The sequence below is a fragment of the Paenibacillus sp. FSL R7-0210 genome, assembly GCF_038009085.1.
In the GTDB taxonomy this organism is placed as follows: domain Bacteria; phylum Bacillota; class Bacilli; order Paenibacillales; family Paenibacillaceae; genus Paenibacillus_AQ; species Paenibacillus_AQ silagei.
On record NZ_JBBPAR010000001.1, the window covers coordinates 6,053,568 to 6,514,940 of the forward strand.

General features: G+C 52.2%; 384 protein-coding genes, 14 tRNA genes, 9 rRNA genes, 3 other RNA genes, 4 pseudogenes and 4 riboswitches (2 of these 418 running past the window's edge). Of the genes and pseudogenes, 137 read left to right on the forward strand and 277 right to left on the reverse strand.

What is annotated here, in order from left to right; translation table 11 throughout:
* The 3 genes from MKY64_RS25550 to MKY64_RS25560 all read right to left on the reverse strand — a co-directional run.
* Positions 1–1,395, reverse strand: partial view of a glutamate synthase subunit beta gene (locus tag MKY64_RS25550; protein WP_340956580.1) — the 5' portion only. It extends 90 nt beyond the left edge of the window; the window shows 1,395 of its 1,485 coding nt (coding positions 1–1,395); it begins with the start codon at positions 1,393–1,395; its stop codon lies beyond the left edge, outside the window.
* Positions 1,396–1,688: 293 nt separating this feature from the next.
* Positions 1,689–2,681, reverse strand: a complete 993-nt coding sequence (locus MKY64_RS25555) for a permease prefix domain 1-containing protein (RefSeq protein WP_340956581.1) — start codon at positions 2,679–2,681, stop codon at positions 1,689–1,691.
* Between the two features lie 5 nt (positions 2,682–2,686).
* Positions 2,687–3,013: a PadR family transcriptional regulator gene (locus tag MKY64_RS25560; RefSeq protein ID WP_036723569.1), complete on the reverse strand. Its 327-nt coding sequence runs from the start codon at positions 3,011–3,013 to the stop codon at positions 2,687–2,689.
* Between the two features lie 229 nt (positions 3,014–3,242).
* On the opposite strand from MKY64_RS25560, the gene MKY64_RS25565 reads away from it, so the two are divergent.
* Together MKY64_RS25565 and MKY64_RS25570 are read left to right on the forward strand one after the other, a co-directional pair.
* The gene (locus MKY64_RS25565) at positions 3,243–3,764 is read left to right on the forward strand and encodes a TetR/AcrR family transcriptional regulator (RefSeq protein ID WP_209876284.1); all 522 of its coding nucleotides are present in this window, start codon (positions 3,243–3,245) and stop codon (positions 3,762–3,764) included.
* Between the two features lie 111 nt (positions 3,765–3,875).
* Positions 3,876–4,724 carry a hypothetical protein gene (locus tag MKY64_RS25570; protein ID WP_340958169.1) on the forward strand — a complete coding sequence of 283 codons (849 nt, stop codon included), beginning with the start codon at positions 3,876–3,878 and terminating at the stop codon, positions 4,722–4,724.
* A 174-nt stretch (positions 4,725–4,898) separates the two neighbouring features.
* On the opposite strand, the gene pulA is transcribed toward MKY64_RS25570, so the two are convergent.
* From pulA to MKY64_RS25585, 3 genes are all read right to left on the reverse strand, one after another.
* Positions 4,899–6,854 carry a type I pullulanase gene (gene pulA / locus MKY64_RS25575; protein ID WP_339253096.1) on the reverse strand — a complete coding sequence of 652 codons (1,956 nt, stop codon included), beginning with the start codon at positions 6,852–6,854 and terminating at the stop codon, positions 4,899–4,901.
* Positions 6,855–7,523: 669 nt separating this feature from the next.
* A complete protein-coding gene (locus tag MKY64_RS25580; protein WP_340956586.1) occupies positions 7,524–8,150 on the reverse strand; it encodes a C39 family peptidase in 627 nt (208 codons plus the stop codon).
* On the reverse strand, positions 8,147–11,620 hold the full coding sequence (locus tag MKY64_RS25585; protein ID WP_340956589.1) for a PAS domain S-box protein: 3,474 nt from the start codon (positions 11,618–11,620) through the stop codon (positions 8,147–8,149). The genes MKY64_RS25580 and MKY64_RS25585 overlap by 4 nt, the downstream gene beginning before the upstream one ends.
* Positions 11,621–11,922: 302 nt before the next feature.
* On the opposite strand from MKY64_RS25585, the gene MKY64_RS25590 reads away from it, so the two are divergent.
* The 3 genes from MKY64_RS25590 (at position 11,923) to MKY64_RS25600 (ending at position 14,568) form a co-directional block, all read left to right on the forward strand.
* Positions 11,923–12,747, forward strand: coding sequence for a hypothetical protein (locus MKY64_RS25590; protein ID WP_340956592.1), 825 nt, complete (start codon positions 11,923–11,925; stop codon positions 12,745–12,747).
* 104 nt (positions 12,748–12,851) lie between these two features.
* Positions 12,852–13,958: a glycosyltransferase family 4 protein gene (locus MKY64_RS25595; protein WP_340956593.1), complete on the forward strand. Its 1,107-nt coding sequence runs from the start codon at positions 12,852–12,854 to the stop codon at positions 13,956–13,958.
* Positions 13,959–14,241: 283 nt separating this feature from the next.
* Positions 14,242–14,568 (forward strand): P-II family nitrogen regulator, encoded by a 327-nt coding sequence (locus tag MKY64_RS25600; RefSeq protein ID WP_036723574.1) that lies wholly within the window; start codon positions 14,242–14,244, stop codon positions 14,566–14,568.
* A 232-nt stretch (positions 14,569–14,800) separates the two neighbouring features.
* Here MKY64_RS25600 and MKY64_RS25605 read toward each other — a convergent pair whose 3' ends face one another.
* Entirely contained in the window at positions 14,801–16,042 is a 1,242-nt protein-coding gene (locus MKY64_RS25605) for a DUF445 domain-containing protein (RefSeq protein WP_076077524.1), read from the reverse strand.
* Positions 16,043–16,438: 396 nt separating this feature from the next.
* On the opposite strand from MKY64_RS25605, the gene MKY64_RS25610 reads away from it, so the two are divergent.
* The 3 genes from MKY64_RS25610 to MKY64_RS25620 all read left to right on the forward strand — a co-directional run bounded on the left by MKY64_RS25610 (position 16,439) and on the right by MKY64_RS25620 (position 20,498).
* The gene (locus MKY64_RS25610) at positions 16,439–17,314 is read left to right on the forward strand and encodes a Cof-type HAD-IIB family hydrolase (protein ID WP_036723577.1); all 876 of its coding nucleotides are present in this window, start codon (positions 16,439–16,441) and stop codon (positions 17,312–17,314) included.
* A 274-nt stretch (positions 17,315–17,588) separates the two neighbouring features.
* The gene (locus tag MKY64_RS25615; protein WP_209876271.1) at positions 17,589–18,059 is read left to right on the forward strand and encodes an Imm30 family immunity protein; all 471 of its coding nucleotides are present in this window, start codon (positions 17,589–17,591) and stop codon (positions 18,057–18,059) included.
* 93 nt (positions 18,060–18,152) lie between these two features.
* A complete protein-coding gene (locus tag MKY64_RS25620; protein ID WP_340956595.1) occupies positions 18,153–20,498 on the forward strand; it encodes a UvrD-helicase domain-containing protein in 2,346 nt (781 codons plus the stop codon).
* 88 nt (positions 20,499–20,586) lie between these two features.
* Here the strand turns inward: MKY64_RS25620 and MKY64_RS25625 are convergent, their stop codons facing one another.
* Positions 20,587–21,915 (reverse strand): 6-phospho-beta-glucosidase, encoded by a 1,329-nt coding sequence (locus tag MKY64_RS25625; RefSeq protein WP_340956597.1) that lies wholly within the window; start codon positions 21,913–21,915, stop codon positions 20,587–20,589.
* A 273-nt stretch (positions 21,916–22,188) separates the two neighbouring features.
* On the opposite strand from MKY64_RS25625, the gene MKY64_RS25630 reads away from it, so the two are divergent.
* The gene (locus tag MKY64_RS25630; RefSeq protein WP_036723582.1) at positions 22,189–22,905 is read left to right on the forward strand and encodes a GntR family transcriptional regulator; all 717 of its coding nucleotides are present in this window, start codon (positions 22,189–22,191) and stop codon (positions 22,903–22,905) included.
* Between the two features lie 92 nt (positions 22,906–22,997).
* Here MKY64_RS25630 and MKY64_RS25635 read toward each other — a convergent pair whose 3' ends face one another.
* Positions 22,998–25,541 (reverse strand): hypothetical protein, encoded by a 2,544-nt coding sequence (locus tag MKY64_RS25635; RefSeq protein ID WP_340956599.1) that lies wholly within the window; start codon positions 25,539–25,541, stop codon positions 22,998–23,000.
* A gap of 23 nt (positions 25,542–25,564) precedes the next feature.
* Entirely contained in the window at positions 25,565–27,577 is a 2,013-nt protein-coding gene (locus MKY64_RS25640) for an S-layer homology domain-containing protein (protein ID WP_340956601.1), read from the reverse strand.
* A 617-nt stretch (positions 27,578–28,194) separates the two neighbouring features.
* On the opposite strand from MKY64_RS25640, the gene MKY64_RS25645 reads away from it, so the two are divergent.
* The 3 genes from MKY64_RS25645 (at position 28,195) to MKY64_RS25655 (ending at position 31,441) form a co-directional block, all read left to right on the forward strand.
* The gene (locus MKY64_RS25645; protein WP_340956603.1) at positions 28,195–29,490 is read left to right on the forward strand and encodes an ABC transporter substrate-binding protein; all 1,296 of its coding nucleotides are present in this window, start codon (positions 28,195–28,197) and stop codon (positions 29,488–29,490) included.
* Between the two features lie 83 nt (positions 29,491–29,573).
* On the forward strand, positions 29,574–30,458 hold the full coding sequence (locus MKY64_RS25650; protein ID WP_340956605.1) for a carbohydrate ABC transporter permease: 885 nt from the start codon (positions 29,574–29,576) through the stop codon (positions 30,456–30,458).
* Between the two features lie 41 nt (positions 30,459–30,499).
* Positions 30,500–31,441 carry a carbohydrate ABC transporter permease gene (locus tag MKY64_RS25655; RefSeq protein ID WP_081751059.1) on the forward strand — a complete coding sequence of 314 codons (942 nt, stop codon included), beginning with the start codon at positions 30,500–30,502 and terminating at the stop codon, positions 31,439–31,441.
* A 127-nt stretch (positions 31,442–31,568) separates the two neighbouring features.
* Here MKY64_RS25655 and MKY64_RS25660 read toward each other — a convergent pair whose 3' ends face one another.
* The 3 genes from MKY64_RS25660 to MKY64_RS25670 form a co-directional block, all read right to left on the reverse strand.
* Positions 31,569–32,153: a 50S ribosomal protein L25 gene (locus MKY64_RS25660; RefSeq protein WP_339253070.1), complete on the reverse strand. Its 585-nt coding sequence runs from the start codon at positions 32,151–32,153 to the stop codon at positions 31,569–31,571.
* An 84-nt stretch (positions 32,154–32,237) separates the two neighbouring features.
* A complete protein-coding gene (locus MKY64_RS25665) occupies positions 32,238–33,185 on the reverse strand; it encodes a DUF1861 family protein (RefSeq protein ID WP_340956607.1) in 948 nt (315 codons plus the stop codon).
* Positions 33,151–33,447 carry a helix-turn-helix domain-containing protein gene (locus MKY64_RS25670; RefSeq protein WP_339253067.1) on the reverse strand — a complete coding sequence of 99 codons (297 nt, stop codon included), beginning with the start codon at positions 33,445–33,447 and terminating at the stop codon, positions 33,151–33,153. The genes MKY64_RS25665 and MKY64_RS25670 overlap by 35 nt, the downstream gene beginning before the upstream one ends.
* Positions 33,448–33,648: 201 nt before the next feature.
* Here MKY64_RS25670 and MKY64_RS25675 point away from each other — a divergent pair, with 201 nt between their 5' ends.
* The 3 genes from MKY64_RS25675 to MKY64_RS25685 are packed head-to-tail and all read left to right on the forward strand — an operon-like array spanning position 33,649 to position 37,011.
* Positions 33,649–34,830, forward strand: a complete 1,182-nt coding sequence (locus tag MKY64_RS25675; protein ID WP_036723587.1) for a glycosyltransferase family 4 protein — start codon at positions 33,649–33,651, stop codon at positions 34,828–34,830.
* The gene (locus MKY64_RS25680; RefSeq protein WP_340956611.1) at positions 34,830–35,936 is read left to right on the forward strand and encodes a glycosyltransferase; all 1,107 of its coding nucleotides are present in this window, start codon (positions 34,830–34,832) and stop codon (positions 35,934–35,936) included. Before MKY64_RS25675 ends, MKY64_RS25680 begins: the two co-directional genes overlap by 1 nt.
* Positions 35,929–37,011, forward strand: a complete 1,083-nt coding sequence (locus MKY64_RS25685) for a mannose-1-phosphate guanylyltransferase (RefSeq protein WP_340956613.1) — start codon at positions 35,929–35,931, stop codon at positions 37,009–37,011. Before MKY64_RS25680 ends, MKY64_RS25685 begins: the two co-directional genes overlap by 8 nt.
* A gap of 101 nt (positions 37,012–37,112) precedes the next feature.
* Here the strand turns inward: MKY64_RS25685 and MKY64_RS25690 are convergent, their stop codons facing one another.
* The 4 genes from MKY64_RS25690 to MKY64_RS25705 all read right to left on the reverse strand — a co-directional run bounded on the left by MKY64_RS25690 (position 37,113) and on the right by MKY64_RS25705 (position 40,850).
* Positions 37,113–37,349: a DUF6953 family protein gene (locus MKY64_RS25690; RefSeq protein ID WP_036723590.1), complete on the reverse strand. Its 237-nt coding sequence runs from the start codon at positions 37,347–37,349 to the stop codon at positions 37,113–37,115.
* A 114-nt stretch (positions 37,350–37,463) separates the two neighbouring features.
* Positions 37,464–38,585, reverse strand: a complete 1,122-nt coding sequence (locus MKY64_RS25695; RefSeq protein ID WP_340956615.1) for a TolB family protein — start codon at positions 38,583–38,585, stop codon at positions 37,464–37,466.
* Between the two features lie 103 nt (positions 38,586–38,688).
* Complete coding sequence (locus MKY64_RS25700; RefSeq protein WP_340956617.1) at positions 38,689–40,161, reverse strand: sensor histidine kinase; 1,473 nt, start codon at positions 40,159–40,161, stop codon at positions 38,689–38,691.
* Positions 40,158–40,850 carry a response regulator transcription factor gene (locus tag MKY64_RS25705; RefSeq protein WP_076077487.1) on the reverse strand — a complete coding sequence of 231 codons (693 nt, stop codon included), beginning with the start codon at positions 40,848–40,850 and terminating at the stop codon, positions 40,158–40,160. Before MKY64_RS25705 ends, MKY64_RS25700 begins: the two co-directional genes overlap by 4 nt.
* 238 nt (positions 40,851–41,088) lie before the next feature.
* Between MKY64_RS25705 and MKY64_RS25710 the strand changes: the two genes are divergently transcribed.
* The 3 genes and pseudogenes from MKY64_RS25710 to MKY64_RS33480 all read left to right on the forward strand — a co-directional run.
* On the forward strand, positions 41,089–41,499 hold the full coding sequence (locus tag MKY64_RS25710) for a hypothetical protein (protein ID WP_340956619.1): 411 nt from the start codon (positions 41,089–41,091) through the stop codon (positions 41,497–41,499).
* 205 nt (positions 41,500–41,704) lie between these two features.
* On the forward strand, positions 41,705–42,148 hold the full coding sequence (locus MKY64_RS25715) for an SMI1/KNR4 family protein (RefSeq protein WP_036723598.1): 444 nt from the start codon (positions 41,705–41,707) through the stop codon (positions 42,146–42,148).
* A gap of 3 nt (positions 42,149–42,151) precedes the next feature.
* Positions 42,152–42,283: pseudogene (locus tag MKY64_RS33480) on the forward strand (flavin reductase family protein); the annotation flags it as partial.
* Here the strand turns inward: MKY64_RS33480 and MKY64_RS25720 are convergent.
* From MKY64_RS25720 to MKY64_RS25770, 11 genes are all read right to left on the reverse strand, one after another.
* Entirely contained in the window at positions 42,280–42,804 is a 525-nt protein-coding gene (locus MKY64_RS25720; protein WP_340956622.1) for a helix-turn-helix transcriptional regulator, read from the reverse strand. The pseudogene MKY64_RS33480 and the gene MKY64_RS25720 overlap by 4 nt on opposite strands.
* 196 nt (positions 42,805–43,000) lie before the next feature.
* Complete coding sequence (locus tag MKY64_RS25725) at positions 43,001–45,910, reverse strand: S-layer homology domain-containing protein (RefSeq protein ID WP_340956625.1); 2,910 nt, start codon at positions 45,908–45,910, stop codon at positions 43,001–43,003.
* A 257-nt stretch (positions 45,911–46,167) separates the two neighbouring features.
* Entirely contained in the window at positions 46,168–49,746 is a 3,579-nt protein-coding gene (locus tag MKY64_RS25730) for an ATP-binding cassette domain-containing protein (RefSeq protein WP_340956628.1), read from the reverse strand.
* Between the two features lie 89 nt (positions 49,747–49,835).
* Complete coding sequence (locus MKY64_RS25735; protein WP_340956630.1) at positions 49,836–51,272, reverse strand: radical SAM/SPASM domain-containing protein; 1,437 nt, start codon at positions 51,270–51,272, stop codon at positions 49,836–49,838.
* Positions 51,273–51,592: 320 nt separating this feature from the next.
* Complete coding sequence (locus MKY64_RS25740; RefSeq protein ID WP_340956632.1) at positions 51,593–52,342, reverse strand: DUF4037 domain-containing protein; 750 nt, start codon at positions 52,340–52,342, stop codon at positions 51,593–51,595.
* A 165-nt stretch (positions 52,343–52,507) separates the two neighbouring features.
* Positions 52,508–52,708 (reverse strand): hypothetical protein, encoded by a 201-nt coding sequence (locus tag MKY64_RS25745; RefSeq protein WP_340956634.1) that lies wholly within the window; start codon positions 52,706–52,708, stop codon positions 52,508–52,510.
* Between the two features lie 206 nt (positions 52,709–52,914).
* Complete coding sequence (locus MKY64_RS25750; RefSeq protein ID WP_036723603.1) at positions 52,915–53,472, reverse strand: hypothetical protein; 558 nt, start codon at positions 53,470–53,472, stop codon at positions 52,915–52,917.
* 48 nt (positions 53,473–53,520) lie between these two features.
* A complete protein-coding gene (locus MKY64_RS25755; RefSeq protein WP_340956635.1) occupies positions 53,521–55,440 on the reverse strand; it encodes an AraC family transcriptional regulator in 1,920 nt (639 codons plus the stop codon).
* A 218-nt stretch (positions 55,441–55,658) separates the two neighbouring features.
* Positions 55,659–56,543 carry a DegV family protein gene (locus tag MKY64_RS25760; RefSeq protein ID WP_340956637.1) on the reverse strand — a complete coding sequence of 295 codons (885 nt, stop codon included), beginning with the start codon at positions 56,541–56,543 and terminating at the stop codon, positions 55,659–55,661.
* Positions 56,544–56,795: 252 nt separating this feature from the next.
* The gene (locus MKY64_RS25765; protein ID WP_340956639.1) at positions 56,796–57,812 is read right to left on the reverse strand and encodes a S66 family peptidase; all 1,017 of its coding nucleotides are present in this window, start codon (positions 57,810–57,812) and stop codon (positions 56,796–56,798) included.
* Positions 57,813–57,983: 171 nt separating this feature from the next.
* Positions 57,984–59,018 carry an AI-2E family transporter gene (locus tag MKY64_RS25770; RefSeq protein ID WP_339253024.1) on the reverse strand — a complete coding sequence of 345 codons (1,035 nt, stop codon included), beginning with the start codon at positions 59,016–59,018 and terminating at the stop codon, positions 57,984–57,986.
* A gap of 235 nt (positions 59,019–59,253) precedes the next feature.
* On the opposite strand from MKY64_RS25770, the gene MKY64_RS25775 reads away from it, so the two are divergent.
* On the forward strand, positions 59,254–60,093 hold the full coding sequence (locus tag MKY64_RS25775) for an SDR family oxidoreductase (RefSeq protein WP_339253022.1): 840 nt from the start codon (positions 59,254–59,256) through the stop codon (positions 60,091–60,093).
* Between the two features lie 58 nt (positions 60,094–60,151).
* Here the strand turns inward: MKY64_RS25775 and MKY64_RS25780 are convergent, their stop codons facing one another.
* The 8 genes from MKY64_RS25780 to MKY64_RS25815 form a co-directional block, all read right to left on the reverse strand.
* Positions 60,152–60,598 (reverse strand): hypothetical protein, encoded by a 447-nt coding sequence (locus MKY64_RS25780; protein ID WP_340956643.1) that lies wholly within the window; start codon positions 60,596–60,598, stop codon positions 60,152–60,154.
* Between the two features lie 53 nt (positions 60,599–60,651).
* Positions 60,652–61,569, reverse strand: coding sequence for an ABC transporter ATP-binding protein (locus tag MKY64_RS25785; protein ID WP_339253020.1), 918 nt, complete (start codon positions 61,567–61,569; stop codon positions 60,652–60,654).
* Positions 61,566–62,576: an ABC transporter ATP-binding protein gene (locus tag MKY64_RS25790; RefSeq protein ID WP_036723621.1), complete on the reverse strand. Its 1,011-nt coding sequence runs from the start codon at positions 62,574–62,576 to the stop codon at positions 61,566–61,568. Before MKY64_RS25790 ends, MKY64_RS25785 begins: the two co-directional genes overlap by 4 nt.
* A 14-nt stretch (positions 62,577–62,590) precedes the next feature.
* On the reverse strand, positions 62,591–63,436 hold the full coding sequence (locus tag MKY64_RS25795) for an ABC transporter permease (RefSeq protein ID WP_340956646.1): 846 nt from the start codon (positions 63,434–63,436) through the stop codon (positions 62,591–62,593).
* A 4-nt stretch (positions 63,437–63,440) separates the two neighbouring features.
* A complete protein-coding gene (locus MKY64_RS25800; protein ID WP_340956648.1) occupies positions 63,441–64,391 on the reverse strand; it encodes an ABC transporter permease in 951 nt (316 codons plus the stop codon).
* Positions 64,392–64,476: 85 nt separating this feature from the next.
* Positions 64,477–66,090: an ABC transporter substrate-binding protein gene (locus tag MKY64_RS25805; protein WP_340956650.1), complete on the reverse strand. Its 1,614-nt coding sequence runs from the start codon at positions 66,088–66,090 to the stop codon at positions 64,477–64,479.
* A gap of 96 nt (positions 66,091–66,186) precedes the next feature.
* Positions 66,187–66,612, reverse strand: a complete 426-nt coding sequence (locus tag MKY64_RS25810) for a peptidylprolyl isomerase (protein WP_036723630.1) — start codon at positions 66,610–66,612, stop codon at positions 66,187–66,189.
* Positions 66,609–66,827 carry a hypothetical protein gene (locus MKY64_RS25815; protein WP_036723633.1) on the reverse strand — a complete coding sequence of 73 codons (219 nt, stop codon included), beginning with the start codon at positions 66,825–66,827 and terminating at the stop codon, positions 66,609–66,611. The genes MKY64_RS25810 and MKY64_RS25815 overlap by 4 nt, the downstream gene beginning before the upstream one ends.
* Before the next feature lie 231 nt (positions 66,828–67,058).
* Here MKY64_RS25815 and MKY64_RS25820 point away from each other — a divergent pair, with 231 nt between their 5' ends.
* The 4 genes from MKY64_RS25820 (at position 67,059) to MKY64_RS25835 (ending at position 71,316) form a co-directional block, all read left to right on the forward strand.
* Positions 67,059–68,930, forward strand: coding sequence for a glycosyltransferase family 2 protein (locus MKY64_RS25820; protein WP_340956652.1), 1,872 nt, complete (start codon positions 67,059–67,061; stop codon positions 68,928–68,930).
* 209 nt (positions 68,931–69,139) lie between these two features.
* Positions 69,140–69,481 carry a sigma factor-like helix-turn-helix DNA-binding protein gene (locus tag MKY64_RS25825; RefSeq protein WP_036723635.1) on the forward strand — a complete coding sequence of 114 codons (342 nt, stop codon included), beginning with the start codon at positions 69,140–69,142 and terminating at the stop codon, positions 69,479–69,481.
* Between the two features lie 560 nt (positions 69,482–70,041).
* Positions 70,042–70,746 carry an MBL fold metallo-hydrolase gene (locus tag MKY64_RS25830; RefSeq protein ID WP_036723636.1) on the forward strand — a complete coding sequence of 235 codons (705 nt, stop codon included), beginning with the start codon at positions 70,042–70,044 and terminating at the stop codon, positions 70,744–70,746.
* A gap of 177 nt (positions 70,747–70,923) precedes the next feature.
* The gene (locus MKY64_RS25835; protein ID WP_340956655.1) at positions 70,924–71,316 is read left to right on the forward strand and encodes a GNAT family N-acetyltransferase; all 393 of its coding nucleotides are present in this window, start codon (positions 70,924–70,926) and stop codon (positions 71,314–71,316) included.
* Here MKY64_RS25835 and MKY64_RS25840 read toward each other — a convergent pair.
* From MKY64_RS25840 to MKY64_RS25860, 5 genes are all read right to left on the reverse strand, one after another.
* Positions 71,313–71,738 (reverse strand): hypothetical protein, encoded by a 426-nt coding sequence (locus MKY64_RS25840; protein ID WP_036723643.1) that lies wholly within the window; start codon positions 71,736–71,738, stop codon positions 71,313–71,315. The two genes, MKY64_RS25835 and MKY64_RS25840, sit on opposite strands and share 4 nt — an antisense overlap.
* 668 nt (positions 71,739–72,406) lie before the next feature.
* Positions 72,407–75,049 carry an ATP-dependent chaperone ClpB gene (gene clpB / locus MKY64_RS25845; protein WP_340956657.1) on the reverse strand — a complete coding sequence of 881 codons (2,643 nt, stop codon included), beginning with the start codon at positions 75,047–75,049 and terminating at the stop codon, positions 72,407–72,409.
* A gap of 76 nt (positions 75,050–75,125) precedes the next feature.
* Positions 75,126–76,121: a DnaJ C-terminal domain-containing protein gene (locus MKY64_RS25850; protein ID WP_340956658.1), complete on the reverse strand. Its 996-nt coding sequence runs from the start codon at positions 76,119–76,121 to the stop codon at positions 75,126–75,128.
* 246 nt (positions 76,122–76,367) lie between these two features.
* Positions 76,368–76,844 (reverse strand): Hsp20/alpha crystallin family protein, encoded by a 477-nt coding sequence (locus MKY64_RS25855; protein WP_340956660.1) that lies wholly within the window; start codon positions 76,842–76,844, stop codon positions 76,368–76,370.
* Positions 76,845–77,064: 220 nt separating this feature from the next.
* On the reverse strand, positions 77,065–77,619 hold the full coding sequence (locus MKY64_RS25860) for a GNAT family N-acetyltransferase (RefSeq protein WP_340956662.1): 555 nt from the start codon (positions 77,617–77,619) through the stop codon (positions 77,065–77,067).
* Between the two features lie 106 nt (positions 77,620–77,725).
* Between MKY64_RS25860 and pdxR the strand changes: the two genes are divergently transcribed.
* Positions 77,726–79,177 carry a MocR-like pyridoxine biosynthesis transcription factor PdxR gene (pdxR, locus tag MKY64_RS25865; RefSeq protein WP_340956664.1) on the forward strand — a complete coding sequence of 484 codons (1,452 nt, stop codon included), beginning with the start codon at positions 77,726–77,728 and terminating at the stop codon, positions 79,175–79,177.
* 214 nt (positions 79,178–79,391) lie between these two features.
* On the opposite strand, the gene MKY64_RS25870 is transcribed toward pdxR, so the two are convergent.
* A complete protein-coding gene (locus MKY64_RS25870) occupies positions 79,392–80,354 on the reverse strand; it encodes a helix-turn-helix transcriptional regulator (protein ID WP_339312364.1) in 963 nt (320 codons plus the stop codon).
* A 115-nt stretch (positions 80,355–80,469) separates the two neighbouring features.
* Here MKY64_RS25870 and MKY64_RS25875 point away from each other — a divergent pair, with 115 nt between their 5' ends.
* Positions 80,470–80,895: a VOC family protein gene (locus MKY64_RS25875; protein ID WP_036723662.1), complete on the forward strand. Its 426-nt coding sequence runs from the start codon at positions 80,470–80,472 to the stop codon at positions 80,893–80,895.
* Between the two features lie 257 nt (positions 80,896–81,152).
* On the opposite strand, the gene MKY64_RS25880 is transcribed toward MKY64_RS25875, so the two are convergent.
* From MKY64_RS25880 to MKY64_RS25890, 3 genes are read right to left on the reverse strand one after another with little or no spacing between them, the layout of a single operon-like run.
* On the reverse strand, positions 81,153–82,052 hold the full coding sequence (locus MKY64_RS25880; protein ID WP_340956669.1) for a DNA-3-methyladenine glycosylase family protein: 900 nt from the start codon (positions 82,050–82,052) through the stop codon (positions 81,153–81,155).
* On the reverse strand, positions 82,033–82,617 hold the full coding sequence (locus MKY64_RS25885) for a methylated-DNA--[protein]-cysteine S-methyltransferase (protein ID WP_340956670.1): 585 nt from the start codon (positions 82,615–82,617) through the stop codon (positions 82,033–82,035). The genes MKY64_RS25880 and MKY64_RS25885 overlap by 20 nt, the downstream gene beginning before the upstream one ends.
* The gene (locus MKY64_RS25890; protein WP_340956672.1) at positions 82,598–83,188 is read right to left on the reverse strand and encodes a bifunctional transcriptional activator/DNA repair enzyme AdaA; all 591 of its coding nucleotides are present in this window, start codon (positions 83,186–83,188) and stop codon (positions 82,598–82,600) included. The genes MKY64_RS25885 and MKY64_RS25890 overlap by 20 nt, the downstream gene beginning before the upstream one ends.
* 222 nt (positions 83,189–83,410) lie before the next feature.
* Between MKY64_RS25890 and MKY64_RS25895 the strand changes: the two genes are divergently transcribed.
* The 3 genes from MKY64_RS25895 (at position 83,411) to MKY64_RS25905 (ending at position 86,254) form a co-directional block, all read left to right on the forward strand.
* A complete protein-coding gene (locus MKY64_RS25895) occupies positions 83,411–84,310 on the forward strand; it encodes a GNAT family N-acetyltransferase (protein WP_340956674.1) in 900 nt (299 codons plus the stop codon).
* A gap of 22 nt (positions 84,311–84,332) precedes the next feature.
* Positions 84,333–85,211 (forward strand): AraC family transcriptional regulator, encoded by an 879-nt coding sequence (locus MKY64_RS25900; protein ID WP_340956676.1) that lies wholly within the window; start codon positions 84,333–84,335, stop codon positions 85,209–85,211.
* Between the two features lie 197 nt (positions 85,212–85,408).
* Positions 85,409–86,254 (forward strand): copper amine oxidase N-terminal domain-containing protein, encoded by an 846-nt coding sequence (locus tag MKY64_RS25905; protein ID WP_340956679.1) that lies wholly within the window; start codon positions 85,409–85,411, stop codon positions 86,252–86,254.
* Between the two features lie 293 nt (positions 86,255–86,547).
* On the opposite strand, the gene kdgT is transcribed toward MKY64_RS25905, so the two are convergent.
* From kdgT to MKY64_RS25920, 3 genes are all read right to left on the reverse strand, one after another.
* On the reverse strand, positions 86,548–87,552 hold the full coding sequence (gene kdgT / locus MKY64_RS25910) for a 2-keto-3-deoxygluconate transporter (protein ID WP_340956681.1): 1,005 nt from the start codon (positions 87,550–87,552) through the stop codon (positions 86,548–86,550).
* A gap of 43 nt (positions 87,553–87,595) precedes the next feature.
* Entirely contained in the window at positions 87,596–88,612 is a 1,017-nt protein-coding gene (locus tag MKY64_RS25915; protein WP_339312361.1) for a tripartite tricarboxylate transporter substrate binding protein, read from the reverse strand.
* A gap of 174 nt (positions 88,613–88,786) precedes the next feature.
* Positions 88,787–91,105: a helix-turn-helix domain-containing protein gene (locus MKY64_RS25920; RefSeq protein ID WP_340956683.1), complete on the reverse strand. Its 2,319-nt coding sequence runs from the start codon at positions 91,103–91,105 to the stop codon at positions 88,787–88,789.
* A 185-nt stretch (positions 91,106–91,290) separates the two neighbouring features.
* On the opposite strand from MKY64_RS25920, the gene MKY64_RS25925 reads away from it, so the two are divergent.
* Both MKY64_RS25925 and MKY64_RS25930 read left to right on the forward strand, forming a co-directional pair.
* Positions 91,291–92,928 carry an SWIM zinc finger family protein gene (locus tag MKY64_RS25925; protein ID WP_340956685.1) on the forward strand — a complete coding sequence of 546 codons (1,638 nt, stop codon included), beginning with the start codon at positions 91,291–91,293 and terminating at the stop codon, positions 92,926–92,928.
* Positions 92,925–95,966 carry a DEAD/DEAH box helicase gene (locus MKY64_RS25930; protein WP_340956687.1) on the forward strand — a complete coding sequence of 1,014 codons (3,042 nt, stop codon included), beginning with the start codon at positions 92,925–92,927 and terminating at the stop codon, positions 95,964–95,966. The genes MKY64_RS25925 and MKY64_RS25930 overlap by 4 nt, the downstream gene beginning before the upstream one ends.
* A gap of 123 nt (positions 95,967–96,089) precedes the next feature.
* Here MKY64_RS25930 and MKY64_RS25935 read toward each other — a convergent pair whose 3' ends face one another.
* Complete coding sequence (locus MKY64_RS25935) at positions 96,090–96,884, reverse strand: hypothetical protein (protein WP_340956690.1); 795 nt, start codon at positions 96,882–96,884, stop codon at positions 96,090–96,092.
* A 573-nt stretch (positions 96,885–97,457) separates the two neighbouring features.
* Here MKY64_RS25935 and hflX point away from each other — a divergent pair.
* Positions 97,458–98,729, forward strand: coding sequence for a GTPase HflX (hflX, locus tag MKY64_RS25940; protein WP_340956692.1), 1,272 nt, complete (start codon positions 97,458–97,460; stop codon positions 98,727–98,729).
* A gap of 655 nt (positions 98,730–99,384) precedes the next feature.
* Here hflX and MKY64_RS25945 read toward each other — a convergent pair.
* The 9 genes from MKY64_RS25945 to MKY64_RS25985 form a co-directional block, all read right to left on the reverse strand.
* Entirely contained in the window at positions 99,385–101,472 is a 2,088-nt protein-coding gene (locus MKY64_RS25945) for a hypothetical protein (protein WP_340956693.1), read from the reverse strand.
* Positions 101,469–102,854 carry a glycoside hydrolase family 88/105 protein gene (locus MKY64_RS25950; protein ID WP_340956694.1) on the reverse strand — a complete coding sequence of 462 codons (1,386 nt, stop codon included), beginning with the start codon at positions 102,852–102,854 and terminating at the stop codon, positions 101,469–101,471. The genes MKY64_RS25945 and MKY64_RS25950 overlap by 4 nt, the downstream gene beginning before the upstream one ends.
* On the reverse strand, positions 102,851–104,581 hold the full coding sequence (locus MKY64_RS25955; RefSeq protein WP_340956695.1) for a glycoside hydrolase family 3 protein: 1,731 nt from the start codon (positions 104,579–104,581) through the stop codon (positions 102,851–102,853). Before MKY64_RS25955 ends, MKY64_RS25950 begins: the two co-directional genes overlap by 4 nt.
* A gap of 138 nt (positions 104,582–104,719) precedes the next feature.
* The gene (locus MKY64_RS25960) at positions 104,720–108,187 is read right to left on the reverse strand and encodes a carbohydrate-binding domain-containing protein (RefSeq protein WP_340956698.1); all 3,468 of its coding nucleotides are present in this window, start codon (positions 108,185–108,187) and stop codon (positions 104,720–104,722) included.
* 133 nt (positions 108,188–108,320) lie between these two features.
* The gene (locus MKY64_RS25965; RefSeq protein WP_340956700.1) at positions 108,321–109,874 is read right to left on the reverse strand and encodes an ABC transporter substrate-binding protein; all 1,554 of its coding nucleotides are present in this window, start codon (positions 109,872–109,874) and stop codon (positions 108,321–108,323) included.
* 54 nt (positions 109,875–109,928) lie between these two features.
* A complete protein-coding gene (locus MKY64_RS25970; protein ID WP_339252955.1) occupies positions 109,929–110,822 on the reverse strand; it encodes a carbohydrate ABC transporter permease in 894 nt (297 codons plus the stop codon).
* Between the two features lie 46 nt (positions 110,823–110,868).
* Positions 110,869–111,804, reverse strand: a complete 936-nt coding sequence (locus tag MKY64_RS25975) for an ABC transporter permease (RefSeq protein ID WP_445671708.1) — start codon at positions 111,802–111,804, stop codon at positions 110,869–110,871.
* Between the two features lie 445 nt (positions 111,805–112,249).
* Complete coding sequence (locus MKY64_RS25980; protein WP_340956702.1) at positions 112,250–114,340, reverse strand: collagen-like protein; 2,091 nt, start codon at positions 114,338–114,340, stop codon at positions 112,250–112,252.
* Between the two features lie 250 nt (positions 114,341–114,590).
* On the reverse strand, positions 114,591–116,066 hold the full coding sequence (locus tag MKY64_RS25985; protein ID WP_340956703.1) for an ABC transporter substrate-binding protein: 1,476 nt from the start codon (positions 116,064–116,066) through the stop codon (positions 114,591–114,593).
* A gap of 81 nt (positions 116,067–116,147) precedes the next feature.
* Between MKY64_RS25985 and MKY64_RS25990 the strand changes: the two genes are divergently transcribed.
* Together MKY64_RS25990 and MKY64_RS25995 are read left to right on the forward strand one after the other, a co-directional pair.
* Entirely contained in the window at positions 116,148–118,040 is a 1,893-nt protein-coding gene (locus MKY64_RS25990; protein WP_209876134.1) for a cache domain-containing sensor histidine kinase, read from the forward strand.
* Positions 118,015–119,631: a response regulator gene (locus MKY64_RS25995; protein WP_340956705.1), complete on the forward strand. Its 1,617-nt coding sequence runs from the start codon at positions 118,015–118,017 to the stop codon at positions 119,629–119,631. The genes MKY64_RS25990 and MKY64_RS25995 overlap by 26 nt, the downstream gene beginning before the upstream one ends.
* 12 nt (positions 119,632–119,643) lie before the next feature.
* Here MKY64_RS25995 and MKY64_RS26000 read toward each other — a convergent pair whose 3' ends face one another.
* On the reverse strand, positions 119,644–120,372 hold the full coding sequence (locus tag MKY64_RS26000) for a protein-glutamine gamma-glutamyltransferase (protein ID WP_340956706.1): 729 nt from the start codon (positions 120,370–120,372) through the stop codon (positions 119,644–119,646).
* A gap of 380 nt (positions 120,373–120,752) precedes the next feature.
* Here MKY64_RS26000 and MKY64_RS26005 point away from each other — a divergent pair, with 380 nt between their 5' ends.
* The 4 genes from MKY64_RS26005 (at position 120,753) to MKY64_RS26020 (ending at position 122,092) form a co-directional block, all read left to right on the forward strand.
* The gene (locus tag MKY64_RS26005; protein ID WP_209876129.1) at positions 120,753–121,145 is read left to right on the forward strand and encodes a sigma-70 family RNA polymerase sigma factor; all 393 of its coding nucleotides are present in this window, start codon (positions 120,753–120,755) and stop codon (positions 121,143–121,145) included.
* Entirely contained in the window at positions 121,146–121,304 is a 159-nt protein-coding gene (locus MKY64_RS26010) for a YvrJ family protein (RefSeq protein WP_445323306.1), read from the forward strand.
* Between the two features lie 4 nt (positions 121,305–121,308).
* On the forward strand, positions 121,309–121,506 hold the full coding sequence (locus MKY64_RS26015) for a helix-turn-helix domain-containing protein (RefSeq protein ID WP_042266232.1): 198 nt from the start codon (positions 121,309–121,311) through the stop codon (positions 121,504–121,506).
* A 94-nt stretch (positions 121,507–121,600) separates the two neighbouring features.
* The gene (locus MKY64_RS26020) at positions 121,601–122,092 is read left to right on the forward strand and encodes a cell wall hydrolase (RefSeq protein WP_209876125.1); all 492 of its coding nucleotides are present in this window, start codon (positions 121,601–121,603) and stop codon (positions 122,090–122,092) included.
* Between the two features lie 43 nt (positions 122,093–122,135).
* Here MKY64_RS26020 and MKY64_RS26025 read toward each other — a convergent pair whose 3' ends face one another.
* Together MKY64_RS26025 and MKY64_RS26030 are read right to left on the reverse strand one after the other, a co-directional pair.
* Positions 122,136–122,876: a hypothetical protein gene (locus tag MKY64_RS26025; protein ID WP_209876123.1), complete on the reverse strand. Its 741-nt coding sequence runs from the start codon at positions 122,874–122,876 to the stop codon at positions 122,136–122,138.
* A gap of 333 nt (positions 122,877–123,209) precedes the next feature.
* Positions 123,210–124,913, reverse strand: coding sequence for a DUF4127 family protein (locus MKY64_RS26030; protein WP_340956713.1), 1,704 nt, complete (start codon positions 124,911–124,913; stop codon positions 123,210–123,212).
* 192 nt (positions 124,914–125,105) lie between these two features.
* Between MKY64_RS26030 and MKY64_RS26035 the strand changes: the two genes are divergently transcribed.
* Entirely contained in the window at positions 125,106–125,369 is a 264-nt protein-coding gene (locus tag MKY64_RS26035; RefSeq protein WP_235191811.1) for a GNAT family N-acetyltransferase, read from the forward strand.
* Here MKY64_RS26035 and MKY64_RS26040 read toward each other — a convergent pair whose 3' ends face one another.
* Positions 125,370–126,638 (reverse strand): PucR family transcriptional regulator, encoded by a 1,269-nt coding sequence (locus MKY64_RS26040; RefSeq protein ID WP_340956715.1) that lies wholly within the window; start codon positions 126,636–126,638, stop codon positions 125,370–125,372. It lies immediately after the preceding gene.
* A gap of 519 nt (positions 126,639–127,157) precedes the next feature.
* On the reverse strand, positions 127,158–128,291 hold the full coding sequence (ald, locus tag MKY64_RS26045; RefSeq protein WP_340956718.1) for an alanine dehydrogenase: 1,134 nt from the start codon (positions 128,289–128,291) through the stop codon (positions 127,158–127,160).
* 312 nt (positions 128,292–128,603) lie between these two features.
* Here ald and MKY64_RS26050 point away from each other — a divergent pair, with 312 nt between their 5' ends.
* From MKY64_RS26050 to MKY64_RS26070, 5 genes are all read left to right on the forward strand, one after another.
* A complete protein-coding gene (locus tag MKY64_RS26050; protein WP_340956720.1) occupies positions 128,604–129,923 on the forward strand; it encodes an ABC transporter substrate-binding protein in 1,320 nt (439 codons plus the stop codon).
* 834 nt (positions 129,924–130,757) lie between these two features.
* Positions 130,758–132,530: a sensor histidine kinase gene (locus MKY64_RS26055; protein ID WP_340956722.1), complete on the forward strand. Its 1,773-nt coding sequence runs from the start codon at positions 130,758–130,760 to the stop codon at positions 132,528–132,530.
* Positions 132,531–132,557: 27 nt separating this feature from the next.
* Entirely contained in the window at positions 132,558–133,349 is a 792-nt protein-coding gene (locus MKY64_RS26060; protein ID WP_340956724.1) for a response regulator, read from the forward strand.
* 234 nt (positions 133,350–133,583) lie between these two features.
* Positions 133,584–134,465, forward strand: a complete 882-nt coding sequence (locus MKY64_RS26065; RefSeq protein ID WP_036726391.1) for a carbohydrate ABC transporter permease — start codon at positions 133,584–133,586, stop codon at positions 134,463–134,465.
* Positions 134,466–134,477: 12 nt separating this feature from the next.
* Positions 134,478–135,305 carry a carbohydrate ABC transporter permease gene (locus MKY64_RS26070; RefSeq protein WP_340956727.1) on the forward strand — a complete coding sequence of 276 codons (828 nt, stop codon included), beginning with the start codon at positions 134,478–134,480 and terminating at the stop codon, positions 135,303–135,305.
* A gap of 580 nt (positions 135,306–135,885) precedes the next feature.
* Here the strand turns inward: MKY64_RS26070 and MKY64_RS26075 are convergent.
* The 3 genes from MKY64_RS26075 to MKY64_RS26085 all read right to left on the reverse strand — a co-directional run bounded on the left by MKY64_RS26075 (position 135,886) and on the right by MKY64_RS26085 (position 138,184).
* Positions 135,886–136,617: a class I SAM-dependent methyltransferase gene (locus MKY64_RS26075; protein ID WP_340956730.1), complete on the reverse strand. Its 732-nt coding sequence runs from the start codon at positions 136,615–136,617 to the stop codon at positions 135,886–135,888.
* 101 nt (positions 136,618–136,718) lie between these two features.
* Entirely contained in the window at positions 136,719–136,910 is a 192-nt protein-coding gene (locus MKY64_RS26080) for a hypothetical protein (RefSeq protein WP_340956731.1), read from the reverse strand.
* 29 nt (positions 136,911–136,939) lie between these two features.
* Complete coding sequence (locus MKY64_RS26085; RefSeq protein WP_340956734.1) at positions 136,940–138,184, reverse strand: Zn-dependent hydrolase; 1,245 nt, start codon at positions 138,182–138,184, stop codon at positions 136,940–136,942.
* 195 nt (positions 138,185–138,379) lie between these two features.
* Between MKY64_RS26085 and MKY64_RS26090 the strand changes: the two genes are divergently transcribed.
* From MKY64_RS26090 to MKY64_RS26105, 4 genes are all read left to right on the forward strand, one after another.
* On the forward strand, positions 138,380–139,255 hold the full coding sequence (locus MKY64_RS26090; protein WP_340956736.1) for an aldose 1-epimerase family protein: 876 nt from the start codon (positions 138,380–138,382) through the stop codon (positions 139,253–139,255).
* A gap of 210 nt (positions 139,256–139,465) precedes the next feature.
* Positions 139,466–140,455: a glycosyltransferase family 2 protein gene (locus MKY64_RS26095; protein ID WP_340956738.1), complete on the forward strand. Its 990-nt coding sequence runs from the start codon at positions 139,466–139,468 to the stop codon at positions 140,453–140,455.
* Positions 140,452–141,558, forward strand: coding sequence for a polysaccharide pyruvyl transferase family protein (locus tag MKY64_RS26100; RefSeq protein ID WP_340956739.1), 1,107 nt, complete (start codon positions 140,452–140,454; stop codon positions 141,556–141,558). The genes MKY64_RS26095 and MKY64_RS26100 overlap by 4 nt, the downstream gene beginning before the upstream one ends.
* A gap of 44 nt (positions 141,559–141,602) precedes the next feature.
* Positions 141,603–143,117, forward strand: coding sequence for an oligosaccharide flippase family protein (locus MKY64_RS26105; RefSeq protein WP_340956741.1), 1,515 nt, complete (start codon positions 141,603–141,605; stop codon positions 143,115–143,117).
* Between the two features lie 128 nt (positions 143,118–143,245).
* On the opposite strand, the gene MKY64_RS26110 is transcribed toward MKY64_RS26105, so the two are convergent.
* A complete protein-coding gene (locus MKY64_RS26110) occupies positions 143,246–144,337 on the reverse strand; it encodes a threonine aldolase family protein (RefSeq protein WP_340956743.1) in 1,092 nt (363 codons plus the stop codon).
* 195 nt (positions 144,338–144,532) lie between these two features.
* On the opposite strand from MKY64_RS26110, the gene udk reads away from it, so the two are divergent.
* Positions 144,533–145,162, forward strand: a complete 630-nt coding sequence (gene udk / locus MKY64_RS26115; RefSeq protein WP_036726376.1) for a uridine kinase — start codon at positions 144,533–144,535, stop codon at positions 145,160–145,162.
* Position 145,163: 1 nt separating this feature from the next.
* On the opposite strand, the gene MKY64_RS26120 is transcribed toward udk, so the two are convergent.
* On the reverse strand, positions 145,164–145,595 hold the full coding sequence (locus tag MKY64_RS26120) for a hypothetical protein (RefSeq protein WP_340956745.1): 432 nt from the start codon (positions 145,593–145,595) through the stop codon (positions 145,164–145,166).
* Positions 145,596–145,946: 351 nt separating this feature from the next.
* Between MKY64_RS26120 and MKY64_RS26125 the strand changes: the two genes are divergently transcribed.
* The 6 genes from MKY64_RS26125 to MKY64_RS26150 all read left to right on the forward strand — a co-directional run bounded on the left by MKY64_RS26125 (position 145,947) and on the right by MKY64_RS26150 (position 152,673).
* Entirely contained in the window at positions 145,947–146,840 is an 894-nt protein-coding gene (locus MKY64_RS26125) for a carbohydrate ABC transporter permease (protein WP_340827743.1), read from the forward strand.
* Positions 146,837–147,715, forward strand: a complete 879-nt coding sequence (locus MKY64_RS26130) for a carbohydrate ABC transporter permease (protein ID WP_036726374.1) — start codon at positions 146,837–146,839, stop codon at positions 147,713–147,715. Before MKY64_RS26125 ends, MKY64_RS26130 begins: the two co-directional genes overlap by 4 nt.
* Positions 147,716–147,765: 50 nt before the next feature.
* On the forward strand, positions 147,766–149,154 hold the full coding sequence (locus MKY64_RS26135) for an ABC transporter substrate-binding protein (protein WP_340956746.1): 1,389 nt from the start codon (positions 147,766–147,768) through the stop codon (positions 149,152–149,154).
* Positions 149,155–149,352: 198 nt separating this feature from the next.
* Positions 149,353–150,345: a LacI family DNA-binding transcriptional regulator gene (locus tag MKY64_RS26140; RefSeq protein WP_340956748.1), complete on the forward strand. Its 993-nt coding sequence runs from the start codon at positions 149,353–149,355 to the stop codon at positions 150,343–150,345.
* A 12-nt stretch (positions 150,346–150,357) separates the two neighbouring features.
* Positions 150,358–151,353 (forward strand): N-acetylglucosamine kinase, encoded by a 996-nt coding sequence (locus tag MKY64_RS26145; RefSeq protein WP_340956749.1) that lies wholly within the window; start codon positions 150,358–150,360, stop codon positions 151,351–151,353.
* Positions 151,354–151,359: 6 nt separating this feature from the next.
* Positions 151,360–152,673 carry a 6-phospho-beta-glucosidase gene (locus MKY64_RS26150; RefSeq protein WP_340956751.1) on the forward strand — a complete coding sequence of 438 codons (1,314 nt, stop codon included), beginning with the start codon at positions 151,360–151,362 and terminating at the stop codon, positions 152,671–152,673.
* A gap of 66 nt (positions 152,674–152,739) precedes the next feature.
* Here the strand turns inward: MKY64_RS26150 and MKY64_RS26155 are convergent, their stop codons facing one another.
* Positions 152,740–153,459: a bZIP transcription factor gene (locus MKY64_RS26155; protein WP_340956753.1), complete on the reverse strand. Its 720-nt coding sequence runs from the start codon at positions 153,457–153,459 to the stop codon at positions 152,740–152,742.
* Between the two features lie 126 nt (positions 153,460–153,585).
* Positions 153,586–154,401, reverse strand: coding sequence for an AraC family transcriptional regulator (locus MKY64_RS26160; protein ID WP_340956755.1), 816 nt, complete (start codon positions 154,399–154,401; stop codon positions 153,586–153,588).
* Between the two features lie 127 nt (positions 154,402–154,528).
* On the opposite strand from MKY64_RS26160, the gene MKY64_RS26165 reads away from it, so the two are divergent.
* Positions 154,529–155,815 (forward strand): Gfo/Idh/MocA family protein, encoded by a 1,287-nt coding sequence (locus MKY64_RS26165; protein WP_340956756.1) that lies wholly within the window; start codon positions 154,529–154,531, stop codon positions 155,813–155,815.
* Positions 155,816–156,071: 256 nt separating this feature from the next.
* On the opposite strand, the gene MKY64_RS26170 is transcribed toward MKY64_RS26165, so the two are convergent.
* Positions 156,072–156,155: transfer RNA gene (locus tag MKY64_RS26170), tRNA-Leu, on the reverse strand.
* 254 nt (positions 156,156–156,409) lie between these two features.
* Between MKY64_RS26170 and MKY64_RS26175 the strand changes: the two genes are divergently transcribed.
* Together MKY64_RS26175 and MKY64_RS26180 are read left to right on the forward strand one after the other, a co-directional pair.
* A complete protein-coding gene (locus MKY64_RS26175; RefSeq protein WP_051478092.1) occupies positions 156,410–156,784 on the forward strand; it encodes a helix-turn-helix domain-containing protein in 375 nt (124 codons plus the stop codon).
* A complete protein-coding gene (locus MKY64_RS26180) occupies positions 156,781–157,767 on the forward strand; it encodes a hypothetical protein (RefSeq protein ID WP_340956759.1) in 987 nt (328 codons plus the stop codon). The genes MKY64_RS26175 and MKY64_RS26180 overlap by 4 nt, the downstream gene beginning before the upstream one ends.
* Positions 157,768–157,885: 118 nt before the next feature.
* On the opposite strand, the gene MKY64_RS26185 is transcribed toward MKY64_RS26180, so the two are convergent.
* Together MKY64_RS26185 and MKY64_RS26190 are read right to left on the reverse strand one after the other, a co-directional pair.
* A complete protein-coding gene (locus tag MKY64_RS26185) occupies positions 157,886–158,791 on the reverse strand; it encodes an AraC family transcriptional regulator (protein ID WP_036726336.1) in 906 nt (301 codons plus the stop codon).
* A gap of 135 nt (positions 158,792–158,926) precedes the next feature.
* The gene (locus tag MKY64_RS26190) at positions 158,927–161,989 is read right to left on the reverse strand and encodes an S-layer homology domain-containing protein (RefSeq protein ID WP_155991487.1); all 3,063 of its coding nucleotides are present in this window, start codon (positions 161,987–161,989) and stop codon (positions 158,927–158,929) included.
* A gap of 291 nt (positions 161,990–162,280) precedes the next feature.
* On the opposite strand from MKY64_RS26190, the gene MKY64_RS26195 reads away from it, so the two are divergent.
* Entirely contained in the window at positions 162,281–162,676 is a 396-nt protein-coding gene (locus tag MKY64_RS26195; protein ID WP_036726335.1) for a hypothetical protein, read from the forward strand.
* 102 nt (positions 162,677–162,778) lie between these two features.
* Here the strand turns inward: MKY64_RS26195 and MKY64_RS26200 are convergent, their stop codons facing one another.
* From MKY64_RS26200 to MKY64_RS26210, 3 genes are all read right to left on the reverse strand, one after another.
* Positions 162,779–164,065 carry a glycoside hydrolase family 18 protein gene (locus MKY64_RS26200; RefSeq protein ID WP_036726365.1) on the reverse strand — a complete coding sequence of 429 codons (1,287 nt, stop codon included), beginning with the start codon at positions 164,063–164,065 and terminating at the stop codon, positions 162,779–162,781.
* A 156-nt stretch (positions 164,066–164,221) separates the two neighbouring features.
* The gene (locus MKY64_RS26205; RefSeq protein ID WP_340956764.1) at positions 164,222–167,014 is read right to left on the reverse strand and encodes a glycoside hydrolase family 3 C-terminal domain-containing protein; all 2,793 of its coding nucleotides are present in this window, start codon (positions 167,012–167,014) and stop codon (positions 164,222–164,224) included.
* 310 nt (positions 167,015–167,324) lie between these two features.
* Complete coding sequence (locus tag MKY64_RS26210; protein WP_036726332.1) at positions 167,325–167,516, reverse strand: hypothetical protein; 192 nt, start codon at positions 167,514–167,516, stop codon at positions 167,325–167,327.
* Positions 167,517–167,709: 193 nt separating this feature from the next.
* Between MKY64_RS26210 and MKY64_RS26215 the strand changes: the two genes are divergently transcribed.
* Together MKY64_RS26215 and MKY64_RS26220 are read left to right on the forward strand one after the other, a co-directional pair.
* Positions 167,710–169,020, forward strand: coding sequence for a putative DNA modification/repair radical SAM protein (locus MKY64_RS26215; RefSeq protein WP_340958173.1), 1,311 nt, complete (start codon positions 167,710–167,712; stop codon positions 169,018–169,020).
* Entirely contained in the window at positions 169,020–169,889 is an 870-nt protein-coding gene (locus MKY64_RS26220; protein ID WP_340956766.1) for a TIGR03915 family putative DNA repair protein, read from the forward strand. Before MKY64_RS26215 ends, MKY64_RS26220 begins: the two co-directional genes overlap by 1 nt.
* Before the next feature lie 65 nt (positions 169,890–169,954).
* Here the strand turns inward: MKY64_RS26220 and MKY64_RS26225 are convergent, their stop codons facing one another.
* The 5 genes from MKY64_RS26225 to MKY64_RS26245 all read right to left on the reverse strand — a co-directional run bounded on the left by MKY64_RS26225 (position 169,955) and on the right by MKY64_RS26245 (position 180,514).
* Positions 169,955–172,339, reverse strand: coding sequence for a phosphoketolase family protein (locus MKY64_RS26225; RefSeq protein WP_340956767.1), 2,385 nt, complete (start codon positions 172,337–172,339; stop codon positions 169,955–169,957).
* A gap of 276 nt (positions 172,340–172,615) precedes the next feature.
* The gene (locus tag MKY64_RS26230) at positions 172,616–173,338 is read right to left on the reverse strand and encodes a GntR family transcriptional regulator (protein WP_209879369.1); all 723 of its coding nucleotides are present in this window, start codon (positions 173,336–173,338) and stop codon (positions 172,616–172,618) included.
* A gap of 92 nt (positions 173,339–173,430) precedes the next feature.
* On the reverse strand, positions 173,431–174,573 hold the full coding sequence (locus tag MKY64_RS26235) for a response regulator (protein ID WP_340956772.1): 1,143 nt from the start codon (positions 174,571–174,573) through the stop codon (positions 173,431–173,433).
* 110 nt (positions 174,574–174,683) lie between these two features.
* Positions 174,684–179,243, reverse strand: a complete 4,560-nt coding sequence (locus tag MKY64_RS26240) for an S-layer homology domain-containing protein (protein ID WP_340956774.1) — start codon at positions 179,241–179,243, stop codon at positions 174,684–174,686.
* 338 nt (positions 179,244–179,581) lie between these two features.
* The gene (locus MKY64_RS26245) at positions 179,582–180,514 is read right to left on the reverse strand and encodes a GNAT family N-acetyltransferase (protein WP_036726325.1); all 933 of its coding nucleotides are present in this window, start codon (positions 180,512–180,514) and stop codon (positions 179,582–179,584) included.
* 253 nt (positions 180,515–180,767) lie between these two features.
* On the opposite strand from MKY64_RS26245, the gene MKY64_RS26250 reads away from it, so the two are divergent.
* Positions 180,768–183,149: a GH36-type glycosyl hydrolase domain-containing protein gene (locus tag MKY64_RS26250; protein WP_340956777.1), complete on the forward strand. Its 2,382-nt coding sequence runs from the start codon at positions 180,768–180,770 to the stop codon at positions 183,147–183,149.
* A gap of 86 nt (positions 183,150–183,235) precedes the next feature.
* On the opposite strand, the gene MKY64_RS26255 is transcribed toward MKY64_RS26250, so the two are convergent.
* From MKY64_RS26255 to MKY64_RS26275, 5 genes are all read right to left on the reverse strand, one after another.
* Positions 183,236–183,646 (reverse strand): hypothetical protein, encoded by a 411-nt coding sequence (locus MKY64_RS26255; protein ID WP_036726322.1) that lies wholly within the window; start codon positions 183,644–183,646, stop codon positions 183,236–183,238.
* On the reverse strand, positions 183,639–184,088 hold the full coding sequence (locus tag MKY64_RS26260) for a LytTR family DNA-binding domain-containing protein (protein WP_340956781.1): 450 nt from the start codon (positions 184,086–184,088) through the stop codon (positions 183,639–183,641). The genes MKY64_RS26255 and MKY64_RS26260 overlap by 8 nt, the downstream gene beginning before the upstream one ends.
* 172 nt (positions 184,089–184,260) lie before the next feature.
* Positions 184,261–186,870: a metallophosphoesterase gene (locus tag MKY64_RS26265; protein ID WP_340956783.1), complete on the reverse strand. Its 2,610-nt coding sequence runs from the start codon at positions 186,868–186,870 to the stop codon at positions 184,261–184,263.
* Positions 186,871–186,873: 3 nt separating this feature from the next.
* A complete protein-coding gene (locus MKY64_RS26270; RefSeq protein WP_340956785.1) occupies positions 186,874–188,139 on the reverse strand; it encodes a class I SAM-dependent methyltransferase in 1,266 nt (421 codons plus the stop codon).
* Between the two features lie 15 nt (positions 188,140–188,154).
* Positions 188,155–188,949 (reverse strand): nucleotidyltransferase domain-containing protein, encoded by a 795-nt coding sequence (locus MKY64_RS26275; protein ID WP_340956787.1) that lies wholly within the window; start codon positions 188,947–188,949, stop codon positions 188,155–188,157.
* Positions 188,950–189,125: 176 nt separating this feature from the next.
* On the opposite strand from MKY64_RS26275, the gene MKY64_RS26280 reads away from it, so the two are divergent.
* Together MKY64_RS26280 and MKY64_RS26285 are read left to right on the forward strand one after the other, a co-directional pair.
* Positions 189,126–190,439 (forward strand): helix-turn-helix transcriptional regulator, encoded by a 1,314-nt coding sequence (locus MKY64_RS26280; protein ID WP_340956788.1) that lies wholly within the window; start codon positions 189,126–189,128, stop codon positions 190,437–190,439.
* Positions 190,426–191,232 carry a WYL domain-containing protein gene (locus MKY64_RS26285; protein ID WP_340956789.1) on the forward strand — a complete coding sequence of 269 codons (807 nt, stop codon included), beginning with the start codon at positions 190,426–190,428 and terminating at the stop codon, positions 191,230–191,232. Before MKY64_RS26280 ends, MKY64_RS26285 begins: the two co-directional genes overlap by 14 nt.
* A 24-nt stretch (positions 191,233–191,256) precedes the next feature.
* Here the strand turns inward: MKY64_RS26285 and MKY64_RS26290 are convergent, their stop codons facing one another.
* A complete protein-coding gene (locus MKY64_RS26290) occupies positions 191,257–191,535 on the reverse strand; it encodes a DUF6809 family protein (RefSeq protein WP_036726312.1) in 279 nt (92 codons plus the stop codon).
* A 140-nt stretch (positions 191,536–191,675) separates the two neighbouring features.
* Here MKY64_RS26290 and MKY64_RS26295 point away from each other — a divergent pair, with 140 nt between their 5' ends.
* From MKY64_RS26295 to MKY64_RS26305, 3 genes are all read left to right on the forward strand, one after another.
* Complete coding sequence (locus tag MKY64_RS26295) at positions 191,676–191,903, forward strand: helix-turn-helix domain-containing protein (RefSeq protein ID WP_036726310.1); 228 nt, start codon at positions 191,676–191,678, stop codon at positions 191,901–191,903.
* 121 nt (positions 191,904–192,024) lie between these two features.
* Positions 192,025–192,345, forward strand: coding sequence for an ArsR/SmtB family transcription factor (locus tag MKY64_RS26300; RefSeq protein ID WP_036691332.1), 321 nt, complete (start codon positions 192,025–192,027; stop codon positions 192,343–192,345).
* A 98-nt stretch (positions 192,346–192,443) separates the two neighbouring features.
* On the forward strand, positions 192,444–193,529 hold the full coding sequence (locus MKY64_RS26305; protein WP_036726308.1) for a saccharopine dehydrogenase: 1,086 nt from the start codon (positions 192,444–192,446) through the stop codon (positions 193,527–193,529).
* On the opposite strand, the pseudogene MKY64_RS26310 reads toward MKY64_RS26305, so the two are convergent.
* The 4 genes and pseudogenes from MKY64_RS26310 to MKY64_RS26325 form a co-directional block, all read right to left on the reverse strand.
* Positions 193,520–193,654: pseudogene (locus tag MKY64_RS26310) on the reverse strand (M48 metallopeptidase family protein); the annotation flags it as partial. The gene MKY64_RS26305 and the pseudogene MKY64_RS26310 overlap by 10 nt on opposite strands.
* Positions 193,655–193,669: 15 nt before the next feature.
* Entirely contained in the window at positions 193,670–195,829 is a 2,160-nt protein-coding gene (locus MKY64_RS26315; protein ID WP_340956794.1) for a pectate lyase family protein, read from the reverse strand.
* Between the two features lie 310 nt (positions 195,830–196,139).
* Positions 196,140–196,529, reverse strand: coding sequence for a DUF948 domain-containing protein (locus tag MKY64_RS26320; protein ID WP_051478088.1), 390 nt, complete (start codon positions 196,527–196,529; stop codon positions 196,140–196,142).
* A gap of 63 nt (positions 196,530–196,592) precedes the next feature.
* A complete protein-coding gene (locus MKY64_RS26325) occupies positions 196,593–197,297 on the reverse strand; it encodes a TVP38/TMEM64 family protein (RefSeq protein WP_340956797.1) in 705 nt (234 codons plus the stop codon).
* A gap of 177 nt (positions 197,298–197,474) precedes the next feature.
* Here MKY64_RS26325 and MKY64_RS26330 point away from each other — a divergent pair, with 177 nt between their 5' ends.
* The 3 genes from MKY64_RS26330 to MKY64_RS26340 are packed head-to-tail and all read left to right on the forward strand — an operon-like array spanning position 197,475 to position 200,059.
* Positions 197,475–198,179, forward strand: a complete 705-nt coding sequence (locus MKY64_RS26330; RefSeq protein ID WP_281068278.1) for a response regulator transcription factor — start codon at positions 197,475–197,477, stop codon at positions 198,177–198,179.
* On the forward strand, positions 198,172–199,500 hold the full coding sequence (locus MKY64_RS26335) for a HAMP domain-containing sensor histidine kinase (protein WP_340956801.1): 1,329 nt from the start codon (positions 198,172–198,174) through the stop codon (positions 199,498–199,500). The genes MKY64_RS26330 and MKY64_RS26335 overlap by 8 nt, the downstream gene beginning before the upstream one ends.
* A gap of 16 nt (positions 199,501–199,516) precedes the next feature.
* On the forward strand, positions 199,517–200,059 hold the full coding sequence (locus MKY64_RS26340; RefSeq protein WP_340956805.1) for a GNAT family N-acetyltransferase: 543 nt from the start codon (positions 199,517–199,519) through the stop codon (positions 200,057–200,059).
* Positions 200,060–200,113: 54 nt separating this feature from the next.
* Here the strand turns inward: MKY64_RS26340 and MKY64_RS26345 are convergent, their stop codons facing one another.
* The 10 genes from MKY64_RS26345 to MKY64_RS26390 all read right to left on the reverse strand — a co-directional run bounded on the left by MKY64_RS26345 (position 200,114) and on the right by MKY64_RS26390 (position 214,035).
* Complete coding sequence (locus MKY64_RS26345; protein ID WP_339312266.1) at positions 200,114–201,058, reverse strand: DUF3800 domain-containing protein; 945 nt, start codon at positions 201,056–201,058, stop codon at positions 200,114–200,116.
* Between the two features lie 321 nt (positions 201,059–201,379).
* Positions 201,380–201,733, reverse strand: a complete 354-nt coding sequence (locus MKY64_RS26350) for a nitrous oxide-stimulated promoter family protein (RefSeq protein WP_340956808.1) — start codon at positions 201,731–201,733, stop codon at positions 201,380–201,382.
* A gap of 52 nt (positions 201,734–201,785) precedes the next feature.
* Entirely contained in the window at positions 201,786–201,959 is a 174-nt protein-coding gene (locus tag MKY64_RS26355; RefSeq protein ID WP_340956811.1) for a hypothetical protein, read from the reverse strand.
* A gap of 95 nt (positions 201,960–202,054) precedes the next feature.
* A complete protein-coding gene (locus MKY64_RS26360) occupies positions 202,055–203,371 on the reverse strand; it encodes a BaiN/RdsA family NAD(P)/FAD-dependent oxidoreductase (protein ID WP_340956813.1) in 1,317 nt (438 codons plus the stop codon).
* Positions 203,372–203,402: 31 nt separating this feature from the next.
* Positions 203,403–204,710, reverse strand: coding sequence for an aminoacetone oxidase family FAD-binding enzyme (locus MKY64_RS26365; protein WP_340956815.1), 1,308 nt, complete (start codon positions 204,708–204,710; stop codon positions 203,403–203,405).
* A 204-nt stretch (positions 204,711–204,914) separates the two neighbouring features.
* A complete protein-coding gene (locus MKY64_RS26370) occupies positions 204,915–209,453 on the reverse strand; it encodes a polysaccharide lyase family 8 super-sandwich domain-containing protein (protein WP_340956817.1) in 4,539 nt (1,512 codons plus the stop codon).
* A gap of 89 nt (positions 209,454–209,542) precedes the next feature.
* Complete coding sequence (locus MKY64_RS26375) at positions 209,543–210,589, reverse strand: glycoside hydrolase family 130 protein (RefSeq protein ID WP_340956818.1); 1,047 nt, start codon at positions 210,587–210,589, stop codon at positions 209,543–209,545.
* Between the two features lie 32 nt (positions 210,590–210,621).
* Positions 210,622–212,163, reverse strand: coding sequence for a DUF3502 domain-containing protein (locus MKY64_RS26380; protein ID WP_036726291.1), 1,542 nt, complete (start codon positions 212,161–212,163; stop codon positions 210,622–210,624).
* A gap of 38 nt (positions 212,164–212,201) precedes the next feature.
* On the reverse strand, positions 212,202–213,086 hold the full coding sequence (locus MKY64_RS26385; protein ID WP_036726289.1) for a carbohydrate ABC transporter permease: 885 nt from the start codon (positions 213,084–213,086) through the stop codon (positions 212,202–212,204).
* Between the two features lie 10 nt (positions 213,087–213,096).
* A complete protein-coding gene (locus MKY64_RS26390; protein ID WP_036726287.1) occupies positions 213,097–214,035 on the reverse strand; it encodes an ABC transporter permease in 939 nt (312 codons plus the stop codon).
* A gap of 255 nt (positions 214,036–214,290) precedes the next feature.
* Here MKY64_RS26390 and MKY64_RS26395 point away from each other — a divergent pair, with 255 nt between their 5' ends.
* Complete coding sequence (locus MKY64_RS26395; protein ID WP_340956822.1) at positions 214,291–216,621, forward strand: helix-turn-helix domain-containing protein; 2,331 nt, start codon at positions 214,291–214,293, stop codon at positions 216,619–216,621.
* A gap of 97 nt (positions 216,622–216,718) precedes the next feature.
* On the opposite strand, the gene MKY64_RS26400 is transcribed toward MKY64_RS26395, so the two are convergent.
* The 5 genes from MKY64_RS26400 to MKY64_RS26420 form a co-directional block, all read right to left on the reverse strand.
* Positions 216,719–217,636, reverse strand: coding sequence for a VOC family protein (locus tag MKY64_RS26400; RefSeq protein WP_340956825.1), 918 nt, complete (start codon positions 217,634–217,636; stop codon positions 216,719–216,721).
* A gap of 136 nt (positions 217,637–217,772) precedes the next feature.
* Complete coding sequence (locus MKY64_RS26405) at positions 217,773–218,150, reverse strand: DUF6155 family protein (protein WP_340958174.1); 378 nt, start codon at positions 218,148–218,150, stop codon at positions 217,773–217,775.
* A gap of 161 nt (positions 218,151–218,311) precedes the next feature.
* Positions 218,312–218,821 (reverse strand): hypothetical protein, encoded by a 510-nt coding sequence (locus MKY64_RS26410; RefSeq protein ID WP_340956827.1) that lies wholly within the window; start codon positions 218,819–218,821, stop codon positions 218,312–218,314.
* Positions 218,808–219,569 carry a hypothetical protein gene (locus MKY64_RS26415; protein WP_076077106.1) on the reverse strand — a complete coding sequence of 254 codons (762 nt, stop codon included), beginning with the start codon at positions 219,567–219,569 and terminating at the stop codon, positions 218,808–218,810. The genes MKY64_RS26410 and MKY64_RS26415 overlap by 14 nt, the downstream gene beginning before the upstream one ends.
* 227 nt (positions 219,570–219,796) lie before the next feature.
* On the reverse strand, positions 219,797–221,050 hold the full coding sequence (locus MKY64_RS26420; RefSeq protein WP_339315022.1) for a mechanosensitive ion channel family protein: 1,254 nt from the start codon (positions 221,048–221,050) through the stop codon (positions 219,797–219,799).
* A gap of 129 nt (positions 221,051–221,179) precedes the next feature.
* Here MKY64_RS26420 and MKY64_RS26425 point away from each other — a divergent pair, with 129 nt between their 5' ends.
* Positions 221,180–221,746: a TetR/AcrR family transcriptional regulator gene (locus MKY64_RS26425; protein ID WP_340956830.1), complete on the forward strand. Its 567-nt coding sequence runs from the start codon at positions 221,180–221,182 to the stop codon at positions 221,744–221,746.
* 58 nt (positions 221,747–221,804) lie between these two features.
* Positions 221,805–223,646 (forward strand): alpha/beta fold hydrolase, encoded by a 1,842-nt coding sequence (locus tag MKY64_RS26430; protein ID WP_340956832.1) that lies wholly within the window; start codon positions 221,805–221,807, stop codon positions 223,644–223,646.
* A gap of 68 nt (positions 223,647–223,714) precedes the next feature.
* Here the strand turns inward: MKY64_RS26430 and MKY64_RS26435 are convergent, their stop codons facing one another.
* The 4 genes and pseudogenes from MKY64_RS26435 to MKY64_RS26450 form a co-directional block, all read right to left on the reverse strand.
* Complete coding sequence (locus MKY64_RS26435; RefSeq protein WP_340956835.1) at positions 223,715–224,500, reverse strand: nucleotidyltransferase domain-containing protein; 786 nt, start codon at positions 224,498–224,500, stop codon at positions 223,715–223,717.
* A 190-nt stretch (positions 224,501–224,690) separates the two neighbouring features.
* A pseudogene (locus MKY64_RS26440) lies at positions 224,691–225,017 on the reverse strand (Rpn family recombination-promoting nuclease/putative transposase); the annotation flags it as partial.
* Between the two features lie 104 nt (positions 225,018–225,121).
* Positions 225,122–225,470: a transfer-messenger RNA gene (gene ssrA / locus MKY64_RS26445) on the reverse strand.
* On the reverse strand, positions 225,447–226,853 hold the full coding sequence (locus MKY64_RS26450; RefSeq protein ID WP_339252812.1) for a hypothetical protein: 1,407 nt from the start codon (positions 226,851–226,853) through the stop codon (positions 225,447–225,449). Before MKY64_RS26450 ends, ssrA (MKY64_RS26445) begins: the two co-directional genes overlap by 24 nt.
* Positions 226,854–227,352: 499 nt before the next feature.
* On the opposite strand from MKY64_RS26450, the gene MKY64_RS26455 reads away from it, so the two are divergent.
* The gene (locus tag MKY64_RS26455) at positions 227,353–229,713 is read left to right on the forward strand and encodes a S8 family peptidase (RefSeq protein WP_339252810.1); all 2,361 of its coding nucleotides are present in this window, start codon (positions 227,353–227,355) and stop codon (positions 229,711–229,713) included.
* Between the two features lie 34 nt (positions 229,714–229,747).
* Here MKY64_RS26455 and MKY64_RS26460 read toward each other — a convergent pair whose 3' ends face one another.
* From MKY64_RS26460 to MKY64_RS26520, 13 genes are all read right to left on the reverse strand, one after another.
* Positions 229,748–230,752 (reverse strand): AAA family ATPase, encoded by a 1,005-nt coding sequence (locus MKY64_RS26460; RefSeq protein WP_339252808.1) that lies wholly within the window; start codon positions 230,750–230,752, stop codon positions 229,748–229,750.
* A gap of 389 nt (positions 230,753–231,141) precedes the next feature.
* A complete protein-coding gene (locus MKY64_RS26465; RefSeq protein WP_340956839.1) occupies positions 231,142–232,092 on the reverse strand; it encodes a hypothetical protein in 951 nt (316 codons plus the stop codon).
* Positions 232,093–232,359: 267 nt separating this feature from the next.
* Positions 232,360–232,959, reverse strand: coding sequence for a DUF4145 domain-containing protein (locus tag MKY64_RS26470; RefSeq protein WP_340956840.1), 600 nt, complete (start codon positions 232,957–232,959; stop codon positions 232,360–232,362).
* 280 nt (positions 232,960–233,239) lie between these two features.
* Positions 233,240–233,604: a transfer-messenger RNA gene (ssrA, locus tag MKY64_RS26475) on the reverse strand.
* A 202-nt stretch (positions 233,605–233,806) separates the two neighbouring features.
* Positions 233,807–234,286 carry an SsrA-binding protein SmpB gene (gene smpB, locus MKY64_RS26480; protein ID WP_036690100.1) on the reverse strand — a complete coding sequence of 160 codons (480 nt, stop codon included), beginning with the start codon at positions 234,284–234,286 and terminating at the stop codon, positions 233,807–233,809.
* Between the two features lie 178 nt (positions 234,287–234,464).
* The gene (rnr, locus tag MKY64_RS26485) at positions 234,465–237,437 is read right to left on the reverse strand and encodes a ribonuclease R (protein WP_340956844.1); all 2,973 of its coding nucleotides are present in this window, start codon (positions 237,435–237,437) and stop codon (positions 234,465–234,467) included.
* A gap of 231 nt (positions 237,438–237,668) precedes the next feature.
* Positions 237,669–237,902 carry a preprotein translocase subunit SecG gene (gene secG / locus MKY64_RS26490; protein WP_036690096.1) on the reverse strand — a complete coding sequence of 78 codons (234 nt, stop codon included), beginning with the start codon at positions 237,900–237,902 and terminating at the stop codon, positions 237,669–237,671.
* A gap of 231 nt (positions 237,903–238,133) precedes the next feature.
* Positions 238,134–239,420, reverse strand: a complete 1,287-nt coding sequence (gene eno, locus MKY64_RS26495) for a phosphopyruvate hydratase (RefSeq protein ID WP_036726271.1) — start codon at positions 239,418–239,420, stop codon at positions 238,134–238,136.
* 57 nt (positions 239,421–239,477) lie between these two features.
* Positions 239,478–241,022 (reverse strand): 2,3-bisphosphoglycerate-independent phosphoglycerate mutase, encoded by a 1,545-nt coding sequence (gpmI, locus tag MKY64_RS26500; RefSeq protein WP_036726269.1) that lies wholly within the window; start codon positions 241,020–241,022, stop codon positions 239,478–239,480.
* Between the two features lie 2 nt (positions 241,023–241,024).
* Positions 241,025–241,780, reverse strand: a complete 756-nt coding sequence (gene tpiA, locus MKY64_RS26505) for a triose-phosphate isomerase (RefSeq protein WP_036726267.1) — start codon at positions 241,778–241,780, stop codon at positions 241,025–241,027.
* Positions 241,781–241,807: 27 nt separating this feature from the next.
* Entirely contained in the window at positions 241,808–242,989 is a 1,182-nt protein-coding gene (locus MKY64_RS26510; protein WP_036726266.1) for a phosphoglycerate kinase, read from the reverse strand.
* Between the two features lie 132 nt (positions 242,990–243,121).
* Entirely contained in the window at positions 243,122–244,132 is a 1,011-nt protein-coding gene (gap, locus tag MKY64_RS26515; protein WP_036690087.1) for a type I glyceraldehyde-3-phosphate dehydrogenase, read from the reverse strand.
* A gap of 116 nt (positions 244,133–244,248) precedes the next feature.
* The gene (locus tag MKY64_RS26520; protein ID WP_036726264.1) at positions 244,249–245,301 is read right to left on the reverse strand and encodes a sugar-binding transcriptional regulator; all 1,053 of its coding nucleotides are present in this window, start codon (positions 245,299–245,301) and stop codon (positions 244,249–244,251) included.
* Positions 245,302–245,593: 292 nt separating this feature from the next.
* Here MKY64_RS26520 and MKY64_RS26525 point away from each other — a divergent pair.
* Together MKY64_RS26525 and clpP are read left to right on the forward strand one after the other, a co-directional pair.
* Positions 245,594–245,668: transfer RNA gene (locus MKY64_RS26525), tRNA-Arg, on the forward strand.
* 193 nt (positions 245,669–245,861) lie between these two features.
* Positions 245,862–246,458: an ATP-dependent Clp endopeptidase proteolytic subunit ClpP gene (clpP, locus tag MKY64_RS26530; protein WP_036690083.1), complete on the forward strand. Its 597-nt coding sequence runs from the start codon at positions 245,862–245,864 to the stop codon at positions 246,456–246,458.
* Between the two features lie 87 nt (positions 246,459–246,545).
* On the opposite strand, the gene MKY64_RS26535 is transcribed toward clpP, so the two are convergent.
* The 24 genes and pseudogenes from MKY64_RS26535 to MKY64_RS26650 all read right to left on the reverse strand — a co-directional run bounded on the left by MKY64_RS26535 (position 246,546) and on the right by MKY64_RS26650 (position 269,620).
* Complete coding sequence (locus MKY64_RS26535; RefSeq protein ID WP_036726263.1) at positions 246,546–247,184, reverse strand: GDSL-type esterase/lipase family protein; 639 nt, start codon at positions 247,182–247,184, stop codon at positions 246,546–246,548.
* Between the two features lie 155 nt (positions 247,185–247,339).
* Positions 247,340–248,437 carry a PdaC/SigV domain-containing protein gene (locus MKY64_RS26540; protein ID WP_340956847.1) on the reverse strand — a complete coding sequence of 366 codons (1,098 nt, stop codon included), beginning with the start codon at positions 248,435–248,437 and terminating at the stop codon, positions 247,340–247,342.
* 372 nt (positions 248,438–248,809) lie between these two features.
* A complete protein-coding gene (locus MKY64_RS26545; protein WP_339312226.1) occupies positions 248,810–249,565 on the reverse strand; it encodes an SIMPL domain-containing protein in 756 nt (251 codons plus the stop codon).
* 94 nt (positions 249,566–249,659) lie between these two features.
* Positions 249,660–250,201: pseudogene (locus tag MKY64_RS26550) on the reverse strand (GNAT family N-acetyltransferase).
* A 76-nt stretch (positions 250,202–250,277) separates the two neighbouring features.
* Complete coding sequence (locus tag MKY64_RS26555) at positions 250,278–250,547, reverse strand: HPr family phosphocarrier protein (protein ID WP_036690075.1); 270 nt, start codon at positions 250,545–250,547, stop codon at positions 250,278–250,280.
* Between the two features lie 97 nt (positions 250,548–250,644).
* Entirely contained in the window at positions 250,645–251,574 is a 930-nt protein-coding gene (gene whiA / locus MKY64_RS26560) for a DNA-binding protein WhiA (RefSeq protein ID WP_036726258.1), read from the reverse strand.
* Positions 251,575–251,592: 18 nt separating this feature from the next.
* Entirely contained in the window at positions 251,593–252,534 is a 942-nt protein-coding gene (locus MKY64_RS26565; RefSeq protein WP_200869550.1) for a gluconeogenesis factor YvcK family protein, read from the reverse strand.
* 57 nt (positions 252,535–252,591) lie between these two features.
* Complete coding sequence (gene rapZ, locus MKY64_RS26570; protein ID WP_036690069.1) at positions 252,592–253,491, reverse strand: RNase adapter RapZ; 900 nt, start codon at positions 253,489–253,491, stop codon at positions 252,592–252,594.
* Between the two features lie 45 nt (positions 253,492–253,536).
* Complete coding sequence (locus MKY64_RS26575) at positions 253,537–254,487, reverse strand: ROK family glucokinase (protein ID WP_036690067.1); 951 nt, start codon at positions 254,485–254,487, stop codon at positions 253,537–253,539.
* A 201-nt stretch (positions 254,488–254,688) separates the two neighbouring features.
* The gene (locus MKY64_RS26580) at positions 254,689–255,951 is read right to left on the reverse strand and encodes a DUF438 domain-containing protein (protein ID WP_340956850.1); all 1,263 of its coding nucleotides are present in this window, start codon (positions 255,949–255,951) and stop codon (positions 254,689–254,691) included.
* A gap of 14 nt (positions 255,952–255,965) precedes the next feature.
* Positions 255,966–256,193, reverse strand: coding sequence for a DUF1858 domain-containing protein (locus MKY64_RS26585; protein ID WP_036690062.1), 228 nt, complete (start codon positions 256,191–256,193; stop codon positions 255,966–255,968).
* Positions 256,194–256,408: 215 nt separating this feature from the next.
* A complete protein-coding gene (gene thiC, locus MKY64_RS26590) occupies positions 256,409–258,103 on the reverse strand; it encodes a phosphomethylpyrimidine synthase ThiC (protein WP_445323304.1) in 1,695 nt (564 codons plus the stop codon).
* A 151-nt stretch (positions 258,104–258,254) separates the two neighbouring features.
* Positions 258,255–258,361: riboswitch (TPP riboswitch) on the reverse strand.
* Between the two features lie 49 nt (positions 258,362–258,410).
* Positions 258,411–259,364 carry a thioredoxin-disulfide reductase gene (gene trxB / locus MKY64_RS26595; RefSeq protein WP_036726252.1) on the reverse strand — a complete coding sequence of 318 codons (954 nt, stop codon included), beginning with the start codon at positions 259,362–259,364 and terminating at the stop codon, positions 258,411–258,413.
* A 46-nt stretch (positions 259,365–259,410) separates the two neighbouring features.
* A complete protein-coding gene (locus MKY64_RS26600) occupies positions 259,411–260,859 on the reverse strand; it encodes a tetratricopeptide repeat protein (protein WP_339252785.1) in 1,449 nt (482 codons plus the stop codon).
* Positions 260,860–261,025: 166 nt separating this feature from the next.
* Positions 261,026–261,973, reverse strand: coding sequence for a ribose-phosphate diphosphokinase (locus MKY64_RS26605; protein ID WP_036726251.1), 948 nt, complete (start codon positions 261,971–261,973; stop codon positions 261,026–261,028).
* A 23-nt stretch (positions 261,974–261,996) separates the two neighbouring features.
* Positions 261,997–262,824, reverse strand: a complete 828-nt coding sequence (hisJ, locus tag MKY64_RS26610) for a histidinol-phosphatase HisJ (RefSeq protein ID WP_340956853.1) — start codon at positions 262,822–262,824, stop codon at positions 261,997–261,999.
* Between the two features lie 14 nt (positions 262,825–262,838).
* A complete protein-coding gene (gene hisIE, locus MKY64_RS26615) occupies positions 262,839–263,558 on the reverse strand; it encodes a bifunctional phosphoribosyl-AMP cyclohydrolase/phosphoribosyl-ATP diphosphatase HisIE (protein ID WP_340956854.1) in 720 nt (239 codons plus the stop codon).
* A complete protein-coding gene (gene hisF, locus MKY64_RS26620) occupies positions 263,555–264,313 on the reverse strand; it encodes an imidazole glycerol phosphate synthase subunit HisF (protein WP_340956855.1) in 759 nt (252 codons plus the stop codon). The genes hisIE and hisF overlap by 4 nt, the downstream gene beginning before the upstream one ends.
* Positions 264,314–264,338: 25 nt before the next feature.
* The gene (gene hisA / locus MKY64_RS26625) at positions 264,339–265,088 is read right to left on the reverse strand and encodes a 1-(5-phosphoribosyl)-5-[(5-phosphoribosylamino)methylideneamino]imidazole-4-carboxamide isomerase (RefSeq protein ID WP_339252779.1); all 750 of its coding nucleotides are present in this window, start codon (positions 265,086–265,088) and stop codon (positions 264,339–264,341) included.
* A 42-nt stretch (positions 265,089–265,130) separates the two neighbouring features.
* Complete coding sequence (gene hisH, locus MKY64_RS26630; RefSeq protein ID WP_340956858.1) at positions 265,131–265,751, reverse strand: imidazole glycerol phosphate synthase subunit HisH; 621 nt, start codon at positions 265,749–265,751, stop codon at positions 265,131–265,133.
* A gap of 1 nt (position 265,752) precedes the next feature.
* Positions 265,753–266,364, reverse strand: a complete 612-nt coding sequence (gene hisB, locus MKY64_RS26635; RefSeq protein WP_340956860.1) for an imidazoleglycerol-phosphate dehydratase HisB — start codon at positions 266,362–266,364, stop codon at positions 265,753–265,755.
* A complete protein-coding gene (gene hisD, locus MKY64_RS26640; protein WP_340956862.1) occupies positions 266,351–267,661 on the reverse strand; it encodes a histidinol dehydrogenase in 1,311 nt (436 codons plus the stop codon). The genes hisB and hisD overlap by 14 nt, the downstream gene beginning before the upstream one ends.
* 36 nt (positions 267,662–267,697) lie before the next feature.
* The gene (hisG, locus tag MKY64_RS26645) at positions 267,698–268,342 is read right to left on the reverse strand and encodes an ATP phosphoribosyltransferase (RefSeq protein ID WP_036726240.1); all 645 of its coding nucleotides are present in this window, start codon (positions 268,340–268,342) and stop codon (positions 267,698–267,700) included.
* A gap of 60 nt (positions 268,343–268,402) precedes the next feature.
* A complete protein-coding gene (locus MKY64_RS26650) occupies positions 268,403–269,620 on the reverse strand; it encodes an ATP phosphoribosyltransferase regulatory subunit (RefSeq protein WP_340956864.1) in 1,218 nt (405 codons plus the stop codon).
* A 269-nt stretch (positions 269,621–269,889) separates the two neighbouring features.
* On the opposite strand from MKY64_RS26650, the gene gntK reads away from it, so the two are divergent.
* Positions 269,890–271,428 carry a gluconokinase gene (gene gntK / locus MKY64_RS26655; RefSeq protein ID WP_445323357.1) on the forward strand — a complete coding sequence of 513 codons (1,539 nt, stop codon included), beginning with the start codon at positions 269,890–269,892 and terminating at the stop codon, positions 271,426–271,428.
* 92 nt (positions 271,429–271,520) lie between these two features.
* Here the strand turns inward: gntK and MKY64_RS26660 are convergent, their stop codons facing one another.
* The 34 genes from MKY64_RS26660 to rpoE form a co-directional block, all read right to left on the reverse strand.
* On the reverse strand, positions 271,521–272,678 hold the full coding sequence (locus tag MKY64_RS26660; RefSeq protein ID WP_036726238.1) for an acyltransferase: 1,158 nt from the start codon (positions 272,676–272,678) through the stop codon (positions 271,521–271,523).
* The gene (locus MKY64_RS26665) at positions 272,678–273,169 is read right to left on the reverse strand and encodes an acyltransferase (protein WP_076077035.1); all 492 of its coding nucleotides are present in this window, start codon (positions 273,167–273,169) and stop codon (positions 272,678–272,680) included. The genes MKY64_RS26660 and MKY64_RS26665 overlap by 1 nt, the downstream gene beginning before the upstream one ends.
* Entirely contained in the window at positions 273,166–273,819 is a 654-nt protein-coding gene (gene ppaX, locus MKY64_RS26670; RefSeq protein WP_036726235.1) for a pyrophosphatase PpaX, read from the reverse strand. Before ppaX ends, MKY64_RS26665 begins: the two co-directional genes overlap by 4 nt.
* Positions 273,820–273,827: 8 nt before the next feature.
* Positions 273,828–274,859, reverse strand: coding sequence for a prolipoprotein diacylglyceryl transferase (gene lgt, locus MKY64_RS26675; protein ID WP_036726233.1), 1,032 nt, complete (start codon positions 274,857–274,859; stop codon positions 273,828–273,830).
* 12 nt (positions 274,860–274,871) lie between these two features.
* Positions 274,872–275,810 (reverse strand): HPr(Ser) kinase/phosphatase, encoded by a 939-nt coding sequence (hprK, locus tag MKY64_RS26680; protein WP_036726232.1) that lies wholly within the window; start codon positions 275,808–275,810, stop codon positions 274,872–274,874.
* A 231-nt stretch (positions 275,811–276,041) separates the two neighbouring features.
* Entirely contained in the window at positions 276,042–277,163 is a 1,122-nt protein-coding gene (locus MKY64_RS26685) for an ABC transporter ATP-binding protein (RefSeq protein ID WP_036726231.1), read from the reverse strand.
* 109 nt (positions 277,164–277,272) lie between these two features.
* Complete coding sequence (locus MKY64_RS26690; RefSeq protein ID WP_340956867.1) at positions 277,273–278,355, reverse strand: PucR family transcriptional regulator; 1,083 nt, start codon at positions 278,353–278,355, stop codon at positions 277,273–277,275.
* A 165-nt stretch (positions 278,356–278,520) separates the two neighbouring features.
* A tRNA-Lys gene (locus tag MKY64_RS26695) sits at positions 278,521–278,593 on the reverse strand.
* Between the two features lie 11 nt (positions 278,594–278,604).
* Positions 278,605–278,687 (reverse strand) — tRNA-Tyr (locus tag MKY64_RS26700).
* A gap of 4 nt (positions 278,688–278,691) precedes the next feature.
* A tRNA-Phe gene (locus tag MKY64_RS26705) sits at positions 278,692–278,767 on the reverse strand.
* Positions 278,768–278,904: 137 nt separating this feature from the next.
* A tRNA-Asp gene (locus MKY64_RS26710) sits at positions 278,905–278,982 on the reverse strand.
* A gap of 18 nt (positions 278,983–279,000) precedes the next feature.
* Positions 279,001–279,076, reverse strand: a tRNA-Thr gene (locus MKY64_RS26715).
* A 33-nt stretch (positions 279,077–279,109) separates the two neighbouring features.
* Positions 279,110–279,185: transfer RNA gene (locus MKY64_RS26720), tRNA-Val, on the reverse strand.
* A 9-nt stretch (positions 279,186–279,194) separates the two neighbouring features.
* A tRNA-Met gene (locus MKY64_RS26725) sits at positions 279,195–279,271 on the reverse strand.
* Positions 279,272–279,295: 24 nt separating this feature from the next.
* Positions 279,296–279,387, reverse strand: a tRNA-Ser gene (locus MKY64_RS26730).
* Positions 279,388–279,469: 82 nt separating this feature from the next.
* A 23S ribosomal RNA gene (locus MKY64_RS26735) occupies positions 279,470–282,398 on the reverse strand.
* Between the two features lie 203 nt (positions 282,399–282,601).
* A tRNA-Ala gene (locus MKY64_RS26740) sits at positions 282,602–282,677 on the reverse strand.
* Between the two features lie 96 nt (positions 282,678–282,773).
* Positions 282,774–282,850 (reverse strand) — tRNA-Ile (locus MKY64_RS26745).
* 47 nt (positions 282,851–282,897) lie between these two features.
* Positions 282,898–283,014 (reverse strand): 5S ribosomal RNA (gene rrf, locus MKY64_RS26750).
* 124 nt (positions 283,015–283,138) lie between these two features.
* Positions 283,139–284,699: ribosomal RNA gene (locus tag MKY64_RS26755) — 16S ribosomal RNA — on the reverse strand.
* The 16S, 23S and 5S rRNA genes sit together here with 10 tRNA genes alongside, the layout of an rRNA operon.
* A 305-nt stretch (positions 284,700–285,004) precedes the next feature.
* The gene (locus MKY64_RS26760; RefSeq protein WP_340956869.1) at positions 285,005–285,271 is read right to left on the reverse strand and encodes a pro-sigmaK processing inhibitor BofA family protein; all 267 of its coding nucleotides are present in this window, start codon (positions 285,269–285,271) and stop codon (positions 285,005–285,007) included.
* Positions 285,272–285,299: 28 nt separating this feature from the next.
* Positions 285,300–285,566 carry a DUF2508 family protein gene (locus MKY64_RS26765; protein ID WP_076084853.1) on the reverse strand — a complete coding sequence of 89 codons (267 nt, stop codon included), beginning with the start codon at positions 285,564–285,566 and terminating at the stop codon, positions 285,300–285,302.
* A gap of 203 nt (positions 285,567–285,769) precedes the next feature.
* On the reverse strand, positions 285,770–286,369 hold the full coding sequence (gene recR / locus MKY64_RS26770; RefSeq protein ID WP_036698882.1) for a recombination mediator RecR: 600 nt from the start codon (positions 286,367–286,369) through the stop codon (positions 285,770–285,772).
* 36 nt (positions 286,370–286,405) lie between these two features.
* Positions 286,406–286,717: a YbaB/EbfC family nucleoid-associated protein gene (locus tag MKY64_RS26775; protein ID WP_036698884.1), complete on the reverse strand. Its 312-nt coding sequence runs from the start codon at positions 286,715–286,717 to the stop codon at positions 286,406–286,408.
* 49 nt (positions 286,718–286,766) lie between these two features.
* Entirely contained in the window at positions 286,767–288,536 is a 1,770-nt protein-coding gene (gene dnaX, locus MKY64_RS26780) for a DNA polymerase III subunit gamma/tau (RefSeq protein ID WP_209879484.1), read from the reverse strand.
* A 214-nt stretch (positions 288,537–288,750) separates the two neighbouring features.
* Positions 288,751–289,019, reverse strand: an RNA gene (ffs, locus tag MKY64_RS26785) — signal recognition particle sRNA large type.
* A gap of 47 nt (positions 289,020–289,066) precedes the next feature.
* The gene (rpmE, locus tag MKY64_RS26790; RefSeq protein ID WP_036724459.1) at positions 289,067–289,264 is read right to left on the reverse strand and encodes a 50S ribosomal protein L31; all 198 of its coding nucleotides are present in this window, start codon (positions 289,262–289,264) and stop codon (positions 289,067–289,069) included.
* 125 nt (positions 289,265–289,389) lie between these two features.
* Positions 289,390–290,667, reverse strand: coding sequence for a radical SAM protein (locus tag MKY64_RS26795; protein ID WP_340956871.1), 1,278 nt, complete (start codon positions 290,665–290,667; stop codon positions 289,390–289,392).
* 25 nt (positions 290,668–290,692) lie between these two features.
* The gene (gene rho / locus MKY64_RS26800) at positions 290,693–292,051 is read right to left on the reverse strand and encodes a transcription termination factor Rho (RefSeq protein ID WP_076162080.1); all 1,359 of its coding nucleotides are present in this window, start codon (positions 292,049–292,051) and stop codon (positions 290,693–290,695) included.
* A gap of 146 nt (positions 292,052–292,197) precedes the next feature.
* On the reverse strand, positions 292,198–293,451 hold the full coding sequence (locus tag MKY64_RS26805; protein WP_036724455.1) for a UDP-N-acetylglucosamine 1-carboxyvinyltransferase: 1,254 nt from the start codon (positions 293,449–293,451) through the stop codon (positions 292,198–292,200).
* Positions 293,452–293,645: 194 nt separating this feature from the next.
* Positions 293,646–294,500, reverse strand: coding sequence for a class II fructose-1,6-bisphosphate aldolase (gene fba, locus MKY64_RS26810; protein ID WP_036724454.1), 855 nt, complete (start codon positions 294,498–294,500; stop codon positions 293,646–293,648).
* Between the two features lie 205 nt (positions 294,501–294,705).
* Positions 294,706–295,092, reverse strand: a complete 387-nt coding sequence (locus MKY64_RS26815) for a response regulator (protein ID WP_036698896.1) — start codon at positions 295,090–295,092, stop codon at positions 294,706–294,708.
* Between the two features lie 293 nt (positions 295,093–295,385).
* Entirely contained in the window at positions 295,386–296,993 is a 1,608-nt protein-coding gene (locus tag MKY64_RS26820) for a CTP synthase (RefSeq protein WP_036724451.1), read from the reverse strand.
* A 342-nt stretch (positions 296,994–297,335) separates the two neighbouring features.
* On the reverse strand, positions 297,336–297,899 hold the full coding sequence (gene rpoE, locus MKY64_RS26825) for a DNA-directed RNA polymerase subunit delta (protein ID WP_036724449.1): 564 nt from the start codon (positions 297,897–297,899) through the stop codon (positions 297,336–297,338).
* A gap of 445 nt (positions 297,900–298,344) precedes the next feature.
* On the opposite strand from rpoE, the gene MKY64_RS26830 reads away from it, so the two are divergent.
* Positions 298,345–299,589: a S8 family peptidase gene (locus tag MKY64_RS26830; RefSeq protein ID WP_339252749.1), complete on the forward strand. Its 1,245-nt coding sequence runs from the start codon at positions 298,345–298,347 to the stop codon at positions 299,587–299,589.
* A 69-nt stretch (positions 299,590–299,658) separates the two neighbouring features.
* Here the strand turns inward: MKY64_RS26830 and argS are convergent, their stop codons facing one another.
* The 5 genes from argS to MKY64_RS26855 form a co-directional block, all read right to left on the reverse strand.
* On the reverse strand, positions 299,659–301,344 hold the full coding sequence (argS, locus tag MKY64_RS26835; RefSeq protein WP_036724447.1) for an arginine--tRNA ligase: 1,686 nt from the start codon (positions 301,342–301,344) through the stop codon (positions 299,659–299,661).
* Positions 301,341–301,784, reverse strand: a complete 444-nt coding sequence (locus MKY64_RS26840; RefSeq protein WP_340956873.1) for a DUF1934 domain-containing protein — start codon at positions 301,782–301,784, stop codon at positions 301,341–301,343. The genes argS and MKY64_RS26840 overlap by 4 nt, the downstream gene beginning before the upstream one ends.
* A gap of 115 nt (positions 301,785–301,899) precedes the next feature.
* Positions 301,900–302,568 carry a GNAT family N-acetyltransferase gene (locus MKY64_RS26845; RefSeq protein ID WP_339252745.1) on the reverse strand — a complete coding sequence of 223 codons (669 nt, stop codon included), beginning with the start codon at positions 302,566–302,568 and terminating at the stop codon, positions 301,900–301,902.
* 38 nt (positions 302,569–302,606) lie between these two features.
* A complete protein-coding gene (locus tag MKY64_RS26850; RefSeq protein WP_340956876.1) occupies positions 302,607–303,275 on the reverse strand; it encodes a GNAT family N-acetyltransferase in 669 nt (222 codons plus the stop codon).
* Between the two features lie 15 nt (positions 303,276–303,290).
* Positions 303,291–304,148, reverse strand: coding sequence for a carbon-nitrogen hydrolase family protein (locus tag MKY64_RS26855; RefSeq protein WP_340956877.1), 858 nt, complete (start codon positions 304,146–304,148; stop codon positions 303,291–303,293).
* A gap of 261 nt (positions 304,149–304,409) precedes the next feature.
* Between MKY64_RS26855 and MKY64_RS26860 the strand changes: the two genes are divergently transcribed.
* From MKY64_RS26860 to MKY64_RS26870, 3 genes are all read left to right on the forward strand, one after another.
* Positions 304,410–306,482, forward strand: coding sequence for a transglycosylase domain-containing protein (locus tag MKY64_RS26860; protein WP_340956879.1), 2,073 nt, complete (start codon positions 304,410–304,412; stop codon positions 306,480–306,482).
* A 98-nt stretch (positions 306,483–306,580) separates the two neighbouring features.
* On the forward strand, positions 306,581–307,258 hold the full coding sequence (locus MKY64_RS26865) for a DNA-3-methyladenine glycosylase (RefSeq protein ID WP_340956881.1): 678 nt from the start codon (positions 306,581–306,583) through the stop codon (positions 307,256–307,258).
* A 268-nt stretch (positions 307,259–307,526) separates the two neighbouring features.
* Positions 307,527–308,009: an AbrB/MazE/SpoVT family DNA-binding domain-containing protein gene (locus MKY64_RS26870; protein ID WP_036724433.1), complete on the forward strand. Its 483-nt coding sequence runs from the start codon at positions 307,527–307,529 to the stop codon at positions 308,007–308,009.
* Positions 308,010–308,103: 94 nt separating this feature from the next.
* Here MKY64_RS26870 and MKY64_RS26875 read toward each other — a convergent pair whose 3' ends face one another.
* Entirely contained in the window at positions 308,104–308,610 is a 507-nt protein-coding gene (locus MKY64_RS26875; RefSeq protein ID WP_036724431.1) for a YwhD family protein, read from the reverse strand.
* A 104-nt stretch (positions 308,611–308,714) separates the two neighbouring features.
* On the opposite strand from MKY64_RS26875, the gene MKY64_RS26880 reads away from it, so the two are divergent.
* The 6 genes from MKY64_RS26880 to MKY64_RS26905 all read left to right on the forward strand — a co-directional run bounded on the left by MKY64_RS26880 (position 308,715) and on the right by MKY64_RS26905 (position 314,652).
* A complete protein-coding gene (locus MKY64_RS26880) occupies positions 308,715–310,730 on the forward strand; it encodes a M1 family aminopeptidase (RefSeq protein ID WP_340956883.1) in 2,016 nt (671 codons plus the stop codon).
* A 9-nt stretch (positions 310,731–310,739) separates the two neighbouring features.
* The gene (locus MKY64_RS26885) at positions 310,740–311,573 is read left to right on the forward strand and encodes a hypothetical protein (RefSeq protein WP_339252734.1); all 834 of its coding nucleotides are present in this window, start codon (positions 310,740–310,742) and stop codon (positions 311,571–311,573) included.
* 211 nt (positions 311,574–311,784) lie between these two features.
* A riboswitch (cyclic di-AMP (ydaO/yuaA leader) is annotated at positions 311,785–311,923 on the forward strand.
* 57 nt (positions 311,924–311,980) lie between these two features.
* Positions 311,981–312,409, forward strand: a complete 429-nt coding sequence (locus tag MKY64_RS26890; RefSeq protein WP_051477954.1) for a C40 family peptidase — start codon at positions 311,981–311,983, stop codon at positions 312,407–312,409.
* 388 nt (positions 312,410–312,797) lie between these two features.
* Positions 312,798–312,940, forward strand: a riboswitch (cyclic di-AMP (ydaO/yuaA leader).
* 4 nt (positions 312,941–312,944) lie between these two features.
* Positions 312,945–313,436: a C40 family peptidase gene (locus tag MKY64_RS26895; protein WP_209879512.1), complete on the forward strand. Its 492-nt coding sequence runs from the start codon at positions 312,945–312,947 to the stop codon at positions 313,434–313,436.
* 246 nt (positions 313,437–313,682) lie between these two features.
* A complete protein-coding gene (locus MKY64_RS26900; protein ID WP_340956886.1) occupies positions 313,683–314,168 on the forward strand; it encodes a GNAT family N-acetyltransferase in 486 nt (161 codons plus the stop codon).
* Between the two features lie 127 nt (positions 314,169–314,295).
* Complete coding sequence (locus MKY64_RS26905; RefSeq protein WP_036724468.1) at positions 314,296–314,652, forward strand: c-type cytochrome; 357 nt, start codon at positions 314,296–314,298, stop codon at positions 314,650–314,652.
* A 131-nt stretch (positions 314,653–314,783) separates the two neighbouring features.
* Here the strand turns inward: MKY64_RS26905 and MKY64_RS26910 are convergent, their stop codons facing one another.
* Positions 314,784–315,059 carry a 4a-hydroxytetrahydrobiopterin dehydratase gene (locus MKY64_RS26910; protein ID WP_036724424.1) on the reverse strand — a complete coding sequence of 92 codons (276 nt, stop codon included), beginning with the start codon at positions 315,057–315,059 and terminating at the stop codon, positions 314,784–314,786.
* A 211-nt stretch (positions 315,060–315,270) separates the two neighbouring features.
* The gene (locus MKY64_RS26915) at positions 315,271–315,564 is read right to left on the reverse strand and encodes a hypothetical protein (protein ID WP_339252729.1); all 294 of its coding nucleotides are present in this window, start codon (positions 315,562–315,564) and stop codon (positions 315,271–315,273) included.
* 203 nt (positions 315,565–315,767) lie between these two features.
* On the opposite strand from MKY64_RS26915, the gene motA reads away from it, so the two are divergent.
* Both motA and motB read left to right on the forward strand, forming a co-directional pair.
* Positions 315,768–316,568 (forward strand): flagellar motor stator protein MotA, encoded by an 801-nt coding sequence (gene motA / locus MKY64_RS26920; RefSeq protein ID WP_036724422.1) that lies wholly within the window; start codon positions 315,768–315,770, stop codon positions 316,566–316,568.
* Positions 316,552–317,373 carry a flagellar motor protein MotB gene (gene motB / locus MKY64_RS26925; protein WP_036724421.1) on the forward strand — a complete coding sequence of 274 codons (822 nt, stop codon included), beginning with the start codon at positions 316,552–316,554 and terminating at the stop codon, positions 317,371–317,373. Before motA ends, motB begins: the two co-directional genes overlap by 17 nt.
* Before the next feature lie 87 nt (positions 317,374–317,460).
* Here motB and MKY64_RS26930 read toward each other — a convergent pair whose 3' ends face one another.
* The gene (locus MKY64_RS26930; protein ID WP_209879523.1) at positions 317,461–318,162 is read right to left on the reverse strand and encodes a pseudouridine synthase; all 702 of its coding nucleotides are present in this window, start codon (positions 318,160–318,162) and stop codon (positions 317,461–317,463) included.
* Positions 318,149–320,422 (reverse strand): ATP-binding protein, encoded by a 2,274-nt coding sequence (locus tag MKY64_RS26935; protein WP_245368690.1) that lies wholly within the window; start codon positions 320,420–320,422, stop codon positions 318,149–318,151. Before MKY64_RS26935 ends, MKY64_RS26930 begins: the two co-directional genes overlap by 14 nt.
* Before the next feature lie 363 nt (positions 320,423–320,785).
* On the opposite strand from MKY64_RS26935, the gene tadA reads away from it, so the two are divergent.
* A complete protein-coding gene (gene tadA, locus MKY64_RS26940) occupies positions 320,786–321,289 on the forward strand; it encodes a tRNA adenosine(34) deaminase TadA (RefSeq protein ID WP_268748444.1) in 504 nt (167 codons plus the stop codon).
* A 44-nt stretch (positions 321,290–321,333) separates the two neighbouring features.
* A complete protein-coding gene (locus MKY64_RS26945) occupies positions 321,334–321,909 on the forward strand; it encodes a GNAT family N-acetyltransferase (RefSeq protein WP_036724414.1) in 576 nt (191 codons plus the stop codon).
* Between the two features lie 75 nt (positions 321,910–321,984).
* On the opposite strand, the gene MKY64_RS26950 is transcribed toward MKY64_RS26945, so the two are convergent.
* From MKY64_RS26950 to pth, 48 genes are all read right to left on the reverse strand, one after another.
* Entirely contained in the window at positions 321,985–323,079 is a 1,095-nt protein-coding gene (locus MKY64_RS26950; protein WP_036724413.1) for a DUF6612 family protein, read from the reverse strand.
* Positions 323,080–323,183: 104 nt separating this feature from the next.
* Complete coding sequence (locus tag MKY64_RS26955) at positions 323,184–323,336, reverse strand: small acid-soluble spore protein P (RefSeq protein ID WP_036698929.1); 153 nt, start codon at positions 323,334–323,336, stop codon at positions 323,184–323,186.
* 12 nt (positions 323,337–323,348) lie between these two features.
* Entirely contained in the window at positions 323,349–323,690 is a 342-nt protein-coding gene (locus MKY64_RS26960; protein WP_036724411.1) for a hypothetical protein, read from the reverse strand.
* 253 nt (positions 323,691–323,943) lie between these two features.
* Positions 323,944–324,032, reverse strand: a tRNA-Ser gene (locus tag MKY64_RS26965).
* A gap of 65 nt (positions 324,033–324,097) precedes the next feature.
* Positions 324,098–325,387, reverse strand: coding sequence for a serine--tRNA ligase (gene serS / locus MKY64_RS26970; protein WP_209879529.1), 1,290 nt, complete (start codon positions 325,385–325,387; stop codon positions 324,098–324,100).
* Positions 325,388–325,477: 90 nt separating this feature from the next.
* A complete protein-coding gene (gene pdxT / locus MKY64_RS26975; protein WP_036724408.1) occupies positions 325,478–326,062 on the reverse strand; it encodes a pyridoxal 5'-phosphate synthase glutaminase subunit PdxT in 585 nt (194 codons plus the stop codon).
* Between the two features lie 18 nt (positions 326,063–326,080).
* On the reverse strand, positions 326,081–326,962 hold the full coding sequence (gene pdxS, locus MKY64_RS26980) for a pyridoxal 5'-phosphate synthase lyase subunit PdxS (protein WP_036724406.1): 882 nt from the start codon (positions 326,960–326,962) through the stop codon (positions 326,081–326,083).
* A gap of 120 nt (positions 326,963–327,082) precedes the next feature.
* Positions 327,083–328,477 carry a D-alanyl-D-alanine carboxypeptidase family protein gene (locus MKY64_RS26985; protein WP_340956895.1) on the reverse strand — a complete coding sequence of 465 codons (1,395 nt, stop codon included), beginning with the start codon at positions 328,475–328,477 and terminating at the stop codon, positions 327,083–327,085.
* A gap of 126 nt (positions 328,478–328,603) precedes the next feature.
* Positions 328,604–330,061, reverse strand: coding sequence for an IMP dehydrogenase (gene guaB, locus MKY64_RS26990; RefSeq protein ID WP_339252716.1), 1,458 nt, complete (start codon positions 330,059–330,061; stop codon positions 328,604–328,606).
* Between the two features lie 358 nt (positions 330,062–330,419).
* Positions 330,420–330,536: ribosomal RNA gene (gene rrf / locus MKY64_RS26995) — 5S ribosomal RNA — on the reverse strand.
* 123 nt (positions 330,537–330,659) lie between these two features.
* Positions 330,660–333,588: ribosomal RNA gene (locus tag MKY64_RS27000) — 23S ribosomal RNA — on the reverse strand.
* Between the two features lie 328 nt (positions 333,589–333,916).
* Positions 333,917–335,477 (reverse strand): 16S ribosomal RNA (locus MKY64_RS27005).
* Between the two features lie 380 nt (positions 335,478–335,857).
* The gene (lysS, locus tag MKY64_RS27010; protein WP_036723908.1) at positions 335,858–337,372 is read right to left on the reverse strand and encodes a lysine--tRNA ligase; all 1,515 of its coding nucleotides are present in this window, start codon (positions 337,370–337,372) and stop codon (positions 335,858–335,860) included.
* A 169-nt stretch (positions 337,373–337,541) separates the two neighbouring features.
* Positions 337,542–338,021, reverse strand: coding sequence for a transcription elongation factor GreA (gene greA, locus MKY64_RS27015; protein ID WP_036696487.1), 480 nt, complete (start codon positions 338,019–338,021; stop codon positions 337,542–337,544).
* 224 nt (positions 338,022–338,245) lie between these two features.
* Positions 338,246–339,262 (reverse strand): tRNA dihydrouridine synthase DusB, encoded by a 1,017-nt coding sequence (gene dusB, locus MKY64_RS27020; RefSeq protein ID WP_036723910.1) that lies wholly within the window; start codon positions 339,260–339,262, stop codon positions 338,246–338,248.
* 45 nt (positions 339,263–339,307) lie between these two features.
* Complete coding sequence (locus MKY64_RS27025) at positions 339,308–339,517, reverse strand: helix-turn-helix domain-containing protein (RefSeq protein WP_036696484.1); 210 nt, start codon at positions 339,515–339,517, stop codon at positions 339,308–339,310.
* Positions 339,469–340,020, reverse strand: a complete 552-nt coding sequence (gene folK / locus MKY64_RS27030; RefSeq protein ID WP_036723913.1) for a 2-amino-4-hydroxy-6-hydroxymethyldihydropteridine diphosphokinase — start codon at positions 340,018–340,020, stop codon at positions 339,469–339,471. Before folK ends, MKY64_RS27025 begins: the two co-directional genes overlap by 49 nt.
* A gap of 9 nt (positions 340,021–340,029) precedes the next feature.
* Positions 340,030–340,392, reverse strand: coding sequence for a dihydroneopterin aldolase (gene folB, locus MKY64_RS27035; protein WP_036696480.1), 363 nt, complete (start codon positions 340,390–340,392; stop codon positions 340,030–340,032).
* Positions 340,393–340,425: 33 nt separating this feature from the next.
* Positions 340,426–341,283 (reverse strand): dihydropteroate synthase, encoded by an 858-nt coding sequence (gene folP, locus MKY64_RS27040; RefSeq protein WP_036723914.1) that lies wholly within the window; start codon positions 341,281–341,283, stop codon positions 340,426–340,428.
* Positions 341,280–342,158, reverse strand: coding sequence for an aminotransferase class IV (locus MKY64_RS27045; RefSeq protein ID WP_036723916.1), 879 nt, complete (start codon positions 342,156–342,158; stop codon positions 341,280–341,282). Before MKY64_RS27045 ends, folP begins: the two co-directional genes overlap by 4 nt.
* The gene (gene pabA, locus MKY64_RS27050; protein ID WP_036723918.1) at positions 342,155–342,736 is read right to left on the reverse strand and encodes an aminodeoxychorismate/anthranilate synthase component II; all 582 of its coding nucleotides are present in this window, start codon (positions 342,734–342,736) and stop codon (positions 342,155–342,157) included. The genes MKY64_RS27045 and pabA overlap by 4 nt, the downstream gene beginning before the upstream one ends.
* On the reverse strand, positions 342,733–344,355 hold the full coding sequence (locus tag MKY64_RS27055) for an anthranilate synthase component I family protein (protein WP_036723919.1): 1,623 nt from the start codon (positions 344,353–344,355) through the stop codon (positions 342,733–342,735). Before MKY64_RS27055 ends, pabA begins: the two co-directional genes overlap by 4 nt.
* A gap of 164 nt (positions 344,356–344,519) precedes the next feature.
* Positions 344,520–345,458 carry a cysteine synthase A gene (gene cysK, locus MKY64_RS27060; protein ID WP_036723922.1) on the reverse strand — a complete coding sequence of 313 codons (939 nt, stop codon included), beginning with the start codon at positions 345,456–345,458 and terminating at the stop codon, positions 344,520–344,522.
* A gap of 174 nt (positions 345,459–345,632) precedes the next feature.
* A complete protein-coding gene (locus tag MKY64_RS27065) occupies positions 345,633–346,577 on the reverse strand; it encodes a peptidylprolyl isomerase (protein ID WP_051477909.1) in 945 nt (314 codons plus the stop codon).
* A gap of 9 nt (positions 346,578–346,586) precedes the next feature.
* Positions 346,587–347,471, reverse strand: coding sequence for an Hsp33 family molecular chaperone HslO (hslO, locus tag MKY64_RS27070; RefSeq protein WP_036723923.1), 885 nt, complete (start codon positions 347,469–347,471; stop codon positions 346,587–346,589).
* Between the two features lie 51 nt (positions 347,472–347,522).
* Positions 347,523–348,290 (reverse strand): type III pantothenate kinase, encoded by a 768-nt coding sequence (locus MKY64_RS27075; RefSeq protein ID WP_036723925.1) that lies wholly within the window; start codon positions 348,288–348,290, stop codon positions 347,523–347,525.
* Positions 348,290–349,162, reverse strand: a complete 873-nt coding sequence (nadC, locus tag MKY64_RS27080; RefSeq protein ID WP_036723928.1) for a carboxylating nicotinate-nucleotide diphosphorylase — start codon at positions 349,160–349,162, stop codon at positions 348,290–348,292. The genes MKY64_RS27075 and nadC overlap by 1 nt, the downstream gene beginning before the upstream one ends.
* Positions 349,152–350,768 carry an L-aspartate oxidase gene (gene nadB, locus MKY64_RS27085; protein WP_036723931.1) on the reverse strand — a complete coding sequence of 539 codons (1,617 nt, stop codon included), beginning with the start codon at positions 350,766–350,768 and terminating at the stop codon, positions 349,152–349,154. Before nadB ends, nadC begins: the two co-directional genes overlap by 11 nt.
* Before the next feature lie 39 nt (positions 350,769–350,807).
* Positions 350,808–351,746: a quinolinate synthase NadA gene (gene nadA / locus MKY64_RS27090; RefSeq protein WP_036723934.1), complete on the reverse strand. Its 939-nt coding sequence runs from the start codon at positions 351,744–351,746 to the stop codon at positions 350,808–350,810.
* Between the two features lie 246 nt (positions 351,747–351,992).
* Positions 351,993–354,038 (reverse strand): ATP-dependent zinc metalloprotease FtsH, encoded by a 2,046-nt coding sequence (gene ftsH / locus MKY64_RS27095; protein ID WP_036723935.1) that lies wholly within the window; start codon positions 354,036–354,038, stop codon positions 351,993–351,995.
* Between the two features lie 111 nt (positions 354,039–354,149).
* Positions 354,150–354,689 (reverse strand): hypoxanthine phosphoribosyltransferase, encoded by a 540-nt coding sequence (gene hpt, locus MKY64_RS27100; protein ID WP_036723938.1) that lies wholly within the window; start codon positions 354,687–354,689, stop codon positions 354,150–354,152.
* A 46-nt stretch (positions 354,690–354,735) separates the two neighbouring features.
* On the reverse strand, positions 354,736–356,178 hold the full coding sequence (gene tilS / locus MKY64_RS27105) for a tRNA lysidine(34) synthetase TilS (RefSeq protein WP_036723992.1): 1,443 nt from the start codon (positions 356,176–356,178) through the stop codon (positions 354,736–354,738).
* A gap of 79 nt (positions 356,179–356,257) precedes the next feature.
* Positions 356,258–357,196, reverse strand: coding sequence for a serine/threonine protein kinase (locus tag MKY64_RS27110; protein WP_442792623.1), 939 nt, complete (start codon positions 357,194–357,196; stop codon positions 356,258–356,260).
* Positions 357,186–357,932: a hypothetical protein gene (locus tag MKY64_RS27115; protein ID WP_036723943.1), complete on the reverse strand. Its 747-nt coding sequence runs from the start codon at positions 357,930–357,932 to the stop codon at positions 357,186–357,188. Before MKY64_RS27115 ends, MKY64_RS27110 begins: the two co-directional genes overlap by 11 nt.
* Positions 357,933–358,576: 644 nt before the next feature.
* Entirely contained in the window at positions 358,577–361,084 is a 2,508-nt protein-coding gene (gene spoIIE / locus MKY64_RS27120; protein ID WP_340956904.1) for a stage II sporulation protein E, read from the reverse strand.
* Positions 361,085–361,756: 672 nt separating this feature from the next.
* A complete protein-coding gene (locus tag MKY64_RS27125; RefSeq protein WP_036696437.1) occupies positions 361,757–362,257 on the reverse strand; it encodes a S1 domain-containing RNA-binding protein in 501 nt (166 codons plus the stop codon).
* 125 nt (positions 362,258–362,382) lie between these two features.
* Positions 362,383–362,718 (reverse strand): FtsB family cell division protein, encoded by a 336-nt coding sequence (locus tag MKY64_RS27130; protein WP_036723947.1) that lies wholly within the window; start codon positions 362,716–362,718, stop codon positions 362,383–362,385.
* Between the two features lie 30 nt (positions 362,719–362,748).
* The gene (gene yabQ / locus MKY64_RS27135; protein ID WP_340750462.1) at positions 362,749–363,312 is read right to left on the reverse strand and encodes a spore cortex biosynthesis protein YabQ; all 564 of its coding nucleotides are present in this window, start codon (positions 363,310–363,312) and stop codon (positions 362,749–362,751) included.
* On the reverse strand, positions 363,309–363,593 hold the full coding sequence (gene yabP, locus MKY64_RS27140; protein WP_340956906.1) for a sporulation protein YabP: 285 nt from the start codon (positions 363,591–363,593) through the stop codon (positions 363,309–363,311). Before yabP ends, yabQ begins: the two co-directional genes overlap by 4 nt.
* Positions 363,594–363,821: 228 nt before the next feature.
* Complete coding sequence (locus MKY64_RS27145; protein WP_036723951.1) at positions 363,822–364,100, reverse strand: RNA-binding S4 domain-containing protein; 279 nt, start codon at positions 364,098–364,100, stop codon at positions 363,822–363,824.
* Positions 364,100–364,372 (reverse strand): HU family DNA-binding protein, encoded by a 273-nt coding sequence (locus MKY64_RS27150; RefSeq protein WP_076082787.1) that lies wholly within the window; start codon positions 364,370–364,372, stop codon positions 364,100–364,102. Before MKY64_RS27150 ends, MKY64_RS27145 begins: the two co-directional genes overlap by 1 nt.
* Before the next feature lie 286 nt (positions 364,373–364,658).
* Positions 364,659–366,158, reverse strand: a complete 1,500-nt coding sequence (gene mazG, locus MKY64_RS27155) for a nucleoside triphosphate pyrophosphohydrolase (RefSeq protein WP_340956908.1) — start codon at positions 366,156–366,158, stop codon at positions 364,659–364,661.
* A 78-nt stretch (positions 366,159–366,236) separates the two neighbouring features.
* Positions 366,237–367,889 (reverse strand): putative polysaccharide biosynthesis protein, encoded by a 1,653-nt coding sequence (locus MKY64_RS27160; RefSeq protein WP_340956910.1) that lies wholly within the window; start codon positions 367,887–367,889, stop codon positions 366,237–366,239.
* 207 nt (positions 367,890–368,096) lie between these two features.
* Positions 368,097–368,639: a stage V sporulation protein T gene (spoVT, locus tag MKY64_RS27165; RefSeq protein WP_209879194.1), complete on the reverse strand. Its 543-nt coding sequence runs from the start codon at positions 368,637–368,639 to the stop codon at positions 368,097–368,099.
* A gap of 306 nt (positions 368,640–368,945) precedes the next feature.
* Entirely contained in the window at positions 368,946–369,995 is a 1,050-nt protein-coding gene (locus MKY64_RS27170) for a peptidylprolyl isomerase (protein WP_036723960.1), read from the reverse strand.
* Complete coding sequence (mfd, locus tag MKY64_RS27175) at positions 369,982–373,506, reverse strand: transcription-repair coupling factor (protein ID WP_340956914.1); 3,525 nt, start codon at positions 373,504–373,506, stop codon at positions 369,982–369,984. Before mfd ends, MKY64_RS27170 begins: the two co-directional genes overlap by 14 nt.
* A gap of 132 nt (positions 373,507–373,638) precedes the next feature.
* Positions 373,639–373,869: an anti-sigma-F factor Fin family protein gene (locus tag MKY64_RS27180; RefSeq protein WP_036696405.1), complete on the reverse strand. Its 231-nt coding sequence runs from the start codon at positions 373,867–373,869 to the stop codon at positions 373,639–373,641.
* Between the two features lie 90 nt (positions 373,870–373,959).
* Positions 373,960–374,520 (reverse strand): aminoacyl-tRNA hydrolase, encoded by a 561-nt coding sequence (pth, locus tag MKY64_RS27185; RefSeq protein ID WP_076082772.1) that lies wholly within the window; start codon positions 374,518–374,520, stop codon positions 373,960–373,962.
* An 85-nt stretch (positions 374,521–374,605) separates the two neighbouring features.
* On the opposite strand from pth, the gene MKY64_RS27190 reads away from it, so the two are divergent.
* Positions 374,606–374,812: a hypothetical protein gene (locus MKY64_RS27190; RefSeq protein WP_379254216.1), complete on the forward strand. Its 207-nt coding sequence runs from the start codon at positions 374,606–374,608 to the stop codon at positions 374,810–374,812.
* 103 nt (positions 374,813–374,915) lie between these two features.
* Here MKY64_RS27190 and MKY64_RS27195 read toward each other — a convergent pair whose 3' ends face one another.
* The 13 genes from MKY64_RS27195 to MKY64_RS27255 form a co-directional block, all read right to left on the reverse strand.
* The gene (locus tag MKY64_RS27195; RefSeq protein WP_019914487.1) at positions 374,916–375,869 is read right to left on the reverse strand and encodes a ribose-phosphate diphosphokinase; all 954 of its coding nucleotides are present in this window, start codon (positions 375,867–375,869) and stop codon (positions 374,916–374,918) included.
* 108 nt (positions 375,870–375,977) lie between these two features.
* Complete coding sequence (gene glmU / locus MKY64_RS27200; RefSeq protein WP_036723963.1) at positions 375,978–377,378, reverse strand: bifunctional UDP-N-acetylglucosamine diphosphorylase/glucosamine-1-phosphate N-acetyltransferase GlmU; 1,401 nt, start codon at positions 377,376–377,378, stop codon at positions 375,978–375,980.
* A 243-nt stretch (positions 377,379–377,621) separates the two neighbouring features.
* Positions 377,622–377,909 (reverse strand): septation regulator SpoVG, encoded by a 288-nt coding sequence (gene spoVG, locus MKY64_RS27205; RefSeq protein ID WP_036696395.1) that lies wholly within the window; start codon positions 377,907–377,909, stop codon positions 377,622–377,624.
* Positions 377,910–378,118: 209 nt separating this feature from the next.
* Positions 378,119–378,946, reverse strand: a complete 828-nt coding sequence (gene purR, locus MKY64_RS27210; RefSeq protein ID WP_036723965.1) for a pur operon repressor — start codon at positions 378,944–378,946, stop codon at positions 378,119–378,121.
* Between the two features lie 165 nt (positions 378,947–379,111).
* Positions 379,112–379,966 (reverse strand): 4-(cytidine 5'-diphospho)-2-C-methyl-D-erythritol kinase, encoded by an 855-nt coding sequence (gene ispE, locus MKY64_RS27215; protein ID WP_036696392.1) that lies wholly within the window; start codon positions 379,964–379,966, stop codon positions 379,112–379,114.
* A 158-nt stretch (positions 379,967–380,124) separates the two neighbouring features.
* A complete protein-coding gene (locus MKY64_RS27220) occupies positions 380,125–380,304 on the reverse strand; it encodes a small, acid-soluble spore protein, alpha/beta type (protein ID WP_036723967.1) in 180 nt (59 codons plus the stop codon).
* Between the two features lie 226 nt (positions 380,305–380,530).
* A complete protein-coding gene (gene veg, locus MKY64_RS27225) occupies positions 380,531–380,806 on the reverse strand; it encodes a biofilm formation stimulator Veg (RefSeq protein WP_036696386.1) in 276 nt (91 codons plus the stop codon).
* A gap of 269 nt (positions 380,807–381,075) precedes the next feature.
* Positions 381,076–381,984 (reverse strand): sporulation peptidase YabG, encoded by a 909-nt coding sequence (gene yabG / locus MKY64_RS27230; protein WP_036723969.1) that lies wholly within the window; start codon positions 381,982–381,984, stop codon positions 381,076–381,078.
* 74 nt (positions 381,985–382,058) lie between these two features.
* Positions 382,059–382,943 (reverse strand): 16S rRNA (adenine(1518)-N(6)/adenine(1519)-N(6))-dimethyltransferase RsmA, encoded by an 885-nt coding sequence (gene rsmA, locus MKY64_RS27235; RefSeq protein ID WP_340956918.1) that lies wholly within the window; start codon positions 382,941–382,943, stop codon positions 382,059–382,061.
* A complete protein-coding gene (gene rnmV / locus MKY64_RS27240; protein ID WP_036723973.1) occupies positions 382,940–383,491 on the reverse strand; it encodes a ribonuclease M5 in 552 nt (183 codons plus the stop codon). Before rnmV ends, rsmA begins: the two co-directional genes overlap by 4 nt.
* Positions 383,492–383,652: 161 nt before the next feature.
* Positions 383,653–384,813 (reverse strand): 3D domain-containing protein, encoded by a 1,161-nt coding sequence (locus MKY64_RS27245; protein WP_036723975.1) that lies wholly within the window; start codon positions 384,811–384,813, stop codon positions 383,653–383,655.
* A gap of 286 nt (positions 384,814–385,099) precedes the next feature.
* A riboswitch (cyclic di-AMP (ydaO/yuaA leader) is annotated at positions 385,100–385,328 on the reverse strand.
* 199 nt (positions 385,329–385,527) lie between these two features.
* The gene (locus MKY64_RS27250) at positions 385,528–386,298 is read right to left on the reverse strand and encodes a TatD family hydrolase (protein WP_036723976.1); all 771 of its coding nucleotides are present in this window, start codon (positions 386,296–386,298) and stop codon (positions 385,528–385,530) included.
* Between the two features lie 54 nt (positions 386,299–386,352).
* On the reverse strand, positions 386,353–387,636 hold the full coding sequence (locus MKY64_RS27255) for an HD domain-containing protein (RefSeq protein ID WP_339252668.1): 1,284 nt from the start codon (positions 387,634–387,636) through the stop codon (positions 386,353–386,355).
* Between the two features lie 275 nt (positions 387,637–387,911).
* Here MKY64_RS27255 and MKY64_RS27260 point away from each other — a divergent pair, with 275 nt between their 5' ends.
* Positions 387,912–388,166 (forward strand): AbrB/MazE/SpoVT family DNA-binding domain-containing protein, encoded by a 255-nt coding sequence (locus tag MKY64_RS27260; RefSeq protein ID WP_019914502.1) that lies wholly within the window; start codon positions 387,912–387,914, stop codon positions 388,164–388,166.
* A gap of 1,090 nt (positions 388,167–389,256) precedes the next feature.
* Here the strand turns inward: MKY64_RS27260 and rsmI are convergent.
* From rsmI to MKY64_RS27310, 10 genes are all read right to left on the reverse strand, one after another.
* The gene (gene rsmI, locus MKY64_RS27265; protein ID WP_340956920.1) at positions 389,257–390,162 is read right to left on the reverse strand and encodes a 16S rRNA (cytidine(1402)-2'-O)-methyltransferase; all 906 of its coding nucleotides are present in this window, start codon (positions 390,160–390,162) and stop codon (positions 389,257–389,259) included.
* Positions 390,159–390,935: a tRNA1(Val) (adenine(37)-N6)-methyltransferase gene (locus MKY64_RS27270; RefSeq protein ID WP_200869522.1), complete on the reverse strand. Its 777-nt coding sequence runs from the start codon at positions 390,933–390,935 to the stop codon at positions 390,159–390,161. Before MKY64_RS27270 ends, rsmI begins: the two co-directional genes overlap by 4 nt.
* A gap of 102 nt (positions 390,936–391,037) precedes the next feature.
* Positions 391,038–391,400: a DNA replication initiation control protein YabA gene (gene yabA, locus MKY64_RS27275; RefSeq protein WP_036723981.1), complete on the reverse strand. Its 363-nt coding sequence runs from the start codon at positions 391,398–391,400 to the stop codon at positions 391,038–391,040.
* A 31-nt stretch (positions 391,401–391,431) separates the two neighbouring features.
* On the reverse strand, positions 391,432–392,232 hold the full coding sequence (locus tag MKY64_RS27280; protein WP_036696365.1) for a PSP1 domain-containing protein: 801 nt from the start codon (positions 392,230–392,232) through the stop codon (positions 391,432–391,434).
* Between the two features lie 150 nt (positions 392,233–392,382).
* Entirely contained in the window at positions 392,383–393,357 is a 975-nt protein-coding gene (holB, locus tag MKY64_RS27285; RefSeq protein WP_036696363.1) for a DNA polymerase III subunit delta', read from the reverse strand.
* A gap of 16 nt (positions 393,358–393,373) precedes the next feature.
* On the reverse strand, positions 393,374–393,817 hold the full coding sequence (locus MKY64_RS27290; protein ID WP_036723982.1) for a YaaR family protein: 444 nt from the start codon (positions 393,815–393,817) through the stop codon (positions 393,374–393,376).
* 5 nt (positions 393,818–393,822) lie between these two features.
* Positions 393,823–394,152: a cyclic-di-AMP receptor gene (locus tag MKY64_RS27295; protein ID WP_036723983.1), complete on the reverse strand. Its 330-nt coding sequence runs from the start codon at positions 394,150–394,152 to the stop codon at positions 393,823–393,825.
* Between the two features lie 114 nt (positions 394,153–394,266).
* Complete coding sequence (tmk, locus tag MKY64_RS27300; RefSeq protein WP_036723984.1) at positions 394,267–394,908, reverse strand: dTMP kinase; 642 nt, start codon at positions 394,906–394,908, stop codon at positions 394,267–394,269.
* The gene (locus MKY64_RS27305) at positions 394,909–396,738 is read right to left on the reverse strand and encodes an aminotransferase class I/II-fold pyridoxal phosphate-dependent enzyme (protein ID WP_340956921.1); all 1,830 of its coding nucleotides are present in this window, start codon (positions 396,736–396,738) and stop codon (positions 394,909–394,911) included.
* A 215-nt stretch (positions 396,739–396,953) separates the two neighbouring features.
* The gene (locus MKY64_RS27310; protein WP_036723987.1) at positions 396,954–397,139 is read right to left on the reverse strand and encodes a sigma factor G inhibitor Gin; all 186 of its coding nucleotides are present in this window, start codon (positions 397,137–397,139) and stop codon (positions 396,954–396,956) included.
* A 210-nt stretch (positions 397,140–397,349) separates the two neighbouring features.
* Here MKY64_RS27310 and MKY64_RS27315 point away from each other — a divergent pair, with 210 nt between their 5' ends.
* On the forward strand, positions 397,350–397,874 hold the full coding sequence (locus tag MKY64_RS27315) for a hypothetical protein (protein ID WP_036723988.1): 525 nt from the start codon (positions 397,350–397,352) through the stop codon (positions 397,872–397,874).
* Between the two features lie 86 nt (positions 397,875–397,960).
* On the opposite strand, the gene MKY64_RS27320 is transcribed toward MKY64_RS27315, so the two are convergent.
* From MKY64_RS27320 to gyrA, 6 genes are all read right to left on the reverse strand, one after another.
* A complete protein-coding gene (locus MKY64_RS27320) occupies positions 397,961–398,380 on the reverse strand; it encodes a hypothetical protein (RefSeq protein WP_036723990.1) in 420 nt (139 codons plus the stop codon).
* A 316-nt stretch (positions 398,381–398,696) separates the two neighbouring features.
* A 5S ribosomal RNA gene (rrf, locus tag MKY64_RS27325) occupies positions 398,697–398,813 on the reverse strand.
* A gap of 76 nt (positions 398,814–398,889) precedes the next feature.
* Positions 398,890–401,818 (reverse strand): 23S ribosomal RNA (locus MKY64_RS27330).
* Positions 401,819–402,053: 235 nt separating this feature from the next.
* Positions 402,054–403,614: ribosomal RNA gene (locus MKY64_RS27335) — 16S ribosomal RNA — on the reverse strand.
* A gap of 375 nt (positions 403,615–403,989) precedes the next feature.
* A complete protein-coding gene (locus MKY64_RS27340) occupies positions 403,990–405,090 on the reverse strand; it encodes an HD-GYP domain-containing protein (protein WP_036728078.1) in 1,101 nt (366 codons plus the stop codon).
* A gap of 160 nt (positions 405,091–405,250) precedes the next feature.
* Entirely contained in the window at positions 405,251–407,797 is a 2,547-nt protein-coding gene (gyrA, locus tag MKY64_RS27345; protein ID WP_036728076.1) for a DNA gyrase subunit A, read from the reverse strand.
* A gap of 295 nt (positions 407,798–408,092) precedes the next feature.
* Here gyrA and MKY64_RS27350 point away from each other — a divergent pair, with 295 nt between their 5' ends.
* A complete protein-coding gene (locus MKY64_RS27350) occupies positions 408,093–408,980 on the forward strand; it encodes a YheC/YheD family protein (protein WP_340956923.1) in 888 nt (295 codons plus the stop codon).
* A 98-nt stretch (positions 408,981–409,078) separates the two neighbouring features.
* On the opposite strand, the gene gyrB is transcribed toward MKY64_RS27350, so the two are convergent.
* From gyrB to dnaA, 6 genes are all read right to left on the reverse strand, one after another.
* Positions 409,079–410,989 (reverse strand): DNA topoisomerase (ATP-hydrolyzing) subunit B, encoded by a 1,911-nt coding sequence (gene gyrB, locus MKY64_RS27355; protein WP_209879303.1) that lies wholly within the window; start codon positions 410,987–410,989, stop codon positions 409,079–409,081.
* A gap of 45 nt (positions 410,990–411,034) precedes the next feature.
* Entirely contained in the window at positions 411,035–411,283 is a 249-nt protein-coding gene (gene remB / locus MKY64_RS27360; RefSeq protein ID WP_036728071.1) for an extracellular matrix regulator RemB, read from the reverse strand.
* 16 nt (positions 411,284–411,299) lie between these two features.
* The gene (gene recF / locus MKY64_RS27365) at positions 411,300–412,418 is read right to left on the reverse strand and encodes a DNA replication/repair protein RecF (RefSeq protein WP_036728069.1); all 1,119 of its coding nucleotides are present in this window, start codon (positions 412,416–412,418) and stop codon (positions 411,300–411,302) included.
* A gap of 20 nt (positions 412,419–412,438) precedes the next feature.
* Positions 412,439–412,669, reverse strand: coding sequence for a S4 domain-containing protein YaaA (yaaA, locus tag MKY64_RS27370; RefSeq protein WP_036699885.1), 231 nt, complete (start codon positions 412,667–412,669; stop codon positions 412,439–412,441).
* Positions 412,670–412,716: 47 nt separating this feature from the next.
* On the reverse strand, positions 412,717–413,859 hold the full coding sequence (gene dnaN, locus MKY64_RS27375) for a DNA polymerase III subunit beta (RefSeq protein WP_036728067.1): 1,143 nt from the start codon (positions 413,857–413,859) through the stop codon (positions 412,717–412,719).
* A gap of 196 nt (positions 413,860–414,055) precedes the next feature.
* Positions 414,056–415,402, reverse strand: coding sequence for a chromosomal replication initiator protein DnaA (gene dnaA, locus MKY64_RS27380; RefSeq protein WP_036699882.1), 1,347 nt, complete (start codon positions 415,400–415,402; stop codon positions 414,056–414,058).
* Between the two features lie 759 nt (positions 415,403–416,161).
* Between dnaA and rpmH the strand changes: the two genes are divergently transcribed.
* The 12 genes from rpmH (at position 416,162) to MKY64_RS27440 (ending at position 427,681) form a co-directional block, all read left to right on the forward strand.
* A complete protein-coding gene (gene rpmH / locus MKY64_RS27385) occupies positions 416,162–416,296 on the forward strand; it encodes a 50S ribosomal protein L34 (protein WP_039295761.1) in 135 nt (44 codons plus the stop codon).
* A 380-nt stretch (positions 416,297–416,676) separates the two neighbouring features.
* A complete protein-coding gene (gene rnpA, locus MKY64_RS27390) occupies positions 416,677–417,027 on the forward strand; it encodes a ribonuclease P protein component (protein WP_036699878.1) in 351 nt (116 codons plus the stop codon).
* Positions 417,028–417,114: 87 nt separating this feature from the next.
* The gene (locus MKY64_RS27395) at positions 417,115–418,053 is read left to right on the forward strand and encodes a YidC/Oxa1 family membrane protein insertase (protein WP_209879294.1); all 939 of its coding nucleotides are present in this window, start codon (positions 417,115–417,117) and stop codon (positions 418,051–418,053) included.
* Complete coding sequence (jag, locus tag MKY64_RS27400; RefSeq protein ID WP_036699874.1) at positions 418,050–418,784, forward strand: RNA-binding cell elongation regulator Jag/EloR; 735 nt, start codon at positions 418,050–418,052, stop codon at positions 418,782–418,784. Before MKY64_RS27395 ends, jag begins: the two co-directional genes overlap by 4 nt.
* A gap of 84 nt (positions 418,785–418,868) precedes the next feature.
* A complete protein-coding gene (gene mnmE / locus MKY64_RS27405; RefSeq protein WP_340956926.1) occupies positions 418,869–420,245 on the forward strand; it encodes a tRNA uridine-5-carboxymethylaminomethyl(34) synthesis GTPase MnmE in 1,377 nt (458 codons plus the stop codon).
* 15 nt (positions 420,246–420,260) lie between these two features.
* Positions 420,261–422,147 carry a tRNA uridine-5-carboxymethylaminomethyl(34) synthesis enzyme MnmG gene (mnmG, locus tag MKY64_RS27410; RefSeq protein WP_036728061.1) on the forward strand — a complete coding sequence of 629 codons (1,887 nt, stop codon included), beginning with the start codon at positions 420,261–420,263 and terminating at the stop codon, positions 422,145–422,147.
* A 3-nt stretch (positions 422,148–422,150) separates the two neighbouring features.
* Positions 422,151–422,873, forward strand: a complete 723-nt coding sequence (gene rsmG / locus MKY64_RS27415; protein WP_340956928.1) for a 16S rRNA (guanine(527)-N(7))-methyltransferase RsmG — start codon at positions 422,151–422,153, stop codon at positions 422,871–422,873.
* A 337-nt stretch (positions 422,874–423,210) separates the two neighbouring features.
* A complete protein-coding gene (gene noc / locus MKY64_RS27420; RefSeq protein ID WP_036728058.1) occupies positions 423,211–424,026 on the forward strand; it encodes a nucleoid occlusion protein in 816 nt (271 codons plus the stop codon).
* Between the two features lie 214 nt (positions 424,027–424,240).
* Positions 424,241–425,002 (forward strand): ParA family protein, encoded by a 762-nt coding sequence (locus MKY64_RS27425; RefSeq protein WP_036728056.1) that lies wholly within the window; start codon positions 424,241–424,243, stop codon positions 425,000–425,002.
* Positions 424,995–425,837 carry a ParB/RepB/Spo0J family partition protein gene (locus tag MKY64_RS27430; RefSeq protein WP_036728055.1) on the forward strand — a complete coding sequence of 281 codons (843 nt, stop codon included), beginning with the start codon at positions 424,995–424,997 and terminating at the stop codon, positions 425,835–425,837. The genes MKY64_RS27425 and MKY64_RS27430 overlap by 8 nt, the downstream gene beginning before the upstream one ends.
* Positions 425,838–425,930: 93 nt before the next feature.
* Complete coding sequence (locus MKY64_RS27435; RefSeq protein WP_340956929.1) at positions 425,931–427,094, forward strand: aminotransferase class V-fold PLP-dependent enzyme; 1,164 nt, start codon at positions 425,931–425,933, stop codon at positions 427,092–427,094.
* A gap of 86 nt (positions 427,095–427,180) precedes the next feature.
* Positions 427,181–427,681, forward strand: coding sequence for a DUF4446 family protein (locus MKY64_RS27440; protein WP_209879288.1), 501 nt, complete (start codon positions 427,181–427,183; stop codon positions 427,679–427,681).
* Here the strand turns inward: MKY64_RS27440 and yyaC are convergent.
* Positions 427,653–428,261, reverse strand: a complete 609-nt coding sequence (gene yyaC, locus MKY64_RS27445; protein WP_036728050.1) for a spore protease YyaC — start codon at positions 428,259–428,261, stop codon at positions 427,653–427,655. The two genes, MKY64_RS27440 and yyaC, sit on opposite strands and share 29 nt — an antisense overlap.
* Positions 428,262–428,457: 196 nt before the next feature.
* On the opposite strand from yyaC, the gene MKY64_RS27450 reads away from it, so the two are divergent.
* From MKY64_RS27450 to MKY64_RS27465, 4 genes are all read left to right on the forward strand, one after another.
* Entirely contained in the window at positions 428,458–428,733 is a 276-nt protein-coding gene (locus MKY64_RS27450; protein ID WP_036728049.1) for a DUF3343 domain-containing protein, read from the forward strand.
* The gene (locus MKY64_RS27455) at positions 428,726–429,763 is read left to right on the forward strand and encodes a mechanosensitive ion channel family protein (RefSeq protein ID WP_340956933.1); all 1,038 of its coding nucleotides are present in this window, start codon (positions 428,726–428,728) and stop codon (positions 429,761–429,763) included. The genes MKY64_RS27450 and MKY64_RS27455 overlap by 8 nt, the downstream gene beginning before the upstream one ends.
* Complete coding sequence (locus MKY64_RS27460) at positions 429,763–429,975, forward strand: DUF951 domain-containing protein (protein WP_036728045.1); 213 nt, start codon at positions 429,763–429,765, stop codon at positions 429,973–429,975. The genes MKY64_RS27455 and MKY64_RS27460 overlap by 1 nt, the downstream gene beginning before the upstream one ends.
* 76 nt (positions 429,976–430,051) lie before the next feature.
* A tRNA-Ser gene (locus MKY64_RS27465) sits at positions 430,052–430,142 on the forward strand.
* Positions 430,143–430,676: 534 nt separating this feature from the next.
* On the opposite strand, the gene MKY64_RS27470 is transcribed toward MKY64_RS27465, so the two are convergent.
* Positions 430,677–430,874, reverse strand: coding sequence for a YjzC family protein (locus MKY64_RS27470; protein ID WP_036728044.1), 198 nt, complete (start codon positions 430,872–430,874; stop codon positions 430,677–430,679).
* 244 nt (positions 430,875–431,118) lie between these two features.
* On the opposite strand from MKY64_RS27470, the gene rpsF reads away from it, so the two are divergent.
* The 20 genes from rpsF (at position 431,119) to MKY64_RS27570 (ending at position 453,810) form a co-directional block, all read left to right on the forward strand.
* Complete coding sequence (rpsF, locus tag MKY64_RS27475) at positions 431,119–431,403, forward strand: 30S ribosomal protein S6 (RefSeq protein WP_036728042.1); 285 nt, start codon at positions 431,119–431,121, stop codon at positions 431,401–431,403.
* Positions 431,404–431,452: 49 nt separating this feature from the next.
* Positions 431,453–431,968 carry a single-stranded DNA-binding protein gene (gene ssb, locus MKY64_RS27480; protein WP_036728041.1) on the forward strand — a complete coding sequence of 172 codons (516 nt, stop codon included), beginning with the start codon at positions 431,453–431,455 and terminating at the stop codon, positions 431,966–431,968.
* A 21-nt stretch (positions 431,969–431,989) separates the two neighbouring features.
* Positions 431,990–432,262 carry a 30S ribosomal protein S18 gene (rpsR, locus tag MKY64_RS27485; RefSeq protein WP_036699837.1) on the forward strand — a complete coding sequence of 91 codons (273 nt, stop codon included), beginning with the start codon at positions 431,990–431,992 and terminating at the stop codon, positions 432,260–432,262.
* 526 nt (positions 432,263–432,788) lie between these two features.
* The gene (locus tag MKY64_RS27490; protein ID WP_339312186.1) at positions 432,789–434,750 is read left to right on the forward strand and encodes an endonuclease MutS2; all 1,962 of its coding nucleotides are present in this window, start codon (positions 432,789–432,791) and stop codon (positions 434,748–434,750) included.
* 230 nt (positions 434,751–434,980) lie between these two features.
* A complete protein-coding gene (gene opp4A / locus MKY64_RS27495) occupies positions 434,981–436,702 on the forward strand; it encodes an oligopeptide ABC transporter substrate-binding protein (protein WP_051478243.1) in 1,722 nt (573 codons plus the stop codon).
* A gap of 395 nt (positions 436,703–437,097) precedes the next feature.
* Positions 437,098–438,150, forward strand: coding sequence for an LCP family protein (locus MKY64_RS27500; RefSeq protein WP_036728037.1), 1,053 nt, complete (start codon positions 437,098–437,100; stop codon positions 438,148–438,150).
* A 193-nt stretch (positions 438,151–438,343) separates the two neighbouring features.
* Positions 438,344–438,769, forward strand: coding sequence for a CBS domain-containing protein (locus MKY64_RS27505; RefSeq protein WP_036728036.1), 426 nt, complete (start codon positions 438,344–438,346; stop codon positions 438,767–438,769).
* Positions 438,770–438,927: 158 nt separating this feature from the next.
* On the forward strand, positions 438,928–439,230 hold the full coding sequence (locus MKY64_RS27510) for a MazG-like family protein (protein ID WP_179090524.1): 303 nt from the start codon (positions 438,928–438,930) through the stop codon (positions 439,228–439,230).
* 6 nt (positions 439,231–439,236) lie between these two features.
* Positions 439,237–440,154, forward strand: coding sequence for a DUF2232 domain-containing protein (locus MKY64_RS27515; RefSeq protein WP_036728034.1), 918 nt, complete (start codon positions 439,237–439,239; stop codon positions 440,152–440,154).
* An 11-nt stretch (positions 440,155–440,165) separates the two neighbouring features.
* On the forward strand, positions 440,166–442,169 hold the full coding sequence (locus tag MKY64_RS27520; RefSeq protein WP_076081903.1) for a DHH family phosphoesterase: 2,004 nt from the start codon (positions 440,166–440,168) through the stop codon (positions 442,167–442,169).
* Positions 442,166–442,612, forward strand: a complete 447-nt coding sequence (rplI, locus tag MKY64_RS27525) for a 50S ribosomal protein L9 (RefSeq protein WP_036728030.1) — start codon at positions 442,166–442,168, stop codon at positions 442,610–442,612. Before MKY64_RS27520 ends, rplI begins: the two co-directional genes overlap by 4 nt.
* A 1-nt stretch (position 442,613) precedes the next feature.
* Positions 442,614–443,975 (forward strand): replicative DNA helicase, encoded by a 1,362-nt coding sequence (gene dnaB, locus MKY64_RS27530; RefSeq protein ID WP_036699821.1) that lies wholly within the window; start codon positions 442,614–442,616, stop codon positions 443,973–443,975.
* A 216-nt stretch (positions 443,976–444,191) separates the two neighbouring features.
* Positions 444,192–445,478, forward strand: coding sequence for an adenylosuccinate synthase (locus MKY64_RS27535; protein ID WP_076081902.1), 1,287 nt, complete (start codon positions 444,192–444,194; stop codon positions 445,476–445,478).
* Positions 445,479–445,691: 213 nt separating this feature from the next.
* The gene (locus MKY64_RS27540; protein WP_340956937.1) at positions 445,692–446,369 is read left to right on the forward strand and encodes a hypothetical protein; all 678 of its coding nucleotides are present in this window, start codon (positions 445,692–445,694) and stop codon (positions 446,367–446,369) included.
* A gap of 254 nt (positions 446,370–446,623) precedes the next feature.
* Positions 446,624–448,174 carry a M23 family metallopeptidase gene (locus MKY64_RS27545; RefSeq protein WP_340956938.1) on the forward strand — a complete coding sequence of 517 codons (1,551 nt, stop codon included), beginning with the start codon at positions 446,624–446,626 and terminating at the stop codon, positions 448,172–448,174.
* A 171-nt stretch (positions 448,175–448,345) separates the two neighbouring features.
* Complete coding sequence (gene yycF / locus MKY64_RS27550) at positions 448,346–449,077, forward strand: response regulator YycF (RefSeq protein ID WP_340750549.1); 732 nt, start codon at positions 448,346–448,348, stop codon at positions 449,075–449,077.
* A complete protein-coding gene (gene walK / locus MKY64_RS27555) occupies positions 449,077–450,909 on the forward strand; it encodes a cell wall metabolism sensor histidine kinase WalK (protein ID WP_036728025.1) in 1,833 nt (610 codons plus the stop codon). Before yycF ends, walK begins: the two co-directional genes overlap by 1 nt.
* Positions 450,906–452,198, forward strand: a complete 1,293-nt coding sequence (locus tag MKY64_RS27560; RefSeq protein WP_340956940.1) for a YycH family regulatory protein — start codon at positions 450,906–450,908, stop codon at positions 452,196–452,198. Before walK ends, MKY64_RS27560 begins: the two co-directional genes overlap by 4 nt.
* Positions 452,199–452,246: 48 nt before the next feature.
* Entirely contained in the window at positions 452,247–452,987 is a 741-nt protein-coding gene (yycI, locus tag MKY64_RS27565; protein WP_076081897.1) for a two-component system regulatory protein YycI, read from the forward strand.
* Positions 452,988–453,003: 16 nt separating this feature from the next.
* Positions 453,004–453,810 (forward strand): MBL fold metallo-hydrolase, encoded by an 807-nt coding sequence (locus MKY64_RS27570; protein WP_036699804.1) that lies wholly within the window; start codon positions 453,004–453,006, stop codon positions 453,808–453,810.
* On the opposite strand, the gene MKY64_RS27575 is transcribed toward MKY64_RS27570, so the two are convergent.
* On the reverse strand, positions 453,779–453,985 hold the full coding sequence (locus MKY64_RS27575; protein ID WP_209879260.1) for a hypothetical protein: 207 nt from the start codon (positions 453,983–453,985) through the stop codon (positions 453,779–453,781). The genes MKY64_RS27570 and MKY64_RS27575 overlap by 32 nt on opposite strands.
* A gap of 357 nt (positions 453,986–454,342) precedes the next feature.
* Between MKY64_RS27575 and MKY64_RS27580 the strand changes: the two genes are divergently transcribed.
* The 7 genes from MKY64_RS27580 to cydC form a co-directional block, all read left to right on the forward strand.
* On the forward strand, positions 454,343–455,590 hold the full coding sequence (locus MKY64_RS27580) for a S1C family serine protease (protein WP_340956943.1): 1,248 nt from the start codon (positions 454,343–454,345) through the stop codon (positions 455,588–455,590).
* A 394-nt stretch (positions 455,591–455,984) separates the two neighbouring features.
* The gene (locus tag MKY64_RS27585) at positions 455,985–456,185 is read left to right on the forward strand and encodes a cold-shock protein (RefSeq protein WP_019914582.1); all 201 of its coding nucleotides are present in this window, start codon (positions 455,985–455,987) and stop codon (positions 456,183–456,185) included.
* A gap of 91 nt (positions 456,186–456,276) precedes the next feature.
* The gene (locus MKY64_RS27590; protein WP_036699797.1) at positions 456,277–456,507 is read left to right on the forward strand and encodes a cold-shock protein; all 231 of its coding nucleotides are present in this window, start codon (positions 456,277–456,279) and stop codon (positions 456,505–456,507) included.
* A gap of 223 nt (positions 456,508–456,730) precedes the next feature.
* Complete coding sequence (locus MKY64_RS27595) at positions 456,731–458,119, forward strand: cytochrome ubiquinol oxidase subunit I (protein ID WP_209879254.1); 1,389 nt, start codon at positions 456,731–456,733, stop codon at positions 458,117–458,119.
* A gap of 3 nt (positions 458,120–458,122) precedes the next feature.
* Positions 458,123–459,136: a cytochrome d ubiquinol oxidase subunit II gene (cydB, locus tag MKY64_RS27600; RefSeq protein WP_036728016.1), complete on the forward strand. Its 1,014-nt coding sequence runs from the start codon at positions 458,123–458,125 to the stop codon at positions 459,134–459,136.
* A complete protein-coding gene (gene cydD, locus MKY64_RS27605) occupies positions 459,136–460,905 on the forward strand; it encodes a thiol reductant ABC exporter subunit CydD (RefSeq protein WP_340956948.1) in 1,770 nt (589 codons plus the stop codon). Before cydB ends, cydD begins: the two co-directional genes overlap by 1 nt.
* Positions 460,902–461,373, forward strand: partial view of a thiol reductant ABC exporter subunit CydC gene (gene cydC, locus MKY64_RS27610; protein WP_036728012.1) — the start only. It continues 1,331 nt past the right edge of the window; only the first 472 of its 1,803 coding nucleotides appear in the window; its start codon is at positions 460,902–460,904; its stop codon lies off the right edge, out of view. Before cydD ends, cydC begins: the two co-directional genes overlap by 4 nt.

Here is a 461,373-nt window from a genome sequence, read left to right on the forward strand (position 1 = left end):
CCCGCGCCGCATGTCACCGGCCGTGAAGACTCCCTCCACATTCGTTGCCTGCGCGCCGAACTCTGCCTTAACGTTGGAACGCTCATCGCGCTCCACGCCAAGCTCTCCAAGCACTGTCTCCTCCGGTCCGGTGAAGCCCAGAGCCAGCAGCACCAGCTGCGCCTGAATGATCTCTTCGCTGCCCGGCACTTCGACTGGTGCCATCCGTCCGTCCTCCGTGCGCTTCCATTCAATACGCACCGTGTGCAGCTCCTGTACATGTCCGCTTGCATCGCCGATGAAGCGCTTGGTGTTCACCAGATAGCGGCGCGGATCTTCTTCATATAGAGAAGCAGCCTCCTGCTGTCCGTAGTCCACCTTCAGCACCTTCGGCCATTCCGGCCAAGGGTTGCCAGGCTGGCGGGTCAATGGCGACTGCGGCATAATCTCCAGCTGGATCACGCTGCGGCAGCCGTGGCGGATCGAAGTGGCTACACAGTCCGTCCCCGTATCTCCGCCGCCGATGACGACAACATCCTTGCCTGCCGCCGACAAATACTCTCCATCCGCCAGTTCAGAATCCAGCAAGCTCTTCGTGTTCAGCGTCAGGAACTCCATCGCCTGATGAATGCCACTCAGATCCCGCCCTTCCAGTGGCAGGTCACGCGCCTTGGTAGAGCCGCCGCAGAGGACAACTGCATCATGCTCCTCCTGTAACTGAGCTGCTGCAATATCTCTGCCAATCTCAGTCCGGGTGACGAAGGTAACGCCCTCCGCCGCCAGCAGATCCACCCGGCGCTGCACCTTCTTTTTATCCAGCTTCATGTTTGGAATGCCATAGGTCAGCAGACCGCCGATCCGGTCCGCCCGCTCATACACCGTTACACTGTGTCCCGCCTTGTTCAGCTGGGCGGCACAGGCCAGCCCAGCAGGGCCGGAGCCTACGACAGCCACCTTCTTGCCCGTACGGGTAAGCGGCGGCTCAGGAACGATCCAGCCTTCAGCGAACCCTCTATCTACAATCGCTTTTTCGATCGATTTAATCGTTACCGAATCGCCGTTCTTCCCTACTGTACAAGAGCCTTCGCATGGCGCAGGGCAGACGCGTCCCGTGAATTCCGGGAAGTTATTCGTCTTATGCAGGCGCTTCAGCGCGACCTGCCAGTTCCCGCGGTACACCATGTCATTCCACTCTGGAATCAGATTATGCAGCGGACAGCCGCTGGCCATCCCTGACAACATACGCCCCACATGACAGAACGGTGTTCCGCAATCCATACAGCGGGCACCCTGCTCACGCAGCTGTTCTTCCTCCATCGGAACCGAGAATTCATTCCAGTTCTTAATCCGCTCCATTGGCTCACATTCAGCAGGCGTCCGCCGCTGATATTCTATAAATCCGGTTGTTTTACCCATCCCTGTCATCCTCCGAGTCTCTCTGATTGGCCGCCGAAAGGTAATAGACGGCATTCATGCCCACACCCGGCTCCAAAATGAAACACACTCTTCTGTCACCGTCCGTTATTCTGTCACTGTAAAGCAGCGAAGCAAGAGGCTATAACGGGGCTTCAAATCACCCCGGTACAGGCTCTTGCACGGTTATCATAAGGGGAATAAATGCCTTCATATTACCATCTACCCGCAGGGAGGGAACATGAGCAATGTCACCTTTTTTATTAACGTTGTGTGGCAAATAATGTACAGCAGACTCAGGCAGCATCTTTTTTCTTGAACATATTGTAGACCGAGCTGAACACCCCGAACAGAATGCCCGTTAACGGGAAGACGATCCAGTTGATCTCCCACTGGTCGAACACGAAACCGCTGACCAGAAAAACACAGGTAACCAGCGGCCAGATAATAGCGGCAACCGCACCGACAATCCGGTCATCCTCCTTCTTCTCCTCCTGCTTCTCCTCACTGAAATCGCCGGTCTTCAGCAGTCTCTGATAAGCCCCCCGGATATTCCCGTAATACACGAAGAGGAAAACGGCTACAGCCACTATAATCAATAGAACGGCTACCCCGTAGGAACTGTATTCATCTCCAAACGCGGAAGATACAAAGATAGCAATCGGCGAAAGTACGCATAAACAGACACCCATGATAAGCGACAACGTATACGTGGCAGCAAAAGCGGACTGTCTCTGCTCAATATATGCCTCCAGCGGATACGGCAGACTGAAACCCGACTCCATGTATTTGTATTTCTCCATCTTCGTACCGCTGTAGATAAATAATGCGATAGCCGGACCGAGCAGCAGTAACAGGGGGATCAGCCCGATCATGCTCATAGCATCTTCAGAGAATACATTTCCCATGAACCCGTTCTCCCCCAGACCTGAGATCAGGATAAGCAGAGCAGCACCCAGCATAATTAGCCCAACGCCCCAACCTACGAGCAAGCCGGATCTTTTTTTGGCAGCGATAAATCCCTCTACAGCAAGCTCATCCAGCATGGGCAGCCCTAGTCCTTCCTCCTTACGAACCTCTCCAAGCCCCAGCTCACTGACCAGTTCATCAATGTTGCCGAATTCGGAAATGACGATGCCCACCGCCTCGTCCTCCGACTTCCCTTCATGCTTCAGTTCATAGTATTTCTCCTCCATGTTGCCAAGCAGCTCCTGCTTCAGCATCGCCATCTGTTCCGTTCTGGGCAGAGATGCGAACATATTGTTCAAGTATCCAATGATGGTATCCAAGTTCCTCACAGCTCCTTTATGAATTTGTTGATAACTTCCTGCGTGATCTGCCATTCCTCGCATTTGGCCCGGTAGTAGGCAAGACCCTGCGGAGTGATGCGGTAGTAGGTGCGTCTTTTGCCAAACGTCTCATCCAGATAAAAGGAATCAATATAACCGTTCTTCTCCAGCCGGGTGAATGCCGAATAGAGAGTGGTTTCCTTCATAATGTATTTCTCTTCCGATAGCTTCCGTATGTTCTTGGAAATCTCATAGCCGTAAGACTCCCCGTCCAGAAGCATGTAGAGGATCATCGTGTCGTTGTATCCCCTAATCACATCACTGCTGATCAATTGCCTGCCTCCTATACTTCATCTGTCGTAGTAATTAAATTCAGTGTAGCACAATTACTACGACAGATGAAGTAGTGTTTATGATGAATGGAGAATTTTTTTTAAAAGCGGGTTTATGGGCGTTAACCGTGCATCGAGCTGTTAGCAAGAACAGAAGGATTGACAGACAAATGATTCTTTTATATGATTTATTTATCGCCCGATAAATAAACGATTGGAACTGGTTGCAATGGCAGCAAAGGAAGATAAAAAGCAAAAAATTATGGAAAGTGCCTTGACCTTATTTGCAGAATATGACTACTACAGGACAACAACTGCTATGGTAGCTAAAGCCGCGGGAGTTACGCAGCCCTACATCTTTCATTTTTTTGACAACAAAGAAGACTTATATATAGCTGTGCTAAAACGTGCCTACGATCGGATTCATAACACTTTCATGGAAGTCGAGGCACCTGCTGATCAGCTGGTTGGCGCGATGGGCGCCAGTTTTTTCAACTTAATGGAGACACATCGTTCCGAAGTACTCATGGTCATGCAGGCTTACACCATATCGGAAGCTGGGATCAAACAACATTCTGCTAAGCTCTATACGACTATTTTTGACGAAGTGACTGCCAAATTTCAGAAAGCCGGGGTACCTGATGCGGAAGGAAATGCAATCCGCTTTATGAGCATAGGGCTGCTAGTCACGTTATCCGAGGTGCTTGATCTGTCAGAAATAAAACAATCCATACTGATGACTAAAGAATGAAGTAAATGCAAGCAGCAAACGGATAAATCTTATCTGTTACTGCTTGCAATTATTTTGATAATTATTTATTAATCGATAAATAAATAAAGGAGTGAGCTAACCTTGCATACTATGTTAACCGAATTGATGACATCTGCCGTATCTATTTATAGGCGTGAAAAAGGACTCGTTATGCTTGGAGGGCTCGGGTTTATTATTGCGGGATGTGCTGCTGTCTTTATGTTCTTTCATGGAGTAGTTGTTCTACCGGAGGGTAATATAGAAAATGTATTCTCGTTTACAGCAGCCTTAGGAATTTTTCTGTTATCCATTGCTGCGATCTTGCCCTTTGCAGGCTTTACCGCTCGCAAGAGAAAAGTGATTCGCCGGCTTTTTATTGTTGCTGCTTCATACAGCTATGTAATTGAAACCCTGCAGAATTTTCGGGGCTTCAATCCCCGTTTCTCCAAAGCCGGCGGCCTGGTGGACACCCTTGGGGGAGCTTTATTTGGCGTCGTATCTCTTTCTTTTGTCATCGGGGGTATCCTGCTGGCTGTCCAATTTCTGAAAATGAAGGCTCCCTTATCGCGCCCTGTACTAATCAACGGTATCCGTTATGCCTTGCTGGCGGTATTTATAGCTAATCTGGCCGGACTGATCATGATGAGCTTACAAGGACGTTTTACCGGAGCTGGAGGCAATTATATTGTACTACATGGAATTGGCCTCCATTCTCTCCAAACCCTGCTGTTACCCGCCTGGCTGCTGGAACATTCGAATCTAGGGTCCGGCAAACAGCGTCTGCTCCTGCATACAGGTTGTATAGCTTGGCTGATTGCCATTTTGGTAATAGCCGTTCAGACCAGTCTTGGCCGTTCTATGTTTGAGATTAGCTTGTTCCCGATATTTGCCCTCCTCTGTTTACTGGTTTGGCTGCTCACTGTCATTTCGGCTCTAATGTCGCGGGTGAGAAGGATATGATATATATTGAGTACGGTTTAACAAAAGGTGAGTGTTTGGGCTTAATACAGCCCCCGACCCCAGCACATTGTATTCGGTTTTTCGCCTACACTAAGCATATTTCCGCCACAGCAAAAAGCAGACTGCCCCGGCAGCCTGCTTTTGTGCGATACCTACAATCCCGGTACCTATGATTTAGTTCACAGCAAGTACGATCATTCCTATTCCTGCAGTGGTTAAAGCACCGCTCTCCAGCCGTCCAATATGCGCTTCGCCGAATACAATGTCCCATTCGCCCAGTTCGGGCAGCATCAGGGTTGCACCTTCGGGATTGGCATTGTACAGAACGTACAGATACTCCGCCGAATCTCCTCCGGCATGATCGCGGAGCGTGAAGGCCACCGCATGCGCCGGTGCCTCTTCGAACACCAGATGGTCGCGGATTTCCTCTGCGGTACGCAGCCGGAAGGCGGGATGAGCGGCGCGCAGCGCGATCAGCTGCTTCATGTATGCTACAGATCCGGCATGTTCCGCGCAGCGTTCCCAGTCCAGCCAGTTCACTTCCACTGGCGATTTATAGCTGTTCTCCACACCGTCCTTGGTCCGCAGGAACTCCTGACCGGCATGAATGAAAGGTATCCCCTGACTCGTCAGCACCATAGCCGAGGCCAGATGGTGCATAGCGCGGCGCTGCCCGTCTTCCACTCCTGCCGTAGACAAGACCAGCTTATCCCACAGTGTATGATTGTCGTGGCACTCCACGAAGTTCACACACTGCTGCGGCTCCTGGGCGTATTGCCCGAGGCCGGGCCCGTAGTAGATCGCTCCGGCAATGCCTGCCTTCACATTGCGTTCGAAGCCGAACCCACCGTTGATGAAGCCCTTCTGGTCATGCAGGAATATATTACCCTTCACTGCATCGCGGAAGCCGTCATTGAAGTGGCCAATGCCCGGCATCTGATTGGCCTGGCACTGGTTGGCCCGAAGGTCCTCGGCCAGCTCCGTGTCCATCACCCAGCCTTCGCCTATCGTTATAATCGAAGGGTCCAGATCATCCAGACGACGGCGGATCTCGTTCATAGTCCCTACATCATGAAGACCCATCAGATCGAAGCGGAAGCCGTCGATATGGTATTCCCTGGCCCAGTACAGCACGGACTCAACGATGAAGCGGGACATCATCCTCCGCTCGGAAGCAGTATCATTCCCGCAGCCTGAGCCGTTCGACAACCGCCCGTCCTGCTTATACCGCAGATAATAGCCGGGAACCAGCTTGGTGAAGTTCACCCGGAAGCCGTCATAGACATGGTTGTAGACCACATCCATAATGACACGCAGGCCGCGGTCATGCAGCGCCTGAATCATTGTCTTCAGCTCCCGGATGCGCAGGCCCGGAACATACGGATCTGATGCATAAGAGCCTTCAGGAGCATTGTAATTCTTGGGGTCATATCCCCAATTATAATGCGGCTCCTCCAGGCGGGTCTCATCTACGCTCTCTGTCGCATAATCATAGATAGGCAGCAGCTGCACATGGGTAACACCCAGACTGGCAATGTGATCAAGACCGGTGGCAATGCCCTCAGGACCCCGGGTTCCGGCTTCTGCAAGGCCGAGGTATTGCCCTGTATGCTTAATCCCGCTGGCAGGATGAACCGATAAGTCACGCAGGTGAAGCTCATAGATCACCGCATCCACCGGGTCCTCCAGCGGCGGCTTATCCTGCGTCCAGCGCGCGGGATCGGTCTTGCGCAGATCCAGTATAGCCCCTCTGTCCCCGTTCACGCCGATCGCGCGGGCGTACGGGTCCACCGCTTCATTCCATAGCTCCCCGATACGCACCCTGTAGGTGTAGAACATCCCATCCAGATCGCCCGGAACGCTGAGTCTCCAGGTTCCCCGGACGTCTCGCACCATGGGTATCTGCCGCTGCGCAGGATCCTTCCAGGATGGATACAGCACCAGCTCCGCTTCCTGGGCCGTCGGGGCCCACAGACAGAACGCGGAGCCGGACGCCGAATAGGTTAGGCCAAGATCCTCTCCGTCATAGCTGAACAGCTCATCGAAATTCCGGTCGAAGACGGAGATTCCGCTAGTAGCCGCCGGGTCCCCGTAATCAATCGGTTCCTTCATTTCCTTCTGTACTGACAAGGCATACCGCCTCCTTTACCCTTAACTAAATATACGGCAGGGCTCCTGGGATTTATACAATTCCTCTTTTCTCTATTTGAAATTTTATCCTAACCGCCAACATTGTGCAAACGTTTGAATCACACTCTGCAAGTGGAAAGGGCTTTGCCTTCCTTTTACAGGACGGTACCGTTTCAGCGAGAAATAGAAGGATAAGTTATCGTGTGCAACATATAAATTCTATATTTAGAAAAGGCCGGGACACAAGAAATATCCTGCCCCGGCCCGGCCATGATCTTGAAGCAGACTGTAGCTCATCAGATTTAAATGCATGAGAAATTATTTTAACTAATTGCTTGTTGAGGCTTTACTGGGCCAAAATTAGGTTGCAAGGGGTAGGCTTAATTGTAATTTGTACAACTAAATCGCCCTATGTGCCGCTTAATCAACGTTTAGTTGTATTTCCTGCAATTAAAATCCCTCTATACCTGGATTTTCGCCCATTCGGGCTAATTTAGTTGTACAGACTACAATTAGAAGAGGGATTCTACCCGTTTCAGTGTTTTTAGTTGCATAGAATACATTTATCTCTGATATGGTTCGCTACGAACTGAATGCCTGCCTCTTTACTCCAAGGAGTTCTTTACTTGCTAAAGGTGGCTTCCTTCCAGAATAGGAGTTGCCCGTCTGTCACGGCACATCTGGCGATTCCGGCAGATTGAGCGACACCATCGTAAGTATTCTTTTATTCGCGGAATAGGAGATCTGCCGTTCTCTGCCCGGCGTATAACCGCCGCCAGGATGTTGCACCCCGTTGTCATGGACAATCAGCTTACAGGAGCCGTCCTCCTCAGCCTCATAACCGATTCCCAGCACCCAATGATAGTCATACGCATATCTTCCGCGCCAGCGGAAGCTGAACCACTTGTCGAATTTGAGCGCGACCGGACGCCCGGCATCAATCTCGGCCCGGTAGCGACCGATATCATTGAACACGGATACCTTAATCAGGTCGGAGCGGTTACTTAAAGGCGGCAGGGCTGCACCGATGTACGCCCGGAGGCCTCTGACAAAGCTGCGTGCACTCATGCCCCAGGGCGTCCCGCCATGATGGGTGTAGATGTAATTGATATGCGCGGCCATGGAATCAAAATGACGGATACCCGGAATAAACGTCCGGCCCATTTGCGAATGCCAATATTCCAGGAGGGCGGCCATGGTCGCCGGCCCGCAGGCTGAGGAAGGCGAGGCTACGCCTGTCTCCCACTGTGTATACGCCTTCGCCTTCAATCGCTCACCAGAAGGCCTCCGGCTCATAGGGATACCCTATGGCTGCAACGCTCCAGCACCCGGTCAATATCGGCAGCCAGGAACGGCTTGCTGACAAAGTCATCCATGCCCGCCGCATAGCAGCGCTCCCGGTCCTCTTTTCTGGCATACGCTGTCACAGCTGCAATATACGGCTGATGCGGGGCAGGCGCCTGCTCGCGGATTCTGGCTGTTGCCGTAAGCCCGCTCATCCCCGGCATCTGTACATCCATGAATACCAGATCATACTGCTCACGGAGCACTGCCTGCACCGCCGCTTCGCCATGATCGACCAGATCGGCGGCATAGCCTCTTTTGTCCAGCATAGCCACCAGCAGCTTCTGATTCACCGGATGATCCTCCGCCACCAAGATACGTAGACGCCCAAATTCAGCAGCGGATTCGCCTTTTTCCGGGATGCTACTATGTTCAGAGACCGGCGCCGGATCAGAGACAATCACCGTATCCTCCCAGCCGCCTTCCGGCTCCAGCTCCATATCTACAGGCAGGATGAAATAGAAATTCGAACCTTCCCCGACTACGCTATCCACAGTGATGGCACCGCCCATCAGCTCCACCAGCTTTTTGCAGATGGCCAGCCCCAGTCCGGTTCCCCCATACTTGCGGTTAATGGACGGGTGCAGCTGCGAGAAGGACTGGAACAACAGCGGCTGCTTCTCAGATGGGATTCCTATCCCTGTATCGGCCACGCTGAATTTGAGCGTCAGCTTCTTGCGCTCCCTGCTATATTCTCTGCTGAGCAGAATGGAGACCTGTCCCGTCTCTGTGAATTTCACGGCATTGCTGACGAGATTCACCAGCACCTGGCGCAGCCGGGCCGCATCTCCCATGATCAGCTCCGGCACATCCGCAGCCATGCGGCAGGACAGCTCAATATTCTTTTCACGGGCCTTCGGCATGAACAGCTCCGTGATATTGTCGAGTAATTCCACCAGACTTACCGGCTCGTGGGTAAGCGTCATTTTACCAGCTTCGATTTTGCTGAAATCCAGAATTTCATTAAGAATATATAGCAGGGATGCACTACTCTCGCTGATAATCTGGGCATACCCCCGCTGTTCTTCCGTCAATTCCGTCTCACTTAGCAGATCGGTCATGCCCATAATTCCGTTCATCGGTGTACGCAGCTCATGGCTCATGATGGCGAGAAATTCCGATTTGGCCTGGTCCGCCTTCTCCGCCAGCTCCTTGGCTCTGATAATCTCCTTCTCCCCGGTAATGTCACGAAAGACAACAACCGCTCCCTTGCGCTCACCCTTGTCGAACAGTGGGGTTACCTGGTACTCGGCCAGGAAGCTGGAGCCGTCCTTGCGCCACAGCACCGCATCCAGACTCTGATGGGCTTCTCCTGCCCGGACTGCCCGCATCAGCGGAGACTCCTCCGGCCGATAATGGTTGCCGTCAAGCGCGGTCTGCTGGATGGGGTCCAGGTAAGGATGCCCGGTAATCTCATCACATTCGAAGCCCAGCATATGCGCCCCCGCAGGATTAATAAAGGTGACCCGCCCCTCTTTGTCCAGACCAAATATCCCTTCGGACACGGCATTGAGAATCAGGGTATAATCATTGCTCAGCTTCTCAATCTGCTCCGTGTACCTGATATGATCCGTTATATCGCGGGAGATCCCATATACCCCAACCACCTGATGATCCACAACTATTGGAATATTAATCGTATTGATCTCCACCGGATGCCCGTCTTTGTGGATCAGCGTCAGATCATAGCTCTGCGGCTCCCCCTGGCTGGCCAGGGTGAAATGATGCAGCGTCTTCTGGATATCCTTCTCAGCCACCAGCGGTCCAAAATAATTCCCCAGCAGCTCCTCCAGCGAGTAGCCGCTCAGCTTCTCCAGATTGGCATTCGCCGTCAGATAATCCCCCTGCAGATTCATGGAATATACCGCCGCAGGATTATACTCGAACAGGGATTTGTAGCGTTGCTCACTCTCCTGCAGCTTCGATTCGAATTGCTTGCGTTCAGTAATGTCACGGCCTACGGCAATAATCTCTGTCTTCTGGCCTTGCGCGTCAAAAATATACCGGCTGTTCGTTTCAAACCAGACATAGGTACCGTTCTTGTGGCGGTAGCGGTAGGAGGCCGGCGGAATCAATCCCGAATCCACGCTCTCCGCCATCTGATTCAGAATCATCTCCAGATCATCAGGATGCAGGTAATCGTAGGCACTGGTGCCGATCATCTCCTCAGGCTCATAACCGAGCAGCGAACGGCTGGCCGGTGAGCAATACAGGAAGATACTGTCCTTAATCGCATGGCGCGAGATCAGGTCGAGGGAGTTCTCCGACATCAGCCGGAAATTCCGTTCACTCTCCCGCAGCTGCTCCTCCATATGCATACGCTCCGTAATATCCTGCATCATGCCGAACAGCTGGGCTGGCTGGCCCTCCGGTCCCAGGATGACATCCCACTGGACATGCACCATCAGGACCTCCCCATCCGGCAAAATCATCCGGTAAGCCGTATTCCCCGGCTCCCCTAGTCCCATAGCCCGTTCTACGGCCTCCTGCAGAATCCGGACATCTTCCGGATGGACCAGTGCCAGGAAGGCCTCCTGATTCACTTGGCCTGTCTCCACACTATATTGCAGAATACGCCGCAGTTCGTCGGAGAACGTGATTCTGCCCTTCACCAGATCCCAACCCCATGAGCCTATTCGCGCCACCCGCTGCGCGGACGCAAGGGCCTCCTCGCTGTGCTTGCGCCGGGTGACGTTACGGCCAATCCCCATAATCCGTGTGATTTCACCCTTATCGCCGCGGACCACATGGAAGGATGTCTCGAACCATAGATAATGGCCCTCCTTATGGCGCAGGCGGCGACTGGAGATATTGTTCTTCAGCAGGCTGCCGGAGCTGTTGATTGCTTCAACATCCTCCAGGTGATAGAATTCGGCGCGGTTCCTGCCGACAATCTCCTCCGGATGGTATCCGATCTGGGAATAGGAGGACGGCGATATGAAGGTTATCGTCCCGTCGGGCAGGGAGAAGGAGATCATGCTCTGATCGTCTTTTATGAATAAATTGTACAGATCGCGGCTGTCTACGGTCAGCTGGTCAGCAATTTTGCGGTCTGTTACATCCTGTGCATATACAATAACGGTCCGGCCGGAAGGCTCCTCTTGGGCCGGAATGAAGGTCAGGGCGAGCCAGAACGGCTGCCCGTCAATGCCGGAGAACCGCTGCTCCACCTGTAGAGGCTGTCCCTGCCGCTGTGCAAGCTCTGTCCCGATTCGCTGAATAGAGAATTCTTCCTGCAGGTCCCGGCCGGCCCCCGATAGAGTCCCTGAGAGAAATTCAGGCTCAGTGCAGCCCAGCATATTGCAAAAAGCAGGATTAATCTTCATCCATCTGCCTCCTTCCGGAGACAATACAGCCATCCCCACCGGAGATAACTGGAAGGCTTGATCGAGAATGCTGTTATTCCTAGCCAGGTTATCCATCACCTAAGGCCTCCTTCATCTTGGGGCTGGCGCTTCTGCTGACCCTCTGTTGTGCTTCACTTGACGTTCTTCCTTCACAGTATACGATAAGACCGTCACGGAATGAAATGAAGGTCCTCCCCTTGGTTCGCATAAGTTAAAATTGATAATATTGACAAAATTAAGATAATATCTCTATAATAAAAAGCAAAACTATCTTCGTGACTCATTACGCCGGAAGCACCCGTAATAGAGGCCTGTTGGCCTTTACTGCGGGTGCTTTCTTTGTGTTCCGGGACATGAAGACAAGCGGAGGAATGTTAATGAACAATCTGTATAAGCCAAGTTGTCTGCTGCTGTCCCTCTTGATTGCCCTTGCCCTAAGCTTCCCGGCCGGTCCGGCTTCGGCAGCGGCGACGGTGATTACCTCATCGGTTCAGGCTTCCTTTGACCTGACTGCTGCTAAGGCGGACAGCACTGCCCGCGCCCGGATGAAGAGCCAGTTCACAGAGCTGACCACCCTGTCTGCCGGGTATGACAGCCGGGAGGTGCAGATCAGGACGCTCCATGATCAGAATACAGAGGCGTTGAATGCAGTCCGGGAGTCCATCAAGAATATGGACCAGGCCTCCATCACCAAGCTGAGCGCTGCCGTCAGCAGTGCCAAGCAGCGTTATCAGCCGCTGTTCGATCAATACAGCGCGCTGAACAAGCGGATCTCCCTGCTCAAGGGACTGAAGGACAAGACGCTGAACTCCGTCCTGAAGGCCCAGTCGGAAGCCATGAAGCTGCTGGTCCAGATTGCCCGCCAGGAGATCCGCGACAAGGAAGCGCTGCTCAAGGCCGCCAAGGATACCCGTACCCGCCGGATGGCCGCTGCCCGTAAGACCCTGGCGGGCATTGACAGACCGCAAAGCTTAATCAAATCACAGAAAAGCGCAGTCTCTGCCCTAAACAAGCGGCTAACGGCAGATTGGAGTGACTTCAAAGCGGCTATCCGCAAGCAGAATCCGGCTCTGGCCGGACAATCCTTATCTTCTATGGTCGCCGGGTACAAGCAGATCGCGGCGGGGAAGCTGAAGATCCTGGATTATGAGCAGACGATTGCCGGAGTCATTGCAGCTACTCTTAGACAGACAGGCAGCTAGACCGCAGACGGCCGCTCCCTGCTTGCTCCTGTGTCTTCTGCACGCCTGAACGCATATGTTAGGTTAAGAACCATAACTACTATGCAGCGGGAGGAGCAGCCACAATGCATATCTGCATGATTGCACCGGAGCAGTTCACGGTTCCCGGGGACGGCTCTGTGGAGATTTGCATCTGGAATATCGCGCGGAGGCTGACCAAGAGACACAAGGTAACCATTGTGAGCCGCAGAGCCGCCGGGCTTCCTGACACGGATGAGCTCGAGCAGGTCCAGTTCATCCGGCTGCCCTCAGGCACCCCTTCCCGGTACCGCAGCTCCGTTCTTACATTCCTGGAAGCCTCAGAGCCGTTCGATCTTATTCAGATCGACAACCGGCCGCGGCTGGCGGCGGCTGTGAAGCGGCAGTACCCCGGCACTCCGGTGATTATATTTCTTCACTCTCTCACATTCGTGCCGCAGCAGCCCGGCATCGCCCGTTGCCTGGCCCTGGCCGATGCCGTCACGGCCAACAGCAGCTCCCTGGAGCAGCGGCTTATCCGGAGGTTCCCCGGCATCCGCAGCAAGCTTCGCGTGGTTCCTCTGGGAGCAGACCTGTCGCGCTTCACTCCTGCATCTGCGCAGGAGAAGGCGCGCCTGCGCACGCTGCATGGTCTTGGCCCCGGCTTCACGGTCCTGTTCGTAGGCCGGGTCATTCCGCGCAAGGGAGTGCCTGTGCTGCTCCGGGCCATGCACCGCCTGAACCGGCATATGCCCGCACGGCTGCTGATCGCGGGCAAGGGGAAGCCGCCGTATCTCCGGCAGCTGAGAGCTCTTGCCCGGCGGCTGAGCATACAAGTGTCTTTTCTTGGCAATATTCCCCATGAAGATATCCACAGTCTGTATCAGGCTGCCGACTGTTTCATCTGCCCCTCCCAACAGCATGAAGCCTTCGGGCTGGTGAATGTGGAGGCGATGGCCTCGGGGCTGCCGGTGATTGCCTCCAGCAACGGTGGAATCCGGGAGATTATTGATTCGGGCCGTAATGGCTATCTGGTGAAGCAGTACAGGAACCCTGCTGCTTTTGCCAGCCGTATGCTGCAGATCGGCCGCAATCCGGACCTTGCCGCAAGGATCGGACTGCAGGGAAGAAGTGATGCGCTGCAGATGTATGAGTGGCAGCATACCGCAGAGCTGCTGGAGAATATTTATCTGAAGCTGGTTCCTTCACGTTAACCAGAGGAAGCATCCTTCTAGAAGGCTCCTCCGGTTAACGAGGGGCACAACACTTTACCTTGAATTACTTTCCTGGCGGGTGGACAGCGCCGAACTGTAAGTCCAGTCAGGATACGACAATGTGTAATACGGATTTTGTGATCCTTCTCGCAGGATGCAGCCGGAGTTAATAATATACTACACGTGTAAGCGTTGCCATTAAACAAATGCACTATACAGTAAGCCACCGAGATATTGGCAACCCCCTACAACCTATTATTCGCTGTAGAAAGGGTGCATCGTTATGTTAATGATCAAAGCTATCGTAAGACCTGAGAAAGCGGATGAAGTAATGGCCGAATTGCTGCTGGCCGGCTTCCCCTCCATCAGCAAGATGGATCTGCTCGGGCGCGGCAAGCAAAAGGGCATTCAGGTCGGAACCAACCATTACAACCAAATCTCCAAGAAGCTGCTGATGATCGTCATTCAGGATGAAGACAAGGATGACGTCATCAGCATTATTATGCGTACGGCCAGATCCGGTGAGCATGGCTCCTTCGGCGACGGCAAAATCTTTGTCCTGCCTGTACAGGAGGTCTTCACCATCAGTAACGGCAAGAATCAGCTATAGAGAAAGAAAACCTTCGCCCTGCTATATTGACGCATACAAGTGGAAACGGCTTTGCCGTCCTTTTAAAGGACGGTACCGTTTCGGCGAGAAATAGAAGGATAATGTATAGCGTGAAACATATACATTCTTATATTTCTATGAAAGAGGCAGCAAAGCACCCCCCCCGCTCTCCGTCTTCACGGAAGACCGGGGACTGCCTTGCTGCCTTTATGAATTCCTGGTCTTGCGATGATCAGATCAGCTGGATCACGGTAAGTCCCAGCCCGACCACAAATCCGCAGACGGCACCGTTGACACGAATCCACTGCAGATCCTTGCCGACCTTCTCCTCCAGCATATTCACCAGAGCGGCATCGTCCATCTGATCGAGGTTCTCCTTGACCAGTTGCCCGATCCGGTAATGATTAGCTTCCACGAAGGAGATCAGTGTACCGCGAATCCGGTCCTCTGATGTCTGAATCCATTCCTTCTCCTGGCTAACCCGCCGGACCAGCGCGGCATACAACGAGAACAGCCTGCGCCCTCCCCGGCCCCGGTCCTCTTCCAGCAGCGTAACCGCCTTGCCGCGCAGCCCTTGCAGCTGCTGTAGTACAAATGCGGCAGCGGCTTCCCCTTGAAGCTCATTCAGCGCCCAATTCTTCAGTGAGGCAATCCGTTCTTCATCGCTCAGCAGCTGGAACAGAGCCACCCGGATCTCCCGGATGACCTCCTCCCGGTAAGGGCTGTCCTCTTCCTTAAAGTCACGGATCGTAGACTGTACCATACCCTGGAGCATTTCCCCTAGCATATCAGCATCCACGAACCCGACGAAGGCCTGGAAGGCCATTCCCTTCAGTCCGCCAAGCTTAACCTCGGCCAGCTTCTCACTGGCGATCTTGCCCAGCATGGCCCGCGTCTCCGGGCGTCCGCTCCAGGCGGAGATCCCCTCCAGCGCAAAATCAAGGGCTGCAATATCCTTGCCCTCATTCATCAGGCTGGTTGCTATGGTATCTGCTGCGACTCCGAGCTTAGCTTCACGCAGATAGCTTGCTGCTGCCGATTGAATATACGGAACAGCCTGCTCTACCGGAAGCCGCAGCACGAAGCCCTTCAGCTGCTCCAGCACTTCCTGCCGCGCTTTCTTTCTGGAGAAGAACCGGGTCAGTACGCCAGCTCCAAGCGAGACTATATTGAATGTGCGCAGCTTGTTCTCAATGCTCTCCTTGTTCAGCAGTTCATTCTCCATCGCAGAAATCAGGGACTGGATCAGCTTATCCCGGTTCTTCAGCAGCAGCGAGGTATGCGGAATTCTCAGGCCCAGCGGATGGCGGAACAGCGCCGTCACGGCGAACCAGTCGGCGATTCCTCCGACCAGACCTGCCTCGAAGCCGCCTCTCAGCAGAATAACTGCCAGATTCTCAGGCAGAAACAAGGTGAACAGAAAGCCGCAGGCCATAATAGCCAGAGAGATCGTAGCTAAATTTCTGGATTTCATCAGTATCTTTTCCCCCTTACATAGCGACCCCATGCCGCTTGCATCCCGGACATCGTCCCTTGCACATGCAGAAGACGAACCAGGCTGTCAGGTTACAGGTCTGCCTTACATTGTACCACGGGAGCACTCTTTTCTGAAAATCCGTCATGCTGCATGCAGCAGGGAAGCTGTTCTGTAATACTATAGATGAACACTTTAATTTTAAATTTCCGAGTAAATAATGATAAAATACAAGTGGAAACGGCTTTGCCGTCCTTTTAAGGGACGGTACCGTTTCAGCGAGAAATAGAAGGATAATTTATCGTGTGAAACATATAATTTCTTATATTTCAGGCAAAGCATACGCACCCTTGCAGGGGAACCTAAAATAAACAGATAGAACAGGAGATCAATCACATGCTTATTGCACTGGATATGGACGGAACACTGCTCAATGCGGAGGGTGAAATCAGCAACGAGAATAAAGAGGCTATTCTTCAAGCACAGCGCCTGGGGCATATCGTGATTATCGCTACGGGCCGTTCCTACATGGATGCTGAACGGCAGCTGCGGCTGGCTGATCTGGAGTGCCCTGTGGTGAGTCTTAACGGTGCTGTGATCACGCTGGCTGACCGGACGGTGGCGGCAAGCACTCCGCTGAATAAAGAGGATATTATCCCCGCACTGCGCTGGATGAATGAAATCCCTGAATTGTATTACGAGGTATACACTGAGGATAACGTATATGTAGAGCTGGACAAGCGGGTACAGCTGGAGAAGCTGGCTACTCTTAAGGATACTGAGGTACCCGAGGAATTGGCCTGGCTGCTCCAGGCAATGGTAGACCAGCAGTTCCAGCAGGCAGCGGTAACCTACGTGGAGAAGATGGAGGACGTCTGGAGCAAGGAAGAGAATCTGATCTATAAGACCCTGGTCTTCTCGCTGAACCGTGAGCTGCTGAAGGAAGCCTCTGTGCGGTTCGCTGCCATTCCCGGGCTGATTATTACCGCATCGCATGTCAACAATATCGAGATCAACCATAAGGAAGCGAATAAGGGCACCGGTGTTAGCATGCTCGCAGCCCATTACGGGATTCCTGCGGAGCAAGTGGCGGTGATGGGCGACAGCTACAATGATCTGCCTATGTTCGAGATGGCGGGGTACAAGATTGCCATGGAGAATGCCGCCCCTGTGCTGAAGCAGACCGCCGACTTCATTACGTTGAGCCATACGGAGAATGGTGTAGCGGCGGGACTGCGGCATCTTCTGAACAGCAAAACAGCCTTCAAATGAAGGCTGTTTCCGCTAACGGCGGTCGGTCCCCGAGCGCCGAAAGCATAATAATGAGATGGCGCCCAGGTTGACTGCTAAATATAGAATGAGCGTCAACCGTTCGGCATTGGTTAATTCCATAAGCACCGGAATAAACATGATATCCCTCCATACCTCACTTCTATTTGTCTATCTGTTATAATCAGCTAGTCCTTTGTTCAATATATTAGTATTATCTGTCAAAAAGTGGACTTTATGATAAATGGCGTTATTTTCTGCTGGGAGGAATTACTCTATGAACCACCTATACCCCGGGATTGCCCGGTTATATGAGAACCGGCTGCTGCGCACCGAGCTGGAATGCGAGCAGTTCGATCAGGCACTGGAGGGTCTGGCCGGTGATACAGAGGATGCCGTCATTCACCAGATCTTCAAAGTATTCGACGATGATACGGAGCAGGAAGAGGTGATGTTCAGCCTTGTTCACTTTGTAGAGAGTATCCAAATGGAGATGTATCTGACCCAGCTGCTGGAGTCGCTGCCGGAGATGCTGGAGCATGCCCGCAACTGGGCGATTGTGCTGAATCAAAGAATTCTCCAGGACGACCGCTACCGCAAGGATTACGCCGAGATCGCCGTCCGTATGCCGCCAAGAATCCGGCAGTGCCTGGCCTTCCTGCTGGAGGAGATCAAGGAGGACCAGCCCCGGCTGTACGAGCGCAAGGTGAATTCTTTTCTGGCCAAGCTGAATGCATCCGGGAGATAGCCTCGTGCAGAATAGAGTGCGGAATGGTATAGTGTATACTGGCCAAAACCGCATGACTGATTACGCATTCAGAAACAAACGAAGGTGAACATAATGAACAAGCTCTTATTTCATAATATCCCGCTGGGAGCCAGCGGTGAGCATATCCCCCAGGCGAAGGTAGCCTCAGCCCGGACAAGCCGGGAGACGGTACAGCCGGGGGACAGCGATGCGGCATACTTCCGCAGGCTGGAGGCAGGCGGCATTCTGCTCAATCCGCCGCAGATCTCAGCGGTACGCCATCATCTCGGGCCGCTGCTGACACTGGCTGGAGCCGGCTCCGGCAAAACCTCGGTGCTGATCTGCAGAGCCGGGTATTTGCTGTCTGTGCGCGGCATCGCCCCCGGTCGCCTGCTGCTGCTGACCTTCTCCAGCAAGGCAGCAGCAGAGATGCGCGAGCGGATTGCCCTGCTGCCGGGGGTGAACGAGGGGGATGCTGCTCGCCTGCAGGCGCGTACGTTCCACTCGTTCTTTCTTTATTTCCTGCGGCGGCAGGGACTGCGGCAGGATATTTTCAGCGAGACTCGCCGCCAGCATATTCTGCTGAAGCAGATTATGCGCGAGCTGGGACTGCCGAAGGATGCCTATCCTCCTGAGAATCTGCTCAGTCTGCTCTCCGCCTGGAAGATGAATATGGGCTTGCCCGTACAGCTGCCGGAGACTACCGAGGCAGAGAAGGAGATGAAGGCTATCCTGGCTCAGTATGAGCAGTGGAAGACCGATCATTTCAAAATCGATTTCGACGATGTGCTGCTGCTCGCCTACCAGATGCTCCGGGAACAGCCGGCGCTGCTGCGGGAGCTGCAGCAGCAGTATCAATATGTGATGGTTGATGAGTTCCAGGATACGAATGCGCTGCAATATGAGCTGGTGAAGATGGTTGCTGCTCCGCAGGATAACCTGATGGTGGTCGGCGACGATGACCAGACGATCTACTCCTTCAACGGTGCCCGCAGCGAGTTCATCCTGGAGTTCGAGAAGCTGTATCCGCAGGCCAAGGTGATCACACTGGATATCAACTACCGGTCCGGTCCGGCGATCATCGGGCTGGGCAACGGCATTATCCGCCATAATTCGCGGCGCCGCGCCAAGACGTTGCAGGCAGCCCGCAGCAGCGGCCTGCCGCCCCGTTACCTGCGTCCGGAGACAGCAGATGACGAGGCTGGACAAATCGTGGAGCATATTGAGCGTGAAACGCAGAGCGGGGCCCGGGAATACCGTGATTTCGCCCTGTTGTACCGCGCCACAAGCAGTAATCGGGCGGTGCTGGAGCTGCTGCTGCTGCGCGATATTCCTTATATTGATTACGGCGAAGGCCAGCTGCTCTATGAGCATTGGCTAATCTCTCCGGTGCTGGATCACCTGCGCCTGTCGGTGAACCGCCGTGACTTCGCCGCCATGGAGAACATTCTGCCGACACTCTACATGAACCGGGACAAGGGAATGGAGCACATCCGGCGTATGGAGGCGGTGCAAGCGAAGCAGGGCCCGCTGATTCATCTGCTGTCCATGCCGGGCATGGAAGATTTCAAGGGCGTCAAGCTGCGCGAGCGGCTGGACCTGATCCGCGGCCTGCGGGAGCTGACACCGCTACAAGCGATCCGCCAGATCCGCACGGTATTCTATGATTATTTCATCGAAGGCAGCGAGCGCCATCAGGCTACGCTGCACCGGGAGACGCTGAAGGAAATGCTGGATGAGCTGGAGTCCTCGGCGGAGCGCTTCGCTACAATTCCGCTGTTCCTCGAATTCATCGACAACGTAACGGAGCGTAACGAGCAGAACCGGCAGCCGGGGCTGAAGGAGCAAGGCAACCGGGTGGCGCTGATGACCATCCACAAATCCAAGGGACTGGAGTTCCCCGTCGTCTTCCTGATCGGAGCCTCCGAAGGCATTCTGCCGCATAGCTCCGCTCTGGAGGAGGGCCGTGCGAAGGACCGCAAGCCAGCGAAGGCCTCGGTCAAAGTGATCAGCGCGGCTGCTGCAAAAGCCGCAGCCGAAGCGGGCATTGCCGCATTGGAGGAAGAGCGCCGGCTCGCCTACGTGGCCGTTACCCGGGCCAGGGAGGAGCTGTTCATCAGCTCGCCGGCAAGGCATCGGGGCAAGAAAGCGGAGGTCTCGCGCTTCATGCTCGCGGCCTTCCGCTCGGCGGCCCGCCCACAGGCACCGGCTCCAGCCGCCGGAGCCAGCAGCCCGAACAGAACGCATGTAACACGCAGCGGCACACACGGTTCAGCCGCAGTGAGAACACATACTGTTCCGGTCTGGCAGTGCACCGGCAAAGCCTGTCCGGGCTGGACCCGCAAGAAGGCGGGCGGCGCAGAGGATCACCTGACCTCGAAGCCGTGTCCGCTCTGCAGCTCCCCGATGGAACCTAGCACCCGGGAGGTCCCGGTATAACAGGACGCACGGCTGCCATGCATAACATCAGCCCCTTTCAGCAGCTAATCGGCGCTGCAGAAAGGGGCTGATGCCGTTATTCCCGGGTTTATCTGGCCCGCACCTGGAATTGGGGCAGGTACTCGGCATTCTGCTCCAGAATGTCGGCCAGTACTTCCTTGGCGATCCGCTCGTCGCCTACCAGCGGATGGATCGTCAGGGCCTGCAGTGCAGAGGCATAATCTCCTCTTACTGCAGCATCTATGGTCAACTCCTCGTAAGCCTTCACTACCTGCAGCAGACCTCGGATCTGCGGGGGAAGTGGCTTGCTTGGTGCAAGCGCATGCGGCCCATCGGATTTGATGACACAGTTGATCTCAATGGAGACATCACCCGGAAGATCCGGAATAACCCCCTGATTACGCACATTGACGGTCTGAATATCGCCGGTATCATTATAGATAGACTTCATCAATTGAACCGCCGCTTCCGAATAGTAGGCACCGCCGCGTTTCTCCAATTGAGCCGGCTTACTGTTCACTTCAGGCTGCTTATAGATCTCGAACAGCTCGGCTTCTACTTCCTTCACATCATCGGCACGTGTCTTGCCGCTCTCCTGGTAATGCTCAGAGATCTCCCGGTACATCTCTTCCTTCATATAGTAGTAACGGTGATACGGGCAGGGAAGTGCACCTACGGACTGAATGAACTCCGAATCCCACTCCAGATCGGGGATGTTGGCCATCGAAGGCCCCTTGGCTCCCGACAGCTTATTGAGAAAGTCCTCCGTCACGTCCTCCCCTTCAATCAGCACCCGGGTCGTCCAGTTGAGGTGATTGATCCCGACAATCTCAATGAACATTTCCGATTGCGGAACCCCGTACAGCTCAGCGATCTGCATCTTCGTGCTTATCGGAAGATTGCATAGCCCCACAGACTTGACCCGGGAATGCTTCGAGACGGCTTCCGTAATGATACCGGCCGGGTTGGTGAAGTTAATCATGAACGCACCCGGAGCCAGCTCCTCGATATCCCGGCAAATGTCCAGAATGACCGGAATGGTGCGAAGCGCCTTGGCGAACCCGCCCGCGCCCGTCGTCTCCTGGCCGATTAAATGGTGGGCCAGCGGGATCTTCTCATCTCTGGAGCGTGCATCCAGCATACCGACACGGATCTGCGTAGCGACAAAATCCGCACCGCGAATCGCTTCGCGCCGGTCCAGTGTCGTATGCAGCCTGATAGGCTTGCCGCTTGCATCAATCATACGCTGCGCCAGTTCCCCTATGATTCTCAGCTTGTCCGCCCCTGCCTCGATATCTGCCAGATACAGCTCAGCAACCGGAAATTCATCATGATACCGGATCAGCCCTTCAACAAGCTCCGGCGTATAGGAGGAACCTCCTCCGATGACTGCGATTTTCAAGTGTTTCTTCTTCATTTGTGATTTCCTCCGTCTCTCTTGAAATGCTCTATTATTGCCCCGGTTAGATGTTTATAATAACAATCCCATTTATTGTTCCTACAAATACATGTCTTTTTTTAACCTTTTTTCTCCTCATTGGATTTTCTAATCACTCAAATGATTTGTGAATCTCTATACCCGGTAAAGGGTGCACACATTATGGATTCAAAATCCCGTCATTTCCATATGGTTTCTCCTGCTCTTTTTCCGTGATATAATATAACAAATTGGCATCGGAGGAAACTTGTAATGACAAAGAGAACAAATAATACATTATATTTCAATATTAAAGAACAACTGCTCAAACAGATCCAATCCGGCTTCTATGCTGTCGGAGAGAAGCTTCCCACCGAAGCCGCGTTATGCGAGATGTTCTCCGCCAGCCGGACCACCATCCGCCTCGCGCTCAGCGAACTGGAGGTTCAGGATATTCTTGAGCGGCACCAGGGTAAGGGCACCTTTGTCAAACGTAAGGAGCTCCAGCTTAACCAGAAACGAAGCTTCACTGAAGATGTGCTGATGAGCGGCAAAGAGCCGACCAGTACAATTATTGAAGCCAAAGTGACACCTGCGGAAATCCCGCTCAATGAATTCCTCAATATTCCGTTGAAAGCACCGGTAAACCAGCTATTGCGGCTCCGCTATGCCGATAATGAACCACTCTTGTATGAGACTACTTATATTGCCTGGGATCTCGCCCCGGGGCTCATTAATGAATATAAGGATGGATCGCTCTTCTCCTTCCTTGAGTCAGAGTATAACCTGAAGGCCCACCGCTCTGTGGAGCAGCTGAAGCCTGTACTCGCGGACAAAACAGCCAGCAGGCTGCTTGGTGTCAAAGAAGGCTCCCCCTGCCTGCAAGTGAGAACTTTTACGTATTTGGCCGACGGTTCCCCTCTGGAATACAGCTTCGGCGTATTCCGGGGTGATTTCCCCAGCTATACTATCGAGAGACAGTTTGGATGAAGGAAGGCCGGGCGACCGTCAGCCCAGAGAGCATACGGAGCACCCCTGGATGGGGCGCTCCGGCTCCGTTACCTTCAGTTCAGTAAGCCCTGTTACTCCTTGATGATCTCAAAATAGCGCCCCAGCCAGTAGGGCAGTGTGAATACCGAACCCGCCTCAATGCTGCCTGTATGGTAGTTATACCCCGGATTGGCCCCGGTAGTCTGGCTGTCATTTTCAAACGGATTCGAGTTATGCTTAATGATGCGCCGCTCATCCGGAGCCAGTGCGTAGTTCGTCTGTTTATAATCATCGCGGTCACCCGGTTCAATATACAGCACATCCTGACGGTCCCACTGCACCGGGAATTCAATCTGGAATTCAGGGAAACGGTACAGGAAGCGGACCGCCGACTGCAGATCGACATCGGTTTTGTCCGGATGCGCAAGCTGGTAGAGGAAGGTGTAGAACGGATTCTCCTCCCGCACCTCATTGGAGTACCATTGATCATAGGCTGCTACAATCTGCGCATGTCTGCCTGCATCCTGCTCAAGCGTAACAAGTATGAATACCGGGAACCAGCCCAGCTCTTCATCCGAGTAATTGATATATTGGGTCCAGTCATTATGAAGCGTCGCATTGGTGTTCGTGCCGTCGCCTGCATTATCCATAGTTACCGGCTGGTTGTCGTTCTCGCTATATGCATTGGTAGCCTGACGCACCAGTCTGCGCTCAATATAGTCCTGTGCCATGGCCATATAGCCCTTACCGTTGATATACGGCTCTTCCTTGCTGTAGCTGCCTGCAAAAGCCTGCTCATACGCCAGCTCATACTTGGCCGAATCAGCCGGATAGCTCGCTGCGACAATATAGCTTGCTGATTTCAGCGCAGCCATGACTTGCAGTGCGTTGAGCGGGCCGTCTTCGTAACCGTAGGACAGCGCATCATCCCCTTTTTCGTCAACGCCGATCTTGGACTGCCACTGTACCTGCTGCTCCATAACGCCAAGGCTGTCGTTGAAGTATTTGGCGAACCATCTGGACCACTGTGTTGATTTGCCGGTGGCATCCTCAATATAATAATGGTCGTCCTTCAAAATCAGCTCTGTCATGCGGTGCGTGGTTTCTTCAATGAGAGATTTCAGCTCAAGAAGTTCAGGATCGGTGCTGTCACCGACCAGATATTTATAAGCCGTATAGAACATGGCATAATGGCCATCCACTTCATCTGCAGAAGTATCTGCCTTATACACAATCTGGTTCATGTCGATATGGCCGTCCACAATTGCGCTATCCGGGAACAAATCATTAAAGAATTCCGGAATCTGCTCATAGACGGGAGCTGTCAGCTGAAACAGCGGCTTATTATTGATGCCCGTTGTCTTATCTTCCTTCGCATCATTGTTGTTAGTGGCGGCCGTAATGACAGGCAGCACCTGATATACTGCGCCGGTTACGGTAGTTCCAACCCGTGTCTTGATATCAATCCCCAGCTTCTGGCCTTCAGGACGCGTCAGGTTCAGCTCGTCAATGGCGGCTTGACTAAGCCCAAGCCCATTGTAATTGAGCACATCGGTACCTCCGCTCGGGAACAGCGTGGAGCCTTTTTTGTTCTCTGCGTCTTTGGTTACCCTCACCATGGAATAGCCGATAGGCTCCACCCCGTCGTTACGCTGCATGCTTGGAATGATTCCATTCGGGTTAGTCATGTCCGGCCCGACAAAGTTCTGGAACCAGAAGCCGTTCTGAGATTGGTAGCCGTACACTGAATTGCCCACTGTAGCCGCACTCGCTTCGCTGGTCAGCATATAGGAGCGTGCCGGAAATCCGTTTCCGCGTCCGGAGACATAATCGAGCAGCAGAACGGCCTTGGTCGCTCCAAGCGCCGCCGCTCTTGCATCCGCAATTTCTGCCTGCTCCCCGGAAGCCGGGCTGGCTCCGTACTGCTCCTGCAGTGCTTTATAGCGGAAAATCTCCCCCATTGCATACATCGCTGTCCATAGACCGTCATTGTCACTGGTGGTTGGTGTGGATGTGAACACTCCGGTTGCAGAGTTGTAATTAACCGCATCCAGCTTGCTGTCCGTCTCCGTAAACGTAAAGCCTGCGCCATGAACCATGCCGCGCCGGTCCAGAATCGACTTCACCAGATCCTCATAGATAAACGATTTGTCATGCAGCGTCTTCTCCGGCATGGCGATATGGGTCACACCGCTTGCCGTCCGGACCCAGATACCGCCCTTCCCGTCGCTGGCAAGCCCTGTCACATGATCATCACCACCGTACAAATACCTCGGTCCGGCCATATACTGAACGATATCCTTAGTGTCGCTTGCGCCGAAGTCAACCCGCTGCAGGCCGGTCTCCGTTCCAATCCAGTAGACCCCCCCGTCCAGAACTACACTGGTTACATCACCGGTTACCGAGAGCGGCAGGAATTTGAGCGCAGCAGTACCGGTGACCCATTCAAGGGTGCCCGGGATGGAGGCAGATCCGGCTTTGTAATAGGTCATTTCCTTGGTCTGCACAGCCTCCAGCTGAACAGGAGAGTAGCCCGCACCCGGCAGCTTCTCCGCAAGCACGGGCGCTGCCGGCAGTACGAACAGCGTTAAGGCAAGCAGTGCACCCGTGATTTTCACGCCATTTCTTTTCATCATGTACATGGTAAGCTCCCCTTTCCTTATTGGTAGATATGCGATACGCCGGTTTGTGTAATAACCAGTACACCCGTACTTTCATCCGGTAAAAGCAAAAGCACCTTGTCATCGTACAATTGCTTGCCTTGAGCGGAATAACTGGTCATTTCATTCGTGACGAGATTGATTTTGGTGACTCCGCTGTCTGTTCCGATCCACAAATAAGTCCGGGTTTTATCCAATACAGAGGTGTTAATCCCCCGCATCGAAGCAAATATGGAAGGTTTGATATTAAATTCATAATTTACAAAGGTTATTGCATTCACAAGGTTCGGCATGGTCACACCCTTGTTCGCTATCGAAGGCGTGTATGAAGGGTCCTGAAGGAAGGTCAGGTATTGCTTGGCCAATCCTTCCGCTCCTGTGGAGCTGAAGGAGCTTAAGGCTTCGGCATAGGTATACAGCTCCGGACCTTTGGGCTCAGGTGTTGGGGTTGGGGTAGGTTTCGTTGTTGGTGTTGGTGTCGGTGTCGGCGTCGGTTTCGTTGTTGGTGTTGGTGTTGGTGTCGGTATTGGTGTTGGTTTCGTTGTTGGTGTTGGTGTCGGTTTCGTTGTTGGTGTCGGTGTCGGCACTGGTGTCGGGGTTGGCGTTGGACTCCATGTACCCGGGCTTGAGGTTGGAGCCGGAGTTGGAGTAGGAGTAGGGGTCTGGCTTCCCGTGCCGCCGTTTGAACCGGTTCCTCCCGAATGGCCGGCCGCTGAAGTGATCAGATGACCTGAAGCATCAAAATCCTGTCCGCCTATGCTTACCTTCGCGGCATTCATCGTCAGCTTGTCCGGCTTGACAGAGAAAGACACGCCTTCTCCATTGACCACAGCTTCCGTGATTGTCCCTTCGCCGGTTACGGCAGCAGCGCTGTTCAAGGTCATTTTCTTGACAACCCCGCCTTTATTCAGCTTAATCGCTGAGCCGCCTGCTTTGGACGAGACGTTGAAGCTTCCAATCTGGCCGCCCTCCAGCGTGAAGCTTGCCGGTGCAGCTACATTCAATTCATTAACATCCCCTGATACAGAGACAGCATCGGAAGCCCGCGTAAGCAGGTTAACGGTACTTACCGTCTGATCCGATTCATTGACAATCCGGGCAGCAGAAGTTACATCAATCTTCCCGGCTATCGTCTTTCCCTTCAGCATAACCCTTACCGGAGATGCGGGCTTGCTGATTACAATTCTGCCCACATGACTGTCCGTTAAGGTGATGCTGTTCATACCGCCGCCGTTTATGTAAACGGTGCCTCCAATCTTAGCATTGATGAAACTCAGATTACCTTCGCCAACGCCGGGAGTAATATATACATTCCCTGAGAAGTTCAGATCCGATAGCGTGCCTCCAGCTGTGTTAACAATCAGGTTGCTGCCGGAGGTTCCCGAATGATCTCCGCCGTCGGCAACCAAGAGGCCCATGGTGTTATTCATCATCTTCACGGCCTCGGCCCGCGTCAGTGCCTTCTTGGGCTGGAACGCGCCTTGCGGTGTGCCCGCCACATAACCAGCTTCCTTCATAGCATAGACCGCTTCCTTGGACCAGCCGGCAAGTTGAGCATCATCGGTAAACGGGACGAAGGAATTCCCGGAGGCTGCAACATTAAATACTCTGCTGAGAATCAGCGCCGCCTGCTCACGGGTCAGGACCTCCAGCGGATTGATCCTGCCTTCGCCGTTACCAATAAGAGCACCGGCAGCAACCGCTTTGCTGATGTCAGAGGCGTACCATGCCTTCTTAGGGACGTCAGTAAAGCTCTGGCCGCTCTCCTCACTGAAATGAAAGATCCGGTTAATCAGGGCGACGAATTCTGTTTTTCTGATTCCTTCATTCGGCAGAACGAGACCTTCCTGATTGCCTTTGAGCAGCCCCATCTCTTTCCACGAGGCTATTTCCTCTGCGGCCCATGCAGGAATCTTCTCCGCTACTTCTGCAGATGCTGCGGGCATGCCCGTAAACGCCACGGATGACACTACGGCGAATACTCCAAGCGTCTGCTTCCATTTGAACTTCATATGCACTCCTCCTCAAGGTTTTGTTAAGCGGTACTTCAGCTGATAACTTCGTACACAACTGCTTCGGAAGCATGTGCTGCATAATCTCCAGGGGTGACATCCTTTTCAGGTTATCTTTTCAAATTTGCAGGTTTTTTAATGTCACCTCCATGTCATGTTATCAATGTTATTGTAGTAACATTTACCCACATTCTATTTTTAATCATAACAAATTGTCAATACATTTATTAATTAGAGAGATATTCTTCCTCTCTTTTCCACAAACTCCCATAACATCGTAAATTTCCATGTAAAATCAATGTTGTTTGCGCTTACAATAATCCATTGGTCAAAAATATTTACTGCTTACTTTCTGGATAAAATGATTTTTATATGTCTTTTTGCATGAAAAAACAATTGACAGGCTTCTTGCTATCATGAATAATGAAAGCAATATTGTTACTACAAATATTTGTTACTCAACCAATCACAAACAAAAATCAGAAACACCTCACTCAGATGAGTCATATAACATTACATTTAGGAGTGTGAACGCGTAGGGGAGAGTAGGGACTAAGGATAAAGAGCGTAGTCGCGTCAACTTATTTGCCAATACCAATCAAAGGAGCGATTAACAAATGAACAAACGGATGATTGCACTGATCTCAACGATGCTGATTACCGCCTTAACGGGCTGCTCTTCTGCAGCTTCTAATAACAGCCCGGCCAATAACGGAGGCTCCGGTGCCAAACCGGAAACACTCCGTATTGCTATGGGTTCGCCCGGCGAAGGATTAATCAAGGTCTGGGAAACGATCGGCAAGGAGTTTGAAGCGCAGCATCAGGGGATTAAGGTGGAATTCAGCTATCAGGACGATGACACCTATCAGACGATCGGATTGCCAAATCTACTAAGCGGCAAGAACGCTCCTGACCTGTACTTTGAATGGGCGGGGCAGCGCCTGCAGACAAGAGTAACGGACGGTTATGCGGCGGATATTACAGAGCAGCTCCAAAGCTCAGGACTGAAGGATATGTTCGCGGAGGGTACCTTCAATGGTATGGTGATCGACGGCAAGACGTATATGATTCCTACTGCGGGCGATGTGACGAACGTAATCTTTTACAATAAAGCGGTATTTAATGATCTGGGTCTTCAGCCGCCGGCCACCTGGGAGGAATTCCTTAAGATATGCGAGACTATCAAGCAGGCAGGCATCACCCCGCTCGTGATCGGCAACTCCGATCTGTGGACAGCAGGCAACTGGGTCGCCCATATCATTTCCCGGGTTGTGGGCGAAGACGCCTACAGTGAGGCTATGCAGCTGAAGCAGCCGTTCAATTCGCCTGATTTCGTCAAAGCCTACGGTTACGTACGGGAACTCTGGGATAAAGGCTATATTAACGAGAATGTAACTGCCGCAAGCGACAGTGAGGCGGACATGCTGTTCCTGAACGGCAGCGGTGCCATGCACCCGATCGGAAGCTGGCTGGCTCCAACCGCAGTCGAAGAGACGCCGGAACTTGAGCTTGGCTACTTCAATACTCCGGCCATACCGGACGGCAAGGGCAATCAGGACAGTGTAATCGGCGTGTTGAACGGAATGGTGGTCAATAAAAACTCCAGGCTGATCGACGAGGCTATTGAATTCATGAAGCTCTACAGCTCCCCCGAATCCTCCAAGAAGCTGTCCGATGCCGGAGCTGTTCCGATTACCAAAGACGGGATCGACAAGGAGACCATGCTTCCGCTCTCGCTGGAATTGAACGATCTGATGGAAAATGCTCCAGCGCTTGTGTCGCCGCCCGATACCGGCTATTCCATCGAAGTTGCCAACGCGCTCAATATGGCCACCTCTGAAGTTATCGGCGGCGCTAAATCACCTGAAGAGGCTCTGGCTGAGCTGGAGACAACTATCGCCCCTCTAAAGTAACGATGAGTACGTCCATAAGGCGGCTTCATCCGGAAATCGAAGATTACGCATCCCCCCTTATACCTTGAATTGGAGGTGGACCCATGTCCGGCCGAAGCAATAAGTTATCTCCCTACCTGTTCATATCTCCAGCCCTCCTGCTCTTTGGCTTTGTTGTACTTGTCCCCGTCCTTATGACCTTCGTATTCAGCTTCTACGATTGGAACGGGATCGGCACTATGAAATTCACCGGCTTCGACAACTACATCCGGGCTTTTCAGGACCGTGTCTACATGAACTCCTACGGACACACGCTTATCTATATTGTCGCCACTGTCTTTGTTGAAGTCATTGCCGGACTCGGGCTCGCAGGCTTGATCACGATGGGCCGCAAGGGAAGCGGACTCTTCCGGCTCGCCTTCTTCGTGCCCGTCATGCTGCCGATGATAGTCGTCTCCTACTTATGGAAATTCGTCTATAATTCCGACTTTGGCCTCATCAATATCCTGCTGGAGAAGATCGGCCTGGAGAGCTGGACCCGTGTCTGGCTGGGCAACCCCGATACCGCGCTTTATGCCATCTGCATCGTATCCGGCTGGGTCTACGCAGGCTTCTATATGACCATCTTTTATTCAGGAATCCAGCGCATCTCTAGAGAAGTCTATGAATCGGCCTATCTGGACGGTGCAGGGGAAGGACAGATCTTCTTCAAAATCAAGGTGCCCATGATCCGTAATCTGGTGGAGACAGGCATCATGCTGTGTGTACTTACCGGCTTCCAGTCCTTCGATCTGTTCTATGTAATGACCAACGGCGGACCGTATAATTCAACCGAAATCGTTACGACCTACCTGGTCAAAGTAGTCTTCACCCATATGAGCATCGGCTACGGCTCCGCACTTGCCGTCATCATGACAATTGTGATCGCAGTGATCGGGCTTGTGGCCGGCAGACTGAATAAGAAAGACTCCAGTGTACTGGAGTATTAGAAAGACACGGCTTCGCAGTCCTCTGAAAGAGGCTTCGGGTGATGACTCAGGTACTTTGCGGGGACCCCGATACATGTACATTATACGAAAGTGAGGTGTACCGCTTGACGACCACAGCCCTGGATCTCAAGAAAGACGCTTACAGCGGCGGGGAAGCGGCCAGCCGCAGAGCGTTCTCGCATATTCTGTATTATCTGTTCATGATCTTCATTTCCTGCTTCTATTTCTACCCGATTCTCTGGCTTATTCTCTCCTCCTTCCGTGAGAACCGGGAGATCTTCTCCGCTCCATTCGCACTGCCGGAACAGATCAATCTCCAGAACTGGTCCAAAGCCTGGACCGTCGGCAATATGAGCACCTACGCCGGCAACAGTGTAATTGTAACCTCGGCCACCGTTGCGGGCATTCTGCTCTTCGCGAGCCTCGCAGCCTTCGCCTTCAGCAAGCTCCGCTTCCGCGGCAGCAGCTTCCTGATGCTGATGTTCGTATTCGGACTGTTTATGCCGCTGCAATCCTTTTTCATTGCCCAGAGCTATATTTTTGAGCAGCTGAATTTGAAGGATTCCTATATGGGCTTAATCCTCCCTTACATTGGAACCGGCCTTCCGCTGGCCATATTCCTGCTCAAGGCATACTTGGATTCTATACCGAAAGAGCTGCTGGAGGCTGCCCGGATAGACGGCTGCGGCAACTGGAGAATGTACAGCAGGATTATCCTTCCGCTGCTTATTCCGAACATGGCCACCGTCGGGATCTTCTCAGCGCTGAATGCATGGAATGAGCTGCTGCTGGCCATGCTGTACATCCAGAATGATGCACTGAAGACGATACCGGTTGGTCTGCTGGCCTTCTCCAGCCGGTATATGACCGACTATAAGCTGCTGTTCTCAGCACTCTCGATTATTACGCTCCCAATGATTGTCGTATACCTCTTCTTCCACCGCTATATCGTTGCCGGCCTGACAGAAGGGGCGCTGAAATAACCTCCCCCTGACTTCTTTCCTGTCCCCCACAACAACAAAAAGCCCCTTCGGGCAGACGTAGCGGAATCATGATATATCATGAGCTTCCAAGACGTTCTGCCCGAAAGGGCTATGCGTCATACTGTATTTAAGCCGGAGTAACTACTACCGGTTCTTCAACTTCTTCATGTACAGTCTTGATCTGAATCATGACCGTACTTGGATCGGTCAGCACTTCAATGCCATCCTGGAAAATCAGATCCGACACCAGCAATTGGTCGCCGATGGCAAGGCCGCTGATATCCACTTCCATGGAAGTAGGCAGATCGCCCGGCATACAGCGGACTTCTACTTCATAGATTTCCACCTGCAGTACGCCGCCTTCTTTGACGCCAACAGCTTCGCCTGCAAAATGAATGGTCACCTTGCTGTCCATGCTGATGCTCATGTTCACATGCTGGAAATCAATATGCAGCACTTTACCGGACATGGATTGCTTCTGGATGTTCTGAACCACTACCGGAACGGTTGTACCGTCGGTCAATTTCCCTTGCAGGATCGCCCGCGGATTCGTTCTCAGCACTTCCAGCAGTTCCTTCTCGTTCACTTCAAGACTAAGAGTATCTTTACCAATTCCGTACAGTACAGCCGGGATGCGGCCCTGCTTTCTTGCCACATTCAGGTTGGACTTCGTGTCAGACGTACGATTGCTTAGTTGAATAAATTTACTCATTGCTTGGTTCCCGCTCTCTTCGACCATAAATTCTTGTCACCTCAAGTGTAACATGACCATAGAATCTAGTCAAACCTGCGGCAATCAGACTTCATATTCGGCAAAAGGATCAGGGATCTCGATTCTATAGGCTTCCGCATCGCTGACGCCTACAGACAATACCGCCCGGCCGTCCGCTCCGCGTACCAGTCCGCCGCTGAAGATGACATCCTGCAGATCAGGACGTTTGCCCGGACCGATCGGGAAATCGCTTCTGGCTGCGATGATTTTAACCGGGGTAGTCTCCAAAGTGTCCGGATTAAGCGAGAAGACCATAGAGTAGTAATGCTTCTTCCCCAGACGGTCGAAGCAGGCAATATGCCCCAGCACACCTATATGGCCATTGCGCAGCAGATGGGCTTCATTGGCTCCGCCCCACTCTTCCGGCACGAATTGATGCTGCAGAATCTCCGCCTCCAGTAAGGTCTGTTCATGCAGCTCCTCCAGTGAATCAATAATGGTGAAGCCAATCTGTCCTCTGCCGCCTACCTCTCCCTGAGGCCTGGTGAGCACGCCAATTCTGCCATCCAGCAGCTCAATCAGCCGGATATCCTTCATCATTGCCGGACCGGAGGAGAAATGATGCATTGAATCAATCCGGTATCCCCGGTAGAACTGGGTAACCCAGGAGACTATCTTGGGCGGATTATCCCCAGCCGTAATCACCTCAACTCCGCCGACAATCAATTCTCCCTTAACGCGGGTTACGCAGGGGTCCTGCAGATTATAGGTATGGGTATGCGCACGGGGAACCCATACCCCATCTGCGCCGGATGTAAAAAAGAAGACTTGAGAGAACTCGCTATCCCGTTCCTCAACTCTTCCCAAGATCACTTCCTCCCCGTCATGCAGAAACGGAGCTGTTATATTGTATACATCGCGTCCGCCCACACCGGAGAAGACCAGCTTCTCCACGTGCACGGTACGGAGATTGGCATAAAAGGTATCCAGCAGTTCATTACAGGTTGCTGTCTTCGCCGGGCTCCTTGTCATTGCCTTCCTCCTCATATTCATTTGCCTTATCTATTGCCCAATCGTTCTCATCCGGTTCCATCCGGATCAATTCCCCAGGCTGAATATTGAAATACGTACACAGCTTCAGCAGCAGATCCCGGGGATACTGCACCATCTCGTCTTTGTACATCCGCCGGACGGAATCGAAATGGTAATTAATGTCCTTCGCTAGCTTGCGAATCGATAATTTCGGGTCATGCTTATCCATAACCTCACTCAATTTACTGCGTATGACTGGCATCCATACACCTCCTACATCACTATATCCGGTGATTTCAAGGGAGTCAATAAATTGACAAGATTAAATGGTCATGTTATAGTTTGGTCAGGAAATAATTTGCAGAAACAAAACTTTATACCACTCATCCCCGGAAAATAAAGTCCTCTTTATTTTCTTTTTTTGTCCCCAAAAGTTCGATAATCAATAGGGAGGCTTTCTATTATGAACCACAGCAACCGCAATAAAAACATTGTTTTCCTGTCCACCAGCCTGCCTAGAGAATGCGGAATTGCTACTTTCACCCAGGATCTGCTGGATGAATTCACGAAGCTTCAGGGCTTCAACAAACCGCGCATCATCGCCATGAATAACAACGGGAACTACCGTTACACGGATCAGGTCATGCGGGAAATCAACCAACATCAGCTATCTGATTATATAGAATCAGCCAGGGACATCAACCAGTCAGATACCGATCTGCTAGTCATTCAGCATGAATTCGGCATCTACGGCGGAGAGAGCGGCGAATATCTGCTGCAGTTCACAGAAGAGCTTCAGATCCCTTACGTGGTTATCTTCCATACTGTCTTAACCAAGCCTACCCCCAAGCAGCATGAGATTATCACCCGGCTCGCCGAAGGAAGCGTCAAGGTAGTCACCATGGCCCAGTCCACAGTAGAGGATCTAATCTCTGTCTATCATATTAACGCCGCCAAAATAGCATTCATTCATCACGGCGTTCCTTTTGTCCAGACCTCCACACGTGCAGAGCTGAAGCTCCAGTACAAGTTCGGCGAACGCAAAATCCTCTCGACCTTCGGCTTCCTGAGTCCCGGCAAGGGCATTGAATATGCGATTGAGGCTATGAGCGGCGTAGTGAAGCAGCATCCTGACGCGCTCTATATCATCTGGGGCAAGACGCATCCGGTCGTTAAGCAGGAGACCGGTGAAGTCTACCGGCAAAAGCTGACCGATCTGGTGCATGAATTAGACCTGGTCAATAATGTGCTGTTCGTCGACAAGCTACTGACCCAGGAAGAGGTCATTGAGTCCCTGGTGATGTCGGATATATATATGACTCCTTATCTGGGCAAGGAACAGGCCGTAAGCGGAACGCTCGCTTATGGAGTCGGCTATGGCAGAGTGATTATCTCCACCCCTTACCGCTATGCCGAAGAAATGCTGGCGGGAGGCAGAGGACTGCTGGCAGAATTCCGCGATTCGGCTTCCCTGGAGGCCTGTATTCTGGAGCTGCTGGACAGTCCGGCCAAAGTCCGGGATATGGAACAGCGTACACAGGAACTCGGCAGTACAATGATGTGGAGTGAGGTTGCGAAGACCTATGCCGCCATCTTCCAGGACATTATAGGCCTTGCCACACCGGCTGACCGGAGTGTGATCTGATGCAGGCGCCAGCAGTGTTACAGTTCAAGCCGGACTATATGCGCCGGATTACCGATGATACAGGGATTTTTCAGCATACGAAATTCGGGGTTCCCGACCGTGCCAAAGGCTACACTACCGATGATAATGCGCGGGCTCTAATTGCAGCCGTTCTGATGTACAAAAAAAATCAGGACAACGCCTCCCTCGACCTGATCCATACGTACCTCTCTTTCGTCCACCATGCACAGACTGAAGAAGGCAACTTCCGGAACTTCATGGACTATAACCGTTCCTTCCTGGAAGAACGGGGCTCTGAGGATTGCCAGGGGCGTACCCTCTGGGCGTTGGGCTTCGTACTCTCCTATTCCTCCATATTGCCTGATAATCTGCTGAATACCTGCCGTTATTTAATCAACCAGGCGCTGCCGCATATCGCAGGCCTGCGGTCACCCCGGGCTCTGGCCTATGCCGTGATCGGACTCAGCTATTTACCCGGGACTCCAGGAGCACTCACCTACTCCTTCCCTTATACGCATATACCAAGTACAGAAGAAGAACGTGCCTTCCTGCCTGAAGCCTTCATCACAGAACTTATTGAATCTGTTGCCGTCCGGCTGAATGACCAATACAATCTCACCAAGGGCGAAGGCTGGAACTGGTATGAAGACAGTCTTACGTATGGTAACTCAATGCTGCCCTGGGCGCTGCTTAAGGCTTACAAGATTTCCGGCAATCCGGCGCTGAGAATCACGGCTAAGGAAAGCCTCGATTTCCTGATCTCCCGGACCTTCGCGCCGGAAGGCTATTACAAGCCCATTGGCAGCCACGGCTGGCTGCTGCGCGGCGGCAGCCCTGCGTTATATGATGAACAGCCCATCGAAGCCTGCGAAATGCTGCTGGCCTGCGAGGAAGCGGCCGTTGTGCTGAAGGACCCGGCTTATCTGCAGCGGGCTGACCTGTGCTACGCCTGGTATACAGGGAATAATTCCTTGCAGATCTCCCTGATTGACCCCCAGTCCGGGGCTTGCTACGACGGCATTCACAGCTCAGGGCTGAACCTCAATCAGGGATCGGAGAGCATTATATCCTTCTCGATTGCCCATCTGGTGACTCATCATGGATAAATACGCAACCATACTTGCAGGCGGTGGCGGCACCCGCTTCTGGCCGCTGTCCAGACAGGAAATCCCCAAGCAGCTGCTGAACATCAGCGGCAACGATATTATGCTGAACGATACGATCGAACGCTTCAAGGGCATCATACCGCAGGAGAATACCGTTATTGTGACGAACCGCACCCAGGCGGTCCTGCTGGAGAGCATTATGCACAGCAGTGTTCAGAAGAGCAATATTCTGATCGAGCCTGTGGCCCGGAATACTTCAGCAAGCATCCTGTTCGCCGCCTTCTCCATCCAGCAGATGAGTGAAGGGGATTCCCTAATGGTCGTCCTGCCTTCCGATCATTATATTACCGATGAGCCGCAGTTCCGGCTTACGCTGGACGAAGCCTGCACCGTCGCGATGGAGAGTGACGCCATTGTCACGATCGGGATTAAGCCGACCTTCCCGTCCACCGGCTACGGCTACATCGCTTATGACCAGGAGCCGATCGCAGTCAAACCGGTTGCTGTATACGATGTAGCTGAATTCGTGGAGAAGCCGGATTTCAAGAAGGCACAGGGGTATCTGGCCTCAGGCAATTATCTCTGGAATAGCGGGATCTTCATTTGGAAAACTTCGGTCATTATCGATAACTTCAAACGTTATCTGCCGCGGCTATATAATACGATGCTGCCGATCAGTGAAGCGCTCGGTACAGACCAGGAGCAGGAGACGATTAACCGGATCTATCCGCTGCTGCAGAATATCTCCATTGACTATGGCATACTTGAACGCTCTGATGAGGTAGTGGTGCTGTCCGGCCAGTTCGGCTGGAATGATATCGGCAGCTGGGACGCACTCGGCGCCATCTTCCCGCCTGATGATGAAGGCAACATTATCAAGGCCAATCATGTCGGCATCGACACCCGCAATTCCATTATCTATGGCAACGGGCGGCTGATTACCACCATCGGCGTGGACGGCTTCATTATCGCCGACACCGGGGACGCGGTCATGATCTGTCCCAAGGATAAGGCGCAGTCGGTTAAAGATATCGTTGATCTGCTCAAGGACAAGGGCATGCTGGAATATGTATAGGGGATGCCACGTAAGTTCTATTTGCATACAAAAGGGAGCACTGCTATTACAGCAATGCTCCCTTTGTTATGTTCTTATGGTTATCCTCTACTCGTTCAGCCTCAGGTCCAGGCCCACAGGAACCCGTCGCGGTCCCAGGCAATCCGGCCGCCATGCAGCTTGCGGAAGGCCTTCTTCACTTCCTTGGATAACGAGGCATTGCCATTCTCATTCACGAATACAAATTCCTCACCGAAATTCGCCTTCACATATTCAATCGCAGCGGTCTGGTATAAAGTTCCTGTGAACTTAATCTCCTTCACCATCCACTCCGCTACTTCCTGTGCGGTTACTTCCATTGGGGGTACTGCTCCTTCCTGTTCATCCTGCTTGCACATTCCCCCATTATACCACGAATCCCGCCAGTCGATTCCGCCATTCCAGCGGCCTTTACCTTTTGGCGAATAAGAAAGCTAAGACAGGCTAACCACATAGGTCAGAAACTGATAGATATTATCCTTCAGTACCGTAGCTGTAGCCAGCAGCTTCTTGCCGGACGGACTCCAGTGGAGAGGATCAGCCAGATGAAAATCATTCAGCACAGGCGTCTGCTCTCCGGTCTCCACCTCGGTAATGAACAGGTCCTGCTGGTCATCCGTTGAACCGGCCGCCGTCACTGCATAAGCCAGCAGCTTGCCGTCCGGCGACCAGCTGGTGCCGAAGATCTGCTGCCCTGAAGCTAGCTTAGACTGCTCATTGCCTTCGCTGTCACAGAGCTTCAGAGTCATCTCTCCGCGTCCGATACGCTCGACAATCGCCATCTGACTTCCGTCCGGAGAGGGAACCGCCCAGATCACATTCTTTCGCAGCACCTTGGTCTGCTTCGTCGCTGTGTCATAGGCGCTAAGCTGGCTGTCTTCACCTGTAACATAGAGAATCCGGCTGCCGGTCTGAACCACCTCATGCACATACGGGATGCCCGTCTTCACGATCGTCTCCTGCTTGCCGGTTAGATCTGCACTTAGAATATTGCCTTCCATATCAGGAAAAATCACATGCGCGTCATCCGCCCACTTTCCTTCCTCCAGCCGAAACTCTGCATCACTTACCTTCACCGGTGCGCTCCCGGACAGATCCATAATATAGCCGAACCCTGTGACGTCATACAGCTCCTTGAAGAAGACATGCATCTTGTCCGGAGACAACTGCGGCGCGCCGTAATTCAGCTCTCCCGTCTGAAGCGGTGCTTCCTCACCTGTGGACAGGGTATGCAGATAGAGATTCAGCGGATACCGTTCCTGTCCTTCAATAATCTGCGAGGGAAGACTGCGGTTCTCCTTGGTCACTACCATTACATCCTCACCGGCAAAATCCGTCCCCCGCACCCCCTCCACCTTCTGTATGCCCGCAAGCTTCAGCTTTGTATAGACCGGTTCGCTGATATTATCGAGGACTGTAATTTTGCGGCCTGCCTTCTCTACAACCTCACGTGTATCTGTGCTCTCAGTACTACAGGCAGTAACCGTTAGCAGAACAGCTCCGCAGAGCAGAATGCTCCAGATCTTGCCCCTGGCTCTATGGCTCTTATGATTCATTCAGGCTTCCCTCCAGCTCATCGCTCATGTTGCCACTTCAGCATAGCGGACGCTTATTTCCAAACCGCATCGCAAATATCTCCAACTTGTAAACTTTATCCCTTCAGGTCACCAGCGGAAAAGACAGCTCAAACGCCGCCCCTTCGCCTGAGCCTTCCAGCAAGGCAATGGTTCCGCCCTGCTTCTCCACCAGATTACGGACCAGCGAAAGACCAAGCCCTGTGCCGCCCGAGGCTCTGGAACGGTCACGATTGACCGTATAGAACGCTTCGAAGATCTTCTCCCGCGACGCCTCCGGAATGCCGATGCCGGAATCCTGCACGGTGATCCATACCCGCTGCTCCCTGACCTCACTGTACAGATGAACACTCCCCTGCGGGACATTATATTTGATCGCATTGTCCAGCAGATTGATGAAGATATGCATGAAGCTTTCTCTATCGATCCAGATATGCGCGGGCTGGGCGTCAAGCGTGACTGTGAGGCCGTAGCGCTCCGCCTTGCCTTTCATCCGTCCGCAGATATCGCGCAGCGTACTCTCAACCTCCAGCAGCTCTGCCTGGGATTCAAAATCATACTTCTCCAGCGCCGTTAATTGCAGCACCTTCTCCACCATCTCGTACAGCCGCTCTGTCTCCTTGGCGATACTCAGCTTGGCATCATGCAGCAGCTTGGGGTCATCGTCATACATATTCAGCAGATCAACATACGCCTTAATCGAGGTCAGCGGCGTCTTGAATTCATGGCTGATGTTCCCGATGTACTGCTTCTGCTGCTGCTCCAGCGCCTGAAGCTTCTCCACCGCCAGCTCCAGCTTACGCCGTTCTTCATCCTTGGCGGCAATGCTGCGCTCGATCTCCCGGCTCATGAAGTAGATGCCCTCGGCCAGCTCACCCAGCTCATCCTTACGCCGCACCGGCGGAGCCGTGATATAGTTGGCACCGCGGATATCCTCCGCCGCCTTCTTCAGCCGCCCGATGGAGGCAGCCGCACGGTTGAAATACAGATACCCGAGGATGAAGCTGAACACCAGAACCACGCCGCCTGTCGTCAGGAACAGATTCAGCAGCGTCTGCTGGAAGCTGCGGGCTCCCTCCAGGGAGTATTGCAGCTGCACCACGCCCATCTGGCCCTCCGGCCCCTGCAGCGGGGCCAGGTAGAACAGCTTATCGCCTTCACTCTGGTAGGCGACCTTGTTATTCAGCGCGTAGTCCAGCGCTGTGCTGAGATCGGGCTTACCCGGACCCGGCACAGGCCCGCCTTGCGCCGAGGTGCCCGCCTGCTGGCCCTGGCTGTCGTACAGGGTCACCTCCAAGCCGGTGAATCCGGCCAGCTCTGCAGCCAGCGCCTTGCCGCGCTGCTGCATGAAGACCTGCGGCGTAAGGCGCGCACCGGTATAGTATGTCTGCTTCACACGCAGATTGACCGTGTTGACATGCTGGGCCAGACTGCGCTCCGTCTGGCCCTGCTCATTGCGCTCCACGCCGCGCAGGACGAAGTAGCTCAGCACGCCGACGGCCAGAATCAGCAGTGCCGCCAGGAACAGGCTGAATTTCAGCTTGATGCTGATTCTCATGAGTAGCTCCCCGCAGGCACGGCCTTATAGCCTACACCGTAGACGGTTTGCAGGATATTCTGGTAGGGCTCGCCCAGCTTTTTGCGCAGCCGCTGGATATGAATATCCACGGTGCGCGTTCCCCCGGCATAGTCCATATCCCAGACCTGCTCCAGCAGCTCCTCGCGCATATACACCCGCTGCGGGTGCGAGAGCAGCAGATGCAGCAGATCGAATTCCTTCGGGGTCAGCTCCAGCGGCTCCCCGCCAAGCTCGGCGCTGCGCCGGTCCGGGTGAACCTGCAGGAGGCCGTATTCGATCAGCTCACTGCGGATCTCAGCCGTATTCTTCTCCAGCCGGCGCAGCAGCGCCTTCACCCGGGCCAGCAGCTCGCGGATCTCGAAGGGCTTGGTCATATAATCGTCTGCACCCAGCTCCAGACCGACAATTTTATCAACAATATCATTCTTGACAGTCAGCAGGATGATTCCAATATCATCCCGGTCCTCCAGCTTGCGGCAGACATCATAACCGCTCAGCTTCGGCATCATTACATCCAGCACCAGCACATTCGGACGAAAGGTATTCGCCTTGCTCAGCGCTTCCTCCCCGTCACCGGCAGTATCGACCTCATAGCCTTCACGCCGCAGCGCGTAGGCAATCGCACTTACAATGGCCGGTTCGTCATCGACGACCAGTATTTTTTTCATAGACGGTTCATCCTTCCGCTCACGCTTGTTCTGATCTGTTACTGCCCTTCAAGAATAACGCAGATGAAGAAGCCGGAGCAAGGAACCGGCAGAGCCAAGCAAAGTTTAGGTTATCTTTAAGAAGACTTAAGCTTCATTTCAGTATTATTGGGTAAACTGTACTTAGCTGAAGTTCACTAGCCGCCGTAAATGATGAACCTTGACCGATATAACCAACCACGAAAAGAGGATTATACACATGAATATAAAACATATGAATATTAAGCGTGTAATGATTGTAGGAACAATGATCGTAGCTATGTCGTTCGGAGGAACGGCCTGGGGTAAGCCGGCTTTACATACCCTTCCTGTCGCCAAATGGTCCACCTCTGATGTGGCCGATACCGATGAGCTGCTGGATGCCCTGAACCTGAACCCGACCTCTGACGAAGAGCTATACGACGCCTTATATGAAGGCAAGTCCCTGCGTAACATCGCAGAAGAGAATGGCGGCAACGTGACCCAGGTCATCAACCTGCAAGTCAAGCAGCTGACCCAGCAGCTCGAAGCCAGACTCGCCAGCGGCAGCATCACCCCGCAGCAGTTCAACGCACAGAAGGCCGAGCTGAGGGAGATTGTCGCGCAGAGTGTCGAAACTTCGTTTGGCTGAGTGAATGGGCGCAGCGATAACTAAATAGGGTTGAAAGTATTTAAAAAGCTGTCCCTTTCGCAGAATTACTGCGTATGGGACAGCTTTTTTATATCCGGCTCATATGCCTTCGCAGCAACACATTTAGATCATTCAAAGAGCACTATTGACCTAAGTCCCGCTCTTGTTATGATTAATAGATACTCTTAGAAATGGAGGAAGAACAATGAATGATGCGCTAATGGAACGTTTACAGCTTTTTTTAACCAAAGAAGGGAATCAGAGTCTGCTCGGTACACCGGCAACAGAGGAACAAATCGCTGAGGCAGAGAAGCAACTGGGTCTGTCGCTGGATCAGGATTATGTTCAATTCATCCGAAGCTTTGGCGGCGCTTATGCCGGACTACCCGTACACGCCTTCAGCAACGGTTCCTCCATCGGACGGGAGAGTGTGACCGAGTTAACGTTGTCCTTCCGCGAGGATTACAAGGATACCGCTATGAGCGGGCTGCTTGCACGAAGTGCAGTCTTTTCCATGGACGGCTCGGGCAACCCGATCCTGCTTGACCCCGAGGGCCGCGTGCTGCTCATCGACCATGATAACGGGGATTACGAGGTGATCGCAGAATCGTTTGCTGCGCTGATTGAAGAGAATTTTATGGAGTGGTAGCTTCATTCCTTGCACCTAATTATTATGGATGACAATCATATCGATCCTCTGAAATGGAGTCCGCTCATCTACAATTTCCGCCATTATTTTGGTCTGGGTCATCAGCTTGGCAAAACCTACCGGGCAGAAACCTAACCCTTACGGTTGGTGTCCCATGCTCCCATAGAGCAGAACTCGACCTTAAGGCTGGATGTGCCTGTAATATCTTCGAGAACCGGTACAATCAAATTGGAATAACGGTGATATAACCATTCTGAAGCAAAACGGCTCGGACTGTAGACGCAGTAAGTCTCCCCCAGCTGTTTCCCCTTCGTGCCCTTGAACCAGGTGTTGAAGCTGGGTGGTGAGATGCGGCCTTGGATACGATCCAAGGCCGCAGTCCAGACCTCATCCGGCAGCTCGATGGGAGGGCTTACAATTTCCTCAGAAGCTGAATCGCGGCTAACGCTCTCCCCTAACAGAAGCTCTTCCACCGACTTCCCGAAGACCTGTCCAAGCTTCAGCAACACCCCGATATCAGGCAGGCAGTCACCCTGCTCCCACTTGGAAACCGCCTGATGGCTTACGCCCACTAAGCTGGACAGCTCTGCTTGGGTCAGGGATAGCCCCTTCCTTAAGTTCAATATATTCTGCCCGGCTTTGTTATTATCTATCAACGTGACCACACCTCCACTCTACTATCACTCAACACAGCCAATAGTAGCATAGAGGAGCTGATATCGAAATCGAGCGTAAGTAGAGTATTCTAAATTTATTCTGCAACTCTAGGTTGCAAAAGGCTATGTAGTGGTCTTGATTGCTCATTCCATTAGAAAACGGCTGGTCAGGTTCCCCTGATCCAGCCATTTACGGTTATTTCAATATTACATTATCGATCAATACTGCCGTGTCAAAAACGCTGTCACCTTGATCCCACACATGGAACCGGAGGACAATGGAGCCCTTGCCGGCAAATTGGCTCACATCAAATTGGACGTGCTTCCAATTCGTCATGTAGGCCGTATCATCCCCGCCGTAGAAATTAACGTCTACTTTGTTCTCATCAATCCAATAGGCTGTGGACTCATTAATCGATTCCTTACCCACAATCACAGATTCCTGTCCGTAGACACTGGACGTCACCGTAGGTCCGCCATTCAAGTGTGAGGTGACGAGGGAAGCCGGATTGATGTATACACTGGAAGTTACTGTTGCTCTAAATGTATCGTTGTATTTGGTTCCAACAAACTCCTTTGGCTCCTCAGAAATGAAATTGTAATCGAACGACAAGGTTGTGGCTCCCGCCGGGACAATGAAGCTCTGCTCGATATAACTATCGGAATTGTAGTCATATCCTCCCTTATCATTGTTTTCAAACCCAAGGCCAGTACTGATAATCACCATGTAGTTACCCTCTGTAGGCTTAAGCGGCCCCAGCTTTGAGATGACCCGGACATCTCCGTTTCCATTCCAGCCGGTCCATTTTCCGTTCTCAAAGGTTCCGTTGATAATCCCTTCGGTCTTCGTACCGATGCTGCTTCCCTTCATAACGAATGCTGCCAACCCGTCATCGGTTCCATGAGCAGCCACTGCTGCCTCAAAAGCTTGTCCGGTTGTCATATTCTCATTATTCAAGGCATTGAATACGGATGGAGCAATGACCTGATCATAAGCAAGCTTTACATAATCGGTGTAACCATAATAAGTGCTGGCGCCATTGTTGATGAACGCATCCGACATGGAATCGTTGTATGCGCTGCGGCAGCTGCCGTTATATACAATAGTGCCGGGAAGCATATCATTGTACCGTGTAATGAAAGAAGGCGTAATCGCATAATAACCTGATATGATAGCCAATCTTCCCTTTTTCAGATCCAGTTCATAGGTCTTGTTGTTCTCTGCGTTTGCCTTCTCTCCAGTCAGGAACATGACTTGCGGCCCCGCATATTTGAAATCAACACCGTATTTATCATGGAATGTCTGGAGCACAATCTCATCATAGTACGTATCCCCATGAGAATCTAAGACCACAACACCATACTGATCAAGTCCTTTGAAGAAGTTAACGCCCGCTGCGCTGTCCTTTACTCTCTCCGCAAGGAAGGGATAATTCGACTGCTCGAAGCTTTGATATACAGCGTCATACACCGTCGAAGATGGAAGGGTGACGGAGAATGGAGAGACCACAGCAACCCGCTGGCTTCCTATGGTGGCTACGGTTTGTTCCACATCTTGCGTGAGCGCCGTCAAAGCATTATTGGACGCAGCCTCTTCTACAGTGTTGTTTAATCCTTTTGTATTCTCAGGGGCCGAGGATATTCCGCCTAGAATCCCGTTGTCCAGCAAATACCAGATGCTTCCTCCTTCACCTGATATTCCTGCATGCTCTACTTCGTCCTGGGTTTGAAGCCAAGCCACTGTCTCTTCCTTTGCCTGTTGCAAATCACCTGTAGAAGCAGCCAGTTGATCAAGCATACTCTGTGTATTATTTTCAATCATTTCTGTTTGTGCAAGCTGTTCATCTGTAAGATGCTTCAGTACAGACAGTTTAAAGACTGCACTGCTAGGTACCTCTCCAACAAAGGCCTGCAGATTTATGTAGCCCTCTGTATTTTCAGTTAATGCTGCTTTGCCGCTATAGAGTCCGTCTGCCGCAAGGCTGTCTCCATGAATTTCTTGACCATCATCGTACAGCAGGGTGATCTGTGACATCATTTTTCCGCTGTCATCTACCTGATAGACACTTGCAGTTACTGTCTCTGCCGCATTAAGCGTTGTACGGAAAATAACTTCAGTGGACTCTTCTGCATAAATAGCATCTGTACTCTCCCCCTTCACTACAATCTGGAGAGCATTGGCCGGTACTGGAGTTGGCTCCACTGGTGCCGGTGTTGGGGGTGCTGGAGTCGGCTCCGCTGGTGCCGGTGTTGCGGGTGCTGGAGTCGGCTCCGCTGGTGCCGGTGTTGCGGGTGCAGGCGTTGCCGATGCTGGCGTTCCTGGACCCGGGGCTGCCGGAGCGCTCACAGACGTATCACGGATAGCTTGTGTCGCTGTAGGAGCCGGAGTAACCACCGGAGTCTTAACAATGTTCGTCTCTTCAGCAAGGAGCTGCTTGGACTTCTCAACATATAGTGCCTTATTCGTCTTGAACTCATATGCGAGACGGGCCAGAGCCTGGCGCTCTGCGCGCTCTTTAGGTTTGAATTTCAGCGTGCCGTCAATGCCCTCTACTCCGTTGATGAACCCATTGTTGAAGGCGAGGGATACTTGAGCTTTTGCCCATTCAGACACCTCAGACATATCCGACAGCTTACTGCCAAGCGGCAGCTTCTTCGCCGTTTCATCTAATTCAAAGGCCCGGATGAAAAATACAACCAGCTCTTCCCGGGTTACACTCGAATTAGGACTGAACGTGCTCGCCGATGTCCCCTCTGTGATGCCTGCCTTCACCAACGCACCTACATAACCACGATACCAGCTGGTAGCGGCAACGTCTTTGAATGCTGCGGCCTGATCACCACTTACTTCCAGTCCTAAGGACAGGACTATAATTTTCGCCAGTTCGGCGCGCGACATAGCCTTATTCGGTTTGAAGGTGTTATCTTCATACCCCGAGATGATTCCTGCTTCAGTTAAAGATTGAATCTCCTTTTGAGCATAAGAGCCTGCGATATCTTTCAATTGCGCGGACTCCCCGAACACCAGATGTGGCGTAAGGCTGCTGATTAACAGGGCAAATACAATCAACAGACTGAGTTTACGGCGTGCTGCTTGGAATAACAAAATTTCTTCCCCCTCTTTCTTTGTAAAAAAATTCATAAACCATCGCCCTACAGAGTTCCAAGGATGGAATATCGCTCCATAATTCGACAACTTCTTGATTCTACAATAGGACTATGTACATTTACTATGTATATTGATACTAGGAAATTGTATAAATTGGAATATTAGAGGAAGAAAATTTAAAAAAAGACCATCAAGCATAAGCTTGATAGCCTAAAGGCTGCCTGCAGTTTCCTGCATCTAATTCAAAGAGACCCTTATCGTATTTTTTGGAGTTTCATCTCTTCCATATCCAGAATGTTATGATAAAAGCTGGACTGGGTCTCTTTGTGTGAAATGCCAATGACCATCGTATTCGGCAATTCCCTGCTTATCAGTCTGTACAAATCTGATTCTTGTGCTCCATAAATATCGGTGGTTGCTTCATCAATTAATAACAATTCCGGCTTGAGTAACAGACATCTTCCCAAATTAAGAAGCTGCTTTTCACCCTGGCTGAAGCTCCCCTGATCTTCATCAATTTCTTGTTGAAGTGAGCTTACTCTCCCTCTAAGGTTTAACTTTTCAAGCACTGACCATATCTCCTGATCCGTACATTGCTGCTCGGGGTCCAAATTATCTCTTAGCGTTCCATGGTACAGCACCGGACGCTGCGGCAGGGTGACTATTTTTTTCATCAGCAGATGATCTGGAATGGACTTAACATTAGTATCTCCGAGCAGAATCTCGCCTTCATACTCCATAAATCGGGTCAGGCAGTAAAATAACGTAGATTTACCGCTTCCCGTTCTTCCTTTGACCAGCAGGTTTTCAGTGGGTTCCAGTTTTAGTGTCAATCCGGAGATGACTGGTATTGAATCACTATATTTGGCGCTCAAATTCTTGATTGTCAGGCCGCCTGCTGTATCCATAACTGAAGGTGTAGCCTCCATTGCGCTTACCGGGGATTTTCCGCGCTCAAGCCCCAAAATTCTTTCAAGTGAATTAGTCCCAATTTCCATATGACGAAGATCTCTGAGCAGCACTTCAAAATTGGAAAATGCCGTTAACGTATAGGTTAAAGTCACATAGATGATAACGGAGTCTCCCGAGAAGCCCCTCAAGCTCATAAGGATCAAGAAAACAGAAAATGTAAAATACCCTGCCACCTCTATCCAGAACAGATAAAGTCTATTCACTGACTGTCTTGTATACTCTGCATTTAATGCGTCTGTAATCTTCCCTTCCCAGATATTCGTAAAATAAGTTTGCAGGCTTTGCTTCCTTACATAATTAGAATCTGCGGCCACAGATTTAAGAATAGCGAGGCAGGGCTCGTGGGCTTCATTGGCTAGCCTGGATGTAATTTTGCCTGTGATCCGAACTTCCTTCTGAATTTTATTAAAAAATATTAAAAATACACCCAGAACCAGCACCATATAGAAATCCGAGTAAGCAATTAGAATTGCTGCGGCAATAATTTTGAAAAACGATTCCAGCAGATTGCTGGTGTACCCGCTCATATCCATATCAATAATCTTCATATCATTGGAAAAACGCGCGGATAATGCCCCGTTCTGTTGTTTACTGAACTGCAAAAAACTGAGTTTCGATACCCGCTGTAATAATTGCTGATGAAGGGCTTCACCGGCTTTTACATTCCCCAAGTAGATTATACTTATACGCACAACATTGGTAATAACCAGCAATAGAGCTATGCCAAAATAAATAGAGGCGAATAACATAGGGTTTGCAGTATTTCCACCAAACCTCGGCACAATATAGATAGAGGCAGCATCGATAACCTGCGCTAATATAAATAAAGCTATGAAAAGAATCAGCAGCGGCCTGCTTCCTAATGCTAAAAAATACTGCTTCAGTACTCTAAGACTAGCTTGCTTAATCTTCTCCTGCTCTTCAGGGCCCGGCTCTTCCCGCTTTAAGCTCTGTTCTTCTGACAATTCCTTTGTGATACTTTCGTTATTCATTTGAATTACTTTTTCATCAGGAAGAAAGTCACGAAGTGTATTGTAATCGAATGCATTCTTTTGGAAAGCATTGTTGATACGGCCTTGTTTCATTACAATCACTTGGTCTGCCCGTTCGAATAATTCCTGATCAATAGTGGCTGCCACCATAATTCTAGTTGTATCATTCCAATAATCCAGAATCAAATTTTTAAGTACTCTCTTTCGCACCTTTGCATCCAAAGAATTCAGAATCTGATCCAGCAATACAGTCTTAGCATTCTGATATGCAGCCCGGGCCAGCAAAATTCTTTTTTTCTGCCCGCCTGACAGATTGACCATATCTGTGTTGATAACAGTAGAATCACCGTTTGTCCACTGTTCCAAATCCTTGCTTAACTCGCATAAATGAATGATCTGACGATAACGCGCCTCCTCATAAGGCCTGTCAAGGATGATATTATCTCTGATGCTTACCGGGAATAAAGGTGAATGATCCATGACCTCCTCACAGCGCAGCTCCGCAGATTCTTCTCCTTGAACGCGTTCCAGATATCCGGCAAGGGCTCGCAGCAGATTCGTTTTCCCGGACCCCGTTTCACCTACAATGATAACTAACTGTCCTGGATTGACCGTTAGATCTATATCTGTAAGCAGAATCTGGCCAGGGTCATTAGGTCTGCTATACGTTGCTTTCTTCAGTGAGATCGTCCCTGCCTTCTCTACAGTCCCTCTGCTTCCCTCCCATTCTTCTTCATCCAGGCTAACATATTCCTTTACGAGTGAGGCAGCCTTTAGCCCTTGTCTAACTGTGTTGATACTGACGAGGAAATCGTTAATACACCGATCCAGCAGGCCAAATACAATAAAGGATGCCATGGTTTTCTCAACACTTAGCGGATAGCCCACTAGAGAGGAGAAGCCAATACATATCATGGCCGTCAACGGAACCAGAGAATAGTTGATTAGAGTTAGCAGAATTTGAATCTTACTTTTTTTATGTAAAAATTCCGATTGACGCGATCTTGCTTTATTAATCTTGCGGATGAAGTAATTGGTGAAGTTCATTTGTTTAGCTTCTCTATATTTATTAAGGTAATCGTTGATTTCAAATAATCGCTTACTGTTTGCACGGCTGAGCTCAGTATCCACCCGATTCAGTTTATGAAGCAGCCTCGAAAACATAGGTGCTGCGAATAGCAAAATACACCCCATAAGACCCCCGGCGCCTAAATACATTACCAGGAGTGCAACGCCAAATAGAATCCCGAGCGCGCTGCTTATGCCGTCTATAAACCAAACTATTCCTCTGAACCAGCTAATTTGATTTCCGTACAAATCTATCAGTTGCCCTGCACGCTGCGCGGATTCTTTTTTCCGCAGAATATTCTTAAACAGGATATTGCGGTAATTGAATTCAGTGGAGATAATTAGCTTCCAGCGGAAATGCAGAAATTGAGAATTGGAGATCACCTTCACCATTTGAATGGCGACAAACAGAAAGATCGCTCCCAGTGTTGCCCCGTGAGGCTGTGAGCTATCGTTAATAATGGCGCGAAGGATATCAGGAAACAAATACGGGATAGAGAACTGTAGGGCCAGGGTCAGAAACGAAAGTAGTGCATAGGCCAGGAAAGAGGATTTTAATTGGCATACGATATGAATAACCAGCGGCATCACTTTTTTGGATCTGCGTACGGATGCTGATTCTTCTTGAAACCGACCGATTCCATATGTGGAAGGAATAGTGAGAATGGATTCTTGGATGGTACTTAGCGGCTGATCCTTACGAATAGCTTGCTTAGTAAACGAACGTGTCCACGTAAAAAATATCCTTTGAATAGGATTTGATATCTCTTCAAGAGAGCGGCTCTGATTCGGGTTAGTCAAACTGTTCATCCCTTCACTTATTGCGAAATTAAATAGTTAAACTATACAAAGCCCCATCCTATAACAAGACGGAGCCTGGTTAACATATTTTATCCTGATATATAATCTGCTTTTTTCTCGGTCTCCGGCAGTTGCGCTTTAATTTCCACGAAATAACGTTCCAGCAATCCTTTAACTATATGTTTAATTGTTTTGCAGTATGCTTCATCATAGTTATAGATATCATCAAATTCATTCTCTACAGCGCCTGTACAGTTCCCCGAACAAAATCCCTCCAATTCGCAATCGACACAACCCGTGGAGTTGGAATACGCTCTCATCGCATAATAACGGTATGCTTCACCGGCAAAAATCTCCTGAAATAAATCTGTATTTCCTAATTTTTTTGAAGTTGTTTTACAGGCATAGGCACTGCCATCCGGCTCAATGCTTATTAGACGCCCGATGGTAGGACAGGTCTTCCAGGCTCTTCTTTCCACCCATTCGTCCGGATGAACAATTCCCCAGAATGATTGATACCAATACCCTGATAACAACACGCCTTTAGTCTGAGCATAATCATAAGCATCAAGAATTCGGTCACCAATCTCTTTGGAACCAAACTTCCTATAAAAATCAAAATCAAAAGACATGATAATCTCAATACTTTTTATTCCCATTGCTGCAGCATAGTCTATGAGCTCATAATTAAAATGATCCCAAGTCTCTTCTGACATCACTGACTGCAGTTCAATATTGATATTGCGATCTCTAAGCTTGCCAATATTCTTGTCCAGTGTAGCCCATTTAATCAGATTATTTCCTTCTCCACGGAACTCACCTGTAAGGTAATCAATATAATCAATGCTTACAGCCACTCGCACCTTATACTTAGCCAACAGCTCCAATATGCTGGATGGCAAATATGAACCATTTGTCGTGACTCCGTATTCCAAATCCATGCCAAAGCTTGTACCATCGCCAAAGTGTAATAATACTTCTTCAATCAGCTTACTGTTCAAAAAAGGTTCTCCACCAAAAAACTCAATTGACAGTTTGTTCTTTCCGTTCATTTGAATGACCTGAATCGATTTCTCAATAGCTTCCTTGGCAACCTCAAAAGACATTGCCTGCTGCGGAAATCTCAGCTTATCATCTTGCGGGTTAGCTTCACTATAGTCAAAGGTGCTACAAAAACAGTAGCTACAGCTCATATTACATTTGTTAGTTGTAGAAAGATGAAGCCTGTCAAAATAAATACCAGTATGTAACTCCTGCTGCCGTTGATCCAATTCTTTCTCCAACAAGGCCCGTTCATCTTCCTCAACCTTATAGATAAAATTCAAAGCAATTAAATCATTGAACATTTCATCGCCAAAATACTCCAATACTTCATGCTCCGAAATTATAGTATGACCATCAAAAAAGTCATTACATTCTTTAGAAACTATTCTTCCATTTCCGTACAGTGCATTGTAGATAAAGTAATAGTCATCCGTAATAGAATACTTGATTAAGTTAGGGGCTAGCTTATACAAAACCTTCATATTTATCCTCCGTTATAAGTTATAAGGGATATCTGAGTGCCCTAAGAGGTCCACAGATATCCCTGGTTAGATTAGCAAGGACGATTAGTCGTCAATGGGTTTAAATTTGTTTTAACAGACGAAGGATGGATCATTACTGGCTTTTTCATAGTTTCACCTCCATTCACGGTCTATTTCAAGAGAAATATAATTATGTGATAAAGATTCATTTATGATATATAATCCCAGATGTTATAAAATATATTATTTCATCTTCTGGTAAAAAAACTGTTAAAAATATCATGTTCATCGTTTCGGCGGTGACTATTAAACACGGTCAGCTAGACAATCATATCCCCTATCCCGGTTCTTGTTATATCAGACTTGGCACTGTATACTGGCCTGAATTTGGAATAATGATCCGCCCAGATCAACACGTGATCACTTGTAATCAACTGATCCAGTGCACCCGGGATTTCAAGATGCTGGAGTTCTCCAGGTAACGTAGCCAGTATCGCATCTTCTATATTTACATAAGAATACGATTGCAGGCCTCTTGCGTAGAACGGCGCTGGCTGAAGTTCAATAAATTCGGTTATTTTCAATCCATTATGTTGATACGCCAATTTCATTAACAAGCCTTCCAGTTGTTGCACTGCTATTGCAATAGAGGGTTCCATCAGGATCGCTTCAAGTTGCTTAACATGCTCATTGACCACAGGGCTGATCTGCGCCAGCTCCCTGGACAGCCATTTGTAGGTCCCCGGCCGATACCTTTTGTTGTAGAGAAAGACCAATTGCACCGCCTGCTCCACCATCCGGTTTAACAGCAGCCGGGCTGACAACGTTTCTCCCCGAAGTTCAGCGAGCTTTACCACATAGAGATGACAGAATGAACTCCAGGCATATTTCAATTTATAGCGCCAGATATCATCTGGCAGATAAGCAAGGGTCTTACGCACTTCTGTTATTTCCCCTATAGGGTCTGTGAAGATTCTCCCTCTTGTCCATTCGAGCAATTTCTGCTCAGGAAGCATTAGCCACTCGTGTAAGGAAGGCTGCACACTATGCAGACCCAGTTGGATTCGCATATGCCGGGAGACACATGTAATAGCAATATGATGCAGATTGCCACTACCATTAGAGGGTATAAGCACCTTGTGAGACTCATCTACAGAAAAGCGGGCGGGATACCCTTTGAATAAAGCCGGAACCTCTTCATCCAACGCTTGATCGAGGGTTACAGCATATTGATCTTAGTCCGAGTCCTGCAGCCAAATGTAGCATCTGGCTCCCCATTCATGATCTCTTGATAAGTCGTCATCATGCCCTAGAACATCCGAGCCATATCCAATCAATCCGGCAGCATGCTTCTCCATTAGTTGCGGGAAACGTCTGGCGATCAGCGGCCTCACAATCTCCCAATAGAACTCCTCGCTCAAGTCTAAACCCTTCATTTGCAGACTCCATTTCATGTAACAGTGCGCACTCACATTTTGTTTTACCGGTAACCTTATGTTAACATCTCGCCCAAAAATTACTAGACTATTCATTTGAATTCTGTTATCATTTAGATTGAAGTCTTGATAATAATACTATTCCATTAAAAACGGCTGGTCAGGTTCCCCTGATCCAGCCGTTTTCTGGTTATTTCGATACCATATTATCGGGCCCAGCTCCGCTCACTCAGATACCGGCCAACCGCCCCATCGCTCCAGACATGCGCTTCGACGTACCGCTCCGGACCGTACTTTCCGTCATTGTTCCAATTCTGCGGTAACCCGTACTTGTCAATGATGCTCACAATCTCGGGATAGGTATACAGAGTGTGCCTGTACTCTTTGCCATCGTTAATCAGCGGGCTGAAGGTGGGCATGGAGTCCCCATAGGTAAAAGAAATCGTGTTCACATCAAATTCCTCAATCGGAATCTTGAGCGATGCGCCATTCTCGAACCATGTGCTTAGCCACGGACTGTGTTCAACTACCATATAATGCGGGGAGGACCGCTGGACCACACCGCCCTTACGTATAAATTCCGCCCGGATGATGCTCTCGCAGTTCCGCCGATATTCCACATACTTATCATGTCTTTGGGCGCTCTGGGCCTTGGGCTTGGTCTGCTTAATCGTCTCCAGCACGGCCCTCGCCTGATCGCCCGGCAAATCAGATAGGCTAACAAACGGACCCACAGATGCATCATAATAATGATATAAGAACATCGTTCCGCTCCCTCCCAGCGTAGCTTATGTCAACCCAATTCTAAATCCTTACCGGCTAGCTACCTCGATGATCCAGTCGGTCAGTTCGTTGATTTGACTCTTCACAGCGATCGGGTCACGGTACCAGGATTGGTTCTCCGTCCATATAAACACCCGATTGTGGGCAACGGGGCCCAGCGACCCCCATATCGGATCAGCCTGCAACGATTCTAAACTGGACTCTGTAGTCAGAATTAAATAATCCCCCATGTACTCTGAAAGCTTCTCCAGTGAAAATTCGTAATAGGATTCCTCCAGCATATATCCGGGAACGGCAGCCGGCGGCTTCAGCCCCATGATTTCATACATCAGCCGGCCGCCCCGACCCGACTTCGGACCAAACAGGCTCACGTTTCCGTCATACTCCTGCATAATCGAAAGCGTCTTCCCTTCAGGAACCGCTTGTTTAACCTTCGCCCGAATGTCTGCAATTTCCTTCTCGAATTGTTCGTTCCATTGCTCCGCGGCCTCGCGCCGGTCCAGCAAATTGCCGAAATACAGCATCTCATCCTGAATGGATGCGAACTGATTGTAAGGCACAGATACCGTTGGCGCAATCTTCTGATATTTCTCAACTACCTCAGGCTGTGGATTATGCGTTATGATCAAATCCGGATTCAGCTCCAGCAGCTTCTCAAGCGAGTCGCCGACATCCGTCACAACATCCAGCATTCCCTCCAGGTACGGGCTCGACATCAGGAACGATTCGGCTGCAACCGGCTGAACATCCAGCGCAAGTACAGTACCGAGATAAGAGATTGCCGCTATGCGCTGAGGGTGCTCAGGAACCTCGACATCGCCAAAAGCGGTACTAACCATCTTGGTCCCCGAAGAGGCCTTAGCCCCGGTTACGGTTGGAGAAGCGCTGACGGCAACCTGGCTGTGCGTTGCGCTCCCGTTGTTCACCGGCCCAGCGCAAGCCGTTAACATAACGGTTAAGCATAACAGCATCACTGCATACAAGCTTCTGGTTGCTCTGGTCATTCTATTCGCCTCATTCCATTGAAATTGATAATCAATATCACTCACATGAAAAGGATAGCGTAATGACCGGCTTGGAACAACGGACGATTGTGACCTATTCCTTGCATAATCTGAAACGGACTGTCCGTATCGTTTACGATATTGGCCTGGCGTTATGCCGGTATATTTCTTGAACATGCGGTTGAAATACATAAGATCTGGATAACCGACATGGGTTGCAATCTCCTGTTGTGTTGCCATCGTACCGGCCAGCAGATTCTTCGCTTCCTCCATCCGGAAACGGATAACATAATCCAGCGGACTGAGTCCTGTCTGTTCTTTACATTTTCTCGAAATGTACTGCTGGCTGTAATTCAGTTGCCGCGCTAGCTCCTCTAGCGAGATGTGCTTACGGTAATTTCTGGACAAATACCGGATGACCTGCTCTGACAAGGATAGCTCACCGGGTCTGAACAAGCGCTCGCTTAGAACTGCGTGGACGAAGCGGATGAAATCTCCCTTGACCGACAGCCGGGTCAATCCGTCATCCAATTGAAGCCAACTGCCGCATATTGTCTGAAGCAGCTCTAACATAGCCAGCGGTTCAACGGGCGGGAAGCCCCAGTTGTCCAGAAACGGGTCGGATTCATGCATCATCCTATGAAATTCATACGAGGCCGAAGCGGGCAGCGAAGCTTTGTACAGTACGATATATACGCTTAGTGCTTCCTGGCTCCGGATCGTCACCTGAGCACCTTTACCGGCGTGCAGCACGTAAAAACGGTCGCATAGCCATACCTCATCGTCAACCCACAACTCACCCTGTCCTTGGAAAACAAATAAAAATGCGCTCGCCGGTAAGCGGTACTGCTTCAAATCCCCGCCGGTTCCGGCCTGCTTCAGCCGCACATCAAGCACGCGCACCGTCACCTGATTCCACAATTGTATAATTCTCAGAGCATCCATAGCTGATTCGCAAGCTCCCCCTAAATGATCTAACAGATAATCATTCTCAATTGAATCCTGTTTTTAATCACCATAACGAATAGGATTCGTACTGTCAACACGGGTTGACCGGAGTCTTCTCAAAAGCAAAAAGACGCTTGCCTCCCACATGCGGAAGTCCAAGCGTCTATCAGGTTCATTAGGGACGGGAGCGGCAGTTAAACCTGGCGCAAATCAGCCTAGAGTACAGACTCCAGCACTTCATCCTCAGCATCAATACTATTCAATGCCGTACGGTTAATCCAAGACAGCGCCAGTGTTCCCTCGCCCATATGAGCACCTACCACCGGGACAAAGGTCATAATCTCTGTACGCACCGAAGGGGACATGGCCTTAATGGCCCACTCCAGGCTCAGCGCTTCTTCTTTATTGTTCGCGTGCATAATACATATATCCTGGAAGCGGCCGATTTCCTCCTGGATGGTCTCCAGCAGCTTTTGCTTCGTCTTCTTGAAGGTGCGGATTTTATCAACAACGACAATTTTGCCCTCATCGAACCGCAGAAGCAGATGAATCCGCATCAGCTGGCCCAGCAGGAACTGGGAGCCGGAGAGCCGCCCGCTGCGGTGCAGCTGGCTCAGGCTGGCGGGGATGATATAGAAGGACATTTCCTCGATTATATTATCAATTCTGTTCTTGATCTCCTGTGCAGAGCAGCCTGCCTGCTGCCAGTGCATACCGCGCAGTAGCATCTCACGGATGGGGTATGCGCCTACTTTGGAATCGATACCAATTACATTCACTCCAGCAATGTCTGCCGCCTGCATCGAGGTGTTGAAGGTCCCGCTAAGCTCGGAGGAACAATGGATCGCAATAATCTCGTCATACTCTTCCTTCAGACGCTCGTATAATTCCACGAACTCGCCAATCGGCGGCTGGGAGCTGCCTACCTTGTCATGCTGACGCATTTTGTCATAGAACTGATCAGCGTTAATATCTATATTTTCTCTATAACATTCATTATTGACGATTAGACGGAGGGGGACGATATACACATGGTTATTCATAGCGAATTCAGAATCAATGGTGCTGGTGCTGTCAGTCACCCAGGCGATGGATTTCATAGTCATTACTCTCTTTCGTGAGGAATTCACTGCGATCAGGAATCGGCAGCTATGGCTGTCTGTATATTCGTAAATTATACAGGAAGCCAGGCATGCGTAGAGCGATCCTTGCATAATTCCAGCACTTTTTTTCAACTAAATTCGACATAAATTCACATTATATATGACGAATATACCTGTTTAAGAGAGGTTTGATTATGGTATGAGAAAAAGCGGAAAATAGAGTTCGTACGAGCATCCTACTAAGTTCCTCTACTTCCGGAAGTACTGCGTCACCTTTCCCTTACCTGCACCAACCACCACCTCTGCAAAAGCACCGTTCACCAAAGTAACCTGCGGCGGCAGATGTCCGCAGTCGATATCGTATGCGACTGGCAGGCCCAGCTCATCGGCCAGCTCCTGGTAGACATCCTCTACGGTGTACCCGTCCATAGGGCGGTTAGCCGCGCTGCGGCCGAACATAAGTCCGCTGCAATGCTCGAACCAGCCCGCCAGCTTCATCTGCACCAGGGAGCGGCGCAGGTCGGTCACGGACAGCTCACAGTTCTCTAAGTACCACACAATCGGCTCATTATGGATATAGTGCTGCTGGAAATGCCGGACCTCTCCATACGGCGTCCCGATCAGATGCCGGATAACGTCAATGCAGCCGCCCAGCAAGCGGCCCTGCATCGTCACTTTTTGATTCCCCACCGTCTTCCAGCTAGTCGCTTCTGTCAGGTTGAACACATGGGGCGACGGCTTGCCGCCTCCCCATTCCAGCTGATACTGCTGTGAGGATTGCTGGAGTACAGAACCACCGCTTGACGTAAACAACACCTTGTCCCACATGGCGGTTGTCGGGTCTGTCTCTTCTCCCCGGAGATCAATGAAGTTCGTGCCATGAGCAGTGGCAATCCCCGTCTTCAGCGTGACAGCCAGCAGCAGCACACTGATATCGGAATACCCGAGAATCCATTTACACTTCATCTTGCTGAAATCCACCTGCTCCAGCATCTCAATCAGCAGCTCCCCGCCCCAGGGAGGCACGACGAGTCCGATGGACTCATCGGCCATCATCGCGTTGAATTCAGCGGCACGTACAGCAGCCGGAGCCGATTTAGCCTTTTCCTGTGTCCATGCTGTGGGTCCGCAGACTACGCCGTACCCTCTTTTTTGCAGCCGTTCTACAGCCAGCTCAAGCAGTTCACGAAGCTCCTCCCCCACTCCTGATGAGGGTGCAGTTACACCAATAACAGCTTCTGCTTCTAATACGGGATATCTGATCATCCGGTTATTCCTCCTAAGGTAACCCCACCAAGTGGGGCTTTAGCTTCGATGATGACTCAGGTACTTTGCGGGGACCCCAAAACATATAAATTCTATAAAAAAGGCGATACCCGAACCTTGAGCAGGTTGAATATCGCCCTATGCGTACTACGGATTATATCATTGGCTGCGTCATTCCAGTGAAGGCTTATTGTCCCGGCTGATATCCAGAATATCCAGGAAAAAGACGAAGATTGGAATCCCGAGAATCAGTCCCCATACCCCGATATAATGCTCGGAGAACAAAAGCACTACGAGCGTGTAGAACATCGGCAGGTTCATTTTGGAGGACATCAGCTTCGGGTTGAGGAAGTAGCCCTCTATGACATGTAACAGGGCAATCATCACCAGAATGTTGACCGTCAGCATCAGTCCACCCGTGTTATAACCGATAATGCACAGCGGAATCAGCGAAATGACAAAGCCGACGACCGGAATCAAGCTGAGCATGAAGATCATAATGGAGAGGGCGAACAGATACGGGAATGGCTCGAAAAAGAAACCAAGCACCCACAGCCCGACCACGGTAAACAAAGTATTGAACAGCGCAATCAGAATCTGTGCTTCAATGACCTTGCCGAAGGAGGAGATGAATTTTCTGCCGAAATACTCCAGCTCCACATAGAACCAGGAGATCTTGCTGTCTCTCAAACGGGAGGTGAAGCTGACGATCCGGTTCTTCTCCAGAATGAAGACAAGGCTTAGAATCGTGGACAGGACGAAGGTGGTGCCCCAGTTGCTGATTTTGAAGACATATTCGATCCCCTGATTCAAATAGCTCTGATAATTGAGCTCCCTGACCTTTCGGAACAAGTACTGCATAATTTCATTCTGCGGAATATCATCGGAGGTCAGCGTGCCGAGAAAAGTGGTTAACTGCTTGATCTGTGAGAATACCTTGGGCATATATTTGACGAGTGCCATGACGATCATGCTGATCAGCGCCACATACAGTATAATGATGATGACCTTGCTGTTCACCTTCACAAATTTGCCGATCCGCTTGCTTAATAGCACCTGAAAGCTGTTCATCACATAAGCGATCAGGAAGGTCAGCAGCACCAGATTCAGCATATCTCTGATACTGTACAGCAGCAGTCCAATCAATCCCAGAATCAAGAAGCGCCGGACTGTTAAATTGGCGACATAACGCTTGAATACTTCCATTGTTCCCTTGTTCCTCTCCATTCGCTGGCAGATAAGATTTTTATTATAGTGTACCGTACTGAAAACAAATATAGCAACTTTGGCATCGCCCAATTCCCGCGAAACCGCGAACTTTATGTCGATTTACAGGAAGCTCTATTGCTATATGCTATAATGTGGGCAAAACTGGAACATATATACCTTTTTCAACAGGTCCAAATCAATGAAGTTCAAACTAATGGAGGCGAAAGCTGGTATGAACAAAGTAATCTGTATCACCGGAGCATCCTCCGGCATCGGCCTTGCCACTGCACTGAAGTTCGCCCATGAGGGCTGGACGGTCTATGCCGGAACCCGCCATCTGAAGCGTGAACAGGAGCTGTACCAGAATGTGGAGGGTCTGCAGTTCGTTGAGCTGGAGGTGACACAGCCGGAGAGTATTCAGCAGGTTATAGACCGGATAGAAGCAGAGCAAGGCAAGCTGGATCTATTATTCTGTAATGCCGGATTCGGATATCTGAGAGCGCTTGGGCAGGCACCGTTCCCTGAGATCGAGGATGTCTTCAATACCAACGTGTACGGGGTCATGCATACGATCCGGGCTGCACTGCCGCTGCTGCAAAAGACTGGCTACGCCCAGATTGTGGCGACCTCCAGTGTCGGCGGACTGGTCGGGCAACCGATGAATGAGGTCTACTGCGCCAGCAAATTCGCAGTGGAAGGGCTGCTGGAGAGTCTGGCCACCTATTACAAGCCGCAGTTCAATATCGATATCACCCTGCTGGAGCCAGGAGCGATTGCTACTGAGTTCAATTCAACCGTCATGGGGCATGTCGCCAGCACCGGCGGCGTTCTGGAAGACGAGTACAAGCCGATTCTGGATGCTTATAGAGCGACCTTCCTGGAGCGCAATGTGGAGCCGCAGACGGCAGACTCTGTTGCGGATGTGATGTGGGAGCTGGTACAGCTTGAGACCAAGCCGCTGCGCCTGCGCACCTCGGAGCGGGCCGAAGCCTTCGTGGCCCGCAAGGTCAGCACTGACCCTACCGGACTGGAAGGCGTACTAAGCACGCGCAGAATTCAGTTGAATATGTAAATGTAAACAGCCGCTCCCATTCCAGGAGCGGCTGTCTTTGGCTTTCCCTTATCAGATGCTAGCGCTGAATCGGCTCAATCCGGTACGTTCCGGTACTGCCGTCTCCAGCAGGCCCGCCAGTGACCGCCCAGCCGTAAGACAATACATCCTCTAACCGTTCGCGTTCAGCCTCCGTTAATTCCGCTTCCACCGCTTCCTGCCCCTCCGCAAGCTCCAGCTTCGCTTCAATACCCAGCGCAACCTCTATCCAGCTGCGGATTCCGCGGATGGTATTGTATTTAATCTGGTAGCCTTCCAGAACGGCCCGGCGGAATCCCTCCGGCTGTTCCTCTGCAAGGGCAGACAACTGCCCGTAATCGAACTCGTATTTACTCTCATCGGCCGGCAGATCCCCTTCGCTGACTCTGCGCAGCAGCTCTTCGTCAGATCCGGACAGCGCGCGCAGCGATTCCAGCAGAAGGGCATCCCATTGTGATAGCTTGACCTTGCTAGTCGGTATTGTCATTGTATCTCCTCCTTGATTCACAGATGTGTATCTTCTAAGATTCGTTCATAATATTAGTCTGCATATTCCCCGGCCACATAATGTCCGGGACTCACTTCCCGCAGTGCAGCGGCTTCCTCTGTCCCGCGCGTAGCCGGGTAAGCCTCCAGCTGGATTCTGCGGCTGGCCTTCATCGGGTCTGTCTCCAGAATGGAGGACAGCAGGGCTCTGGTGTAGGGGTGGAGCGGATTATCGTACAGCTCATCGCTTGGAGCAACCTCCACCAGCCGGCCGCCGTACATCACGCCGATCCGGTCAGCAATATGGCGGACCATCGACAGATCATGGGCGATGAACAGATAGGTCAGTCCGAACTCGGCTTGCAGATCCTCCAGCATATTAACGACCTGAGCCTGGACAGAGACATCCAGCGCAGAGATGGGCTCATCGCAGACGACGAACTCAGGCCGGACCGACAGCGCCCGTGCAATGGAGATCCGCTGGCGTTGCCCGCCGCTGAATTCATGGGGGAAGCGGTACAGATGCTCCCGCTTCAGCCCCACCTTCTCCAGCAGCTCTGCCACCGCTTCCTTGCGCTCTTCGCCCGGATAGAGACCGTGAATCCGCATCGGCTCACTGATCAGCTCCAGTACGTTCAGGCTTGGATTAAGCGAGGAATACGGGTCCTGGAAAATCGATTGAATCCGCCTGCGGAAGGGCTTCAGCCCTTTCTCGCCCAGCTTGCCAAGCGGCTTCCCGTCGTAGAACACCTCGCCGTCTGTATAATCGTACAGACGGAGCAGACAGCGTCCGACCGTGGACTTGCCGCTCCCGGATTCACCAACCAGTCCGAAGGTCTCGCCCTGACGGATCTGGAAGCTGACCCCATCCACAGCCTTAAGTACGCCCTTATCCCGTCCGCGCAAATCCTTGCCCTTCGGGAAATGCTTCTTCAGATTGCTAACCTCCACAAGCACCTTGCGCTCACTCAAGTGAAATCCCTCCCCGCTGTAACTGCCGTCTTCTCTTCTGTACCTTCGGTCAGCCAGCACATCGAGCGGTGCCCCGGTGCAAACTCGACTACCGGAGGACGTTCACTGCAGCGGGCGAAGGCATGCGGACAACGGTCCATGAACGGGCAGCCGGGCGGGGGATTCAGCAGATCGGGCGGTGTGCCCTCGATCGGAATCAGCCGCTCACGTTCACCGCCACCGCGCTTCGGTATGGAACGCAGCAAGCCCTGCGTATACGGATGCTGAGGCCGGTAGAAGATATCCTGCACCGTCCCCTCCTCCATCACCAGTCCGCCATACATGACAATGACGCGCGTGCAGACCTGGGCTACCACTCCCAGATCATGAGTAATAAGCGCAACAGCTGTATCTCCCCGTTCCTTCAGCTCTTTGAACAGATCGAGGATCTGCGCCTGGATGGTCGCATCCAGCGCGGTGGTAGGCTCATCGGCAATCAGCAGCTCCGGGCGGCAGGAGAGCGCCATCGCGATCATCACCCGCTGGCGCATCCCTCCGCTAAATTCATGGGGATATTGCTTCAGCCGCTGCTCCGGATCACGGATGCCGACCTGGCGGAGAAGCTCCGCCGCTTCGGTATACGCCGCCGCTTTATCCAGTCCCCGGTGTCTGCGGATAACCTCTGTCAATTGCTGGCCGATTCGCTTGACCGGATTCAGCGAGGTCATCGGGTCTTGGAAGACCATCGCAATCCGGTTGCCCCGTAAGGACCGCCACTGCTTCTCCGTAAGCCCCTTCAGGCTCTTGCCGCGGAATTCCAGCTTCCCGGCAGTCATATGGCCCGGCGGTGTGATCAGTGACATGACCGCCTTGGCTGTAACGCTTTTGCCGCTGCCGGATTCCCCGACAATGCCTACGGTCTCACCCGCATCAATATGGAAGCTAACGCCACGGACGGCCTGATTCTCCCCGTCCCGGGTAGCGAAGGATACCTGTAAATTCTCAACAGTCAGCAGCCGTTCAGTCATGATGTTAAGCCCTCCTATCTTCGGATCAGCTTAGGTTCAAAGCCGACCCGCAAAATATCTCCCAGCACATTAAAGCTCAGCACCGTAAACAGGATCATCAGCCCGGGGAACAGCGCCAGATAAGGCGCCTGGGCAATATACCCTTGTGCGCTGTTCAGCATACTCCCCCATGTGGCATTCGGCGGTTGTACCCCGAAGCCGAGGAAGCTGAGCGACGATTCCATCATAATGGCCGAGGCAATATTATTCGTCGCACCTACAATAATCACCGGTATCAGCCCCGGAAGAATATGCCGCCAGATCATTCCGAAGGCACTCTGTCCCGAGGCTTTGGCATATAGCACGTACTCCCGTTCCTTGATTGTCAGGGTCTCCGCGCGGACGACACGTGCCACATTCATCCACATCAAGAGAGCAATAATAATGATTAGATTGCCGATGCTCGGCTTCAGATAGACGCTGAGCAGCAGCAGGATCAGAAAGGACGGGATCGACATGATAATATCCAGCATCCGCATCAGCAGATTATCGATCCAGCCGCCGAAATATCCGCTAATCACCCCAACCAGCACGCCCACAAAGGTTGCTACGACCATGGAGGCAAACCCGACCAGCAGCGAGACCCGGCCTCCGTATAAGGCTCTGGACAGATAGTCGCGGCCATAATCATCGGTGCCGAACAGATGCGCGGCGCCGGGCTTCGTCAGGCGGGCCATGGCATCCATGGCATTCGGATCATGACCGGACAGGAAGGCAAAGACCGCCCCCAGTGTAAACACCAGCAATATGACAAGAGCAGCGACACCCAGACCGTTCGTAAACAGCTCGGACTTCAGATTTTTCCATTTACTGCGATTCATGAGGTCACCCCTTCAGTTTGATTCTTGGATCGACAACGCTGTAGAGAATATCTGCCACCAGATTACCGAAGATCAGCATTAAGGAAGAGAACAGGGTAATCCCCATAATGACAGGATAATCCATCCCCTTCACCGCCGTCATCCCCAGGGAGCCGATCCCCGGCCAAGAGAACACCGTTTCCGTAACAATCGCCCCAGCCACCAGATCTCCCATCGACATACCGATCAGCGTGATCACCGGCAGCAGTACATGCTTCAGCACATGCCGGAACAGGATGGTGGATTTCTTCGAGCCAAAAGCGTACTGGATCTGCACATACTCCTCCTTAAGCTGTCCGATCGTGCTGGAGCGGATATAGCGCACATACCCGGACAGGAAACTGAAGGCCAGCACCGTACACGGCAATATCCCGTGCTTCAGCACATCAATCGGCGATTCCACACCAATGGTGCGCATCCCCATGCTTGGAAGCAGGTGCAGCTTGATCGCGAACAGATACATCAGCAGGATAGCCAGCCAGAATAAGGGGATGGAGATGCCGATATAAGCGATAAAATTGATTAGCTTGTCTACCCAGCGGTTGCGGTTCGCACCGGCCACGAGGCCCAGCGGAATGGCCAGAAGGACGGCCAGGGCAATGGCGCTGCCCATCAGACCTGCAGTTGCGGGGAGGCGGTCCAGAATCTGATCCAGCACAGGCTGGTGATTGACCAGCGAGTACCCGAAATTGCCCTGGACCATCTCTTTGATCCAGATGAAATATTGGATATAAGCAGGCTTATCCAGCCCCAGATTATGACGGATGCGCTCAATATCATCAGCGTGCATATTGGGCGTCACGAAAGACAGCACCGGATCTCCCGGAGCCAGCTTAATCATGGTAAAACAGACCACCGATACAAAAAACAGCATCGGCAATGTTTGCAGCAACCTTCGGACGATGAGTTGTCTCATACGCAGCTTCTCCCAGCTCTTAACAGGCAAAAATAAGCTGGGAGAACCAGCTTATTTTTTTGCCTTGCTTATTTTGTGAGGCAGATTATTTCTTGTAGATCTTGGACAGGTCTTCGAAGATAACGACTGGCTTCAGGACAGCCTCATCAACTCCGCCGTAGTTCTTAGAGACAGCTACAACAGTCTTCGTATAAGCGATCGGATAGATCGGTGCATCCTCGGCTACCAGCTCCTGTGCTTTCTTGTAGATCTCTGCACGCTTAGCCGGATCTGCTTCGCCTGCACCGTCATTCATCAGCTTATCGACTTCACTGTTGGAATAATGCGAGTAGTTGGACGAGCTGTCCGTAGTGAACAGGATACGGTACGCATCCGGATCATAGCCCATGATATAGCCGGTCAGAGCCAGCTCATAGTCGGTCGCCTTCAGATCAATGAATTTCTGCACCCAGGCCGAGGAATCCATGTTCTGCAATTCAACCTCTACGCCGATTGCCTTCAGCTTCTGCTGCACATACAGCGAGATGGCTTCCTGCGCCTTGTTACCGCTCTGTACGATATACCGGAGCTTCAGGTTGCTCTCACCGGCAGTGGCCAGCAGTTCCTTCGCCTTGGCAGCATCATTGTCAAAGGTAGGGACATCGTTGGTGAAGTACAGTGCATCCGGAGTCAGGAAAGACTTTGCCGGATCAGCATATTCGCTGGAAGTGTACGCCGTCTGAATCAGCTCGTCGCGGCTGAGGGCCAAAGACAGGGCTTGCCGGACTTCTTTTTTGGCGAGGGCACCGGTATCGCTGTTCGCATTGAACATCAGATAAGCGAGGCGGCCTTCGCTATACGGGAGAATCTCAAAATTATTCGTCGCTTGAATCGTAGGAACATCCTTCGGGTCCAGATACTGTACATTAATCTCGCCGTTCTGCAGAGCCAGATTCGCAGCATTGGTATCCTTGGCAATCCGGTAAGTGACCGAATCCAGATGCGGCTTGCCCCCGAAGTAGTTGTCGAAGCGTTCCAGCGTCAGATACTCGCCGGCCTTGTATTCCTTGAACTTGAAGGGACCGGAGCCGACAGGAGAAGCGTTCTTCGTGCTCTTCTCAATGTTGGTCTCATTCTCGTAAATGTGCTTCGGAATCGGGAATACCTGTACCAGCGTGGCTTCAAAAGCCGGGCTGACCTGCGGCAGCTTGAACTCCACAGTCAGGTCATCGACCTTGACAGCCTTAATCGCTTTGTCGCCAATCAGGAAGTTGGCACGCAGGAAGCTGTTCTGCTTCTCATCAAGAATGCTGTCGATGGTGAATACCACATCATCCGCCGTCAGCTTCTCTCCATCATGCCAGGTCAATCCATCCTTAAGCTTCAATGTATACGTCAGATTATCGCTTGACGGTGTCAGGCTGTCTGCCAGGTAGAAGGTCTTCTTGCCGTTGTTCACCTGGAACAGCGGAGCATACAGGGCCTGGTCAATGGTCAGGCTGACACGGTCACCCGCATAGTTCGGATTCAGCACTACCGGGTCGGAAGCGACCCCTATAATCAGACTGCCTCCATCCTTCGGTTCGCCGGCAGCAGGCTCTTGCGATGCAGCCGGTGTCTGTGCGGCATTGGTAGATGAAGCGTTATTCCCACTCGAACATGCACTGATCATCAGTGTTAATAATAGTAGAATAGCAACCCCTGTTATCCCTTTACGCATTGTCTCTTCCTCCATGTCTATGAGCATTCCCGCTCGTTGTTGAGTCATTATATATCGGAATACTAGGAATTACAATGTATGAATTTACCATGGGCTTTACCAGACGCGGACCTCCTGCATGACCGCTCCGCGCCGCAGGGCATCGACATGCTCCATTCCTTCCGTAACCCTGCCGAATACCGTATGCCAGCCGTCCAGATAATCGAACGTATCATAACAGATAAAAAACTGGCAGGACCCCGTGCCTGGTCCAAAATGCGCCATAGACAGCGCCCCGCGCACATGCTTATGGGGATTCCCCTGCGTCTCACAGGGAATGGGATCTGTGCCGCCTCTGCCGTTGCCGTCCGGGCAGCCGCCCTGGGCAACAAAGCCGCGAACCACACGCTGAAAGGCCAGACCGTTGTAAAAGCCGCTGTTCGCAAGCTTTTCAAAATTGGCTACGGTTCCCGGCGCTTCCTGATCGAACAGCTCCAGCCGAACCTCCGGTCCCTGCTCCAGACGGATCAGAGCCTGCTTCATGGCGCCTCCTCCTCTACACGGGCTGCAGTGTCTGCCGGTACACCGATATAGACGGCCGTCTTGGCAGCATGCAGCGGCGCATAAATCTCCTCGATATCCTCGTCCACGAGCGGCCTAAGCTCTCCGCCCTCCATATGCAGGAACACCTCAGCGCGCGGATTCATCGCCAGGAGGACATTGATCAATTGCTGTACTTTTAACGTTGGCTTGTCCATCCTCTCACTCCTGCCAGCCCTCTTCCGGGGATTATATATATTAGCGGTATTGTACAATAGCTCAGGGCAAACGGCAATACGGCTCTCTTCTATACATGCAGGTGATTATTTCGGGGAAATGGGGAAAGTCTGGTACTTCTCTAAAAATATCGAATACATATAATTTATATCAACTATTTGCGAATCCAAGGGGATGTTCTATCATGTTGACCTTATTCTGGAGTGGCTGCTATGAATCCGAATAGAACCCGGGTGCTGCTGGGCAGCCCGATCCATCAAAAACCGGCGATCCTGGAGCAATTCCTGAACTCTCTGCTGCGTCTGAACCTGAAGGATATCGATCTTGATTTCTATCTAATTGACGATAACCCGGATGAAGCCGCAAGCCAGCTGCTGCAGCAGTTCGCCCGGAACGGCAGATCCGTCTTCCTGCAATCCTCCGGCTACCATGATGACTATATCCGAGATGAGCATACTCATGTCTGGCATTCCAATCTGGTCTGGAAGGTGGCCGGATTCAAGAATCTGATGATCCGGCGGGCGGAGGCCTTCGGCTATGACTACCTGTTCCTGATTGATTCCGACCTCATTCTGCACCCGGATACGCTGCTGCATCTGATCGGTACAGGCAAGGATATTATCTCCGAGATTTTCTGGACACAGTGGCAGCCGAATACACTGCTGCAGCCGCAGGTATGGATGCATGACGAATACAACCAGTGGGAGATTCATCCGGGGGAGCAGCTCTCGCCGGAGGAGATTCAGCGCCGTTTCCATGCTTTTTTGCTGAAGATGCAGCAGCCTGGAATCTATGAGGTTGGCGGACTTGGCGCCTGCACGCTGATCAGCAGCTCAGCCCTCAGCTCCGGGATCAGCTATGATCGGGTACACAACATCTCCTACTGGGGAGAGGACCGTCATTTCTGCATCCGTGCAGCGGCCCTCGGCCTTCCGCTCTTCGTGGATACCCACTTCCCTGCGCTGCACCTCTACAGAGACAGTGATCTGGATCTGGTCGCGGAGTTCATCCGGCACACCTCGGGCGCGGAAGCTGCTCCTATAGCAGAAGGGGTGCCCGGGACCGGGGATGACAATGAAGCATACGGAGCCCGGACTGAAGCAGCGGTCCCGGAGGACGGCGATACAGCAGCCGCTGCTGATCTGCCGGGCCATGCAGAGATAGCTCCGTCCCCTGCTGACAAAAGAGTACAAGAGGCAGCAGCGCAGTGGGATGTGCTGTGGACCGAAGCCGAAGCCCGGCAGCGCTTGTCCAAGGAGCCTCTGCCTGCTGACGCAGGCGAGACGGCAGAAGGAGCCAGCACAGGCAGGGACGGAGGAGCAAGTCTGCAGAAGCCTCAATCCGCTTCTGCAGCGTCCCCCGTCATCCCGGCAGTCCCTGCTTCCCGCCGGCCCAAGCTGACCCTCACGATGATCGTCAAGAACGAAGGCACCAGATTCCTGCGCCAGGTGCTTGAGGAGCACCGCAAGTATATTGATGAGGCCGTCATTATCGACGACGCAAGCACCGATGATACAGCCGATATCTGCCGGGAGGCTCTTGAGGGGATTCCGCTCCACCTGATACAGAATCCTGTCTCCCGCTTCCATAATGAATCAGAGCTGCGCAAGCAGCAGTGGGAGGCGGTGGTTGCAACCCGTCCGGAGTGGATTCTTAATCTGGACGGGGATGAGCTGTTCGAGTCCTGTTTTCCAGAGGAGGTTGACTCCCTGCTGCGGACAGCAGATTGCGACTTATTCTGTTTCCGGCTCTACGACTTCTGGGATGAGGGAAGTTACCGCGAGGATATGTACTGGCAGGCCCACCAGAGCTACCGCCCGTTCCTGCTCCGTTACCGGGAAGACTTCACCTATACCTGGAATGATCTTCCGCAGCACTGCGGGCGGCTGCCGGAGAATATCTTCGAGCTGCCCCATCAGTTAAGCAACCTGCGCCTGAAGCATCTTGGCTGGTCGAAGCCGGAATTCCGGCTGGAGAAGTATCTGCGTTATATGCTGCTGGACCCGGATGCCGAGTACGGCTGGAGGGAGCAGTATCAGTCTATCCTTGACCCGAAGCCCCGGCTGGTGAGTTGGAGCGAATAAGGCGGAGGGCTAAGTCATAAGAAGAGAGAAGGAAGCTCCTTATCGGAGCTTCTTCTTTTGTTGCGAATAAGCTTCAGGAAATATATCACTATAGGTCCGCAGGCAAATATGCTAAAATAACAGAACATAAGTTCGTATTTTGGTTGTAAAATACATCCTAATAATTCCCTATTATTAGAAGGATATATAGAAGAGGAGGCATAACAGTGATGGAACAGCAAATGATACAGCGTTACCGGCAGGAAATCTATCGAATCGGCTGGCGCTTACAATACCGCAGCAAGCGAACCCGCCGGCATGAATGTACCTTCATGGATATCCGCCCGGCTCAGCGGGATGAAGCGGAGGAGATGATTAACCGGTTGTCCGTTGAACAGCTATTAGATACCCTTCCAGCCAAAGGAAAGGTGATTCTGCAAAAGATTTATCTGCAGGAAATGACAGAGGCTGAGGTCGCGGCACAGCTGCATATGAGTCAACAGGGGGTTAACAAATGGAAGCAAAAAATGCTCCAGCAGCTATCACAGACAGCGAATTCGCAGACCTTCTGACAGGTGTCCGCCAGAAACAGCCGGAGGCCATGCTCCAGATCATCGAGCTATTTCAGGAGGACATCGAAATAGTCAGTCAATGCATCCTCCTCCCGCGGGAGGATGCCATTTCACATATTGTGACGGAGATTCTTAACTTCATACAGGCGGGGGATAGCACATGAACAAGCGGGCAAACGCCGACCTATCGTGGCGCTGCCCGCTTGTCATTCATTGGGAATAGCTAATCTATCAGGCAAGACCAGCATTCATGCTGACTGCACCCTAGGTATTGACATTCCTGCTAGGGTAAGGTTTATGGTTACTATAAGAAGTTCCGGACGGAATAACTTATGAAAGGGTGTTCATGCGTTGAAGATCGGAGAGTTCGCAGCTTGAGGCCCATGGGATGTTACATCGGAGGTCTGGTCGGACCGTTCGGAGCCAGCACAGATATCCGCATCATTATCGAGGCTTCCATCGACACTCTAGACCGGGCACGGCGAAATGGGGTAAACTCATTAAATATTGAATCGTACATTGTATAACTCGGATGCCACGAGAAGGGGTTGAACCAATCCATGGAACTCTACGCCGTAAAATTTGGTGAATCTTCATTTCGCTTAAGCAACGTATACCGCGATATGCATCATTCGGAGGAATTAGTCCAGATTGCGTGGTCATTTTATATTGCCAAGCATAATAATAAAACAATCTGTATCGATACAGGCTTTCGCGATGAGAATGTGGCACAGCAATGGGGGATTACACTAACAGACGTTGCAGACGAGTTAAGAGGCATCATTGGCAATCTAAGCTCCGTAGATACAGTCATCATTACGCATAGTCACTTTGACCATATTGAGAATCTTGACTTGTTTGATAAGCCTGAAATCATTATTTCAAAAACCGACTATGAAACTGCGCTACAGCAGTGCCCGCCGGCCATCAAGGAGAAGCTGCTTCAAGGCCCGGTTGTCACCGTAGACAACGAATATATTTACGACAACCAGTTCAGATTCAAGGTGATCGGCGGGCATAGCCCTGGTTCATCGGTGGTTTACTTTGAATCGGTTAATACCAACTATATAATCACCGGCGATGAATGCTACTGGTGCGATAATTTGCTAAGCAATCGGCCGAACGGGGTTTTTTCCAGTACAGAAAATAACGAACGGTTTCTAAATGAGGCTCATCACAGCGGATTAATTCCGCTCCCATTCCATGATCTGCAAATATTCGAACACTATCCGGCCGTTTCTAACAATATAGTGAGAATCTTTTAGATTTTGGATAAGGTCATCCTTTATGGATGGCCTTTTTTGTACGGATATGTCTATCGCGCATTGAATTATTATTCTAATAGTTGTATTATTATTCATTATTCGCGAAAAAGGAGCATACCTATGCCATTGATAATTAGAAACGCTGAGCCTTAGGATGTAAACAGTCTGACCGAGCTGATGTATGAATACATCGTTGGTTTTTATCAGAATCCTAAACCTCCTGCCGATAAAATCAACACTTTAATCCAGACCCTTTTTGACCAGCAGCAGGGGGTGCAGTTCGTGGCAGAGCAGAATGGAGAGTTAGTCGGCTTTGCTACCCTATTCTTTACATTCAGCACTATGAAAGCAGATAAAATCAGTGTTATGAACGACCTCTTTGTAAGAGAACCCTTTAGAGATACCGAAGTGGAATCACAAATATTCCTGGCATGTCAAAAATACTCACAGAATCATGGCTATGCCAACATGACTTGGATTACTTCTACTAACAACAAACGCGCTCAAAGCTTCTTTGAAAACATGAACGCGGTCAAAGGGAAGGATTGGGTTCACTACTCCCTTATCTAAATCAACGCGTCGAAATGGCCCTCTGCGTCTACCGTCGCTGTCCGGGGATCGGTCAGACCGATGCCCTTAAGGCCTCCCTTTCCCTCAGTCCGCCAGGGCGGAGTATGATCCTGAAGCGGGGGAGCAGGTACAAATGAAGCCGAAGCGGTACTCCCGCTTTTCTGCACCAGATGGGCCTCCAGCTGCCGTATTTGCCGCTGCAGCTGCTCCCGGCGATAAGGAGTCTGCATCTCTCCGCCCTGCGCCGCATTCACCTTGTCCAGCTCCATCAGCAGCCGGTTGCGCTGCTTCTCCAGAGAACTGACATCGCTCTGTGTGCTGCCGTAAGCTGTAGTGGCCTGTACCGGGCTGATACCGGATACCGTCTGTGCCGCCATGATCTCTCCCTCCGTTTCCTTGGCTTCTGCTGCAAATCCAGCCATATTCGAAAGTTCTAATCATTTTTATTACCCGGCAGCTCCCGCCATGACAACATTCCAACCACATATTTACAAAAAATCGTCGCATAGTCTCAATCGGATGCTGGTTGGACCATACCAAAGACCTAGCCGGGAGGTCTGTAAAAGCGCCAAAGGCCCATGTTCGCTTTGCCCCGCACCGCTTCCAACGGCAGTTCCAGTCCATATTTATATCATCTACAAAGATATGCTTTTGTCTCTTTCTAACGAACCTTATTTGACATAAGATTTATCCTAGTACCTCATCAGATTTAAAATAGTGGAGTAGAATAAATTACCCTTCAAATTACATATTTTTTTCAATAGAGAGTTGTTATTTGGGGGCGTTTGGCTTAGCGTAACGGACACAGGGGCTCTTATCCGGGAAGAAAGTCGTCACTTAGGCGATTAGCGGACCGCAAGGACCTTATCCCCTGCAATTCAGCTCCAAAACGTCTCGCAGAAAGACGATAAGGTCCACTGAGTCCGTTACGTTGCAAAAGGTGGCGTTCTCGTGGGGATAAGGTCTCTTCGGTCCGTTAGATTTTTTGGGATGATAGGGTTTCATTACACGAACCCCTGAGTTTCACAAGCTTATCCACCCTTTTAAATCTGACACTGTACTAAGAGGTGACGCCGGGGCCCATTACATTTCACATCGATCCTACTGGCTTCACAGACTCTGATTTCGCTATTGCAACAGTCAGCTCGCCGTCCGCTTCGTCCACTGTCATCACTGAGCCTTCCTCCGCTTCTCCGGCGATCAGCGCGCGCGCTACCCGGGTCTCCAGACTGCGCTGGATGAACCGCTTCAGCGGTCTGGCCCCATATATGGAATCGAAGCCTTCCTCGGCAATGAAGCGGACCGCCCGATCACTGAGGACCAGACCGATGTTCCGCTCAGCCAAGCGCAAGCGTAGGCCGCCTACCAGCTTCACGACAATCTGCTCCGTCTCATTCATAGTCAGCGGCTTGAACATTACAATATCATCTACCCGGTTGAGGAATTCCGGGCGGAAATGCCCGCTCAGCTCCTTCATGACCCGGTCCTTCACCGCTTCAGTCAGCTCGCCGTTGTCATCCGTGCCCTGAATCAGATGCGGTGAGCCAATATTGGAGGTCATGATGATGATCGTGTTCTTGAAGTCGACCATCCGGCCCTGCGAGTCGGTCAGCCGCCCGTCATCCAGCAGCTGCAGGAGGATGTTGAACACATCCGGGTGCGCCTTCTCCACCTCATCCAGCAGCACGACGGTATATGGCTGGCGGCGCACCGCTTCCGTCAGCTGGCCGCCTTCTTCATAGCCGACATATCCGGGAGGAGCACCTACGAGACGGGAGACACTGTGCTTCTCCATGTACTCCGACATATCGATACGGATCATGCCGTCCTCGCGGTCGAACAGCGAGACCGCCAGTGCTTTGGCCAGCTCCGTCTTCCCGACCCCGGTCGGCCCTAGGAACAGGAACGAGCCGATCGGACGGTTCGGGTCCTTGATGCCGGCTCTTGCCCGAAGAACGGCATCGGCTACCAGCCGGACCGCCTCATCCTGCCCGACTACCCGCTCATGCAGCGTCTCCTCCAGCCGCAACAGCTTATCCCGTTCGCCTTCCACCAGCCTGCTTACGGGAACTCCCGTCCAGCGTGAGACAATATCGGCGATCTCCTCCTCCGTCACGGCTTCACGCAGCAGCCGGGTCTCCTGGTCCTGCTGCGCCGCTTCCTCTGCCGCCTTAAGCTGCCGCTCCAGATCAGGAATAATGCCATAGCTTAATTCAGCCGATTTGTTGAGATCATAGATCTCCTGCGCATCGACCAGATCCTTGCGGGCCTGCTCCAGCCGCTTCTTCAGGTCGCGGATGCCCTGAATGGCCGATTTCTCCTTCTCCCAGCGGGCCGTCATCCCCAGATGCTTCTCCTTGAGGTCAGCCAGCTCCCGCTGGAGGTTCTCCAAGCGGCGCGCGCTGGCGTCGTCGGTTTCTTTTTTGAGCGCGGCTTCTTCAATCTCCATCTGCATCAGGCGGCGGGTTACCTCATCCATCTCACCGGGCATGGAGTCAATCTCCGTGCGGATCATTGCGCAGGCTTCATCGACCAGGTCGATCGCCTTATCCGGCAGGAAACGGTCCGTGATATAACGGTTAGACAGCACACCGGCTGCTACCAGAGCGCTGTCATAGATTTTGACTCCGTGATGCACCTCGAAGCGTTCCTTCAAGCCGCGCAGAATCGAAATGGTATCCTCGACATCCGGCTCGCTGACCAGCACCTGCTGGAAGCGGCGTTCGAGCGCCGGGTCCTTCTCGATATATTTGCGGTACTCATCCAGCGTGGTCGCCCCGATACAGTGCAGCTCACCCCGGGCCAGCATCGGCTTCAGCATGTTGCCCGCATCCATAGCCCCCTCCGTCTTGCCCGCACCGACAATCGTATGCAGCTCGTCAATGAACAGAATAATCCGTCCGTCACTCTCGCGGATCTCCTTCAGCACCGCCTGCAGCCGCTCCTCGAATTCCCCCCGGTATTTCGCACCGGCAATCAGCGCACTCATATCCAGCGAGAAAATTGTCTTGTCCTTCAGTCCCTCCGGCACATCCCGGCGGACAATCCGGTGGGCCAGCCCTTCGACAATCGCCGTCTTGCCGACACCCGGCTCCCCGATCAGGACAGGGTTATTCTTGGTCTTGCGGGAGAGGATGCGGATCACCCGGCGAATCTCGGCATCGCGACCGATGACCGGATCGATCTTGCCGGCCCGCACCTCAGCCACGAGATCGCGGCCGTACTTCTCCAGCACCTCATAGGTGGCCTCCGGCTCCCGGCTGGTCACCCGCTGGTGTCCGCGAATCTCCGCTAACACTCCAAGCAGCTTCTCCCGGGTAACGCCCCGGCTGGTGAACAGCCCGCGCAGCTCGCGGTTCCCGCTGCTCGCATCCGAGACCATCGCCAGGACGGCGTGCTCCACCGCGACGAATTCGTCCTGCATCTTGGCCGCTTCCTGCTCCGCCTGTTCCAGCATGGCAATCAGCGCGGGCGATGCATAGCGCCGCATGGTGCCAGCTCCGCTCCCGCTTACACTGGGTTTGCGCTGAAGCAGCGCCTCGGTTCCCTGCAGCAGCTCGGCTGCGGGAACATTCATCTTCTGCAGCAGCCGAGGCAGCAGGCCCTCATTCTGCTGAAGTAAGGCTTTCAGCAGATGAAGATTGTCAATCTCCTGATGCCCGCCGGAAGCCGCCAGCGACTGCGCCTCTGCTACCGCTTCCTGCAGCTTCTGGGTAAGCTTATTGAAATCCATAAAATCATCGCCTTTCTAATGTATAGGTTAATCAACCGGATGCCCGGCTGTTATATATGCTGAACTTAAATGTTCTTTACCGTGTTGCCGCTCTTCGCCGCTGCGCTCCGCCTGTGGTACGCCGTTTCGCACCGGCTTGGAAGCTGCCGGACTCCGCCAGCTGACGGTACAGCTTCTTCTCTGCCTCCGATGTATCAGACGGAATGACCATCTCCATCCGGAACAGGATGTCACCATTCGTTCCGTCCGGACGTCTCAGCCCCTTGCCGGAGAGGCGCAGCGTTCCGCCGCTTGCTATTCCGGCAGGGATCTTCAGCTTCACGCTGCTGCCATCCGGCAGTGCTACCTTGGCTTCCCCGCCAAGCACAGCCTGCCAAGGGGCGATCTCAACCGTGCCGAGCAGATCCCCGCCGTCCGGCTCATAGATCTCATGCGGCAGGAGGTGCAGCGAGATTAGCAGATCGCCGCCCTGCGCCGCTCCGCTTCCGCCGCCGGGTACCCGGATGAGCGTCCCTTCCGCCGAGCGTGCCGGAATCTGTACGTTCAGGTCTTTGCCTGCCGCCTGAACGCTGATATTGCCGCCTTTGTAGGCCTGCTCCAGCGTAATCTCAAGCTGGGCCTGCATCGTACTGAACTCATCCCCCCACGGGCTTCCGCCTGGACGGGCACCACTGCTGCCCGAGAAGAAGCCGGTACGGTCAGCCGCGCCCCGGCTGCCGAAGAACATCCCGAACAGATCCTCTTCCGGTATACCGCCGGAAGAAGCGGCTCCGCTGCTCCAGCCCGCGCCAAACGGCGATTCCCATGAAGCGGAGGAGGCTGATCCATGGCTGCGCTGACCCCGCGAGCCTGCTGCGGCTCCATAGCGGAGCTCCTCATCATAGATTTTGCGCTTCTCTTCATCGCCCAGCACCTCATATGCCTCGGCTGCTTCCTTGAATTTCGCCTCTGCCTCCGGGGCCTTGTTGACATCGGGATGCCATTTTTTGGCCAGCTTCTGGTAGGCCTTCTTGATCTCCTGCTTCGAGGCCTTCTTGTCTACCCCAAGACGCTCATAATAATTTGCCGCCACCGGAACCTCCTCCTTTCGTGTAATGGGAACCTTCTGCCTTCCTCCGGGAAAAGACGCATTATAGCCGGAACCCCCACTACAATGCGTCTAATATGAAGTGCTATATGAAAAGCCCGGTGAAATCCTGCTGCCGCCCGGTGAACCGGATAGGCCAGCGGCTACAGCCGCTAAGCCCGGAGTTCCTGCGGAAGCGGCAGCTTCAGCCGGACTTGGATGTCCATCTTCCTCATAAGGCTGTCCTTCCGCTTACTGAAGCTCTTTCCGGTCTGAATTATCGTTTCCGCCATCCTGAATTTCGATCCGTTTGCCCTGGGACTTCTGCCGTTTCGGCACCTCCAGGCTCAGCACACCGTCTTTCAGGGAAGCACGAATGTCTTCCTCTGCAATATCCTGCACGTAGAACCGGCGTACATATTCACCATACCGCCGTTCGCGGCGCACCATCTGATGGTCCTTGTTCTCCTCATTGCTCTCTTCTGTACGAACCGCCTTGATCGTCAAGTAAGGGCTGGAATAATCAATGTCGATTTCTTCTTTGCGGAAGCCCGGAAGCTCAGCCTCGATCAGATATGCCCCTTCACTCTCCCGGATGTCGGTCCGGAAAGACAGCGCGTTACTTGTCAGCGGTGCGAAGAAATCATCATTAAACATTTCGTTCAGCGACTTCGCCAGCACACCAAAAGCATCATCTCTGCGTTTACCAAAAGGAACCAAATCAAACATCTTTCATTCTCCTCTCATTTGACTTTTGATTTTTGATTTTTTGAATTCGGTCTTGCTAAGACTTTGACTTTGTCTGACCTATGGCTTTATTATAGCCTGCACCTCCGGAGAAAACAAAACCGGTATAAGCCGAAAATCCGGGAAAATCCGGCGTTTCGGCTCTTTTTTTATAATAAATTTTAACATTATTAAGGATTTGACCTTATTTGACCTTCCTGCTCTACTTCAAATAACGCTCCCGGTATTCACTCTCCAGCATGCCCATCATTATCACATCATGATACTCATGGTTATAAAACAGCGTCTGACGCCGCACCCCCTCCTGCACGAACCCGATGGACTCATATACATGCGCAGCACGGGCATTATAACTGTAGACCTCCAGCTCAATCCTGTGCAGATTCAGAATGCCGAAGCCATAATCCAGCATAAGCAGCAGCGCTTCACGCCCGTACCCTTGACCCTGATGCCGCTCGTCCCCGATGGCGATCCGCAGATTGGCATTCCGGTTATCCCCATCGATGTCCTGAATGGCGATGTCGCCGATAACCTCATCGTTCTCCTTCAGCGCAATCAGCAGCAGCACCGTACTGTCATCCCCTGATTTATGGGCGATATAATTCTCAATCTGCTCTTTGGTAATATGCTTCTTCGTTCCTGTAAGCCTGCGGACTTCCGTGCCGTAGAACATATGGTAATACATTTCGGCATCTTCCCCGTTAAGCGGGCGCAGATACACCTTATCCCCTGTTACAAGTTCTGAATGCCTGTTCATTTCCGTCATCTCCCACCTGTTGTTATAGCTCTTATGGTAATGCAGAGCTGCATACTATAAAATATACAAAAACGTCTAATTTCAAAGGACAGATTGAAGGTGAAGGATGCTGCTTGTCCCTGATCTGAATGAACACAGCGAGGTCCCGTACTACATACAGCTCTATAATTATCTGGCAAAAGCAATCCTGGGCGGCACCCTCCAGAGCGGGACGCGCCTGCCCTCTATCCGCCGCCTGGCGGCGTTATGCGGAATCAGCGCCACTCCGGTGGAGCTTGCATACCAGCAGCTTCTGGCAGAGGGCTTCATCGCCAGCAAGCCGCGCAGCGGCTACTATATTCTGCCCGTTCACCGGGAAGGCAGCCCTGCTGCCGCCGGGGAACGGCCCAGTCCGGCACCCCGCCCGATCACGCCCCGTGATTCACGGCACTACGCGTATGATTTCCATATGTCGCGCAATGATTTCTCCCTGTTCCCGCACAAAATATGGCGCAGCCTCTACCAGGAGCAGCTCGCGAATCCAGACCTGCTCCAGTACGGCGATCCCCAGGGGGAGCCGGCCCTCCGCGAGAGCATCGCCGCCCATCTGCGGCAATTCCGCGGGCTGCGCTGCACGGAGAAGCAGATTGTAGTCGGCGGCGACCAGTATACGCTGTGTTCTTTGCTGTGTCTGCTGCTGAAAGGACGGGTGAGCGGGCTGGGTATCGAAGATCCGGGGTACCACCTGCTGCCTGCGGCATTCCGGCGCAGCGGATATAGCATTCTGCCCATTCCGCTGGAGGAGGATGGATTGCAGATAGACAAGCTGTACAGCAGCGGGGCAGATGCTGTGTACATTTCGCCGTCCCACCAGTTTCCCCGGGGGATGACCATGCCAATCACCAAACGCCTCGCATTGCTGGAGTGGGCCCGGTCCACAGGCGGATATATCATCGAGGACGATTATGACGGGGAATTCCGCTATCACGGGCGGCCGATCCCCGCGCTGCAAGGGCTTGCTGAGGGCAGTCCGGTGATCTATATGTGCAGCTTCGCCCAGTCGGTAACCCCTGCGTTGTGTATTCACTATATGGTGCTGCCGGAGGAGCTGCTGCCAGACTATCACAGCCTGAGAAGCGAGCTGTACCTGGAGCATTCGGCCTCACGGCTTCATCAGATTGCGCTGCATTATTTCATGGAGCGGGGTCATTTCGAGAAGCACCTGCGCCGGATGCGCCTGCTCTACCAGCGTAAGCATGACCTGCTGATGCGTTCGGTCAGGCAGCATTTCGGCGATGCCGCAGTGCTCAGCGGAACGGATGCCGGATTTCATCTGCTGCTGACCTTTAAGCCGCCCTCAGAAGTTGGCAACAGAGTTAGCAGTAGCACCAGCGCCAGGGAGCTCGCTGCAGTAGCGGAAGCCGAGGGCATTCGCGTTACCCCCATGTCCTATACCTGGTGGGCCAAGCCGGACTACGATGAACCGGAATTCATCCTGGGCTTCGGCGGGATCGCCGAGGAGCTGATCGATGAGGGCATCCGCAGATTGGCGGGGATATGGCTGGGCCATATGGATTGAACTACTAATTTTATTATTTTGGGAGAGGCGTGGCTCCAGAGAATATTTGGACTTCCAGCCGCTGTTGTCTGCAGATTTCTTGAATTTTCATACCGCTGTTCGCGGTGGAAATCCGCAGACAAAGGCGGACGCTAACGCTCCTCCAGTTCCAAAATCCCCTTCCGCCACTCCTCCCTTAATTTATGCTTCAAGTTCAATCAATATAGATTTTGGATCAGCTATACTTCTCCAGTATATCCGCAAGCGTCCGCTTCACCTCAGCCACCAGCTCCGGCGGCTCCAGCACCGTTGCCTCGCTGCACAGGCTAATCACAAACCGCGCGAAGAAGCCCAGATCGCTTCCCGGAATCTCTCCCTCCAGCCAGCCTGTGCCGTCTGCACGGATATGCAGCAGCTGCGGGGACCATACCTCCCCTTCGCAGGACTGGACCCCTTCATTCCCCAGCTCCACGTACAGCCGGATAAGGCTTTGTTCGGCCTGCTCCTGCGGCGGGCTGCCGTAATGCTCCGTATTGTCCAAGTGGATATGACGCAGATCAAGCGCGGCCGGTCCCGCTTCATCATACCCGGCAGACTGAATCCGGTCGCAGCGGAAAGTACGGATGCCGCCCCGCAGGAAGCAATACGCCGGACAATACCACAGGCCGTTACTGGCATAGATGCCGACGGGCTGAATCCACCTTTGCTGCCGCCGGCCCTTCGATTGGTAATCGATCAGCAGCACTTTTTGCCCGGTAGCCGCGTCCAGCAGTTGGGGAAGATAAGGGAATTCCGCCTGCCGCGACGGGGTCAGGAAATCAATTCTGTTCTTCATCTCATCAATCCGGTCACGGACATCGCCAGACATGTAATTATAGAATTTGTACAAGGCGGATAAGGATTCTTCCTTGAAGGGAAGATATTTATAATGGCGCAGGGCATGGCTGGCAAAAAATATCGCCACCGCCTCTTCCTCCGTGAACGCAATCGGCGGCAGGATTCTCTCGCTCAGCACCTGATACCCTCCATGCGGCCCCACTTCGGAATAGAGCGGTACGCCCAGCTCCCCCAGCTCCTGCAAATCCCTGAGGATTGTGCGTGAAGAAACTTGGAATTCGTCAGCCAGCTCCCTGACGGTGAATTTACGCTTGCGGTTGACGGTCATCATGAGGTCCAGCAGCCTTTTGGATTTCGACACAGGGTTCACTCCATTTATTATTTTAACTATGACAAGAGCTGTCACTATTATAGTCTACACTATAACCATAGCCGGTTAGTACAGGCAAATATACCTTCCAAGGAGCGAACAAGACATGAAACTGCAAATGAACCCTTATATTCTGGTGGACGGATCTGCTGGGGAGGCGATAGCCTTTTATCAGGAAGCGCTTGGTGCTGTGGTGCTGTTCAAGCAAACGATGGGCGAAGGCCCGCAGAACCCGGACGCCCCGATGACGGAGCAGGAGAAGGCGCAGATTGCCCATGCGGTGCTGCTGGCGGGAGAGACGAAGTTTTTTGTGGCGGATTATGAGCCGGGTATGCCGCGCAGCCGGGGCAACAACATCAACATCTGTCTCACGGTGGAGACCGAGGCGGAAGCACAGCAGCTATTTAACTCACTGAAGGCAGGCGGAACTGTCGATATCGAGCTGGCCCCAGCCTACTACAGTCCCGCTTACGGCATGGTGACCGATAAGTTCGGCGTATGTTTCCAGATTTTTATGGATAATAGGAAGTAGGAATGGGGTGGAGAGTGGGAGGGCGAGCGCCCCACGGCTGCAAATGTGTTCGGTTTTCCGCTTACATTTGGTCCATGTGCCGTCCCAACTCGAATTGTATTCGATTTTCCGCATACATTCGGCCTTTGACCAGTGGAACCAAGCACCTACTCTTGCTCCTCCCGGCGATCCTTCAGCTACGTTCGGCACCACTTCACTCTACAATGTCATCCAAAAAGCCCTGTCTCCCGAAACAACCGGCGAGACAGGGCTTTGTTCTAATATAACGCCCGCCACAAGTAAAAGGTGGCGTAGGCTTCCCAGCCTTGCCACGGCCGGGCCAGCTCCAGCAGCTCCGCCGGTGTCGGCTTGCGGTCCATGGCGGTGAGGAACTTGATTACATTTTGCAGGCCGACATCGCCTACAGGGAACGAGGACGCATCGCGCAGGCAGCGCATACGGACATATTGCGAGGTCCACGGGCCGATCCCGCGGATCTGCAACAGCCGCTGCTCGGCGGCAGCCGGGGACGGTAGCGCCAGCAGCTCCTCCCGGCTTAGCTCCCCGCTTGTGATCAGCGAGGCTACGGTGAGCACTGTCTGTGCTTTGCTGCGGGTTAGCTGCAAGGCGCATAATTCCTCTACCTGCACCCCTGTGAACACCTCAGGGCCAGGGAAACGGTAGTAGGCCTGCCCTTCCCATTCCAGCGCTTCGCCGTATTCTGCGGTCAGGCGCTGCTTCAGCCTGTAGGCAAAAGCCAGATTCACCTGCTGGCCCAGAATCGCCCAGCATAGCGCCTCAAACAGATCCGGGATGCCGATGATCCGCAGGCCCCGGTGCTCGCTGGCCAGCGGCCCGAGCAGCGGGGCCGCTGCCGCCAGCCTGTAGAACGGGGCAAGATCACGATCCAGATCAAACCACTCCACAATGTAGCGGGCCAACTGCTCCTGCTCCAGCGCACCGGGAATCGCCCCATGCAGCCGGGTTACACTCAGCTTGTGATTCTCGGACACACTGAGCCGCACCAGCAGCGGGCCACCCTCTATCCTGAACATCCGGCTGACGCCTGCTTCATCCGTGCGGAACAGGCATTCCAGCGGCGAGCGGTTCATGTACTCCAGACAAGCCTTCAGGTCGAAATCCTCCGGCAGCGGCAGCTCAAAAAGCAAATCGTTCATGACCCGCCGCCTTCACATTCAGAATCCCTTCCAGCTGGAGCAGCTCCTGCTTCATCTGGAGTCCGCCCCGGAAGCCGGTTAAGGTGCCGTTCGCGCCGATGACCCGGTGGCAAGGTACAATGACAGGCACCGGATTCTGCCCGTTGGCCGCACCGACAGCACGAACCGCCAGCGGTCTGCCGATCCGCTCAGCCAATTGCTTGTAGCTGGCCGTCTCCCCATGCGGGATGGTAAGCAGCCCCCGCCACACCTCTTGCTGAAACGGGGTGCCCCACAGATCCAGCTCCACACTGCTGAAATCTACCGGCTCTCCGGCAAAATACCGCTCCAGCAGCGTGATCACCCCAACCTGCTCAAATCTCCCGGCATCCTCCAAGAACTCATAGGCAGGCGCGTACATTTTCAACCAGGAGGCGGGTAATTGCCCTTCGTCCTGCGGGAAGGATACGCGGACCAGGCCTTTATCACTGGCCCACAGGGTCCACTCCCCTTTCCCGAGGTTCAGGGTATGATGATAAATCGTTATAGTATCTGTACTCCGGCTGTTATTCCGGCTTGGCTTCATGCGAATCTCCTCCTTCTTGATGCTTGCTACGGTACTCTGTAGGGGACAGCCCCGTCTTCTTCACGAACCAGGCGGCAAAATGAGAGGGCGTACGGAACCCCACAGCCCGGCCGATTTCACCCATCTCCGCCGCTGTCTCCGTCAGCAGCCTGCGGGCTTCTTCCGTGCGCAGCGCATCCAATCTGGCAGCAGGTGACTGGCCGGTTACCCGCTTATAGGTGCGCTGCAGGTGGAACGGGCTGACCTTCAGCTCTTCAGCCATCGACTTCAGAGTCAGCTTGCTGCCGAACCTTCCGTCCATTATGGCATCCGCCTGCGCCGCTAGTACCGCATCAGGCCGGAGGGTGCCGCCTTCCTCGGGACGGCATCTTTTGCAGGGACGGAAGCCTGCCGAAACAGCCTCCTGCAAGGAGCCATAGAATACAACATTTGCTGCCTTCGGCGTTCTCGCCCGGCAGGACGGACGGCAGACAATATGGGTCGTCAGCACCGCCGTATAGTAGATCCCGTCATAGGTCGGCTCGCGCCGCACCACCGTTTCATAGATACGCTCGAACAATTGCGGGTCCATCCCCATCACCTCTTACCGCCAGTATAAACGATTCGTTTTGACATATGCAGCCTATTGCAATAGGAGAGCAAGATTACGACAGTGAAGCAGAGGGTTTTTCTCGCCAAGCAGAAGTGGAAAACCAGTAGCTATTTTAATGCTAGTATTGACTACTTGGATTATAATTAGGGCTTCTAAGTGGTGTATCCAACTACAATCTTTATTCGGAGGACTAAGAACCCAATGAAACTATCAGACATCCGCTGCGAACGCCTGCGCGAGAAGGATTCTCTCACCGCCACAAAACTATTAAGCCTGGACGCGGACACCGGTCATGACCTCCTGCAGGTGCTGGAAGAGGAGCCGGAAGTGTTTATTGCCGCTTATGTGCAAGAGACGCTTATTGCATTAGTCCAACTGGAAGCGTCTGCACCCCAGTCTCATTTAAATGTATTCGTCGCCCCGCAGTATCGCCGGCAAGGCATTGGCAGGGCTTTGATGCAGGTGGCAGAAGCTCAACTACAGGCAGGCGGAACCCGTAAGATCAGTACTTCCGTCCGGTCCGGGGTATCCCCTTCCCTTGCGTTCGCCCGCAGCCTTGGCTATACCCCATACTATTCTCTTATTTATATGGAACGAACCGGAGGTTCTTTTCCTCAGGAAACGGCTTCAGCAAGGTTGTATAGAGATGAAGACTTTGTTGACGCCCATTCGCTGTATGCTACTGCTTTTCATGAAATGCGGGTACGCGTCGGATGCTTCCCCGATTCTGTGGTTGCAGAGCCTAATGAAGGCAGACGAACAGCCTGGGCAGCAGATGCACAGGACCGGCTGGTCTATGAGCTTGACGGGGAAATTGCGGCTTACAGCCACATCCACGGGAATGAAATCAGCAGTGTAAGTGTACGTTCTGACCTTCAGGGACGCGGAATCGGACGAACCTTCATGAAGTACTTATGCAACGAGATCCACCGTCGCGGCTACACCAGCGTTATCCTATCCTGCGTCGTTGGGAATGAAGCCATACATTTGTATAACAGCCTTGGATTTCAGGAAACGCATCGAATGGAGTATATGATAAAAAGTCCGGACAACTCAGAGCATTCCCGGTCAGGCCCCGCCCTGCCCGCTTCTCTACAATGAATATTGAAAGGGAGGTGCGGAGATGGAGACGATACGGCTGCTCCAACAGGCGATTGATTACGTAGAGCAGAATCTGCATAACGCCATCGGCGTCGAGGATATTGCCGGAGTGGCGATGACCTCGAAGTACCATTTTCAGCGGATGTTCCATGCCTTGACAGGGTTCACTGTTACCGAATATGTACGTAACCGGAGGCTTACACTGGCGGCGGAAGAACTGGCAGGGACGGACGGCAAGGTGATCGACATTGCGCTGAAGTACGGGTACGAGACGCCTGAGGCCTTCGCCCGAGCGTTTCAGCGGGTGCATGGGGTGACCCCCAATATGGCGAAGAAAAAGAACGTGAAGCTCAAATCGTTCCCCCGCATCTCCTTTCAAATTCAGATCAAAGGGGAAAGCGAAATGAATTACAGGATGGTTGAAGAGAAGGGCTACCGCGTCATGGGTAAGGAGGTTATTATCCACCAGGATGCTTATAGTGAAATCCCTGCATTCGTTGAGAAAATCTGGAACGATGGTACGCATGACCTTATTAACGAATGTGCCGGAAGGCCTTCCGGTTCGCTGCTGTTCGGTTATTACTATGACTTCCGTGAGGATGGGACGAAACGCTATCTGATGGGAACCGAGCTGCCGGAAGGTCAGAAGGTATCAGAAGAGCTGGTTAACCTGACTATACCCGGCCAGACGTATGCTGTATTCGATTGCCTGGATAAAGTGCCAAATGACCCGGAGCTGGGGTCAGACATTAAGAATGTGTGGCGGCGGATCTATGCGGAATGGTTCCCGTCGTCAGGCTTTGAACAAGTAGAAGGTCCGTGCATTGAGAAATACTTCTGGACGAATGATGAGCACGATGAATGTATTTGCGAGGTATGGATTCCTGTGGTAAAGAAATAAAATGCAACATTCCCTATAAGCCCTCTACCAGCCATAAAGGCATCTGGAGGGCTTTTTTCCGGGCCAGGGTAACGGATTGTTAACCTCTCAATTCTCACGCTATAATCAATATATACAAATAACTGGAAGGGAATGATTGGTCTATGTCTTCATTAAAAAGGTGGCTTCCTGCCTGTTGCATTATGCTGTTCATGCTTATGCTTCCCAACGTTATTCTGGCAGCCCCTGCTTCCAGCCCGGCCCGGTCAACCACAAGACCTATACAGGTTAACATCAATGGTGCTTTTATCTCTGCTGATAGCAGTCCTTTTATACAGTCTGGCCGAACGATGATTCCCATCCGCACGCTTGCTTCCCTGGGGCTCCAATATTCATGGGACGCTACCCGCCATATGGTAACAATCACGAATTCCTCCAACGACCTCTTTGAAATGACTCAGGGACAGTCTAATGCTTATAAGAATGGCCAGCCTGTACAGATGGACAGTGAAGCCAATAATTACAACGGACGAATCATGGTTCCCGCAAAGTTTGTCAGTGAAGCATTTGGATACAGTGTGTACTATGAAAAGATAAGGGAGATCATCTTCATTCAATCCAAGAATTTCACTCCTGATGCCCAGGCCATCCATTCAGCAGATCTTAAGCAGGCCCGCCTGGCGGCCATTTCGTTGCCGGTGCGCTACGCTTTTAAACCCGGTACAAGAGTACAAAGTGATCAATCCCATTACTACTCGTATGCCTTTGCCTCAAAGGACGCCACCCGTTATGCCTACAGCAATGGAGAAATAACCACAGTGGTTGAGATTGCAGGCACAGCGGCCACAGCCGTATGGCAAGCTTCGGAGGCAGATATCCCAGGTTATCCTGCTACTACATTCGGCGGTGTGCAGCCAGCGTATATTTCCGATCTGTTCCAGGATTCTTTTAGCTACAACAAAGGTGTATATAGTGGTTATCACACGCTTAGCGACGGTACTGTAACAACCTTTAAGTTCCCCGGCCTCTCTTATACTGAGCTGATCCGGGCCATCCCGGAGTAAGGAACTTATATGCCAAAGTTAGCTCCCGGGAAAAGGGTGTTTTCTATAAAATCAATATTATGTATTTATTCGTTTGATTGCTTGAACTAAGAACAAAATCACCCTAACGGGTCCACTCACCAACCGCTTGTATGGATTTCATTGTTGCACTTCTTGCAGGATTTCTCCATCTACTCTTCCTTCATTCAGATGATTAAAAAAAAGCCCCCGGAGCAGCCCTAACGCTGTCCGGGGGTTCTGATCAACCTAAGTCTCACAAATTATTATGTGTTATATACGTTGTTATCCGCTGTTTAGCCCGCTGCCTTCTGAACTTTAGCAGCTACAGGTCCCTCTGCTGCCGGGGGATTCTTCTTCTTCATGTAGTCGGAATAGTAAGCTGTGATGACCGGGACGAGAATGGATGTAACGATCACGGATGCGGCTACCAGCGCTGTAGCGGACTGGGCGGCCGGCAGGAATTCGGGCTTCATGTTCGCTACCAGCATAGGGTTGGCGACCGCAGCACCTGCGGTACTGGAAGCGGCCAGTCCGGCAGTTCCGTTGCCGCGGCCAATGAACTTGTCAGCCAGAATCAGCGGGATACCGGTAATAATGATAACGACAATACCAAGCAGAATACCGAGCAGGCCAGTGTCAACGATAACGCCAAGATCGATCGAGCTCCCCAGAGCGAAGCCGAAGAAGGGAATGAGCGTCTGAGTAGCTCGGCCGAAGTAGGCGCGCAGATCATGATCCAGGTTCCCCAGGATGAACCCGACGAGGAACGGCAGGACAGCGCCAACGAAGAGATGCGGTTCAAATACAGCCACACCGGTGCTGCCCAGAATGAGCATGGTTACGAGCGGCCCGGATTCTAGTGACATCAGCACGAAGGCACCGGATTCTTCCTTGGTCCCATACTGCTGCATAATGGAAGCGTACAGCCCGCCGTTGGTCATATCCATAGCAGAGATGATGGCGAGGACCGACAGTCCGGCGAAGAAGCCGGTTTGCACCCCGCCCTCAGGCAGGAACTGGATCGCGATCATAGCTACGACCCAAGCTACGGCGATCTTGGTCAATACCAGCGTACCGGATTTGCGCAGTACGGTTCCGGTAGCTCTGACATCGATCGCGGCTCCCATACAGAAGAACCACACGGCCAGAATCGGCACGGTGCCGGTCATCAGGCCTTTGGTGAACCCTCCGAAATATTCGCCCGCATCAGGAAAAGCAGTGTGAATGATCGCTCCCAGAAATAGTGGAATGAGCATCATTCCGCCGGGAATCCGATCCAGTGTCTTTTTGATTTTCATATGATTACCCTACCCTTTCTTACTCGTGATGAGTGTGTATGTTCTACTTGCGGCTTAGTCCAAGCTCGGGAATCATGGCGGCGAACAGATCATCGCTCTCCTTGAGCTGCTTCGCAAAGGCTTTGCCGTCCTTCACCAGCAGCCCCAGCCCGTTCGAATTCATATATTCGCGGAATTCCCTGTCTTCGGTCCCTTTGATAAATGCCCCGGCCAATACCTCCGCAATCGCATCCGGCGTATCCTTCGGTACAGCCAGTCCTCTCCATGTTCCTGTGAAGTTCACATGAATTCCGGTCTGCTCTTCCAGGGTCGGCACATCCGGCAGCGCCTCTGAGCGCTTATCGGCATTGACTGCCAATATCCGCAGCTTCCCTTCATCCACATACTTCTTCACCTCGGCGGGACTGACCGGTACCGCATCCACGAATCCGTCCATTAAGGCGGAGACGGCCGGCCCTGCACCTTCAAAGGGAATATGCGCGAACTTCACACCGGTCTCCCGTTCCAACGTTACGGCGGCCAAGTGCCAAATACTCCCCGTTCCTGCGTTTCCCATTTTCAATTCCTCTGGATGCGCTTTCGCAAAGTCGAGAAATTCATTGACGTCCTGCCATGGCGCGTCCTGTCTTACGGTGATGGCGGAAGGATCAAAATTCGTCTGAGCGATCGGTTTGAATCTCTCATAGGTAATCGGCAATAATCCCAGATGTGGAAGAATGGTCAGCTCGGCCGGCAAAAAAGTCACGGTATAGCCGTCTCCCTTGGCATTCGCGCCTTCCATCAGTCCTACGGAGCCACCGCCGCCGGTGCGGTTAACCACAATTACCGGCTGGCCCAGCACCTTCTCTGTCGCGGTGGCGAGCGCTCGCGCGGTGGCGTCCGTTCCTCCTCCTGCGGCGTAGGGCACAAGCAGTGTGATTGGCCGTCCGGGATAACCGGTGCCCACCGTCTCCTGGCCCGGGCCGCCGCCCGCCGGATTGCCGATTCTAAGCACCAGCAGGACCACTGCCGCTACAGCTGCTGTCCAGAGTCCTATTCGAGTTGTACGTTTCAAGTCCATCCCTCTTCTCTAATTAGAAGTAATCGGGCAGCCTCCAGATGCTTGATGCCTAGCCTTGCGCCCGTGCCCTCACCCCCGTTTTATTTGAGTATCAGCAGCCTGCCATGGAGGATGTGAAAGTTTTCTCAAATAGAACTTTATCGCAACCGGGGGTATGCCTTCAATCGCATAATCTTATTCCGAATCCTCAGAAACGCCGGAATGGCGCGGTTTTGGCCGATCTGCATACTCCTTGGAAGATTTGCTGCTCTCCCTGAACTTGCCGGGTGTGGTCGATTTAATCTTGCGGAAGACCCGGATGAAGCTGTTCTCATTCTGATAACCCACCTGCTGGGCAATCTCGGCAATTCTCAGACTGCTGTCCTGCAGCAGCTCGCAGGCTCTATTGATTCTCAAGTTGGTCAGATAGTCATAGACGGTAGTTCCGGTCTCTTCCTTGAAGATGGTGCTCACCGAGGATACCCCCATGTTCACATGGGAGGCGATATCAGACAGCCCGATATTGAATTGCAGATTCTCCTTCATATACTCTATAAGATTCTGAACCAGCAGGAACTCCTTCGATTGCCGGTGCGCCCCGAAGGCGTCCGATAGCTGAACCGCTATGCTGCACAGCATCTGCTCAATCTCATTAAGCTCCATCGTTGTCACCTGATGCCAGGTGTAGTCAGCCAGCTCCGCAGGCACCGGGTATCCCCCGGCAGCCGCCATATGCAGAATCTCCTCCAGCAGGTCACTTAGCGAGCGGAATACTTTTTGCGGCTGAATTCCCCGCTTGCGGGTCTCGGCAATCCCTCTGCGGATCCAATCCTGTGCAGCGGCGGCATCGGATGCTCTCAGGGCGTTCAGCATTTCCTGCTTCCATAGCTCATCTGCCGCCCCGCTGCTCTCTTCATATTTGTTCTCTGCGCGGGAATAGACCCGTACATGGGAATACCCTTCATATAACCGGTAGGAGAGCGCAGTCTGCGCCTCTAAGTAGGACTGGGCGATATGGGTAATTGAGCCTGCTTGTTCACCGATGCCAACGGACACCGGAATCTTCAGCACATCGAGCATGGCAGCCGCCAGCCGCCGGGCATCTGCATACAGCTCCCGCTCCTCTCCGCCTGCCGCCTGTAACAGGATGACGAGACTGTCCTGCTGCGGCGCAGCGACCACGGTCCGCCAGGAAGCTTCGCAGATTTCATAGGCCATGTTAATCATCGCGTATTTGAGCAGCATTTGATCCTCTTCCTTAAAGCCCGCGGACCACTCGGTATGCCGGTCTATGGATAAGACCAGCAGCTCGAACGGACCTTCCTTCCAGCCGGTAAAGTAGTGCTCAAACCGGGTCTGTGTCTCCTGTGTGCCGATACTCCGCGTGATCAGGTCCTGCAGGAATTTGGAGCGCAGCTCCGGGAGACTCCAGTCCGCCACCAGCGATTTACTGCGGAAATCACCGACCAGCTTGCCGATGACCGGCTCCAGATCGTACAGTCCGCCCTGCCCGGCTGCCTTCTGCTCAGGAAGCAGCAGCTTGTTGATCCGTTTGAGCGGCCGGAAGGCGGCAAAATTGTAATAATACATGGCAGCGAGACCTACGGCGATGGAGATCAGTGACAGCATCAGCATCATATTCCGCGCAATCTTCACATTTTTGAGCAGCTGCTCCATGGGTACGAGCGAGAGCAGGCGCCAGCCGGTCACATTGGAGAAGGTCTGATTCGCCATGTAGGCCTGGCCTCCGATGGTGACATGGGCAAAGGGACTGACATCGATGTCCTCCAGCACCTTTCCCAGCTCCGCCTGCGGGAACGGAAGATTCAGCTTGGGGTAGATCAGCTCTCCTTCCAGGTTATAGACGAGCTGGTAGCTGGAGAGATGGGTGTACATTTTGGAGAACAGCGTATCGTAATCCAGATCAATCAGCACGGCACCGGCCACTTCGCCGTTCACCACCACCGGCCGGGCGAGCGATAACAGCTCAGTATCACCGGGGCGGGAACCGGGGCCGGTATACAGCCTTCTTTTGATCAAAAGCGGCTTCTCCTTCATTCCCCCGATCCAGGACTCCCACTCATGCTCAGGCGCCTCCCCCCAGGACGGAACATAGCCGTAGCGGCTGGAGAGCACAGACCGGTCCTTGAATTTGACCACGCTGATCGCGTGTACATCCGGCTCTGTCGCCAGCGCCTTAAGGTATTCCTGCGCCGTTGCGGCTCTGCCCCGGTTATCCGCCTCAGACGCATTGATATAGCTCAGTACAGCGGGATGGAAGGACAGATCCACTGCCTTGTTGTCGGATTCCCGGAAGGCCCGGTTCGTAACATCTACATTAATCTGCAGCAGTTCAATATTCGGTGTATTCAGCTCGGTGTCCAGTGCATTACGGTACTCTCTATAGGAGAATAGACCAATCATAGTAATCAGAAGGGATACCCCGGCTGTCAGCATCAGGATTAGACGGTTCTGTTTGTTGTGCAGCAGATATTTCATTTTAAATCGCAGCATTGCTTAAGCTTCATCCTTCCAGCGGTTGCTCATAGGTTTAGATTTCAGATTAGCATGTTCCCCTAATTTTTCAATATGGGGCATATCATACCTGCCAGGATTTCAGACTTTTCCGGGATACGCTATACAATAATGATATAATGGAACGATGGATTCACCCAATCTGCTACAGGAGAACGATAGCGATGCAGTCAAACTATACCATGGATGCTGCCGGGTGGGATAAGCTCATCTCGGAGGTTGCCCATTCTTTCGATGATCTGACCTTGAAACGGGGATTTCAATATTATAAGCAGCAACGCGTGCAGGCCTTCAGAATGGTCACGCCGTACAGAATCATGGCGCTGGTCGAAGGGCGGGAGGATTATGCGGTCTCCATTGACCTGGACGATCTGCAGGAGAGCCATTGCGATTGCCCTGTATCCGGGATGTGCAAGCATATGGCGGCTGTGCTGATGCAATACGCCGAGGAACAGGAGCGGCCTGTGCACTCCATCGCGAACGCCAAGGCGCTGATTGACCAGCCCAAGCTTCATTCTGCTCCGGCATCCGCTGTTCCGGGACGGCGCGGGGAACAACTGAAGAAGCTGGCCGCCCTGATTCCTGAGGCTACGGTGCAGCAGTGGCGAGAATACATGGCGCTGCTGGTGGAGCCGCTTGCTCATACGGTGCGCAACCCGCAGTATGCCGACCGGGCGCTCGCCGCCATCACCGGGGGCCAGCCCAAGCTGCCTCCCGCTGCCGCCATGCTGTTCAAGCTCCATGCTCATCTCTGTGTGCTGGAGAGCCTGATCCGGCCTGGCGGCCAGCCGCTCTCGGCCAACCTCTCCTCCCTTGGTTATTCTGTGGGCTACTACACTTCTATTGCGATTTCCGAGCTGCAAAAGCATATTACAGACCTGATGCAGCGGGGGCTGCCGCTGGCAGAGGCCCCTGCGGAGTGGCCGAGAGTCTACGATACGATTGCCTATCTGCGGAGCGAGATGCTGACGGAGGCCCGCGACCGCGCCAGAGAACAGCCTTATTTCTCTGCTTGTTACAGCCTGCTGTGGATCAACTGGATTACCCCGAATCTAAGCGGACCGGAGCTGTACACCAAAGAGCTGAAGGAGCTGCAACAAGCCGGAGAAGGGCTAAGCGCCGCTGCTCCCCGCCACGCCCTGCTGCTGGCCGAGAGCCGGATGTACGCTCTGCTTCATGAGGATGCTGCGGCTATAGAGAAGCTGCACACAGCGTCCGAACGGCCCGGGCTGCACCCGGAGGAGCTGATGAGCTTCCTGCCTCCGCTGGCCGAAGCCGGCCAGTGGAGACGCCTGGCCCTGTGGCTGGCCGCGCTCGGCCCGCTGCTGAACAGCCGAATGTACAATCTGCTGGATTATGCGGGCTACTGGGATGAGGCGGTGCGCCGCCTGCCCGAAGCGGAGCCGCAGATGTGGGATACGCTGTCCGGTATGCTGCCGCTGTCCCGCGAGATCTATGAAGCCCAACTGCTTGCCTACGGCAAATGGCAGGAATGGATGGATATGCAGATCTCCTCCGGCCATCAGCCTTCCGACTTCCGGGTGAGCGACCTGCAGCCGATTGAGAAGAATGCGCCGGAGCTGCTCCTGCCGTTCTATCATCAGGCGGTGGAGCGCTTCGTGCTGGAGAAGAACCGGCACAGCTACAAAGCGGCCGTGAAGCTGCTGAAGCGGCTCGCCAAGCTGTATAAAAAACTGAAACGCGAAGCACGCTGGGAAGTGTTCCTGGACGGCTTCACAGATAGACACAGCCGCCTGCGCGCCCTACAGGAGGAGCTGCGGAAAGGAAAACTGATCCCATGAATATGAAGATGCGCAATATTACTGTCCAGCTCGCCCTTACCCAGTATGGCGATGCGCTGATCTACGGTGTGGATGACCGGGATGATTATATGCCCGGTGTCCAGCTCAAGCAGAAGCTGTTCGCCTGGCATGAGGAATCCTTCTACGGTACGGAGCTCAGCACCTCGAAGGCCGATGAGGTCGAGCTGGTGGTGCTGCCTGCCGAGCAGGTCCTGCCGTTCTTTGCGGACCTGCGGCTGCTCCGGCATGTCGGCTGGAGCTGGCAGGGCGATGCCCAGCTGCTGACCCGGCTAGCCCCGCTGCTGGCCGGAATGCTGGAGGCCCGTCAGTATGCCCCGAGCTTCGCAGCCTACCGTGAAGGCCAGCTCCGCTGGGCCTGGACGGAGCAAGTGCTGGCGGAAGCCGCCGAGGCAGACTGGGACGATGCGGCCGCGCTGCATCGTCTTCAGGAGCGCAGCGGGTTCGCCGAAGGGCTGCAGGCCGCCTTCTCGGCGGCGGTCTTCCAGCGGCACTACAGCACCGAGGCGCAGGCCGGTGATCTGCGCAGTGAATTCCCGCTGCTGTTCAGCGCAGGCGGGAGAAGCGCAGCCGGTATGGACGAGGACAGCTGGCTGATGTCCATCGGCTGGAAGGCAGACACCGCGCCGTTCCGGCCGGTGCTGCAGCTGCTTGAGCCTGACGATGAGCTGCCGCACTGGCGGCTCCAGCTGCTCCTCCAGGACAAGCGCGACGAGTCCGCGCTTGTGCCGCTGCGGCTCACCGGGGACGGCGAGCCGCATGGCACTTGGCCCGCAGCGTGGACAGCGCATGTCCACGAGCGCGCGGGCGGGTGGCTGTCACGGCTGCGTGACAGCCTTCCGGAGCACATCGGGCGCGGCGCCGATGTGCTGGCAGAGCCGCTCGGCGACGAGGTCGCGTGGCGGTTCCTTACGGCCGACAGCCGCGCTCTGCTGGAGGCGGGCTGGCAGGTGCTGCTGCCGGCGTGGTGGGAAGCCGCCAGCCGCAGGAAGCCGCGCCTGCGCGCGAAGATCAGCTCCGGCACGGCTGAGGGCAGCCGCGGGCAGTCGCTGTTCGGCCTGGATGCGCTCGTCGATTTCGACTGGCGCATCTCCATCGGCGACGCCGACCTGACCGAGGCGGAGTTCGCCGACCTCGTAGCGCGCGGGGAACGCCTCGTCCAGTTCCGCGGCAAGTGGATTCCGCTGGACCCTGCGCTGCTGGCGCAGATTCAGCGGGCCATGGCCGGGATGGACAAGTCGCGCGGCTTGTCCTTCCAGGATGTGCTGCAGCTGCACCTGCTGAACGAAGGTGCAGACGGCGATTCGGAGGAAGCGGAAGCGCAGCGTGCCGAGGAAGAAGCGGTTCGCGTCCGGCTGGAGGTCGAACTGAACGAGCACCTCTTGAAGCTGATCGGACAGCTGGGGCAGCGTAGCCAGTGGCCGAAGCCGGAGGTGCCGGCCGGTCTGCATGCCGAGCTTCGAAGCTACCAGCATGAGGGCTTCGCCTGGCTGGTCTTCCTCCGCCGCTTCGGGCTGGGCGCTTGCCTGGCCGATGACATGGGGCTTGGCAAGACGGTGCAGCTGATCTCCTACCTGCTCCATCTGAAGGAGCAGGAGGAGGAAGCCGCAGCTTCCGGCGCACCCGTGGCCCGGCGGCAGACCGAGCCGGCCGGCTGGCCTTCGCTGATCATCTGTCCGACCTCCGTGCTGGGCAACTGGCAGAAGGAGCTGCAGCGCTTCGCGCCTTCCCTGAATGTAATGCTTCATTACGGAAGCCGGCGGCTGGATGCCGGATATTTCTACGGCGCGGCTTCGCAGGCGGATGTTGTGCTTACCTCTTACGCTACCGCTGCACTGGACCAGGAGCTGCTGAAGCAGTTCACCTGGGCAACCGTATGCCTGGATGAAGCACAGAATATCAAAAACGCCGGAACGAAGCAGTCCGCCGCCGTGCGCAGCTTCCCGGCCTTGCACCGGATCGCCCTGACTGGTACGCCGATTGAGAACAGGCTGTCCGAGCTGTGGTCGATCTACGATTTCATCACACCGGGTTATCTCGGCAGCCCGAAGGGGTTCCAGGACCGGTTCGCAAATGCCATTGAGAAGGAGCGCAATGCCGAGCGGACCGCTGATTTGCAGCGGCTGGTCAAGCCGTTCATGCTGCGCCGCAAGAAGAAGGACCCGGCGATCCAGCTTGATCTCCCGGATAAAAATGAGATGAAGACCTACATTAACCTGACGGCCGAGCAGGCCGCACTCTACGATCAGAACGTGAACAGCCTGCTTGAACGGATGCAGAAGCTGGAGGGCATCGAACGCAAGGGGGCCATTCTCGCCGCCTTGACCAGCCTGAAGCAGCTCTGTGACCATCCGATGCTGCTAACCAAGGAGGCACTGCCTGAGCCGGAAGACGGTAGCGCTCTGGACACCACCTCCTTGATCGAACGCTCCGCCAAGCTGGAACGGCTGCTCGCGATGGTGCGCGAGCTGCGCGAGGAGAACGAGCGCTGCCTGATCTTCACCCAGTATGTAGGCATGGGTAAAATGCTCCAGGCAGTACTTCAGCAGGAGCTTCAGGAACCGGTGCTGTACCTGAACGGCAGCACGCCGAAGAGCACGCGCGACCGCATGATTGAGCGGTTCCAGGCTCCCCCGCTGCCTGCGGGCGAAGCCACTGCAGATGCAGCTGCCGGTGCGCAGCCGTCCGATCAGCCGAATGTATTCATCCTCTCACTCAAAGCGGGCGGGGTCGGCCTCAACCTGACGGCCGCCAACCATGTGTTCCATTTCGACCGCTGGTGGAATCCGGCGGTGGAGAACCAGGCCACAGACCGTGCCTACCGTATGGGCCAGACCCGGGATGTACAGGTGCATAAGTTCATCTCGCTCGGCACGCTGGAGGAGAAGATTGACGAGATGCTGGAGAGCAAGCAGCAGCTCAGCGACGACGTCATCTCCGGCTCCGAGGGCTGGATCACCGAGCTGTCCACAGACGCGCTGAAGGATCTGTTCACGCTGCGCCGGGAATGGGTGGGATAACCCGCCACTGTGGATACCGCCTGTTCCGGCTATCTTTTATCTGCTACAGGTCTGGCATCAGTCTGGCATCGGTCTATTACCAGTCAGCCAGCGTGGCATTACTGGACCTTCACCCTTCGGCCTTCACCATTGCTCGGACATTCTGAAGGTAGCCGCCACATTATCCTCACCGGCAAGCGAGCTGACCACCAGCGTGACCGGCACTTGCTGAAGATCGTAGGCGAGCCGCTGATTCAGCAGATTCACCGCCACATTCTGGTAGGCTCCGGATATGCCGGAGCCGATGCCTTGAGTCAGCACCCGTCCGCCGGTGACTGTTGTACAGGTATAGTTCACCAGCAGCGCTGTTTCAGTGACTGGAATAGCCGTAGTCGGCGTAGGGTAATTCACAAAAGCTCCATTCACGGTCCCCCCGGCTATCACCTTATAGCGGATAGGGGTAGAGGCCAGAATCTCCAGCCCGTCTGGAACGATCTCGGCGGCCACTGCTTCAGGAACGGCGATGGTGGTGCTTCTGCGGAAGCTGATGACTGCGGTGTCGCTGCTCGTTACGGGGATATTGTTACGAAACTCTGAGGTAATCCGGCTAAGCGCCACGGGCTGCAGGGTAACGGGACTCCAGAGCCCGCTGCTGTCCACAAGGAAGATCCGCACCCGTACCTGCTCCTGGGAGTAGGAGATATTGAATTGGAAAAAATTCTGCGTAATATTATACGTTTTGGTCACAACCTCCCGATAGTTCGACTCGAACAACTCCTGCGCGAACAGCGTTGAGGGACTTACATCGTTGTTGTAACCAGTCAAATAGACCGATCCCTGGGCCATCCCATTGTTTACTACCTTCACTACTGCCTGACTGATGAGTCCTGCTCCCGGGGTAGGGTTCTTTGTTAACATATTGGTTGTCAGTATAGGCATAGTTATCACCCTCCGTTAGAGCTGTATTCAATAGGATATGCAGATATAATTGGAAGTTTCTGGTCGATTGACAGACCATGGCAGTTGTCAATTCACAGACACTGTGCTAAAATCAATGTAACTTTTTTAGAACGGAGGGTTGCGTGTGATAGACTATATCCGGATTCGCACTTTGCGCGGCTAATTATTTTCCCATAGCGCGAAAGCTCTGCCTTGTGCAGAGGACTCAGGATAAGTCTGTCCATAACACGTAACCCATAGCATACACCCGTTAATCCGCAACCCGTACACTGATTCCCGGAACCGGTACCCTGTGCCCAATAAGGCCTGTATCCGCTCTGCCAGATTCTGTGTTTACCGGGAGGATTAGCTCTATATCTTTTGAAGTTGCCGGGGCCCTCGCCCTTGCCGCTTGAACCATCATGGTGTCTATGGCAAGCATGGCCGTATAGCTGCTCCCGCGCAGCGGGCTATACCAGACTTTATTCTGTTGTTCCTCCAACTACTGTTAGCACAGGCAGACTGCCTGTGCTTTTTTGATGCTCAAATTACACTATGGAGGTTGATCTATATATGGAACCCATACTACAGAAAGCCGTTATCGTCGGCATGCAGCTGCAGAACGACACGAACTTCGCTTATTCGATGGAGGAGCTGCGCAATCTGGCAGCCGCCTGCGAGATTGAGGTCGTGGCTGAGCTTAGCCAGAAATCCAGCCGGGTGAACCCCTCGCATTACATCGGAACCGGCAAAATCCAGGAGCTTGCGCTGCTGATGGAGCAGCATGAAGCACCGATCGTTATTTTCAACGATGAGCTGTCCCCCTCCCAGATCCGCAATCTGGAGTCCGCCCTGGACCGCCAGGTTATTGACCGGACCATTCTGATTCTGAATATCTTCGCCTCACGGGCGAAGACCAAGGAAGCCCAGCTGCAGGTAGAGGTCGCACAGCTGCAATATATGCTTCCCCGCCTGAGCGGCCTGCGCGAATCTCTCGGCAGACAGGGCGGCGGGGCCGGCTTGAAGAACCGGGGAGCTGGGGAAACGAAGCTGGAGCTGGACCGCAGACGGATTGAAGAGCGGATCTCGGCGCTTCAGTTAGAGCTGCAGACGCAGGTCGCAAGGCGTCAGATCCAGCGTAAGCAGCGGCATAAGAATGAGGTGCCTGTGGTCTGTCTGGTCGGCTACACCAACACCGGCAAGTCCAGCTTAATGAACACCCTGGTAGAGACCTATCATCCCGGTTCAGGCAAAGGCGTGCTCGCCAAGGATATGCTGTTCGCGACGCTTGAGACCTCAGTGCGCAGCATTGCGCTGCCCGATCACAAGACCTTCCTGTTAACCGACACCGTAGGCTTCGTCAGCCAGCTGCCTCATCATCTGGTGAAGGCGTTCCGCTCGACCCTGGAGGAGGTAACGGAAGCCGATCTGTTGATTCATGTCGTCGATATTGCCGATCCGCAGCATGAGCAGCATATGGCGGTAACGAATGAGACCCTGAAGGCGCTGGGCGCTGACGGAATCCCTACCCTGTACGCCTACAACAAGGCTGATCTGAGGGAGGACCCTTACCCGCAGGTGGAGGAGAACTCTGTAACCCTGTCTGCTAAGAAAAACCGCGGGATCGCCGAGCTGGTCACTCTGATCCGCAGCCGCATCTTCACCGACTATGTACAGTGTGAGATCCTGGTCCCCTTCGACCGGGGCAGCATTGTCTCCTATTTCAACGAACATGCCGATGTGCAGTCCGTCAGCTACGAAGAGCAGGGCACACGCCTGAAGCTGGAATGCCGGGCCGCCGATTACGAGCGGTTCAGAGATGATTTTGTAGAGCTGCCACAATAAAATCGCTGAAAGTCACAGGAGCTGGTCCCCGCAATACGGGGCCAGCTCCTTGTGTTGTCCATGAGACTATAGGGTCAAATTACCCTGCGGGTGAACGATACTGGTGCCTCATCGCTTTCTGGCGACATACCTCCAGTCATATGCCTTTTTGGCCACACCTTGTAACCGGTTATCGCATTCGTTCTGAAGTGCTTCTTCCTTTCCAGGCGGTGCTCCGCCTATCTCTTCCCCATTCTGAGTATTCTCTCTCACCGACCGATTGTATGGATAGCATTGTTGCACATTTTGCAGGATTCCTCTAAAAATGTTTACCACCTACGGTACATTGTTGCATCATTTGCAGGAATTCCGGTGTGTACTGCAACTTAGCGCTGACATTGTTGCATTTCATGCAAGATTTCAGCCTAAGTCGCTTCTACTGGGCAATATTGCTGCACATTTTGCAGGATCTCTACAATGTTACGGGCTGCGGAGCATGGGGCCCATCCCTCTTCGCAGCAGCACCGATTGTGTTCAGTTTTTCGAGCATTCGGCCCGTCAGCCGTCGCGGCGTGTAATGTGTTCGGTTTTTCGACTACATTCGGCTTCGCGCACTTGTACCTGCCTATTGTGTTCGGTATTTCGCATACATTCAGCCTTTGAGGGGTGATGTCAGCTACTCTCCCGGAGCGGGCCGCAGGTTAAGTACGAAACCTCCCTTCATACTATTCATGCTGTTCGCGCTGTTCATGCTGTTCACGACTCTTACACCCCGCTCTCCCTTCGCAGCATTCGTTTCATCATTTTCATTCGCTTCATTCCATTCGTTGACTTTATTCGCTCCCGCCGCCTTCCCTCCTGCAACTCCCTGCGCTCTGCCCCCTTCGTGCTCGCTTCCACTGCTAACCCGCAGGCCGCCCTCATCCGTCAGCTCCAGAAGCGGGGCAGAGTTCAATCTCCCCTCCTCCCCAGCCGCCAGAGAGAACACCAGCGCAGCCTGCTGCATGGAGGTGAAGTCCAGCATCCTGCGCGGACCGGCGTAGAGAATCATATCGATATTCATCTGGCCGTCTGCCTTATGAAGTTCCCACACCAATCGGTTGCCTGTATCCGCTTGCCCGCTGAATGCCGCGAACCAGGTTGTCAGGCCAAACTCCGTCCCTGCAATGGTGATAACCGTACCTTCTTCTGTTAATGTGGCTGTAACTCCCTCCAGAGCGCCGCCAACCTCCAGCCGCAGCCGCAGGTCCGAAGCCGCAATCACACCGCCGGTCCGGTCCAGATTCGGATGGGTATCCCCGCCATCTGTCATGAAATCGATCCCGAACAGCACACGGCCTGCTTCCTGCAGCGATTGGAAGCGTGCGGAGCAGTAGTCATAGCCGTCATGCAGGCAGCGGAGCCGGAGATATGAGGGCTGTCCGTTATTATTGGCATAGATCAGCAGCGGCCGTCTTTGGTTCCACAGATCACTATTGGCGAAGGAGCCCATGCTCCACTGCGGAGTCATATAAGTGACCGCCCACTTGCCGTCATACCCCTGATTCTGATTTTGCACCTGACCCTGACCTTGCTCCTGATCCCGATCTTGCCCCTGCCCCTGCCCCTGACCCTGATCCCGACCTTGCACCTGATCCCGACCTTGCTCCCGATTCCGCTCCTGATCCCATTCCTGATCCCGCCCTTGTTCCTGGCCCAACTCCCGCTTCCGCCCTTTCCCTGTCCCCTGCTCCTGCCCTTTCTCCTCCCCTTCCAAGCGTTGCCTTATCTCCTTCGTCTCAGGAACCTTGAAGCCCTTCAGATAGGCAGGGGGACAATGAATGCCGCTCATATACCATTCCTCTTCGTAGGGCAGCTCCTCCCATGGGAAGAACATCACGGCTCCTCCAGTCGCCAGTTGCAGAAACGCCTTGCTCTGGTCCTCCAGCAGCACCCCGTAGCAGCGGGAATGCGGCCCGGACCACTGGGCCGTGGCGGGATGATAATACCCGGCCACGGTCCTCCAGGTCAGCTCAAGCAGTTCTCCGGTCCATGCCTTGACCCTGCTGTCCGAGGTCTCGGACTGAAGCTTCGACAGCTCCAGAATGGCAATGTAGGTGTAGACCGGGCTGTTATATTCCTGAAAAGCCCCATGCTTCAGGGTATGAGCATGCAGCCTCCTGAGCCGCTCCAGCCCATAGTCCGCATAATCCTTACGCCCCAGCTTCTCCCCGGCAATTCTGGTCACGAACGCGCCAATAATCGCAATATTGGTATAATCCGGTCCAACATTGCGCCGGATAATGGCTTCGCAGGCACACTCTATGGACAAGACGGCTGCTTCCCGCAGATCGTGCGGGAAACGGTGGCCGTGGCGCGAAAGGGCCTGCACCAGTCGGCTGCCGCAGAAGTCCGCCCAATTCCAGTCCGGCGGAGCCATCTGGTCCAGCGGCTCCTCATAGAACCAGGACCAGATGCCGAAGGTATCATGCGCCGGGTCCGTATCCTGCAAGGAGATGACCTGCCGGATAATATCGAATGCCCGCTCTTCATAACAGGCCAGCTCCGTGTCGAGCAGTCCAAGCGCATAGCTGAGCGAGTCTCTGGTGGAGTGGATGAACTCCGCCTGCTTCAGCGTCGTATGATACCCCGGGCTGCTAAACGGGGAGCGCAGCATGCAAATGTCCGAGTCATAGCGGGATTCCAGTCCGGTCACCTTATGAATCAGCCGTTGCCGCTGATCCAGGCCTCCACCCGCAGCTTCTGCGTTATCCTTCACCGTCATCCCCCTGCCTCCCCTTCAACATTTAATGAACCTATCCCCTCGGATTGCTCCTGACGTCGCTGACCCCCTTGACGCTCTGGATGTTCTTCACGCCCTTGGTCCTCTTGTCCTCCCTGACGCTCCTCATGCTCTTCACGCCCTTGGTCCTCTTGTCGTCCCTGGCGCTCCTCATGTTCTTCACGCCCCTGGTCCTCTTGTCGTCCCTGGCGCTCCTCATGTTCTTCACACCTCTGGCCCTCTTGTCGTCCCTGGTGCTCCTGACGCTCCTCATGCTCTTGCCTCTCAAGACGATGCTTCATTTCCCCCAGATCCAATGCCTCTGTCAGCAGTTGCATCACCAGCCCTTGCCCATACAGTGCCGGATATCTCTCAATGGTGTTATAGGCCGCTATCGACGGCATTACCGGAGTGCCTCCCGATACCCCCTGCACCTCACCGTCTTCGCGGATGAGCGGAAGAATCCCCGCAAGTGCCGCCTCCGCGCTCTCCAGATAGGCATCCTCCAGCAGTCCGCTCTTCACCGCCTTCAGGAAGCCGCAGGCAATACCGGCGCTGGCCGAGGTCTCCTCGTAATAATCCGGCCGGTCGAGCACCGTATGCCACAAGCCGCCGGCCCCCTGCGCCTGCCGCAGGGCAGAAGCAAGCCTGCGGTAGCGGCTGTACAGCTCCTGTGGAATAGCAGTCAGGCTTCCGGTCCCGGCCACAATGTCCGGGACCGCAAGTGCCACCCAGGCATTGGCCCGGGCCCAGCGGGCTGCCGACATATGGCTGCCTGCCCGGCTGTTCCAGCCATGAAATAGCAGCCCCGTCGCCGGGTCCTGGAGCAGCCGAAGGTGCTGCAAGGTCTGCTGCACGGCGGCGGCAGCAAGCTCCTGGTCGCCGGTCAGACCGGCAAGCCGGGCCAGGAACAGCACGGCCATATACACCGTATCGGCCCATACCTGTTCAGGGAATTCCACGGCCTCTGTCACGGTATGCTCCAGCGCCCCTTCCCGGGTCCGGGGGGCAGTCTCCAGCATCCATGCGGCAACCTCCTGCGCCCGGCTGAGAAACCACGGGTCCCCGGTCAGCCGGTACAGCTCAGGAAAGAGCGCGTAGGGAGCCAGGGAATTGATAACCCGAACCCCTTCGGCCTTCTGCTTATTCCGGTTCACCCAGTGCAGCAGGTAATCCGTCACCTCATCCTGACCAGTCCCTGTGCCATATTCAAGCATAGAGATGACCCCGACACCGGGCACCCAGTCCCAGTGGTTAATATCCATTCCCCAATTCCCTTGGTGCCTTTCAAGACGCATATATTCAAAGATCTGGCGCAGCTTCGCCTCCAGTTCCCGCTGCCTGCCCGCTGCCCGTTTTGCCTCTGATTCCTGTTTCGCACTCAAGACGTCTGAAGCCTCCCTGAACCGTAATCGCCCGCTTGAATCTCTGTCTTCACCGGGGAGCTTCCCTGAAACGGAATCTCTCCGAACAGCGCCTTAACCGTCAGCTCTACTGTATCTTCATGCAGAGAATACGCATTCACCAGGGTATCTAAGAAGGGAATGTCCTGCAGCAGATATGGCGTAGCGAACGAAATACCGATCGGCCGGACCGTCTCCGCATGCTGCATGGCCCAGATGGCTTTGGCTGCTTCGCCCACCGGACGGGCGGTATTCATCATTCCGTGCAGGGGGAGGAAATAAGGGGCGAAGGCAGCATCCCAGCGGACCCCCGACTGCTCCCATTGCCGCAGTGTCGTCAGCGGCTCGAATTCATCCAGAATATCCACCTCTAGCCCCCTGGCCTTAAGCTGCTCCACAAAAAGATTCATCCGCTCATATCTGCGCCCCTCCGTCACCTTGTTCATCATGATGACCAGCACCCGGCGGACCTCCTGCGGATTCAGCGGCAGCTGGCCGGTGCGGTTGCGGACCAGGGTAATGCAGCGCCCGGCCAGCTCGCGGCTGAATTGTCTGACCTGCCGGTCGAGACCAGACGGCAGCTTGTCGTCCAGCAGCGGCTGGGCCCTTGCGTCCTCTCTCCCATCGCAGGCAGCATGCACACCAAGCCGTGCCTTCAGCTCCAGAATCCGCCGGACACTGGCCTTCAGCCGTTCCCGGCTGACGCGTCCGTCCTCCACCGCCTGCTCCATCACTGCGAAGTACCGCACTCCCGGCCAGAGCAGCACATCCGTACCGCAATTGAAACAGTCTATGATGCGCTGCGTATAGTCTCCCCAGGATAAGAATCCGCCCATATCCAGCGCATCCGACAAGACCACTCCGTCGAAGCCAAGCCGCTCCCGCAGCAGTCCTGTTGTAATCTGCTCCGAGACGGTTGCCGGGACCGGCCCCGATCCAGCACCGCCTGCCCCGTCTTCGATCCAGGGAAGGGCAATATGTCCGGTCATATAGGACATGACCCCCTGGCTGATCATCTCCCCGGCCACCTGCCCGTAAGTGGAGAACCATTCCTCTTCAGATAAGCTGTTCACCGTAGTAATGATATGCTGATCCCTGTAGTCGACCCCGTCACCGGGAAAATGCTTGGCGCAGGCCGCAAGGCCATGCTCCTGCATGCCCCGCATGACAGCGGCGGACAGGCGCGCCGCCCGCCCGGCGTCATCTCCCAGGCAACGGGTCGTAATGACGGGATTCACCCAATTCAGCAACAGATCGGTTCCCGGGGCCAGCGCCCAGGTGAACCCGGCCGCCCGGCCTTCCAGCGCGGTATATTTTCCGTATTCGTAAGCCAGGTCTTCATCATCTGCTGCCGCAAGCGCGAGGAGCGGCGGGAAGGCCGTGAGACTCCTCACCGCCGAGCCTGCCCCGAATTCCAGATCACCGGAGAACAGCAGCGGGAACCTGCTGATACCTTGCAGCAGTCCCGCCCAGTCCCGGTAATCCTCCGCTTTGCCTGCGGCCTTCTGAATAACCTCCCCGCCGATGAAGAAGCTGCCCACCGGATACTGCTCCAGATACCGGCGGAGAGCGGCCTCATCATCCCCCTTGAACGGCAGCCTGCCCGCATGGTCCTGCATCGTCTGCCCGATCAGTTCCCGGAGGCTCATCGCTTCAAGCGTCTCCTCCACCCATTCCTGTTCTTCCTTGCTTAACGGCTTCTGCATCATTTAAGGCTCCTCCCGGCAGGTTCTGTTCTAAATCCAGTGTACCGGATCACGAAGCTGCTCTACATACAGCCAGCTATAATATAAGTTCAAAATTCTACAGACTGCCTGCACCGATCCGCCAACCGGCTGATTAGCCCGTCAGGGCAGGCTGATCTCCAGCGCCCGTGCCCGCTTGTTATTCTCCTTGTTCATCTCCGCATACCGCCAGATATCATTCACAAAAAAGCTGACTGTAAACTCGCCGATGGTCGGCACCGTCCACCGGGGGGTGCCCTGCGCACTGGCGTTAGCCGTCAATGTTATCTCCTCGCCCGGCTGAATCACACTGGTATTCGTGTCCGTCCACGAGACCACTCCGCCGTTAACCGAGAAGGCGCCGCCGGTAATCTGTCCGAGTCCGGTCGAGGCATTCAGCGGTGTGGGACGGACACCGATGTTCTTCACTTTGGCCCAGAAGATCAGGGAGTCGCCCAGCTGCGGTGTGCTGTGCGCGGAAGGGCTGCCGTCGCTGTTCACAATATGCCAGCCGATATCCGTCACCGTCAGATCCGGTCCCGGTACGGGCAATACAGACTCGTAGCTCTCGTACTCCAGCCCGCTGACCATTACCTTTCCGCCGTTGCCTGCAATCTCTATCCGGTGCAGCCCGTATTCCAGACCCGTCAGTTCGTAGACAATCTTATGATCACCCTCCAGCCCTGCCTGCGGAATGACTATAGTCTCCTTATACTCACCATCGACATAGACATCTGCACTGCCCATATCGCTCTTGATGTCCGATCTCCAGCGGACACCGATGCCATTGAAGCTGAAGGCAGCCGTGGCATCCTCATCATAGGTCACATGGGAGACTCCATTGGGCGCAGGGGTGAATCCGGCATAGTCAATGTAAGGATGATCATGTGCGGCCGGATACCAGTGGGAGAGCGGAACATACAGCCCTTCCTCCAGCTTGAAATAATCGAGATTTGCCCCCTTCCCGGCGGAGGTGAAGCTGATCATGTTATAGCCCGGCTGGAGGGTAATCCCATACTGCCGTGCGGTCAGATTCGCGGTCCAGCTGCCCGTTGAAGGCAGGGTTACTGTGGACTGCTTCACGCCGTTCACGAGAATATTTTTCTTCGATTCCTCATTGGAAGCGTATACAATTGTTAAGGTGTAGCTGCCACCATTCTCGGAATGGAAGCCTTGGATCGTTAAGCCTCCGCTATGCGTCTGCTCCACGACCTTGCCGCCCGAGGCGCTGCTGTTATTGCCGGTCTTCAGTGGCAAGGCAAATGCAGTAGCTTCGGCCTCGAACTTGGCCGGATCTCCTGCGGCATGCGGTGTAATCGGCATGACCGGTGTAGTCGCTGATACGGCTGTGCTAAGAGGCGATGCATTGCCGGAGTCATCCACGGCCTGCACTGTGTAGCTGTAAGTGGTCTGCGGCGCTACGGTATAGTCACTCCAGAAGGTCAGCCGTCCCGGAATATTCATCACCGGAGCCGCTCCGCCGTCACGGTAGACGTTATAGCTGACGACAGCAGCGTTGTCTGTGGAAGCCGTCCAGGTCAGCCGGATTTGCTCATGGCTTACGGCCGCTGCGGCAGGACTGCCCGGAGCAGTGGGCAGCGCGTTGTCCTGCTCATCCAGGATGTACTGGATCGTCTCTCCCGCGTCCAGCGCAACTGTAAGTGTAATGTACGGATCTGCCGTAAGCTCCACCCTGGAGTAGGCGGCGGCGTACGTCTCCCCTGGACCGAACCGTTCCCCGGCATACGCTCCGCTGGACGGCATCTTAACCTTCACCTGCATCGTCACCGGCGACGTCTCAAAGTTGACGAAGTTCAGCAGGATTTTATCGGACGAAGCTCCGATGGCCGAAGTGCCCAGCGCCGAGGTATCCACTGCGCGGAAATACGCCTTCAGCCCGGTCAGTTCAGCTGCATTCAGTACCTCGTAGCCCAGCGGGCTTCCATGGGTGGCGTAAGCGGCGGCCAATCTGCGGAACGTCTTCAGCCGGGTCTCCCCGGATTCATTGATATTAGCCGGTACCGCTGCTGTATCCTCATAACGGTGTGTGTTCCAGTTGATCGCTGAATTGAACAGGCCAAACTCCGTCCCGTCATTGAAGAAGGCCGCGTGCTGCATAATATGGTCGGCATAACCGATATTTCCCCGCAGCTCCCGGTCAAAAGCAGAAGCGAACCTGTAAGCATACGTCCCGTATTTCGTATTGTCGGAATGATTGTCATTGCTTCCGGTCTCGCTCATGGCCATCTCTTTGCCGAAGCCTTCCTCTGAATCACTGTACACCCGCAGATTCTCATACAGGCTTCCGCCCGGCAAAGGCTGGACGCCGGTCCCGCCATAGCTGTGTCCGTTGGTCACATCCGACAGCGCTTCAATCGGCGCACGCTGGGCAGCATCCCGTTCCCAGCCGTCAGGGGTGCCGTTATACGGCCAGTAGGCCCAGCCGGGAGCAACAATTTTCAGGTAAGGCTGGCTGTTCGTCTGCCTCTCCTCGTCCATCATTTCATGAAGCGCCAGCACCGCCTTCTGTGCCCAGCCGAACAATCCCGGCTCATTGCCTGTCTCGACATACTGGTACAGATCACCGAATTTGCTGACAAAGCCGCTGTAATAGCTCCTCAGCGCAGAGCTGATCGTCCCTGCCGCCAACTCGCTGTTAGTCTTCCAGTTGCCGCCGATGATATTAACCATTGGCGCAAGATTGAGGTCGCGCAGCGTCTCCAGGTACTTGCGGCCCTGCGGGTCCCAGCCTGCGCTGGTATCGGACCAGAAGGAGGTGCGCATCCAGTTGCCGCTGTAGGCAATGCCCAGCCACTTGGCCATCGGGGCCAGATGGCGGATCGCATGCTCGTCGTAGCGGAAAGTCGAGGCGGCAATCGTACTGCCCAGATGGACATACCTGCCGTGGATAGGCTCTGTGGCCCGCTCTTCCAGCGCCGCCAGCCTGAGATAATCCCATTCGAACCACAGATACTTGTCACCGTCATATCCTGGCGACTGCGGATCAGCGTATAGCCCGCGGTCCACGGTCAGCTTCAGCTCATTGCTGCCGGTCTTCAGCTGCTCTGAGGGAATGTAGAGTCTATAGGTTTCTATCCATGTGTTCGTAAGGGGGGTCTCTCCGTCATTCAGCCCGGTAATCTGAATCAGCCCGCTGAAGCTGCCATTGGTGAATACGGCGAGCTGCGGAATAGCGGTGCTTGCATCCAGTACCTTGAAGCTGAACTCTACACCATAGAGGGGGACTTCCGTTAGATTGAAGCTTAGCTCCATCGCCGCGTTGCGGTCCAGCTTCATGCCGCGGGAGATTGTATTCCAGTTCAGGGGATTTACGGGGAGGGTAATATTCTCACTGTACACATCCTGATATACTGTAAATTCTGCGGAGCTGTTATCCTGCTCGCCTATCTGCCAGAGCAGCGGAGACGGCTGGTAGGTATCCTCTGTGACAGTACTGTTATTTATATTTTCTTCCACAACCGCCTGTGCAGGCGGCATTTCGGCGGAGCTGATCTGTACTCCGGGCAATGAGGCGGACATCCATACCAGAGCTGCAATGAGCAATTTGCCTGTGATTCTCTGAATTCGCATAGTAACACCCTCTCTTGATCAGATAGGGGCTCCCCAAAGGCTGGATTAGCGAAAGAGAATACCCGGTACCTGCCGCAGGCGGCCGCTATGGCTGCTTGCGGCAGGGAACCGGGCGTGCTATGGCCTCTACTGCTTATTTGGCGGCCAGAAAAGCGTCGAGCTGACTCTGAATTTCCGTAATCACAGCGTCCAGGCCTGCGGCCTTCAGCTTGCTGTTCATCTCCTTCAGGACCGGTTCAGGGTCCTTTTCCCCGGAGAACAGGGTGTTCTTATACTGCTTCGTGATATTGATCAGCGCCCCGATCTGTGACTGCACCTTGGTTGAATCGAAGACAAATCCGATCACCGGCGACACGGTGGCGTTCTTATTCCAGTCCGTATAGAGCTGCACGCGCTTCGGATCCTCATCCTTATTCAGGTAGTTCAGCAGTACATTGCCGATCATCCAGGAGGATACGGAGTTGTAGCCGCTGTCCGCAATGAACTCCACAGTGTTGTTCTCCAGCTTCTTGTAGTGCTTGCCCTCAATGCCGAAGGTTAGCAGGTTGTAGAGCACCGGATCGGTGTGGAGCAGGTTCATGAACATCATGGCCCGCTCGGGGTTCTTCGAGGTTCTGGAGATGGCGAGCATGGAGCCCTGCAGACTCTTGGTGCTGACCTGAACAGGCAGCAGCGTCTTGATGATCATCGGCTTCTCGGCGAGCCGGGTCCAGTCATTGGTGGAGGTCGGATTCATGTTACCGTAGACGAACCAGGCTTTGCCGCTTTTGACCGCATCCTTCAGCTCGGTCTTGTCTGTGGCTCCGTTCTTGTTGATATAGCCCGCTTCATACCAGCTGCGGATCAGCTTCAGCCGCTGCGTCATGGCCGGTGTGTCATATTCGTTGAACACCTTCATGGTCTTGTAATCAAGCAGGGTCGGGATATCATTGCTGCCGTCTAAGTCCTCGCTGTCAGGATACGCAGTGAACCAGTGCAGGCTGTCGGTATGGTTCATGAACAGCGGAGAGAGGGCGGGCTCCTTCTCCTTAATCGTCTTCAGCATCGGTTCAATATCCTCCAGCTTCTGGAGGCTGTTCACATCGAAGCCGTATTTATCCACAATCGCCTTGTCAAAAGCGAACCCGACCGACTGCCCCAGCTCCTTCTCGGTTGGAACCGCATACAAATGTCCGTTGACGGTGGCTGCCTGCAGGTAAGCGGGATTAATCTGTGCCTTCGTCTCCTTGGCATAGGTGTCCAGCAGCTCCTCCAGCGGCAGATACGCCCCCTTCGCGGCGTTGGTCATGAAGTTCCAGGTATAGACCATATCGAACACCTCGCCGGACTGGATCATCAGATTGACCTTGTCGGCCGGTTTATCCCAGCTTAGCTGGTTGATCTTGAGGGTGGCGTTGATTTTATCCTTCAGGTAGGCGTTGATCTCCTGCTCTACGGACGCCACATCCTTATCCGGCCCGCCGGGCAGATACAGAGACAGCTCCACCGGCGCAAGCGCACCCGGCGCCTCCGTTCCAGCCGCTTCCGTTGCAACAGCTTCCTTCGTTGCTGCCGGAGCTGTGCTGCTCTCTCCCGCTTTCTCTGTAGGCGCAGCCTTATTTCCGCCATTCCCCGCACATCCGGCCAGGGTGAATCCGGCTATCAGCACAAGCGACAGCAGCAGACCTGTGACTTTTTTACCTGCCATACTTTTTTCCTCCCCTTGATGGAACAGATATATGCTAATCGGTAGGTTCCGAGGTTAGCCTTTGATAGAGCCGAGCGTCAGTCCTTTGATGAAATACCGCTGGAAGAACGGATAGGCCAGCACAATCGGCCCGATGCCGATCAGCGCCATCGCCATACGGATCGTTTCCCCCGGCAATTTGGCCAGCTCGGTGGCCGAGCCTTGAATAAGTGCCCCGTTGCGGCTCAGGTAGTCTGCCTGGGAGATCATTTTGTACATGAGATATTGGAGGGAATAGAGGTCTGTGTCGGTAATGAAAATCATGCTGTTAAACCAGTCGTTCCAGTAATGCAGGGTATTGAACAGCCCAATGGTCGCGAAGACCGGCAAAGACAGCGGGAAAACAATCCGGAAGAACGTCCTTAGCTCCCCCGCTCCGTCAATCGTAGAGGCTTCAATCAGCGCGGGCGGCACGCTCATCTGGAAGTACGTCTTCATGATCAGCACATTGAACGGGGACAGCAGCATCGGCACAACCAGCGCCCAGATGGAGTTCTTGAGGTCGAGTACCTGGGTGTAGACCATATACCACGGTACCAGCCCGCCGCCGAACAGCATGGTGAAAAAGATCAGGAAAGCGAACACCCCCCGGTACCGGAAATCCGCCCGCGATATCGGATACGCATACAGGGAAGAGAGGAACACGCTGACCAGCGTTCCGGTGATGGTGACGAAGAAGGACACGCCATAGGCCCGCAACACCACACTATAATCCTTGAAAATATACGCGTAAGCCTCCAAGCTAAGCTTCTCCGGAATGAATTGATAGCCATTACGGACGATGTAATCGTAATCGGTAATAGAGATCATGAAGACCAGTACAATCGGCAGCAGGCAGGCCAGGGACAGGATGATAAAAATAATATGGAGGAGAACATTAGTGAAGCGGGATATTTCGTTATTAGCCACGGATTTCCACTCCTTCTACAGGGTACGTGCGCTGCCAGACTTTTAGCTAGAAAACCGCCTGATCCTTGTCAACCTTACGCACGATCCAGTTCGAGCCGAGGACCAGGAAAAAGCCGACCACCGATTGGTATAATCCGGCCGCTGCCGACATCCCCAGATTGCCCATATTAATCAGCGCGTTATAGACGTAGGTGTCGATGACCAGTGTAGTCGGGTACAGCGCCCCGGAGTTCAGTGTGGTCTGGTAGAACAGCCCGAAGTCGGAGCGGAAGATGCCCCCGATCGCCAGAATCGTTGTAATAATAATGACCGGCCGGATGAGCGGAATCGTGATATGCAGGATCTGCTTCCACTTGCTGGCGCCGTCGATCAGGGCCGCTTCATAGTACTCGTTGTCAATGCCGATAATCGCCGCCAGATAGATGACACAGCCATAGCCCACCCCTTTCCAGAGATTGATCAGCGGCAGAATGAACGGCCAGTACTTCGGCTCCGAATACCAGTTCAGCTCATCCAGCCCGAACAGGGCGAAGATCCCTTTATTGATGAAACCGTATTCAACATTCAGAAAAGCGAACACCAGATAGCTCACCACCACCATCGACAGGAAGTAGGGGAAGAACATGATGCTCTGATAGAATTTGGCGGCCAGCTTGTTCCTCAGCTCATTCAGGGCAACCGCGATGGATACGGCAAAGAGCAGATTAAGCACAATGAACACGAAGTTGTAGAGCACTGTATTGCGCGTGATAATCCAGGCATCCGAGGTGGCGAACAGGAATTTGAAGTTATCCAGCCCGACCCACGGACTGCCGAGAATCCCGTCCACATAGTTGATATTCTTGAACGCAATCACAATTCCGAACATCGGCAGATAGTTGTTGATCAGCAAAAATACTACGCCCGGCAGCAGCATCAGCAGCAGCACCTTATGCTTCAGCAGATGCTTCAGCCCGTGTCTCTTTTTCGTCTTCATAACCATTGTCTTCCGCCTCCCGTGTTCCTTCAGCAGTCCCTCTCTTCCCTGACTTAAGTGTACCCGCAGGCGGCTCCATGCTAAATAAGGCCATCTATAATAAAAGTTCAAAATCCTACAGAGTTTGGAGTAAATTAGTTGGATAAACGCATCTTAATTTGGATGTTTTGGATCACCGTCGGGTTTTAGTTGGATAAACGTCATTTAATTTTTCCCATTTCCCCTTTTCTGCTATATTTGCTGAATTTTAAGTGCTGTTTCTCCAACTGTTTCCCTACAAGAAGGCTTCTGTCCATGAGTAAGTGGTGAAAATCCAACTGCTTTCCGTACCAGAACCCATTTGCCGGAAGGCAGTGAAGCCGAAGGGACAAAATGCAAAAAGGCGCTCCACGATGATCGCTGTGGAACGCTCTTTTAGCTGAGGCTTATGGGTCTGATCCGCCTGCCGGGACTAGGTCAGTCTGTGCACAGACCATACAACACCCGAAGAGGCACCTCCAAGATCTAATGGCAAGGTTAATCCATCTGCTGCATAGAAGAGTCCGATCACATCGCCTGCCGTCAGTTCAACTTCACCTGTCAATGTTACCGTACCATTACCCAGGATCGTCCGCAGAGACAGCAGAAGCGCAATGTTAACATTCAGCAGCGGGAACAATCCGGTTACCAGATCCGTTACTGTCGGGGAGGTTCTCCGCACTACAAAAGCCGGATCAATTCCCGCTCCCAATGCAACGGAGATGGCAGCGGTAGTGCTGTAGTTAATGGTTGCCTCAAACGAATATCTGCCGGATACCGGAATCGTGTAGTTGCCTGTAGTCTCATTAAATGTCGCACTGTCATAGTAAGGCGTAGTCACAGTCCAGCCGGTAAGCTGAGTACTGGTCGAGACCGAGAACGTCGGCAGGAATGCGGAGAACCCTTCCGTTGCCAAATTCGGGCCGGTCGCTCCGGTCACTCCTACGCCCGTTGCCCCGGTCGCTCCGGTCACTCCCACGCCCGTTGCACCTGTCGCTCCGGTCACTCCTACTCCAGTTGCACCGGTCGCTCCGGTCACGCCCACGCCCGTTGCTCCTGTCGCTCCAGTCACTCCTACGCCCGTTGCTCCTGTCGCTCCGGTCACTCCTACTCCCGTTGCACCGGTCGCCCCGGTCACTCCTACTCCCGTTGCACCGGTCGCCCCGGTCACTCCTACTCCCGTTGCTCCGGTCGCTCCGGTCACTCCTACTCCCGTTGCCCCGGTCGCTCCAGTCACTCCTACGCCCGTTGCCCCGGTCGCACCAGTTGCTCCTACTCCCGTTGCACCTGTCGGGCCCGTCACGCCGGTCGCTCCGGTCACCCCTGCTCCAGTCGCTCCGGTCACGCCCACGCCCGTTGCTCCGGTCGCCCCGGTCACGCCTACTCCCGTTGCACCGGTCGCTCCGGTCACGCCTGCTCCCGTTGCCCCGGTCGCTCCAGTCACTCCTACGCCCGTTGCTCCGGTCGCTCCAGTCACTCCTACTCCCGTTGCCCCGGTCGCCCCGGTCACTCCTACTCCCGTTGCCCCGGTCGCTCCGGTCACTCCTACTCCCGTTGCCCCGGTCGCTCCGGTCACTCCCACGCCCGTTGCCCCGGTCGCTCCGGTCACTCCCACGCCCGTTGCACCTGTCGCCCCGGTCGCCCCGGTCACTCCCACGCCCGTTGCTCCGGTCGCCCCGGTCACTCCTACTCCCGTTGCACCTGTCGGGCCCGTCACGCCGGTCGCTCCGGTCACCCCTGCTCCAGTCGCCCCCGTCACTCCTGCGCCAGTTGCCCCTGTCGGACCTGTCACGCCGGTCGCACCGGTCACCCCTGCCCCGGTCGCCCCCGTCACTCCTGCGCCAGTTGCGCCTGTCGGGCCCGTCACGCCGGTCGCACCGGTCACTCCTGCTCCAGTCGCCCCGGTCGCCCCCGTCACTCCTGCGCCAGTTGCGCCTGTCGGGCCCGTCACGCCGGTCGCTCCGGTCACCCCTGCCCCGGTCGCTCCAGTCGCCCCCGTCACTCCTGCGCCAGTCGCACCAGTCGGGCCCGTCAATCCGGTTGCTCCAGTTGGGCCTGTCACGCCTACGCCCACCGCCCCGGTCGCTCCGGTCACCCCTGCTCCAGTCGCGCCCGTTGCGCCTGTCGGGCCTGTCACGCCGGTCGCCCCAGTGGCCCCCGTTACACCAGTATCGCCCAGCAGTTCAGCCGAGACCAGCCGGTGGGCGGTGACGAGCTGGCCGGTGCTGCTCTTGCCCCACACCGAAATCTGGATGGGGTCATCCGTCATGGCAGACGTGACAAACAGAAATTCAAAAGCGTCCAGATCCGCATAATAAGTGTTTGTTATCGCTTCGTTGGCAGCCACATCCAGCGTTTGGCTGACATACAGATTTCTAATGCCTCCGAGCATGTAATACCCTTGTACCAATACTGTATAAGCTGAAATGCTGCTGCGGTTATCAAGTCTGACCGTAACCTGTGTAGTGGGTCTTACCCCTCCTACTGCATTGTTTTCCAGTGGTCCTGTGGATAGTAGAGTCATTTCCCAGTCTCCTTTAACGACAGATTTGTATTGTCCTGATAGATTCCCCTTTCCTCGCTTAATCTATCTTTTGACTACATAGAAGCTAGCAGCAGAAAGATGGATCAATATAGTAATATTCTGCGATTCCGGCACGGTGTGTGCAGTAGAGCTAGATTCCGGCAGGCATCCCATATAAATAGGAGACAACACAAAAGGGCCCTCTCCTCAGCCGCAATGGCCTGGAAAGGTCCCTGAATAGAAGCCTATTCTATTCCCGTCCGCTGCTTGAACGGTTTTGCAGGCTCTCCCCCAATAACGGGGCGCGGGGATCGAACTGCGGATAGATATATTCCTCACGCCGAAAAGAATACCCGGTAGCTGCAATATCCAGCATCTGATTCAGCCGCTCACTCTCGCTGCCCAGTCCCTGGTCCAGCGGAATGTCCCCCGCGATGATCCGCAGATACAGCTGCATTCTTGGACGGTCGCCTGAATAACGCGGCTCCATGGATACCGTATTCGGATCATACTGGTCCATGATCTGCGGGGATAGCGGATAGATCGATTCTGCTGCGGTTGGATAGAATTCCCTGAAGTGGCGTAACCCGCGTGAAGCGCCCGGCTTATCCATAATCCCGTCTGTCACCGGGAGGGCGAGCGCCTGCTGATACAGCATGCCCAGGAACTCCTTCGATTGAAGAAAACGCCAGACCTTCACCGCAGCCTCCCGGCTTTGCGCCGCACTATTCACCACCAGCGGAGCTTGGGGGACCATCATCAGGGCCCCGGCACCGCGCCGTGACAGCTCCGCTGCCGGAGGGAGCGCCACTCCCCAGTCATCCTTAGGCATATACTCCTGCAGCTTGACATAATCTTTGCTGGTAACATACATCATGCCAATATTGCCGTCCGCGAACTGCCGGAGCGCACTGCTCAGCTTCAGCAGCGTCTCCCCCGGGTAGAGGCTGCCCTGCTGCTTCATCTCCCGTACCATTTGCAGCCAGGGGGCATACACACTCAGGTCATAACGGCCCGACCGGTAATCATACAGATAATAACCGCTGTAGGTATTCGATAGCTCCAGTCCGGCCTGGAGACTGGCCCGGCTATCCCCGGCGGACAACGCGAAGCCGTATTTATTGACCAATGCTCCGGCCCGGCTGATCTGCAGGGCAGCCTGCTCCAGTGCAGCGAAGGTAAGCGGAGGCTGCTCCGGGTCAAGTCCGGCGGTCCGGAACAATTGTTTATTGTAGATCAGACGCACGGTATCAATACTGGAGGGCATGAAGTAGATTCCGCCCTTGAACAACGGGCCAGACGCGTACTTCCTGGCCCATACCGGAAAACGCAACAGCCATCCGGCATCCAGATTAGCAGACAGATTAGCAAGATACCCCTTGTTGACGTAAGTGGCCAGCCAGGCGTTATCGACACTGAACACGTCCGGCCCCTGCCCGGAGGTCATCAGCATATTTAAGGTATCGTCGTAAGCGTCTGTGGCAAGGTTCATCACTACGATCTCAATCTGATCGGGATTTGTTTTATTATAATGGCTGATGGCATTCTTCACTTCCAGGTTCTCCGTCCAGTCAGACAGGGCGACCCTCACCCGGGTGGTCTGCGCCTCCGGCAGGGCCTTCTCGCCTTGAGTGAGGTCCGGCAGCAGCGGGCGGTCATAGACAAAAGTGTAGATAGCCAGCCCGCACCCTACGATGGCAATAAGATAGAACAGTAACCTTTTCACACCGCACCTCCTGCGTTGACATCCTGACTTCACGCGTTTTACAATGTATACCAGTTATTGACTTGCTGAAGGAGGACTCCGATGAAGAAATATTACGATTCGTTGTCGAAGGCTCTCTTCCTGTATAACTTCAGCATCCGCAGCCGGCTGATCCTCTACTTTCTCTTCCTCGTTCTTCTCCCGACCACGATCATCTCGGTCACCATCTATAACAAATCCGCCGGGATCATTACCCGGAATATGAATACATCGATTGAGAATAACTTCAATCTGGTTCAGGATAATCTGGCCCGGCGGTTCGAAGCCGCCAATCAATCCATGACCGCGTTGTACCTGAATTCTGAATTCGCTGACCTCATCTCCTCCAACCGGCCCGCAGACAGCACCGGAATCATTAATGAGCTGGCCGCCCTTAGCAAAATCCTTGAGGATTTCCCCGCGAACGGGACCTCCGGCAACAGCTTCGTCCCTATGCTCTATATGCTGAACCGGCCCGAATATACCCAATATAATTTCTCACGGCGTGTATTCAATATCGATCTTATTACCTTGAAGCCCTGGTATTTAAGCATTCCGGCCAAAGCCGATTTTGCCGTGGTGGGCCTTAGCTCACTGGATTCCAGATTCACCCTCAAATTCGCGAAGCGCCTGTTCGGTATCCGGCATGCACAGCTGCCCTATGTCGGACTGCTCACCCTTGATATCCCGGTAGCCGAATTCGGCACGCTGCTGGAGCATTATAAGCCTACCCCCGGCAGCAAGGTCTATATCGCAGACAGAGCCGGAACGATCGCCATCAGCCCGGAGCCGTCACTCATCGGCCAGAATATCGCAGCTCAGGATTATTACAGCAAGCTTAGCTTGACTATAGGCCCTGCTGACAGTACCAGCAACCCTCTCTCTCCAGACCACTCATCCGGACTGCATTCCTTCCGCCACTCTGTCGGCAGCGAGGAGATGCTCGTCTCGTACAAGACGCTGGAGAATACCGGCTGGACCATCCTGTCCTTCTCGCCTGTCCGTGAGCTGAATGGGGAGCTGGTCTCCTTCCGCCGGGTGATGTATGTCGTAATTGTCATCTGCATGCTCATCTCCTTCCTGATGGCCCTGCTGCTGTCCGAGAATATCTCCGCACCGATCCGCAAATTCATCCAGTCGATGTCGCATGCCGAGAGCGGGAACTTCAATATCCCCATCCGTTACCGGCGCAAGGACGAATTCTCCTATTTATTCAACCGCTACAACAAGCTGCTCCAGCAGATTAAGGCGCTGATCGACAAGCTCTACGTCACCGAGCTGCGCAAAAAGGAAGCCGAGCTGCAAATGCTCCAGGCCCAGATCAATCCGCATTTTCTCTACAATACCCTGGACTCCATTAACTGGATTGCCATTAACCACGATATTCCCGAGATCAGCAGCATGGTCACCTCGCTCTCGGATTTCTTCCGGTACAGCCTGAGCAAGGGCCGCAATATTATCCCGCTCCGCGATGAGCTGCGGCAGGTCGAGAGCTATCTGCAGATTCAGCAGTTCCGCTTCCAGGACCGGCTTCACTATGAGCTGGAGGAGACGGACCGGGCGCTGGCAGAGGAATGTCTGGTGGTGAAGCTTAGTCTCCAGCCGCTGGTGGAGAATGCCCTGATTCACGGCATCCAGCGGCGGCGGGGAACAGGCACGATCCGCATCCGGGTAGAGCAGACGCAGGAGCTGCTTAGTATCTCCGTGTTCGACGATGGAATAGGCGCCGATCCCGCACGGCTGAACCAGCTGCTGGCAGACCCGCAGCCGGGCAGCCAGTCTTACGGCATCCGCAATGTGCATATGCGGATCCGGCAGTTTTTTGGAGAGTCCTACGGCATCCGTTATTACGACAATACCGAAGACGGCTGCGGTCTGCTGGCTGTCATCCGGTTCCCGGTGGTCACTACATGGAATGAGGTGAATGAAGATGTTAACGATGATCATAGCGGATGACGAGCCGTTTATCCGCAGCAGTCTAATCCGCGTGTTCGATTGGCAGGAAGAGTTCGGGATTGAGATTATCGGGGAAGCCTCGGACGGGCTGGAAGCCTACGAATTATGCCTGAAGCTCCAGCCGGACATCCTGTTCACCGACATTATGATGCCGCTAATGGGGGGGCTGGAGGTAGCAGAGAAGCTGCGGGAGGCAGGCTGCAGGGCCCGGATTATTATTATCAGCGGCGCCCAGGACTTCTCCTACGCCCGGGAGGCGCTGAAGGTGAACGCCGAGGGATATATTCTGAAGCCTGTCAAGCTGCCCGAGATCCGCAGTGTCTTCCGCCAAGCGGTGGCCAAGCTGACAGAGGAACGCGAGCAGCAGCTGGATCTGGAGCAGCTTAAGCAGCAGCTTCAAGACAGTATGCCGCTGCTGCGGGAGAAATTCCTGCAGAATCTGATTGCCGGCCTCTACCGCAGGGAGGAGGAAATCTGGCAGAAGATACAGTATTTCGCCCTGCCCTTCCAGCAGGGGACGCTTCTCAGCGTCTGTGTACTCCAACTGGATGAATACCGGAGCGCGGTGGATAAATACTCGGAGGAGCATAAGCAACTGCTCTACTTTTCCATCCAGAATATCATTCAGGAGAGCCTGGACAGCCACCCCTGCGCCATCAGCTTCGTAGCCAGCGAGAACGAATTCATTATGGTGATCTGCACCCCGCAGACACCTCCGTCCCACTCCATCTCCGAGACCTGCGAACAAATCATCGCTAATATTCAGAAGTATCTGCGGCTGGATGCCTCCGTCGGCATCGGGCGGGCTTGTCCGCTGGCGGGCCAGCTTGAGGATTCCTATAAGGATGCGCTGGCTGCGCTGGTGTACAAATTCTATACCGGGCCTGCCTCCGTCCTCTACATTAATGATATCCAGCCCGACACGGAGAAGCTGCAGAGCACCTTTATCTATAAACTCCAGGCCCGGCTGATGAATGAATTGAAGGCAGGACATACAGACACCGTCACCCGGCTGCTGGAGCAGCTGTTCAATGGACTGGCCGGTCCCAAGCATAGAATTGAATACGTGCAGAGTATCTGCGCAGAGATGATTTTCACCTCCGCCAGAGCCCTGTATGAGATAGATGAGGATATCGGGCAGGTGCTAAGCGACCGGATTAGCATCATGGATAAGCTGTACCAGCAGACCACGATCACCGGCCTTAAGGCGTATATGCTGTCGCTCCTGCATGACTTAAGCGCTTATGTAGCAGGCAAGAACACCTCCAGGAACAGCCGGATCGTCAGCAGCATCTGCACCATCGTTCAGGAGGGATACGCCTCGGAGCTGTCCGTGTCCAGGATTGCCGAGGAGGTGTTTCTGACACCTAACTACATCAGCCTGCTATTCAAGAAGGAGACCGGCAGAACCATTACCGACTATATCACCCAGATCCGCATAGGCAAGGCGAAGGAGCTGCTGCTGACCACGGACCTGAAGGTCATGGAGATCTCAGAGCGGGTCGGCTATGAGAATCCCCATTATTTCAGTACTGTTTTCAAAAAAACCACCGGCCTGCACCCGCTCAAGTTCCGTTCGGCCAAGGATTAGACCGCTGCCGCTCTAGCGGACAATATAGGATTTCGTACCTATTCTGGAGAAGATGGCCGTTTTTACATTCACTTTGGCGGAGATCGGCGGGCTCAGTCGTGAGTTGCCGAGAGAAGCAATATAGGCAAAATCCGGGTGAAGCCCCTCATCCGCCAGATAGGCAGACGTCCGGCTGCCCGGCACCCGCTCCCTGTTGAGCGAGGTTATCATCTGAGTGGCATTCTTAATCCCGAGCCCGTGTCCGTAGTAACTGTCCCTGGACAACATAATCGCGTTCTCCCCCTGCCATTCCGGCTTAGCCGGATCATGGTCAGGATTCTTGAAATAGACCACATCGCCCGGCTGCAGCTCGTTCCGGTTGAACGTGGTAATCAGCTTCAGATTGCTGTCATAGTTCCAGTCCCACAGGTACAGGCCGGTGAAATTACGGTTGAAGGCTGCCTCTCCGATCATGTTGATGGTCGCTTTATAGAGAATCATCACCATCGCCATAGCACATTCAAAGGCATACAGCTGTCCATTCACAAAAATATCATTAATCGCCGCCGAAGGAGTGACATTTGAATTCAGCTCAAATCCACCGCCCCCTGTACGGGTCCAATACCTCGGATTGCATCGGGAATTCTCGAAGGTCGAGAAATCTGTCCCCCCTACATTCATTGCCCGGGCTGCCGCAATAATCTCCCCCCGCATCCTGCTCTCAAATGCCGGATCTGCCGGAGCCGCGTATCCATACCCCATTCTGCTTCCCCCTTTCGTCTTCTTGCCATGAAATATAGGTTATTGTACGTGTCGGGCCTCCTATTGGTGCGGAGGAGTTTGCTTACTGCGCCAAAAGAACCGGCTTTTGCCGGTGCTCTCCTTCCTGGCCGCTGCCCGGTCCTATGGAAGAACGAATAAAAGGCGCTTCCCGGCAATCGGAGCGCCTTTTTCACGCTGGATAATGCCCTTGCCCCCCGATCCTCAGCACCATAGATTTAGTTTCATTGACTGAAATATTATCAATGTTAAAATATAGGAACATACGTTCTTTATTTTTTGGAAAATGGTTGTAAAAAATACATTTCATTTCTCTTTATAGGGTAGGAGTACTCTCTTTTTAAAAGGACGGGGGGCTTATATTGACAGATGATGACTTGAATCGTCGTTTTATCACGTATATGGCCAATCTCATATACTACAACTCTATCAATTATGACAAAAAAAGACGAATGAAGGACAGCCGATTTCCTCTGACTTTAGACAACGATGAAAACCTGGAGTCCATCTTACTTACCACTTATGATGCTGAATCTGTACCCCCAAATTTAAAAGATCACATTACGGATCACTCCCTTTATCAAGCTTATGAATCCTTATCAGTGCAGCAACAAAGGATTCTATCTTTTGCTTATGTACAAGCACTAAATGACAAGGAAATAGCCAGAATATTGGGAGTATCCCAACAAAATGTTTCGAAACACCGCTTAAAAGCCCTAACTAAATTGCGCAGCTTAATAACGGAAGGGGGATGAATGATGATGGAGGGTGACATCGCTACTTTCATTGCTAATTTAGGCTTCCCGATTGCAATTACTTTGTATCTGCTTATTCGTTTTGAAAAGAAAATATCTGATTTAAGCGAGGCTATCAATGCTTTAAAGAATGAAATACAAAAAAATGTAAAGCGGTGATTTTATGTTGGCCGAACTTTTAGTACAAGCACAGCAACACCATGATCAGGGGGCAACACTGCATATCCTAGAATCTTTCACACCAAAGATCAAAGCCTCCTTGCGACAAGTCCCCGCCGATCACCGGGAAGATTTGAAACAGGAACTCTATGTCAAAATGATTGAGGTTATACAGACCTTTGATATTAGTGAATTGAAATAAAATTTGGAGAGTGGTTGTAGAAAATGAGACTCATTTCTCTTTATATAATGAGACGCCGGTGATCTACAAAAAAAACATATTGGAGGTAATATTCATGGCAATTGGTGATCCGTTAACTTCTAAATCTCAGCTTTACGGACGTGACAGTGTGGATTTGTTGGCTCGAACTCTTTGGGGAGAAACCCGAGGCGATTCAGATTCTCGTGTAAGTGTTGCTTATGTCATAAATAACCGTAAAAACAATACCACATACGGTGAATTTAAAAATCTTAACACGATTGAAGCAGTAGTGCTCAAGCCATTTGCATTCAGTTGCTTTAACGAGGGCAATCCTAACTTGCCAGAATGTCTTGCTCCTAATAGAAGTAGTGCGGTCTGGACTAATATTGTTAATTTAGCCTCAAACCTAGGTAACTATACGAATGAAATCGGTAGCAAGTGTTTCTATTCTACTAACACCAGGTTTGCTGAACTAAGCTATACTTCTGGTGGAAAACTCTATTATAGTTTCCCAGGCGGAGGCACGGTTCAAGTCAGTTCCAAAGTCGTAGTCGGTAAACACACATTCTTTGATTATGTCGTTTAATTTAATCAACAAAAAAAGCTGACCACAGTTGGTCAGCTTTTTTTTATTTTTCAATTGGTTTAACTTCAATTTGATCAGCAAGAAATTCATTCTTGGCACTATCGAATTTGTATGTGATATTGAAATCACATACATATGTGGGAGACACACCTACAGATCCTCCAAGGTTCAATTTTATTTTTTGATTCTCCAATGAATAAATATACACTCCTCCAAAAGCAAGGCTATCTTGCTTGTAATCCGGTGCTGGATCAAATCCATAGTTGAAATCATATTCTTTTCCTTGTGATTTAACGGAAATCGCTAGTGTACCATCACCGTTTTTAGCAACATGCGTTTCAAGCTGATTCGCAACAATCTCTTCATAACCTTGGACTTTAATTTCGGATAGATCCTCGGCATTAACGACATGAATATCATAATTGTTTAATTCTGTTCCTCGCCCAGTCTGGATGATAATTACGGCTTCTTCTTTCCCATCGCCTGTAACATCCGTGTAAAATACCTGCGGGGCAGTTCCAGTATCCATAGGAATATTCCAAGGATAGTCTTTCTTATTACCGTTAATATCCAGTGTTATTCCATCAGTTTTTGTATAAAACTTCACTTTTTCATCTTCTGAAGACCCCAGCAACTTCACATCCTTATCTTGCACCGGCTGTGTCATAACTTGTTTACTAGGAGACTCACCCGAACCATTATTAACCGTTGCAGGTTTATCTGATCCACATCCTGAAAGCAAAACGACACTCAACACAATCAATACACCAAGCTCTTTTTTCAACCCTGAAAACTCCTTTCGTCTAATTATCTGAAATTATATCAGAGAAAATTAATCCATGAATAACATATAATTAACATTATTTAATATTTAAGTTAAATTTTTGTCATCCAATCAATTCCATGCGAAGTACCATACACCTAATTTTATCCATCTCACATACCATTATGTTATTATCTTTCCCCTCACAGCTACTCCTTTCCTATTTTTTACTTATTATACCATATATATTTTCCCCTTATTAGGTTTATCTATTTTTCTTTCCACAAACCTAAATAGGGGGAGCTTAGCTCCCCCCTCAAAATATTTAAAATTCAACCCATGAAGAATAGTCTATTATTGCAAAATCAGGTTAGGATTCAAAGTAATTTCAAAGGCGCGGCCCCAAATATAATCGGGATCATCGTATGGAAGGACTGCACTGGCGTATTCGGAGAAGACCCAACTGCCCCCGTTAATCTGCCGGATACTGCACGCTGGTTCAGCACTGCCGGTCAGGAAGGCGCCCGTCCCGGCAAGCGTGGCCGTGTGTGTCTGCATCCGCTCTCTCAGCAGGGCCTCGAGATGAGCGTAATCCTCCGGGCTATTGAACAGCAACATGTTCTGATCTGTAAACGTTGCAACATTCTCATAGAGCGAATGGGCTCTGGAGTACGTCCGGATTTCACCAATCGCCAGCCTTTTGTAGAAGTAATCCTTCAGGAAGCGCTTGAACAGCAGCGAGCCGTGAGCGTTAACCGCAAGATCCAGCGCCGCCGCATCGGTCTCTGTAACGATATAAGCATACCGGGCCTGGGCCATGCCCAGTGCGAGGCCGATTTTGTTCCCCGGCGTATTCCAGCCGCTATATCCTAATAGCGCGCCAGTATGCCTGCTGCCCAGTAGAGCCTCAGTTATACTTGCATCTGCTGCACCTGCGCCGACACAATCAATCACTACCGAAGGGACGAGGCGGGAATCGTTATCTTCGATACGGTTAACCGCAGCCAGCACCTGATCCGCAGCAGTAATCGCGATAATCTCCACCTGACGGGCATCGCCTACCGCCTCACCCCCTACAATATCCAGATGGCGCAGGATGTTCTGATGCACATCCATATATTCATACGGACTCGTAAGGGTAGAGCCATGCGGTCCGAAATATTCAACGGTATACCTGGTTGTGGCTCCGTTCCGGTAGAGCTGATTCGCCATCCGCGCCAGTAAGGACTGTCCCAGTCCGTCTGCATCCGGGAGAATGACGGCCCGGTACGGATTTTGCTCCTGGGTCCCGCCCAGCCATTCATTAATGCCTGCTTCCATATAGTGAATCTCGTTAATCTGCACGCCCTGGGTATTGGCATCATCCACTCCGACTGCAAGGAAATCAATAGAGCCTTCCTGCGCCAGCACCTCCAGAATATAGCGGTTCGTCTTGAACTTATGCGCTCTGGTATTGTAATACTGCTCTTTATCAAAAGTAGCCGTACTGCCATAGTCGCCAGTCGGTGACAGGTTATATCCACTGAGAATATCTTCGAACTGCGTGAAGCTCCTGCGCGGCTGAAGCATGAAATTACGGGAATCTGTATAAGCCGCCAAATCCAGTCCTTCCGCAAAAGAGGTGGTGGCCAGCCTCATAATTGTATCCATTACATACACCGGCTTGTCCGGGCAGGCTTGCTTCACTTCACGGATGACGTCCAGCAAGTCTGTAGTTGCAGCGTCATACGCCGGGTAGACACCACCCGCATGCGCCCGGAGACGGCGGCTGCCAATCAGCCCCCCGTAGGCCAGCATGTCCGCCGAGAGAATAAAACCGTCCACGGACGACGCCGCATGATCCAGAATCCATTGCCGGATCTTGGCGGTATCTCCGTAGGCCGGTGAGGAGGTGGTCAGCAGGGTTGTGCCCAATGCTGTCTTTTGCGAATCCAGGCGATTCTTAAGATCCGTTACATCCGGTGTGATCACATCAATACCCGCAGATCTCCCCTGCACAATCACATCATCCAGATTAACAGGCCGATCATCCAATGGTACATATAGCACTTTCTTCATTGATGTCACGCTCCCTCTAGTTAGCAGATAGGCTCAGAACAGATGCCCTCACTATATAAGGTAATTTACACAGATGGATTACAACCAGAACTTAAAAAATAATAAAAAATATAAAAAGCCTACCCAGTTGAAAGGCAGACTCTCTATATTAATTCAGTATTATTCAGAAAAATTAATATACACGGAGGCATTATCAGCTGCTGGGACGGTGAGCGTGTAGTAGGCTTAGCACGGGCCATCACAGACTATTGTTACTGCTGTTACCTCTCAGACTTGGCTGTCATCAAAGAGTATCAGAAGCAAAATATAGGCAAAGACCTGGTAGAACTCCTTCAGCAGACCTTGGGAGATCAAGTAGCCATCGTACTCTTGTCTTCTGAGGAAGCTTTAACGTTCTATCCTCAAATCGGCTTTGAAGCGGCTACCAATGCGTTTCGGATCGCCCGAAAACATTAGCTACTCTTTGGACCCGGCAGCCTCCTGGAACCATAGATTTACCTGCGCGGTCTCCTCGGTCAGAAGATCCAGGTAGATGGAGGTACGGTAGTCGGTCTCCTTGAGGCTCCTGCCTGTAATCTCGGTGATCCGGTTCAGGCGGTACATTAAGGTATTGGTATGAATATGCAGAAAAGCGGCCGATTCCTTCAAATTCCCGTCCAGCGACAAATATACGGCGAGGGTTTTCAGGAGATCGCTTTTATGCTCACGGTCATGCTCCTTCAGCGGATAGAGCAGCAAGCTCCGGCGGGGGCGGCTCCGTTTCTGTTCCAGAATCGCCGGAAGGTACGCCCAGAACCCGATCTCTTCATAGAGCAGCAGCTCACGGGTATGATAAGGCAGCAGCTTCTTCAACTCCAGAATCTGCAGCGCTTCGCGGTACGCTTCAGCGGCGGAGGTATATTCGCGGTATTCAGGGCTGCACCCTGCCGTAAGCCTGCCGCCTTCGCTCTGGCCCAGCTCCCCGAGCAGCTTGTGCAGGAACGAAGACAGACGTCCGGTCCCTTCCACCGGAAATATAAAGGAGAAAAGAATAATTAGCCGGTTCTGCTCGGCGGTCTGAAAAAGCAGCCGCTGCCCGGTATAGGTAGCCATCACCCTGCGGAATTTCTGCAAAAAATGCTCATCAACCGGCCTGCTGCTCTCCAGCACCCCGATATAATAACGCTCCGGCAGCAGAATCGCCCCGGCCTCTGCCTCCTGGCGGATTCGCGGCTCACTCTCATAATGCGAGGTCAGCAGCTTCCAAAAGAAGTCCTCGAACGTCTTCTCCTGCTTCGTCTTCCAGCCGCGCTGCTTCAGCAGATGACGTCCGGCAATCCCGGCAGCCTTCTCCACGATACGCTCCGCATGCCCTTCGGTAAGATTCCCCCGGTCTACCACCCAGATATAGCCCAGAATCTCCTGCTGGTGCTTGATGCACATGGCCAGCCGCGGGCCAAGCCCGACCTCCATTACCGCAGGGATGCGGATCGGATGAATGCTGCTCTCCAGCTCATGCATAACTCCCTTTTTGCGTAGACCGATAATGACCGTGCTGGGCACCTTTTTGCCAATGATGGTCGAGATCCGCGCCGGATCACTCTCCGTCTGATGGGAGCTGTACCCGATCACATGATGATTGCTGTCCTCAATCGTAACCTGGGACTGGAGCGATTCGCTGAGCGTATCCGCCAGGGATTCCATACTGTCAAAAAAACGGTCAAATGATGGCTCTGCTTCTGTCAATGTTCCCACCCCAACCCCAAGAATAGCCGAAGCTTATATAAGTGATTACATTATATTACAGCGTCTGGCAGTTGCCTATAGGAATAAAACAGATTTCAGTAGAAAACCTGACATATCATGAAGAATTTGCGTCAAAAGCAAAATAACGTGGAGCGATAGCTTACATGGGGCGGGTGTCAGACGCGCTCGACCCCCGCTGGCCCAATGTGTTCGGTTTTTCGCCTACATTTAGCTCTCTCTCCTCGCGCCAGCCCATTGTGTTCGGTTTTTCGTCTACATCCGCCTCACTCACCTCACGCTGGCCCATTGTGTTCGGTTTTTTCGCCTACATCCGCCTCACTCACCTCACGCCAGCCCATTGTGTTCGGTTTTTCGTCTACATTTGGCCCACACGCCTCGCGCCAGCCCATTATGTTCGGTTTTTCGCCTACATCCGCCTGGTCCACTCGCCAAAAAAAAGCCCGGTGATTGCTCACCGGACTCTGACACACATTCTTCTGTTTACTCTCCCACCACACATCAGATCAGCGTGAACTCCTGCTCTACAGCAGCTTCAACCGTGAAGTACTCTTCTCCAAGCGCCTCGGCTACGGCCTGGCAGGTGATTTTGCCGTTGGCTACGTTGACGCCGCTCTTCAGACCTGCATTATCTTCAATGGCCTGGAATACGCCTTTGTTGGCAATTTGCAGGGCGTACGGAACGGTGACGTTGGTTAGAGCGATGGTCGAGGTTTTGGCCACTGCGCCCGGCATATTGGCTACGGAATAGTGCAGAACCCCATGCTTCTCAAAGACAGGGTTATCATGCGTGGTCACCCGGTCAATCGTCTCCACAATCCCGCCCTGGTCAATCGCCACATCTACAATGACGGAACCTGGCTTCATTGTCTGCACCATCGCTTCCGTTACCAGCTTAGGCGCCTTCGCGCCTGGAATTAGCACAGCCCCTACCAGCAGATCCGCTTCAGCAACGGCCTTGGCGATGTTGTACGGATTGGAGATCAGGGTGCTGATCTGGGCACCGAAAATATCGTCGAGCTGACGGAGCCGGTCTGCGCTCAGGTCAATAATAGTTACCTCAGCGCCAAGGCCGATGGCCATCTTAGCTGCATTGGTGCCGACGACACCTCCGCCGATGATGCTGACCTTGCCGCGGCTTACGCCGGGAACCCCGGAGAGCAGGATGCCCTGTCCGCCGTAGTTCTTTTGCAGGAATTGTGCGCCCAGTTGTACAGCCATCCGTCCGGCTACCTCGCTCATCGGGGTGAGCAGCGGCAAGGTACGTCCATCCACTACCGTCTCGTAGCCGATGGCGAATACGCCTTTGTCCTTAAGGGCGGCAGCCAGAGCTGGCTCTGGAGCCAGATGCAGATAAGTGAAGAGGATAAGCCCTGGACGGAAGTAACCGTATTCGCTGGCCAGCGGCTCTTTTACCTTCATTACCATTTCAGCGGCGGCCCACACTGCGGCGGCTTCTGCCACCAATTCAGCACCAGCTGCGGCATACTCTTCATTATGGAATCCGCTGCCTACACCCGCTCCTGCTTCCACCAGCACCTTGTGGCCCTCTGCGGTCAGGCTGACAACACCCGCCGGGGTGATCGCTACCCGGTTTTCGTTGTTTTTGATCTCTTTCGGTACGCCAATAATCATCTTTCATCGCTCCTGTCAGTTAGGGTTCTCTTATGTGAAGAATCATAACATACAGGCCGGAGCTGCATTTTGGGTAAAAAGAAAAACATGATCTGACATGATTGTGTTTTTACACAATGGACTTGAAACGCCGCACCAGCTGCTCCCGGAATAGAACGTTTCCCTGCACTATTGCCGCCCTAGCTCTAATCCGGTGAGATATTATAAAGTTATGTTCCATATTCTCCTGTTTTTTGTTCCTTCTGACGCTTCCGGCCATCTGCTATTCTTGAATTGCAAGCTTATACAGTACACACAGGGAGGTTGTCGCTTTTGAACAAGAGCCGTGTTATTGCCGGAATCACTTCGCTCGTTCTGATCATGGGTCTGGCCGCAGGCTGCGGGAACAGCAGCAATTCATCTTCAGCGGACAATGGAAGCTCTGTCACAGGTAAGAATACACCGGTAACGCTCAAAATGTGGGGCGGTGTCCCCCCGGAATCCGGTCCGCAGCAGGTGGTGGACAACTGGAACAAGGAGCACCCCGATATTCAGGTGGAATATGTACGCTATGTCAATGACGACGACGGCAATCTGAAGCTGGATACGGCGATGATTACCGGCCAGGATGTGGATTTGTTCGTGAACTATACAATCTCCCATGCCGCCAAGCGGATGGAATCGGGACTGGCCCTGGACCTCAGCGGCTTCACCGATTACAACATTGAAGAGAAGATGGGCGCGGACACTGCGAGCTGGAAGATTGACGGCAAGTTCTACGGCGTTCCGACAACCAAGAGCCCGTTCTTCATCGCCCTGAACAAAGACGCCCTCGATAAGGCAGGCCTGCCGGTTCCGAAGGAATGGACCTGGAATGAGCTGCGCGAGTATGCGAAGAAGCTGAAGAACGGGGATTCGTACGGTTTTATTCAAAATATGGAGCCCTTCGTGGACCCCATCGACTCCGTGCTGTCCCAGGAGGGCTACACTAAGCCGGACGGCACCTCCAATCTCGATCACCCGCTGGTCAGACAATGGCTGGAGACGCTGAACGGGATGATGCAGGACGATAAGACCACGCCGCCGCTCGGCGAGCAATTGACTTCCAAAATGCCGGTGGAGCAGGTCTTCCTCAGCGGAGAGGTGCCGATGCTCAATATCGGGGCGTGGCTGCTGCGCAGCTCGAATAACTTCACCGACTTCCCGCGTGATTTCAAAATCGCCTTCGCTCCGGTACCCCGGCTTGCTGAATCCGCCAGTGATTACGTGACCCGCGGGGGCCTCGGCGATTACATCTCCATTAACGCCAAGTCCAAGAAGCAGGAAGCGGCCTGGGAGTTCCTGAAGTGGTATTCCGATGGCGGCATGTCCCCGATGGCAGCGGGTGGAAGACTCCCGGCCTCCAAGGATGCCAAGCAGGAGGATGCGCTCAAGAGCCTCATCGGCGACAAAAGTGACTCCTACGATCTGGACTCCCTGATGTACGTCATGTTCGACAATAAGACGCCAACCTATGTCCGCAGCCTGCCGCAAGAGGTAATGGACCTGCGCTCACAGGAGTACGAGAAGTACTTCCTCGGCTCGCAGTCGCTTGACCAGACCGTACAGGCCATGGCAGCCCGGCATAACGAGTATTTGAAGCAGAAGAAGTAGCGGCTTGGGTGGAGACAGCGGAGATAGCGAAGAAATAGAGAAGTATCGTGCATCATACAGGAGGCTTGCCATGGAAATCATGGCGCCTCTCTTTTTTTTGTCTTACCCTATCAGGAACAGGCTAAGCCTTGAATGAACGCGGGTTCTTGCGGACTGGGATGCGCTTATTTTGGCAAATTTGGCTATTCTGGAGGCTACGCGGACTCAGATGCGCTTAACTACCATTTTTCGCTTCATTTCCGGTTACCTGGAGTGATATAACGGCCTCTGAGTCCGCCTGCCAGCATAAAGGTGATTTTTTCGCCAAATAAGAGCCTGTGAGTCCGTCGGTCCACACATATTGGCGGGACACATTGGCGGCACATGCGTCCAGGATCCCTCATTACCGCCCACACTGGCGGAAAGTATATAATTAAGGAGGAGGGACTATCTTTACAAAGGAGTGATGAAATGCTCAAAAGCTTCAAACCCTTTGACAGGACAATCATTATAGGCGGATTAGTCTCGGCGGGGGTCATTCTCCTGGCTGGCGTGTTTCTTCTGCTTGCGCTGAAGTACAACATCATACGTTTAAACTGACATCTTATACCCCTCCATACTCCAGGAGGTCCCTTGACAAGGCGGGGCGGATAACCCTCCGCTCCGTCTTTCTTGTCCCGCCGTCAAGCAGCCCGGATAGAACAAAACTATGCATTTCCGCCATCCTCCCCTGTCCGCTGGAACAAAACCATGCAATTTGAAATATCGCCAATCCGGCGGAGGGATTATGCTATAATCTAGCATATCAACCGTCCCTAAGCGGGCAGGTTCAGTCAGGCTTGGAGGTGCTTCCCTGTGTCACAGCTGCTGCGTGTGCTGATTCCCCAGAAGTTGAAATACCGCCTGTTCACCGCCTTTGTCTGTCTGATTCTGCTGCCGTTCGGCGCGCTGAATATCTATAACTATCAGCGCATTGAGACGCTGGTCCAGAAGAAAATCAGCCAGCAGAGCCACTATCAGCTGGAGCAGATGTACCGCACGCTGGAGGACCAGATCAGCATTGCCTTCAAGACGCTGCTGTTCCTAAAGCAGGATGACACCGTGAAGTCTGTACTGCTCCATCCTGAACAGCGTAATGAGCTAGAGAATAAGCGGCTGATGGAGAATATTTTCAAGAACCTGAACAACAGCTTCTTCCTGTATAATCCTTCGGTCTACTTCATGATTCTGGACTTATCTGAAAGCGCATACACCTCTTACCCGCCCAAGGATTCACTGGTCTATTCGGATCTGCGGGCAAATCCCGGGTTCGACCGGGGGCAGATGAAAAACAGCTCTTATCACTGGGTGCCTAATGATACTAACTACGTTCTGCGTGATGTCTCTACCAGCGCCTATCTTCTATCCTTATACGCGTATCTGGAGGATGCCCGGAACCAGCCGTACGGCATGGCCCGGATCAGCATTGATTATACGTACTGGCTGCGCTCCATCCACAAGCAGTCCGATCTGGAGCAGCAGTATTTCCTGATTACCCGCTCGGGCGAGGATATCTCCCAGTCGGTTCCGGGCAGCCAGTTATCCGAGAAGGTGAAGACCGGATTTGCCGGGCAGCCGGGACAGCAGTATTTTATCGACAAAGACTCGAACGCCCTGATTAACTATATCTATGTGGAGTCGCTGGACTGGTATATCGTCAACCGGATTCCGCTGTCTGTGCTGTTCGTGGAGATCGAGGGGCTGAAGCAGCAGTACTTCCTTACATTCCTGGTGCTGACGAGCATCTTCCTGATGATGACCTTCGTGATTGCTACGACGATTACGCGGCCCTTGTCCCATCTGCAGAACAAGATGAAGGCGGCGGTGCAGAAAAGCCTGAAGATCCGCCTGCCGGAGCACAAATTCAGCGGGGAGATCCTGGAACTGACCCGGACCTTCAATACGATGCTTGACGACACCCACCTGCTGATCCAGAAGCTGAAGGCGGAGGAGCGGCAGAAGGAGGCGGTGCATTTTCAGATGCTGCTGGCCCAGACGAATCCCCACTTCCTGCTCAACACGCTGAATACGATCAAATGGATCGCCATCCGTGAGCAGAACGAGGATATTACGAACATGACCCTGTCGCTCGGCAAGCTGCTGGAGGCCAGTCTGAACACCGATAAGGATCTGATCCATCTAAAAGATGAAATTGAGCTTGTTGAGGCCTACGTCCATATTCAGCAGGTCCGGTACGCGCACAAATTCGACTGTACGTTCACGTATGACGAGGACATTCTGTATGCTCTGGTGCCGAAGCTCAGCCTCCAGCCGCTGGTGGAGAACGCCATCATTCACGGAATCAGCAGACTGCCCGGCCACGGCCTTATTGAGCTGAACGTCCACCGCGAAGAGAACCGGCTGGTCGTAGAGATCCGGGACAACGGCGTAGGCATGGAGCAGGGCGGCGGCCCCAAGGCTCCGCGCAAGCGTCCGGGCATCGGACTGAGTAACATTCAGGAGCGGCTGCGGCTGTTGTTCCGGGAAGAGGGACAGCTTGAGGTGCTCTCAACCAGCGAAGGCGTTACGGTCCGCTTGACGCTGCCGCTGCTAATGTCCACACCTTACGGCAACGAACATCCGGCTTGAGGCGCATAACTACGGGAGGGATTACACATGTGGAAGGTACTGCTTGTGGAGGATGAGGTATTCGTACGGGAAAGTGTGCGCGAGATTATCGCCTGGGAGGAGCTTGGCTTCACGGTCAGCGGAGAAGCGGGCAACGGGGCTGAGGCGCTGGAGATCATCCGCGGGGATACGCCCGATCTGGTGATTTCGGATATTGTCATGCCGGAGATGGATGGCGTCGAGCTGCTGCGCAGAACCCGTGAGGAAGGATTTGATTCCCGCTTCGTCATGCTAACCTGCATGAATGATTTCGAGAATGTGCGGCAGGCCATGGAATACGGGGCATCCAATTATATTCTGAAGCTGTCGATGAGCGTAAATTCACTCCGGGACACACTGCGCAAGATCAGCGGCGAGCTGGAGAAGAACCACAAGGCAGAGCCGGATATGCCTAAGGAGTCTCCCCCGCCCCCGCCGGCCCATGAGGAGATTACTAGCCACCCGGAGATCCAGAAGATTCTTCACTACCTGCACGAACACTACGCTGAGGATATTACGGTGAAGTCGATGTCGCAGTATGTTATGATGGCCGAGAATTATGTCAGCACCCTGTTCAAAAAGAAAACCGGCCACACCCTGATCCACTATCTGCACCGTGTACGGGTAGACCAGGCGATCCGGCTACTGACCGATTCCGACCTGCCGGTCTATGAGATCGGTAACCGGGTCGGCTTCGTGAGCGACAACTACTTCATCAAGATTTTCAAGCGCCTGACCGCGCAGACGCCCAGCCAGTACAGGCATCAGCACCGGGAGAAGCCGGATCGCCTGAGCTTATAGCCTGCTTTTCAGATAACGATCATAGTATTGCTCCAGCGGCATTCCTTCCGGGAATGCCGTTATTCTTGCTGGCCGGAACACAGATAGAACATATCTAAGACCGAAGCGCCTGCCGCCGCCTGCGTAATTGTATATTTCTGTGCCATGAAGTGGTTGGTTTTGTTCCTTAACCCTCACGGGAACGCTTGCTATGCTTGTAATGTACTTATTAAGACCTAAAGGAGTGGGGCTATTGTGAAAGCAACCTGGATGCGACGCCAGCAGCTGCTGGGCTATCTGTTTATCGGGCCCAATATGATTGGCGTGATACTATTTTTTATCATACCGGCTATGTATTCGTTCTATCTCATGTTTACAGACTACAAGTTTATGAGTCCCCATACCAAGTTCATCGGGCTGGCCAATATCCGGCGAATGCTGGGGGATGAGGTCTTCTATATTGCCATCAAGAACACGCTGCTGTTCCTGCTCTCTGTTCCTGTATCCATTGGGCTGGCGTTCCTGGTGGCTGTCATTCTGAACCGTTCCGTGTATCTCAAAAAGCTGCTGCGTGCCTTGTACTTCATGCCCTACATTACCAGCGGCGTAGCCGTAGCCTTCGTCTGGATGCTGCTGTTCCACCCGAATAACGGGCCGATTAACGGCATTCTCCGCTCTATGGGCATCGAGAACCCTCCCGGCTGGCTGTCCACGATGGATACGTCCATGTATGCGATTGATATCATCTGGATCTGGTTCATGCTCGGCTATAACATGATTATCTACCTCGCCGCCTTGCAGGAGGTGTCCGGCGAGCTGCTGGAGGCAGCCACCATCGACGGTGCCCGCACCTGGCAGACGGTCCGCAGCATCCTGTGGCCGCTGGTGAGTCCCACCACTTTTCTGCTGCTGATTACCGGGCTGATCATGTCGATCAAGCAGTTCGGCATCATCCAGGCGATCACGCAGGGCGGGCCCGGGAACAGCACCACCGTATTGTCCCTGTTCATCTATCAGAATGCCTTCCGCTATTACGAGATGGGCTATGCGTCAGCGGTCTCCTGGGCCCTGTTCCTGATCATTCTGATCTTCACCGTGGTTCAATGGCTGGGCCAGAAACGCTGGGTTCACTACTAAGGAGCTGAGAATATGAATAAAGCCGCCGTTACCAAAATCATCGCCACATTAATCATGCTGTTCTTCAGCATCGTCATGATTGTGCCCTTCCTCTGGATGATCAGCACCTCCTTCAAAACCCCTGCGGAAGTATTCCGCTATCCGATCCAGTGGATTCCGGACCACTTCAACTGGAGTCATCATATTAAGGTCTGGTCCGGCCAGGGCAGCTTCGTGCCTTATTATCTGAATTCCCTTAAAGTCGCTGTGCTCAGTACCATCGGCGCGGTCTCTCTGTCCGCCTTGGCGGCTTACGGCTTTGCCCGGATTGAATTCAAGGGACGCAACACTATGTTCCTGGTCTATCTGTCGATGATGATGGTTCCTCCGCAGGTGCTGTTCGTGCCCAAGTTCATCATGTTCGACTGGGCCGGCATCTATAACACCCACTGGGCGCTGATTCTGCCCGGCATGTTCACCATCTTCGGCGTATTCATGATGCGGCAGTTCTTCCTCTCCGTGCCCCATGAAATCTCGGAGGCCGCCTTCATCGACGGTGCCGGCCATTTCCGCATCTTCTCGCGGATCATCCTGCCGATGGCCAAGCCTTCGCTGGCGACACTGGCGATTATCGATTTCTCCTGGCACTGGAATGATTATGAGAACGCGCTCGTCTTCCTAATCGACCAGGATCTGTTCACCGTTCCGCTCGGGCTGCAGAACTTCATCCTGGAGAACAATGTCGATTACAACGGCATGATGGCCGCCGCAACCGCCGGTATCATTCCGATGATTCTCGTGTTCCTGCTCGGCCAGAAATACATTATTGAAGGAGTGGCCAGCTCGGCGGTGAAGGGGTGACGGGGAGGGGAACTAGGCAGTAGTGCCGCATCAGCTTAAAACATGTGAAAATTACTTTTAACTCATCGCTTGCTAGGGTTGCCATGCCTGATCGTGCCTGATTAAGGTGCGAGGGTAGGCTTAAGTGCAGTCTGTACAACTAAAATGCGGGATGTGCCGCCAAATCTCTGTTTAGATGTATTTCGTACAATTAAAATACCTCTATATCTGGATTTTCGCCCATCCGGGCAAATATAGTTGTACAGAATACAGTTAGACGAAGAATACCTTCGGGCGCACTGTTTTTAGTTGCACAGAATACACTTATCTCTGATGAAAGTCTGAGTATGAACATCGAGCTGATATTAGGCTGAACCTGCGCCCGTTGCTGGCTTCAACTCTTTAATTCAAGTAGCTGATTGTATTTCCTGCAATAGAAAACGTATTGCTGACCGTAAAATGAGATTCTATTGTATTTCATACATTGGAATGTTGTGATTTGGCTGAAAAAAGGCCTTTTTTCAATATTCGATTGTACGGAATACAATAGAATCTATTTCGAAGCCTCTTCTACAGCATTCCGTTGTACAATGTGCAGTTGCTATTGTTCCTCCGCCTTCACCGCCACCCAGCCGTCAATCAGATATGCGCCGAAGAATCGGGATACGGCAGTGAACCCGGCCTCCTCCAGCAACTCCTCTATCTCTTCAGCATGGAGCGGATGAGAGATTACGCCGAATGATTGCTCGAAGGTCTGCCACTGTTCCTCTGCGATCCCGTTACCAAGCATATGCAGCCGCCAGCCTGCCATCTGAAGCTCCCATGCAGGAGTACCCGGCACCCCGCAGATGGCGGACAGGCAGAGCGGCGCACCCGGCTGAAGCCGCGCGGCAATGCTGCGAAGGAGCGCCAGCTTACTCTCCCTCCCCTGCACGAAATGAAGCACCAGCATACAGGTTGCGGCATCGTACGCTCTAGCACAGCTCCAGTCACTAATTTCCGTACGATGCAGCCGCACTCTATCCAGCAGACCCGGTTGACCCGCAGCCTCCAGCCGCTGCTTGGCAGCCTGGAGCATACTCTGCGAGGTGTCCAGGCCGCTGAACCTCCAGTCCGGGTGGCTTAGGCCCAGCTTCAGAATCTCCTGGCCTCCGCCTGCTCCCACGACTAGCAACTCCGGCTTTTCCTTCTTGCCCAGCCGCGCTGTCAGCAGCGTATCCATCAAGTCATATTGCAGCGCGTACCCGGGGATTTTGCGGCTGATGTTCTGTACATACTGATCCCCGTCTGCCTGCTCCCATGGGCTGCCTGCCCCGCTCATGCTGTCCTTCAATTATATCCCCTCCGAAAGTAATAATCGGTACATAACCACAACAGGTCATGTACCGATTATCAGGGACGGACGCGGAAACCGCCATCCCACATAGCTGGGATCTATAGCACAGGCCGCTCGTACCAATACCCCGGAATTCCCCGTTCCAGCCGCATCAGTGCCTCCAGATAATAATAATCGCCCCAGATCGTGTAATCATCCGGCGAATCTCCGGCCCGTCTGCCCAATGTGTTCGGTTTTTCAAGTTTCACCGATACGAAAAAAAGACACCGTTTAAGTGTCTTTTGGGGCAATCCTATACAATTCTCCTACCCAGCCTCCCTTAACCTACCCGCCGCTCAGTCCGGGATAGCAGCGACAGCACCGTCTCCAGCACCACATTCACGCCCATTTCACAATCCTCGTAGGAGGTGAGCTCTTCCTCGCAATGGCTTTTCCCGTTCACACTTGGGACGAAAATCATCGCCGACGGCAGGAGCCCCGCCACGAACTGGGCGTCATGCCCCGCGCCGCTCGCCAGCTTCCGGCTGCTGTAACCGAGCTTCTGCGCGGCCTGCTCCACCAGCTCACAGATCCCCGGATCGAACCATACCGTGTCGCGGTCCCACAGCTTCGTCTTCGATACGCTGCATTCCAGCAGCTCCTCCGGCAGACTGTGAATAATCGCCTCAACTTCACGGACCACATCCATGTCCTTATGTCTCGCTTCCACGGTGAAGATCACCTTGTTCGGAATGACCGTATGGATATTCGGCAGCACATTCATCCGCCCCATCGTATAGACCAGCTCAGAGTCCAGCACGGCCAGCTTACGACGCAGCTCCGTAATAATATCCGTAGCAGCAAACAGCGCATCCCGGCGCATATCCATCGGCGTAGTCCCGGCATGATCCGACTCCCCGGTCACTTCAAGCTCATAGCAGACCATGCCCACAACACAGTCAACCAGACCGATTTTAACGTTCTCCTTCTCCAGCACAGGGCCTTGCTCAATATGCAGCTCCAGATAAGCCGCCGCTTCCCTGATCCGGTTCTCCGCCTCCCCGGCATAGCCACTGGCCTGGAGCGCATCTCCGAAGGTGATCCCCTCCGGGTCCTTCTTCTCCAGCATAGCCGCCTTATCGAACTTGCCGGACAAGACCCCAGAAGCCATCATGGACGGCTCGAAGCGCGCCCCCTCCTCATTGGTGAAATTCATCACCGTGACAGGCAGCCGGGGCTTAATCCCGTGATCTACCAGGGTTCTCACCACCTCAAGACCGGCAATCACTCCCAGCACACCGTCGAATCTGCCGCCCTTCTTCACAGTATCCAGATGTGAGCCGATCACGATGGGCGGCCCCTCTTCACTGCCAGCCAGAGTGGCATACATATTGCCCATATCATCCACCTTCACATTCATGCCCAGCTCTTCGCAGCAGCCGGTGAAATAGCCGCGCACCCGCACATCCTGCTCCGACAGCGACAGCCGGGTAACTCCGTTATGATCTGTCCGCCCGAAATCGGCAAAAGCTTCAATCGTATTCTTCAGCCGCTCACCGTTCACCAATAGTTGCTTAACCTGCATCGGCTTATTCCCCCGTTTCCGCTGATATGGAATGATTGCTATCCTTATATGTTAACGAATTCCACATGTTTGTCATTGTACATACTGTAAAAATTATAGGCTGGAGAATTTCCGTTATATGCTGGCACCTGCGGGGAAGTCTGTTAGAATATGAGACATCAGGATTACATATTGCAGGGCGAGAGGGGTAAAAGCATGAACACTATTTTACGCAGCGGCCTGGCCGTGGCCGAGATCAGTTCACTCGGTGCTGAGCTGGTCAGCTTCAAAAGAACGGATACAGACACTGAATATATGTGGAACGGAGACGCCGCCTATTGGACAGGCCGTTCCCCGGTGCTGTTCCCGATGATCGGAGGAGCCGCAGGCGAAGCGGTCCGGGTAGACGGGCAGGCGTATCCGCTGGCCCGGCACGGCTTCGCCAGACGCAGCGAATTCACGCTGGTGGAGGCAAGCGAGACGCAGGCGATCTTCCGGCTCTCCCACAGCGCGGACACGCTGGCCAGCTACCCGTATCCGTTCCATCTGTATCTCACCTATACGCTGAACGGCAGCACGCTGGACATCGGCTATCGGGTGGAGAATCCCGGAGAAGAGGAGATGTTCTTCCAGCTCGGCACCCATCCGGCTTTCAACTGCCCGATTGGCGGAGAAGGCAGCTTCACCGACTATTACCTTGAATTCGAACAGCCGGAGCGCCTGGAGCGCTTGTTCCTGAATGAGAATGGCTTGATTACTCCAGGCCAGAGCGAGGCTATGCTCGGCGGGGACAACAAGCTGCCGCTGAACCACGACATGTTCGCGCATGACGCCTTGGTCTTCCGCAATGTCCAGTCCAAATCGGTTGCCCTGAAAAGCAGACAGTCTGACAAGAGCGTAACAGTCGCCTTCACCAATTTCCCTGATCTCGGCATCTGGCAGCCGAAGAATGCACCGTTTGTGTGTATCGAGCCTTGGCATGGTGTGGCCGATATCGAAGGCTTCACCGGCGATATCCGGGAGAAGCAGAACGTCATCTCCCTGCCGCCGGGCAGCCAGTTTACCAGCGCGCTGGCGATTACATTTAACTAAATTTCAGCAGGTGAAGGCCGCAGTCACCCCACGGTGCTGCGGCCTTTTTGCTGTGGAACAGCGGCTTCTCGTCAGGCAGTTCACCCCCCTCCTCAAGCGATAAGTACACTTTAGTAGTATATACAACCTTTTGACCCGGATAGTAAGATATTCACAAATCAAGTGACGCGTAGACCCGAATCAGAACCGGGAAAGGAAGTGACTGCTCGAGTGAAGCCAGAGATAAGTATTATTGTGCCTATCTACAACGTGGAATTGTACCTGAGGAAGTGTGTGGATTCGATATTGGCGCAGACCTTCCGCAGCTTTGAATTGATTCTGGTCAATGACGGATCACCCGATAAGTGCGGCGAGATATGCGAGTATTACAAGGAGCTGGACCCCCGTGTCGTAGTTATTCATAAGCAGAACGGCGGATTGTCCGATGCCCGGAACTATGGTATTGATGTGGCAAAGGGCCGGTATATCGGATTCGTCGACAGCGATGACTGGATAGAACCGGACATGTATGAAGCCCTGCACGGACTCATCACCGCCCACAATGCAGATATCGCTGTATGCGGTCATTGCGAGGTACAGGATGATGTCAAGCTGGAAAAGTCCTTCACGCACCAGGTGCGTGTATACGATAATGCGCATGCCTTTGACAAGCTGCTGGAGGATACCGAGATCCAGAACCTTGCCTGGGATAAGCTGTATAAAGCCGAGCTGTTCAGCCAGGTGAGATATCCGGTCGGCCGATATTTCGAAGACATTTTTACCACCTATAAATTATTCCTGCAGGCGAACAAGACCGTCTCGCTGGACTCCCCCAAATACCTGTATCTGAAGCGAAGCGACAGCATCACCGGAGCGATGAACAACCGGAAATATTACGACCGCTTCTGTGCGGCGCTGGAGATCTACGAGACGATTCAGGATAAAAACTATCCGATCGCCAAAGAAATCTCGTTATCCCGGACCGTAACCGAGGGCATTGAGCTGTGCAACTTCCAGCTGATTACCGGCGAGACTGCAGTGAACAAGGAATATCTGGCCGAGCTGGTCGGGTTCCTGAGCAAGCATACCTCCGCGATCCTGCGCAACCGTATTATCCGCCGGGAGATGAAGACCGCAGCCCTGCTTATTCTGACCAGCTCCACGGTATACAAAATGCTGTATTATTCCAAACTCCGTTTGAAGGGAAGTAATATGATATGAGCCAAGCCCTTGAGAAGATCCTGCCGCTGTCCTTCCGCAATTATGTAAGCAATATTCCCGTCTATCAATATTATAAGGGCTATCTGAGCTACCGGAATGCATACAAAGACAAGACGAAAGCCATTTACGTCGTCGGCTCCCCCGAGCATGACAATCTGGGCGATCACGCCATCACTTATGCGCAGATGAATTTTTTGCGAAAAGCTTTTCCCGACTATACCCTGATTGAGATTGTCGCCAACCGGCTGATGCATAACATGAAGTGCCTGGAGGAATTCTGTTCGCCGGAGGATATCTTCGTGCTTCAGGGCGGGGGCAACTTCGGAATCGAGTATTTCCGCGAGGAAGAGGTGCGCCGCAAGATTATCTCCGAATTCCCAAATAACAAAATCATCGTCTTCCCGCAAACCATCTACTTCGGTGATACCGAGCTGGGCCGCGCGGAGTTCAAGAAGACACAGGACCTCTATGGCTCCCACAAAGACCTCACGCTGGTCGCCAGAGAGGCAACGTCGTACGAAATTATGAAAGCAGGTTTCAGAAACAACGCAGTGCTGTTAACGCCGGACATTGTCATGTCCCTGGATATCACTGACCCTCCCAAGCAGCGCCACGGTGCCCTTCTGTGCATTAGAGCCGATAAGGAGAGTATTTTCAGCGAGCAGGATAAAAAGGTCATCCAGGAGTACACCTCCAAGCACTACAGCACCACCACCTTCACGGATACCTGCATTCTCCGCCCTGTCTCCCTGGAAGACCGGGATCACGAGCTGAACACCTTATGGAATCAGTTCAAGGAGGCCGAGGTTGTGATTACGGACCGGCTGCACGGGATGATTTTTGCGGCGATTACGTCCACACCTTGTATTGCACTGGGGAACTACAATTATAAGGTCGTAGGCAGCTACGAATGGATCAAGCATCTGGGCTATGTGAAATTCACGAACGATGTGAAGCAAATCCCGGCATTGCTGGAAGAACTGAAGACGATCCAGCGCCCCCGGTACAATAATGAGTTCTCGGTCCAGCATTACAGCCAGATCATTGAATCCATGGCAAGCAGCAGCGCTAGAGAACCTGCTTCGTCTATCGTTACCGCTTAAGATAAGCACAAGACACTCTCTGTAGCGAGGAAGCGATCCCACCCTTGAAAACAAATATAAAACTTGCTGCAATCATAACCTATGCTTCGGTATTCCTAGGCGTTATTATCTCCCTGGGCTCGACGCCGTTCATTGTGTCGACCCTGGGGAAATCCGAATATGGATTATTCGCGCTGGTGAACTCCATCATCGCCTATATCGTCCTGCTGGATCTGGGCTTCGGCAGCGCGGTCATCCGCTTCAATGCGAAATACATCTCTGAGAATGACTCCGCAGGCCAGCGCAATATCAACGGAATGTTCCTGCTGCTGTTCTCAGCCATCGGACTCCTCTCCTTACTTGCCAGTGTGATTCTGGTGTTTAATTTCGATGCGATCTTCAGCAGCCTCGATGCAGCTGAGCTGGGCATTCTGAAGACGATATTTATCATTGCCGCCATCAATGTGGCTGTCTCGTTCCCGCTGAATATCTTCAGCTCGATCATTACGGCCTATGAGCGGTTCGTCTATCTCAAAATCATCAATCTGATCCGCGTGGTCCTGTCTCCGGCGATGATGGTGCTGGTCCTGCTGTTCGATTTCAGATCGACAGGAATGGTTACTGTTGCGCTTGTGCTGAACCTGGCGATCGGTGTGATTAACGTGGTCTTTTGCCGCACCAAGCTGAATCTGAAGGTCCGGTTCCACGGCTTCGATACCAAGCTGTTCAAGGAGATCTTCAGCTATTCGTCGTATATCTTATTATCCTCGATTGCCTTCCAGATCTATACGAATGCTGATCCGCTGATCATCGGGATGTTCCTCGGGGCTACGCCCATCGCCATTTTCGCCATCGCCGCCCAGCTCAACACCTATATTCTCAACTTCTCCAATGTGCTGGCCAGCTTCTATCTGCCGAAGCTCACCAAGATGATCGTCAAGGGGGCAGATCAGGCGGCCTTAATGCTGGAGCTGGTCAAAATAGGCAGAATCCAGGCGCTGATCGTAGGCTACATCGTCTCGGGCTTCGTGTTATTCGGACAGAGCTTCATTCTGATCTGGCTTGGCCAGGATTACAAATATGCGTACACGGTTGCGCTGATCATCATCATTCCCCAGATCACGTCGATTGTGCAATCGCTGTTCGCCACCATGCTGGAAGCGATGAATATGCACAGGGTGAAGGCCTTTATCTACTTCTCAGTTGCAATTCTGAAGGTGGCCTTAACCTTCTGGTTCATCCGGATCTGGGGGATTACAGGCTGCGCCATTGCTACGGCTATCGGGATGATCATCAATGTATGCCTGAATAATGTGTACTACAAATATAAATTGAAGTTCGATATCCTTCACTTCTGGCTGCAGATCATCCGCGTCTTCATTCCGGTGGTGCTGCTGTCCGGTGTGTGCGGGTTCCTGCTTAGCTTCGTGAGCATCACTTCTTACGTGTATCTGGGCATGTATGTCATCCTGTACTCCCTCATCTATGTGCTTACCATGTGGCTGTTCGGACTGAACGGGGCAGAGAAGCAGATGGTGGCCGGACCGGTGCGAAAAATGGCTCTGCGGAGTCAGGCCTAGGACTCTACGTGAGGCGGGGCTGATTAGCATGCCGCGCTTAGGCGCTGCTCCATGCTGTGCCTAAGCGAAGAAGCCTCTGCGGGTAAGATCCGCAGAGGCTTCTTCGCTTAACTTGGCAAGCTTGCTGATCAGAGCTGCTTCAGCCGCTCATCCAGCAACCGGAACATGCTTCTAAGGGCCGTCTGGTCCGCTTCGCCATAATGATCGCCGATATTGATCTCATAATAGCAGGAAGCCTCGCCGATTGGCTTAAGCCGTGGTGTCAGGCCAATGCCGGTCTCGTTATAGATCCCAATCAATACAGGGGCAAGCTGCTCCAGAGGCAGCGCGAAATGAATGTGGAACATATTCGAGACCGGAACCTCCGGCAGCGTGGATACCTTATCGCAGCTGTTGAATAAGGCTGCCAGCTCCTTGGCCTGCTCATAGTATTCTGACATCCTGCTGATGCGCTGCTGGTAATAATAACGGGCCGGGATGATATAGGGATAGAGACTGATCAGGTCGCCCCCGTGGCGGCGCTTCCAGATCTTCGAGGTCTCCGTGAACTCCCGGCTGCCGGCTAAGATCGCTCCGGCAATCCCGCCAATGCCTTTGTACAGGGAGACATACACGCTATCGAACAGCGCGCAGACCTCGGCCGCCGTCTTGCCGTAGTAAGGCAGCACCTCGAACAGCCGCGCCCCGTCCAGATGGAGCTTAATTCCCTGCTCCCGGCAATACCCCGATATCGCTTCCAGTTCGGCATATTCCGGCAGCTGTCCGCCGATCTCCCGCTGCGGCAGCTCCAGCAGCAGACAGGCAACCCCCGGTCCCATCCCCTTCACATCCTCCAGGGTAATCAGACGGTCTGCACTGCCCAGCAGCAGCGGCTCCAGATGATGCAGCTCCTTCAGGCCGTCCTGTTCATGAATCTCCAGGTGGCATAGCGGATGATAAGCGACCTTTGGGCTGCCCTCCCGGTCACTCCAGATCCGCAGGGCAATCTGCTGGGCCATCGTGCCGCTGGGGAAGAACACGCTGCATTCTTTGCCCAGCACCTCTGCCATCTCCGCCTGGAACTCCTCAATCACCGTCCCTGTTCCGTACATGTCCGCAGCAAGGCTGTCCTCTACACTGGCCAGCGCTTTCTTGAGTACAGCCGCGTCCCGTCCGCCATGGCCAGCAAGCTGCACCTGCGTCCTGCCGAACGCCTCCATTAAAGCATTCTCCTCGTTCATTTTATTATCCTAGCTCCCTTCTTCGTAGCACCCGATCTGTATGAATCCTTGAAATTATATCATTCCTCTACAAAATAACCGAATTATTAGAATGTTCACATGATATTCCTCTCCAGCAAGGTGAAATAAGTTGACCGCTGTGCTACAATATTGGAATTGCAAAGGCAATTGCTTAGGGAGGTTTATAAATTCACCATGCTTATTATTGGTATCGCCGGCGGGACCGGCTCCGGCAAGACAACGGTAGCGCGCTCCGTGATTGACCGTCTTGGCTCTGACAAAGTAACATTCATATCCCAGGATAACTACTATAAAGACCATTCTTACCTCAGCATGGCTGAACGCGGTGCCATTAACTATGACCACCCGCTGGCCTTTGACACGGAACTGCTGATCGAGCATCTGGATTGTCTCAAAGCGGGACAAGCCGCCTTCGCTCCCGTGTATGACTTCACGGTTCATGCCCGTTCAACCGAGAAGACTGTGGAGCTCGCCCCGAATAATATCGTCATATTGGAAGGACTGCATGTGCTGTCCGATGAGAAGCTGCGTGAGCAGCTCAACATCAAGGTGTTCGTGGACACCGATCCCGATGTGCGTATCCTGCGCCGGGTGCTGCGGGATATCGAGGAACGCGGGCGGACCATCCGTTCGATCCATACGCAATACCTGACCACGGTGAAGCCGATGCACGAGGCCTTCATCGAGCCCTCCAAGAAATACGCGGACCTGATCATCCCGGAAGGCGGACAGAATCAAGTCGGAATCGAACTGCTGTCGGTACTGACCGAGAAGTATCTGTCCGGCGATCACCAATGGAACTGAATTAAGCCGCACCGGCTGATATGGTGCGAGGACCGTCCGGCATGCCGGACGGATTTTTTCTGCTTAGGGAAGTATAATTTATTCGAAAAAGTAACACATTTGGCGGCGCGATGGCTATCGGGCCCTTTGTAGGCGAAAAACCGATTACATTCGGCAGTGCAAAGGCGCTCAGACCAAATATAATCGAAAAACCGATTACATTCGGCAGTGCAAAGGCGCTCAGACCAAATATAATCGAAAAACCGATCACATTCGGCAGTGCAAAGGCGCTCAGACCAAATATAATCGAAAAACCGATTACATTCGGCAGTGCAAAGGCGCTCAGACCAAATATAATCGAAAAACCGATCACATTCGACGGCGCGATGGTTACCGGGCCGATTGTAATCGGAAAACCGATTATATCGGGCAGCTCGAAAGCAGCAGGGCCCATTGTAGGCGAAAACCGGCAAACAACCGGTCGCCCACAGGGGAGCTATCCACGAAATTCCGCCACTTAAGTCAGGTTGCCTTACACGAAAATCTAGTTTATCCCGGTATCTTCATCGTTTTCAGCAAAATTATCGATTTATTTGTTATATTTTCTGACTGATAGCGCTTTATCTCCGAAATAAAGGGTTGATTATTTCCATTTCATCCACTATGATTAGTTCAACAAATGGCATTAAAGTTAAAACGGTTTAACTTTAATCTTGTCCACTACAAATGTATTGGCAAACTAAATTTTTATTTACCATTAAAGTTAAAGCGCTTATACTTTTAACAATGAAAGGCTGGTGTGTCCGTGATTAAGAGTGAGAGCCGGCGGCAGACGTTCTACATGTATCTGTTCATTTCCCCGTGGCTGGTCGGCTTCCTGATCTTCGCCCTGTACCCGATCCTGTCATCGCTATATTACAGCTTCACCGACTATGACATCATTCATCCACCCAGATTCATCGGCCTCGCCAACTACACGGAGATGTTCCACAATGAACTGTTCTGGCGTTCCGTGAAGGTCACCCTAAGATATACCTTCATCAGCGTGCCGGTACAATTGCTGCTGGGCCTGGGGTTCGCCCTGCTGCTGCATCAGACCATCCCCTGGCGCGGCTTCTTCCGCACAGCGATGTATTTCCCGAGTATGGTCTCCGGTGTGGCCATGTCGCTCCTCTGGTACTGGATCTTCAATCCGCAGATCGGCCTCTTCAATTATATGCTTTCCTGGTTCGGCATTCACGGCCCGGCCTGGCTGATGAATCCCGATACAGCGCTGTATGCCCTAATTATCATGTCCCTTTGGACAGCGGGCTCTGGCATGATCCTCTTCCTCGCTGGTCTGCAAGGAGTCCCAGCCAGCCTGATCGAAGCTGCCAATCTGGATGGGGCAGGGCGCTTCCGCATTTTCCTGAATATTACGCTGCCGATGATCTCGCCTGTCCTGCTGTTCCAACTGATTATGGGGCTGATCGACTCCTTCCAGGTGTTCACGCAAGCCTTCGTCATGACGCAGGGCGGACCCAATTACTCTACCTGGTTCTACGTCTACAATCTGTATACCAGTGCCTTCAAGGAATACCGCGCCGGATACTCCTCCGCGCTTGCCTGGGTCCTGCTGATTGTCGTCATGCTGTTCACGGCGGTCATTATGAGGCTGTCGCGCCGTTATGTCCATTATGAAGGAGGCAGCAGCCGATGAGCACCGTTAAGGCCACCCGCCCGCTTGACCCGTCCCCCCGGCTCCGCCGGAGAATCAAGCCCGTTAAGATTGCCAGCTTCACCGCGCTGCTAGTCACAACGTTCCTAATGCTGCTGCCGCTGTTCTTCATGGTCTCCACCTCGCTGAAGTCAAAACGGGAGATGCTGAAGTTCCCGCCGACGTTTCTGCCGGAGAGCTGGGCCTTACGCAATTATGTCGATATTTTTGAGACTCTCCAGTTCGGCACATTGTACAAGAACAGCCTGATCATCGCCGGCTTCTCCGTATTCGGCACCCTGCTCTCTTCGGCGCTGGTTGCTTACGGGTTCGCCAGGTACCGGGGGCGCGGCAACAACTTCTGGTTCATCCTGCTGCTGAGCACGATGATGCTGCCTTATCCGGCCATTATGATTCCGCAGTTCGTATTGTTCTCCAAAATGCAGTGGATCGACACCTTCCTCCCGCTGATTGTGCCTGCCTTCTTCGGCTCGGCGTATAACATCTTCCTGCTGCGGCAATTCTTCTCCACGCTGCCTGAGGAGCTGTTCGATGCCGGACGCATTGACGGCTGCGGCGAGCTGAGGATGTGGCGGACCATCGCGCTGCCGCTGTCTGCGCCGGCGCTGGCGACGGTTGCGATCTTTGCTTTTATCTACAGCTGGAATGATCTCTTGACCCCTGTGCTCTATCTAAGCTCGTCGGACAAATTCACGCTTCCCGTGGGGATGGCCTCCCTCACCTCATCGCGCTTCCGCATTCCGCCGTGGCATCTGCTGATGGTCGCCTCCGTCCTGGCTATGGTTCCAATCGTCACCCTGTTTGCCATCGCCCAGAAGCAGTTCGTCGAAGGCATCGTACTGACGGGTATCAAGTAAGGCATCATGTATTGCCGGGTACAACACTTGAATTCAGGAGGGATTGGACAATGAAAAATATGATTAAGAGCAAGAGGTATGCGCTGCTGCTCGCAACAGCCCTGACAGTATCAGCAGTCTTGGCGGGCTGCGGCGGCGGCAAGTCAGCAGGCAATGTGGCGGCTGGGGACAGCGGAGCCGGGAATACCGGCGGTTCGGGGGAGCAAGTGACGATATCCCACTATACCATTGACTCGGAGGACCGGACTTTTATCGAGAAGCTGATCCCGGATTTCGAGAAGGCGCATCCGAACATCAAGGTCAAGGTGGAGAAGGCACCGTATGAGCAGTTCGACAGCAAGCTGCAGACACTGATTGCCGGCGGTAATTCCCCGGATGTGACGAGCCATTACGGATATGGCGGCTTTGCCGAATACTATAACAAGGATATGCTGCTGGATCTGACGGACCTTATTAAGGAAGACGGCTTCAAGGCGGAGGACTACAATATCCCAGAGAATCTGATGAAAATCTATACCGTAAACGGTCATACCTACGGCATACCGGTCAATATGTACGTCACCCTGATGCTCTACAACAAGGATATGTTCAATGCTGCGGGCGTCTCCTACCCGCCAAGTGATTATGAGGATAAGAGCTGGACGTTTGACCGCATGGTGGAGGATGCCAAGAAGATGACACTTGTCTCGGACGATATCGCCAAAACACAGTACGGTGTAGATTTCACTTGGGCGGAGCGGGATATGCGGCCGCTGTACTTCGGGGCAGAGCCTTACTCTGAAGATACCTGGACCAACGGCGGTGTTCCTTCCGAGACGCATTTCGATTCCCCTGAGGTCATTGCCGCTTACCAGAAGCTGTTCGACCTTGTGTTCAAGGAGAAGGTGTCCCCGACTTCCGAGTGGAGTAAAAGCGTAGCCGGACAGAACGGCGACCCGTTCGTCGCAGGCAAGATTGGCATGTCGATCGGCGGCTCCTGGAACCTCGCCGGGGCTAACGACTTCCCGTTCAAGATTGGCGTAGCTGCTGTGCCATGGGGAGGCAACGACAAGGTGCGCAGCACGCTGTTCGTTGATCCGCTGCTGATTCTGAAGGACTCGAAGCATCCGAAGGAGGCTTTTGAATGGATCAAATACCTGATGACCACTGAAATCCAGGAGAAGTCCATCGAGCTGAGCGGCGGCAATCCGCCAGTCAATACGGAAGCGGCTGAGGTGTATTACAAGCATTTTGACGGCATTGATCCGGAGGATGTGAAGAAGGTCTACGAAGGCGCAGTCAAATACGGTTATGAATCCTACAACCATCTGATCACCAACTACTCGCAGATCAACGACATGTTCATCAATGAGCTGCAGCCGGTCGAGACGGGTCACAAGACCCTGGAAGAGGTTATGCCGGTGATTCAGAAGAAGGTTACGGAGATCATCAAGAGGTAGCGGCCCGGCGATGGTTATATGTTTAGCGAAACCCCGGTGCGGCCTGTATACTGGAGATAGAATAAGTGGAAACGGCTTTGCCGTCCTTTTAAAGGACGGTACCGTTTCAGCGAGAAATAGAAGGATAATTTATCGTGTGAAACATATAAATTCTATATTTTAAAAGCACCGGACAATCTGCCGCAAGGAGCGCTTGAAATGAAAGTAAGTATTTTTGATGTAGCCAAAAAATCAGGGCTGTCCGTGGTCACCGTATCGCGGGTATTAAACGGAGCAACGTCTGTGCGGGAGAACAACCGCCAGAAGGTGCTCGACGCGATCAAGGAGCTGGATTACCGCCCGAATGCGGCAGCCCGCAGTCTGGCCAGCGGCAAGACCGGCATCATCGGCCTGATCGTAACGACTCTGCAGGATTCCTTCTTCGATGCCGTAGTCAAGGAGCTGAATGAGACGCTGGCCCTGCACGGATATTATCTGGCCATCTCCGTGTATGACGGCATTGGCTCCGGCGAGAGCCACTACCTGATCCAGGAAGACCGGGTGGACGGACTTATCCTGCTCTCCCCGATCAAAGAGGACAATTATATTGTCGAGCTGAAGCGGCGGGGCATTCCCTATGTGCTGATCGACAACCAGCTGCCGGAGAATGACAGCTACTCGATCACCATCGACAACTTCAAAGGCGGGTATGCCGCAGCCAGCCACCTGCTGGAGCTGGGGCATACCTCCATCGCCCATCTCTGCGGGCAGGAGATGTTCCGCAGTACGCGGGAGCGGCGCGCGGGCTTCCTGCAAGCGCTGCAGGAGCAGGGCCTCGCCCCGTTCGAGATCGTACACGGTGAATTTGAGATCACCATGGGCTACGACACGGCGCAGCGCTGGCTCGCAGAGGGTAAGCTGCCGGGGGCGGTATTCGCCGGAGATGACAATATCGCCCTCGGGGTGATCAATGCCCTGATGGAGGCAGGCGTAAAGGTGCCGGAGGAGGTTGCTGTAGTCGGCTACGACGACCACTATATCGCCTCCCAGCTCCACCCGCATCTGACCACTATGCGCCAGCCGGCGGATAAGATCGGAGTCGCCGCCGCCGACATGCTGCTGCGCCGGATCAGCGGGGAGATGAAGCGCGGCTCCAATATTAAGATCGATCCGGAGCTGATTGTGCGGGAATCGACGAAGATTACACTTTAGGAGGTACAAACATTGGCTTACTACTTGGGGATCGATGGGGGAGGCAGCAAGACCTACGCCCTCATCAGCGATGAACAGGGCCGTATTCTAGGCAAAGGCCGGAGCGGCAACGGCAATCACCAGACCAGCGTGACGCAGGCGGAGAATAACATCCGCGAAGCGGCTTCCATGGCGCTGGCGGAAGCCGGGCTCCGGCTGGATCAGCTTCGGCAAGCCTATCTGGGGCTTGCCGGTGCTGACCGCCAGACGGATTATAACATTCTGCATCCGATGATCCGCCGGATCGGCTTCACGAATTATACGATCAGCGGCGATACGATGATCGGCCTGCGGGCGGGGACGGACCGCCCCTACGGCGTAGCCCTGATCTGCGGCACCGGCACCAATGCGGCAGGCCGTAATCCGCAGGGCCGCCATTTCCAGTGCGGCGGGTTCGATTATATGTACGGCGATTTCGGCGGCGGCGGCGCGCTGAATATCGAGGTGTTCCGCACAGTGATCCGGGCCTGGGACGGTCGCGAAGCGCCCACGCTGCTGACGGAGCCGCTCCTGAAGCTGCTCGGCTATGAACGGGTCGAAGACATGTACGATGACTTCCTGGATCACGGGAAGCAGGTGCCGCTGGATGCGGCACGCCTGCTTTTCCCGGCAACGGCTGAGGGCGATGCCGCCGCTCTGGCGATCCTGAACCGCCAAGGCGTGGAACTGGGCAAGGCTGCGGCGGCCGTCATTCATCGGCTCGGTATGGAGAACGATGAATTTGATGTGGTCCTGGCCGGAAGCGTGCTGACCCGAGGCGACCGGGGCTGGATTCGCGGGCCGATTGAGCAGGCTGTGCATGAAGCGGCACCAGGCGCGGCAGTGGTCACCCTCTCCACCGAGCCTGTGGTCGGCGCTCTCTGGTCGGCGCTGGAGAGCGACGGGATCACCGTCAGCCAGGGTATGTATGAGACGATGCGTGCTTACAGGGAGTTCGAGCTTATTCCCACTACCACCAGACAGGAGTGATTCATTGTGACAGCGAACCAAGGTCTTAAGATTGCCGTCATCGGCGGAGGGTCTTCCTATACCCCCGAACTGGTAGAAGGCTTCATCCTGCATCATAAGGAGCTTCCGGTCCGGGAGCTGTGGCTTGTAGACATTGAGGCTGGCCTGCATAAGCTGAACATCGTGGGCGCTCTGGCGAAGCGTATGGTGGAGAAGTCCGGTCTGCCGATCGAGGTCCATCTCACCACCGACCGCCGCGAGGCCATTGCCGGTGCGGACTTCGTCAGCACGCAGATCCGTGTCGGTATGCTGGATGCCCGTGCCCGTGACGAGGCGATTCCGCTGAAATACGGCGTGATCGGCCAAGAGACGACCGGCCCCGGCGGCATGCTGAAGGCGCTGCGCACGATCCCGGTCATTCTCGGCATCTGCCGGGATATCGAGGAGCTGGCACCGGACGCCTGGCTGCTCAACTTCACCAATCCCGCAGGTATGGTCACCGAGGCGGTCCTGCGGTACTCCAAGGTGAAGAGCATCGGTCTCTGTAATGCCCCGATCGGCCTGATCAAGCAGGTATCGGCCAAATATGACACTGCCCCGGACCGGATCTACGCCGAGTTCGTCGGCCTGAACCACCTGCACTGGATTACCCGTATTGACGTGGAGGGTGAAGACAAGCTGCAGGAGATGCTGGAGGATACTGCAGGCTACAGTGCAAAGAATGTTCCGGCACGCGAATGGAACCCCGAGTTCCTGCAATCGCTGCATGCCTTACCTTCGTATTATCTGAAGTACTTCTACATGACCGATGCGATGCTCGCGGAGCAGCAGGAAGCCGCCGCACAAGGCGGGAACCGTGCTGAAGTCGTCAAGCGCGTGGAGGAGGAGCTGTTCGCCATCTACAGCGACCTTGCGCTGAATGAGAAGCCGAAGCAGCTGGAGCAGCGCGGCGGAGCCTTTTATTCCGAAGCGGCCGTGAACCTGATGCGCTCGCTCTATAGCGGCACCAATGACATCCAGACACTGAATGTGGCGAACCGGGGCATCTTAGACTTCCTCCCGGACGATGCCAGCATCGAGGTCAACTGTGTCGTCACGAAGACCGGCCCCCTCCCGCTGCCGCTGACCCAGATTCCGCCGATGGCCAAGGGACTGATTCATGCTGTGAAGACCTATGAGCAGCTAGCCATCGACGCCGCCGTCACTGGAGACCGCAGCCTGGCGATTCAAGCCCTAGCGCATCACCCCCTTGTCCCTTCAGTGGAGGTTGCTATCGCGATGCTGGATGAGATGCTGGAAGCGAACAGGGAGTATCTGCCGTCCTTTTTCGGTCAGGACTAATCCCTTAACACCAACAAAGAGCCTATGCTAACCACAGATCACTCTGCGGCCGCACAGGCTCTTCTTTTATTTCACAATGGTATAGCGGTAGGTCTCTCCCTCGATCTTGAAGTCGGCATACAGCGGCTTGCCGCTGGACTTCACTTCGTCGGGGACCTCGGCCAGGAACACCAGCGTGCCGTTCTTCAGCGGTTCAATCCTCGAGATATTGGTATAGGTGAAATCTTCCCCGCCGTTCTTTTCCATGGTATCGAAGGTACTATACTCGTATTTATTGTCGTATTTGACCTCCACATCCGCTACTTCGTCTGCCTCCATAGCCTCACCTGCCAGGTTCTTCACTTTCAGCGTGATCGCCAGATAGGTTGTGCCCGGTTCCTTGGCTTCATAGTAGGTATAGAATGATCCGGGATTGGACGGAGTAACCTTCTTGCTATAAGAGGTCTTGGTGATGGTATACTCACCCGTCCCGTCGATAACAAGCGGCGTGCCTTTTACGATCAGCTTGTGGTCCTCCCCGGGTTCAGCTGCTGCCGGGCTGCCCCCGTTATTTAGAAGTTCAGCCGTACCGCCCTCTTCTTCCGCTGTCACGGGCTTTACCAGGCTCTCCTTTAACCTATCATTCTGTTCTTTTAGGAATTTGTTCTCCTTTTGCAGCTCACTAATCTCTGTCTTCAGCTTCTCCATGCTCTCTCTGCCAGCGCCTGCATTGTCCGAGGAACACCCGGTTACGGTTACCGCCAGCATAGCAGCAGCAAGCCAAAGGCCCCCTGATTTCATTTTCATAACACACCCCAATACTTGTATTTAATTCTTCACCATTATAAGACCAACCCTGTGTCAAAAGATAGAAAAATATGTAACATTTTCGCAGCGGTTGCCGAAAGAAACAGCCGATGCGAGCCGTAATCGTCACCCCCGGTGTTGCTTGCGGTACTGCAAGGGTGAACGTCCTGTAATGGCCTTGAACACCCGCCCGAAATGCGCAATGCTCTCAAATCCCGTCTCCGCCGCCACCCGGGTGACCGGCCACTTCGTCTGCGTGAGCAGTACCTTCGCCTCACGGATGCGGACATAGTTCAGGTACTCAGTGATGGTGAAGCCTGTCGTCTGCTTGAAAATCCGGCACAGATACGTAGCGCTGATGAAGAACCGCTCGGCAATCCCCCCAAGGCTCAGCCGCTCGCTGTAATGGTTGTCCAGGTATTCGATGATGCTGTATACCCGGCGTTGCCCCTCGCTCTGCTCCGGTGAGACCAGGGCGGGCTTCGCCCTCCTTATCCGCTCCAGCGTAATCAGCAGTTGCAGCAGCAGCATCCTTGTATATTCAGTGCTCCAGCGCAGCCCCTCCTTCTGTTCCTCCTGCATCGCCTGGAGCAGGTCTGTGATGAGTCCCTGTTCATGCGCCGTAGGCCGCAGCAGGAAGCTCTCCCCTTCGAACACATTCATCCAGTCTGCCCCGGGTGCCACCGGCTCCAGATAGGCATCGTCAAAGCTGATCAGCACCCGCTCATGCGGAAGATGACTTCCGCCGGTTGTGCGGTGCAGGTGATTTTTGTTAATAAACACAAGGTCTCCGGCTTCCAGCGCATACCTTCCGTTACGGATATAATAGTGCCGCTCCCCGGATAGCAGATAATATATTTCGTAGAAATCATGGAAATGGTCGGTGTCCATATTGAAATGCCCGATGCGCCTCAGCTGCTCAATCTGAAAAATAGATTCCACCCTGCACCAAGCCCCCTGAAAGGATAAGATAAGCACACTTTTGAGCAAAAATGACTAAATACCGTTCACTTTCTGCATTTTCTATACTATAAAATAGAATCAAATCCAAGTAAATGGAGTGATCCCCTTGTCCAAAAAGAAATATGCACTTGTCGGCACTGGCGGCCGGGCTGAATTTTTCTATGGCGCTCTTGTTACCGCTTACAACGAAACCTCCGAGCTTGTGGCCTTCTGCGATGTCAATCAGACGCGGATGAATTTCGCCAATCATATGCTTACGGATAAATACGATTACCATGAGGTTCCTACGTACAAGGCCGAAGACTTCGACCGGATGATCACCGAGACCCGGCCCGACTTCGTGCTGGTGACTACGATTGACCGGACGCATCACAAGTATATTATCCGCGCGATGGAGTTGGGCTGTGATGTCATTTCCGAGAAGCCGATGACGATTGACGAGGAGAAATGCCGGGAGATCTTCGATGCGATTGAGCGCACCGGCAAGAATCTGCGGGTCACCTTCAACTACCGCTATGCGCCGCATAACACGAAGATCCGTGAGGTCATTATGGACGGCGTACTGGGCGAAATCCTGTCCGTGAACTTCGAATGGCTGCTCAATACCCAGCATGGAGCGGACTATTTCCGCAGATGGCACCGCGACAAGCGGAACAGCGGCGGCCTGCTGGTGCATAAATCGACGCATCACTTCGACCTGATGAACTTCTGGCTGGGGTCGCAGCCGGACACGGTTTTCGCCATGGGCGATCTGCGCTTTTACGGGAGAGAGAATGCCGAGAAACGGGGCATCACCGAGTTCTATCAGCGTGCCTACGGCAGCAAGGCTGCCGAGAACGACCCGTTTGCGCTACACCTGGACCGTAACGAACACCTGAAGAGCATGTACCTGGACGCCGAACACGAGGACGGGTACCAGCGCGACCAGAGCGTCTTCGGGGATAATATCAGCATCGAGGACACCATGAATGTTATGGTCAAATACAAGAACAAGACCGTCATGAACTATTCGCTTAACGCATATATGCCGTGGGAGGGCTTCATCATCGTGTTCAACGGGACTCAGGGGCGGATGGAGGTGCGGATTACCGAGCAGTCCTACGTCAATTCCGGCGGCAAAAAAGAAAACGAAGGCGCGCTGGAAGGCGTCAGCATTATGATCTATCCGCACTTCAAGGAGCCTTACCGCGTAGAGTTCGAGAGCAGCAGCGGCGGACACGGCGGCGGTGATCCGGTGCTGTTGAGCGATATTTTTGACAAAAAGCAGGAAGACCGCTTCAACCGCGCAGCTTCGCACAAGGACGGCGCGATGTCCATTATGACCGGCATTGCCGCCAACCGCTCCATGAAGACCGGCCAGCCGGTGAGAATAGACGACATCTGGAAGGCGTGATCTGGCGCGTGGCGTCGCAGCAGCGATGAACTCGCACGATAATGCAGAAGCCCCCCCTTTGATCACGGGTACGTGGTGAAAGGGGGCTGTCTAGCTCTCTACTCGGCGCCATTGTATTCGGTTTTTCACCTACATTTCGCCCACTCACCACGCACCGGCACATTGTGTTCGGTTTTTCACCTACATTCATTTCTCAACAAAAAAAAGACCCTTCATTTAAGAAGGGCCTTCGCTTGCATCACGGTTAAAACCATTATGCGGTCAAGAGGACTCGAACCTCCACGATATTGCTACCACTGGCACCTGAAGCCAGCGCGTCTGCCAATTCCGCCATGACCGCAAAGAAAACATTCAATGCAACGCAAGAAGTAATATATCATGAATTCTTCAAAAGAACAAGTCTTTTTTATTAATCATGGTTAAAGCGGGACACAGCCACTTTGAGAAGGGGTCTAGCTGGTGCGTCATAGCTAGCCTCAACTTACAGTTGATTACGTTATACCGCGTGCCCTACTCCAGTATATGGGTTATTTCGAGAACGGAGATTATAATAGACTTACGACGTCGGAATCCATTATAGGAGTTGTACTGAGTATGATCGTAAGTGACAAAGTTGGCAAACGAATTGCTACCCTCCGCAAAATAAAAGGCTTATCCCAGGAACAATTAGCGGAACTGCTCCATGTCAGTGCACAGGCGGTATCCAAATGGGAGACTGGCAAGTCTCTGCCGGAGACAGCCACCCTTCCCCTGCTATCCGCCGCATTGAACCACTCGATTGACAGCATTCTGCTGCCCCAGGAGCTTGTGGTGCTCTCTGCAATCTATACAGATGGACAGCAGGAGCTGGATGTTACCCAGCTTGTGAACCAGTTCGTAGCTTCAGACCGCTTAAGCTTAATCCCCGGGGAGCACCTCTTTCCCCACTCATGGGATGGGGTCGGGATTGCTCCTGGGCAGGAGCCATGACGCTCGCTCTTACCGCCAGAGGCGTAGAGACCACCTACGAGCAGGTGATGGGCTATTCGGGAGCCTGCTGGAGAATGGCTTTTGAACCGGTATGGGACTACAGTGCTGCGGATGCCCTTGTCGTCTATGACTACTCCATTCCCGCCTGCAAGGCTTATGGACTAAGTGCCCGCCGGGCCAACCGGTTGGAGCCGCAGCAGCGCACAGCCGAGAAGCTGGCGATTCTGGAAGATATCCGCCAAGGCAGACTGCCACTTGCGATTAACCTCAGGGTAGCGCCGGAGTGGGGAGTCATTACAGGATATCTGGCCGAGGGGGATGTGCTGCTGTGCCGCAGTTATTTTGACGATGAGACCTTCAGTGAGCTTGAAGCTGATCCTAAGTTCCAGGCTCATACGAGGATAAGCCAAGGGTATCTCCATGTGGATCAATGGCCTTACCGGATTATCAGGCTGGGAGATCAGATGGAGGCCCCGTCTGCACTTGAGAATCTATATGCATCGCTGCGCGTTAAGCTGGAGTCTATGCAGGCTGAGAGCCTGTCCAACAGCAGCTCTTATGCTATAGGATACAAGGCGCTGGAGCTATGGAGAGAGGGACTGCAGGATCACCCTTGGTATGCCGCAGCGGACGAAGAAGCCTTCAGCCGCAGGTTATCCGTCAATCACTTCTGCATGATGGCCCTGGCAGATGCCCACCGCTGCGCCGCCGCCTACTTACGCGACTCTCTGCCGCTGGTGCATGACCCGCAACAACAGGCTGCCTTGGCGGCGATGACGGAAATCTATGGGGAATTGGCTGCCCTGCTGGATAAATACTATAAGGAGATGTCCGACCCGGCCATACTTCGAACAGCCGGCGCTGCCCCCAGAGCCAGTTGGACGGGCCGGCAGCGTGAGCAGCAGGCAGAGCTGCTGGCGAAGGTTGCTTCGCTGGAGCATCAGGGAGATACTCTGGCTGAAGTGGTGCTGGGCCTAACTTAATAGTGTATTGATGTATAACGGCTCTAGTGCCAGGTTTGGCCTGACGTAGAATTTTTGTGCAACAGACAGCAGCTTAAGCAGAAGCGCCGGATGCTTTTGCTTAAGCTGCTGTCTGAAGTTAGTCTAATTTACGGACCGGCCGCAGCACCGCATACCCGTAACCCTCGGGGAAATGCCGCTGATAATCCTGTTTTTCCTCTTCGTCCCACACATAGCCCATAACCGCAGGATCATAGTTCCAAGCAACTTCCTCAACAATACGCATCACCTGCCCATTATCCTGCAAGTAATCAAATGGCGGATGAAAAAAGACCAGGTACTCCGATTCCGGGATATCCCGGCATTCCATGCCCTCCGGAACCGCCCCGTCGTAGTCAGCCGCGACAAGGATACCATACAGATAGCCTTTGCGCCCCTCCTGATAGAACCAGCCTGCCGTCTGGCCGAGCTGCCCGGGCAGCGTATGGTGCGACATACTCTCCAGGGTTCCAGAGACCTCATCGCAGTCATGCCCATTCTTCCAGAATCCTCCGTAATTGTTAGATCCGATATCGCGGATGCCGATAAACTTATGCGCCGGTAAGAACTCAAGCTTAATCTCCGCTTCCTGTAAATGCACCTGTCTCATTCTATCCCGCTCCCTGATCAGATAATGATAAGGAGAGAACACCTCGGCACGAATGGCCAGCGGAATCGGCTGTGGAGCCTTGCGGTAAGCATGGGGAGTGAGCTTGAAGGCTCTGAGAAAGGCCCGCGTGAACGCCTCCTGAGAGGAAAAGCCGAACTTCACGGCAATATCCAGAATGCGTGCATCCGTGTCCCTAAGCTCCAGTGCCGCCCGGCCAATCCGGCGTTGCCAGACATAATCCCGCAGCGTTATTCCAGTCAGCGCATGAAATTGCCGGGTGCAGTAATACGGCGAATAGCCTAAATGTCTCGACATCTCCAGCAGCGTAGGCGAAACCGCCAGATCCTCCTCCACCCAGTCAATCATGCGCTGGACCATCTCATTCCATTCGTACATTGATGTCCTCCTCCTTTCACTGCTGATTTTAGCAGAGGCCTAGTGTGTAGATATGACTTGAGTTGCACAGTATTAAAGGTCGATCAAAAAGGACACCCGCAGGTGTCCTTTTGATATTTTACTATATTCGCTTCATTATTCGGTCTCTTTGGCTCGGTCTATCACTGTGAAGAAGAAAGGTTCACTCTCTTTCATTAATGGGCCGACTGCTGTCACTTGATATTGTGTATTTGGAGCAAGCTTGACATTCAAGAAGTGACCTTGCTCACCGAGCGTAAAAGCTTCTTCAATTACAACACCATCCTTAGTCTTAAGATAGAAACCTGAGATGCCGGAAATACGAGGAACATAGGCTACTATCACCGCACTATCACTATAAACCACACCAACCACCGTAGGTGTCGGAGTAACTGGTTTGCTGGCTACTACAACCTCAACAGGCTTGCTAGGGAGTTTTTCGTATCCCTTGGCGGTTACATATAGAGTCTCCCCTACAATAGGACGCGGATTTAATGGAACCGAATATTTCCCGCCGTATTCCTGACCGCTGCTCTTTTCCTCTCCAACGATGGTTCCGTCCGCACGTTTGACAACAACGATAGATTCTCCCTCAGCCGTGCCGAAGATTGCCCAATCGTCCTCGTATACTGTTTCCGTTACAACCGGTCGTGCCGTTACAGCAGTAGCAGCTACGACAGTGATAATGGTAGGCTCACTTTTTCTTTTTCCTAAAGTTTGCGCATAGACCATTAGCTTCTCACCAACAGTAAATGGCGTGTCGCCCCATAGGTATAATTGATAAACGCCTCCATAACTGCTGGAATTATGAACAAGTTTGCCATCTTCGCGGGTTATCGTAATTTCACTCGACGAATCTTCCGTTGTACCTCTGATGATTCTGGTATCATTATATACCACGCTAGTCACAACAGGCATCTTCGTCAGTGGCCGCTCAACTGCAGTAACCTCAAAACGCTCAGAGGTCCATCCGTTGTCATCATAAAGAGTCACAAATAATTTGTCTTTGTCCTTCAAAAGCAGGTTAGGATTATAGTCATATAGCCTGAAGCTGAAGAAAGAGTAAAATTCTCCAGAGTGAATATTCAGTTCTTTCCCATCCTCAAGCTCAACCTTAACTTTAAAAGGCTGCGCTAGATACATAATGCTACCGCTCAGATAAGAAACATCTGTGTACACGACTGGTTCAACCTTTGGTTCAGGTGTTTTCTGAACGATGATGATATCAGGCAGAACTAAGTCCTTCCCTGCTTCCACTGTAAATTCCTCTGAATAATAGTTGTATGGAGAGAAAGGGATATATACAAAGTAAGTTCCCGGTACCACGTTGTCAAAAGAAAACTCTCCGTCCTTTACAGTGGTAGCCGAATAAGTTCCCTTTGTATCCTTAGCTCCCCTTAAGTAGAAATGTTTGTTGAAGGCAGGAAACGGCTTGGTCCCTGTATAAGGCTGAATAAATACGCGCCCTGTTACACTTACATTAGCCTTAGGCACAGTAATCGCTCCAGATAGTACAGGGCTTCCACCCTTATATGACAAGGAGTATACCGCCAATTGCTCAGCCTCGCTAATTGCTATCGAAGGGATTGTAAGTTGTACTGTTGCTTTATTATCAAGCAGCGTAACCAGAGTAACCTCTACCTTATGAAACTCGCCATGATTGACCTGTTCGAGAACTGCGAAATCAGCAGCATCTGGTATGCTGTCCAGGTTCCGGTTGAATTGAACTTCAACCATACCATTGGCCGCGGTAATTCCGGTTACAGATAGCGCCGGTACAGGAGTTGACCCGTTCCCACCACCAGTACCCGGATCAGGAGAACCACCGCCACTACCGCCGCCTGGGCCAGGGTTAGAGGAGCCTCCACCCCCGCTGCCAGTTACAGGTGCAGCAGGTTGTTGTTCTTTTGGCAGCTTAGGGTCCGGTACACCTTCCGACAATACAACACTTTTGACTTGGCCTTCGCCGGAAATCTTCAGCTTACTCTTCATTTCCAGCTGATCAATGACAACATTCTTGCTGAAATTCAGAGTAGGGATTACCAGGTTTTCTTGGATAAGCAAATTAGCTATGCTGCCTGAGCGAACATTGAACTCTTTGAGGCTGCCGCCTACAGAAACCTTCTTAAAGACTCCGGCAAGCACCACTGTGCGCTCTGATGAAGATGTCTGGGCAGGAGGAAGCACGGTTACATTCACAAAACCATCGCCGGTAAGATCCTTCTCTTCAATAACCGCGCTGGATAGAATCTGTACGTCCTGCACAACACTTGTACCCTCGGCTACAACTCTCACCGCATGATTCAGCCTATTCACAGATACTGTGTTTAGTTTGCTGTTCCGGATATGAATACTGTTGCTGCCTCCGCCTTCAATACGTGTTACACCGTCTACTTGAACCTGTTCAAGGTAAGCATCCCCATCTGCCACCTCTTTAGCAATGACGAGGTCACCCCGGATATGCATATTGCGGAGCGTGACATTGGAAGCTATAATTCTTACATTATGCTGTACTGTGCTAACTGCAGCCTCGCCAAAAGTACCCGCCTTATCATAGACCACTGTGCTCAGCGCCAGCGCCTTCTTAATGACCACTACAGTCTCGGCACGGGTCATATTGCGCTGCGGTTGGAAGGCTCCAGCCGCATTCTTGCTCATGATCCCCTGATCCAGAAGATACTGAGCGGCGGGTCTGCTCCAGGCAGGGATAAGATTCGCGTCCTGTGCAGAGATGGAGGCCGTTGCTCCTTTACTATCAAAGCCTAATATTCTGGATAGGATAACTGCAGTTTCCTGTCTTGTGATTGGCTTGTCAGGACGGAAGGTATTGTCGCTGAATCCGCTGATATATCCTTGAGCGGTCGCTTTCTGCACTTCTATGTACGCAAAATTCTCCGGCTTCAGATCCTTGAAGCTGATAGCCTTCGTATCCGAATACTTATACGCTCTGTTCACTAGCGCTACAAACTCACCTCTGGATACTTCAGCCCCCGGCCGGAAGGTATGATCGGGATAGCCGGTAATAAGTCCTTGATCCAGCCACTGCTGAATATCGGATTCCGCCCAGTGTCCTTTGATGTCTGCCATTTGTCCGGCATCGGCGTAACTCCGTGCAAATGGTAGAAGAATAAATAATAAGACGATGAAGCAAGTATTTCTGAATGAACGATGGATAGCCAAGAGATTAGGTCACTCCCCAATAGAATTAGAACCGGGACTAAAGTCATGCTTTCTCACTCCAAACCCAGTACTTCTGGGTAATTCTACAAGCATATCCGTTTCCCTTTTTTTCACTGTAAAATATTTCACTACAATTAACCTGAATTCACAATTTGTATATTTTTAGATCATCCCGCCCCCAAAGACAGCCCCGGGTTGTTCAAAAATAATCCGCAGAACTCCATACCCGCACAAGCCGCCCCTCAGGTTCTGAGTAAAATAGAGTAAATAGAACAGTGAGGTGAATGACGAATGGCAAATTCAACAAAGCTCCGCAAGCGGGCACAGCAGCTGAAGGGCCAGCCGGTCTGCATCACTTTGCATAATGGGCGTTCCTATGTAGGGTGGATTACAGACCTGAACCAGGAGGCGGTGATTCTGTCCAGACCCGGCACACGTAAGGGGTCATCCCCGAAACGGAAATCCTCTTCAGCTGCGCGGAAAGCAGAGGTATCCGGTTTCATGCCTCTACTCGGCTCGCTGATGGGCGGGGGAGGCGGGGCAGCCGGTATCGTCGGCGGGGGTCTCGGACGGTTCATGGGCATGTTCGGAATGGTGCAGAAGGCCATGCCGGTGATGAAGATGGGCTACAATATGATCAAGTCAATCCGGCCTTTTCTGGGCGGGCTCAAGGGCTTAATGGGCTAACACTAATATTTTCAAAAAAAACGGATGTGCCGCCATTTCCCAGGGGCACATCCGTTTTGGTGTGGAGCTTCTTACGCCGCCGCTGGCAGCACGGTCTCCGGTCTATTTTTTGACCACCTTGAAGTTATCCGTAAGCAGCAGCCAATTCTGCGGAAAAGGCAGGCCCAGCTTCCAGTAGCTGATGCCCCGCAGCCTGAGCTCCTTGATCAAATCGAACTTGGCCTGAATCGAGCGGGCATCCTCAAACCATACCTTATGCTGCCGCCCCTCGTCATCGGTGTAATTGAAATGCGGCGCCTGGGCTCTATAGTCATATTGAATGGCTGCATTCCTGTTCCTTGCCAGATCAATAGCCGCCTGCGGACTGAGCGCTTTGGCATATTGTCCGCCCGCTACGTAAGGTAACGTCCAATCATAACCGTACAGATTCTGGCCCATCATGATTTTACCGGCAGGCATCTCGCTTGCTGCATAGGTCAGCACCTGACGGACAGGCCCGATGGGCGAGACAGGCATCGCCGGCCCCCCGCTATAGCCCCATTCATACGTCATAATAATGACGAAGTCAGCCACCTCTCCGTGGACCTTATAGTCATGCGCCGTATACCAGGCCCCAACCTGTGACGCGCTGGTCTTGGGGGCAAGGGCGGTGGACAGCAGGAAGCCCTCCTTATGAATGACCTCTGCCGCTTTCCGCAGAAAAGTATTGTACGCTTCACGGTCCTCCGGCCGGAGAAACTCCAGATCAAAGTGGATATCCCGGAAGTTCAGCCGCTTCGCTTCCGCAATGATGTTCTCAAGCAGCCGGTCCTGAACCTCCTGATCATTCAGAATAATGCGCCCGAGCTCCGAGCTGAACTGGGCATCCTCCAGATTCGTCACGACCATCATCAGCGTCACCTGTTGCTCTGCGGCAATGGAGGCGAGGCCGTCCAGGGGCGGCGGGACCAGCGTTCCGTCCCGCTTGATCCGGAAGCTGAACGGTGCGAGATACGTCAGCTCAGGAGCAGCCTCACGCGCAGCATTCTGCAGCGGCTGGGAGACACTCTCCCCCCGGGGCTCCACATACGCGTTCACTTCCGCCTGCCGCCTCGGTCCAGGGGGAAGGTACAGACGGAGCCCAACCTGCAGCGGCTGATTCAGTGTCAGCCCGTTCACCTCCGCCAGCTCGCTTGCCTTCAGGCCGAACCGCTTGGCGATGCTGTAGAAGCTGTCGCCCGGCTGCACCCAATAATACTGCCCGGCAATCGGGATTACCAGCGCCTGCCCGGCCACCAGGCTTCCCGGCGCAGAGAGCTGATTCGCCTCAGTTATCGTATCAGTGCTTACTCCGTAGGCCTGCGCAATGCCATACAGCGTCTGGCCCGGCTGCACTACATGTATTTGCATACGTTCCTGCCATCCCTTCATAGTAGCCGTTTTATCTCTATTTTATTCGGCGGCCCTGCGGGTATGCGGAATCAGGCGGATCATGTAAATTCAATATTTGCAAAAAAAGACACCCCGGAGGGTGCCTTGCTGCTCATGCTATAAATGATCCTGATGCTATACCTGTTTGAATTCAATCCATTCAACCTGCAGGCCGGGCTTGACGAAGTCCAGCTTCAGCTCATACCGGCCGGCTTCCAGCTCAACCTTGACCAGCTTCTGCCGGATCCACCGGCCTTCCGTTCCGTTCGTCTGAATGGTGGTTACCGCTTGTCCATTCAGGGTCAGGTTGCAGGCGCTCTGCGCAAGCTCAGGCTCAGGAGACATGATGCTGACAATAATGCGGTACTGGCCCGCCTCGTCAGCCTGAATGTAGGTCGGCCCGGACACAGCAGGGGTTACCTGAGCGTTCTCGCTGAGCACCTGCACCTGCACCTGCTCAGCCCCGATAGCCGGATCAGCCTTGAACGTATCGACCGCTTCAATAATCTCATGCTTTCTGGAGAATACCGGCGCCTTCATGATGAACTCACAGATATTGATCGCGCAGCGCTGAAGCTCCCCGCGGGTAAGCGTGCCGTTCTCCAGAGATGCAATTGTATTGTCATCGTAAGCATTAACCTCTGCCCCATAATTACTAACGACCATGTACAGATCGTTCTGGGCGCGGACCATCCAGTTCATATTCTTACGGTCTGCCGGCCCTCCGTTCACCACATCGTTCATGATCGCCCACCAGTCGGTCATGACGATCCCCTGGAAGCCCCATTCGCCGCGGAGCAGCGTGGTGTTGAGGTCATAGTTGGAAGCCGCCCAATGCCCGTTCACCGGGTTGTAGGAGGTCATGATCGAATTGGCTCCGCCCTGCTTAACTGCGATTTCGAAGCCCTTCAGGTAGATCTCACGCAGCGCGCGTTCCGATACGACAGCATCGACCTTACTGCGGTGCTTCTCCTGGTTGTTGCAGGCAAAATGCTTCAGCGTCGCATTAGAGCCGCCCTTCATAATTCCGCGTGTACATGCGGCAGCGAAGATTCCTGAGATCAGCGGATCTTCGGAGAAATATTCGAAGTTACGCCCGTTCAGCGGGCTGCGCCGGATATTCAGCCCCGGTCCCAGCAGCGCATCCACCTGGTTGCGCAATAATTCCTGGCCTTCCATAACATACAGTTCTTCCACCAGCTCCGCATTCCATGTAGCGGCCAGCAGGGTTCCAATTGATACCTGTGTTGCCTTAGCTCCACTGTCCATACGGATGCCGGAAGGGCCGTCCGCTGTAGCTGCAACCGGAATGCCGTAGCTGAACAGACTGTCGCTCACGCCCCCGAACGCCGATGCTGTACCCGGAGTTACCAGCGGGCTGCTCATTCCTTCGCCCCGGACAATCGCCGCCAAATCTTGGTCGCTTAGCTGGGCAATGAAAGTGCTCATGCTAACTTTTCCGTCATGGACATCTCTCAGGGTATATCCCTGATTGCCGGTCTGCGGAAGCGTCTGCGGCAGATTGCGTTCAATCCGCTCCGCCAGATCCACCTTGCGTGTGGGTACTTCAGAGGAGACAAGCTCATACGAACCGTCTGCCTTGCGGGCACCCGGCTTCATCCGCATGAAGCTCTCGGTAGGCGCCATAGCCTCTTGCAGCTGTTCCACGACCTTAAGCTCATCCAACACATAGCCTTCTTGTCCATCCAGAAGCACTGCTGATACGGCTTTGACGCTGGTTCCTGCATAGAAGCGGTAGGTTCCGGCTTCCAGCACATAAGCGGAAGCGTGCCCGGTCACTCCGGCGTCATCATAGGAAGCCATGGAATGGAGCGGGAAGCTTACAGTAAGGCGCTGAGACTCGCCAGGCTCCAGCAGCTTAGTCTTAGCGAAGGCTGCCAGCGCTTTGGCCGGTTGACCCAACTGTCCTTGCGGCGCTTCAACATACACCTGCACTACTTCTTTACCGGCATATACTGCTCCCGTATTCGTTACGGTGACGCCGATTTCAATCTGCGGCTCGCCCGCCTGGTTCACCAGCTTCGCTTCCTCCGGCTCCAGCTTGAAGGTCGTGTAAGAGATCCCGTAGCCGAATTCATACTGAACCTTATCGGGACAGAAGGTCTCGAAATAACGGTAGCCCACATAGATATCTTCCTCGTACAGGTTCTTGAACTCATTGCCGTAGTTGCGGGTCGACGGGTAATCCTCAATGGAATAAGCGATGGTGTCCGTCAGCTTGCCGCTTGGCGTAACCTCGCCGGCCAGAACATCGGCGATCGCGTGGCCGCCCTCCATGCCGCCATGCCAGGAATAGATCACTGCAGAGATAGGGTTCACATAAGCGGCGTCATTTACCCAGCTCATATCAATAATGTTGGATACGTTGAGCACCACAATCGTCTGTTCAAAATGAGCCGTAACCGAGACAAGCATCGCCTTCTCATCTTCCGTCAGCCGGTAGCTGCCTGCGGTATCGGCATTATCCTGATCCTCGCCCGCCGTACGTCCAATGACAACAACCGCTTTGGCTGACTGGCTTCTTGCCTGTTTCACCAGCTCGTCCGTAAGCGGCATTTCCTTCTGGTTCCACGGCTCCGCAGCCCATACCTTGCCGCCGTCATCGAACGGATTAAGCCCGATCCAAGCCTCGTAGGCTGCAGCCAGCTCTTCATTCACGCTAATGTTCTTCTTGCTGCGTAGTCCATCCAGCAGATTCGTCGTATATGCAACGTGAACGCTACCGCCCGATCCTGTACCGCTGCGGTAATAGTTCACCTGTATTCTGCCAAAAACAGCGACGCTCTCACCGTTACCCAGCGGAAGCACCTGTCCCTCATTCTTAAGCAGTACCGCACCCTCTGCGGCTACCGTCCGGCTAAATTCTGCAAAACCCTCTAACGGCACTCCAATGTTCTGTGTACTCAATTGGTTTCCTCCTGTATGTTCATTTCCCATGCTGTGGGTTGATTCTATAGATAACGCCCTCCCTGCAGGGAATATACGTTGCCTTGAATCTGTATGGTCCATCATATAGCATATCCTTCTAAGAATATAAGCTCCAGCCAGATTATTCAAGCACCGCTTGCCGGATCACCGGGATGCACATCTGTCTGCATAAATTTTTTTAGCTAAAAAGACACCTCTAATAAAAAAGACACCTGTGCGGGCGTCTCTCAAGCCTGTTCCTATGCAATCCGCTCCGCCTGAAGAGATACGGCCGGATCTTCTATTGATTTTATCTGCGGCGGCGGCCCTTCATCATGCGGTTGTACATAATAAGAGCTGCAACGATCATGCCCAGCATGGCTACACTGCCTGCCGATTCCTGCGACATGCCGAACATAAGGCAAATACTTGTCACTAACTGTCTTGTCAGCAGCGCAACCGCAATCAGCATGATGGGCCGCCATATGTTATATCCTCTCACTTCAGCAACACTCCTAACCCGGATTTCAATAACCGTATGATTCCTCATTCCATGAACCATCAGTTTCTATTATAGCACAAGACGGAATGCGCATACATTTTACACGCGGCCAAGAAGGGGGGGATACCTTTGACAAGAACGTATGTTCGGTATATAATGCTCACATATGAGGGGGATTGAGACCGTGGATGTAATGGAGAAACTAGAGATTCTGACCGCTTCCGCCAAATACGATGTAGCGTGCACTTCAAGCGGTTCCGACCGCAAGGGCCAGGCCGGGGCGCTCGGCAACACCTCCGCGATGGGCATCTGCCACAGCTTCGCGGCGGACGGCCGCTGTATTTCGCTGCTGAAGGTGTTAATGACCAACGGCTGTGTATATGATTGTGCGTACTGCATCAACCGCAAGTCCAACCCCATCCGCCGGGCTGCCTTCACCCCCGAAGAGATCGCAGATATCACCATGCAATTCTACCGCCGCAATTATATAGAAGGACTATTTCTTAGCTCAGGCATTATGCGCAATCCGGACTACACCACCGAACAGCTGATCTCAGCGCTTGAGCTGCTGCGCAATGTCTATCATTTCAACGGTTATATTCATGTAAAAGCCATCCCCGGAGCAGACGATGCCCTGCTGTCCAGACTTGGGCTGCTTGCCGACCGCATGAGCGTCAACATTGAACTGCCCTCGCAGGAGAGTCTCGGACGGCTCGCCCCCGATAAAAGCAAGGTGTCCATCCTGAAGCCGATGGGGCTGATCACAAACCGGATTAAGGAGAACCGCTCCGATATCGTCCGGTATAATCACGCACCCCGCTTCGCTCCGGCTGGACAGAGCACCCAGATGATCGTGGGGGCAACGCCGGATACCGATTACCAGATCCTTAATCTGACGGAGGGCTTATACCGCAAATACGCACTCAAGCGTGTATTTTTCTCGGCCTATACCCCTGTAATAGAGGATTCCCTCCTGCCCGCTCTAGACACCAAGCCGCCTCTGCTGCGGGAACACCGGCTCTATCAAGCCGATTGGCTCCTGCGCTTCTACGGCTTCAAGGCGAATGAATTATTGGATGAGGCCGTGCCGAACTTCAACCCGCTGCTGGACCCCAAATGCAGCTGGGCCGTTAACCACCGGGAGCAATTCCCCGTTGAGATCAACCGCGCCCCGTACGAAATGCTGCTGCGTGTACCCGGCATCGGCGTTAGAAGCGCACAGCGGATCGTGAAGGCCAGACGGGCCGGATCGCTCGATTTCCATGCGCTGAAGAAGCTGGGAGTGGTCCTCAAGCGTGCCCAGTTCTTCATCACCTGTAAGGATAAGCCGCTGGAGGGGCTGAAGGTAAGCGAGCATACGCTGCTTCGCTCACTCATGTCCGGGGAGCAGCTCGCTCTCCAGCAGCCGCAGGTGGAGCAGCTCACGCTGTTCGACGACTTTAACCTCTCCACCTTGCCCGCCGCCGGGGACTGGAACAGCTTCAACAAGGGGGCGAAGGCCTGATGTTCAAGCCGTCCGCACTGGCGTACACCTATGACGGAAGCTTCGAGGGTCTGCTGTGCTGTGTATTTGAGAGCTATGCCTGGAAGGAGATACCGCTGGCGATTCATGCTGAAGGCGGGGAAATAGGCCTGCTGCTGGAAGCGAAATGGATTGAGACCGACAAAGACAAGGCCGCACGGGTACTGAAGTCCCTGCCGCTGCGGATCAGCCGCGAAGCCGAGGAGCTGGTGCGTCTGGGCTTCTGGAGCTGCGCTCCCGAGAAGGAAATGCTGCTGCTGAACTTCCTGTATCTCGGCTTCCGGCATGGCCGCAAGGTGATGAATATGCTGGCGGATGACACCGTTAACACGCTGATGAAGGCTGTCCAGCAGCTCCGGCATGAAGCGCATCTGTATACGGGCTTCGTTCGCTTCTCCGTATACGGCCCGGTCATGGCCGCAGTCATTGAACCGCAGGGCTATGTGCTGCCTGTAATCCAGGAGCATTTCTGTGACCGGTTCCAGGGGGAGAGCTTCATGATCTACGATCAGACCCATGGGGCTGCGCTGATTCATGAGCCCGGGCGTGAGGCCATCGTGCCTTTAAACGGTTGGACCCCGCCTGAGCCGGATGAGACGGAGGAATCTTACCGCCGCTTATGGACCGGCTTCTATCATGCCATCGGCATCAAGGAGCGCCGCAATGACCGGCTGCGTTCCTCGAAGATGCCGAAGCGATACTGGAAGCACATGGTGGAGATGAACGGCAGCAACGGGGTGCCTGTACTCACCGCGGCGCAGCGGAAGAAGGCATTGCAACCGGAGGTCCCGGAGACCATAATCCAGCTCCAATCATTGGACAAAAAGAGCGCTCCGCAGCCATCAACATGACTACCGGAGCGCTCCTTAATTGAAGCCTACTATATTATTAATGAAATAACACGATCATCTAGAGCTTAGTTCAGAGCCTTCCATACCCAGCTCTCAACCTCTGGAAGGTCGATGCCTTCTTCACGGATGTACGCGTGATGCTTCTGCACCATGGCGTCCATCTCGTCAGCGATAGCCTGGTATTTGTTTGCTTCCGGCAGGCTCAGCACAGCTTCCTTCGTAAGATCGAAGCGGTCCATCTGGTTCAGTACACGCATATCGAACGGTGTAGTGATATCGCCATTCTCGCGGTAGCCGTGCACATGCAGGTTGTGGTTGTGGCGGTCGAAGAACAGGTCTTTGATAAGGCCTTCATAGCCGTGGAAGGCGAAGATGACCGGTTTATCCTTTGTGAAAAATTGATCAAACTCTTCGTCAGACAAGCCGCGCGGATCGAGCTTCTGGCTTCTCAGCTTCAGCAGATCGACTACGTTAATGTAACGGATTTTCAACTCAGGCAGCTTCTCATGCAGGATCGAGATGGCAGCCAAGGCTTCCATAGTTGGTTCGGTACCCGAAGAAGCGATAACGAGATCCGGCTCTTCGCCTTTGTCGGTGCTGGCCCAGTCAATGATCTTAAGGCCTTTGTCCACCAGCTCCTGAGCTTCGTCAGCCGAGAACCACTGCGGACGCGGATGCTTGGAGGATACGATCAGGTTGATCTTCTGGCGGTCATTCAGGATCTTGTCGAACACAGCCAGCAAGCTGTTCGCATCGGACGGCAGATACTCACGGATGAATTCAGGCTTCTTGTCAGCCAGATGGCCGAGCAGACCCGGATCCTGGTGGGTATAGCCGTTATGGTCCTGCTGGAACACTGTCGATGTAGCGATCACGTTCAGGGAAGGAATGTCTTCTCTCCAGGTCTGATCTGTAGCCTTGCGCAGCCACTTGAAGTGCTGGGTGATCATCGAATCGACCACGCGCAGGAAGGCTTCATAACTGGCGAAGAATCCGTGGCGGCCAGTCAGTACATACCCTTCCAGAATCCCCTCTGCCTGATGCTCCGACAGCTGGGAGTCAATGACACGGCCATAGGGAGCGAGGAATTCATCCTGCGGTTCCTGAATGGCATCCATCCATTGACGCTTGGTCACTTCGAATACTGGTCCCAGACGGTTAGACATAGTCTCATCCGGTCCGAAAATACGGAAGTTGCGGTTCTCTTCGTTGAGGGTTACAACCTCTTTCAGGTATTTGCCCAGTACGGCCATATCCTGTGCAATTACTTGGCCTGGGGCGGAATTATCGAGAGTATAGTTGCGGAAGTTCGGCTTGTGCAGGTCTTTAATCAGCTTGCCGGCATTCGTTACAGGGTTCATCCCCATACGTCTGTCGCCGGTTGGCAGAATTTCAGCCAGATCTGCGTTCAGACGGCCATTCTCATCGAACAGTTCTTCAGGTCTGTAGCTGTTCAGCCATTCAAGCAATGCCGGAGCATGCTTCATGTTCTTCTGATCGACCGGAATCGGCACCTGATGGGCACGGAAGGAGCCTTCGTTCGGTACGCCATCCCACGATTTCGGACCGGTCCAGCCTTTAGGGGAGCGGAAGACCAGCATCGGCCATACAGGGCGTGTAGTATCGTTATTTTCACGGGCGTTCTTCTGAATGGCGGCAATTCTCTCTACGATTGTATCCAGCACCTTAGCCATTTCCGGGTGCATCAGATCCGGGTTCTCGCCTTCTACGAAGAATGCCTCCCAGCCGTTGCCGGCAAAATAGGCGGTCAATTCTTCTCTGCTCATCCGGGAGAGGATGGTCGGGTTGCTGATCTTGAAGCCGTTCAAATGCAGAATCGGTAACACAGCACCGTCTGTAATCGGGTTGATGAACCGGTTGGACAGCCAGGAAGCGGCCAGAGGACCGGTCTCTGCTTCGCCGTCACCTACAACTACAGCGGAGATCAGGTCAGGGTTATCCAGAATCGAACCCACGCTGTGCGACAGGGAGTAACCCAGCTCGCCGCCTTCATGAATCGATCCGGGTGTTTCAGGAGCTGCATGGGAGGCAACACCGCCAGGGAAGGAGAACTGCTTGAACAGCTTTTTCAGACCAGGGATGTCCTGAGTGATCTGCGGGTAGATTTCGGTGTAGGTTCCGTCAAGATAAGAGTTCGATACCATCACCTGACCGCCATGGCCCGGGCCTTCAATATAGAACATGTTGAGATCATATTTAGTGATTACGCGGTTCAGGTGCGCATAGATAAAGTTCTGCCCAGGGATCGTGCCCCAGTGTCCGATCGGCTTCACTTTGACGTCTGCATCCTTCAACGGTTCTCTTAACAACGGATTATCCTTCAAATAAAGCTGACCTACGGAGATGTAGTTCGTTGCACGCCAGTAAGCGTCAAGCTTTGCCAGATACGTTTTCGAGGAATAATCCACCTGTTCGATTGTTAATCCCATGTCTTCCACTCCCTAATCTTTTTCTTTGTAAATTGAATGTATCACTTCTACATTTACATCATACATCGGCATTTCAGAAATTCAATCTTTTTAGAAATTAATACGGTCCAATATTGTGAAATTTTGAACATAGTATGAATTCCTCTGCAAATCACGCACAAAAAGATGTTTATTTTTATAATTATGGATTAATTTGTTATATTAAAAAACTCTAAAAAGACCGGGATTCCTCCCGGCCTGCTATACCTCAGTTATGCTATTTACACCGTCCATCCGTTAATGCACAGATACAAACGTGTTAAACTTCAGATACTCATAATGGAAGCGCATATGCGAAAACTCAAACGGCGTGCCGTTATCCAGGAAGAAGATCCCCTCCATAATCCCTACGGGTTCATTCTCCTTAAGATGGAGCAGCTCCTGATCATTCAGCAGTGAAGGCTCGGCAAAAATAGACAAAAAGGATTTGGTCACCGCCAGATTGCGCGACTCCTCCAGATAATGAAAAATCGACCCCTCAATAATCGTCTGGTCGAGATTTTGCACAATTTTGATCGGAATATATCCCGTCTCAATCATGAAAGGCGCACCTTCAAACAGGCGCAGACGCACGATCTTATACACGAAATCATGGGGCATCAGGAACAAATCCCGCTGAATTTCCTCCGTGGGCCGGATGACCTCGAAGCTCAGCACCTTGATCTCCGGCTTCTTGCCGTGCATCTGGAAGTTATCCGACACCCCCAGATTAGAGCCTTCGTAATTGAAGATCGAATCGTTCTTTATGTATAACGGATTGATGAAGGTGCCGGAGCCGCGTTTCTTGAAAATAATGCCCGAGCTCTCCATCTTCATCAGCGCACGCTTTATGGTACTGCGGCTAACCTGATACGCCTCGCTGAGACTGCGCTCATCCGGCAGCTTCATATCGGCGTACTGCCCGGCAAAGATCTTCGTTTTGAGGTCAGCAATAATCTGCTTGTAGACAAATTGGGTCATGGGGTTCTCCTTCGCCGGAACTTTGCAGAACGAAATATTCAAGATTAAATATATCATAATTTAGATAGGGCAAAAAGGATGAATCCACGGATTCACCCTTTTTGACGCTTGTTATCCCAATCCCTATACCATTTGACAATCTCCCGGCTCGGTTTCTCCGCAACCTCTGCTTCCATGACCGTTTCCAGCAATACATACTGTCTTTGCACCAGAAAATGAAAGCCCATTCTATCCGATATTTGCATGTACAATAATTGCGCCTGCTCCTCTAACGGATAGCGGGTGCAGACCTGTTCAATGTGCTTGAAGGCCTGTTCATATTCTGCATTCCCCATATACCAGCGGACCAGATTCAGCTTCAGCCGAATCCACTGCAGCTGGAATCTCTGCCGCTCAAGCTCCGCCCACACATAATCGTACCCCTCCAGATATTCGCTCTTGAACAGCTTCAGGATTCGTTCGTATTCGGGCAGTGTGTCATTCGAGAGCTCTAACCCCGCTTGGATAAAGCGGTCAAACTCATCAACGTCCAGGCAGATTCCATTCAGCTTGAGCAGATAGCCGTCCGCCGTATTTTGCAGGAGAATCCGTTCTCTGCTGAAGGGCTCCAGCATTTTGCGGATATGATACACAGCCGTATATAACTGCGGATAGGCCCTGTTCGGATCAAAATCAGCCCACAGCAATTCAATCAGAGTGGCTTTACTGACCACTTTGCCGCGATGATGCAGCAGGTAAAAGAAGATTTCCTGCGCCTTCGCCGTTCTCCATTGCAGTGACGGAAGCTCCTGACTCCCTTCGTAGATCCGGAAGGCATCGAGCATCAGCATTCTCCAGCTTGTCTGCGCTGACGCTGCCCGGGCTGCCAGGCCAGGCTTCTGCTGAGCATTCAATCTCCGAACTGTAAGCTTCAGACGGTCCGTATGAATCGGCTTAAGCAAATAATCCAGGGCATTCAGCTCAAAAGCCTTGATCGCATAATTATCATATGCCGTTACGAATACAACCTGCAGATCGGGTCTCCGTTCCAGCAGCCTTTCCGCCAGCTCAATCCCGCTCAGCTCCGGTAAATGAATATCGAGAAACACAATATCGGTCTCGGTCTCCTCTACCTTTTGCTGCCCTTGCAGCGGATCGGTATATTTGCCGATAATCTCGAAACAACCAAGCGCATGCAATTGGCGTTCCAAAGCCTTTAGTGCCAATTCTTCATCGTCAATCAGGATTGCTCTCATTCGGATCTCCTTCGCAACTGGAAATCGGTACGGTTTTATAACCATTATACTTCAAATTTAATGATTTAGGGGCTGGAGGAGAAATGATCTCTCCTCCAACCCCTATCCATTTATTCTGTAACCCGTTGTTCCTTCTGTTCACTGTCGATCCGGTACTGATGGTCGATGACAGCCTCCTGGATGTCCAGGTAGGCCCAATGATTCTTGGAGACATCCGGGAATTTCACAGCATCTGCTCCATGGAGCGGGCCGCGGTCAAACATCTGATTAACAATGACTACAGCTTCCGCCCGGGTCAGGTAAGCATTCGGCTTGAAGCTTCCGTCCGGGTAGCCCTTGAGCAGGCCTGCCGACACATTGGCTTCAATTACCGCCTGGGCCCAATGTCCAGTGGTATCGCTGAAGCCCGATTTTCCGTCTGCCGGTACGGCAAGCTTCAGGTAGTTGGCTGCAGCAGCAGCCATCTCTGCTCTCGTAATCGGTGCATTGCCCCGGAATTTCCCGGCCGGATCACCCTTCATCACGCCCTGTGCATTCACAAAGGCAATGGCTGCTGCCGCATAATGGCGGACAGCTACATCCGGGAAGGGAGGAGTGCCTACAGCCGCACTAGCATCATAGCCCAGATTCCGGGCAATCATGAGCGCCATCTGCGAGCGCGTTACCCGTTCGTCCGGCTTGAATTGACCATCCGGGAAGCCAACGATATAGGATACATGTGTAGCAGGCGACTGATTATTGAAGTTAATAATCGTAAAGGTACTGAATTTGCTTACCGAGAATTCCAGTCCAAGCAGTCCCTCTTTATAGGTAACCGCTTTGCCTTTGACAACCTCTTTCGTACCGTCGGTATGTTCAATGAAAATACCGAGCTGTGCGAGGAATGCATTACGCGCCGCTTCATTCGCAGGCAGCTTCACATCTCTTAGCGGCAGGATCAGGGTTACCGCCCTGCTGGACAGATTCGTCTCAATGGTCATCGGTCTGGCGACCACTTCGATTTTGTTGTTCTTCGCCACTTCGCGGACCACAGCTTCAAGCGTGGCTCTCTTCTCGATTTCACTCCGCTCTGCTGCACTTCTCACCGGCACCAGCCGGAAATAGAAGTCTTGTCCGATGCCTTCCAGCGATTCATTCGGAACACGCACAATTGCATTCTCCGTATAGATTTCCAGTACAATGCCGTTCTCTTTCAGCAATTTGGCGGTTTCCGCCGGAATCTGGACATTCACTTCGCTGACATTGTCCGCCGCATCCGGGATGACTACACGGGCAATGCTTTGTCCCGTCTCTTTCGCCATCTTCACCGCTTCTTCAGCCTTATCCTTGGTGAAGCGGACCAGATCAGTGATCATGCCATTGCTCTGAGTGGTACGCTGTACAGGCACTTTCGTGATGCCAGCTGCATTGGCTCCGCCGATGGCCACATCCACCTGAATCACTTCGGTCTTGGATGTTTCAGGAGCTGCTGGAGCCGGAGCGGAACCTCCGCCTCCGCCTGAAGATACAGGCTCTTGTCTGGTAATGATCATTGTATACGTATTCGTTCCGCCTGCGGAATCCTTGACGGTAACCAGAACTTCATTCTTGCCTACTTTTAGAGGGAGCGCTTTGCTCCATTGACCGTTTGTAACCTCTACCGGAGCTTCACCGGCAATACTGAGTGTTACCACAGCACCAGGATCAAGTGTAACCGGCTTAAATGACATTTCATATACACTGTTCGCTACGGATACATCATAGCTTGCAGTTTCAGGCTTGAACTCAGGCTGCAGTGTGCCGCTCGAAGGATCAAGCGATACGAGCTTCCCGCTTGCGCGGATAACCTGAATTTGGTATTGCCCCAGCTTAACGCCCGGACGCTTCGCATCCACAATATCTACCTGGATGATGTTCAGCCCTTCCTGAAGCGGCAGCTTGCTCCAGTCTCCGTCAGGAACCTCTACACCGTTCAAGCTAACCTTGCGCAGCGTATCGTTATCTCCTGCCGGGGCAAGATTCAGCGCAATAGTCCCCGTCTCATTAGGCACGGTCGCCTGATAGCCGCTTGGTACATCCGGCTGGAAGGCTGGACTCAGCGATACCGGCTTATCCCCTGCCGTTAATCCCAGACCGTTCTCCGGCAGCTTGCCGCCGTCGGCGATATATTTGCCATCCCCGCCTAGGTCAATGCCCGGCTGCAATCCCGTAAGCGGGTTATTCTTGTTGCCGTTCTCCGTAACATTGCCAAGCTCTGGATCGTAGCTCAACATGCCACCGTTATGATCAGCGGGAATTGAAACGATCAGTTCATTGCCGTTAATCTCAAAAGGTGCCTGAAGCGGCACGCCGCCGTAAGTGAATCCGGCCAGATCGGTCAGATCGTTGATCGGCTTATTGAACACCAGCTTGAGCTGCCCCGCTTCGGGATAAGCAGCAACGAGCTGAAGCGGAATCACATTGTTATTCTTCGTGATGCCTGACTGCTCGCCGGCCTGGATCGGCTTCAATTCGTTCAGAACGTTGCCTTCAGCCGTAACATTACCGGCAGCGGGATCGTACCCTACGATCAGCGCATCATCAGGACCAAGCGCTTCCTCCAGAACGACTTCCACTTTGTCGCCCTGTACGGACTTCACAGCAATAACCTTCCGGCCATCAATGGTCAGTCCGGTGAGATCAGCATCAGTCAACGCAGAGCCTACAGGCTGGTTGAACGTCAATACCGCGTGATCCGGCTGGCCTTCGTTTACCGCCACATGGGTCAATTCCAGCTGCGGTACCGTGAACGGCACCAGCTTCGTTTCTGTTCTTACTTCATCGCCGAATGTCTTGGTCGAAGTCACCGCCACATGGTAGGAGCCCGGTGCCAGCGGACCCGGCAGCTTGGTGTCCCACTTATAGACATCATCGGTTACGGTAATCCCTACCTCAAGGTCGAACAGATGCGCATTCGGGTGGACATCCACTTTATACACAGCAGCCGTAACCACCGAATCGAGTGCAGCTTGTCCGGTTACCGGGAGCGGGAAGTCTGCTCCATATACCTCTGTTCCCTTAGCAGGCGTCTGAATTTCCAAGGAATCACCGAACGGTCCGTTAGCAATGAGCGTAAAGTCGGACACTGGCTCTTTCCCGGGTGTCTGAGCCTGGATTGCCGACTCTGCGGCATCATATTCGATTCGAACCACAGGATCATTGGACAGCGGACTGGCCAGGGTCAGAATAATGACACTAGGATCTTGATCAGACACTACAGCATGCGTAACATCGACCAGTCTTCCGTCCAATGTCACTCTGAAGTCATCCGTAGTATCGGTATCATCCGCATTGAACTTGATAGGCTTGTCAAACTTAATAGATACCTGGTTGTTGCTGCCCTCGGTATAGCTTGCGCTATCAGCCACTGGCGGCTGCTTCACCAGTCCGGCAATGGCATCCTCCAGACCCTTACGGGCGGCCTCAACTTCTTCAGGAGACGCATGCTCATCTTCAAGGACAGCGTTGGCAGCATCCGTTGCAGTCTTGAGAACCGCCAGAGAGGCCTTTGTATATTCCTGCGGCTCAAGACCAAGATAGCCCTCTGCTGTCTCGTTGTCCTGCTTCAGCGGGGTTTTGTCCACCAGTGTTATGGTAGTACTGATGCTGGAGTTGGCATCGCCTTCCATACCGCCGTATTCAACGAGGTAAGCATTCACGATGTTATCAATCGGATAATCGTTCCATTTTCCACTTGCAAAAATATGCACTACATGTTCGTAGGTAGAGTCATTCGGCTCTCCTGCATCCCAGTTGTTATGCATGATATGGTTAGTACCAATCCCATAAGTAAGATCCGTCACTGTGGCAGAATCATTCCTCCCACCACTAGCATTGTAACCCTTATAGAAAGGAAGTCCGGATTTGCCTTCGTACTGCAGCTTTCCTTCAGGTCCGGTTACCCAGCGCCAATCACCATAACCGTTATATTTATTGTTCTGCAAGGTGAAGACACGTGTATTGGCCCGTCCGTTGGTTTCTGTACGGGCTACGTCCTTCCCGCCGATCCAGCCAATCCCTTGAGCCTTTTCCGCAATAAAAGCGTTCTCAGCCGGGTCAGTAATTGTCGCTAGATACCCTTTGCGTCCATAGTAGGTCCGCTCCTCGGCCTTCACTCGGGCATCCGTCCATTTGATGCTGTTTTGTGTCACATACTCATAGAAATGTCCATTTTTATTAAAAGCGAGCACAGGCCCCAGACCGAAGGTCAGGCTGCGTTCACCCGGCGAGGTCATCGTAAACTGGGCATTCTCCAGTATCTGCTGGTAGATTTCAACCGGCGCATTGCCTTTTAAGATGTAGGCTCCGTTGCCCCCGCTGGTGGCAACTGTAATTCCAGTGCCGGATGTGGCGAATGTAATCTTGTCACCTGACTTATAACCATTGATTACAACCGTAGCCCCGTCCATCATTTCACCGGAATCTGCAGTGATAAATAGCTCCGGGAAGGTTAGGTTAACAGCTCCGCTATCCGGATTGGTGAAACTCCGGTACTTCTCCGAAGTAAAAATTTGTTCCGTACCGTCATTCTCCGCGACTGCCGCATGAGCCACTGGCCCAAGCACCGCAAAGTTGGCGGTGACCAGCGCAATCGACAAAGAGGCGGCCAGACTTCGGGACCATCCTTTGTTCCATTTCTTCGATATTGTCATCTTTTTGTGTACTCCTCATCTAATGGGACTTTTATGGGATCAGCCGACACTTCCTATTGTTCATAGACCGCTTGCCTGTTACCTGTAAATTCCTCCCTTCCTATGCAGGCGTTCACCAAATCGTACTAACGGGATACCGACAGGTTGTGTATAATAATCTCTTAGTTTCTAATACTATCCGACAGTCCTCTACATTAACTCTACAAATCCCCTTTTTTGTGACAAATATCATTGCATAATTGCGAATCTCCTCCCAACCTTATGTTGCGGTTCATTTGAAAAGTTAAAAAAGACACCCTAAGGGTGCCCTGGTTGATCCTGCGGATCGCTTATTTCCGTTAATTCACCGGGATATACATCTTCTGAACCTCCTGCACCCCGGGCTTAAACCCGAGATTATAGTACACAGATTCCGCATCATTTCCCTCCATTACATACAATCTCAGCAGCGGATAAGTCCCCTTCAGAGTGGTAAGGGCTCTTTGCAGCATACGTGTAGCCAGTCTTCTCCCACGATAGGCCGGATTAACGCCAATGCTATAGACTGCGGCCACATCATCCTGGAGACACAGCCGGCAATTGGCAATGAGCTGTCCCGTCGCCTTATCGAATACCAGCGTGGAGGCCTGTGTTAATTTCTCATTAGAGTAACTAGGATCAGTAGGCAGGAAATCTTTCATAACCGTTTGCTTCCGCCGGGTTGCATCCAAGCCCTCTCTAAAGCTCTCGAAGTCACAACGGGCAATCTCTTCTGTGAGAATAAACCGCTTGTCCCCGGCCTCATTCTCCTCTACTTCGGGACTTTCAATCCGCAGATCATCCTCCCAGTCCACTTGGAATAGTTCTGTAGGCCGCTGCATCCAGCGGCATCTGAATTCATCCGGCCAGAAGCCTGCCCGCGCGTATAGGTGAACCTGATCCGGCAGAACCTCATAGGTCCGTATCGGTTCCTTCCGGTCAGACCACTGAATCAACAACTTTTTAAGCTGCTTCAATATTCCGAATGAATCGTTAAACGGAGGGATTACAAAGAGATGGTAGATCACATTCGGTGACATCCGAACTCCGCCGATTCTACTCTCCCCCTTGTATATCCAAAAGGCATTCCTGCGCGGATTCGCATAGCTTTCCTCTCTAAAAAAACCGTTATACTCCATGTTATAATAGACGGAGCAATATACTCCCCACTCCTCGGGCTCTGCTCTCCGGATAGTCCATTCACCATTTAAATCGTAGGATATCGTATCTTCAGACCATTGCTTTACACTCATCGTGCACTCCTCCTTATACCTCCAGCCATCCGGCTGCACTCACATAGACCTTCCTTTTGATCTTAACAAGGCCACGTGCCCATTCAAATATAGGAAACTGCTATAAAAAGACTTTACTGTTTGTTTTTTTCTCAAATATAGGGTATATTGTCAGACCGCAACTGTCTTATAATGGAATTGGGCGGGATTCTTCGGTCATTTATGAACGCGCGTTCATAGCCCTGCCTGTCATCTATTATGAGGAGGAATGGTTATGCAATACGGTCATTTTGACGACAAGAACAAAGAGTACCTGATTACGAAGCCGAATACGCCTGCTCCTTGGGCCAACTATCTCGGTTCGCCGGAATACGGTGCGATTATCTCAGGTAACGCCGGGGGCTACAGCTTCGTGAAATCCGGGGCCAACGGACGGCATATCCGCTATCACTTCAACTCCAAGGACGAGCCTGGGCGCTACATTTATGTCAAAGACCTGGAGAACGGGGATTATTGGTCCGGCTCCTGGCAGCCGGTAGGCAAGGATCTGGAGCAATACAAGTCCGTCTGCCATCATGGAACCGGTTACACGAACATCGTCTCAGATTATGACAACATTCATACCGAGTCCTTATACTACGTACCGCTGAACAAGACCTATGAAGTATGGCGCATGAAGATCCGCAATGACGGCACTGCGGCTCGCAAGCTGGCCCTCTTCGGCTTCGCCGAATTCACCAATGACAACAACTATGAGCAAGATACCGTGAACCTGCAATACACGTTGTTTATTTCCCGGACCTACTTCAAGCACGATAAAATTCTTCAAGTCATCAATGAAAACATCGCGGGAGAGCAAACCTGGAGATTCTTCGGTGCGGCCGGAGCAGAGGTGGCCGGTTATGACGGGGACCGCGATACGTTCCTTGGAGATTACCGCAGCTACGGGAATCCGCTCTCCGTGGAGAACGGTCAATGCTCCAATTCGCTGAACTATAATACCAATGCCTGCGGTGCCCTGCAGCTCAATGTGGAGCTGCAGCCGGGAGAAGAGAAGGAAGTCGCCTTCCTGCTGGGACAATATGATGAAGAGGGAGCCTCCGGCATTCTTAGCCACTACCAGGATTTGTCCGTGGTAGACCGGGAGCTTGAAGAGCTGAAGACCTTCTGGCACAGCAAGCTTAACCGCTTCCAGGTGCAGACCCCAAGCAGCAATCTGAACCATATGATCAACACGTGGAATGCTTACCAGTGCTTCATTACCTTCATCTGGTCGCGTGCTGCCTCCTTCCAGTACTCCGGCCTGCGCAACGGGCTCGGCTACCGGGATACGGTGCAGGACATCCAGGGCATTATCCATCTGGACCATGAGATGGCTCTTGAACGCCTGCGGCTGATGATCTCTGCCCAGGTATCCAACGGCGGCGGGCTGCCGTTGGTGAAATTCGACCATAATCCGGGTCATGAAGGAACACCGGACGACCCTGAATATGTACGGGAGACGGGACATCCCCACTACCGGGCCGACGATGCCCTGTGGCTGTTCCCGACGGTTATCAAGTACCTGAATGAGAGCGGGAACTGGGACTTCACGGATGAGGTCATTCCTTATTCAGATCAAGGCGAAGCAACGGTGTATGCGCATCTGCGGCAGGCGCTTCAATTCAGTCTCGACCGGATGGGTGCCCACGGCATGCCGGTTGGACTTCATGCCGACTGGAACGATTGCCTGCGGCTCGGCGCCAAGGGTGAATCACTGTTCGTGGCCTTCCAGCTGTACATGGGCTTCAAGGTTTTCATGGGCATCGCGGAGAACAAGAACAAGCCGGAGGATGCCGCATGGGCGCAAGGTCTGCTGGAGGAGCTGGACGGTAATATCCAGAAGTATGCCTGGGAGAACGACCAGTTCGTCCGCGGCTTCACCGAGGACAACTATACCATCGGCTCGTGGGAGAACGATGAGGGCCGGATCTGGCTCAATCCGCAGAGCTGGTCGGTGCTCAGCGGCGCGGCCCGCCCGGAACAGGCCAAACTCGCCATGGACAAGGTCTATGACAATCTGCGGACCGATTACGGCACGATGCTGTTCTACCCGCCATTCCGCAAATACGGCTTGCCGGTAGCACTCATGGCGTTGTTCAACGCTTCGACCAAGGAGAACGGCGGCATCTTCAGCCAGCCACAGGGCTGGCTTATCCTGGCGGAGACGATGATCGGCAATGGTGAACGCGCGTTCGAGTACTTCCTGAACTGCAGTCCGGCCACCATGAACGACAATGCGGAGGTCCGCAAGCTGGAGCCTTACGTCCACGGCCAATTCGTGGAGTCCAAGGACAGCCCGTATCAGGGCCGGGCCCATGTCCACTGGCTGACCGGCACGGCCTCCACCGTCATGGTCTCACTGGCAGAGGGCATTATGGGCGTTCAGCCGCAGAAGGACGGCCTCCGTCTGGATCCGTGTGTCCCTTCGGATTGGACCGACTTCTCCATGGTGCGCGAGTTCCGCGGGAAGAAGCTGAACATCCAGGTGGAGAACAAGAACGGCGTCCAGAAGGGCGTCTCCCGTATCGTCATCAATGGCGAAGAAATCCAGGGCAACCTGATTCCTGTGTCCCGGATGGCGGCAGAGAACGATGTACTGGTTGTGATGGGTTAGCCTTACGCCGGTCCAAGGAACGGCATAGAGTATATACGAAGAAGGAGAGCAGACCCGCCGGGCGCTCTCCTTCTTTTCATATCATGCTACTTCAAAATCTTATTCAATTCCTCTGCCGACTTCCTGCTGTTCGCTCTGGCATAGAAGTAGAACGCCACCGTATGCAGAATCACGGATAACAGCAGCATTCCTGGCCACCAGGCGCTGATAATCCCGAACATTTCGACAGAGAACAGCCATACCATGCCCATTCCGCCGGCAATACTGAGAAGCGAACCGATCAGAATATTCCACAGCGGCTTCAGCGTAAAGTGATTCCACAGCACATTATACATCACCCCGAAGACTACGGCAGCGATAGCGGCGATACCCGCCAGACGCCACAGATACAACATCTCCACCGGCTGATCCCTGAAGAACACCGTTAACAGCAGCGTGACCCAGAGCGACGTAAGGGTAAATACCTGAAAGAATCCTTGCTTGATCTGATTAGCCATGATAATTCCTCCTAAAATCATTGATATAGTAACGGCTAACAGTGTAGGAATTATTATCTGTCAGCAGGACTTCCACCCGTGCATTGGCGGTTGCCGAGAATTCTTTGATGTAACGGGTATTGATAATAGTCTGGTTATTGATCTTGATGAACCCGGGCGTATCCAGCGCTTCCATCGCGAACTTCAGCCTTGTATTGAGCAGATACATCTCTCCGGTAATGAGCCGCACACTGCACATCCGGTCTTCCGCTTCGATGACCGCAACCTTGCTCGTCTCCAGGGAGACCTGGCGGTTATTGCTGGCATTGATGACTGTGATCCGCTTCTCTGCCGCCTGAATCGCTGTCTCAAGATTCTTCCATTGCACCTGTTCCGCCGGATGCGTAACGACCTTGGCCGATCCCCGATCCATACCTGGGTCTGCTTCAAATCTAATCTCCAACTGTCACTGCCTCCTCTCAACACCCATATTATTATCCTAAAAGCATCTTGACCATCAATCTGCGTTTTCTTGCAGGAATCTGGCGTTTTATTTCATTTTAGCTCCTTCTGCGGCTAAACAGGTACGCGAACAAGACTGCCGGGAGCTTCCCGGCAGCCTGCCTGACTATCTTTTATAACCTCGGATCGATCTCCTTCTCCTTCGTCACCTCGAACAACAGGTTCGCGGCAATCTGCTTGTAGGTGCTGTTGTCCGCCGAAATATCCTCCAGCTTAATCTCCAGCAGCTGCTTACCCAGCCGATGCTCGGCCAGGGAAGTACGCAGCTTAGGTGCGATATTCTTCTGCTTCATCAGCTTGGAATACTTGTGCGGGAATCTGTAGTCGTAGCCGTAAATAATGGACAGGTACCCCGGATTGCGGACCTTCAGGTAAGGGACCACTCCCGGTTGCTCTTGCTCCGGCTTGATGACGATGCCTTCCATCTGCTGCTCTACGGTAATTGTGGCGAAGAACGCCTCTGCGCTGCGGTACGCTTCCGGGTCCTTCAGATCCAGCACCAGAATCTCATCATCATTCAGGAAGCGGTATTGCTCCGAGGTCGCCCCTTCAGGCACCCGTTCCTCCCCACTCTCCAGCACTTCCTTCAAGATGGCAAACGGCTTATAGTCCAGCTCCGCATCCCCGGCATACAGCTCCAGCTGCTGCTTATACACCCGGTAAGCTTCATCCCGCTGGTCAAGCCCCACGTAAGAGTCCCGGATGCTGCGGACATGCTTATACGTCTGGTATACATGAGCTCCGTAGCTGGTGTTAAGCGCTTCTTTGGTCAGATGATGCTGGTCCTGCTCGAACCCGCTGGCTTCATATTCCCGGATCAGCTCACCGAGCGATTCCTCGAACCCGTGCTCCCTCAGGAACGCAAGCTCGCTCTCCAGTGCCCGCCCAATCGGCTGGAACTGGCGTTCAATCAGCCCTTCCCCTAGCGCCTTCCAAGGCAAAAGCTCCCCGTCCAGCAGCAGCACACGGATGCCTTGCTCCGCCATATACGTTCCGAACCGCTCCAGCAGCCCTTCGTAAACCGGCGTCAGATCGACAGCTTTGACCTTATAACCGTTACGGCTAACCGCATAGCAATGCTCTACGTCCCGGTACAGATACACCGTGCAGCGCGATCCCATGTACTTGGGCTGAAGGACCACCTCGTACACCCCGCGTCCGGCAAAATAATCCAATCCCTTGCGCAGCGACTCCAGCTCGCCCGTTGCTTCGTCTTTATCCGCCGGCGACATCGTCCCGGAGATGAAGTTGACCTTATTCTGCGAGGAATAGTGCAGTCTTCGCATGGACTCCGTATCCAGCTCCTGCAGGGAGACCTTGTGCTCCTCGCGGAAGAGAACCGGCAACTCCTCCTGTAATAGAGGCTGCTGGGATTTATGGCTTTTGTAGAACGGCTTGAAGGTTATATGGACAGAAGTTAGCCCGTTCCCATGCACGGCTCCTGTGTCGAGATGAAGCTTGTTCTTGATGCGGAACGTCTGTTTGGCGGCAATATGTCCGAACAGATGGAACGGATGGTTCCCCTCCGCCTCCTCCTTCAGGAAGCCGAGCTGCTGCTCGTACGCAGACTCACGGTCCAGCCGGAAGTTGCGCTGATGGCGCAGCGAATTCGTATCCAGCTTCCCGACATACTTATTGCGGCAAGGGGCATGAGTCACATAGAAGGAAGGGCCGTGCATCCCGATATAACGGTAAAACGGCTTCGCACGCTCCACCAGCACGGAGAATTGACGGAACAGCTCCTCATCCTCCTGTAACACCTGAGTGGAGTCAAAATAACTTCTCAGCAGCTCCGGCTCAGTCCCCTTGATCTCCCCCCGCAGGTACTTGTAGACGAAATTCTCATGGTTGCCCATTACGAACAGGAAATGCTCCTGATTGTTATACAGGAACTGGATGATCTCCCGGGTCTGCTTGCCCTTATCGATCCAGTCGCCCGCCAGGATGATCCGCGTATTCTTCAGCTTATCCGTAGCGCTTAGCTTCCCTTCTTCAATCCGGTAGCCGTAGCTGCGCAGCAGGCCTTGCAGCTCTTGAACACATTCATGTACGTCTCCGACTACAATGTATTCCTGCTCCTGCGGAAGCACAGCAGCGGCATACGCCTCCCAGTCCTGAATGTACACCCGGTACTCCGGGTTCGGCCGCTTTTCCCCCGTACCTTCTGTACCTTCAACACCTTCCAGCAGAAAATCCTTCGCCCGCACCTTATGAATGCTATGGTAGCCCTCGCGGGACAGCACCGGCAGCACTTCCCGGCGCAGCCGGTTCAGGTGACCCGATATCAGCTTCTTCGAGCGCTCCGAGGCATAATAATCCTCCCGTTTGCGGTAATCGAACAAAATGACCTCCAGATTATACTGGTTCTCCTGAGCAATCGCCCGCACCTTGCTGCGGTAATCCTCGGCGAGACCAATCGTATCCATAATGACAAACTCTGCATTAATCGGCCAGGAGGTGACCCGCTTCAGCCGCTCGAACAACAGCGCGAACGTATGCGAGCTGGCCTCCAGCATGACCTGGTCGTATTTATCGTAGTCATAGCCCAAGAGCTCCTGACGGATCAGGTCTGAAGAGAGATACTGCACATTCGTGCGCAGACCTGTAGTGCTGTCCTCAAGCCTGAGCTGCGGGATCAGAACTTCTTTGGCAAAAGTAGACTTCCCGCACTCCGTCGCTCCCACCAGCATGAATATCGTGTGTACCTTCGTCTGAATGTCCATGGTCTAACCCTCCTGTCTGCGCACAATCGCGCTCTGTGTGGTACGAATGTCGCCTACCCGGTCACCCACGAGCGAGAACTCGGCTTCTACGCCCAGCCCTTGAAGTGTGGCAGTCAGCCACTCTTCGAACGCCGCCTGACCCTTTTCCCACTTGTGATCCTCATGCCGGAAGCCCTCCAGCTGATAGTAAGGATTGAAATCCGCATTCGGCGTAGTCACAATCAGCTGCCCGAAATCAACATGGCGGATGATCTGCCGGATCAGCGCAGCCGCTTCCGTCTCACTCATATGCTCCACAACCTCAGTCAGTATGATATCCACCTGCTCTCCGTTGTACAGCTCCAGGAAATGCTCCAGCGAGCGGAAGGTGACGATGTTATCGAGCTCCTTGGCCTTTGCCTTCCGGTTCACGACCTCCAGCAGCTCCTCGTTGATGTCCACCGCATAATAAGCGCAGTCAATCTTCCCGGCATACGGAATGGCGTAGAAGCCTTCTCCGCAGCCGATATCCAGAATGGGCTTATCGAACGGAAGCACACCTGAGATGAACGTCCGCCGCTGCATCGCCGTACTGCCATATTCCAGACCGATCGGATACAGCTCCGTTTGCTCGACCGCCGCCTTGTACCGCTTGAACTGCTCCCGGGTCTTCAGGAGATTCCGGGCGAACAGGCTGCGGATATAGAAAGGGGCGTCCATCACGTTCAGACTGCGGATATACTTGTCCAGAATCCGGTCCGAGATATCGATATATTCATCCCCGAAGATCGATAAGAATAAGGACAGCACACTGACCACATGCAGGAGGTGGTAGAGGCTTTTGCGCGTAGTAATGGTTAGAGAATAGCTCTTATGCGCCTGATGCTCCAGGGTGAACGTATAGTCCTTCAGATGCTGCTCGAAGAACCGGATGTAATGCAACCGCTGGGCATGAATCATCTGGATGGTAAAAGAGTGCTCAAACCCCTCCGCATCCCGCTCATCCCGCGCCTTGAACGGGGTAGAGAAGAACTCATTCACCGCATTCAGCGGGAATAACGGGGTGTTGTAGCGGGAGACATTGAGGTACTCGAAGCTCTCGCCATCGTTCTTTTTATAGGAGACCTCATTGTCAGCATCCTTGAAATACACATTATAAGTAGCTTCATCCGAATACCAGCCGTAAGCGATCCCCTGGCGGACCGGGCGAAGCTGCATACCGCTCTGCGGATTCTTGCGGATGATGAAGCTTAGCTGCGGGTTCGTTGATCTCAGTTGTACAATAGCCATGATTGTGTGCCTCCTCTACAAATTCAACCCCCATACTTCCTGCAAGGCCTCCCGGAACAGAGCATCAAGCTCCCGGTCCCGATTGTCCGTCTTGGCACTGAGGTATGCCGCCGCTGTCTTCTCCAGCCCTTGCAGCTGCTCCTCCAGATACTCGTTAATCACACTCAGCCGCGGCTCCAGGTCCAGCTCCTCACCTGACCGCTTCCGGACCAGCAGTTGCTGCACAACCGGCCACAACGGGCCGTCCTGCGGGATCAACCGTTCTACCAGCACATCGAATGCCATCGGCGGCATCTCACCGTACCGGTGAATCCACTCACAGGCCAGCACCGGGCGCAGCACATAGAAATACTTTTTGATATTGACCTGCTCCCCTTGCAGGTAATCCCGGTAGTTGCCTTTGGCCATGTTCAGGTAATGGTACATACAGGATTTCGGCGAAAAGGTATACGGTGAAATCCCCCTAAGCTGCTCCGCCACGCTGAACTTCTCAGCATACTGGATCGGGGATTGCAGCCACTCCAGCAGCGGCGGGTTGGATTTGTGGAACAGCTTGAGGGCTTTGCGCAGATCCCAGCCGCTAAAATCCAGCATATTGTTAATAGGACGCTCTATGACATCTCGTGCATCCCATATGGATAAATACCACTCCGGCCGATGCAGGTAGATGAACCGCACATCGTAATCGCTGTCCTGCGAGGGGAACCCCCACGCCCGGCTGCCCGATTCACAGGCATAGAGGATCGTCACTTGCTCCTCTTGTTCAATCTGCTTCAATTGCTCATGGATGAGCGTATGTATAGGATTCATTCCATCCCTCCGTTCCAAGTCGGTTTCACTGGCCTTATCTTCCCTCATTTTGCCAATGTGGAACAGGGTGTAAGTATGGCGGCGGACAAAAATCTTCCATTTCAAGCAACTCTGGTGCTTAATAGAGGTATTAACTATTACAACTCATGAATGCGTTACAGGCTGGAGGTATACATATGGCCAAGGAAAGCTTCGATAAAGAAATACAGTTTCTCCGTATGCTGTCACTAGCCGGGGGAGCTTACAGCAGGCAGCAATTCGCCGAGCGGCTCGGCATTTCCGTACATACCTATGACAAAACGCTGCGCAATCTCAAGGAGATGGTGACCGTCCTGCAGCAGGATCTGACCGCAGAACAAGGCACCGAGCTGTCCGAATGGCTCCGCTATAATTACTATGAATCTGCCGATCCGCTGCTCCTGTTCCTGTTCCGGGCGAAATCGCTGAAGGAGACGGAGAGTATCCGGCTGACGCTGCTGTTAACCGCACTTCAGAGCGAGGAACTGACGGCCAAGGAACTGCATGACGGCTGTTGTGACCAGATGCCCGCCGATTCACCGCTGCCGGACGAGAAGACCATCCGGGGAGACCTGAAATACCTGGAGGAGGTCGGCGTGATTGTAAGAGTGAATGAGAAGCGTCCCTACCGGTACAAGGCAGCCAACGAACTGCTGGACCAGCTTACGGATGACGAGCTGCTCGACCTGTTCGATTATGTAGATGTCATTGCCAATACGCAGATTCCGTCTGTCCAGGGTTACCTCCTGCGTGACACCTTGAAGAAGGCACTGCGGATAAGGGACATTCTCCCCGAAGCCACGGAGACCCACCGGTACAAATACCATTACCATTCACGGATTCTGGATGAGGCTCATCTCTATACGATCTTCGGGGCGATTCAGCAGCGCCGGAGAATCAAATTCCTCTATCTGTCGCCCAAAAAAGGCATGAACTACACCTCCCAGAACACCAATCCCCTCTTCGAGCGGGAATCGGCAGGGATTACGGACAGTCTGCTTCCGCTGCGTGTCATCTACGATCATCAGTATGGGCGCTGGTATCTGATCGGCTATCACAGCCGGACCGGGATTAAGAAATTACGGATGGACGGCCTGACCCAGGTTGAGGAGGGCGAGCCTGTAGAAGAAGAGGAGTTTGCGCAGAGACTTCAGCAATTGGAGGCTCAGCTGGAGTATAGCTGGGTGACGGATACCAACCGTGCGGTGAAGGTCGCCGTCAGATTCTATAACCCCAGCCGGTCCGGCGCCAACTTCATCCGGGAGCGGGTCGAGGCGCAGGGGCAGTGGGGAACCATTACGGAGGAGTCCGATACGACCTTCCTGTACGAGATTACAGTGAACGAGATCTTTGAGATCAAGCCGTGGCTGCGGAGCTTCGGCTCCAGCTGCGAGATTCTGGAGCCCCGCTGGCTGCGCAAGCAGTTCATGGAGGAATGGAAGGAGATTAAGAGCTACTATGAATCCCTTTGAGAAAATATTCAACTTCCAGATCATCTCCCGCCTGGAAGAGGCCGGCTCCTTGGCGCTAACCTCACAGGAGCGTTCCTGGCTGAAGACGATGCTGGGGCATCCGGCGGCGGCTGAAGCTTTTTCAACAGAAACCTTACGTAAACTGAACTCCCTGCTGGAGCCTGAAGCTTCTATTGAAGTAGGAGAGATCATCATCGAGAAGGCCCGCAGCAAGGAGCGCCAGGTCTATCATCCGCTGCTCCGCCCCCTGCGCCGCATCATCATGCAGAATCAGGGAATTCAGCTCACGTATGCGATCAAGCATGGCGGGGAACGGACCGATCTGTCCGGCTTCCCTCACAAGCTGGAGTACAATATGTATAAGCGGGAGTGGTACTTACAGTGGTATAGCACCCGGCAGCGCTCACTCATGTCCACGAAGCTACGGAACATCGTGTCTGCCGATCCCGCTCCCATCCCCGCCTACCGTATAGAAGGCCTCAAGGCCCGGATCTCACGTCTTCTAGACGGTCTGAGAGAATCGGCCTGTATTCAGGTCATCCCTGTCTACAATGCCGAGCTGTCGCGGATCTTGTCCACGTTCTCCTGCTTCGATAAGTCCGTGGCCTTCGATGAAGCTACCGGGATCTACCGCATCACCGTCCACTACATGAGAGACGACAGCGAGTTCCTGCTCTCCCGCATCCGCTTCCTGGGCCTGCGCGTGAAGATCACTGAGGGCGAGCAGCTGAAGCAGCGTATGCTGAAGTCAGCGGAGATGGCGGTGGGAAGGTATGGGGAGATGGAAGAGTGAGGTCTTTCGATAGGTCGTTATCATTTAAACATGGTGCTCATCGGCTAGCACTTCAATCATCATCATCGTTCCGGCCTTGAACCCGGACACAAATGCAGCCGTCATATCCATTCCCTGCACTTGGGAATACAGTTCCAATAAAGACTCCAGTTCCTCGAACTCGCCCGAGGACAGTTTCTGCCTCCAAGCCTCAAGAGATTCAGTAATCTGCTTGTTAAGCGGGCGGTAATGAGGGTCTTTGGAGATCATATCTTCACCGGGGAATAAACTGCCATGATATAGCGATTCAAGAATATTCGGCATTGGGGCCTCCTTTCTAATATACAAAAAAAATTCGAACTGAAAATGCTCGTCTTACGTATAAACGTACCGAATAAAAGGCAGTTATGCGATACGCTTATACGTAAAGTCAATAAAATATTCAGGATGAGTGAGGGATTACTATGGGAAAAAGAATAGTGGTAAACATAGCTGATTTAGCTAAAAAGCATAAGATTTCGATGCGGGAGTTGTCTAGACTATCGCATGTCCGCCATGCTGCATTAAGCGAACTGGCCAATGGAAAACGAGAAAGTATTAATTTTAGCCATATCATTAGAATTGCAGAGGCTTTAAATATTCAGGATATACGGGAGATTATTGATTTGGTTGATAGTAAAGAGAACGATTGATATGAAGATTATTGTACAAGCGGAACAGCTATTTTCATATGGCATGAATATTAAATTTGATTTTGGTGGCATGTAAGGCTATAATACGTTTAAACAATTAAACATTATAACGGAGTGAGCCATGAGCGAGTCGATAGGTAATCAACAAGTCATTGATATTTTCGAGAATCTAAGCCCTTATCTTCAAGGTCTGGGAGATCCCGTTCGCCAGCGAATCATATCGCTGCTCATTGACCGAGACAGCATGAACGTATCACAGATTGCAGAGCATGTTCCCATGTCACGCCCTACAGTCTCTCATCACCTGAAAATATTGCGCCAATCCGGGCTGCTGTCGGTTCAGAAAAAAGGGACTGAGATGTATTACAAACTGGAGTTCAACGATGCTATCGAATTGCTCAAACAGCTCGTTCATCTCGTAGAAGTGGAATGTCAGAGCTAGCGCACGCCGCGCTGGTGAACCGCATTCCTTTTCTTCACAGTATTATGTTCAATAGTTTAAACATATAAGTACATAAACCTATAAACGGAGGTTAACAAATGAATAGAAAAAAGGTTCTCATCGCTGGAGGCTATGGTGCTGTAGGGGTACAGATTGCCCGCATTTTGCATGACAGGCACCCTGATCTGGAGTTAGTGCTTGGCGGTCGTTCTGCTGGCAAAGCAGCCCCTTTCCCATCGGACCGGGTGCACACGGTTGTTGTTGATACCCAGGCAGTCGATCCGCTGATTCACGCAGGAGAAAATATAACTTTAATCATTAATGCGGTGAACGATCTGGATGACCGACTACTGGTTGCAGCAGTACGAAGAAAAATTCCACTCATTGATGTCACACGCTGGACAGAAGTGTTTCAGCAAGCGATCCGCACAATAGATCAGGAAGAGCTTCATGCCCCCGTGATTCTCTCTTCCGGATGGATGGCGGGAACGGCCTCCCTGTTTGCAATGATGCTCTCGAAATCGCTTCAGAACGTTGAAGTTAACATCCATGCCTTGTACTCCCTGCGGGATAAGGCCGGCCCGGATTCAGCAGCCTTCATGGACCGGATGAGCATTCCTTTTCATATCACTCAATCCAATACGAGCCGGCTTGTCTATCCCATGACTGACCCGGTTAAAATACAGTTTCCAAATGGATACGCGACGCACTGTTACAGACTGGATACTCCTGATCATGTCACCTTGCCTCGTACCCATCATATCGATTCTGCCAGCTTTCGCATCTCCTTCGATCATAAGGTTTCCACTTATGCACTCGCAGGACTGGTCAAAACCGGAATATGGAAGATGATTAGTGGGGATCGATTCAAGCCTTTCAGACGGAAATTATTGTACAATCCGGGAACCGGGAGTGCTCATCACCTGGTGATTCTGTTGAAAGGCATGGATGCGAAGGGTAACGTAGTGGAACGCAGGATGACTGTCTCCGATCCACTCGGTCAGACCCATATGACTGCGCTTGGCGCTGCGGTGCAGGCCGAAAATTTACTGCTGATGATGTCTACGGATGAGCCGATGGCTCCAGGCATTTATTATCCTGAGCACTTGTTCGATCACCGCATGGACATGGATGCAGTCACTCACTTTTTCACACAATACGGTGTTCAAGTATCTTATTCCTGATCCAGCACTATATTACCAATACGCCGCCAGAAAGAACGGTCATGATTCATGTGGTTAATATGGTACATTTCATGAATCATGACACAATCCATCACTTCCAATGATGCCATCGCCAAGCGATAATGGGGTTGGTAGTTATATTATTCCACCACCAAATAATACAAATTAGCCGTACTATCCTTCGTAATCGTATGCGCACCCGCTGCAAGGGAGACGGTGGCCACACCGTTCGTTATGGGATAGCTTGTCCCATCGACTTTAATCTTCGACCCCTCTGAGTTGAATATCAGCGTTAGCGTTGAAGCCTTGGCTGCGGTGAACTGGATGCGGGTGGCGCTCTCGATCTTCAGACATTGCGTTAAGGTCAGTCCGTTATAGGAGACCGTTCCCTTGCTGGTGGAGAGATTGCCTTGAATGGTAAAGAAGCTGCTCGAAGTCCCGGACGCTGTAAAATTGTGAACCGCCGCTCCCGGAGCAGGCGTTGACGTTGGCGCTGCTGTCGGCGCGGGAGTTGTTGTCGGCACCGGAGTCGCTGTTGGCACTGGAGTCGCTGTCGGTACCGGAGTTACCGTTGGCACAGGCGTTGCTGCCGGAGTCGGCGATGGGCCTCCCGGATTAGCGTTGCCTCCCACAGATACCAGCCCCGAGGTGTAGCTGCGGATGGCTGACATTAATGGTGCGTTGAGGGCATAGGCGGTGTCATCTACAGCGTTATTGAAAGCCCAGCTGAAATCGCCGCCCCCCTGGCGTCCCGCTCCCGCTGTAACTTTCTGCTCTACTGCGCTTACGTTATCGACAGCTGCTACGCTGACACCTGTATCGACCAGCGTATCGAAGTTGTTATATGCTGTTCCGCCGACAAGTGCTTTGTACGAGCCGGGAACCGCTTCGCTTCTCGATGAGGCCAGGTAAGCATCGTGGGAGGCTGCATTGGCTGGAGCCGTTCCAGTATTGGAGTTGGCATAGATAAGGCCGGACGCACCAGTAATACTGTTGTTGAAGGCCTTGATCATCCCGCCATTTTCCCCGGAGAATGTGCCCTCGCCCAGAGCATCCGTCCCCTGAAGAGAGCTCAGCATCGGATATTTAGCATTGCGGAACACATTACTTTCCACGAAGGCTGAAGCGCCGGTAGTCACGCCCACACCATATTTTGACACGCCGTCATAGAAGTTATTATACACATGGACCGAGGCCACTCTGATCCGCGGGTGACGCGAGTCGGAATGATCGAACCAGTTGTGGTGGAAGGTGACGAAGAACTCTGCGGATTCGCTAAGTCCGACCAGAGCTGCTTTGCCGGAATCGAAGTAGTGGTTGTACGAAATGGTGATATAGGTGGAGCCTTTCTTGAGGTCCGTGGAACCATCGCCCTTGGCTTGGTCCGCATCGCTGCCCGCTGATCCGTAGAAAATATCATTATTATGCACCCACACATTCGCGTTGCCTGTATCCATGGAAATGCCGTCATCCGGGAAGAGCATCAGGCCGAGATTCCTAACCTCTACATTCCCTGTATATCTGAGCAGCAGCCCCCAGCCATAGGCATACGTATCTGTACCGACCCCTTCAATCGTCAGATTCATTGCGGTATAATTGCTTTTCCCCTTCACTTCCAGATAACCGCCGCTATTGAGCTGTCCGCTCAGATCAGCAGCCGTCACTTTGCCGATAAGTCGGATTGCGAGCGGGGTGGTGTCATAGCCTTTTTGCCGGAGCGAGAGAATGCCGCCAAGACCTACCCCCGTCTGCACCGTACCCGAGCTGCTGACCACTACGGGAAGCGTTACAGTCTGTGCATTCTGAGAGGTGACATACAGCACCTGCGCCCCGCTCTTCAGCGTTCCATTGTCAGTATAAGCGCCGGAGCCTGTACCATATGGAGATTGGGCCGCAAAAGCAAACCCGGACCGGTCATACGGCGCGGCGGCCAGCGTACCTGTCACTGCACTTGCCGTTCCCCCGCCTGACAGTGCGGCTTCCACCTTCATAACATAGCTTCCGGCCGCAAGGCCTACAGCATCTGCTCTCCAGTAAGAGCCATACTTGCGGATCAGCTCATTATGAAGCTGCTGATACTGGGAATCTGCAGCGCTTGCAGCCTTGACGTATACCTTATATCCCGATGCATTACTGACAGGTGACCACTCCACGTAGGCAGCTTCATTTCCGCCTCCACTGCCTGTTACCGTAAGTCCTGCAGCGTGTACCACCGCCGTTCCCCACCCGCTGAATAACAGAGTGAGTCCAAGAGAAAACAACAATACTATACTGGTTACCTTCGCAACGATTCTATTCATTGATTTGCCTCCCGATTTAAATTTGTTGCAGAATACATTTGTAACCGCTTGCAATAACCTGTGGAATTTCGGTTCTGCCCTCCTCTTGTACCGGGTGATCCGAACCCTTGAAGTAGACGGAAATGAACCTGTCGGATACCCCGAGCATAGCAGAAGCCGAATTAGTGCTGAAACAATCATTTGCTCATATCACCTCTAATTATGCACTATTATGAGAAAATGATTATTTTGCAGCGAAATGATACCTGCATACAAAAAGACACCCGCCCGGGGTGCCTTGAACTGACGCTTCTTATCGATGACACAAAGGTCACTGAAACTTCGTATTAACGCGGATCTGGCCGCTTTTACTTTTGACCGCAGCCTTCTCCGGCTCTGGGTTCAAGCTCTGGCCGATGTCGGTAGCGTTCTTCTTGAAGGTCTCGGTCACCGTCTGAATAACTTCCCCTACATTGTGCGCAGATTCAAAGATCGGATCGATGGTCTTGATCTTCCCTTTCACATCCCGGGTGACCTGATTCGCCGTGTGAATGAGCTGAGTCGCCTCTCCCGTCAATCCATGTATGGCATTTCTCACCTCGCCCAGCGTCTTGTTGGTCTCCCCGAGCGTGGTCATTCCCTTGCGCAGCGTAAGAATCAAGAACACCGCCAGAGCAATAAAAGCGGCCGCAGCAAAAGCAACACTAAGCTGAATTAACATATGCAACGCCTCCTGTAGTTCCACTCTATGTCCAAGGTACAGACAACATTCCAACAGTTGCGGCTACAGCCCGCTTTTACCACCTTTGAAGGAAGATAATTTGTCAATCAGTTTGTCCTTATAGATTAATCCGAAGATAAAGGCCAGAACAGAGATCGCGGAGATGACGATGGTGGGACCATAATTCTTATCGTAGATATTAGCCCCAATGCTTACGGAGGCCAGCAGCCACGGAAATCTGGCGATGAGCAGGATCGTAAAGAATCTTAAGGGCTTCATCGTCGTCAAACCCGCTGCATAGATGAACATATCCTTGGGAAGTCCGGGAATAATGAAGATAATGAACAGGAACACCGAGAACTTGTTATTATCCATCATTCCTCTCATCCACTTGAACTTGTCCCTCTGAAGCAAGCCTTCAATGAAGGACCCGCCCAGGAATCTGGTGAAGTAAAAGGCAATCATTGCCCCCAGCAGCATCCCCCCAGTCACGAAGACCGCCCCTAGAGTTGTCCCATAGATGTATCCCCCGGCAATTTGAACGACCTCCCCCGGTATCGGGGCGATTACCGTCTGGAGAATCTGGAAGAGCACCAGCATAACCGGCCCTAACTTCCCCGTAGAGAGGATATAATCGCGGAAGCCGTCCAGCGACATCGTCAGCCGCAGAAGCTCCGGCAGGTATCTGATGAATACTATAATTGTCACAAGGCCCACGCAAGCGAGGAGAACCTTGCTGACCCGCTTTTTGTGTAATAACCAATCCATTTACGAATCCCTCTCTTCACTGGCTTATAATATCTCCAGCTTAGGTGAATATTCTTAAGATCCGGGCATGAACTTCCTTAAGAATTCTTAAGTCGCCTGTCATCCGGTGGTTTACGCGCTATAGACAATCTATAATGGAAGCACAATGAGTGCTCAGGAAGGGAGGGGGATGGAGAAATGATGAATCCTGCCAAGACCATACTTATAGCCGACGACAACCACGAGATTCGTGAGATTGTCCGGGTGCTGCTGGAGAGTGAGCAATACCATGTCGTTGAGGCTGTTGACGGGGAAGATGCCGTGAATAAAGTAGACGATACCATTGACCTGATCATTCTGGACATGATGATGCCCCGGAAGTCGGGAATTAAGGCCTGCGTGGAGATACGTGAGATGACCAGCGCGCCTATCCTATTTCTTACAGCTAAGACTCAAGATTCTGATAAAACCTTGGCCTTCTCGGCCGGAAGTGACGACTACCTGTCCAAGCCCTTCTCCTACACCGAATTGGTGTCCCGGGTGAAGGCCTTGCTTAGGCGGTATTATGTATACAAAGGCAAGGAGGATACCTCTGCCCCCTCAGATGTGATTACCTTCAACGGGCTAAGCGTGAATACTACCGTCAACGAGGTAAGAATGAATGAGAAGGAGCTGACCCTAACCGAAATTGAGTACAAGCTGCTGGCGCTGATGGCCGGCAACCGCAATAAGATTTTCTCGGCACAGAATCTGTATGAGAGTGTGTGGGGCGAGCCTTATTTCTACAGCTGTAACAATACGGTGATGGTTCATATCCGCAATCTGCGGATGAAGCTGGAGAAGGACCCGCAGAATCCCAAGTTCATCAAAACCGTCTGGGGAAAGGGGTACCGGATTGAATAACAAGCTGCGGTGGAGCAGGCTGAAACTCAAATTAATCCTGTGCCTGATCGGTTCGTTCCTGGCTTCAGCGGCACTGTTCTTGCTGCTGCAGTCCACAGGCGAAGATCTGCTGGAGCATTACCGGACTAGAAGCTCGTTCATTAACAAGCAAGAAGAGCAAGCCCTTCCGGCACTTGAGGAATATATCTCCAGACAGCATCTGTCGCTTAAGGATGACGCAAAAATAGCTGAATGGGTCAGGAAAACCAAGTACGTAAATCTCTATCTCTATAAGGACAACCAATTTCTCTACTCTACAGACGGGTACACCATCAAGACCGAAAATACAAGGTTTCTACCGGACCCTAGCATTTTCAGCAAATCCCAATATTCCACGGTTACCTTTGCGGATACGTCTGCTCAGGTCTATATGGAGTATTTTTTTGAATACAAGTACTACAACCTCATTACGATTCTGGGTGTGATTCTGTCGTTCTTATTCTTCATCGTCCTGGTCCTGTTCTTCATCAACAAGAAGACCTCTTATATTGGCGTGCTGGAGAAAGAGATTAAAATTCTGGAGGGCGGGAATCTGGACTATCCGATTACGCTGAAGGGGAAGGATGAGCTATCGTCTCTGGCCCAGAGCATCAATGAGATGAGGAAATCGTTCATCGAGCGCCTGGAGAGCGAGGAGCAGGCCAGAGTCGCCAACAGCGAGCTGGTCACCGCCATGTCCCACGATCTGCGGACACCGCTCACCGCATTGGTCGGCTACCTGGACATCATCGAATACAAGAAATATCAGGATCAGGAGGCGTTAGCGAAATACATTCACAGCAGCAGGGAAAAAGCCTATCAGATCAAACATCTGTCCGACAAGCTATTCGAGTACTTCACCGTGTATAACACAGAGGAGAATGATCTGGAGTTCGAGTCCTACGATGGGATTCAGCTCATGGATCAGTTAATCGATGAGCAGTCGATGTTGCTGGAGAATCACGGCTTCCAGGTAGCATGGGAGCCGTCCCCTGTCCCTTTCCGCGTGGAGCTTCACCTGATCTCCTTCAGGCGGGTATTCGATAACCTTTTCTCCAACATTACGAAGTATGCCGATACGTCTGCGGCCGTAACGATTGCGTATAGAATCGAAGACCGCTGGCTGTTGATAGATATCACGAATGTTATAAAAAAGGAGGCCCATGAGGTGCATAGCACCGGAATCGGCCTCAAGACCTGCCACAAAATCATCAGCCAGCATAAGGGCGAAATCATATTCACAAGCACTGGCGGCAGGTATTCGGTTCACATCCGCTTGCCGGTAAATAACACGCTCACTTAATTTAGGGAGGATCATCATGCAAAAATTCACTACCGACCGCTTAATCATCAGAAACTTCCGGGAGACGGATGCACCAGGGATGCTGAAGTATTTGGCGAATCCGCGGGTGAACTGTTTCCTGAGCGAACGCCTCTCCACGTTAGAGGAAGCCATCGCCACCGCCAGCGAACGGAGTCAGGACGACTCCCATCTCGCCGTCTGCCTGAAGGATACCGGCTCAATCATTGGCGAATTATTCTGCATGAAAGAAGAGCCCGATACCTACAGCGTAGGCTGGCACTTCAACCCGGCCTACGAAGGCGTCGGCTATGCCAGCGAAAGCGCCCGCGCGCTGCTGCGCTATCTTTTCCTGGAGCAGGAAGCCAGACGCATCTATGCCTACGTCGAGGACGACAACTCCAGATCGCAGAAGCTTTGCGAGAAGCTGGGCATGCGCCGGGAAGGCTGCTTCCTCGAATTCATCTCCTTCACCAAGAACGAAGACGGAACCCCGAAGTACGAGAATACCCAGCAATTTGCGATATTGAAGCGGGAGTGGCTGGGGCAGGGGAATGTGTAACCACAACAAGCCAAGGCGCAGGGCCATCCTGTTTCCTTGGCACGTTCAATGCTGCTATCTTAATGAGTAATTCCTTCCCCTACCTTCAACCTCATCCTTATACCCCAACAACATACGTGCTAACGTGTTAGGATACTCCATTAGCTTACGGTATTCCATTGCAGATAGATTAGGGTTCCTTAACATAACCGCCTGAAGCTTGGCTATTTCTGAAACATCATAACGAGTTTTATGTACCATAAATTGAGATACGTAATTACCTACAGACAATTCAGACAAGTTCTCATTGCCGTTCCATGAATAGAGCTTAATCTGTTTCATAAATCGCTCGATATTATCACCCTCTAATAAAAAACGATACACTAAATCACTCTTTATCAGAGTTGTGTTTGAAACTGCCATGTAGCTTTTTTCCATCAAAAACACTACAATTCCCATGAATGTATCAATAATTTGCAGGGGAATAGACTCATGGGACTCTTCGGACTCAACAGTTAAAATTTTGTACCGTTTGCTCCGATAAACTGAATGTGCGTTCATCTGTTCTTTAATTTTTGCAGGAAGTCCAAGAGCGTCGTATTCATCGTTACGATCAATTTTAATATTAACATCCACCTGACCATGCAAGTGCCGGGTTACTCCATAGAATAGCCTCTCCGGAATTTTGATATAAAAAAGATTTCGCAGCTCCATCATTGTCAGGTTCAGTTGTCTAGCTATACTATGCGCTTCTGTGTTGCTAACAATCAGAATATTAATATTAATATCCTGATTAATAATATAATGGAGAGCCTTAAAATATTTCTTTAAGTACTGGTCATGGTTGTACTCCCTGAAATGGAGTTCGCTCTTAGTTCCAAGCTCATCATAAATACGTTGTACGGAATGCCTTATTTCTGACATTGTTTGCTCACTTCCGCCATATGCACCGTAATATGAATTTGCTTTTCCCGGCTGGTCAATTTTATTTGCTTCATCGAAGTAGATATTATAGATCATTGTACACATCCTATATAACCAAGATGATTACGTGTGACTTGACTTTCGTACACATACATAATATCATGAATACACAGAAATAATACGGATGGATACAGTCTTCTCCGCTTCGTTAGTAGAGCCGACTATATCCTGAAAAAACCCTTCTCCGCTTAGTTAGCAGAGTTGGGTTTTTTATTTATATATCAGCCTCATCCTAGTCCTCTAACTCCCACATCTCCATTCTAACCAGTCCCCCACTCTTCTTATGATAATACGGAAACACCCGGTTAACAGGCAGCCGTAGAAGCAAGAACGCTCCATGTACTTCGTTGCTGCCAACTATCGGGACAGCGGTCTTTTTATCTTCTCCGGTATGGGGATATGCTTTATGGACTCTAATGGATGATACAACAACATCCAGGGTCCCGAGAAACGCATAACCCCCTTTATTTTTTGGCGGTAGACCGGTTTATAACAATGAATTGGACACTTTGCACAAGCGGGTTTCTCTTCACCGAATTTGCAAGAGGAGAGTCTTTTCATAACATACTCATTTAAGTTCCGGCATTCCTCACAGAGCTCTTGTTCATGATGTTTTTTCTTGCAATAGATACGAATCATTTTTGCAGCTATCATTTTTTCTTTGCGGATTACAGGGCCGTCGTCCAAGAGCTGCTCTGCTGCTCTGCTCATATAATAAGGCCTCCTTGACTTAGTTGAACTCATTCATCTAAATCGAGTCCTATCAACGATCCCTTAGATCTTCAAGAATGTCCAGATCCTCTTCAAACACATCGAAGAACGCCTCCAAGACCTGAGGCCGAACCTGTTCAGGCAAGCTATTCCCCATTCGCCCAATCTCGTGGAAATAACGGGTCACCTTCGATTGATCCTTCGTCACATTGACCCCACCATTCATTTTTATTTATCCCTTTAGAAATGATATGGAAAAGACCATCTTCCCAGATGGTCTTGTTTGGTTCCCCCGCCACGAGTCAGCAACGATCCAGCCTCTTACGTGGTCCGGGCACGCCGGTCAGCAAGCGCCATCGCAGCGACATATCCGGAGCTCCAGGCCCATTGCAGGTTATAGCCGCCGCAATCTCCGTCTACATCCATCACCTCACCGGCCAAATAGAGCCCAGGTACCAGCTTAGATTCGAGCGTTCCTTCGATCAGCTCCGTCGTATCGATGCCACCGGCTGTGGTTTGGGCGTTCGTGAAGCTATTGGTATCGGTGATTTTAAATTCCCAACGCTTCAATAGTTTATAGAATACTTTCTTGGTTTTCCAGGTTAGATCCTGACACAGCAGATGCAGCTGTTGATCAATTCCAGCCTCCTTCAGCAGCACGGGAATCAGTTTCTTGCTGACGATGCCCACGAAGGAATCGGCAACTGTCCGATGTCCGAAGATCCCCCAGTGGATCTCCAGGAAATCAATTAACTCTTCCTCCGTGCGTTCCGGCATCAAATCCACCGACAGGGTCACGGATTCTCCGATGCCGAGATTATACGCAGCCTTTCTGCTTAGCTGAAGGATGGGCGGGCCCGAGATGCCATAGTCCGTAAAAAGAATCTCGCCAGACTCCGTGCGGATGACTTCATTCTTTACGATAACATGGGCCTCTCCCTCAAATTTGATGCCCGACAGCTCCTTCAAATACGGGTAATCCAGCTTCAATTGTACAATGCCTGGCACCGGGTGGATCATGGTGTGTCCCAGACGCTGGACAAGCGTATAACCGGAGCCGTCTGTTCCGGTTTTGGGAGCGGTAAGGCCTCCGGTACATAGAAAAAGATAGTTGCTGGTATACACAACCTGTTCCTCTGTATCCGTCTGGCAGGTTATCGCGAACCGCGGATGTCCCGCCGATACGGCCACATCGAGCACTTTATGTTTATAATAGACGGGAACATTCCGGTCCTCCAGCGCCAGCTTAAACACCCCCGGCACCGAAGCCGCCTGCAGCGACATCGGATACATCCGGCCGTTCTCTAAGCTCATAAAAGGAAGCCCGAGCGAGGAGAAAAAATCGATTGTCTGGCGGACACCGAATTGCCGCAGTACATGTATTGGGAATCCTGCCTGATTGCTGTGATACTTAATGGATAAAGCGGCTGCTTCATCCGTACCGGTGGCGGTGGATTGGTTCGTAATGTTGCAACGCCCGTTACCCGTCGTTATTATTTTCTTCCCGAGCCGGTCATTGCTTTCAATAATGGCTGTATCAATACCTTGATCCCTCGCTGTAACTGCAGCCATTAGACCTGCAGCACCCCCACCGATAATGAACAGCTCGTGGTGCCTAGAAGTCTGATCCTTATACATGTTAATTGATGCATCCCTTTTCCTAATAAATTTATTGAATGGACTTAGCTATCGCCATGGCGGCCACAAATCCGGAACTCCAGGCCCATTGCAGGTTATATCCGCCGAAGTCTCCGTCCACATCCATCACTTCGCCAGCCAAATACAGCCCGGGCACCAGCTTGGATTCCAGCGTTCCCTCTATGAGTTCTGACGTATCAATGCCGCCGGCTGTCACTTGCGCATTCGTAAAGCCATTGGTATCCGTCACTTTAAATTCCCAACGCTTCAAGAGCCGATAAAAGTTCTCTTTAGTTTTGGGCGGAAGATTCTGGCAAAGAAGCTGTGGCTGTTGATCTAAGCCCGTCTCCTTAAGCAGGACCGTAACAAGCTTCTTGTTGAAGATACCCACGAGGGAATCCGCCACGGTCCGGTGCCCAAAGGTCTCCCAGAGCGTTTCTAAAAAATCAATTAACTCTTCCTCTGTGCGGCCCGGCGTCAGATCCACCGATAATTTCACCTGTTCTCCTCTTGCCAGATGATACGCAGCCTTCCTGCTTAGCTGGAGAATGGGCGGACCGGTAATACCATAGTCTGTGAAGGCCATCTCACCCTGTTCACTGCCGATGACTTTACCCTTTACAATGATATGAGCTTGTCCCTGAGATTTGATACTGGACAGTGCCCTCATATTCGGATATTGCAGCTTCAACTGCACGATGGCCGGAAAAGGCTCAATCAGGGTGTGCCCCAGACGTTCGGCAAGGGTATAACCCGGAGGTTCTTTGCCTGCATTCGGACCGGTATTGCCACCCGTAGACAGAAGCAGATAGTCGCTAGTATACACAACCTCTTCCTCTGTCTCGGTTAGGCATTTTATCGTGAAGCGAGGATGATCTGCCGAAGCAGTAACATCCACCACTTTATTCTTAAGGTATACGGGAACATTCCGATCCTCTAGCGCCAGCTGGAAAATATCAAGTACCGCCGCTGCCTGCAGCGACATCGGATACATCAAGCCCCCCTTGAGTCTTGTAAGCGGAAGCCCAAGAAAGGAGAAAAAATCAATCGTCTGGCCGACGCCATATTGCTGCACTACCGCAAGCGGAAATTCGGGTTGATTACTGTGATACTTGCGCGATAAAGCGGCTGCTTCATCCGTATCTGTCACAGTGGATTCATTCGTAATGTTGCAGCGGCCATCGCCGGTCATTAAGATCTTCTTGCCAATCCGGTCGTTACTCTCCAGAATGGCAGTATCGATCCCCATATCACTCGCAGTAACAGCGGCCATTAGTCCGGCAGCACCTGCGCCGATAATAAAGAGCTTTTGGTGCATAGAAGTCTGATTCTCATACATGGTTGGTCAATGCATCCTTTATCCAATTTTCTCTAAGCACAAAAACACTTTATTAAATTATAGCATAAGTGTACTGGTTGTCATTGATCTCCTTATGATCATAGCCGTTTACATGCCCAAAAATACAAAACAGCGATTCCCTATTAACAGGAGAATCGCTGCTTTGCTGTGTTCTAACGTATATCGATGAAAGGTTGGCTATACTTACTTAGCTTCCAGCATCCGCAGCAGGACTGTAACCGTCTCTGCCCGCGTTGCGGCATCCTTCGGGAAGAAGCTGTTGTTGCCCTTACCTTGCATCAGTCCTAACTTCTTCATCTCGGCCGCTGCTCCAACCGCCCAGGCGGGGATGTCGCGGTCATCCGTGAATCCTGCTGAGCGGCCAACAGGAGCGAGATGCAATGCTCTCGCCAGCATGACAGCCATTTCCGCTCTGGTCATAGGCGCATCCGGGCGGAAGTTGCTGTTGTTATCGCCCTGAATAATTCCCAGGGCTGCTGCCTGCGCAACGGCTGTCTTGGCCCACGAACCAATACGGTCACTGTCCTTGAAGGACAACGCTGCTTCTATGTTCTGAAGCTTCAGCGCCTTCGCCAGCATGACCGTGAATTCAGCACGGGTCACGTTACGGTTCGGCTGGAACGAGCCGTTCGGATAGCCTGTAATGATGCCCTGCTTAACAGCTTCAAGGATACTAGCTTCGGCCCAATGTCCGGCAATATCGGTGAGGGATGGACCGGGCACCGGAGTTGCCGGTGCAGGTGTGCCCTCGTCCGGCTTATTCGGTGTTCCAACAATAACCGGCGGTACTACTGGTACTGACGGAGTCACTGGCGCTTCGCCTCCGGGATCGCCGCCGTTTCCGCCGCCCGAACGCTCATTGACCGATACGTTAATTCTTCCCGTAATGGACGGATAAGCGCTCAAGAATGCCGTAATCGTCACTTCTCCAGGTGTGGATGGTGCCGTAAAGACCGCGCTGAACCGGCCGTTTGCGTCCGTTACGGCATGAGCAGGCTCAAGGTTGCCCGAGGAAACCTTAAGTTCGACCTCCAGGCCGGAGACTGGAAGATTATTGCTACCCGAGACGGTCCCCGTGATGGATACATCATCTCCGGTATTCACGGCAGACGCTGCCGTCTGAAGTTCAATAAGAACAGGGACTGGCATGGCCTTGCTTACAGAAACGGTTACCGTATTTGTCACGGAAGGATTGTCAGTCAGTACAGCCGTAATGACCACATCTCCGGCTGCGGACGGTGCCGTATAGACCGTGCTGAACCGGCCGTGCTCATCCGTTACAGCAAGCGCAGGCTCGAAACTACCCGAGGCTGCCATGAGACTGACCGCAGCGCCCGCTAACGGAAGCTCTTCACCGTCATAGACGGTTCCCGTAACGGACACTTTGCCTCCAGCGGATACGGAGGACGGCGAGGCCTCAAGTTCAATCCGGGCTGTTGTAGGCACAGCCTCTTTTTCTACAGACACGGTGATTGCCCCTGTCACGGATGGGCTTGCCGGCAGAACGGCTGAGATGGATACCTCTCCGGGAACGGACGGTGCGGTAAAGACCGTACTGAACCGGCCGTACACATCTGTAGTTACTTTTGCAGGCTCAAGGCTTCCATCGGCAGCTGTAAGTTCAACCTCCACACCGGGAACTGGAAGATTGCCACCCTCATAGACGGCCCCCGTAACGGATACTTTGCCTCCAGGCACCACCGAAGATGGCGCTGCCGCAAGCTCAACCCGGGCGGGAACGCGGGCTTCAGTCTCTGGTCCGAACACTTTGAATTCCCAGAGCGAATATCCGTATTTGCTTGCTCTCTGAGTTCCGTACATCCGGACATATCTGGCATTCACTTGACCTACGGAGATCTCATCGATATCCCCGTCCCCACTGGACGTACTGTATACCGTCTTCCAGTCCTCCATTGTATCGGAGACTTCAATCCGGTATTCCTTCCCATACGAACTTTCCCAGTGCAGCATGACCTTAGCAATCGGCTGAATGGAGCCAAGATCGACATAAATCCACTGCGGATCGGCATAGTTGGACCCCCAGCGGGTCGTCAATGAGCCGTCTACCGCATTCCCCACTGATACATCGGCGGCTTTGGACGAGCTTGCAATCGCAGTCTGGCCTTCCGCAAGGTTGGGGACAACCGCTTCATACACGTTAAATTCAGCAAGCGAGTAACCATCTCCGGTCCCCTGCTGAACGCCCAGCATCCGGACGAACCTTGCGCTGGTCTTACCGAAGGCAATGTCATCGATGCCGCCATCCCCCATGGAGGTCGCATAAACGTCCTTCCAGGTGGCCGCATCATCGGATACTTGGATTTTATAGCTTTTGCCGTAAGCCTTCTCCCAATGCAGTCTAACCTTATTGATCATATATTGATCCTGCAGATCCACATAAATCCATTCATCGTCTGATGCATTCGAACTCCAACTGGAGGTTCTGTACAGATCCGTAGCACCCGACGCAAATTGCTTGCCCACGCTGGACGAAGCAACCGTGCCTTTACTGTAAGCCAGATCATACCCTCTATCGTCGATAGAAGCTCCCTCGCTCAGCGTCGTACTCCGCCCGGTGAACGTATCTTTACCGAGTCTGTACGTGGTCGTAGTCTGGTCCCCGTTCCGGTTCAGCGTTACGTTCACGGTAATTCCCGGCGTTTCGGGATTCGCCACCGAGATGCGGACAGGGTCCGCGGATTCATCGACAATTACCATCGACGGTTTATCTACGGTAACAGTCAGTCCTTCTCTTAGCGTCACCGTACCCGGCTGATAGAACAGCATTTCCGCAATACCAAGGGAACGGTGCCGGACCGCCTGCACGGACGGTGTATTCGCGAGAATACTAATCGGGCTTGCTTCCGCATAGCTGCCAACCTCCGCAGCAGTTTTACCCGGCAATACGATGTATTGGTAGGAGGCATTGACCGGCTTCACTCCGTGATCCAGCCACATTGAGAACACCGGCTTTGTGATTGGCTCCGTTGAGCTGCCGGAAACGACATCGCTCCATTTCCCGGTCTTCGTCTCCTGCTTCACCTGGAAATCCGTCTTATCCGGGAACACATAACCGGTGTTATCGTTATAGGCCCAGCGTCCGTTCACCTGCGACGTTTCGTCTGTAACGACTTTGCCGTCTACGAGCACATCGCCTATGGCCAGACTCTGGTTCAGCGTAGTATGGACCGGTGCAGCATTCGTTGAAGTGATGCCTGCGCCCAGCGCTACCATTTCATCATCGAAGAAAAAGTAGCCCTTTTTCCCGCTGGTGCTCAGCTTGTTAAAGTCAAATGCGGTGGCTCCGTAACGCTCGTTGGTCACGCCGCCTACAAATGTCTTCGGGTTGTTGAAATTATTCTCCTTCGTGAATACGTTGGGAGCTGTAGTCCCCGGAACATGAGTCCAATCCATCAGCGGATACACGGTTCTGTACTCATCTCCGGTTCTCTGGATGGCCGTAGCGCCTTGCGGAGTCCAGTAGAGCAGATTGTATCCGTTTGGGTTTATAGTTCTAAATTCGCCGCCTTTGACCGTGCTGGACGACATCTTGACCGTGATTCCGTAATCCTTCCGCATATGAGAGGAGACCAGGGTCTGCCATTGCGTCATATTGTTCGCGTCCAGTCCATTGCCCGTGACCGTTCCAATACCCCGGATATTATCGAGGAAGACAGCGAACTCATCCGCCCGCTTCGGATTGGCCGCCTGCATCCACTCCAGCGGATCTTCATAGAAGGTCAGCGCAGAGCTCTCATAATCCGGCCACTCCGGCCCATTCATCCCCATCCCCAGATCGGCAACATCGCCTCTCACCAGATATCTGGTTCCATCCAGCACATAGGAGGACAAAGAGTCAATGGCCGCCTGGCTGTAGGCGAAGCTTGTGCCCGAGACCACATAGGCCCAGAAGGACATATCTCTGGCGAAGCTTCTGCCGTAGCCCGTGGTATAATTCGTCTTCCCATGCATGAAAAAGGACATGTCGGACTGAATTCCCGTCAGCGTCACCGTCACAGCCGAGAGCACGTTAAACGCCTCTACGGCGCTACGGACATTCTGGGCATCCTCAAGCAATAAGCCGCGGATCATATAATTCTGGTTGTACCAGGAGGAGTTCGCCCCATCGATCGTATTCGGACTGCTGTCTAATGTGCCGACAATATTAGCAGCCTGCTCCGCAGTCAGATAGCCTTCACACAGCAGCGCGATTTTGCTAAGCCGCAGCTGCTTGCCGATGCCGGTCTCCCACCAGTTGGTGGAGGTCGGCTTGACCGTGAACCAGTGATCCAGCGCTTTCTGAATACCAGCTAACATGGCTTCATCATGATAGTAAGGCCCCTTCGGGTCTGCGAACGCCTGGGCCATCGATTGCATCCGGTCCAGCGCCAGGTATGGGGACCAGGCTCTGCCGTTGGCGCTGGAGGTTGTATTGGCATAATCTACATCGCTCCAGCTTCCATTCGCTTTTTGACTCGATAAGTAGGTCCCGGCCTGTGATTTAAAAGTCCATTCCACCCGGCCATTGGTTCCGTCATTGATGATGTCTTTGGAGATATAGAAATCCACCGCCCGCTGCTTCATCAGCTTCATTTCAGCCAGCTCCTGCGACGAGCTATCCGCCGCCGATACAGGATATTGGAACCCGAGGGTCGAGATCATCAAACCAACCATCACGAGACAGATCCATCTCTTGATCCTGCTTTGCACGTTACCAGTCATGTACACGCTCCTTTGTCTATCTAGCAGATATTTGTTAGCGCTTTCTAAACTAGGGATTAAGGAAGGCAGCTCACACTGCCTCCCTACCCTTACACAAGAGTATCTAATATATCCTGAAGCGGGATGTCCGCTACAGCCATCACTTCGTCCGCCGCGCCGTAATACATACGGACCGTCTGGTCCAGCAGCAGCGCGCCGCAGGAGAACACGACCTTGCCGAAGAATCCGTTCACCTCATAGGAAGCTTCCGGCTCCAGCACGGGGACACGCGATCTCGCAATGACCCGGGACGGGTCCTCCAGATCCAGCAGCACCGCCCCCATACAATAGCGGTGGCTGCTGTCCGCGCCATGATACAGCGCCAGCCAGCCCTGCGGTGTGCGGATCGGAACTGCCCCGCCGCCCATGCGGGCCGAGTCCCAGCCCTGCTCACCGAGTCCCATCAGGAAGCGGTGGTTCCCCCAGTGGTCGAGATCGGGCGATTCTGCGATCCACATCTCGGGCGCGCCGAATGACTTCGGCACTGGGCGATGCAGAGCGTAGTATTTGCCGCCAATTTTCTCGGGGAAAATCATGACATCCTTATTCTCGGGAGGCAGCATAATCCCCCGCCGTGTGAAGGTCTGAAAGTCACGGGTCTCCGCCAGCCCAACGCCGACACCGCGCGCAGAGGCTGCGCTGTAAGTGATGTAATAGGTGTCCCCAATCTGGGTCACACGCGGATCTTCAATCCCCCATGCTTCCAAAGGATGCTCCGGGAACAGGGCCGGCTGCGGCTCAACCTCGAAATGAACGCCATCTTGACTTCGCGCTACCCGGAGATGGGATAACGAGGTGAGCATCACCGTCTGCCCGTCCTTGGCGACGAAGCGCGAGTCGGAGAAATCATAAGCCGGATCGTTCTTGTCGTATCGTTCTACCTGTACCTCCGTCCCTGCTTCATTCAACCGGGGAACGAGCACCTCGTCCGCCCGGTCCGGTATTGGCGCTTCAGCAACGCGCAGCAAGAGGATCGTCTTATCCTGTAGCTGCGCCACGCCTGCATTGAACGCACCCAGCACCTGGAAATCTGGACGGGAGGGGACAACATCCACGGCTTCAATCAGCGGATTGTGCGCGCTGCGTGTTATTTTCATTGGAGTGACCTCTTTCTGTGTTTGAAGTACGGTTATTTCCCGGAAGTAACGGCATCAATCTGGGCCTGGATTTCATCGATTACTTTTTGCCCGCCGAGACTTGCCATCTTATCCTCCATCGTTTTCTTTCCTTCTGCCGCAGGGATCAGGCCTTGGCTTAGCGGCAAGAAGATCGAATCGTGCAGCGGCGTGATTTTGGCATATTCCGTCTTTACCTTCTCGGCGTTGAAGTTGAAGCCTGCGATTGGACTAAGCGTAAAATTGGACGTCTTGGTCGAGAAGTCGAACCACTTCTTGTCATCTTGCATCATGGTGTCAGGTGTACGATTCAGCGTCGGCCGCCAGGTCAGCACATAACCAGGGAAGGTATAGCCGGACAGCGCCTTATAGCTCGAATCGCCGACAGGCTCCCAGTCCTTTCCTTGAATGCCGTATTCCATCAGATCATGGTTCTCCTTAATCGACAGCCAGTTCACTACATCCATAGTGACATCGGAATGCTTGGAGGTCGTCGGGATACACAGGAAGTTCCATTGCTGATAAGCCGTATAAGGCTTAGCCTGCTCCCCGTTCGGTATGAAAATCTCCAGCTTGTCGCTGCCGTCCTTCAGCATTTCCGAATATTTCAGCCCTTCGACCCCATCGGCTGCATAGTAGGTCGCCGCATATTTACCTTGCTTGAACAGCGTCTCGGCATTTTGCTCCTGGGCAATATTTTTGGAGATAATTCCATCCTTATAGTATTTGGTAACGCGATCATAAGCATCGGCAATTGTCGGGCTCTCCCATTGGCCAATGACCTTCTTATCCTTGATCGAATACGAGAACATGTTGACCCCAATCTCCAGTACTTCATCCTGCGCCAGATTCGCGGAGTTACTCAGGATGAATGGCAGCTTATCGGCCTTAATTCCGTTAATGACAAAAGGCTTAATGTCTTTCTCATTTTCCTTGACTGCATACAGGAATTTCTCCAGATCATCGAGGGTCTTCAGCTCGGGAAGCCCGTATTTCTCGCGTAAATCCTTACGGATCAGTACGCCATACAGCTGGCCTTGGGTGGTGCCGAGCGGAATCCCCATAATTTTGCCGCCGAATTTGTTGTACTCCCACATTTCCTCCGGAATGGACGCCTTCAGCTCAGGCCGTGCAGCCACTGCCGCATCCAGCTCCGTCAACGATTTACTCTCGATCATCTGGTTCATGGACAGCCAAGGGGCATCCAGATACATATCGAACTCTTCCCCGGCAGACATCTTCACGGATACCGCATTCCCGTAGTCGGTCCAAGGCATGAAGTTGATATTCAGCGCGGCTCCGATATTATCCTTTTTCAGCTTGTCGTTGACTGCCTGCAGCACAGCATCGAACCCCGCAGGTTTATCTCCCGGGAAATAAGCCTTCAGCGTCACTACTTCTTTGGCAGCAGGCGCTGCCCCCTCTGAACTGGACGGGGAATTCGTAGAATTCGCCGTATTGCCTTCATTCTTCGCATTGCCCCCGCAGCCTGCCAGCACCAGTGACGACACCAATACCGCTGTTGTTGCCGTGCCGAACCATTTTTTTAACCTCATCTCGTTACCCTCCTGTATCTATGGACAATCTGAATGGCTTACCCTTTTACAGCACCAACCGTTAGACCTTTGACAAAATATTTCTGAAGCATCGGATACAGCAGCACAATCGGGCCGATGGTCAGAACCGTGGTCGCCATCCGCACCCCGTACGTCGGTGGGGTCACTGCAATCGCAGCACCGGAAGGAATCAGGTTCCTGGCCGCTTCCATATTGGAGACCATCCGGCGCAGGATTAATTGCAGCGGGAATAACTTCTCATTATCGATGAACATCAGTCCCATGAACCAGTCATTCCAGAAGCTCAGCGCATAGAAGAGGCCGACAGAAGCCAGAATCGGCTTGGAGATCGGAATCATAATCTGGAAGAACACTCTCATCTCATTCGCTCCGTCGATTCTGGCGGCTTCCTCCAGCTCCTCAGGTATGGTGCGGAAGAAGCTGACGAGCAGGAAGACGAGGAATGGCTGGCATAACATCGTCAGTATGAGCACCCAGATCGTATTCTGCAAATGCAGCCACTGGCTGACTACAATATAGAACGGAATGATCCCTCCCGAGAAGAGCATCGGCAAGTAGCAAAAAAACAGAAAGGGCGTTTGCAGAACATTCCGTTTATTCGCCAGTGAATAGCCGAGCATGGCGGAAATGCACAGGGCGCTTAAGGCCCCGACAACCGTGATGAACAGGGTAACGCCATAGCCGTTGAAAAGAACATCTGATTGCAAAACCGCCTTATAAGCGGCCAGCGATAATTTTTGCGGGAATAAGGTATAGCCGTGTGCTATCAGCTCCTCCTCATCCGTAAAGGAACCGGCAATCATCAGCAGAAAAGGGAACAGACAAAATAAAGTAAACAGCAAAATGAACGTATGGGCGAATGCCGTAAAGGTGCGGTCCGCTGCGCTATGTTTCTGTATCATAGTACCTCTCCTAGAATAAAGCAGATTCTTTGGATACCCTGCGGGTTACCCAGTTGGCAGCAATGACGAAAATCAGACCCATAATGGACTGGAACAGGCCCACTGCCGAAGACATGCCAAAATCGTGCAGCTGCCGCATGGAGCGGAAGACAAAGGTATCAATGACGTCGGTAGTCGGATACAGCATCGAGTTGTCTCCAATGATGGCATAGATCATCGCAAAGTCCCCGTTGAAAATTTTGCCCACGGCCAGCAGCGTCATGATCATGATCGTCGGAACCAGCAGCGGCAGCGTAATACGCGTCACAATCTGCAGTTTAGAAGCCCCGTCGATGCGGGCTGCCTCATATAGATCCTCCGATATGCCCGTAATGGCGGCCAGGAAAATAATCGAGAGATAACCGGCCCCTTGCCACACCCGGATCACCGTCAGAATATAAGGCCAGAGACTTGACTCAAACATCCAGTTGACCGGCTCCATGCCGATATTTTGCAGCCAGACATTAATCATGGGCTCTTCCCCGCCGAATAAGGATTGGACAATCATCCCGATCACAATCCAGGACATGAAATAAGGCAGGAAAATAAGCGATTGCGATATCCGTTTGAAATACTTATTGCGGATCTCATTGAACATGAGCGCAATCAGAACGGCCGCCGCTGTCGTGAACACAATAAACAGCACGTTGAGTAGCAGTGTGTTCCGCAGAATTGTCCAGAAGTCATCTGATGTAAAAAAGTAATCGAAATTTTTAAACCCTACCCAGTCACTCCCCGTGATCCCCTTGGCAAAATCATAATCTTTGAAGGCAATCATAATCCCGTATATAGGAAAATAACTGAACACGAGGAAAAACAACAGCCCCGGTACAGCCATCACATACAGAAAAGGATTCTGCGTGATATGCCTCCATTTTGAACGTTTACCTGCGTTAAGCGGGTAGTTCATTTGTACATCCCCCCTTCCTCAAGACCGGTCATCGCCCCAAGAGCGTTCCGTAATCTATGCCGTCACCTTATCAAGTCCTTGCGTCCTGAGCAATTCCGAGAAACGCCAATCCTTCCCGCAAGTGCAGATTTACCGCCTTCCCAAAAACAACACTCTTCCGAAAACAAACGATTCGGCAGACGAAAATACCCGGTGTGCTATAATAAATCTACTTATAATGAGCCGGACAGTTATGATTACGGAGGTTCCAGAGCCATGAAATTCAGACAACCGTTCTTCGCCTCGCTGAAGCGGCACCCTACCTACATGAAGCTTATTTTTTACTTTGTCAGTGCGAACGTTCTGGTCTTAGGCATCTCCTTCGTACTGCTCTATGGGCAATCTTCCAAGACACTGCTGGAGGAAATCGGCGATCATTCGGAATCCCTCCTCGTGAACGGGGCCCGGAATACGTCACGGCTGATGGAATGGGCGCTTGATTTCAGCTTCTCCTCCAGTAATGACAGCACGCTTAAGGTGTATGCCCTTTCGGACCATTACAGCGATTTCGAGACCTATGAGGTATGGAGCCAATTGACGGACATTAAGAACGCCAACCCCTCCATTGATTCGGTCTACCTCATTAACGATTATACGAATACGGTCATTGACTCCAGACTTGGGTTAAATGATACCGCCGCTTTTTACGATCAGGATATTATTAAGCGCTTACGTGACCCGGAAACAGCGAACCACAGCGTGCTCATTCCGCGAACCTTGTCTCTCCCTCTTACCGGGAACACCCCCAAAGAAGTGATGACTATTGTCAGATTTTATGAAAAAGGCAGCTCCATCTCCGCATTCGTCATGAATGTGGATACTCAAAACCTGATGACCCTGCTGCAGAATAATTCAAACTTCGCGAGCCGGTCGATCACCGTGCTGAATGACCGGGACGAGACGATTTTTAGCAGCACGCCAATGAATCCGCAGCAGATTGCCGAGCTCAGAAGCCACGGAATGAAGGGAGCCAGCGGCTGGAAGCTATTTCAGCCACAGGATCAGGGGGAGAAGCTAGTGGTCTATGCCGACTCCTCCGTTAAGGGTATCCAGGATTGGACCTTCATTGAGATGATCCCGAAGTCCGCCATTCTGAATAAAATCACGGTCCTGCGCGACACCAGTCTGATCCTGTTCCTCGTCTTGTTCGCGGCCTCCCTGGCGGTGATTATTCTAATCTCCAAACGGGTGTACTCGCCCATTCAGGAGCTGATCAGCCGGGTCATGCGGCAGCATCAGGCGGAGAAGCCCGGCCTTGAGGCGAACGCCAATGAACTCGAATACTTATCGAGCGTTTTTACCTCGCAGCATAATCAGATTCACGAGCTTACCGAGCAATGGCGGCATAATAAATTTCTGGGCAGAGAGCGGTTCTTAAGGGATTTCCTCGGGGAGACGTACCATTCGGCAACGGAGATCCGCGCTCAATTCGTAGAATGGGGGATTGATCTGCCAAGCGATGAGTTGTCCGTAGCCATCTTCCGGATCGACCACTTCGCGGAATTCTCGGGAGTGTACCCGGAGAAGGACCGGCGCCTGCTCCGGTTCGCTATGTCCAATATCATTCAGGAGTCGCTGCAATCGTCCAGGCACAAGCTGCAGACCGTAGATATGGGAGACGACCACGTGGCTGTAGTCTTATCGGCTCCCTTGTCAGAGGAATTCGCGAAGGAGCTGCAAGTGGCAGGGCAGTTAATTCAGCAGTATTTGTCCGTAGGAACTACCATTGCCTGGGGCCGGACGTTGCCTGGCTTAACCGACATGCATGAGGTGTATCTGGAGACGTATGATCTGACGCAGGAGCGATTCCGGTTCGGACACCGGTCGCTCATTGTGAAGGAATGGCTGCCCGCTGCACCCGGGGAATTATATCATTTGCCTGTGAGCCAGGAGCGGCAGATCGCCCAGGCCATACTCAAGGGGGACGCCGCCGTCATTCTGGAGGTCTTACGCTCAGCGGTTGTGAAGCTGCGGGAACTGCCTTATTTTGAATGTAAAATGTCTCTGATTACCTTGTTCATGGACATCCGCCGGCTCATCCAGGAGCATTCCTCCCAGCCGCTGCCCAGCTCGTGGGGACTGACGTCCATTGAGAAACAGATCATTCGGCAGGAAACAATGGATAACGTCATGCCGTGGATGGAGGCCTTGATTACCCGAACACTCGAAGACATTGCGGCCGCCCGCAGCCAATCCAAGAATATCGCCCTGATCGGACAGGTGGACCAGTTCATCGAGAGTCATCTCACCGACCCGAATCTGTCGGCCACCATGCTGGCCGATCACCTGGGCTTGTCGGTCAATTATTTCCGCAGTCTGTACAAAGCAGAGACCACCCAGTCCATCACCGACAAAATATCCGAGAAGCGGCTGACGTTCATCTGCCAGGAGCTCATTGCCTCCGACTCGCCGATCGAGCCCATCGTGCAGCATTTCGGCTTCTCGTCCCTGAACACCTTCTATTCCAGCTTCAAAAAGGTGTACGGCATGACCCCGGCCCAGTACCGCAAGAAGTACCGGGCGGGGGATGGCGGGGGGAAGGTGTGAGGCAAGTGAAACCTATACATTCTTATATTTGCGCGCAAAGAAGCGATAAGGATTAGGTCCTTATCGCTTGTGTTGGTATTCCAGCAGGTTGCCGCTCTTATTCTCCCTTATAGGCCTTACGCAGCTCCGTAAGCTCGAACTTCTTCATCTGCAGAAAAGCCTTCGTCACACGCGCCAGCTGCTCCGGCGTGCCCTTCTTCATCATCTCATTCATCTCCGCAGGAATAATCTGCCAGGAGATACCGAAGGCATCCTTCAGCCAGCCGCATTGCTCGGCTTCAGGAACTGCAGACAGCTTGTCCCAGTAGTAGTCAATCTCTTCCTGAGAATCGCAGGATACCATGAAGGAGACCGCTTCATTGAAGCTGAACTGATGATTATGCGCACTGTCCATGACCGTGAACCACAGATTCTCCAGCATGAAGTCTGCGAACATAATCGTTCCTTCCTGATCGGGCGCAGAGCCTGCCGGGTAGCGGGTAAGAAGCCCTTGGCGCGAGTCCTTAAATACCGACAGATAGAAGGACATCGCCTCCTCCGCCTTCCCGCATTGATCCCCCACGAACAACAAGGAAGGAATAATCGCAGGCCGCTCCTCCCCTGCCGGATTCGTTAAAATCAGCTGCCAGGACACCCCATACTTGTCCTGAATCCAGCCGTACCGCTCACTGAACGGATACTTGCCAAGCGGCATCAAGGCGGTGCCGCCTTCCGATAACTTATCCCACACCTCATCTAATCTCTCTGCTGCATCCCGGTCGCGGGAGGGATCGAAATTAACAAAGAAGGAGACGGCCGGATTCAGCTTGAAATAAGGACCTCCGCTGATCGCCATGAACGGCTGCCCCCAGACCTCAAAAGAGACCTGACCCGCATCGCCGGAGGGCGTATCATGAATCGTGTTCACACTCGTAACCTTGGACTCCGGAAACACAGTAGCGTAAAAGCGGGCGGCTTCTGCCGCCTCCTTGTCATACCATAGATGCGGAACAATTCTCTGTCTGATGCTGGCCACAACGATTCCTCCTCAGCTTCTGTCCGTTCCGATCCAGGGACAGGGGCTTTAATTTGCTTTATTATACACTACAGGGAGGCTTCTTCATTCTTTATATTGGAAAACAATGCAGGGCCTCCGCCCTAGCTCGCACAGTCTAATCCTCTGTCTCTTCTTCTTCCTCCATGTGCCCTAAATAGTCATAATAGAATTCGACCATGGCATCTCCAATGCCCCAGCCAATGCCCTGACTACGTTCCGCCAACCTTCTGCTACGGTCGACGAATCTTTCCTCCAAATCATTCTTCACAATGTATTCCAATGCTTGTCTATAAATACTGGATACCGTCAGATAGAACCGCTCATCGATGTCTCCGTAAGCCCGGGTGAAGTCCACCCCGCACTCCACCGTGAACACCATAATTTCAGCAATCTGCTCCTTGTTGGCGGATACCTTACTGAAGTCCTTAATCGCCTTCTTAATAACGGGATAGCGCAGAACCTCTCCTCTGTCGCCAAATTGCTTCTCAATGATTCATAATTTCTTCAACAAGCTCTTCCTTCGTAAATTGGTTCAGATGCTTTTTGAGTGTTGTTTTTCTTAGTTTCGGCACTGGAGCACTCCTCTCTAGGGCTTTCAAGGTATACTATAACAACTTTATAGTACGGATTTCATCCTCACTTAGAGCAGTCTCTCTAATTATCGCCTTTATATTCGGTACCATTAATTATATAAGGCTCTACAAAATTAAACGCTTCTTCCAGAGTATGCACATCCCAATTCTCTTTTCTGTGCCTTCGATTACCAGGAATGTGATGATGGTGATGAGGTTCGGTTATCACCTTGAACTCTTCAGGCGTATCTGGTGAATCATGAGGATCATTCCCCCAAGCTGATATATGATGCAGACTGACGCCCATCTTTGGAATGATAATTTTCCAGCTATAAGTGTATCTTCGGACATAACCAGCATCGTCGTATGATTCTAGCGCATGTAAACCAGTAATGCCGTGTACAGGATGTTCTTTTAAAGGAAAAAGCACATCTAACTTATTTGTATTTCTCGTGTAATTACCATAGATACCTGAATTCCCTGGAACATTAGGATAAGTCTCAAGCAAATGACCGAATTGAGCTGTAATACTAAAAAGATTCGCGGGTAAGAGTTTTTTGAGAGCTAATTGCTCAATCTTACTTTGCGTCATTTGCACCTCCGCTGAGCTTCATAATTTCAGCTAATTCCTCTTCGAGGTCTAACCACCGATGGTAATCCGTTGGATCATCCATTTCATCACCATTGTAGTCTGCAAATGCCTCCTTAAACGTTTTACCTTTAAATTTTAGTTGAAGATCCATCAGTTCTAGAGCAATTTCCTTAGCTCGCTCCTCTTTTGACTGCTTACCCTTTTTCTTTTCCTGCGCTAGGATCTGCATACGTATACCATATATGGGATCTTTAAGAAGCTCTATGGCATACTTTGGGATTTTACGATGCTTTTCCGTATCAACACAGTCTAGTCCTTGTTTAATATATTTTTGCAAAGTGACCGTAGAAATATTTAAAGCAGCAGCTGCTTCAGATGGTGTCATAAGATAGTGTTCTACAAAAACAAATTCAATCTTTTCTCCGCCTAGCTGCATATACCAATGTTCAAAATCTATTTTGAGTTTCCCAAAATTCAAATCAGATGAGGGTAATTCCATTTTCGAAAAGCGACTAAGCCATTTAATTAAATTGCCTTTATGTTCTTCAGAAAAGAGATAGCTGGGCGTTAGACTCAAAGTCTGCATATCCATTTTAATCGCAGCAACCTTATCTGAAAAAGCAACCAAGAACGTTTTATAAATCATATTGAAGAGAAATTCAGTCTCCTTTTCAAGAATCCCTTCATTCTGTTCTTTATAGCCTATATTGATTTGTTGCTGGGTAAGATCGAAAAGAGCTTTACTCATAAGATTCATCTCCTTTATTCCCCCATTCTAACGCTAACTTTGTGATTTATCAATATCACTAATTATTAATTTATGATTATCGCTAACTATTTATGATAAGTTCATCCAAGACTATGCCATTATTAATATTATGAGTATAGGTAACACCATATAAACAACTGCAATCAATATAATTTCACATAAAAAAAGACCCCAAAGGGCCTTTTTTGATTCCATATAATCACACCTCAATATCCCGCCGAATATTCCCTACTTTCTTTTAAATTAACAATATCCTGGCCCGTCGGGTTCTGGAAAACGCGAAGTCCAAACAGAGGGATAATCGCAAAAATGTGATCAAAGATATCCGACTGGACGGACTCATACACACCCCAGGTGGTCTCATTGCTGAACGCATAAATTTCTAAAGGCAGTCCGCTGTCTCCTGGTGCTAACTGCCTGACAATGAGCGTCATATCCTTATGAATTTTGGGATGATTGCGCAGATATTCTTGGACATATTCCCGGAATACCCCGATATTCGTTAGCTGTCTTCCATTCACTTTGCTCTCCATATTGATATGATGTTCCGTATTATAGGCGTTAATTTCATCTAATCTTGTCAGGACATAATCGCTAAGATAGTGAACCTTTTGGAACTCCTCAATCATTTCTTTGGTACAAAAACATATGCTGCTTGTATCAATACAGACACTTCGTTTAATTCTTCTGCCCCCGGAGGCTTCCATCCCCCGCCAATTTTTAAAAGAGTCTGAGATCAGGGCATAGCTCGGAAGCATGGTAATGGTTTTATCGAAATTCATCACCTTTACCGTATTCAGCGTAATATCAATTACATTGCCGTCGGCATTATATTTAGGCATTTCAATCCAGTCGCCTACACGAACCATATCGTTAGAAGATAATTGAATACCTGCCACGAGGCCCAATATCGAATCTTTGAACACTAGCATCAGAACAGCGGATAAAGCGCCCAGTCCACTAAGCAGAATCAGCGGATTCTGACCCATGAGGTTAGAAATCACCACAATCGCACCAATAATATACAATATAATCTTCGCAACCTGAATGTAGCCTCTGATCGGCCTCATCTTGGACACTTCATACGTACGATAAATAGCATCGATGGCATCAAGCAGGGCATTAAACACCGTGATCGTTACAATAATCATATAAGCTAAGGCGAACTTTACAATGAAAGACTGATACAGCGGAAAAATAGGCGCGGCGTAATAAATGATAAAGGCCGGAGCGAGATGCGACAGCTTGTGAAATACTTTTTTCTCCAAAAAGATATTATCCCACGTATACCGGTTGTTATGAATGATATGGATGATGATCTTCAGTACGATTTTTTTGGCAACAAGATTAGCCACTATAGAGAGTAAAGCAATACATAAAACCATAATGATGTTCGAGAGATACACAACCATCTGCTCGCTCATTCCATATCCTGCTAGGTGCTCTTGTATAAAATTCATCATTTCCTCCTGACTGGGTGCATAGTAGCCTACAATTATAGAGGATAAATAGGTGTTATGCAAAAATAAAAATACTTGCAACGCTCCATTTAGTACTGTATTGTTCTACTCATGACAAAGGCAAAAATCATGAACCAAAAACGTGTGCTTGAAGTCGCGGCAGCCTTATTTTTAGAAAAGGGATTTGCTTATACCAGCATGGATGAATTAGTACGTGTAAGCAAAGTGTCCAAATCTAATGTGTATTATCACTTCGCGGATAAGGAAGAATTGTTAGCAGGGGTCGTTGATTATTGGATTGAAACGTATGAGCGGGCAATGGATCAAATCCTTTCTCAGAACCAGTTATCCGTTGAAGATCGTGTCCAGATGTTTTTAAAGCATTTAACGGAGGGAGTTCAGTCCAGAGAGTATAAGGGGAGCTGTCCGTTTATTACACTTTATATTCAAACTCCGGCACAAGCTACGCACATCAAGGAAAAAATAGGTCTCTTTTTCACAGGATTACAAATGAAAATCTCTCTATTACTACAACAAGGAGCAGAAAAAGGCGAGTTTAGAGAAACGATTCATATTGACGAGGTAGCAGCACTTTTTATAACGAATCTTGAAGGAGCGCTGTTTCTTGCAGAGACATTGAAGGATGCAACGGTGATCACGAGAACAGCCAGCCACTTTTTCAACTTGCTTCGATAAGAAGCATTTTTTTTACACAAAATTAGTACCAACAAGTACTAAAAGGAGCGCGGTTGATATGAGAACAATATTTTTAACAGGTGGAACAGGCTTTATCGGGAGGCAACTCGTGGAGGAGCTTCTTAAAGAGGAGGTTATGATTTTTCTTCTAGTGAGGTCGAAAAGTAAAGCAACACGTGTTTTTCAGGAAAAAGGGTTTTTCAACGAGACAGCTATGCACTTTATTGAAGGTGATTTGACGAACCCAGATTTAGGTCTAAGTGATGAAGATAAGAAGAAGGTACTGAGCACGGATGTTATTATTCACGCAGGCGGACAAATGGATATTCAAGCGACAACGCAAGAGGCAATCTCTGTATTTTTAAACGGTGCCAAGCATATCAGTGAATTCGCTAAACGTATCCATCAATTGAAGGGTTTGCAGCAATTTATTCATGTAGTTGGATATATGTCCCCCTTTGATGACCATAACAGCAAGGTTGCGATCGATGTGTTGAAAGAAGGATACGACTATCTGAAAATAAAAAATCCTTATGAAAGAACCAAATTTTTAGCAGATCTGTATATTCGCCAGCAGGCATCCGCAGTAGGCTATCCGCTGTCTGTGATTAATCCGCCAACTGTAGTCGGCAGCAGTACAACAGGGAGTACGGAGCAGGTAGCAGGCTTAGGCTTGCTTGTGGAGAGTATGCGAAGAGGGCTGATGCCAGTTATACCTGGAGGCAAGGGGTATAAATTACCGCTGATTGCAAACGATGCGCTGGCGAAGTTTATGGTTCAGGTTGTTAAGCTGGAGCAATCGTCTATTCAAACCTATACCCTTGTTCCAGACAAACAGCATGATCCAGATATAGCTGAGTTATTAGGTGTGATGTCAGAAAGTATGAATATGGCCGCACCTACAATCTCTGTGCCGCTTCGCTTCATGAAGGCACTTATGAACAGCGGGCTCAGTAAAATCACGCGAATTCCGACGGACGGGCTGAACTTTATTACAAATCGAACGTTCTCAAATGATCTGCCCAAAAAAGTCATGGGAGCAGAGTGGTTCAATAAGACGAGTGTTATGAATGTTTTCCCGGCCGTAGTCGCAGATTTGGATTATCGCTTGATGTACCCAAATAACCAGCATAATCATGTATTTGAACGAACCTTAATCGGAAACACTGTGATTCATCAGATACAAGGAGAGGGTAGGCCATTTATTTTATTCCACGGCTTGTTGAGTGATGGGGAGGATTTATTTCCTTTAGGTCTAGAGCTTCATGAACAAACGGGTCAACCTGTATGGATTCCGGATCTTCCAGGTTTAGGACGTTCCCCTTTTAAACATGAGAAGAATCTTATAGATCTCTATTTGAATGTAGTGAAGGAGTTATCAGGAAAAGCTGCTCAGGGCGCACATTGGATTGGCCATTCCTTCGGAGCGGTTATTCTGCTGGAAGCGTTAGCGCGAGAGTACTTGGATACGAAGAATACTATTACTTTACTTCAGCCACCTGTTACGAAGAAAAATCACAAATCGTTTAATGCTCCTCCATTGTTGAACAAATGGGCATTAAAGTTAGCAACGGCTAGTTCATTGGAACGTTATTTAATTGGCAATGGTCTGTTTGAAAATATAGAGGGCATTCCGAAATATTATATTGCCAAAGTACGCAGCAGCTTTACTTCGCCTAGAATTCTAAATACCACTCTTCAGCTCAACAGTTTCCTGTCGAAAAATTATCAGGGGGATTTCACCAAAGTACCGGGGTCTAATCTTCATATTATCTGGGGCGATAAAGATCGGCGCTATTCTACTCCAGTACAGCTTGGAAAGATTGACGTTGTTCCTTATGGTCATCATTTTCCTCTTAGCCATCCGACGGAGACGGCTTCTTATGTACTAGGAAATTAATACATCCACAGTAATGAAAAAAGACACCTGACGAGGTGTCTTCTGCTTTACTCCGTTAGCGGAACAGTTTATAAATCGAGAACCGGAACCGGTCCGTCCATCCAGTTCAGCTGGCTATCCATCATGAACTGAACCGTCCAATGATGCTCTGCCTGATACCAGTTATTAAATTCCACAATACTCTCGTACAGATTCTCGACAGCTTCCGGCGTTCGTTCTTCCAGTACCCGATGGATGTCCGCCAACAAATTCTCCGGCTTCTTTTGGGCCCCTTCCAGAACCTTTAAGAACCACTTATAAGAAGGGAACAGCGTTTCGTTGTGTACCAAAATCAGCCTACCTGCAAAAAAGGCATAGTGGGTCAAACAGTAGTCGATTAATAAACGATTGTTGCGTTTCAGTCCTTCGTAATAATACCATTTCCAGGTTTCGAATTGTGCATAGAACTTCTGCATGTTCTCTGCCTTTTTCTCCACCGGATATCGGGGAGCGTCTTGGACCAACTGTTCCAACCCCTCAATATTGGAATAGGTGACGAACGCATCCTGGAATGCGAACTTAGCAGGATCGCTGCCGGATTCGGCCACTTGCTTGATGTAGGAAGCGGATACAACCTTCCCGTCCACGTAACCGCCTTCATAAGAACAGGATTCCGTTTCGAAATACCCAAGATTATGGATGGAACAAGCTTTCTTGTAATCCTCTTCAGAAAGAACGATCATAATGTCGATATCAGAGGTTTCGCCAGCAAAACCATGCGCTACGGAACCCCCGATGATGATCCCTTGTACGTCGGGTCTGGCTTTAAGCTTGTTGGTGATGGCATCAATGGCAGCTTGATGATGGGGATACATAATACATCCACTCCAATTAAATTAATATAAACATTAATTAGTAAGCAAATACATTAATCATAAGGTAATAATATTCTACTTTTGAAATTCCCGCAATCCCCCGAATAAATCAATCGTCACCCCTAATAAAGGAAGGCATCGTTAGTAACAAAAAAAGGGAGCACCCTCACATTGGATGCTCCCACATTTTTTACTTCCTCAAAGCATTGATCTCCTGCTCCGTTAACCCAGTGGCCTTTACAATAATCGATATGTCTAGATTCAGGTCAAGCATGTTCTTAGCCACCTTCTTTATACCTGCCATTTCCGCACTACCCAGCATCGACGCTTCATCATGCAGATATTTCTGTCTAGCTTCATACAACCGTCTGGCCTCTGAATCCTGACTCAAATACTGCAAAGTATCCATCGCCTTTTTCAAACCCGGTTCATTCATCTTCAGCACCTCCAGGAAATGAACTTCAATATCGTTGATTAAGGATATTCCTGTCCGGTCTTCCCGCAGAAGACATACGTTTCGCTATCAGCTACATTCGTTATTATTATAGCAATTTTCAAGTGAACTTAATCTTAAAGGGAAACGAAAAAAGACACTGATTAAGGTGTCTTTACTGATACTCCATATGGAGCAGAGGGGAGTCGAACCCCTGTCCGAAGATAACGGCACATAAGCTTCTACGAGTGTAGTTACAGTTTTGATGTCACCCTAGAAGCCCCCCGTAACCGGGTCCTCTTCGGGTCAGCCTGATTATCTTCTTCTGCTGACCCCAGGAGGAGACCAGACAGCGTATCCCACTACTTGTTAGCCCCTATCCCTGTCACATGGGCGATGCAGGGTAGAAGCACGCACACAGGTTATTAAGCTGCGAAAGCGTAGTTGTTTTGTTGTTTGCCGTTTAATAGGCTTTAGCGTTGATGAAGCGGACGCGTCCCCACTACTCGCTACTCATAATTCTAATGTTTTTAGAACATGAACTCTTATCCAATTAATTATTGCTTTTCTCAATATGTTCCTGGATTTAACAAACTTATCTCTTAAATTGAAGTATTCATTTTGAAAAGTTACATCTAAACTAAGAGCAAATTCTTGAAAGAAAAACTCGCCTGAATGAAAATGCCCTGACCTTACATTTCCATATAAGAAGTCACACAATTTTTTATCATAGTCTTCATTTAAATATTTCATCATGAACGAACTGAAAGACAGTTTCTCATTTTCACATTTAGTTAATGCTTCTACTGAGGATACCATGTATGAAATCATAAGTGTTGCTTCTTTTCCCCCAGCAGTATGAGAAAGATTATATAGTCTACATGAATTCTTAAAAGCTTCATATTTATTGATATCCTCAACTTTTAATCTGTCCAAAGACTTATAAAATTGACGAATATTCTTCGGAATTTTTAAAGCTAAACCATAACAAGCCGTTTCATCAATATCTTCAGAATAATACTCTCGCATATCAATAGTAGGATTAGTTATTCTATAGTTTAAAAAGGTTTTTTCTAGATTTTCATTCATTACTTTATCATTATTGAGAATCATTGTTGAATTAAAATTAAAATTATCATCTACAAAACCTACATTAAAATAGGAGGGCACTTCAACTGCTTGATAGTCTAACCTATGTCTCAGACCATTCATATTATCCATTACACGTATATCCAACTCACTATCATAAAATGATTCTCTTTGAAACTCACCTATTAGACCATTATTGCTTTTTCGTGTGTAATGAGCAAATTTAGAATCAAACACATAAAAACCTGTATCAATTAATACGGATAAAAAGGATGTGAAATCTCTGGCAATATTGTATGCTTTTGAACGGGCTTGACTGAGTGAGCTAGCCTCTACCTCAACATCAATGCATATTATTCTCTCAGCTATTGTATTTTTTTGTTTTTCATTAAACAAAGGCTTAAATTTGACTTTTCCTCCCCATGTTATTACATACTCACCTTTAAAACCTATATCATGGATGATTGAATAGTACAGTCTCACTGTATATTTAGCTTTTTTATCACCATAATCGTTGATTGTAATAGGATAATACAATTCGCTTAAAAAGTAATGATCTAGATCGTACGAATTTATCATTTCATCATGAGAATAAATAATCATTTTATGCAACTGTTTCATGCTACCATTGCTTAAAATATAGACATCAACATTAATCCGAGCTTCAGCTTCTTTAATCCTGTCTACAAAGCTAAATTTGTAAACATCAAAGTCATCAATATATTCATGAATAACCTCTAATTGCTTTTTCTTCTGAAACTCATTTTTTAGATACTCATCTAGTACGGAATTGTTGATTGGTATTTCGAGTTTTTTTTCAACTTTATTCATACTCTTCCCCCATAGTCCTGTTCAGCATTGAGTTTGATAGTTTCCCAGTCAATATCAAGTCCAGATATACGAAAGGTCTTTCCTTCCAACTATGCTATCCACTGCTCATTTTCATATTACGAAAATTATGTACCACTCTGATTGCCTACAGCTCAAGATGGTGGATTTTCACCCTGAATACTAATGCGAAGCTCGGCCGACAAAAGTAACGATTTACTGGAATTAGATATACCAATATTCCCATACCATGAATTGACTGTCAAAACATTTTGTCAGCTAATACATATAAAAGTTCTTCAGATATCTTTGCAACCAGCAATTGATCACGATATGAATGTTACACTTTCCGACGCCATTTACCTTATACATCATTAAAACTTGCAACAGTCACAAAATAGATAGTACTACCAGTACATTGAAACGTATGTTCTGAAGGACTTTGTAACCAATTGTCGTATTTTGTATATATAAAAAATAATGGTAAATGAGAGTGATCCCTGTGAATAATCATAATCATCTTAGTTTAGTTAAAGAAAATATTGACTTTAACAGTCAAGGCCGACAAGATAAACGCCCTGACCGTATTATTATTCCAAAATTACATGGTGCTAAATTAAGAACTAATTTTAGTCAGCAACAAAACGAATATAATAAAACAAAGAAGTTTGGTGAAGACTTCATTTTCAGAGTAATTAAAGATAACGACAAGCCAGTTAACTACAGTAAAATAGGTCTTATCCTCCTTGCTGAACCAAATAAAAAAGAAGCTATTGTACAAGTTGAAAATCCTATAGTTTTCAACTCTCACTTATCCGATTTTATAGCTGAGAAACTAGCAACCAAAAGAGTTATGAATTATTCTGAATTTGCTAACCTTGAGGAATTTGTTTTTCAAACTCCAGAAGAAAAAACAGGACCATTGTTAAAGGCTATGGTAGTTGACAATATGGCAGAATACACACTAGATGTCCAATTATATGCGGATTCCGATGACATAAAATCCCTTCATCAGAAAATGATTTCTTTTAAGGATTATTTGAAATCCTTAGAATCTCGGGTAATTGATGATGTTATTATGTCCTGCTTGATGCTTATTAAAATTTCAATTAAAGGCGCGCTAATTAGAACATTATTGGAGCATAAAAACGTATATTATGCCGACTTACCCCAACAATCCATTTATGAACAGGGAAAATTTCAAAATATTGATATTGCAACAATTCCGAAGATTAAAAAACCTGGCCTAGATACTCCTTTTGTTGCTGTTATCGATAGTGGAATACTACCTACTCATCCGCTACTACAAGACACGGTGTACGAGTCTGAAGCATTTGGTGGAATTACAACACCATTCGATGAGAATGGTCACGGCACCATGGTAGCAGGAATTGTTCTTTACGGAGATGTATACGAAGCATTAAATTCCTCTAAACCTCTTGAGCCAGAGATACGCTTATTAAATGGAAGAGTAACTGACCAACACAATAAATTCCCAGATGAAAAAATACTTGTTTCAGTAGTTCAAGAAGCTATAGAGTACTTTGCATCTGACGAATTTAATTGTAAGATATTCAATTTATCATTAGGAGATGATCGTTTTCCCTATCAACAAAATAGTAAGATGGATGCATGGAGTTTTTCTTTAGATTATTTAAACTATAAATTTAATATAGCTACAGTTGTATCTAGCGGCAACTATTATCCTATCAATGATGGTGCCACTGTGATGAACAATTATGTTGATTATTTATTGAATGATCAAGATGCAGCAATAATTCCCCCTGGTATATCAGTAAGCTCACTTACTATAGGTTCAAAAATTCATAATGTTGGTGGAAACGGTTTACGGACGATTCCCGTAGGCGAAAAGGGAATAATCTCCCCATTTTCAAGAACAGGCCACGGATACAATAAATCGATAAAACCCGAGTCTACAGCTAATGGTGGTACCTATGTTTTTAATACGTTGACTAAGAAGATTAACTCTCAAGATTCATCTCTTGGAGTGTTATCTTCCAGTCTCTTTAACAATGGTTCCTGGTTTGAAGTACGTCATGGAACTAGTTTTGCTGCTCCTTATATTAGCCATCTTTTAGGGAAGATAAAAAAAGAAATCCCCACTGCAAAAGGAAATCTCTTACGAGCCTTACTCATCAATTCATCTGATTGTTCTACTTTAAGCAATGAATATATTGAACAAAAATACTCTAGTTCAAAACCTGCACAAATCAAAGAACTTCAGCAGCGTATAAATGGATATGGGGATATTAGAGAAAAATATTTAACTCGATCATACGATAACCTTGTAACTATGTATCATGAAGGTGACATAGGGATCGGAAAGATAAATATCTTCGAGATACCCATTCCAGATGAAGTATATTCTTCTAAAGGTGCTTGTAAAATAAATATTTCTTTAGCATATAATCCTCCATGTAGGGATTCAAGAATAGACTATATGGGGGTTAAAATGTCATTTGGCTTATATCGTGGACTTGATTTAGATGATGTTACAAAATACACCTGTAAGCCTGACGATGATGAATTTGAAAAAAGCACTCTACCCGAGGACAAAAAGGGATGTAAATGTAAGATGGATCCTGCCATAGCTTCTACTGCTAGGGGCACACTTTTGAAAAGTACACATAAGCTAATTAATAATGCAAAGGCACAACGTGTTTATGGAGACACTTATTATTTGGTAGTAAAGTGTACAAAGAAATGGCTCCAGGAGGAGGGGTTTCAACCTTTTGCAGTTGTTGTATCTATAGAACACAGCAATCAAGAAGTTAATATTTATAATTCAATACAAACAAGAATTCAAAACAGACAACGTTCACAAACAAGAACACGTGTTTAAAATGAAAGGAGATGCGGAAAAATTCCGCATCTCTTTACATTAATGCGTTGTATATTTCATACCTACTTTTGTATTTTTCAATCTCCTCTAATATAAGTGATTCTGATAATTGATTATATCGCATAATAATTGCCTTCTTTATAGAGGTGACACAGATACGTTCAATATCAGCATGCGAAAAACCAATTAACATCTTTGAAAGTTGATCAGTATCTATTCTTGCATGCGGATAACGATTTAAATTCCGATTTAACAAATCCTTAATTTGAGACTCATTAGGCAAAGGAAACAACAATACATCATCAAAACGTCTCCATATGGCTGGGTCTAATAACGATTGGTGATTAGTAGCAGCTATTATTATACTGTCTCCTTGAAAACTATCTAGCAACTGTAAAAAGGTATTTACTACTCTCTTTAACTCACCATGTTCATCTATTGAATCACGTTTTTTGGCAATAGCATCAAATTCATCAAAAAATAAAATCCAATTACCACTTGATGCAAAGTCAAAGATTTTTCTTAGATTACTGGCTGTTTCTCCAAGATACGAAGAAATCACACTATCGAATCTAGTATATAAAATTGGTATATTCAATTCACCTGAGATAGCTTTTGCAGTCACCGTTTTACCACATCCAGGGGGGCCACAAAATAGAAATTTGTTTTTACTCGATAAACCATAGGCCGACAGGACATCACTTTCTTCAAACTCTTTTACTAACTCATAGAGTGATTGGAGAATTGAATCGTTAAGAACGAGATTATCAAAGTTTGTCTGAGATTGATTCATTTCAAGCAACAAATTATTAGAATCTTTATCCTTAGGCAATAAATGAAAGTGATTAACTGTTGTTTGTTTTAATGGTTTTGCTTCAAAACCAGGCGAATCTAATATTTTTTGTAATTCCCCAGCCAATTGCGCATGACTTTTAATCTTTTCATCTTCAATAATTGCTTCTGCGATTTGCTTAAATGTGTCCATATTTCCATCTTTAACACTTTGAAATAACTTCTTGAGATGCGCCCCTTTGGCCATCTATTATCACACCGCTTCATATAAACTTTGTTTTAATATAGCATATCTTTATCATTTTAACTCTTTTTATAATTTCTATACCCATAGTTGTTTAGAGCACAACATCAAAGGCATAGAATTTAAAGCATAACAATTAATTAAATTTCATAATATAAACCCTGCCAATCATTATTAAAAAAAAAGTATTATTAGAGTGTTTCCTGAATCATATTATATTCTTCCAAAAAGTATTCACAAAAGACTCCTTAAACATTCCAATTCTATTCTATATGAAAACTTGTTGTCGGTTCCCTTTATGTTTCTAGGGCATCGGAATTATGTATATTTTCAAGCTCTCTCAAAAATCTATACTTGATGATCGTCCCAACACTACGACACGTAGTTGAGGACTATAAACCTAATCTAAAATCTTCAATCCGTTGCTTAATAACTTCTTCAGGACTATTTCCATTCTTCTTCAGCAACAACATTTGCTCGTAATCAGAATCATCAATAAATATAATTAATTTGGATTGTGCCATCCACACTTCTCGTTGAGTGTGTATTGCAGCTTCTTTTGCCCCTTTTCTGGTTGAAATAATTCCAAACATTCCTGGACCATAGGCTTTTAAGTAGTTAATCATTTGTAGTACACAGTTTTTGGTTATTTTTTCAGAGTAGTTCTTGGGGTCAATTACAATAAAATCTGCCCCGTATCTATTGGCCATAAACTTCCAAAATCCTGATTCGCAATAATTTGCCATGATTATGTCTCTTCTATTTGCCTTAGCAGTATCTGAATGCTCTACAATTGGCTTGCCGAGGTCTGGACAAAATAGGTGCTCAAATATAGATGTACAAACCTTCTGATACGAACTCCAATTTGATTTTCCAGGAACGCATGACCTCAAAATCCGCATTAGCACATCTTCAATGGTATCTTTAAGGTGTACAGACATTAGTAACTCTTTAAGCTCACAGGACTCGATCATTCTTAATTGTTGCGTAAATAACGCAGCAATTTTATTCAAATCCCAAACTTCAAGCCACTTAAGATCGCTAATCCTGTCCATCTGCATTGCAGTCAACTCACCTGGAAATGCCAGAACTCTCTTCTTAAAAGTAGGATTTTGATAATGCAGTAATTTTTTAATCACTTCATCAAGTCTACGTTCAGAAAAAGTTGAGGCTGCTTTGCATTCAATCAACAAAGTTTCCCCGTTAAAATCTGCTTTTATATCTGCATTTTCAGTATTAACCTCATGCTGGACATTGCTAAAACTTCCATGACACCTCATCATTCTAAGCAACTCATATTCGAATATAAATCCCTTAACCTGAGAACCTTCATGAATACCCAATATTATACCGCCCCCCATCCATACACTTTTAAATGCTTTGTCTTGTTATCATAAAAAACATCGTATCCAATCCTCAGTAATAGGCGATCTGTCAAGTTTGAGTTCTTCGAGCTTTTCAATTTCACAAATATTACTTCTTTATCCAAGTTGTTATCGAAGTAGCCGCCTTTACTAATGACCTTGTAACATCAGCCCCCCTTGAATGAACTATAATTATTAATTAAAAAAACCACTTACTATTCCCTACCCTACATAGTTAATGTTTAGTCACTCAATGGCTCTCCTCTTCATAAAGTCCTCAAACTTATTTCTTAGTACATACACATAATCACATATTGCTATTGCAAAATCTAAGAGGTCAGAAGCATCTATTTTACTTATTTTCACATCAGAAGCATGAGCTCCAATATTCCGATGAATTCGCAGAGCATTTCCCCATTCATAAATCCTCTTATCAATTATCTCACGCTCTAATAGTTCCTTAAGACCTCCGAAGATATTTGAACTGCTAGCATTAAAATCCTTACAGATGGCTTCTACCGCTCTTCCGCACATAACAGCACAAGCTAAATATGCACTGCCTTTAAAACATTTTTCAGCCTCATCCAATGAAAAGCTTACAGCTTCAGGCAAATCCCAAGACCATTCTCTTTTAGGATCAGGCCATAACCTAACAGCATGACTCCATTCATATTCTTCATTTCCTATTTGCCAAAGTTCTGTTCGAGCTAGCAATGAGCACTTGCAAACTGGACATTCTAAAAGTACTCGCTTCGACGGATTCTCTTCATAGTCCTTATACGTTTCATGCTCACCTTTTATAATGCCATCTACTTTGGAATTACAATATGGACATTCAACTATCATATCCTTTCCCCCGTTTCCTGCTGTCACAGCCTACATCTGTAGTTCTACAATATTTGTAAAATTTCCTGCTTTATTAACAAGGAAAGCGCATAAAGGGACTTGGCTTGAGAAAATTTTCATTTTAATGCTCTAGTGGATTAATTATAAGGAGACTCATGCTATTCATGGCCAGCACTTCTCACAAACCCAGTATTATCAAGCATTTCAACCACAATGCACCCCTAATTATCTCCTGAAAACATGAAAAAAGAGTACCAATTAAGGTACTCTCTCATACTCCATATGGAGCCGAGGGGAGTCGAACCCCTGTCCGAAGATAACGGCACATAAGCTTCTACGAGTGTAGTTACAGTTTTGATGTCACCCTAGAAGCCCCCCGTAACCGGGTCCCCTTCGGGTCAGCCTGATTATCTTCTTCAGCTCACCCCAGGCGGAGATGAGACAGCGTATTCCACTATTTGTTAGCCCCTAGCCCTGTCACATGGACGATGCAGAGTAGAAGCACGCACACAGTTTCTTAGGCTGCGAAAGCGTAGTTGTTTTGTTGTTTGCCGTTTAATAGGCTTTAGCGTTGATGAAGCGGACGCGTCCCCACTACTCGCTACTCATGCTCGAACTATCCCCGTCGAATCCAAGAACGGCCCCTCATTAGAAAGGGCGCTTCGGATGAACGGATCAATCACAAGCACAAATGCTGATCCGGTACACAGCGATCTGACTTAAGATGGCTGTTCAGAAGCAAAAAATCTACTTACCCAGTATAGCACATTTATCAACACTTTAACACGTGGGTTAAAGGAATTGAAGGTTGAATCTGGAACCACTTCGACGCAGGTGCATAGTCCGTCTATCTGGCGACCTTCTGCTTGTCACGCAGTACACGCTGGATATCACGCTGTGCGTCACGCTTCGCGGCGGAATCCCGTTTGTCGTATTCCTTCTTACCTTTACCCAGACCAATCAGCAGCTTGGCATAGCCATTACGCACATAAATCTTAAGCGGCACAATGGTGAAGCCATCCCGTTTGGACGAGCCCAGCAGCTTGTGTATCTGCTCCTTATGCATAAGCAGCTTACGTGTGCGCGTAGGATCGGTAGGATTGGCGCGGTTTCCCTGTTCAAAAGGACTAATATGCATGTTGTGGATATGAATCTCGCCATTGCGGATCGTAGCGAACGCATCCCCTATGTTGGCGCGGCCATTACGCAGCGATTTGATCTCTGTTCCTGTAAGAACCAAACCAGCTTCGTAGGTGTCCTCAATAAAATAGTCATGGGAAGCTTTTTTGTTCTGGGCGAGCACTTTCCCGTCTGCTTTTTTACCCATGAGCGTCACTCCTTGAATCGAATTGCCGGTAATCCTTCACGGACACCAGGTCTATATTGTATCAAAAGCCGAGCTGCCAACGCAAGGAAGGATCGCTCTATGCCGCGGTCGTGTGAAGCTTGATTCTTATTAAAAAAAGCACTGTTCCCCTTAAGGAACAGCGCTCATATCGTTCAGCCTACGCCTTAGGTTTCTTCTTGCGCTTACGGCGCCCGCTCTTCTCGCCAGTGTCAGCACCGGCCTGGCCTGCAGACTCCCCGCTGCCTGGCGTCACGGAGGGGCTAATGAACACGCCGCCCTTCTTCTTGCGGCGGCCCTTGCCCTCCGGCGCTGCGCCGCGTCCGTCGGCCCCCAGGTCCTCGCGGCTGCGGAACCGTGTGCTCGCGTCTACGCCGCGCAGCTCACCGCCCGCCTGCTCAGACCCGCCACCGCCCGGCGCGCCGTAGCCGCCCTTGCCCGAGCCAAAGCCGAAGGCGATGCCGCGTCCCCCGGCAACGCCACCGGCCTCCGCGCCGCGGCCTCTGCCGCCCTCGCGCGGAGCGCCCGAACCGCCGGCTTCGCCCCGGCGGTCCGCCTTGCCGCCGCCCGCTGCGCCTGCGGCGGCAAGCCCGCGCCGCGCTGCCGCTTCCGGCCCGCGGCCGCGCTTGCGGCCGCTGCCTGCTGCGCCGGCGATGTCCCACGCCGCCGCTCCATCTGCGCGCGGCCCGTTCCCGGCGCCTGCCGCAGCGGTGCCGAAGCCACCAGCCGCTTCACCGCCGCCAGCGGGAGAAGCGTTCTTGCTCTTACCAGCGGCACCGGCGCCGCCGCTCTTCCCCTTACCGCCAGCACCGAAGATGGCGCCGTTCTTGCCCTTGGCAACACCACTCTTGCCTCCGGCAGCAGCGCTGCCCGGCTTGCCTTTACCGCCACGGCCCTTGCCGCCTCCAGCTTTACCGGCGAACGGCTTGCCGGTGCCACCTGCGCCCGGACGGCCGCCTTTGCCGCCATAGCTCCGGTGGTCTCCAGCCGCGCGCGGCTTCATATCAACTAACTCGAAGTCGATGGTGTGGTCATCCATGTTAACCTTGGCAACCCGGATCTTCACTTCATCGCCGATGCGGAAGACCTTGGAGGTACGCTCGCCGATCAGCGCCATATGAGCTTCATCGAAGTGGTAGTAGTCGTCTGTCAGCGCACTGAGGCGAATGAGACCTTCGACCGTATTGTCCAGCTCAATGAACATCCCGAAGCTGGTCACGCTGCTGATCATGGCGTCGAATTCCTCGCCAACCTTGTCCTGCATGAACTCTGCTTTCTTCAGTTGCTCGGTATCGCGCTCGGCTTCAACAGCCACTCGCTCACGTTCCGAGGACTGCTGGGCAATATCCGGCATCCGGGAGGCCAGATATTCGTGGCGCTTCTCGCTCAGCGCTCCGCCATTCTCAAGCACCTCACGCATCACACGGTGGATGACCAGATCGGGATAACGGCGGATCGGTGAGGTGAAGTGGGAATAGAACTCCGCTGCCAGTCCGAAGTGCCCGGTGCTCTCGGCATCATACTTCGCCTGCTTCATGGAGCGCAGCATCATCGTGCTGATTACCGTCTGCTCCTTCGTTCCCTGAATCTGCTCCAGCAGATCCTGCAGGGCACGCGGGTGAACCGAATTCCCCCGGCCCTTCACGTGGTAGCCGAAGTTAGCCGCAAAAGCCATGAAGTTCTGCAGCTTCTCCGGGTCCGGGTCCTCATGAATCCGGTACAGGAAGGGAACCTTCAGCCAGTGGAAGTGCTCCGCCACCGTCTCATTAGCCACCAGCATGAATTCTTCAATAATCTGCTCCGCTACAGAGCGCTCACGTTTTACAATATCGATAGCCTTACCGGCCTCATCTACAATAATCTTGCTCTCCTCAAAATCGAAATCCACCGCACCGCGCCGCATCCGGGCACCCCGCAGCTTCATCGCCAGCTCCTTCATCAGGCGGAAATCCCCGATCAGCGGAGCATAACGCTCCAGCAGCTCAGGATCTTCATCCTCGACAATCTTCCGTACGTCAGAGTAGGTCATTCTCTCCTTCGTGCGGATGACACTGGTGAAGACATCGTGGTTCACGACCTTCATCTGCTCGTCGAACTCCATTTCACAGGACATCGTCAGACGGTCAACCTGCGGATTCAAGCTGCAGATACCATTCGACAGCCGGTGTGGAAGCATAGGAATGACACGGTCCACCAGGTACACACTGCATCCGCGGTCATAGGCTTCCTTGTCCAGCTCAGAGCCTTCACGCACATAATAGCCTACGTCAGCAATATGAACGCCCAGCTTATAATGGCCATTCTCCAGACGCTCAACGTTGACCGCATCATCCAGATCCTTGGCATCCGCACCGTCAATCGTTACGATATTGAGCCCGCGCAAATCACGCCGCCCCTGCTCGATAATCTCTTCATCTGTGATCGAATCCGGCGCCTGCTCCGCTTCCGTCATCACCTCAGCCGGAAAAGCCTCCGGAAGCTGATGCTTACGGATTACCGACAGAATATCCACGCCCGGATCATCCTTATGGCCAAGGATCTCAATGATCTCACCCTCAGCCGCAGCACGGCCCTCCGGATAGCTCACAATGCGGACAACCACCTTTTCCCCGTCAACCGCACCCTTGAAAGACTCCCTTGGGATGAAAATATCCCGGTTAATCCGCTTATCATCAGGCAGCACGAAGCCATAGGTCTCCAGGCTCTGGAAGACACCCACCGTCTGCGACACACCTCTGATCAGAATCCGTTCCACTTCGCCTTCCATTCGCCCGCCGGACGGGCTCTTAGAGGTAATGCGGATCAAGACGATATCGCCGTTCATAGCACCCTTCAGATCGTTCGCGTGGATATACACATCCGGGTGCTCCCGGTTATCGGGAATCAGAAAAGCAAAGCCCTTGGCATGAACCTGCAGCCGTCCGCGCAGCAAATCCATCCGCTCAGGCACACCATAACGGCTACCCCGGGTCAATATGATCCGGCCGTCCTTTTCCAGGTCAATCAATAGAGCCTCAAAGGCTTTGAAATCGGCACTATCCTGAGTGGCGAAATGGCTTACCAGTTCTTCATAGGTTAGTGGTTTATAAGCGGTCTCCCGCATGAAATCAAGTAAGATTTCCTGTGTTATCATGTTCGTTACCTCAGCCTCCTGCTGCATTCCTATGCATTGGCATACTGTATGCCTTGTCCTATTGTACAGCTAATCATTTCAAGTAAAATTTACCTTTATATACTTCATACCCTAGTATACACGAAATTAATCCCGGGCATCCCTGTTATGATGTTCACAATATTAAATCTGCATACAAAAAAGCCCCCGTCTATTCCATTCAGAACAGAGCGAAGGCTTACTGTAGACGAGTTATTCAACAACAATGGCAACAACTATTGACATGATGAAGAATCCTGCCGCCAGACCAACTGTTACACGCTGCAGCACAAGCTCCATACCGCGCGCCTTTGTTTTACCGAAGAGATGCTCAGCACCGCCGGAGATGGCACCGGAAAGACCTGCACTTTTCCCTTTTTGCAGAAGAACGACCGCAATCAGACCTACGGCAAAAATCAGAAGCACCACTTTCAAAAAGATATCCATTCACTTCCACCTCCTACGTCCAAGCATCACTATCTATGCTAAATTAGAATATCCGTTTCATAAACAGCATTTTTATTTTATCATAGCCACAGAATGAATACAACCTTCCAGACGGCATTCCCGCCCTATCACACTATGAAAATCTCATGTTGTCCCTCTATCGCGGATATCAGAATCAAAAAAGCCTGCCGGAAACCGGCAGGCTCATTGTATCTATAGATTCAAAAGAAATTATCTTTTGAGGTTGTAGAAGGATTTCAGGCCGTTGTATTGAGCCAATTCGCCCAGCTCGTCTTCGATGCGAAGCAGTTGGTTGTATTTAGCCACACGGTCTGTACGGGAAGGAGCACCAGTCTTGATCTGGCCAGCGTTGGTTGCTACAGCGATGTCAGCGATAGTGCTGTCTTCGGACTCACCGGAACGGTGGGAGATTACAGCTGTGTAGCCGGCACGTTTTGCCATTTCAATCGCATCGAAGGTTTCAGTCAGTGTACCAATCTGGTTAACCTTAACCAGGATGGAGTTACCGATACCCTTTTCGATACCTGTTGCCAGACGCTCAGTGTTCGTAACGAACAGGTCGTCACCAACCAATTGGACTTTATCGCCCAATTTTTCAGTCAGCAATTTCCAGCCATCCCAGTCATCTTCGGACATACCATCTTCGATAGTGATGATTGGGTACTTCTCAACCCATGAAGCCAGCAGGTCAACATACTCAGCGGAAGTGTAAGACTTACCTTCGCCTGCAAGTGTGTATTTACCGTCTTTGTAGAACTCAGTGGAAGCAACGTCCATACCAAGGAATACGTCAACGCCTGGTTTGTAACCGGCTTTTTCGATCGCTTCGATGATTGTAGTGATCGCTTCTTCATTGGAACCCAGGTTCGGTGCGAAGCCGCCTTCGTCGCCAACAGCTGTGTTCAGGCCTTTGGATTGCAGTACGGATTTCAGGTTGTGGAAGATTTCTGCACCAGTACGCAGTGCTTCCTTGAAGCTTGGAGCGCCTACTGGAAGAACCATGAACTCTTGAACGTCGATGTTGTTGTCGGCATGCTCACCACCGTTGATGATGTTCATCATTGGTACTGGAAGAGTCTTGGCGTTGAATCCGCCCAGGTATACGTACAAAGGAATGTCCAGAGCTGTTGCAGCAGCGCGAGCTACGGCCATGGATACAGCCAGGATTGCGTTAGCGCCCAGCTTGCCTTTGTTAGGAGTTCCGTCCAGAGTGATCATCAGCTTGTCGATGCCCACTTGGTCAAGAGCGTCCATACCGATTACTTCTGGAGCGATAATTTCGTTTACGTTCTCAACAGCTTTCAGAACGCCTTTGCCCATGTAACGGGATTTGTCGCCGTCACGAAGCTCTACAGCTTCATGAGCGCCAGTGGAAGCGCCGGAAGGAACGATAGCGCGGCCTTTTGCGCCGGACTCCAGATATACGTCAACCTCTACAGTAGGGTTACCACGGGAGTCAAGGACTTCGCGTGCATACACATCAGAAATAATAGTCATGTAAGTTTAATCTCCTTTTATACAATGGTTTTGGGTTTACACAAACAGATGTCTTGCTTATTTGCGGCTGGCAATCATGGATTGTCCGGTCATTTCCGCAGGCTGCGGAAGTCCCATCAGATCTAAGATTGTCGGTGCCACATCTGCGAGAATACCAGCTTCGCGCAGAACTACATCTTCAGTGGTAACGATGAACGGTACCGGGTTGGTGGTATGGGCTGTGAACGGACGTCCGTTCTCATCGAATACCATATCAGCATTTCCGTGGTCGGCAATGATAATAGCAACGCCGCCCTTGGCAACTACAGCATCCACAACCTTGCCTACGCATTCGTCCGTTACTTCGACTGCCTTGATTGTAGGCTCCAGCATGCCGGAGTGTCCTACCATATCAGGGTTAGCAAAGTTCAGGATAATGGCATCCTGTCTGTCCGCCTCAATCTCCGCTACGCAGGCCGCCGCCACTTCGTAAGCGCTCATCTCTGGCTTCATATCATAGGTTGCCACCTTCGGCGAGTTGATCAGGATACGGGTCTCGCCCGGAAGCTCCTCATCGCGTCCGCCGCTGAAGAAGAAGGTCACATGCGGATACTTCTCGGTCTCTGCAATACGCAGCTGCTTCTTGTTCTGCTGAACCAGCACTTCACCGAGCGTGTTGTCCAGATTCTTCGGGGAGTAAGCCACGAAGCCTTGAACTGTCTCACTGAAGGTAGTCAGACATACGAAGTGCAGGCCTTGCGGGAACTTAGGACCACGGTCGAAGCCGCGGAAATCCGAGTTCGTGAACACTTGTGACAGCTGAATCGCACGGTCAGGACGGAAGTTAAGGAAAATGACGGAATCGCCGCTCTCCACGGTCGCTACCGGGTTGTTTTGGCTGTCCACAATTACACTTGGCTCCACGAATTCATCGAACACAGAATTCTGGTAGGATGCAGTGATGGCCTGAAGGGCATCGGTATATTTAGGGCCTTCCCCATATACCATTGCACGGTAAGCCTTCTCTACACGTTCCCAGCGCTTGTCACGGTCCATCGCGAAGTAGCGTCCGGATACCGTAGCAATCGTACCTACGCCAACCTCTTCAATCTTGGCGACCAGATCCTGAATGAACTTCTGTCCACTGTCGGGTGGTACGTCACGGCCATCCATGAAGGCATGAATATAGACTTCATGCAGATCTTCTTTTTTGGCCAGATCGAGCATGGCGAACAGGTGATTAATGTGGCTGTGTACGCCGCCATCGGACACCAGTGCATAGAGGTGAAGCTTTTTGCCGGTTGACTTAGCGCTTCTTACGGCAGCCACCAGCGTCTCGTTATCGAAGAATTCTCCATCACGGATCGACTTGTCGATACGGGTCAGGTCTTGATATACAATCCGGCCGGCACCAATGTTAAGGTGCCCTACTTCAGAGTTACCCATTTGGCCTTCCGGCAGACCTACAGCTTCACCGCAAGCGGTAAGCGTAGTATTCGGATATTGCTTCAGGTAACGGTCGTAATTCGGCTTGTTGGCTTGGGCAACAGCATTGCCTTCATCCGTGTTCCGCAGTCCGAAGCCGTCCATGATAATCAGTGCTACAGGTCTTGGAGCTGACATTCTTACTTCGCCCCCTCAACGAGTGAAACGAAGGAAGCAGGCTGCAGGCTGGCACCGCCGACGAGAGCGCCGTCGATGTCGCTTTGACTCATGTACTCCGTTACATTCTCAGGCTTCACACTGCCGCCGTATTGGATACGGACTGCATTAGCCGTTGCTTCATCGTACAGGCCTTTAACAAGGGTACGGATATAAGCAATAACTTCGTTAGCATCCTGGGAAGTGGAGGATTTACCTGTACCAATCGCCCAGATCGGCTCATAAGCGATAACTACGCTTGCTGCCTGCTCTGCGCTAAGACCGGCAAATGCCGCTTCAGTCTGCACCTTGCATACGTCCTTAGTCTGGTCAGCTTCGCGCTCTTCCAGCTTTTCGCCTACGCAGACAATTGGAGTAATGCCGTGACGGAAGGCCGCATGCATCTTCTTGTTGACGATTTCGTCCGTTTCACCGAAATAAGCACGGCGTTCGGAGTGGCCGATAATAACGTACTCTACACCAAGATCCTTCAGCATTACGCCGCTGATCTCACCTGTATAAGCGCCGTTATCTTCGAAGTGCAGGTTCTGTGCACCAATTTTGATGGTAGTGCCTTGTACCGCTGCAACCAGTGCAGGCAGGTTCGTGAATGGCGCGCAGATTACAGTCTCTACGCCTGCCACTTCCGCCTGGCCTTTGATTTCAGCGATGAAGCCTTCGGCTTCCGGAACGGTTTTGAACATTTTCCAGTTGCCTGCAATAATAGGTGTTCTACTCATAGTGATGTATTGCCTCCCTCTTCGGTATTACTTGTCGTTCAGTGCTTCTACACCTGGAAGAGCCTTACCTTCCATGAACTCGAGCGATGCGCCGCCGCCAGTGGAGATGTGATCCATCTGGTCTGCGAGGTGGAATTTCTCAGCAGCCGCAGCGGAATCGCCGCCGCCAATAACAGTGTAGCCTTCGGTAGTAGCACAAGCCTGAGCCACAGCCTTGGTGCCTTCAGCGAAGATGTCGATTTCAAATACGCCCATCGGTCCATTCCATACAACCAGCTTGGAGTTTTTGATAATATCGGCATAGATTTCACGGGTCTTAGGACCGATGTCCAGACCTTCCCAATCTGCAGGGATCTCGGTTGCATCTACAATCTTGGTGTTGGCATCTGCACCGAACTTGTCAGCCACTACAACGTCAACCGGAAGCACGAAGTTCTTGCCCAGCTTCTTGGCCTTCTCGATGAATCCAAGCGCTGCATCAATCTTGTCGTTGTCTACCAGGGATTTACCGATTTCGTAACCTTGAGCCTTGGTGAACGTGTAGGAGAGGCCGCCGCCAATCAGTACATTGTCAGCCAGATTCAGCAGGTTGTCGATAACGTCAATCTTGTCTTTCACCTTGGAACCGCCGATGATGGCAGTGAAAGGACGTTCCGGGTTAGAAAGCGCCTTGCCGAGAACGGACAATTCCTTCTCCATCAGAAGACCGGATACTGCCGGCAGGAAGTGAGCGATTCCTTCTGTCGAAGCATGGGCACGGTGAGCTGCGCCGAATGCGTCATTGACGAACAGGTCAGCCAGTTCAGCGAACTGCTTAGCCAGTTCAGGATCATTCTTCTCTTCGCCTTTGTAGAAACGGACATTCTCAAGCACAAGCACATCGCCATCGTTCAGTTCAGCGATTTTTGCTTTTACAGCTTCGCCAATGGCCTCATCAGCCTTGGCTACCGGTTTGCCGAGCAATTCAGACAAACGGACTGCAGCGGAAGTCAACCGCATGGAATCGACGAATTCGCCTTTAGGACGGCCCATATGGCTGGCCAGAATGACCTTTGCACCGTTCTCAATCAGGTATTTAATTGTTGGAAGGGTTTCGCGGATACGGGTATCATCAGTGATCTTGCCGTCTTCCACTGGCACATTGAAATCTACACGCACGAATACGCGTTTGCCTTTTACTTCTACATCACGGACACTTTTTTTGTTCATGATTAACATTTCCTCCACACCCAAAATTGGTTCCTTCACAAAGCCATTTCACGCGAATCCAGTTCATTTAGAAAGAGCGGAAACAGACTTTCCTTGTTTCCGCTCTATTGTACTTCTTATATGAAATCGGTCTTATTTAGCAAGCTTAGCGAATTTCTCCAAAGTACGAACCAGCTGTGCAGTGTAGGACATTTCATTGTCATACCAAGCAACAGTTTTAACCAGCTGTTTGTCGCCAACAGTCAGTACTTTTGTCTGAGTTGCATCGAACAGGGAACCGAAAGTCATACCCTTGATGTCGGAAGATACGATTTCGTCTTCAGTGTAGCCGTAAGTTTCTGGGTCAGAAGCTTCCTTCATGGCTGCATTGATTTCTTCAACAGTTACGCTCTTATCCAGAACAGTAACCAGCTCAGTCAGGGAACCTGTAGCTACAGGCACACGTTGTGCTGCACCGTCAAGTTTGCCCTTCAGTTCTGGAATAACCAGGCCGATGGCTTTAGCAGCACCGGTAGTGTTAGGGATGATGTTCTCAGCAGCAGCGCGGGCGCGTCTGAAGTCGCCTTTTGCGTGTGGAGCATCAAGAGTGTTCTGGTCACCTGTGTAAGCGTGGATCGTAGTCATCAGGCCTTCGATGATACCGAACTTGTCGTTCAGGACTTTGGCCATTGGAGCCAGGCAGTTCGTTGTGCAAGATGCGCCGGAGATTACTGTTTCGGAACCGTCAAGGATGTCATCGTTAACGTTGTACACAACAGTTTTCATGTCGCCTGTAGCTGGAGCGGAAATAACTACTTTCTTAGCTCCGCCTTTAAGGTGCTTCTCAGCGGCTTCTTTAGTTGTGAAGAAACCAGTACATTCCAGAACGATATCAACGCCAAGCTCTCCCCAAGGAAGTTCTTCAGGGTTGCGGTTCGCCAGAACCTTAACATCTTTACCGTTTACTTTGAAGAATCCGTCATGAACTTCAACGTCTCCCTGGAATTTACCTTGAGTTGTATCATATTTAAGCAAATGAGCAAGCATCTTAGCGTCAGTCAAGTCATTGATTGCTACCACTTCGATACCTTCTACATTTTGAATACGGCGGAATGCAAGGCGTCCAATACGTCCAAAACCGTTAATACCAACTTTTACACTCATTGAATAGTTCCTCCTAGAGTTCGTTTTATTTATTCAAGACAAGCCGTGAGGCTCGTCAAGACAACAATGTTAAGTATAATGCATAAACCCTTTGCGCGCGCCCCATTTAATGGAATCTATAGGGCCTTTTGTAGCTGTGTGTCGATTTCCTTGCCGATTTCAACAGCCGCCGCCTCGTCGATGACGAGAATATCCTCTTGCCCGAACCGCAGCATCGCATGAATGGCCTTCGCCTTGCGTTTGCCGCCGGCAATACCGATAACGACTTCTGTACGGATAATGTCTTCCAGGCGCAGCCCCATGGTCCGCATCGTATGAACCACTTCGCCATTCTCATTGAAATAGTATCCGAAGGACTCGGCTACGGCTCCCTCGCTCTGAATCTCTGAGATCGTCCCGGAGTCCAGCTTGCGGCGGTGGGTCATTTCAATGGCGTCGCCTATTCCATGTACAATAATACGCGATCTGCGGATAATTTGTACAATCTCTCCAATATTGGAGTCCTGCGCAAGCGACTCATATGCGTCTCCGCTAAGCAGATCGGGCACATGCAGCAGACGGTAATTGGCGCCAATCCGTTTGGCCATGGTTGAAGCAATGGTGTTGGCCTGTATCTCCATGCTCTCTCCCAGTCCTCCGCGCGCCGGAACAACCCAGGCGTTCTTATAGGAAAGGGATAGCGGCGGGGTCAGCTGATCGGCCATCTCGGCCAGTGTTGATCCGCCTGTGACGGCAATCGTATCGTCACTCCGCAGTACGCTGAGCAGTGCCTTGGAGCCTGCGCGCCCCAGCTCACGCTTGGTGAACGGCGATGTCTCACAATCGCCAGGTACCACAATTACTTTGGTGAGACCGTACGTTGTACGAATTTTCTCTTCCAGATCATCCAGGCCGAATAGGCTCTTGGCGACCGGCTCCAGCAGGTCAAGCAGTCTGCGACCGGCATCGCTAATGCGCATACCGACGCTCTCGATCTCAATGAGCCCCTGCGATTTCAGAAGATCCGTCTCGGCGCGCAGCACCCGCTCGGTCATATCAAGCGATGCGGCTAACGTCCTGCGCCCAATAATATCGGACAGCATGATCTGATGTAGAATCGTATACCGTCTCTTAAGGGTTTCCATGAGATCAGGCAGAAGCTGCTTTTGGATTTCCAATAGATTACGCATGCTTTCACTCCTGCAACTTCGTCTTTCTCTTATCCCTTGTTCGTGGTCTCAAAATGTCCCGGGTTAACTTTTTAAGTCCCACCCATATTCTACCCAAAACTGACGCCAAGTGCAAGTGTTCCGAGACTATAATTCTCAGCCCGCTTTCATCTTATACATGGGCTTGTCCGGAAGGCCGCTGGCAGGAGGTGCATCTCCGGCTCTATTAATGGAGGCAGAGAAAACTATTTTTGCGCAGGATGCCTAATACGCATTGCTTTTATCCGAGAAGTATATTATAATAATTTCTGTTGCGCCCGTGGTCCAATGGATATGACGTAGGCCTCCGAAGCCTGAGATCCAAGTTCGATTCTTGGCGGGCGCGCCATTTTTTTCAAGCTTGTACATAATTTAGTTCCGATTATATTATATTTAACCAATGAGCCGCTTGAGGGCTCTTTTTTTTGAAAGTAAGTTTGACTTTCTTTGACTTTTTGTTTGAATTTGTTTATCATGTGGTTAATACGGTAACAGTAAAAAATGAACACATTCGAAGCACCAATTTCAAGGAGGTTTTCCACGTGAGTTATATTCCTATGGTAGTAGAACAGAGCAACCGCGGTGAGCGCGCTTATGACATCTATTCCCGCCTGCTGAAGGACCGCATCATTTTCCTTGGAACGGAGGTTAATGACGTGGTTGCCAATTCCATCATCGCACAAATGCTCTTCCTGGCTGCCGAGGACCCGGATAAGGATATTCACCTGTATGTGAACAGCCCAGGCGGTTCCATCACAGCGGGTATGGCCATCTTCGATACAATGCAATACATTAAGCCGGATGTGTCCACCATCTGTGTAGGTATGGCCGCTTCCATGGGAGCGTTCCTGCTGAACGCCGGCGCCAAGGGCAAGCGCTTCGCCCTGCCGAACAGCGAGATCATGATTCACCAGCCGCTAGGCGGTGCGCAGGGGCAGGCTTCGGATATTGAGATCCGCGCCCGCCGCATCATCAAGCTGCGTGAGAAGCTGAACCGCATCTTGTCCGAGCGTACAGGCCAGCCGCTGGAGAAGATCGAGAAGGATACTGACCGCGACTACTTCATGAGCGCTGCAGACGCTGCTGAATACGGTATCGTGGACAAGGTAATTGAGAAGACTCTGCCAACAGGCGTATAAGTACCTGCTCCAATGAATACACAAAGAGGCTGTAACAGACCGGTCCGGTCCCGTTACAGCCTCTTTCTTATGCCCAGCCATTGCTGCCTACCTTAAGCTCCCGTACCCAAGGGCATCCAGCTTGCCTGCAATTACGCGGTAGCCTCTGCCGTTCGGGTGAATATGGTCCAGGAACAGCAGCCCCCGCTCGTTACCGGCAAATTCATGGTATACCGAAGCAAACCCTACGTTATTGCTGCTGTAGCCTGCTGCATAGCGGTTGAACTCCCGCACCCACTCTGTTGCTTCATTCACCTGTGGGTAGGGATTATACAGGCCTACCATCCGGATGATGTAGGGGCTGCGGGAACCTGCTTTGAGCTGTGTCAGGCTACCCATGATGTCGCTGTAGTTACGCTTGCAGTCCCTAAGCGCCTGCTGCAGTAAGCCCTGGAATTCACCGGGCCGGGGCCCGGCTGCCCGGGCTGCCTTAATCAAGTCGTTGCCGCCAATGGACAGCGTAATGATCTGCGCATCCTTCACCGCCGCCCGGTAGACATTCGAGCTCCTCAGCCGTTGCTTCAGCCCCCCGGTGGTCAGACCGTTGACGCCAAGATTCGCCGGCACCACTGGTGTACCCAGCCTCCCTTCCGCCATCCGCCGGTAGACGGGGACGAAGCCGTTCCCGGGCAGCGCCCCGAAGCCGGTTGTAAGTGAATCCCCGATCGCTGTATAAGCATAGACCATAACCTTCCCCTCCCCGTTATAAGCTGCTTGCCTTCTATAGCTTATGACTATCCGGGTGAAGTGGTAACGGCAGGGCAGGCTGATTAGGCCGCGCACATGAAGAATGCCCCTGCGTCTCCCGGAGAAGATGCAAGGGCATCTGGATAATTATTTTATTATTTCAGCGCCGCGAACGGACTGCTTCCATCCGGCAGGAGTTCCTTGAAGCTGAAGTTGAATTCCGGGAAGCCCTCGGCATATGCCGTGTATTCGTATAACTGGAAGAAGAGCACCGCTTTGCCATCTTTCAGATAGAAGTACTTCTCGGTATTCAGTCCATTGAACCCGCCCAGATATCCTCCGTTAGCTTTGATCTCGGTGGCCAGCTTGGCATTGAGCTGTTTCTTGTAATTAGGGTTGGCACCGAACAGATCGCCCAGCAACAGACGTTTCCCGTCTTTGAGCGAGAAGGTGAACGCATTGCGGTAAGTCATCCCATGGGCACCGCCGGTATACCCGTATTGATTGGTGATTAGGCTGAGCACGCCATCCTGGTTATACGTGACCACATAACCGCCTTCGAATTCATACGGCCGGTCATCCTTCGACCGCTTGGAGATTTGATCTTCAGCATCCTTCGCATAGTTCAGAACGGTCTGCTTAATCGTATCATTGATTGCCTTCTCTGCTTCTGCACTTGCCAGGCCGCTGACCTGCGGATAATCCAGCCGGATAGGCGCATCCTTATGATCCTTCACATAGCTCACTGTTTTGATGGTTACCGCATTCTGCACTTTCTTCATAACATTCAGCCGTCCTGCTGCTGCGCCCCCGTCTACTTTGTAGCCCAAGTAATCGCTAAGCAGCTCAGACGAAACATACAGCCGGTTATTCAGTTGCTTGCCTTCACCGACATAATAATTGTTCACCATAACAGAAATGCCATAATCATTGATCGTCAGCCTTGTCTGAGCAGTTCCTGTCCCGATGGTGTACGTCTTCCCCGCTTTATCATAAGAGAGCGGCATCCCCAGCGCATCGCGCAGGAAGGTTACCGGCACCCATACCTTTCCTTCCTGGAGCAGGCCCGTCTGGGCTGTACTTTTCCCGTTAACCTTCAGCACTACAGATGAGGATTTGGCTTTGACCTGAGCGGCTGCCGGAGCGGCCTCAGTGATGCCTGCATGGATTATTCCTGTTCCTCCCAACAGGATTCCTGCGGCGAGCATTCCTGCACCCCATTTGCTGATGTATTTCTTAGAGTTCGAATTCATTGTTATTTCCCCTTCCACCTGGTGGTATGATTAGTCATGATGTGTGTTCCTCTGTATCACTGTTCCTATTATAGTAAAAGAGCGAGCGGGGGTTGTTACAATCCGCTTTACAGTTTCTTAAGGTTTGCCGTGATTATCTAAAGATCCTGTTACCTCAATTTAAACAAATTGAGAGCTTTCGATAGCGGCTATGTGCATATATATACATTTATATGACAAGTGGAAACGGCTTTGCCGTCCTTTTAAAGGACGGTACCGTTTCAGCGAGAAATAGAAGGATAATTTATCATGTAAAACATATAAATTCTTATATTTTTATAAAAAGCGCCTGCCCTGCTTATAACAGCAGAGCAAGCGCCTCTTGCGAAACGTTTATTTCAGTTCATACGTTACACTCAATTGGGTAGTGACCTTAACCTGCCCGGGCTCAACGGAGCTGCCAGCATTGTTATCCATGGACATCTTTTGCATGGAGGCTGCTTCAGCGTAGACCACCGGATGATTCCCGTCATCGCTCTGAATGACAGTGACTACCTGACCCAGTCCGCGCTTGGCTGCTTTGGCAATAGCCGCTGCTTTGACATCTGCATTCTGCATAGCCTTCTCGATTACCTGTGCTTCAAAGGCCGATGGATCTTCAATGGCAAACCGCACATTGCCGATGTTGTTCGCTCCAGCCGCAGAGGCAGCGTCCAGCAATTGTCCAACCTTTGTCAGATCCCGGTAAGAGACCTCTAGCGTGTGCTGGGCGTTATAGCCTTTTACCTTCTGGCCGTCCTTCTCGCTGTAAGTGTAGTTAGGCTGTACGTTGAACTGGGTGCTCTGAATGTCTTTGTCTGCAATGCCCCAAGTGGTCTTGAACAAAGCGGTCAGCTTGGAGACCTTCGCGGCTGTGCCTTTCTGTGCTTCCTGCGCAGTTTCGGCAGTTGTCGTTACGCCGATGGAGAGATACGCGATATCCGGTTTGATCGACAGCTCGCCTTTGCCTACCACGTTCACCACATTCTTCTGTACTTCGTCGGCGTAAGCCTTTTCAGGACCCTTTAGCACTCCGCTCAACCCCATTCCTCCAATCATCAAGCTAGCTGCCAGCAGAACTGATCCAATCGATTTACCCCATTTTCTCATGCTTGCCATCCCCTTTCGATTCGTTTAAGTGTTATTACCCTCTAGACGGGACAGCATGGTAAAAGTTGCATGAGCGATGTACGATATTTATTTTTTATTTGTTCCCCGTCCCGATCCAGAACCGGCGGATGACATTTCCGTCCTCCTCTATATATTCGCTATCCTCGATACCGCCATTCCTGCGGATTGTCCGTTCCGATGCGGTGTTGACGGAGTCACAGACTACGAGTGCCTGCTCGATACCCAGTTCAGCGGCCTTCAGGAGAGCCTGCTTCATAGCTCACTGGCATAGCCTTGTCTGCGTGCAGAAGGGACGATGCCGTAACCGATATGCCCGCCAGAATGGAGCAACCTTTCGGTCAGCCGGTGCCTGATGTTCACAGCCCCCACTACCCGTTTGTCCGTGGTCACCAGCCAGAAGGTTGAACTGCTCACCCAGCCGTCCGGTATATCTGTACCACGAGCATACCCGTGAAGAGTCTGAATCATACCGCCAAAGTCAGCCGGGTCCATCTCTGTTACCCAGGGCACAAACGGCTCCCCGCTGGCCTTCCACTCCTCATAAAAGGCTAAATACGGCTCTCTGAGCGCCTCAGCAGGCTCAACTAATGATACTTCACCGTCTTGAATCTGCATCCGCATACCTCTCCTTATCCTCTAAAGCTGATATGAAAAAAAGCCCCTAAGGGCTTTTGGTTAGACCATGTAGCATTTATTGATTCTCGAGCTCTTCCTTGCTTACCAGACTGGTCAAAGCGGTTACAGCCTGTTCCGCATCTGCACCGTCTGCGCTGATATGAATCTCCGTACCGGAACTGATCGCAAGGCTCATAATGCCCATGATACTCTTGGCGTTCACTTTTTTATCGTCTTTTTCCACGAAAATCTCCGACGAAAACTTATTAGCTTCTTGCACAAACAATGCTGCCGGCCGAGCATGGAGCCCCGTCTTCAACCGAACAACTACCGGGTGCTTTGTCATGAAACGCTTACCCCCTATTTGAGATCTGCCCAAAAATTTCACATTAATTTTATAATATTATATCATTATAACGCATACCGCACTAGAAAAAAAATAATCAGCCGCCGCGGACCTTGTCCGCCAGCTCATCAATTTTGCGCAAACGGTGGTTCACACCCGATTTACTGACCGTGCCGCCCAGCATATCCCCGACTTCCTTGAGGTTAATATCCGGGTGCGCCAGTCTGATCTCGGCCACCTCCCGCAGCTTATCCGGCAAGCTTTCCAGACCCACCTCGCGCTGCAGCAGCTTGATGTTCTCAATCTGGCGTACCGCCGCACTGATCGTCTTGTTCAGATTGGCCGTTTCGCAGTTCACAATCCGGTTGACCGAGTTGCGCATATCGCGCATGATCCGCACATCCTCGAATTTGAACAGCGCCTGATGGGCGCCGATCAGACTGAGGAACTCGATGATCTTCTCGCCTTCCTTGATGTATAGGATGAAGCCTTTTTTGCGTTCTATGCAGCGGGCATTCAGGTGAAATTCACCAGCTAGCTCAACGAGCGCCTTGCAGTGCTCCTCATACATGGAAGCGATTTCCAAGTGGTACGAAGAGCCCTCCGGGTTATTGACCGAACCGCCGGCCATGAAGGCCCCGCGCAGATAGGCACGCTTGCAGCAGTTCTTGCCAACAATCTCCTCATCAATCCCGTCCGTGAAAATAAAGCCCTCAGAGACAATCCGCAGATCCTTCAGGATCTCCTGGACCTGGTTCGGGATTCTTACAATATAGACGTTATTCTTCTTCAAACGCATTTTTTTACGCACGAGTAGCTCGATATGGACCTGGTAATATTTCTTAAGCAAAGAATATACCCGCCTTGCAATCGCGGCGTTCTCCGTCGAAATGTCGAGAACCACCTTTTTGCTCGAAAGCTGCACCGAACCATTCATTCGGATCAGCGCTGACATTTCCGCTTTCTCGCAGCAGGGCTGGCTCTCGACCATCGTCAGCTCTTTTTTGGTAAGGGCCGCAAAAGACAAGGGGCTCACCTCTTTCATTTAACTCTTTCTGTCAATCCAATCCTTCACCAGCTGGAAAATATGGTGACTGAGCTTATCTGTATCATGCCGCAAATAGGTTTTAAATAATACCAGCTTGTCAGCAATCACCTTATACCCGTTGCCGTCCACGGCCTCACGGTCAAGCTGTACCGGACGGGCACCCTTCTCGGCGTATTTGATCTGCACCTGCTCCGGGATCTCCCCGTCATTGACGATCACATAATCGAACAGATGCAGCCCGATATGGTCATATACGGCCTGTAGATGGTCATTAACCGTGTAATTATCCGTCTCACCCGGCTGGGTCATTACATTGCATACAAAAATCTTAATGGCCTCGGAAGCTACCACGGCTTCTGCCAGCTTCGGCACCAGCAGATTCGGCAGAATACTGGTATACAGACTGCCCGGACCGAGCAGAATAGCATCTGCGTTGCGGATAGCCTCCAGCGCCTCCGGCAGCGGCTCCACATCCACCGGCTCCAGAAATACGCGCTTGATGACGCCTCCCGCCTCCGGGATTTTGGATTCACCGGTAATCAGCGTTCCATCCGCCATCTCGGCGTGCAGGATTACCGCCTCTCCGGCCGCAGGCAGCACCCGGCCGCGAACGGCGAACAGCCGGCTAAGCTCCCGGACTGCTGTAACGAAGTCCCCGGAGATGTCAGTCAGTGCAGCCAGAATCAGATTGCCCAGGCTATGCCCGGCTAAGCCTTCTCCGCTGCTGAAGCGGTACTTCATAATCTGTGCCATCAGAGGCTCAACGTCAGCCATAGCCGTAAGTACGTTGCGGATATCCCCGGGCGGCGGCATCTGCAGCTCACTGCGCAGAATCCCGGAGCTTCCCCCGTCATCTGCGACAGTTACGATCGCCGTGATATCCAGCGGCTTCTCCTTCAGCCCCCGGAGCATCACCGAGAGTCCGGTCCCGCCACCCATCACGACGATCTTTGGACGCTGTCCTTGTTCTTCAGCCACTATTCATCCCTTCTCTCATCAATGCCGGTCGCGTTCGGAGTCCCGATGGCTGACTGCCACCGCTTCCGTCTCGCTAACCCCCAGCATTTTGCCCAGGTATTCGGCGATGGCTACCGAACGGTGTTTGCCGCCCGTACAGCCGATGCCGATAATAATCTGGGATTTGCCTTCCTTGCGGTATTGCGGAATAAGGAATTGAAGCATATCCAGCAGCTTGGTCAGGAATTCTTGCGTTTCAGGCCATTTCATTACGTAGTCGTACACCTCGTTGTCTTGGCCTGTCTTGGGCCGCAGCTGATCCACATAGTGCGGATTAGGCAGGAAGCGGACGTCGAACACCAGGTCAGCATCAATCGGAATCCCATACTTGAATCCAAACGAAGTAATGTTAACCGAGAGGGTGCTTTTCCCGAGGTGGGAGAAGCGTGACACTATTTTTTCTTTGAGCTGAACCGGCTTCATGCTGCTGGTATCCAGACACAGGGTAGCTGAATTCTTCAGCTCCTCCAGCATCTGGCGCTCCATGCGGATGCCGTCCAGCGGCATGCCCTTCGGAGCAAGCGGATGATGCCTGCGGCTCTCCTTGTAACGCTGTACAAGCACTGAATCTGTGGCGTCCAGGAAAAGGATCTCACACCCGATCGTTGACTCGTCCTTGATGTAGGCCAGAGACTCCGACAGGGCGGTGAAGAATTCCCGCCCCCGAAGGTCGATGACCAGCGCCACCTTGGCGATTTTACCCTTGGACTGCTCAATCAGCTCAGCGAATTTCGGGATTAGTACAGGCGGAAGATTATCCACGCAGAAGAACCCCAGATCCTCCAGGCTCTGCACGGCAATCGTCTTGCCCGCACCCGACATGCCTGTAATGATAATCAGGGTGGCATGGGCGGGCAGGGTTTGCTCGAGGTCGGTCATTACAGCATCCCTCCCTATGATTAGTATATGAATAATTCCGGTCTTTTAAGAACGCAGCAGCAGGCCTGCCGCACCAATAATACCGGCGTCATTGCCAAGCGCTGCAGGTACAATCGTAACACCGGTCTGCAGAGGGGCAGGCGCCAGCTTGGCGAATACCCGGCGGACTTCATCGAACAGAATATCGCCTGCCTTGGAGACTCCGCCGCCGACGATGAATACTTCAGGGTTCAGGACCGCTGCAACGGAGGCCATTGATTTGCCCAGGTAGAAGGCCGCCCGGTTCACAATCCGCAGCGCAGCTTCATCGCCTGCCTTGGCGGCATCGAATACTTCCTTCGCAGCGATTTTTTCAACGGTGGACAAGGAGGTCCGGTCCCCGCGTGCTACAGCATCGTTCGCCATACGGATAATGCCTGTCGCTGAGGAAACGGTTTCCAAACAGCCCATGTTCCCGCAGCCGCACTGGATCGCTTCCAGATCGGGCACCACGGAGATATGTCCAAGCTCGCCGGCCAGACCGGCAAATCCCTGATACACCTTACCATTAATGATAATACCGCCGCCGACACCCGTACCGAGCGTATAGCAGACACAGTTCTCTATGCCGCGCCCTGCACCGCTCCAGGCTTCGCCCAGTGCAGCCACGTTGGCATCATTGTCTATTTTGACTGGCTTGTTCAGGCGACCCTCCAGAATGGAGCGGATCGGCACATCTCTAAATCCTATGTTGGGCGCAAGGATGATGATACCTTCACGAATATTCGTAAATCCGGCCAGTCCCGCACCGACACCAGCCAGCTGGTCCCAGGAGTACGGAGAGTCCTCCACAATCTGGCGTACATACTTCTCGATATTATCGATGACAGCATCGACGCCATCCGCAGTCCCTGTCGGACCTTCGTAAGTGTGCAGCAGGCTTCCCTCGGCATTACAGATTCCAACCTTAATCGTGGTACCACCTAAATCCACGCCAACGTAGATATGTTCAGACATGTTACAAGCCACCTTTTTCTATGCTAAAATAGTTAATCCTACGTACCCACTATAATAGAACCCTCCCCTGCGGTCAAGGAAAGGCGATACACCCGGGGCAATGGACTTCAGTTCTTATTTGTTAACAAAAAGACTTTCTCACCAGGCAGGCAAGAAAGTCCGTTCATTCTCTTCTATTGTAGGGTGCCAGATACCTTAATGCTATTCGGACAAAATCCGCTTCTGGCCCTCAAGGGCACGGATCGGTGCGATATTCTGGGTGAATTCCAGCGTCCCCATATAACGGCCTCCTGCATCCCGCACGGCGAAATAACGGATATAGATGAATTTATCCTTGATGTTAATCCAGAAATCTTCGGCATCCTTCACTCCGGCTTTGAAATCAGCCAGCAGCTTCTCAACAACATGCACACTTTGCGGCGGATGGCAGTTCTGTACGGTGCGGCCGATAACGGCCTTCGTCCGGGCGAAGATCCGTTCCTTGCCATGCGAGAAGTAGCGGACGACATCGTTCTCGTCGATAAAGGTCAGATCCACCGGCAGATGATTCATCAGCGTCTCGAGCTGGTGTAGCGACAGCAGCCCGGTCTCGAACCGGATGAAGCCCTGCGGGGACAGGCCTTCCCCTTCTTCCGCCGGAACATCAGCACCCTCAGGCTCCGCTGCACGTTCCGGTATCCATTCCTGGTCGGGCGCAGTCAGGCAGAAGCCGATTTCATCGCTTTCGCGGGCGATTTTGACCCACTCATCCTCAGTCAGCTTATCAAGCGCCATCGGGAGCAGAATATTCTCTTCCTTGAAGATCATCTCATTGACTTCCTTAATGATCTCCTCCAGTGCGGCTGTAATCTGCCCGCTGTCTCCGTTATAGGCGCTAAGCGCCTTCTTGGCTTCCTTGATCATATTGCGGATTCCGTCATCCACTCCCCACATTACCTTCGTAGGACCGTATATGCCGTACTTCTCCAGGTAAGGGAAAAGCAGATTCTCCTTGCGGCTGTAGTGCTTGTCGAGATCCAGCAGCAGACTCAGGTCCTCCAGCAGCTTATAGATAATCTCATCGCTGGCGTTCTTCTTGAACTTATCCGCATGCAGCTCCAGCCGGAAGTTGACCAGACGTTCGATCTCCCGGTTCTCCAGCTTGAACGTATGCACGGGATGACCGGGCTGCTCCTCAGGCTTAGAAGAACGGTGGATCTGTTCAATCGAGCCCTTGAAGATTGCCGTATGCACGGAGCAGAGGCGCTGTACTTCCTCTACCGGAATGCCTTCCTCGGTCATCAGAGAGTGCTCCATGGCGGAGATTTCCTCCACCGTAACATCGCCTACCGCTTCTTCAAAACGCGCCTTAACCTCCTCCACGCTTTTGCCCGCATGCAGCTCCTTGATGATCTCTCTCAGCATAGCCTGGCGGCGTGTCTGTTCCGGAATATCGACCTCGCGGTTATTAATCAGTTCGCTCATCACAATCTCTCCTTCTATTCTATAATCTCGAAACCATGCTGCTGAAAGGCCAGCCGAACGGTTTCCAGCTCTATTTTCTTTAATTTCATTCCTTTGGAGAGGGTCATAAATCGTCCTGCAGTCTGCAGCATTCCAGGCTTCGCAATATCACGAAAACCCAGTTCCACCATGATCTCAACAATTTCCGGGTGCCTGGTTACCAGCTCAAAGACCGATTCATCCAGCTTCAACGCTTTGCTCATCCTTTTGCACACCTCACTAATGAGAATTCTTCTCAACACCAGCTTAGCATAGGGTACAGAGGTGAATTGTGATTGTAATCACTAACTACAAAAAGACTATCCCCGCCAGCCATTCAGCTTGTGGGGATAGCCTCAGAATAATACGTTTACGCTGTAATCACGGCCTCTCGGCCATGAACAACGTACCTACATATAGATTAGGTCATGCAGCTAAGTTACAGTGATTGGCTCCATCTATGGGAATTCCGGATATCATGCGAAATCCGCATGCTGCAGAATTTAGGGCCGCACATCGAGCAGAAATGCGCCTGCTTTGCCCCCTCCGCAGGCAGGGTCTCATCATGATACGCCTGCGCCCTTTCCGGGTCCAGGGAGAGATGAAACTGGTCGCGCCAGCGGAACTCGAACCGCGCCTTGGACAGCGCGTTGTCCCGGTCCTGCGCACCCGGATGTCCCTTGGCGAGGTCTGCGGCATGTGCAGCAATTTTGTAGGTAATGACTCCTTCGCGCACATCATTCTTGTCAGGCAGGCCTAAATGCTCCTTAGGTGTAACGTAACACAGCATTGCCGTTCCAAGCCCCCCGATTATCGCTGCCCCGATGGCCGACGTGATGTGATCATAGCCGGGTGCAATATCCGTAGTTAGCGGACCGAGGGTGTAGAAAGGGGCTTCGTGGCAAATCTCAAGCTGCTTGTCCATATTCTCCTTGATCTTGTGCATTGGCACATGGCCCGGACCTTCTACCATAACCTGAACATCGTGCTTCCAGGCAAGCGCCGTCAGCTCTCCCAGCGTCTCCAGCTCGGCGAACTGAGCTTCGTCATTGGCATCAGCGATAGAGCCGGGACGCAGGCCATCCCCCAGCGAGAAGGCCACATCATACGTCTTCATAATCTCACAGATGTCTTCGAAGTGTGTGTACAGGAAGTTCTCCTGCTGATGGGCCAGGCACCAGGCAGCCATAATCGATCCGCCCCGGGATACAATGCCTGTCATTCTCCGGGCAGTGAGCGGAATATAGCGCCGCAGCACCCCGGCATGAATGGTGAAGTAATCCACCCCCTGCTCCGCCTGCTCAATCAGCGTGTCGCGATAGAGCTCCCAGGTTAAATCCTCAGCTATACCGTTCACCTTCTCCAGCGCCTGGTATATGGGCACTGTCCCGACCGGCACAGGAGAATTGCGGATAATCCACTCCCGGGTGGTATGGATCTTAGAGCCGGTGGAGAGATCCATGATGGTATCAGCCCCCCAGCGGGTCGCCCACCGCATCTTCTCCACCTCCTCTTCAATAGAAGAAGTGACCGCCGAATTTCCGATGTTGGCATTGATCTTCACCAGGAAGTTACGGCCGATAATCATCGGCTCACTCTCCGGGTGATTGATATTGGCCGGAATAATAGCACGGCCCGCAGCCACCTCATCCCTAACGAACTCCGGCCGGATATTCTCCCGGATCGCAATATACTCCATTTCCGGTGTGATGATCCCTTGCCTTGCATAATGCAACTGGGTCACATTGCCGCCTGCATAGGCCCGCCTCGGATTCCTGCACAGTCCTGGATAAGCTTCTGCGGCAGCCCCTTCTCTGCGGATTCCGTTATCCTCCGGCCGGACGGCTCTTCCGGTGTACTCCTCCGAATCGCCACGCTCCGCGATCCAGCTTGAACGGTGCGGCGGCAGCCCCCTCCGAATGTCCATCTCCTCCGCGGCATCCGTGTACATACCGCTTGTGTCATAGACACGCAGCGGAGCATTTTCCTCTTCCCCGGCAACGCCTTCGGTTCTGCTGAGGCTGATCTCCCGCATCGGAACCCGGATATCCGGGCGTGAGCCCTCCACATACACTTTACGGCTTGCGGGGAATCCCGAAAGATCCACCTCTTCGTTTTTACCCATTCCTTTCATTTCAATCTCCTCCTCTTCGCTCTGTACACTCATCAGATAAGAGGTCACGCAGCAGATTGAGCTGAAGAATCTATAGATTCCTGCAAGTCAAAAAGCCGCTCCACCTGGAGCGGCTTTATTAAAGGAACAGCCAAATAAGACTGTATTCAAAAAAGGTCCGACTCCACTTTCCTACGCTGGTATGATCCAGATCAGGTTCAAGGGTCCGGAAATTCAATTTTCCCGTCTCAGCCTATTCAGGCTCCCCTAGTGGGTATCTTATCTAATTAAATACATTTTACCTGTATGGGTAATTCTTGTAAACCCGTTATTTGTCTAGCGATTCGCTCCAGTCGTGCACCATCGTGCCTTCCAGGAACTTCTCGGCATCCATAGCGGCCATACAACCGGTTCCCGCTGCCGATATCGCTTGACGGTAACGGGTATCCTGTACATCGCCACAGGCGAATACACCCGGGATGTTGGTCTCGGTGGTACCCGGGTTGACCACAATATAGCCATTCTCATCCGTATTGATCTGCCCGCCCAAGAAGGCTGTGTTCGGTGTGTGTCCAATCGCTACGAACACGCCGTCTGCCTCCACCAATTCTGTCAGACCTGTCTCATTGTTAAGCACCGTAAGGCCCTTCACTCCGGTCTCTCCTACCGTTACTTCAACCGGTGTGCGGTTCAAGGCCCAGGTTACCTTGCTGTTGTCACGCGCCCGGTCCTGCATGATCTTCGAGGCCCGCAGCTCGGGACGGCGGTGAACCAGCGTTACGCTGGATGCAAAGCGGGTCAGGAAGCTGGCTTCCTCCATGGCGGAGTCTCCGCCGCCGACGACGACAATCTTTTTATTACGGAAAAAGAAGCCGTCACAGGTCGCACAGGTGCTGACCCCGCGTCCCACATTCTCCTGCTCGCCCGGAATGCCCAGATATCTTGCAGAGGCCCCGGTTGAAATAATAACCGACTCCGCTTCCAATACACCCATTCCGTCCACTGTTACCTTGAACGGACGCTGTGAGAAGTCCACCGACTCCACCCAGCCATTCTTGAATTCAGCGCCGAAGCGTTCCGCCTGCTTGCGCATATTGTCCATCAGGTCCGGACCCAGAATCCCTTCAGGGAAGCCTGGAAAGTTCTCCACTTCTGTCGTCGTTGTCAGTTGTCCCCCCGGCTGCAAGCCTTCAATGACCAGCGGGCTCAGGTTCGCACGCGCCAGATAAATCGCGGCTGTCAGCCCGGCCGGGCCTGTTCCGATTACAATCGTTTTGTACATTACATTGGCCTCCTTACAAGTAGGTGTTCTTACAACAGCAATTGCTTCAAATACGGGTAGTGGACGGCGATAAGCCGCCGGTTCCGGGCAGCATCCCCTTGGGTCCGGGAGCAGCCGCAGGCTCCTGCTCTTCGCCGGGCGAGCCGCCGGCTTCATTCAGGTTCTCCCCGATCAGCCGCTGAAGGCTGAACAATGCCGCCTCCTGCAGGCGGTCCTCCTGCAGCGGCTCCTGCTCCAGAACTCCGCGCAGTACCTCGGACATCTCCTCGTCCTCAATCCAGCGGAGAGCCTCGGTCACCTGAAGCTTCGTAGCGGAATCGCCGTAGCGCAGCGCCCAGAAGAACGAGGCGCGCAGCAGCGGATTATTCCGCACTTCTTCAGTGAATCTGCCTGTATTGCCCTTCCACTGCTTCAGCTGCTCCTGGAAGGGCAGCTGATAGTTATAGCTGACAGCAGGCATAGGGTGTCCTTCTGCCCGGGCCTGCTGGAGCTGGGACAGGAAGAACGCCGGGACAGCGGAAGCAGGGTCCAGCTTGGCTGCCTGTCTCCAGCAGCGCAGCGCCTCATCATGTTTTCCGCTATTGCTTGCCGCCGCGGCACAGTAATGATACAGCCCGGCGTCTCCGGCGACCTCCTCGTCCTTCAGCAGACGGCGGAAATGGCTGTAAGCGGCAGCGTGCCGGCCCAGGATACCCATGGTTGTAGCCATTTTGAATACATGCTCCTGATGGAACGGCACCGTTGCTTCAAGCATACCGAGCAGCGTTTCAAGCTGTTCCTTATCTCCTGCATACTGCAGGAAGATGGCCATATTGCACAGAGCGTGCAGATTGCCGGGGTCTTGCTTCAGCACCTCATTCAGACATTCCTTCGCCTTGGCGAACCGGCCCATATAGAAATGAGCTAGTGCCAGATTATTATGCGCAGCCAAAAAATCCGGGGTACCCGCAGTGATCTCCTCCAGCAGCTCTACAGCCTGAGGGAACTTCCCCTCCTCCAGCAGACTCCGCGCCCGGTCATGCTCTACGACTCCCTCACGGCTGCGGATACGCACCAGCGGAGCAGGCCGGTTCAGCTCATATTGCAGCAGCTCCATCAGCTCTTCGGATTCGGTCATGAACTCGCCGTTAGCATCCTCTTCCAAGTAAGTGACCAGCGAGCGCTCCGCCTCTTCAAAGCTTTCCATATTGGCGAAGTTATTAGCCATGTAGAAATGGCATTCTGTCATAGCGGGGTCGATTTTCTCCAGAACATGGATAAGAATCTCGTTAGATGCGGTATAATTGCCCATCTCAGATAATATACCCGCCATATTGCAATGATTCACCGGATTATCCGGCTCATATTCAACAGCTTTGCGAAAATTTCTTAATGCCTTATCATATTGAAAGCGGTCCAGCGACCGAACGGCTCTTTCAAAGAAAAAATTGGCATCCAGAGTGACCGGAATGACATTACTGTGCTCCGCGGTATTCTCTGAAGTTCTCTCTATCATGGAAGCAAGGCACCTCCCTTGTTTCAGCTTCCCTAGCCTTACCTGTTCGTTTCCATTTATGGTCTCGGCTGTCTTCTTCACACAGTATACCACATGTGGCAACGAGATTCTCAAGTCTCAGAGAGAGAGCTAACGGGAGGGAAAAGCTCAAAAAAAGACGCGGGAGTTAAATCCCCGCGTCTCTGAACAGCTTATCTATGGAACCGCCCTCGATGATAATACGCGTGGCCTCAGCCAGCATGGGAGCTACCGAGAGCACTGCGAATCTGCTGGAATGCTCGTCCGGCAGGGCAATCGAATCGGTAATGACAATCTCGTCGATATTGGGATGATCCATCCGCTCAAGCGCATCCCCGGAGAACAGTCCGTGCGTAGCACAGACGATACTGTTCCGGGCGCCCCGCTCCTTCAGGCCCTCCACCACATTGACGATCGTGGTTCCGGTATCTATAAGATCCTCTATAATGATTGGCGTCCTGCCTTCCACATCACCAATGACATGCGTAATCACCGATTCATTATGCGCCGGACGCTTCTTAATCATGATGGCGAACGGCGAATCCAGCCGGCTGGCCAGCTTCTCCGCCATGGACGCTCGTCCCGCATCCGGGGAGACCACGACCAGATCGGTAAGCCCCTTCACCTTCAGATAACCGCTAATCAGATCAAGCGCCGTCAGATGATCGACCGGAATATTGAAGAATCCCTGTATGGCTGCGGCATGCAGATCAATCGTAATTACGCGCGTTGCACCGGCGGTGGTCAGCACATCGGCGACCATTTTGGCCGAGATCGGCTCACGTGGTGCGGACTTACGCTCCTGCCGGGCGTACCCGTAATAGGGAACGATAATGTTCACCGTTCTGGCCGATGCGCGCTTGGCGGCATCAATCATGACCAGCAGCTCTACAAACAGCTCGTTAATCGGATGAGCCAGGGATTGCACCAAAAATACGTCGCAGTTCCGGATGCTCTCTTCATAATGCACATAAATCTCGCCGCTTTTGAAACGGGTCAGCTTAATCTGGCCAAGCGGCGCACCAAGGCGCTCCGCAATATCAGCGGCAAGCTTCGGATTCGACGAACCGGAAAAAATCCGTAATTGATGATGCATAGTACCCTCCTGGGATTATAAATTTATACGTTGAACGAAACAGATGTACGGCGGCGTCCTTCAAAGACGGCCAGTTCGCGGAAGCCGGTGCGCCAGAGCATGTCCCGGGCCTCTGTTAAGCCGTCTCCCAGCTTCATGGGATCATGCGCATCAGAGCCAACCGTGAGCGGAATGCCCAGCTCAAGCGCCTGAACAAGCACATGCTCTGCCGGGAACATCTCGGCGCACGGCTTGAACAGCCCGGAAGCGTTCAGCTCCATCGCGATGCCGCTGCGGGCAATGACCTTCAGCGTATCCAGCTCAAGCTTCTTAGCCTCCGCCAGGTCCTCCGGCGTCCGGGGTCCGTAACCGAACCTTTTGATGACGTCCATATGTCCTATAATATCATATAATCCTGTTAACGCCGACTTCTGTACAGCATCATAATAGCGGCGGTATACCGCCATGACATCCTGGCCTTCCCAGCCATGGGTCTGCCGGTGGTCGGTAATATCCCATTCTCCCAGGAAATGCACCGAGCCAATTAGATAATCCCACGGATAGGGTGCCAAAAGCTCGCGGATCTGCTCCTCATATCCCTCAATATAATCCGCCTCCAGCCCGACCCGCAGCTCAATCGTGCCCCGGTAGCGCTCCTTCAGCGTAAGGCATTCCTCCACATATCGCGGAAGCTCCGCAAGAGGCATAGCCATCTCGGGATAGTAGTGGTCCGGGTCGACATGGATCAGCGGCAGATGATCCGACAGCCCAAGCTGCTCAAGTCCCAGAGCGATGCCCCGCTGCACATACTCCTCCAGCTTTCCGACCGCATGTCCACAGCGTTCATGATGGGTATGATAATCGATGTGCATGCAGAAAGTTCCTCCTAATCCCGCCGCGGGCGTTCATGGCGGGCGCTCAGCTCTTCCAGAATCTCATCCAGCGGAAGCTTGCGCTCCTGCAGCAGCACCAGTAGGTGATAGATCAGATCGCTGACCTCCAGGCGCAGCTCGGCATTATCTTTGTTTTTGGCGGCAATGATCGTCTCGGAGGCTTCCTCACCGACCTTCTTCAGGATCTTGTCCACGCCCTTGTCGAACAGATAGGTCGTATACGCCCCCTCAGGACGGTTCACCTCACGCTCGGCAATCACACGCTCCAGCTCCCCGAGTACCGCAAACCGGCCGCTCTCTGCTTCAGCAGCGTTCACGGCAGTCCCGGCAGTGTCAGTTACGGTTGCCGGTGAATCGAGCGGAATCTCGCGGAAGAAGCAGCTGTTCTCCCCGGTATGGCAGGCCGGACCCTCCGGCACTACCTTCACCAGCAGCGTATCGCTGTCACAGTCGTAATGGATCGAGGTGATCGCCTGCGTATTGCCGGACGTCCCCCCCTTATGCCACAGCTCGCTGCGTGAACGGCTCCAGAACCAGGTCTGGCCGCTCGCAAGTGAGCGCTGCAGCGACTCAGGATTCATATAGGCGAACATTAATACCTCCAGGGTGCGCGCATCCTGAATGACTGCAGGCAGCAGGCCGGATTCATTCCAGCGGATGCCGGACACTGCCTCCTGCTGGCTTAGTGCGATATCCTTCTTGTCCTCGCTCATCGGATCTCTACTCCTCTTTGCTTCAGATCAGCCTTCAGATCATGAATAGCAATCTCTTTATAGTGAAAAATGGTTGCCGCAAGTCCGGCATCTGCCCGGCCTTCCGTAAATACATCATAGAAATGCTCAATTCTCCCGGCCCCGCCGGAAGCAATCACAGGTATACTCAGCAGGTCACTTACTGCCGCCGTCAGCTTCAGGTCGAAGCCGTCCTTGGTCCCGTCCGCGTCCATACTTGTAAGCAGAATCTCGCCGGCCCCCAGCCGCTCCGCTTCCTTGGCCCAGTTCAAGGCCCGGATACCGGTGGGCGTACGTCCGCCGTGCGTATACACTTCCCATTCGCCCCAAGCCTCATTATATTTGGCATCCATCGCCACTACAATGCACTGGGAGCCGAAGTGACGGGCTCCTTCCAGAATCAGCCTGGGGTTATTTACAGCGGCCGTGTTAATCCCGATCTTGTCCGCTCCGGCACGCAGAATCCGCTTCATATCATCAGGGGTCGAGATGCCCCCGCCCACCGTGAAGGGAATAGCAATCTCACCCGCCGTCTGCCGCACCACTTCAATCATGGTCGCCCTGCCTTCCACAGAAGCGGAAATATCGAGGAATACCAGCTCATCCGCTCCCTCGCGGTCGTACAGCGCCGCAAGCTCCACCGGATCTCCGGCATCGCGCAGATTCACAAAATTCACGCCTTTTACCACACGCCCGTCCTTCACATCCAGACAGGGAATAATCCGTTTCGCCAACATGCCAAGACCCCTCCTTAGTATAGACTTACCGCAATCCGGAGGATTGGCCCAGGGTCTGCAGCGCTTCACCCAGATTAATATTGCCGGTATACAGCGCCTTGCCCACAATCGCCCCGCCGATTCCGCTGCCGCTATGTACGTTCAGGCGCTGCAGATCATTAAGGCTGGTCACGCCGCCGGAAGCGATTACGCTGCGGCCGCTTGCTTTAGCCATAGAGAGAATGCCTTCCACGTTCGGCCCCTGCATCATCCCGTCACGGGAGATATCGGTATAGATGAAGGTCTCGGCACCTTTGGCGGCCAGCTCTCTGGCCAGATCTTCCGCGCGGACCTCAGATGTATTAAGCCAGCCGTGCGTAGCCACATAGCCGTTGCGGGCATCGATGCCGATGGCAACTTTGTCACCGTATTTGGCAAGAACCGCTTCTGTAAAAGCCTGATCATTAATGGCTGCCGTTCCGATAATCACCCGGCTAACGCCAAGGCCCAGCAGCTTCTCGACATCGGCAAGAGTACGGAGACCTCCGCCGACCTGTACAGGAACATTCGCATGCTTAGCAATAGTTCCAATGATGGCATCATTCACGGGGCAGCCTGCTTTGGCTCCGTCCAGATCCACCAGATGGATATACTGCCCGCCCTGCTCTTCCCATGACTTAGCTACCTCTACCGGACTGTCGTTATAGATCGTCTCTTGGGCATAATCACCCTGCTGCAGCCGGACACACTTGCCGTCCCGGATATCAATCGCCGGATATAGGATAAAAGAAGACATGAATACTCCCCGCTTTCATTGCAAATTAGTGATTCAGGCAGGCTAAGCCTGCTGTGCCTGGAGCCTCAGGAAATTACCCAGCAGCTTGACGCCAAGCTCCCCGCTCTTCTCCGGGTGGAACTGCATACCGTAGACATTGCCGCGGCCCACAATAGCCGTTACCGGATGTCCATAGTCTGTGACGGCCAGCAGATCGCTGTCCGCCGCGAGTGCATGATAGGAGTGCACGAAGTACACATGCCCCTCCGTCAGGCCGGCCAGCAGCGGACTCTCCGGCTGGCGGAAGCTCAGCCTGTTCCAGCCCATATGCGGCACCTTGTAGCCGTCCCGGGGGGCGAAGCGCACCACTGCGCCGGGCAGAAGCCCCAGCCCCTTATGCTCGCCATGCTCCTCGCTGCTGCGCAGCAGCAGCTGCATTCCGAGGCAGATGCCCAGCACCGGCTGGCCCGCTGACGCTGCGGCCCGGACGACATCATCCATTCCGCTCTCCCGTAAGTGCTCCATCGCATCGCCAAAGGCACCGACTCCCGGCAGAATGACACTGTCTGCCGCCAGGATCTCGGCGGCATCCGAGGTTACAAGACTCGTATACCCCAGCCGCTCTACGGCCTTGCTGACACTGTGCAGGTTGCCCATGCCGTAATCGACGATTGCAACGGCCATCCTACAGCACTCCCTTCGTTGAAGGCACGCCCTTCACCCGGGGATCTACCAGGGTCGCCTCATCCAGTGCCCGTCCCAGCGCCTTGAATATCGCTTCAATCATGTGATGGGTATTGGAGCCGTAATGAACGATGACATGCAGCGTAATTCTCGCCTCCAGTGCGAACTTCCACAGGAATTCATGTACCAGCTCTGTAGAGAAGCTGCCTACCTGCTGGGAAGGATACGCTGCCCGGTATTCGAAATGCGGCCGGTTACTGATATCGATCACTACCTGGGCAAGCGCCTCATCCATAGGGACGAAGACACTGGCGTACCGCTTGATGCCTTTTTTATCGCCAAGTGCTTCACGCAGAGCCTGTCCGAGACAGATACCGATATCCTCCACCGTATGGTGATCATCGATCTCGATATCTCCCCGTGCCTGTACAGAGAGGTCAAACTGTCCATGCTTCGTGAACAGATCCAGCATATGATTCAGGAACGGCACATCGGTCTCCAGTTCGGAGACCCCGCTGCCGTCCACGGCAAAGGTTAGCTTGATGTCCGTTTCATTGGTTGTACGGCTAAGTCCGGCCTTACGCAGCGCCAGTTCGTTGTTATTGTTCTCCATTTGTGTCTCCACCTTTCGCTTCGTTCGTAAGCCGGATTTCGATGGCGCGTGCATGGCCTTCCAGCCCTTCACGCCGGGCAAGCTCCATAATCGCCGCCCCGTCGCGCAGCAGCGCTTCCTTGCTGTAATAGATCAGGCTGGACTTCTTGATGAAGTCGTCCACATCTACAGGCGAGGAGAACCGCGCTGTGCCATTCGTCGGTATAATATGGTTCGGTCCGGCGAAGTAGTCGCCGACCGGCTCCGAGCTGTACGGCCCGAGGAAGATCGCTCCGGCGTTCTCAATTGCGCCGGTCAGCCCCATCGGGTCGTTCACAACAATCTCCAGATGCTCCGGCGCCAGCCGGTTCACTACGGAGATGCCCTCCTCAAGCGAGTCTACGACGATAATCGCGCCGTAGTTCTCGACCGAGGCCCGCGCGATTTGCTCGCGCGGCAATGCCTTCAGCTGCCGCTCAACCTCGGCAGCCACCGCCTCCGCGAGACGCTGCGACGGCGTCACGAGGATCGCCGACGCCATCTCGTCGTGCTCGGCCTGCGAGAGCAGGTCGGCCGCGATGTAGGCGGCCTCAGCGGTATCGTCGGCGAGCACGACGATCTCGCTCGGTCCGGCGATGCTGTCGATGTCGACAGCGCCGTAGACCTCGCGCTTGGCCAGGGCCACGTAGATGTTCCCTGGCCCGCAGATCTTGTCGACCGGCACGATCGATTCCGTGCCGAAGGCGAGGGCGGCGATGGCCTGCGCGCCGCCTACGCGGTAGATCTCGTGTACGCCCGCTTCAGCGGCGGCCACGAGAATATAAGGATCAATACCTTCAGAGCCGCCCGTCGAAGGCGGCGTCACCATCACGATCTCCGGCACCCCGGCGATCTGTGCCGGAATCACGTTCATCAGCACCGAGGACGGATAGGCCGCCTTGCCGCCGGGAACATAGACGCCCACGCGCTTCAGCGGGCGGATGATCTGGCCGAGGATCGTGCCGTCCGGCTGCAGATCCATCCAGGAATTGCGTTTCTGCCGCGCATGGAACGCACGGATATTCACGGCTGCTGCGCGAATCGCCGTCACGAAGGACTCCTCTACCCGGCCGTAGGCGGCCTCAAGCTCCTCCGGCGTTACGCGCAGCTGCGCTGGCGTCAGTACAGCGCCGTCGAAGCGCTCCGTATAACGGAGCAACGCCGCGTCGCCTTCCCGCTTGATATCGGCCACGATTTCACGTACGGCCTTGTTCTGCTCCGGCGTGCCGTATTCCACCTCACGCTGCAGTTTAAATTCCTTACTGGACTGGATCTTCACCGCCGCTTCCCCCTTGAGCTTATAGTTTTGCTTATATTATTTTACCTGCAACCCCGGTTCTGCAATAACAGCCTGCAGCCGGTCGCACAGCTGTTGAATCTCCTCATTCTTCATCCGGTAGCTTACCCGGTTCGCCACCAGGCGGCTGGTGATCTCGAAGATGCTCGTCATCTCCACCAGACCGTTATCCTTCAGCGTCTGGCCGGTCTCTACCATATCCACAATCCGGTCAGCCAGCCCGATCAGCGGTGCCAGCTCGATGGAGCCGTTCAGCTTCACAACCTCCACCTGCTGGCCTTGCTCACGGAAATACCGCGAAGCCACGTTCGGGTACTTGGTAGCTACCCGCTGCTGAATGCCCGGCTGCCAGTTCGGAAGCCCGATAATCGACATCCGGCAGCGGGCGATCCCGAGATCCAGCAGCTCGTACACATCGCGGCTCTCCTCCAGCAGCACATCCTTGCCGACAATACCGATATCCGCCACTCCATACTCTACATAAGTGGGCACATCCACCGGCTTGGCCAGAATGAACTCCATTCCGGCCTCCGGCAATGAAATCACCAGCTTGCGCGACTCTTCTCCGTCCGGAGGAATCGGCAGTCCCGCCTGGCGGAACAGCTCTGCCGCTTTATTGTAAATCCGGCCTTTCGGCATGGCTACCTTAAGAATCTGTGCCATCAATACCCGCCCCCGTTTCGTGTGTACTCATCATTTCAAAACCACCTGCAGCAGCTCCGCTCACCCATGCTCGCTGACAAACGACACGAACGTGTAGATCTCACCGTACAGCTCGCCCTCTGCCTGAATAGTATCTGCATCCAGCCGCTTCACGGTCTTCAGCTCCTCCGGGCCTGTTGCCAGCCGTGTAACCACAGCATGCCCTTCCGAGCGCAGCCTCGCAGCCTCGGCCAGACCCTCCTGGCGCCGCAGTGCATCGTACTGGACCAGAATCGGCAGTTCTTCCTCTTCCAGCAGCCCGGAGACTCCATCCAGAATACGGTTGGTCTTCAGGGAGAAGCCGGTGGAGGGAATCGGACGCCCGAATTGCTGCAGCAGGTTGTCATACCGGCCGCCGCTGCATACCGGGAAGCCCAGCTCGGAAGCATATCCCTCGAAGGTCATGCCTGTATAGTAAGAGAAATCACCGATCATCGTCAGATCAATCAGCACATGCTCGGAGACACCGTAAGCAACCAGCACCTCCCAGACCTTGCACAGATGCTCGATCGACGCGCGCGCCACCGGATGGTTGCTCAGCTCCAGCGCCTGTCCGCAGATCTCCTTCCCGCCGCGCAGCCGCAGCAGTCCGTCCAGCTCCTGCTTCTGGGCAGTGGATAGCTCAAGACGCCGCAGCGTCTCGCGGAAGGCTACATAATCGCGGCTGAGCAGATGGCTCTTCAGCTCCTCCTGAGCCTGCGGCAAGCCGGATACCGCCTCCTGGAAGAGACCGTCGAGGAAGCCCACATGTCCAATTGCTATTTTAAAAGACTTTACGCCCGCCGCCTGCAGTGAAGCAATTGCCAGCGCGACTACCTCCGCGTCAGCCTCCGGCGAATCATCACCGACAAGCTCTACACCGGTCTGAAAGAATTCCGCCTCCCGCCCGGCCTCTTCTTCAATGGCCCGGAAGACGTTGGCATGGTAGGACAAACGCAGCGGCAGCGGCTCATCCTTCAATAGAGAGGAGACCACACGGGCTACAGGTGCCGTCATTTCTGAACGCAGCACCAGCGCCTGCCCACGGTTATTCAGCAATTTATACAGCTTCTGATCAGATGTAGAGCTGGCTACACCGACAGTATCGTAATATTCAAGAGTAGGTGTAATCATCTGCCGGTAGCCCCAGCGGCTCATACAGTGAAGTACATCCTTCTCGATCTTGCGCAGCTTCGTTACTGCACGCGGGAGATAATCTCTTACGCCGGCAGGCTTTTCAAATCCCTTTGGTTTGGCCATCTTCATTGTTCACCTCATCGGATATGTTAAAGGGTATTATCAAATACTTTATCATGGTAAAGTGGTAGCAAAGTAAAGTAGTGGCAATATCGTATCACGGACCATCCTTTTGCGTCAACAATTCGCTTGAATTCCAGAGTTCCTTTTGCCACCGGGATAAGCGGCGAATATAATAAGTTAATATGATTGTACTTTATTTCCTCCATGAAGTATTCCCGGTATCTAATTCAGAAGCAGAAAGAAGGACTGACGGCTTGAGTACATCCTATATGATTGGCGTTGATATTGGAACCACCAGCACGAAGGCTGTCCTCTTTGAGAAGAACGGAACAATTGTCGCTCAGAGCAATCAGGGCTATCCACTGCATCAGCCCTCCCCCTCTGTTGCAGAACAAGACCCGGAGCAGATTCTGGAAGCCGTGATTCATACCATAGCAGCGGTCATGCAGGAGAGCCTTGCAACACCTGAATCCATTCTGCTGGTCTCGTTCAGCTCCGCTATGCATAGCGTCATCGCTGTAGATCCTGCGGGTAAGCCACTGACCGCCTGTATCACCTGGGCTGATAACCGGAGCAGCCGCTATGCCCGGCGGTTGAAGGATGAATTGAATGGACATGAGCTCTACCTGCGGACAGGAACGCCTATACACCCTATGTCTCCAATCACCAAGCTGATGTGGCTAGGCGAGGAGCAGCCCGAGCTGTTCCGGCAGACCTACAAGTTCATCTCCATCAAAGAATATATTTTCTTCCGGTTGTTCGGAGAATATGTGATTGACCATTCCATCGCCTCTGCCACCGGCATGTTCAATCTGGAGAAGCTCGACTGGGACGAGGAGGCGCTCCGGATTGCCGGTGTTACTCCGGAGCGGCTATCCCGTCCGATCCCGACCACCCATATCCTGCAGGGACTGCTTCCGGAGCTTACCGGAAAGCTCGGTCTGCTCACGGACACTCCGTTTGTAGTAGGCGCCAGTGACGGCGTTCTGTCCAACCTGGGCGTAGGAGCAATGGAGCCGGGGGTAATCGCTGCAACGATAGGCACAAGCGGTGCCATCCGTACTGTAGTTGACCATCCGCTGACCGACCCCAAAGGACGGATCTTCTGCTACGCCCTGACAGACAAGCATTGGGTGATTGGCGGCCCCGTGAATAACGGTGGGATGCTCTTCCGCTGGGTGCGTGATGAGTTCGCCGCTTCTGAAGTAGAGACGGCGAAGCGCCTGGGCATTGATCCCTACGAAGTATTAACCCGGATCGCCGAGCAGGTGCCGCCCGGCAGCAACGGACTGCTCTTCCATCCGTATCTGACCGGAGAACGCGCACCGCTGTGGAATCCTGATGCCCGCGGCTCCTTCTTCGGGTTAAGCATGAATCACCGTAAGGAGCATATGATCCGTGCGGTGCTGGAAGGTGTCATCTTCAATATGTACACCGTATTGCTGGCCATGGAGGAATGTATCGGCGAGCCCGTTAGAATCCTGGCTACCGGCGGCTTCGCCCGTTCGGCGCTCTGGCGGCAGATGATGGCGGATATTTTCGATCAGGAGGTAGTCGTCCCTGAGAGCTTCGAGAGCTCTTGCCTCGGCGCTGTTGTACTGGGATTATACGCCATCGGGCGGATCGATTCCTTGGATGCTGTCTTCAGCATGATTGGCTCCACTCACCGGCATGAGCCGGTTACTGCCCACGCCAAAGCCTACAAACAGCTGCTGCCCATCTTCATCTCGGTATCTCGCAGTCTGGAGGATCAGTATCAGGCTATCGCCGACTTCCAGCGCGAGCAGGCGGGGGAACAGCCCGGCTAACGTGCTTTCCAGAACCGCCTGATTACAGCAAAGCGCCGGACAGCCGCAGATGCGGCCAGCCGGCGCTTTCAATATATGAACTAAGCCTAAGTCTACACTGTCGCCTTTGGCGCTGCTGCCGGCTTCTGCGGTGCAGAGCCGAACACCATCCAGGCCGGCTTCACATAACGGAAGGCAAGCGCAACCACTAGCCAGGAGCCCAGGAGGGCCACCAGCCAGCCGCCCGCTATTGCCGCCGTATAGGCCAGCGATCCGCCGTGGAACGGCAGCTTCCGGTACATGAACAGCAACAGCGGATGGAGCAGATAGATACCGAAGGAGCACGCCCCGGCCGAGAGCAGCAGTCTGCTCAGCAAGCTGCGTCCTGCCCCGTACAGCAGGAAGGACAGCTGGAACAGTACCAGACAAGAGAGCAAGGCATGCAGGTTCGAGAACCCTTCGTACCATAGACTGTTGATTACTGTTTTCTTCGTATAGTTGTTATACCACAAGACCACATGGTAAGCTCCGGCAGCCGCCCATAAGAGCCATAGTACCACCCAGCTTGTCCCTTTACCGGAACGCCAGCCTTCGCGGGAGGGAACCAGCCACTTTTTCAAGGAGCTGTAGTAGATCGCAATCGCCGCACCTAACAGGAAATACGAGAAATACGTAATGGCCAGACTACCCTTGGACAGCTTCCAATACCCGTGGTTCACCATATATTTGTTAAGCAGCACGAAGCCCCACTGTAACGCAAGCCCGATTACTGGTGCCCAGGCCGCGAGATGCCGGACTTTCTGCAGACACCAGAGTATCAGCGGGAACAGCAGATAGAACTGGATAATGATGATGATATAGTAGAGATGTGTATACGCCGTACCCGTCCATAGATACTTGAAGAACTTCCCGCCCATCTCCTGAAGAGGCATCCCCCAGGTATGACCGGCCGTCATTTTCAGTCCAAAATACAGCACCGTAAACACAAGATAAGGCACAATAATATAGATCAGTCTGCGGCTGTAGAATTTGGCCAGTACCTTCCCGCCCAGCGGACGGTCAATATAATTGTAGAACAGGACGAACCCGCTTAAGAATATAAAGGAAGGCACCGCAAACTGGCTGAACTTGTTAATAAACAGAAACGGAGGGAACATGGAAGTGCCCAGTGTCTCAGCCAACGTGCGTGAAGTGGCATGAATGGCGATCACCGCAAAAATAGCGATTGCCCGAAAAATATCAAGCTGTGGAATTCTTTCCTTTTGAGCCATTATGATTCCTCCTGTTTACGCAGCTCGCGGAGCGGATTCCCCCCGACGAACGAACCGGCAGCAACATCTTTGTGAACCACCGATCCCGCCGCAACCGTAGCCCCATCCCCAATCGTAACCCCAGGGAGAATAGTCGTGTTAGCCCCAATCATTACATTCTCGCCGATCATAACTTCACCCAGCCGATACTCCTTGATGAGATACTCATGAGCCAGGATCGTAGTGTTATAGCCGATAACCGTGTTCTCCCCGATAGAGATCTTCTCCGGAAAAAATACATCCACCATCGCCATAAGTCCAAACGCAGTATGCTTACCTATCTTCATCCCGAGCACCCGGCGGTAAATCCAGTTCTTGAGCGGCAAAATCGGGCAATAACGGGCAATCTGGATAAAAATAAAGTTGCGCACACCCTTCCACGGGCTGACCGTGCGATAAATATGCCAGAGCGAATTATGCCCCTCCACGGGATAACGGGTTATCTTTCTCACGGCTGCATAGTCTCCTGCTCCACAATTGAGTACAAGTCCTTCATCTCCTGGATGATGTAATCCGGTTCATAGGTGCGCAGCACAGCCTCACCCTTAAGCGACCAGGCCACTCCTGCTACACGCACACCTGCTGCCTTGGCAGACTGAATATCGACAGCACTATCCCCCACCATCAGTGTCTTGGCTGGATCAACACCCAGATTGGCCACTGCCGTGAGCACCGGCTCCGGATGCGGCTTCGGATGAGTCACATCATTCACCGTAACAATCGTCTCCATATATTTCAGCAGATCGAATTTCTCCAGTGTTCTGAGTGTGGAAGGCCGGATCTTCGTGGTTACTACCCCCATGCGGATTCCCCGGCGCAGCAGTTCTTCCATCGTCTCGTTCACATGGGGAAAAGCATGAACCAACTCGTCATGATGTGCATTGTTGTAAGAACGGTAGGACCGTTCCAGCACGCCGATATCCTCCAGGCCCGAGAACGCGCTTAGCTGGTGATGCAGCGTAGTTCCCATATGCGGAATCATCTGTTCCCGGGTAAGCGCCGGCAGGTTATTCTCCTTCAGCGCATGCATGAACGAATTGATGATCAGCTCATTCGTATTCACAATCGTTCCGTCCAGATCAAATAACACGCATTCTATCATTGATTGTATTACTCCTTTGTTTCCTTATCTTTAGAGGGATCTTCCACCGGCTGAACTGGCTGAGAAGGCTTCTGAGGCGTATTCACAGCACTCTCTGGAACTACCGCATCCGCTGCTGCCGGTTTGGTGCTAATGATCGGGTCCAGGTAATGAGCCTTCGGCTGTCCGCTTACCCGCCGTACAATAATCAGTGCAATGGCGGCCACAATAATGAGCAGCGCGAGCAGCTGAGAGATACGGATATTCCCGTAAGCCGGGTCAAGATAGCCTTGCTCGAAACCCATCCACTTCATTGGACTCCACAGCCCGTTAATGAAGGCTGCCACACCGCTGCTGCCGTCAAAGGCAAGACTGTCCGTACGCAGAGCTTCAATGAAGAAGCGGCCGATGGAGTACCAGATGAAGTAGGACATGAAGATTTCTCCGGCACGGACGAACTTCTGGCGGCGCAGCACCATGAGGAGCAGAATGCCCAGCAGACTCCAGAGTGATTCGTACAGGAAGGTCGGATGGTGAAAAGCATCCCCTATGTACATTTGATTAACGATAAAGTCCGGCAAATGCAGCTTATCCCGCAGGAACGATTCCTCTACCACACCGCCATAGGCTTCCTGGTTGATGAAATTACCCCACCGTCCGATCATCTGGCCTGCAAGCAGTCCGGGAGCACAGATATCCACGATGCGCCAGAACGGATAGCCTTTATAGCGGAAATAAATAATCCCGCAGATAATCGCGCCGATCAGGGCGCCATAAATCGCAATACCGCCATTCCAGACCTTGAAGATATCGAGCAGGTTATCCTTATAGTCTTCCCACTTGAAGGCTACGAAGTATAGCCGCGCCCCAATAATAGCCGATGGCAAGCCCAACAGCAACATATCCATGAAGAACTCCTGAGGAATGTTGAAGCGTTTGCCTTCTTGAATACATAGGAAAAGCCCGGTAAGCGCACCAAGACCCAGAATCAGGCCATACCAGTGAACCGGCAGTGATCCAATCGAGAAGACAATCGGGTCAATCGCTAGTGAATAAAACATGCTCTCACACTCCTAATCGAGATCATCCATATCTTCTGAGATGGTGGCGGTAAGTTTATTCGTAAATTGCAGCGCGGCATTAAAGCCCATTTGCTTGAGCCGGTAATTCATCGCAGCCACCTCGATAATGACAGCGAGGTTACGTCCCGGACGGACAGGGATGGTAACCAGCGGCACATCGGTATCAATAATCCGTGTCGTCTCCTCATCCAGTCCCAGTCGGTCATACTGCTTGTCCTGCTGCCAGGCTTCCAGTCTGACCACCAGAGTAATCCGCTTGTGATTACGGATAGCGCCTGCTCCAAAGAGCGTCATAACATTAATAATCCCGACACCGCGGATCTCCAGCAAGTGACGGATTAATTCCGGTGCGGTACCATGAAGCTGATTATCCGAGGTCTGGCGGATTTCTACCGCATCATCGGCAATCAGGCGATGACCGCGTTTAACGAGTTCCAGTGCGGTTTCACTTTTACCAATGCCGCTGGTGCCTGTAATCAGCATCCCTACCCCATACACATCACAGAGAACACCGTGAATTGTTGCAGTCGGTGCCAGTCTGCCCTCAAGGAAGCTGGTCAGTCTGCTTGAGAAAATCGTGGTCGCCATGGAGCTGCGGAGCACAGGAAGTCCCTTCTCGTTACTGATGTCTACAAGCTCCTGAGGTACATCCAACGCACGAGTAATGACGATACACGGGGTATTGTCGTTACAGATACCGCGTACCCGGCTTTTCCGTTCTTCCTCTGAGAGCATAGAGAAGAAAGCCAGCTCTGTTTTGCCTAGTAGCTGCACACGTTCTTCCGGATAATATTCGAAATAACCGGCCATTTCCAGCCCGGGACGGTTCAAATCATCCACTGTGATCGGTCTTTTCAGACCTTCATGTCCGGATACTACCTCTAATTGAAAATGCTGCACCAATTCCGATACTTTTACCTTCTTAGCCATATATGTGTCCGTCCTTTCGTCACCCGCGGCTTATGCCGCTTCCCCGCATACCGGTTACATCTTTATCCATTCCAGCTACAGGTAATTCTCCTGCTATCTTAATGGATTATGCCAGTGAATGCAATCTTAACCCCAGCGGTTATCGTTCCATTCCACCATGATCATTACAAGAAAAAGCCGCCTAACCAGGCGGCTTTCTTCATTATAAACTATGTTCACCCTGCAGAGATCTTATCCCAGCAGAACGTTAAGTTCGGATTCTTTGTCGAAGATGTGGACTTTGTTCATGTCGATGGCCAATCTAGGCTTACTGCCTTCACGGGTAGTGGAACGTCCATCTACACGTGCAATTACAGTGTTATTGCCAAGACCGCTCAAGTAGAGGAGCATTTCATGACCAAGGTTTTCCGTAACATCAACCATCGAAGTGAAGATTGTGTTAGGAGAAGCTTCCAGGAACACTGGCTCTTCATGAATGTCTTCTGGACGAACGCCCATGATTACATCTTTACCGATGAAGCCTTTGTTACGCAGGATTGTAGCTTTGCCGCCTGGAACTTCAACATCAAGGTTCTCTGCACGGAAACGGACAGCGCCGTTCACTTCGGAAAGAGTACCGTTGATAAAGTTCATGGTAGGGGAACCGATAAATCCGGCTACGAACAGGTTCGTAGGCTCATTGTACAGTTCTTCAGGGGAAGCCGCCTGCTGGATGATACCATCGTACATAACTACGATACGGTCACCCATCGTCATTGCTTCTGTCTGGTCATGCGTTACATAAATACAAGTAGTTTCAAGGCGTTTCACCAGCTTAGTGATTTCAGCACGCATTTGACCACGAAGTTTAGCATCCAAGTTGGAAAGAGGCTCATCCATCAAGAAGACTTGTGGATCACGGACGATTGCGCGGCCGAGAGCGACACGTTGACGTTGACCACCGGACAGTGCCTTAGGTTTGCGTTCCAGCAAGTGCTCGATATCCAGGATTTTCGCTGCTTCGCGCACTTTCTTGTCGATTTCTTCTTTCTTCACTTTGCGCAATTTCAGACCGAAAGCCATGTTCTGATATACACTCATGTGCGGGTACAAGGCGTAGGATTGGAATACCATCGCGATATCACGGTCTTTAGGAGCAACGTCATTCACTACACGGTCACCAATGTACATTTTACCTTCAGAGATTTCTTCCAGACCAGCGATCATACGCAGGGTTGTGGATTTACCGCAACCGGAAGGACCAACCAGTACGAGGAATTCCTTATCTTTAATATCAAGATTGATATCGATTACTGTTGCTTTATCGGAACCCGGGTATTTTTTGAAAATATGCTCTAAACGTACGCCTGCCATTGTATTTCCCCCTCGAGTCTAGTATTGGATTAGAAAATCAAACGCTTTCTTGTACACTTATCTTACCCCAGAGCCGGCCTCATGGCTATTTGCAAGGTTCACAAAAAACCTATTTTCTTTTCGTCACTTTATACAATAACATGGCAAGCTTCACAATAGCGGCATCCCCAAAGCTGCGGACATCGGCCCCCGTCTCCTGTTTAATCTTGTCCAGCCTGTAGAGCAGCGTGTTGCGGTGAATGTACAGCTTCTTGGCGGTTTCACTGACATTGCAGTCCATTTCAAAAAAACTCTCCAGCGTCAGCAGCATTTCCTTATCCGCCAGTACCGCCGTGTAATCACCGATCTGGCCCAGCAGCTGTCTCCGCCGGTCATCCGGAATACTGTTAACCAGCCGCTCCATGTGCAGCTCCCACGGCAGATGAATATAATCACCTACCTGGAAGATACGGCCAAGAATAATGGTCTCCCGCAGCAAGGCGACTGCTCCTGTCAGACCTTTAACCGGGATAATGGCTGGAGAGACGGCCAGATGGAAGACGCCAACCCACTCGCTGGCAATCAGTTCATGCAGCCCCATAGAAGTCTGTGACAGCAAATCCTCAGCACTCTCTTCCTCATCCTCTTTATCATCTCCGCCTGTGAGGAGTTCCTTACGGGCTAAAATTAACCATTCCTTATCCTGCAGGGGAACCAGCAATACATCATTCTCGAAATAACTGCGCAGCAGCTTCATTAAGGAGCGATACGTCATCTGCGGATTATGAACATTCTCGCTTACCAGCATGAACGGAATCATATCTCCGAACAGCCGGCCCTTCAGCGAGATTTCATCCGGGATCTCCGCATCGTCCTTCTCCTGCTCCAGTTGGGCATTCAGCCAGCCGCTAAGCTGCCGCGCCTCCATCTCCCCTTCTTCCTTGAACCCGGTTGCCTTCAGCGCTACCGCAAAATTGCGTCCGGCATAATTCACCAGCTCCAGCTCCAGCGACGACAGCCCCTCTGTCTCCACCCACACTGCTGTAACACGGCCATCATTCTCATATAGGGGAATCCAGAGATAACCCTCATGAATGACCGGCAGTTCCTGATCCTTATCCGTACTTATGCCAAAAAGTGAAGCGGAATGCTGTCTCCCCAGCTGCTTGATTCCGGTCCTCTTTCCGGTAAGTTGCTCCAATTTTTGACGCAAACCCTCACTATCCATCATCACCATTCTCCACCACTTTTGCTTTTTTCGCTTATTTTATCATATTTTGCTGTAAAATGCGGAATTTGCGCTTACGAGCATACTTGTATCATGAATCAAAATACAAAAAAGGCCACCACCCTAAAGTGATGACCGTTTGACTTAAGATGAGCCATGAAGGACTCGAACCTTCGACACCCTGATTAAAAGTCAGGTGCTCTACCAACTGAGCTAATGGCTCCTAAAAAGGGATGGAGGCTGATGGATTCGAACCACCGAACACGTACGTGAGCAGATTTACAGTCTGATGCGTTTGGCCACTTCGCTAAGCCTCCATGATGGTGGCGCGGGAGGGAATCGAACCCCCGACACAAGGATTTTCAGTCCTTTGCTCTACCGACTGAGCTACCGAGCCATAAACAAACCTAAAAACAAAAAAATGGCGGAACAGGGCGGGATACTCTTCACTCCGTTACGAGATTGCGAAGTATTCCTTACGATGCCTATGCTTCAACAAACCCAGGGAATTCTCATCCCTTATGCCATTGAAAATGGCGGAACCGACGGGATTCGAACCCGCGATCTCCTGCGTGACAGGCAGGCATGTTAGGCCAACTACACCACGGTTCCACAATTTGCTCTTAAAAATGGTGCCGGCGAGAGGACTTGAACCCCCAACCTACTGATTACAAGTCAGTTGCTCTACCAGTTGAGCTACACCGGCACGGTGTAAGGCAATACAATTCGAACATAAAAATGGTGGAGGCTGAGGGGTTCGAACCCCCGACCCTCTGCTTGTAAGGCAGATGCTCTCCCAGCTGAGCTAAGCCTCCGGGTATGTATGGTAGCGGCAGAGGGGATCGAACCCCCGACCTCACGGGTATGAACCGTACGCTCTAGCCAGCTGAGCTACGCCGCCACACTACAAGTATTGGATTTATAATGGCGGAGAGAGAGGGATTCGAACCCTCGCACCGCTTACGCAGTCTAACCCCTTAGCAGAGGGTCCCCTTATAGCCACTTGGGTATCTCTCCAAATTAATGGTAGCCATGTAAATCCGCACAGGAAATTGATTCCTGAAAACTGAATCCGAAACGAATCTGCGTGTTAGAAATTTTGGATAAGCCCTCGACCGATTAGTATTGGTCAGCTCCATGCATTGCTGCACTTCCACCTCCAACCTATCTACCTCGTCGTCTTCAAGGGGTCTTACATACTGGGAAATCTCATCTTGAGGGGGGCTTCACGCTTAGATGCTTTCAGCGCTTATCCCGTCCGTACGTAGCTACTCAGCCATGCTCCTGGCGGAACAACTGATGCACCAGCGGTACGTCCATCCCGGTCCTCTCGTACTAAGGACAGCTCCTCTCAAATTTCCTGCGCCCACGACAGATAGGGACCGAACTGTCTCACGACGTTCTGAACCCAGCTCGCGTACCGCTTTAATGGGCGAACAGCCCAACCCTTGGGACCTACTTCAGCCCCAGGATGCGATGAGCCGACATCGAGGTGCCAAACCTCCCCGTCGATGTGGACTCTTGGGGGAGATAAGCCTGTTATCCCCAGGGTAGCTTTTATCCGTTGAGCGATGGCCCTTCCATGCGGTACCACCGGATCACTAAGTCCGACTTTCGTCCCTGCTCGACTTGTAGGTCTCGCAGTCAAGCTCCCTTATGCCTTTGCACTCTGCGAATGATTTCCAACCATTCTGAGGGAACCTTTGAACGCCTCCGTTACTCTTTAGGAGGCGACCGCCCCAGTCAAACTGCCCGCCTGACACGGTCCCCGTACCCGATGAGGGCACCAGGTTAGAACCTAGATACGATCAGGGTGGTATCCCAACGGCGCCTCCGCAGAAGCTTGCGCTCCTGCCTCCACGGCTCCCACCTATCCTGTACAGATCGTACCCAAATTCAATATCAAGCTGCAGTAAAGCTCCATGGGGTCTTTCCGTCTTGTCGCGGGTAACCTGCATCTTCACAGGTATTAAAATTTCACCGGATCTCTCGTTGAGACAGCGCCCAAGTCGTTACGCCATTCGTGCGGGTCAGAATTTACCTGACAAGGAATTTCGCTACCTTAGGACCGTTATAGTTACGGCCGCCGTTTACTGGGGCTTCGGTTCACAGCTTCGGGTTTAACCCCTAACCGCTCCCCTTAACCTTCCAGCACCGGGCAGGCGTCAGCCCGTATACTTCGCCTTGCGGCTTCGCACAGACCTGTGTTTTTGCTAAACAGTCGCTTGGGCCTTTTCACTGCGGCCCCCTCGGGCTATTCACCCTACCGAGGCACCCCTTCTCCCGAAGTTACGGGGTCATTTTGCCGAGTTCCTTAACGAGAGTTCTTCCGCGCGCCTTAGAATTCTCTTCTCGCCTACCTGTGTCGGTTTGCGGTACGGGCACCTTCTCCTGGCTAGAGGCTTTTCTTGGCAGTGTGAGATCATGACCTTCGCTACTATAATTTTCGCTCCCCATCACAGCCCAGCCTTAACGATGTGCGGATTTGCCTGCACACCAGCCTCACTGCTTAGACGGACATCCATCAGTCCGCGTCACTACCCTCCTGCGTCACCCCATCGCTCATAGCGGATTACGGTGGTACAGTAATTTCAAACTGTTGTCCTTCGACTACGCCTGTCGGCCTCGCCTTAGGTCCCGACTTACCCTGAGCGGACGAGCCTTCCTCAGGAAACCTTGGGCTTTCGGCGGATCAGATTCTCACTGATCTTTTCGTTACTCATACCGGCATTCTCACTTGTATGCTGTCCAGCGCTCCTTACGGTACACCTTCAACCCACATACAACGCTCCCCTACCCCAGATGCAAAGCATCTAGCCATAGCTTCGGTGGTGTGTTTAGCCCCGTTACATTTTCGGCGCAGAGTCACTCGACCAGTGAGCTATTACGCACTCTTTCAATGGTGGCTGCTTCTAAGCCAACATCCTGGTTGTCTGTGCAACTCCACATCCTTTCCCACTTAACACACACTTGGGGACCTTAGCTGATGGTCTGGGCTGTTTCCCTTTTGACAATGGATCTTAGCACTCACTGTCTGACTCCCGGCAAGAAGTAAATGGCATTCGGAGTTTGACTGAGCTTGGTAACCCTTGCGGGCCCCGCACCCAATCAGTGCTCTACCTCCACCACTCCATTCACCGAGGCTAGCCCTAAAGCTATTTCGGGGAGAACCAGCTATCTCCGAGTTCGATTGGAATTTCTCCGCTACCCCCACCTCATCCCCGCATTTTTCAACATGCGTGGGTTCGGGCCTCCAGTGCGTGTTACCGCACCTTCACCCTGGACAGGGGTAGATCACACGGTTTCGGGTCTACGTCCACATACTCAGTCGCCCTATTCAGACTCGCTTTCGCTGCGGCTCCGGCTTCTCACCTTAACCTTGCATGTTAAACGTAACTCGCCGGTTCATTCTACAAAAGGCACGCCATCACCCATAAAGAGGGCTCTGACTTTTTGTAAGCACACGGTTTCAGGTTCTATTTCACTCCCCTTCCGGGGTGCTTTTCACCTTTCCCTCACGGTACTGTTTCACTATCGGTCGCCAGGTAGTATTTAGCCTTAGCAGATGGTCCTGCTGGATTCATACGGGGTTTCACGTGCCCCGCACTACTCGGGATCCGTCTCGGAGAGAACACAGTTTAGGCTACAGGGCTTTTACCTCTATCGCGGGCCTTTCCAGACCTCTTCACCTACTGAATTCCTTTGTAACTCCATGTGAGACGTCCCACAACCCCAAGAGGCAAGCCCCTTGGTTTAGGCTGTTCCGCGTTCGCTCGCCGCTACTGACGGAATCACTATTGTTTTCTCTTCCTCAGGGTACTTAGATGTTTCAGTTCCCCTGGTCTGCCTCTGCGTATCCTATGTATTCAGATACGAGTAACTGCGAATTACCACAGCTGGGTTTCCCCATTCGGACACCCCCGGATCAAAGCTTGCTTACAGCTCCCCGAGGCAGTTTCGTTGTTCGCCACGTCCTTCGTCGGCTCCTGGCGCCTAGGCATCCTCCGTGTGCTCTTAGTAGCTTAACCAATGTGTTTTCCCTAAGGAAAATCGCTAGCATCGCCATTAATTCAAAACTTGTTTACACAAGTTCAGCTTAAAGGAATGTTCTAAAACGCAAATTCGTTTCGGTATCCAGTTTTCAAGGATCAAGTTGCTGTTATTATGAAACAATCACGACTGTGATGTTCGAAATAACAGACAATGTGCATATACTGTTGTAAAACATGATTGGTGGAGCCAAGCGGGATCGAACCGCTGACCTCCTGCTTGCAAGGCAGGCGCTCTCCCAGCTGAGCTATGGCCCCATATAATCACCCCAAAAAGTGAGGTGTAGCTTCGAGGTTAATTCCGATTACTTTTCGGGGACCCCGGTACTTGCTATTCAATTCTAGATTGTTATATGGTGGGCCTTGGTGGACTCGAACCACCGACCTCACCCTTATCAGAGGTGCGCTCTAACCAACTGAGCTAAAAGCCCATATAACAAAACTTGCAGTAGTGAAGCAATCAATGAATTGATTGTTCGCTTGGCGGCGTCCTACTCTCCCAGGACCCTTCGGTCCAAGTACCATCGGCGCTGGAGGGCTTAACGGTCGTGTTCGGGATGGGTACGTGTGGAACCCCTCCGCTATCGCCACCAAACGCATACGAAAGAGACTTGCTCTTTCAAAACTGAACACGAGTGAGTGTTCGAACCCAAGGGTTCTATTGTGGAAGCTTAGCTTCCGATTTGAATGTTTCCGTTGCAGGAAACGATTCTCCATAGAAAGGAGGTGATCCAGCCGCACCTTCCGATACGGCTACCTTGTTACGACTTCACCCCAATCATCTACCCCACCTTCGGCGGCTGGCTCCCTTGCGGGTTACCCCACCGACTTCGGGTGTTGTAAACTCTCGTGGTGTGACGGGCGGTGTGTACAAGACCCGGGAACGTATTCACCGCGGCATGCTGATCCGCGATTACTAGCAATTCCGACTTCATGCAGGCGAGTTGCAGCCTGCAATCCGAACTGAGACCGGCTTTGCTGGGATTGGCTCCACCTCGCGGCTTCGCTTCCCGTTGTACCGGCCATTGTAGTACGTGTGTAGCCCAGGTCATAAGGGGCATGATGATTTGACGTCATCCCCACCTTCCTCCGGTTTGTCACCGGCAGTCACTCTAGAGTGCCCAGCTCAACCTGCTGGCAACTAAAGTCAAGGGTTGCGCTCGTTGCGGGACTTAACCCAACATCTCACGACACGAGCTGACGACAACCATGCACCACCTGTCTCAACTTTCCCCGAAGGGCACCTGATGCATCTCTGCTTCGTTAGTTGGATGTCAAGACCTGGTAAGGTTCTTCGCGTTGCTTCGAATTAAACCACATACTCCACTGCTTGTGCGGGTCCCCGTCAATTCCTTTGAGTTTCAGTCTTGCGACCGTACTCCCCAGGCGGAGTGCTTACTGTGTTAACTTCGGCACCAAGGGTATCGAAACCCCTAACACCTAGCACTCATCGTTTACGGCGTGGACTACCAGGGTATCTAATCCTGTTTGCTCCCCACGCTTTCGCGCCTCAGCGTCAGTTACAGCCCAGAAAGTCGCCTTCGCCACTGGTGTTCCTCCACATATCTACGCATTTCACCGCTACACGTGGAATTCCACTTTCCTCTTCTGTACTCAAGTCACCCAGTTTCCAGTGCGACCTCAGGTTGAGCCCAAGGTTTAAACACCAGACTTAAATAACCGCCTGCGCGCGCTTTACGCCCAATAATTCCGGACAACGCTTGCCCCCTACGTATTACCGCGGCTGCTGGCACGTAGTTAGCCGGGGCTTTCTTCTCAGGTACCGTCACTCCGGCAGCAGTTACTCTACCGGACGTTCTTCCCTGGCAACAGAGCTTTACGATCCGAAAACCTTCATCACTCACGCGGCATTGCTCCGTCAGGCTTGCGCCCATTGCGGAAGATTCCCTACTGCTGCCTCCCGTAGGAGTCTGGGCCGTGTCTCAGTCCCAGTGTGGCCGTTCACCCTCTCAGGTCGGCTACGCATCGTCGCCTTGGTGGGCCGTTACCCCACCAACTAGCTAATGCGCCGCAGGCCCATCCCCAAGCAGCAGATTGCTCCGCCTTTCATTCTCTCCTCAGGAGAAAAAAGAAATTATCCGGTATTAGCTACCGTTTCCGGTAGTTATCCCAGGCTTGAGGGCAGGTTGCCTACGTGTTACTCACCCGTCCGCCGCTAAGTTTGAAAGGAAGCAAGCTTCCTCTCAAACTCCGCTCGACTTGCATGTATTAGGCATGCCGCCAGCGTTCGTCCTGAGCCAGGATCAAACTCTCCAAATTGGTATTTAGAAAGAGCGATTGCTCATTTTGAAACATCTGACGAGAATTGTTATATTCTCTAATTTGGATCTCACCGAAGTGATTTCCCACTCACTCGTTGTTCAGTTTTCAAAGATCAATGTCTCATCTTTTGTCGTTGATGTTTGTCTCAGCAGCGACCTTTATAATATATCACAGCACCCTTGTTTCAGTCAAGCGTTTTTTTAATTTCTTTTTTCGCTTTAGCTTCCAGCAAGTGATCCGAAGATCTCCTGTCCAAAGGGCCGAGACTTAATGTATCATGAATCAGGAGCCTTCGTCAACCTCTAAAACAAAGTTAATTTTAATCCCAATAACAGCGCCACTCCCGGCAGCCCAAGAATGGTTACAGCACCTATGGTTGTAGGGTTAAGCGGAATGTGCAGATCGCTTACAACTCCTGAGAAATTAACGATATAAATCCCGAGCGCCGCCAATATAAGATGGGTTCCAAATACACTCAACCAAGCCCAGCCCAGTCTTTTCCTGAATACAATCAGGACCAGCAGCGCTGTAGATATAATCAGCACACCCATCGCAACAGTTCTTAGCATTGTTCTCCTCCTCGCTGACTCATTCTGTTCATACTTGCAGCTGGCTCCGGTTAAGCCCCAGCCGCTTGGCATCCTTAAGGTGTATCTGATATTTGCGCTCAGCCGCCTCCAGGATATAGATTGCATAGTCAATCTGATCCTGGCCTAGCGCCTCATCAAACATCAGGTAAGCCCGCTCCCATTCAGACTGCGCTTTACGTACCTCCTGGTATACTGTCCCCCATTCCTCTTCCGTCTGCACTGCCTTTTCCTTATCCGTATTCCCGCTCAACCACTTGGTACTCCACCAACCCATTGCAATCCCTCCTAAGATATATGAATAACTGCAGATACAACCGGTGATTCACACCCGTTAATCTCATACATATCGGAATAGGGACAAACTTAGAACCGGGAGAAGGGGCTTAGCAGAACTTTTAGCAGAATATGAGCGCTTCTTCCGAAAATCAAAAAAGGAGCCCGAGGGCTCCCTACACTTATAATACAACAGCACAACACTCAGAACAGCTCACGACGGCCTTCCAGCGCCTTCGACAGGGTTACCTCGTCCGCATACTCAAGATCGCCGCCTACAGGCAAGCCATGGGCTATCCTGGTGATCTTGATCTCAAAGGGACGGACAAGACGCGAGATATACATGGCAGTGGCTTCCCCTTCAATGTTGGGGTTGGTAGCCATAATCAGCTCCTTCACCCGCTCATCGCTGAGTCTGGTCAGCAGCTCCTTCAGCCTTATATCATCCGGCCCTATGCCTTCCATCGGCGAAATTGCACCCTGGAGCACATGATAATAGCCGTCAAATTCCTTGGTTCGTTCGATAGCCACCAGATCCTTCGAGTCCTGAACCACACAGATTACCGAAGCATCGCGGGTTTTGTCCTGGCAGATCCGGCACGGGTCGGTATCCGTTATGTTGCAGCAGACCGAGCAATAATGAAGATTACGCTTGACGCTGACCAGGGCTTTGGCGAAATCAATCACCTCGTCCTCCTTCATGTTCAACACATGAAAGGCCAGCCGGGCAGCTGTCTTCGGGCCAATCCCGGGCAAACGTGTAAAAGCTTCTATTAGCTTGGCTAGCGGTTCTGGATAATACAAAGTATCGGTTCTCCTTTGGCAGGGAGTGGAGTAAGCCTAGAACAAGCCAGGAATCTTCATTCCGCCTGTGAATTTACCCATATCGTTGTTCGCCAACTCTTCTGCCTGGGTAAGAGCATCATTAACAGCAGTGATCACCAGATCCTGCAGCATTTCGATATCCTCCGGATCTACAACCTCCGGTTTGATCTGAATGGACAGCAATTTCTTGTGTCCGTTCACCTGAACGGTAACCACGCCGCCGCCGGATGAACCTTCAATCGTCTTACTGCCCAGCTCTTCCTGGGCTTTGAGCATCTGCTCCTGCATTTTTTTAACCTGCTTCATCATTTGGTTCATATTATTCATAGATCATCTCTCCTTTGGGATGCGCATCTTCGCGCTGATAGCTGAATCCTTATTCTTTTATGACAACAAGGTCTTCTCCAAAGAGCTGGATCGCCTCATCAATCCATGGTTCGGACTTGCCTTCGCCGCTCTCGTGCTCATGCTCCAGACGCAGCTCCTCTGTTCCGGCCGAAGCCGCAGATTTCGTCGCAGCTTCATTCCAGTCACGCATCATCATAGTTACCAGCCGGAATGGCTTACCCAGCTTGGCATTCATTACGTTCTCGATGACCTGCCGGTTCGCAGGCTTCTCGGTAGTATCCCGGTGAATGGTATTCTTAAAAGCAACCAGCACGGCATCTTCCATCACCGCCACCGGCTCACCGTCCACAAACCACGCATGTACCGTGACCTTCTCTTCCTTCACACCCTGAAGAACAAGACTCCACTGCTTATAGACCGCGCTAAAATCAGGACTGTCCTTACCCGCAATAAACTTATCCAGCTGCGGGGGAAGCTTAGAGGCCGAGGATACGCGCGGAGCGCTTGGCGGGGCAGTACGCTGCGCTGCCTGCTCACGCCCGCCGCCGGCAACTCCGCCGGCTTGAATAGCCTGCTCCAGCTTCTTCTCCAGCGCGGCAATCTGCGCTCTGAGCTGATCCAGCTCAACGGACTGTACCTGCGGAGAACCATTTGCAGCTGCAGGTGCGGCTGCATTCACTGCCGGATCGCCTACAGAGGGAGCAGCAGCATCCTGCGGACCGCTGCACAGCTTCATCAGCGCTACCTCGAATATGGTCTGCGGATGTGTAGCATACTTCATCTCTCCCAGATAACGGCTCAGCGTCTCCACAATCAGGAATAAGCGGTCGCGGGTAAAGGCCTTAGCCATATCGCGGAAATCTGCCGGATTCAGCACGCGGTCCGTTAGCTGATCCGCTCCAGGCACCATCTTGATCATCAGTAAATCGCGGAAATAATACAGAAGATTCTCCAGGCACTTATCTGCGCTCTTACCCTCATGCATCATCTGCTCCACAAGCTCCAGCAGCTGCCCCATGTCACTCTCAAGAATAGCATTCGCCAGACGCGCGAACTGCTCGGAGGGGATGCCCCCGGTCATTCCCAGCACCTGCTGATAGGTCACATTCCCATCTGTAAAGGATGAGATCTGATCCAGGATGCTGAGCGCATCCCGCATTCCCCCGTCAGACAGGCGGGCGATATACTGGAGCGCATCTGCATCTGCTGTAATGCCTTCCTTCTGGCAAATCTCGGTCAGGCGGCCCGTCTGTTCCTCCAGTGAGACCCGGCGGAAGTCAAACCGCTGGCAACGCGAGATAATCGTAGCCGGCAGCTTGTGCGGTTCGGTAGTCGCCAGTATAAACATCACATGCTGCGGAGGCTCTTCAAGCGTCTTCAGCAGAGCATTGAATGCCTCTGTTGTCAGCATATGCACTTCATCAATAATATACACTTTACGGCGTACTTCGGTAGGTGCATATTTCACCTTATCCCGCAGATCGCGAATCTCTTCAACGCCCCGGTTGGATGCCGCATCGATCTCCTGAACGTCCATGATGTTGCCTGCCGTAATCCGCAGGCAGGACGGACACTCATTGCAGGGCTCAGGACCCGGGCCCCGCTCGCAATTGACTGCCTTGGCCAATACCTTGGCCGCACTCGTCTTACCGGTCCCCCGCGGTCCGCTGAACAGATAGGCATGCGAAACCCGCTGTTCACGGATCGCATTCTGCAGCGTCTGGATAATATGCTGCTGCCCTACCATATCTTGAAACGACTGCGGCCGCCAGGCACGGTACAGCGCGATATGTTCCACTATGCATTACCCTCTCTCAGGCTGCCGCTTTCCGGCATTTGTCGCTAATTTATTATACTATATTCCCAAGTCTTTGACCAAGCAGAAGCGGCTCACCGTCCGAAAGGTAAGGATATTTGTCAGAGCGGGAATAATATCTTATTACCTAGGATACCTAGAAAAACAAAAAGCATCTTTGCTTGTAGCAAAGACGCTATCATCATCCTTATTTAAACCGTGCACCTGTTATTGATGGCTGCGATCCAAGCGGTAACCCTACAAAACTGCTCGGGCTAGGCCACCCTCCGGCACAAGAGCAAACTCGCTTATGGCTGCTTCCTTCCGGACCTGACCAGGTTCACAAGCACTCATTGCGGAGGACCCAACCGTCAACACAGCCCATAGGAACCAAGGCCTCACATCGACAGCACCTCTAACAGGAATTCAACCTCGCTACAGCGGATTGCGAGTTACAGGGCACCGCTACCTCCCCGTCTAGCACGGCGAAGATAAGTATAGCTTACGGACAGGCAAAAATCAACTATGCAATATTAGACACCGTATTTCTTCTTGAATCTGTCCACACGGCCGCCGGCATCCAGGAACTTCTGCTTACCGGTGAAGAACGGGTGACAGCTTGAGCAAATTTCGACGCGAAGCTCCTGTACTGTCGAGCCGGCTTCAAACGTGTTGCCGCAAGCGCAGGTTACCTTCGTTACATTGTACTTGGGTTGAATGGTTGTTTGCATATGAAATCTCACCTCTCACGCCCTAAGCCTCATGCGGGCCTAGAGTTATATGATTACGCAAGCTACATTCTAGCATGCAAGGCCCAGGCCCTGCAATAGGCCAGCCGTTCTTAAAAACCTAAGGCCTAAAGCTGCACTCTGCGCTGCTTGGCACGGGCCAGCTCAGCAGGGGGGACATGGGTAAAGGAACCAATCACAACCTCCGGGAGCTCCTCACGGAAGATCTCCAGCATGGTCTTCATTCCAAGGATCTCACCCCGTGCAGGGGGAATAAGCTCCAGATAGCTCTCCGGGTCAATATTGAGATTACGCATCTGAATGAGCTTAAGATCTGTACGTCTGACGAACTCCACCATCGCTTCAATCTCTTCCTCACGGTCTGTAACCCCCGGGAAAATCAAATAGTTAATGGAGGTGTATACGCCTTGTGAGGCAGCGTACTTCAGCGACTTCTCCACGTTAGCCAGCGTATACCCGCGAGGCTTGTAATAGGCGTTATAATGGTCATCCAGCGCACTGATGGTACTAACCCGCATCAGATCAAGACCGGCATCGACAATGCCGCGGATATGATCGCTTAAGCCGGCATTGGTGTTAATATTGATATAGCCCATATCCGTAATGGACCGGACTTCACGGATAGATTCAATAATCAGCTTCGCCTGCGTAGAAGGCTCACCTTCACAGCCCTGTCCAAAGCTGACAATGGATTCCGGCGTCTTCAGGTGCTCCAGCATCACTTGCGATACTTCGTTCACTGCCGGACGGAAGCTCATCCGTGTCTGCGGGGACACAAACCCGCTGTCATCGGGCTGTTCAGAGATACAACCGAAGCAGCCGGCGTTGCAGGAGTATGAGACCGGAACAGCGCCTTCCCAGCGGCCGAGGAAGGTATTGGACGAGGTTAAGCATTCATATTCCAGCGCGCAGTTGGACAAGTGATTATACAGACGGTTCTCCGGGTATTTGGCAGTCAGTTCGCCCACACCAGTCCTCACATCGTCCCGGTCGCAGTTAAGCGGGTTCCACTGCTCCGGATCATCCGTAAGATCAGCCGCCACATAGAATCCGCCGTCCTTCCATACTACAGCGGAATATCCGAAGAGCGGAAGCTTGTAGGTCTTGTCTGTCTTGACGTAACCGGGAAGGCACAGACGGGTGTATCCCTGCGGCAGCAAGGCTCCAACAGCCTGCGAACCTGCCGGCAGGGGCAGCATCTCGCCGGTCTCCGGATTCATCCCAATCGCCCGGGTGCTCGGGAGCCCGACCAGCGTGGCCCCCTCAGGCAGCGGAACCAGCTCTTCCTCCAGTATCTCAACGATCATATCGCCACTGCGGGCCAGGGCATACAGCTCGGGATGATCATATACGTTTCCTTGTTCGTCGGCATATACCAAATACATGTTATTCTCCTCTTGTTATCTATTCTCAGGTAGTCGGCACAGAAGGCGCCTTGGGACGCGTGGTGCGGCGGGCGGACGAGCCGCTGTTCGAGGTACCGCCTTTGCTGGCCGTACCGCTTGCTGACGAGGAATCCTTGCCTCCAGCCACATCGAAGGAGGCCAGGAACTCCGCATTCGTCTTGCTGTCACGCAGCTTCTTCAGGAATCCTTCTACGAAGTCATAGGATTCATTCATATTTTTACGGATCGACCAGATGGTATCCAGCTCTTCCTTGCTAAGCAATACTTCTTCACGGCGCGTACCCGAACGGCGGATATCAATTGCCGGGAAGATCCGGCGTTCAGCCAGCTTACGGTCCAGATGGAGCTCCATGTTCCCTGTACCCTTGAATTCCTCATAAATAATATCATCCATCCGTGAGCCGGTATCAATCAGTGCGGTGGCAAGAATAGTTAAGCTGCCGCCCTCCTCCACGTTACGTGCGGAACCGAAGAAACGCTTAGGCCGATGGAACGCGGCAGGATCAATCCCTCCGCTAAGTGTCCGGCCGGATGGCGGAACTACGAGATTGTAGGCACGGGCAAGACGGGTAATGCTATCCAGCAGAATAACGACATCCTTCTTGTGCTCTACCAGACGCAGCGCGCGCTGAAGCACAAGCTCTGCCACTTTAATATGATTCTCCGGCAGCTCATCAAATGTCGAAGCCACTACCTCACCTTTTACCGAACGCTGCATATCCGTTACTTCCTCGGGACGTTCATCGATCAGCAGAACAAACAGTGCAATCTCGGGATTGTTCGTAGAGATACTGTTGGCAATTTCTTTGAGGAGGAGCGTCTTCCCTGCTTTGGGAGGTGCTACAATCAAACCGCGCTGCCCCAGACCTACAGGAGCAAGCAAATCCATGATACGGGTCGATAAATGAGTTGGGGATGTTTCGAGCGGCAGCTTATCTTGCGGATAAAGCGGCGTAAGCGCCGGAAAATGTAACCGTTCAGCTGCAGTTGCCGGGTTCTCGCCGTTGACGGCATTCACCTGCAAGAGTCCGAAATAGCGTTCGTTCTCCTTCGGCGTCCGGCATTTCCCGGAGACCAGGTCACCGCTTCTAAGGTCGAACTTGCGGATCTGCGATGCAGAGATATAGATATCCTCCGCACTCGGCAAGTAGTTAATCGGCCGAAGGAAGCCATAGCCTTCCGGCAGAATCTCAAGCACGCCTTCCATAAACATTAGACCGCTCTGCTCTGCCTGTGCTCTAAGAATAGCGAAGATTAACTCCCGCTTCTTAAGCGTTCCGTAATAAGGAATCTGGTATTTCTTGGCGAGCTTATACAGATCGGTAAGCTTCATTTCTTCCAGATCGGAAATTTGAAGATCCATGTGCTATAACCACCTATTCAATTTGTGTATGATGAGTTCTAAACTATGAGTCTATGAAAATGCTTATTAGGATAGGATTACCCGAATTGGAAGGAGATATGCATTTAAGCAGCCAATTTCTGCCCTTGCCAATCCGGGTATTCTCATTATTCGTTCTCGCGCCAGACATCGGCTCCCAGACTGCGAAGATTACTTACGAGGTTGTCATAACCGCGGTCAATATACTCTACACCTGTCACTTCGGTGATACCTTCTTCAACAGTAAGACCGGCAATCACCAGCGCTGCGCCTGCACGGAGGTCGGCAGCCTTCACCTTGGCTGCATTGAGCCGGCCCCCTTCAATGATAGCGGAACGTCCCTCTACACGAATCTTAGCGCCCATGCGGACCAATTCAGGAACATGCTTGAACCGGTTACTGTAGACGAAATCGCTCAGGACGCTAACGCCTTCAGCCTGAGTCAGCATGCTCGTCATTGGAGATTGCAGATCGGTCGCGAAACCGGGATAGATCAGCGCCTTGACATCCGCGTGCTGGTACTTGGCCTTGCCGATCACCCGGATACTCTCATCCAGTTCTTCTATGTCAACTCCCATTTCCAGCAGCTTGGCAGTGAGCGCCTCCAGATGCTTGGGAATCACGTTATCAATTAAGACATTGCCCCGCGTAGCCGCTGCGGCAATCATGTAAGTTCCAGCCTGAATACGGTCAGGAATAATCGAATGTCGGCAACCGTGCATTTCGTCTACGCCTTCAATCCGGATTGTTTCGGTACCGGCGCCCTTAATAACAGCGCCCATGGAGTTGAGCAGGGTAGCTACATCTATAATCTCAGGCTCTTTAGCCGCATTTTCAATAATTGTAGAGCCTTTGGCACGGGAGGCCGCGAGCATAATGTTAATAGTGGCGCCGACACTGGATACATCCAGATAGATCTTGGCACCGCGCAGTTCTTTGGCATACAGGTGAATCGAGCCATGGTCATTGGTAACAGTCGCACCAAGCGCCTCAAAGCCTTTGATATGCTGGTCAATCGGACGGGGCTCAAAATTACAGCCGCCGGGTAATCCAATGGTCGCTTCCTTAAACCGGCCCAAAAGTGCGCCCATCATATAATAAGAGGCCCGGAGCTTCTTCACCGGTCCGTTAGGCATGGGAATGGATACGATACGGGAGGGATTAATTCTCATTTGGCTGCCTGTCCATGACACGCTCGCGCCAAGCTCCTCCAGAATCTCGGAGTAAACGGCAACATCACTAAGCGCAGGCAAATTATCCAGCACAACTTCAGACTCCGCCAAAATGGCTGCAGGAATAAGCGCAATGGCGCTATTCTTTGCTCCGCTGATGGTAACAACGCCCTCTAGCGGACGTCCGCCGCCAATCATTAATTTTTCCATAAATTTATCTGGTTCCCCCTACGTGTATTGCAGCTTGTTGTGGCAATACCAGTTGTGGCTTAAGGTGACATAAGGACTGCTTGTGATTGGTGATTAGAAGAAGAAACGGCTGCGCCGCCCTTACCTGAAGGACGGCACCCGTTTCTGAGGAAAACGAAATAGCTTGTGCGGAAAAACGTTATGCGGCAGGGTAATTAGGCTTTGTTGCTGGATCCGAATTCGCGGATTTTGCCGATAACAGTCTGCTTGATAGCATCGCGGCCCGGTGCGATGAATGTACGCGGATCGTAAGCATCCGGCTTAGCAGCAAGAACTTCGCGGACAACCTTAGCGAACGCGATTTGGTTCTCAGTGTTAACGTTGATCTTGGAAGTACCCAGGGAGATGGATTTCTGAATGTCATGTACCGGGATTCCAGTACCGCCGTGAAGTACAAGCGGAAGGTTAACTGCATCGCGGATTTCTTCCATTTCCTTGAATCCAAGGTTTGGTTCGCCCAGGTAAGGACCGTGTACGGAACCCAGTGCAGGAGCCAGAGTGTCGATGCCTGTTTCTTTAACAATGCGTACGCATTCGTTAAGGTCAGCGTATTGGATGCCGCCGATAACGTCATCTTCCTGTCCGCCTACAGTACCAACTTCTGCTTCTACAGAAACACCTTTAGCGTGAGCATAATCAACAACCTTCTTGGTCATCTCAATGTTATGATCAATCGGGTGGTGGGAGCCGTCGATCATTACGGAAGTAAATCCGGCATCGATAGCTTCTTTACATTTGTCAAAGCTTGAACCGTGGTCCAAGTGGATGGCTACAGGAACGGTGATTTTCATGTCATGAATAAGACCTTCAACCATCTTAACTACTGTGTAAAAGCCGCCCATGTGACGAGCTGCGCCTTCGGATACGCCAAGGATTACCGGTGACTTCTCTTCTTCTGCTGCACCAAGAATCGCTTGCGTCCACTCCAGGTTATTGATGTTGAACTGGCCAACTGCATATTTTCCTTCAAGTGCTTTGGTCAACATGTCTGTCATAGATACTAATGGCATGGTTTCAATCCTCCTAAAATATTGGGTTGCTTATATAAGCCGACATCACATACAGGCCTATTATAGCACATCCTGTGTTAAATACTAAATAGGATACACAAAAAAATGTCCCGGTGGGACGATATTCAGCCAACCCTTTGCCGGCGGACCATTTGCTCATTTTAGCGTATCCATAACAGGATGTCCCCAAACTATAATTTCTAAGCTAGCTGCATTGATCTACTGATTTGTTGTGCAGGTGCATATTGACGGCAACACGCATCTCATCGATATCAAACGGCTTGGTAAAATGCATCAGGGCTCCCAGTTTGGTCGCTTCCTTAATCATGTCCAGCTCTCCGTAGGCCGTCATCATAATGACCTTGATCGCCGGATTAAGCTCCTTCAGATGCTTGAGAATCTCGAGTCCGTCCATCCCCGGAATTTTCATATCCAGCAAAACCATATCCGGCGATTCGTTCCTGACAATGTCCAGCGCCAATTTCCCGTTAGCTGCCTGAAAGGTGGCATAACCTTCACTATTGAATACTTCCATGAGAAGAATCCGGATTCCATTCTGATCGTCGACGATTAACACTTTTTTCTTTTCCATACGTTACCCTCCCAGAGTTTAAGGCAGATTGTCCATACCGCGCCCTCTCAACAGCTAACGGCCCCGCTTCAACTTAGTCTATACGAAACCTATTATTCGTGCTTTGCAGCCAAAATCCTGCTAATTGGCTAAAATGCGTAAATCTATGCCATATAAAGGAGGAATTCCGGCGAAAAAGCGGGAATACAGTCCCCTTGCATTCCGGGAGCTATTGTGCAAAGGGTGTTTTGTCAAAAAGAAAGCCCCCGTACCGGGAGCTCCTCACAGGCCTGTCTGGCCTATTCATTCTATAGTTACATTTGCTCGGAATGTGTAAGCGAGGCTTTGACAAATTCACGGAACAGCGGCTGCGGACGATTCGGACGGGAAGTGAATTCCGGATGGAACTGCACGGACAGGAACCACGGATGACCCGGCAGCTCCACAATCTCCACCAGACGTCCGTCAGGCGAGGTTCCCGAAATAACCAGACCTGCCTTCTCCATCTCATCACGGTACGCATTATTGAATTCATACCGGTGACGGTGACGTTCGTAGACCAGCTCATCGTCATAGCAGGACATAGCCAGGGAATCCGGCAAAAGCTTGCAAGGATACAGGCCGAGGCGCATCGTGCCGCCCATATCTTCGATATCCTTCTGCTCTGGCAAAAGGTCAATCAGCGGATGCGGAGTCGCAGGATCGATCTCGGAGCTGTTCGCTCCTGCCAGTCCCAGCATGGAACGGCCGTACTCGATGACAGACACCTGCATTCCCAGGCAAATGCCGAAGAACGGAATGGACTGCTCCCGCGCATAGCGGATGGCCGAAATCTTACCTTCGATTCCCCGGTCACCGAAGCCGCCTGGAACCAGAATACCTCCGATGCCGCCCAGCAGCTCGTCCACATTCTCATCCGTCACCAGCTCTGCATCAACCCACCGGAGCTTCACTTCGGCATTGGAGGCAAACCCGGCATGGGACAAGGATTCAACCACGCTCAGGTAAGCATCGTGCAGCGCCACATACTTGCCGACGATGGCAATCTCAACGGTACGCTCCAGCTTCTGAATCCGCTCCAGCATGCTCTCCCATTCGCGCATATCCGGTGCAGGAGTGGTCAGCTTCAAATGATTGACGACGATCTCATCCAGACCTTCGTCGCGCAGATTCAGCGGCACTTCATAGAGCGTCGAGGCATCGCGGCATTCCACAACGGCGTTCGCATCAATATCACAGAACAGAGCCAGCTTGGCTTTCATATCGTCGGTGAGCGGATATTCCGTACGGCATACGATCACATTGGGCTGAATCCCGATGCTGCGCAGCTCCTTGACACTGTGCTGGGTCGGCTTTGTTTTCACTTCTCCGGCTGCTTTGATATAAGGAATCAGGGTTACGTGAATGTACATGACATTCTCCCGGCCGATGTCGCTCTTGATCTGACGGATGGCTTCCATGAACGGTAGACTCTCGATGTCGCCCACGGTGCCGCCGATTTCGGTAATCACTACATCGGAGCCGGTCTCACGGCCTGCACGGAAGACGCGTTCCTTGATTTCGTTCGTAATATGCGGGATAACCTGTACGGTTCCCCCTAAGTATTCCCCGCGGCGTTCTTTGCTGATGACCGAGGAATAGATTTTGCCTGTGGTTACGTTGCTGTTCTTGGACAGGTTAATGTCAATAAACCGCTCGTAATGCCCAAGGTCGAGGTCGGTCTCCGCGCCGTCATCGGTCACGAATACTTCCCCGTGCTGATAAGGACTCATTGTTCCCGGGTCCACGTTAATGTAAGGATCGAATTTCTGGATCGTTACCTTGAGCCCTCTGTTCTTGAGCAGTCTGCCCAGCGAAGCAGCGGTAATGCCTTTGCCAAGGGAAGACACAACGCCACCCGTTACGAAAATATACTTTGTCACTGTAAAACCCTCCTAAATAAAGTCCAGAAATTCAGGGGACGCTTGCCCCTTATCGTATCCCTTTTTTCCATCATCCAACCGGGGAACCCGAAAGTTGCTTCCACCCGCCAAAATTCAAGGCCGGCAGCCTGGAAATCGCGGAAAACCGCAGCTTCTTGGCATACAAATTAAGCGAAGCCTATTCCTTCTTATCTTGTAAAAAAACAAAAAAGTGACACCCGTAGACCCGGGGCACTTTTTATTTTAGAAAACAATATTAACTTTCATTATAAGCCCATGCAATAGTTTACTCTGAGCGTCCCGCCCCTGTCAAGGGAGGAATTGCGCGCTGCAAAGACTGTTCTAAAATTTATCTTCCTCGTCCTCATCGTCGGCATCGTCTTCTTCGCCGTCTTCGGAATCTTCATCATCCGATTCGTCTTCGTCAATGTCGTCTTCATCGATGACCACATCTTCGTCAACTTCCTCTTCGCTGTCGTCGTCAGAATAGAGGTCGTCGCGATCTTCGTCAATCGCATCGAAATCCTCTTCCTCGGCAGCATAATTCTCTTCTTCATCAGTGAAGTCGTCATCTTCCAGATCGTCGTCTTCGTCGTTGATAATCCGCACACGCTTGGTGTTGCCGACAGGGTCATCGGAGCGTTCGAGCGGGTACCAGCGCTTCAACCCCCACAGGTTGGTTCCGACACAGGCAAAACGTCCGTCAATATTAATCTCGGTATATAGCTGGGCGATCGTATCTTGGCTCTCTTGATCGGTCAACCCGCGCAGCTTGGCAACCTCCACCATCAGATCACGGTAGTAGTAAGGCGTATTGGCTGCCTTAAGCACCAGGAAGGCCAGGTCTACCATCGGCATTTCTTTTACTTTCTCAGGGTCCAGCTTTAAATTGAGTGGCGTACTCACTAAAGGACACTTCCTCTCACGCATTGTTCACATTCAATCATGCTTCATTCATGATATCCATTAACAAAACTAAGTAAAACCTATTTGCGGGTAAATTGCAAGTCTATTGCAGCAAGATCAGGGAAACAGATTCTGCGGTCCTGCCGCTGGAAGAAGGCTTGTCCGCCTGGACAGGGCAATAAATGGGATGAGCATGGACGGGCTTTTCATTCCAAAAAGGCGGAGGGGTTACCCCTCCGCGCATGACTGTATCCACGCCAAGGATCGGCTCCTTACGGGATGTTGCAGGGCGCCTCGCGGTTCCCTCTGTTTATTTTATGTAAACTCCAGCCTTTTGACACGATGGGCAGCCTATTTCGTTAAAAAAGGGCAAGTTCCCATTCGGACGCCATCCCCCTTTCATACAATATGGCAGCACGGCACCGAGGAGGGGACGGCGTAACCTATGGATTATTACGGATTTTGGCAGATGCTGCTTGAAGAAATGAAGGCTGCCTCCAAAAGTGCACCACGGCACATTGTGACCTTCAACGACCCCCGCATGTATGCCGGCGCCTTGTCGCAGTGGAAATCTCTGAAGAGTAAAAAGCCTGGCCTGCGGCAGGTTCAGGTCTCTACGCTGATCCGGGCTTTTTTCGTGCCCGCCGCCGGAGCAGAGCGGCTGATGGACCGTTATGCAGATTCCCTCAGTATAGAAGAAGACCACCGGATTAAGGTTCACTCGCCCCTGGCGGACAAAAGCGGTTCCGCCCTGATGCCCTGGGGGATCAGGGCCATCCGTGCTCCGCAGGCCTGGTCCAGATCGACCGGCGTCCATGTGAAGATCGGCGTCATCGATACGGGCGTCGATTTCCGCCACCCCGATCTCCGGCATTCTCTGGCCTCCGGGGTCAACCTGCTGAACCGCGGCATGATGCCGCTGGATGACAACGGCCACGGCACGCATATTGCCGGCACCCTGGCGGCGGCCGGGGGCGCGCGCAACATGATGGGCGTAGCCCCCCGGGCGCTGCTCTATCCGGTCAAGGCCTTCGACCACAACGGCTCCGCTTATGTGTCGGATATTGTCCTTGGCATCGATTGGTGCGTACAGAACAAAATCGATATCATTAACATGAGCTTCGGGATGAGGAACCGGAGCAAGGCTCTGCATGATGTGGTGATCAAGGCCTACCGGGCCGGGATTGCCATCATCGCTTCCGCCGGCAACGACGGCAAGCGCGGCGGGGATTACCCCGCGCGCTATCCGGAGACGATTGCCGTAGGCGCCCTTGACAGAAGGCAGCGCGTCGCAGCCTTCAGCAACCGCGGACCGTACATCGATGTGTACGGTCCGGGCGAGGGCATCCCCTCCTGCTGGCTGCGGGAGGGGTACAAGGAAATGAGCGGCACCTCCATGGCGACCTCGCATGTCACCGGTGCCGCGGCCCTGCTGCTCGCGCTGCGGCCGGGGCTGTCGCCCCGCGAGCTGAAGCTGCTCTTGCGCCGCACCGCCTCGCCGGTGCGGCTGCGTAAGGGCCAGCGCCGCGCATCGCTGGGCGGCGGCGCGGCCGATGCGCTGCGGCTGCTGCGCGTAGGCATCCGGGCCCGGCGCGGCAGCGGCAGCGCCGCTAGCGCCGCAGGCAGCGGAGCCGGTGGCAGCGGCGGAAGCAGCAGCGGAGCGAAGGCCGCTGCGGCGGCAAAGGCGTAAGGTACAGTGGCATAATGAGATCAAAAAGCGCCGCCCCCAGAAAATAGGGGCGGCGCTTTCCAAGTATAGTTACATCCGGTCCGGTGCGGTAACACCAACCAGCCGCAGGACATTGGCAATGGCCGTCCGTGCAGCGCCCAGCAGGGCAAGGCGGGCTACCGTCTGAGCAGCATCCTCAGTGATTACGCGCTCTGCCTTGTAGTAGCTGTGGAACAGCGAAGCCAGGTCGTATACATAACGGACCAGGCGGTGCGGCGCATAGCCTTCGGCGGCAATGGTAATCTCTGCAGGCAGTTCACCGATTTTGCGGAGCAGATCATATTCATGTACGGCAGTCAGCTTGCTGTAATCAATCTGGGCTGCATCCGGCACTACAATCCCCTGCTCCTCCGCTTGGCGGAATATGCTGCAAATCCGCGCATGTGCGTATTGTACATAGAATACAGGGTTCTCATTGGATGTCGAAATCGCCAGATCCATGTCAAAGTCCAGATGCGAATCCATGCTGCGCATGGTGAAGAAGTAACGGATTGCGTCGATTCCGACTTCCTCCATCAGGTCTTCCATCGTGACGGCTTTGCCGGTACGCTTGGACATCTTGACCTTCTCGCCGTCCTGGAACAGGCTGACCATCTGGGCGATCAGCACTACGAGCTTCTCGGGATCATTGCCGAGCGCCGCCATGGCCGCCTTCATCCGTGGGATGTAGCCGTGGTGGTCGGCTCCCCAGATGTTGATCATCGTGTCGTAGCCGCGGCCGTATTTGTCGCTGTGATAGGCGATATCCGGTGTGAGGTACGTATACGTGCCATCGTTCTTGATCAGCACGCGGTCTTTATCATCGCCGTATTTGGTGGTCGCAAGCCAGGTGGCGCCTTCCTTCTCATAGACTTCTCCGCGCTCGCGGAGCTCATCCAGTGAACGTAGCACTTCTCCGTTCTCATAGAGGGAGGTTTCACTGAACCAGATATCGAAGTTAACCCGGAACCGGCTGAGGTCGCGTTTGATTTTGTCCAGCTCCTTGGCAAGCCCGTAGGTACGGAAGAATGCCGCCCGGTCGCCTGGTGTCATAGCCAGCAGGGAATCGCCCTTCTCCGCCACCAGCTCCTTGGCGAAGCCCTTGATGTCCTCTCCATGATAACCGTCCTCCGGCATCTCGGCCGGCTGGCCCAGCTCCTGCAGGTACCGGGTCTCGATGGATTTGCACAGATTGGCGACCTGGTTGCCGGCATCATTAATGTAGTATTCCCGGGTCACGTTGTAGCCGGCATAATCCAGCACGTTGCACAGGGCATCGCCGACCGCAGCCCCGCGGGCATGTCCCAGATGAAGGCTGCCGGTAGGGTTCGCGCTGACGAACTCCATTTCTACACGCTTGCCCTGGCCTATGTTCACACGGCCATAACCGTCACCCTGCTCGGCCACAAGTGCGATCACGGGGTAGAGATAGCTTTTGGACAAAGTGAAGTTAATGAAGCCCGGTCCGGCAATCTCCGCCTTCTCAATAGAAGCGCGGCCCGTATCCAGGTGCTCTATAATCGCCTCGGCGATCTGCCGGGGGTTACGCTTAGCAATCTTGGTCAGCTGCATCGCAGCATTCGTAGCCATATCTCCATGGGCCTTGTCCTTCGGTACTTCCAGCACAATGGCCGGCAGCTCTTCGCGGGACACCAGACCTGCGGCTACGACCGCATCGGCGATGGCCTCCTTCACCCGTTCATGGGCAAGCTGGAGCGGATTTAAAGATTGTGTCATGATTGTGGTTCCTCCTGTATATTCAAACTTATGGCGAACTGTCCTGATATTTCCCCGTATACGTAGAGATCATATTCCCATGAAACGGCAAGCGATCTTCCTTCGCGCTTGATGTCCAGTGTCTTCGTGTCTGTGGTGAGATTGAACTGTGTATAAGGCGAGCGGTAGAATCCGGGCAGCGGTTGCCCCAGCTCAAAAGACTGCTCCGACTGGACAGCGCCATGGCGGATCAGCTTGATTCTGCCCTCTGAAATCTTCAGTGTGTTGCGTACCACAGCTGCTGCGCCTTCGGGCGCGGTCTGCTGCTCTTCATAAATGATGTACAGCGCCTGCCCCTTGGCAATAGCCTCTCCTGCAGCATGTACCACACTACGCTCTGTGCCCTGCACACTCTCCAGCGTTACCGAAACGCCGTATTTGCCTTGCGGTCCTTCAGTCATCACATGTTCCCCGCTTATTCGTACTTGTAATCATAGAGGTCATATTCGCTTTCCCATTGTACACTATATCCAGATCAGGAGGGCAATTCAATCGCTTTTTCATCTGCCCTGGCCGTCACAGCGGCAATAACGCCACACTCTCCCTGCCGCGAAGCTGGCTGATCATCGATGTCCAGGCTTCCGGCTTGCCCTCCAGCACGGCGTAATAACGGGTCAGGAAATCGGCCACCAGCGGCGCCGCGAGGCTCTCCAGCTCCTCATCTCCGGGCATGAAGCAGAGGTCCAGACCGGACACGGCCTCGCCATCTCCCTGCCAGGAAGGGTGGACATAGGGAATATCTATTCTTTTATAGCCCAAATGCGACAGAACTTCACGGCGGACGTACGGGTCCATCGGCTTAATTCCGCCAAAATCATATCCCACACGGTACGGATCATAGATCTCAGCGAACATCCCCAGCAGCTCCGTGTGATTCTCAGCCGCCAGCTTCTCCAGGTCCTTCAAGCGTTGACGCGCCAGAAAACGGCCAATGCCCAGCCCTTCCCGGCCAATGATGGTGAAATCGGTCATCGCTACATTCCAGTCGGCATAGTAACGGTATTCCGTAGTGCCTACAACCTTCCCTTCATGCACCGCAGCGAACACGCGTATTCCCGGATCGGCAAGCGGCTCCTTCCACAAGCTGTACTCCAGCACTTCCTCGGGCGGAAATACATCCGACAGCAGCTGATGCACCTCTCTGAACAACGGGTCGGCAATATCTGTAATTCTTCTATAATCCATAGTCAAGGGATCTCCTCCAAGTGATAGGCTGTATTCATTTATTGAAAAGGATTCCGCCATTCCATAAGCGCTGCGTAATTCCCTGATTCCTCGTCCTCCAGATAACCCGCAACCACACTGACCGGAGACCGGCCGCACCGCAGCAGAAAAGTAATCACCGGATCAGACCAGCTTCCGGCGACAACCCCGGCCAAATACTCTTCCGCTGTCATCTGACCGGCCACCCGGTGATAGCCCGGCATCCGGCCCGCTCCCAGCAGCCGCTCCAGCTTCTGCTCCACAACCACATGGTATAGCGACTGGACCAGCTCCTTGCCCAGACCCAGCTTGCGGTACCCGGGACGGACACACAAATCCGCGATATACAGCGTGTTCCCGCCCGGCTGATGCGTAGTGAGATAACCGTCTGCCGTAACCTCTGACCACGTATGATGATGCGCCGGCGCCTCCGGGTCGAAATTCATCAGGAATCCGGTAACCGATCCGGCCAGCTCCCCGGCCACCTCTACACATAAGGCCCCTTCCGGAAAAAACGTCACGTGATTAAGCAGTTGCTCCCGGTTCCACCACAGCTCCGCAGGATAAGGCGGCGGGAACGCCTCGGACTGGATCGTGATCAGCTCGTTGAAGTCAGCTTCCGTATAGGAACGGATCACCGCAGGCACCGGCGTCTTGCCGTCCAGAGCGTAGAACTTCTTATAATACATCCGTTAGTCTCCCCCTTACGTCCAGTCGGTGTACAGATCGGTGCGGCGGTCACGCCACGTGGTTACAGACCCGTGTTCCCGGACGCGGTACAGCAGCTCCAGATCCAGATCGGCGGTGATGATCATATCATTGTTGATCTCTCCTTCGGCCAGCAGACCCTGCGGAGGGAACGGAATGTCATTAGGTGTGATAATCGCCGCCTGGCCGAAGTTGGCCCGCATCAGATCAACGGTAGGCAAGGAGCCTACAGTCCCGGTCAGCACCACGTAGACTTGATTCTCGATAGCCCGCGCGTGGCTTGTATACCGTACCCGGTGGAAGCCGTGGCGGTCATCCGTGCAGGACGGGCAGAAGATCACATCTGCGCCCTTGGCCCGGGCCATGCGCACAATCTCAGGGAATTCAATGTCATAGCAGGTCAGCATGGCAATGGTCCCATGATCTGTCTGGAATACCTGAAGCTCCTCACCCGCCCCCATATTCCAGCCCTCTACCTCAGCAGGGGTAATATGCAGCTTGGCCTGCTCGGCAATTCTTCCGTCCGGGTAAAAAAGATGGGCTACATTATACAGCTTGCCGCCGCGCCGCAGCACATGGGTCCCCCCAATAATGTGAACCGCATACTTCCTCGCGTACCCGGAGAACATCTCCAGGTAACGGTCCGTGAACTGCGGCAGATCCTCAATCCCCAGCGCCTCCCCGTCCTCGCCTCCGATCGACATCAGCTGTGTCGTAAGAAATTCAGGGAAGAGGATAAATTCGGCGCCGTACTCTCCGGCCGTCTTGATATAGTGCTCGCACTCGGCAGCAAACTCCCCGAAGGAGGAGATGGTGTGCAGATGATATTGTACAGCAGATACGCGAAAAGCCATGGCGGCAGTCCTCCCGGGCATGATAGTTACATGCATTTTCATAAGTATCTAAAATTTTACCATAACCGTTCACAAGTAGAAACGGCTTTGCCGTCCTTTTAAAAGACACTCCCAAGTTCCCCGCCTGGTTCGGCAAGTTCCGCTTTCTCTGCCAATGGTGAATATCTCCTCTCATCCTTTCCCATAATGAGGAATACAAGCCGCGGCAGCCCTCACGGGGCCAGCCTGTGTCACTGCTTGAATTCGAAGGAGCCTGATACCATGACGCGCGATTCTGCCACACCCAAAGTCCGCAAACGCCGCTTCCGCCTGCTCTTTCGGCTGCTGGCCGTCTCCGCCCTGCTGTTCCTGCTGGCAGCCGGCGCTCTGCTTGGATACCTATATCAGAAGCCGCTCCCCCCGCTTGGGGATGATGTCCGCTCCAGACTGCTTGACGCCAGGGGCAATGTGATGACCACCTTCACTACAGACGGCCGCAGCCGCGAGCCTGTTGAGCTTAACCGGATCTCCCCGCTGCTCATCAAGGCCACGCTGGCTGTGGAGGACCGGAAATTCTATAATCATATCGGCTTTGATCTGAAAGGCATGGGGAGAGCGGTACTCGCCAATCTGGAGGCGGGCAGACGCACGCAAGGGGCCAGCACCTTAACCCAGCAGCTCGCCCGCAATCTGTACCTGACCCATGAGAAGACCTGGACCCGCAAGGCCAAGGAAGCGCTATATACTCTGCAGCTGGAAATGAAATATTCTAAGGACGAAATCCTGAATATGTATTTAAATGAAATCTATTACGGACACGGCGCTTACGGAATCGAGGCTGCGGCCCGGATGTATTTCGGCAAAGCTGCCGCAGATCTGGATCTGGCGGAGAGCGCCCTGCTGGCCGGAGTGCCCAAGGGACCCACCTATTATTCTCCTTATAATCATCTGGACAGCGCCTTGAAGCGTCAAGGCATTATCCTGGCCGCCATGGTTGATACGGGGGATATTACGGAGTTGCAGGCACAGGAGGCTGCCAAGGAGCAGCTGAAGCTGAGCCCGCAGGGTCAAAAGGATACCACGGTGGCTGCACCCTATTTCCGCGATTATGTGCGCAGTCAGGTGATCGACAGCCTGCATATCAGCAGTGACGAGCTGGACCGGGGCGGGCTGAATGTCTATACAACGCTTGACCCGGATATGCAGCAGGCTGCGGAAGCGGCGGTGGATCAAGGGATGGACCACAGCAGCGAGCTGGAGACGGCCCTGGTCTCCGTTGATCCCCGCACCGGCTATGTGAAGGCTATGGTCGGGGGCACAAATTACCGGACCAGCTCCTTCAACCATGCGCTGGCGAAGACGCGCCAGCCCGGCTCTTCCTTTAAGCCGATTATGTATTTGGCGGCGCTGTCGACCAAAGAAATGACCGGCTTGTCCGTCTTCAACAGCCAGCCGACGCTGTTCCATTATGATAACAACCGCAAGACGTACCAGCCCCGGAATTTCGGGGATAAATATCTGGGAGAGATTAATATGCGGCAAGCCATTGCTGCGTCCGACAATATCTATGCAGTGAATACTATTATGAAGATCGGGGCAGATAAGGTCGCCGCCATGGCGGCCGCCATGGGGATTAACAGCCCGCTGCAGAGCGTTCCTTCTCTGGCGCTTGGAACCTCGCCTGTCAGCCCGCTGGAGATGGCCGCAGCCTTCGCAGTGATTGCGAATGGCGGAGTGAAGCAGCCGGTCACTGCGGTCCTGAAGATCACGGATGCGGGCGGACATCTTCTATATGAAGCTCCGCAGCCAGAGGGTCAGCCCGTGGTTGAGCCGGCAGCGGCTTACGTGTTAACCCGGCTGATGGAGGGGGTCTTCGAGAGCGGAGGCACCGGGAACCGGGTGGCCTCGATGATCAAGCGTCCGGTTGCCGGCAAGACCGGCACTACAGATACCGACGGATGGATGGTAGGCTTCACGCCTGAGCTCTCAACCGCCGTCTGGGTCGGATACGATAAGGGCCGCGATATTGCAACCACCGACGGCAGGCGGGCCGCACCGATCTTCGCCGGATTCACGGAAAAAGCACTGGAGAATGTGCCGCCGAAGATTTTTCCCATTCCCGATGGCGTGGTCAGCGTATATGTCGATCCGCTGTCCGGCATGCTGGCTACAGCAGACTGTCCGGAGAAAAAGCTGGAGACCTTCATCAGCGGCACAGAGCCTACCGCATATTGTGACCAGCATAGCTCCGGTGAACCCGGAGCTTCCGGAAGCTCCGACCCTTCCGGCCCTGCCGATCCGGTCAAGGAAGAGCATTCCCTATGGAATAATATCAAGCGTTGGTGGATGAACTAACCGGGGATTGCCGCTCCCCGCTGTCTGCGATACGATGGGGAGACTGGCAGAGGCGTACGCCCGCCTAACTCCGCCGCAGGAAGGTGTGTCATCCATTCATGAAGCCGAATCACTCCGCCGGCCTTGAGCCGGACGCGCCACAGCTGCTCCAGCCTGAGCTCTACAAGCTCCCGGCAGTTGATGCAGCACCGCGCCTTCTTGGCCAGCATCTCGTCCGCCGCACAGAAGACGGGGACATCCGCTGCCGTATTGTGGAGACAGAGAGCTATGGAGGCGCTGAGGATAAAGGCAGCCATGCGTATGGCAGCCGCCGGACCGCCCGTACAGAGGTCATGTTCAGCGCCGGAGGCGCAGTGTATGTATACCTGATCTACGGCATGTACCATTGCCTGAATGTCGTAACTGCCGCTCAGGACGAGCCGCATGCCGTTCTGATCCGGGCAGTAGAGCCGCTTACGGAGAGGGATGCCGAGCTTATGGCGGCATATAGAGGAGTTGCCGTGAGGAAGCCCTCGGACCTCTCGGGCGGGCCGGGCAAGCTGTGCCGGGCGCTGCGGATTGACAAGAGTCTTAACAATACCAGGTTCGATCTGCCGGAAGGCCCGCTGAGCATCGAGCAGGGGGATGACCCGGAGTCCCTGGATATTGTCGAGGCCCCGCGCATCAATATTCCTTATGCGGAAGAGTATGCCGGGCGCCCCTGGCGCTTCTATCTGAAGGGCAATCCTTATGTCTCGGTCAGCGATCCGCAGGCACAGCCCCACAGGCTGGTCTAAAGGCCTATACCGCTGTTTCGGCTGTGGTATATTGGGTATTAATAAGAGAACCCTAATCAGCCTCTCCCTTGGAGCTTTCCAGGCGGAGAGGTTTTTCTTCTATATTTTGATCTCCGCACCCTTAGGCGCCAAAAAATGATAAACACTCCTATAAAATGACAATAAATCCCCCTATTTGTATACGCTTCCCCCGTTCTCTAAACTTACAATTACTGCTATAATCATATATATCTACAAAAAATATAAAGATGTAAATGAGGGACATGGGATGAAAGATACAGGCATGATCCGAAGCTTAGACAGTCTCGGAAGAATTGTGGTTCCCGTAGAAATCCGCATGACACGTAATATTGACATTGGGGATCCTATCGAATTTTTTATACTGGATGAGGATATCATCGTCCTCCGAAAGTACACCTCCACAGAATGCACCTTTTGCAGAAGTCTTGATCATGTGACCTACTATAAGGATCAGTTCATTTGCAACACCTGTCTGAAGGAGCTTAGTGACCCCGACCGCGGATCAGAACCCATCCATGCCTCCCCTAGTTCAGCAGAAGAGCATCCCGAGCCAGCCCGCGGGGGACGGAGAAGCAAGACCGAAGAAATGAGTCTGCGTCTTATGAAAGCGATCGAAGATCATCCCTATGCCAACCAGAAGGAGCTTGCCGAGGTTCTCGGCATCAGCCAAGCCAGAGTCAGCCAACTCAAGCGCAAGCTGAACACTCCCGGCAGAACAGATCCGCAGTAACCGTTATCCATTCATCCCTGCTTAGACATCAGATAAGGCTTGGCCCCGTTGGGGCCAAGCCTTAATTTTTGGGCGAAGCATATAACCTGATCTTCTATTCCGATAGCGCAGCTTTCAGCTCCTCAGGCGAAGCGGCCCACCACTCTTCATTATGGGCCATCAGCAGGGATTTCAGCGCTGCCCGCTCAGCACTTCCAAGTCCATCCAGAATAAGCTTGCGCTTCAAGGCCGCATCCAGCTTATTTACATGATCCGCAAGAATCTTCCAGCCGCGCCGCGCTTCGGTGTCAATCCACATCTCACAGGCGGTAATTCCGCCGTAGAACTGTCCCTCCGGGGTACGGTCAACGGCGACCCATACGACCCAAACCTGTCTTCCCGCCGGAACATCCTCACGGTTCATAGAGAATTTAATTCCCTTCTCCACTTTGCTCTTGGCATGCATGGCACCTATATCAATAACGGCGATGCCCTGATCAATAATGACAGGCGATACATTGTTCAGATCAATCGAGCCTGCACCGAAGCCTTTATGCTTGGCTCTGGCGTTCACAATATTCAAGGCAATTTGTTTTTTGCCCTCCGGTTGTACGTTATCCACATGTGCACATCCTTTCCATTCACTAATTATTTAATTTTAGCTAATAATGCGGCGATTGCAAACATATACATCCCGTAGATGCTTGTCACGGGAGGAATCATAGTATGAAGCCACATTCATTAAGGTATACCCTCATCTTCGCAGTCCTGGCTGTCCTCACCTTGCTTGGAGGCGGAATATGGTTTCTGTCAGGGCATAGCCCTGCCGTATGGACTGCCTCTGTTCCAAAAGAGGCCAAGTCCCCCGCCATTATCCCCCGGCAGCAGCCCGTGCAGTCCGATCTTTCAGATACGATCTACACATCGGAGACAGAGGCTTTAAGCCAGCGCGTGGTTGAATATCACATGGATGTGGAGCTCCTGCCTGATAAGGAGACCCTGGTCGCCTCCGAGACGCTGACCTGGACCCATCCGGGCGCAAAGCCGGTCCAGGAGCTCTACTTTCATCTGTATCCCAATGCATTCTCATCCGCCGGCACCACCTTCATGAAGGAGTCCGGGGGCACGCTTCGCGGTGACACCATGCCTGCTGGGGGTTACGGGAGCATTACCCTGACAGATTTGCGGACCTCCGAGGGCATTTCGCTGATGCAGCGCACCCAATATGTGCAGCCGGACGACGGCAATGTCAATGACAGAACACTGCTCAAGGTCCATCTGCCGCAGCCGGTGAACGGCGGCGAGAGCGTTACGGTAAGGCTTAAATTCGAGGTCAAGCTGCCGAAAATTTTCGCCCGGATGGGAACCGCTGGCGACTTCGTGATGGCCGGCCAGTGGTTTCCGAAGCTTAGCGTCTATGAGCCTGCCGGCAGAAGAGGACTCAAGGAAGAGGGCTGGAACCTGCATCAATACCACGGCAACTCCGAGTTCTACAGTGATTTTGGAATTTACAATGTATCGATTTCTGTCCCGCCCGAGTATAAGGTCGCCGCAACCGGGTTTCCGGTGAGAGACGCCAAGGTGGTGAAGGGGCGCAAGATCTATCAGTTCTATGCAGATGACGTCCACGACTTCGCCTGGGCGGCATCGCCTGATTTCGTGGTTGCCGAGAAGGCCTTCTCCGCGCCGCAGGTGCCCGGGGTGAAGATTAAGCTCTATCTGGACCCGCTGCATAAGCATCTCCAGGAGCGTTACTTTCAGGCGGCTGAGGCTGCACTGATGGCTTTCAGCAAGTGGTACGGCCCTTATCCCTACTCTACCTTATCGATTGTTGTCCCGCCGGAGTCCGGCAACGGGGCCGGAGGAATGGAGTATCCGACCCTGATTACCGCCTTCGGCGCCACGGACACTTCACCGGGCACCTCCCTGGAGCGCACGATCATCCATGAGATCGGGCACCAATATTTCTACGGCCTGGTGGCCAGCAATGAATTCGAAGAAGCCTGGCTGGATGAGAGCTTCACCTCTTATGCCGAAGACCGGCTGATGGAACAGGAATACGGTGTGGTCTCAAGCCTCCCGCTGCAGTCCAGCCTGGTCTCCTCTTCACAGCCGCTTAAGCTGGAGACCTGGAAATACACCGGTGATGACGCCTACACGCGCAATGTATACATCCGGGGCAAGCTGGTGCTGAAGGATATCGAACGCATCGCCGGGACCAAGAATATGGATGCCATCCTCGCCGCCTATGCCCGCAAATACCGCTTCCAGCATCCGTCCACCGCCGACTTCCAGAAGGTTGTGGAGAAAGTGACCAAGCAATCCTGGCAGACGTATTTTGAGCGGTATGTCTATAGCGGGGGTGCACCCGACTTCGCAGTTGACGATATCAGGCTCACCGTCAGACAGGACAACAGTGACGGCGGTGGGAGCCGCTACAGCGCTGTGGTTGATGTAAGTAATAAGGGCAGCCTGTACCCCGATGTTCCCGTGAAATTCACCTTCGCAGACGGGTACACGGTGCAGCAATACTGGAATGGCGAGGGTAAGGCTACTTCCTTTGAGTTAGCGTATAAAGCGCCGCTGGTCTCCGCAGAGATCGATCCGGGGCATTCCATTCTGCTGGAGAGCAGGCATCTTAATAATTTCAGAATGGCGGAGCTTGAGCCGCGTACACTCTCCCGCTGGACGCTTAGTGCATCAACTCTGCTTGAAACCCTGCTCGGAACTCTTGTCTGGTGAGGTGAAGGAATGGTGAAAAGTTCAATTGCCCGCGGTTGGATCAGCATGAAAGAGCAATTCTATATATTGATTCTGCTATTTATCTACCGGCTGTTCTGGGGATATTTCCTGTACAAATTCATTAAAAGCGCGGTTGTCCCCGTCCTGCTCCGCTACCCGGATGCGAATGCCGGCGGCAGCGGAATAGGCAGGCTGCTGTATTATATCGAGGGGCAGACCGCGCTGCGCACCGACCCCGCCGTCCAGCACTGGCTGTGGCTGCTGCTTGCGCTGACAGTGCTAAGGCTGCTGGTGACTCCCTTTATCCGTGCAGGGCTGCTGCACGAGCTTCACCAGGAGCGCGACGGAGCGCGGGGACTGTTCTTTTTTCCCGGAATGAGAAAATATGGGCTGCCGGTGCTGGTGTTCAGCCTCATCGAATGGGCGCTAACCCTCCTGCCGCTCTCTTGGCTGCTTCCGCGTATGTACCGTCATCTGCTCAGCGGTGTTCTCGATGTCCAGCTTCTGCTGAAGCTGGTGCCTTATGTGCTGGGCTGGCTGCTCTATCTCTTCCTTGTCCGCAAGCTTCTGCTCTATATGCAATTCGGCTATACCGCCGGTACCGGCATGTTCTCCTCACTGCTGATCTGCCTGAAGATGCTGCTGCCTTCGATCGGTATATCCATCGTTCTGGGGGCGGGAAGCCTGGCCGTAATTCTGCTCTGCAGCGCCTCTGCTCTGTTCTATCCCGGATTGCCGGCCCTTATGCTCCGCCAGGCAGCTCCGCTGCCCTCCACGCTGTTCGATATGTGGGGAATCGCTGCCCAGTACCACCTTTGGTCCAGTAAATCATTTCCACAATAATAAGCTGCTGAAGCGGCATACTAAAGAGAGTCACAGCCCCTTATCAGGGAGCAGGACTCTTTTTTGCTTGAACGGAGGACAAAAGCATTTGCAAAAGGGGAAATCCTCTGATACAATGATGGCTGTACCAGTAGTAACAAAGTTGTAATCTTTCAAGCAAAATATTCCGTAACTCTTGCAATTTAAGCAATACCGATAAGTCACTGTTCTGGTGCATAAAACGCCGAATTCCCTGCACCGGGAAGTGGGGGAACCATATTTTGGGTGAATTGATCTCGCTTTAGAGGGGTCATAGGGGAACCTTCTACCGAATCCTTAAGCTAACCTCGCAGGCCCTGGAAGGAGTACATCTTTTGATTAGTCAGAATTTCAAGAAAAAATGCACCGCAGCAGCGCTGGGTCTTGTGATGGTATTCACACTCGGAGCGGGCAGTGCCTTCGCAGATTCTAAGATGGATACTGTGATTTCAAAAACCATTGGAACGTCGTATAAAACCGGGGGCACAACCACCAGCGGCTTCGACTGTTCCGGATTTACCAAGTATGTGTTCAAGAATGTCGGGCTTACCTTGCCCCGTACCTCCAAAGCACAGTTCAAAGTTGGAACAAGTGTATCCAAGAGCAATCTGCGTTCCGGTGATCTCGTGTTCTTCAACACCCTGGGTAACGGAGTGTCCCATGTCGGTATTTATGTTGGAAACGGGAAGTTCGCACAGTCCTCAAGTTCACGTGGTGTAACCATCAGTTCGATGAGCCAGTCCTACTGGGCCAACCGCTACGTTGGCGCCAAACGAGTAATGAGCACAACAGCCTACCAAGCTGTCGCTTACGATTGAACCCTTGAAGCATACCCCGAATATTTCAGCCTCTAACAACTAAATGTAACTTATACGAGCCCGGGATGATTATTGCCGTAATCATTTCCGGGTTTTTCCTTTTCCTTATTCTACCTTTTACACTGAATTCGCAGCCTTGAAACAGCATTTTCTTGCAAAAACAAAGAAATAATCATATAAATTAACCCCTGCGCATAGATATGAGTCTTTGGAAAGGGCTATAACTCTAAAAAACAGCAAAAAAGATGCATTAATATGTTATAAGTGATTGCCAAGCGCCTTAGTCTTTGTTACAATTATCGCAGTGAGTTTTTAGTAACATTTTTGTAATTATTGAATCGATTTTAACAAAGGTTTTGTCATGTATTGAATGAACCGCTAATCCTAATCAACAGTCGTGCCGAGTTCCCTAATGAATTAGGGAAACGGGGGAACCACTTTGGGTGAATTGACCTCCTATTCTAAGAGGGGTCATAGGGGACCTTCAACCGAACCCTTAAGCTAACCTCGTAGGCATTGGAAGGGGTATTTACTTTTGAAGAAGAAGCTAGCAGCCGCAGTACTAAGCTTGTCCATTATCTTCACCATCGGAGCAGGAAGCGCTTTCGCGGATTCCAAAATGGATAAAGTGATCGACAAAGCCATCGGAACCAAATACGTGTCCGGCGGTACATCAACTAACGGGTTTGATTGCTCCGGATTTACAATGTATGTTTTTGATAAGATCGGCATTAACCTGCCCCATCAATCCGGCTCCCAGTATCAGATGGGCTCTGCCGTGTCCCGTGACGAGATGAGACCGGGCGATCTTGTATTCTTCAATACAAGCGGTAAGGGCATATCCCATGTAGGTATTTATGTTGGTGACGGCGAATTCGCCCATGCCTCTTCCTCACGTGGTGTAACCATCAGTTCGCTGAGTGACAGCTATTACGTCAACCGCTACGTTGGCGCCAAGCGAATCATGAGTACAGATGCCTACAAGACTGTAGCTTCGGATTCCCAAGACAACGATGATGTACAATAATCCTTTGTAACCTAACGCTCTTTTCCGAGATTTTTGCCGAAATCTTGGGGAAGGGCTTTTTTTGTCTATAAAATTACTTACCCCTCTCTATATTTGTAAAACACTGATTCTGCGCTTTCGGAAAATATATTTTGCCGTTTGTCAAGTTTCTGCATTTCCGTAAGGAAATTGCGTCGAAACTGGCTGTTTTTGTATATAATTAATAGAAGAAATGAATCTATGTCCCTTGGAAGGAGGCCTCCCCCAATGATTAGCTCCCCGCTAACCTTTTACGTGGTGCCTATGGAGCCGCAGCATGCCGCTGAGATCTGTGAGTGGAGCTACAAGCCGCCGTATAATATTTACGGCTGGATGTCCTGGGAGCAGATGCAGGCGCTGGGCGTGGAGTTCGGAGACCCGCAGCTGCGAAGTGAGCAATATGTATCGGTTGTGAATGGAGAGGGGGATCTGTGCGGCTTCGCCCAGCTCTTTCCGATGGAGGGGGTAGTCCGGCTTGGTGTCGGAATGCGGCCCGAGCTGTGCGGCCATGGAATGGGACATCTGTTCATGAAGGCTATTGTGCAGGCAGCACGGTCGCGTTACCCGGAATGTGAGATCGACCTGGAGGTGCTGACCTGGAACCAGCGCGCCATCCGCGCCTACCAGAAATGCGGGTTCACCATAACGGATACCTATGAACGCCGCACTCCGACCGGTAATAAGCCTTTTTATTGCATGGTCTATGAGGAATAGCACCGGAGACAAGAGAGTTTTGCAAAAAATGGATCATTTGTGTTCATTTTTTTGACACACATACTATGATAACGCTTCACCATCCGCTATAATGGAGACAGCAGCTTACATGGAGGGACGGATGCAGATGCAGAAATGGATCATGAGCGGTTTGTTTTTTGCCGCCTGTGCCTTTGCAGTAATCTTAATGTTTACCCTACCCGGTAAATCCGAGGTGGCGGAGCAGAACAAGCCGACCATGCCGGAGGTTGTGCTGGACGCTGCGGGCGCAGAAGCCACAGTGAAGGCCAATTGTATCTCCTGCCACGGAGACCAGCTTCAGGGCGGGGCGGGACCCAGCCTGCAGCAGGAAGGCGCTTCGCATGACGCAGCTCAGATCTTCAGCATAGTCACCAAGGGCCGCGGACAGATGCCTCCCTTCAAAGACAGGCTGGCCCCTGAAGAGATTGCGAATGTAGCCCTATGGCTGGCCGAGAAGAAATAATCCGCAACCTGTACTCACACCATGCTCCTCATTCTAAATGTATAATGCCCGTGACGAGGATAACGAACGATCCTTGCACGGGCATTTCTATTAATTAGATATTCCTGTTGTCTCCATAGGGGCCTTGTCCTCTAGCGGGTCTTCTCGAATGCCTCATTAAATTCATGCGCCTGGCGGAGATCAAGCTTCTCCACATCTGCAGCCAGCCGCAGAACAACCGTCTTGTAATCAATGGTGATATGCGGGTGATGGTCAAAGGCCTCCGAAATTGTCGCTACCTCATCCACAAAGGCAATTCCCTTCATATATTCACTGAACATATATTTGCGCACCAGCCTATCCCTCTCCAGCTTCCAGCCCTCAAGCTTGCCGATCTGCTCCTGCAGTTGTTCCTCAGTTAATTGCAATTCGTTTCCTCCCTTGCTAAGTTAACGGTTCCTTCAGCCTGCTCTTCTCCTTCAAATAAAACATCCCTCAGCTTCTGAAAGTCCAAGGGATGTGCCAGGCCAAAGATTTTTGATTAAATGTATTCTGACATCCCGGCAATTAGTACTCCACTTCCAATTTTAACATGGCCGGATGCCCGGGACAAACCCGCTGCCGCATTTTTCCCCTGCTTTATACAAGAACGACCGAAGCCAGATCCTCATCGCCCAGCAGAATATTAATGCGGTGTGTTTCTTTATCGTACATCACAACTCCGCTGCCCACCTGAATGACCGGCTCGTTGCCCAGCGCGTAGAACAGGTCTTCCGCAAGCGCCTCCCAGACCTCCTGCCTCGATTCCTCCGGCAGATTCGTCCACTCTTCAGGCTCCATTTCAAAAAAAATGTACCCGTCTGTAATCCGTCCAACGGCTCCTGTCAGTTCAACCAGAATTTCACCGTAATCCCTGCCATGCTTAACTCCCACATCAATCACTCCGTTTTCTTCGCTGATGAATAATAACCTACCTTATCTATTATAGCCGAAAAAATCACTTCACAAAAAAGGGAATGATGTCGATAAAGAAGAATATACGTGATTTGGTTACGAACAGAGTGTTCTCCCGCGGTTCAAGGACGAATTACGCGGTTAGTCGATCACTTCTTAATTCTCATGGACGAGGTGCATAAATGGAAATCTCAACAATTCTAGGCCTGGTGTTTGGTCTGATCGCAGTAATCTGGGGGATGATACTCAAGCATGCTCCACTTGCAAGCTTGAACAACCCCGCTGCCTATGTCATTATTTTTCTTGGCACGGCTGCCTCCATCTTCATGGCCTTTCCGATGTCGGAAGTCAAGAATTTCCCTAAGCTGTTGAAGATCCTGTTTACGAAGAAAAAGATGGTCGGTAAGCCCGAACTGATTACCATGTTCATGGAATGGGCATCCATTACCCGCCGCGAAGGGCTGCTGGCTCTGGAGTCCAATGTCGATGAAATTGAAGATAACTTCCTCCGAAACGGCATGCGGATGATTATTGACGGCAATGATCAGGAGTTCGTCCGTGATGTATTAATGGAAGATATTCATGCCACTGAAGACAGACATAAAGCCGGAGCCTTGATCTTCTCCCAGGCCGGGATGTATGCCCCTACACTAGGGGTACTCGGGGCTGTTATCGGGCTGATTGCCGCCTTGGGTGATATGAGTAATATGGACGTCCTGGCCCACGCGATTGCCGGTGCCTTCATTGCAACCCTGCTCGGGATATTCACCGGTTATGTCATGTGGCACCCTATGGCCAACAAGCTGAAGCGGATATCCAAGCGCGAGATTGAAGTCCGCCTGATGATGGTGGAGGGTCTGCTCTCCATCCAGTCCGGGGTGTCTACCATAGCTATTAACCAGAAGCTGTCCGTCTTCCTGACTCCGTCCGAGCGTGCCAAGCTGAGCGAGAAGGAGGGGGCTTCCAGTGAGCAAAAAGACTAGGCATGAGGAACATGAAGAGCATGCCGATGAATCCTGGCTGCTTCCCTATTCCGATCTGATGACCTTGCTGGTTGCTCTGTTCCTTGTTATGTACGCCATGAGCGCTACGGACGCCGTGAAGTTCCAGCAAATGGCTGAAGCCTTCAATTCAGCGCTCAGCGGCGGCGGCGGCGTCCTGGAGTACCGGTCGGATTCTCCGACCAGCACCCAGCTGGACCAGGGCAAGCAGGATAAAATGAACAATGTGATTGCAAAGAATACCGGCACCTCCGATCTGTCCAAGCTCCGTGCCAAGGAGCAGGAGGATCTGGAGAAGCTGAAGAAGCAGTTCGACCAGTACATCAAGAACAACGGAATGACCGATTTGCTTAGCACCAAGCTGAATCAGTCCCAGCTGATGATCACGATTAGCGACAATGCCCTCTTCGCTTCGGGACAGGCTGTAGTGAAAGATGAATCCCGCCAGTTGGCCAAGTCGATCTCAACGATGCTGCAGCAATTCCCTGATTATGAAGTATTGGTGCAGGGGCATACCGATAATGTTCCGATCTCCAACAGCACGTACTCCTCGAACTGGGATCTTAGTGTAGATCGTGCCCTTGAGTTCATGAAGATTCTGCTGCTGAATCCCAACCTGGACCCGACGAAGTTCAGCCCGACCGGCTCTGGCGAATATCATCCCATCGCTAGCAATGCTACGGCTGCCGGGCGGGCCAAGAACCGCCGGGTAGAAGTATCCATCCTACGTAAATATAAGGACGCTGCTGCGGAGACAACGGATGTCTCTAATGTAACAGCTCCCTGATAGTAAGGAAACAAATAAGAGCTGCTTCGAACGGCCCTACCAGGGTCTATCGGAGCAGCTCTTATTATAGGTATGGGCATTATAATCTTATTGCAGCTGATAGTTCAGCATAGCCCCCAGCTCTTGCTTCTCTTCCTGGGACAGCTCCCGCCATTCTCCAGTCTTCAGTGCGCCAAGGCGGATATTCATTACCCGGATGCGCTGCAGCCGCCGGACTTCATAACCGAAGGCACTGCACATGCGGCGGATTTGACGGTTCTTGCCCTCAGTCAGCACGATACGGAATACCCGCTCACTAATACGCGTAATTTCACAGGGAAGTGTCTTACTGCCCAGAATTTTCACGCCGGTGGACATACCGGTCAGAAAAGAAGGCGTGACGGGTCGATCTACAGTGACCACATATTCCTTCTCATGCTTGCCTTCTGCGCGTAAAATTTTGTTAACAATGTCACCGTCATTGGTCAGCAGAATCAATCCCTCTGAATCCTTGTCGAGCCGCCCGATCGGGAAAATCCGCTCCTCATGCCCTATGAAATCGACAATATTGCCTTGAATATGTGCTTCTGTAGTAGAGGTAATGCCAACCGGCTTATGAAGCGCGATATACACGATCCTGCTGCCCGTCTGAAGCGGCTGTCCGTCAATCAGGACAATATCTCCGGCCTCGGCTTGGCTGCCCAGCATAGCGGGCTCCCCGTTGATGGTGACCCGCCCTCCCTCGACCAGCTTGTCTGCTTCACGGCGTGAACAATAGCCTGTCTCACTGATGAATTTATTGATTCTCATGTTCGTCTTCACTCCGTTCTATATTCATAACGGCCGGAGGTACTGGCTCCTTCGCTTCAGGCAGCTTGATAATTACCTGTGCCCCCCGGCCATACTCGCTTCTAATCTCCAGGCTGCCCTTATGGGCCTGAATGATCCGCTGGCTGACCATCAAGCCCAGACCGGTTCCGGACTCTTTGTTCGTAAAGAACGGTTCTCCCAGCTTGGGCAGCATATCCTCAGGGACGCCTCCGCCCTCATCCGTGATCACAACAACCACAGAATCATCCTGCTCCTGCTGCTCCACGGTAATCGTTCCTCCGTCCGGCATCGCTTCGATCGCATTTTTGATTACATTGATAAATACCTGCTTCAGCTGATTCTCCTCACAGTGCACCATGGCGGGTACTCCCGAGAAATGTGTGGTGAATTCAATGCCGAACAGGTGGGCCTGACTGTCCAGCAGGGAGATGACATCGCCGACAATATGCCGCAGATCCCTTTGCTGGAAATGAACAGCCTGCGGCTTCGCTAGAATCAGGAACTCACTGACAATCATATTGATCCGGTCCAGCTCCGAGAGCATCAGATCTATATGCAGCGGAACGAGAACCTTCTTCTCCTGCTGAAGCTGCAGGAAGCCCCGCAGGGTGGTCAAGGGATTACGGATCTCATGGGCAACGCCTGCGGCAAGCTGGCCGACTGTAGTCAGCTTCTCCGAGCGTCTGAGCAGCTCCTCGATCCGATTGCGCTCGGTCATGTCACGGGATACATGGACAACCGACTGCGGCTGGCCCTCTTCATCCCGGATAACCGAGCTGCTGACGCTGACCTCTACCAGGGAACCGTCACGCTTCAGCCTGACGGTCTCCACAGGCGGCAGAGATGCCCCGTCCTTAAGCTGCTGCAATCGTATACTCTCCTGCTGCTGCACAGTGGCCGGAACCAGATAAGGCGGCTTGACCAGAGCATCCGCAGCGCCCCATCCATAGAGATCCTCGAACGCTCTGTTCGTACTGATGATCCGCCCTTCCATATCCACCGTGTGGATGGCATCCGAAGTGCCGTTAATGACCGACTCCAGATGCTCCTTAACCGCACGGTTCTCCTCCAGTGTCTGCCCCAGCCGGTTCGTGTGCTGCAGCAGATGTGAGGTCATCGCATTAATGCGCTGGGCCAGCTGTCCAAGCTCATCGCGGCTGGATACATTAAGCGGGGGCTCGAACTTGCCCTTGGCCACATCATTGACCTTAGCCAGTATATCCTGAATCGGGCGTGTAACAACACCGGCCAGGACATAACTCGCCAAGAGAAAGATAATAAGCAGCAGGACCGAGGTGGTGATATTATTGAACAGCTGCTCGCGGATGACTGAGGAGATCGCCTGGTAGTCCATGACTACACTGATCACATAATCCGCCGCTCCCGGCCGCTCAATCGGAATGAAGCTTTTGAGCACTCTTTTACCCAATGCCTTCGTATCCAGCGTTACCGGCTCGCCCTTGTTCAATGCTTCACGGATTGCCGCCTTGTCCTCTGCAATATTGCCGTAGGAATAGGTTCCGTACTGAATAGGGCGGTTCCGCAGCTTCGTGTTCTTGGGATCTGTACCATCAGGCAGCATGCTTGAGGCCCCGAAGGTCTTCGGATTGATTCCCGTAATCTCCAGAATTCCGGGATTTACAGCTTTGGATTCCTGGATGATCTCATCGGGACTCATAATTTTGACATAATCGCTTACCGCTGTGCTCCGGACGAACGGATCTATGATATAATTGCGGGCCCCGTCATAATAATAGCCCCATTTATCAATATACTCCGGATTGGAGGTTGAATATTCAAACGGCCCGGACCAGAAATTCTCCAGGGATTGCCCCTGATCGACAGATACCCGCTGGCCTGCAAACAGCTCCAGAAAAGCCACATACCAAAAACCCATGCCTCTGGTCGAAAGTCCAATCTCTGCAGGATCTGAAGATTTGGCTACGATAATATCATCCGCAGTCTTCACCAGCAGCGAGATATTCGACACCCCCAGCTTGGTGGATAGCGCCTTCAATTGTTGATTGGTAATATTCCTGATATCCGGGTCCAGCTCATAGGACGCCAGAATGGCGGTCAAGCGCAGGTTCTGGGCAATTTTATCCTGCACGTAATTCGAGCTGTAGCCGCTCTGCTCCACCGATACGGCAACCTGCTTCGCAGTGATCTTCATGTTGCTTACACTCTCATTACGCAGATTATTCCGGGCAGCATAAAGATTGAGCGAAAGATTAAGCATCAAGATTAAGAGCACCGAGCCAAATATAATCGCTGATAATTTCGTTTTTATGGACAAGCGTATTGTTCACCTCTTATCCGCTGGTAAATCCTAGCGGGCATTCAACATAATCATACCTTTTGCCCTCCCATTTGAAAAGGCCTTTCCCCACAGCCGGGTGCTGGCAGATATTGAATTATCGGGGCAGTTTCACTACAATAGGTAAGAAACCATCCACAGGTTATGCACATATAAACATTTTGCCAAATCGCGATGTGCACAATTTTGTGTATAAGTCGGCCGTTATCCACAGAGTTGTCCACAATTTGTTAAGAACGAATATTTGTTCGTTGTACAATGGGCATAGAAGAAGGGAAGATGCATTTGAATACCAGGCTTGAAGAACTGCCGGCGGAGGAGCGGGCCATTCATGAACATTGGATGACAGAAGCGATAGGAGAAGCCCGCAAGGCCGAGGCCTTGGGCGAAGTGCCGATTGGTGCCGTGGTCGTCCACGAAGGCCAAATTATAGGCCGCGGATATAATCTGCGTGAGACGACGCTTGACTCCACTGCCCATGCGGAGATGGTAGCGATCCGGGAAGCCAGTACAGCCCTGGGCTCCTGGCGTTTGCTCGATTGCCAGCTCTATGTTACCCTGGAGCCTTGTCCTATGTGTGCAGGAGCGATGGTGCAGTCCAGGGTGCCACTCACCGTGTATGGCACTCCAGACCCCAAAGCCGGCTGTGCAGGGACCTTGATGAACCTGCTGGAGGAATCTCGCTTTAATCACCGTACAGAGGTCATCCAGGGCGTGCTGCAGGAGGAATGCGCGGAGCTGCTGACCTCCTTCTTCCGCAAGCTGCGGAAGCGGCCTGCGAAGCTCTAGAACGCCCATTATCACTTATATTATGCTCATAAGGAGAATGCCAGATGTCGTACAAGCTGTATAACAATGCACAGGGGATCTATCTCTCGCTGCTGGAGCTTACGGATGCCGAAGAGCTGCTTAGCCTCCGTCTGCGTAACCGAACCGCACATCAGCAATTTGAGCCCCTGCGCAGTGAAGACTACTTCACCCTGGAGAGCCAGCGTCAGCTGATTAACCAGCGTATCCTGGATGCGCAGCAGGACAGCGCGTATATGTTCGGGATTTATCTGCTCAGCGGCGAGCTGATCGGCCAGATTACGATCTCCAATGTAGTGCGGGGAGTCGGACAATTCTGCGATATCGGCTATCTGATCGATCATGAGCAGCAGGGGCAAGGCTATACCAGTGCCGCCGTACACCTGATCCTCGGGTATGCCTTCCGCTCTCTGGGGCTTCACCGGGTACAGGCTGCCATCCTGCCCCATAATACCGGTTCACGCAGAGTGCTGGAGAAGAACGGCTTCCAGGCCGAAGGACTCGCGCGCCGCTTCATCCGGATCAACGGCGAATGGCAGGATCACCGCACCTACGCCATTCTGGCTGAGGAATTCCTGCCAGAGGGACAGGAATCCCCTTAACCTTCATATGTCCACACAAAAACCCGTATGAGCGCAATTTGCTCATACGGGTTTTTGGCGTGCGGAACTATGGTATTAATAAGTACCCGTACCCATGCCTCCGAATTGCTGCTGCAGCTCTTCCAGAGTAATGACATCATCGCCTTGCGGAATGCCAATCTTGAAGGTCTGCTTCTCATTGATCTTACTGTATTGGTTGCTTGCATTCATAGATAAGGTAACGTTCTCACCCTTGTCAGGATCATTAACCTTGATGTCCATGAGCATATCCTGGTATACCGGATAGTCATCTTTATTAACCGCAGTGTTCAGGTGGAACTGGTTAATGGTAAGATATTTATTCAGATCAGCCAGGCTCTTATCAAACTCGGCACGTGCTTCGCTGGATTGCAGCTCTTCCTTGGCTTTGGCCAGATCAGCGGAGTCAACCTGCAGCAGATCTTTATATTCATCCTTACTCAAAATATCCATGATCTTAGGCAATGCGTTGTTCACGAGGATCGTAAGCGCCTCTTTGACATTATCATTGGTTACCTGGAACTGAACCACCTGCTTGGCATCTACGCCTTCAGGCAGGCCGGCATCCTTAGGTTTGATATTGTTGAAGTATTTCGCTTCATCGTACTCGCCCAGCAGCGTATTCATCACTTCATTCGACAGCTTCTGCACTTTCTGTGCATCCATCTGCGCAGGATTGAATTCTGTTCCCTGCTCTTCCGCCAGCTTTTTCAGATCCACCTCTACGAATTTATTGACAATCGTCTCAGGAATCGGCAGGAACGGAATCGAAGGCACTTTGACGTACAGCTTCTGTCCGGACATAACCATCGGAACCGTGAAGGACATAGCCATATCCCCCTTCAGATTCAGAACCGTTGTAAGCTCTGTCTGCATCGGCTCAGCCTGATAGACTCCATCAATCGTAAGCTCTGCATTCTTAAGCATGCTTAGAATCTGACCCGTCGAAGCGTCAGCCTCATTAGTACCGGTGTCTATCGTCAGATCGTTAATGACCACCTTACTCTTCATTTCGTAAGATGTCATAGCTGTAGCTTTGGCTGCAGCTGAAGTCAGAGCCTCCTTCGGCTCCTCTTTCTTTGCACATCCCGGCAGAATTACTGCAGCAGTTAACAGTAACGCGGCAGCGGATAACCCCCACTTTTTGTTCATTATTTTTCTCCTCTCCCATGTAAAAAGTTTCTTTCCCCTCCCTAATGATAAACCATTTGGCAATTATGAGAAACATTTCTCTTCAATTTCATTGTAAAGTGTGTTTAACCCTGCGGATTATTATGGTCCACATGGTTGGCCTGCTTCACCTTTTTAGACCCGGATAACGGCGCTGGGCCTGAAGAATGGTGCTCCTTGCGGGGCCCCTGGTTGTCCTGCTGTACGCCGGGTACAGGCATGCTCTTGGGTTTGCTCACTTCGATTACCTCCTATGGATTAGTTAAGCCCTGAAGGGCCTGTGCGCACTCATGAATCTGTCTCGTATACTGCTGCGCCAAAAGCTGAACAGCATCCAGCTGCTCATCCGCGTGTACCCCGGCCTGTTCGGCGTCAAGCAAATCTACAGCAACCTCGCGGCTATCCACATAGGTGCAGCGGAAATCCAGAGAATACCCCTGCCGTCCCGCTGCATTGAAATGGATGAGCAGACTGTTCTGGTTCGCCGCATCTCCCTGCACACTGAAGCTATCCCCACTCTCCATCAGTTCCGGCAGCCGCTCCTGCCAGGCAGACACCAGACTCTGCTGATCTACTTGCAATTGTCGGTCCATCTTTATTATCAGCCTCCTTCTCTAATACATTGCGGAGAAAGACGGCTTTTTATTCCCGTTGGAACCGCTTCTGTGAAAAAGAGGCCTTGGCAAGTGGAAACGGCATTGCCGTCCTTTTAAAGGACGGTACCGTTTTGGCGAGAAATAGAAGGATAATTTATAGCGTGAAAAATATAAATTCTTATATTTCAAACAAAAAAACCGTCCTCCTGAGAGAACGGCTTCTATCTGCACTTATTTAGATGTAAAGGAATGGCGGAGAGGATGGGATTCGAACCCATGTGGGCTTGCACCCTAACGGTTTTCAAGACCGCCCCGTTATGACCGCTTCGGTACCTCTCCAATGCACTGAAATTTCACATGCATTAGGAATTATACCACGCCCCGCAAATAATATGCAACTATTATTATTGAGCTGTTTTTGCAGAAATGGATTTCACATTACGCATATACGGCTGCAGGCATTCCGGAATCAGCACACTTCCGTCCTCCTGCTGGTAATTCTCCAGAATAGCTGCTACCGTACGCCCTACAGCCAGGGCAGAGCCATTCAGCGTATGCACGAATTCAGGCTTCGCCTTCGGCTCCTTGCGGTAACGGATATTGGCCCGGCGCGCCTGGAAGTCCTCGGTATTGGAGCATGAGGAGATCTCGCGGTACATGCCGCTCTCAGGCAGCCACACCTCAAGGTCATACGTCTTGGCAGAGGTGAAGCCCATATCTGCCGTACAGAGCAGCAGGACGCGGTAGGGCAGTCCCAGAAGCTGCAGGACGCGCTCAGCATCGGCTGTCATCTTCTCCAGCTCCTCATAGGAGCTCTCCGGGCTGGCCAGCTTCACCAATTCCACCTTGTTGAACTGATGCTGACGGATTAGACCACGGGTATCGCGTCCCGCAGAACCGGCTTCCGAGCGGAAGCAAGAGCTATAGGCCACATGATACTTCGGCAGATCGCCAGCTGTCATAATCTCTTCACGGTAATAGTTCGTCACAGGCACTTCCGCCGTAGGAATCAGATAATACTCTGTATCCCGCAGTTTGAACAGATCCTCTTCGAATTTCGGCAGCTGTCCCGTTCCATAGAGGCTGTCCTTATTAACAATATAAGGCGGCAGCATCTCTTCATAGTTATGTTCCCCGCTGTGCAGGTCCATCATGAAATTGATCAGGGCACGTTCCAGTCTGGCACCCAGTCCTTTATAGAAGACAAACCGGGAACCCGTAACCTTCGCCGCTGCCTCAAAATCAATGATATCCAGCTGCTGCGCCAGCTCCCAGTGAGATTTCGGAGTGAAACCAAGCTCTGTAGGCTCTGACCAGCGGCGCACTTCGACATTGTCTGCCTCAGAGGTACCTACCGGCACCGATTCATGCGGAATATTCGGGATGCTCATCGTCAGCTCGTCAATTTTGACCTCAAGCTCACGCACCTCATCATCTAATTCCTTAATCCGGTCAGATACCGTACGCATTTCTGCGATCAGATCATCAGCCGGTTCCTTGTTCTTCTTCTTCTTGGCTACGTCTCCGGATACAGTGTTCCGGCGGTTCTTGAGCCCTTCTGTCTCCTGAAGCAGCTCACGGCGGCGCTGATCCAGAGCCGGGAAGCCGGCAATCAAATCCAGCGACTTTCCTCTTTTATTCAGTGCCTCTTCTACTCTTGCATAATCGCTGCGCAATACTTTAACATCTAACACAAAGTTTCCCTCCTGAAAACAGCCCAAACTCTTTCAAAATGCTGTTTTGTTTGCAGCTTTGAAAGAGTCAAAGTGTCCTTATATGCGGTTCTATAGATTGGCTGCAATACGGTCCTCTACCATGTCGGCAAAATATTGATGCAGCCTGTAATCATCAGTCAATTCCGGGTGAAACGAGCAGGCCAGCAGATTGCCCTGGCGCGCGGTTACAATCTCATCCTTATAGAGCGTAAGCACCTCAACATCAGGACCCACCTCTTCAATAAGTGGAGCGCGGATAAATACCGCCCGCACAGGCTCAGCAATCCCCTTAACCTCGAGATCACATTCAAAGCTTTCCCGCTGGCGGCCAAAGGCATTCCTGGCCACGGTAATATCCATCAGCTCCAGATGACCGGCCTCGTCTCCGGCAATCCGCTTCGCCAGCACGATCATACCGGCGCATGTGCCGAAAATAGGCTTCCCTTGACCCGCGAACTCACGAACAGCCTCAATAAAGCCATATTTGCGCATCAATTTGCCAATCGTCGTACTCTCACCGCCGGGAATGATCAGACCATCTACCCCGTCTAACTCCTCTACACGCTTAATAGGCAGGCCCTGCGCGCCGGTCTTCTCAATACTGACAATATGCTCTGTAACAGCGCCTTGAAGCGCTAACACTCCAATTCTCATCCGGAAGCCTTCTCTCTATTAACGGCCGCGTTCCGACATGCGTTCAGCCGGGGACAACGTGGCGATATCAATCCCCTTCATCGGAGCGCCCAGATTCTTGGATACTTCAGCAATCAGCTTGTAGTCCGTGAAGTGGGTTGTCGCTTCGACGATGGCACGGGCGAACTTCTCAGGATTGTCCGATTTGAAAATCCCGGAGCCGACAAACACCCCATCAGCACCCAGATGCATCATGAGCGCGGCATCGGCAGGCGTAGCTACACCACCGGCAGCGAAATTAACGACAGGCAGCTTGCCCAGCTCGTGAACCTCCAGCAGCAGCTCATACGGAACACCCAGCGTCTTAGCTTCATGATATAGCTCATCAAGTGAGAGGCCGGTCACCTTGCGGATCTGGCTGTTGATATGGCGCATATGGCGGACAGCCTCCACGATGTTGCCGGTTCCCGGCTCACCCTTGGTGCGGATCATGGAGGCCCCTTCGCTAATCCGGCGCAGCGCTTCCCCAAGATCCTTGGCTCCGCATACAAAAGGAACCGTGAATTCGCGTTTGTTGATATGGAACACTTCATCGGCAGGAGTTAGCACTTCACTCTCATCGAGATAGTCTACACCCAGAGATTCTAGAACCTTGGCTTCCACATAGTGACCGATCCGCGCTTTGGCCATTACAGGGATACTCACTACCTTAATAACCTCTTCTACAATAGTAGGATCGGCCATACGTGCGACACCACCCGCAGCGCGGATATCAGAAGGTACACGCTCCAGGGCCATTACGGCTACTGCGCCTGCGGCCTCGGCAATTTTCGCCTGCTCTGCATTCATGACGTCCATAATGACGCCGCCCTTTTGCATTTCTGCCATGCCTCTTTTGACTCGCGATGTTCCTGTTTCCATATCTACGCCTCCCGTTAGATCTAACCTAATCTAACATGTTATTTTACCGCAAGGCTGTAATATATACAACCTATTTACTGGGATTTTGTCGTGAAGCTAGTACCTGTGCACCTGTTAAGGTTAGAACAGATTTTTAATTCCTTTGAACAGATCACCGAAAAAATCACCTATGGCTCTCAGCAGCAGCTTGAACCAGCCCGCCTTCTCCGCTTCCTCGGCAGTAATCAGGTTCACCGTCTTCTCTTGCGTCTGATTCATTCCTTCAATCTTATAGGAGTACGTGACCTTACCTACCTTACTGGCTCCGGCAATCGGTGCGACCAGCGTAGCCGGATCATTCGTGACCACAGTGGTCTTGATCTGCGGCGATACAGTACCCTTAGGGACCATGAACGTTACACCAGCATCCGTTACTACGGATACCTCTTTATTCTTGCCCTTCAGCACAGGCACAGTCTCAGTGCCGGCAATCACAGCCTTAGGCGCAACTACCTGCTTAATCTCGAAATTATTGAAGCCAAAATCCAGCACCTTCTTCGTTTCGGTGAAACGGTGGGCCTCAGAGTCCGCTCCCATAACTACGCTGATTAGACGCATGCCGTCACGCACCGCAGTACCCGTGAAGCAATTACCGGCGTTAGTGGTATGTCCTGTCTTCAGTCCGTCCAGGCCCGGATAAGCGTATGCCTTGAAATTGGGGATATTCTTGTTGGCTTCCAGCATCCAGTTGTAGTTAATCATCGGCTTCGAATCACGCTCGCGGAATTTATACGATTGAATTGTCGTAAAATCTGTAAACTCCGGATGATCGGTGACAATATATTTGGCCAGTATCGCTGCATCCATCGCAGACATTACTGTTTCGCCTTCACCCTCCGGGCGGAATTTGGCAGGCATGTCCTTACGGTCAAGCCCGGTCGGATTAATGAAATGGGCCGTCTTCATCCCCATCTTCTTCGCCGTTTCATTCATCATAGTGACGAACTGCTGCTCTGAACCGCCTACCAGTTCAGCCAAGGCAACCGTAGCATCATTGGCTGAGCCTACTGCCATCGCTATGTAGAGTTCTTTAACTGTATGTTCATCACCCGCAGCCAGAAAAATCCGTGAACCAATCTGCTTGGACGCATTCTCTTGGACAATGACTTTCTGGTCCCAGGAGATCTTGCCGCTATTTACAGCTTCAGTTACAAGATATTCTGTCATCATCTTCGTCATACTCGCCGGAGGCATCGCCTGGTCAGCATTAAGTGAGAGCAGAACCTCCCCTGTAGTAGGCTCAATCAGCACTGCAGATTTCACATTCAGTCCCAGAGATTCCACGCTTGGAATCTTGGCTGCTGCCGTCTTGGCAGGGGTAGCTGCTGCCTTGGTTCCAGCCTCGGTTGTAGCCGGTTTATTTACTGCCTCTGCCATTGCAGAAGCCGCAGGAAATGCTAGCATATTTAGAAGCAGACCTGCTGCCACTGTCTTAATCACAATTTGCTTACTGCTTAGTTTCCGCTTGTACTTCAATGATTACTACTCTCCTTTAATCCTCAGATCAGTGCTTGTTCTATTCTAACACAGGGGTATCTGCAAAAAAAGACAGACAGGACGAATTCGTCCCGTCTGTCGGCAAAATAAGTGATTCTCTCCGGTTTATAGAGAATAGTTCGGGGCTTCCTTGGTGATCTGGACATCATGGGGATGACTCTCTCGCAGGCCTGCCCCAGTGATACGGATGAACGAGGTATCATTGCGCAGCTCTTCTAATGTCTTCGTTCCGCAATAGCCCATACCGGAACGCAGTCCGCCGATCAATTGGTGAACCGTGTCAGACAATGGCCCTTTAAAAGCGACTCGGCCCTCAATGCCTTCCGGTACCAGCTTCTTATCATCATCCTGGAAATAACGGTCTTTACTGCCCTGCTTCATGGCGCTCATGCTGCCCATGCCACGGTATACCTTGTATTTACGTCCCTGGTAGATTTCCGACTCTCCCGGGCTCTCTTCTGTACCGGCGAACAGGCTTCCCATCATGACTGCAGCAGCACCGGCAGCGATGGCCTTGGTAATCTCTCCGGAGTACTTAATTCCTCCGTCTGCAATCACCGGAATGCCGTATTCACGGGCTACAGTCGCACAATCGTAGATCGCGGTAACCTGCGGAACGCCTATACCGGCAATTACGCGGGTAGTACAGATAGAGCCTGGACCAATACCCACCTTGATTACGGAGGCTCCTGCTTCAATCAATTCCCGGGTAGCTTCGCCTGTAGCCACATTACCGGCTACGATGGTTAGGTCAGGATAAGTCTCGCGCAGCTTACGCACTGCATCGATAATATTGATGTGATGGCCATGTGCGGAATCCACGGTAATCAGGTCCACACCGGCTTTTACCAGTGCTTCAGTCCGTTCCAGCGTGTCCTTGGAGATCCCGATTGCCGCTCCAACCAGCAGACGTCCATGAGAATCCTTGGCACCGTTGGGGAACTGGATAGCTTTCTCTATATCTTTAATAGTAATGAGACCTTTAAGAATATTATGCTCGTCTACCAGCGGCAGCTTCTCAATCTTGTGGCGCTGCAGAATGCCTTTCGCTTCCTGAAGAGTGGTTCCTACAGCAGCTGTAACGAGATTCTCATGAGTCATCACTTCTTTGATCTGAATATTGAAATCATGGATGAAACGCAAGTCGCGGTTCGTCAGAATACCGACAAGCTTGCCCTGTTCATCTACGATAGGCACACCCGAAATGCGGTATTTGCCCATCAGAACTTCAGCATCGGATACCCAGTGGTCCGGCGTAAGTGAGAATGGATTGGTAATAACCCCGCTCTCTGAGCGCTTCACACGGTCCACCTCTTCTGCCTGCTGCTCCACGGACATATTCTTATGAATGATGCCGATCCCGCCCTCACGGGCGATAGCAATCGCCATAGCGGCTTCTGTGACTGTGTCCATACCTGCACTCATCAAAGGGATATTCAGCTTCACATTCTTGCTGAGTACAGTGGTTAAGTCCACTTCCTTAGGCAATACCTCGGATTTACGCGGAACCAGCAGCACATCATCAAAAGTGAATCCCTCTTTACCAAACTTATCTTCCCACACCTGGGTCATTCCTCCTCTAAATTCTTTTCTCTACCCGCCCGCCAACTTATGAATAAAGAAACTCCTGCGTCAAGTCCATACCCGATAGACAGCAGTAGAGGCCTGGGAGTTATACATAATTGTGTCTTCTGTTAAGGTTTGAGAGGCTTGTCCAAAAATATATTATTGTCCATCTTAGCAAAGGGCATTTGGCCTGTCAAGAATATTACACCGCTCTGTGAAGGGATTAGGCAATCCGCCCTCCGGTAAGCGAATTCTTGGACTAAAGTCCGTCTCCAGTGGACAATAGAACAAATTTCGGCGGCATCCCCGGATATACAAAAAGACCACTGTTGAGAAATCAACAGTGGTCTTGTGTGCTTGGCAACGTCCTACTCTCCCAGGACCCTTCGGTCCAAGTACCATCGGCGCTGGAGGGCTTAACGGTCGTGTTCGGGATGGGTACGTGTGGAACCCCTCCGCTATCGCCACCAAACATGATTTTTCGAAGCCTACGCTTCTCGAAATCGCTACAGAAAATATCAAACCATCGGTTTAACATCCTGCCAGGCTTGATCGCCTGAAAACTGAATCCGAAACGAATCTGCGAATTATTTTTTTGGATAAGCCCTCGACCGATTAGTATTGGTCAGCTCCATGCATTGCTGCACTTCCACCTCCAACCTATCTACCTCGTCGTCTTCAAGGGGTCTTACATACTGGGAAATCTCATCTTGAGGGGGGCTTCACGCTTAGATGCTTTCAGCGCTTATCCCGTCCGTACGTAGCTACTCAGCCATGCTCCTGGCGGAACAACTGATGCACCAGCGGTACGTCCATCCCGGTCCTCTCGTACTAAGGACAGCTCCTCTCAAATTTCCTGCGCCCACGACAGATAGGGACCGAACTGTCTCACGACGTTCTGAACCCAGCTCGCGTACCGCTTTAATGGGCGAACAGCCCAACCCTTGGGACCTACTTCAGCCCCAGGATGCGATGAGCCGACATCGAGGTGCCAAACCTCCCCGTCGATGTGGACTCTTGGGGGAGATAAGCCTGTTATCCCCAGGGTAGCTTTTATCCGTTGAGCGATGGCCCTTCCATGCGGTACCACCGGATCACTAAGTCCGACTTTCGTCCCTGCTCGACTTGTAGGTCTCGCAGTCAAGCTCCCTTATGCCTTTGCACTCTGCGAATGATTTCCAACCATTCTGAGGGAACCTTTGAACGCCTCCGTTACTCTTTAGGAGGCGACCGCCCCAGTCAAACTGCCCGCCTGACACGGTCCCCGTACCCGATGAGGGCACTAGGTTAGAACCTAGATACGATCAGGGTGGTATCCCAACGGCGCCTCCGCAGAAGCTTGCGCTCCTGCCTCCACGGCTCCCACCTATCCTGTACAGATCGTACCCAAATTCAATATCAAGCTGCAGTAAAGCTCCATGGGGTCTTTCCGTCTTGTCGCGGGTAACCTGCATCTTCACAGGTATTAAAATTTCACCGGATCTCTCGTTGAGACAGCGCCCAAGTCGTTACGCCATTCGTGCGGGTCAGAATTTACCTGACAAGGAATTTCGCTACCTTAGGACCGTTATAGTTACGGCCGCCGTTTACTGGGGCTTCGGTTCACAGCTTCGGGTTTAACCCCTAACCGCTCCCCTTAACCTTCCAGCACCGGGCAGGCGTCAGCCCGTATACTTCGCCTTGCGGCTTCGCACAGACCTGTGTTTTTGCTAAACAGTCGCTTGGGCCTTTTCACTGCGGCCCCCTCGGGCTATTCACCCTACCGAGGCACCCCTTCTCCCGAAGTTACGGGGTCATTTTGCCGAGTTCCTTAACGAGAGTTCTTCCGCGCGCCTTAGAATTCTCTTCTCGCCTACCTGTGTCGGTTTGCGGTACGGGCACCTTCTCCTGGCTAGAGGCTTTTCTTGGCAGTGTGAGATCATGACCTTCGCTACTGTAATTTTCGCTCCCCATCACAGCCCAGCCTTAATGATGTGCGGATTTGCCTGCACACCAGCCTCACTGCTTAGACGGACATCCATCAGTCCGCGTCACTACCCTCCTGCGTCACCCCATCGCTCATAGCGGATTACGGTGGTACAGTAATTTCAAACTGTTGTCCTTCGACTACGCCTGTCGGCCTCGCCTTAGGTCCCGACTTACCCTGAGCGGACGAGCCTTCCTCAGGAAACCTTGGGCTTTCGGCGGATCAGATTCTCACTGATCTTTTCGTTACTCATACCGGCATTCTCACTTGTATGCTGTCCAGCGCTCCTTACGGTACACCTTCAACCCACATACAACGCTCCCCTACCCCAGATGCAAAGCATCTAGCCATAGCTTCGGTGGTGTGTTTAGCCCCGTTACATTTTCGGCGCAGAGTCACTCGACCAGTGAGCTATTACGCACTCTTTCAATGGTGGCTGCTTCTAAGCCAACATCCTGGTTGTCTGTGCAACTCCACATCCTTTCCCACTTAACACACACTTGGGGACCTTAGCTGATGGTCTGGGCTGTTTCCCTTTTGACAATGGATCTTAGCACTCACTGTCTGACTCCCGGCAAGAAGTAAATGGCATTCGGAGTTTGACTGAGCTTGGTAACCCTTGCGGGCCCCGCACCCAATCAGTGCTCTACCTCCACCACTCCATTCACCGAGGCTAGCCCTAAAGCTATTTCGGGGAGAACCAGCTATCTCCGAGTTCGATTGGAATTTCTCCGCTACCCCCACCTCATCCCCGCATTTTTCAACATGCGTGGGTTCGGGCCTCCAGTGCGTGTTACCGCACCTTCACCCTGGACAGGGGTAGATCACACGGTTTCGGGTCTACGTCCACATACTTAGTCGCCCTATTCAGACTCGCTTTCGCTGCGGCTCCGGCTTCTCACCTTAACCTTGCATGTTAAACGTAACTCGCCGGTTCATTCTACAAAAGGCACGCCATCACCCATAGAAAGGGCTCTGACTTTTTGTAAGCACACGGTTTCAGGTTCTATTTCACTCCCCTTCCGGGGTGCTTTTCACCTTTCCCTCACGGTACTGTTTCACTATCGGTCGCCAGGTAGTATTTAGCCTTAGCAGATGGTCCTGCTGGATTCATACGGGGTTTCACGTGCCCCGCACTACTCGGGATCCGTCTCGGAGGGAACACAGTTTAGGCTACAGGGCTTTTACCTCTATCGCGGGCCTTTCCAGACCTCTTCGCCTACCATATTCCTTTGTAACTCCATGTGAGACGTCCCACAACCCCAAGAGGCAAGCCTCTTGGTTTAGGCTGTTCCGCGTTCGCTCGCCGCTACTGACGGAATCACTATTGTTTTCTCTTCCTCAGGGTACTTAGATGTTTCAGTTCCCCTGGTCTGCCTCTGCGTATCCTATGTATTCAGATACGAGTAACTGCGAATTACCACAGCTGGGTTTCCCCATTCGGACACCCCCGGATCAAAGCTTGCTTACAGCTCCCCGAGGCAGTTTCGTTGTTCGCCACGTCCTTCGTCGGCTCCTGGCGCCTAGGCATCCTCCGTGTGCTCTTAGTAGCTTAACCTCGATTTTTCCTTCAGGAAAATATCGGACAATGAATTTCTTCAACGCCTGTATTTCCATTAAGATCATCGTAGCATCGCCATTAATTCAAAACTTGTTTACACAAGTTCAGCTTAAAGGAATGTTCTAAAACGCAAATTCGTTTCGGTATCCAGTTTTCAAGGATCAAGTTGCTGTTATTATGAAACAATCACGACTGTGATGTTCGGAATAACAGACAGTGTTACTTGAGAGTTTGAGCTCTCAAAACTGACCAACGAGTGAGTAACTAGCCGAACGGCTAGATTTAAGATTTGAATGTTTCCGTTGCAGGAAACGATTCTCCATAGAAAGGAGGTGATCCAGCCGCACCTTCCGATACGGCTACCTTGTTACGACTTCACCCCAATCATCTACCCCACCTTCGGCGGCTGGCTCCCTTGCGGGTTACCCCACCGACTTCGGGTGTTGTAAACTCTCGTGGTGTGACGGGCGGTGTGTACAAGACCCGGGAACGTATTCACCGCGGCATGCTGATCCGCGATTACTAGCAATTCCGACTTCATGCAGGCGAGTTGCAGCCTGCAATCCGAACTGAGACCGGCTTTGCTGGGATTGGCTCCACCTCGCGGCTTCGCTTCCCGTTGTACCGGCCATTGTAGTACGTGTGTAGCCCAGGTCATAAGGGGCATGATGATTTGACGTCATCCCCACCTTCCTCCGGTTTGTCACCGGCAGTCACTCTAGAGTGCCCAGCTCAACCTGCTGGCAACTAAAGTCAAGGGTTGCGCTCGTTGCGGGACTTAACCCAACATCTCACGACACGAGCTGACGACAACCATGCACCACCTGTCTCAACTTTCCCCGAAGGGCACCTGATGCATCTCTGCTTCGTTAGTTGGATGTCAAGACCTGGTAAGGTTCTTCGCGTTGCTTCGAATTAAACCACATACTCCACTGCTTGTGCGGGTCCCCGTCAATTCCTTTGAGTTTCAGTCTTGCGACCGTACTCCCCAGGCGGAGTGCTTACTGTGTTAACTTCGGCACCAAGGGTATCGAAACCCCTAACACCTAGCACTCATCGTTTACGGCGTGGACTACCAGGGTATCTAATCCTGTTTGCTCCCCACGCTTTCGCGCCTCAGCGTCAGTTACAGCCCAGAAAGTCGCCTTCGCCACTGGTGTTCCTCCACATATCTACGCATTTCACCGCTACACGTGGAATTCCACTTTCCTCTTCTGTACTCAAGTCACCCAGTTTCCAGTGCGACCTCAGGTTGAGCCCAAGGTTTAAACACCAGACTTAAATAACCGCCTGCGCGCGCTTTACGCCCAATAATTCCGGACAACGCTTGCCCCCTACGTATTACCGCGGCTGCTGGCACGTAGTTAGCCGGGGCTTTCTTCTCAGGTACCGTCACTCCGGTAGCAGTTACTCTACCGGACGTTCTTCCCTGGCAACAGAGCTTTACGATCCGAAAACCTTCATCACTCACGCGGCATTGCTCCGTCAGGCTTGCGCCCATTGCGGAAGATTCCCTACTGCTGCCTCCCGTAGGAGTCTGGGCCGTGTCTCAGTCCCAGTGTGGCCGTTCACCCTCTCAGGTCGGCTACGCATCGTCGCCTTGGTGGGCCGTTACCCCACCAACTAGCTAATGCGCCGCAGGCCCATCCCCAAGCAGCAGATTGCTCCGCCTTTCATTCTTCTCTCAGGAGAAAAAAGAAATTATCCGGTATTAGCTACCGTTTCCGGTAGTTATCCCAGGCTTGAGGGCAGGTTGCCTACGTGTTACTCACCCGTCCGCCGCTAAGTTTGAAAGGAAGCAAGCTTCCTTTCAAACTCCGCTCGACTTGCATGTATTAGGCATGCCGCCAGCGTTCGTCCTGAGCCAGGATCAAACTCTCCAAATTGGTATTTAGAAAGAGCGATTGCTCATTTTGAAACATCTGACGAGAATTTACATTCTCATTTTTGGATCTCACCGAAGTGATCTCCAGACACTCACTCGTTGTTCAGTTTTCAAAGATCAAGCTCGTCGTTAGTGTCGATGTTATCGTCACCAGCAACTCTTATAATATATCACATCCAGCCGATCAATGCAAGCTCTTTTTTCAACTTCTTGTTCGAGCCAGGCGTTGATGTTTCGCGGCCAGAAATAGAATATATCACGGATAGACATTCATTGCAAGCATTATTTCTAAATCATTTGACCAGAGTATTCAATCCCCGATGCCAAGAGAACTGCCTGAGCAGCTCCCTTGGTTATCCGGGTCTGGAATCAGAGAAATCCTTAGTCTTTATTACGCATATGAGGGAACAGCAGCACGTCACGGATAGATGCTGAATTGGTCAGCAGCATGATCAGACGGTCTACACCGATACCCAGTCCGCCTGTTGGCGGCATGCCGTACTCCAGAGCGCGGATGAAATCATCATCCATCTCATGGGCTTCATCATTGCCCTGCTCTTTCTCGTGAATCTGTGCTTCGAAGCGCTGACGCTGGTCAATCGGATCATTCAGCTCGCTGAACGCATTGGCATGCTCGCGGGCCACAATGAACAGCTCGAACCGGTCGGTGAAGCGCGGGTCCTCTTCATTCTTTTTGGCAAGCGGTGAGATCTCTACAGGATGTCCCATTACGAATGTCGGCTGAATCAGCGTCTCTTCAACAAACTGCTCGAAGAACGCATTCAGGATATGTCCAAAGGTCATATGCTTCTCTACCGGTACCCGGTGTTCCTTAGCCAGAGCCTGTGCTTCTTCATCCGTCATCTGAACACCGAAGTCTACTCCGGTTACTTCCTTAACGGCATCCACCATAGTAACGCGGCGCCAGCCTGGAGACAGATCCACTTCCTGTCCTTGATAATTAATTACCTGGGAGCCCAGCACCTCGCTGGCAATATGAGCGATCAGACTCTCTGTCAGATGCATAATGTCCTTGTAATCCGCATACGCTTCATACAGCTCGATCATTGTGAATTCCGGATTATGGCGTGTTGAAATACCCTCATTACGGTATACACGGCCAATCTCATAGACTTTCTCCAGACCGCCGACGATTAGACGCTTCAGGTGCAATTCGATGGCAATCCGCATATACAGCTGCATATCCAGCGTGTTGTGGTGTGTAATAAACGGACGGGCCGCTGCTCCGCCAGCGATGGCATGCAGGGTCGGAGTCTCCACCTCTAAATAACCCAGCGAGTCCAGATAACGGCGCATCGATTGGATAATCCGTGAACGCATGATGAAGGTCTGCTGTACCTCAGGGTTAATGATCAGGTCCACATAACGCTGACGATAGCGGAGTTCTACATCCTTCAGACCATGATACTTCTCGGGAAGCGGAAGCAAGGACTTGGACAGCACCTCAAGGTTATCCACTTTAATAGAGGTTTCGCCGGTCTTTGTCTTGAACAGGGTTCCCCGGATACCGACGATATCGCCAAGATCAAGGATCGTGAAGGCTGCATATTGCGACTCAGGGATACTGTCCTGGCGCACATAGATCTGGATTTTGCCGCTAAGGTCCTGGATGTGAGAAAAGCTTGCCTTGCCCATGACCCGTTTCGCCATAATGCGTCCGGCCACACTAACCTCCAGCGCCAGCTCGTCCAGCTCTTCCTTGGTTTGCCCGTCGTATTTGGCCAGAAGATCGCCTGCAGCAGCGGTACGCTCATATTTCTTGCCAAACGGGTCGATACCGAGTGCGCGGAGCTCGTCCAGCTTGCCCCGGCGGATCTGCAGCAATTCACTTAATTCATTCTCTGTAGCTTCGACGTTGTTGATTTCTTCCGTCATGTTCTTCATCCTCTCTTACTCACTATACAAAAGAAGAAACGGCTCCGCCCCGATCTAGAGGACAGTCCGTTCCGGTACAAAATATAAGCTGTATGTGTTCACCCATATTTTACGGCTGGTATTCATATCTTTTGAAAAAAGCTTCCCTAAGGAAGCTTTCGGAACCGTCTTACTTCATTTTGATATCAAGAATTTTATATTGAATGACGCCTGCAGGGACACTAACATCCACAATCGTACCAATCTTCTTGCCGATGATCGCTCTGCCTACAGGGCTCTCATTGGAAATTTTGTTGTTCAGCGGATCGGATTCGGCAGTACCCACGATGGTGTACTCCATAATGTCGCCATACTCCATATCTTCAACGTTCACCGTTACTCCGATGCTTACCACATCTGTCACGATCTCATCACTATTAATAATACGGGCATTGCGGAGCATCTTCTCCAAAGTAAGAACCCGTCCTTCAATGAAGGCCTGTTCATTCTTCGCGTCTTCATATTCCGAGTTCTCACTGATATCTCCGTAGCCGATGGCCACTTTGATACGTTCCGCTACTTCGCGGCGCTTAACGGATTTGAGGAACTCCAGTTCTTCTTCCAGACGCTTAAGTCCGTCCGGTGTAAGGATGACTTCTTTATCGCTCATCTTAACCGATTCTCCTGTCGTATACATTTATTGAAAACACCATACTATATGCGAATCCGGAGGGATCAGAACCCTCCTTCACCATTGCTCCTGCTGTAACGGCGATTTTATACTGTGAAATTATATTGGAACCGCTACAAAATGTCAATGACGCCCCATATAATGTTTAGCAATAACCAATAAAGCACACAGGAACGGGGCTTAGTCCCAGGAATATGTGAGGCTCATACGGCAAAAAGCTCGCTATCCGCGCTGTTCTGCTCCTCATCCTGCTTAAGCTGACCGACAAAATCATTCAAAATCCGCACCATCTCGTCACGTTTCGTTTCTTCCATAATAACGTCCTTCACGCGTGCGGCCGCCTTAAAGCCCTTCAAATACCAGGCCAGATGCTTGCGCATCTCGCGGACAGCCACAGCTTCACCCTTAAGAGCAATCAGGCGGTCCATATGAAGAATGGCTACCTTAATCTTCTCTTCAGCGCCAGGCTCAGGCATCAGAACACCGGTATCCAAATATTGAATCGTCCGGTACAGCATCCACGGATTGCCCAGTGCGCCACGCCCGATCATTACACCGTCACAGCCGGTCTGGTCCAGCATCGCCCGCGCATCCTCCGGCGTATTCACATCGCCATTGCCGATTACCGGGATCGATACTGCCTCTTTAGCCATACGGATATAATTCCAGTCGGCACGTCCCGTATAGAGCTGCTCGCGGGTCCGCCCATGTACGCTGACCGCCGCTCCGCCGGCCCGTTCCACCGCACGTGCATTCTCTTCAACGAAGATATGCTCGCTGTCCCAGCCGATCCGCATTTTCACGGTGACCGGTTTGTCCACGGCCTCCACTACTGCGGATACCATCTCATAGATTTTGTCCGGATTCAGCAGCCAGCGTGCTCCGGCATCGCATTTGGTCACCTTGGGCACCGGGCAGCCCATGTTAATGTCGATGATATCGGCATTCGTCTCTTTATCGACAATTCTCGCCGCATCCACCAGCGATTCCCGGTCACCGCCAAAAATTTGCAGGCTCAGCGGTTTCTCGCGCTCATCGACAAAGAGCATTTCACGCGTACGCTGGTTGCCATGTACGATCGCCTTGCCGCTGACCATCTCCGCACAGACCAGGCCAGTCCCGAATTCTTTGGCAATCAGACGAAATGCCGGGTTACATACGCCAGCCATAGGCGCCAGCACGACCTGATTCTTCAATTCAATATCACCAATCTTCAGCATGGCCCAATCACTTCCCTACCTCAATTTGTAACGTTCAGCCCGGTCTTAGGGTGCCGGATGAGCCAATTCCTCTACCGTCACTTCCAGAAAATCCGCAATTTTATTTAAAATTTGATCTTCCAAACGTCTGTTGCCCCGCTCCACTGCGCCAAGCACAGCAAGTGATATTCCGACAGAATCCGCCAGTTCCTGCTGCGTGTAGCCCTTCAGCTTCCGGAACGCTCTGACCCGCATTCCCATACGTTTGTTGTCCACAGGCGAATTCCTGCCTTTCCGTCTATGTCTTGCAGCGCTGTTGTAATTAATCTGCGGAAACCGGAAGACTCTTCGTTCTGCGATAAGATATCGCTGAGCGGCAGAAGGACAAACGCCCGCTCCAGCATCCTCGGATGAGGCAGCGTCAGATCCGGCGTGTCCAGGGTCAACCCCTCTACCCACAGCAAATCCAAATCTACCGTTCTCGGTCCATACCGCACATCCCGGACCCGGCCTAACTGGGTCTCCGTGTCCAGCATCACATGAAGCAGCTCCTCCGGTGCTAGTGTGGTGCGCAGAACAGCCGCCATGTTAAGAAACTGAGGCTGATCCAGATATCCGACAGGCTCCGTCTCGTAGACCCGGGAGGTGCGCATAACTTCAATCTTGTCGTGATGCTCCAGCCGGTGCAGGGCTTCTCTCAAGGTGCCTTGACGGTCACCCAGGTTAGCCCCTAAAGCAATATAAGCCTCTGATGCCTCAGAGGTAGAAGGTATGTTCATCAGTCTGTCTCACTTTCTCGTCCGGCGCAATTCTACAGTGACTCCCTGGAAGTGAATATCAAAAGGAGGATGCGGCTTGGTCACCTGGACCGTTACTGCATTGATAACAGTATAAGTGTCCAGTAACCCGGATGCAATATGTTCCGCCAAAGCTTCTATCAGCTTGAAGGACTGGGTTTCGACAATTTTTTTGACTACAACATGAACTTCAGCATAATTCACAGTCTGCTCCAGATCATCGCTGAGCCCTGCTCCCTGCAAATCAAGCTCCAGCTCAAGGTCGATATAATAACGCTGGCCAAGCTTCCGCTCCTCTTCAAACACGCCATGGTAACCGTAGTACTCCATGCGGTGCAGCTTCATTTTATCCATTAAGGGTACCTGCCTTCTCTTGAAGAATATAGTCTATACGCAGAGCACAGGTGAACCTGCATATAACATGGCGTCACACATCTCTACGGTACGTTTCATTGCCGCAATATCATGAACCCGCACAAGCTGACAGCCCTGGGCAATCCCGAAGGCAACAGTAGCTGCGGTCCCCTCCAGGACATCATCTGCGGGCAGACCTAGGACGGTACGAATGAATTTTTTACGCGAAGTGGCCAGCAGCACCGGATATCCCAGCTTCGTCAGTGCGCCGAGGCCAGTCATGACCTGAAGATTCTCTTCATAGTCCTTGGCGAAGCCGATTCCCGGGTCCAAAATAATATTGTCCGGCTTCACTCCGGCTGCCAGCGCCAGGTGAATGCTCTCGCTCAGGTCATCCGTCATATCGCTGATCAAGTCCTTATACTCACGGTCATGGCGGTTATGCATCAGAATGATCGGACAGTCTGCCTGCGCAGCAACCGCCGCCATCTGCGGATCGGCCTTGGCTCCCCATACATCATTGATGATATGCGCACCGGCCTGAATCGCCTGACGGGCGACTTCCGCCTTATAGGTATCTATAGAGAGGGGGAGATGCGGGGCGGCCTGATGGATACGCTCAATAACAGGAAGTACACGGGCCAATTCCTCTTCAGAACTTACCGGCTGGTGACCCGGACGCGTGGATTCCCCGCCTATATCGATAATATCGGCACCCTCTGCCGCCATTTGCAATGCATGCTCTACCGCTCTATCCCGCTCTGTCCACAGGCCCCCATCTGAAAAAGAGTCCGGCGTCACATTGAGTATGCCCATAATTAGCGTGCGCTTGCCCAATTTCAGCTCGCTGCTTCCGCAGCGGTAAGTCCGCTCATAGATCATTGGCTTCATATCAGCATATCCGTCCTTTCTCTGTACAGTCTCATAAGTGCAGCCGTCTGCTCTCCACAACGCCCGCTGCCTATGGTTATCCGCCGGTCTCCATTCCATAATGTGCTTACCGGTACGATCTCCTGCACAGAATTGGTGAGGAAGATTTCATCCGCAGCCGCAAGCTGTTCCCAGCGGTAAAAACCTTGTTCAGGCTGATGGCTGGCCGCTGCCAGCTCAAGCACCATTTCCCGGGTAATTCCCGGAAGAATCCCGGTGGAGATATCGGGGGTATAGAGCCGCTTATTGGAGATAAAAAAAATATTACTCACAATCCCTTCGGCGACCTCGCCCTGTGCGGTCAGCATCAGTCCCTCGACTCCTCGCTCTGCGGACGGATAACCGGACAATTCACGTTTTGCCAGGATGTTGTTCATATAGTGCAGCGATTTAAGCCTTACCGCACCCTCCGGGGTATTACGCCGGTGGTTCAGAAGCTGAAGTTCTTTGCCTTCCGTGTATAAGCCGGTTGGTGTGACCGGCAGGGCTTTGATATAGAGCAGATAATTAGGCTGCTTATAGGCTGCGGATGGCAGACCCAGAATATCCTCACCGGCTGTAACGGTGTAGCGGATATACGCCTCACTAAGCTCATTCTTGTCCATTACAAGCCGAATCCATTCCCGCAGCTCCTGTACGTCCGGCTCAAAGGGAATGCCCAGCTGGCGGCAGCCCTCTGCCATTCTGCTCAGATGGCGCTCCAGCAGGAAGGGCTGTCCCCCATACGTACGGAAGGTCTCGAACAGACCCATGCCGTACAAAAAGCCGTGATCCAGAGCGGAGACCACGGCGTCTTTGGCGTCGACTGCTTTGTTGTTAAGTCCTATATATTTCATGCCGGTTCTCCGGCTCTCCGTTTCAGGAAATTGCGCAGCATGGTATGGCCGTGATTCGTAATAATCGACTCGGGATGGAACTGTACCCCTTCAATCGGGTATTCCTTATGCCGCAGGGCCATAATCTCGCCTTCAGCGGTCTCGGCGGTAATCTCCAGGCAATCCGGCAGACTCTCTCGTTCCACGATCAGTGAATGATAGCGTGTCGCCGTGAAAGGAGACTCCAGCCCCTCAAATACGGAGGTACCGTTATGGTGGATGGGTGAGGTTTTGCCATGCATAAGGCGCTCTGCGCGGATGACATTACCGCCAAAAGCCTGTCCGATCGCCTGGTGTCCGAGACATACGCCGAATATGGGGATGATGCCCTTGAAATGCTGCAGCAGCGCAAGGCTGATGCCTGCCTCATTCGGTGTGCAGGGTCCCGGGGAGATCAGAATATGATCGGGGGCTAATGCTTCTATCTCCTCAATGCTGATCTCATCGTTGCGCGCTACCTTAACTTCTCCCCCCAGCTCACCCAGATACTGCACCAGGTTATACGTAAAGGAATCATAATTATCGATGACCAAGATCATATTGCGCTTCCTCCTTCGGCGCCGAGGGCAGCCCGCTCTTCCTGCTCGCGTTCACTGCAGAGAATGGCTTTTACTACCGCTTTGGCTTTGTTGTGGCATTCCCGGTACTCACGGTAAGGGTCTGAATCGATCACAATTCCCGCACCTGTCTGAATGTAGCCGATTCCGTCCTTCACTGCGAGCGTACGTATGATTATATTTAATTCCATATTGCCGTTATAGTCAATCCAGCCCATAGATCCAGTATATGGCCCCCGGCGGACCGGCTCCAGCTCTTCGATGATCTCCATGGTGCGCACCTTGGGCGCGCCCGTGATGGTGCCGCCGGGGAACAAGGCGGCAATGACATCGTACGCATCCCTGCCGGGTGCGACGATTCCCTCGACCTGCGAGACGAGATGCATGACATGCGAGTATCGCTCTACGGTCAGCAGCTCCGGCACGCTGACCGTTCCGTAGGCGGCGACACGGCCGATGTCGCTGCGCTCCAGATCGACAAGCATAATATGCTCGGCGATCTCCTTCTCGCTCCCGCGCAGCTCCGCCTCCATGGCGGCGTCCTCCGCGGGAGTATGGCCCCGCCGCCGGGTGCCGGCAATGGGGCGGGCGCTGACCTTGTCCCCGTGCAGCTTGACGAGCAGCTCCGGCGATGCGCTGGAGAGCGCGAAGCCGGGCGTGCGGAGCAGCCCCATGTACGGGGACGGGTTGAGTCTACGGAGCCATTCGTAGACTTCCTCGGGTGTGGACTTGAGCTGCGCCTGCTGGCGCAGCGAGAGGTTCACTTGGAATACATCTCCGGCACGGATGTATTCCTGGACCTTCAGCACAGCCTGCTGGAAGGGTGCAGCTGAGAAATCCGAGCTCATACCGGGCCACTCGCCGGTGATCTCGGCCTCGCTCTCCACCCTGCGCGTAAGCCCGGCGTACCTTGCATCGGCCGCTTCTTCCGGCTCTGCCGGTGCGTAGAGAAGGCTCCACTGCTCCAGCATGCGCTCCGCACGGTGCACAGCAGCCTCATAAAGACTCCTTAGCCCATCCAGGTTACCGGATACAGTATCCGGCACAGAGATATGAACTGCACAGTAGAGCTGCTGCTCCTGCTCATCGTAGATCCACACTTCTTCCAGTCTCATGAACAGATAATCCGGAAACTCAGGGTTGTTCCTGGCAAGCGACGGCAGCTTCTCCAGGGAACGGGCCACATCATAGCCAAGAAATCCGATACAGCCGCCGATGAACGGCGGCAGACCGTCAAGCGGCAGGCGGGGGGATGTATATTCCCCCATCCATGCCTGCAGCACTTGTAGCGGCTGGCCTTCCGTTACGGCAGATTCTATAAGCCCCGAAGCCTTGGCTCCGGGAGTATAGCTCTCCGCAACGGCTCCCCGCCCTTCGATGATGGAGACAGGGCTCAGGCCCAGATAGGTGTAGCGCCCGCCCTTGCCGCTCTCCAGGACAACCGAATAGGGGGAAGCCTGTTCCCAGGCCTGCTTCCAGCTGCGGGGCAAGCCTTGGTTGTCCTGCCGTTTCCTCAGGATCAGGGGAAGGACGCTCCAGGCCTCATCTGCCTCTGCCCACTGCTCCCAGTCCTGCCAAGCCGTTAAGATCTCCACAACCATTCTCCCGTCTCATCGATAGTTTATTGCCTGTCAGTATACTGTACATAGGGTTACTTTGAAAAGCCCGCAATTCTTATAAATGCTTATTATCCGAAAAAAGAGCCTGCGGTATCCCTGTGAAAGCGGATAGGGCAGGCTCTTCGTAAGAGCTGAATTCTCAGCAATTATACTTCAAAGTTATAGAGCGGAGTGCTCAGGTAACGTTCGCCGTTGCTTGGGATGATGACAACAATTTTCTTGCCTGCGCCAAGTTCCTTCGCTACCTTCAGTGCAGCAAATACAGCCGCACCGGAGGAAATACCGGACAGCACGCCTTCTTCCTTGGCTACGCGACGGGCAGTTTCGAACGCTTCATCATTCTCAACATGAATAATCTCATCATAGATATTCTGGTTCAGAATTTCTGGCACGAAGTTAGCCCCGATACCCTGAATCTTGTGCGGGCCCGGTTTGCCTCCAGCCAGGATCGGTGAAGCCGCAGGTTCTACCGCATAGATCTTCACGCCCGGATATTGACTCTTCAGCACTTCACCCGCACCGCTGATCGTTCCGCCTGTGCCGACACCGGCAATGAATGCATCCAGCGGGCCGCCTACGGATTCGATCGCTTCAACGATCTCCGGTCCAGTGGTCTCGCGATGGATCTTCACGTTAGCCTTGTTCTTGAACTGCTCCGCAAGGAAATAATCCGGATTCTCGCTCAGAATCTGCTCAGCCTTCTTGACCGCACCGTTCATTCCTTCTGATCCCGGAGTCAATACGAGCTCAGCGCCGTAAGCGCGCAGCAGGTTGCGGCGTTCAAGGCTCATCGTTTCCGGCATAACAATAATGGCCTTGTAGCCTTTGGCAGCTGCAACAAGCGCCAGGCCGATCCCTGTATTACCGCTGGTCGCTTCTACAATCGTGCCACCCGGCTTCAACAGGCCCTCTTTCTCAGCCTCTTCTACGATGCTGATGGCAATACGGTCTTTCACACTGGAGCCTGGATTCTGGTATTCCAGCTTCAGGAAGATCTCTGCCGAGCCTTCCGGAACAATCCGGTTCAGGCGGACGAGCGGTGTGCCACCGATCAAATCTGTTACACTGTTGACGACTTTAGCCATGAGTAAAAACCTCCTTGGAATGATAAATGAATTAGGGTGCGGAACTTATGACAGATGCTATCAGCATATATTACCGTAGCTCCCGGTTCACAATGCCTGGGTAACTAACAGTTGTAATTGTACCGCTTAATATTTCCGACTAAATCAGTAGGTTTTATATTTAATTTCATATTATCAATCTTGCAGGCTGTTGTCAATATATATTGCTGTATCATATTTGGCCCGTAATTCACGCTCTACCTGCTGCAAGGGCGCTGCCTGCTCCAGTCTCAGCTGCTGGCCGATCATCCGCCGCAGTTCCTCCTGATCCGGCTTCACAGGATCAATCAGCTTCTCCAGACGGATCACAGCATACCCCCCGTCAACCTGCAGCGGTCCTGCGATATCGCCATTCTCCAGCCCGGCTGCTGTCTCCAGCAGCTCCTCAGGCCAGAACGGGTCCTTCTCCTCGACCGTTCCGATACTGCCGCCATGCTGGCGGCTCTCCTCGTCGATCGAGACCTCACGGGCCAGCACTGCAAAATCCTCACCCCGCTCCAGGCGGTCCATCACTGTACTGGCCTCGTTATAGGTGGAGGTCTGGATGATAGAGAGCTGCATTTGCTTGCGGGGCATGAATCTCTCGCTATTTTGCTTCAGATAATCATCAATTTCCGCATCGCTGACCGTAATGCCGGCCGTTGCTATGGCCTGGAGTGTCAGCCGGTATGCCGTCTCCTCACGCAGCTCCTGACGGGATAGTCCAAGCTCAGACTGCATCTGCTGATAATATTGCTCCTCCGAGCTGTAACCGGACATTCCCCGCTTCAGTTCCCATTCAATCTCATCATCCGTGACCATAATTCCCAGCGCTGCGGCTTCCTTGCCTACCACGATGTGATTCAGCATGCTCAGCAGCACTTCTTCCCCGTGCTTCTTCTGAAGCTCCTCTATCCATTCCTGTTCCGTGACCGGCTGTCCTCCGGCAGCAGCGACATCCGAGGCTTCTCCTTCAGCCGTCTCTGCCTTCAGCAGTGCCATGGCACGCAGGCTCCAGAATAATAGCCCTCCCAGCACCAGCGTTGCCACAGCAAGTAATATAACGGCATTGCGCAGCGCGCGCTCCTGTCTTGTCACCATTTCATAGCCCTATGACTTCGCTTGATCGAGGATTACCTGCAGTTCATCCTTGTTAAATACATAGCTCTCATTGCAATAGTGGCAGACAACTTCTGCCGTATCATCTTCTTCGATCAGCCGTTCCAGCTCGTGCTCACCCAGACTAACCAGAGTCTGCTCAATCCGTTCCCGTGAGCACTGACATACAAATCGGACCTCCAGCTCATCCATGATCACAGCATCCGGCAGCAGCAGCCGCAGCATTTCCTCAGGCTCAAGCCCCTGATCCAGCACGGACGTAACCGAAGGCATGGCTCCAACCGCTTGCTCAACCTCGGTAATCTCCTCATCGGTCAGCCCGGGCAGCAGCTGAATAATAAAGCCTCCGGCAACTCTGACTGAATTATCGGTCTCCACCAGCACTCCAAGTCCTACAGCAGCAGGCGTTTGCTCCGAGAGGGCAAAATAATAGGTAAAATCCTCACCCAGCTCTCCTGAAACGATAGGCACACTGCCGCGGTACGGCTCCTTCATCCCCAGATCCTTGCTGATATCAATGAAGCCTTCCGTACCTACCGCCCCTGCAACATCCAGCTTGCCCATGCTGTTGCTTGGCAGATGAACATGCGGATTGCGCACATAGCCGCGAACTTCTCCCAGGGCATTGGATTCAGCCGTAATCTGCCCGAGCGGACCGTTTCCTTTGACCATAATCGCGAGCTTCTCCTGCCCCTTGAGCATGGCTCCCATTATAGCTGCGGCAGTAACCGTACGTCCAAGCGCTGCCGTAGCCGTCGGATACGTATCATGTCTGCGCCGCAATTCATCGACAAGCTCTGTGGTACGGACAGCGAACGCTCTGACTCTTCCGTTCATCGCCGTCCCCCGGACCAGCCGGTCCTTCTTATTATCCATTGGGTGCCTACTCCTCCTATCTCTCTCTTCTGTATAGGTTCATCTTTATGATTATTTGTTACGGTTGTAAATAATGCGCAATCCTTCAAGCGTCAGCATCGGATTCACCTCATCGATACATTCTGTCTCACTGGCAATCAGTGAGGCCAGCCCTCCGGTAGCAATAACCTTGAGAACGGGAGCATTCATCTCCTGCTTGATGCGTCTGACGATACCCTCAACCTGACCGGCATAGCCAAAAATGATCCCTGCCTGCATCGCATGTACGGTATTGCGCCCGATTACCTTCTTGGGCTTCTCCAGCTCAATCCGGGGCAGCTTGGATGCCCGCAGATAGAGGGCCTCCGTGGAAATGCCCAGACCCGGCACGATAGCACCGCCCAGATAGTTGGCCCCGGCATCAATGCAGTCGAAGGTGGTTGCCGTGCCGAAATCAACGACGACAAGCGGACATTTATACTGCTCAATCGCCGCAACCGCGTTCACAATCCGGTCCGCCCCCACTTCGCGCGGGTTCTCATAACGCAGATTAAGCCCGGTTTTGATACCAGGCCCCACAAGGAGCGGGTCCTTGCCGATGAATTTGACACACATCTCTACGATAACCTGCACGAGCGGCGGAACAACCGAGGAGATGATGACCCCCTCGACATCCCTGAACGAGAGATTCGACATGCTGAACAGATTATGAATCATTACACCATATTCATCGACAGTGGACCCGCGGGCAGTGCTCAGCCGGAAATGGTGCAGCAGCTCACTGCCCCGGTAGACACCCAGCACGATGTTCGTATTGCCGATATCGACGACAAGTATCATCAGAGGGCTCCCTCCTTCTTGCCATTCAGATCCAGGCTGATATCGAGACTCGCGAAGGAATACGTCAGCCGTCCTACCGAAATCACATCCACACCCGATTCAGCAATGCCCCGGACCGTCTCTAGAGATACATTGCCCGATGCCTCGATGGTGACATGCTTCGCCTTGGTCCGGATTCTTCTCACGGCTTCAGCCATCTGCTCAGGAGACATGTTATCGAGCATAATAATATCCGCTCCGGCCGCCAGCGCTTCCTCTACCTGCTCCAGACTCTCCGTCTCTACTTCAATGGTCATGGTGTGCGGGATATTGGCACGGGCACGCCCTACTGCCTGACGGATGCCGCCGGCCCCCTTGATATGATTGTCCTTAATCATTACCGCATCATACAGACCGTAACGGTGGTTGGCTCCGCCGCCTATGCGGACTGCATATTTCTCCAGCATCCGGTGACCCGGTGTGGTCTTGCGGGTATCCACCAGGCGGGTCGGCAGCCCTTGAAGCTTCTCTACAAAAGAAGCCGTGCGCGAGGCCACACCGGATAAACGCTGCATCAAGTTGAGGGCAAGCCGTTCACCGGTCAGGATGGCATGAGTGCTGCCTTCTACCTCAGCAATCACAGTGCCCTTGGAGACAGCTTGTCCTTCCTGGACCAGCGCCGTGAATACGAGCCCAGGATCAACAACTTCGAATACCAGCTCGGCCACGGGGATTCCACAAATAATCCCGTCTTCCTTGGCATGGATGATTCCCTTGGACTCATGCCCGGCAGGAATGGTTGTTCGGGTAGTAATATCGCCCGAGCCGACATCCTCCTGCAGCCAGCCCTTAATAGCCTTAAGCAGATCTTCATTGTATCCGTTAAACATCATCACTTAATTCCTCCACTATTCCAAGTTCGCGAATCTGGAGCAGATGCTTCTGCCACTGTGCGTCACTGCGCAGCGGATAATCCTCACGATAATGCGCACCGCGGCTCTCCTCCCGTGCCAGGGCCGATTCAGTGATCAGCAGACAGCATGTAAGCATATTGGCGAACTCGTATTCTTCCCGTGTTGTCAGCTTGGTATTAAAAATCGGCAGTTGGCGCTTTATCTCATCCAAGCCTTTGTTCAGCATTTCCCGGTTCCGCCGCAGTCCGGCGTACCGCACCATAGCCTTTTGCAGCTTCAACCGCCGTTCTACAATTGCCTGTGCAGGAGCTTCTACCCTTGCCTGATGATAGGCTACCGATAGGTTATCCCGGTCAAGCGGTGGAAGCTGGCGGATTCGTTCAATGATCCGGCGGCCGAACACAACAGCTTCCGACAAGGAGTTGCTGGCCAGCCGGTTGGCACCTTGCACACCAGTAGATGATACCTCACCGCAGGCAAACAGGCGGGCAACCGTGCTCTCTCCGCTCAGGTCGGTCTTCACGCCCCCCATCATATAATGCGCAGCAGGAGCCACCGGAATCCAGTCACTTGTAATATCCAGCCCGTAGCTCATGCAGGTTGCATAAATGGTCGGGAAGCGGTGTTTAACCATATCCGCCGGTTCATGCGTAATATCCAGATAGACAAAGGTGGATTTGGTCAATTCCATCTCGCTTACAATGGCGCGGGCAACAATATCCCGCGGGGCCAGCTCCTGCAGCTCATGATAACGTTCCATGAACCGCTCACCGTTAATGTTCCGCAGCACAGCGCCTTCTCCCCGCACAGCCTCCGAGATCAGGAAGCGCGGAGCGCCAGGATAGCTGAGTGCTGTCGGATGAAACTGAATGAACTCCATATCCCGGATATGGGCACCGGCACGATAAGCAATGGCTACCCCGTCTCCGGTGGCCACCTCAGGATTGGTCGTGTAACGGTATAGCTGTCCTGCTCCGCCGGAGCATAGGATTGTTGCATCTGCCTGCAGGAATAAACGCCCGCCGTCAGGCCGCTGTACAAGCGCTCCCAGACACTCTCCGTCCTCCGTAATCAGGTCAACGACATAATGGTCATCCCAGGTCTCAATATTCTCATGCCGGGCAGCCTGTTCAGCGAGTGCGCGGACAATCTCATATCCTGTAGCATCCCCATTTGCATGTAAAATACGGCGGTGGCTATGTGCCCCCTCCTGGGTTAAGGCAAGTACACCATTCTCCTTATCGAAAATCGTGCCAAGCCGGATCAGTTCTCGGACGCCTTCGGGCCCTTCATTGACCAGCACATCCACAGCCGCAGAGGAGTTCAGTCCCGCGCCGGCCATCAGGGTATCCTGACGGTGATACGCCGGCGAATCATCCTCCGAAATGACGGCCGCAATTCCGCCCTGGGCATACCGTGTGTTGCTCTCCATTACGGTCTTCTTCGTAATCATAATAACCTTCCGGTCTTCGCTGGCCTTGATCGCTGTGAATAACCCGGCAATACCGGAACCAATGACCAGGCAGTCTGTCTTAACTACAGGAAGTCCCTGAAGATCAAAATCAACCAAATATTGTGGAATCATGACCGCTTTTCACCTGTTTCAACGAAAGAGTAGCGCATGCTACCGGACTTGTAGCATGCGCTCTAAGGATGTTCTGGCTTTGTCGGCGACTGCAGGCGGTACATAGATCTGCGGCTTCATCGTCTCCAGGCATTTGACCAGCTTTTTCAAATTATTTACCTTCATATTAGGACATACCAGGAATTTGGTGGCAAAATGAAACTCCTTATCCGGGCTGTCCAGCCGCAGCTGATACCCGGTTCCATCCTCAGTACCCACAATAAACTGCCGGCGGTCCGATTTCCGGCAATATTCCAGAATTGAGGTAGTGCTGCCCACATAGTCCCCCATTGCCACGACTTCCGGGCGGCATTCGGGGTGTACAACAAATTCAGCTTCCGGGTATTTGGCTCTCATCTCCATGACATCCTTGACGGTAAGCATGTCATGAGTATTGCAATAGCCCTCCCAGATAATCAGCTTCTTGCCGGTCTGATCCTGCACATATTGACCCAGATTCTTATCGGGCACCCAGATGATTTCTTCAGCATCGAGTGATTCGATCACCTTCACCGCATTCGCTGAGGTGCAGCAAATATCTGTCTCCGCCTTAATCTCTGCAGAGGAATTGATATAGGTTACTACCTTCGCATTGGGATGCTGCGCCTTCAGCTTACGCAGCCCATCCACATTGACCATGTCAGCCATCGGGCAACCAGCACGTTCATCAGGAATCAGGACCGTCTTGTTCGGCGCCAGAATCTTGGCGCTTTCCCCCATGAAATGAACGCCGCAGAATACAATTACATCTGCCTCTGTCTCCGCCGCCTTCTGGGCCAGCAAAAACGAGTCTCCCCGGAAATCGGCAACTTCCTGAATTTCATCACGCTGATAATAATGAGCCAGAATAATAGCATTCCGTTCCTTCTTAAGCTGTTCGAGGCGCACACGAAGTTCACGATTCTGTTCCTGCTTGCGCTCAAGCGCCAGAGCTTCCACGGTCAGTCTCCCCCTTATGTCTTCATGGCTTAACGCCAATACATTTCTTATAAATGATAAATTTAATATTTATTCACTAATGTACACAACGTTCCACCCCCTGTCAATCTAAGCGGGCGCTCTGTTTCAGAGAGAAACCGGAGGACAAGTTGCCGTGTGAAACATATACATTCTTATATTTTAAAAGAAAAGCCCGGAGAACCAGTGGTTCTCCGGGCTAGATTACACAATTTGCTGCGATACAGCTTAGACCAGGCTTCCGCCGCCCTTATTCCCGTCATCCGGTCCGTTGCCCTCTTCTGGGTCCGGCTTGTTCGGAATATCCTTGGACAGGTCTAATGGGGATTCCTCGCCAGTTTTGCCTTGAATCCGGACACGCACATCACCGATGGAATCAATGATCGGCTCGCCCGCTTCATTGGTAATGGCCTCGCCTTCTTCTGGCTTGCCATCCTCGCTCAGGTAGCCTTGCTCAATCAATTCTGTGATCTGATCAAGCTCCAGCGTTTCCTTCTCAAGCAGGGTGTTGGCAATCAGGTGCATTTCTTTGGAATGCTTGGTCAGCAGCTCTCTGCAGCGCTCATAGCTGCTGCGGATAAGGTTCTGCATTTCCTGATCAATCTCATAAGCAATGGAGTCACTGTAATTCTGTTCATGTCCGATATCCCGGCCCAGGAAGACTTGGCCTTGGGTTGCACCGAACTGCAAGGGCCCAAGCTTATCGCTCATTCCGTATTCCATAATCATCGCACGCACAATGCGCGTAGCCTGCTGGAAGTCACTGTAAGCGCCTGTGCCGATTTCGCCAATGAACATTTCTTCAGCAACGCGTCCACCAAGCAATCCGGTAACCTTATCCAGAAGCTCTTGCTTGGTTACGATCATCCGGTCTTCCTTAGGAAGCATAATAACATATCCGCCGGCACGGCCGCGCGGGATAATGGTAACCTTGTGAACCACATCAGCATGCTCAAGGAAGTAGCCGGCAATGGTATGGCCTGCTTCGTGATATGCGACAATCCGTTTCTCGCGGTCACTGATGACGCGGCTGCGCTTCTCGGTACCGACGATGACACGGTCAATCGCTTCATCCACTTCACGCATCGTAATGTCCTTGCGGTTACGGCGTGCAGCAAGCAATGCCGCTTCGTTTAGCAGGTTCTCCAGATCGGCACCAGTGAAGCCGGTAGTACGCTTGGCGATAACGTCAAGTCTTACATCCTTGGTCAGCGGTTTGTTGCGGGAGTGAACCTTCAGTACAGCTTCACGGCCCTTCACATCTGGACGGTCAACCGTAATCTGACGGTCGAAACGTCCCGGACGGAGCAGCGCCGGGTCAAGAATATCTGCGCGGTTGGTAGCCGCGACAATGATAATGCCTTCGTTGCCGCCAAAGCCGTCCATTTCAACGAGCAATTGGTTAAGGGTCTGTTCCCGTTCGTCATGTCCGCCGCCAAGTCCTGCGCCGCGCTGACGTCCCACAGCATCGATCTCATCGATAAAGATAATACAAGGAGCGTTCTTCTTCGCGTTCTCGAACAAGTCACGTACGCGGGATGCGCCGACACCGACGAACATTTCCACGAAGTCGGAACCGGAGATGCTGAAGAACGGAACGCCCGCTTCCCCTGCAACTGCACGGGCCAGCAAGGTTTTACCTGTTCCCGGAGGACCTACAAGGAGTACCCCCTTCGGAATCCGGGCACCCACCGCTGCGAATTTGCGGGGGTCCTTGAGGAATTCAACAACCTCAACCAGCTCTTGCTTCTCTTCGTCAGCTCCTGCAACATCCTCGAAGCTGATCTTCTTCTTCTCTTCATTATATAACCGGGCCTTGCTCTTGCCGAAGTTCATCACCTTGCCGCCGCCGCCCTGTGCATTATTGAACAGGAAGAAGAACAGGATGAACATGATGACCAGTGGAATCATGGAAGAGAGGAATGTCAGCCAGATGCTGTCACCTTCCATTTTCTTTTGGCTAAGTTCTATGCCGTTCTTATCGCTGGCAGCCACAAGCTCGTTAAGGGCCTCGTCTGTAGGAGGAACATAAGTGGAGAAATTCTTCGATTTAGCCTCGGGTGGCAGCTCTTTATATTCGCCAGTAACCAGAAATGCATTCCCCTCAAACTGAACCGTCATGCTCTTCACATTATTGTTCGAGATCTCCTGCCGCAACTCATCATATCTAGGGAGATCGGCGGATTCATTTCCATTGCTTACAAACTGGACTATGCCCACCACGACTAAAAATAAAATCAAATAAAAACCAGAATTCCGGATGAACCGATTCATCCCCTACCTCCTCTCGCAACGCTCAAGTTATTGTACCATAGCCTGACCGGACTCCTCAAATTGTCAGGAAATCCAGAAAAGTGATCCGTAGATCTAAGGCTGTCGGGTAGTTCATTTGGTATAAATCTCAGGCTTCAGTACACCTACATAAGGGAGGTTCCGGTACAGCTCGGCATAGTCCAGTCCATAACCTACAAGGAATGCATCAGGAATCACAAAGCCGGTATACTGGGCTTCAAGATTCACTGCACGGCCCGAGGGCTTGTCGAACAGAGTGACTACATTGACAGAAGCGGCATTGCGCCCCTGCAGCATGTCAATCAGATAGCTGAGTGTAAGGCCACTGTCGATAATATCCTCGACAATCAGAACATCACGGCCTTCAACCGATGTGTCCAAATCCTTGATGATTTTGACTACGCCGGATGATTTGGTTGTACCGCCATAGCTGGATACCGCCATGAAGTCCATTTCAACGGGTACTGTAATCACTTTAACCAGATCCGCCATAAAAATAAACGCACCTTTGAGTACACAAATCACTAAAGGTGTGCGGTCTGCATATTCCTTGCTCAGCTGGGCGCCAAGCTCCCTGATTCTTTGTTGAATTTCATCTTCGCTGATCAAGATTTCCTGAATATCATTCTGCAACTTGCGAACCTCCTAAGATATACTTATGAAAGACTTACTTCGGCCATTACGATTCTTCGCCCTGTTCCAAGTCTTCCAGGGTCAGGAGCAGAACTGAGGCCGTGTGCCGCCCAACTGCGGCATGCACCGAGCGCCTTACGCCCGGAATCCAGACGATATTGCCGAGTGCATCACATACGAGGGGAATTGCAGGCCGTTCGGAAGAAGGTATTTTATCATCAATGTAAATATCTTTTACCTTTTTGCTTCCGTTTAATCCCATAACCCTTATGGTATCTCCAGGCAACCGGGAACGAATGGTGAGCGGCAGGACAAGATCGTCCCCGTCAAACCAAGCCGAGTTCTTCCCGTAATCCTCCTCCTGTGCAGAAAAAACTTCCCCCGCAAGCCCCCTCATCGTCATAACCTTTCCTATCTCCATCAGCTTAATCCGGGGATGAGTCAAAGACAGCCGGTATGTATAGCTTACCTGCCGGGTCAAGGGCTTGGACGAGAACACAATGGTATCATATTGCCGCACGCAGACATAACCGCCACCCATATCCAGCGTCCAGACGGTAGGGTATTCCTGCAGCGTTCCCCGGCGTACTGCTTCAATCTTGGAAAAATCCATGAATGATGAATCCGCCGACAGATAATTTAATATTAGTTTAATCAAACGCCGTTGTAAAGCGGAGGGTATGGCCGCAAAGGCAGCTCTTTTCAAGGTGTATTTTCCATGCTCGGTGAAAACCAGCTCATCAAAGCATTTTGCCGCATTCGCCTCCATATATTCATCTTCCGCCGAGGCAATTTCAGCCAGCTGCAGAAGCGATTGTCTCACTCTCGGATTATGCTGCTCCAGCATAGGGAGCAGCTCCAGCCTGACTGCATTCCGCTTGTACTGCGTCAGGAGGTTGGTCGTATCCTCCGCATAAGCCAGGCCCTCCTCCCGGCAAAAGCCGACAAGAGCCGTTTTGTTAATACGCAGGAAGGGGCGGATGAGTTCCACCTTTTTTTCGGTCCGTTTCCAGCGCATGCCGGCAAGGCCCGAAGGCCCGCTCCCCCGCAGCAGCCGCATAAGCACCGTCTCGGCCTGATCGTCTGCATGATGGGCCAGCGCCACCGAACGCGCCTGATAACGGTGTGCGGTAGCAATCAGGAACTGGTAACGCTTCTCCCGTGCAGCCCCTTCCGGCCCAAGCCCGCTCTCCTTAATGATGGACGGAATATCGAATTCGCCCAGCTCGAAGGGAATACCCAGCTCGGCCGCGAGGTCCCGGACCAGCTCTGCTTCCTCAACCGACTCGGCTCTGAACCCGTGATTGACATGGGCGCAGATCAGCGTCAGCGGCATCCGGGTCAGGGATATCTCATGCAGAATACGCAAAAGAGCCACAGAGTCCGGCCCTCCGGAAACTGCGACTACAATGGTGTCATGGGGCGCCCACAGCTCATATTCAGCCGCAGCCTCCATTACGGATTCCACCAGTTCCTTCCTGTGCTCCATAGGGGCTTCCTTTCCTGCCATCCCTTACACGGCCTGCTCCGGCGGTCAGCATCTTGTGGATTATGTACGATTTCAGATCTCAGAAACGGAACACCCAGTATAGCGTGAATGCCAGCAGAAATAAAGACAGCGCGAACGCATTTTTGAGCCAGCGCGGGGTCGCCATCGTCTCGTGTCCGGTCTTCCGTCCTCTGTAGATGTGGCTTCTCCAGATCTCTGCTGCCTGCGCGGAACCGGGAAAACCGCCTTTGAGCGCGAGGCATAGCCAGGAGGACAGCTTCTTATCCGGCAGCTCCCGGGCCAGCTTCATCAGCTCCTCTACGCTCCTTGTCTGCGGCAGCTGCTGGGCGGCAGACTTCAGCCCTTCTTCATTAAGCAGACGCAGGCACAGGACGGCAAAAGCAAACAGGTCATAGCTCTGGTCGCCTGTCCGGCTGCCGGCATTCCAGAATCCGCGGTCATGCCATTCGGTGAACTGCTTCACGCTCCGTCCGATTGGACTTGCCCCTCCGTAATCAATCAGCTCGGCTTCCCCGTAGCTGGATACCATGACATTCTCCGGCTTCAGGTCCCCGAACACGAAGCCGCACTCATGCAGCGTCTGCAGCTTCTCCAGAATCGTCATTCCGACAAGCCCCAGCCAGGAGGCACCGTTCCTGGACAGGAAATGGTGCAGCGGCCTTCCTTCCACATAACGCATCACATAAAAGGGGGTATGGTCCCGGTCCTTGAAATCATCCGATTCCAGCAGATAGGAGGATAGCGGCGATTCCTTGCGGGCCCGGTGCTCGCTGCGCTTACGGCAGGACTGCAAGGAGGTCAGCACGTTAATCTCAGACTGCAGCTCCAGCGTATCGTATCCGATCTTGAGCGCATACCGCTCCCGTCGGCCTTCCCGCTGCACCAGATATACGGTTCCGTTTGCCCCCTTCCCCAGCACACGCTCCACGACATAACGGTTCCCCCGCCATTTGCCGGTAATCACTGTGCCTGCCGGATAGGATGGATTAGACGACATACCCATCAATCATCCCTTCTCTTGCCCCGTCATCTTCCCCTGGAAGATAATTACGATGTTCTTCCAGTTTATCATACCGGTAATGTTCCAGCACCTTGAAAATAGCCGGCCCGGTCGGCGTAGCCCCCCGCATCTTCAGTCTGGAAAAGAGGGAGCGGACCTCGGACACATTCCGGGTCCAGTCGATATCCAGCATGGCATCCTCACTGCCGGAGCGTCCGGGAAAATGGAACACGGCAATCTCGCTGCGCCCTTCCCGGGCCTCCAGACTGAGCGCCAGATCACGGATGGCGTCCTCCACCGCGCCAAGCTTCGGCTTCATACTGGCGCTTGCATCAATTAAAAGCGCAATGCGCAGCGGCGAGGTCTCGGTCAGCTCATCGACCACGGTAACCACCTGTGAACGCTGCTGCGGAGGCAGCTCCGCCAGTGAGCCGTCGCCGAGAATTTTTTGCACCTCTTTATTAACCGCCTGCTGAATGGTCTGAACCACCGTCTTGCGTGTCATCATCTGAATGGTCTGGGCCAGCTGCGGGGTTCCCACGATCCGGCTGATCCCGCCTCCTGCTTTGGCAATATCGGCAATCTCCCGGCTGCCCAGCTCACCGATGGTTCCATAATCCACGACCCCTACAACATTGACCGTGATGCCCTCCTGACGGGCGTGTGCTGCCGCCAGCACCGGACTCTCCCCCACATTCGAACAACCGTCCGTGATCAGCAGAATTTGCTTCATGACCGTTCCTCCCTTCCTTGTCTAGTTACTAGCATTGCCAAGGTTGAGAGATTTCAAACGCCGCCTAACGCTGAAAGATTAGATCTGAATGAGCTCGTAAAAAAGAGTCTCTGCGAGAATTTTGGGCCTTCGATCGCTGTTGTCTTCCGATTTCTTGATTTATTGTACCGCAGCTCGCGGTTGAAATCGGAAGACAAAGGCGAACGCTTCGCTTCTACGGCTCCAAAATTCTCTCCATTCCGTTTATTTTACGATAAACCTTCAACCTCAACTTTCGTCCGCTAACCAGCAGCGGTTGAAAAGGAGAGGAGCAGGGGCTGGCGAGTGACTGGAATGCACTCGCCGAATAATTTAAAGACAAAACCCGGCCTTTCAGCGCTCACTTTGCTTTCGGCTCGCTCAAATCCAATAATCCTGCCTTAAATGCAACATTCCTTCCATCAATCCACTCAAATAACGAAATTGTTGACCAAAAGGCAGGAATCCTCCTCCCTAAAGCAGATTAGTGTAAAAAATCTTGCAATTCATGCAGCAATCCACTCCAACACCCAAGTATCTTCAGCGTCAGGTTGCATTTCGTACAACATTTTCAGCTTAATCAAACTTAAACTCAAGTGATACCCACCAATCGTATCGCAACTGCGTTAGCTAACCGTACGCGGGCGCTCCATCCGGCCTACGCCGGGCATATGCAGGCTGGACCATTCCGGGTGGTAATGATCCACACGGCTGACTACGATGGTCATATCATCATGGACCTCATTGCCCTGATAGCGGATTACCTTATCCAGCAGCTCGTCCGCCATATCCTGCGGGTCATCGCCCTCCAGCTCCTGAATCAGGCGTTTCATCCATATCTCCTTATTAACGGCATATCCGGGCGCATCGTAAATACCATCGGTCATCATAATGAGAATATCACCGGGGCGAAGCTGCATGGTGACCAGATCCACTTCGATATCTTTGATGATGCCGATCGGCAGATTGCTGGCCGTCACAGGGATCACCTCGCTGCCCCGCCGGATGAAGCTCGGAGCGGAAGCAATCTTCATGAAGATGGTCTGCGCCGAATACTGGTCGATCAGCGCCATATCTACTGTCGCATAGAATTCATCCGGGGAGCGCAGCAGCAGAATGGAGTTAACGGATTTCACCGCCAGCTTCTCATCCATTCCCGATTGCAGCAGCTTCTCCAGCATAGATAACGCAGCGCTGCTCTCCATCCGGGCCCGCTCCCCGTTGCCCATTCCGTCACTGATGGAGACGGCAAAGGTACCGTTACCCAGCTCCACCGTACTAAAGCTGTCCCCCGACAACATATCGCCTCCCATGGCGGCGGCAGCTACGCCGGAGCTAATCTCGTAAGCCTTGGCCGAGCCAAAGGTCACCATCGACAGGCCCTCGCGGGGATGGACGGCGGTCTCACTGATCACTGCGATATTCTCCTCCAGAATATCCGAGAGCAGCGGGGCGATCATTTTGCGGCATTCATCGAAGCCCCGGGTGTAGGCATGCACGACTTCAATCTCTACCCGGCCGGGATCGAGACTCAGAATCTCAATGCTGTGAATGGAGAGGCCCAGCTTCTCCAGCGCCTCCCGGATCTGGCTCTCCTGCCGGTACATCGCCTGCCCTTCCCGCTTAATCTCCTTCGCCAGGTCCTCCATGACCTGCGAGACGCCTGATAATTGCTCGGCCACAAATTGGCGACTGTCGTATATTTGCCGCTTCCAGCGCATATCATGCTGGTATAGCTCATATTGGCCCTTCATCACCTCAAGAACCTCCCCCGTCCTGCCGCAGATCCGGCTCCACTCCGGCGGCAGCTGGGCAGCGGTAATGTCCGGGCACTCCTCGACCGTGGTCATCATGTCCGTCATATACCTGTAGGTCTGATAGAACTTGGCATCCCAGCAGTGGGTCCGCCGGATGCATCCGGCGCAGGCTCCCTCTGTTACCGTATTCATAAAGTCCTCCATCTCACGGTCGCTTTTGCCCGCCTCTGCGGCCCGGGGAATCTGCCCGAAGCTGCTGGAGAGCTGCTGGAATACCTGCGAGAACTGGGTCACCCGGTCTGCTGTAATATCCCGGACCCTCCGGGCATATTCATGCTGGGAACGGCTGTGATCGGCTGTGCCTGGTACATATTTGGCAATGGCAGTAATCATCCCCTTAGGTGTTAGAAGAAACAATACTACAGCTGCACAGGTCTCCCAGGTAGAATTCATGACATCGCCCGGTCCCATGAAGTATACGGATAGAATCGTTGATCCCAGCAGCATCCCGATGGAGACCGCCCCTTTGCGTCCGGACTGCATCATGCCTGCCAGCATCCCGGAAAAGGCCAGCAGGCTCATTTGATAGATGGCTCCGATATCGGCCAGGCTGAGAATTAGTCCGGTCACTACACCAACCGCAGCACCAAGCGGCGCTCCTCCGGCCAGGGCAAAGATCAGAATCAGAAACCGCGATAAAACATGCTCCAGCGATAGACCGTTGATGGTCCAGCCGACAAGGCCGGTCATGACGGAAGCCAGCAAGATGATCAGACAGAGTACCTCCTCATTGCGGAGTGCCCTGCTTTTCTGCTTATAGGTGAATAAAGGAAGCGCCTGCAGGAATACAAGCGTCAGCACGAATCCGAGTATGGCATCAATGGCCGCCATCATCAGCGGATACCACGTGAGCGAAGGACCGATAACGACCTGGAACAGTCCCACCATAAACGAAGCTACGAACACCATCAGAGGGGCATAAGACAGATCCACCCGCTGGAAGTTCTCCAGCCCTTTGTAGATCAGATAAAAAATAATCAGCTCTGCCGCTACCACGATGGCACCCGGAAATGGGGTGAAGAGACTGCCGAGCACGATGGCTGCGGCCACAGGCAGCATGGAATCCCTGCGCATAAATACAATGACGGCGAAATAAGCAGCAGCAAACGGGGTAAGCTCATCCAGGATCATAGCCCGTCCCAGCAAAAAGCCCATTAGGCTAAGCAGCAGCACCCACTTCTTGACCGCGATGAACTGGATAACCGGCAGCTTGGGGCCCCACACCTTCAAGCGTGTACCTAAGGCTTCTTTCTGATTTTTGTCTTTGCTTCCTGCTCTTGTCCACTCCGGCAAATTCACCACATTGCTTTTACTCATTCCCTGCACCACCCGTTTATGAATTTTATGGTTCTCATTATATAGCGGGGGTCTTAAGAAAGTTTGTCAGAAACGGAGAGCAATCTGTAAAAAATTTCCGACAAAAAAGCCTGTCCCGACATTCTGTGGAAAAGCCCCCCAATCCCATACGGGGTAAAAGATCGGCTGCGGACTGCCGCAGTCAGACTGCCGGTTGCAGGTAGTGGCCGCGCGGACATTCGTCAGCGATTGCCCTAGAGTTATGTGAGAATGGCATAGATGCTGTCGGCAATTTGTTCAAAGCCCGACAAAAATAGCCGGGAGCTTGGGCGCGCGGTATAGAGCTGGGGCGGGCTGGGCTGCTCATACTCTGCGTTGCAAGCAAGTTGTAGTCGGTTTTCCGATTACATTTGCTCCGTACACCTCTCCATTGCCGATTGTAATCGGTTTTCCGATTACATTTGGTTCACGCGCCTCCATGCTGCCGATTGTAGTCGGTTTTCCGATTACATTTGGTCCGTACGCCTCCACGTTGCCGATTGTAGTCGGTTTTCCGATTACATTTGGTTCACGCGCCTCCAAGCTGCCGATGGTGTTCGGTTTTTGGCCTACATTCGGCCTGCGGGCACAAACACAAAAAAACCGCGAGGGGCGCAACACCCCTGCGGTTATTTATGATGTGCAAGACTCAGATTATACGCGCTTGGCTCCACGGCCGCCGCGCTTTCCTTCTGTGTTCTTCTTGATCGAAGATATCCGTTCTTCGCTGTCTTTCAGGAAGCGTGACATTTTATCCTCGAATGAAGGTTTACCGGCTGCAGGCTTGAATGGACGCCCACCCCGTTCACGATTGAATCCACCGCCGCCGCCGCCACTGCCGCCACCACCGCCGAAACGGTCTCCACCGCTTGGACGTTCAGGTCTTGGAGCTCTGGGGGGACGTACTTCCGATGCCGGCTTATCAACGGCTTGCTTAATGGAAAGTCCGATCTTGCCGTCCTTGTCAACATTGATCACCTTAACGGTTACTACATCCGCAATCTTCAAATGATCGTTAACATCCTTGACGTAGTTATCGGCGATCTCCGAGATGTGAACGAGACCTGTGACACCTCCTGACAGATCCACAAATGCTCCGAAATGCGTGATGCCTGTCACCTTGCCCTCTAACTTGGTGCCCACTTCAATTGCCATAGAATAAAATGATCCTCCCTTAAAAATATACAGACGAATATAATGTCCATCCTGTCTGCGGTGATTTGATTATACAGTAAAGAGCAAAGCAAGGCAACACAGCGTAAGCCTCTTTTCGCCTGCTTTTATTGCCCGGATTGCTCGGTACGGATAGGGGATTCCCCTGCAGGATACATATTGTACCATTTACGCGCTAATTGTCCGATATACTCATCGTCATTCAGCCGCGAGACCTCATATTTCAATTGATTCATCGTGGCTGTTACACTCTCACTGTTCTCTTTCTTACGGGCGAGCTGTTCGCTCTTGTCGGCGATTACTGCGCTCTGGGCAAAGAAAGTGAATCCGGCCCAGCCGAAGAAAACAGCCATCACAAGAATCCATATAAACTTTCTTCTCTTCGCGCCTGCGGCCGAAGCACTCTGGTTCGTATTCTTCTCTTCCGCAGAGAATCTGTTCATTCAGCTTACCTCCAGTTCCAGGGTTCAAGGTCAGCGCTTCCGCCACCCTGATATCCACTCGGTGATCCTCACGATCCGGGCGCTATGAACGAACCGGGATGCATACGGAGAGGCCCACCTTACAGGAAGTACCCAGATTGGCTTGGTTAGACGCAGCAGCAGCTTAAAAATATAAAGAAGGACCCGGCCGAGCAGCAGTACTGTTCCCTTAACCAGGCGCCACAGCCAGAGAATCGGACCTCCGATGACTATGGTAATGAACCGCCATAGCATCCTGCATACATACTGAACTGACTGAATTAACCTTACCACAAAACGCTGCACCGTAATACTGAAGATCAAAAAATAGATCCATACACCTAGAAAGAGGCCAAGAACGACATAAAACCTCAATTGTCCCTGGTTTCCGGCATAAAGCATGCGAAAGACCAGCAGGGCCGCCCCTATCCAATACAGCAAATCCAGCAGCGCATTCAGCCAATTGGGAAATCTCAGCTTCTGCGACAGCACCCGGTAGCTGTCATAGGCCAGTCCCATGGCAATGCCGGACAGAATCATATAGAGCAGGGTGATCCATTGAACGGAGGGATTCATTTAAACAGCTTGCGGAGAATCCCTTTATTTTTGCCTTGCGCCCCGGGGTCCAGATAAATCAGGGAATGAACATTGCCTTCAAGGGACAGCATTCCATTCTCCAGACTTAAATTCTTGATATGTAAATGAGTCCCCCGAATGGTCAGCTCACCAAGTTCTGTACTCAGCAGAAACTCTTCACTGTCAAAGCTCTCCACATTCTGCACACCGGTAAGCTCAATCTGCTTGCGGCTGCGCATGTGCAGATCATGCTGTTTGTTGACTTTGGTTGGCTCGATCATAGCATGTACCCCTCCTTCTTGGTTCTAATCTATGAAGGAAGGACAGGGTATAGAACAGGTGAAAACAACAAAATAACCCCACAAAGTGGGGCTTTAGCTTAGATGATGACTCAGGTACTTTGCGGGGACCCCAAAACATATAAATTCTTATCTTTTAAAAAAGAGGTATTCCGCTCCGCCGTCTCCCGGCTTCAGGAATACCTCTTAACCTTATGCTGAAATAATTTGCTACCAGTCGAGTCCCGTGCTTTTGGCAACTGGCTCTTCACGGAGCAGGGTATACATTCCGGCTGCCTCGTCCTTGCGGGTGGTTTCCACCAGCTTTTCCACTTTGACCGTCACAAGCTTTTGGCCGAACTGCACGGTAATCTCGTCACCGATCTTCACCGTGCTGCTCGGTTTGGACTCCCGTCCATTGATCAACACCCGGCCCTGTTCGGACACATCCTTGGCCACGGTGCGGCGCTTGATCAGACGGGAGACCTTCAGGAACTTGTCCAGACGCATTAGTTAACGGCTTCTTTGAGCTTGTTGCCTGCCTTGAAGGCCGGCACTGTGGATTCAGGAATTTCGATAGGTGTGCCCGATTGCGGGTTACGGCCGGTGCGGCCGGAACGTTTGCGCGTTTCAAAAGTACCGAAGCCGATCAGCTGTACTTTATCTCCGCTTGCGAGAGCTTCTGTAATTTCGCCCAGCATTCCGTTAAGTACGGTTTCTACGTCTTTTTTGGATAGTCCGCTTTTCTCGGAAATGTTGTTTACCAGATCTGTCTTGTTCATAATTTGAAGTTCCTCCTAGGATACAAAAAATAAATGAAAATCAGGTTTACCGGAAAATCACGGCAAATCGTCATTTCGTCTTTATGATATTCTGGATTCCGCCCTCAATTCCTGCCACGATCCGCCGTTTTTTTTGAAAAAGTAACATCTTGCGTAGGATATGGGGGTTATAGCACTATAACATTATAAACCTCTCAATACATTTTAAATCAGAGATTCGCGCCAATAGTCACAGCATTGCCGTGAAACGCGCGGGATATACCGCCGAAGACTATAATTCTAAAATCTATTGCTTCCGCTCTTCTGCCTTGGCTTCCTGCCAGAGGGCTTCCATCTCTTCCAGCGGGCTGTCCTCCAGCCGGACCCCCCGATCCCGCAGACGCTGCTCAATATACTCGAAGCGGGCTACGAACTTGCGGTTGGTGCGGGTCAGCGCTTCTTCCGGATCGGCTCCGATGAAGCGGGCCACATTGGTGGCTGCGAACAGCAGGTCGCCCAGCTCCAGCATCTGCTCCCCGGCGGACTGTCCCGTCTCAATCGCTTCCTGAAGCTCGTCAACCTCCTCGCGGATCTTGGCCAGAACATCACTGGTGTTATCCCAGTCGAAGCCGACGCGGGACGCCTTCTTCTGCAGCTTATACGCCTTCATCAGAGCCGGTAGATCCCTCGGAACCCCGCTGAGTGCGGACAGGGCTTCGGGCTTCACGCCTTTGCGCCGCTTCTCCTCGGCCTTCATCCCTTCCCAGTTCTGCAGCGCCTCCTCGGCATTGCCCGCCGCCTGATCGCCGAAGACATGCGGGTGGCGGAACAGCAGCTTCTCATTCAGCCCCTCAATGACATCGTAGACACTGAAGGTCCCCAGCTCCTCTTCCATCTGGGAGTGCAGCATAATCTGGAGCAGCAGGTCGCCCAGCTCTTCCCTCATATGGTCCGGATCATCCTCGTCAATCGTCTCCAGCACCTCATAGGTCTCTTCGATCAGATTTTTGCGCAAGGATTCATGCGTCTGCTCACGGTCCCAGGGACAGCCCTCGGGGCTCCGCAGAATATCGACAATCTCATGCAGCCGGGCAAAGGTACGGTTACGCGCTTCATCCGCACGGCTCGCCGGAACATATACCAGCGACAGGTTACCATAGCCGTCCAGCCGGTCCAGCTCGTACAGCGGCACCCGGAGAATCTGCTCCTCGCCCTCCACACCAAGCGCATGTGCGGCAATGACCTCATACTCGGGCGGGTACAGCTCCATCAGGCAAAGCTTGGTCTCAGACGCGGTGAAGCTGTCATAGACCTGCCCGATCAGGGTGTGCAGCTCCGGGTGAAGCTGGGAGCTGCGGATACCGGAGGCATCCAGCAGCTGGAAGCCTTCAATCGGATCAAAGCCCAGTCGGACAAACGCTTCATCCAGGAAGCTCTCGCCGCCGAGGATATTCAGCTCAATGCCCGCCTCCGGGCAGCGTCCGCGCAGCAGGGAGACGGCGGATTCGGCCACCATGGGATGCCCCGGCACGGCATAGACGATCTCCGTGCCCTGCGGAGCGGCCGCAGCCTTCTCGATCAGCGTTGCCGTAATGGCTTCATAGACCTCAGGGAAGGACGACAGCGACTCATACAGCCCGTCGAAGGACTCCCAGGCTATCTCCATCTCCGCCAGTGCAGCCATGACAGGATGCTCTGCGGTCCGCACGTATACGGCCGTGGCCGCCTTCAGCTTCTTGATAATGCCCAGTGTCAGCCGGTCCGGGTTCCCGGAGCCCAGGCCGACGATCGTTAATGTTGCGCTCATGCCAGTCTACTCCTTCCAGGCAGCCGCCTGCTGCTATTCGCGAAAGGCGGCTGCGCTATGTATCTATTGAGCTGCGCCTTATGGGAACAGGCGCAGCTTCTTCAGCTTGTCCGCTAAGCGCGGGCCGAAGCCCGGAAGCTGGCGCAGCTCGCTCTCGCTGAGCAGCCGCAGCGCCACTGCGCCGAGTGCGAAGACGGCGCAGCCTGCGAGCACGCCGAGCAGGCTCTGCGCCAGGGCCGCGGTCCGCCCGCCGCCGAAGCCGGCGGCGTCTGCGGCCCTGGCTGCGCCGTGGCTCACGGCCGCGGCGGCCAGCCCCAGGCCCGCGAGCAGCGCCGCGGGCTTCAGCAGAACATCTGCGGCGCGCAGCCGCAGATGTCCCTGCCGGTAGAGCAGCAGCACGTTCAGCGCTGCTGCGAAGAGATGTGCGGCCACGCCAGCGATGGCCGCACCGGTAATGCCCTGCTGCGGGACCAGCAGCAGGTTGAGGGCCGCCTTAAGCGCAGCGGCGGCCAGCAGGGTCAGCGCCGGCGCGCGCACGGCGCCCAGGCCTTGCAGCAGCGCGGCGGAGATGATGCTGACCGTGCCGCCCGCGGCGGTAAAGGCCAGCCAGGTCATCGCGCCGCTGCCGGCGGCGTCCCCGTACAGAGCCGTGTTCACCGGCTCTGCAAGCACGGCCAGGCCTACGGAGGCGGCCAGCCCGAGGAGCCAGAACCAGCGCAGCGACAGCGTGATGCGCGTGCGGATCAAGGCCTCATCCCGCTGGTACTTCGCTTCGGCCAGTGCCGGGATGAAGACGACCGAGAGCGAGGTCGCCAGCATCGTTACGATCTGCACGAGCGGCAGCCCGCGGTTATAGATGCCGAACTGGGCCATCGCCGCCGTCTCGCTGCTCCCGCTCCCCGTCAGCAGACGGGGAACTGTGAAGACATCGACCAGTCCGATTAACGGAACAGCCAGCGCACCAAGCATCACCGGGAGGCCATAGGCTAACAGCTCGCGGGCAGGAATGCCCTGCTTAGCACTTGGTACGGCCGATGCCGTTCTGTTCTGAAGCGGAGCCTGAGGCAGCCTGTCGGGCAAGCCCCGCCGGTGGCTGCGCCAATACAGCAGCATCACGCCGAGACCGGCGATCCCGCCCCCGGCTGGACCCAGCATCGCACCGGCAGCGATGCCTGCGGCATCTGCGCCAGCGCCCGTCAGATACAGCAGAAGCGCGATCATGACCGCCACGCGTACCGACTGCTCGACCACCTGCGACACGGCAGTCGGCATCATATTATGCAGTCCCTGGAAGTAGCCGCGCAGCGCCGCCATCAGCGGCACCACCGCCAGCCCCCAGGCGCTGCTCCGCAGAGCCGGGACAATATGGGAGCTGCCGACCCATACCGCGATGAGCGGAGCCCCGGCGTAGACCAGAATGCCGAGTATAAGGCCGCTGGCCGCCGTAATTCCGGCAGATAGCAGCAGCACCCGCCTCCCCTTCTGCGCGTCCTGCGCCGCTGAAGCCTCGGCCACGAACCGTGAGATGGCGGCAGGCAGTCCAAGCATCGCCACCGTAACCAGAATGGTATACAGCGGATAGACCGTATTGTAGATGCCGAACGCGGCGTCACCGCCCAGATTCTGCAGCGGTATCTTCTGGAGCGTACCGATCAGTTTCGAGAAAATAGCTGCCGCGCTAAGAATAAAAGCGCCCTGCAGCAGCTTCGAGCCTTGCGAATTGGATGTCATCGTTTACCTGCTTCTACAGCCATAACTGCCATAATATAGAGCTTACTTTAACCTAAGCAAATGAATTTCTATATTATAACTTATCTAAGGGTAGAAGTGTAAATGACCATGCGTCTATTCCTTAGCTTGCCGATTCACAGCAAAAACCCGCCATTCCCTACGGTCATAATAACCAAAGGAAAAGCGGGACTCTTCAGCACCAGTTAATTACTGCTCCATTTGCTTACCCAGGAAGGCAGCTGCTGTCTCTGCCATTTTCACTTCCATCTGGGCCATTTTGACCGAATCATCCTTATTCAGCAGCACTACGCAGCCGATGGGATCTCCTCCTGAGATAATAGGCGCTGCCACATACGTGGATAACAGCTCCGAGTGGTCCTTGCTGATGTCATAGCTGCCTGCATTGGTCTCAAGCATTGTTTTACGGCTTTCCATTACCTTTTCCAGCAGCACACCCACTTGCTTCTCCAGATAATCCTTCTTGGAGCCGCCGGCGAGCGCGATGAACGTGTCCCGGTCCGTAATCATGGTAATATGCCCTGTTCCTTCATACAGCGACTCTGCATATTCCTTGGCGAAATCGCCCAATTCACCAATCGGTGAATATTTTTTCAATATAACCTCACCATCGCGGTCAACAAAAATTTCCAGAGGATCGCCCTCACGAATCCGTAAGGTGCGTCTGATCTCTTTGGGGATAACAACTCGTCCGAGGTCATCAATACGTCTTACAATACCAGTAGCTTTCATTTCAAATGTTGCCCCGCTTTCCTTAAGAAGTATGGTCCAACTACTGTCCATTATGGGAATGGTTAATCCCGGTGATTTATCGTAATATCTGACCATAGTATTCATCTCTTCCCAGTTCCTTATACATCCGTCAGCCCGCATATAATTGTTCATGGAGAATGAGAACGCCCCGGCCCGGCATCATTCCAGTTATGATCACAAATAGTCATTTCTATACCGCCGCAGTTATTTTCCCCATTTTGTTCTATTGTGGCAAAAAAAACCGCCCGGATGCATGGCGCATCAGGCGGCTTGTCCAGCCTATATTTATTTAGCGGCTTCTGTAGCAGCCGGTGTATCTGTAGCGGCTGGCGTGTCACTACCCGCAGCCGGAGCCGGTGTAGCTGTGGCTCCCGCGCTGCCTGCAGCAGCAGAGCTCTTCGGCAGATTGATTTTAATCTCCAGACTGTCCAGTTCCTTCTCCAGGAAGGTCTCCAGGCTGGCAGAAGCGGCAGAGTTCTTCACAGCCTTCAGCTGGTCGGCAGTCAGCGTATCGAAGGTGGTGTCCTTGCGGGCTTCAACCTTGATAATGTGATATCCGTAGGTAGTCTTGACTGGCTCACTGATCGTATTCAGCGGAAGAGAGTGGGCCGCAGCCTTGAACTCTGCTACATATTCTACCAGAGCCTTGTCCTTATATTCACCGCCGGTTTCCTTCGTGCCGGTATCATCCGAATATTCCTTGGCCACGGCTGCAAAGTCCGCCCCGCCATCCAGCTTCGCCTTCACTTCCTGGGCGCGCTTCAGCGCATCGGCATCCGTCCGCTCTTTGCCGGCGCTATCGGTCAGGCCAACCAGGACATGGCGCAGAGTAGCCACACTATAATCAGCCTTGGTGGCTTCATAATGGGTCTTGACCTGCTCGTCCGTTAATTTCAGCAGCATGTCCTGATATACGGTAAGTACGCGCTGCATATAGGAACGCAGGTCCGACTCGCTCAGATCCTGTTCCTTCAGCGTGCTCTTGTACTTATCGCCCAGCGCAGTCTTGATAGAGCCGATCTGAGTATCGACTTCTTTCTCCGCAGCCTTCTTCGCTTCATCCGTGGCCTTGTCCGCCAAGTATTCGAACGCGACCTCCTGCTTCAGGATGGACTCCTTGAACATATCAATCTCCAGATACTGCGCCTGCTCGGGGGACAGGAATTTCATTACGCGGGTATCCAGATTGAATTCCTTCTGGGTAATGGTGCCGCCCTTATACGTCGCCACCGCAGTATCATCACTTTTATTGCTGCAGGCAGCAAGCATGGAGAAGGACAGGGCTGCGGTCAGCGAGACCACCAGTACCTTCCAGGATTTTTTATTTAACGACATTGTGTAATTCTCCCTTCGATTTTAAAGACTGTTTGGCTGCCGCGAGGAATTGCTCCAGCACATCCAGCAGCTCCTTGTCACCTAAATCCTTCGCTTTGATCCGGATCGTTGCCTTGGCATCCTTATCAAATTGTACACGCCTTTCGAAGCTATTACCAACTTTGGCGAGCTTTGCCGTATCAAACGCCCCCAGGCTGCCCTCGTGGAAATTAAGCAGGGCATCATCCCCGCGCCGGACCATGGATTCCATGCCGTACAGCTTGCCATACACCTTCAACCGGGCCACAGAGAGCAGATTAATAACGGCTTCCGGCAATTCGCCGAACCGGTCCAGCAGCTCATCCTCAAGCTCGGAGGCATCTTCGAAGGAAGCCACAGCAGCAACCTTTTTATAGATTTCTATTTTTTGGATACTGTCGTAAATATACTCGGAAGGAAGATACGCGTCAATCGACAAATCAATGACCGTATTCCCCTGCTTCAGCGAAGTATCCTCCTCGCCAAGCACACTCACCTTGCGTTTGCGGATTTCCTCCGCCAGCATTTGCGAATACAGGTCGAAGCCGACCGAGGCAATGAAGCCGTGCTGCTCCGCCCCCAGCAGATTGCCTGCTCCCCGGATGGAGAGATCGCGCATAGCAATTTTGAAGCCTGACCCGAGCTCGGTGAATTCCTTGATGGACTGCAGGCGCTTCTCAGCCACCTCTGTCAGCACCTTATCGCGCTGGTAGGTGAAGTAGGCATAAGCAATCCGGTTGGAACGGCCGACGCGTCCGCGCAGCTGATAGAGCTGGGACAGGCCCATTTTGTCAGCATCATGAACAATCAGTGTATTTACATTAGGAATATCGACACCGGTCTCTATAATACTGGTGCTGACCAGCACATCATACTCTCCGTCCAGGAAGTCGAGAATCGTCTTCTCAAGCTCCGATTCCGACATCTGTCCATGCCCGATACCCACTCTTGCCTCCGGCACCAGCATGGAGATCTGCGCCGCCATTTCCTGAATCCCCTGTACACGGTTGTACAGATAGTAGACCTGCCCGCCACGGGCCAGCTCGCGCTCCACTGCTTCCCGGGTCAGCGTCTGGCTATGCTCTACCACATACGTCTGTACGGGAAAGCGGTTCTCCGGTGGTGTCTCAATAACTGACAAGTCACGCACCCCGAGCATCGACATATGCAGCGTGCGGGGAATCGGTGTGGCTGTCAGAGTCAATACATCGACATTGGTCTTCAGCCGCTTCAGCTTCTCCTTGTGGGTCACGCCGAAACGCTGCTCTTCATCGACAATCAGAAGGCCGAGGTCCTTGAAGACCAGATCCTGTGACAGCAGCCGGTGTGTGCCGATAATAACATCCACTGTCCCCTGGCGTACTCCCTTGATCGTCTCATTCTGCTCCTTGCGGCTGCGGAACCGGCTCAATACCTGAATATTCAGCGGATAATTGGCGAAGCGCTCACGGAAGGTCTCGTAGTGCTGCTGCGCCAGAATCGTCGTCGGCACGAGCACAGCCACCTGCTTGCCCTCTATAGCAGATTTAAAAGCAGCCCGGATCGCCACCTCTGTCTTGCCATAGCCTACATCGCCGCAGAGCAGCCGGTCCATCGGACGGTTCTGCTCCATATCCTTCTTGATCTCTTCGATCGCCCGCAGCTGGTCACGGGTCTCCTCATAAGGGAACATCTCTTCGAATTCGCGTTGCTCCTGCGTATCCTTCTCGAAGCCATAGCCAAGTGCGCTCTGGCGCTCTGCGTACAGCTTGATCAGATCATCGGCGATATCCTGAACCGAGCTCCGCACCTTGCTGGTAACCCGGGTCCATTCATTGCCGCCCAGCTTATAGACCTTCGGCTCCTTATCTTCCGAGCCGACATATTTCTGAATCAGGTCAATCTGTTCAATCGGAACAGAGAGCTTGTCGCCTCCTGCATAGAGGATGTGCATATAGTCGCGGTGAATACCGCTGACCTCAAGCGTCCCGATGCCCATATATTTACCGATCCCGTGATTCTGGTGAACCACATAATCCCCGATCTTCAGCTCGGTATAGCTCTTAATCCGTTCGGCATTATCAATACCCTTCGAGACCTTCCGCGCCTTGCGCTGCTTCTGCGAGAACATCTCACCCTCAGTGATCACTGCGAGATGAATCGAAGGAAGCTCGAAGCCGGAGCCCAGGTTGCCCTGCAGGATCGTCGGCTCCTCAATGCCATAGTCATCCAGTACCCGGCGGATACGCTCCATCCGCTCCTCGCCGTTCGCCAGCATGATCACCTTCACGCCGGACTTGTGCCAACGCTCCATCTCGGATTTCAGCACATTCATCTGGCCATGGAAGTCCTGCATTCCGCGGCTGATGAAGCCTAAGATATTCTGTGGCTGAATATGTGGAACCTGACGCAGAAATATCGACATAAACAGGCTCTGGAACGGACGCTGGTACATAATAACCTCGCTGTCGACAGAGAGCTGCAGCTCAGGCAGCGTCTTGCCGTTCTGCAGCAAGTGCAGATTCCATTCCGACTCATCCCGCTCCAGCTGCTTGGCGGTCTCCAGAAGTCTGGCCGGCTCATCCAGGACAAGCAAGGTATCCTGGGCCATATAATCATACAGATGAATACGTTCAGGGTAGAGCAGACTGATATATTTATAGACTTCCGGGAAATAGGTACCCTGCCGCAGCATCTCCAGCTCCCGGCCCATCTCCTCACGCAGACGCAGCTTGGCCTGACGGTCACTCATCTTCTCAAGCTGCCGCTCCAGCATTGCAGACGCAGCGGTAGAAGCCGCATCCTGGCGGAGCTGATCGAATATAATCTCCTTGGCCGGTGTAATCTTCACACTGCGGACCTTATCGATGGAGCGCTGATCCATAGGGTCGAAGGTACGGATGGAGTCTACTTCATCATCAAACAGCTCCACCCGGTAAGCCAGTGGAGAGGTCATGGGATAGAAGTCGATAATACCGCCGCGTACACTAAGCTCACCGCGGTTCTCTACCCGCTCCACCCGCTCATAGCCCATCTCAATCATGGACATGAGGAAGTCATCCAGTGGCAAGGTTCCGTCCTGCGAAACCGTAAGCTGGGCTTCAGCCATGACATGCGGAGCGGGGAGCAGCCTCCGAACGCCGGAGTAGGGAACAACTACAATTCCCCGGAAGCCCTGGGCGCAGCGCGTCAGTACATCAATCCGCTGAGCCAGCGTCTCCGGGCTTGAGACAGCGGCCTCAGCCGCCACCAGCTCATTGGCCGGATAGAGCAGCACCCGCTCCGGGGAAAGCGCTTCCTGCAAATCATCAGCCATCTTCTGGGCTGAGAACATATTATGGGTCACAACCAAGAGCGGACGCTGCGTCTCCTCATGCAGGGCAGCCAGCATGATTTGTCTGGCCGAGCCGGACAGACCGGAGATAAGCTGTTCCTTCATCCCTGCTGCGATGCCACGGGTGACAGACTGGAAATCAGTATCCTTGGAAAAAGCTTCTATAAGACCTTGTAACAACAGGTGCACCTCTCTTACTAAACAGGCTGACAGCGGCAATGCCGCTGTCACCTATTATAATTGGAATCGAAAACAAGCCTCAGCGGATAAGGCCAAGGCTTGCGGATGACGATAGAGACAGGCGCTTCCACCTTACTGAAGCGGACTGGCCAGCAGGCTGAGCTCGGGGTTGTTATCCAGCGCCTGCTTGCAGTAATCGCAGGTCACCTTCACCGTAATCTCGCCTTCTGAATCATACGCTATTATATCTCTGCGCTCCGCAGGGGTCAAGGATTGCAGCCCCAGCTGCATCTCTGTAATATCGCTTCTGCCAATGCTTCCCAAGAACGTCCGGCAGTGCCTGCATACATAGTGTATTGCCATCTATATGCCTCCTGAAGGTAGTATATACCTTCAGTATGCCCCGCCCGGGAGGGCTTTAGCCGCAGGGCCCTGAACCCTATGCCTTGTATTTCATCCGTTAAATTTGGCCATGGTCTGTTCAAAGGTATGCTGCAGGCTGAATTCCACAGCATCGCAAGTATCACTTATCATGCTCTCAAGCCTTGCTCCATCCTTCTTGGCGAAGGTAGATAGTACGTAGTCAACTATAGCAAAACCCGGCTCCGGACGGGATATGCCCATCCGCACCCGGTTAAAGCTCTGGGTGCCCGTGTGCTGAATGATGGACTTGATGCCATTGTGCCCGCCGGCACTGCCCTGATAACGCAGCCTGATCTTACCCAGCTCCGTATCCAGGTCATCATAGACCACAATCATATCTTCCAGCTGGACCTTATAATAATCCATATAAGCCCGTACCGCTTCCCCGGACAGATTCATGAAGGTCATCGGCTTGATCAGCACCGTCTTCACACCGCCGATCATCCCTTCACCGATTACCGATTTGCATTTATTCTGGTTAAAGGCAATTCCGTGTCTGGACGCAAGCTCATCGAGGGCCATGAAGCCGACATTATGCTTGGTCTTCGCGTATTGCGTTCCGGGATTCCCGAGTCCAACAATCCATTTCATATTTAAGGTTTTTCCTTTCCGCCCGGTACTCTCAGCAGAAGAGTTCCGTTTTTGGTACAATAAGTTTATACTCCGGAGACAGGTGATGAACATGCCACATCAGGGCGATATCTTAACACTGCAGCGCCATTTCCAGTACCATATTCAATATGCTGTGCCTGTTGAAGTCTATAGGGGGAACGCGCACGTAGACATCGGTGTGATTACAGCGGTTGACGAAGGCTTCGTAGAGCTGCAGGGTACGCTGTACAACCGCAGCCTCTTCACCTTCATCTCCCGTCCGGGATATTGAAGCTTATACGAGCCTAAGTCCCTGCCGCTGCATCACGCCGATAAGGGTTACACCTTCCGCTTGACGAAAGGTGTAACCCTTTTTCTGCTGATCTGCCTGCGGCCTATTCGATTTCGAACAGCTTACTGATCGACAGCTCTTCATGCACGCGAATGATAGCTTCACCCATAAGCGGGGCTACGGACAGTACCTTGAGCTTGGAGGTCGGGTTGCTGCTGCGAATTGGAATGGTATCCGTCACGATAATTTCTTTGATCGGAGAGTTTTCCAGACGTTCATGCGCCGGACCGGATAATACAGGATGCGTACAGCAGGCGTAGACTTCTTTCACGCCGCCTTCCATCAGGGCATTGGCTCCAAGAACGATCGTTCCTGCCGTATCGATGATATCATCGATCAGGATCGCCGTTTTGCCTTCAATATTACCGATAATGTTCATAACCTCACTGACGTTCGGTTCAGGACGGCGCTTGTCGATAATCGCCAGCGGAGCGTTAAGGAAGTCAGCCAGCTTTCTGGCACGCACCACGCCCCCATGGTCAGGAGAGACGACCACCGGGTTCTGAATTTGCTTCGAACGGAAATATTGAGCCAGAATCGGAACACCCAGCAGATGATCCACAGGAATGTCGAAGAAGCCTTGAATCTGCATCGCATGAAGGTCCATAGTAATGACGCGATGTGCACCCGCCTTCTCAATCAGGTTCGCTACCAGCTTGGCCGTAATCGGATCACGGGAACGGGCCTTACGGTCTTGACGGGCATACCCGTAGTAAGGAATCACGACATTGATGCTCTTCGCGGAGGCACGCTTAAGCGCATCTACCATCACCAGAAGCTCCATCAGATTGTCGTTCACCGGTCCGCAGGTGGACTGTACGATATAGACATGACAGCCCCGGACACTCTCCGACAGCTTAACCTGAATCTCTCCGTCACTGAAGCTGGTCGTATGGGACTCGCCCATCGGAATGCCGATATAATCAGCAATCTGGCTGGCCAGCTTAGGATTGGAGTTGCAGGTGAAAATCTTGAGTTTGGAATCACAATAAGTCATAAAATATAAACCCTCCGTGACGGAATTTAACTGGCCAAAGCACCGGCGCGGATGTGCAAGAAGTCCGTCCGGCGCTCTAAGCCTACAGCTGCTTTCTGCTTACACGCTTTACGATGGACTATGCTGGTCTTTCTTCGCCTTGGCCCGGGAGCGGATCTTCTCTGCATAACCCGGCTTATTCTCCTGCCTTGCTCTGGCAATCGCCAGATCGTTCTCCGAAACCGGACGCGTAATAGTGGAACCGGCGACAATGAATGCGCCCTTGCCCACTGTAACCGGAGCAACAAGGTTCACGTTGCTGCCGATAAAGGCATCATCGCCAATCTCGGTTCTGAACTTATTATATCCGTCATAATTAACGGTGATGGCGCCGCAGCCGATATTGACATTCTTACCGACCTCAGCATCACCGACATAGCTTAAATGAGATACCTTGGAGCCGTCGCCGATTGTAGCATTCTTGATCTCTACGAAGTCGCCGACCTTAACACCCTCACCTAGAACGGTGCCGGGACGTAAATACGCAAAAGGCCCAACGGAAGCCCGTGTGCCGACCTGAGCCTGATTCAGCACGGAATGCTTCACAGCCGCTCCGTCCATAATCACGCAGTCTTCAATTTCACTTGCCGGACCAATCACACAATCTTCGCCGATCACTGTCTTGCCCTTGAGTACCGTGCCCGGATACAGCACCGTATCTGCTCCAATGACAACATCTGCTCCGATGTAGGTTGAAGCCGGATCGATGATAGTGACTCCGCCGAGCATATGCCCCCGGTTGATGCGCTGACGCATATAGCCTTCGGCTTCAGACAACGCCAGTCGGTCATTCACACCAATGGACTCTGCTGCATCATGGGCCTGATAGCCCAGAACGATATCGCCCTGCGCCCGGAGTATGCCGATAACATCCGTCAAATAATATTCCTGCTGGTTGTTGGTATTCGTAACCTTCTCGAGAGCAGCAAAGAGCTTCGCGTTATCAAAACAATACGTCCCTGTATTAATCTCGTTAACCGCAGCTTCACTCTCTGTGCAATCCTTCTGTTCCACAATCTTCAGCACTCCGCCGTCTTCGCCGCGGATAATCCGTCCATATCCGGCAGGCTGCTCCATAACAGCAGTAAGGACAGTTGCAGCAGCATTCTGCGCTTCATGCAGCGCCATCATGCCTTCGAGTGTCTCGCTCATGACAAGCGGCGTATCTCCGCAGATGACAATGGTGGTTCCTTCTTCGCTGCCCAGAAGATCCTTGGCCTGCTTGACGGCATGGCCGGTTCCAAGCTGGACATCCTGCAGCACATATTCGGCATTCTCGCCTAAGTATGCCTTCACCTTCTCGGCGCCGTGGCCTACAACAACTACATTATGCTGGCATCCGGTCGCCTTCACTGTATCAAGCACGTGCCCTACCATCGGTTTACCGCAGACAGGGTGCAGTACCTTGTATAATTTAGATTTCATGCGCTTGCCTTGGCCTGCAGCAAGTACAACAGCCATTCTTTTCAAGAATGCCAACCTCCCACTTCTTGAACTCACTACTGAATATATCTCATTCCGGGCAAAAAGAAAAGAGAACCATGCAGGCATGGTTCCCTTTTCTTCGAACCCCAATAAAATCCCCCCACAATGTGGGGCTTTGGCTCCGAGGCTGACCCAGGTACTCTGCGGGGACCCCGAAACATATAAAACGGTATGGCCTATTGCCGCCCTGGGGAGGCAGCAACTCTCAGAGAGTCAGCGGTTCACCGCTTAAGCTCCCTCTTCAATAACTTCCTCTTCTTCCGTAGCGGCACGTTCGTACTCGGCCAGAACCGCAGATTGAATCTTCTCGCGCGTTCCCGAAGAAATCGGGTGTGCGATATCGCGGAATTCTCCGTCAGGTGTACGCTTGCTGGGCATTGCAACAAACATCCCGTTATTCCCGTCGATGACGCGAATGTCATGAACAACAAACTCGTTATCGATTGTAATGGATGCGATTGCTTTCATTCTCCCCTCAGAGTTGACGCGGCGGAGTCTGACATCCGTAATTTGCATGTGTGTGTTCACCACCTTTTTCCATCAGAGACTTGGTGTATAATTCCACACAGCAAAGCGAATTCCTTCTTTTTCATTCCAAATAATGCCTGATTAAGAAGATTATTTTTGCAGAATCGTCGATTTCGACAGATTTCGTGCAGTTATCTTAAGAATCCTCATAATTTCGACATTATGCCCGTCTTTTCAGAACCGGCAGTATCCCTCGTTCAGGAGGAGAAATAGTTGCCCGGAAACGCCGAAATACGCCGCACCTTGGAGTCCACCTCTGTCAGCTTCACCAGCGACACGTAGTCATGCAGCAGGCGTTCTTCATTCTCCACGTCGCCGGACTCTACGAGTACGCCCACACCTGCGACCTCTGCATTGAACTCACCCAACAGATCGACCATTCCGCGTACGGTGCCGCCCGCCTTCATGAAGTCATCGACAATCAGCACCCGGGATTTCTCGCGCAGTGCCCGTCTGGACAGGGACATCGTATGGATGCTCTTATGGGAGCCCGACACATAGTTGATGCTTACAGCCGAGCCCTCCGTTACCTGATGGTCACGTCGGACCAGCACGACAGGCAGCCCCAGCTGCGCAGCCGTTGCGTACGCCAGCGGAATCCCCTTGGTCTCCACCGTCATGACGACATCAATCTCCACGCCGTAGAAGGCGGTGGCAATGATCTTGCCGGCCTGCTCCATCAGGGACGGGAGGCCGAGCAGATCCGACATATACAGATAACCGCCGGGCAGTATCCGGTCGCTCTGCTCAAGCTGCCCGCACAGACGGTTCACGAAGGCAAGCGCCATATCCATAGGCATGCGCGGAATATAACGCACTCCGCCCGCTGCCCCGGCCAGTGTCTGCAGCTCGCCCATTCCTTCGCCTTCAAATACCTCTTTTATAATAGCCAGGTCCTCGCTGACCGATGACTTCGCCGCACCGTACCGCTCTGCAAAAGTGGACAGAGGCAGCAGATCATGCGGCTTCTCCAGTAAAAATTGGGTCATGTCAACTAACCGTTGGCTTCGTTTAAGTTTTTTCACGGAATGCTCCTCGCCTTATAAGCTGAATTTAAGAATAATGCATGCTTGATTCTTAAATTCACTTTATACAAAACCGAATATTACTATGAATAATATCATTATTGTACGGATTTGCACAAGCGGAAACCGCTTTGCCTCCGTTATCAGAGGATGGTCCCGCTCCGCTTAGCTCAGCGAACGCACTGCATAGACTTCCTTGCAGAATCCGCGCAGCCCGTTATAGATTCTCGCCACCTTGGAGTGCTTGGAGACAAGGCCAAATACGGTCGGACCGCTCCCCGACATCAGCACGCCGTCCGCCCCCAGCTTCAGCATCGCTTCCTTGAGCTGCTGCACCTCAGGGTGCAGCTTCAGAGTCACATCCTCCAGCACGTTGCCAAGGCCCTCACAGACGGCTGAGAAGTCACCGGCCTCCAGAGCCTGCTGCATGCGGAGCGCGGACGGATGCACCGCTATGTTGCCGGCGCGCACGCGTCCGTATACCTCAGCCGTCGATACATTGATCGGCGGCTTCGCCAGGATGACCCACATTTGCGGAGGATTCGCGATTGGGGTCAGCCGTTCGCCCCTGCCCGTAGCCAGGGCAGTGCCTCCTGTGACGCAGAACGGGACGTCTGAGCCCAGCTCAGCGCCCAGCTCCTGCAGCTCCTGCACCGGGATGCCCAGGCGCCAGAGCCGGTTCAGGCCGCGCAGCGTAGCCGCGGCATCGCTGCTGCCGCCGGCGAGGCCGGCAGCGACCGGAATTCTTTTGTCCAGATGGATATGTACTCCGCTTCTGACGTTATACCGGTCCTTGATCAGCCTTGCCGCCTGGAAGGCCAGATTCTTCTCATCCAGCGGAATATATCCGGCCTGGCTTGAGATAATAATCGAATCCCGCTTCAGCTCCGACAGCTCCAGACGGTCCGCCAGATCGACCATTGTCATTATCATTTCCACTTCATGAAATCCGTCAGCCCGCTTATGCAGCACATCCAGCATCAGATTAATTTTTGCCGGTGCCTTCTCATACATTTTCAAGGCGTTCACCCACCCTCAGCTTTTCCCGTACAAAACAACTTAACATATTATATGAGAAACTGACAGTGAAGTCCATTAAATATACATTCGGTTCTAGGAAGCAGAAAAGGTACCGCCCGCAGGCGATACCCGGTGCGGCATGACACCGCTATAGCCGCTTACAATTTCCGCGCAGCAGCCTGCTCTGCCAGCTGAATCGCCCGTTTCACCATATTCCCGGCATCGACTGCCCGGATTCCGCCCCAGCCCTCCTGCTCAACCGTTTCGTAGAACCCAAGCTCCTTGGCCAGCTCCGTCTTCAATTCCTCCGACATCATGCTTCGTCTTCTGCGGCTCATTACGAATGCCTCCCTTGTGTGCTGCTCTATGATGAACGTACTGCCTATGTAGTATGCAGCCGGGAGGCCAGTGTCATGCAGCATAATTCAGGAAGACCCCCTACATGCAAAATAACCCCACAAAGTGGGGCTTTAGCGTAGGTGATGACTCAGGTACTTTGCGGGGACCCCAAAACATAAAAATTCTATCAAAAAACAGCCCCCCCGCAGGGAGACTGTCATGACGCTAAGCTTTGATATACATAATCCGCATCTGCCCATCGTCTTCGGTAACTGTGATTTCCACAGATTCAGTAAGTATATCGGCATAGCTATAGGAGACACGCTTGAAGGTCTGCTGCTCCTGATCGAGTTTGACAATAAATACAGAAGGGTACGTTTCTTCCAGGACACCGGTGCGTTCAACGGTCTTCCGACGGCCACCGTTAGCCCGCAACGTGATCTTATGACCGACGTGAGCTTCAAGACTGCGTTTAATTTCTAACAGCGCGTTATTAGCCATTACCTGACGACCACCTCTTTCCTTGTCCATTATACAACTTCTATAACCACTTGTCAAATTAAATAAATAATTATAGATGATGAGAAAAAAGTTGTCAACGGAATTTTTTTAGACGGGGAAATTCCTGACTTAAGCACCTTGTTATCAGTAATGAAGACTGGCTGCTCCCTGACCCATCTTGTGTCATAAGCGGCTTCCGTGGCAGCAAAATAGGATAAGCACGAATGCTTACCCTATTCCTTCCGCCTGTTCAGTTATCACTTACCCGGTTATAGCACCGAAGGCGCTACCTTCAGCGTAGCCAGGTTCTGCAGCTGAGGCATTCCGATCCGGAAGCTGCCCCGCGTCTCTATTCCGCCCATCCCCTGATTGCCGCTGATCGTATGGCTCAGCACATCGCTTAAGTTCACCGTATCCCGGATAGAGGTAAAAGAGGCCTTGGCCGCGATATACACCGGGTCCAGGGCATGAATGAGTATTCTGCCCGGGGAGCTGGCGAAATTGGCGCCATTGCCCAGGAGAGCCTCGAAGTGCGACTGGCAGGCTCCGGCTACGATCGTCAAAGCATCGAAATTCCGCTCATATTCACGGGCCACCCGGATGGCTGCCACAAAATTCTGTGAATTCTTATAGCTGCTCAGACTGTACAGATCATAATTCTGCTGTTGCTTAAGTACTCCATCATGGCCGGTAATCACTACGATATCGGGACGCACACGGGGCAGCAGACGATACAGCGTCTCCGCCATTTTGGATTCGTTGACATGATGTCCCTCCGCCGGTATGCGCAGCTGCTCGTAGAGGCTCAGGCTCTTCTTCAGATAGAGTGCATCACCATCCAAATGCAGGACCTTACCCGGCACTTCAAAATAAGCCGCTTCCTTCGGAGATGGGCCCCAGGTTCCCGTGGACCCCGACACGCTCTCTCCGCTTCGCTGGCTCTGCACCTGCCGGTCTTTACGCAACCAGGTTAGAGATTCTGTTGCCTTGATCTGCGCACGCGCTCCCCGCTCGGTAACCCGTGTAGGAGGCACCTGAACCAGATCCTCCAGCGGGGAATCCGCCAGCAGACGGAACTCCGTGCCTTTAATGACTGCTCTATTCTGCAATATATTGTCTACCCGGAAGGTCACATCGCCGCCATAGGATTTACGAATGACCAAGTCTCCTAGATTCATTACAACACCACCTCTACCCCATGTTATGGGCAAAGGCCCCGGTTGGTTCATCCGCCGGGAGGGTTTTCTGTATTCTATGCGATGCCTGCGGCCAGAAGAACCGCACTGAGCCGGGCATACTCTTCAATGCTAAGCGTCTCGCCGCGCCGCGAGGGTTCAATGCCGGCTTCGGAGAGCAGCGCCTCCAGGCGCTCCCGCCCTTCTTCCGGGAAGTAGCGGGCCTTAAGATTATTGGCAATCGTCTTGCGCCGCTGGGTAAAGGACGCCTGTACCACACCAAAGAAATGCTTCTCGTCCGCTACCTCCACCGGAGGGCGTTCTCTGACCTTCAGCCGGATCACAGCCGATTCCACGTTAGGCTGCGGGATGAACACCGTACGCGGCACCATACAGACCAGCTCAGGCTCGCTGTAATACTGGACGGCAATACTCAGGCTGCCATACTCCTTGCCGCCCGGAGACGCCGCCATACGCTCGGCAACCTCCTTCTGGATCATGACCACGATATTATCCAGCGGCAGCTTCTCCTCCAGCAGCTTCATGAGGATGGGTGTAGTCACATAATACGGCAGGTTAGCTACGACACTAACCCGGTCCCTCCCTGTGAAATCCTCAGCGAACAGCTCCTGCAGATTCACCTTCAGCACATCGTCATTACGGATCTTTACATGGGGATAAGGCGACAGGACATCCCTAAGAATCGGGATCAGCCTGCGGTCAATCTCTACCGCAGTGACGGCCCCGGCCGTCAACGCCAGCCGTTCCGTCAGTGCTCCGATCCCCGGCCCAATCTCAAGCGCACCGGCTGTGCTGTCCAGACCGGCGGCATCCACGATTTTGTCCAGAATATTCTGATCGATCAGAAAGTTCTGGCCCAGGCTTTTTTTGAAGGAGAATCCGTAACGCTGAATTATCGCTTTGGTTCTTGTTGGGGACGAGATATTCTCGATACCGCTCATGAAGTAATGCCTCCCTGATCAATTTGGGCGAGGGCCTGCGCGAATTCTTCGCGGGTAATGCCGAACATCGCCAGACGTTTGTACAGCTGCTTGCCATTGCAATAACCGATACCGAGCAGATTGCCAAGCTGCATTCTGCGCTCAGCCGCCCGGGGATGCACCATCAGCCCTGCGGCCATAAGCTCATCCAGCCCAATGATGGGCGGCGCCCCCTCGAAAGAGGTATGTACATGCTCCAGCGCATGGCGGATAGCCTCAGGCGAAGCATTCTCTATTCCGATATCTCCTTTGCGGGTTGCATCCTTCTCCGGGATGAAGGCATGCTTGCAGCCCGGCACCTTGGCCGCGACGATTTTGCGGATTCGCTCTCCGGCATGATCCGGGTCGGTAAGAATGATTACACCCCGGCGCTCCATGGCCAGCTTGATCTTGGCAATGACCCTGTTATCCACTGCCGAACCCCCGGTTTCAATCGTATCGGCCTCAACCGCCCGCTTAACGGCAACGGTATCACTTTTCCCTTCAACCACAATTAGCTCTTTAATCATAAATATTTTTACTCCTTACTCCAGAACGCAAAAAGAAGAGGATTCGCTCCCCTTCTTTTTGGCTAAAGAATGTATAAGTGATGAGCGGCAGCTCTCTAAAATTTCGTAAGTGCTTCCCTCACTATATCGTATTAACCGCTAATTTGCAAAAGACTTTACGTTTAGTTCAGCTCCGGCTTCACAGGTCCGATCACATAGAGTGTGCGCGACTTGCGGCCGAAATTACGGGCATGGCTCAGTGAATCGTAATAGACATCCACCTTGTTGCCTTTGATGGCACCGCCGGTATCCTCTGCTCGGCGAAACCCTAATCCTTCAATGTACACCCACCAGCCAATTGGTATAACACTAGGATCAACAGCTATAGTGCGGCCTTCCGTTACGCGTGTGCCGGAGGCAGTACGTGTTCCAATACCCGGTTCCTGCGACGAATACGCAGTCATGGATACGTTTTTGATCATTCTTTTGTACTCGAAATCCACACCAGCCTTACTGGTAACATTGCTGGCCTTTGCGCTGGCTTTAGATGACTTGGAGGTTGTTACAGGTTTGGAGACCTTGGCAGTAACTACGACGGGCTTAGGAAGCGGCTTGGTTCCAATGGCAATGACTTTGTCCTTGGTAACCGTCTGTACTTCCTTGCCGATCATGCGCATGGATGCCAGCTCGCCATCTTGATAGATCTTCTCGATGTGCTGGATCATTACGCCAGGCTTACCTGCCTGTGCCACTCTTACGGTTCCCTTGGTCAATGAGGGGTCTGCTGTCTTAATGACCCGGAAAGGCAAATTAGTTGTCCGTTGAACCACATGCTTGTTAATCCGGACAATTTTGATTTCCATGTCTGCAGATACTGCGGTTTCTAGCGAAGGGTAAATCTTGTCTAAGCCTTCCAGGCTGTAGCCCAGCTTGTCGATGGCCTGACCAATGGTATCCTCGGTCGTAAATAACGTCTCGGTCTTTCCGTCAACGGTAAGAGCGAACTTCTGCGCAGTGTTAATCACGATACGGTCGCCGTCTTTTATTTCATCACTAAGGCCAATAGATAATTCATCATGCGCCTGCAGCGAAATCTGTTCCTTAGCCAGCACATCACTGAACAGCGTTTCCCGCGTCTCCAGTGTCTGTACCTGTCCGTCTATTACTAGGGTAATTTCTTTTTTGCTCTGACCGTGTACGTACAGCAGTATTAACAGTGCGATAACAATCGATGCCACACCGGCAAGTAAAACTACGCGGGGATTCACTTGCTTCAACCGTAATGCGAAAGACCTGCTGGATGATTGCGAATCATGGGATACTTCTGGTTGGAATACGCCCACTCTTTCCATCCTCCTTACATAGCCCCGTCGTCCAAGTTATATCAAGGTGACTGTATCACTTCTGACGAAACTAGGTTTGAGTTTGCAACAGGATACGCCCGCACTTGCTTCAGCGTTTCCTGCTCATGGATCGCCTGCTCGGCATAGTTACTCCGGAGATCTGTTATATAACAGTATGCCGGGAGCATTCTCATTATTCAAAACAAAAGAAGCCTAAAAAGAGCTCATAGAGGACTCTTTCGTGGCTTCCCGGTGTCGAATACGTCGGAATGCTTATACACGAGGTTTCCTCTCTTACTTGCGCTTACGGGGTTAGCTGTCGGGTTCGGACATAAGAGAGACGCCCTATCTCAGGTCACCCGCTCACGGCGGTTGCCCTCAAATTCACCCCAAGACCACGTAAAGAAATCAAATAATGCCTGCGGCAATTCTGTGCCAGTACTTTTGTACGTTCATGCGGCAGCGCATTATTGGTTCCCCCATTCTCCGTTGCGGAGACTCAGCGAGACGATCCATGAAATTAGTGACTGTCACAGTTACAACAGCTCACTGCACTGAAAAGATGATATCCTGTTTTGATACATGTTGTAAAGGACGATTCAACCACGTTTACGTAAAAAAATGATTAAAATATTGTAATAATCGGCCATTTTTCCGTCATAAAAGTTTAATATATCCGCTATACTTCATTTTTCACCGCTTTTACTCCTGTTTTCAGAGTATCCCAAATCGTTCCAGTGCGTTCGCATACGTAATTTCCGCCAATTCCTGTAATTCAATCCCTTTTATTGCCGCGGCCGCCTCCGCTACCAGCCTCACATGAGCAGTCTCATTTCGCTTGCCCCGGAAGGGGTGCGGAGTCAGATATGGGGAGTCGGTTTCGATCAGCAGCCGGTCCAGCGGAGTCTGGGCAAGCACCTCTTTGGGCACCCGGGCATTCTTGAACGTAATCGGTCCTCCAAAAGAAAGATGGAAGCCCAAATCAAGACACATCTTGGCACTTTCCCAGCTCCCGGAGAAGGAGTGCATTACGCCGCCAACCTCGCCCGCCTTCTCCTCACGGAGTATGCGGATTACATCTTCATGAGCATCGCGGTTATGAATAGAGATTGGCATCTTCAGCTCACGGGCCAGCCCGATCTGCTTGCGGAATACTTCATGCTGCACATCCTTAGGAGAGGTATCCCAGTAGTAATCCAGCCCAATCTCGCCGATGGCAACCACCTTGGGATGAGCGCATAAGGAGGCGATCCATTCCAGGTCTCCGTCCTTCATCGTGATGGCATCCTGGGGATGCCAGCCAACGGCTGCATAAATATAATCATATTTCTCGGCAAGCTGCATGGTGGTCGGTATGGTATCCCGGTTAAAGCCAATATTGATCATCTTGCTGACGCCGGCTTCCAGCGCCCTGGCAATGACCTCTTCGCGGTCTTCGTCGAATTGTGGAGCATCCAGATGGGTATGGGTGTCGAATAACTGCATTACATTACATCCTTTCGGCCTGTTGTTGTATCTATAATTCCAAGCTTGATCTGATTATTTGGCAAAAATCTCTGCGATGGACGGCGGCAGCTGTGGAAGGGCTTTCTGCAGTCTGTCCTGCGGAAAATACAGATGGTATCTGCCGCGGTGAATACCACTGATAGAGCGAACAATATCCGAGACCTCGGAGATTTCCCTCAGCCGGTCATGCTTGTCCAGAAGCAGGATCTGCTTGCTGTCAAAGCCGTCTCCCGGACGGAACACATCATAGGGAAGATCGGTGGGATAATCAATTTCCAGATCATAATCGGGCCGGAGTCCCGCACCTGCGAAGCTGCGGCGAATTTCGTCAATCGTGTCAGAATCCAAATGCTCCATCTCCACATATTTATACAGTTTACGATGGATAAACCGGCTGCACAAGTCGCTCAGGATGTCATCCTCCTCCAGCGTCCACTGCATGAAGGCAGTCTGCATCAAGGCTTCATCCAGCAGCAGGTACTGCCCTACCGTTACCTCTCCGCTGAACAGATCACTTAAGGGCTCGATCATGAAGCGGAAGGCATGCTGCTGCTGCACCAGCTCCTTGGCCCGACGGAGAATCTGCCTGAGAATAATCTCAGAGCTGCGGGTTACCGGGTGGAAATAGACCTGCCAGTACATCTGGTACCGTGACATCAGGTAATCCTCAATCGCATGCATCCCCGATTCCTTCACAACCACCCGGCCGTCATAAGGGCGCAGCATCCGCAGAATCCGGTCGATGTCGATGGTTCCATAATTCACCCCTGTATAATATGCATCCCGGAGCAGATAATCCATCCGGTCAGCATCCAGCGGTCCCGACACCAAATTGACAACAATTTCATGCTCATAGGTTTTGGAGATGACCGAGGCTACTTTACCGGGGAAATCTTCAGCCACATCACGCAGAATAGCCGTAATCTCTGTATCCTCCAGAATGATACGGCAGGTCCAGTCTTCATGATCCATTTCGAAAGCTTCTTCTATAGAATGGGAGAATGGGCCATGCCCCAAATCATGCAGCAGTGCCGCACACAGGGTAAGCAGTCTCTCCTCCGGCATCCAGTCCTTATAGCCGCTCCGTTCAAACTGGGAAATAATCCTCCGCGTAATCTCATATACCCCCAGAGAATGGGAGAACCGGCTGTGTTCCGCCCCGTGAAAGGTCAAATAGGAGGTGCCCAGCTGCCGGATGCGCCGCAGACGCTGGAATTCCATAGTATTAATCAATCTCCAGATAATAGTGTCCTGTACGTGGATGTAGTTGTGAACCGGGTCCTTAAATACCTTCTCTTCTGACAGCGGTTGCTTCATGAAATCATCTCCTTTTCTTGTTTTATATAATATATTGTCGCTCTTTGTCGAATATTAGCGATTCATATACTGCCAAATCGACAAACATCTTCATAAGCTTTTTAAGAGTGATTTGCCCGATCAAACGCGGAATAAATGTGGTCTCAAAAGATTTCTTAAAATTAGCCTGAAAAAAGGTTGACTGTTTTGGGAATGGTTGGTATTATAAATATCATAAAACAGTGAAGAATGTCGAATAATGACGCTTTTGAACATTGAGAGGAGCAACGATTGTAATGATGAAATCAACAGGAATTGTACGTAAGGTAGATGAGCTTGGACGGGTCGTTATTCCAATTGAATTGCGTCGCACCCTAGGCATTGGAGAAAAAGATGCGCTCGAAATTTACGTGGACGGTGAGCGGATCATGCTTAAGAAATACGAGCCTGCTTGCATTTTCTGCGGCAATGCTGAGAATGTAACTTACTTCAAAGGTAAAATTGTTTGTCATGAATGCATTTCGGCTATCCCTACCCCTGTGACAAACTAAAATAAATAGGGTATAATAGGAACTAATCCAATTGTTAATTCTAACCTTTTTATATCTCCTTGGCCTCCCGTTCGCGCGGGAGGTATTTTTTTGCGCTATTTTCGGGGACTTTCCCCGGATGCCCCTTTTTCCTACCCTGTCTGCTTCCTAAACCTCACATCTAATTCTTAAACCTCTGATTCTTACCCTCCCAAACCCTCCCTGCAGGGAGGGCCCCAAGGGCCCCGGCCCTCTGGACACCCGGAAGCTTGGTGAATCTCTGCTGCTGGCTCGGAAGGAAGCGGGGTTCGGCGGTGTACCGGCCCTCCTCGGCCTCCCTGCGGTGATTCGTCAGGCCTTGCCAGTCGAAGGGTTTCGCCATAGGCAGTTGCCTATGGCGGCTGCGCCGGGTGCTCTCGTGCGACTGATCTGCGTAGACCCGCTCTCTCTGCGAGAATCGCTTAACCATAGAGTGACTAGCGACTTGGGTACTGGATGGCTACTGGCTGCTGACTTTTTTTGTGCCAGAACTTACTATGTGGAGCGACTAGTACAGTGTCAGATAATGAAACCCTATCATCCCAAAAAATCTAACGGACCGAAAAGACCCTTATTCCCACGAGAACGCCACCTTTTGCAGCGTAACGGACTCAGGCGACCTTATCATCCTTCTACGAGTCGTTTTGGAGCTGAATTGCAGGGGATAAGGTCCTTGGGGTCCGTTAATCGCTCAAGTGACGACTTTCTTCCCGGATAAGAGCACCTCAGTCCGTTACACTAAGCCAAACGCCCCTAAGGTGAGAATCATTATATAAGAAAAATGGTCTTGAGAAATTTGGATAACTGTATTCTGTACAGCTATTTATTGCTAAAACATCCATTTGATCATTATAAGTGTACTTTGAACACTTATATCCACATAATTCCTATAAAAGGTTCATTTTCCTAGACATATAAATGTATAAACTACAACTATAACTAATAAAAGGAATAATTCAATCCATATAAGTGTATGGAATACATTTATTTCATTGGTTTTCAGGTTGTTCAGATGGTTAAACCCATTTTTAGGTTTTCACTGGAATTCGAATAACTTCAGCACAGCAGTGTTCTAACTCCGCTCCAGGAGTTCATTATAAATATCGCGCTTGGACAAGCCGCGGTCAGACGCTGCCTTTTTCATGGCATCCTTACGCGTTAAACCAGAAGACTCATAGTGGGCTACATGCTCCCCGGTACTAAGCTGACGCCACCAGGAAGACTCGGCCAGCTCGGCCTCCTCTTTACTCTCTCCCTCAAGGATAATTACGTACTCTCCAAGCGGAGGATGCTCCTCCAGCCATCTACTGCATTCTTCAATCGTTCCGCGCAGGAACTCCTCATATCGCTTAGTCAGCTCACGCGCCAGTGTGATCCGGCGGTTGCCGAAGGCCTCCTGCAAATGAACAAGGGTCTTGGCAACTCGGTGCGGCGATTCATAGAAGAGCAGTGTCCCTTGGGCAGAACGCAGAGATGCCAGAACGGCCCTTATGTCCTTGCGCTCTCTAGGCAGGAAGCCGACGAACGTGAAGCTGGCGGTAGGCAGCCCTGAGGCAATCAAAGCCGACAAGGCGGCATTCGCTCCTGGCACCGGAATCACCGGAATCTGATGGCTGACAGCCAGAGCTACCAGATCGGCACCAGGGTCGGAAATCGCCGGCAGACCGGCATCGCTGACGAGTGCCAGATTTTTACCTTCTATTATATAGCGTATCAGCTCCGGCCCACTGGCGGCCTTGTTATGCTCATGGTAACTGAACAGCATGGACGGTGTAATTTCAAAATGGCTCAGCAGCTTACGCGTCTGTCTCGTATCCTCAGCGGCGATAATATCGCATTCCTTCAGCATGCGTACTGCACGATATGTCATATCTTCCAGATTGCCGATCGGCGTAGCCACCAGATACAGACTTCCGCATCCTTCGGGCTTCGCTCCGTCATGATTATTTTGAAAGCTGCTTTGGCATTGTATGGTCATTGGCTCGTATCCTCTTTGTTTCCGTAATAAATATCCATAATCTCGGGGCAATATTGATTGTCCTCATTATATACGATTAAAGGCGGTTGTAAACGCACCTCCGGCTTCCCGTCACGCGCGGCCTCGATCAGAACCATATTCGCTTCCAGATGGGCGCGGGGATGTACAAAGCGGATCAGCTTCGGTTCCAGCCGGTGCTTCCGCATCAGACTGATAATATCCACGAGGCGCTGCGGCTTATGCACCATGCTGACTTTGCCTCCGGTACGGACCAGCCGGACACAGGCCTGAATGACCTCCTCCAGGGTACAACCAATTTCATGGCGGGCCATCGCCTGATGGGAATTTAGCTTCAGATCGCTCCCGTTCAGCGGCATATAAGGGGGATTCACCGTGATCGCATCGTATACGCCATAGCCCGCTGTAAGATGAAGCTCCCGCAAATCGCCCTCATGAATCTGTACCCGCTCCTCCAGACCGTTAAGCGATACACTGCGCCGGGCCATGTCTGCCAGACGGGGCTGAATCTCGATTCCTTCAATAGAAGCCTTCGTCCGTGTAGTCAGGAGCATAGGAATTACTCCGTTACCCGTACACAGGTCAAGCACCCGTCCGCGCGGCGGTACACTGGCGAACCGTGCCAGCAGTACGGCATCCATCGAGAAGCTGAACACTTCGTCACTCTGGATAATTCTCAGATCATGGGTGAGCAGGTCATCGACCCGTTCTGCTTCATGTAAGGGTACAGGTGTATTGTTCATTGAATGGGTCATTGTAATGTAATCTCCTAAAAGTTTTTGTTGAGCGTATGCTTCGGAAGCATAGCCTTACATTCAAAAAAACCGTAGGCGACAATCTCCTACGGCTGGATATCCTCATTTATTAAGAAAAGAAAGGCAGAACAGACAATCCCCTTCCGTCCGCAAATGCCCAAAGTAGACATTGCAGATGTGGAAGCCTTCGTGATACAGCCGGGCCAGATTATCGTAGCCTTCCCCGACAACCTCCTCTTTCCCTTCGGCAGCAAGTATAGCCTCCGCCTCCGCAGACAGTGCGGCCTTATCTACAGGTGCTTCCCTTTTCAATATGATACGAAGTTGCTCGTTCTCCAGACTCAGCTTCTGATTCGCTTCCATCAGCTCTTTGACCGTCTGCTTCCAATCGCCCAGAGTGGTGCGCATTTCATCCATCTGCGCTTCCATCTCCTGCATGTGTGCAAATATATTTTTCTTCTCCAAGTTTCCACCCCGAAAGTAACCTTATAATGGTTTACTTGACGACAACATCATCCATTGGAAGTTCTTTAACTTTGCCCACTTCAAACAGCTGCACATGAACCGTGCGGCTGCCGGCATTGATACCGACTACCTTGCCGTCACCCAGTGAAGTAACGACCATTTTGCCTACAGCCGGCATTTCTTCCTTCGTGCTCTCATAATTATCATGCTCAAACTTCAGACAACACATCAGCCGTCCGCATAATCCCGAGATCTTGGTCGGGTTAAGCGACAGATTCTGATCCTTCGCCATCTTGATGGACACCGGCTCGAAATCACCAAGCCAGGAGGAGCAGCAGAGCACCCGTCCGCATGGGCCTAATCCGCCCAGCATCTTGGCTTCATCCCGCACACCAATCTGCCGGAGCTCAATGCGGGTACGGAAAATACTGGCCAGGTCCTTCACCAGCTCGCGGAAATCCACGCGGCCCTCGGCCGTAAAGTAGAAAATAATCTTGTTGCGGTCAAACGTAAACTCCACATCCACCAGCTTCATTTTGAGGCCATGATCGCGGATTTTATTTAAACAGGTGGTAAAAGCATCCTTCGCTGCACCCTTGTTCTCTTCCACCACGCGCGCGTCGGTTTCACCGGCAATGCGCATGACTTTCTTGAGCGGCAGTACAACGTCAGCTTCCTGCACCTCTTTTTTGCCAACGACAACCTTACCGTATTCGACCCCTCTTGCAGTCTCGACAATAACGCATTGATCGCGTTCAATCGGGAAATCAAGCGGATCGAAATAATATATTTTACCCGCTTTTTTGAAGCGGACACCTACTACGCTGTACAAAAATTAACCCCCTTGTTTGACGGTAAAGGAACCCTTAAGCAAGACTGCTTCCCTGATGATCCATGCTTGTCCTTCCTCGTCCGCTATACCCGGTCTTTCCAGGTGCTGAGGATTATATCCCGGAGGATCTATTATAAATAACCCGAGCCTCTAGCTTTCCAGCCGGATTAAAAACTGCTCCAGACACAGCTGGGCATTGGCATTGGAACGCAGCTTCCGCTTACTCTCCGCCGCATATTCCATATAAGCCACCCACTGCTGCGTACTCCTCTGACGGGCAGCCCTCGAAATAAAGTCTAACTGATCTATGAAAACGATACTTTCGTGCTTTCGGTACAGGAAGTAGAGCATATCTTTGAACCATAAGTGGAACATGCTGAATAGAGTGTCCAAATGTTCACCAAGTCCGGTCTTGAACAGCTTCGAACCCGCGGTTGCTACCGCAGTGCTGCCCTTGCCCAGAGACTCCTTCGCTAATTGTAACACTAGATTTCTCATTTCTGCAAACCAATTCTGTGCCAAAAGTTCCCTGCAGCCGTCAAGACCGGCAGTCAGCGACACCGCGCACCGTGCCAGCGGCACCGGAACCCCTTCGCCGGACAGCGCCTGAAGCATAATATCCGGATGGAGCGGGCTAAACGGAATGCGCTGGGTTCTGGACTGGATCGTCGGGAGCAGGGAACTGCTGTTATCGGAGATGAGAATGCCTACCGCAGGGGCCGGCGGCTCCTCCAGGAATTTCAGCAGACTATTCGCGGCTTGCACCGTCATTTTGTCCGCTCCTTCTATAATATAAACCTTCGGGTTAATTCCTTCCGAGCGGTAGGAAAAAACACGCTGAAGTTCACGAATCTGATCGATCTTAATGCTCGCCCCATCGGGGCGCAGCAGCGTTAAATCAGGATGATTGCCATGCTCCACCTTGCGGCATTCCAGGCACTCTCCGCAGGCATCATCCTTGCTGGCGGTACAGAATATCGCCTGGGCGAACGTCAAAGCCATCTTCACCTGCCCGCTGCCTGCCGGACCCGTGAACAGATAGGCATGGCTGACAGCATCCTTGCGTAGGGCATTCTGAAGCAGCCGCTTGGCGTCCTCCTGGCCTAATAGTTCATGAAAAGACATATATTCCTCCAAGTTGTCAGAAAGAAAGGTTAATCAGCAGCCCGCGGATCTCTCCAACCCGTCCCAGGAGATCGATCCGGCCCTGCTCGCTGTCCAGCAGATCATCTGCCATATTCAGCAGAGCGGCATCAACCTCTTCGAGCAGCTTGTAGCGTTTGCCGCGGCCCCGCCGGTCCCAGCCTTTGGTGTCCTTCAGGATCACTCCGCGGCGGGCCGTCTCCTCCAGAAACCGTTTGATCAGGTTCCGGTAGATGGATAGCTCACGCACAGTCATGGATTTGGAGAGCCGGTCGCCTTGCAGCTGGATATCTTTGATCTGACGGTTCAACTCATCTATAGTTTTCTGCTGGCTTTGCTGTTGAAATACATCGTTGAAGTTTTTTTGCTGGACCGGACGCCTTTCAGCCTCCGTGGTCAGCATTTCGCTTTTTAAGGGCCTGTAGCCCGGGTTGATCTTCATTATGCTCAATAATGCTCGAAACGATCGACGGGAAGTACGAATACGGTAGCTCCGCCCACCTGCACTTCAACAGGAAGCGGCAAATAGGAATCTGTCGTGCCGCTCATCGGCGTGACCGGAGTGACCAGTTGCTCGCGTACTTTGCAGCTGTTACGGATTACACTGAGTACGGCGTCTACCTGAATATCATCTACCCCAATCAAAAAGGTAGTGTTACCCGCACGGAGAAATCCGCCTGTACTGGCCAGCTTGGTGGCGCGGAAGTTCGCCTTCACCAGTTCACTGGATAGCCGGTTGCTGTCTTTATCCTGGATAATTGCAATGATCAAATTCATCTTCGTATCCCCTCCTATTAGTTATGTTCACAGGCTATCCGCACAACATTGATTCAATCTGTGGAGAAGCCCTGTTCAATCATTATACCTCTATTGTTTATTTGACAAAACACCTTAGAAATCCTTTAATATCCTGTCCTTCAGTACACGTACAATATCCTGCTCCACCATATGGATGGGACGACCCGCATCAAGCACCACAATCCGCTGCGGATCAGAGCTGGTTACCAGTTCATAGCCCGCCCGCACCTTCTGATGAAACTCCAGGCTCTCCAGATCCAGCCGGTTCACTTCCCGGTTCTGATTGGCCGCTATCCGGGACAGGCCCACCTCAGGATCTACATCCAGGTAAAAGGTAAGATCGGGCATTCTCCCGCCAGTCGCAAACCGGTTAATCCCCCTCACCTCTTCGATGCCCAGCCCTCTGGCGTACCCTTGATAGACCAGACTGCTGTCTACAAAACGGTCGCAGAGCACGGTAATTCCCTCCTGCAAGGCAGGCTCGACCACCTCCGCCAGATGCTGGCTTCTTGCCGCCGCATACAGGAGTGCCTCTGTCCGGGCATCCATAGCCGTATGCGCCGGGTCGAGGATAATAGAGCGGATCTTCTCGGCAATCTCAATCCCTCCCGGTTCACGGGTGATTAAATAGGGCATGGAATGGTTCTGCAGATAAGCAGCCACCCTGCCGAGTACGGTTGTTTTGCCGGAGCCGTCGCCTCCCTCCAGTGTAATGAAGAATCCTTCTCGCTTCACTTATGCTTCTCCGCCCTTCTGAATGTTGTATACCATAATATGCTGTAAGGCCGGATCAGCACAGGCCTGAAATTTCGCCCCGCCTATTCTCAGACGGATCAGCCTGTCACAGACAGACGCTGTAATGCTCTCTCCGGGATATAAGAGCGGGATGCCTGGCGGATAGGGAATAACCATCTCCGCCGCAATCCTGCCCGCGCTTGCCTCAAGCTCTACACTCTCTGTCTCCCCGGCAGCCACCGGCCGGATAGAGAACGCGACCGGAGCCGATACTGCCGGGATGTCAAAATTGTTCCACGTGGAAATATGACCGGAGAAGGTTAATTCCCCTTCTCTGCTATTATATGACGCTGCCTGGGCTGCGGTCCGTGCGCTGGAGAAGGATTCTCCGCCTTGGGGAGCGGGAGCCGCGGCAGTGTCTGAGTAAGTAGACTGGCCAGGAACGGAATCAGCGGTAAGATCTAGGCCGGAGACAGGTTCAAGATCAGAGATATGATCAGATCCAGCAGTAGGTTCAGGGCCAGTGACATGATCAGCGCCAGTGGTAGGTTCAAGGTCTGAGGGAGATGCGCTCCCGCCTGTCTGCGGCGCTGCCAAGGAGGTCTGCGCTGCAATGTCCTGCAGCGCTGTCAGCAGCGCAGCTGCCTCTTCAGCCTTCGAGCCGAGGCTGAAGGCCAGAACCACGTGCCGGTCGTCGCTCATCTCCGGCACGATTTCCCTCTCTTCGAGCCTGCGCTGCAGCTCGAAGCCCCCCAGGACCCCCGCGGCGTCATATATGACCGCCTTGAAGGGGTCCTGGGTCACGTACGCCGCCCCGCGCAGCGGCGGCGTATTCACTCCTGCGGCGCCCGCCTCGCCGCAGACAGCCTGCTGCGGCTGCGCTGGTTGCAGCAGCCCGAAGCGCGGCAGCGCCGCCAGGCCGCGCCGCAGGACATCCACGGCGGCGAGCCCCGCCGTGAAGGCACCGGCGCCCTGGCTGTGCAGCAGGCGCCGGGCCAGATCGAGCGAAGCCATCACGGGGTAGGATGGGCTGGAGCTCTGCACCATGGCCAGGCGCTGCCGCAGCAGCGCACGGTCAAGCCATGGCCCTTGCACATGCAGCATGGCGCCCATCGTCAGCGCCGTCAGCATCTTATGCGTGGACTGCACCACGCCGTCCGCGCCTTGGGCAAGCGCCCCCGCCGGAAGCGCGGGGTGCTGCCCGTAATGCGCCCCGTGCGCCTCATCCACCAGCAGTGGCACGCAGCAAGCGTGACAGGCCTGCGCGAGGGGCGCTAGGTCACTGCCCATGCCGTAGTAATTCGGCATGGTGACTAGGACCCCGGCAGCCTCCGGGTAAGCGGCCAGCGCCGCCTGCACCGTCTCAGCAGACGGTGCCACCGCAAGGCGGCTGCCCGGGTCGATCTGCGGCTCCAGGAAGACTGCACGCGCTCCCGCCAGCATCAGTCCATGGATCACGGACTTGTGGACGTTGCGCTGCAGAATAAGCAAACTTCCGGGCTCAGAACAGACCGTCAGGATCAGAGCCAGATTACCCGCGGTGCTTCCGCCCACCAGCATATAACTCTCCTCCGCGCCGTAACAATCGGCTGCCAGCTCCTGGGCCTCCCTTATTACCCCTTCCGGATGATGAAGGTCATCCGTTCCGGTAATCTCCGTCACATCGTAACGCATCACTTCCGTGAGATACCCCGCACTCTCTGCACTGACAGTACTCCGGTAAGCCTCCCCGTTCTTGTGACCCGGCACATGATAAGATATATTACCCTTATGTCTATATTGTTCCAGCATTTCGTATACAGGTGCCCTGCCAGGCTGTAGCTTGTCCATAGATTCTTCCTCCCCTGGGGGTTACCTTCTATTTTAACGCAAATGCACCCAAACGCCTATCACTTCCGCAAAGGATTGCACGCAATAAAACGGCTCCCCTCACCCGGTCAGGGCGGAGAAGCCGTTAAGAAGAACCTTGTATTTGCAGCCAACGCGACACAGATTCACCGCCCGCTCTTTATATGTTGCTTGTTACAGGTACTTCAATTCGAACATTAAGCATGCATACGCAGATTGATCTTCTTCATCCGGTTAATGAAAAAGTTGTACTTCACATCCTCAGCCTCCGTACGCACCATCTCACTCTCACAGTCCTCACAGATGAAGTGCGAGACAATCACAATGCCTTCTTCCTTTTCTTGCCCGCAGATAATGCAGGCCTGCCCGGTTTGCTGTTCCATTTTCATCCCACCTTGACTCTTTTAAGAACAGTATGGTACACCTTCTATCATTTTAAACCTTTTCATAGTTTTTTCCTAATCCTTCATAGCCTAAAATATATATATTCGCCCGCTGCCCATTCGGTGAATCTGAGCCCGTTGTTTAATAAAACGCAGGAGCAGGCCGATAATAATAACAAGAGAACTTGCGAGGAGGTCCGAATTCCAGGTATGGAACCAAACACCAAAGGTGCCGCTACATTCTATCAATACAAGCTTATCAAAAAAATTACTATTACAGCATTCCTGCTGCGGGTCTATATCACCCTGCCCTTTATATGCCTTGTGCTCGAAAGTGTCTTTCTCTCCTGGCTTAGTGTTCTGTTCATGATTATAGCCGGACCTGTCATGCTGTGGATTCAGTATGTCATCTCACGCTCTGTGCTGCTGATTAGCGGACACCCTATCGCCAAGCGCTGGAGATTATCCCTGCGCCTGCCCTGGCCCGGTTACATGCCCGATCAATATATCAATTACGGCATCTTCCGTACCGTACAGCTGCATAACCTCTGGATCGGTCTTTGTATAGCCGCACTCTTCATCGTCTGGGCTCCGCCAGCCTTCACGGTTTCGCTTGCGGTATGCCACCTGTGGCTGCTGCTACCCCGTCTGTATGCGCTACTGCGGTTAACAAGTGTAGGCAAAGACGGGATGCTCAAGTTCAATGCGGCAGACGCCTCTTATTACGCCCAGTAATCCCAACCAGATATACATAGCGCTGTATTTAAGCGGCCAAGCATGCTCACACAAAAAATCGCCATCCATAACCGGACGGCGATTTTTTATCTGTTCTTTAAGCCTTTGGTTGTAACCTTCTTTTCCTTCGGAATCATCACGATGAAATAGTCATCATGCACGGTCAGGTGTACAATAAGTCCTTCTTTCTGAAAAACACGGGAGCTCCCGGAATCGTCTGCTTTCTGTTCCTGCTCTTCCCAGCCCCACGCTTTAATGGCTGCAAGATAAGGCTCGGGCACGCCTTTCTTCTCCTTCAACCCCGGCAAAGAATACCGTACATAGTCCATGGCTACGTTTGTAGTTGTTCTGTCGGGTGAGCTTGCCTCTTTGGGAACGGGGAAGTCTTCCTCATTAAGTGCACCGTTAAAAGTATCCCAAGCCGGCTCCTTCGTTCCGCAACCCGCCAGCATTACTCCGACTATACAAAGAATAACTAATATCCACAAAGGTTGAGTTCGCTTCATACCTTAAATCCTCCTTACCTCTACCATGCATCTAAAGACGCAAGAAAATTCCAAGATAGAATTTATACGTAGTTCATTCGTATTAAGGCTTTTGCTTATTTATTGCACTTTTCCATTATACTTGGAACCATCGCCTCGTCGGTAACAAAAATGTCACTCGTTTGTAAGCGTTTTTATAATAAAATACCGCACCCCTTCCCGCTTTTTATATATGCGGGTATACAAAAAAGCCATTGTCGAATTGTCGACAATGGCTTTTTATATATGCGGGTATACAAAAAAGCCATTGTCGAATTGTCGACAATGGCTCATGTGTGCTTGGCAACGTCCTACTCTCCCAGGACCCTTCGGTCCAAGTACCATCGGCGCTGGAGGGCTTAACGGTCGTGTTCGGGATGGGTACGTGTGGAACCCCTCCGCTATCGCCACCAAACGGGCATTTACAGCGTAAATGCTTCAGGAATTTGATTCCTGAAAACTGAATCCGAAACGAATCTGCGAATTATTTTTTGGATAAGCCCTCGACCGATTAGTATTGGTCAGCTCCATGCATTGCTGCACTTCCACCTCCAACCTATCTACCTCGTCGTCTTCAAGGGGTCTTACATACTGGGAAATCTCATCTTGAGGGGGGCTTCACGCTTAGATGCTTTCAGCGCTTATCCCGTCCGTACGTAGCTACTCAGCCATGCTCCTGGCGGAACAACTGATGCACCAGCGGTACGTCCATCCCGGTCCTCTCGTACTAAGGACAGCTCCTCTCAAATTTCCTGCGCCCACGACAGATAGGGACCGAACTGTCTCACGACGTTCTGAACCCAGCTCGCGTACCGCTTTAATGGGCGAACAGCCCAACCCTTGGGACCTACTTCAGCCCCAGGATGCGATGAGCCGACATCGAGGTGCCAAACCTCCCCGTCGATGTGGACTCTTGGGGGAGATAAGCCTGTTATCCCCAGGGTAGCTTTTATCCGTTGAGCGATGGCCCTTCCATGCGGTACCACCGGATCACTAAGTCCGACTTTCGTCCCTGCTCGACTTGTAGGTCTCGCAGTCAAGCTCCCTTATGCCTTTGCACTCTGCGAATGATTTCCAACCATTCTGAGGGAACCTTTGAACGCCTCCGTTACTCTTTAGGAGGCGACCGCCCCAGTCAAACTGCCCGCCTGACACGGTCCCCGTACCCGATGAGGGCACTAGGTTAGAACCTAGATACGATCAGGGTGGTATCCCAACGGCGCCTCCGCAGAAGCTTGCGCTCCTGCCTCACCGGCTCCCACCTATCCTGTACAGATCGTACCCAAATTCAATATCAAGCTGCAGTAAAGCTCCATGGGGTCTTTCCGTCTTGTCGCGGGTAACCTGCATCTTCACAGGTATTAAAATTTCACCGGATCTCTCGTTGAGACAGCGCCCAAGTCGTTACGCCATTCGTGCGGGTCAGAATTTACCTGACAAGGAATTTCGCTACCTTAGGACCGTTATAGTTACGGCCGCCGTTTACTGGGGCTTCGGTTCACAGCTTCGGGTTTAACCCCTAACCGCTCCCCTTAACCTTCCAGCACCGGGCAGGCGTCAGCCCGTATACTTCGCCTTGCGGCTTCGCACAGACCTGTGTTTTTGCTAAACAGTCGCTTGGGCCTTTTCACTGCGGCCCCCTCGGGCTATTCACCCTACCGAGGCACCCCTTCTCCCGAAGTTACGGGGTCATTTTGCCGAGTTCCTTAACGAGAGTTCTTCCGCGCGCCTTAGAATTCTCTTCTCGCCTACCTGTGTCGGTTTGCGGTACGGGCACCTTCTCCTGGCTAGAGGCTTTTCTTGGCAGTGTGAGATCATGACCTTCGCTACTGTAATTTTCGCTCCCCATCACAGACCAGCCTTAATGATGTGCGGATTTGCCTGCACACCAGCCTCACTGCTTAGACGGACATCCATCAGTCCGCGTCACTACCCTCCTGCGTCACCCCATCGCTCATAGCGGATTACGGTGGTACAGTAATTTCAAACTGTTGTCCTTCGACTACGCCTGTCGGCCTCGCCTTAGGTCCCGACTTACCCTGAGCGGACGAGCCTTCCTCAGGAAACCTTGGGCTTTCGGCGGATCAGATTCTCACTGATCTTTTCGTTACTCATACCGGCATTCTCACTTGTATGCTGTCCAGCGCTCCTTACGGTACACCTTCAACCCACATACAACGCTCCCCTACCCCAGATGCAAAGCATCTAGCCATAGCTTCGGTGGTGTGTTTAGCCCCGTTACATTTTCGGCGCAGAGTCACTCGACCAGTGAGCTATTACGCACTCTTTCAATGGTGGCTGCTTCTAAGCCAACATCCTGGTTGTCTGTGCAACTCCACATCCTTTCCCACTTAACACACACTTGGGGACCTTAGCTGATGGTCTGGGCTGTTTCCCTTTTGACAATGGATCTTAGCACTCACTGTCTGACTCCCGGCAAGAAGTAAATGGCATTCGGAGTTTGACTGAGCTTGGTAACCCTTGCGGGCCCCGCACCCAATCAGTGCTCTACCTCCACCACTCCATTCACCGAGGCTAGCCCTAAAGCTATTTCGGGGAGAACCAGCTATCTCCGAGTTCGATTGGAATTTCTCCGCTACCCCCACCTCATCCCCGCATTTTTCAACATGCGTGGGTTCGGGCCTCCAGTGCGTGTTACCGCACCTTCACCCTGGACAGGGGTAGATCACACGGTTTCGGGTCTACGTCCACATACTTAGTCGCCCTATTCAGACTCGCTTTCGCTGCGGCTCCGGCTTCTCACCTTAACCTTGCATGTTAAACGTAACTCGCCGGTTCATTCTACAAAAGGCACGCCATCACCCATAAAGAGGGCTCTGACTTTTTGTAAGCACACGGTTTCAGGTTCTATTTCACTCCCCTTCCGGGGTGCTTTTCACCTTTCCCTCACGGTACTGTTTCACTATCGGTCGCCAGGTAGTATTTAGCCTTAGCAGATGGTCCTGCTGGATTCATACGGGGTTTCACGTGCCCCGCACTACTCGGGATCCGTCTCGGAGAGAACACAGTTTAGGCTACAGGGCTTTTACCTCTATCGCGGGCCTTTCCAGACCTCTTCGCCTACTCTATTCCTTTGTAACTCCATGTGAGACGTCCCACAACCCCAAGAGGCAAGCCCCTTGGTTTAGGCTGTTCCGCGTTCGCTCGCCGCTACTGACGGAATCACTATTGTTTTCTCTTCCTCAGGGTACTTAGATGTTTCAGTTCCCCTGGTCTGCCTCTGCATTTCCTATGTATTCAGAAATGAGTAACTGCGAATTACCACAGCTGGGTTTCCCCATTCGGACACCCCCGGATCAAAGCTTGCTTACAGCTCCCCGAGGCAGTTTCGTTGTTCGCCACGTCCTTCGTCGGCTCCTGGCGCCTAGGCATCCTCCGTGTGCTCTTAGTAGCTTAACCAATGTGTTTTCCGTTAGGAAAATCACGGTAGCAACTAATAACTATTTCCACTTGCTTACACAAGTTTCAGCTAAAAGATGTTCTAAAACGCAAATTCGTTTCGGTATCCAGTTTTCAAGGATCAAGTTTAAAGATGAGAGCTTAAACTCTCAAAACTGACCAACGAGTGAGTCACTAGCCGACCGGCTAGATTTAAGATTTGAATGTCTTCATTGCAGAAGACGATTCTCCATAGAAAGGAGGTGATCCAGCCGCACCTTCCGATACGGCTACCTTGTTACGACTTCACCCCAATCATCTACCCCACCTTCGGCGGCTGGCTCCCTTGCGGGTTACCCCACCGACTTCGGGTGTTGTAAACTCTCGTGGTGTGACGGGCGGTGTGTACAAGACCCGGGAACGTATTCACCGCGGCATGCTGATCCGCGATTACTAGCAATTCCGACTTCATGCAGGCGAGTTGCAGCCTGCAATCCGAACTGAGACCGGCTTTGCTGGGATTGGCTCCACCTCGCGGCTTCGCTTCCCGTTGTACCGGCCATTGTAGTACGTGTGTAGCCCAGGTCATAAGGGGCATGATGATTTGACGTCATCCCCACCTTCCTCCGGTTTGTCACCGGCAGTCACTCTAGAGTGCCCAGCTCAACCTGCTGGCAACTAAAGTCAAGGGTTGCGCTCGTTGCGGGACTTAACCCAACATCTCACGACACGAGCTGACGACAACCATGCACCACCTGTCTCAACTTTCCCCGAAGGGCACCTGATGCATCTCTGCTTCGTTAGTTGGATGTCAAGACCTGGTAAGGTTCTTCGCGTTGCTTCGAATTAAACCACATACTCCACTGCTTGTGCGGGTCCCCGTCAATTCCTTTGAGTTTCAGTCTTGCGACCGTACTCCCCAGGCGGAGTGCTTACTGTGTTAACTTCGGCACCAAGGGTATCGAAACCCCTAACACCTAGCACTCATCGTTTACGGCGTGGACTACCAGGGTATCTAATCCTGTTTGCTCCCCACGCTTTCGCGCCTCAGCGTCAGTTACAGCCCAGAAAGTCGCCTTCGCCACTGGTGTTCCTCCACATATCTACGCATTTCACCGCTACACGTGGAATTCCACTTTCCTCTTCTGTACTCAAGTCACCCAGTTTCCAGTGCGACCTCAGGTTGAGCCCAAGGTTTAAACACCAGACTTAAATAACCGCCTGCGCGCGCTTTACGCCCAATAATTCCGGACAACGCTTGCCCCCTACGTATTACCGCGGCTGCTGGCACGTAGTTAGCCGGGGCTTTCTTCTCAGGTACCGTCACTCCGGTAGCAGTTACTCTACCGGACGTTCTTCCCTGGCAACAGAGCTTTACGATCCGAAAACCTTCATCACTCACGCGGCATTGCTCCGTCAGGCTTGCGCCCATTGCGGAAGATTCCCTACTGCTGCCTCCCGTAGGAGTCTGGGCCGTGTCTCAGTCCCAGTGTGGCCGTTCACCCTCTCAGGTCGGCTACGCATCGTCGCCTTGGTGGGCCGTTACCCCACCAACTAGCTAATGCGCCGCAGGCCCATCCCCAAGCAGCAGATTGCTCCGCCTTTCATTCTTCTCTCAGGAGAAAAAAGAAATTATCCGGTATTAGCTACCGTTTCCGGTAGTTATCCCAGGCTTGAGGGCAGGTTGCCTACGTGTTACTCACCCGTCCGCCGCTAAGTTTGAAAGGAAGCAAGCTTCCTTTCAAACTCCGCTCGACTTGCATGTATTAGGCATGCCGCCAGCGTTCGTCCTGAGCCAGGATCAAACTCTCCAAATTGGTATTTAGAAAGAGCGATTGCTCATTTTGAAACATCTGACGAGAATTTACATTCTCATTTTTGGATCTCACCGAAGTGATTTCCAGATACTCACTCGTTGTTCAGTTTTCAAAGATCAAGCTCGTTGTTAGTGTCGATGTTGTCGTCACCAGCAACTCTTATAATATATCACATCCAACCGATCAATGCAAGCTCTTTTTTTCAACTTCTTGTTCTAGCCAGGCGTTGATGTTTCGCGGCCAGAAATAGAATATATCACGTATAGAGATTCAATGCAAGCATTATTTCTAAATCATTATCTAAAGCTACGCTTCCCCTAACCGGCCCTAACCCGGCAAGCAAGTTAGCATAGCTCTACTCCTCTGTCCGCGTGCTTAAGCAATAATTTCTTGAATATGAAGCTCCCGTTCATTGATCAGATTAACGATGTTTCCTTCAACCTGAACCATGGGTCTTGTCGGGTTGTTACGATCGGTAAAGATGATTTCCCCATGACGCCCATCGCTGAGCCGTATCCGTGTACCGTTATATAGGTCTGTCGTCTTTTGAATGAAGGTCTGTACGATTACCGGATCGAGCTTTCCGAAGCTCTCCTTCTGCAGCTGCTCCAATACCAGATAAGGCGACTGTGCCTTTCTGTAGGCTTTTCCCAGCGTCATGGCATGGAAGATATCGGCGACTGCCACAATCTTGGCGTAGAAATGAATCTGGCTGCCATCCAGCCTAAGTGGATACCCTGAACCATCTATCTTCTCATGGTGCTGCAAGGCGGCGAGTCTAACCCCTTCGTTAATGGCTGTAACATTGCGCAGCAGCTGATAACCGTATGTAGTGTGCCTGCGTACCTCGTCAATCTCTGCACCGCTTAGAGGGGTTGGCTTCTGCAGCAGCGCTTCGTCTACCTTAATGTTACCTATATCGTGCAGCAAGCCGGCAAAAGCAGCCTGCATCCAGTCCTTCTGCGGATATCCGCACCACTGGGCAATTCGATAGGAGGTTAGGGCAGACAAGACCGCATTATGATAGTTATATTCCTGGTCAATCAGCACACGCGGCGCAAACTTTAAGACATGATAATCCTTCAAATGGGTAATCAGCAGCTCCAGTTGACTCCGCAGTTCGAAGATCGGAAGAGCCGCTGCAGCCGCTGCACGGTAGCTTTGCTTGATAAGCACCAGCATTTTCTCATACTCATCGTGAAGCGGAGAATTACTCTTGGCCAGCACCGACTCATTAATCAGAGCACCCGCCTTAGCCGCTTGCTGCTTCACTGCCGGTTTAGCGCTCTCTGCCGATTTGTCTTCCCCTTGTGCCCCTTCAATCTCAACCTGTCCGATCAAAAAAGCCTGCAAAATCTCAATATCCCGGGGGAGAATGATTTTGCCCTTCCCGAACAATACTCCTCCTAAAGGAGTAATTACATCCTTTATAATCTTTGAACCCGCTTTAATCTCTCCAACGGATATGTTTGGCATTAGCCCAAGCCCCTTTATGTCGGTGACACCTATGATGCTCTAATTATAGTATGGAACCCGGGAAGCGGCTAGATAGAGAATTCCCCGTTCATCAGTTAATAGAATATAAAAAAAGAGCATGGATTTCTATACATCAGAAACCCATGCTCTCCTGCCATCCTTATTCGAGGCTATCGTCTTCGTTCACGGCATCCGCTTCAGACTGGCTAGCTTCCATCTCGCCTTCGTCTTCTACAGGAACTCCTTGAATGTCTTCGCCATCCTCATGCTCAGACAGCTCTTCATCCTCTTTGTCCGCTCTGCACAGTGTAGCTACAGCATCATCCTCACGGATATTAATCAGCTTAACGCCCTGCGCATAACGGCCCATGGTGGATATTCCGTCCATGCTGGTACGTATCAGGGTACCGCTGGTCGTAATAATCATCAGATCCTCGTCCTGCTTGACGACCTTCAGCCCGACAACCGGCCCGTTCTTATCCGTAAGGTTAATGGTCTTGATGCCTTTACCGCCGCGGGTCTGGGACCGGTAGTCAGCAGCAGGTGTCCGCTTACCATAGCCCTTGGTGGTTACGATCAGCACCTCAAGCTCCTGGTCTACGCAGTCCATGCCAATAACATGGTCATTGGAATCAAGCGTGATTCCCTTAACCCCGGTAGCGCTGCGGCCCATGGAACGCACATCATTCTCCGAGAAGGTAATCGACATTCCGCGTGCAGTACCGATAATCAGATTCTGCTCACCGTCTGTCAGCTTCACCTCAATCAGTGAATCCTCCTCACGGAGATTGATTGCAATCAGGCCACCCTTACGGATGTTGTTGTAATCTTCCAGAGGCGTCTTCTTCACAATTCCCTCGCGGGTAGCGAAGAACAGGTACTTGTCACTGTCCGCTTCTTCCACCTGGATGACCGCACTGATCTTCTCGCCCTGCTCGATTTGAATCAGGTTGATGATCGGCGTTCCCCGGGCAGTCCGTCCAAGCTCCGGAATTTCATAGGCCTTAATCCGGTACACCTTACCCTTATCAGTGAAGAACATCAGGTAGTTATGGGAGTTGCTCACGAAGAGATGCTCCACAAAGTCCTGGTCCTTGGTGTCCATCCCGATGACACCGCGTCCGCCGCGCTTCTGGCTGCGGTAGGTGTTGACCGGAAGACGTTTGATGTAACCGGTGTGGGTAATCGTGATAACAACCTCTTCACGCGGAATCAGATCCTCGTCAAGGATGCTTTCTTCCCCAACGGTAATTTCTGTACGGCGGTCATCGGAGTACTTATCCCGGATCTCCTGCAGCTCATTGCTGATAATATCCAGCACAAGATGCTCATTGGCCAGAATCTCACGGTATTCGGCAATTTTGGCCAAAAGCTCGTTATATTCGTTTTCGATCTTCTCGCGTTCCAGACCGGTCAGACGCTGCATCCGCATATCGAGGATCGCCTGGGCCTGCTCTACGCTTAGACTGAAGGTCTCCATCAGACCTTCCCGGGCAATGTCGGTAGTGCGTGAGGCGCGGATCAGGGCAATGACCTCATCCAGATGATCCAGGGCAATACGCAGACCTTCCAGAATATGCGCCCGTGCTTCCGCCTTCTTAAGGTCGAAGATCGTCCGGCGGCGGATGACTTCGATCTGATGCTGCAGATAGTGATATAGCACATCGCGCAGATTCAGAGTCTTCGGTTCATTGTTGACAATAGCCAGCATGTTGATCCCGAAGGTGGACTGCATAGAAGTATGCTTGTAGAGATTGTTGAGTACCACACTCGGATTCACATCCCGTCTCATTTCAACCACTACGCGCATTCCATTACGGTCAGACTCATCACGCAGATCCGTAATTCCCTCGATGCGCTTCTCACGCACCAGCTCCGCAATCTTCTCCACGAGCCGGGCTTTGTTGACCTGGTAAGGAAGCTCATGCACAATAATCCGGGCCTTGCCGTTATTCTCTTCAATTGTCGCCTTGGCACGCATGGTAACCGATCCGCGTCCAGTGCGGTAGGCCTGACGGATGCCTTCACGGCCCAGAATATATCCGGCCGTCGGGAAATCCGGGCCTTGAATATATTCCATAAGCTCCATAGGCGTAATATCAGGATTCTTGATCATCGCCTGCACACCGTCAATAACCTCACCGAGGTTATGCGGAGGAATGTTGGTTGCCATCCCCACCGCAATCCCGCCTACACCATTGACCAGCAGATTGGGATAACGCGCCGGCAAGACTACAGGCTCGTTCTCTTCACCGTCATAGTTGGGCGCGAAGTCAACGGTCTCCTTGTTCAGGTCACGGAGCATTTCTCCGGCAATTTTGGACAAACGTGCTTCTGTATAACGCATTGCAGCCGCCATGTCTCCGTCTATGGAACCGAAGTTACCATGACCGTCTACAAGCATATAGCGCATGGAGAAGTCCTGTGCCATACGTACCATTGTTTCATAGACTGCTGAGTCACCGTGTGGGTGATACTTACCGATAACCTCACCGACGATTCTCGCTGACTTCTTATGTGGCTTATCCGAGGACATACCAAGTTCCGACATTGCAAACAAAATGCGTCGGTGAACAGGCTTAAGTCCATCCCGCACATCCGGCAAAGCCCGGCTTACAATGATGCTCATTGCGTAATCCATAAAGGATTCGCGCATTTCCACGCCAATGTCCCGATCTTTGACTTGCGGGTTATTTTGTTCAGCCATGAGTTGGTGGACCTCCTTCAGTTAAAAACCGCTACCCTATATTATATTACTTTCACAAAACCAGCACAATTAAACATGATAGCCTGTTATCGTCTATATTGATTTTCTTTTAGTACGGATAAGGGTATACGCCCTCTCCGCTGCTGTCTTCAGTACATAGACTGTAGAGACAAGAGAATTGGCTTCATGCCCCTGTTTTCGTCCCAAAAAGCATAATCTCATATCCTTATATTATAACATTATTTTGCTTTCTTGTCCTGAAAATTCGCTATGCGTAAAGAAACGGAGGCAGAACATGAAGATTCAACGCGTGTCCAGCAAATGGGCAAAAACGAAAGTCATTCTGCAAAACCGTCAGCTCTCGGTCTATATTCCGGAAACGCGCAAATACGGCCTGGAGGATCTGAAAGAAATGCTGCATCTGCATGGCACGGTATATATAAAGCCCGACCGCGGAACCTATGGCAGCGGAGTGATGAGAGCCGAGCAGAGGGTTGTACACTTAAGTCCCAGCGGGCAGCAGCCGGAGACCGGTGAACCGGAGACAGCAGCTGCAGGCATTGAAGCAGAAGTACCGGCAGAGCCGAAGCTGATGTATATTCTCAGGTATGCGAAGGACGCCGAGGTCTTTAATAGCCCTGAAGAGCTTCATGCCGCACTGGTGCCCCGGATTAAAGACCGCAGCTATCTGGTCCAGCAGGGCATTGATCTGCTGCAGCATCAGGAGCGCCCCTTCGACCTGCGGGTGCTTACCCAAAAGAATCCCCAGGGCAGCTGGGAGACTACAGGCATGCTTGGCCGGGTCGCCGCACCGCAGAAGGTGATCACGAATTATCACAGCGGGGGCAGTGTTTTTCCGGTAGGTGCCTTGTTCAAGGAGCATATGACCTCTGACGAAATGTCTGCAACTACCCAGCAGCTCAAATCGCTGGGCGTCCGAATCGGCGCGCAGCTCGAAACGGCTTATCCAGGCCTTAAGGAGCTGGGGCTTGATGTCGCCATAGACCAGCATCACGATCTATGGCTGCTTGAAGTAAACACCTTACCCTCCATCATTGTCTTCAAATTATTCCCGAACAAAGCTATTTACCGCAAAATCCACCGTTACGCTGTGGCCTATGGACGGTTGAAGCCTAACCGGAAGTCCGTGACCAGCCGCCGTAAGCGAATATCGAACTTCTAGCTCTATGTATTCAAACGGCAGACTATATAACCTCTGTATTACTAAAAAACCTCCGGCTTCATCCGCAAGGGATAATCCGGAGGTTCGCTATGTGCGGCTTAAATATCCAGGTTCTTAACCGATTGCGCATGCTCCTGAATGAATTCACGGCGCGGTTCGACATTGTCACCCATCAGGGTATCAAAGATGCTGTCCGCCAGCATGGCATCCTCAATGGTCACCTGCAGCATGGTGCGGCTCTCAGGGTCCATCGTCGTGTCCCACAGCTGAGCGGCGTTCATCTCACCCAGACCTTTGTAGCGCTGAACATTAACCTTCACGTTCTCACCAAAGGCAGCAATGATCTCATCGCGCTCCTTCTCGGTCTGTGCATAGCGCACAACCTTGTTGCGCTCGATCTTGAAGAGCGGCGGCTGGGCGATATAGATATACCCTGCGTCAACAATCTTCCGCATGTAGCGGTAGAAGAAGGTCAGCAGCAGTGTTCGGATATGGGCGCCGTCGACGTCCGCATCCGTCATAATGACAACCTTGTGGTAACGCGCCTTCGAGAGGTCGAAATCATCGCTAATCCCGGTTCCGAGTGCGGTGATAATCGCCCGGATTTCCGCATTGGACAAGATCCGGTCCAGCCGGGCCTTCTCGACGTTCAGAATCTTACCGCGCAGCGGCAGGATCGCCTGAAAATGACGGTCCCGGCCTTGCTTGGCTGATCCGCCTGCCGAGTCACCTTCGACGATGTACAGCTCACTGATCGACGCATCCTTGGAGGAGCAGTCCGCCAGCTTGCCCGGCAGGGCGCTGACTTCAAGCGCACTTTTGCGGCGGGTCAGCTCACGGGCCTTTTTGGCCGCTTCACGGGCACGGGAAGCCTGCAATGACTTCTCCAGCACCTTGCGTGAGACGGCAGGATTCTCTTCCAGGAACTCCTGCAGCTTCTCGCCGAACAGTGATTCTACAATCCCGCGGACTTCACTGTTGCCGAGCTTGGTCTTGGTTTGGCCTTCGAACTGCGGCTCAGGGATTTTGACGGAAATAATCGCCGTCAGACCTTCACGGACATCATCACCGGTCAGATTCTGGCTGCTATCCTTGATCACGCCGGCCTTGCGTGCGTAATCATTAATGATCCGCGTCAAAGCGCTCTTGAAGCCGGATTCATGCGTTCCGCCCTCGTGGGTATTGATATTGTTGGCGAATGAATAGATATTCTCTGTATATGAATCGTTATATTGGAGAGCTACTTCAACCGCGATCATATCCCGTGAGCCTTCCACGTAGATCGGATCCTCATGAAGAGCTTCTTTTTTCTCGTTAAGGTATTTCACATACTCCACAATACCGCCTTCATACTTGAACGTATTGTTGACTCCGGTCCGTTCATCCAGCAGTGACAGCTCAATGCCCTTGTTCAGGAAGGCCAGCTCTCGGATACGGGTAAGGAGCGTGGAGTATTCAAAAGTAGTGGTTTCGGTAAAAATATCCGGGTCCGGGTGGAAGGTGGTGGTGGTCCCCGTCTCCTCTGTATCCCCGATCACTCTGATGTCATATTGCGGCACGCCGCGGTTGTACTCCTGCTGGTAGACATGCCCGTCACGCTTGACGGTCACTACTACCTTCTCGGACAAAGCGTTAACCACAGAGATCCCCACGCCGTGAAGACCGCCGGACACCTTGTAACCCCCGCCGCCGAACTTACCGCCTGCATGCAGGACAGTCATGACCACTTCAAGCGTGGACTTCTTCAGCTTGACGTTCTCACCGACAGGAATTCCCCGCCCGTTGTCAATAACAGTCACACTATTATTTTCAGTAATTATGACTTGAATCCGGTCGCAAAAACCTGCCAGCGCCTCATCGATACTATTATCGACAACCTCCCAGACCAAATGATGCAGACCTTTGGAGCTGGTGGAGCCAATGTACATGCCGGGACGTTTCCGAACTGCTTCCAGCCCTTCCAGTACCTGAATCTGGCTCTCATCATATGTCGGTTGATTCATTGACATGCCTTCACCTACTTCTTTCAGATTATCTCTTGTAACTTACGAAACCTATATTTCTAACAAGATCTTGGCTCTTTTTTTGAGAGTGGAGGAGGAGATCGGGGAGTAGTAGACAGTATTCCTGGTCACGACAATAGACTTCGCTTCCTCTTCACCAATGCGTTCCAGCTTCTTATCCTGCTGGGAATGAGTCATAAACTGCTTCGATACCTTGGAGGACTTCTCAATCGATATATCAAATATAGCAATCAGCTCTGAGGATCGAATAATTTTTTCTCCGCCCAAATGAATATACATGGTCTTCCTCCGCTCTTTATAACCCCACTTTGCCGCCATGAACATGATACAGGATTGCACCCTTTAGTTTATCAGCGTTCAGTCCCTCAACACCGGTGGCAGTGATGAAGGTCTGCACCTTGCTCTGAAAGGTTTCGATAAGCTGGGTCTGACGATAGGGATCAAGTTCGGACAAAACATCATCAAGAAGCAGCACAGGGTATTCTCCGATCTCCTCATGGATCAGTTCAATTTCCGCCAGCTTGAGCGATAAAGCTGCCGTACGTTGCTGCCCTTGGGAACCGTAGACCTGAGCTTCTCTTCCGTTGATAAAAAAGGACAGGTCATCCCGATGGGGACCCGTCAGCGTCATGCCGCGCCTGATTTCCTGATCTCTTGTTTGTGATAACTTTAACATAAATTTGTCCAATAAGACAGCTTCATCTTCCTCTTCACGCTCACCAAAGGAGGGGACATAGAGCAGCTTGAGCTCTTCTCCGCCGTTTGTGATGCCCCGGTGGATGCTTTCTGCCCATATCTGCAGCTTCTTTATGAATTGTTTCCTTTTTTTAACGATTTTAACACCATGTTCTACAAGTTGGGCATCCCAGATGTCCAGAAGCTCCCGGCCGCCAGCCTCCTTGCCCCATAACTGCTTCAGCAAATTGCCCCGCTGGAGGAGGATTTTCTGGTACTGCTGCAGATGAAACAGGTAGCTCGGCTGAACCTGGCCAATCTCCATGTCAAGGAACCGGCGCCGGATGCCCGGGGTGCCTTTAACAATCTCCAGATCCTCCGGAGCAAACATTACAACGTTCAGCGAGCCTACGAATTCACTGAGCCGCCGTTGCTCCAGTCCGTTAATTCTGGCCTTCTTGCCCTGCGGGGACAGGGTCAGCTCCAGCTTAAGATCTCCGTATTTGCGCTCTACTTCAGCAACAATCTGTGCGGAGCCCGCCGGGGCATCGAAGGAGATCAGCTCCTTGTCCTTGGAGGTCCGGTGGCTTTTGGTCATCGCAAGGACAAACAAAGCCTCCATGAGATTGGTTTTGCCCTGGGCGTTCTGTCCGAGAATGAGATTCACATCGCCCAGATGCTCAAGACGCAGCAGCCCATAGTTGCGGTAATCCTGCAGTCCGATATTTTTGACAAACAAGAGCCTGTTCCTCCTTAGGGTTACTCCTCCTTGACGCCGCCGCCCTCAACTTCAAAGACGCCGTTATCCTGTACCTCGATTGTATCACCCGGGTAGAGCTTCCGGCCACGCCGTTCTTCTACCTCACCGTTCACCTGCACATGCCCTTCCTGCAGCAGTGCCTTAGCCATTCCCCCTGTGGATACACAATCGGAGAGCTTCAGGAACTGGTCGAGCTTAATATATCCACTGTGGATAACTATTTTTTTCATGTTTTTGATCCTCTCAGCCACTTATCCACATGTTCATGAACAGGGCGTTAATTAGTTGTCCGGTACGGCAGAATCACATACAGGCTGCGGCTCTCATCGAGCGGTCTGAGAATAATCGGGCTCATCATGCCGGTGAAGGCGATCACGAGCTGCTCACTCTCCACCACCTTCAGCACATCGAGCATATATTTGGAGTTGAAGGAGATGCGCAGCGGCTCGCCTTTGAAATCGATAACTTCCAGCTCTTCACGGACCTTCCCCAGCTCGGAGGAACTGGAAGAGATCTCCACATCACCGTTTTCCAGGGTCTGCATCCGGACGATGTTCGTTTTCTCTTCGCGGGACAGCAAATAAGCACGGTCAATCGATTCGCTTAATTTTTTTGTGTCCAAAGTTAGTTCTGTTTTGTAGGTGGTTGGAATAATTCTAGAAGTATCCGGATAAATGCCATCCAGAATCCGCGAATAGAACAGCACTTTGTCGATTTTGAACAGCACCTGGTTATCGGCGACGACAATATCCACCAGCATATTCTGATCAGGGATAATTTTGCTCAGCTCGTTCAGCGTTTTGCCGGCAATGACAATATTCGCGAACTGGATATTCTCTGTGCCTTCCAGGTGTGCAGCTCTGGTTGCGAGCCGGTGGCGGTCGGTAGCCGTGAACTTGAATTCATTGTCGGCCAGATTCCACAGAATGCCTGTCAGGATCGGTGTGGTCTCTTGGGTGGAGATGGAGAAGGCAGTCTGCTTGATCATATTCTTCAGCAAATCACCGGGCATGGAGATGGTTTCATTCTCTTCAATGCTTGGCAGAACAGGGAATTCTTCAGGATCGAGGCCCACAATCTGAATCTCCGTAGAGCCGGAGGAGATGTAGGTCTGGAAGCCTTCCTTGACTTCCATGTGAATTTCTTTGGAGGGAAGCTTCTTGATAATCTCTACGAAAAATTTGGCGGGAAGCACTACGCTGCCCGGCTGCTCTACCTTGACGATCGTCTGGCTGTCATTCTCGGCAGGGATGAAGGACTGAATGGAAATATCCGTATCACTTGCAGTCAGTGTAACGCCCTGATGGCTAACCTCAAACTTAATACCGGTCAGAATAGGGATAGTTGTTCTGCTGGAGATTGCCTTGGAGACATGGCCGATGGATTCGTTAAGCTCGTTTTTGAGAATGCTGATTTTCATGATTTCACTCCTAGCTGAAAAATTGGGAAATGGGTGTACGTAAATGCTCTTTGAAACCTGCTCTTAGAAGATGAATTATTATAGTTATTTAATAGTATTAGTAGTAGGGGCTCCGTTTATGTGGATAAGTGGCTAAACAGCATAAAATTAAGCCTACCCACATGTGTATAGATTGTGTATAGGCTCTTTGTTCCTCTTAGGAAGGATTTTTAATTTTCTCCGAAAGATTATTTACCACTTTATAGAGCTCCTGGTCCACCTTTAATTGCTGCGTAATCTTCTCATGGGCATGGATAACGGTCGTATGATCGCGTCCTCCGAAGGCCTCGCCGATCTTAGGAAGCGAATAATCCGTCAGCTCGCGGGAGAGATACATGGCAATCTGCCTTGGAAAAGCCACAGCCTTCGTGCGTTTCCGCGCTTTGAAGTCCTCCATGCGCAAATTGTAGTATTCACCGACTTTTTGCTGAATATCGTTAATGGTGATCATCTTCGGACGGCTCGAAGGGATGATATCCTTCAGCGCTTCGGCTGCCAGATGTGTCGTCACATCCTGGTTCGTCAGGGAAGAATAAGCCACTACACGGATCAGCGCGCCTTCAAGCTCCCGGATATTCGTGTCGATCTGGTTGGCAATGTACATCATGGCTTCGTTCGGGATATCCAGGTTCTCCGCCTTGGCCTTCTTGCGTAGAATGGCAATCCGCGTCTCAAGATCGGGGGGCTGGATATCTGTGATCAGTCCCCATTCGAACCGGGAACGCAGCCGTTCTTCCAGAGTAGGAATTTCCTTGGGAGGCCGGTCGCTAGAGATGATAATTTGCTTGCGTTCTTCGTGAAGAGCATTGAACGTATGGAAAAATTCCTCCTGCGTGGACTCCTTGCCGGCCAGGAATTGGATGTCGTCAATCAGCAAAATGTCAACATTGCGGTACTTGTTGCGGAAGCTTTCGCCGCGGTTATCACGGATGGAGTTGATGAATTCATTCGTGAATTTCTCGGAGGAGATGTAAATCACCTTGTTGTTGGGGTTATGCTCCAGCACATAATGGCCGATCGCATGCATAAGGTGAGTCTTTCCGAGACCTACGCCTCCATACAGAAACAGAGGGTTATAGGCTTTGGCCGGCGCTTCGGCTACAGCAAGGGAGGCTGCATGCGCAAAACGGTTGCCTGAGCCGATCACGAATGTGTCGAAGGTGTATTTGGGATTGAGCAAATGTGTCTGTGCCTCTTCGCGCGAAACAACGGGAGTGGGCGCACTTTGCTGAACCACAGGCTCAGAGGGCTTGTTCTCCTCAATGACAAATTTGACTTCCACTTGCTGTCCGGTAACTTCATATACCGTTGCTCCTACCAGTTTGGTATAGCGACTTTCCAGCCATTCTACGGCAAAGGTTGTAGGCGCCGAGATGATAAGAGCCTGGGAATTGAATGTCATGGCCTTGGTGGCCTTGAACCAGGTATCGAAGCTCGGCTTGCTTAGTTTGGTTTGAATAATCGATAATATTTGCTGCCATAATTCGGAAGTATGGCTGTCCACAGACTGTCACTCCTTTAAATCTTCCAAATGTGGCATCAGCCATGAAGTGGAAATGTCGAAGAAAATGGGTTGGCGATTAATCTTATCCCCAGTATGCAACTTCAAGAGACAAAAAAATATGGATAAATTTGAATTGTTCACAACTTTATCCACAGCTTGTTGATAATTTATTGAACAAACAAATCTATTCACATTCAAAAGTAATACTATCATAGCAAAACGCCCCTTATTTTTCAATGAGCGACGCCATTTTATCCACAAATTCAATCACTTGTGTATAATTTTTAGGCACACCACTACATATTGTTGATAATTTGTTTACCGTTCGACAATTTCCGCGACTGCGGCAATTTTTTTATACACAGGTTGTGCTCACCTGTGAGCAAAATCCGCCCGGAATTAATCACAGGTGGATAACTGGACAAGCCTGTGGATTATTATTTTGGATGTATTCCTTTGTGGATAAGCGGTTAGGGTTAGGATTAGTGAAGAAGCGGGACACGCTGGGGATAAGATTCCGGATTCCGGCTGGTCCCAAAAAACGGGGGCAAAAGTGGAGCAGCCGGAAAAAGAGGGAGAAAGAGACATGGTTGACTTTTGGCGCATTAATGTGTTTAAATATATAAAGGTGTTTTCTGTGAGGATATGTCTCCAAATTAAATTGATAATACTTGTAGATACTGTCCCTACTTTAAGGACGGCTTAGTCCGTTTCTGCTTATATGACAGTAATTATGTTCCTGTAAGGGAGGTGCAATACATGAGACCGACGTTCAGACCAAATGTGAGTAAACGCAAAAAGGTGCATGGTTTCCGCAAAAGAATGAGCACGAAAAACGGCCGCAAAGTGCTGGCAGCCCGCCGCTTGAAAGGCAGAAAAGTTTTGAGTGCGTAAGATAGGCCACTTTGGGACCACTGCTGTGGTCCTTTTTTACGCTTTATTTGCAGAATGCATCAGCTGTTTTTATTTCTCTACTATATATAGCGCAGAATGGGATGATGCTCAGTGAGCAGAAACCCACGCATTACTTCTGCTGCTGCAACAATAAACGATAGGCTCTGCAGGGGATGTTAACGCTACTGCGGGGCTTTTTTTAAAGATATAAGAATTCAATTTCACTAGATTGTAGCTTCCACAAGCTGTCTATGTTTGTTGGCAGGGGATCTCCAGGGCCGGCGCAGTAACTGTTTATGGTCTCCCTTGAATGACAATACTAATTAGAAGATGAAATTCCGGAGCCTGGAGCAATTCCGGTATTTGAATAGGAGATTTCCGTGCACAAAAGTTTACGATTACGAAACCGTGCCGACTTCAGCCGCGTATACCGCCATGGGAAGTCATTTGCGAATCATCAGTATGTGGTGTATTGGTTCCCCAGAAGAGAAGTGGAACGATTCCGGGTGGGCATATCCGTCAGCAAGAAGGTCGGGAATGCCGTAGTCCGCAACCGGATGAGAAGGCTGGTCAAGGAGATTGTCCGTCACCACGAGGCGGAAATTGCCGGCAATCTGGATATCGTTTTCATTGTCCGAAAAGGAGCGCTCTCCAAGGATTACGCCGAACTGGAGAAAAGCGTGCTGCATGTGCTGCGCAAAGCCAAGCTGCTCAAGGCTTTACGCAAGTAAAAGAGCCTGAAGAGGGCTTGTTTATTTGTATCCATAATTATGTTATGATTTACGGTGCAATGGAATGTTTATGAGAGGGGTTTTGAAGTGTCTCTAATGAAGACTAAGCGAGGAAAAATGTTTCTTCTCCTCGGGTTAATGGTTCTAATGATTGCTGTTCTGTCGGGATGCTCTCCGTCTGCGACAACAGTGACGCACACTACGGAGGATTTGAAAAATGGAGGCTTCTGGCAGAGTAATGTTGTGTATTATTTCGCCATTGCCCTGGATACTTTTGCGAAATGGTTCAATGGCCAGTATGGCCTAGCCGTTCTTGTAATGGTTATCATTGTCCGCACGCTGATTCTTCCGCTTACGATTAAGCAGGTGAAGAGCTCACGTGCCATGCAGGCAATTCAGCCGGAACTTGAGAAGATTAAGAAAAAATATAAAGATGAGCCCGAAAAGGTACAGCAGGAGACAATGCGCCTGTTCCAGGAGAACAAGGTCAATCCGATGGCGGGCTGTCTGCCGCTGATCGTGCAAATGCCAATCTTCATTGCCCTATACAACTCGATCTACTACAATCCGGATCTTAGATTACATGACTTCCTGTGGCTGCAGCTCGGCAAACCCGATCACCTGTTCATCCTGCCGCTCCTTGCCGCTGCTACGACATTTATCCAGACCCGTATGATGACCAAAATGAACCCGGTACAACAGCAGGGTCCAATGCAGTTCATGATGATGGTATATCCCGTTCTGATCTTCATCATGTCCTACAACTTCCCGTCTGCACTTCCGCTGTACTGGTTCTATAGCAATCTGTACACCATCATTCAAAACTACTTCTTGTACCGCAACAATGATAAGCACAAAGCAGCACTTGCCGCTGCCAGCGCTACGGTGAGTGCAGGCAACAGCAAGGCTAAGGATGTTAACCTGACGAAGAGCAAGAACAGCAACTCTAACGCCCGCAAAGATGTAACTCCTGCTGCTAAAGGAAACGGAAGCAATGGGAAGAAGGGGGTCAAAAAGTCAAAATGAGCAAAGTCGTCGCGACAGGGAAAACCATTGAAGAAGCTGTAGAACGGGGACTTAATCAGCTTGGAGTTCACAAGGACCGGGTAACGGTCAACGTACTTGAACAGCCGTCAAAAGGATTCCTTGGATTGATCGGTGCGAAGGGGGCCAAGGTGGAATTGACCTTGATCCCGGAAGCCGCACCGGCATCAGCGGCGAGTGCTCCGCTACTGTCTCAGCAGACAACAAGAGAGAGCAATACAGAGGCGATCAGCGGTGTACCGCGCCAAGATTCCGGACACCCGGTAGAAGAAGCATACGGTCAGGCCGTTCATTTCATTGTAGATGTCGCCAAGAGCATGGGGCTTGAGGTGGAAGTTGAAATCGTTCATGCCAAGGAATCAACTGTTCTGCAAATTTCCGGTCCGGAGCTTGGGCTGCTGATTGGCAGAAGAGGACAAACTCTCGATGCTTTGCAGTATTTGGCTAATATTGTGGCCAACCGGTATTCTGACAGCTTCATCCGGCTCGTGCTGGATGCGGAGAACTTCCGGGAGCGCCGCAAGAAGACACTGGAGGAGCTGGCTGACCGTCTGGCCGGGCGTGTGGTGAGGACCCGCAAAGAGGTGGTCCTTGAGCCCATGTCCCCGCAGGAACGCAAGATCATCCATTCCAGATTACAGGATCACAAGCAGGTGAACACCCTCAGCAAGGGTGAAGAGCCGAACCGCCGCGTCGTTATAACTTTGAAGTAGAACCATATGCCGCAATGACTCCTTGACCTATGCGAGGAGTCATTGTTTTTTTGAAGAGACCAAAACCAGAGGTGAATTACAAACATGCTTAGTGATACTATTGCCGCTGTATCGACAGCCTTGGGCGAGGGCGGTATTGCCATCATCCGGGTTAGCGGACCGCAGGCAATCCCCCAAGTGGCCCCTTTGTTCAAAAGCCGTATCCCCCTTACGGAAGCTGATTCTCATACGGTGCATTATGGACATATCGTAAGTCTGCAGGACGGGGAACAGCTGGAAGAGGTACTGGTAACCGTCATGAAGGGACCACGCTCTTTTACCACGGAGGATGTGGTGGAGATCAGCGCCCATGGCGGTGTAATCTCTGTAAGAAGAGTAATGGATCTGCTGCTGCAGCAGGACATCCGGCTGGCCGAGCCGGGAGAGTTCACAAAGCGTGCCTTTTTGGGCGGACGGATTGATCTCTCGCAGGCCGAGGCCGTAATTGATCTGATTCGTTCCAAGTCGGACCGGGCCTTCTCGGTTGCCCTCAAGCAGGTTAGCGGCTCGTTATCCGCACGTATTCATGAGCTTCGGCACACGCTAATTGAGACACTGGCCCATATAGAAGTGAATATTGATTACCCCGAGCATGATGTGGAGTCCTTAACTGCCAATTTCATCAAGGATAAGAGTCATGAGGTTATGCAAGGCATAGATAAGCTGCTTCGAACCGCCAATGAAGGAAAGATTCTGCGCGAAGGGATTACGACAGCTATTGTGGGCAGGCCCAATGTCGGGAAGTCCTCACTGCTGAACGCGCTTGCCCGCGACAACAAGGCGATTGTGACCGACATTCCGGGAACAACGCGTGATGTGATAGAAGAGTATGTAACGATTAATAATATCCCGCTGAAGCTGCTGGATACCGCGGGTATCCGTGAGACGATGGATGTGGTGGAGAGAATCGGTGTGGAACGTTCGAAGGCGGCTTTCAGCGATGCGGATCTGATTCTGCTGGTGCTGAATGCCAATGAGGAGCTTCATGAGGATGAACTGGCACTGATGGAACAAATCCACGGTAGACAAGCGCTGGTCATCATGAATAAAATGGACTTACCGTCCCGTCTGGACACGGGGAAGCTGCGCTCCTTTTTCGATGAAGCGAGTATTGTACCGATGTCGGTGCTGGAAGAGGAAGGACTCGATAGACTGGAAGAGGCGATCTCCGCACTGTTCTTCGGAGGCAAGCTGGAATCTGGCGATCTGACTTATGTAAGCAATGTAAGGCATATAGCCTTGCTTAAGAAGGCACATAAATCACTACAGGATGCCTATGAAGCAGCGGAGATGCTGATTCCTATAGATATGATACAGATTGATGTACGTCTGGCCTGGGAGCAGCTCGGGGAGATTATTGGAGATACGGCGGCGGATTCGCTGCTGGACCAGATCTTCTCGCAATTCTGCTTGGGCAAATAAGAAGGAGGAACCGTTATGAATTATGATGGAGGCAGCTATGATGTTATCGTCATCGGCGCCGGTCATGCCGGCTGCGAAGCAGCTCTGGCTGCTGCACGGATGGGCTGCCGCACACTGATGATCACAATTAACCTGGATATGGTGGCCTTCATGCCATGTAATCCATCGATTGGCGGACCCGCCAAGGGCCATGTGGTGCGTGAAATTGATGCACTCGGCGGAGAAATGGGCCGCAATATAGACAAGACCTTCATTCAACTGCGAATGCTTAATACAGGAAAGGGGCCTGCGGTTCATGCTCTGCGTGCACAAGCCGACAAGTTCCTCTATCAGCACGCAATGAAAGAAACGATGGAAAAGACTCCTAACCTGACTCTGCGCCAGGGGATGGTGGAGGAGCTGATCGTCGAAGACGGACGCTGCGCCGGAGTGGTGACGAAGACAGGGACGGTGTATCACAGCAAGACCGTTATTCTGACAACGGGAACCTACCTGCGCGGCAAAGTGATCATGGGTGAGCTGACATATGAGAGCGGACCAAATAATCAGCAGCCGTCCGTACGCCTGTCCGAGAATTTGCGCGAACTGGGGTTCGATTTGGTCCGCTTCAAGACCGGAACGCCGCCGCGTGTCCACAAGGATTCGATTGATTTCTCCAAGACAGAAATCCAGCCGGGCGATGAGAAGCTGAAATTCTTCTCTTTTGAAACCAAATCCTCGGATAATGAGCAGTTGCCTTGCTGGCTGACCTACACCTCCCCGGTTACTCACCAGATCATTAATGACAATCTGCACCGGGCGCCGATGTTCACGGGTATTATTGAAGGAACGGGTCCGCGTTATTGCCCTTCCATTGAAGATAAGGTTGTCCGGTTCAGTGATAAATCACAGCATCAGATCTTCCTGGAGCCGGAAGGTAAAAACACATCGGAATACTATGTACAGGGTCTGTCGACAAGTCTTCCTGAGGATGTGCAATTGGCGGTCCTGCGGTCTATTCCCGGTATGGAGAAGGTAGAGATGATGCGCAACGGCTATGCCATTGAATATGATGCCATGGTTCCGACGCAGCTCTGGCCGTCTCTGGAAACCAAACGTCTGCCGGGACTATTCACTGCGGGACAAATCAACGGTACCTCCGGCTATGAAGAAGCGGCAGGGCAGGGGGTTATTGCCGGTATCAATGCAGCGCGTAAAGTACAGGAGAAAGAGCCGGTCGTGCTGGATCGTTCACAGGGTTATATTGGCGTTCTGATCGATGATCTTGTCACTAAGGGAACGAATGAGCCTTATCGCCTGCTGACTTCCCGTGCGGAATACCGGCTGCTGCTCCGTCATGATAATGCGGATCTCCGCCTGACGCCAATCGGCTATGATATTGGGCTGATTACAGAGCAGCGCTATGAAGCCTTCCTTGATAAGAAGGGCCGGGTCGACCGTGAGATTATCCGTCTGCAGGAGACAAAGGTCAAACCGGTTCAAGTGAATGAAGCGCTAGCCAGTTATGGATCTGCACCGATTGTTGACGGAAGCAATCTGCTGACCTTAATGCGCCGCCCTGAGCTAGCCTACAGCTTCGTGGATCTGATCTCTCCTTCTCCAGAAGAGCTGGATGAAGAGATGAAGGAGCAGGTGGAGATTCAGATTAAGTATGCCGGCTATATTGAGAAACAGCTTCTGCATGTGGAGAAGCTTCAGAAGATGGAGAAGAAGAAGATTCCAGACGACATCAACTATAATGAGATTCATGGACTGGCAATGGAGGCCCGGCAAAAGCTGACCAAAATCGCTCCAATCTCCATTGGGCAGGCTTCGCGTATCGGAGGCGTTACCCCGGCAGATATCTCGATTCTGCTGGTCTATCTGGAGCACTATAACCGTGTAACAGCGGCGAAAGGATAACCTATGGATACAACGGTAGCTGAGTTCACCGACCTGCTCAAGGAGCATGGGCTGGAACTCTCAATGAAGCAGCTTGAACAATTTGAACTCTATTATCAGGAGCTGGTCTCCTGGAATGAGAAGATGAATCTAACCGGGATCACAGAGCGGAGCCAGGTATATACCAAGCACTTCTATGATTCTTTATCTTTAGCCTTCTACGTGAATATACAGGAGACGAAGAGTCTTGCTGATATTGGTTCAGGGGCAGGGTTCCCTGGTATTCCGCTAAAAATATGCTTCCCGGATCTTAAGCTGACGATTGTGGATTCACTTAGCAAACGGATCACCTTCCTGCAGCATGTCTGTGATACCCTGGGGTTGAAGGGTGTACAGCTCATTCACGGCCGGGCAGAGGATGTGGCCAGACAGTTTGTTCACCGGGATGCTTATGATGTAGTTACTGCCCGTGCGGTGGCCCGCTTATCGCTTCTGAATGAATTCTGTCTGCCATTCACCCGCAAGGACGGCATCTTCGCTGCCATGAAGGGGAGCGATCCGACGGAGGAACTGCAAGAAGCCAAGCGCAGCTTCAAGGAGCTGCGTGCTGAACTGCACAAGGTAGAATCCTTCAGTCTGCCGGTGGAAGAATCTTCCCGGCATATCATTCTTGTACGTAAGACTGGGGCCACACCGTCCAAGTATCCGCGCAAGCCCGGCGTACCTGCGAAGTCGCCGCTCATCTAATTGTTTCACGTGAAACAACATTTGACAGTCTTCTGTTATAGTGGACCAAGCTCATCTTTGATGAGCTTGGTCTTTTTATTTGTGCGGAAAGCTGCTCTAGTTCAGGCTGGTGTGCAGGAAAAATAGGTCATTATGGAGAATAGGATTATTAGCAGAAAAGTGATAGAATAATATAGTAAGACTTTTAATAGATAAGATCAGAATAAATGCCAGGCCGTCTTTTAAGAGAAGTGGCTCAGAATGACTTAGGGATACTTTTCTTACGCTGTACGATAAGCTTTTCGCATGAAAGGTTAAGATGATCGTACTATAACGAAATTAGGTGGTTATGAACGGAATGAAAGAACAATTCACCAAGCTTTTTGGATTTACCGAGCGGAGCAGCGGAGAAGAGATCAAACAAATCCCGGTTCATGAGGTCATCAGCAGTCCGTATCAGCCACGGACTATTTTCGATGATGAGAAGATCGACGAGTTGTGTCAGACTATCAAAACTCATGGCGTGATCCAGCCGATCGTTGTGCGTATGCGTGATTCCCAGTATGAGATTATTGCAGGCGAAAGACGCTGGCGGGCAGTTAAAAAGCTGGGTATGGACACCATTCCGGCGCTTGTCCGCGAATTCAATGATTCACAGGCTGCATCGATCGCACTGATAGAGAACTTGCAGCGTGAGGGCTTAACCTCTATTGAAGAGGCGATCGCGTATCAGAAGCTGATTGACTTGCATCAATTGACCCAGGAGAGTCTGGCTCAGCGGCTTGGCAAAAGCCAATCCACCATTGCCAACAAAATCCGCTTGCTGAATTTGCCTGAACAGGTCAAAACTGCTTTAATGGAAAGAAAAATCACCGAGCGTCATGCACGCTCGCTCTTGTCGCTGGACACTGAGGAGATGCAGCTTAAGGTTCTGGCTGAGGTTATTTCCAAGGAATTGAATGTAAAACAAACAGAAGCACGTATCGCCTTCTACAAGGCCGTTACCCAGACCAAAAAATCAAAACGGACCTCCTATACCAAAGATGTCCGTCTCGCTCTTAATACAATTCGTCAATCTATAGACATGGTGACCGGCTCAGGAATGGAGATTAAGACCTCCGAGAATGACCGCGGAGATCATTATGAGATTGTGATCCAAATTCCAAAACGATAATGGCAACAAAAGCTGAAGGCGGCCCTGAGGTGTTGGCCGCTTTTTCTATGACTAGCTCCGAACGTTATCACATATACACTCTAAGGATAAGTTGTTGTCTATTTGCTTATTTACCTACATCTCCGCAAACGTGATGCCGTAGATCCAGATTATTATGCCGTTAACAGCTAAGAACTACAAGATGATTCTTTCTAAACAATTCGAGGTGAAATAAGTGTCCAAGATTATTGCCATAGCAAATCAAAAAGGCGGGGTAGGTAAAACAACAACCTCTGTGAACCTGGGTGCCAGCATGGCTACTCTGGGGAAGAGAGTGCTGCTTGTTGATATTGATCCGCAAGGCAACACTACGAGCGGCGTTGGCGTCAACAAAGCGGATGTAGAAAATTGCATTTACGATATTCTTATTAATGAAGTGGATCCGCAGGATACAATACAGGAGACCCGGATTGAGGGCCTTCATATTATTCCGGCAACCATTCAGCTGGCAGGAGCAGAGATCGAACTGGTCTCTACGATATCGCGGGAACTGAAGCTGAAGAAGGCACTGAATGCAGTGAAGGCGAATTATGATTACATCATCATAGATTGCCCGCCATCATTAGGGATTCTTACCATTAACTCTCTAACGGCTGCTGACTCAGTGATTATCCCTATACAATGCGAATATTATGCGCTTGAAGGATTAAGCCAGCTGCTCAACACTGTAAGACTGGTTCAGAAGAATCTTAATCCGCATCTCAAAATAGAGGGAGTATTGCTCACGATGCTGGATGCCCGGACGAATCTCGGGATTCAGGTTATCGAAGAAGTGAAAAAATATTTCCAGGAAAAGGTATACAGAACGATTATCCCGCGTAATGTACGCCTAAGCGAAGCCCCTTCACATGGACAGTCAATTATTACCTACGATTCCCGTTCCAAGGGAGCGGAAGTATATTTAGAGTTGGCAAAGGAAGTGATCTCTTATGAGTAAGCGTTTGGGGAAAGGCTTGGATGCATTAATACCTTCTCTGTCGATCAATGAAGACGATAAGGTAGTAGAGATTCCGTTGACGCAGCTTAGAGCCAATCCTTATCAGCCGCGCAAGGATTTCAATGAAGAGGCCATTCAGGAGCTTGCAGAATCCATAAGACAGCATGGTGTGATCCAGCCGATCATTGTTCGCAGTGTTTTGAAAGGGTATGAGATTATTGCCGGGGAACGCAGATTCAGGGCCTCGCAATATTGCGGCAAAGCTACGATTCCGGCAGTGGTCCGCAGCCTCAGTGATCAGCAGGTGATGGAGATTGCCCTGATCGAGAACCTGCAGCGTGAGAATCTTAACGCGATGGAAATAGCGGTTGCTTATCAAGGACTGATGGATCAATTCTCACTAACTCAGGAAGAGCTTTCTCTTAAAGTCGGAAAGTCCAGATCGCATATCGCCAACTTTTTGCGGCTGCTTAGCTTGCCGGAAGAAGTGAAGGATTATGTTTCACGTGGAACAATTTCGATGGGGCATGCCCGGGCAATTGTGGCTCTGAAAGATCCGGAGGTCATCAAGCAATTGGCTGCCCAGTGTGTGGAGCTTCAGTGGAGTGTTAGAGAACTGGAAGAGGTAGTGAAGAATCTCGACCGCAAACCTGCTAATGGAATTAAGGCCAAGGTTGTGAAACGTGATCCTTATATTGATAATGTAGAGGAAGTATTACGGGAACGATTCAAGACAACAGTCAAAATTAAACAAGGCAAGGAAAAAGGGAAAATCGAATTAAACTATTACAGTGCCCAAGACCTGGAAAGATTGCTGGAGCTGCTGGGGAACTGATTTGGATATTTGTACCGAAGACATATCCTGAGATATCCTTAATACGGATATGGAGGGGTATGTTTTTTAAATCGAAAAGAGGGAGGGTGGAAGATGGAGAGGCTGGTATATCTCGATCACGCAGCTACTTCGTGGCCCAAGCCGCCGGAGGTGGCTGCAGCTATGGTGGAGGCCTTGGAACAGTCAGGGGCCAATGCCGGGCGGGGCAACCACTCACTGGCTATCGGGACGGGGCGGGTATTAGTTCGTGCACGAATGCTGCTGGCAGAGTTGTTTGGTATAGCGAATGCTCAGGATATTGCGTTCACCCATAACACAACTATGGGGCTAAATATGGCTATTAAGGGTACACTTCAACCAGGGGATCATGTCGTTTCGACGATGACAGAGCATAACTCAGTGCGCAGACCCTTGGAGTATTTGCGCCGGAGCATCGGGATTGAAGTGGATTATATACAGGCGGACCGCGAGGGCCAAATTAATCTTCACGAGCTTCAGCGTTCTCTGCGTCCTAACACCCGGATGGTGATCTGCAATCATAGTTCCAATCTGCTGGGAAGTATTCTGCCGATTGGGGATATCGGTGACATAGTGAAATCGCATGGGGCTGTGTTCCTGGTAGATGCCGCTCAAAGTGCAGGGGCGCTTAATATTAATGTGGCGGCTATGAATATTGATCTGCTGGCATTTCCGGGACATAAAGGGCTGCTCGGTCCGCAAGGGACCGGGGGGCTGTATATCTCTCCTGGGCTGGATCTGGAACCGCTGATGCATGGAGGGACTGGCAGTCAGTCGGAGAACAGCGAGCAGCCAAGTGTTCGACCGGACCGTTATGAGGCAGGGACACAGAATGCCGTCGGAATAGCTGGTCTGCTGGCTGGTGTGAAGGCGGTTAAGGCGCTGGGAGTGGAACAGATTCATATGCAGGAATGGAAGTTGACACAGCTGTTGATGGAGGGCTTGGCTGCTATTCCGGGTATGCGGATTCTGGGCCCGGCACCGGGCGCTCCGCGCAGCGGAATTGTGGCTTTTGTTGTAGAGGGGCAGGAGTCGGCGCATATTGCTCACCGGCTGGACCGCGAATACCAGATTGCTGTACGGGCAGGAATGCACTGTACACCGCTGGCCCATCAAGCAGCGGATACTCTTGCTAGCGGAGCGGTAAGGGCGAGTGTGGGAGTGAGTTCCACGGAAGCGGATGTTCAGCGGCTGCTGTTAGCCATGGACGAAATGTACGGCGTATCGCGTTCAAGCTAATAAGTGGATAAGGATTCAGGTGGATTATACAGGTCGGTGTCGTTACAGCGTGGGAATTCTTATTTTTGTATAAAGGATGATTCAACATGTCGGAGTTAAATGAAATCATAAGCGAGTATTTATCGGCGTTCATCATGGGCTTTGCCGGGGTAATCATACTGATGGCCATTATGATGATCGTCCAGGGTGCCAGGCTTCGCAGAATGCGGAGCCGGTACGAAGCCATGATGGGCGGGAATGGCATAGAGGATCTGGAGAATCTGCTGGTCAACCTGAAGAATCAGGGGGATATGCTGGAGGAGGTCCAGCTGGAGCAGAAGACGCTGCTTGAAGCGGCACATACCAAAATGCGCGGCATGAAGTCGAAGGTGGCCATGAAGCGCTATAACGCTTTTGGAGAACGCGGTAATGACCTGAGTTTCTCGCTTGCCATTCTGGATGACAACCACAGCGGGATTGTGCTGAGCAGTCTGCACAACCGCGAGAACTCATATATCTATGCTAAGCCGATTGAACAGGGAGAGACCCCGTATGCTCTGTCACCGGAGGAGAAGGAAGTTATTGCTCTCGCGTTGCAGCAGATCTAGCATGCAGGTTCCACTGCTTCAAGGCAGAGTAGAGGCTGGATGAAATAATATCCGACAAGCGCATCACCAAGCTTAATCTGGTGTTCTGCAATACGAAATATTCCATGAATCCTCCCACATTAACGATGCCGGTCAAATGGATATCGCCAACGGGGGGAAGCTGCTTGTTGACCCCTGCGCCAGGACGCAGCGGACCTTCAACCACCTGAATGCAGCCGACGCTGGTGGACTGGCCGAGACAGGCGTCAATGGCGATGATGAACGGGTTGGCATGCTTTTGGTACACAAGGCTAACTGTCTCTTCCAGGTTAATGGCATGTACCGGCTCCTCCAGCGTTCCGTAGAGATGGAACAGCGGGCTGTGAAAGCGGGCCAGTGTCGTGCCGACCAGGGGGCCAAGAGAATCGCCGGTCGAGCGGTCCGTGCCCACGCAGATAATGACAATGGGCGTATCCGGACGGGTGCGCGAAAAGTGGAACAGCAGACGGTGGGTAATGGCAGAATAGATATTGGGGTCGGCATGTGATATTTTTAAACAGGATGGTTCTTGCAGCGGTGGAGCTTTGGAAGAGAAATTCATATAATCGTCCTTTCTGAGGCGGCGACTGCAAATCACGGAAAATCAGCTGAAAAAGCAGTCAGGCTGCCAGGCTGCTGATTATGCAAGGCTTACGTCCGCGGGAGCGTGTTCTGATGATCCTAGTATATGGATGGAAGTGGTTTTTTATACTATGGCGGCAATAGATAGGACCAATAGCCCAGAGGAGGCGTGGAGTGTGGAGGAGGAACTGCTGCTAGCGTTTGATTCGACCCAGCAGGCGCTGCGCGCCGAGATGCTGCTTGAATATGCGGAGATTGAAATCGATATCTTCCCTACGCCCAAGGAGATCACCGCCGGCTGTGCGATGTCGATCCAATTCTACCGGAGTGCGCTGGATGAGGTAAGGGTCCTGGTCGAAGAGCAGAACGTAGAGATCCGGGGGATCTTCGCCAAGGCCGTTGAGGGTGCAGGGTATGTGGAAATAACGGAGAAGGAGGGGTTCGATGATTAACAGCTTACTGGCGGCCGACGGCGTTGACGGTGTTGTTAATGATGCCGTCCGCTTCAAAGATAAATTATGGGACTGGTTCACCAATACTGATATGTGGGCCGCGGTCCTGTTTTCGGGAATCAGAATTCTCATAATTTTCATTCTGACCAGGGTGATTATCAAGGTGGTCTCCAATGTGATTGACCGGTCTCTTGAGCGGGAGACGAGGGGGAGGGCATTAGTCAATAACCGGCGCTTCTCCACGGTCGGCGGACTGATGAAGAATGTGGTTACCTTCTTCTGTAACTTCACCATGATCCTGCTGGTTCTGTCGGAGTTCAACTTCGATCTGAAGCCGCTGCTCGCCGGAGCAGGGGTAGTCGGGCTGGCTATAGGGTTCGGCGCACAAAGTTTGGTCAAAGATGTGATTACGGGCTTCTTTATTATTTTTGAGGACCAGTTTGCAGTCGGGGATGTTATCCAGAGCGGAACCTATAAGGGAACGGTAGAGATGATTGGCCTGAGGACGACCAGACTGCTAAGTGCTACGGGCGAGGTACACATCATTCCTAACGGCACGATTGTTAATGTGACGAATTATTCGCTGGCGAATGCACTGGCAGTAGTAGATGTTCCGGTTAAAATCGAACGCGGGCTCGAAGCCACCCTGGCACTGATCGGCGAGGCGCTTCAGGGCATCGAGGAACGCAGCTCCAGTGTCATTGCCTACCCTAATATTCTAGGAATCCAGTCGATGAGCACCTCAGAGTATGTCATCCGCATAGCGGCGAATTGCCTGCCTAATGCCAGAGACGCTGCCGAGCGGCAGATTCAGAATGATATCAAGCATGCTCTGGAGAAGCAGAGCGCCCTGGAGGCTGCTAAGGCCGAGCAGGAGGCGCGTGAGCAGGCGGAGAGGGAGGCAAGAGAGGCTGAGGCGGCCCGTGAGCAGGAACGCACAGAGGAAGCCCGTAGAGCCCGTGAGGAGCAAGAGGCCAGCCCAAGAAGGCAGGTAGCTGCTGCGCAAGAGGCAGAGGAGGGGGAAGAGTAATGGAACGCAAGGTATTCGGGCTGGGTGATATTGTGCAGATGAAGAAGCAGCATCCCTGCGGAAGTAACGAGATGGAGATTATCCGTATGGGGATGGATATCCGGATTAAGTGCACCGGCTGTCAGCACAGTGTCCTCATTCCCCGCGCCAAATTCGAAAAGAATCTGAAGAAGGTCCTGCATTCAGCGGATAGTGGAGCGGAGAATAATTAAGCTGGCGCAGGAAGCGAAACGCAAATGAATAACGCTTGCAATTGTGCGATTGGCATGATATGATAATTCTTGCTGCGGAGAGGTACCCAAGAGGCCCAAGGGGGCTGACTCGAAATCAGTTAGGCGTGTCACAGCGTGCGTGGGTTCGAATCCCACCCTCTCCGCCACTTCAGCAATTATATTCTTAATTTATGAGACCTCCGTTCTGATACGGGGGCTTTTTTGTTATATAAGAAAGTATAGTTTCCGTGTATTGTGGGGAAATAACGGTTTTATACGGAAGACTATAATTAGGCAAGTGGCATCGATGTATGCGGAAAACCGAATACAATCAGCAGCCAAAAAGGTGCATATGTCGGATGTACGGGGATAAGACAACAGCATCTGTCATCCTTTAGGGTGATTTTGTGTTTGTTGATCTTCAATGCAAAAAGAGAGACCTTCGCAGGTCTCTCTTCCAGAGGCAGCACATCAATGACGTTCGGAAATCTCTGTCTATAGCTACTACTGTGATTGGGTAATGCCAAAGCTGTTACTCCTTTTTACAGAGCCAGCTTCACTCTCCCCGGGTACGATAGCTGCTGAATTCAGAATCCCTGTGATCGTGTTCGTCTGCGACGTTCAACGGAACCACACCTCTCTTTTGTACTGCCTGGGTCTAGTATGCGCAGCCTTCAAGGTTTTATACCTGGCTGCTGAAATTAATGGACACGGGCCTTCTCGACTTTTTTCCACTTGCGGTTCTGGTTGCTGGTCTCCGGGAAGGTGTCGCCTTTCTCCATTGTAATGCGCTTCGGATTCTGAATCTCCGTGTGGAAGCTCCGCGCTTCGCCTACCTCGGTGTAAACGCCCGGGTTGGGGGCTTTGTCGCCCTTTTCATACTCCGTCTGTTCGCCCATTGGTGAATAACCTCCTGTAATCGAATGATGAAGCTGTTATATTGTGGCCTTGACGATGAGGGATTACTCAGAGGTTCTTTCGGAATCCGCCAACATTTTTTGGGGGTCCAGCATCTGGTACGTATTAATAAAACTTGCAATCCTCTGCTGGGTTTGGTATATTAATTTGGTGCGAGTCTATGTTTGTGCTCGTTCCTTGCTCCTGACCTGATCAGGGGCCGCAGACCATAAGGAGGTGAAAATTATGCGCAAATATGAAGTCATGTACATTATTCGTCCTGACATTGAACAAGAAGCCGTTCAAGCAGCAGTCGAAAAATTCCAAGGCATCATCTCCAACGGCGGAGAAATTACAAAGCACGATGTGCAAGGTAAACGCCGTCTTGCGTATGAGATCAAGAAACATCGTGATGGCGTTTTTGTTTTGGTTAACTTCAATGCAGAACCTGCAGTAGTTACTGAGCTTGAGCGTATCATGAAGATTTCTGACGAAGTAATTCGTTATCTCATTACGAACGACGTTGCCTAAGATATTGACAAGCTTTGTAACGAATCGCGCTATTAAGGAGGGGACCTAATTGTTGAACCGTATCATTCTGATCGGTCGGTTGACCCGTGACCCGGAACTTCGTTATACTCCTGCTGGTGTTGCCGTAACACAGTTTACGCTTGCCGTAGACCGTAACTTTACGGGCCAGAATGGTGAACGCGAGGCGGACTTTATCCCGGTAGTAACCTGGAGACAGCTGGCTGAGACCTGTGCCAATTATTTGCGCAAAGGAAGACTGGCAGCCGTGGAAGGACGCATCCAAGTACGGAATTACGAAAATAACGAAGGCAAACGTGTATACGTTACTGAAGTTATTGCCGATAATGTCCGTTTCCTGGAATCCGCGCAGAGCCGTGAAGGCGGAAATGCATCAAGTGGTGGAAGTATGCCTGAAGAGCCAGCCTTCGGTGGCGGCGGTAACGGCGGGAACAGTGCTCGCGGAAATGGCAACAACAATAATTTCTCGCGTAACAACAATACCCAAGATCCTTTTTCGGGCGATGGAAAACCGATCGATATATCGGACGATGATTTGCCATTTTAATAAGGAAGGACTGAACTGAACATGGCTTTCAAACCAAGAGAAGGTGCGGACAACGACAAAAGACCGGCACGTCGTGGTGGACGCAACAAGCGTAAAAAAGTGTGCTATTTCACTGTGAACAAGATTACTCACATTGATTATAAAGACACTGAGCTTCTTAAGAAGTTCATCAGCGAACGCGGAAAGATCTTGCCGCGTCGTGTAACTGGTACAAGTGCAAAATACCAACGCGCTCTGACTATTGCTGTAAAGCGCTCGCGTCAAATCGCGCTGCTGCCTTACACAACAGAATAGGACGTTTTATGAAGCAGCCGGCTTAGCCGGCTGCTTTTTGTATGGGATAACCCATAATTGACAAACGGATTCTAGGTGTAGTAAATTACAGGTATCCTATAACTAAAGGGGAAATTTTGATGTTGGTGAGCGTTCTTAACTAAGCAATTTCATATCGTTCCGGCTGTTAGCCGCCGCATGCTCTGATTTTGCCGGGGGCATGTCTTGTTGGAGTCTGTCCTGATGACATCTCTGACTGAGTAGACTGCGGGCTGCTGGAATGAATGATTTAGTTAAGAACACACGCGAAGCGTCATGATGGCCTCTTGATCCGGCTATTGTTCTCTTTGTGATTAACCGTGCTCTTGCAGCACGGTTTTTTCTGTTTTCAGTCGTCTTCCCGTAAGGGGCGGGACTCTGAAGCCAAAGAGAAGCAGCAGCAAAAAGAGGGCGAAGACTGCCGTGGTGGCGGTTCTTTGCCCTCTTTTTGCGTTTTGCGCAGTGGATTGGGATAAGAAATATACTTGTATACAAGGAGGAACTCAAGTTGAATCTGCAAAGTCTGCACACATTGGAATATGAGACAATTAAGCAGGAATTGATGCGTCATGCGGTATCTTATGAGGGAAGAAGGGTTGTCAGAGAGCTTCAGCCAATGATCTACCTGCCGGCGATACACCGGGCGCTTGAGGAGGCGCAAGAAGCGAAGGAGCTGCTGGAGCGCGGAGCCAGTGTGCCGATTCCCTCGCTGGAGGGCATTGAATGGGTGCTGTCACTGCTCGGGACCGGCTATATGTACAATGAGCAGGATTTCACCGCAGTCTCGCTGTTTCTGAACAGCTGCGGACAGCTCAGGAAATACATGGCCGCCAAGGAGCAGATAGCGCCGCGCATCGCCGCTTACGGGGCATCCCTTCAGGAGCTGAATAGGGTTCGGGACGAGATAGAACGGTGTATCCGGCTGGGCGTCATTGATGACCACGCCAGCAAAGGACTGGAACGGGTCCGCAAACGGCTGGCAGTCGCCAAGGAGCGCCTGCACCGGAAGCTGGAGAGTATCATGAACCGCCACAAATCCATTTTACAGGAAAGTCTGGTCAGTATGCGCGGCGGGCGGTATGTCATTCCGGTGAAACGGGAGTATCACAAGCAAATTAGGGGCTCGGTGCTGGACCAGTCCACCAGCGGGCAGACGGTATTCGTGGAGCCGGATGAGGTGGCCTCGTTACAGGGAGAGATCGAGCTCCTGACTGCTGACGAGGCCCGCGAGGAAGGAATAATCCTGAGTATGCTGACAGGGCTGATAGAGCAGGAGCAGGCCGCTATCCGGCTTAATATTGAGGTGACGGGCATGTATGACTTTATTTTCGCCAAAGGGAAGGTTGCCCGGGTAATGGATGCGGGGCCGGTTGCACTGAACGAACGCGGTTATGTAAGGATGAATGGAGGCCGTCACCCCCTGCTGAAGGATATGGTGCCGGTCAGTCTGGAGCTCGGTCAAGGGTATAAATCGCTGATCGTGACCGGGCCGAATACAGGCGGCAAGACGGTGGTGCTCAAAACCCTGGGCCTGCTCGTATTAATGGCGCAGTCCGGCCTGCTGGTACCGGTTGATCCCGGCAGTGACTTCGCGGTCTTCACCAATGTAATGAGCGTTATCGGAGACGGACAGAGCCTGACACAGTCCCTAAGCACCTTCTCGGCACAGATGAAGAGTATTGAAGGAATGCTCTATGATGCCGGCAGAGGCGTGCTGCTGCTGATTGATGAGCTGGCTGCCGGCACAGACCCTGGTGAAGGGTTCGCGCTGTCCATCGCGATTCTGGAGGAGTTGAACCGAAAGGGGGCTAATATCGTGGTAACGACCCACTTCAATGAGCTGAAGGCCTTCGCGGCGGCAACGGCAGGCTTCGAGAATGCACGGATGGAGTTCGATAAGAACACGCTGCAGCCGCTGTATAAGCTAACGATTGGCGAAGCTGGCGAGAGCTACGCGCTGCAGATCGCCGAGAAGCTGGGTATTGTCCATTCCGTTATCGAGCGGGCCAAACAGCTTGTGACAGAGCAGCAGGGACACAGAGGCGGCCACAGCCCGTGGAAGGACGCTATCAGAGCTGCTGAGAGAGCTAAAGCAGCGCAGAATGAAATAACTGCAAAAGCGGATAGAACGGCTGAAGGACAGCAGGGAAACGTTGCATTACAGGAGGCGCATACTCCAGTACCTGAATTTGCGATAGGGGATGCTGTCTATGTCAGCTCTTTAGGGCGGACGGGAATTGTCTATGAGAAGAAGGACAGCCGGGGGAGGGTCGGAGTGATGATCCAGAAGCAGAAGCTGAGTATTAACCACAAACGGCTGAAGCCTTATCTGTCCAAGGAGGAGCTGTACCCCGAGGATTATGATTTTGATATTATTTTTGAGAGCAAGGAGACCCGGAAGAAGCGTAAGCTGATGCGGAAAAAGCATGTAGAGGGCCTGAGCATCATCCATCCGGGAGAGGAAAATTAAGGCGCTGCTGTAGCTGAAGTCTGCCCGTCAGGGCAGGCTTTTTTCAACACCGGAAGGGTTCTGGGCTGCCCCTAAATAAATTAAAGACTTCACTTTACAGTGAATATTGTATATCCTCTATAATGTGGAATAATTATTTGTCCATAATCTGCATAATAGGCATTACAGTAAAATCTAGTGTAGAAACCGCTTACATTACTGTGTGATCCAACCCGGGAGGGAAGAAATATATGTCAAACCGACTCATCGGCAGACTGATGCTACCGCTTGCGCTCTTGGTGGCATTGTCGGCATGCAGCGGGCCAAGCCCGGCCGTCAAGAATGTTGTGGCGCGCCTTAGCCAAACAGCCGATGAACCCATTACAGGCGGGACTGTGACCTTCGGCTACCCGTCCGCTTTTCAAGGGATCTTTGAACCGGCATTCTTCGAAGGAGAAGATGATTCCAATGTGCTGGAGTTCACCACTGAGGCGATGTTCACTGTGAAGGATGATTTGTCCACCGCTCCTAATATCGCCAGCTGGCAGGAGTCCGAGGATCATACGGTGTTCACATTCACCATTAAGCCCGGGGTCCGCTGGCATAACGGGGATGAGCTGACCGTGGAGGATTGGAAGTTTGCTCTGGAGACTATCGCCAGCCCGGAGTATACGGGTTCCAGATATTATAGCGTTGAGATGATCAAGGGCGCAGAAGCGTACCACCAGGGCCAGGCGAAGGAAATTACAGGGCTTAAGGTGATGGACCCGTATACGCTGCGCATTACAATGAATTCAGCACGTGTGAACGTGATTGATAATCTGTGGGCCTACCCGATGAACAAGCGGTACTTCGCGGGAGTGGCAGTTAAGGACATGCTGGACAGCGATCAGGTGCGCAAGCGGCCAATTGGCACGGGTCCGTTCATGGTAACCAGCATTGTGCCGGGCCAGACGGTGGAAATGAAACGGTTCGATAATTATTACAAGGGCGGAGCGCTTCTGGACGGGATTACTTATAAGGCGATCGACAGCAAGGATATTACCTCTCTGCTTGAAGCAGGAACTGTCGATATGGCGGCTTTGCCGCGTGATGCCTATGAGGCCGCAGGGCAATTGGATAACGTAGAGATTAGGGTCACACCAGGAATGTCGTTTGAATATATCGGGTTCAAGTTTGGACACTGGGATGAGACAGACGGTCAGGTGGTAATGGATAATCCCAAGTTCAAGGATAAACGACTGCGTAAGGCAATGTATTATGCACTTGACCGGCAAGGGATTCTAGATAAATATTCCTATGGCCTTGGGACGCTTATCGAGACACCTATCCCCAGCTCCAGCTGGGCCAAGATCGCGGATGAGGAGATCGACACCTATCCCTATTCTCCGGAAAAGGCTGGGCAGCTGCTGGATGAGGCCGGGTATCTGGATCTAGACGGGGATGGACTCCGCGAAGATCCCGGCGGCAAGAAGCTCGTTATTCACTATGATGCGATGAGCGGCAGCAAGACAGCTGAGGCCCGGACGGCAGCCATTCTCCAGAATTGGCGTGATGTCGGGCTGGATGTGCGGCTCAGCGGAGGAAGCCTCAAGGAGCTGAATACCTTTTATGAAGCTGTGGAGTCGGATGATCCGGCAGTGGAGCTGTTCAACGGCGTGTGGGGACTGGCCAGCGACCCTGATCCTTCGGGCCTATGGCGCGCTACCGATTCGTGGAATTACCCCCGGTGGACGTCGAAGCGCAGTGAGGACCTGATCCGGGAAGGGGTCAGCCTGAAGGCGTATGATAAGGACTTCCGGAAGGAAATCTATTATGAATGGCAGAAGCTGATCAATGATGAGGTTCCAATGATCTTTTTCGCTGAACGCTCGGATATTACTGCGGTGAATAAGCGCCTGCAGGGGGTAACAATGAACGCTTTAAGCAATATCATCAATCCGCAGAGCTGGTGGATTAAGGATACTGAATAGGCTAAGAGGACGGTCTGATCTGCTGTGTTAAGTGGCTGAACAGACTGTCTTTTTTTATTTTTTTTGGCTGAAAAAGAATCAAAACGCCGTTTGCTGCGTCATATACTTTATGGAATATAAGCGGCCTAAGTGTCAAAGTTGTCGTTATTTGTTGTTTCTTTTTAGTGGTGAAGTGATTACAATAGAAATATTGTTTATGTGTCAAAGCCGTTTTCCAGGTTTATTCTACAATTAGAACGACCCGAATCCCGGAAAGGGGGAATAATACCATCTGAAGCAGGGCGGCGTACAGCAGCTAGAACAGCCCACTCATGACTGCCTTGGAAGCCCAGGCGGCCATTGTAAATAGATTACGTTCATAATATGTACATTCCACCATAAAGAAGGAATCAAAAATGATGAATAAGCTTAAAAAAATAAAAAAAAGATACATTGCGCTCATTCTGGTACTGGTGATTGCAGCCGGAGGGTTTCTGTTCCAGAAGCCGCTGGCTGTGCTGGCATTCGACCTCTTTTTATCCGATCAGGTGGAGCAGAAGCTGACGGATGCATCCTATGTGCCTCTGGAGAATAACACCAGCAAGACACCGACTTCCGTTAAGGCTGAACCCGTGGCACTCAAAAGCGACCCGTTCTCTCTGATGCTTCTTGGTACAGATCAGCGGAAGAATGAAACCGCACGCTCAGATACCATGATGTATGCGGTGATCCGGCCGGAGGATTATAAAATTCTGCTGATCTCCGTTCCCCGGGATACCTACACGGAAATTATCGGATACAAGGACAATAAGAAGGATAAAATTACACATGCGTATGCATTCGGCGGGCAGCAAATGTCTAAGGACACACTGGAAGCGCTCCTCGGCCATGATATTCAATATTATGCCACCATCAACTTTCAGGGGCTGAAGGATGCTGTCGATGCCATTGGCGGTGTGCCGCTCCCGATCAAGAAGGATATTGTCAACAAAGGCAAAGACCATGAGAAATTCACCATTAAGGCCAATAAGTCGAATTATAGCGGCGAAGAGGCACTTAACTATACCCGCTACCGTGAGGATAGCGACTTCAACCGTACCAAACGTCAACAGGTCTTTATTGATGTCGTAGCGAATAAAATGTTATCGATCAGCCAGATCGGCAATATTCCTGAGCTGCTGGATATCATGGGCGACAACTTCAAAACGGATATTCAGCCCTCGATGATCATCAGTCTCGCCAAGAAGTTCATGGGCGGCAAGGACATGGATATCTCCAGCTTCACGGTGATGGGGGAAGGCAAACGGATGGACGGGGTCTACTACGATATAGTGAACGAAGAGGATCTGAATAAAGCCAAGGCGCTGATCGACAACTGGATGAACCCCAGCACACCGGTTGACCAGCTGATTGAGCCAGGCAAGGCCGGCAATGCGCTTGAGCCTTCGGCCACACCTGCAGTACAATAAGGATCAGAACCGATTTTCTTGACCCGTTATAAAAACAGCAGCCATTCCCTCAAGGTTAATGGCTGCTGTTTACTGTCTTCATGCTATAATGGAATGGAACTTATTGCTGAGGGCAGACGTATAACTACGGTGGGCTTTAGTGCAAGGAAGGTAAAGTAGCATTCCTTCGGAATTCTTTGAGGAGGATTAAGAGATGAACATTGCGTTTTTTTTACTTCCGAAGCAGGAGGTCGCTTGTGTTACCATGGATTCGACGCTGCGGCAGACCCTGGAACGGATGGAGTTTCACCGCTATACAGCAGTGCCGATCCTGAACCGCAACGGAGAATATGCGGGAACGGTTACAGAAGGTGATTTGCTCTGGTATATGAAGGAGTCGGGCGGCGCGGTCACCTTTGAGAATGCTTCCAAATTTCTGCTTAAGGATGTCCCGCTGCGGATGAACAATCTGGCGGTCTCGATTGATGCGGATATGGAAGATCTGATTAATTTGGCCAAGGTCCAGAACTTTGTACCGGTGGTCGACGACATGAAGCGGTTCATCGGCATTGTACGCCGGAGCCAGATTATTGAATACTGCGAGAAATTTGTCTCACGGCAATCGCTCGAATCGTTATAAGGTACCAAGGCCTGTATTTCCGGCGAAGCGGAATGCGGGCCTTTTTTGAAAGATGGAAGGCGGTATTCAGGGGCGGCAGGCGTCCGTGTGGCGCGGAAATTTTTATGCTATAATGGAGAATAATGCTTTTTGCCGGAGGTAGAGAGACAGTGCCCAATGTGCCGAAGGATCTGGATGTGGCCAAACGCGCCAAGGTAATTGAGTGGTTAAAGACGGAAGTTATTGATCAAGTCTCAAGGTTATTCAAAGCGCTGTGGGAAGGCAGTACCACGCGTGTCGGCGACAGTCTGGCCAGCCTGATTATGAGCTCGTACATCTTGGGGCGCAGACTCGGTATCCCTTATCGCGAGCTGGATGATTTACTGCTGGAGAAGCTGCGAAAGCACAGGCAGGAGGGCCATCAGCTCGAAGAATGGTACCAGGATATATCTGCATTAGAAGAACATATGCGTAAGAGGTGAATACTGTTGAAATTTCGCTGGACATCTGTGGCTTGGAGCGTAGCTTATCTGTTGCTGCTGTTATCCCTGTCAACCCCGCTGCTAATTATTACAACATTCTTTATGATTATTCCGGCCATAGTGCTCTTTACGACCCTTAACACCAAGCAGTTCATTCTGCATCTGTTACCGGTTCTGCTGATTGTGGGCCTGATTACCCCGATGTATATCCTGATTGCGGCTTATTTCTTAATCCCGGCCCTTGTGATGGGACGATGGTACAAGAAGCGTGCTTCAGCGATTTCTACACTGATTGCTGGTATGGTCGCTATACTAGCTGAATTCCTGCTGATCCTGCTGATCAGTACGACGTTCCTTAAGTTCAATTTGTACGACTACGTCTATGATGTTCTGAAGACCTATGCAGACTGGCTGGCAAGTATGGGGGCAAGCAATCCGCTGCTGTCCGAGATCGCCCTCTCCTCCGATCAGATTGGCCAGATGAGCTGGCTGACGATCCAGGCGATACCGATGACGCTGATCCTCAGTGCGTTCGTGATTGCGGTCATTACCCATTCCATTGTCCGCCCTATTCTGAACAGTATGGAATATGCGGTGCCCAAGCTGAAGCCGGCGCGGGAATGGAGACTGGCCAGATCGTTCATCTGGTATTATCTGCTTGGCGTCGTAATCAGCCTGCTGTTCGGCGGTGCCGACAGCGGCTTCATGCTAATGGTCTCGGCCAATCTGCTGCCGCTGCTGCAGATTGCATTCAAGATTCAGACCATCGGCTTCCTCTTCTTCCTGGTGCATGAACGGAAGTGGAGCAAGATCATCGCTCTTCTGCTGGCAATCCCTGTTATTGCTCTGCCGGGATTCTGGATTATTGGTGTGGTGGACCTGGCGTTTCCGCTGCGGGAGCTTGTGAAGAAATCGAAACGATAGGGTGAGGGCTCATGCCAAAATTTCTGCAAAGACGCTGGCACGGCTATCATACCGTGTGGGCGTTCTTACTGCTGCTGGTCCTGATTATAGTAGTGAGTATCTATAACTGGGTCCTCGGTGTTGCCAGCCTCTTCCTGGCCGGCACATTGTGTTTCACCATGCTGCAGGCCGAGCTGTCGTTCCGCCGCAACCTTGTAGATTATATCAACGGCCTGTCCTTCCGCATCAAGCGGGTGGAGGGAGAGGCTGTAAGCATGCTTCCGCTCGGAATTATCCTGTACAGTGAGGACCGGGCGGTGGAATGGCATAACCGGAATGCCGGCCAGATCTTCTCCCGCAAGTCTCTTGTGGGTGAAGATATGCAGGAGCTGATGCCTGAGGTTATGGCTTCTCTGCAGAACCTGCCGTCCAAGCGGGAACCGGTTAAGGAAGGGGTATTGAAGGAGCAGCGCCATGAACTTACGGTGGATGACCGTTATTATGAGGTCGTGGTGATTCCAAGCGAACGGCTGCTGTATTTATTCGATATTACCGAGCTTGTGGTGCTGCGTGAGCGGTATGAGGAAGAGAAGCTGGCGATTGGAATTGTCATGATGGATAATCTGGATGAGGCCGCCCAGGGGATGGATGATCAGCAGCGTACTTCGCTAATCGCCAAGGTTGCCAGTGAGATTACCGAGTGGAGTAAGCAATTCGAGGTATATCTGCGCCGTTTGTCTTCCGAGCGGTACCTGATGCTGTTGAATCACCGCAGCCTTCAGGCCCTGGAGGAGAGCAGGTTCGTGGTGCTGGATGAGGTCCGTGAGATGACGGCAGACCTCAAGGTGCCGATGACGCTGAGCATAGGCCTTGCCTACGGCTCGGAATCGGCCAGTGAGCTGGGAGCGCTTGCCCAGTCGAGTCTGGACATGGCGCTCGGCAGAGGCGGGGACCAGGCCGCTGTGAAGGCGGGCCAGCGGCTCTCCTTCTACGGCGGCAAGACCAATGCCGCCGAGAAACGCACCCGCGTCCGGGCGCGGGTGATCGCCCACGCCCTGCGGGATCTGATGCAGGAGAGCGACCGGGTGCTGATTATGGGGCACCGGATACCGGATATTGACGCGGTGGGGGCGGCGATTGGCCTGCTTAAGGCGGCACAGATGTACAATGTGGAAGCCAGCATTGTGATGGAGACGCCGAATCCTTCGATTACCCGGATGATGGAGGAGATCCGCAAGGATGAGGCGCTCTACAAGACCTTCATCACGCCAGAGCAGGCTCTCCAGATGATGACGGAGCATACGCTGCTCATTGTTGTGGATACACACAAGGCTTCCATGACTATGGAGCCGAGGCTGGTGCAGGTTGCCAGCCGGATTGTGGTGGTTGACCATCACCGCCGGGGTGAGGAGTTCATCAATGACGCTGTGCTCGTGTATCTGGAGCCGTATGCGTCATCGACCTGTGAGCTGGTGACGGAGCTGCTGCAGTACATTCATGACAAGATTAAGCTCAGCCCGCTGGAGGCCACGATGCTGCTGGCCGGGATCACGGTCGATACGAAGCATTTCGCGCTGCATACAGGCTCGCGGACCTTCGAGGCCGCCGGGTTCCTGCGCCGGGTCGGGGCGGATACGATTCTCATTCAGCGCATGCTGAAGGAGGATCTGCAGGAGTACATCTCGAAGGCGGAGATCATCAAGCATGCGCGTATGGTGTATGACCAGATAGCACTGGTGGTCACACAGCCCGGGATGAAGATTCCGCAGCTGCTGATCGCCCAGACGGCGGATACGCTGCTGGGGATGACGAATGTGGTGGCGTCCTTCGTCATCAGTGAACGTCCTGACGGCCTGATCGGCATCAGCGCCCGTTCTCTGGGTCGGATGAATGTGCAGGTAGTCATGGAGAAGCTGGGCGGCGGCGGACATCTGTCCAACGCGGCTGTACAGCTTGAAGGAACAACCAAAGAAGCGGAAGCCAGACTGCTCGCAGTGCTGGCCGAAATTGAAGCGAAAGAGGGGTTATTTGAATGAAGGTCATATTCTTGAAGGATGTTAAGGGTCAAGGCAAGAAGGGGCAGGTTAAAGAGGTGTCGGAGGGCTATGCAGCCAATTTCCTGCTGCCGCGCGGGCTGGTTCGTCCGGCTACAGACGGTAATGTGAAGACACTGGAGAACCAGGCGGCAGCCGAACAGCGCCGCAAGGACCAGGAGAAGGAGGAAGCGGTACAGCTGGGCAAGAAGCTGGATGAGCTGACCCTGACTCTAAAGGCCAAAGCAGGCGAAGGCGGCCGTCTCTTCGGCGCTATTACCAGCAAGCAGATCGGCGAGACCCTGGCAGCTACTCAGGGCATCGTCATCGACAAGCGCAAAATTGAGCTGAGCGATTCGATCCGCCATGTAGGCACGTTCCAGGCAACAGTTAAACTGCATACTGAAGTAAAGGCTAACCTCACGGTTCAGGTAACGGAGGAGTAGGATGGGTGGAGATCTCTTTTTCGATCGGGTTCCCCCGCAGAATCTGGAGGCAGAACAGGCCGTACTGGGTGCAGTTCTACTGTCGGATGAGGCGCTAATTACCGCGATGGAGCGGGTGAATACCGAAGACTTCTACGACAAACCGCATCAGATGATATTTGAGGCGATGGTGCAGCTCGGAGAAGAGAGCCAGCCGATTGACCTGATTACATTGACATCCCGGCTCCAGGATAAGGGGGAGCTTGAGGATATCGGCGGTGTCAGCTATCTGGCGAAGCTGGCGCATGCGGTGCCGACTGCGGCCAACGTCGATTATTACGCCCAGATTATTGAGGAGAAGGCGATGCTGCGGCGGCTGATCCGCACAGCCACGCAGATTGTCAGCGAAGGCTATACCGGCGGCGAAGACGTAGGCATTATGCTGAGTGACGCCGAGCGGCGAATCCTGGAGATCTCGAACCGCCGCAGCGGCAGCGGGTTCATTGCCATCCGCGATGTGCTCATGCAGGTATTCGACCGGGTCGAGCTGCTCCATCAGAATAAAGGCGGAACCTCGGGGATTCCAACCGGGTTCGTTGACCTGGACCATATGACGAACGGCTTTCAGCGCAATGACTTAATTATTGTGGCGGCCCGTCCTTCCGTTGGGAAGACGGCCTTCGCTCTGAATATCGCGCAGAATGTGGCGGTGCGGGCGAAGGAGACGGTAGCCATCTTCAGTCTGGAAATGTCGGCGCCCCAGCTGGTTCAGCGTATGATCTGCGCAGAGGCCAATCTGGACGCCAATATTATGCGTACCGGTGATTTCAAGAGCGATGATGACTGGTCCAAGCTCACGATGGGCATCCAGTCGCTGTCCGAGTCCGAAATCTACATCGACGACACTCCGGGCATCACAGTTACCGATATCCGGGCGAAATGCCGCCGGCTCAAGAAGGAAAAGGGACTCGGAATGATTGTCATCGACTACCTGCAGCTGATCCAGGGCCGGGGCAAGGCCGGCGAGAACCGCCAGCAGGAGGTATCGGAAATCTCCCGTACCCTGAAGCAGATCGCCCGTGAGCTTGACGTTCCGGTTATTGCCTTGTCCCAGCTCAGCCGCGGTGTGGAGCAGCGCCAGGACAAACGGCCGATGATGAGTGACCTTCGTGAATCAGGCTCTATCGAGCAGGATGCCGATATCGTAGCGTTCCTGTACCGTGATGATTATTACAATCAGGATACCGAGAAGAAGAACATTATCGAAATTATTATTGCCAAGCAGCGTAACGGTCCGGTAGGGACGGTGGAGCTTGTGTTCCTCAAGAACTTCAACAAGTTCGTCAACTACGAGCGGGCCCATGCAGAACCGTTTGCAGGTTAGGCAAACTTCGCACAATACACGAACGATCGCACATTTCAGTCTGTGATCGTTCGTTTTTATTTGACTTTAAAAAGTGCCGCTGTTACACTGATTATTGTGCTTTGGCGGCCTGCCCGCCTGGTGTCCGGAGGGCTGCGTACAAGATGAAGCGCGTACAGAGCCCCTATGATAAGCGGAAAAATAATGGTGCTTGCTAGCACCTACGGAGGAATGTACATGTCAACGGTAGTCGTCGTGGGAACACAATGGGGAGACGAAGGCAAAGGCAAGATCACGGATTTTCTGGCGGAAAGTGCAGATGTGGTCGCCCGGTATCAAGGGGGTAACAATGCCGGTCACACGATTCTGATTGACGGAAAGAAGTTCAAGCTGAGCTTGATTCCATCTGGTGTATTTTATAAAGAGAAGACTTGTGTTATCGGCAACGGAATGGTCATTAACCCGGAAGCGCTGATCCAAGAAATTAATTATATTCATGACAATGGCTTCGATACGAAGAATCTGGTAATCAGCGATCGTGCGCATGTCATTATGCCTTATCATATGGTGCTGGATGCGCTTGAGGAAGACCGCAAAGGCCCGAACAAAATCGGTACAACACGTAAGGGGATCGGCCCGTGCTACATGGATAAGGCTGCCCGTAACGGCATCCGGATTGCCGATCTGATGGACGCTGAGGAATTCGAGCTGAGACTTCGTCCATTGATGGAAGAGAAGAATCAGGTGATCACTCAGGTATACGGCGCTGAGCCGCTGAATGTGGAAGAGATTCTGACCAAATATCTGGAGTATGCAGAAGTGCTGCGCGGCTATGTAACCGATACTTCGGTGGTACTGAATGATGCGATTGATGCGGATTCCCGGGTGCTGTTCGAAGGTGCGCAGGGCGTGATGCTCGATATCGACCAGGGAACTTATCCGTTCGTTACTTCATCGAATCCTTCAGCTGGCGGCGTCTGCATCGGCTCGGGCGTGGGACCGTCCAAGATCAAGCAGGTTATCGGTGTGGCGAAGTCTTATACTACCCGCGTTGGAGACGGCCCGTTCCCTACAGAGCTGAACGATGCAACCGGTGATTATATCCGCGAGACCGGGCATGAGTACGGAACCGTAACCGGACGCGCCCGCCGCGTGGGCTGGTTCGACAGTGTGGTTGTGCGTCACGCCCGCCGCGTCAGCGGAATCACCGGCCTGTCGCTGAACTCGCTGGATGTCCTGAGCGGTCTTGAGACTGTGAAGATCTGCACCGGCTACAAGTACCGTGGAGATATTATCACACATTACCCGGCAAGCCTGAAAATGCTGGCAGAGTGTGAAGCGGTCTACGAGGAGCTTCCAGGCTGGAGCGAAGACATCACTGGGGCGAAGACGCTGGAGGATCTGCCGGCCAACACACGCAAATACGTGGAACGTGTATCGGAGCTGACGGGGATTCCAATCTCGATCTTCTCTGTGGGCCGCAACCGTGAACAGACTAATCAAGTACTGCCAATCTATATCTAGACTGAAGCAGAACTAAATAGATACGTATAGGAGCAGGGGCCTCGGTGAGGCTCCTGTTTCTGTTTTGTCAGGATTATTGTTCAGCAGGTAATCAGCTTTAATGTGCTTCGGGACGTTTCCCGGACGTTGTTCTAGTCAATACTGTGAGAATGGGATCATAGCGAACCGATTCTTCTGAGGTTGAATAGAGCAGGGTGTAAGGGAGTGATGTTGGTGAAAATAGTGAAGCGTGCGCTGAGCATCTGCCTGATTGTGGTGCTGGCGAGCGGCCTGTCCATGCTGACAACGGCCTATGTGGTGAATACGTATATCCAGTCGGTGCTGGCCAGCTTCGATATCAAGCTGGACGGGCCGGGGCCGGGAATCGGCGGCTTTGTGAAGAGTCTGACCGGTATGGGCGGCAGCGGGGCTGCCCCCAAGGAGAATTCCAAAGCGGCCTCAAGCGAGACTAAAAACTCCACTAAGGAGGCTGATTCAAGCAAGACGGAGGTAGAGAAGAAGGACAGCAGTGGCGGAAAAGCCGGAAATCTTCAAGAGAAATCGGTAGACGAGACGGTGCCCGATAATGCACTGCCTGTGATGGGACAAGCCGCTTCAGGAGAAGAACAGAGTGAGCAGGGGCTGGACCAGAATCTGGTGATGACGCCGGAGGCTATGAATGATCTAAAGGAGAACCTGCCTGCTAATGCGAAATCCAATATCTTCAATATTCTGATGAATAAGCTTCCCCAGGAGGAGATGATCAAGATCTCCGCTGCCCTGGAGGGCGGCTTGACAGAGAGCGAAGTAACGGAACTGCAGGGTATCATTGCGAAGTACGTAGATGAGGATGAATATAAGGCGCTGATGAAAATGCTTACACCAGATAGCGGAGGGACGAATCAGAATTAAAAATTGTCATTTTTTGGACAAGACTTCGCCGTTTAAAACGCATATTTTGGGAATAAACCCGCGAAATTGGCGGGTTTTGCTATGGGAGCAAAGTTGAAATTTTTCTTCAGGCTATGGTACAGTAAAAAAGGACTAATAAGGGTTAATATTTTGTAACCTTTATCGTATGCGTCATACAGTCATATTCGTACTCATGCAAATCGGATGCACGAAGCATATACATTCTTGTTTTTACAGCCGAAAGGGAGAGTTTCATGAAAGGATTTAAGTTTATACGCCGGATGGGGAACCTGCGGAACCGTGCAGAAGCATCCGCAGGATCTGGTGCTGCAGGTGAACAAGGTAAGGATGCAATGACTTCGGGTGAATCCCGTGTCTTTCAGCCGGAGATGAAATCCCGCCGCCGGCGTTCATGGATACTGGCTTCTGCCGGTCTGGTTCTGCTGACCACCTTCCTGGTGGGGGCACAGAAGAAGCAGGTAGCAGCGAATACAGTAACCTATTACAAAGTGCTGGTGAACGGTGAGGAGATTGGAGCGCTGAACCAGCAGGCGGATTTGAACAAGCTGTTCGAAGAGAAGAGACGGGAATATCAGCTCAAGTATCCTGACTCTGTGATGGTACTACAGACCGGCGGTATTACGACCGAGGCCCAGCGGGCTTACAAGCCGGAGATTAACAGCGAGGCTACACTGGACAAGCTGGATGGTATGCTCAAGGCTTATGCCGTAGGCGTACAACTGGCTGTGGACGGGGAACCACTCGGGATTGTGAAGGATCAGGAGACGGCGGCGGCGGTGCTTCAGGCCGTTAAGTCGCATTACGCTCCGCAGAAGGCGGCAGCTCCGGGTGCGAAGCTGAAGAAGACAGCGGCCAAGGCGGGAGCGGCTGGTTCAGCCGCCAATGATCAGGTGGAGTCAGTCAAGATTCGGGAGGAAGTCAACATCGTTCCGGTGAAGGCAGATCCCAATAAGGTGCTAAGTGTAGAAGAGGCAGTGAAGGTGCTGACCGAAGGCAGGGAGGCGCCGCTGCGCTATGCGGTTCAAGAAGGCGACACAGTCTCCGCTATTGCTTCCCGGTTCAATATCACTCAGGCGGAGATTTTCCGCAATAATCCCGAGGTGAAGGAGCTTAGTCTGCAGATTGGGGATGAATTGCAGCTAACGGTGCCACAGCCTGACCTAACGGTCGTGACCGTAGAACAGGTAACCGAAGAGGTGGTCACGGAGCCTGAGGTTATTATCCGCAAGAGTGACCAGCTGCCGGCAGGCAAGCGGAAGGTAGTCCGCCCCGGACAAACCGGGCTCAAAACGATGAAGTACAGGCTGACCAAAGAGAACGGACAGGTGGTTCAGGAGGAGTGGCTGGGCCAGAGCGTAGTGAAGGCTTCTCTGCCTGAAGTGGTCTATTCCGGCACCAAGGTTGTAGGTGAAGGAACAGGAATGTTCGCCTGGCCGGTTAGCGGAGCGATGATCTCCAGCAGCTACGGCGAGCGTTGGGGACGCACACACAAGGGAGTCGATCTGGTATCGGGCAACCGCACGATCAAGGCTGCGGATGCTGGGACGGTCAGCTTCGCTGGTGTGCAGAACGGGTACGGCAATGTGGTGATCGTTAACCATAATAACGGATACGTTACGTACTATGGGCATTTAAGCAGTATTTCGGTCTCTACCGGACAGAAGCTGGGACAGGGCAGCCCCATCGGAATCATGGGCAGCACCGGGCGCTCGACGGGGACGCATCTGCATTTCGAGATCCGCAAGAACGGGACGGCCATCAATCCAATGAAATACCTGAAGTAATGGATAAGAGCTAGACCACCATTCTATAATTCTTCTCTGCCGTCCGGATCATTTCGGGCGGCTTTTATTTCTCTTTGAACTGGCATCTTATATAGATGTGACGCTAAGGCAGGTATGTTAAAATAAAGGAATCAGGGTTTCGAGTATCGTTAGAAAGGTGAAGCTGAGCATATGCAAATGGGAACGATTCTTGTAGTGGATGATGAACAACCTATTGCTGATATATTGAAATTCAATCTGGAAAAAGAGGGCTACGAGGTCATCTGCGCCTTCGACGGCAACAGTGCGGTGGAGCTGGCTCTGTCCAAACGCCCCGATCTGATGCTGCTGGATCTGATGCTGCCCGGCAAGGACGGAATGGATGTCTGCCGTGAGGTGCGCTCTGCCCATCTGGATATTCCTATCATTATGCTTACCGCCAAGGATGGGGAGATTGATAAAGTGCTGGGTCTGGAGCTTGGTGCGGATGATTATGTGACCAAGCCGTTCAGTACCCGTGAGTTGCTGGCTAGGGTTAAGGCCCAAATGCGGCGCCAGCATAAGCCATCCCCGTCGGAAGCGCCGAGTGAAGCGGTGGAGAGCAAGCAGGGTGTCTATCATTTCGGATTATTTATTGATACGGATATGTACATGGTCTACAAGGATAGTGAGCCGCTGGATCTGACACATCGTGAATATGAGCTGCTCTATTATATGATCCGCCATGCGGGCAAGGTAATGACCCGGGAGCATCTGCTGCAGGCTGTGTGGGGGTTCGAATATTTCGGCGATGTGCGGACGGTGGATGTGACCATCCGCCGGCTCAGAGAAAAAATTGAGGAGAATCCCAGCAAGCCGGAGTATATTCATACCCGGCGCGGACTCGGTTATTTGATGCATAGCCCCAAAAACGGAGGGTTGTAATGAAGGCACTGTCCTTTTTCCGGACGATTCAGGCCAGGCTTATCGTAATCTACGTGCTGCTGATTCTGATTGCGATGCAGCTGATCGGCGTATACTTTGTCAGCTCGATGAAGAACTCGCTGACGGATAACTTCACCAAGGATCTGAAGGCCCGGGCCGAGATGCTCTCGATCCTCACCGCTGACAAATTCGGCAGTGAGACAGGAACAGCCGATGAGGAGTCGGCGGTGGAGAGCCTGCGCGGCATGGTGAACAATCTGTATATCAATGGTGCAGAAATTCAGGTGCTGGATGCGAGCGGCAAGATTATTACCACCTCGATCCCTTCACAGAATGACTATGTCGGTCAGCGGAACACGCAGACCGTGGTCAGCCGCGCCTTGCAGGGGATCAGCGATAATGAGGAATATATCATCGCTGATGATAATGTGCGCAAGAAGGTAGTAGCGAAGCCGGTAATTTCCGGTGATAAGGTGGTAGGCGCCATCTATATAGCTGCCGATATGAAAGACTTATATGCCACCATGAGCCGGATTAACAGTGTGTTCCTCTCGGGGCTGCTGCTGGCGCTGGCGTTGACGGCCGTACTGGGGGTCATTCTGGCCCATACGATCACACATCCGATTAAGGAGATGACCAAGCATGCCACGGCTGTGGCCGAAGGGCGCTTCAACCGGAAGGTACCTGTGTTCGGCAATGATGAGATTGGCCAGCTGAGCCAGGCCTTCAACTATATGACGGACCGGCTGCGCGAGGCGCTGCTGCAGAACGAAGAGGAGAAGGAGAAGCTGTCGTCCATTCTCGCCAATATGAGTGACGGTGTCGTAGCCACAGACGAGAGTGGCGCGGTGATTCTGATGAATACGCGCGCTGCCCTGATGCTTGGCGCGGAAGGACCGCTTCCGGCAGGAGCCTCGCTTGGCGGGCTGCTGGGGCTGGAGCCTGAGCAGTCTGTCTCGGTGACCCAGGGCGTTCCCCAGTCTGCTATGCTCCATCTGTCTCCTATGGTCGGCGAGGATCCCAATATTGTGCGGGTGACCTTCACCCCGATTCACCGCCGCGAAGGCGGACGGATCGCCGGGACGATTGCAGTGCTGCAGGATGTTACGGAGCAGGAGAATCTGGAGGAGTCCCGACGGGAGTTCGTGGCGAATGTGTCGCATGAGCTGCGGACGCCGCTTACGACGATCAAGAGCTATGCGGAGGCGCTGGATGACGGAGCACTTGAAGATCCGCAGCTTGCCGTGCGGTTCGTCGGCGTTATCCGCAATGAGACGGAGCGCATGATCCGGCTGGTTACGGATCTGCTGCATCTGTCGCGGCTGGATTCCAAGGAATCCAGCCTGCGCATTCAGCAGACGGATATCACCGAGATGCTGGAGGATGTGGCGGACCGCTTCTCCTTCCAGATCCGCCAGAAGCGGATTCACATCAGCACCAGGGTGCGTAAGGATGTCGCTACAGCCTGGCTGGACCGCGACCAGATTGATCAGGTGCTGGGCAATCTGGTTTCCAATGCCCTCAAGTATACGCCGGAGGGCGGGACGATCCAGCTGGAGGCGCATAAGAGCGAGGACGGCATGCTGGCTGTGTCTGTCCGCGACTCCGGTATAGGGATTCCGAAGAAGGATATTGAGCGCATCTTTGAACGCTTCTACCGGGTGGATAAGGCACGCTCGCGGAACATGGGCGGAACAGGTCTGGGGCTGTCCATTGCCCGGGAAATTGTCAAAGCCCACGGCGGCTCCATCTCCCTGCAATCGGAGCTGAATGAGGGCTCGCTGGTCACATTCACACTGCCTTTGATGAAGCAAAGGGGGAGTGAGGCGTGAAGGAGAGAATCAAGTCATGGATGCTGGTCCTGCTTATACTCGGAAGTCTCGTGGAGAGCTATTACCTGATCTACAGGCTGCCCGGCAGTGATTCGGCAGTGTTGTCGAAGACCTTATATGTGAAGACGGATAATATGGGACTGAAGGAAAAGGTGGAGAACCTGCTCTACCCCGATAAAATGATTATTCATATGGGCGGGGACAAGCATACGCTGTTCTACCCCAGCTCCACCTTCTATAATCTGATTATGAACCGCCTGAAGGGCCGCAGCTTCGAGAGCTTCCAGCGGCGGTCCGTACAGGATTTCGACTGGGACAAGATCCGCAGCGAGAATCCGGGCATTGAGCTGTCGTTCGGGGCAGGCATTCCGGTAACGCTGCTGCAGCGGGTCATGCAGATCTCGCCGGATTCGCTGTTCGAGGGGGAGAGCATTGACCGGATCTGGATCTACAATATCAAAAATGACTCCAAAGCCCATGTCATCTTCTTCAGCACACGCGGGGATATTGTGTACGAGGCGGCCAAGGCTGATCTTACGGTTCAGGATGTGCAGCAGCATGTGGACTTCGGCAAGAATCTGACTCTGTATACAGCCGTGAACGGTGAGTATTATGTCCCTGAGGCGGATGTTCCGCTGGTTAAAGTCGTGATGCCTGCGGGTATGTATACCATTGAGCAAATGCAAAGCAATTTGTTCTTCGATGCAGGCAATACAAGATACATTCCTGAGAAGGACGGTTCCAAAATTTACACGGACAGCAAACGTAGCCTGCAGGTGGACCAGGAGCAGAACTGGATGAGTTATAGCGACCCAGCTGCACTTCCGGATGGCGACAGCACACCGGCAAAGGATGCGCTGGAGGCGGTGGAATTCGTCAATAACCATGGCGGCTGGAACGGAACCTACAGGCTGGCTGCTACGGAGGAGGGCCGGCAGGACCGCAAGGTTTCTTTTCAACAATATTATGGCGCTTATCCGTCCGGCTCCTATCCGATCATGAGCAATCCGCAGCTTCAGTATGGCGTAATTCATCTGGAGCTCCAGCAGGGAACGGTCTCTTCCTATGAGCGCTCCCTGATGTATACGAATGAGGACAAGTCTGAGAAGACCATTGTCGAGCTGCCCGGCGGCGAACTGCTGAAGCAGCGGCTGGCGCAGCTCGGCAGCTCCTTGCGGATCATTGAGCTTACGCCTGCCTATATGCCTGCGCTGGCCGGGGAGAAGCTGCAGCTTCATCCCGTCTGGCGGGTTACGCTTAGCGATGGCAGTGAGCTTACATTGAATTAGGGCGGAGTTAAGCCAAGCGGGCAGAATACCGATTCGAGGAGGGACGTTATGGACTGGGGAAGGGCCAAGAGTGTACTGATATATGCCTTTCTGGTGCTGAATCTGCTGCTGTGCTATCAGCTATGGATCGATGTGCGCGATCAGGTCAGTGCGGGACTTGACTTCACTTCCCTGTCCGCAGAGACTCAGGCGGTGATGGAGGAGAAGAACATCCGGCTGCTGTGCCCGATTCCGGCTGCCACTCCGCAGCTGCCTGATATCACGTACCGTTATTCGGCCGAAGAGCAGAATGAACTGCCTGTGAAGCTAAAGGAGCCGATCGACAGCAAGCTGATGTACTCCTCGTTCTCGGAGCTTAGCAATCTGCTGAAGAGCCAGATTCCCGACATTGCCAATTACCGGTTCGATTCACAGGAGAGTGAGGTCGGCAAGTTCGTCCTCCATCCGCTGGTGGATAACAAGTGGTCTCTGTTCAGAGTGCGGCTGGAGCTGATTAACAGTGACCAGAAGATTGTGGCCTACCGCTGGCCGAAGATTGAGATCGCAGCAAGCCGGAGCGAGGATCTGCAGAAGGTGCTTCCGGCTTCGCAGGCGCTTAGCAGTCTGATCGAGAAGTATTTTCCTGCGGGTTCTGCAGTGAAGGAGATTGAGCTGGGCTATTACGGCGAGCTGTTCAACTCCGAGAGCCAGGTGGCTTCGCCGATGTGGCGGTTCATGCTGGAGGACGGCAGCGCTTATTATATGGATGCGATCAGTGCAGACATTATCAGTCCGAAGACAACAGAGTAGAAGGAGCAGGAGAGATATGGGGATTTCATTTACAGTACTGTCCAGCGGTTCTACCGGGAATGTGACAGTGGTGCGTAACGGCGAGACCACACTTATGATCGACGCGGGTCTGAGCGCGAAGCGCATTGACGAACTGCTGGCCATGCGCGAACTGACGGGAGCGGAGCTGGACGGAATTCTTGTGACCCACGAGCATTCGGATCATATTAAGGGGCTGGGCGCGATGGCCCGCAAGTATAATCTTCCGATCTATGCGAATTCGAACACCTGGGGAGCGATTGAGAAGGGGATTGGCAAGATTGAGGAGCATAACCGGGTCATTATGGAGACCGGGCAGCACCGGGATTTCGGCAGTATGCGGGTGGAATCCTTCGCCATCTCCCACGATGCCGCAGAGCCGGTAGCTTACAATTTCTATGACGGCAAGGAGAAGCTGTGTGTTGCTACAGACCTCGGGTATGTCAGCGACAAGGTGAGAACGGCCATATCGGATGCCGATGTGCTGGTGCTGGAGTCGAATCATGATATCGAAATGCTGCGGATGGGGCGTTATCCCTGGAATACGAAGCGGCGGATTCTCGGCGATCTGGGGCATCTGTCCAATGAGGCGGCAGGCGCAGCGCTCAGCGAGATTCTGAGCGGGCGGACCAAGCGCGCCTATCTGGCACATCTGAGCAGAGACCATAATATGATGGATCTGGCGAAGATGTCCGTGCGCGGGGCGATGGAGGACCGGGGCTGCTTTTACAAAGACAGTGAGTTCAGGCTCTGCGACACCTACTATGACCGGCCTACGCCATGGGATAAGGTGAGCCAGTCATAAGACGGTCAACCTCGGTAATCTTGTGCTCCAGCTCCTGGCGGGAGAATAGCCCTTTATCAATTAACAGCTCAATCATTGCATGCTGGACAAGAATCAGCTGATAATGCTCATCCTTCAGGTCCCCCAGCTTGCCAATGAATTGCACCAGATCCTTACTTGTTGAAAAAGACTCCATAGTCCGGCCCTCCTTGTGAAATGGATAGTATTGAATCTGTGAATAATTTACATTTATTTAACATAGAAAACATGTGGGCAGCGCGGCTGCCTGTGATACAATCATATAGAGCGTTCTAATCCTATTGTAGTCTTTTAAGTTGCAAAATATTCCGGATACAAGCTTGTTAAACTTTTTAGTAGCTTATTAGAATAATAGACATCCCTTGCGCTTAGAACCCACTGGAATGTGGTGAATAAATCAAGTGAAACCTTTTAGTACTTCATGAAGTCTAAGAGATATAGCGGTTAAGCTCGGGCGTGGTTGCTTGGCGTTCAGGTCGTGAATGCGGTGGCAATAGAGGGGAGAGAGTGTAACATGGGATTATTTGATGATGATTTCTATTCAACCAAGGTGTCACGGCGCAAAAGCGGCAAATCTAAATCAACCGGCGGATATGCTGACGGCAAGTGGGCTGTCCGCAAATCGAAGCGGTCGCTGGCAACCTGGCAGATCGCGCTGATCAGCTCTGTCTGCAGTGCTGTAGCGGCTGTGCTGCTGTTCAGTCTGGTAACGGGACAGTTCGCCGCTGAGAGAGCTCAGGCTCCGGTGGTTATTGATAAGGTGGCTGCGAGCAGCGCAGATCCGTATGACCGGATTATTCAGGCTGCTGCACATATCCGCCCTGCGGTAGTGAGCATCATTAATCATAAACAAGATAATAAGGAACTTAATATTCTCGATGAATCCGCGCTAGGCTCGGGAGTTATCTATAAGAAGGATGACAATAAGGCATTTATCATCACGAATAATCATGTCATTGAGGGTGCCGGCAAGCTGGAAGTGGTTACAGTAGACGGCGTGACACACAAGGCGGAGCTGGTAGGTGCCGACAAGGTGAGCGATATTGCTGTGCTCTCCATTGACGGCAAGGGAATCGACCGGATTGCTGAGATCGGGGATTCCTCCAAGCTGCGTCTGGGTGAGACTGTCATTGCCATCGGCAACCCGCTGGGGCTTGGAGATACACTGACTTCCGGCATAGTCAGCTACACAGAGCGGACGATACCGGTGTCACTGAACCAGGACGGCGTGTACGATTGGGAGCAGGAAGTGATCCAGACGGATGCGGCCATTAACGAGGGCAACAGTGGGGGCGCACTAGTGGATCTGGACGGCAAGGTGATTGGTATCAATACGATGAAGATCTCCGATACGGGGGTAGAGGGACTGGGCTTTGCGATTCCCTCCAATCATGTGGTGGATACAGCCAATGAGCTTACCTCCAAAGGCCGGATAGCCCGGTCATACCTGGGCGTCTATTCAGTGGATCTGAATAATCCTTATGTACCGCTGGCCGATGACCAGCGTAAGGAGCTCAATCTTCCGTCTCTAGTGACCGATGGGGTTGTGGTTCTGGATGCTGTGGGACCGGCGAAGGAAGCGGGTCTGCAGCTTAACGATGTGATTACCAAGTTCAACGATAAGCCGATTACCTCCACGCTGTCGCTGCGCAAATATCTGTACGATCATACCAAGATCGGCGATAAGCTGAAGATTACCTTCTACCGCAATGGTGAAGTGAAGCAGACCACAGTCCAGCTTCTTGAGAAGCCAGAGGAATAAAATTGGAAATGGCCGTATATAATAATGAGGCAGTCACGATTACGGAAACAGTTCAAGCCGTCCTTTTCAGGAAAAAAAGAAGAGGGCGGGGCTGTTTCAAGAATAAATAAATGGGGTAATTGGTAGCAATGGGTATAAATATTACAATTTATTATGACTGGTAGCCCTTACATTGGGAAGTAGTCCTTATAAGGGAAAAAAAGGAGGAATTAGGATAGAACAGCTTGCCTTTGTTATTAAGGTGTGGTAACATGAAATTGTTCTTACATTGATACCTTATTCTCGCATTGAAAAGGGCTGTCAACCAAAGCTACAACCTTTCTCAATGTGTGAATTTTTTCTTTGTCTGAAGATAAAAAGAACATATTAATTTAAATTTGTGGAGGTAACACACATGCAAACAGGTACAGTTAAATGGTTCAACGCAGAAAAAGGATTCGGTTTCATCGAAGTTGAAGGCGGAAGCGACGTATTCGTTCACTTCAGCGCAATCACTGGCGACGGCTTCAAAACTTTGGACGAAGGCCAACGCGTTGAATTCAACGTTGTTCAAGGCAACCGCGGACCACAAGCCGAAAACGTTGTAAAACTGTAATTAATAGAAGGTACCGTCCCCGCTTGTGAAAGTTGGGACGGTCTTTTTTTATCATCACTTGCTTGCAACATAAAGGAAGGGAGGAACGGCAATGAACTACCGGAAAAAGCCTTTGGAGGAAGTACCGGAAGAAAATACCGCAATTTGGGCCTGTACCAATGAGGATTGTAATGGATGGATGAGGGATAATTTCGCATTTGAACATGCGCCTTCCTGCCGTCTCTGTCATTCCCCAATGGTTCGTAGCATGAAGATGCTGCCGCAATTGCTTAATTCAAATGGCGATCTCAAATCGCTTAAGAAAGGTATTTCCATTACCTAGACCAATACCTTTATGAGTCAAGACAACTATATATGCAGGACATCTTCAAGACGGTGAAACCGTCTTATTTTTTTTGCTTTTAAATGCAAAATTGTGATATTTGTCACAAATTTATTGTTTTTTATGCCTAAACGGGGCGTATAATGTGATAATTATCACACTTTGAGTGATGGGAATTTGACAAAATAGACATAACGAAATGGGGAGAAGGAAGGGGAGAAATATGGATACAGTACTGCTGTCGCGTATACAATTTGCGTCGACGACAATTTTTCATTATTTCTTTGTGCCAGTATCGATCGGACTTGCGCTCATAATTGCCATTATGGAGACCATGTACGTAAGAAAGGGCAATGAAGAGTACAAAAGAATGGCGCAATTCTGGGGGAAGCTATTCCTGATTAACTTCGCAGTAGGTGTAGTAACAGGGATCTTGCAGGAGTTCCAGTTCGGGATGAACTGGTCGGATTATTCGCGCTTCGTCGGTGATGTGTTCGGGGCTCCGCTTGCGATTGAAGCCTTGTTGGCCTTCTTCCTGGAGTCCACGTTCATCGGAATCTGGATCTTCGGCTGGGATAAGGTATCCAAGCGGATTCATCTGTTATCCATCTGGCTGGTCGCCTTCGGAACGATGCTGTCGGCATTCTGGATTCTGCTGGCTAACTCATTCATGCAGCATCCGGTTGGCTTCCAGATTAACAATGGCCGTGCTGAGATGAATGACATCTTCGCACTGATTACAAATGGCCAGCTGCTGGTGGAATTTCCGCATACAGTCCTTGCCGCTTACGCTACAGGCGCCTTCCTGGTAACAGGGATCAGTGCATACAAATTGCTTAAGAAGCAGGACGTTGCCTTCTTCCGAAAATCATTCGAGATTGCAGCAATTGTAGGGGTTATCTCTTCCTTCGGCGTTGCGGTTGCAGGACATGCACAGGCTCAATATCTGGTAGAGACACAGCCAATGAAGATGGCCGCATCCGAAGCGCTGTGGGGCGAGAGCGGCGACCCGGCACCTTGGACGGTATTTGCCAATATCGATGTGAAGAACCAGACCAACAGCAATGAAGTTCAGGTTCCGTATCTGCTGAGCTTCCTGTCCTACAGTAAATTCTCCGGTGAAGTGAAGGGGATGCTGGAGCTGCAGCAGGAGTATGAAGTGGCCTATGGGCCAGGAGATTATATTCCGCCGGTCAAAACAACCTTCTGGAGCTTCCGGATCATGGTGGCTGCAGGCTCGCTGATGATACTGTTTGGGGTATACGCGATCTACCTCATGTGGCGTAAAAAGATGGACAGACCCAATACCTGGTTCATGCGCTTCATGTTCTGGGGACTGCTGCTTCCGCCGATTGCCAACACGGCCGGCTGGATTATGACAGAGATCGGGCGTCAGCCATGGACTGTATTCGGACTTATGACTACAGAAGACAGTGTATCACCTAATATTACCAGCGGACAGGTACTGTTCTCGGTGATTTCTTTTACCGCGATCTATGCCATATTGGGTGCAGTGCTAGTCGGCCTGTTCGTCAAAGTGATCAAAAAAGGTCCTTATGCTATGGATAACGAACACGGTGAATCCCACGATCCGTATAACAAGGAGGGCTAACCTATGTCACTTAATGAATTATGGTTTCTGCTGATTGCGGTGCTGTTCGTCGGGTTCTTCTTCCTGGAAGGCTTCGACTTCGGTGTAGGAATGGAGACGCAGATTCTGGCCAAGAATGATACGGAGCGACGGATACTGATCAATTCGATCGGGCCGTTCTGGGATGCGAATGAGGTATGGCTGATTACGGGCGCCGGTGCCATGTTCGCGGCCTTCCCGCATTGGTATGCTACGTTGTTCAGCGGTTTCTATATTCCGTTTGTATTTGCTCTGCTGGCGTTAATCGCCCGTGGTGTCGCCTTCGAATTCAGAGGCAAGCGCGATTCCAAGGCTTGGCAAAAAACATGGGATGTCTGCATCTTCTTCGGCAGCTTCCTGCCGCCGTTCCTGCTCGCCGTGGTATTCGCCAGCTTCATCAAGGGCTTGCCGATCGACAAGGATATGCAGATGTATGCCGGATTCTTCGATATCGTCAATGCTTATACAGTGGTTGCAGGGATTACGGTCGTCCTGCTGTGTCTGGTACACGGGCTGATGTTCACTACGCTCCGCACGCTTGGAGATCTGCAGGAACGGGCGCGTAAGCTGGCCCAGAAGCTGCTGATTCCACTGGCGGCGCTCTTGGTAGCCTTCGTTGTGATGACATATACTATGACGGATATCTTCGATAAACGCGGAACGCTGCTGTGGATTGTAGTCGTTCTCGCTGTAGCCGCTTATCTGCTGGCCGGGTATTTCATGACTAAGAAGAAGGACGGCTATGCCTTCGGGATGACTGGTGCTGTGATGGCGCTGTCTGTTGCATCGATCTTCATCGGACTGTTCCCGCGGGTGATGATCAGCTCGCTGGATCAGGCATTCAACCTGACGATTACGAATGCGGCCTCCGGCCAATATTCGCTGAAGGTGATGACGATTGTAGCGCTGACCCTGCTGCCGTTCGTGCTGGGCTATCAAATCTGGAGTTATTTCATCTTCCACAAACGGGTTCATGAGAAGGAGCATCTTGAATACTAATGGATAAAAATTTGCTTGGGTACAAAGGAGTTAAGCCTGTCTTTCTGCTGGTTGGCTTCCTGACCCTGGTGCAAAGCTTCTCCATTCTTCTGCTGGCGAAGTCGCTGGCAGAAGCTGTCTCTGCGCTGTTTGCGGGAGAACCGCTGAAGGAACAAGGGGCTAGAGCGCTCTTGTTCCTTCTTGCGTTTCTTGTGCGTCATGCCTGCGCTATGCTGATGAGCCGGGCGGCGTACCGCTTCGCGGAAGCGACCGGCAGCAGCATGCGGAGACAGATGATGGACAAGCTGTTCCAGCTGGGACCAAGGCTGGCTGGCGACCGGGGGACCGGAAATATGGTCACATTAGTGCTTGAAGGAGTAACGAAGTTCCGCACATACCTGGAGCTGATTATTCCGCGGATGGTCGGTATGGCGGTAACACCCGCTCTGCTGCTTATCTATGTATTCACCCTGGATACGTCCAGCGGTGTCATTCTTACCTTAACGATGCCGATCATTATTGTATTCATGATCCTGATCGGGATGACGGCCCGCAAGCAGATGGACCGTCAGCTGAAGTCCTACCGTACCTTATCGAATCACTTCGTGGATTCGCTGCGCGGTCTGGAGACGCTGAAATATCTTGGACGCAGCCGCAGTCACAGTGAGAGTATTGCTAAGGTCAGTGACCGCTACCGTTCAGCAACCATGCGTACGCTGCGAGTCGCCTTCCTGTCATCGTTCGCACTGGACTTCTTCACCATGCTGTCTGTCGCTTCGGTAGCGGTAAGTCTCGGTCTGCGTCTGGTCAATGAGCAGATGACGCTGGTTACCGGACTGACGATCCTGATTCTCGCGCCGGAATATTTCCTGCCGGTGCGGCTGGTGGGTGCAGATTTCCATGCCACACTGGACGGCAAGGAAGCCGGAGAAGCGATGAAGAGCATCATTGACCGTGAGACGGTCCAGGCGAAGCTGCTGGAGCCGGGTGGGCAGGGAGCGGTGAAGGGCGATGGAGGAGAGCTGCCGGGAGGCGTTTTCACGTGGAACAATGATAGTGAACTTCGGCTTCATGCGGTGGGCGTACAATATGAAGCTGACGGTGTATCCTCGCTCGAAGGGGTGAATCTCGACTTCAGGGGATATGCCAGAATCGGTATTATCGGGGAGAGCGGGGCAGGCAAGTCTACGCTTGTAGATATTCTGGGCGGCTTTCTTCATCCAACCTCCGGAAGCCTTACGATCAATGGAAGCCTGGTCAGTGCGCTAACCGATGAGGGGTGGCGGAAGCAGACGGCTTATATTCCGCAGCGCCCGTATATCTTCAGCGGCACTCTGGCTGATAATGTCCGGTTCTATTATCCTGAGGCTTCGCAGGAAGCGGTAGCTGCCGCGCTGGAGTCGGCAGGTTTATCGAAGCTGGTGTCCTCGCTGCCGGAGGGATTGAACGAAATGATCGGCGGCGGCGGCCGTTCGCTCAGCGGCGGACAGGAGCAGCGTGTGGCTCTGGCCCGCGCTCTGCTGAGCAGCCGCCCCATCATGCTGCTGGATGAGCCGACGGCCCATCTGGACATTGAGACGGAATATGAGCTGAAGGAGACGATGCTGCCGCTGTTCGAGGGTAAGCTGGTATTCCTGGCTACACACCGCCTGCACTGGATGATCGACATGGATCTGATTGTCGTTATGCAGCAGGGACGGGTGGCTGAAATAGGCACACACGACGAGCTGACTGCGCGGAGGGGTGCTTATTATGAGCTTATTCAAAGTCAATTGGAGGGAATCCATTGAAACGTGAAGGATGGTTTGCTCCCTATTACTCTGCCTACTTCTGGCGGTTCGTGTTAATTATCTTGCTGGGCGCGCTGACGATCTTCTCAGCGTCTTCGCTGATGTACACGTCCGGCTTCCTGATCTCGAAGGCCTCGATTCCGCCGGAAAATATACTGATGATCTATGTCCCCATTGTTGGTGTGCGTACCTTCGGGACCAGCCGGGCTGTCATCCACTATGTGGAACGGCTGGTGGGACATGACACGATTCTGCGCATTCTGTCGAAGATGCGGGTCCGGCTGTACCATATGCTGGAGCCGCAGGCACTGTTCTTATCCACGCGCTTCCGTACCGGGGATATTCTCGGTATGCTTGCCGATGATATCGAATATTTACAGAATGTGTATCTGCGTACGGTCTTTCCGAGTATTATCGCGCTATTGATCTATGCAGCGGCAATGATTGCGCTCGGGACGTTCGATGTGG

Excerpts from the sequence above, each read along its gene's own strand:
- MKY64_RS25565 (WP_209876284.1), top strand. The coding sequence starts at position 3,243 with ATGGCAGCAAAGGAAGATAAAAAGCAAAAAATTATGGAAAGTGCCTTG.
- MKY64_RS25570 (WP_340958169.1), top strand. The coding sequence starts at position 3,876 with ATGTTAACCGAATTGATGACATCTGCCGTATCTATTTATAGGCGTGAA.
- MKY64_RS25580 (WP_340956586.1), bottom strand. The coding sequence starts at position 8,150 with ATGAGCCGGAGGCCTTCTGGTGAGCGATTGAAGGCGAAGGCGTATACA.
- MKY64_RS25585 (WP_340956589.1), bottom strand. The coding sequence starts at position 11,620 with ATGGATAACCTGGCTAGGAATAACAGCATTCTCGATCAAGCCTTCCAG.
- MKY64_RS25590 (WP_340956592.1), top strand. The coding sequence starts at position 11,923 with ATGAACAATCTGTATAAGCCAAGTTGTCTGCTGCTGTCCCTCTTGATT.
- MKY64_RS25595 (WP_340956593.1), top strand. The coding sequence starts at position 12,852 with ATGCATATCTGCATGATTGCACCGGAGCAGTTCACGGTTCCCGGGGAC.
- MKY64_RS25600 (WP_036723574.1), top strand. The coding sequence starts at position 14,242 with ATGTTAATGATCAAAGCTATCGTAAGACCTGAGAAAGCGGATGAAGTA.
- MKY64_RS25605 (WP_076077524.1), bottom strand. The coding sequence starts at position 16,042 with ATGAAATCCAGAAATTTAGCTACGATCTCTCTGGCTATTATGGCCTGC.
- MKY64_RS25610 (WP_036723577.1), top strand. The coding sequence starts at position 16,439 with ATGCTTATTGCACTGGATATGGACGGAACACTGCTCAATGCGGAGGGT.
- MKY64_RS25615 (WP_209876271.1), top strand. The coding sequence starts at position 17,589 with ATGAACCACCTATACCCCGGGATTGCCCGGTTATATGAGAACCGGCTG.
- MKY64_RS25620 (WP_340956595.1), top strand. The coding sequence starts at position 18,153 with ATGAACAAGCTCTTATTTCATAATATCCCGCTGGGAGCCAGCGGTGAG.
- MKY64_RS25625 (WP_340956597.1), bottom strand. The coding sequence starts at position 21,915 with ATGAAGAAGAAACACTTGAAAATCGCAGTCATCGGAGGAGGTTCCTCC.
- MKY64_RS25630 (WP_036723582.1), top strand. The coding sequence starts at position 22,189 with ATGACAAAGAGAACAAATAATACATTATATTTCAATATTAAAGAACAA.
- MKY64_RS25635 (WP_340956599.1), bottom strand. The coding sequence starts at position 25,541 with ATGATGAAAAGAAATGGCGTGAAAATCACGGGTGCACTGCTTGCCTTA.
- MKY64_RS25640 (WP_340956601.1), bottom strand. The coding sequence starts at position 27,577 with ATGAAGTTCAAATGGAAGCAGACGCTTGGAGTATTCGCCGTAGTGTCA.
- MKY64_RS25645 (WP_340956603.1), top strand. The coding sequence starts at position 28,195 with ATGAACAAACGGATGATTGCACTGATCTCAACGATGCTGATTACCGCC.
- MKY64_RS25650 (WP_340956605.1), top strand. The coding sequence starts at position 29,574 with ATGTCCGGCCGAAGCAATAAGTTATCTCCCTACCTGTTCATATCTCCA.
- MKY64_RS25655 (WP_081751059.1), top strand. The coding sequence starts at position 30,500 with ATGACTCAGGTACTTTGCGGGGACCCCGATACATGTACATTATACGAA.
- MKY64_RS25660 (WP_339253070.1), bottom strand. The coding sequence starts at position 32,153 with ATGAGTAAATTTATTCAACTAAGCAATCGTACGTCTGACACGAAGTCC.
- MKY64_RS25665 (WP_340956607.1), bottom strand. The coding sequence starts at position 33,185 with ATGACAAGGAGCCCGGCGAAGACAGCAACCTGTAATGAACTGCTGGAT.
- MKY64_RS25670 (WP_339253067.1), bottom strand. The coding sequence starts at position 33,447 with ATGCCAGTCATACGCAGTAAATTGAGTGAGGTTATGGATAAGCATGAC.
- MKY64_RS25675 (WP_036723587.1), top strand. The coding sequence starts at position 33,649 with ATGAACCACAGCAACCGCAATAAAAACATTGTTTTCCTGTCCACCAGC.
- MKY64_RS25680 (WP_340956611.1), top strand. The coding sequence starts at position 34,830 with ATGCAGGCGCCAGCAGTGTTACAGTTCAAGCCGGACTATATGCGCCGG.
- MKY64_RS25685 (WP_340956613.1), top strand. The coding sequence starts at position 35,929 with ATGGATAAATACGCAACCATACTTGCAGGCGGTGGCGGCACCCGCTTC.
- MKY64_RS25690 (WP_036723590.1), bottom strand. The coding sequence starts at position 37,349 with ATGGAAGTAACCGCACAGGAAGTAGCGGAGTGGATGGTGAAGGAGATT.
- MKY64_RS25695 (WP_340956615.1), bottom strand. The coding sequence starts at position 38,585 with ATGAATCATAAGAGCCATAGAGCCAGGGGCAAGATCTGGAGCATTCTG.
- MKY64_RS25700 (WP_340956617.1), bottom strand. The coding sequence starts at position 40,161 with ATGAGAATCAGCATCAAGCTGAAATTCAGCCTGTTCCTGGCGGCACTG.
- MKY64_RS25705 (WP_076077487.1), bottom strand. The coding sequence starts at position 40,850 with ATGAAAAAAATACTGGTCGTCGATGACGAACCGGCCATTGTAAGTGCG.
- MKY64_RS25710 (WP_340956619.1), top strand. The coding sequence starts at position 41,089 with ATGAATATAAAACATATGAATATTAAGCGTGTAATGATTGTAGGAACA.
- MKY64_RS25715 (WP_036723598.1), top strand. The coding sequence starts at position 41,705 with ATGAATGATGCGCTAATGGAACGTTTACAGCTTTTTTTAACCAAAGAA.
- MKY64_RS25735 (WP_340956630.1), bottom strand. The coding sequence starts at position 51,272 with ATGAAGGTTTTGTATAAGCTAGCCCCTAACTTAATCAAGTATTCTATT.
- MKY64_RS25740 (WP_340956632.1), bottom strand. The coding sequence starts at position 52,342 with ATGCGAATCCAACTGGGTCTGCATAGTGTGCAGCCTTCCTTACACGAG.
- MKY64_RS25745 (WP_340956634.1), bottom strand. The coding sequence starts at position 52,708 with ATGAAGGGTTTAGACTTGAGCGAGGAGTTCTATTGGGAGATTGTGAGG.
- MKY64_RS25750 (WP_036723603.1), bottom strand. The coding sequence starts at position 53,472 with ATGTTCTTATATCATTATTATGATGCATCTGTGGGTCCGTTTGTTAGC.
- MKY64_RS25755 (WP_340956635.1), bottom strand. The coding sequence starts at position 55,440 with ATGGATGCTCTGAGAATTATACAATTGTGGAATCAGGTGACGGTGCGC.
- MKY64_RS25760 (WP_340956637.1), bottom strand. The coding sequence starts at position 56,543 with ATGAAATCCATCGCCTGGGTGACTGACAGCACCAGCACCATTGATTCT.
- MKY64_RS25765 (WP_340956639.1), bottom strand. The coding sequence starts at position 57,812 with ATGATCAGATATCCCGTATTAGAAGCAGAAGCTGTTATTGGTGTAACT.
- MKY64_RS25770 (WP_339253024.1), bottom strand. The coding sequence starts at position 59,018 with ATGGAAGTATTCAAGCGTTATGTCGCCAATTTAACAGTCCGGCGCTTC.
- MKY64_RS25775 (WP_339253022.1), top strand. The coding sequence starts at position 59,254 with ATGAACAAAGTAATCTGTATCACCGGAGCATCCTCCGGCATCGGCCTT.
- MKY64_RS25780 (WP_340956643.1), bottom strand. The coding sequence starts at position 60,598 with ATGACAATACCGACTAGCAAGGTCAAGCTATCACAATGGGATGCCCTT.
- MKY64_RS25790 (WP_036723621.1), bottom strand. The coding sequence starts at position 62,576 with ATGACTGAACGGCTGCTGACTGTTGAGAATTTACAGGTATCCTTCGCT.
- MKY64_RS25795 (WP_340956646.1), bottom strand. The coding sequence starts at position 63,436 with ATGAATCGCAGTAAATGGAAAAATCTGAAGTCCGAGCTGTTTACGAAC.
- MKY64_RS25800 (WP_340956648.1), bottom strand. The coding sequence starts at position 64,391 with ATGAGACAACTCATCGTCCGAAGGTTGCTGCAAACATTGCCGATGCTG.
- MKY64_RS25805 (WP_340956650.1), bottom strand. The coding sequence starts at position 66,090 with ATGCGTAAAGGGATAACAGGGGTTGCTATTCTACTATTATTAACACTG.
- MKY64_RS25810 (WP_036723630.1), bottom strand. The coding sequence starts at position 66,612 with ATGAAGCAGGCTCTGATCCGTCTGGAGCAGGGACCGGAGGTTCGGCTG.
- MKY64_RS25815 (WP_036723633.1), bottom strand. The coding sequence starts at position 66,827 with ATGGACAAGCCAACGTTAAAAGTACAGCAATTGATCAATGTCCTCCTG.
- MKY64_RS25820 (WP_340956652.1), top strand. The coding sequence starts at position 67,059 with ATGAATCCGAATAGAACCCGGGTGCTGCTGGGCAGCCCGATCCATCAA.
- MKY64_RS25825 (WP_036723635.1), top strand. The coding sequence starts at position 69,140 with ATGGAACAGCAAATGATACAGCGTTACCGGCAGGAAATCTATCGAATC.
- MKY64_RS25830 (WP_036723636.1), top strand. The coding sequence starts at position 70,042 with ATGGAACTCTACGCCGTAAAATTTGGTGAATCTTCATTTCGCTTAAGC.
- MKY64_RS25835 (WP_340956655.1), top strand. The coding sequence starts at position 70,924 with ATGTATGAATACATCGTTGGTTTTTATCAGAATCCTAAACCTCCTGCC.
- MKY64_RS25840 (WP_036723643.1), bottom strand. The coding sequence starts at position 71,738 with ATGGCTGGATTTGCAGCAGAAGCCAAGGAAACGGAGGGAGAGATCATG.
- clpB (WP_340956657.1), bottom strand. The coding sequence starts at position 75,049 with ATGGATTTCAATAAGCTTACCCAGAAGCTGCAGGAAGCGGTAGCAGAG.
- MKY64_RS25855 (WP_340956660.1), bottom strand. The coding sequence starts at position 76,844 with ATGTTTGATTTGGTTCCTTTTGGTAAACGCAGAGATGATGCTTTTGGT.
- MKY64_RS25860 (WP_340956662.1), bottom strand. The coding sequence starts at position 77,619 with ATGAACAGGCATTCAGAACTTGTAACAGGGGATAAGGTGTATCTGCGC.
- pdxR (WP_340956664.1), top strand. The coding sequence starts at position 77,726 with ATGCTGCTTGTCCCTGATCTGAATGAACACAGCGAGGTCCCGTACTAC.
- MKY64_RS25875 (WP_036723662.1), top strand. The coding sequence starts at position 80,470 with ATGAAACTGCAAATGAACCCTTATATTCTGGTGGACGGATCTGCTGGG.
- MKY64_RS25880 (WP_340956669.1), bottom strand. The coding sequence starts at position 82,052 with ATGAACGATTTGCTTTTTGAGCTGCCGCTGCCGGAGGATTTCGACCTG.
- MKY64_RS25885 (WP_340956670.1), bottom strand. The coding sequence starts at position 82,617 with ATGAAGCCAAGCCGGAATAACAGCCGGAGTACAGATACTATAACGATT.
- MKY64_RS25890 (WP_340956672.1), bottom strand. The coding sequence starts at position 83,188 with ATGGACCCGCAATTGTTCGAGCGTATCTATGAAACGGTGGTGCGGCGC.
- MKY64_RS25895 (WP_340956674.1), top strand. The coding sequence starts at position 83,411 with ATGAAACTATCAGACATCCGCTGCGAACGCCTGCGCGAGAAGGATTCT.
- MKY64_RS25900 (WP_340956676.1), top strand. The coding sequence starts at position 84,333 with ATGGAGACGATACGGCTGCTCCAACAGGCGATTGATTACGTAGAGCAG.
- MKY64_RS25905 (WP_340956679.1), top strand. The coding sequence starts at position 85,409 with ATGCTTCCCAACGTTATTCTGGCAGCCCCTGCTTCCAGCCCGGCCCGG.
- kdgT (WP_340956681.1), bottom strand. The coding sequence starts at position 87,552 with ATGAAAATCAAAAAGACACTGGATCGGATTCCCGGCGGAATGATGCTC.
- MKY64_RS25915 (WP_339312361.1), bottom strand. The coding sequence starts at position 88,612 with ATGGACTTGAAACGTACAACTCGAATAGGACTCTGGACAGCAGCTGTA.
- MKY64_RS25920 (WP_340956683.1), bottom strand. The coding sequence starts at position 91,105 with ATGCTGCGATTTAAAATGAAATATCTGCTGCACAACAAACAGAACCGT.
- MKY64_RS25925 (WP_340956685.1), top strand. The coding sequence starts at position 91,291 with ATGCAGTCAAACTATACCATGGATGCTGCCGGGTGGGATAAGCTCATC.
- MKY64_RS25930 (WP_340956687.1), top strand. The coding sequence starts at position 92,925 with ATGAATATGAAGATGCGCAATATTACTGTCCAGCTCGCCCTTACCCAG.
- MKY64_RS25935 (WP_340956690.1), bottom strand. The coding sequence starts at position 96,884 with ATGCCTATACTGACAACCAATATGTTAACAAAGAACCCTACCCCGGGA.
- hflX (WP_340956692.1), top strand. The coding sequence starts at position 97,458 with ATGGAACCCATACTACAGAAAGCCGTTATCGTCGGCATGCAGCTGCAG.
- MKY64_RS25945 (WP_340956693.1), bottom strand. The coding sequence starts at position 101,472 with ATGACGGTGAAGGATAACGCAGAAGCTGCGGGTGGAGGCCTGGATCAG.
- MKY64_RS25955 (WP_340956695.1), bottom strand. The coding sequence starts at position 104,581 with ATGATGCAGAAGCCGTTAAGCAAGGAAGAACAGGAATGGGTGGAGGAG.
- MKY64_RS25960 (WP_340956698.1), bottom strand. The coding sequence starts at position 108,187 with ATGCGAATTCAGAGAATCACAGGCAAATTGCTCATTGCAGCTCTGGTA.
- MKY64_RS25965 (WP_340956700.1), bottom strand. The coding sequence starts at position 109,874 with ATGGCAGGTAAAAAAGTCACAGGTCTGCTGCTGTCGCTTGTGCTGATA.
- MKY64_RS25975 (WP_445671708.1), bottom strand. The coding sequence starts at position 111,804 with ATGGTTATGAAGACGAAAAAGAGACACGGGCTGAAGCATCTGCTGAAG.
- MKY64_RS25980 (WP_340956702.1), bottom strand. The coding sequence starts at position 114,340 with ATGACTCTACTATCCACAGGACCACTGGAAAACAATGCAGTAGGAGGG.
- MKY64_RS25990 (WP_209876134.1), top strand. The coding sequence starts at position 116,148 with ATGAAGAAATATTACGATTCGTTGTCGAAGGCTCTCTTCCTGTATAAC.
- MKY64_RS25995 (WP_340956705.1), top strand. The coding sequence starts at position 118,015 with ATGTTAACGATGATCATAGCGGATGACGAGCCGTTTATCCGCAGCAGT.
- MKY64_RS26000 (WP_340956706.1), bottom strand. The coding sequence starts at position 120,372 with ATGGGGTATGGATACGCGGCTCCGGCAGATCCGGCATTTGAGAGCAGG.
- MKY64_RS26010 (WP_445323306.1), top strand. The coding sequence starts at position 121,146 with ATGATGATGGAGGGTGACATCGCTACTTTCATTGCTAATTTAGGCTTC.
- MKY64_RS26015 (WP_042266232.1), top strand. The coding sequence starts at position 121,309 with ATGTTGGCCGAACTTTTAGTACAAGCACAGCAACACCATGATCAGGGG.
- MKY64_RS26020 (WP_209876125.1), top strand. The coding sequence starts at position 121,601 with ATGGCAATTGGTGATCCGTTAACTTCTAAATCTCAGCTTTACGGACGT.
- MKY64_RS26030 (WP_340956713.1), bottom strand. The coding sequence starts at position 124,913 with ATGAAGAAAGTGCTATATGTACCATTGGATGATCGGCCTGTTAATCTG.
- ald (WP_340956718.1), bottom strand. The coding sequence starts at position 128,291 with ATGATTATTGGCGTACCGAAAGAGATCAAAAACAACGAAAACCGGGTA.
- MKY64_RS26060 (WP_340956724.1), top strand. The coding sequence starts at position 132,558 with ATGTGGAAGGTACTGCTTGTGGAGGATGAGGTATTCGTACGGGAAAGT.
- MKY64_RS26070 (WP_340956727.1), top strand. The coding sequence starts at position 134,478 with ATGAATAAAGCCGCCGTTACCAAAATCATCGCCACATTAATCATGCTG.
- MKY64_RS26085 (WP_340956734.1), bottom strand. The coding sequence starts at position 138,184 with ATGCAGGTTAAGCAACTATTGGTGAACGGTGAGCGGCTGAAGAATACG.
- MKY64_RS26090 (WP_340956736.1), top strand. The coding sequence starts at position 138,380 with ATGAACACTATTTTACGCAGCGGCCTGGCCGTGGCCGAGATCAGTTCA.
- MKY64_RS26100 (WP_340956739.1), top strand. The coding sequence starts at position 140,452 with ATGAGCCAAGCCCTTGAGAAGATCCTGCCGCTGTCCTTCCGCAATTAT.
- MKY64_RS26110 (WP_340956743.1), bottom strand. The coding sequence starts at position 144,337 with ATGAACGAGGAGAATGCTTTAATGGAGGCGTTCGGCAGGACGCAGGTG.
- udk (WP_036726376.1), top strand. The coding sequence starts at position 144,533 with ATGCTTATTATTGGTATCGCCGGCGGGACCGGCTCCGGCAAGACAACG.
- MKY64_RS26120 (WP_340956745.1), bottom strand. The coding sequence starts at position 145,595 with ATGGGCCCTGCTGCTTTCGAGCTGCCCGATATAATCGGTTTTCCGATT.
- MKY64_RS26130 (WP_036726374.1), top strand. The coding sequence starts at position 146,837 with ATGAGCACCGTTAAGGCCACCCGCCCGCTTGACCCGTCCCCCCGGCTC.
- MKY64_RS26135 (WP_340956746.1), top strand. The coding sequence starts at position 147,766 with ATGAAAAATATGATTAAGAGCAAGAGGTATGCGCTGCTGCTCGCAACA.
- MKY64_RS26140 (WP_340956748.1), top strand. The coding sequence starts at position 149,353 with ATGAAAGTAAGTATTTTTGATGTAGCCAAAAAATCAGGGCTGTCCGTG.
- MKY64_RS26155 (WP_340956753.1), bottom strand. The coding sequence starts at position 153,459 with ATGAAAATGAAATCAGGGGGCCTTTGGCTTGCTGCTGCTATGCTGGCG.
- MKY64_RS26175 (WP_051478092.1), top strand. The coding sequence starts at position 156,410 with ATGATCGTAAGTGACAAAGTTGGCAAACGAATTGCTACCCTCCGCAAA.
- MKY64_RS26180 (WP_340956759.1), top strand. The coding sequence starts at position 156,781 with ATGACGCTCGCTCTTACCGCCAGAGGCGTAGAGACCACCTACGAGCAG.
- MKY64_RS26185 (WP_036726336.1), bottom strand. The coding sequence starts at position 158,791 with ATGTACGAATGGAATGAGATGGTCCAGCGCATGATTGACTGGGTGGAG.
- MKY64_RS26195 (WP_036726335.1), top strand. The coding sequence starts at position 162,281 with ATGGCAAATTCAACAAAGCTCCGCAAGCGGGCACAGCAGCTGAAGGGC.
- MKY64_RS26200 (WP_036726365.1), bottom strand. The coding sequence starts at position 164,065 with ATGCAAATACATGTAGTGCAGCCGGGCCAGACGCTGTATGGCATTGCG.
- MKY64_RS26215 (WP_340958173.1), top strand. The coding sequence starts at position 167,710 with ATGGAGAAACTAGAGATTCTGACCGCTTCCGCCAAATACGATGTAGCG.
- MKY64_RS26220 (WP_340956766.1), top strand. The coding sequence starts at position 169,020 with ATGTTCAAGCCGTCCGCACTGGCGTACACCTATGACGGAAGCTTCGAG.
- MKY64_RS26225 (WP_340956767.1), bottom strand. The coding sequence starts at position 172,339 with ATGGGATTAACAATCGAACAGGTGGATTATTCCTCGAAAACGTATCTG.
- MKY64_RS26230 (WP_209879369.1), bottom strand. The coding sequence starts at position 173,338 with ATGACCCAATTTGTCTACAAGCAGATTATTGCTGACCTCAAAACGAAG.
- MKY64_RS26235 (WP_340956772.1), bottom strand. The coding sequence starts at position 174,573 with ATGAGAGCAATCCTGATTGACGATGAAGAATTGGCACTAAAGGCTTTG.
- MKY64_RS26240 (WP_340956774.1), bottom strand. The coding sequence starts at position 179,243 with ATGACAATATCGAAGAAATGGAACAAAGGATGGTCCCGAAGTCTGGCC.
- MKY64_RS26245 (WP_036726325.1), bottom strand. The coding sequence starts at position 180,514 with ATGAGTGTAAAGCAATGGTCTGAAGATACGATATCCTACGATTTAAAT.
- MKY64_RS26250 (WP_340956777.1), top strand. The coding sequence starts at position 180,768 with ATGCAATACGGTCATTTTGACGACAAGAACAAAGAGTACCTGATTACG.
- MKY64_RS26255 (WP_036726322.1), bottom strand. The coding sequence starts at position 183,646 with ATGGCTAATCAGATCAAGCAAGGATTCTTTCAGGTATTTACCCTTACG.
- MKY64_RS26265 (WP_340956783.1), bottom strand. The coding sequence starts at position 186,870 with ATGGACATTCAGACGAAGGTACACACGATATTCATGCTGGTGGGAGCG.
- MKY64_RS26270 (WP_340956785.1), bottom strand. The coding sequence starts at position 188,139 with ATGGCTATTGTACAACTGAGATCAACGAACCCGCAGCTAAGCTTCATC.
- MKY64_RS26275 (WP_340956787.1), bottom strand. The coding sequence starts at position 188,949 with ATGAATCCTATACATACGCTCATCCATGAGCAATTGAAGCAGATTGAA.
- MKY64_RS26280 (WP_340956788.1), top strand. The coding sequence starts at position 189,126 with ATGGCCAAGGAAAGCTTCGATAAAGAAATACAGTTTCTCCGTATGCTG.
- MKY64_RS26285 (WP_340956789.1), top strand. The coding sequence starts at position 190,426 with ATGAATCCCTTTGAGAAAATATTCAACTTCCAGATCATCTCCCGCCTG.
- MKY64_RS26290 (WP_036726312.1), bottom strand. The coding sequence starts at position 191,535 with ATGCCGAATATTCTTGAATCGCTATATCATGGCAGTTTATTCCCCGGT.
- MKY64_RS26295 (WP_036726310.1), top strand. The coding sequence starts at position 191,676 with ATGGGAAAAAGAATAGTGGTAAACATAGCTGATTTAGCTAAAAAGCAT.
- MKY64_RS26300 (WP_036691332.1), top strand. The coding sequence starts at position 192,025 with ATGAGCGAGTCGATAGGTAATCAACAAGTCATTGATATTTTCGAGAAT.
- MKY64_RS26305 (WP_036726308.1), top strand. The coding sequence starts at position 192,444 with ATGAATAGAAAAAAGGTTCTCATCGCTGGAGGCTATGGTGCTGTAGGG.
- MKY64_RS26315 (WP_340956794.1), bottom strand. The coding sequence starts at position 195,829 with ATGAATAGAATCGTTGCGAAGGTAACCAGTATAGTATTGTTGTTTTCT.
- MKY64_RS26320 (WP_051478088.1), bottom strand. The coding sequence starts at position 196,529 with ATGTTAATTCAGCTTAGTGTTGCTTTTGCTGCGGCCGCTTTTATTGCT.
- MKY64_RS26325 (WP_340956797.1), bottom strand. The coding sequence starts at position 197,297 with ATGGATTGGTTATTACACAAAAAGCGGGTCAGCAAGGTTCTCCTCGCT.
- MKY64_RS26330 (WP_281068278.1), top strand. The coding sequence starts at position 197,475 with ATGATGAATCCTGCCAAGACCATACTTATAGCCGACGACAACCACGAG.
- MKY64_RS26340 (WP_340956805.1), top strand. The coding sequence starts at position 199,517 with ATGCAAAAATTCACTACCGACCGCTTAATCATCAGAAACTTCCGGGAG.
- MKY64_RS26345 (WP_339312266.1), bottom strand. The coding sequence starts at position 201,058 with ATGATCTATAATATCTACTTCGATGAAGCAAATAAAATTGACCAGCCG.
- MKY64_RS26350 (WP_340956808.1), bottom strand. The coding sequence starts at position 201,733 with ATGAGCAGAGCAGCAGAGCAGCTCTTGGACGACGGCCCTGTAATCCGC.
- MKY64_RS26355 (WP_340956811.1), bottom strand. The coding sequence starts at position 201,959 with ATGAATGGTGGGGTCAATGTGACGAAGGATCAATCGAAGGTGACCCGT.
- MKY64_RS26360 (WP_340956813.1), bottom strand. The coding sequence starts at position 203,371 with ATGTATAAGGATCAGACTTCTAGGCACCACGAGCTGTTCATTATCGGT.
- MKY64_RS26365 (WP_340956815.1), bottom strand. The coding sequence starts at position 204,710 with ATGTATGAGAATCAGACTTCTATGCACCAAAAGCTCTTTATTATCGGC.
- MKY64_RS26370 (WP_340956817.1), bottom strand. The coding sequence starts at position 209,453 with ATGACTGGTAACGTGCAAAGCAGGATCAAGAGATGGATCTGTCTCGTG.
- MKY64_RS26375 (WP_340956818.1), bottom strand. The coding sequence starts at position 210,589 with ATGAAAATAACACGCAGCGCGCACAATCCGCTGATTGAAGCCGTGGAT.
- MKY64_RS26380 (WP_036726291.1), bottom strand. The coding sequence starts at position 212,163 with ATGAGGTTAAAAAAATGGTTCGGCACGGCAACAACAGCGGTATTGGTG.
- MKY64_RS26385 (WP_036726289.1), bottom strand. The coding sequence starts at position 213,086 with ATGATACAGAAACATAGCGCAGCGGACCGCACCTTTACGGCATTCGCC.
- MKY64_RS26390 (WP_036726287.1), bottom strand. The coding sequence starts at position 214,035 with ATGAACTACCCGCTTAACGCAGGTAAACGTTCAAAATGGAGGCATATC.
- MKY64_RS26395 (WP_340956822.1), top strand. The coding sequence starts at position 214,291 with ATGAAATTCAGACAACCGTTCTTCGCCTCGCTGAAGCGGCACCCTACC.
- MKY64_RS26410 (WP_340956827.1), bottom strand. The coding sequence starts at position 218,821 with ATGACGCAAAGTAAGATTGAGCAATTAGCTCTCAAAAAACTCTTACCC.
- MKY64_RS26415 (WP_076077106.1), bottom strand. The coding sequence starts at position 219,569 with ATGAGTAAAGCTCTTTTCGATCTTACCCAGCAACAAATCAATATAGGC.
- MKY64_RS26420 (WP_339315022.1), bottom strand. The coding sequence starts at position 221,050 with ATGAATTTTATACAAGAGCACCTAGCAGGATATGGAATGAGCGAGCAG.
- MKY64_RS26425 (WP_340956830.1), top strand. The coding sequence starts at position 221,180 with ATGAACCAAAAACGTGTGCTTGAAGTCGCGGCAGCCTTATTTTTAGAA.
- MKY64_RS26430 (WP_340956832.1), top strand. The coding sequence starts at position 221,805 with ATGAGAACAATATTTTTAACAGGTGGAACAGGCTTTATCGGGAGGCAA.
- MKY64_RS26435 (WP_340956835.1), bottom strand. The coding sequence starts at position 224,500 with ATGTATCCCCATCATCAAGCTGCCATTGATGCCATCACCAACAAGCTT.
- MKY64_RS26450 (WP_339252812.1), bottom strand. The coding sequence starts at position 226,853 with ATGAATAAAGTTGAAAAAAAACTCGAAATACCAATCAACAATTCCGTA.
- MKY64_RS26460 (WP_339252808.1), bottom strand. The coding sequence starts at position 230,752 with ATGGCCAAAGGGGCGCATCTCAAGAAGTTATTTCAAAGTGTTAAAGAT.
- MKY64_RS26470 (WP_340956840.1), bottom strand. The coding sequence starts at position 232,959 with ATGATAGTTGAATGTCCATATTGTAATTCCAAAGTAGATGGCATTATA.
- smpB (WP_036690100.1), bottom strand. The coding sequence starts at position 234,286 with ATGGGTAAAAAAGCAGACGGGAAAGTGCTCGCCCAGAACAAAAAAGCT.
- rnr (WP_340956844.1), bottom strand. The coding sequence starts at position 237,437 with ATGATAACACAGGAAATCTTACTTGATTTCATGCGGGAGACCGCTTAT.
- secG (WP_036690096.1), bottom strand. The coding sequence starts at position 237,902 with ATGGATATCTTTTTGAAAGTGGTGCTTCTGATTTTTGCCGTAGGTCTG.
- eno (WP_036726271.1), bottom strand. The coding sequence starts at position 239,420 with ATGACTATTATTTCTGATGTGTATGCACGCGAAGTCCTTGACTCCCGT.
- gpmI (WP_036726269.1), bottom strand. The coding sequence starts at position 241,022 with ATGTCAGCTCCAAGACCTGTAGCACTGATTATCATGGACGGCTTCGGA.
- tpiA (WP_036726267.1), bottom strand. The coding sequence starts at position 241,780 with ATGAGTAGAACACCTATTATTGCAGGCAACTGGAAAATGTTCAAAACC.
- MKY64_RS26510 (WP_036726266.1), bottom strand. The coding sequence starts at position 242,989 with ATGAACAAAAAAAGTGTCCGTGATGTAGAAGTAAAAGGCAAACGCGTA.
- gap (WP_036690087.1), bottom strand. The coding sequence starts at position 244,132 with ATGAGTGTAAAAGTTGGTATTAACGGTTTTGGACGTATTGGACGCCTT.
- MKY64_RS26520 (WP_036726264.1), bottom strand. The coding sequence starts at position 245,301 with ATGCGTAATCTATTGGAAATCCAAAAGCAGCTTCTGCCTGATCTCATG.
- MKY64_RS26535 (WP_036726263.1), bottom strand. The coding sequence starts at position 247,184 with ATGGTCTATGCTTATACAGCGATCGGGGATTCACTTACAACCGGCTTC.
- MKY64_RS26540 (WP_340956847.1), bottom strand. The coding sequence starts at position 248,437 with ATGAATTCGAACTCTAAGAAATACATCAGCAAATGGGGTGCAGGAATG.
- MKY64_RS26545 (WP_339312226.1), bottom strand. The coding sequence starts at position 249,565 with ATGAGAAAATGGGGTAAATCGATTGGATCAGTTCTGCTGGCAGCTAGC.
- MKY64_RS26555 (WP_036690075.1), bottom strand. The coding sequence starts at position 250,547 with ATGACAAAGCACCCGGTAGTTGTTCGGTTGAAGACGGGGCTCCATGCT.
- MKY64_RS26565 (WP_200869550.1), bottom strand. The coding sequence starts at position 252,534 with ATGGGTGGCGGGACCGGACTCTCGGTGATGCTCCGGGGGCTGAAGGAG.
- rapZ (WP_036690069.1), bottom strand. The coding sequence starts at position 253,491 with ATGACCGACCTCGAGCAAACCCTGCCCGCCCATGCCACCCTGATTATC.
- MKY64_RS26575 (WP_036690067.1), bottom strand. The coding sequence starts at position 254,487 with ATGTCTGAACATATCTACGTTGGCGTGGATTTAGGTGGTACCACGATT.
- MKY64_RS26580 (WP_340956850.1), bottom strand. The coding sequence starts at position 255,951 with ATGAGCGAACTGATTAATAACCGCGAGGTCGATATTCCGGAACAGACA.
- MKY64_RS26585 (WP_036690062.1), bottom strand. The coding sequence starts at position 256,193 with ATGAGCAAAGCGTTGAAGCTGGATGAATCGGTCTTTGAGCTGGTAACC.
- thiC (WP_445323304.1), bottom strand. The coding sequence starts at position 258,103 with ATGAAAGGAATGGGTAAAAACGAAGAGGTGGATCTTTCGGGATTCCCC.
- trxB (WP_036726252.1), bottom strand. The coding sequence starts at position 259,364 with ATGTACAAAACGATTGTAATCGGAACAGGCCCGGCCGGGCTGACAGCC.
- MKY64_RS26600 (WP_339252785.1), bottom strand. The coding sequence starts at position 260,859 with ATGATAGAGAGAACTTCAGAGAATACCGCGGAGCACAGTAATGTCATT.
- MKY64_RS26605 (WP_036726251.1), bottom strand. The coding sequence starts at position 261,973 with ATGCATCATCAATTACGGATTTTTTCCGGTTCGTCGAATCCGAAGCTT.
- hisJ (WP_340956853.1), bottom strand. The coding sequence starts at position 262,824 with ATGCACATCGATTATCATACCCATCATGAACGCTGTGGACATGCGGTC.
- hisIE (WP_340956854.1), bottom strand. The coding sequence starts at position 263,558 with ATGAGCGAGGACAAGAAGGATATCGCACTAAGCCAGCAGGAGGCAGTG.
- hisF (WP_340956855.1), bottom strand. The coding sequence starts at position 264,313 with ATGTTGGCGAAACGGATTATTCCCTGTCTGGATGTGAAGGACGGGCGT.
- hisA (WP_339252779.1), bottom strand. The coding sequence starts at position 265,088 with ATGTCTTCTTTTATCCTATATCCGGCGATTGATATCCGGGACGGCAAG.
- hisH (WP_340956858.1), bottom strand. The coding sequence starts at position 265,751 with ATGGCCGTTGCAATCGTCGATTACGGCATGGGCAACCTGCACAGTGTC.
- hisB (WP_340956860.1), bottom strand. The coding sequence starts at position 266,364 with ATGGAGAACAATAACAACGAACTGGCGCTGCGTAAGGCCGGACTTAGC.
- hisG (WP_036726240.1), bottom strand. The coding sequence starts at position 268,342 with ATGGCACAGATTCTTAAGGTAGCCATGCCGAAAGGCCGGATTTACAAT.
- MKY64_RS26650 (WP_340956864.1), bottom strand. The coding sequence starts at position 269,620 with ATGGCCAAACCAAAGGGATTTGAAAAGCCTGCCGGCGTAAGAGATTAT.
- gntK (WP_445323357.1), top strand. The coding sequence starts at position 269,890 with ATGATTGGCGTTGATATTGGAACCACCAGCACGAAGGCTGTCCTCTTT.
- MKY64_RS26660 (WP_036726238.1), bottom strand. The coding sequence starts at position 272,678 with ATGGCTCAAAAGGAAAGAATTCCACAGCTTGATATTTTTCGGGCAATC.
- ppaX (WP_036726235.1), bottom strand. The coding sequence starts at position 273,819 with ATGATAGAATGCGTGTTATTTGATCTGGACGGAACGATTGTGAATACG.
- lgt (WP_036726233.1), bottom strand. The coding sequence starts at position 274,859 with ATGTTTTATTCACTAGCGATTGACCCGATTGTCTTCTCGATTGGATCA.
- hprK (WP_036726232.1), bottom strand. The coding sequence starts at position 275,810 with ATGGCTAAGAAGGTAAAAGTATCGGAATTGGTGCAGCATTTTCAATTA.
- MKY64_RS26685 (WP_036726231.1), bottom strand. The coding sequence starts at position 277,163 with ATGGCAGGCGTACGTTTAGAGCATATTTTCAAAAAATACCCGGGTTCC.
- MKY64_RS26760 (WP_340956869.1), bottom strand. The coding sequence starts at position 285,271 with ATGCTAAGAACTGTTGCGATGGGTGTGCTGATTATATCTACAGCGCTG.
- MKY64_RS26765 (WP_076084853.1), bottom strand. The coding sequence starts at position 285,566 with ATGGGTTGGTGGAGTACCAAGTGGTTGAGCGGGAATACGGATAAGGAA.
- MKY64_RS26775 (WP_036698884.1), bottom strand. The coding sequence starts at position 286,717 with ATGAATAATATGAACCAAATGATGAAGCAGGTTAAAAAAATGCAGGAG.
- rpmE (WP_036724459.1), bottom strand. The coding sequence starts at position 289,264 with ATGCAAACAACCATTCAACCCAAGTACAATGTAACGAAGGTAACCTGC.
- MKY64_RS26795 (WP_340956871.1), bottom strand. The coding sequence starts at position 290,667 with ATGTATTTGGTATATGCCGACGAACAAGGAAACGTATATGATCATCCC.
- rho (WP_076162080.1), bottom strand. The coding sequence starts at position 292,051 with ATGGATCTTCAAATTTCCGATCTGGAAGAAATGAAGCTTACCGATCTG.
- MKY64_RS26805 (WP_036724455.1), bottom strand. The coding sequence starts at position 293,451 with ATGGAAAAATTAATGATTGGCGGCGGACGTCCGCTAGAGGGCGTTGTT.
- fba (WP_036724454.1), bottom strand. The coding sequence starts at position 294,500 with ATGCCATTAGTATCTATGACAGACATGTTGACCAAAGCACTTGAAGGA.
- MKY64_RS26815 (WP_036698896.1), bottom strand. The coding sequence starts at position 295,092 with ATGGAAAAGAAAAAAGTGTTAATCGTCGACGATCAGAATGGAATCCGG.
- MKY64_RS26830 (WP_339252749.1), top strand. The coding sequence starts at position 298,345 with ATGGATTATTACGGATTTTGGCAGATGCTGCTTGAAGAAATGAAGGCT.
- argS (WP_036724447.1), bottom strand. The coding sequence starts at position 301,344 with ATGACACAATCTTTAAATCCGCTCCAGCTTGCCCATGAACGGGTGAAG.
- MKY64_RS26840 (WP_340956873.1), bottom strand. The coding sequence starts at position 301,784 with ATGACTGAAGGACCGCAAGGCAAATACGGCGTTTCGGTAACGCTGGAG.
- MKY64_RS26845 (WP_339252745.1), bottom strand. The coding sequence starts at position 302,568 with ATGGATTATAGAAGAATTACAGATATTGCCGACCCGTTGTTCAGAGAG.
- MKY64_RS26850 (WP_340956876.1), bottom strand. The coding sequence starts at position 303,275 with ATGTATTATAAGAAGTTCTACGCTCTGGACGGCAAGACGCCGGTGCCT.
- MKY64_RS26855 (WP_340956877.1), bottom strand. The coding sequence starts at position 304,148 with ATGGCTTTTCGCGTATCTGCTGTACAATATCATCTGCACACCATCTCC.
- MKY64_RS26860 (WP_340956879.1), top strand. The coding sequence starts at position 304,410 with ATGACGCGCGATTCTGCCACACCCAAAGTCCGCAAACGCCGCTTCCGC.
- MKY64_RS26865 (WP_340956881.1), top strand. The coding sequence starts at position 306,581 with ATGAAGCCGAATCACTCCGCCGGCCTTGAGCCGGACGCGCCACAGCTG.
- MKY64_RS26870 (WP_036724433.1), top strand. The coding sequence starts at position 307,527 with ATGAAAGATACAGGCATGATCCGAAGCTTAGACAGTCTCGGAAGAATT.
- MKY64_RS26880 (WP_340956883.1), top strand. The coding sequence starts at position 308,715 with ATGAAGCCACATTCATTAAGGTATACCCTCATCTTCGCAGTCCTGGCT.
- MKY64_RS26885 (WP_339252734.1), top strand. The coding sequence starts at position 310,740 with ATGGTGAAAAGTTCAATTGCCCGCGGTTGGATCAGCATGAAAGAGCAA.
- MKY64_RS26890 (WP_051477954.1), top strand. The coding sequence starts at position 311,981 with ATGGTATTCACACTCGGAGCGGGCAGTGCCTTCGCAGATTCTAAGATG.
- MKY64_RS26900 (WP_340956886.1), top strand. The coding sequence starts at position 313,683 with ATGATTAGCTCCCCGCTAACCTTTTACGTGGTGCCTATGGAGCCGCAG.
- MKY64_RS26905 (WP_036724468.1), top strand. The coding sequence starts at position 314,296 with ATGCAGAAATGGATCATGAGCGGTTTGTTTTTTGCCGCCTGTGCCTTT.
- motA (WP_036724422.1), top strand. The coding sequence starts at position 315,768 with ATGGAAATCTCAACAATTCTAGGCCTGGTGTTTGGTCTGATCGCAGTA.
- MKY64_RS26930 (WP_209879523.1), bottom strand. The coding sequence starts at position 318,162 with ATGAGAATCAATAAATTCATCAGTGAGACAGGCTATTGTTCACGCCGT.
- MKY64_RS26935 (WP_245368690.1), bottom strand. The coding sequence starts at position 320,422 with ATGCTTAATCTTTCGCTCAATCTTTATGCTGCCCGGAATAATCTGCGT.
- MKY64_RS26945 (WP_036724414.1), top strand. The coding sequence starts at position 321,334 with ATGTCGTACAAGCTGTATAACAATGCACAGGGGATCTATCTCTCGCTG.
- MKY64_RS26950 (WP_036724413.1), bottom strand. The coding sequence starts at position 323,079 with ATGAACAAAAAGTGGGGGTTATCCGCTGCCGCGTTACTGTTAACTGCT.
- MKY64_RS26960 (WP_036724411.1), bottom strand. The coding sequence starts at position 323,690 with ATGGACCGACAATTGCAAGTAGATCAGCAGAGTCTGGTGTCTGCCTGG.
- pdxT (WP_036724408.1), bottom strand. The coding sequence starts at position 326,062 with ATGAGAATTGGAGTGTTAGCGCTTCAAGGCGCTGTTACAGAGCATATT.
- pdxS (WP_036724406.1), bottom strand. The coding sequence starts at position 326,962 with ATGGAAACAGGAACATCGCGAGTCAAAAGAGGCATGGCAGAAATGCAA.
- lysS (WP_036723908.1), bottom strand. The coding sequence starts at position 337,372 with ATGACGGAAGAAATCAACAACGTCGAAGCTACAGAGAATGAATTAAGT.
- greA (WP_036696487.1), bottom strand. The coding sequence starts at position 338,021 with ATGAGCGATAAAGAAGTCATCCTTACACCGGACGGACTTAAGCGTCTG.
- dusB (WP_036723910.1), bottom strand. The coding sequence starts at position 339,262 with ATGCTGAAGATTGGTGATATTGAATTGAAGAATCAGGTCGTGCTGGCG.
- folK (WP_036723913.1), bottom strand. The coding sequence starts at position 340,020 with ATGAACATACCTTCTACCTCTGAGGCATCAGAGGCTTATATTGCTTTA.
- folB (WP_036696480.1), bottom strand. The coding sequence starts at position 340,392 with ATGGATAAAATGAAGCTGCACCGCATGGAGTACTACGGTTACCATGGC.
- folP (WP_036723914.1), bottom strand. The coding sequence starts at position 341,283 with ATGAAGCCAATGATCTATGAGCGGACTTACCGCTGCGGAAGCAGCGAG.
- MKY64_RS27045 (WP_036723916.1), bottom strand. The coding sequence starts at position 342,158 with ATGAAATATATAGGACTTAACAACAAAGCAGTCGACGCCAAAGACGCC.
- pabA (WP_036723918.1), bottom strand. The coding sequence starts at position 342,736 with ATGATCTTGGTCATCGATAATTATGATTCCTTTACGTATAACCTGGTG.
- MKY64_RS27055 (WP_036723919.1), bottom strand. The coding sequence starts at position 344,355 with ATGGTTGTGGAGATCTTAACGGCTTGGCAGGACTGGGAGCAGTGGGCA.
- cysK (WP_036723922.1), bottom strand. The coding sequence starts at position 345,458 with ATGGCTAAAGTCGTCAACAGTGTAACAGATTTGATCGGTGGCACACCG.
- MKY64_RS27065 (WP_051477909.1), bottom strand. The coding sequence starts at position 346,577 with ATGGTGACAAGACAGGAGCGCGCGCTGCGCAATGCCGTTATATTACTT.
- hslO (WP_036723923.1), bottom strand. The coding sequence starts at position 347,471 with ATGGATAATAAGAAGGACCGGCTGGTCCGGGGGACGGCGATGAACGGA.
- MKY64_RS27075 (WP_036723925.1), bottom strand. The coding sequence starts at position 348,290 with ATGATACTTGTCGTCGATATCGGCAATACGAACATCGTGCTGGGTGTC.
- nadC (WP_036723928.1), bottom strand. The coding sequence starts at position 349,162 with ATGATGTTTAACGGATACAATGAAGATCTGCTTAAGGCTATTAAGGGC.
- nadB (WP_036723931.1), bottom strand. The coding sequence starts at position 350,768 with ATGATTCCACAATATTTGGTTGATTTTGATCTTCAGGGACTTCCTGTA.
- ftsH (WP_036723935.1), bottom strand. The coding sequence starts at position 354,038 with ATGAATCGGTTCATCCGGAATTCTGGTTTTTATTTGATTTTATTTTTA.
- tilS (WP_036723992.1), bottom strand. The coding sequence starts at position 356,178 with ATGGAGCACAGGAAGGAACTGGTGGAATCCGTAATGGAGGCTGCGGCT.
- MKY64_RS27110 (WP_442792623.1), bottom strand. The coding sequence starts at position 357,196 with ATGTCGTCTAATCCATCCTATCCGGCAGGCACAGTGATTACCGGCAAA.
- MKY64_RS27115 (WP_036723943.1), bottom strand. The coding sequence starts at position 357,932 with ATGAAGCAAATTCTGCTGATCACGGACGGTTGTTCGAATGTGGGGGAG.
- spoIIE (WP_340956904.1), bottom strand. The coding sequence starts at position 361,084 with ATGAGTAAAAGCAATGTGGTGAATTTGCCGGAGTGGACAAGAGCAGGA.
- MKY64_RS27125 (WP_036696437.1), bottom strand. The coding sequence starts at position 362,257 with ATGGCAATTGAAGTGGGCACCAAGTTAGAGGGCAAGGTGACAGGCATC.
- MKY64_RS27130 (WP_036723947.1), bottom strand. The coding sequence starts at position 362,718 with ATGAACAGATTCTCTGCGGAAGAGAAGAATACGAACCAGAGTGCTTCG.
- yabQ (WP_340750462.1), bottom strand. The coding sequence starts at position 363,312 with ATGAATCCCTCCGTTCAATGGATCACCCTGCTCTATATGATTCTGTCC.
- yabP (WP_340956906.1), bottom strand. The coding sequence starts at position 363,593 with ATGATCGAGCCAACCAAAGTCAACAAACAGCATGATCTGCACATGCGC.
- MKY64_RS27145 (WP_036723951.1), bottom strand. The coding sequence starts at position 364,100 with ATGCGTCTGGACAAGTTCCTGAAGGTCTCCCGTCTGATCAAGCGCCGC.
- MKY64_RS27150 (WP_076082787.1), bottom strand. The coding sequence starts at position 364,372 with ATGAACAAGACAGATCTGGTAAACAACATTTCCGAGAAAAGCGGACTA.
- mazG (WP_340956908.1), bottom strand. The coding sequence starts at position 366,158 with ATGAGCGCAACATTAACGATCGTCGGCCTGGGCTCCGGGAACCCGGAC.
- MKY64_RS27160 (WP_340956910.1), bottom strand. The coding sequence starts at position 367,889 with ATGACATCCAATTCGCAAGGCTCGAAGCTGCTGCAGGGCGCTTTTATT.
- spoVT (WP_209879194.1), bottom strand. The coding sequence starts at position 368,639 with ATGAAAGCTACTGGTATTGTAAGACGTATTGATGACCTCGGACGAGTT.
- MKY64_RS27170 (WP_036723960.1), bottom strand. The coding sequence starts at position 369,995 with ATGTCGTTAAATAAAAAATCCTGGAAGGTACTGGTGGTCTCGCTGACC.
- MKY64_RS27180 (WP_036696405.1), bottom strand. The coding sequence starts at position 373,869 with ATGGCAATACACTATGTATGCAGGCACTGCCGGACGTTCTTGGGAAGC.
- pth (WP_076082772.1), bottom strand. The coding sequence starts at position 374,520 with ATGAAATGGATTGTTGGACTCGGGAATCCCGGAACGCAATACGCGAAG.
- MKY64_RS27190 (WP_379254216.1), top strand. The coding sequence starts at position 374,606 with ATGAACATGCCACATCAGGGCGATATCTTAACACTGCAGCGCCATTTC.
- MKY64_RS27195 (WP_019914487.1), bottom strand. The coding sequence starts at position 375,869 with ATGACTTATTGTGATTCCAAACTCAAGATTTTCACCTGCAACTCCAAT.
- spoVG (WP_036696395.1), bottom strand. The coding sequence starts at position 377,909 with ATGCAAATTACGGATGTCAGACTCCGCCGCGTCAACTCTGAGGGGAGA.
- MKY64_RS27220 (WP_036723967.1), bottom strand. The coding sequence starts at position 380,304 with ATGAGCCGCAGAAGACGAAGCATGATGTCGGAGGAATTGAAGACGGAG.
- veg (WP_036696386.1), bottom strand. The coding sequence starts at position 380,806 with ATGGCTAATAACGCGCTGTTAGAAATTAAACGCAGTCTTGAAGCTCAC.
- yabG (WP_036723969.1), bottom strand. The coding sequence starts at position 381,984 with ATGAATCTAGGAGACTTGGTCATTCGTAAATCCTATGGCGGCGATGTG.
- rsmA (WP_340956918.1), bottom strand. The coding sequence starts at position 382,943 with ATGAGCGGTATCGAGAATATCTCGTCCCCAACAAGAACCAAAGCGATA.
- rnmV (WP_036723973.1), bottom strand. The coding sequence starts at position 383,491 with ATGATTAAAGAGCTAATTGTGGTTGAAGGGAAAAGTGATACCGTTGCC.
- MKY64_RS27250 (WP_036723976.1), bottom strand. The coding sequence starts at position 386,298 with ATGCAGTTATTCGACACCCATACCCATCTGGATGCTCCACAATTCGAC.
- MKY64_RS27255 (WP_339252668.1), bottom strand. The coding sequence starts at position 387,636 with ATGAAGCAACCGCTGTCAGAAGAGAAGGTATTTAAGGACCCGGTTCAC.
- MKY64_RS27260 (WP_019914502.1), top strand. The coding sequence starts at position 387,912 with ATGATGAAATCAACAGGAATTGTACGTAAGGTAGATGAGCTTGGACGG.
- rsmI (WP_340956920.1), bottom strand. The coding sequence starts at position 390,162 with ATGACCATACAATGCCAAAGCAGCTTTCAAAATAATCATGACGGAGCG.
- MKY64_RS27270 (WP_200869522.1), bottom strand. The coding sequence starts at position 390,935 with ATGACCCATTCAATGAACAATACACCTGTACCCTTACATGAAGCAGAA.
- holB (WP_036696363.1), bottom strand. The coding sequence starts at position 393,357 with ATGTCTTTTCATGAACTATTAGGCCAGGAGGACGCCAAGCGGCTGCTT.
- MKY64_RS27290 (WP_036723982.1), bottom strand. The coding sequence starts at position 393,817 with ATGAAGATCAACCCGGGCTACAGGCCCTTAAAAAGCGAAATGCTGACC.
- MKY64_RS27295 (WP_036723983.1), bottom strand. The coding sequence starts at position 394,152 with ATGAATTTGATCATTGCAATTATCCAGGATAAAGACAGCAACCGGCTA.
- MKY64_RS27305 (WP_340956921.1), bottom strand. The coding sequence starts at position 396,738 with ATGGACAAGCTACAGCCTGGCAGGGCACCTGTATACGAAATGCTGGAA.
- MKY64_RS27310 (WP_036723987.1), bottom strand. The coding sequence starts at position 397,139 with ATGGAACAGCAAACCGGGCAGGCCTGCATTATCTGCGGGCAAGAAAAG.
- MKY64_RS27315 (WP_036723988.1), top strand. The coding sequence starts at position 397,350 with ATGGAACCAAACACCAAAGGTGCCGCTACATTCTATCAATACAAGCTT.
- MKY64_RS27320 (WP_036723990.1), bottom strand. The coding sequence starts at position 398,380 with ATGAAGCGAACTCAACCTTTGTGGATATTAGTTATTCTTTGTATAGTC.
- MKY64_RS27340 (WP_036728078.1), bottom strand. The coding sequence starts at position 405,090 with ATGCCAAACATATCCGTTGGAGAGATTAAAGCGGGTTCAAAGATTATA.
- gyrA (WP_036728076.1), bottom strand. The coding sequence starts at position 407,797 with ATGGCTGAACAAAATAACCCGCAAGTCAAAGATCGGGACATTGGCGTG.
- MKY64_RS27350 (WP_340956923.1), top strand. The coding sequence starts at position 408,093 with ATGAAGATTCAACGCGTGTCCAGCAAATGGGCAAAAACGAAAGTCATT.
- gyrB (WP_209879303.1), bottom strand. The coding sequence starts at position 410,989 with ATGTCAATGAATCAACCGACATATGATGAGAGCCAGATTCAGGTACTG.
- remB (WP_036728071.1), bottom strand. The coding sequence starts at position 411,283 with ATGTATATTCATTTGGGCGGAGAAAAAATTATTCGATCCTCAGAGCTG.
- yaaA (WP_036699885.1), bottom strand. The coding sequence starts at position 412,669 with ATGAAAAAAATAGTTATCCACAGTGGATATATTAAGCTCGACCAGTTC.
- dnaN (WP_036728067.1), bottom strand. The coding sequence starts at position 413,859 with ATGAAAATCAGCATTCTCAAAAACGAGCTTAACGAATCCATCGGCCAT.
- rpmH (WP_039295761.1), top strand. The coding sequence starts at position 416,162 with ATGAGACCGACGTTCAGACCAAATGTGAGTAAACGCAAAAAGGTGCAT.
- jag (WP_036699874.1), top strand. The coding sequence starts at position 418,050 with ATGAGCAAAGTCGTCGCGACAGGGAAAACCATTGAAGAAGCTGTAGAA.
- mnmE (WP_340956926.1), top strand. The coding sequence starts at position 418,869 with ATGCTTAGTGATACTATTGCCGCTGTATCGACAGCCTTGGGCGAGGGC.
- mnmG (WP_036728061.1), top strand. The coding sequence starts at position 420,261 with ATGAATTATGATGGAGGCAGCTATGATGTTATCGTCATCGGCGCCGGT.
- rsmG (WP_340956928.1), top strand. The coding sequence starts at position 422,151 with ATGGATACAACGGTAGCTGAGTTCACCGACCTGCTCAAGGAGCATGGG.
- noc (WP_036728058.1), top strand. The coding sequence starts at position 423,211 with ATGAAAGAACAATTCACCAAGCTTTTTGGATTTACCGAGCGGAGCAGC.
- MKY64_RS27430 (WP_036728055.1), top strand. The coding sequence starts at position 424,995 with ATGAGTAAGCGTTTGGGGAAAGGCTTGGATGCATTAATACCTTCTCTG.
- MKY64_RS27435 (WP_340956929.1), top strand. The coding sequence starts at position 425,931 with ATGGAGAGGCTGGTATATCTCGATCACGCAGCTACTTCGTGGCCCAAG.
- MKY64_RS27440 (WP_209879288.1), top strand. The coding sequence starts at position 427,181 with ATGTCGGAGTTAAATGAAATCATAAGCGAGTATTTATCGGCGTTCATC.
- yyaC (WP_036728050.1), bottom strand. The coding sequence starts at position 428,261 with ATGAATTTCTCTTCCAAAGCTCCACCGCTGCAAGAACCATCCTGTTTA.
- MKY64_RS27455 (WP_340956933.1), top strand. The coding sequence starts at position 428,726 with ATGATTAACAGCTTACTGGCGGCCGACGGCGTTGACGGTGTTGTTAAT.
- MKY64_RS27460 (WP_036728045.1), top strand. The coding sequence starts at position 429,763 with ATGGAACGCAAGGTATTCGGGCTGGGTGATATTGTGCAGATGAAGAAG.
- MKY64_RS27470 (WP_036728044.1), bottom strand. The coding sequence starts at position 430,874 with ATGGGCGAACAGACGGAGTATGAAAAGGGCGACAAAGCCCCCAACCCG.
- rpsF (WP_036728042.1), top strand. The coding sequence starts at position 431,119 with ATGCGCAAATATGAAGTCATGTACATTATTCGTCCTGACATTGAACAA.
- rpsR (WP_036699837.1), top strand. The coding sequence starts at position 431,990 with ATGGCTTTCAAACCAAGAGAAGGTGCGGACAACGACAAAAGACCGGCA.
- opp4A (WP_051478243.1), top strand. The coding sequence starts at position 434,981 with ATGTCAAACCGACTCATCGGCAGACTGATGCTACCGCTTGCGCTCTTG.
- MKY64_RS27500 (WP_036728037.1), top strand. The coding sequence starts at position 437,098 with ATGATGAATAAGCTTAAAAAAATAAAAAAAAGATACATTGCGCTCATT.
- MKY64_RS27505 (WP_036728036.1), top strand. The coding sequence starts at position 438,344 with ATGAACATTGCGTTTTTTTTACTTCCGAAGCAGGAGGTCGCTTGTGTT.
- MKY64_RS27520 (WP_076081903.1), top strand. The coding sequence starts at position 440,166 with ATGCCAAAATTTCTGCAAAGACGCTGGCACGGCTATCATACCGTGTGG.
- rplI (WP_036728030.1), top strand. The coding sequence starts at position 442,166 with ATGAAGGTCATATTCTTGAAGGATGTTAAGGGTCAAGGCAAGAAGGGG.
- dnaB (WP_036699821.1), top strand. The coding sequence starts at position 442,614 with ATGGGTGGAGATCTCTTTTTCGATCGGGTTCCCCCGCAGAATCTGGAG.
- MKY64_RS27535 (WP_076081902.1), top strand. The coding sequence starts at position 444,192 with ATGTCAACGGTAGTCGTCGTGGGAACACAATGGGGAGACGAAGGCAAA.
- MKY64_RS27545 (WP_340956938.1), top strand. The coding sequence starts at position 446,624 with ATGAAAGGATTTAAGTTTATACGCCGGATGGGGAACCTGCGGAACCGT.
- yycF (WP_340750549.1), top strand. The coding sequence starts at position 448,346 with ATGCAAATGGGAACGATTCTTGTAGTGGATGATGAACAACCTATTGCT.
- walK (WP_036728025.1), top strand. The coding sequence starts at position 449,077 with ATGAAGGCACTGTCCTTTTTCCGGACGATTCAGGCCAGGCTTATCGTA.
- yycI (WP_076081897.1), top strand. The coding sequence starts at position 452,247 with ATGGACTGGGGAAGGGCCAAGAGTGTACTGATATATGCCTTTCTGGTG.
- MKY64_RS27570 (WP_036699804.1), top strand. The coding sequence starts at position 453,004 with ATGGGGATTTCATTTACAGTACTGTCCAGCGGTTCTACCGGGAATGTG.
- MKY64_RS27575 (WP_209879260.1), bottom strand. The coding sequence starts at position 453,985 with ATGGAGTCTTTTTCAACAAGTAAGGATCTGGTGCAATTCATTGGCAAG.
- MKY64_RS27580 (WP_340956943.1), top strand. The coding sequence starts at position 454,343 with ATGGGATTATTTGATGATGATTTCTATTCAACCAAGGTGTCACGGCGC.
- MKY64_RS27585 (WP_019914582.1), top strand. The coding sequence starts at position 455,985 with ATGCAAACAGGTACAGTTAAATGGTTCAACGCAGAAAAAGGATTCGGT.
- MKY64_RS27590 (WP_036699797.1), top strand. The coding sequence starts at position 456,277 with ATGAACTACCGGAAAAAGCCTTTGGAGGAAGTACCGGAAGAAAATACC.
- MKY64_RS27595 (WP_209879254.1), top strand. The coding sequence starts at position 456,731 with ATGGATACAGTACTGCTGTCGCGTATACAATTTGCGTCGACGACAATT.
- cydB (WP_036728016.1), top strand. The coding sequence starts at position 458,123 with ATGTCACTTAATGAATTATGGTTTCTGCTGATTGCGGTGCTGTTCGTC.
- cydD (WP_340956948.1), top strand. The coding sequence starts at position 459,136 with ATGGATAAAAATTTGCTTGGGTACAAAGGAGTTAAGCCTGTCTTTCTG.